Raw genomic sequence first — 380,709 nt, forward strand, 5'->3', positions numbered from 1 at the left:
CAGGAAACCTTGGAGCGAGTTCGTCGGCCGCCAGAAGCGCCGCCGCTCTCGTTCGATGAGCGGGTTATAAGCCCACCCACATGAGATCGTCAACAGCTCAAAACAAGAAAAATCAAAAAAGTGACAACGTGTTGAAAAGATAGAGGTTTCTCGTTTGGTTAACGTCTCGATGGTCTTGGCGGCACCGAAACACCGGCAAAAATCTTGTCCAAACGGTAAAACCGCATGACAAAACCATGACGGACGTTCCGGCTCCCCGCGCGGCCTTTATGTGCCTCTTCTCTCGGCACCGCCGGCGGGCTATTCAGGCAGGGAAACGAGACCGGAGAGACGCATGTCCGCCCTCTATATAGGCGCCACTTTCACCGACGGGTTTCTCTAGGAATGGCGTCGGTCATCGATACGCTACCGCGCCTGCCCGTCACCGAGGCGCTGCCTGCGCTCGGCGCAGCGCTTGCCGCGGGGACGCGCGCGGTGCTCTCCGCGCCGCCCGGCGCCGGCAAGACGACGCTGGTGCCGCTCTTCCTTCTTGGCGAGGCCTGGCGGAATGACGGGCGGATCATCCTGCTCGAACCGCGTCGGCTGGCGGCGCGCGCGGCGGCAGGCCGCATGGCCGCGCTTCTCGGCGAGCGAGTCGGCGACACGGTCGGCTACCGCATGCGGCTCGACAACCGCATTTCCGCCAAGACGCGTATAGAGGTGGTGACCGAAGGCGTTTTCGCCCGCATGATCCTCGACGATCCGGAATTGCCGGGTATCGCCGCCGTGCTTTTCGACGAATTCCATGAGCGCTCGCTCGATGCGGATTTCGGCCTGGCGCTGGCGCTCGACGTGCAGGCGGCGCTGCGCGAGGACCTGCGCATCCTCGTCATGTCGGCGACGCTGGATGTGGAGCGGGTGTCGGCGCTGCTCGACCATCCACCCGCGATCGTCAGCGAGGGGCGCGCCTTTCCCGTGGACGTCCGCTATCAGGACCGGCCGGCCGGCGAGCGCATAGAGGATAGTATGGCGCGCGCCATTATAGAGGCGCATCGCCAGGAGAGCGGCTCGATCCTCGCCTTCCTCCCGGGGCAGGCAGAAATCACCCGCACGGCGGAACGGCTCGACGGCCGGTTCGGGGCGGAGACGACGGTGGTGCCGCTCTTCGGCAACCTGAGCCAGAAGGAACAGGACGCCGCGATCCAGCCCACCTCTGCCGGCATGCGAAAGATCGTGCTGGCGACGTCGATTGCCGAAACCTCGATCACCATCGACGGCGTGCGCATCGTCATCGACAGCGGCCTCCAGCGCCTGCCGGTCTTCGAGGCGGCGACCGGCATCACGCGGCTGGAGACGGTGCGCGTGTCGCGCGCTTCCACCGACCAGCGCGCCGGGCGCGCCGGGCGAACGGAACCGGGCATCGCGATCCGGCTGTGGCATGCCGGGCAGACGGCGGCGCTGCCGGCCTTTACGCCGCCGCAGATCCTTTCGAGCGACCTTTCCGGCTTCATGCTCGACCTCGCCCATTGGGGGGTGAGCGATCCCGCCGCGCTTCGCCTTGTCGACCAGCCGCCCGCAGCGGCGGTGGAGGAGGCGCGCAACCTGCTGCGCCTGCTCGGCGCGCTCGACGACACCGGCGCGCTGACGCCGGCCGGCAAGCGCATCCGTGAGTTGGCGCTGCCGCCGCGGCTGGCTGCGATGATCCTGCATGCGGCGCAGGATGGCGAACAGGTGCCGGCGGCGCGGCTTGCCGTGCTGCTCACCGAACAGGGGCTCGGCGGCCCTGCCATCGACATCGAGGAGCGCTTGCGGCGCTTTTCCAACGAGCGGGGCGAACGGGCGGAGGCCGCGCGGCGGCTGGCGCAGCGCATGGCGGACGGTTTCGGCAAGGCCACGAGGAGTGCGGCGAGCATGCCGGGCGCGCTGCTGCTGCATGCTTTTCCGGACCGGGTCGCCCTGCAACGGGGCGGCCGGGGGCGGTTCGTCATGGCCAATGGACGCGGCGCCGAGCTGCCGGAGACCGAGCGGCTTGCCGGCGCGGAGATGATCGTGGTGGCCGACCTGACCGGGCAGGCCGGGCGCCAGCGCATTCTCGCCGCGGCCGAAATCGACCGCGCCGAGGTGGAAGCCGGGCTCGCGGAAAAGATCGTGCGCGAGGACCAGTGCGTCTTCGACCGCCCCAGCCGGCAGGTGCGGGCGCGAAAAGTGGTTCGGCTCGGCGCGATGATCCTTGAGGAGACGCCCCTTCCCCGGCCGAGCGGGCCGAAGGCGGCGCTGGCGCTTGCCGACGGTGTTCGCCAGCTCGGCCTCCAGGTCCTGCCGTTTTCCCGCGAGGCGGCGCAATTGCGCGATCGAATCGGCTTCCTGCATCGCTCGATCGGCGAACCCTGGCCTAATACAAGCGACGACGCGCTGCTCGCCGCGCTCGAAACCTGGTTCGTGCCGTTCCAGGAAACGGCGCGCGGCATCGACGAAATTTCCTCCGCACGGCTTCAGGACGGGCTGATGGCGCTGGTGCCCTATGAGGTGCAACGCGATCTCGCGCGGCTGGCGCCCACCCATTTCGAGGCGCCGACCGGCCAGCGCCACCCGATCCGCTACGATGGCGACGAGCCTGTCCTGGCGATCCGCGTGCAGGAACTGTTCGGGCTGAAGCAGCATCCTTCCGTCGCGGGCGGGCGGCTGCCGCTGCTTCTCGAATTGCAATCGCCGGCGCACCGGCTGATCCAGACGACGCGCGACCTTCCCGGCTTCTGGGCGGGCTCCTGGCGGGACGTGCGCGCGGACATGCGCGGGCGCTATCCCAGGCATCCCTGGCCGGAGGACCCCGCCGAGGCCATGCCGACGACGCGCGTCAAGCCGCGCGGCACGTGATAGAGCATTTCCAGCCGAAGCGGCATCGCTTCGGCGTCGGATAATGCGGCAAAAACAAAAACCTAAAGCATGGAAAGGACGGCGGGATGGCATTCTATCAGGATATCGACTTCGAGGGCTCCGGCCGGCGCCTGCGCCTCGAGACGATCATCCGGCTGCGCTGGCTGGCGGTGGCCGGGCAGTCGATCACCGTCATCGTCGTCGGGCTGTGGCTCGAATTTCCGCTGCCGCTGCTGCCGGCCTCCGTGCTGATCGCGCTCCTGGCGGCGGTGAACTTTTTCCTGGCGGTGCGCTTTCCGCCGGCGCACCGGCTGACGCCGGCATCGGCCTTCCTGCTGCTCGCCTTCGATCTCTGCCAGCTGACCGCGCTGCTTTTCATCACCGGCGGGCTTGCCAATCCCTTTGCGCCGCTCGTCTGCGTGCCCGTCATCATCTCGTCCTCGCTGCAGCCGATCCGCTTCAGCCTGCCGCTCGGGCTGCTCTCGGTGTTCGGCATCACGGCGATGGCCTTCACGCCGTTTCCGCTGCCGTGGTTTCCCGGCACCGTGCTCATCGTTCCGCCGATCCTGACGGCCGGCCTGTGGTTCGCCATTGTCTCGACCACGGCCTTTGCCGCCTTCTATTCCTATCGCGTCTCACGCGAAGCGGCCGAGCTTTCGGATGCGCTGGCGGCGACCGAGCTCATCCTCCAGCGCGAAAAGCACCTGTCGCAGCTTGATGGCCTCGCAGCAGCAGCGGCGCATGAACTGGGCACGCCGCTCGCCACGATCAGCGTCGTGGCGCGCGAGATGGAGCGCGAGCTCGGCACGGACGACCGGTTTCGCGAGGATGTGCAGCTGTTGCGCAGCCAGAGCGAGCGCTGCCGCGACATTCTCCGCCGGCTCACCACGCTTTCGGCCGAGGACGAGGCGCATATGCGGGTGCTGCCGCTGTCCTCGCTTCTGGAAGAGGTGCTGGCGCCGCATCGCGAATTCGGCATCCGGCTCAACCTGGTGGAAAACGGCGAGCGGGCGAGCGAGCCGGTCGGCAACCGCAACCCCGGCATCCTCTATGGCCTCGGCAATCTTCTGGAAAACGCCGTCGACCATGCACGCGAGGAGGTGACAATCACCGTCAGCCATACGGCGGAGCGGGTGACGATCGTCATTGAGGACGACGGCGACGGTTATGCGGCGGATATTCTCCAGCGCATCGGCGATCCCTATGTCACCAAGCGCCAGCGCGACGAGCGGGCCGGCGGGCTGGGCCTCGGCCTGTTCATCGCCAAGACGCTGCTCGAACGCTCGGGCGCCAAATTGACCTTCGGCAACCGCACCGGCGACCGGCCGGGCGCGCGCGTGTCGGTCGATTGGCCGCGGGCGCGCATGGAGGCAAAGGGTGCAAAATGACTTTACCCGCCTCATCTTACGGGTGATAAGCTGATCCTGATCAAGAATGGACGAAAATCGGCCCTGGAAGACGAAAAATGGCAGAAAACAGCGATACACCCATCACGGCGACCGACGATATCGGGCCGGACCCTTCGCTTCTCGTCGTCGATGACGACGGCCCGTTCCTGCGCCGCCTCGCGCGCGCCATGGAGACGCGCGGCTTTACCGTGGACACCGCCGAATCGGTGGCGGAGGGCATCGCCAAGGCCAAGACCAACCCGCCGAAATATGCGGTGGTCGATCTGAGGCTCGGCGACGGTAGCGGCCTCGACGTGATCGCCGCCATCCGCCAGCGCCGCGACGACACGCGCATCATCATGCTGACCGGCTACGGCAATATCGCCACCGCCGTGAACGCGGTGAAGCTCGGCGCGGTCGACTATCTCGCCAAGCCTGCGGACGCCGACGACATCTTCGCCGCGCTGACGCAGCGGCCGGGCGAGCGGGTGGAACTGCCGGAAAACCCGATGTCGGCGGATCGCGTGCGCTGGGAACATATCCAGCGCGTCTATGAAATGTGCGACCGCAACGTTTCGGAGACGGCGCGCCGCCTCAACATGCACCGCCGCACGCTCCAGCGTATCCTGGCGAAGCGCGCGCCGAAGTAACCCTCAAGCGGGCTCGTCGCGCCGTCCCGAGACGATCGCGGACATGTCCGGCCCGTCGCGCCGGGCATCCATGGAAAACTCCGCCAGCAGCAGGCGGCCGGCGGCGACGCGGGCGAAGGCGAAGGTCACGGACTTTCGCGTCGGCGGCGGCAGGCGGTGTTCCGGCGCCTCGCGCAGCATATGCGCGCCGTAACCGTCCGACAGGATCAGGCCGCAATCCTCAGGGAAGATGTCGAGCGGCACCTCCTTGTGGGTGGCGAAGAACAGCCGGTCGCAATGGCGGCGGTAATCCGGCCATTTGCGGTCGACCTTGAAATCCTCGATCGACGTCTTGATCTCGACGATCCAGATCTCGCCCTTGTCGGACAGGCTGATCAGATCGGCGCGGCGGCCGCTGGCAAGCGTCAGCTCGGGCAGCACCGCATGGCGCATCTCCGTCAGCATGCGCTGCACGCCGCGGCGCACCATCATGGCGCGGTCCGACTGGCGGCCGTCGAGCAGCGGATTGTCGTTGTGAATGGAGACGATCGTCATGGGGTCCAACCTCGGCGAATCGCATTTTATCGCGAAATCGGGCCGACGGGTTCTGCGGCGGGAGAAAAAGTTAAGGCGGCCTCCTGATTCGCAGCTCCGGGAAGACTCCGTTAACTGCGCCCGGTGGTTCCTGTGCGGCTTCGGGCCAGCGGACGAGAAGACCATTGAACGGGCCGCGCAGGCGTGCTTGGCATGGCACGGATGCGGCGAAAGCGGCGGGTAGACGGGCACTATTGTTGCAAAAAAACAATCACCCGTCTTTTTGCTTTGCCTGGAGCCCGCACTGGAGCGTGCAGACTTGCATTGACAGGTTTAATCGAAAATAAACCATAGTCGATAAAAGTTCCGCGTCTCGGAACTTCTTAATCCCTATTTAAGAGAATCACATGCGCTTCCGCAATGCCCTCCTTCTGTGCGGCCTCGCAGCAGCCGTCACGCTCGCCGGATGCTCCTCCTCCACGTCCCTTCCGGGCGAAAAGGTGGCAACCAATGCTATCTTTACCGCGGATTATGGCCCTGTTGAGGACAACGGCTATGCTCTGCCGGCGATCCCGATCGCTCGCGTGAACACCAAGTTCCACCGGCAGATCGTCGATTACGCGACGAAGGAAAAGCCCGGCACGATCATCGTCAATACGCCGAACCGCTTCCTCTATTACGTGCTGCCCGGCGGCAAGGCCGTGCGCTACGGCATCGGCGTCGGCAAGTCGGGCTTTGCCTGGAAGGGCGAGGCCTACATTGCCTGGAAACAGGAATGGCCGACCTGGCATCCGCCGCAGGAAATGGCCGACCGCAAGCCCGACGTCGCGCGCTACGTCAAGGACGGCATGGGACCGGGCCTCAAGAACCCGCTCGGCGCGCGCGCGCTCTATCTCTTCAACGAGAAGGGCCAGGACACGCTGTTCCGCCTGCACGGCACGCCGGAATGGGCCTCCATCGGCACGGCCGCATCGTCCGGCTGCATTCGCCTGATGAACCAGGACATCATCGACCTCTACAAGCGCGTGCGTCCCGGCCAGGGTGCCCGCGTCGTCGTCCAGCAGTAAGCGGAAAAAATCCGCTTAAGGAAGAAGCCGCCGGAGCGATCCGGCGGCTTCTTTTTATTTTACCAGGCCCATTTTATCAGGCGTTTGCGGCCTTCAGTTCGAGACGGCGGCGGTGCAGGACCGGCTCGGTATAGCCGTTCGGCTGCTCGCGGCCCTTGAGCACGAGTTCCAGTGCCGCCTGGAAGGCGATCGAGCCGTCGAAATTGCCGGCCATCGGCTGGTAGAGCGGGTCGCCTTCATTCTGCCCGTCGACAACCGCGGCCATGCGCTGCATCGTCTCGACGATCTGCGCCTCCGTCACCACGCCGTGGTGCAGCCAGTTCGCCATGTGCTGGGCGGAGATGCGCAGCGTGGCGCGGTCTTCCATCAGGCCGACATTGTTGATGTCCGGCACCTTGGAGCAGCCGACACCCTGGTCGACCCAGCGCACGACGTAACCGAGGATGCCCTGCGCATTGTTGTCGAGCTCGCGCTGGATCTCCTCCGGCGTCCAGTTCGGCCGCACGGCGACCGGCACCGAGAGGATATCCGAGAGTTTTGCCCGCGGGCGTGACCGGAGCGCCGCCTGCACCTCGGCGACATTGACCTTGTGATAGTGCGTGGCATGCAGCGTCGCCGCCGTCGGCGACGGCACCCAAGCGGTGTTGGCGCCGGCCTTCGGGTGGGCGATCTTCTGCTCCAGCATGGCGGCCATCAGGTCCGGCATGGCCCACATGCCCTTGCCGATCTGCGCATGGCCGGACAGGCCGCATTCCAGGCCGATATCGACGTTCCAGTTCTCGTAGGCACCGATCCAGGCGGCCTGCTTCATGTCACCCTTGCGGATCATCGGGCCTGCTTCCATCGAGGTGTGGATCTCGTCGCCGGTGCGGTCGAGGAAGCCGGTATTGATGAAGACGACGCGCTCCTTGGCGGCGCGGATCGCTTCCTTGAGGTTGATCGTCGTGCGACGCTCCTCGTCCATGATGCCCATCTTCATGGTGTTCGGCGCCATGCCGACGGCGGCCTCGACGCGGCCGAACAGCTTCGACGCGAAGGCGACCTCTTCCGGCCCGTGCATCTTCGGCTTGACGACATACATCGAACCTTCGCGCGAATTCTTGCGGCGGCCGTTCGGGCCGATGTCGTGCAGCGCGATCAGCGCCGTCACCATCGCGTCCATGATGCCTTCCGGCACCTCATTGCCATCGCGGTCGCGGATCGCCGGATTGGTCATCAGGTGGCCGACATTGCGCACCAGCATTAGCGAGCGGCATTTTACTTCGAAGGGTGCGCCATCCGGCGCCGTATAGGTGAAATCGCTGTAGAGCTTGCGCTCGATCGTCTCGCCGCCCTTCCGGACGTTTTCCTTCAGGTCGCCCTTCATCAGGCCGAGCCAGTTGCGATAGACGAGGACCTTGTCCTCGGCATCGACGGCGGCGACCGAATCCTCGCAATCCATGATCGTCGTCAGCGCGGCTTCGATGTTGACGCCGGCAATGCCGGCCGGATCGGTCTTGCCGATCTCCCAGTCGCGGTTGACGAGGATCTCGATGCCGAGACCGTTGTTCTTGAGAAGCACGTGGCGCCAGTCCTCGTGCTCCGCATGGCCGGCATATTGCTCCGGGCGCTTCAGCGAGACGGCACGGTCACCTGCCTTGAGATGCAGTTCCGCGCCGGCTTCGATGCCGGTGATATCGGCCCAGCGGGCGTCGGCGAGCGGTGCGGCTTCGTCGAGGAACGCCTTGGCCCAGGCGATGACTTTTTCGCCGCGTTTCGGATTGTAGCCCTTGCCCTTTTCCGCGCCGTCCGTTTCCGGGATGACATCCGTGCCGTAGAGCGCGTCATAGAGCGAGCCCCAGCGCGCATTGGCGGCGTTCAGCGCGTAGCGCGCATTCATGACGGGCACGACGAGCTGCGGGCCGGCGAGGCTGGCGATTTCCGGATCGACGTTTTCCGTCGTCACCTGGAATTCGCCGCCCTCCGGCAGCAGGTAACCGATCTCGCGCAGGAAGGCTTCATAGACCGCCATGTCCGACGGCGCACCGTTTTCGCGATACCAGGCGTCGATCTTCTCCTGAAGCGCATCGCGTTTTGCCAGCAGCGCGCGGTTTTCCGGCGCGAGGTCATGCACGATGGCGGAGAAATCGGCAAAGAAGCGTTCTGCGTCCACGCCCGTGCCGGGAAGGGCCTCCGTGACGATGAAGTCGTGAAGGGCGCTGTCGATCGAAAGACCGGCTTTGTCGGTATAAGTCATCTGAAAAGGCTCCGAATGACGGGACGATGGGGGAGTATCCCGAATGCTGTCACTTTCCGGAGCTTTCATTCATAGTCAATTCGGCAATGACATAAAGAATTTATTCCCGATCGGATAAAATCATACCTTTGGGCCGTTTCACGCCTCTTCCGCGATGCGCGGCCGGCCGCTTGCCGTGGCGGTAAAACGCGCCTCGACGAGCTTGCGGTTGCCCTCCACCTCGGGCGCGTCGATCTCCTCGCCGAGCGTCACCACCGGCTCGTCCGCGCCATTGGCCCGGGCGGCATGCAGCGCCGCCGTCATCGCCCGTTCCTTGGCAAGCGAGAAGGCGGCAGCCTCGTCGATGAGGCGCACGCTTTCGCCCGCACCATTGACGATGAAGATGCCCTCGTCCGGCATGGTGACGAAGACCGTCACGACCGTGCGCACCTGGCCGACGACCGCACCGACGGCATTCGCCACGCCGGCATCGGCCGGAATGGAGGACTGCGCGCCGAGCATCTCGGCGATATCCGGATAATAGACCGGCGCAGACGCCCCGAGGCCGACGAGCGGCCGGTCGAGCGCGATGCGGAATTTCACGATGCCGGGGGCGCGATGCAGCGCGCGGTCGATGGAGATGGAATTGGCCGGATCGATCGCCGCCCCGTCATCGGCAAGGCAGGCGGAGAGAATGACATCCGCCGACTGGCGGGTGAGCCGATCGACCAGCAGGCGTGCCAGAACCTCCGGGCTTTCGGCGATCGGCCGGCCGGTGCCGTCCTTGGTGCGCGCGGCAAGCTCCAGGCCGAGGCGGGCGGCGGCGGCGTCCCACTGGCCCTGGCCGCCGAGCACATGCATGGCATCCGACGGCGTGATGCCGCAGAGATGCACGAGGCCGCGGGCGACCAGCCGGTCGAGCGTCGCCTTTTGCAGCGTGGTGACGAGCAGCCCGTCGAGCGGCAGCGGCACCGCGCCGATCTTTTCGTAAAGCGCCTGTTCCTGCGGCTGGAGGCCACTCGCCAGCCGCTCCGGCACGCCGGTGCGCACGGCAAAACGCCCGTCGTGGCGGCCCATATGCGGCGTCCGCAGCTGGCGCTCCAGCACGGGGATGATCGCGTCGGGATGCAACGCAGAAGCGAGGCTCAAGGGCAGGAAGCGGCGCGGGCCGAGATCGATCTTCGCCTTCAGCCCTCGATCGTTGATGCGCACCTCCGAATCGCCGCCGAGCCCGAAGGTCCGCATGGCGACCGCCTCGACCATGGTGCGGTAGCCGCCGACGACGGCGCCCTCCGCGTCGAGCTTCGGCCGGCCCTTGTCGAGCACCGCGACATCCGTCGTCGTACCGCCGATATCGGAGACGACGGCGTCGTCAAGGCCCGTCAGGTGCCGCGCGCCGACGAGGCTTGCGGCCGGGCCGGAGAGGATCGTCTCGATCGGGCGGAGCCGCGCTTCGGCCGCCGAGATCAGCGCGCCGTCGCCGCGCACCACCATCATCGGCACATGGATGCCGCGGCGTTCCAGATAATCCTCGCAGGCACCGATCAGCCGGTCGATCATCGAGACGAGGCGGGCATTGAGCAGGGTCGTCAGCGCGCGGCGCGGGCCGCCGAGCTTGGAGGAGAGTTCGTGGCTGCAGGTGACGGGCAGGTGCGACACGGCGCGGATGCGGTCGCGTACCCGCACTTCATGCGCCGGGTTGCGCACGGCGAAATAACCGGCGACGGCGAAGGAGGAGACATTCTGCGAGAGGGTCGGCAGGGCTTCGTCCAACGCCGTCATGTCGAGCGGCGTCTCGTTGCCGTGCACATTGTGGCCGCCGGGCAAGAACAGCACCGGATCGTTGCCGAGCGCATCGGCAAGCCCGTCGCGTTTCAGGTCCTCCGGGCCGAAGCCGATCATCACCAGGCCGGCGCGACCGCCCTGGCCTTCGACCAGCGCATTGGTGGCGAGCGTCGTCGACAGCGACACGAGGCCGATGGCGGAAACCGGGGCCTTCGCCTCGGCCAGCACCGCTTCCACCGCGCCGGAAATGCCGACCGAAAGGTCGTGGCGCGTGGTCAGCGCCTTGGCGCGGGCGATGACGCCCCTTGTTTCACTGTAGAGCACGGCATCGGTATAGGTGCCGCCGGTATCGATGCCGAGTAACAACTGGTCTGCCACGAGAATTCTTCCGGACTTCCTGCCAGGCCTTTTCAAAGCGGCCTAGAATGGTGTTATTGCATGTCCGAACCAATTGCCACCATTCCACCGGCGACATGCGGTGAAAGAACGGGGAGCTTGCAAGTGATCGATTTCTCCAGCCGAAAGCCGCTTGCCGCGGCGCTTCTTCTCGGTGCGGCCCTTCTTGCCGGCAGCCTGCCGGCGCTCGCCCAGGAAGAGGACGAAGAGCAGTACGAGGCGCAGATTCCGGCCGTTTCGATCTACAAGGCGATGCTGGATGCCAACAAGCAGACGGGCTGGGTGCAGTTCCGCAACTTCGCCGACCAGCAGCTCATTTATTTCACGGCGTTGCAGACCATGCATTGCCGGCTCTCGGAAATCCGCTATTCGATCAATTCCGAAACGCTCGACCAGCGTTTTCCGCTCGCCAAATGCGATCCGGAACTGCCCTTCAACCTGCCGTCGGACGATAGCCAGAACTGGCTCTATCTCGGCCTGAAGCCCGGCGAGGCGCAGACGATCGCCGTGCAGGCCGTCTGGGACGACGGCAGCGGCAGCGAGATCGTCGTCTACCAGCCCTGCAAGAACCCGGACGCGACCTGCGCCTCGATCAAGACGATCAAGAAGGGCAAGAAGCGGGCCGACGAGCCGTCACCCGCAACGCCAGTCCGTTAGACGGCTGCGTCGTCAGGCGCTGCACCGGCCAGGGCTTCGTATCCTCCGTCATGTCGAAGCGGAAGCGGTGCATCAGCACGCCGAGCGCGATGATCGCCTCCTGCATGGCGAAAGTCGCGCCGATGCAGATGCGCGGGCCGGCACCGAAGGGCAGGTACTGGAAACGGTGGATGCTGTCGCGGTTCTCCGGCAGGAAGCGTTCCGGCATGAAGGCCCTCGGCTTCTGCCAGAGCAGCGAATGGCGGTGCAACGTCCAGGGCATGACGAGGATCGTGACATCCTTGGGGATCTCGACCCGCTCGCCCTTCGGGCTCGTCCAGACGTCGTCGGAAATCGCCTCGCGGTTGATCGAGGGGGCCGGCGGATAGAGCCGCATCGCCTCTTCGAAGGCGGCGCGCGTCCAGGGCATCAGCTCCAGCCATTCCACCGGATCAGCACCCGTCGCCAGCACCTGGTCGATCTCCGCTTCCATGGCGTCGCGCACATGCGGACTGTTGGAAACGCAATAGAGCGTCCAGGCGAGCGCGCGGGCGGTCGTCTCATGGCCGGCGCCGATGAAAGTGAGGATATTGTCCTCGATTTCCTCCAGGCTGAGCCCATCCGGCCCGGCCGCGCGTAAGAGCAGCGTGAGAAAATCGTTCGGCGCACTATCGGCACCGCTCTCCATGCGCTTCTGCCGCATCTCCATCGTATCGCGCACGATGCGGCGGAATTTTCCGAGCACTTTTGCGCCGCCGATCCGCGTGATGCGCGGCACCCAGGCGGGGGCGCGCAAGAGGTCCATCGGATCGACGCGGCCCATGGAGTGCAGCAGATCGTCCACGTCGTCGGCGAAATTATTGGACGATGTGACGATCTCGCCGGAAAACAGCGTTTCGGAGAGGATGGCGAAGGCAAGCTCCGTCATGTCGTTGCCGATGTCGAAGACCATGCCGTCGGCGCCCTCGTATTTCTCGACATATTTCTCAGACTGCGCCAGCATCTGGCTGGCAAAACCCTTGGCATGGCGCGGCGTGAAGATCGGCGCGACCGCCTTGCGCGACCGCCGCCACACGGCGCCCTCGGCCGTCAGCAGGCCGTCGCGCAGGATCGGGCGCAGCACGAGCTGGCGCACCACGGCCATCTTGTAGTTCTGGGCATTGTCGACGAGCAGGTATTTGATGAGGCCGGGATCGTTGACGATCAGCGTCTTCTCGCCGAAGAAACTCGTCATGATCCAGGGCAGCGTATAGGAGGGCTCGCCCCACAGTTCCAGCGGATTGCGGAACACGGTGCGGATGATCTCGAGCTTCGACGGCGGCACCGTGCGCGGAATAGGCGCCGGCGGTTCGAACGGCTCGGGACGCATGTCCATGATCTGCCTCCTTGGGCTCGGCTCGTGCACAGACTGGGCCGACAGGTAGGCGAAAGTTAGAGCAGCGAGCGCAGCTCCTCCAGCTTGTCGTTGATCAGCCAGCCGTAATAGTTCTCTTCCGGCCAGGTCGCCTCGCCCGAAGCGCGGCGGGCGGCGAAGGTGGCGGCGCGGGCATCCGGGTTGCCGATATTGTAGAGCGTCGCCGTCAGGCCCGGGTTCTTCGAAATGTCGACGCCGGCAATCTTCCTGTAGGCGTCGATCGAGCGGCGGATCGAGGCGGCCATATAGGCGAGCGAGATATCCGGATCCATGATGGCCTTGTAGACGCCGGCCGCATCGGCTTCGTCGAGGCGCTCGTAGCCGGAAATGCGCGCCACGTCGTCGGTCAGGGTCAGCGCCGTCAGCGGGTTGATCTGGCCGAGGCCAAAGGTCTGGCCGGCATAGAAGGGCTGGAAGAACACTGCGCTGAAGCGGTTGTTCGGGAAGGACGTTCCGCCGACCGTGCGACCCTTGAAGCTCCGGTTCCACACCGTTTCACGGCAGGTCCAGAGCGAATAGGAGCCCTTCTTGTCGGCGCATTTCGAGAATTCGGGGCGATCGACAAAGTCCGCGACGGATTCGCCGTCATAGGCGAAGCGGAAAGAGCCGGTATAGGACGCCGCCTTCACATAATAGCTCTGCAGCCGGTCATAGGCGTCGACATTGTAGGTGTGCTCGCCGACGATGGCGCCGACCATGTGGATGGGGTCGATACCATATTTGCCGGCCACCGACTTGATCTTGCCGGTCAGCTCGCCGTCATTGGCAAGAAGATCGCGCACCTTCTCGTATTTCGCATCGAAGGAGGTCTTTCCCGCCTTGGTGCGGCGCACCGAGGCGCCCGGAATGTTCGGCTGCTCGGCATTGCGGTTGCCGGACGGCACCACGTCGATTGCCAGCGCCACGGTCTGGCTCTGGACAAAAAGGGTGGCTGCAAGGGCAAGCACAGGGATGAGCTGTCGCACGGTTCCGGTTCCCGTCTGATCACAATATCGGCGAATGGCGCGAGACCGATGCAACGCAATGATGTCGGAATGATGCCAAGGCGTGGCAATGACCTAGGCCGCGACACCGTTGCTGTCGAGGCCCCTTCCCGTCAAAAATCCGGCACCGGCGGCGGCATCTGCCGCCACCGGTGCCGAAACGTCACAGAATGTAGCGCGAGAGGTCGGTATTGGCCGCCAGCGCGCCGACATGCTTGCGCACATATTCCGCGTCGATGACGAGGTTGTTGCCCGGCTTGTCCGGCGCCTCGAAGGAGATCTCGTCGAGCACCCGCTCCATCACCGTCTGGAGACGGCGCGCGCCGATATTCTCGACGCTGGAATTGAGCTGCACGGCGACGTCGGCGAGCGCATCGAGCGCGTCCTCGGTGAAATCCAGCGTGACGCCTTCCGTCTCCATCAGCGCCTTGTACTGGCGGATGAGGCTTGCCTCCGTCTCCGTCAGGATGCGGCGGAAGTCCTCCTTGGTCAGCGCCTTGAGCTCGACGCGGATCGGCAGGCGGCCCTGGAGTTCCGGCAGCAGGTCCGAGGGCTTCGAGACATGGAAGGCGCCCGACGCGATGAAGAGGATGTGGTCCGTCTTCACCGGCCCGTACTTGGTGGCGACCGTCGTGCCTTCGACCAGCGGCAGCAGGTCGCGCTGCACGCCTTCGCGGGAGACGCCGGCGCCCATGCCGCCGTCACGCGCGGCGATCTTGTCGATCTCGTCGATGAAGACGATGCCGTCGTTTTCCGCCGAGCGGATCGCCTCGCGCTGGATCTGCTCGTTGTCGAGCAGCTTGTCGGATTCGTCATCGACCAGGATCTTGTAGCTATCCTTGACCGTGGTCTTCACCTTCTTGGTGCGGCCGCCCATCGCCTTGCCGAACATTTCGGAGAGGTTCAGCACGCCGATATTGGCGCCCGGCATGCCGGGGATCTCGAAACCGCCGGGCATGCCGCCCGTGCTATCTGCGACGTCGACCTCGATTTCCTTGTCGTCCAGCTCGTTGTTGCGAAGCTTCTTGCGGAAGCTATCGCGCGTTGCCGGCGAGGCGGTGGCGCCGACGAGGGCATCGAGCACCCGTTCCTCGGCATTCATATGGGCTTTGGCGGTCACCTCGGCGCGCTTCTTCTCGCGCACCAGGCCGATGCCGACCTCGACGAGGTCGCGCACGATCTGCTCGACATCGCGGCCGACATAGCCGACCTCGGTGAACTTGGTCGCCTCGACCTTGACGAAGGGCGCGCCGGCAAGCTTCGCCAGGCGCCTCGAAATCTCGGTCTTGCCGACGCCGGTCGGGCCGATCATCAGGATGTTCTTCGGCATCACCTCGTCGCGCAGGTCCGGCTCCAGCTGGTGGCGGCGCCAGCGGTTGCGGAGCGCAATGGCGACGGCGCGCTTGGCGTCATGCTGGCCGATGATGTAGCGGTCGAGTTCGGAGACGATCTCGCGGGGGGAAAAGTTGGTCATGGTGTCTCGTTCGCTTTCGGGTCGAATTGCATGATCAGCGCCTCGGCGCCGGTGCGGCCTTCCAGTTGCGGAACCGGCCGGAAGCCGGCCTTGGCATAGGCACGAACCGCGCGCGTATTGGCGGGATCGGGGTCGATGATGATGGTCTCGTGGCCGAGCCCACGCAGATAGGCAACGAAGGCGGTGAGCGCCGCGGAGCCGATGCCCTGCGAAAGTTTGTCCGCGTGGCCGATCGACAGATCGACGCCGACGGCCTCCTGCGGTAGCTCTAGGAGCCAGGGATTGTCCTTCGTCCATTCCTCGTTCTGGTGGTGGCCGAGAAACCAGACTTGAATATAGCCGACCGGCTCCCCGTCGAGCGTGATGACGAAGGGACGCGTCGTGTCCCTGCCCTCCACCATGTCGCGGATGAAGCCGATTTCCTCGTCGGGATCGCCCCACCATTCCCGCACATGCGGCTCGTTCAGCCACGCGAGAAGCAGCGGGTAATGCTTCTCCCCCACGGGAGAAAAGCCGATCCGGGCGGGATCAAGCGGCATCCAGCGTCTCCACCACGACATTGTGGTTGGTATAGACGCAGATGTCGCCGGCAATCTGCATGGCGCGGCGCGCAATGTCTTCGGCCGACCTGTCCGTGTCCATCAGCGCGCGGGCGGCGGCATAGGCATAGTTGCCGCCGGAGCCGATCGCCATGGTGCCGTGTTCGGGCTCCAGCACGTCGCCGTTGCCGGTGAGCGCCAGCGTGACGGACTTGTCGGCAACCAGCATCATGGCCTCCAGGCGGCGCAGGTAGCGGTCGGTCCGCCAGTCCTTGGCAAGCTCGACGGCGGCGCGCATCAGCTGGTCGGGGTACTGTTCGAGCTTGGCCTCAAGCCGCTCGAGCAGCGTGAAGGCGTCGGCGGTGGCGCCGGCAAATCCGGCGATCACGTCGCCCTTGGCAAGACGGCGCACCTTGCGCGCATTGCCCTTCATCACCGTCTGGCCAAGGCTCACCTGGCCATCGCCCGCCATGACCACCTTGCCGTCCTTGCGGACGGTGATGATCGTCGTGGCGTGCATGGAAGCGTAAGGATTGTGTTCACTCATCGATAGACCTTTGGATAGACCTGCAAAGGCCCGGCATCCCGGGCGTGTCGCCGCCAGCGAGGCGGCCTCGTTGTCCTCTATGTAAGCGGCGTTTGCGCAATTGCAAACGTGGCGCCGCGTCGGTTTGCGCAGCGCCGTCGATCAGGGATTGTACGGCTCAAAAAAGGCCTTGATTTCTCTCCACGATGCGTGGGTTATGGTCTCCCATCAACTGGAGGAAAACGGCAATGGCCAAAGGTCAGGTCCGCAGCAACAAGGAAACCCGAAAACCCAAGAAGGACAAGGCCGTCGAAAAGGCCGCGCCGACGCTGGGTTCGCAGGTCAAGAACAGCGAAAGCTCGACAAAAAAGAAGTGAATGGTGCCGGCGAAAGCCGGCTTCGTTCTTTCAGGGCCTATACCGCCTGCCGGGCAACCGGCAGAGCGCTTTTGGCCTGCCTCCCGAAAGCCTCAGCAGACTGGCGTTTTATGAAGAGCCCTGTTAAGGAGCGGCGGTAAAATTACCGGAGACTGCAATGAGCCGCACCGCCAGCGTTTCGCGCAAGACGAACGAGACCTCCGTATCGGTCGCCGTCAACATCGACGGCACCGGCGCATCGACCATTTCGACGGGCGTCGGCTTCTTCGATCATATGCTGGACCAGCTGTCGCGCCATTCGCTGATCGACATGGAGATCAAGACCGAGGGCGACCTGCATGTCGACGATCACCACACCGTGGAAGACACCGGCATCGCCATCGGCCAGGCCATCGCCAAGGCACTCGGCGACCGTCGTGGCATCACGCGCTACGCCTCGCTGGATCTCGCCATGGACGAGACGATGACGCGCGCCGCGGTGGATGTTTCCGGCCGCCCCTTCCTCGTCTGGAACGTCGCTTTCTCCGCGCCGAAGATTGGCACCTTCGACACCGAGCTGGTGCGCGAATTCTTCAACGCGCTCGCCCAGCATGCCGGCATCACGCTGCATATCCAGAACATCTACGGCGCCAACAACCATCATATCTCGGAGACGTGCTTCAAAGCCGTCGCGCGTGTGCTGCGCACCGCGACCGAGATCGATCCCCGCCAGGCAGGCCGCGTTCCCTCGACGAAGGGTTCGCTGGCCTAACCACGGCTTATCTGGAGGCCTGTCGATGGCCACGTTCCTCTTTCTGATACCGCCGGGTGCGAAATCCCAGGACGAAAACGCCCGGATCATCCGTGATCATTTTTCGTGGATCGCGTTCTTTTTACCGTACATCTGGCTGCTGTGGCATCGTGCTTGGCTGGCCGCAGCCCTTGTCTTCGCCATACAGTCGCTGGGTTCAGTCCTCTCTGAGCATGCCGTCTTCGGCTTTGCCGGCGTCGGGATTTGCCTTGCGACCAGTCTTCTCGTGGCGCTTGAAGGCCCCACGATGATCGTCGCCGGTCTCAGGCGGGCGGGCTGGACGGTCGATGCCGTCATATCGGCCGACGACCGTGCAACGGCGGAAGAGATCTACTACATGGACATCAAGGCAGGCGAACCGGAGACACGTCACACCGTTTCCCTGCCGGCATCGGAAACCTCCACGCGCCGGCACGCTCCTATGCTTGGCCTGGTCGGTTTCGGGGAAGGACGCTGACATGCGCGTTGCAATCATCGACTACGGCTCGGGCAACCTGCGCTCGGCCACCAAGGCCTTCGAACGCGCCGCCCGCGAGGCCGGCATCGACGCCGAGATCGACCTGACCGACAAAGCGGAGCGCGTCGCCAGCGCCGACCGCATCGTGCTGCCCGGCGTCGGCGCCTATGCCGATTGCCGCCGCGGCCTCGATGCCGTGCCCGGCATGGTGGAGGCTTTGCGCGAGACGGTCGAGGCGAAGGCGCGTCCGTTCCTCGGCGTGTGCGTCGGCATGCAGCTCATGTCCTCGCGCGGCCTGGAAAAGACGACGACCGAGGGCTTGGGCTGGATCAAGGGCGACGTCGTGCTGATGACGCCGGACGATGCGAGCCTGAAGATCCCGCAGATCGGCTGGAACACACTCGACCGCAAGCGTGCGCACCCGCTGTTCGACGGCATACCGGAGAAACTGCACGCCTATTTCGTGCACTCCTACCATCTCGCCGCGGAAAACCCGGACGACGTGGTCGCGACCGTCGACTACGGCGGCCCGATGACCGCCTTCGTCGCCAACGGCAACAAGGCCGGTGCGCAGTTCCATCCGGAAAAGAGCCAGACGCTCGGCCTCGCCCTCATCACCAATTTCCTGCGCTGGAAGCCGTAACATGATCCTCTTTCCCGCCATCGACCTGAAAGACGGCCAGTGCGTGCGCCTCAAGCTCGGCGACATGGACCAGGCCACCGTCTACAATCCCGACCCGGCCGCCCAGGCGAAAGCCTTCGAGGACCAGGGTTTTGAATGGCTGCACGTCGTCGATCTCAACGGCGCCTTCGCCGGGGAAAGCGTCAACGGTTCGGCCGTCGACGCGATCCTCAAGGCAACGAAGAACCCGGTGCAGCTCGGCGGCGGCATCCGCACGCTCGATCATATCGAGAGCTGGCTGTCGCGCGGTCTTTCCCGCGTCATCCTCGGCACCGTCGCGGTGCGCGATCCGGCGCTTGTGATCGAGGCCTGCAAGCAGTTTCCCGGCAAGGTCGCCGTCGGCATCGATGCCAAGGGCGGCAAGGTCGCCGTCGAGGGCTGGGCGGAAGCCTCCGAACTCGGCGTGATCGAACTCGCGAAGAAATTCGAGGGCGCCGGCGTCGCCGCGATCATCTACACGGACATCGACCGCGACGGCATTCTCGCCGGCATCAACTGGGCCTCGACGCTGGAACTCGCCGATGCCGTCTCCATTCCCGTCATCGCCTCCGGCGGCCTTGCCTCGATGGACGACATCCGCCGCCTCGTCGCGCCGGATGCCCGCAAGCTGGAAGGCGCGATCTCCGGTCGTGCGCTCTATGACGGCCGGATCGACCCGGCCGAAGCGCTCGCCGTGATCCGGGGAGGTGCCGCATGACCCTCAAAGCCCGCGTCATCCCCTGCCTCGACGTCAAGGACGGCCGTGTCGTCAAGGGCGTCAGCTTCGTCAACCTGGTCGATGCCGGCGATCCGGTCGAATCGGCCAAGGCCTATGATGCGGCCGGTGCCGACGAACTCTGCTTCCTCGACATCACCGCGTCGGCCGACAACCGCGACACGATCTTCGACGTCGTGGCGCGCACGGCGGAACACTGCTTCATGCCGCTCACCGTCGGTGGCGGCGTGCGCGCGGTCGCCGATATCCGCAAGCTGCTGCTCGCGGGTGCCGACAAGGTCTCGATCAATTCGGCTGCCGTCGCCAATCCGGATTTCGTCGCCGAAGCCGCCGACAAGTTCGGCAACCAGTGCATCGTCGTGTCGATCGATTCGAAGAAGGTGTCGGCCGAGGGCGAAGAGGACCGCTGGGAAATCTTCACCCATGGCGGCCGCAAGCCGACCGGCATCGATGCCGTCGCCTTTGCCGAAAAGATGGTGGAGCGCGGCGCCGGCGAATTGCTGCTGACCTCGATGGACCGCGACGGCCAGAAGGGCGGATATGACATCGCGCTGACCCGCACCATTGCCGACCGGGTTTCGGTGCCGGTCATCGCGTCGGGCGGCGTCGGCAATCTCGACCACCTTGTCGAAGGCGTGCGCGACGGCCATGCGACGGCGGTGCTCGCCGCCTCCATCTTCCACTTCGGCACCTATACCGTCGGCGAAGCCAAGCGCTACATGGCGGAGCATGGCATTGCCATGCGGCTCGACTGAGGAGAGAGCGATGACCGATTTTTCCCTTGCCGATCTGGAGCGCATCGTGGATGCCCGCTCGCAGGCCGATCCGAGCGTATCCTGGACGGCAAAGCTCGTTGCGGCCGGGCAGGCAAAAGCGGCAAAAAAGCTCGGTGAAGAGGCCGTCGAGACCGTCATCGCCGCAATCGAGGGCGAAAAGGCCGCCTTGACGAGCGAAACGGCCGATTTGCTCTATCATCTGATGGTCGTATTGAAAATCGGTGGCGTGGCGCTACAAGATGTCATGGGGGAGCTGGAACGGCGTACAAGCCAGTCCGGCCTAGTGGAGAAGGCCAGCCGGAAAAGTTGATGATCCAGGCAGCGCGCGACAAGGACCAGGCGGATATTCCGGACGATTTCGGCAACCGCGACTATTCTCCCTACCGCTTCTTCTCGGCAGACGAATGGGCGCATTTCCGGGCCGACACGCCTTTGACGCTGACGGGCGACGAGGTGCAGCGGCTGCGCTCGCTGAACGACCCGATCGACCTCGACGAGGTGCGGCGCATCTATCTTTCGCTGTCGCGCCTGCTCTCGGCCCATGTCGAATCCTCGCAGATGCTGTTCGAGCAGCGCAAGCGTTTCCTCAGCCTCTCCGACGAGGCGAAGACGCCTTACGTCATCGGCATTGCGGGCTCGGTCGCGGTCGGAAAGTCGACCACGGCGCGTATCCTGATGGAACTGCTCGCCCGCTGGCCGTCGAGCCCGAAGGTCGACCTCGTGACGACCGACGGTTTCCTCTATCCGAACGCCGTGCTCCAGCGCGAAGACATGATGGACCGCAAGGGCTTTCCGGAGAGCTACGACATCGGCGCGCTTCTGCGCTTCCTCTCGGCGATCAAGGCCGGCAAGCCGAACGTCAAGGCGCCGACCTATTCGCACCTGACCTATGACGTGCTGCCGAACGCCTTCCGCACCATCGACCGGCCGGATATCCTGATCTTCGAGGGCATCAACGTCCTCCAGTCGCGCAACCTGCCGGCCGACGGCAAGATCGTGCCGATGGTCTCCGACTTCTTCGATTTCTCGATCTATATCGACGCGGAAGAGAGCCTGATCCACACCTGGTACGTGGACCGTTTCATGCGGCTGCGCGACACCGCCTTCAAGAATCCGGATTCCTACTTCCACCGCTACGCGACGATCAGCGAGACGGCTGCGCTGGCGATCGCGGAAGGCCTCTGGCACAATATCAACCTGAAGAACCTGCACCAGAACATCCTGCCGACGCGCCCGCGCGCCGACCTGATCCTGCAGAAGGGCGAGAACCACCTCATCGAAACGGTGGCGTTGCGCAAATTGTGAGCCGGCTTACGGCCAAGGTTACGGATTGACGCGGCGAAGCGTCAGGTTGATGCGCCCGTCCTTCTTCAACAGCGTCGACGTGCCGGGATAGATGCGGTCGACGCCATGAAAGATCAGCCGGCTCTCGCCGCCGAAGACGAAGACGTCGCCACTCGACAGCCGGAAGGACCGCGTCGGATCGCTGCGTGAAACGCCGCCGACGCGAAACAGGCACTGATCCCCCAGCGATACGGACACAACGGGCGCGCCGAATTCGCTTTCGTCGCGGTCTTGGTGCAGCCCCATCTTGGCATCGGGATCGTAGAAGTTGACGAGGCAGGCTTCCGGCGGCTTTTCAAAGCCGGAAACCACCTCCCACAAGGCGAGAAGCGCATCGGGAATGGCGGGCCAGGGGCGGCCGGTCTCGGGATGGGTCGGCTGGTAGCGGTAGCCGTTGTCCTTGTCGGTCACCCAGCCGAGCGGGCCGCAATTGGTCATGCGCACCGACATCGGCTTGCCGGTTTTCGGCATGCGCGGCACGAAGAGCGGCGCCTCCGCCACGACCTCTCTTATGGCCGCGACAAGCGCCTCCTGCGCCGGGCGATCGAAATGGTCGGGGAAATAGCGTAGCCCCGGGGCGAGGCCACGCTCAGCCATGGCGAATCTCGTGCCGAATGCGGCTCACGCTTCCGCCAGGTCCGGAATGCGAAGCACCTGGCCGGGATAGATCTTGTCCGGATGGGAGAGCATAGGACGGTTGGCGTCGAAGATCAGGGTGTGCTTGGCGCCCTTGCCCTTGCCGTAATAGGCCTCGGCGATCTTCCAGAGGTTGTCGCCCTTCTTGACCGTGTGCAGGGTCGGGTCATTGGCGGGCGCGGAGACCTTCAGGAGTTCCGCCAGGTCGATTTTTTCGAGCTTCAGGCCGGAATCGGCCGGCACGACCTTGAGATCGGCGGCTTCGACCTTGGAAATCCCCAGCGTGTTGCCGACGGCGATGACCGCCTTTTCGAAGGCCGTCTGGTCGGCGACCACGCCCTTCAGCACACATTTGTCGCCCTCGACGGAGACTTCGACCTTCTGCGTGCCGAGATCGAAGGAATCGAGCTCCTTCTTGACCGCACTCGCTTCCGGCGCTTCGTCGTCGCCGATGCCGAGCTTCTTGCCGGCGTTCTTGATAAAGCTGAAGAGACCCATGACTACCTCCCGATTTTTTTGGTCTGTTTTTTTGAACTAAAGCAGAGCCTTTCCGCGAAGGAAAGGTTTCGTTTCACTCTCATTCATAAACGGCCAAGTTGCGGCAATCATTCGCCGCCAGGCTTCGCCCGATTGCGTTTTACGTCGGAACGGCCCGATTTTTCCTTGAGCCGGCGTTCCACCGAACCCTTCGTCGGCTTGGTTTTCCGGCGCACCGGCGGCGGCGGTTCGGCGGCTTTCAGGATCAGCTCCTTCAGCCGCTCGCGCGCATCCTCGCGGTTGCGCTCCTGGCTGCGAAAGCGGTTCGCCTCAATCAGCAGCACGCCCTCCTTGGAAAGCCGGCGGCCGGCGAGCTTTTCGGCATTCGCCTTCACCCGGTCGTCCAGCGACGGCGAGTTGCGCAGGTCGAAGAACAGCTGCACCGCCGTCGAGACCTTGTTGACGTTCTGGCCGCCCGGACCGCCGGCCAGCACGAACTGTTCGGTCAGCTCCCAACCGGCAATCGTAATGGAGCTTTTGATATAGAGGGGGTCGCTGGCCATGGATGTTCCTTTCCACGCCGTTTTAGCGGGCGATCGGGAAAACGGGAAGCCGGCGCGCACAACGAAAAACCCGGCCGCGAGGACCGGGTTTCACGTGAATCATCGCAAAAAACCTTATTCGGCCGCGATCTTCAGGCCAGGCGCCGCGTCACGCACGCCGCCGTCCACATGGTTTTCGAACTTTTCGAAGTTCGCGATGAACATGTCGACGAGTTTCTGGGCCTGCTTGTCATAGGCGGCGCCGTTTGCCCAGGTCGAGCGCGGGTCGAGGATCTTCGTGTCCACACCCGGCACCGAGACGGGCACCTGGAAGCCGAAATTGTCATCACGACGGAACAGCGCGTCCTTCAGCGAGCCGTCGAGCGCGCTCGCCAGCAGCGTGCGGGTCGCCTTGATCGGCATGCGACGGCCTTCGCCGTAAGCACCGCCGGTCCAGCCGGTGTTGACCAGCCAGCAATCGACGCCGTGTTCGGCGATCAGTTCCTTCAGGAGGTTGCCGTAGACCGTCGGGTGACGCGGCATGAAGGGGGCGCCGAAGCAGGTCGAGAAGGTCGCTTCCGGCTCGGTCACGCCCCGCTCTGTGCCGGCGACCTTGGCGGTGTAGCCGGAGAGGAAGTGGTACATGGCCTGATCGGGCGTCAGCTTCGCGATCGGCGGCATCACGCCGAAGGCATCGGCCGTCAGCATGATGATCGTCTTCGGGTGCGGCGCGCGGCCGGTGTCGCTGGCATTCGGGATGAAGTCCAGCGGATAGGCGCAACGGGTGTTTTCCGTCAGCGAGCCGTCGTTGAAGTCCGGAACACCGTTCGCGTCGAGCACGACGTTTTCGAGCACGGTGCCGAAACGTTGCGTCGTTGCATAGATTTCCGGCTCAGCTTCGGCCGAAAGACGGATCGTCTTGGCGTAGCAGCCGCCTTCGAAGTTGAAGATGCCGTTTTCGCCCCAGCCATGTTCGTCGTCGCCGACCAGCGTGCGGTTCGGGTCGGCCGACAGCGTCGTCTTGCCGGTGCCGGACAGGCCGAAGAACACGGCCGCATCGCCATCCGGGCCGACATTGGCCGAGCAGTGCATCGGCATGACCTTTTCCGACGGCAGCAGCCAGTTCAGAACGGTGAAGACCGACTTCTTCATCTCGCCGGCATAGAAGGTGCCGGCGATCAGCACGATGCCGCGCGTCAGGTCGCAGGCGATCATGGTTTCCGTGCGCGCACCATGGCGCTCCGGATCGGCCTTGAAGGTCGGCAGGTCGATAATAGTGAGTTTTGGTGCGAAACCCGCGAGATCCGCCTCTTCCGGGCGGATGAGCAGGTTGCGGATGAACAGCGAATGCCAGGCGAGTTCCGTGACGACGCGGGTCGGCAGCGCATAGTCGGCGTCGGCGCCGCCGATCAGGTCCTGCACGAAAAGATCACGGTCGGCGGCGTGCGCCAGCATGTCGGCATGCAGCGCGTCGAAATGCGCGCGCGACACGGCCTTGTTGTTGTCCCACCAGATGGCGCCTTCGGTGTTTTCGTCGCGCACGACGAACTTGTCCTTCGGCGAGCGGCCGGTGTGCTGGCCGGTGAGCGCACGCAGCGCCCCATGCGCGGTCTTGACAGCTTCGCCACGGCCGAGCGCCTCTTCGTAAAGAGCCTCTGCTGCAAAGTTGTACCGGACCGTGCCGTTAGTATGGATACCCATCGCGGTGAGCCCCTGAGCGGGGTTGCGAACGCCAAGTTCCTGCATGGTCCAGTTTTCCTCCAAGGCGACAAGAATGGTGTAGATTTTCCGGGAAGCTAATTCGGGACTGTCACAAAGACAAGAGGAAAATGCAAATTTGGCAATGATATCAATTATTTAATCGATTTAAAGAATTATGTTACTTTTTTAATCGTTTGAATAATCGATTTAAAAATGACTCGCCCGGCGCGGCTGAAACGTCTCCCTTTATCTTTGCCACAATTTGTTCCACCTTTACCCCCAAGGAGGCGCATCACATCCAGGACAGGAAGACGATCCGAGGTCGGGAAAGGCGCCGATGAATATGGAGACTAGCAGGATGCAGACGATCGCACTCGTTGACGACGACCGGAATATTCTGACATCCGTGTCGATCGCTCTGGAGGCAGAGGGCTACAAGGTCGAGACCTATACGGACGGTGCCTCGGCGCTCGACGGGCTTCTCGCCCGCCCGCCGCATCTTGCCATCTTCGACATCAAGATGCCGCGCATGGACGGCATGGAGCTGTTGCGGCGGCTGCGCCAGAAGTCGGATATCCCGGTAATCTTCCTCACCTCGAAGGACGAGGAGATCGACGAGCTGTTCGGCCTGAAGATGGGCGCCGACGACTTCATCACCAAGCCCTTCTCGCAGCGCCTGCTCGTCGAGCGTGTCAAGGCGATCCTGCGCCGGGCGTCCAGCCGCGAGGCGGCCGCCGCCTCCGGTGGCACCGGCAACGCGGCCAAGGCCGGCGAAATCGCGGCCCGCTCGCTGGAACGCGGCCAGCTCGTCATGGACCAGGAGCGCCACACCTGCACCTGGAAGGGCGAGCCGGTGACGCTCACCGTCACGGAATTCCTCATCCTGCATTCGCTGGCCCAGCGCCCGGGCGTCGTGAAGAGCCGCGATTCGCTGATGGATGCGGCCTATGACGAGCAGGTCTATGTCGACGACCGCACCATCGACAGCCACATCAAGCGGCTGCGCAAGAAGTTCAAGATGGTCGATACCGACTTCGACATGATCGAAACGCTCTACGGCGTCGGCTACCGTTTTCGCGAGACCGCCTGAGGCGCGATTTCGCTTGCATGAACCGCGGCGGCAATGGCATGCCGCGGTCGGCGGCCTCGTGCCGTGCGCATGGAGGTAGACCCGCTTGTTGCAGACAACGCCGGAAAGGGATGGTGAAGACGTCGAGGGCCGGCCCGCGCCGCGCTCGCTGCGCCGCCGCTGGACGCATCCCTTCACGCTGGCGCGCCGGATCTTCGGCAATGCGGTCTTTTCCAGCCTCACGCGCCGCATCCTGTTCTTCAACCTCGTCGCACTCGTGGTGCTGGTCGCCGGCATCCTCTATCTCAACCAATTCCGCGAGGGCCTGATCGACGCGCGCGTCGAAAGCCTTTTGACCCAGGGCGAGATCATCGCGGGCGCCATCTCCGCCTCGGCCTCGGTCGACACCAACTCGATCACCATCGATCCGGAAAAGCTGCTGGAACTGCAGGCCGGCCAGAGCATCACGCCGCTGCCGAACGATGAGGATCTCGAATTCCCGATCAATCCGGAGCGAGTCGCGCCCGTGCTGCGACGGCTCATCTCGCCGACGCGCACCCGCGCCCGCATCTACGATACCGACGCCAACCTGCTGCTCGATTCGCGCCACCTCTATACGCAGGGCCAGGTGCTGCGCTTCGATCTGCCGCCGGTCGAGCCGGAAAGCACCAGCCTCATCGAGCGCATGAACGTCTGGTTCAACCGCATCCTCCAGCCGAGCAACCTGCCGCAATACAAGGAAGCGCCCGGCGGCGACGGCTCGATCTATCCGGAAGTGATGAACGCGCTGACGGGCGTTCGCGGCGCCGTCGTGCGCGTCAACGACAAGGGCGAGCTGATCGTCTCGGTCGCCGTGCCCGTCCAGCGTTTCCGCGCCGTGCTCGGCGTGCTGCTGCTCTCCACGCAGGCGGGCGACATCGACAAGATCGTGCATGCCGAGCGCCTCGCCATCATGCGCGTCGCGGGCGTCGCCGGCCTCGTCAACATCGCGCTGTCGCTGCTTCTTTCCAGCACCATCGCCAATCCGCTGCGCCGGCTCTCGGCGGCGGCCATCCGCGTGCGGCGCGGCGCAAAGGAGCGCGAGGAAATCCCGGATTTCTCCGTGCGCCAGGACGAGATCGGCAACCTTTCGATCGCGCTGCGCCAGATGACGACGGCGCTCTACGACCGCATCGACGCGATCGAGAGTTTTGCGGCCGATGTCAGCCACGAGCTGAAAAACCCTCTCACATCGCTGCGCAGCGCCGTGGAAACCCTGCCGCTCGCCCGCACGGACGAATCGAAGAAGCGCCTGCTCGACATCATCCAGCATGACGTGCGCCGTCTCGACCGGCTGATCAGCGACATTTCCGATGCCTCGCGGCTCGATGCGGAGCTTGCCCGCAGCGATGCGCGCACCGTCGACCTCGAAAAGCTGCTCGGCGAGATCATCGACATTACCCGTCAGGTCAACAGCCGCAAGAAGACGGTCTCCCTCGATTTCGTCGTCGACCGCAAGGATAACCCGAAGACCAAGTTCGAGATCAGCGGTTACGAGCTGCGCATCGGCCAGATCGTTACCAACCTCATCGAGAATGCGCGGTCTTTCGTGCCCGACCCCGGCGGGCGCATCGTCGTGCGCCTGTCGCGTGGCCGAAACGACCGCTGCCTCATCCAGATCGAGGACAACGGCCCCGGCATCCAGGCGGAAGACATCGACCGCATCTTCGAGCGCTTCTACACCGACCGCCCGGCCAGCGAAGGTTTCGGCCAGAATTCCGGCCTCGGCCTCTCCATCTCGCGGCAGATCGCCGAGGCCCATGGCGGCACGCTGAAGGCCGAAAACATCCTCGACAAGGCGACCGGCACCATCGGCGGCGCACGCTTCACGCTGTCGCTGCCGACCGGCAACCAGAAATGACGCCGCCCGCCAACGTGCACGGTACGGCCATCGTCGTCGGCACGACGGGACTTCTCTTTCTCGGCCCTTCCGGGGCCGGCAAAAGCGCTGTCGCGCTGCACTGCATCGAAGAGGCGCGCGGCCGCGGTCTCTTTGCCGCGCTCGTCAGCGACGATCAGGTCCTGATCCACCAGACGGGCGGGCGTATCGTCGCCCGGGCGCCGGCCAGCATTGCCGGGCTTGCGGAAGTGCGGGGCGCCGGCATCACCAAGGTAGCGACGATCGAGGCGGCCGTGCTTTCCCGTGCGATCCGCCCGCTGGAGCCGCCATTTGCCGAGCGCCTGCCGCCCGAGGGGGAAACCGCCGAGGTCCTGCCGTCCGTCTTCCTGCCTCTGACGCGGCTACCGCTCTTTCCGGGTTGCACCGCCTTCGCGACATTGACCGCACTGCATCCGGAAATCCTCAAAAGTTGACCGCAAAAGCCCCGTCAAAAACCGAAATCAGGCATTTTGGGCTTGCACTTGGCCTTTTCATTGACATGATGGCCACCCCAACGGTGGACGGAATTGTTGCGTTGCGGTATTCGCCGTCCGTTTGAGTTGGGAAACTGGAGCGACTGCTGATGATCGGACTGGTGCTTGTCACCCATGGCAAGCTGGCGGAGGAATTCCGGCACGCCCTTGAACATGTCGTTGGTCCGCAAAAGGCGATCGAGACCGTCTGTATCGGCCCCGAGGACGACATGGACCAGCGTCGCCAGGACATCCTGGAAGCGGTCATGAAGGCCGACCAGGGCCATGGCGTCATCATCCTCACCGACATGTTCGGCGGCACGCCCTCGAACCTTGCGATTTCCGTGATGACCGGCGAGGGCATCGAGGTGATCGCCGGCGTCAACCTGCCCATGCTGATCAAGCTTGCCGGCATCCGCGGCGAGAACAACATGGAAAAGGCGCTGATCGACGCGTCGGAGGCCGGCCGCAAATATATCAACGTGGCCAGCCGCGTGCTGAGCGGCAAATAAGGTTTCCCGCCGTCCATGACCGTCTCGAAAGAGCTTCTCATCATCAACAAGCGCGGCCTGCACGCCCGCGCCTCGGCAAAATTCGTCCAGACGGTCGACGGCTTCGACGCGGAGGTGACGGTCTCCAAGGACGGCATGACCGTCGGCGGTACCTCGATCATGGGCCTGATGATGCTGGCGGCCAGCCCCGGCTGCTGCGTGCAGGTGACAGCAACGGGCGCCGAAGCCCAGCAGGTGCTCGATGCGCTCGACGCGCTGATCGCCGACCGGTTCGGCGAGGAAATGTAGATTCGCGTCGATATAAGGATATAAAGACTTCTTTATATCATGTTGCTCCAGCGGCCATTTCCTGATAGGGAAAGCGCCACCACGCGAAGAACATTTTCTTTTTCCGCAATTCCGAACGCAAAGCCGCTCACACTTTGCTGGAATTGCTCAGAAGGCTGGAGACCTCCATGACCACCACGCAGGACTATCACGTCGCCGACATCGCGCTTGCCGATTTCGGCCGCAAGGAAATTCAGATCGCCGAAACCGAAATGCCGGGCCTGATGGCCTGCCGCGAAGAGTTCGGCGCCGCCAAGCCGCTCAAGGGCGCGCGCATCACCGGCTCGCTGCACATGACCATCCAGACCGCCGTTCTCATCGAGACGCTGGTCGAACTCGGCGCCGACGTGCGCTGGGCCTCGTGCAACATCTTCTCCACGCAGGACCACGCCGCCGCCGCCATCGCCGCTGCCGGCATCCCGGTCTATGCCGTGAAGGGTGAAACCCTTACCGAATACTGGGAATACACCGACAAGATCTTCCAGTGGGCCGATGGCGGCCTCACGAACATGATCCTCGACGACGGCGGCGACGCCACCATGTACATCCTGCTCGGCGCCCGCGCGGAAGCCGGCGAGAACATCCTGGTCAACCCGGGCTCGGAAGAAGAGGAAATCCTCTTCGCACAGATCAAGAAGCGCCTTGCCGCAACGCCCGGCTGGTTCACCAAGCAGCGCGATGCCATCCAGGGCGTGACGGAAGAGACCACGACCGGCGTCAACCGTCTCTACCAGCTCCAGCAGAAGGGCCTGCTGCCCTTCCCGGCGATCAACGTCAACGACTCGGTCACCAAGTCGAAGTTCGACAACAAGTACGGCTGCAAGGAATCGCTCGTCGACGGCATCCGCCGCGGCACCGACGTGATGATGGCCGGCAAGGTCGCTGTCGTCTGCGGCTATGGCGACGTCGGCAAGGGCTCGGCTGCTTCGCTCAAGGGCGCCGGCGCCCGCGTCAAAGTTACGGAAATCGACCCGATCTGCGCGCTGCAGGCCGCCATGGACGGTTTTGAAGTCGTGCAGCTCGAAGACGTCGTGTCCTCGGCCGACATCTTCATCACGACCACCGGCAACAAGGACGTCATCCGCGTCGAGCATATGCGCGAGATGAAGGACATGGCGATCGTCGGCAATATCGGCCACTTCGACAATGAGATCCAGGTCGCGTCGCTGCGCAATTTCAAGTGGACGAACATCAAGCCGCAGGTCGACATGATCGAGTTCCCGAAGGGCAACCGCATGATCCTGCTGTCGGAAGGCCGCCTGCTCAACCTCGGCAATGCGACTGGCCACCCGTCCTTCGTGATGTCCGCCTCTTTCTCCAACCAGGTGCTGGCCCAGATCGAGCTCTTCACCAAGGGCAACGCCTACCAGAATGAAGTCTACGTGCTGCCGAAGCAGCTCGACGAGAAGGTCGCGCGCCTTCACCTCGCCAAGCTCGGCGCCAAGCTCACGGAGCTCTCCGACGAGCAGGCCGGCTATATCGGCGTGACGACGACGGGCCCGTTCAAGGCTGAGCACTACAGGTACTGATCCTTACCCGGATTATCCACAACATCTAGAGGCGGCGCGCTTGACAAGGCGCGCCGCCTCTTTTTTGGGCGCGTCCCTTCCCGACGATTCGGGAAACAAGTATCCTTAAGCAATTGATTCGGCGTGAAGATGCGGACCTTACGCGCCGGATGGGATGTCTTGTCGATCAGGCGGCAAACGGACGGAGACATACCGGGGATGATGTCGGAAATGAAACGAGGCCGTTCCAGGCAGGCTTTTGCCGTACCGGAACGGGGCATGGTGCATTCCCTCGCACCTGCCGGAACGAACAAAATCGAAACATGGTTAACGGCCCGCGGCGCGCGCCGTCTTGCAGGCGTGCTGGCTGCCGGCTCGGCGCTGAGCGCGTTTGCCGGCCCGGCTTATGCCGCCGGCCCCTACCTCGCCACGACGGAAATCGTCACCGTTTCCATGCTGCTCGGCGTGATGTCGGCGGCGATGGTCTCCGCCATCTGGATGATCCGCCAGCGCGGCCGCATGGAAGCGGAAAACCGCGAGCTGAAAGCGCATCTTGCCGATTCGCGCCACAACGTTTCCCGCCTCCAGGCGCTGATCGGCGACAAGAACCGCCGCATCGTCGTGTGGGACGGCCTTTCCGACAAGCCGGAATTCCTCGGCCAGTTGCCGGCGGAAACCGGCGCGCCGCAGGCCGACCGTGATTTCCTCGCCTTCGGCCGCTGGCTGAAATCCAATTCCGCCGTCGAGATCGAGCGCGCCGTCGAGCGGCTGCGCTCGCAAGCGCAGAGTTTCGACCTCATCATCGAGACCAGCCGTGAGGAGGTCATCGAGGCGCAGGGCCGCGTGTCCGGCGGACAGGCCTTCGTGCGTTTCGTCGCCCTCAACAATCTGCGCGCCGAGGCCGCCGAGCTGAAGCTCGAACGCGACCGGCTGGTGCAGGCGCTGACCACGCTGCAGGGCCTGCTCGACCAGATCGATCTTCCCGTCTGGCAGCGCGCCGCCGATGGCTCGCTCGCCTGGGTGAACGAGGCTTATGCCGAGGCCGTCGAGGCGAAGGATGCGGCAAGCGCGGTGCGCGAGGGACGCGAACTGCTGCCGACCATCGCGCGCGAAAAGATCCGTGCGTCCAGCACCTATGACACGCCCTTCCACGACAAGGTCTCGACCGTCGTCAGCGGCAACCGCAGCTTCTTCGACGTCGTCGATGCGCGCAGCTCCAGCGGCTCCGCCGGCATCGCCATCAACGTCTCCGATGTGGAGGCCGTGCGCGAAGAGCTTGTGCGCACACTGAAGAGCCATGCCGAGACGCTCGACCATCTCGCCACCCCCGTTGCGATCTTCGACGGCGAACAGCGCCTGCAATTCTACAACCAGGCCTTCCAGCGCATGTGGGACATCGAGACGGCCTTCCTGGAGCGCAAGCCCGGCAATGGCGAGCTGCTCGACCGGCTGCGCGCGGCAGGAAAACTGCCCGAGCAGCTGAACTGGAAACAGTGGAAGGACACGGCACTCGCCGTCTACCGCGCGATCGATACCCAGACCGACCTCTGGCACCTTCCGAACGGCCAGACGCTGCGCGTCTTCGCGACGGCGCGTCCGCAGGGCGGCGCCACCTGGGTCTTCGAGAACCTGACGGAAAAGGTCGATCTCGAAACCCGCTACAACACGCTGGTGCAGGTGCAGGACGAGACCATCGACCACCTTGCCGAGGGCGTCGCCGTATTCAGCCCCGATGGCCGCATCCGCCTCTCCAACCCGGCCTTCCGGGCGCTCTGGGGCATCAGCGAGGCGGAAGCGAAATCCGGCACGCATATCCGCGCCATCGAGCAGGCCTGCGCGCCCTCCTATGACAAGCCGGACGGCTGGAAGCGCTTTGCGCATATCATTACGAGCTTCGACGACGAACGGCCCTCCTGCCAGGGCGTTCTGGAGCTGCGCACCGGCCTGGTGCTCGATTTCGCGGTGATTCCGCTCTCCAACGCCCAGACGATGCTGACCTTCGTCAACATCACCGACAGTGTGCGCGTCAGCCGCGCACTCACGGAAAAGAACGACGCGCTGCGCAAGGCCGACGCGCTGAAGAACGATTTCGTGCAGCACGTCTCCTACGAGCTGCGCTCGCCGCTGACCAACATCATCGGCTTCGCCGACCTGCTGAAGACGCCGAGCATGGGCGAGCTCAGCGACCGGCAGTCCGAATATGTCGATCACATCGCCACGTCCTCGGCGGTGCTGCTCACCATCGTCAACGACATTCTCGACCTCGCCACCGTCGATGCCGGCATCATGGAGCTCGACTATAGCGAGATCAACCTGACGGACCTGCTCGACGACGTGTCGATGCAGTTCGCCGACCGCCTGCACGAGGCGCAGGTGACGCTGGAAATCACGGCACCGGACAATCTCGGCACGATCGTCGCCGACCAGCAGCGCCTGAAGCAGATCCTCATCAAGCTGCTCAGCAATGCCGCGAATTTCGCACCGGCCGGCAGCGCCATAGGCCTGAAATGCTGGCGCGATGGCAGCGATCTCGTCTTCACCGTTTCCGATCGCGGGCCGGGCATTCCGCAGGACGTGCTGAAGACGGTGTTCAACCGCTTCGAAAGCCATGGCCGCCATGGCGGCGCCGGTCTCGGCCTCTCCATCGTCGAGAGCTTCGTCAGCCTGCACCATGGCAGCGTCACGATCGACAGCCACGAGGGCCGCGGCACGGTCGTCACCTGCCGCCTGCCTTCCGCGACGATGACGTCGTTTGCCGCCGCGGAATAGGTCCATGTCGCTCGACCTCTTTCTCGCCGACGAAGCCGCCACCATCCGCTTCGGCGAGGATCTTGCCCTGGCGCTGAAGCGCGGCGACTATGTCGCGCTCCACGGCGATCTCGGCGCCGGCAAATCGACGCTTGCCCGCGCGATAATCCGCGCCATCGCCGACGACGCGATGCTGGAGGTGCCGAGCCCGACCTTCACGCTGGTCCAGAGCTACGACCTGCGCATTCCCGTCGCGCATTTCGACCTCTACCGCATCGCGGACGCCGCCGAGATTGACGAGCTGGGCTTCGACGAGGCACTGTCCGACGGCATCTGCCTGGTGGAATGGCCGGAAAAAGGATCTGGCGCATTGCCGGCGGACGAAATCGCGTTGCGCTTCGTGCACGAGGGCGACGGTCGGCACGTGGAGATCGACGGGCCGGCACCGGCGCTCGCCCGGATTCAACGCTCGCTGGCGATCCGCACATTCCTCGACGAAGCCGGCTACCCAAATGCGACTCGTCGCCACCTGACGGGCGACGCCTCCATTCGAGCCTACGAGCACATCTATACCGGCGACAAGCGCCTCGTGCTGATGGATTCGCCGCGGCATACGCCCGGCCCGATCCTCGCCCATGGCAAATATTACCAGCAGATCGCCCATATCGCCGAAGATGTACGGCCCTTCATCGCGATTGCGCGTTCCCTCGTCGAAAAAGGTCTTCGCGCGCCGGCCATCCATGAGACGGATATCGAACAGGGCATCCTGCTGATCGAGGACCTCGGCAGCGCGGGCGTGCTGGATGAAGACGGCGTGCCGATCGCGGAGCGCTACCGCGAAAGTGCAGCCTGCCTGGCGCATATGCATGGGCAGGCTTTCGAGCGCGACCTCCCCGTGGCGGACGGCATCGTCCATACCGTGCCGGATTTCGACCGTGATGCCATGCAGATCGAGGTGAGCCTGCTCACCGACTGGTATCTGCCCTGGAAACGCGGCACGCCGGCAAGCGACGACGAACGCCGCGACTATATCGCGATCTGGGATGCATTGATCGAAAGCCTTTCCGCCGCGGAGCACAATCTTCTGCTACGCGACTTCCATTCGCCGAACATCATCTGGCGGCCGGAGGCGACCGGCACCGACCGGGTCGGCATTATCGACTTCCAGGATGCGATGATCGGCCCCTCGGCCTATGATGTCGCCTCGCTGGTGCAGGATGCCCGCGTCGATATGCCGGAGGGCGTGGCGGATGATGTGCTGGACCACTATCTGACGCTGCGCGGGAAAGACGCCGGGTTCGACCGCGAACGGTTCCTGCGCGACTGGCATGTCATGGCGGCGCAGCGCAACTGCAAGCTTATCGGCCTCTGGGTGCGCCTGATGCAGCGCGACGGCAAGCCCGCCTATATGCGCCACATGCCGCGAACGTTCCGCAATCTGGAGCGCGCGCTCAGCCATCCCGATCTCGCCCCCTTGCGCGACTGGTGCAGAAAGGCTGGAATCCTCGCGACCGAATCATAAGCGCGGAAACCAGATGAAGATCGAAGACGCCATGGTGCTGGCCGCCGGCCTCGGAACGCGCCTGCGCCCCATCACCGATACGATGCCGAAGCCGCTGGTGCCGATCGCCGGAAAGCCGATGATCGACTACGGGCTCGATGCGCTGGCGCAGGCCGGCGTCAAGCGCGCCGTCGTCAACGTGCACCACTTTGCGGACCAGATGATCGCTCATCTCGCCACGCGTAGCTCGCCGGAAATCATCCTCTCCGACGAGACGGACCAGCTGATGAATTCCGGCGGCGGCCTCGCCAAGGGCCTGAAACTGCTCGGCCGCGACCCCGTGCTCGTCATGAATGCCGACCTGTTCTGGATCGGCGAGACGCCAGGGGGGCCGAGCAATCTCGACCGGCTGGTGGAGGCCTTCGACCCCGAACGCATGGACATGCTGATGCTCTGCGTGAAGCTGGAGGACACGACCGGCCACAACGGCAAGAAGGATTTTTCCATGGACGCGGCGGGGCGGCTCGCGCGTTACAAGGAGGGCGACGGCACGCCGTTCGTCTATGCCGGCGCCATCGCCATGATGCCGGCGCTGCTCGATGATGCGCCCGACGACGCCTTCAACCTCAACATCTATTTCGACCGGGCGATCGAGAAGGGCCGGCTCCATGGCATCGTGCTGGAAGGCCACTGGATCACCGTCGGCACGCCGGAGGCGATCGGCCAGGCGGAGGCCGTCATCGGCGCCTACCGCGAGGCGGCGGCGTGACGGGCGCCCGGGGCGGCCGCGTCTATTCCATCCCGGCGAGCCTGCCCTTCCTGAAAACGGTGGCCGCGACCCTCATCGACGGCCGGCTCGTGCCCGGCTTCACCTATGATCCGGCCGATCCGCTGGCGCTGGCCGATGTCACGGTCTACGTGCCGACGCGCCGTTCCGCCCGCGTGCTGCGCTCGGAATTCGTCGACCTGCTTGGCGGCCGCTCGGCCATCCTGCCGGTCATCCGCGCGCTCGGCGAGACCGATGACGACAGCGGCTTCTTCGACGAGGTGGCGCCGGCGCTGCTCGACATGGCCGAGCCGCTCTCCGGCCCGACCCGCCTTATCGAGCTCGCCCGCCTCGTGCTCGCCTGGCGCAACCGCCTGCCGGCCGCCGTCACCTCCGTGCATGCCGAAAGCCCGCTGGTCGCACCCGCAAGCCCGGCCGATGCCGTCTGGCTCGCCCGCAACCTCGCCGAGATCATCGACGCTATGGAGACGGAAGAGCTCGACTGGTCGGCGCTCGACAATCTCGACGTCTCCAACCATGCGCTCTGGTGGCAGCTCACCGCCGAGTTCCTGAAAATCGCCAGCGAATATTGGCCGGCGCGGCTCACCGAACTCAACCGCTCCTCGCCCTCGCTCCGGCGCAATGCGACGCTGCATGCCGAAACCGAGCGCTATCGCCACGCGTCGCCAACCGGTCCCGTCATCATCGCCGGCTCGACGGGCTCCATTCCCGCGACGGCCGGGCTGATCGCCGCCGTGGCAAACCTGCCGAACGGCGTCGTCATCCTGCCGGGGCTTGATCGTTTCATGTCGGATACGCAATGGCTGCTCGTCGGCCATCAGACCGGCAGCGCGGGCGCGCAAAAACCCGACGCGGCCGCCCGCAGCCATCCGCAATACGGCCTCCACCGCCTGCTCGCCCGCATGGGCTGCACGCGAAACGATGTCGAGCCGCTCGGCACCCCGCCCGATTCCCTCGAATACCGCACGCAAATCCTCTCCAGCGCCTTCCTGCCGACGCAGGCGACATCGGGCTGGGGCGATATCCGCGGCACGATCGACGCCGGCCGCATGGCAGAGGCGTTTCACGACGTTTCGCTCGTCGAGGCGGCCAATGAACGGGAGGAGGCGCTCGCCATCGCCATCGCGCTGCGCCTCGCACTGGAGGATGGCGAAGACGCGCAGGCGGCGCTGATTACGCCCGACCGCAAGCTCGGCCGGCGGGTGGCGGCGGAGCTTGCCCGCTTCGGCATCGAGGCGGACGATTCGGCCGGCACGCCGCTGCTCTCCACACCACAGGGCACGCTTCTGCGGCTGCTCGTAGAGGCCGCACTTCGGCCCGGCGATCCGGTGCCGCTCGTTGCCCTCCTGAAACATCCCCTCACCCGCTTCGGGCTTTCCGCCGCGGATCTGCGCGACGCCGTGACCGCGCTGGAGCTGACGGCATTGCGCGGCGGCACCGCCGAGATCGATATTTCGACGCTCGAACCGTTGCTCGACGCCGCGCTGGAGCGACAGGCGAAGGACCGTCATCCGCCCGTCTGGCGCACCGCCCTGCCGGAGCAGGCGATCCCTCTTGCCCGCGATCTCGCGCAACGCGTCGCAGCCGCCGTCGAGCCGCTGACCGGCGTGCTCGTTCACGAAAGCCGCACGGGACGGCGCTTCTCCTCCAGGCTGGCGCTGTCCGACTGGTCGGAGCGAACCGGCCGCGCGCTGGAAGCGGTGGCGGTGGACGAGCGCGGCGACCTTGCGGCGCTGTGGTCCGGCGAGGCAGGCGACAGCCTTGCGAACCTGCTCAAGAGCGTCATCGAGACGGACGGGCAGATCGAGGCCGATGGGCCGCAATGGTGCGACATCATCGAGGCGCTGGCGGCGAGCGAAAGCGTCAAGCCGCGCTCCATGCGCCATCCGCGCGTCTTCATTTTCGGCGCGCTCGAATCGCGCCTCCAGAGCGTCGACACGGTGGTGATCGGCGGGCTGAACGAGGGCACCTGGCCGGGACAGGCGGCGAACGACGCCTTCCTCTCGCGCATCATGAAGGTGGAAATCGGCCTGGAGCCGCCGGAACGGCGCATCGGCCAGCTCGGCCACGACCTGCAAATGGCGGCCGCCGCGCCAAAACTCGTGCTGACTCGGGCGCTGCGCAATGGCACCGCGCCGACCGTTGCCTCACGCTGGCTGCAACGCCTCATCGCCGTCGGCGGACCGACGCTCGCGGCCGACCTGCGCCGGCGCGGCAAGGACTTCATCGACTGGGCGAATGCTATCGACAAGGGTCCTTCCGTGCCGACGGCCGCCCGCCCGGCGCCACGCCCGCCGGCCGAGCTCCAGCCACGCAAATATTCCTTCAGCCAGATCGGCCGCCTGCGGCGCGATCCCTACGCGATCTATGCAAGGCATATCCTGCGCCTCGATCCCATCGCGCCTTTCAACCTCGACCCTGGACCGGCAGAGCGCGGCTCGCTCTACCACCGCATCGTCGACCGCTTCGTGCGCGAGGAAAAGACCGGCGAACCGCTCTCCCTCGTCACCCGCATCCTGAACGAGGAATTCGACATCGTCGCCCTGCCGCCGCATATCGACGCTGTCTGGCGCCCGCGTTTTGCCGCCGTCGCCCGCGCCTTCGTCAAATGGCATCTCGAACGCGCAGGCGACGTGCGCGAAAGCCTGACGGAGGTTCCGGCCTCGCTCGACCTTTCGGTGGCCGGCATCCGGCTTACCGGCATCGCCGACCGGATCGACATTTTACCGGATGGCAGCGCGGACATTCTCGACTACAAGACGGGCAGCACCCCATCCCTGAAGGTCGCCCGCGCGCTGCTCGATCCGCAGCTCGCGCTGGAGGCGGCGGCGATCCGGCGTGGCGCCTTCCGTGGACCGGGCTTGCGTGAGCCGGCGAACCTTCTCTATGTGCGCCTCAAACCCAGCGAACGCTTCAAGGCCGAGCAGGTCAACAACGAACACGCCAAATCCGCCAACGCGACGCCGAAATCGGCGGCCGACCTGGCCGAGGAATCGCTGACAGAGCTGGAAAAGCTGCTGACCGGCCTGATCGAAGGCCGCTACGGCTTCGCGTCCCGGCTCATTCCCGAGCAGGAACGCGACTATGGCGGGGAGTACGACCATCTGGCGCGCGTCGCCGAATGGTCGTCGGCGGAAAATGGCGAGGAGGGCGACGATGCTTGACGAGGACAGACCCGCCTCCGCCGATCCCGCCGCCTGGCTGAGCTGGACATCGCAGAAACAGGCGACGGCGTCGGATCCCGCCCGTTCCGCCTGGGTTTCCGCCAATGCCGGCTCGGGCAAAACACATGTACTGACCCAGCGGGTCATCCGGCTGCTGCTGGCCGGCTGCCGGCCCTCCGCCATCCTCTGCCTCACCTATACCAAAGCGGCGGCCTCCGAAATGTCGAACCGCGTCTTCGAACGGCTTGCCGATTGGGCGACGCTGTCGGACGCCGAGCTGTCCGACCGGGTCGCGGCGATCGAGGGCGAGCGGCCCGATCTCTTCAAGCTCGCGGAAGCAAGGCGCCTCTTTGCGCGGGCGCTCGAAACGCCGGGTGGCCTGAAGATCCAGACCATCCATGCCTTCTGCGAAGCGCTGCTGCACCAGTTTCCGCTGGAGGCCAATGTCGCCGGCCACTTTTCCGTGCTCGACGACCGAGCGGCGGCCGTGCTGCTCGCCGATGCGCGCCGCACGCTGTTGACCGCGACGACCAGCGAGGACGACCAGGGTCTTGCCGGGGCTTTCGCCACGGTGCTCGACATTGCCGACGATACCGGCCTCGAACGGCTGATTTCCGATATCGTGGCGAGCCGCGGGCCGATCCGCATATTTCTCGACATTGCAGAGCGGGCGGGTGGCGTGGAGGCGGTTCTGCGCCGCGAGATCGGGCTTGCGCCGCATGAGACGGCCGAGCACGTTCTCGCCGCCTTCTGGCCGCTGGATGGTTTGCAGGGGGCAACACTCGATTCTTATCTCGCCGCCGCGGAAAGCCTCGGCAGCGAGACCGTGAAAACCTCTGCGGCCGGCTTGCGTGGCATCATGCGGCTGACGGATGCCGAAGCGCGGCGTTCAGCACTCTACGATCTCTTCTTCACGACGACGGGTACGCCGCGCAGCCTGGAGCGCTCCTTCTTCTCAAAAAAGGTTCGTGACAGCGCGCCCTATATGGAAGAAGCGCTGCAAGCCGCGCAGGCCCATGTGATCGCCTGCGACGACCGGCTACGGCGGTTTCGCATGTATGAGGCCACGCTTGCGGCGCTCACCATCGCCGAGCGGCTGATCGGCGATTACGAGGACCTGAAGCGGGCGCGCAGCCTGCTCGATTTCGACGACCTGATCGACCGTACCGCAACGCTTCTCACCCGCGACAAGGTGAGCGCCTGGGTGCACTACAAGCTCGACCAGGGCATCGACCATATCCTCGTCGACGAGGCGCAGGATACCAGCCCGCGGCAATGGCAGATCGTCAAGGCGCTGACGGACGATTTCTTCGCCGGCGAAACAGCGCGCGGGACCGGGCGCACGATCTTCGCGGTGGGTGACGAAAAACAGTCGATCTATTCCTTCCAAGGCGCGCGGCCGGAACGCTTTGCAGAGGAAGGCCGGGAAGTTTCGCGCCGCACGCTGGCTGCCGACACGGCCTTCAGCCCAATCCGCCTGCTGCTCTCCTTCCGTTCGACGCGCGACGTGCTGTCGGCGGTCGACCGGGTCTTTCTCGATGCCGCCAATGCGCGCGGGCTGACACCCGATGGCAGCGATATCGTGCACGCCTCCAACCGCGGGCGCGAGCCCGGTGCCGTCGATATCTGGGAGGTGATCGCCGCACCGCCGGGCCTCGACGAGGAGGACTGGACGGCGCCCTTCGACGCGGTGGCCGAGGAGGCGCCGATCAATGTTCTGGCGCGGCGCATTGCCGATACGCTGGCCGCATGGATCGGCCGCGAGACGGTGACGGAGAAGGGCAAGGCGCGGCCGATGGCGGCTGGCGACGTCATCGTTCTGGTGCGCAAGCGCGACGCCTTCGTCAACGCGCTGACCCGCACGCTGAAGCAACGCCACGGCCTGCCCGTGGCCGGGGCGGACCGGCTGGTGCTGACGAAACACATTGCCGTGCAGGACCTGATGGCGCTCGGTCGCTTCGCCGTGCTGCCAGAGGACGATCTTTCGCTGGCGGCGCTTTTGAAAAGCCCGCTGTTCGGCCTTAACGAGGATGCGCTGTTTGCGCTGGCCGCACGCCGCGGGGAGCAACAGACCCTCTGGGCGCGGCTCAAAGAGGCGGCGGCGACGGATGAGGCGCTCGGCCGCATCGTCGAGCGGCTCGACGGCGTGATTCGCGATGCGCGCAGCCAGGCGGTGCACGATTTTTATGCCCGCATTCTCGGTGCCGGCGGCGGGCGGCGGGCGTTTCTCGCGCGGCTCGGCGCAGAGGCCGGCGAGATCATCGACGAATTCCTGACCTTTGCGCTGGAGCAGGAGGAAAACGGCCTGCCCGGCCTTCAGGCCTTCGTCTCGACGCTGGAACTGGAAGCGCCGACGGTGAAGCGCGAGCAGGACAAGGCGCGCGGCGAAATCCGCATCATGACCGTGCATGCCGCGAAGGGCCTGGAAGCGCCGGTGGTCTTTCTCGTCGATGGCGGGGCAAAACCCTTTAGCCCCAGCCATATGCCGCAGCTCCGCTTCCTCTCGACGCCTGCCTGCGGCCTGCCGGCATGGCTGCCGCTGAAGGACCTTGGCAATGCGCTGACCGAGGTCGATGCGAACCGCATCCGCGAGAGCGCCGAGGAGGAATATCGCCGCCTCCTCTATGTCGCGATGACGCGTGCGGCCGATCGGCTGGTCGTCTGCGGCTATCGCGGCCGGCAGGAGAACAAGGACACCTGGCACCCGATGATCGCCGGCGCGCTTTCCGCCGATGGCGATCGCTGCGTGGAAACGACGTTTTCGACGGCCGGCGAAAGCTGGCAAGGTTTTGCCTGGCGCGAGGCGGGTGCGGCGGCGGTCGGTGAGGTCGCGATGGCGGGTGTAGAGGACAAGGCGAAGACGGTGCTGCCGGAAGCACTCGGGCAACCCTTGCCGCCGCAGAAGTCGCTGCCGCGGCCACTGAGCCCCTCCGGTGCGGCGGCGGTGATCGAGGCGGATGCGGCGGACCTTCTGGTGCCCTCGGCGCTGTTCGGAAAGAAAGGCAGCGTTCCGGGGGCCGGCCTTGCGCTGGAGCGCGGGCGCATCCTGCACCGTTTCCTGCAAGTCCTGCCGGCCTTCGAGCCTGCGGACCGTCCGGCAGCGGCGCGGCGCTATCTTGAGCGCGCGGCCGCCACCTGGCCGAAGAGTGCGCGCGATGCTCTGGTGGATGCCGCGCTGGCGGTGATCGATGACGAGAGCCTGGCGACGATCTTTTCCCCTACGGCGCGGGCTGAAGTCTCGATCATGGGCACGCTGATGCTCGGCAGTCGGGATTTTGCCGTCTCCGGGCGGATCGACCGCATGGCGGTCACTGAAACGGCGGTCGAGATCGTCGATTTCAAGACGAACCGCGTGCCGCCGGGATCTCTTCAGGACATTCCGTTCGAGCACAGGGCGCAGCTCGCGATCTACCGCGCGATCCTTGGCCCGCTCTATCCCGGGCGCGAGATCCGCTGCGGGCTGATCTATACGGAAGCGGCGAAAACCTATTGGCTCGATGCCGGCCTGATGGAAGCGAGCCTTGCCGAACTGCGCTCAAAGTGAGATACCGGGCGGGACGATCCATTGCCCGCAAGGGCGATGCCGGCCCTTGAAACGGGAGGCCGGCGGCATCACATCTTGTACAACAATCACCGTTCAAGGAGAGCCTCATGGCTACCGTTAAAGTCGACCAGTCCAATTTCCAGGCCGAAGTTCTGAATTCCGCAGAGCCGGTCGTCGTCGATTTCTGGGCTGAATGGTGCGGTCCGTGCAAGATGATCGCCCCGGCGCTTGAAGAAATCGCCACCGAACTCGCCGGCAAGGTGAAGGTCGCCAAGCTCAACATCGACGAGAACCCGGAACTGGCCGCCCAGTTCGGCGTGCGCTCGATCCCGACGCTCGCCATGTTCAAGGGCGGCGAAGTGGCCGACATCAAGGTCGGTGCGGCCCCGAAGACGGCGCTCTCTTCCTGGATTTCCAGCGCCGCCTGATCGGCCGCGACGGACTACCCTTCAAGCCCGGCCTCGCGCCAGGCTTTTTCGTTTCAGGTCGTTTTCCGTTTCAGGTGGGGGGCGTGCCATTGTCGGCAAGCACATCGCCGACCAGGTAGAGCGAGCCGCCGATCAATATGCGCGGCGGCACCGAGTCCTCCTCGGTAATGCGGCCGATTTCGGCGATGGCGTCGGCGACGGTCGAGAGCGGCTCGACCTCCAGGCCGGCGCGCGCCGCGTCATCGGCGAGCGACACCGGATCGAGGCCGGCATCCGAGCCGCGGATCGGCACGGTGAAGACGCGCTCGGCAAGGCCGCGGAACGGCTCGAAATAGCCGACCGGGTCCTTCGTGTTGATCATGCCCGTGACGAGGAAGAGCGGACGCGGATCGCGTTCCTCGAAATTCGCCATCGTCTCGGCAATGACCTGCCCGGCGCCGGGATTGTGCCCGCCGTCGACCCAGATCTCGCTGCCGCGCGGCGCAAGCCGCATCAGCGCGCCATCCGTCAGGCGTTGCAGGCGGCCCGGCCATTCGACGCGGGCAAGGCCCAGTTCCAGCGCGTGCTCGGAGATGGTGAAACCCGCGGCCTTGACGGCGCGGATCGCGGCGGCGGAATTGCCATATTGATGGCGGCCCGGCAGGCGCGGCAGCGGCAGGTCGGCAAGGCCGAATTCGTCCTGATAGACGAGGCGGCCATATTCCTCATGCGCCATGAAATCCTGGCCGTAGACGGCATGCGGGCAGCCGAGCCGTTCGGCCGTCTCGATCAGCACGTCGCGCGCGGCCTCTTCCGACTGGTAGCCGATGACGACGGGCACGCCGCGCTTCATGATGCCGGCTTTTTCCGCCGCGATCAGTTCGACACGGTCGCCGAGATAGGCCTGATGGTCGAGCGAGATCGGCATGATGACGCAAACGGCGGGACGCGGCATGACATTGGTCGCGTCGAAGCGGCCGCCGAGGCCGACCTCGATGATCGCCACATCCGCCGGGCGCTCGGAAAAGAGCACGAAGGTGACGGCCGTCAGGATTTCGAAGACGGTGATCTTCTGCCCGCCATTGGCCTCCGCCACGCGGCGCACGGCATCGGCCAGCACGGCGTCTTCCACCAGCTGGCCCCGGCCGCCCTTGACGCCGAGGCGGTAGCGCTCGTGCCAGTTGACGAGGTGCGGAGACGTGTGGACGTGGACGCTGAGGCCTTGCGCCTCCAGGATCGAGCGGCAGAAGGCGGTGACCGAGCCCTTGCCGTTGGTGCCGGCCACATGAATGACCGGCGGCAGTTTCAGATGCGGATCGCCGAGCGCGGACAGGAGCCGCGTGATCCGGTCCAGCGAAAGATCGAACCCCTTGGGATGGAGACCGAGAAGTTTTTCGATCTCCGCTGCCGCTTCGCTGACCGTGACCATCGACATGCTGCCCTCGCGCGGTGCGGCTTTTTACTGCGCCGCGATGGCGACGGCGCCGTTCGCGACGACGGGCGAGGACACCGTTGCGGGCTTCTTCATCAGGATCTTCAGAAGGCGGGCCAGCGTGTCGGGAATGTCGTGGCGCTTGACGACGAGGTCAACCATGCCGTGTTCCAGCAGGTATTCCGACGTCTGGAAGCCCTCGGGCAGCTTTTCGCGGATCGTCTGCTCGATGACGCGTTTGCCGGCAAAGCAGATTTCGGCACCCGGCTCAGCAAGGTGGATATCGCCCAGCATGGCATAAGAGGCCGTGACGCCGCCGGTCGTCGGGTTGGTGAGCACGACGATGTAGGGCAGGCCCGCTTCCTTCAGCATCTCGACCGCGACCGTGGTGCGCGGAAGCTGCATCAGCGAGAGGATACCTTCCTGCATGCGCGCGCCGCCGGAGGCGGGGAACATGACGAGTGGGCACTTTTCGGCGATGGCACGCTCGAAGGCCTTGATGATCGCCTCGCCGGCGGCAATGCCGAGCGAGCCGCCCATGAAGGCGAATTCGTGCACGACGGCGACGAGCTTGACGCCGCGCATCTTTCCGACGCCGGCGAGGATCGTGTCCTCCAGATCGGTCTTGGTACGGCTGTCGCGCAGGCGGTCCGTGTATTTCTTCGAATCACGGAATTTCAGCGGGTCCTGCGCTACCTTGGGCTGCTGCAGGGACTCGTAGACGCCGTCATCGAAGAGGTCCTTGAGACGCGCCTTCGCCGGCATCTTCATGTGGTAGCCCGAAGCCGGGATGACCCACTTGTTTTCTTCGAGATCGCGGTGAAACACCATCTCGCCGGTTTCCGGGCACTTGATCCAGAGATTTTCCGGAACATCCCGGTTTGGGCGGCCGAGCATCGAGTTGATCTTCGGCCGAACGTAGTTCGTGATCCAGTTCACGGTCTAGACTCCCGTTTTATCCCGTCCCATGTGGGGACTTTATTCCGCCGCCGCAAGGCGCGATGCACGCACGCCCGAGGCGAGGCTCATCACCAGCGTCTCGACACCGGCAACGGTGGCGGCGCTGGCCTTGCCATCCGCGGTGAGGCTGGAGGCGATCTGGTTGACGATGGCGGTGCCGACGACGACGCCATCCGCGGCGGCACCGATGGCGCGCGCATGTTCCGCCGTCTTCACGCCGAAGCCGACGCAGACCGGCAACGCCGTATGCGCCTTGATGCGGCCGACGGCACCGCCGATCAGCGACGGGTCCGGCAAAGCCGACCCGGTAATGCCGTTCATCGAGACGTAATAGACGAAGCCGGAGGTGTTCTTCAGCACGGTCGGCAGGCGCTTTTCATCCGTCGTCGGCGTTGCGAGACGGATGAAGTTGACGCCCTTGGCGACGGCGGGAATGCAGAGCTCGTCGTCCATTTCCGGCGGCAGGTCGACGACGATCAGGCCGTCGATGCCGGCATCGAGCGCGTCATCGAGGAAGCGGTCAACGCCGTAGATATAAATCGGGTTATAGTAGCCCATCAGCACGATCGGCGTCGCATCGTCTTCCCGGCGGAAGTCGCGGGCCATCTGGAGGGTCTTGGCGAGCGTCTGGCCGGCCTTCAGCGCGCGCTGGCCGGCGAGCTGGATGGCGGGGCCATCGGCCATGGGGTCGGAAAAGGCCATGCCGAGCTCGATGACGTCGGAGCCGGCCTTGGGCAGCGCCTTCATGATCTCCAGCGAGCTCGCATAGTCCGGATCGCCGCCCATGAAATAGGTGACGAGAGCCGGACGGCCGACGGCCGCGAGATCCGCAAAACGTTTGTCCATGCGTGCGGTCATCTTAGAGCTCCATGCCGAGGATCTTGCCGACGGTGAAGATATCCTTGTCGCCGCGGCCGGAGAGGTTCATCAGGATGATCTGGTCCTTGCCCATTTTCGGCGCGCGCTTGATGACTTCGGCAATGGCGTGGCTCGGCTCCAGTGCGGGGATGATGCCTTCGAGCCTGGTCAGAAGCTGGAAGGCTTCCAGCGCCTCGTCGTCCATGATTGGCACATATTCGGCGCGGCCGATCTCGTGCAGCCAGGCATGCTCGGGGCCGATGCCCGGATAGTCGAGGCCGGCGGAGATGGAGTGGCCTTCCTTGATCTGGCCGTCGGCATCCTGCAGCAAGTAAGTGCGGTTGCCGTGCAGCACGCCCGGCGAACCGGCGGTGAGCGAGGCACAGTGCAGGTCGCCATCGAGGCCCTTGCCGCCGGCTTCGACGCCGACGATCTGGACGCTCTTGTCGTCGAGGAAGGGATGGAAGATGCCGATGGCGTTGGAACCGCCGCCAACGGCCGCGATCACCATATCCGGCAGGCGACCTTCGGCTTCGAGAATCTGCTCGCGGGCTTCCGTGCCGATCACCGCCTGGAAATCGCGCACCAGCTCCGGATAGGGATGCGGGCCGGCGGCGGTTCCGATCAGGTAATAGGTGTCCTCGACATTGGTGACCCAGTCACGCAGCGCCTCGTTCATGGCGTCCTTCAGCGTGCCGCTGCCGGCGGTGACGGGGCGAACCTCCGCACCGAGCAGCTTCATGCGGAAGACGTTCGGCGCCTGACGCTCAACGTCCGTCGCGCCCATATAGACGACGCAGGGGAAGCCGAAGCGCGCGGCGACGGTGGCGGAGGCCACGCCGTGCTGGCCGGCACCGGTTTCCGCGATGATGCGCGTCTTGCCCATGCGCTTGGCGAGCAGGATCTGGCCGATGCAATTGTTGATCTTGTGCGAACCAGTGTGGTTCAGTTCCTCGCGCTTGAAATAGATTTTTGCGCCGCCGAGATGCTCCGTCAGCCGTTCGGCGAAATAAAGCGGGCTCGGGCGGCCGATATAATGGGTGCCGAGATGCTTGAGTTCGGCCTGGAAGGCGGGATCGGTCTTCGCCTTGTCCCATTCCTCCTGAAGCTCGAGGATCAGCGGCATCAGGGTTTCGGCAACGAAACGACCGCCGAAAATGCCGAAACGGCCGTCCTCGTCCGGACCTTCCCGGTACGAATTCAGGTTGGGTGACTGGTTCACTTGCCTCTCCCTGCGACGGCGGTCTCGCGTTCCGCTTTTCGTGCCGCTTCAAAAAACGCTTCGATCAGGCCGAGATCCTTGACCCCCGGGGCGCTTTCGAGCCCGGAACTGGCATCGATGCCCGGCGCGCCGGTGAGCTCGATGGCCTCGGCGAGGTTATCCTTGTTCAACCCACCGGAAAGCATGTAATCGACGCTTCCGTCAAGCAAATGCATCAGCGTCCAGTCGAAGGATACGCCATTGCCGCCCGGAAGCTCCGAGCCCGCCGGCGGCTTGGCGTCGAACAGGAAGCGATCGGCTATACCGATATAGGGCTCGACCTTCTTCAGATCGTCCGCATCGCGCACCGAAAGGGCCTTCATCACCGGCAGGCCATAGACCGCCTTGACGTTCAGCACGCGTTCCGGGGTTTCGCTGCCATGCAGCTGGAGAATGTCCGGCGAGAGCTGGTCGACGATCTCGTCGAGCGTGTCATTGTCGGCATTGACCGTGACGGCGACGATTTTCACGCGGCCGCGCACGCGGTCTGCCAGACGTCCGGCGTCCGAAGGCTCGATGTTGCGCGGGCTCTTGGGAAAGAAGATGAAGCCGATATGGCTGGCACCGAGCGAAACGGCCTTGTCGACGGCCTCCTCGGTCTTCAGTCCGCAGATTTTAATGTCGAGTTTCATGGGGAGGGAAGTCGCACGATTTTCCCGAAGAGTCGAGCCGAAAGACGGCGGTGGATCGCCCGAAACCGGCAACCGAACCGGCACCCTTGCATGGGCGCCAGGCGGACCCATATTCACAAAAGACATCGACCGGAGACCTCCATGCGGCTCATCATCGCCATCCTTCTGCCCTTCCTCGTGTTTTTCACCATCGGGCGGCCGATTGCGGGCATTATCTGCCTCATTTTGCAGATCACGCTGATCGGCTGGCTGCCGGCCGCGATCTGGGCCGTCTATGCGCTCGGGCAGTACAATACCGACAAGAAAATCCGCGACGCGCTCGCTGACCGCCGCTGACTTCTGAATTGCGTCAGCCGAAGTCCACCGCGTGCAGCAGGCTGCCATTGCGTTTCAGCCAGCGCTTGGCGTCTTCCATGCCGGGGCAGAGTTGCTCGCAGAGCGTCCAGAAGGCCGGGCTGTGGTTCATCTCGCGCAGATGCGCCACTTCGTGCGCGGCGAGGTAATCGATCACATGGGGCGGCGCCATGGCGATGCGCCAGGAAAAACTGAGCGCGCCATCCGCCGAGCAGGAGCCCCAGCGGCTGCGGGTATCGCGCAGCGTCAGCGACTTCACCCGCTTGCCGACGCGGCCGGCGTGAACGGCGACCAGCCGATCGAGCTCCAGCCGCGCTTCCTTCTTCAGAAAATCGCTGATGCGGCGTGGAATGCTTTCTTCCATGCCGCCGACCCGCAGCACCGCCTCGTCCTCGATGATCAGGGCCTCCGTCAGGCCGCGCAGCCGGCCCGTCGCCTCGATGCGGTGCGAGACGCCGCGGATCATGACATAGCCGCCGTCGGCCAGCTCGTTGGTCGAGCGGAACTTGGCGAGCTTCGTCATCAGCCAGCCCTGATGGCGATCGAGGAAATCGCGGATATCGCGCTCCGGCACGCCATTCGGCACCGTCATGCGCAGCGCGCGGCCGCCGGGCTCGATGCGCAGCGTCAGCCGGGTCGCGCGCAGGTCGCGCCGGATGGTCAGCGGCAGGCGCCGGCCATTGACGTCGAGTTCGCGCGTCTCCGGCGGAGGCGGCGTCTTCAGGGCCTTGCGGGGCTTGCGAAGCGAGGAGAACATGGCACCTTTCATAGCCGATTCGGGCCTGACTGAAACGCCTCAACGAAAAACCGGCGCACGAGGCGCCGGTCGGGAATCCACTGCCCCCTCTTTCGTCATGGTCGGGCTTGACCCGACCATCCATGCCGAGGGTGCCGCGTGGATCCTCGGGTCAAGCCCGAGGATGACGAGGGGTGAGGCAACGCCTCACGTCGCCGGGAAGCCCGGGACGTCGCCGTGGCCGGAGGCGCGGCGTTCGCGCATGAAGCGGTCGAACTCCTCCTGGTCCTTGGCGCGGCGAAGCTCGCGGACATAGGAATCGAACTCTTCGCGCATCTCGTCGAGCTTGCGGCGCTCCTCATCGAGGCGCGACAGTTCGGCATCGCGCCAGTCGTCGAAGGCGACATTGCCGGTGGCGCTGCGGAAAGAGGAACCGCCGCGGCGGCCGCCCCATTTGCTGCGGCAGGAGGCGAATATGCCGTCAACCGTTTCGTTGGCGTCTTTCTTGAAGGATTTCAGGCGATCGCCGAAGATGATGTAGGCAAGCATGGCTAGGCCGAGGGGCCAGAACACCACGAAGCCGAGCACCATCAGGGCGATGGTCGCAGGCGTCCAGTCCGGACGGATAAGCGCTGACTGGTTCATGTGCAATCTTCCTCACGATCGGCGGAAACCACCCTGGTTTCCGATGATTCCGATGTGGGCAGAGCACGGATCGCGTTCAAGACAATGCCCGGCAAATTCGGGCAAGTGCCTGAAAGCGGCCCAGAAAATCAGGCGGCAGCGCCTGATTTTCCGCCCTTGATGACGCGCGGCACCTGCTTTGCCTTCTCGCTGCGCGCATGCTCGGCGATGAAGGACAGGATGCGCGGCGCGATTTCTTTGCGGAAGCGCGAACCGTTGAAGACACCGTAGTGGCCGACATCCGGCTGCATGTAGTGCATGCGCATGTCGTCCGGAATGTTGGTGCAGATGGTCTGCGCCGCCTGGGTCTGGCCGACGCCGGAAATGTCGTCGTTCTCGCCTTCGACGGTGAGCAGCGCCACCTTGCGGATCGCCGTCGTATCGACGGGACGCGTGCGGTGCATCATCTCGCCCTTCGGCAAAGCGTGTTTCATGAACACGGTCTCGACCGTCTGGAGATAGAATTCCGCCGTCAGGTCCATGACCGCCAGATATTCGTCGTAGAAATCGCGGTGTTTTTCGGCCGCATCGCCGTCGTTCTTCACGAGATGGGCGAAGAACTCCTTGTGCGCGACGACGTGGCGGTCGAGGTTCATCGACATGAAACCGGAAAGCTGCAGGAAGCCCGGATAGACCATGCGCATGAAGCCCGGCTGCGGCCACGGCACAGGCATGATGACATTGTCGCGGAACCAGTCGATCGGCTTTTCTTCCGCCAGCTTGTTGACGGCGGTCGGGTTGATGCGCGTGTCGATCGGCCCGCCCATCAGCGTCATGGTGGAGGGCGACAGCGGATCGTCATCGGCTTCCATGACGGCGACGGCGGCCAGCACCGGCACGGCCGGCTGGCAGACGGCGATGACATGGGTATCCGGCCCCAGCGCATGCAGCATCTGGATGACGTAGTCGATATAGTCGTCGAGATCGAAGGTTCCGTCGGAGAGCGGCACCATGCGCGCGTCGATCCAATCGGTGATGTGCACTTCCGCATGCGGCAGCAGCGCTTCGACGGTGCCGCGCAGCAGCGTCGCATAGTGGCCGGACATCGGCGCGACGATCAGCACTTTCGGATCGCGGCGGTGGCCGGCCGGCAAACAGCGCTCGAAATGCACGAGATTGCAGAAGGGCTGCTTCCAGACGACCTTCTCATGCACGGAAATGGTCTTGCCGTCGATGAGCGTGGTCGGGAGGTCGAATTCAGGCTTGCCGTAGCGCCGGGTCGAGCGTTCGAGGACCTCGAAGCCTGCGGCCATGGTCCGGCCGAAATAGGTGTGCGAGACCGGATTGAGCGGGTTGCGGAACGCCATCCGCATCTGATCCGCGACGGCGCGCCAGGGCGCCATCATCGCATGGTTCATTTCATAGAGCTGATAATACATTGAACGCGACACCCCGTCTTGGACAGTGCAGGCCGGAATGGCCGCCTCGTCCGGATCATCCCGGTTTCCGCAGGTGCGAAAGACTAACACGTTTTCGCTGCGGAGCAACAGACCGGAACCGACCGGTCCAAGAGCATGGTAGGCCGCAGACCTTTCGCGGACATGAACAAATCCAGCCAGTACGAGATCACGCCGCCCTATGCTGCAACGCGCACAATGGCCTTGATGAGACCCGACTTTTCCGTCGCCCAGCGAGCGAGGTCCACGGGGACGCGGTCGAGCGTGGTGCGATGCGTGACGAGCGCATCGACCGGCACATGGCCGGCGCGGATATTCGCGATGACATGCTCGAAATCGGCGCGCGTGGCATTGCGGCTGCCGACCAGCGTCATCTCCCGCTTGTGGAATTCCGGATCGGAAAAACGGATCTCGTCCTTCACCACGCTGACCAGCACCAGGGCGCCGCCATGGGCGACATAGGCAAAGGCCGCCTCCATCGATTTTGCATAACCCGTCGCGTCGAAGACGACATCGAAACCATCGCCACCGGTCGCCGTGGATACCGCCGCGGCAGCGGCGTCTCCCGCCAGAATGCCGCTGGTAAAACCAAAACGCTCGGCCGCGATGGCAAGGCGTTCGGCGGACGTGTCCATCAGCGTCACTGCATGGCCGGCGATACGCGAGAAGAGCGCGGTGCCGAGGCCGATCGGGCCGGCGCCGATGACCAGCGCACGAGACCCGGCCGGCGCCTGCGAACGGCGGACCGCGTGGGCACCGATCGCCAGGAATTCGACGGTCGCGGCCGCTTCCAGGGAAAGGCCATCAGCCGGATAAAGATTGTCCGCCGGCAGCACGATCTCCTCGCAGAAGGCGCCATCCGTATGCACGCCGAGCACACGGATCGCCATGCAGCAGTTCGGCTTGCCCTGCCGGCAGGCGACGCAGGTGCCGCAGGACAAATACGGGTTGACGACGACGGGGGCGCCGACGGCAAATGCGCTCGTGCCGGGATCGACGACGGTGGCGGAAACCTCGTGGCCCATCACCCGCGGGTATTCGAGGAACGGGTGTTTGCCCTCGAAAATATGGTAGTCGGTGCCGCAGATGCCGACATGGCTGATGGCGAGACGCACCCAGCCTTTCGGAAGCGTAGCCGGATTCTCCCGCTCGACCGCCTCCAGGCGGCCGGGCTCGACGCAGACGATTGTCTTCATCTCAACGGCTTCCGCGGCGGCGCAGCTGGTCGAAATAGACGATGACGATGATCAGCAGGCCGGTGATGATGCGCTGCCAGAACGAATTGACGTTCAGGAGGTTCGCGCCGTTGTTGATGGTCGCCAGGATGAAGGCGCCGAGCAGCGGTCCGTGCACCGAGCCGACCGCACCGAACAGGCTGGTGCCGCCGATGACCGAGGAGGCGATCGCCTGCAATTCCCAGCCTTCCGCCTGCGTGGCATTGCCGATGCCGATGCGCGAGGCGAGCAGCAGGCCGACGAAGGCGGCGCAGGTGGCAGACAGGATATAGGCGAGGTAGATCGTGCGGTTGACATTGACCCCGGAAAGCCGTGCCGCCTCGGCATTCGAGCCGACCGCGAAGAGATAACGCCCCCAGCGCGAGAGGTGCAGGAAAACGAAGGCCGGGATCGCCACCAGGATGACCATCCAGAACAGGCTCGGCACGCCGAGGAAATCGGTGCGCGAGAAGTTGGTGAAGCCCTCGTGGTTGATCGAGATCGTCGAGCCGTTGGTGATGAGCAGGCCGATGCCGCGCAGCGAGGTGAGCGTGGCGAGCGTGATGATGAAGGGTGGCAGGCCCATGCGCACGATGCCGAAACCATGGAAGGCACCGATCGCGACCCCCATCAGCAGCGTCAGGATGATCGCCGCCCAGAGCGGCACGCCCGCCTGGAGCAGCCAGGCGACGATGACGCTGGTGAAGCCGACGATCGCGCCGACCGAGAGGTCGATGCCGGCGGTGATGATCACGAAGGTCTGGCCGACCGCGAGGATCGCGGTCATGGCGCCCTGGCGCAGCAGGTTGCTGATATTGTTCGGCGACCAGAAGGCATTGGTCGACAGGCCGAGCAGCAGCCAGAGGAAAAGAAGCAGGCCAAGCAGCGTCAGGCCGAGCAGGATGTTCGTGCCCTTCTTCGGTGCCGGTGCATTTTCCGTCGTCGTCTCCACGCTCATGTTTCTTCTCCTTTATGGCGCGGCGGCACTGCACGTTTTCACGCAATCCCGGACGCAAAACCGCTTCGCACTTTTGCTGGTATTGCTCTAAATGCCGATGGCCTGGGTCAGGACGTCCTCGTGCGAGGCCGCCCGGTGGTCGTGGCTGGCGACGAGCCGGCCGCCGCGGAAGACATGCAGCCGGTCGGAAAGTTCGTAGACCTCCGGCAGATAGGACGAGATGAGGATGATGCCGGCGCCCTTTTTCAGGAGCTCGCCGAACAGGCGGTAGATTTCCGCCTTGGTGCCGACATCGACGCCGACCGTCGGCTCGTCGAAGATGAACAGCCGGGCGCCGTGGCTGAGCCACTTGCCGATGACGATTTTCTGCTGGTTGCCGCCGGACATGGCGGAAGCGAGCACGCGGCGTGACGGCGTCTTGATGCTGAGGTTGCGGATCTGCTGGTCGGCATTCGCCGCCTCGTCGCCCTTGCGGATCACGAGCCCAGAACTCAACCGCTTGAAGATCGGCAGGTTGATGTTGAGGCCGATCGGCAGGTTGAGGCAAAGGCCCTGGTCGCGCCGGCTTTCCGGCGCCAGCGCGATGCCGAGCTCCATGGCGTCGCGTTCGTTGCGGATGTCGACCTTCTTGCCGTCCCAGAAAACTTCGCCGGCCGAAAGCGGTTGACGACCATAGAGGCCAAGCGCAAATTCGCTGCGCCCGGCACCGATCAAACCATAAAGGCCGACGATTTCGCCCGAACGCACCGTCAGAGAAACATCCTCGAAGCCGGGTCCCGAAACCCCCTTCGTCTCGACGATGGTCTTGCCGATCGGCACCTTTTCCTTGTGGTAGATCTGCTCGATCGTGCGGTTGATCATCAGCGCGATCAGTTCGTTGTCGTTGGTCTCGCTGATGAGGCGCGTGCCGACATGGGTGCCGTCGCGCAGGACCGAGACGCGGTCGGCAAGCTCGAAGACTTCCTCCATGCGGTGGCTGATATAGACGATGGTCACGCCCTGGTCGCGTAGCCGGCGAATGAGCCGGAAGAGCTGGGCGGATTCCTGGCGCGTCAGATAGGCGGTCGGCTCGTCGAAGATGAGGAAACGGATGCCGCGCATGGCGGCCTTGGCGGTGGCGACAAGCTGCTGCTGGCCGATGGTGAGGCTGCCGAGCAGGGCGCCCGCCGGCAGAAGGAAGCCGAGATCGTCGAGCACGGCCTGTGCCGCGCGCTCCATGGCGCCCTTGCGCATCAGGCCGTAGCGATCCATCTCGTCGCCGAGAAACATGTTGGCCGCGACGGAGAGGTGCGCGCAGAGCACGACCTCCTGATGCACCGCATTGATGCCGCGCTTGATGGCTTCGGTGGGGGTCGCGAGCTGCACGGGCTTGCCGCACCAGAAAACCTCGCCCGCCGTGCGCCGGATAACCCCGGTCAGAAGCTTTATCAGCGTCGATTTGCCGGCACCGTTTTCGCCGACGATGGCGTGGATTTCGCCCGCCAGGAACGTTACCGTCGCCGGCTTGAGCGCTTCGACGAGGCCGTATTTCTTTTGAAGCCCGCGCAGTTCGAGGATCGGCGCGCCGCGCGGCACCGTTTCGGATTCGGCGAGTTTCGCCTCGTCTTCGTGCCGATGGCTGAGCTCTTCAAGGCTGCTCATCGCTGTCTCCTCCCGACTGCGTGGAAAGCGTCCCGCCCGGATCATGCGGCCCGGGCGGGAGATCGTCAAACGCGCTGCGTGAAACCGATCAGATCTTCGGGTTCAGCAGGGCGTCGATCTTTGGATCGGCCATGTTTTCCTTGGTCACCAGGTTGGCGCCGGTATCGACGAAGGTTTCCACCTTCTCGCCCTTGGAGACGGCCAGCGCCGTCTTCACACCGTCATAGCCCATGCGGTACGGGTCCTGCACGACCAGGCCGGCGAGCACGCCTTCCTTGAGGAAGCCGACGGTCTTTTCATCCGAGTCGAAGCCGATGACCTTGATCTTGTCGCCGAGCTTGTTTTCGGCGATCGCCTGGCCCACGCCCTGTGCCATGATGAGGTTGGAGGCGAAGACGCCGACGAGGTTCGGGTTGGCGGTGATGAGGTCGGTCATCATGTTGAGGCCGGTGGTCGCCTGGCCATCCGCATATTTGTCGGCCACGACGCTGAGGCCCGGATATTTGGTCTTGATCTGATCCAGGAAGCCTTCACGGCGCTGGTCGAGCGAGCCGACGCCCGGCAGGCTGGTAATGATGGCGATCTCGCCCTCTTCCTTGCCGGTTGCGGCCTTGACCGCCGCGGCAAGGCCATCGGCGGCGATGCGGCCGCCCTGCACATTGTCCGTCGTCAGGAACGAGGTGAAGGCCTTGGAATCCGCGCCGGAGTCGATGCCGATGATCGGCACGGACTTCGCCGCTTCGTCGACCGGCTTACCGAGCGCCTTGAACTCCGTCGGCGAGATGACGACGGCGGCCGGACCGCCCGCGACGGCGTTTTCGAGAATGCTGATCTGGCCGTTGATGTCGGATTCCGACTGCGCGCCGAGCTCCGGCACGTTGACGCCGAGATCCTTGCCGGCGGCGCGCGCACCCGCAAGCACGATCTGCCAGTAGAAGGACGTGGTGTCCTTGACGATGATCGGGATGGTGACCTCCTGCGCGAAGGACGCGGCAGGGGCCATGGTGGCGAGGACTGCGGCACCCGCCAGCGCCGTAAAGGCGCGGCGAGACAGAAGCGATCTTACAATGCTCATCAGATTTCTCCTCTCTAGTGCTCCCTGTTGCTTGTGCGATCGCGTCGCAGGAAGCGGACAACTCGATCTTTTATCGATAAAAAACAGTATTGCTTCACGCTATACCCGCCTGCCCTCCTTGGCAAGCAAGCAATCGCTTGCAAAAAACCGTGTCCTTTCAGGCATTCCAGTCATCGCCATCCGTCCTCCCAAACGGTGGCTGCAGGTGTTTAGACCCGGTAGACCTCATGCGGGTGCACGACACCCTTTTTCAGAATGATATTGCCATAAAGCCGGAACTCCGTCGTGGCGACAATATAGGCGGCCTTCTTCGCCATCTCGTAGAAGGCGAAGCGCTCGACGGCATGCACCGTAAAGTCTCCGGCCAGACGACGCACGAGATCCTGGAAGGTGACGCAGATATCCGGCACCGCCGCTGGATCGCCGACCACCTCCATGCGCCAGGCCGCCTCGGGCACGAAGGTATCGAGCGGCATATGGGCGAGAATGGCCTCGGTGATCGACACCGCGTCGACGCCGTCCGCCCGGATCACATTAGGACCGAGAAAACTCGACGGAAAATTCGCGTCCGCGATGACGATATCGTCGCCATGGCCCATGGTCCTGATCGCGTGCAGCAGGTCCGGCCCGAGCAGCGGATGAATACCCTTCAACATGGTTCTGCCGATCCTCCCAGATCGAAATCATTGCCGGACGGCGTCGTCTCCCAGTTCCGGCGCAACGAGTATATGCGGCTCGAAAGCCGGATAAATGTCTTTCGAGAACGTCATGCGCGCCAGCGCCATATTGCGGTGAAGGCTCTCCGGTTTCGCGGTGCCGAGAAGCACGCAGGCGACGGCGGGATGCTCCAGCGGGAATTTCAGCGCCGGTGCGGCGAGCGGCACATGCTGCCCACGCGCGATCTCCATCATCGCGCGGACCTTGCCCGCCACCTCCGGCGTTGCCGGCATATAGTCGAAATGCGCACCCTCCACCGGCCCCGTCGCCAGGATGCCGGAATTGAAAACGCCGCCTACCACCAGCGAGGTGCCCTTATGTTCGCAGAGCGGCAGAAGCTCCGCGGCCGCGGAACGGTCGAGCAGGGTATAGCGCCCGGCGAGCAGGATGCAGTCGAGATCGGCGTGCCGCAGCACGTCCAGGCAGACCGGCACCTCGTTGACGCCGAGCCCGAAGGCCTTGATGGCGCCGGCGGATTTGAGCTCTTCCAGCGCCTTCAAGCCGGAGTCGAGAAGCGCGCGCAGATGAAAGGCGTTGCGCTCGGCACCATGCGTATAGACGCCGATATCGTGCACATAGAGCATGTCGATGCGGTTCAGCCCGAGCCGTGCATGGCTGAGTTCGACCGAGCGCATGATGCCGTCATAGCTGTAGTCATAGCGCACATCGAAGGGCAGCGGATCGACATAGCCGTAGGCCGGCACCTTGTCGTCGGCAACGGGCACCATGATGCGGCCGACCTTGCTGGACAGCACATAGCTGCCCTTCGGCTTGTCGCGCAGGAAATCGCCGGTGCGGCGCTCCGCCAGGCCGAAACCGTACCAGGGCGCGGTGTCGAAATAGCGCACGCCCTCCTGCCAGGCGGCATCGAGCGTCGCCATCGCCACATCACGCGGGCAGGCCCGGTAGAGCCCGCCAAGCGCTGCGGTGCCGAAACCATATTCGGTCACGGCCAGGCCCGTCCTGCCGATGGTCCGCGTTTTCATGCATCCTCCCGGCCGGCGTCCTCTCACCGGCATTTGTCTTTTATCGGCAATAGACAGATCGTCGTCAATGGGTAATATGCGAAAAGGAGACGGGAGAATATCGGCGCGTGCTCGCCTGGTCATTTGCCCGATCAGCCATTAAGGGACGCGACATCCCAGGAACCGGCGGCACCCATGGCCAAACAGAACAACGTCTTCAAGGACGCCTTCAATCGCTGCGTCAAGCTGCTCGAGCAATCGGCAAGCCTGCCCTCGGAGCCCGAGCTCGGCGCCGCACTCGGCGTCAGCCGCACGACCGTGCGCGCGATCCTGACCCGGCTCGAAGATGTCGGGCTGCTCGCCTGGGAGAAGCGCCGCAAGATCGTGCTGCGCAAGCCGCTCGCCTCCGACTATTTTCCGACGGAAGAGACGGATTCGCTCTCCGAAATCATCGAGCGCAGCTTCATGCGCCGGATTCTCGCCGGCGGCGCGGAGCCGGGCATGCAGATCAACGAGCTGGAACTGGCGCGGGAGATCGGCATCGGCACCACCAGCGTGCGCGAATTCCTCATCCGCTTCAGCCGCTTCGGCCTTATCGAGAAGCGGCCGAACAGCCATTGGGTGCTGAAGGGGTTTACCCGCGAATTCGCGCTGGAACTGACGGAGGTGCGCGAAATGTTCGAGCTGCGCTCGGCCGCCGCCTTCGCGCGCCTGCCGGCGGAGCATCCCGCCTGGCTGGAACTCGATGCGATCGAGTCAGTGCATCACGCCATTCTCGGCGATATCGAAAATCGTTACCTGGATTTCTCCGAGCTCGACGAGCGCTTCCACCTCTTGGTGCACCGCGCTTCGAAGAACCGTTTCATCGTCGATTTCTACGACGTCATCGCCATCGTCTTTCACTATCACTACCAATGGAACAAGACGAATGCGCGCCAGCGCAATGCGCGGGCGATGGAGGAACACCTCACCTATATCGCGGCATTGCGCTCACGCGATCCCACGCAGATCGAGGATGCCTGCCGGCGCCACCTGAAATCGGCGCGCGAAACCCTGCTGCAATCCATCAACTGACGAGACAGCCATGCGAACCCCCATCCTGCAATTCGGAACCAGCCGCTTTTTGCAGGCCCATGCGGATCTTTTCGTCGGCGAAGCGCTGGAGAAGGGCGAAGCGCTTGGCCGCATCACCGTCGTCCAGACGACAGGTTCGCCGGAACGCGCCGGCCGTCTTGCGGCCCTTGCGGCACCGGGCGGCTTTCCGGTCATCGTGCGCGGGCGCAAGGACGGACGGGAGATCAACCGCGAACAGCGCGTCACCAGCGTCGCACGCACGCTTTCGGCGGCGAGCGACTGGGACGAGATCAACCGCGTCTTCTGCGACGAAGCCGAGGTCGTGCTCTCCAATACCGGCGATACCGGCTACAGGATCGGGCCGGTCGATCTCGCCGGCACGGTGCCGGCCTCCTTTCCGGGGAAATTGCTGGCGCTGCTGCATGCCCGCTTTCAGACGGGCGGACGCCCGCTGACCATGCTGCCCTGCGAACTCATCTCGCGAAACGGAGAGGTGTTGAAGCGGCTCGTGCTCGGGTTGCAAGCCGATCGTTACCCGGATTCCGCATTCTCGGCCTGGCTATCGGAAAAGGTGATCTGGGCGAATACGCTGGTCGACCGCATCGTTTCGGAGCCCATCGAGCCGGCCGGCGCGATTGCGGAACCCTATGCGCTGTGGGCGATCGAAAACCAGCCGGGCCTGACGGTGCCGTGTACACACGCAAACGTTCTGGTCGTTGACGACCTGACGCCCTATGAAAAGCTCAAGCTGCACATCCTCAATCTCGGCCATACGGTGCTGGCGGATATCTGGATGAACGAGAACCGGCCGGCGGAGGAGACGGTGAAGGCAATTCTTCGCGATGCCGGTGTTCGGGAGAGGCTTCTCACGATCTATCGGGAGGAAGTGATTCCGGGCTTTACTGCCAGGGGCCTGGGCAAACAGGCGGAAAACTACGTGTCGACCACGCTGGAGCGCTTCGACAATCCATTTCTCGAACACCGCATGCGCGAGATCGCCAACCACCATGCGGAAAAACTGGTTCGCCGCATCGTCGACTTCAAGGCCTGGACGCCGGACGTGCCGATGCCCAGGCTCACGGCCATCGCGGCGGCTCAGTAGCCGCTGCGTTCGCCCGCCTTCTCCTCGCCGAGGAAGCGGCGGCGCAAGCCGTCTGCCGCGGAGACGAGGCAGGTGACGTCGGTGCCGATCGCCATGAAATCCGCACCGAGATCGCGGTAGATTTCGGCCTGCGGCAGCGACACGGTCATGATGCCGCGCGCCTTGCCCGCCGCCTTGATGCGCTGGAAGGCATCGGTGATGGCCGCCAGCACCTCCGGTGCGCCGGGCTCGCCGAGCAGGCCCATGTCGGCTGCGAGATCCGACGGGCCGATGAACAGGCCGTCGACGCCCTCCACCGCGGCGATCTCGTCGATCGCGGCAAGGCCGGCCCGGCTTTCGATCTGCACGATCAGGCAGATTTCGTCATTGGCGGTCGCGAGATAGTCCGGCACACGGTTGAAATCGCTCGCGCGGCCGAGGCCGGCGCCGACGCCGCGAATGCCATGGGGCGGATAACGCACGGCGCGCACCAGCGCCTGCGCCTCGGCCGCCGATTCCACCATCGGAATGAGAAAGGTCTGCGCACCCTGATCGAGCAGCTGCTTCAACAGCCAGGCCTCGCCCATCGGCGGGCGCACCATGGCGTGGCTCGGCGAATGACGCAGCGCGCCGATCTGCGCGCTGATCAGCGGCATGTCGTTCGGGCCGTGTTCGCCGTCGATCAGCAGCCAGTCGTAGCCGCTGCCCGAGAGGATTTCCGCGGCATAGGCGCTGCCGAGCGCCACCCATAGCCCGAGCTGGAACCGGCCCTCGCGAAGGGCTGCCTTGAAGGCGTTTCTGGGTGCTGCCACGATCTTTTCCCTCTCAAAACGGAAACCGGCCGGCGTGATGCCGGCCGGGTCTTCACAATGGATGCTGCTCAGGCGATACCGCCGAGGCAGACATATTTGACTTCCATGAACTCCTCGATGCCGTATTTCGAGCCTTCGCGTCCGAGACCGGACAGCTTGACGCCGCCGAAGGGCGCTTCTGCCGTGGAGATCAGGCCGGTATTGACGCCGACCATGCCATATTCCAGCGCCTCGGCGACGCGGAAGACGCGCGACAGTTCCTTGGCGTAGAAATAGGAGGCGAGGCCGAATTCCGTGTCGTTCGCCTGGGCGATGACGTCGTCCTCGTCCTGGAAGCGGAAGAGCGGCGCGACCGGCCCAAAAGTCTCTTCGCGGGCGACGGCCATGTCGGTCGTCACGTCGGCGATGACTGTGGCTTCATAGAAGGTGCCGCCGAGCGCATGGCGCTTGCCGCCCTGCACGACCCGACCGCCCTTCTTCAGCGCGTCGGAGACGTGTTCCTCGACCTTTTCCAGCGCCGACTGGTCGATCAGCGGGCCGAGCACCACGCCTTCGTCAAAGCCGTTGCCGGTCTTGAGCTTGCCGACAGCGGTGGCGAGCTTTTCGGAGAAGGCGTCATAGACCGCGTCCTGCACATAGATGCGGTTGGCGCAGACGCAGGTCTGGCCATTGTTGCGGAACTTGGCGATCAGTGCGCCTTCGACGGCCGCATCGAGATCCGCATCGTCGAAAACGATGAACGGCGCGTTGCCGCCGAGTTCGAGGCCAAGCTTCTTGATGGTCGGCGCGCACTGCTTGTAGAGTTCGGCGCCGATTTCCGTCGAGCCGGTGAAGGTGAGCTTGCGCACGATCGGGTTAGCGGTCATCTCCGCGCCGATCTCGCGGGCCGAACCCGTGATGACGCTGAACAGGCCAGCGGGAAGGCCGGCGCGTTCGGCGAGGATGGCGATCGCGATGGCGGAGAACGGCGTCTGCGAGGCAGGCTTCAGCACCATGGCGCAGCCGGCAGCGAAGGCCGGACCTGCCTTGCGGGTGATCATGGCGTTCGGAAAGTTCCAGGGCGTGATCGCCGCGACGACGCCGATCGGCTGCTTCATCACGAGGAGGCGCTTGTCCTTCTGGTGGCCGGGAATGATATCGCCATAGACGCGGCGCGCCTCTTCGGCAAACCACTCGACGAAGCTTGCGCCATAGACGATTTCGCCGGTGGCTTCCGCCAGCGGCTTGCCCTGTTCCATCGTCAGGATGCGGCCGAGATCGTCCTTGTTCTCGATCATCAGGTCGAACCACTTGCGCAGCACGGCCGAGCGTTCCTTGGCCGTGCGGGCGGCCCAGCCCTTCTGGGCGGCGGCAGCGGCGTCGATCGCTTCCTTGGTTTCCTTCGCGCCCAGTTTCGGCACGTAGCCGACGAGTTCGCCGGTCGCGGGGTTCTTCACCGCTATGCCGCTCGAATCCGCTTCGATCCAGCGGGTGCCCACCAGGGCTGCCTGGCGAAGCAGGCTCGGGTCTTTGAAGCTCATCGGATATCTCCCATTTCGCGATGCCGTTCTGACGTGTTCGCCAAGCGTTATATTGCCTCCGCCCCCCGTTCGACAATGCGACAGAGAGGTGATTTTACCGCTTCGCGCCGGCGGGCGCCGGGTCTAGAGTTGCCCCGGAAAAAACCCACATTCGAGGACTGCAATGACTGAAAAGACCGGCCGCACCGCAGATCACGCCATCGACCCCATTTTCCTCGACCGCTGGTCGCCGCGCGCCTTCACCGGCGAGGCCATGCCGCAGGAGACGCTGCTATCGCTGTTCGAGGCGGCGCGCTGGGCGCCCTCGGCCGCCAACGGTCAGCCCTGGCGCTTCGTCTACGGCCATCGCGGCACCGACGCCTTCGAGACGATCTACCAGACGCTCGACGAGGGCAACCGCCGCTGGGCGGACAAGGCCGCGGTGCTCGCCGTGATCATCTCCCAGACCCACCGCAAGAATGCCGACGGCGAGATGCGCCCGGCCTATACCCATGCCTTCGATACGGGCGCGGCCTGGGCCTATCTCGCCCTCCAGGCCATCCATGCGGGCTACCACGCCCACGGCATGGGCGGCATCGACCGCACCAAGGCCATGGACGTTCTGGGTGTTCCGGAAGGTTTTCGCGTGGAGGCGGCGGTCGCCATCGGCAAGATCGCGCCGAAGGAGACGCTGCCGGAAGACCTGATGAAGCGCGAAGTGCCGAGCGGGCGCAAGGCGGTCGAAGAGTTCATATCCGAAGGCCGGTTTTCCGCCTGACCCCTGAAACGATAGAGCCGCCCTGAGGCGGCTCTTTTTTGATTTTGGATCAGATGTCGAGGTTGGCGACGCTGAGGGCGTTTTCCTGGATGAAGTCGCGGCGCGGCTCCACCTCGTCGCCCATCAGGCGGGCAAAGAGGCCGTCGGCATCCGTCGCATCCGGCACCCTGACCTGCAGGAGCGAGCGGACGTTCGGATCGAGCGTCGTTTCCCAGAGCTGCTCGGCATTCATCTCGCCGAGACCCTTGTAGCGCTGCATCGACAGGCCCTTGCGGCCGGCGGCGAAGATGGCGTCGAGCAGGGCGCGCGGACCGGTGATTTCCACCTGGCCATCCTTGCGGCGCAGCACCGGCTGCACCGTGTAGGTGTCCAGGAACCGCGCCGACAGCTGGTCGATGTGGCGGGCATCGGCCGAACCGATCAGCGCCATGTCGATATGGGCGAATTCCTTGACGCCGCGCACCATGCGCTCGAAGCGCAGGCCGCCGTCCGTCGCAACCGAACCGGTCCAGCCGCGTTCGGTCTCCTCGGCGATCAGATCGAGGCGGCGGGCCACCTCCTGCGCCTTGGCGGCGAAGGCGTCGCGGTCATGGCTGAGTTCGAGGTTCAAGGCACCGGTGATCGCCGCCTGTTCGACGATCGAGCGGCTGTAGCGCGAATGCAGGCCATCGATCAGCGTGCGCAGGCGCAGCGCATCCTGGATCAGCTCGCGGATATCCTGGCCGGCGCGCACCTCGCCGGAGCCGAGCTCCAGCGTCGCATCGTCGAGACCCGCATTGATCAGGTACTCTTCCAGCGCCTTTTCGTCCTTCAGGTACTGGCTCGATTTGCCGCGCGCCACCTTATAGAGCGGCGGCTGGGCGATGTAGAGATGGCCGCGCTCGATCAGCTCCGGCATCTGCCGGAAGAAGAAGGTGAGCAGCAGGGTGCGGATATGCGCGCCGTCCACGTCGGCGTCCGTCATGATGATGATCTTGTGGTAGCGCAGCTTGTCGGCGTTGAATTCATCCTTGCCGATCGACGTGCCGAGCGCGGTGATCAGCGTGCCGATTTCCTGGCTGGACAGCATCTTGTCGAAGCGCGCGCGCTCGACGTTCAGGATTTTTCCGCGCAGCGGAAGAATGGCCTGGTTTTCGCGCGACCGGCCCTGCTTGGCCGAACCGCCGGCCGAATCACCCTCGACGAGGAAGACCTCCGACTTTGCCGGGTCACGCTCGGAGCAATCTGCGAGCTTGCCGGGCAGCGAGGAGATGTCGAGCGCGCCCTTGCGCCGCGTCAGTTCGCGGGCCTTGCGCGCGGCTTCGCGGGCGGCGGCGGCTTCCACCACCTTGCCGACGAGGATTTTCGCATCCGACGGATGTTCCTCGAACCAGGTGGAGAGCGCCTCGTTGACGAGGTTTTCGACGACCGGGCGAACCTCGGAGGAGACGAGCTTGTCCTTGGTCTGCGAGGAGAACTTCGGATCCGGAACCTTGACCGACAGCACCGCCGTCAGCCCTTCGCGGCAATCCTCGCCCTGCAGCGTCACCTTTTCGCGCTTCATGATGCCGGACGTATCGGCATAGGAGACGACCTGGCGGGTCAGCGCGCCGCGGAAGCCCGCCATATGCGTGCCGCCGTCGCGCTGCGGGATGTTGTTGGTGAAGCAGAGCACGTTCTCGTGGTAGCTGTCGTTCCACCACATGGCCACTTCGACGGTGATGCCGTCTTTTTCGCCGCGGATGGCGATGGGCTTGGAGACCAGCGACTTCTTGGCGCGGTCGAGATAGTGCACGAAGGCTTCGAGGCCGCCCTCATACATCAGTTCGTCCTGCTTGATATCCGAGTGGCGGCGATCGGTGAGCAGGATGCGCACGCCGGAATTCAGGAAGGCCAGTTCGCGCAGGCGGTGCTCCAGCGTCGAATAGACGAATTCGATGTTGGTGAACGTGTCCGACGAGGGCAGGAAGGTCACTTCCGTGCCGGTCTCGTTGCCGCAATCACCGGTCACCACCAGCGGGCTGTCGGCCACGCCATGGGTAAAACTCATCTCGTGGATTTTTCCCGCGCGGCGAATCTTCAGCTTCAGCTTGACGGACAGCGCATTCACCACGGAAACGCCCACGCCGTGCAGGCCGCCCGAAACCTTGTAGGAATTCTGGTCGAACTTACCGCCGGCATGGAGCTGGGTCATGATGACCTCGGCCGCCGAAACGCCCTCTTCCTTGTGGATGTCGGTCGGGATGCCGCGGCCGTTGTCGGTTACCGTCACGGAACCGTCCGCATTCAGCGTGACGGTCACGATATCCGCATGGCCGGCCAGCGCCTCGTCGATCGCGTTGTCGACGACTTCGTAGACCATGTGATGCAGACCCGAACCGTCATCCGTGTCACCGATATACATGCCCGGGCGCTTGCGCACCGCATCAAGCCCCTTCAGGACCTTGATCGAATCTGCGCCATACTCGGCCGGGCCGTTTTCGGTCTCGGGTGTGTCAGTCATTCAGAAGTCTTTCCAGGTTGTCGCGGAAGACGGGAAGCGCGGCGAATCACGGCTTTCCGGGTCTTGCGAATATAGGGATTTTGCCCTGAAGTTCCAAATCAGAGAGGGGGTAAACACGGCAGAATTCAGGGGATCAACGGGGTTTTGCCCGGGAATTGCATGCTTTTTCGAGAATGCCGGCGAGGCGACGCACCGTCTCGGGCGGCAGGCTGCCGATTTCAGCCGAAAGCCGGTTGGCAAAGGCCGTATATTCCGGCGGCAGGCCGGCCGTATCGACCACGACGCGCGGGTCGGAAATCTGCGCAATGCGGAAAAGTTCTTCCGCCTCGTCCCAGATCACGTTGAAATAACCGGCGACGCGCTGGAGGAAATCGAAGCTCGGCGTTCCGCGCCGTCCATGCTCCAGCGCCGAAAGATAGGCCGGACTGACGCCGAGCGCCAGCGCCATCTCCTTCTGCGAGACGCCCTTGCGGTCACGCAGGTGCCGCACAGCCTTGCCGAAGGGTGTCGTCATCGCTTCTCCCCCGGCTGGCGGGCAAGCCGCACGTAGAGCGCGCCCTCGCCGCCATGGTTGCGGGCCGCCGGCTCGTAGGAGGAGATCAGCGGGCGGAACTCCGGCAGCGAAAACCACAGCGGCACCGCCCGCTTCAAGGCACCGTCGCTGCCGAGCGAGGTGCCCTTGCCGGTGATGACCAGCACATGGCGCAGGCCCCGCTCATGCGCCTTGATGAGGAAGCCGAGCAGGAAGCCGTGCGCCTCGCTCTGGATCATGCCGTGCAGGTCGATACGCGCTTCGAGCGCCAGGTGCCCCTTGGCGATCTTGCGCTTGACCGGGCGCTCCATCGGGTGGTGCCGGATCTCTTTGTCACGCGACGGGGTGAGCGCGATGCCCTCGGCCGCCTTGCCGGGCTTCTTCTTTAGTTCCGGCTCCGGCGGCTTCTGCGCCTCGGGCTTTTCGACGAAGGCCGCCTCGAACTCCGTCAAGGCATCGAGCTTGCCGGGCATTGCCCGCGTGCTGCGCGCCACCTTGCCCCAGAGGATGCGGTCTTCGCTGGAGAGCGCCTTATCCTTCGGCATGGAGGTATCTCTCCGCCGCCGCCGTGGGGATGAGGATGTGGAAGGTCGCGGCATTGCGGACATGGCCCGCCAGCGCCCCCGCCGCATCGCCCGAGCCGGTGAAAATATCGCCGCGCGCCGGGCCGACGATCGCGGTGCCGGTATCGAGCGCCAACATCAGCCGACGGAAGGGTTTGCCGCCGTCCATATGGGTGAGGCTGTCGCTCGACAGGAAGAAGGGCAGGCCGAACGTATGGATCAGCCGGTCGACCGCCAGCGAGCGGCCGGCGACGAGCGGCACCTTGGCGGCGGCGATCGGCCCGAGCGAAGGATCGTCAACCGCGGCTTCCTTGAAGAAGATGAAGGAGCGGTTGTGCCACAGCACGTCGTCCACCTGATCCTCATGCCGCGCCAGCCAGTCGCGGATCGAGGCCATGGAGACGGTGGCGGCGTCGATCTCGCCGCGATCGATCAGGAGCTTGCCGATCGGCGAGAAGGGATGGCCCGATTTGCCGGCATAGGTGATGCGCTTCATCGCGCCGTCCGGATAGACGAGCCTTGCCGCGCCCTGCACATGGGCGAAGAACACATCCACCTTCGAGCGCGCATAGGCGATTTCCAGCCCGCGGCCGGCGAGATAACCGCGCTCGATCTCGCCGCGATCCGGATGCTCGACAATCTCTCCGGCCTTTTGCAGCGCAAATGCAAAACCCGGCGCGAAACCGGCCGGGCGATTGGCGTCGTCTATATCGACCAGGTCGTCCGGCCGGGCATAGAAGGGATAGCGATATTCCGCATCCGGCGCGGCACGTACCGACACTTCCGGCTCATAGAAGGCGGTGACGAAACCGGCGGAGCCATCCGCCTTCTCGATCAGAAACGGCACGCAATGGGCTTCGAAGAAAGCGCGGACCGCCGCCGGGCCTTCCGGTTTTTCGTCTGCCGCAGCATCCAGCAACACCAAAAGCTCGCCGGCGGTGATGCCGAGCGAGCCTGTCTTGTAGGGCTTTACGGTGCGAATGTGGTCGCGACAGCGGCCCATCGCCGCCATCAGCGGCGTCGGGTCGTCCTCGTCCCAGCCGGGAAGCGCCGAAAACCGGGCCGGAACCAGGCGATACTCCATGGCTTGGCCCCGCTCAGCCTTCCGATTCGGTGGCGATCAGCTTCCAGTTCGGGTCGCGCGAGCGGATGTCGCGGGCGAAGGTCCAGAGGTCGTTGACCTCGGCCACCGTCTCCGCATCGCCTTCGACCAGCGCACCCGACTTGTCATAGGTGGCGGAAATCAACTGGCTGATGATGCGCAGCGTCACGTTGACTTCGCTGTCCTTGACCTCGGCGCTGACGATATCGGCCTTCTCGATGCCGACAAAGCTGGAGCGCACGACCTCGCCCTTGCTCTCGCGTTCCGAGATGGCGGCGTCGAAGCCCTCGTAGACTTCGCGCGACAACAGGTTCTTCAGCGCCTTGCGGTCGCCGTCGGCAAAGGCGACGACGATCATCTCATAGGCCATGCGGGCGCCATTGACGAATTCCTTCGGGTTGAAGGACGGATCGACCTTGACCACCGAGCGCAGCTGCTCGTTGAGGGGCGTGCCGGGGGCGGCAAAGCCATCGACGGAGGCGTAGGGATTTTCCTCTTCGTCCGAGCCGTCGCGCCGCGGCAGCGTGACCACCTTGCCGCGATCGGCCGAATCAGCCTCGCTGACGGTCTCGCGCTTGGAGTACGGATCGAACGGCGGGCGCTCGCTGCCGGTACGCCGGCCGAGCACGCTGCGCAGCTGCAGGAAGATGACAACCGCAGCCACCAGGAAGAAAATCGTTACAAAGTCGAATGAGCCCATTATCGATCCGCAGCCGTTTTGGTTTTTCTTGTTCCTTCCCCATATAGTCCGCAAAGACCGATCATTCAAATGGCGATGACGTGAAAGCGGCCGAAACCGTGCCGCCAGTATCGGCACGCGCGAATCTGTGCGAGATTACGGGGCATGCTGAGACTTCTTATTCCTTTCTTCATTCTTCTGCTGCCGCTCGCGGAGATCGCCTGTTTCATCCTCGTCGGGCGGCGGATCGGGCTTTTCTCCACCCTGTCGCTGGTCGTGCTTGCGGCCGTCGTCGGCATCGTGCTGATGCGCATCCAGGGTTTCGGCGTGCTGACCCGGCTGCGGCAATCGGCACAGACCGGCCGCGCGCCCGGCAAGGAGCTGCTCGACGGGGCGATGATCGTCGTCGCCGGCATCCTGCTTTTGATCCCCGGCTTCCTCACCGATATCATCGGCCTCGCACTGTTCCTACCGCCGGTGCGCACCTTTCTCTGGAACCGGCTGATGCGCAACGTGGTCGTGGTCGACATCGGCGGCGCGCGGCCAGACAATAGGCCGAAAACCGGCCCGCAGCGCACGATCGATCTCGACGAAACCGACTTCCAGCGCGACGACCGGCCCTGAGGGCAAAGGGCTGCCGGCCGGAAGGCCCAAGGGTTGTAAGGCCGGGGCTGAAATGCTAGATGGCCTGACTTTCCAGAGTCCCCGAGGATCTTTCCATGACCGACGCAGCAACCGAGAACAACGCCGCGAGCCCCTCGCTCAACATCCTGGCGCAGTATGTGAAGGACTTCTCCTTCGAAAACCCCGGTGCACCGCGGTCGCTCCAGGCCCGTGACAAGGCCCCGGCGATCAATATCAGCGTCAACGTCAATGCCAACCCAATGTCGGAAACGGACTTCGACGTCATCCTCTCGCTGAACGCAGAGGCCAAGGACGGCGACAAGATGCTGTTCAACGCCGAGCTTGCCTATGGCGGCGTCTTCCGCGTCACCGGCTTCCCGCAGGAACACATGCTGCCGGTGCTCTTCATCGAGTGCCCGCGCCTGCTCTTCCCCTTCGCCCGCCAGATCATCTCCGACGCGACCCGCAATGGCGGCTTCCCGCCGCTGATGATCGACCCGATCGATTTTGCACAGATGTTCACCCAGCGCATGGCCGAAGAACAGGTCAAGGCGAAGGTCCAGGCCAACTAAGGCCCCATCGACTTCAACGAAAAACCCCCGGCTACCCAGTGGCCGGGGGTTTTTCTTTGCCAAGTTTCTCTTGATTCGTTTTGGCTTCAGTCGCCGTATTTCGCCCAGATCGCCTTGTCGCGCATCGTCGCGACCATGGCCGCATGGGCGGCACGCTCTTCCTCGGTCAGCCGCGGCGCCAGCGGCTTCGGCCGCACGCCGAGCGGCTGGATGACCTCGTCTTCCGTCTCGACCAGCGTCTTGCGGCCGCTTTCCGCCGAACCGAGGCCAAGGGCGGCCTGTCGGCCGCCGATCATCTCGATATAGACTTCGGCCAGCAGTTCGGAGTCGAGCAGCGCGCCGTGGCGCGTGCGGTGCGAATTGTCGATGCCATAGCGCCGGCAGAGCGCATCGAGCGAGTTCGGCCCCATCGGGTGTTTCCGGCGCGCCAGCGCCAGCGTATCCGTCACCCGCTCCTGCAGGATCGGCGGCCGGCCGAGCCGGTCGAGCTCGGCATTGATGAAGCCCATGTCGAAGTTGGCATTGTGCGCCACCCAGCGCGCCTCGCCGAAGAAGTCCAGGATCGCCTCCACCACGTCCGCGAAGATCGGCTTGTCCTTCAGCGACTCGTCCGTGATGCCGTGCACCGCGAGTGCATCGGTATGGACCTTGCGGTCGCCGGGATTGATATAGAGGTGCAGGGTTTTGCCGGTCGGGAAATGATTTTCCAGCTCCACGCCACCGATTTCGATGACGCGGTCAAGCTTGCTGTCGAGGCCGGTCGTTTCCGTATCGAAGATGATCTCGCGCATCAGTGCCGTTCCTTCAGGGTATTGATTACCTCTTCCACCTGTTTGCGCGCCGCTTCAAGTCCCCCGTCCGTATGGATAAGGAAATCGGCGTGCTGGCGCTTTTCCGCATCCGGCATCTGCCGCGACAGGATGAGCACGAACTTTTCCTCCGTCATGCCCGGGCGGGCGAGCACGCGCTGGCGCTGGGTCTCCGGATCGCAGGTCACCACGACGACCTTGTCGACCCGCGCCTCGCCGCCCGTCTCGTAGAGCAGCGGAATATCGAGCAGGACGAGCGACGAGCCCTTCTGCCGCTCGGCATCGAGAAAGGCCTTTTCCCGTGCCCGCACCAGCGGATGGATGATCGCTTCCAGCTCGCGGAACCGTTCGGGCGATTGCGCCAGAACCGCAGAGAGCGCCTTGCGGTCGATGACGCCATCCTTCAGCGCTTCCGGAAAATGCGCGGCGACGGGGGCGACGGCCTCGCTTCGATAGAGGTCGTGCACCGTCGCATCCGCATCGTGCACCGGCACACCGAAATCATGGAACATCGCCGCGGTCGTCGACTTGCCCGTGCCAATCGATCCTGTGAGGCCGAGCACGATCATGCATGCGTCTCCATATCGGCAAGGATCAGCCGGCGCAGCGCCGCATCGACGACCGGCCGCGTGCCGAACCATTTTTCAAAGCCGGGCGCCGCCTGGTGCAGCAGCATGCCGAGGCCATCCACCGTGGCGAAACCCTGCTCCGCCGCCTGGCGAAGGATCGGCGTGATCAGGGGCACATAGACGATATCCGTCACCACCGCTCCGCCCGCCAGCGGCGAGAAATCGAAGTCCGGCGCCGCCTCGCCGTCCATACCGAGCGAGGTCGTGTTGACGAAGAGCCCCGCGCCCTTCGAGACCTCGGCCAAAGCCGGCATGGCATGGGCGTGCACCTTCAGCCCGAAACGGGCGGCCAGCTCCTCAGCACGCTCGACGGTGCGGTTCACCACATGGATTTCGCCGACACCCCGGTCACGCACCGCCTGAATGATCGCCCGACTGGCGCCGCCGGCCCCGAGAATGACAGCCCGGTCCGTCCTGTCCCAACCCGGCGCTGTCGCATCGAGATTGGCGAGGAAACCAAAGCCGTCCGTGTTGGTGGCATGAAGCGCGCCCTCCTCCAGCCACAGCGTGTTCGAGGCCCCGAGTTCCTCGCTCAGCGCGTCTGGCTTGTCGGCCAGGCGAAACGCCAGCTCCTTGTGCGGGATGGTGACATTACCGCCGACGAAGCCGGATTCACCACTTTTCAACCGGGATAGGAAGCCGGCAAAATCCTCCGGCTTCACCTCCTGTCGCGTGTAGGAGCCCGCCAAACGCAAGGTTTCCAGCCAATAGCCGTGGATCAGCGGCGAGCGGGAATGTTTGACCGGGTAGCCGGTAACAAAGGCATTGCGGGTGAATGTTTCACGTGAATCATGCATCGATGGCACCGAGTTCGCGAAGTTTAGCCAGCAACGGAAGCAGCGGCAGGCCGAGAATGGTGAAATAATCGCCGTCGATCCGCTCGAAAAGCTGCACGCCCTCCCCTTCGAGCTGATAGGCGCCGACGCTTGCCAGCACCCGCTCGCCGACCCGCTCAAGATGACGATCGATGAAAGACGAGGACAGCGGGCGCATCGTGAGGTGCGCGATCGAGACATGGCTCCAGAGGGTTTGACCGTCCCGCACCAGCGCAATGCCGCAGTTCAGCGCATGGGTGCGTCCGGACATGGCCGTCAGATGCGACGTCGCCTCGGCCATGTCCGCCGGCTTGTGAAACACCCGGCCATCGAGCGAAAGTGTCTGGTCCGAACCGATGACGAGGGCGCCCGGACAGCGGTGCGCGACATCCTGCGCCTTTTCGATCGCCAGCGCCTCGGCGACCTGGGGCGGCGTCGGATTGCGCACGGCGAGCGCGGCTTCCACCGCGCGCTCGTCGATCTCGGCCGCCCGCGTTTCGAAGGCCAGCCCGGCATTCTCCATCAGCATGCGCCGGAAGGGACTTTGCGAAGCGAGGATCAGCGGCTTCATCGAGAGATCTCCATTATGCGCCCCGCGTTAGCGGAGCTTGGGCCGAAGAGCAACGATGGCCGCCGCGGTTTCCTCGATCGAGCGGCGCGTGACATCGATGATCGGCCAGTTGTGGCGCGTGCAGAGCGCGCGGGCAAATTTCAGCTCTTCGGAAATCTGTGCCCGGTCGACATAATCCTCGCCGCGAAAGCCCTGCGCCTGGCCGAGCACCCGGTTCTGCCGCACCTGGGAAATCCGGTCCGTCGTGGCGATCAGGCCGACGATCAAGGGCTTCGTCGCGCTCGACAGCCGGTCGGGCAGCGGCACGCCCAGCACGATCGGCACATTCGCCGTCTTGATGCCGCGGTTGGCGAGATAGATGCTCGTCGGTGTCTTCGACGTCCGGCTGATGCCGACAAGAATGACATCCGCCTCGTCCAGATCGGCCGGCAATTGCCCGTCGTCATGGTCCATCGTGAAATTCAGCGCATCGATGCGCGCGAAATAATCCGCATCCATCACATGCTGCGCACCCACTCGGCGGCGCGACGGCGCACCGAGATAGGACTGGAACAGATCGATTACCGGTTCGAGCACGGAAACGCAGGGCACGCCCATCTCGCGGCAGCGCTGGTCGATGATCTGCGACAGGTCCCGGTCGACGATCGTATAGAGCACGATGCCCGGCGCGCCATCGATGGCATCGAGCACGGGCATCAGCTGCTTGCGGTTGCGGATCAGCGGATAGACATGTTCCAGCGCCTGCGAGGACTGGAACTGCGCCGCCACGGCGCGGCCGGCCGCAATGAGAGTCTCGCCCGTCGAGTCCGAAATCAGGTGGAGATGGAAGTAGTTTTTGGTGCTTTCCACAATATCCTCCGCCCCCTGTTGATGAACCGGGACAGCCACGAGCTAAGAACGGGAGGGGTCCGGAGGCAAGAGGACAAGTGCCGATTTATCCACAAATGGCGCAAAGCGGGAGAGGGATCGGGCGGCCATGTGGATAAGACTCACCGACGGGCAAAGTGTCGCGCTTCTCCACACCTCATCCACAGGAAGGCTTTTTTGAGCGCCGCCGGATCGTTTTGATTCCATGGATGGAATCCGGTTTTCCCTGTTTTGCTGCCGAAAACATCACACAGCCACGAACTTTTCCGGTGCCTGTGTGCGGAAGCCGGCTTCCTGTGGAGAGGATTTAATCCTTGATAGTCACCGACTCTAAGAAATAGAAACCTTCTTAAAAGAGATTATTTCTTTATTGGGAGAACCCTGCGGTGTCAGTGAAAAGCCGGAAGATCGTCGATGTGCTGAATGGCAAGACGGTCTCTCCCCCTCCCCTCTGGCTGATGCGCCAGGCTGGGCGTTACCTGCCGGAATATCGGGAAGTGCGTGCACGAGCAGGGAGTTTCCTCGATCTCTGTTATTCGCCGGAGCTGGCAACGGAGGTGACGCTCCAGCCGATCCGGCGCTACGGCTTCGATGCGGCAATCCTGTTTTCCGATATCCTCGTCATTCCCGATGCATTGAAGCGCAACGTGCGCTTCGAAGAGGGTCATGGCCCGCGGCTCGATCCGATCGACGTCGACGGCATCCTGGCCCTGAAGGGCGACACTGTCGCAAACCACCTGCAGCCCGTCATGGAGGCGGTCTCTCGCATCCGCCGGACCCTCCCCGAGGAAACGGCGCTGCTCGGCTTCTGCGGCGCCCCCTGGACCGTTGCGACCTACATGATCGCCGGTCACGGCACACCCGATCAGGCGCCGGCCCGGCTTTTCGCCTATCGCGAGCCGCGCGCCTTTGCACACCTGCTCGACGTGCTCGCAGAACTCTCGGCCGATTATCTGGTTGCGCAGATCGACGCAGGTGCCGATGCGGTGCAGATCTTCGATTCCTGGGCCGGCGTTCTCGGCGAGCGGGAATTCGCCGATTTCGCCGTGCGCCCGGTGCAGCGGATCATCGCATCGGTCAAAGCCCGCCGCCCACAGGCCAAGATCATCGCCTTTGCCAAGGGAGCAGGCCTGCTCCTGAAATCCTACCGGCAGCAGACCGGCGCGGACGCCATCGGCCTCGACTGGTCGGTGCCGCTTTCCGTCGCCGCGGAGTTGCAGAAGGACGGTCCTATCCAGGGCAATCTCGATCCGATGCGGGTCGTTGCAGGCGGTGCGGCGCTCGACGACGGCATCGACGCCATCCTGCAAGCCCTCGGCAACGGCCCGCTGATTTTCAATCTCGGCCACGGCATTACGCCGCAGGCCGATCCGGAAAACGTCGCCCGCCTCGTGGCGCGGGTGCGTGGAGAAGCCCGGTGAGCGAGAAGCAGACGGGCGAAAGTGCGGGGCGCCGCGCGCGGCTGCGCGCCGCCGTCGCGCTCACGCTTTTCGCCCTCCTGGCGGCCGTCCTGATCGCTTATCCGCCGGATGACCTCTACCTGTGGATCAAGGCGCTGCACATCATCGCCGTCATCTCCTGGATGTCGGGCCTGCTCTACCTGCCGCGCCTCTTCGTCTACCACACCGATGCGCCTGTCGGTTCCGCCCAGTCGGAAACCTTCAAGGTGATGGAACAGCGGCTCTACCGGGTCATCATGCAGCCGGCGATGGGCCTTGCTTGGCTGCTTGGCCTCTATCTCGCTTGGTCGGTTTACGGTTTCCAGGGCGGCTGGCTGCATGCCAAGCTCGCCTTCGTCGTGCTCCTCACCGGCGTCCACCACTATTACGGCCGCGCCGTAAAGGCCTTCGCCGAAGACCGCAACACCAAGACCGGCCGGCAGTGGCGCTTCTGGAACGAGGCGCCGGCGCTCCTGATGATCCTCATCGTCGTGCTCGTCGTCGTCAAACCGTTCTGAGGCCGTCTGCAACAAAACCGACGAAATTCCCAAGCCCCCTTGCGAGCATCGACCGGAACAGCTATTTTCCGAGCATCTCATCTCTCGTGGCATGTGACTTCGTTCAGTGGACTGCACCGGACCCCGCGCAGTTCGTCCTTGACCCGCACGCCTTTTCCCATCCCGACGACCACCAGCATGGACCATTCATGGCCGAAATGAAGCTACAAGACCTCAAGAACAAGACTCCGACCGATCTCCTCGCCTTTGCCGAATCGCTTGAGGTCGAAAACGCGAGCACGATGCGCAAACAGGAACTGATGTTTGCCATCCTGAAGATGCTGGCTGAGCAAGAGGTCGAAATCATCGGCGAAGGCGTCGTCGAAGTGCTGCAGGACGGTTTTGGCTTCCTGCGCTCCGCCAATGCGAACTACCTGCCGGGTCCGGACGATATCTACATTTCGCCCTCCCAGATCCGCCGCTTCTCGCTGAAGACCGGCGATACGGTCGAAGGCCCGATCCGCGGCCCCAAGGAAGGCGAACGTTATTTCGCGCTCCTCAAGGTCAACACGATCAATTTCGATGATCCGGAAAAGATCCGTCACAAGGTCCATTTCGACAACCTGACGCCGCTCTACCCGAACGAGCGCTTCAAGATGGAACTCGAAATCCCCACCTCGAAGGACCTGTCGCCGCGCGTCATCGATCTCGTGGCACCGCTCGGCAAGGGTCAGCGCGGCCTGATCGTCGCGCCGCCGCGCACGGGTAAGACGGTTCTCCTGCAGAACATCGCCCATTCGATCACGGCAAACCATCCGGAATGTTATCTTATCGTGCTGCTCATCGACGAGCGGCCGGAAGAAGTGACGGACATGCAGCGCTCGGTGAAGGGCGAAGTCGTTTCCTCGACCTTCGACGAACCCGCGACGCGCCACGTCCAGGTCGCCGAAATGGTCATCGAGAAGGCAAAGCGCCTTGTCGAACACGGCCGTGACGTCGTCATCCTGCTCGATTCGATCACCCGCCTCGGCCGCGCCTACAACACGGTCGTGCCGTCATCCGGCAAGGTCCTGACCGGCGGTGTCGACGCCAACGCCCTGCAGCGTCCGAAGCGCTTCTTCGGTGCCGCCCGTAACATCGAGGAAGGTGGCTCGCTGACCATCATCGCGACAGCGCTGATCGACACCGGCAGCCGCATGGACGAAGTCATCTTCGAAGAGTTCAAGGGCACCGGCAACTCGGAAATCGTGCTGGACCGCAAGGTCGCCGACAAGCGCATCTTCCCGGCAATGGACATCCTCAAGTCCGGCACCCGCAAGGAAGACCTGCTGGTTCCGCGCCAGGACCTCCAGAAGATTTTCGTTCTCCGCCGTATCCTGTCCCCGATGGGCACCACGGATGCGATCGAGTTCCTGATCGACAAGCTGAAGCAGACGAAGAGCAACGGCGATTTCTTCGATTCCATGAACACCTAATTTGGTCTTCATTTTTGCTTAACCGCATGGTCCCGTTGCAAGACGGGACCATTTTCGTTTCATGAAAGAAAGTCGATTCTGTCCCGAAACAGAAGAATCGATTCGTACCCGGAATGTTGAGTCTATGAACACCTCCGATACGATTTTCGCTCTGTCGAGCGGCGGCTTGCCCTCCGGTGTCGCCGTGATTCGCCTCAGCGGCCCGGCGAGCGTCCAGGCAATCCAGTCTCTTTGTGGGCGTGTTCCACCCGAACGACGCGCATCGCTGCAATTGATTCGGAACCGCAACGGCGAAAAACTCGACGACGGCATCATCCTGTTTTTCCCCGCGCCCAATTCCTTTACCGGGGAAGATTGCGCCGAACTCCAGATTCACGGCGGTCGTGCGACTGTAAAAGCCGTTCTGGCCGCCCTGGAGGACATGGAGGGTTTGCGCGCTGCCGAAGCCGGCGAATTCTCCCGCCGCGCGTTCTTGAACGGCCGCATGGATCTGGTCGAGGTCGAAGGCCTCGCCGACCTGATCGCCGCTGAAACCGAAATGCAACGCCGCCTCGCGGCCGAACAGGCATCCGGCGGGCTCTCCCGACTCTACGATTCGTGGGCGAAACGTTTGACGCATGCCCGCGCGATGATCGAGGCCGAACTGGATTTCGCTGACGAGGACGACATCCCCGGCTCTGTCGCAAGCCAGATCTGGCACGACATGCAGACACTCGATCAAGAGATCTTTAACCATCTCGCCGAAGCACGTGCCGGAGAAATCGTGCGAGACGGACTGAAAGTCGTCATCGTCGGCGCGCCCAATGCCGGGAAGTCGAGCCTGCTGAACTATCTGGCGAAACGCGACATCGCCATTGTCACTGACGTACCGGGAACCACACGCGACGTCCTGGACGTCGATCTCGATCTTGCCGGTTTCGCCGTACGACTCCACGATACGGCCGGACTGCGAGAAACCGACGACATTGTTGAACGAGAAGGCATTCGCCGGACGCAGCTCTCGATGACCGAAGCCCATCTGGTCCTTTTACTGTCTGCGGAGCACAAACCGGATTGGCATGAGTTTGTTCAAGGCCATGACGTCCCCGTTGTCCGCGTCCAAACGAAGGCTGATTCGCGAGATGCATCTTGGCCAAAATCCGATGCCGATGTTATTATCTCCGTACGAACGGGTGAAGGCATACCACAACTGCTGGATCTCCTCGGCCGGCATCTGCCGGATCTTGAGGCCGGCAGTGCCCTAGCGCTTCCAACCCGACAGAGGCATGCGCTGAACCTCACCATGGCTCGGGAACAGATACTACTTGCTTTGGGGTCTGCGGAATCGGGCTTGGACGTGCAAGCGGAGTATCTTCGCTTGGCAGCACAAGCTCTCGGTCGCGTAACAGGACGCGTCGATGTAGAAAATCTACTCGACGTCATCTTCTCAGAATTTTGCATAGGCAAATGATTCACGTGAAACATCACAACGTACACGAGTCGCTTTGAGCGTTTCACGTGAAACAGGTAGGTCCAACATGATGATAAAGAACTATGATGTTGTCGTTGTCGGCGGCGGCCATGCGGGCGTCGAAGCTGCCGCAGCGGCTGCCCGCGCTGGCGCCAAGACGGCCTTGGTCACACACAAGGCGGCGACGATCGGCGTGATGTCCTGCAACCCGGCGATCGGTGGTCTCGGAAAAGGCCACCTCGTTCGCGAAGTTGATGCCTTGGATGGCTTGATGGGGCGGGTGGCAGACCGTGCCGGCATCCAGTTTCGCTTGCTGAACCGCCGCAAAGGCCCGGCAGTCCGTGGTCCCCGAACCCAGGCTGACCGAAAGCTCTACCGCGAGGCGATGCAAGCCGAAATTGCGGCGATATCTGGCCTGGACGTGATCGAAGGTGATGTCTTCGATCTCGAAATCAAGGATGGCACGATTGGTGCCGTTGTGATGAAGGACGGCCGGCGTCTCGGCTGTGGCGCTGTTGTGATCACCACTGGTACTTTCCTGCGCGGACTCATTCATATCGGCAACGAAAAGATTCCGGCCGGCCGCGTGGGCGAAGAGCCGTCACTTGGGCTCTCTGCAACATTTGAACGTTTCGGATTCAAATTGGCACGCCTGAAGACCGGCACGCCGGCCCGGCTCGATGGCCGCACCATTGATTGGAATGCGGTAGGGCGCCAGGCGGCGGACGAAGACCCTGTGCCGTTCTCCTTCATGACGGATCGTATTACCACGCCGCAGATCGAATGCGGCGTGACGAGAACGACGCCAGCTACTCACCGCATTATCGAGGAAAACATCGGCAAATCCGCCATGTATTCCGGCCAAATCGAAGGTGTCGGCCCCCGCTACTGCCCTTCGATCGAAGACAAGATCGTCAAGTTCGGCGAACGCGACGGTCACCAGATTTTCCTGGAGCCGGAAGGCCTCGACGACGACACCGTCTATCCCAATGGCATTTCGACCTCCCTTCCCGCTGACGTGCAGGATGCGTTCATTCGCACAATCCCGGGCCTGGAGCGCGTTACCATCCTGCAACCGGGCTACGCGATCGAATATGATCACGTCGATCCGCGCGAATTGTCGGCCACGCTAGAAGTCAAACGGCAGCCTGGCCTCTTCCTGGCAGGTCAGATCAACGGCACGACCGGTTATGAAGAAGCCGCGGCACAAGGGCTTGTCGCCGGCTTGAACGCTGCGCGACGCGCTTCGGGTGCGGACGGCCATGTCTTCAGCCGGACCGAAAGCTATATCGGTGTCATGCTCGATGATCTCACCTCGCGTGGGGTGACCGAGCCCTATCGCATGTTCACCTCACGCGCGGAATATCGTCTTTCTCTGCGCGCCGACAACGCGGATGTCCGGCTGACTCCCGTCGGTATGAATTTGAGCATCGTAGGCACCGAACGAACGCAACGGTTTAGCCAATGGTCCGAAGACATGGGATTGGCCCGCGAGCAGCTCCACGATCTCAAATTGTCGCCGAATGAGGCGGCGGGTCACGGCTTGAAGATCAACCAGGATGGCGTACGTCGGAACGCCTATGAGCTGCTCGCCTACCCTGACATCGATTACACGCGACTGACTGACGTGTGGGACGAGCTTGGGCGCTTTTCGCGGCGCGTTCGTGACGCCATCGAGATCGAAGCAGCCTACGCCGTCTATATGAATCGCCAGGAAACAGATATTGCGGAGGCGCGGCGCGAGGAGGGGCGGAGAATTCCGGACGATTTCGATTTCAGCACCTTGCCGGGTCTTTCCATCGAACTGCGGCAGAAGCTCGCGGCGGCGAAGCCTTCGAATCTTGCTCAGGCCGCACGTGTAGACGGCATGACGCCTGCAGGGCTTACCCTCTTGCTTGCCTATCTTAAACGCCTCCCTGCAACGGTTCAGCGAGTTGCACACCCATGAACCGTCTGCCGTCGGAACTGAAAGGCCTGAATGTTTCACGTGAAACTGTGGACAGGTTGAGCGCCTTTGTTGCGCTTTTCCAGAAATGGGCGAAGGCCATCAATCTGGTTGCGCCATCCACGCTTTCAGAGGTGTGGAGCCGCCATATTGTCGATAGCTTACAGATCTCTTCGCTTTGCCCAGGTCCGCGAACCTGGGTCGACTTGGGGAGTGGTGGGGGTTTTCCCGGGATTGTTACCGGCATTCTGCTCTCAGGCTCAGGGGATGGCTGGGTTCATCTGGTCGAGAGCAACAACAAGAAGGCCGCTTTCCTTCGCACCGCCATTCTGGAAACCGGCGCCCGCGCATCCGTCCATGCGATTCGCATCGAGGATGCGCCGGTGGCGATTGCGCATTGCGATGCCATATCTGCCCGCGCGCTTGCCGACCTCGACCTGTTGATGGATTTCGGGCTGCCCTGGGCGGAGCGGAATGCCGATTTGCGGTTTTTTCTTCACAAAGGCCGGGATTACCAACGGGAGATCGATAAAGCGCTTGGTCGGTGGAGATTCGATCTGGTAAAACATGCCAGCATTGTCGAGCCGGATTCCGTTGTGCTCGAACTTTCGAAGCTCTCGCGAACAATTTAGTGATCGGCGGATGTCCATGGCAGGCGAAAAGAACCGAATCATTACCATTGCAAACCAGAAAGGCGGCGTCGGCAAAACGACGACCGCGATCAATCTGGCGACCGCGCTGGCCGCGATCGGTGAGCGCGTGTTGATCGTCGACCTGGATCCCCAGGGCAATGCCAGCACTGGTCTCGGTATCGATCGCCGGAACCGCGAGTTTTCCTCCTATGATCTGCTAATCGGTAGCCACGGTGTTGCTGAAACGGTCTTGCAGACGGCTGTGCCGAACCTCTCGATTATCCCTTCGACCATGGACCTGCTCGGAGTCGAGATGGAGATCGCGCAGCAGAATGACCGCGTTTTCCGTCTGAAGCGGGCGTTAGCCTCCGAAGAGGCGCTGTCTTACTCTTACGTGCTCGTCGATTGCCCGCCGTCCTTCAATCTTCTAACGATGAACGCCCTTGCTGCCGCACATTCCGTTCTAGTGCCGCTGCAATGCGAGTTTTTTGCGCTGGAGGGTCTCAGCCAGTTGCTTGAGACGGTGGATCAGGTGCGCCGCACGATCAATCCGCGCCTGGATATCCAGGGCATCGTGCTCACCATGTTCGACTCGCGCAACAATCTGGCGCAGCAGGTCGTCAACGACGTGCGCACGCATCTCGGCGAGAAGGTCTATCATACGCTCATTCCGCGGAATGTGCGGGTCTCCGAAGCGCCGTCCTATGGCAAGCCGGCGATCCTTTATGACCTCAAATGCGCCGGAAGCCAGGCCTATCTTCAGCTTGCTTCCGAGGTGATCCAGCGTGAGAGGCAGCGTAAGGCGGCCTGAATTCAGTATCCGTGAGTAGAACCGATGAACGATGACAACTCAAAGCGGCGTCTCGGCCGCGGCCTCGCAGCCCTGATCGGTGAAATGGACCAGCTTCCGGCCGCCGATGTCGGCGCGCGCCCGGCGCTCAATCCGGACCGGGAAGTGCCGATCGAATTCGTCGGCCGCAACCCGCGTAACCCGCGGCGGTATTTCGACGAGTCGGAGCTGCAGGACCTGGCATCGTCCATCCGTCAGCACGGGATCGTGCAGCCGGTTGTGGTGCGCACCATTGCCGACAATCGTTTTGAAATTATCGCTGGGGAGCGGCGCTGGCGGGCGGCGCAGCTCGCCGGGCTGATCGAAATCCCGGTCATCATTCGTGACGTGGACGACCGTACAGCGCTCGAAATCGCCATCGTGGAAAACGTCCAGCGCTCGGACCTCAATCCGCTGGAAGAGGCGATGGGCTATGAGCTCCTGATCGCCGACCACGGTTACACGCAGAACGATCTCGGCGAAATTATCGGCAAGAGCCGCAGCCATGTGGCAAACAGCTTGCGCCTGCTGAAGCTGCCGGAACCAGTGCGTGAAATGCTCGCCTCGGGAACGCTTTCCGCCGGTCACGCGCGCGCGCTCATCCCGACGTCGGATCCGATTGCACTGGCCAAGGCGGTTGTCGCAAAGGGCATGTCTGTGCGCGATGCGGAACGGCTTGCCCAAAACGATATCAAGGCACAGACCGATCCGAACCACGGCCAGAACGCGCGCAAGGACGAGAAGGATGCCGACACGCTGGCGCTGGAGCGCACGCTGTCCGACGTTCTCGGTCTCGATGTATCCGTGAACCACAAGGGCAGCGGTGGCCATCTGCGCATCGCCTACAAGACGCTGGAGCAGCTTGAGGAAATCTGCCGACTTCTGGAACGGCGCTAAAAGTCCTTAGCCGGATTCAGCGCCGGGCCGATTGCAGCACGGTTGCCAGCATGGTCTGCATGGCGATCGTATCTTCCAATGCCGGGCGTTGCCGGCTTTGCAGGATAGCGGCTTGCAGGCGCTGGGTTTCACGGCGGATGGCGGGGCCGGCCCAGGTTTTCAGGGCATTTTCGATGATCGGCTTGCGCCGGAAATGAAGATGGCGGCCGAGCGTCGCCATGGCTTGCGCCGCGGGCGCCCGTTTTTCATCCATTTCGGCGCGCATCAGCTCCAGAAGCTGGAATTGCCTGAGGCAGCCTTGCAAGACGAGGAAGATCGGTGTCTTTGAGGAGACGATCTTCTGGATCGCGTGCATGAAACCGTCGCGGTCGCCCCTGAGGATCGCGTCTATGGCGTCGTCCGTCGAAATTGCGCTGGCGTCGCCAACGATGTCTTCGACATCCAGTTCCTCGATCAGCTCCTTGCCGCGGCAATAGAGGGCGAGCTTGCGGACTTCGTTGCGGGAGGCGAGCCGGTCGCCGCCGATCGTCTCCACCAGGCGTTCCCGGGCAGCGGGGGAGATCCGCAGGCCTTCGGTGGCGAGTTCCTGGTCGATGAGGGCCTGCAAGGCGCGTCCGTCGTCGGCGTAACAGGCTATGGCGGCGGCCTGGCTGCTCGTTTCGGCCGCCTTGCGCAGCGCAGCGCCCTTCTTCAGGTCGCCGGCCTCGATGATGAGCGTGGAAGGGCCGGTGGGCATGCCGGCGAGGATTTCGAGCGCGTCGGCGAGGCCTTTTTCGCTGCCGGCATTGCGGATCCAGACGAGGCGATCGCCGCCGAAGAGGCCGATGGCGTTCATCTCATCGATAAGGCGGCCGGGCTGGTTGCCGATTTCGCCGGCGTCGAGTTTCACGACGGAGAAAGCATCGGCCAGATCAACGCCGCTGTTGGCGGCGAGTGCCGCGGCCCGTTCGGAAACCAGGCCGCGATCGGGGCCGTAGATAAGGAAGAGCCGTACGGGCAGCGGCTTCCGCTTCAGGAAACCATCGAATTCGTGCGACTTGACCTCTGCCATAGCCGGCTCAGCGACGGCCGAGAGCGGCGGCGACGTCTGCGCGGATCAGCTCTGCCAATTCGCGTGCGGCGCGGTTTTCCGCATCTCGCACGGCGCGCAGCTTTGCGAATTCCTGTACCGGGAAATCGACCAGCGCGACGGACGAGCGTTTGCCGGAGGCCAGCGTTTCGCCGGAGTCGGTCTTCACGAGGTTATAGTCTGCCGCGACGACGATGCGTCCGGCGCGCGGAATATCGTCGGCAACGTCGATGAGCACGCCAATGTTGCGGACGGTGACGTTCATTTCGAGGTGATAGGTCGCGTTCTGCGGCTCGCCGGCGCCACCGGCGAGGAGGAAGATCAGGTCGTTGCGAACCTTCTGTTCCACGCGGTCGTTCGCTTCTGAAATGGACACGGAGGCGAGCTTGCCTTCCGTGCCGCTTCCCGTGGAATAGAGCGGCCGCACCTGGCAGCCGGCGAGCGCGCCGAGGATGGCGAGGCCGGCAAGCGCCTTGGCAAACCGCGAGAGGCCGGTTCCGTCAGACAACAACATTCACGATCCTCTGCGGTACGACGATGATCTTCTTGGGACGTTGGCCGGCGAGCGCGGCCTGGACGGCTTCGAGCGCCAGCACGGCCGCTTCGACCGCACTCTGGTCCGCATCGCGGGCGATTGTCAAATCCGCGCGCTTCTTGCCGTTGATCTGCACCGGCAGCGTGACCTCGTTATCGGCAACCAGGCTGTTCTGGTAGGCCGGCCAGCCGGATGTGGCGACGAGGCCGGCGCCGCCGATCTCCCGCCAGCACTCTTCGGCGAGATGCGGGGTCATGGGGGCGACGATGCGGATCAGGATGCCGACGGCCTCGCACAGCGCGGACGCGAGCTCGGGCGAGGCCTTGCCGGCGGCAGCGGTTGCCAGCGGGGCGGCAAGCGCGTTGACGAATTCGTAGATGCGCGCGACCGCCTTGTTGAAGGCGAGCTTGTCGTAGTCGGCCTGCACGGCCTTCAGCGTCTTGTGTGCGATCTGCGAGACGGCGAGCGCATCGCCCTCTGTGCCCGGACGGCTTTCGGCGGTTTTCAGGGCGACGGCAGCTTCCGACACCAGGCGCCAGACGCGCTGGACGAAGCGGTGTGCGCCTTCGACGCCGGCTTCCGACCAGATGACGTCGCGGTCCGGCGGGGAATCGGAGAGCACGAAGAAGCGGGCGGTATCGGCGCCGTAGGAGGCGATGATATCGTCCGGGTCGACGACGTTCTTCTTCGACTTCGACATCTTCTCGATCGAGCCGATGGCGATTTCTTCGCCGGATTCGAGGTGCAGGGCGCGGCGCTTGCCGTCCAGTTCCTCGATGCGGATTTCGGCGGGCGTCACCCATTCGCGCTTGGCGCCTTCGCCGCGGCTATAGGTCTCGTGCACCACCATGCCCTGGGTGAAGAGGCCCTTGAAGGGCTCCTTGACGTCGAGATGGCCCGAGATCTGCATGGCGCGGGTGAAGAAGCGGGAGTAGAGCAGGTGCAGGATCGCGTGCTCGATGCCGCCGATATATTGATCGACCGGCAGCCAGGCATTGGCGGCGGCCGGATCGGTCGGGTTGTTTTCGCAGGGTGCCGTGAAGCGGGCGAAATACCAGGACGAATCGACGAAGGTGTCCATCGTGTCGGTCTCGCGCCGAGCATCCTTGCCGCAATGCGGGCAGGCGACGTGGCGCCAGGTCGGATGCCGGTCGAGCGGGTTGCCGGGCTTGTCGAAGGTGACGTCGTCCGGCAGCTTTACCGGCAGGTCGGCCTTGGGCACGGGAACCAAGCCGCAATCGTCGCAATGGATGACCGGGATCGGGCAACCCCAGTAGCGCTGGCGCGAAATGCCCCAGTCGCGCAGGCGGAAATTCACCTTGCGCTCGCCCTGCGGCGCATTGCCGAGGGTCACGGCCGACAGGCGGTTCGCCACGGTCTCGAAGGCATCTTCGGTGCTGAGACCATCGAGGAAGCGGGAATTGATCATCACGCCGTCGCCGACATAGGCCTCGTCGCCGATCGCAAAGGTCGCAGCGTCGGCGTCCTTCGGCATGACGACGGGCACGACCGGCAGGTCGTATTTGTGGGCGAAGTCGAGGTCGCGCTGGTCGCCGGAGGGGCAGCCGAAGATGGCGCCCGTGCCGTAATCCATCAGCACGAAGTTCGCGACATAGACCGGCAATTCCCAATTCGCGTCGAAGGGATGGCGAACGCGGATGCCCGTGTCCATGCCCCTCTTCTCGGCGGTTTCGAGGGCGGCCAGCGAGGTGCCGGCGCGGCGGCATTCCTCGCAGAAGGCCATGATGTCGGGGTTCTGCGCGGCGGCGTCCTTGGCCAGCGGATGGTCGGCGGAGATCGCCAGGAACGAGGCGCCGAACAGCGTGTCGGGACGCGTCGTGTAGACGGTGACGTCCTTTTCGCCCGTGAGGCCGGCGCTTTCGGCGATTTCCCAACGGATCAGCATGCCTTCCGAGCGGCCGATCCAGTTCTTCTGCATCAGCCGGACCTTTTCCGGCCACTGGTCGAGCGTGTCCAGCGAATCGAGCAGGTCCTGGCTGAAATCGGTGATGCGGAAGAACCACTGGGTGAGTTCGCGCTGTTCGACCAGCGCGCCGGACCGCCAGCCGCGGCCGTCGATCACCTGTTCGTTGGCCAGAACCGTATGGTCGACCGGGTCCCAGTTGACCTTGGACTGCTTGCGGTAGACCAGGCCCTTTTCCAGGAAATCCAGGAAGAGGTGCTGCTGGCGCTGGTAATATTCGACGTCGCAGGTGGCGAATTCACGCGACCAGTCCAGCGACAGGCCCATGGATTTCAGCTGCCCGCGCATCGTCGCGATGTTTTCGTAGGTCCAGCCCTTGGGGTGAACCTTGTTCTGCATGGCGGCGTTTTCGGCCGGCATGCCGAAGGCGTCCCAACCCATCGGATGCAGCACGTTGAAGCCGCGCGCACGCTTGTAGCGGGCGACCACGTCGCCCATGGCATAGTTGCGCACATGGCCCATATGGATGCGGCCCGACGGATAGGGGAACATCTCAAGCACGTAGTACTTTTCGCGCGGATCGTCGTTCTTGGTCAGAAAGACGTTTTCTTCGTTCCATTTTGCCTGCCAGCGGGGTTCGGCATCGCGCGGATTGTAACGTTCGGTGGCCATGTCTTTGATGTTCCGGAAGTCTTTTGGGAGTCTTGGAGGGCGGTTCGCCCATGCGAATATAGTGGCGAGACCTTCATCATGAAACCGCCGAAGCGTCAAGTTTTGTGGGCTCCGCGGGGCTCTGTCGCATCGCCCGCGGCTTGGCAAGCGGCGCCATTTTGGCTAGGTCCGGAGCATGATGCCGAAGGGAGAATGACCATGGACCTGCAGGACCGTCTCGAAGACGTTCGCAACCGCATGCGCAAGGCCGCCATCGAGGCCGGCCGGGAGCCGCAGGCGGTGACGCTGGTCGCGGTCTCGAAGACCTTTGATGCAGACGCCATCCGTCCGGCCATTGAGGCCGGCCAGCGCGTCTTCGGCGAGAACCGCGTGCAGGAGGCGGAGGGCAAGTGGCCGGGTCTTCGCGCCGAGACGCCGGATATCGAGCTGCACCTCATCGGCCCGCTGCAATCCAACAAGACGGCCGAGGCCGTGGCGCTGTTCGATGTCATCGAGACGGTCGATCGCGAGAAGATCGCGCGCACCGTCGCCGCCGAGATGGCGCGGCAGGGGCGCAGCCTGCGGCTCTATGTCCAGGTCAATACCGGCCTTGAGCCGCAGAAGGCCGGCATTGCGCCGGACGATACGGTTGCCTTCGTTGCCCTCTGCCGCGACGAACTCGGCCTTTCGATCGAGGGGCTGATGTGCATTCCGCCGGCGGACGAGTATCCCGGCCCGCATTTTGCGCTGCTGGCGAAACTCGCTGAACGCTGCGGCCTCGAAAAGCTCTCGATGGGCATGTCGGGCGACTACGAGGTTGCCATCGGTCTCGGCGCAACGAGCGTGCGCGTCGGCTCGGCGATCTTCGGGACGCGCTGACCGTGCCTTCGGCTTGACGAAGCGCAAGACGGCGGCCCCGCCGTCTCAGGCTTTCGTCTGGCTTTGCGCATCGCGCGCCCTTCCCTATTCTCTCCCGAGGAGAAACCGGCCGTTTCGCGGTCGGGTGGGAGGAAACGATGCCGAAAACTTATGCCGAAACCTACCGGGCCTGGAAGGACGACCACAGGACGCATTGGACGGAGGCCGCGCGGGCGATCGACTGGTTCACAGAGCCGGTGGAAATTTTCGATGGCGCGCAGGGCGTCTATGGGCGCTGGTTTCCCGATGCCGTGGGCAATACCTGTCACAATTGCGTCGACCGGCATGTGGCCGCGGGACGCGGCGATCAGGCGGCGCTGATCTACGATAGTCCGGTGACGGGCCGCAAGGCGCGCTACAGCTATGCCGACCTGCTTGCGCAGGTGAATGCCATGGCGGCCGTGCTTGTCGATCATGGCGTCACGAAGGGCGACCGCGTCATTCTCTACATGCCGATGATCCCCGAGGCGATTTTCGCGATGCTCGCCTGCGCGCGCATCGGGGCGATCCATTCGGTGGTCTTTGGTGGTTTTGCCGCGAGCGAGCTGGCGGCGCGCATCGATGATTCGACGGCGAAACTCGTCGTCACAGCAAGCTGCGGCGTGGAGCCGAACCGGGTGGTCGCCTACAAGCCGTTGCTCGATACGGCGGTCGCGTTGGCGCGGCACAAGCCGGATCATTGCCTCGTGCTGCAACGACCGGAGCTGGCCGCGGAGCTTCACGATACGCGCGATGTCGATCTCGGAGCGGCATTGGCGGCAGCGCGGGCCGCGGGGCGGGAAATCCCCTGCGCGTCACTCGCCGCGACCGACCCGCTCTATATCCTCTACACATCCGGCACGACCGGCCAGCCCAAGGGCGTCATCCGCGACAATGGCGGGCATATGGTGGCGCTTGCCTGGACGATGCGGGCGCTCTACGGCGTGGAGCCGGGCGAAGTCTATTGGGCGGCTTCCGATATCGGCTGGGTCGTCGGCCATTCCTACATCGTCTATGCGCCGCTTCTGAACGGCAGCACGACGGTGCTGTACGAGGGCAAGCCGGTCGGCACGCCGGATGCCGGGGCCTTCTGGCGGGTTGTGGAGGAGTACAAGGTCTCCGTGCTCTTCACTGCGCCGACGGCGTTCCGCGCGATCCGCAAGGAGGATCCGGAGGGGCTGCTGGTGAAACGCCATGACCTGTCCAGCCTGCGGGCGCTGTTTTTGGCGGGCGAGCGTGCCGATCCGGAGACGATCCGCTGGGCGGAGGCCGTGCTCGGCGTGCCGGTAGTGGATCACTGGTGGCAGACGGAGACGGGGTGGGCGATCGTCGGCAACCCGCTCGGCCTCGACCGCCTGCCCGTGAAACACGGCTCGCCCACCGTGCCGATGCCGGGCTACGAGCTGCATGTGCTGGACGATGCCGGCCACGAGGTGGCGTCGGGCACGCTCGGCAACATCGCCATCAAGCTCCCCCTGCCCCCGGGCTGTCTGCCGACCTTCTGGAATGCCGACGAGCGGTTCCACACGACCTGCCTTGCCGAGTTCCCCGGCTATTACAAGACGGCCGATGCCGGCTATGTGGACGAGGACGGCTACGTCTTCATCATGTCGCGCACGGACGACATCATCAATGTCGCCGGCCACCGCCTTTCGACGGGGGCGATGGAGGAGGTCTGCGCCAGCCATCCGGACGTCGCCGAATGCGCGGTCATCGGTATCGCCGATGCGGTGAAGGGCCAGTTGCCGGCGGGCTTCCTCGTTTTGAAGAGCGGTGTTTCACGTGAATCATCGCTCGTGGAGCAGGAGGTGATCGCGCTGGTGCGCGAGCGCATCGGCCCGGTCGCCGCCTTCAAGACGGCGCTTTGCGTGAAACGCCTGCCGAAGACGCGCTCGGGAAAAATCCTGCGCGGCACCATGCAGAAGATCGCCGACAAGCAGGACTGGAAGATGCCCGCGACGATCGACGATCCGGCCATTCTCGACGAGATCGCGGACGTCCTGTCGACGCGGCGGATTGGCTGAGGATTCCGGTGCCCACATCCCTCTCCTCCGTCATGGTCGGGCTTGACCCGACCATCCAGCACTCCGCGCGAGCCGGTGGATCCTCGGGTCGAGCCCGAGGATGACGTTGTGGGGTTGGTAGGTTCCCAAATAAAAAAACCGGCCGCTTTGGGCGGCCGGTTTATGATCTGCGATGAAGCGGCGCTTAGAAGCGCTCGTCTTCGTCCTCGTCGGGCGTTGCCGACTTCAGCGACTTGAGCTTGGCGAAGACGGCATCGGCGTCGATTTCCTTCTCCTCTTCCACATCGGTGCTGTAGGGCAGCTTTTCCGTTTCGCGGGCGGCTTCCAGCGTCGCGCCGAGTTCGGCGGCGGTCGGCAGCGGGCGGCCCTTCGAGGCGCGTTCGACTTCGAGGTCGAGGTCGATCTGCGAGCAGAGGCCCAGCGTTACCGGGTCCATCGGCGCGAGGTTGGCGGAGTTCCAGTGGGTGCGTTCGCGGATCTGCTCGATCGTCGACTTGGTCGTGCCGACGAGACGCGAGATCTGCGCATCCTTCAGTTCCGGATGGTTGCGCACGAGCCAGAGAATGGCGTTCGGGCGGTCCTGGCGCTTGGAGACCGGCGTGTAACGCGGGCCCTTGCGCTTGGATTCCGGCACGCGAACCTTCGGTTCGGAAAGTTTCAGCTTGTGATACGGGTTGCCTTCCGCACGCGCGATCTCCTCGCGGGAAAGCTGGCCGGTGGAGATCGGGTCGAGACCCTTGATGCCCTGGGCCGATTCGCCGTCGGCGATCGCCTTCACTTCAAGCGGATGCAGTTTGCAGAATGTGGCGATCTGGTCGAACGACAGCGCCGTGTTGTCGACCAGCCAGACCGCGGTCGCCTTTGGCATGAGGAGCTGCTGAGCCATGCATATAGTCCTTCTGTCCGTCCGCGCCGGTGTCGCGGGTCGTGGGGTAGTTAACCACTATGTTCCGGGAATTCGGCCCTCTATAACGCCACTGTCGCAGAAATGCAATTCTTCAAGAGACAAATGACCTTTGTCTAATTGCCCGGGTGATTTGACCTGATATGTATGGCGCAGGAGGTGCGGGGCCGAAGGAGAATGCGGCTTCCCGCGCATGCGCAGTCAAGGGAGGCATGAATGTCCGCAAAGACCTATCCGGTCCTGAAATCCGCGAAGAACCGTGCGTTGATCGACAACGATACCTATCAGAAATGGTATCGCGAGAGCGTCGAGAACCCGGAGCGTTTCTGGGACAAACACGGCATGCGGATCGACTGGTTCAAGCCCTATACCAAGGTCAAGAACACGTCCTTTAACGGCAAGGTCCCGATCAAGTGGTTCGAGGACGGCATCACCAACGTCTCCTACAATTGCATCGATCGCCACCTCAAGGCGCATGGCGACGATGTCGCCATCATCTGGGAAGGCGACAATCCCTATATCGACAAGAAGATCACCTATAACGAACTCTACGAGCACGTCTGCCGCATGGCGAACGTGATGAAGAAACACGGCGTCAAGAAGGGCGACCGCGTCACCATCTACATGCCGATGATCCCGGAAGCGGCCTATGCGATGCTCGCCTGCGCGCGCATCGGCGCCATCCATTCCGTGGTGTTCGGCGGCTTCTCGCCGGATGCGCTGGCCGGCCGTATCGTCGATTGCGAATCGACCTTCGTCGTCACCTGCGACGAGGGCGTGCGCGGCGGCAAGCCGATCCCGCTCAAGGAAAACACGGATACGGCGATCGATATCGCCGCCAAGCAGCACGTCATCGTCAACAAGGTGCTCGTGGTGCGCCGCACCGGCGGCAAGACCGGCTGGGCGCCCGGCCGCGATCTCTGGCACCACCAGGAAGTGCTGACCGTGCCGCGCGATTGTCCGCCGGCAAAGATGAAGGCGGAAGACCCGCTCTTCATCCTCTACACGTCCGGTTCCACCGGCAAGCCGAAGGGCGTGCTGCACACCACGGCCGGCTACCTCGTCTATGCCTCGATGACACACAAATACGTCTTCGATTATCAGGACGGCGACGTCTACTGGTGCACCGCCGATGTCGGCTGGGTCACCGGCCATTCCTATATCGTCTATGGGCCGCTGGCGAACCGCGCCACCACGCTGATGTTCGAAGGCGTGCCGAACTTTCCGGATGCCGGCCGCTTCTGGGAAGTTGTCGACAAGCACAAGGTCAACATCTTCTACACCGCGCCGACGGCGATCCGCGCGCTGATGGGCGCCGGCGATGCTTTCGTGAAACGCTCGTCGCGCTCGTCGATCCGACTGCTCGGCTCGGTCGGCGAGCCGATCAACCCGGAAGCCTGGGAATGGTATTACAACGTCGTCGGCGAAGGCCGTTCGCCGATCGTCGATACCTGGTGGCAGACGGAGACCGGCGGCATCCTGATCACCCCGCTGCCGGGCGCGACGGACCTGAAGCCTGGCTCCGCGACACGTCCCTTCTTCGGCATCAAGCCCGAGCTCGTCGACAACGAGGGCAATGTGCTGGAAGGCCCCGCCGACGGCAATCTCTGCATCACCGATAGCTGGCCGGGCCAGATGCGCAGCGTCTATGGCGATCACAAGCGCTTCGTCGAAACCTATTTTGCGACCTACAAGGGCAAATATTTCACGGGTGACGGCTGCCGCCGCGACGAGGACGGTTATTACTGGATCACCGGCCGCGTCGACGACGTGCTCAACATTTCCGGCCACCGCCTCGGCACGGCGGAAATCGAATCGGCCCTCGTCTCGCACCACCTGGTCTCCGAAGCCGCCGTCGTCGGCTATCCGCACAGCCTCAAGGGCCAGGGCATCTATTGCTACGTTTCGCTGATGGCCGGCGAAGAGGGCAACGATGCGCTGCGCCAGGATCTCGTCAAGCATGTGCGCAAGGAGATCGGCCCGATCGCGACCCCGGACAAGATCCAGTTCGCGCCCGGCCTGCCGAAGACCCGCTCGGGCAAGATCATGCGCCGCATCCTGCGCAAGATCGCCGAGGACGATTTCGGCGCACTCGGCGACACGTCGACGCTCGCCGATCCCGCCGTCGTGGACGACCTGATCGCCAACCGGCAGAACAAGGCCGCCGGCTGAGCGAGCCAACCGGCATGAAACAAAACGGCGGCCTTTGGCCGCCGTTTTCGTTGAATGGTTGTTTTCAGGAAAATCGTCTCCTCCCCTCTTCCGTCATCCTCGGGCTCGACCCGAGGATCCATGCGGCGGGTGGGGGTGGATGGTCGGGTCAAGCCCGACCATGACGAGGGAGAGGTAGCTGGCTCCGGTGAGAGTCACATTATCATGAGCCGGATTCCACCGCTCAGAAATCGATCGCCCGGCCCTTGATTTCCCAGTCGCCGAAGCGCGCCGGGTCGGCGCCGCCGCGGCCGCCGATTTCGGGGGCGGGCTCGGCGGTTTTCTCGGCCTTGCGCCGTTCCTCGGCTTCCTGGAGGGCGCGCTGGGCTGCGGGCGGAAGCACTTTCCGGCCGTCCGAATGATTGTCGTTGTCGTTCTGCATGAAAATCGGCATCCTTCCCGGATATTGAAGAATTCCTGTTCGCTTACCATCATATAGAAGCGTGACGACGCTGTGGAAAGCGTTGATTCACGTGAAACACTCCCTTGACAACAGGGGAAGAGCAATCGGGCCAAGAGACCCAACAGGAGCCGTAACCGTATGAACATCGTTCGCACAGCCATGCTTCTCGCCTTCATGACGGCGCTTTTCATGGGCGTGGGCCTGCTCATCGGCGGCAAGGGCGGCATGATGATCGCGCTTCTCGTCGCGATCGCCATGAATTTTTTCTCCTACTGGAATTCCGACCGCATGGTTCTGTCCATGTACGGCGCGAAGGAGGTCGATGAGCGGTCCGCGCCGGAATATTACGGCATCGTGCGCGACCTCGCCAAACGCGCCGGCCTGCCCATGCCGCGCGTCTTCGTCATCAACAGCGACCAGCCGAACGCCTTTGCCACCGGCCGCAACCCGCAGAATGCCGCCGTCGCCGCTTCCACCGGCCTTCTCCAGGCGCTGAGCTACGAGGAGGTCGCGGGCGTGATGGCGCATGAACTGGCGCATATCCAGAACCGCGACACGCTGACCATGACGCTGACGGCGACGATTGCCGGCGCGATCTCCATGCTCGCCAACTTCGCCATGTTCTTCGGCGGCGGCAACCGGGAGAACAACAATCCGCTCGGCTTCATCGGCGTCCTGATCGCGATGATCGTCGCGCCCTTTGCCGCCATGCTGGTGCAGATGGCGATCAGCCGGACGCGCGAATATTCCGCCGACAAGCGCGGCGCGGAGATCTGCGGCAATCCGCTCTGGCTGTCCTCGGCGCTGAAGAAGATCGCCGTCGCGGCGGGCCGCGTGCCGAACGACGATGCCGAGCGCAATCCCGCGACCGCGCATATGTTCATCATCAATCCCCTGTCGGGCGAGCGCATGGACAACCTGTTTTCGACCCATCCGAACACGGAAAACCGCATCGCTGCGCTCGAGGAAATGGCCCGCGGCATGCAAGCGCGCTCGACGGAGCCGGTCCGGGCTGATAATCCCGTCCGCAAATCGCGCTCCGTTCCGACGACGGGCTGGGGACGCGGTGGTTCCGAACCACCCAAAGGTCCCTGGTCTTGAACGACGACAGAACGAAACACAGAGCGCATCCGAAACGCAATGCCGGCGGCCGCGGGCCGAAGGCGCCCGAGGCGGATGCGGGCTATCCGGAAAAGCCCGGCCTGCGCGCCCGCCAGGCCGCCGCCAAGATCCTTGCGGCCGTGGTGGACCGCAGGACGCCGCTCGACGGCATGCTCGACTTCGAAAACGGCAATCCGGCCTACCGGCAGCTCAACGATGCCGACCGCGCGCTGGTCCGCGCCATCCTCAACACGGCGCTGCGGCACCTGCCGCGCATCGATGCCATCATGGACACGCTGGTCGGCACACCGCTGCCGGAGGGCGCGCGCGCGCTGCACCATGTACTGACGGTCGCCGCGGCGCAGATACTCTATCTCGACGTGCCGGACCATTCCGCCGTCGATCTCGCGGTCGAACAGGCCCAGATCGACCCGCGCAACCGCCGCTTCGCCAGCCTCACCAACGCCGTGCTGCGGCGCCTGGCACGCGAAAAGGCCTCGCATCTGACGGCCACCCGCACGGTCCCCGTCATTCCGCCCTGGTTCCATGAGCGTCTCGTCGCCATCTACGGCCGCGAGCACACCGCGCGTATCAACGACGCGCTGCTCCAACCCTCCACCATAGACCTGACAGTCAAATCCGATCCGGACGGCTGGGCCACGCGGTTCGGCGGCCTCGTGCTGCCCACCGGCTCCGTCCGCCTGCCCGTCGCCTCGGGCGCCATTCCGGCGCTGGAAGGTTTCGAGGCCGGCGAATGGTGGGTGCAGGATGCGGCGGCGAGCCTGCCCGCAAAACTCTTCCGCGACCTTGCCGGCAAACGTGTCGCCGATCTTTGCGCCGCGCCCGGCGGCAAGACCGCGCAGCTTGCCGCGGCAGGTGCCGTGGTGACCGCGCTCGACCAGTCCGCCAACCGCCTGAAGCGGCTCGCCGGCAATCTGGAGCGTCTCGGTCTTTCCGCGACCGTGGTGGAAGCCAATATGGCGGATTACCGGCGGGACGAATTGTTCGACGCCGTGCTGCTCGACGCGCCCTGCTCTTCCACCGGCACGATCCGCCGCCATCCCGACGTGCTCTGGACCAAGGGTCCGGAGGATATCGAAAAGCTCGCCCGGTTGCAGGAGCGCCTGCTGCGCCATGCACTGACGCTCGTAAAGCCCGGCGGCGAGCTGGTGTTTTCGAATTGCTCGCTCGATCCGATCGAGGGCGAGGAGATGATCGCCCGCGTTCTCGCCGACAATCCGGCCTGGCGGATCGATCCTGTCGATGCCGCCGATTGGCCGGGCCTGGAGGCGGCGATCTCCCCCCGCGGCGAATTCCGCACCACGCCCGCCATGCTGCCCGCGACGGACACGCATGCCGGCGGCGTGGACGGATTTTACGCCGTACGGCTTCGCCATGGCGGCTGAGCTGGAAAAATCGTCCCGAAATGCTTCCGAAGTCATCAACAGCCCATCAGCAGTCGATGAATTGACGCCGCTTGCCTCCTCAGCCTACCTATAGGTTCAGGAGGCATTCGTTAACCATGCAGCTTTCCGACAGGCAGCGGCTACTCTATCTGTATATGCGTGAGGGTTGGCGCCGTTTCTCGCGCAGGCTTGCCTTGGGGCGAATCAGCGCCATGCGCTTTTCCGGCGGCACGCCGGACCGGCTGATCGTTGCGCCGACGGACCTGCATCCGGCCGATCTCTTCGCCGGCGAAGAAATCGTCGGCGGGCGCTTTCCGCTCGCCGGGCGCATTCTCGAATGCGAGGGCGAATCACCCTTCGCGCTGGAGCTTCCCTCGGAAGAATTCGCCGTCCGCCTGCATTCCTTCGGCTGGCTGCGCCATATGCGCCTGGTCGATCCGGAAAAGGCGGCGCTGACGGCCCGCTTCATCGTCGATGACTGGTTGCAGAGCCACGGCCGTTACATCGGCGGGCTGGCCTGGCGGCCGGATGTCGCCGCGCAGCGCATCATTGCGTGGCTCTCCCATTCGCCGGTCGTGCTGAAGGATGCCGATTACCCCTTCTATCGCCGCTTCCTGAAGAGCCTCGCCTTCCAGGTGCGTTACCTTCGCCACGTCGCCGATACGACGCGCGACGGCGAGCCGCGGCTGCGGGTGCGCATCGCGCTCGCCATGGCCTCCATCGCCATGCCGGCCTCCCCCTCGCGCATGCGCAAGGCCGCACGCCATCTCGATGAGGAACTCGACCGGCAGATCCTTCCCGATGGCGGCCATTGCTCGCGCAATCCGCGGGCAGCGCTCGACGTGCTGCTCGACCTGCTGCCGCTGCGCCAGACCTATGTCAATCTCGGCCATGACATGCCGGCGCAGCTCATTCCCTGCATCGACCGCATCTATCCGGCGCTGCGCTTCTTCCGCCACCAGGGCGGCGAACTCGCCCTCTTCAACGGCGCGACCTATACGCTGGCGCACGAGCTGATGTCGGCGCTGCGCTACGACGAGACCGGCGGCGCGCCCTTCAAGGCCCTGCCGTCGAGCAATTACGATCGCCTGGCGGTGAAGGAGACGGTCGTGCTGATGGATACCGGCGTGCCGCGCTCGGTCGATCTTTCGGCAACCGCCGCCGCTGGCGCGCTGTCCCTCGAAATGTCTTCCGGAAAGAACCGCTTCATCGTCAATTCCGGCAGGCCGCGTTTTGCCGGCGAGGCGCTGCGACAACTGTCGCGCACCACGGCGGCCCATTCGGTCGCGACGCTCAACGACACGTCCTCCGCACGCATCTCCACCTCGCGCTTCATAGGCCCGATCGTCGTCGGCGGCATTTCCAAGGTCGATGTGTCGCGCGCCGAGCGCCAGTCCGGCGCCGACAGCGTGACGGCGACGCATGACGGCTACCTCAAGCGCTTCGGCCTGCTCTATGAGCGCGACATCCTCGTCGCCGCGACGGGCAGCGAAATCCGCGGCCGGGAGCGCTTCTACAAGCCGAGCGACCCGGACGGCGCCATCGAGAAGGGCACGGCGGTGGTGCGCTTCCACATCCACCCGACCATCCAGCTGTACCGGGTCTCCGCCAACGAGACGCGGCTCATCGCGGTGGATGGCGAGGCCTGGGCGCTGACCTGCGTCGACGTGCCGGTCGAGGAGGAGGAGGACGTGTTTTTCGCCGATCCCTCCGGCGTGCGCGCCTCGCGCCAGCTGACGCTCACCATGCCGCTGGCCAGGGTGGCGGAAATTCAATGGTCGCTGGCGCGACAACGCTGAGAGGTCAGGACGTTTCGCGGTTTTCTCGCGGGCGCGCCTGTGATAACGGGGCGCATGACCATCCGGCCCCTCCCTCCCGGGCCGCAGAACGGAGCGCCCCATGGCCGTCATTTCCAAGAAAATCCCCGCCCCCGATCGCGTCGCCATCCGCACGGCGCTGCTCTCCGTGTCCGACAAGGCCGGTATCGTCGATCTCGCCCGCGCAATGGCCGAAAAGGGCGTGCGGCTGCTGTCGACCGGCGGCACCCACAAGACACTCAGCGACGCCGGCCTCGCGGTGACCGACGTTTCAGAGGTGACGGGCTTTCCGGAGATCATGGACGGCCGCGTCAAGACGCTGCATCCCGCCGTGCATGGCGGCCTGCTGGCGATCCGCGACGATGCGGAACATGTTGAGGCGATGAAGGCGCACGGCATCGGCGCGATCGACCTCGCCGTCATCAACCTCTACCCGTTCGAAGAGGTGCGCGCCAAGGGCGGCGACTACCCGACGACCGTCGAAAACATCGATATCGGCGGCCCGGCGATGATCCGCGCCTCCGCCAAGAACCACGCCTATGTGACCATCGTCACCGATCCGGCGGACTACCCTGCCCTCATCGAGGAACTCGCCGACGGTTCGACCTCCTATGCCTTCCGCCAGCGTCTCGCGGCCAAGGCCTATGCCCGCACGGCGGCCTATGACGCCGCGATTTCCAACTGGTTTGCCGAAGCGCTCGACATCGCCATGCCGCGCCACCGCGTGCTCGGCGGCGTGCTGAAGGAGGAGATGCGCTACGGCGAGAACCCGCACCAGAAGGCGGGCTTCTACGTCACCGGCGAGAACCGTCCCGGCGTGGCGACGGCGACGCTGCTGCAGGGCAAGCAGCTTTCCTACAACAATATCAATGATACCGACGCCGCCTTCGAGCTCGTCGCCGAGTTCCTGCCGGAAAACGGCCCGGCCTGCGCGATCATCAAGCATGCCAATCCCTGCGGTGTGGCCACCGGCAAGACGCTGAAGGATGCCTATGCAAGGGCGCTCGCCTGCGACCCGGTCTCGGCCTTCGGCGGCATCATCGCGCTCAATTCGACGCTCGACGGCGAGACGGCGGAAGAGATCGTCAAGCTGTTCACCGAGGTGATCATCGCGCCGGATGCGGACGAGAAGGCGCGCGCCGTCATCGCCGGCAAGCCGAACCTGCGCCTGCTGGTCACCGGTGCCCTGCCCGATCCGCGCACGCCCGGCCTTTCCGCCAAGACGGTCTCCGGCGGATTGCTCGTGCAGAGCCGCGATAACGGCATGGTCGAGGATCTCGAGCTGAAGGTCGTCACCAAGCGCGCACCGACGACGCAGGAACTGGTGGACATGAAGTTCGCCTTCAAGGTCGCCAAGCACGTCAAGTCGAATGCCGTGGTCTATGCCAAGGATGGCCAGACCGCCGGCATCGGCGCCGGCCAGATGAGCCGTGTCGATTCGGCCCGCATCGCCGGCCTGAAGGCCGAGGATGCCGCCAAGGCGATGGGCCTTGCCGAGCCGCTGACGCGCGGATCGGCCGTCGCCTCGGAAGCCTTCCTGCCCTTCGCCGACGGCCTGCTTTCGGCAATTGCCGCGGGTGCCACGGCCGTCATCCAGCCGGGCGGCTCGATGCGTGATGCGGACGTGATTGCCGCCGCCGACGAGGCCGGTGTCGCCATGGTCTTCACCGGCATGCGCCACTTCCGGCATTGAGCCGGATTCTTCGCCGGGTTTAAAACGCCGGCGTTAACCGCAACCCCTCCTCCGTCATGCTCGGGCTTGACCCGAGCATCCACCGCAGCGGACGAGACGTGGATCCTCGGCTCAAGGCCGAGGATGACGTTGGGGGTGCGGCAAGGTTGTCATGAAGCTGACGCCCCGCTTGCGGGGCGTTTTGCGTTTCAGGCCTTGTTGGCCGGATAGGGCGTGCGCAGCAGGAGCAGGAAACCGACGACGAGGAAGGCGATCAGCGCCATCATGCCGATGCGAGCGGAGCCGGTTGCGGTGGTAATGAGGGCGACGGAGAGCGGGGCGAGGAAGGACGTGGCGCGGCCGGACAGGGCGTAGAGGCCGAAATAGCGGCCTGCTTCATCCGGATGGATGCTCTGGGCGAGATAGGAGCGGGCGGAGGCCTGCACTGGGCCGAAGGCGACGCCGATCAACAGGCCGTAGAGGATATAGGCCTTTTCCGCAGCGGTGGCGAACAGGCCGCCGGAATCGGCGGTCGGCAGCGGGATCAGGCCGAACAGGGTGAAGCCGGGACCGGTGGAGACGATGCCGACGGTGGCGATGGTCAGGCAAACGAGGCTCACCACCACGACGGTCTTCGAGCCGAGGCGCTTGTCCAGCCGGCTGGCATAGAGGCAGCCGCCGATCGCCACCACGTTGAGAATGATGCCGTAGATGCCAAGTTCGAACGTCTGCCAGGCGAACATGCCGGCGGCGAAGGTGCCGCCCAGCGCCAAGAGGCCGTTGACGCCGTCCTGGTAGATCATGCGGGCGATGAGGAAGCGCAGGATGCCGGGCTTCTTCTTGAGATCGCGCAGCGTTGCGGAAAGGTCGGCGAGGCCGGCGCGCACGGCGGCGGCGATCGGCAAACCCTTCTCTTGGTCCGGCGTGAAGAAGAACATCGGCAGGATGAAGACGAGATACCAGAGTGCCGAGATCGGCCCGGTGATGCGGGCATCCTCGCCGGCGGCAGCGTCGAGGCCGAAGAGCGGCGCGATGCCGATTGCCGTCTTGCCGGTCTCGGGATTGGCGGCGAGAAGGGCGACGACGGCGATCAGCACGATCATGCCGCCGAGATAGCCGAGGCCCCAGGCGATGTTGGAGATGCGGCCGGCATCCTCCGGACGCACGAGACGCGGCATCATCGAATCGTTGAAAACGATGGAGAATTCGGCCGCGACTGTCGCCAGCACGATCATCGCCATGGCGAACAGCAGGCCCGAGCCCGGTGCGGCATACCAGAGTGCGGCGAGCGACAGGATCTTGATCACCGCAAAGACAGCTATCCAGGGCTTTCTCGCGCCGGAGGCATCGGCAATCGAGCCCATGATGGGGGCGAGCAGCGCGATCAGGATGCCGGAAAGCGTGAGCGTATAGCTCCAGGCCGCCTGGCCTGCGGCGTGGTCCTCGGTGAGGCGCGAGACGAGGTAGGGGCCGAAGATGAAGGTGGTGATGACCGTGAAGAAGGGTTGCGCCGCCCAGTCGAACAGCATCCAGCCCGTGATGCCGGCCCGGCTTGTGCGCGGCTCCCGGCTTTCCGTCGCGATCGTCATCGCCCCTCCAATTCGCGGGGGCGACGACTGTGCGCCCGTCCGATGCCGGCTAACGGAGCCTTCGCTCCATCAGCCGGCACGGGACTTTGTCACTTCGACCGTGCCTGTGCAAGGTCGCTCAGGATGCCGGCGGCGACGCTCACCTTGGCGAGCGTGGCTTCGCCCGTTTCGGTTAGCGCCGAGAGGTTTGCCGTCACGCGGGCGAGCCGTTCCTTGTCTGCCTGCTGCCAGGTCGCAAGCGGCGCCTTGTCGCCCTTGTGGCCGGTCAGCACGACGCTCGCGAGATCCCGGCGGGCATTGGCGATGTCGGTGAGGCTGCGCTGCAGGGCGAGCGACTCGTAGAGATCGCCGGTCGGGATGCGGCTTGCCGCGGAAAGCAGCCGGCCGATATTGAGCGCCGCGCTGATGCCGGCAAAGGTCTGCGCCGTCTTGCCCAGCGTGTCGCCGGTCGCCGATGCGATCAGCATCACTTCCGGCACGAAGGTCAGCATGGAGAGCGTGGCGATCTCCTCCGCCAGCTCCGCCGGCACGCCCTCGTCCTCATAGGCATGGGCCTTGCGGCGCGCCTCGTCGCCGGCCGCTTCCGAGATCAGCGTCGAGAGCTGCGGGCGAAGTTGCTTCAGGGCCTGCTTGAGCTTGTGCACCGCCTGGTCCAGCGGGCCGGACACGGCGCCGGTCGTCAGCAGCAAGCTGGTGACGGTGGCGTAGATGCGGCCGATTTCCTCATAGAGCTCGTTCTGCACCGCGCCTGCCACCAGGGTGTCGAGCGCGTCGACGCCGGCATAGAGGGCTGCGAGGCCATAACCATCGCGGGCGATGACGGCGGCCTTCACGGCATCCGCCGGGCCGAAGCCGGTGCCGTCGGTCAAGGAATTGATGAAGGCCGGGCCGCCGCGGTTGATCACCTCGTTGGCGAGGATCGTCGCGATGATCTCGCGGCGCAGGCGATGCGAGCGGATGTCGTCGCCATAGGTCTTCTGCATCTTCGCCGGGAAGTAGCTGATCAGCGTCGGCTCGAAATAGGGCTCGTCCGGCAGCCCGGTGTGCACGAGTTCGTCGAACAGCACGAGCTTGGCATAGGAGAGCAGCACGCCGATCTCCGGCCGGGTCAGCGGCTTGCCGGCCTGGTAGCGCTCGGCGACCGTGCGGTCGTCGGGCAGCGTCTCGACCTTGCGGTTGAGCTGGCCGGCGGCCTCGAAGCGGTCCATCAGGCGCGTCAGCGGCGCGCGGTTGGCGGCGCCCTGCTTTTCCGTCAGCGAAATCGCCAGCGATTGCAGGTAGTTGTTGCGCAGTACGAGGTGGCCCACCTCGTCCGTCATCGAGGCGAGCAGCACGTTGCGCTTGGCGCGCGTCAGCCGCTCGTCACGCATGGCGGAGGCGAGCGCGATCTTGATGTTGACCTCGACGTCCGACGAATTCACGCCGGCCGAGTTGTCGATGGCATCCGAGTTGCAGCGTCCGCCCTTCATGGCGAAGGCGATGCGGCCGCGCTGGGTGACGCCGAGGTTAGCGCCCTCGCCGATCACTTTTGCACGAAGATCGTCGGCAACGATGCGGATAGGGTCGTTGGCGCGGTCGCCGACTTCGGCGTCCGTCTCGTTCTGGCCGCGGATATAGGTGCCGATGCCGCCGAACCACATCAGGTCGACCGGCGCCTTGAGGATCGCCGTCATGATCTCGAACGGCGTCGCCTTGGCCTTGTCGATGCCGATAACCGCCATGGCTTCCGCCGTCAGCGTCACGGATTTTTCCGTGCGCGGAATGATCATCGCGCCCTTGGAGAGCACCGAACGGTCATAGTCCTGCCAGCTGGATCGCGGCAGAGCGAACATGCGGCGGCGTTCGGCGAAGGACGTATCGGTATCCGGATTCGGATCGATGAAGATGTCGCGGTGATCGAAGGCGGCCACGAGCCGGATCTTGCGCGAGAGCAGCATGCCGTTGCCGAAGACGTCGCCCGACATGTCGCCGACGCCGGCGACGGTGAAGGGCGTCTTCTGGATGTCGATATTCATCTCGCGGAAGTGGCGCTTGACGGTTTCCCAGGCGCCGCGGGCGGTGATGCCCATCTTCTTGTGGTCGTAGCCGGCCGAGCCGCCCGACGCGAAGGCGTCGTCGAGCCAGAAATCGGCTTCCTGCGCCAACCCGTTCGCCGTGTCGGAGAAGGTCGCCGTGCCCTTGTCGGCGGCGACGACGAAATAGGGATCATCGCCATCGAGGCGGACCGTATCGGCCGGCGGCACGACGTCCTGGCCGACGATGTTGTCGGTGACGGAGAGCAGCGTGCGGATATAGGTCTTGTAGGCCTCGGTGCCGGCCTTAAAGATGGCGTCGCGGCTGCCGCCGGCGGGAAGTTGCTTCGGATAGAAGCCGCCCTTGGCGCCGACCGGCACGATGACCGAGTTTTTCACCTGCTGCGCCTTTACCAGGCCCAGCACTTCCGTACGGTAGTCCTGCGCGCGATCCGACCAACGCAGGCCGCCGCGGGCGACCTTGCCGAAGCGCAGGTGCACGCCTTCCACCTCGGCGCCGTAGACGAAGATCTCGCGGAAAGGCCGCGGCTCCGGCAGGCCGTCCAGCGCCTTCGGATCGAGCTTGATCGCCAGCGTCTTGCGCGGCTTGCCGTCGGCGTCGCGCTGGAAATAGTTGGTGCGCAGCGTCGCCTGGATGGCGTTGACGTAGCGGCGGAGAATCCGGTCCTCGTCGAGGCTCGGCACGTTTGCCAGCGCCTCTTCGATCGCCGTGGCCGTCTCGCCGTTCTTCTTCTCGCGCTGGCGATCCGAAAACTTCGGGTCGAGGCGCGTCTTGAACAGGCGGAACAGGTTGGTGGCGATCGGCGGGTATTTGTTCAGCGTATCGGCGATATAGCCCTGCGAATAGGGAATGCCGGTCTGGCGCAGGTAGCGCGAATAGGTGCGCAGCGCCATGATCTCGCGGGCGGAAATGCCGGCGGTCAGGATGAGGCGGTTCAGCGCGTCGTCGTCGACCTCGCCATGCCAGGCCGCCAGAAACGCTTCCTCCAGCATCGGGCTCAGCTTGTCGAGATTGATCTCGATGCCGTCGCGATGCTTGAGTTCCATGTCGTGCAGGATGACGCGGCGCTGTTCCCCGTCGAAACCGGCGACCGTGAGATCATGCGTCTGTTCGCTGACGACGTTGAAGCCAAGGTTTTCCAGCAGGGGCACGCGGCGCGACAGCGAAACGGGCTCGCCGGCATGGAAGATCTTCAGCTCGACCGTGCTGAGGTCGGTGTTCCAGGCCTTGCGGTAAAAGGAAATGCGGATCGGGTTGTCCGGCGTCGCCGTCGAGATGAGGGCGAGGTCGGCATGGGCCTCGGCGGGCGTGAAGTCCTCCTGGTAGCCGCGGTCGGTGACGAGGCGCAGGCCATCGCCGCCGGAGAGCGTTTCGAAGCGGTCGGTCCAGCGCGTGGCGATCTCGCGCACGGCCTGTTCCAGCTTCGGCTGCGGAATGCGCGGCGTCTTGCCGCCGGAGCGGCCGATGATGAAGTGCACGCGGGCAAGCCCACCTTCCGGGAAAGCCGGGTAATAGGCGGAGACGCGGCCATCGTAAGCCGACTTCAGATAGTTGCCGATCTTTTCGCGCACGTCGGAATCATATTGTTCGCGCGGCACGTAGACGATGACGGAGACGAAGCGGTCGAAACGGTCGATGCGCGGCAGCACGCGGATGCGCGGGCGGTCGGACAGTTCGTTGATCTGCTCGCAGAAGGTGGCGAGCAGGCCGGTGTCTATCTGGAAGAGATCGTCGCGCGGATAGGATTCCAGCGTGTTGATCAGCATCTTGCCGGAATGGCTCTTCGGGTCGTAGCCGAAATGCTCGATGACCTGAGCCACCTTGGAGCGCAGCAGCGGGATCTGGCCGGCGGCATGCGTATAGGCGGTGGAGGTGAAGAGGCCGACGATGCGCAGTTCGCCGATCACCTTGCCCTTCTCGTTGAACCGCTTCAGGCCGATATAATCCATATAGGCGCGGCGGTGCACGAGGGATTTCACATTGGCCTTGGTGACGATCAGGAAGTCCGGGCCTTCGAGGAATTCGAGGATTTCCGGCGTCGTCGTCACGGCGTCCTTGCCGAGACGCAGCACGCGCACGTCGGGGTCGGACAGGATGCCGAGCCCTTCGCCGCCGCGCTCCACGGTCGCCTGCTCGCCCTTGCCGGAATAGCTGTATTCCCGCATGCCGAGGAAGGTGAAGTTGTTGCCGCGCAGCCAGGTCATGAAGGCGAGCGCTTCATCCTTGTCGGCCTTGGCCTTGGCGTAACGCTCCATGTCGGCCATGGCGCTGTCGAGCTTTTCCACCATGGCCGGCCAGTCGTCGACGGCCTGGTGGACCTGGTTCAGAACAGTGTTCACGCGCTCGACGAGCAAGGCGGCCTCGCCCGGTGCCAGTTCCGACAGGTGGATCTCGATATGGCTGACCCGGTGCGCCGGGTCGCTTTCCTCGTCCGGCGAGAAGAGTTTCGGCGTTTCGCCGGGGGTCACGACGAGGATCGGGTGGACCGCGAGGTGGATGTCGCGGTGTGTGCTCGTCACTTCGCCCATCACCGAATCGTAGAGGAACGGCTGGTTGCGGTCGGTGACCGAGAGCACGGAGACGGGTTCGCCCTCCGGGCGAACCTCCGGCAGCGTGGTGACGGTGACGCGCGGCGTCGCACCGTCCCAGGCCTCGATTTCGGCCATGGCATGGGCGGCGGCAACCGCCAGCATCGGGCCGGTATAAAGCTCGATGTCGTCCTTGCTGGCACGCCCGAACAGGATGTCGGGGTTCAGTGTCTTTGCGCCGAGGGCGGCAGCAGCAGCCTTTGCGGCTTCGATGTGTTTTTCTCGTTTCACGTTGGTCCGGGCACCCATGGAATTCTCCCTCGAATCCGATGGCCGGACGTTAGCAGAAGAAAAAATACCTGCGACGAAATTTGTGGAATCGTCAGAAAATTCAATCGATTTTGTCCGGAATAGGTCAGTTACACTGTCGTTTCGCCCAGGAATTCCTGTTTTTTTGACGAAAAGACGTCACAAACCGGCCGCGCGGGGCGATCGGCGGTGTCACGCAAGGGGCGAACGGCAGGGCAGGCGTTGACAGGCTTGGACCCCCTTGTCATCACTCGACGGGATGAAAGGGAGCCGGCTTATGAACGAGAGCGACAAGGGCACGGTCATCGTGATTTCGAGCCATGTGGTGCGCGGCACGGTCGGCAACCGCGCCGCCGTCTTCGCGCTCGAGACGCTCGGGCACCCGGTCTGGGCGCTGCCGACGGTCATCCTGCCCTGGCATCCGGGACACGGAAAATCGACCCGCGTGGCGATCTCGGCGGAAGATTTCGACGCGATGATCTCCGACCTTTTGCGCGCGCCCTGGCGCGGCGAGGTGAAGGCGGTGTTGTCGGGCTATCTCGGCAGTGCCGCGCAGGTCGCTTCCGTGGCGCGCCTCGTTTCTGGGCTCCAGGCGGAAAATCCGGACCTTCTCTATATGTGCGATCCGGTCTGCGGCGATGAGAGCGGCCTCTATATCGCGGAAGAAACGGCGGTGGCGATCCGCGACCGGCTGATCCCGCTCGCCTCGATCGCCACGCCCAACCGGTTCGAGCTGGCCTGGCTTTCCGGCGCGCCGCTGGAAACCAATGCGGCGGTCATGGAGGCGGCGCTGTCGCTCGGCCCGTCGCGCATGCTGGTCACCTCCTCGCTGCCGCTGATGGCGGGCAGCACGGGCAATCTCTATCTCTCCGGACGCAGCGCGCTTCTGGCGGAACACCGCCTCGTGCCCAACCCGCCGAACGGCACTGGCGACTTGCTTTCGGCGATCTTCCTCTCCCGGCTGATGGAGGGCCTGGCGGAAGAACGGGCGCTGATGATGGCGACGGCCAGCGTCTTCGAGATCGTCGCGCGCACCGCCAAGCGCGGTGCCGACGAGCTGACGCTGGAACAGGATGCCGGCAGCATTTCCACGCCCATGGCCATGGTGCACATGCGCCGCCTCCTGCATCCGGCGCAGACCAAACGGCCCTGAATCGTCTTGCGCCATCCCGTGCGGAGTGGTTTATGCACATCCGGATGGGGCCTCATCCGGCAGATCGTTTGCACGGGGGTATTTTGACACCATGAACAGCTTTCCCGACCGTCTTCTGAATGGCTACCGCAATTTCATGTCCGGCCGTTATGCCGAACAGTCGGCGCGCTACCGGGCGCTGGCCGAGACCGGCCAGAAGCCGAAGACGCTGGTGATTGCCTGTTGTGACTCCCGGGCAGCACCCGAGACGATCTTCGACAGCGGACCGGGCGAACTCTTCGTGATCCGCAACGTCGCCAACCTCGTGCCGCCCTATGAGCCGGACGGGCAGTACCACTCGACGTCGGCAGCGCTTGAATTCGCCGTGCAGTCGCTGAAGGTCAGCGATATCGTGGTGATGGGCCATGGCCGCTGCGGCGGTATTTCGGCAGCGCTCGCGCTCGATGCCGAGCCGCTCTCGCCCGGCGACTTCATCGGCAAGTGGATGGGCATGCTAAGGCCTGTCGCCGAACAGATCCAGGGTGCCGAACTCCTGACGCAGGCGGAACGCCAGCGCGCGCTCGAGCGCGTCTCGATCCGCAACTCGCTCGCCAATCTCAGAACCTTCCCCTGCGTGCGCATCCTGGAAGAAAAGGGCCGGCTGCAGCTGCATGGCTCGTGGTTCGACATCTCGACCGGCGAGCTCTGGATCATGGACGCCAAGACCGGCGATTTCGTGCGCCCCGGCACGTAAAGAAAAACCCGGCCTGGTTTCCCGCCGGGTTCTGACTTGCCGATAGCTTCACCTCATTCTCCAACGTCATCCTCGGGCTTGACCCGAGGATCCACGCGGCACTCGCGGCTGGATGGTCGGGTCAAGCCCGACCATGACAAAAGAGAGGGAACCGGCGATTATTCGCCGTCGATTTCCGCGCCGATGATGGCGATCGCGCGCTGGTATACGCTCGCTGCGTTCCAGCCCTGCAGGGCGCCGAAATTGCCCTGGCCCGGCTGGTAGCCGCCACCGGCGCTCCAGCCGTGGCCGCGCAGGAAGTTTGCGGTGGAAGCGAGCGCGTCGGCCTTCGAGCCGACGAGGTCGATGCGGCCGTTGCCGTCGCCGTCGACGGCATATTTCAGCACGTTTGCCGGCAGGAACTGCGTCTGGCCGATTTCGCCATGGGCAGCACCGCGTGCGGACGTCGAGAGAATGCCCTTCTGGACGAGCTGCATCGTGGCGTTGAGCTGGTTGGTGAAATATTCCGAACGGCGGCAGTCATAGGCGAGCGTCGCCACGGCCGAGATCGTGTGTTCCTTGCCGAGGAAGCCGCCGAAGCCGGTTTCCATGCCCCAGATGGCCAAGAGCGGGCCGGCCGGCACGCCGTAACGGCCCTCGATGCGCTCGAACAGCGCCGCGTTCTGCTTCTTCAGGCCCTTGCCGCGGCGGATGATCGCCTGGCCGCCACGCTTCTGCATGAACTGTTCGAGGGAGAGTTTGAAACTCTTCTGGCCGCGGTCGGCGCGGATCGTCGCGCGGGCATAGCTGACATTAGCGAATGCCTTGTCGAGCGTGGCGCGGTTGATGCCGCGGCCGGCGGCCTCGTCCTTGTATGCCTCTACCCAGGCCGGAAAACCGCCTGCATCGTTGCCGCACTTGGCAGCTTCAGCCGCCGCCGGCACCGCTGCCGTGGCGATCATTGCGGCCAGCACCTTGGCCACGCTCCGTGTCATGCCCATGAAAAACCCCGTGATCTAAGTCAAATTCCGCTGCGGGAGCATGCCATGCCCCGCCGTTCCTGTCATCGCACCTTGCCGTGAAGCCGTTCCGGCCTGTCCGCCGGCATGGTTCAAAGCAAAGTCCCGATCGTTCTCAAACGGAACAACCGGGACTTTTATTTAAAATTGGTTACCGGAACGTTGCCACATTTGCCAGAAACGCGGAAACACTCCAATTTTACCGTCCGCTCCCGTGATCAGGCAGCCTGCTTCTTCGCCTTGATCAGGCCGCGGGCGACGAGCAGTTCCGCGATCTGGATGGCGTTGAGCGCGGCACCCTTGCGCAGGTTGTCGGAAACGACCCAGATGTTGAGGCCGTTTTCGACGGTCGCGTCCTCGCGGATGCGCGAGATGTAAGTGGCGTCTTCACCGGCCGATTCGTACGGCGTGATGTAGCCGCCGTTCTCGTGCTTGTCGATGACCTGGCAACCCGGCGCCTCGCGCAGAATCTCGCGGGCCTCGTCCGCCGTGATCTCGTTTTCGAATTCGATGTTGACCGATTCGGAATGGCCGATGAAGACGGGCACGCGCACGGCCGTGCAGGTCACCTTGATCTTCGGGTCGAGGATCTTCTTGGTTTCGGCCAGAACCTTCCACTCTTCCTTCGTGTAGCCGTCTTCCATAAACGAATCGATGTGCGGAATGACGTTGAAGGCGATGCGCTTGGTGAACTTCTTCGATTCGACCGGATCGGCGACGAAGACGGCGCGGGTCTGCTGGAAGAGCTCGTCCATGCCTTCCTTGCCGGCGCCGGAAACGGACTGATAGGTCGAGACGACGACGCGCTTGATCGTGGCGCGGTCATGCAGCGGCTTCAGCGCGACGACGAGCTGGGCGGTCGAGCAATTGGGGTTGGCGATGATGTTCTTGCGGGTGAACATCGCGATCGCGTCGGGGTTCACTTCCGGAACGACCAGCGGAACGTCGGCGTCGTAGCGCCAGGCCGAGGAATTGTCGATGACGACGCAGCCCTTGGCGCCGATCTTCGGCGAATACTTCTGGGAAACCGTGCCGCCGGCCGACATCAGGCAAATGTCCGTATCGGAGAAGTCGTAGTTTTCCAGGTTCTGGACCTTCAGCGTCTTGTCGCCGAAGGAGACTTCGGTGCCGAGCGAACGGCTGGACGCAAGGGCCACGACTTCGTCGGCCGGGAAGCCGCGCTCGGCCAGGATGTTCAGCATTTCACGGCCGACATTGCCGGTCGCGCCGGCGATTGCGATCTTGAAACCCATACTCATGCTCTCTTTCTCTGTCTCTCCGCGGGTTCTGGAGGGAAACCCGCCGGCCTCGACGCGGGTTTCGGTCCCCGGCCATACCGGGGAGAGAGCGGTGGGCCAGAGACGTCAGACGGTTTTCGTCGTCGTTTTGGCCGTTGTTTTGGAAATGGATGCGCAATGGCGAACCCGTCCGGCGTTGAAGGCCGGATCGATCATGCTGGCGATGGTGAGACCAAGGCGGGACATGGCGGTTCCTTTGCGTGGGTGCTGAATACGCTCATCTCACGAAGAGTCAAGCCTTGCGCGTGCGCAAAGCGGCGCTTCGGCGAAGACGTCTCATCTTCGACCAAAGTCGTACACCCAAAGTCATAAGCCCAAAGCAGCGCTGCTGTCACAGTTCTTTTTCTGCCATCCTTCCAATCAGGCGCACCCTGTCCTGGGTTTTAAGGGAGAAACTCCGGACGATCATGGGCTGCCCGACACGCCGTTTTTGTGGAGGACAATGAAATGGCAAATGTTTCGACAGTGGGCGCGGCCAAATCGACGCCCATGACCGGCGAGCAGAAGAAGGTGATCTTCGCCTCTTCGCTCGGCACTGTTTTCGAATGGTATGATTTCTACCTTTACGGTTCCTTGGCGATCTATATTGGCGCCACCTTCTTCAGCCAGTATCCTGAAACGACGCGCAATATCTTCGCGCTTTTGGCCTTTGCTGCGGGCTTCCTCGTGCGTCCGTTCGGCGCGCTGGTGTTCGGCCGCCTCGGCGACCTCGTCGGCCGCAAATATACCTTCCTCGTCACCATCCTGATCATGGGCTTCTCGACCTTCGTGGTCGGCCTTTTGCCCGGTGCCGCCACCATCGGCATCGCCGCTCCGATCATCCTGATCATCCTGCGCATGCTCCAGGGCCTGGCGCTCGGTGGTGAATATGGCGGTGCCGCGACCTACGTCGCCGAGCACGCCCCGGACGGCAAGCGCGGTTACTTCACCTCGTGGATCCAGACGACGGCGACGCTCGGCCTGTTCCTCTCGCTGGTGGTCATCCTGCTGGTCCAGTTCATTCTCGGCAAGGAAGCCTTCGCCGAATGGGGCTGGCGCATTCCGTTCCTGCTTTCGGCCATCCTGCTCGGCGTTTCCGTCTGGATTCGTCTGAAGATGAACGAATCGCCGGCTTTTGCGAAGATGAAGGAAGAAGGCAAGGGCTCCAAGGCACCGCTGACGGAAGCCTTCGGCCAGTGGCGCAATGCCAAGATCGCGCTGCTCGCGCTGTTCGGTGCCGTCGTCGGCCAGGCCGTCGTCTGGTATTCCGGCCAGTTCTACGCGCTGTTCTTCCTGACCGGCGTACTGAAGGTGGACGGCCAGTCGGCCAATATCATGGTCGCCTGCTCGCTGCTCATCGGCACCGGCTTCTTCGTGCTGTTCGGCTGGCTGTCGGACAAGATCGGCCGCAAGCCGATCATCATGGCCGGCCTGCTGCTCGCCATGCTCACCTACTTCCCGCTGTTCAAGGCCATGACCTGGGCCGGCAACCCGGCGCTCGCTCAGGCGCAGGAATCGATCCGTGCGACGGTCACCGCCGCCCCGGGCGATTGCAAGTTCCAGTTCAACCCGACGGGCACGGCGAAGTTCACCACCTCGTGCGATATCGCGACGTCGTTCCTGACCCGCAACTCGGTGCCCTATGACGTCGTCGCCACGGCGGCTGCCGGCACGGCTGCGACCGTCAAGATCGGCGACAAGACGATCAACAGCTACGACGCCATCGCTTCGGCCGACCAGGCCAAGGCGCTCGACGCTGCCTTCCAGAAGGAAACCAACCTTGCCCTGCAGGCCGGCGGTTACCCGCTGGTGCGCGGCGCGATCAAGGTGCCGGACTCCAAGCTCGACGCCTTCGTCGCAGCCAACCCGGAACTCGCGCTCGATGCCGCCGCGATCCGCGCCGGCGAGAAGGCGACGACGCCCGCTGCCGACCTCGTCACCGCCAAGCTGCTGACGGCCGAAGAAGCCGCTGGCGTCACCGAGATGGCGGTCTACACGGTCGACAAGGGCGGTGCCTTCACCATGGTCGCCGATCCGGCAAACGTGAACTGGATCATGACCATCGCCGTGCTGACGGTCCTCGTGATCTACGTCACGATGGTCTACGGCCCGATCGCCGCCCTGCTGGTCGAACTTTTCCCGACCCGCATCCGCTACACCGGCATGTCGCTGCCCTACCATATCGGCAACGGCTGGTTCGGCGGCCTGCTTCCGGCAACGGCCTTCGCGATGAGCGCTGCCCAGGGCGATATCTACTACGGCCTCTGGTATCCGATCGTGTTCGCCGGCATCACGCTGGTCATCGGTCTCCTGTTCCTGCCGGAAACCAAGGACCGCGACATCCACGCCATGGATTGATCTCCCCCTTCCGATTGTTCATGGCGGACCCGGCTCGTGGTAACACGGGCCGGGTTCTTTATTGGGGCTTGGGTGGCAGCAGGGCTTTCGGCAGCGGCCAGCCGTGCTCGTTGAAGCGGAAGAGCCATTCCTGGCGGGCGAAGACGAAGGCGGTGGCAACGGCGGTCCAGAGGCCGAGCAGCAGGCCGGCGGCGACGTCGCTCGGATAATGCGCGCCGACGATGACGCGGGAGATGCCGATCATCAGCGCGCCGACAAGGAAGAGCGGCCGCAGCCGCGGCGCCAGCATGGAAAATGCGCCGAAAAACGAGCCGACCGCGGCGGAATGGCCAGACGGGAAACTCGCATAGAGATTGTCATAGGCAAAGGGCGTCAGGCTGTAGGCGCCGAGTTCGGAGAAGAGTTCCGGCCGCGCGCGCCCGACGATCAGCTTGAAGAGATGCACCAGGGCGCTCGTCGCGCCGATCGTCACGAGGAAATAGAGCGACAGCCGCCGCGCCGTGCGAGCGCGACCTGCCAGCGTCTCGTTGCGGCTGACCCGGTGCACGATATAGGCGAGGATGACGACGAGGCCCGAGCCGTAGATCATCCAGCTGAACGTGCCGAAATCGGTGATGCGCTGGTTGAAGGTGACGACGCCGCCCGGAAGACCCTGGGCGCGCTGGGACAGTGTGGGATCGAAGGGCACGAGGGCCACGACGAGCAGCACGGTGGTGGCGAGGATCCAGAGCGAGGAGGTCGCAAACGATCGGTTCATGGTCATCCTTTGAAAACAGCGTCGCTTCCATGTGTTGGCGGCAGCCGGCATTTCAAGGGAGCGCAAACGAAAAAGGCTCCCGGAGCACCTGCGCCGGGAGCCTTTCCAGTGAAGATAGTGGTCTCAGGCCGAGAGCTTCTTGAACGCTTCGAGAATGGCGTCGCCCATCTCGGTCGTGCCGACCTGGCGGCTGCCTTCCGACATGATGTCGCCGGTGCGCACGCCGCTGTCGAGCACGTCGGCGATCGCCTTTTCGAGGTTGTCGGCTTCCGCGACCATGTTGAAAGAGTAGCGCAGGCACATGGCGAAGGAGGCGATCATGGCGATCGGGTTGGCGATGCCCTTGCCGGCAATGTCCGGCGCCGAGCCGTGCACGGGCTCGTAGAGCGCCTTGCGCTGGCCCTTGGCATCCGGCGCGCCGAGCGAGGCGGACGGCAGCATGCCGAGCGAGCCGGTCAGCATGGCGGCGACGTCGGAGAGCATGTCGCCGAACAGGTTGTCGGTGACGATGACGTCGAACTGTTTTGGCGCGCGCACGAGCTGCATGCCGCCGGCGTCGGCCAGCATGTGTTCGAGCTGCACGTCGGAATAGGCGCGCTTGTGCGTTTCCGTCACGACCTGGTTCCAGAGCACGCCGGACTTCATGACGTTGCGCTTTTCCATCGAGCAGACGCGGTTGCCGCGCGTGCGGGCGAGTTCGAAGGCGACGCCGGCGATGCGCTCGATCTCGTAGGTGTCGTAGACCTGCGTGTCGATGCCGCGCTTCTGGCCGTTGCCGAGATCGATGATCTCCTTCGGCTCGCCGAAATAGACGCCGCCGGTGAGTTCGCGCACGATCAGGATATCGAGGCCTTCGACGAGTTCGGCCTTCAGCGAGGAGGCGTTGGCGAGCGCCGGGTAGCAGATCGCCGGGCGCAGGTTCGCAAACAGCTTCAGGTCCTTGCGCAGGCGCAGCAGGCCGGCTTCCGGGCGGACTTCGTAAGGAACGGCATCCCACTTCGGGCCGCCGACGGCGCCGAACAGCACGGCATCCGCCGCAAGCGCCTTCTCCATGTCGCCTTCCGAGATCGCCGCGCCATGGGCGTCATAGGCCGAGCCGCCGACGAGGCCTTCGTCGGTCGTAAAGCCGGCGCCGAGTTCGGCATTCATATAGGCGATGATTTTGCGGACTTCCGCCATGGCTTCCGGGCCGATGCCGTCGCCGGGCAGGAGAAGGAGGGTACGCGCTGTCATGGCATTTTCCTTGATGTCATGGAATGGTCGCGCGCTTCTTAGCGCAACTTCCGTTCAAGGAAAATCGCCGGGACGAAAGATTTTTGCGCGAACGTTTCAGTTTTGCCGGAGCGCCGTGACTTCGATTTCGATCAGCATTTCCGGCCGGATGAGGTCGCAGACGATCATGGTGGCGGCAGGGCGGATCCGGCCGAAGGTCTCGCCGAGGATCGGAAAGACCCGGTCGGCAAAAGCGGCGTCGGTCACGTAATAGTGGCAGCGCACGATGTCAGCGAAGGAGAAGCCGGCCTCCTCCAGAACCTCGCCGATGGTGGCGAGGCAGCGGCGCGTCTGCTCTTCAACGCTCTCGGGCATCGTCATGGTGGTGTAGTCGTAGCCGGTCGTGCCGGACACGAAGCACCAGTCACCCTGGACGACGGCGCGCGAATAGCCCGCCTTAACCTCGAAGACAGAGCCGGACGAGATCAGCCGGCGCATCGGCTCAGGCCCAGGGCCGCGAGGAGGCGGTCTGCTTTTCGTAGCTGTCGATCGAGGTCGCCTTTTCCAGCGTCAGGCCGATATCGTCGAGGCCGTTCAGCAGGCAGTGGCGGCGGAAGGCGTCGATGTCGAAGGTGATGCGGCCGCCATCGGGACCGGTGATTTCCTGGGCTTCGAGGTCGACGGTCAGGATGGCGTTCGAGCCGCGGCTCGCATCGTCCATCAGCTTGTCGAGGTCGTCCTGGCTGACGACGATCGGCAGGATGCCGTTCTTGAAACAGTTGTTGTAGAAGATGTCGGCGAAGCTGGTGGAAATGACGCAGCGGATGCCGAAGTCGAGCAGCGCCCATGGTGCGTGCTCGCGCGAGGAGCCGCAGCCGAAGTTGTCGCCGGCGACCAGGATCGTGGCGTTCTGGTAGGCGGGCTTGTTCAGCACGAAATCTTCGTTGACGCTGCCGTCTTCATGAAAGCGCGCTTCGGCGAAGAGGCCCTTGCCGAGGCCGGTGCGCTTGATGGTCTTCAGGTAGTCCTTGGGAATGATCATGTCCGTGTCGATATTGACAACGGGAAGCGGCGCGGCGACGCCGGTCAGCTTGACGAACTTTTCCATGCGGAGACCCTCGGAATACGGTGATGTCGGTTTCGCCAAGCGTTTAGATCAGTTTTCCCGGAATTTGAAGGAGAATCTTCCGAACAGCCGGGCGACCAGACGCAAAAGCCGGGCGCGGTCTGCGCCCGGTGACTCTTGAAGGAGGGAATGCGGCCTAGAGATCGATGATCGTGCCGCGGCCGTCGTTCCAGATGCGCGGTTCGCGCTGGCCGGGGGCGGCGCGGTCGTTACGCGCGCGGGCCGTCGCCCGGACCGGACGGGGCTGGAGCTTGCCTGCGAGCATGCTGCCGAGCATCAGCACGGCTATGATGCCGGCGATGGCAAGGCCGAGCGAGGCGGCGAACAGGAAGGTCGCGCCGGCGATCAGCATGGTGAGGACGGTGAAGACGATGGAGCGTATGCGCTGCATGGGATTTTGCCCTTTCTGTAGAGACGAATGTGGGGGTCGATTTTGTCCATTGCAAGGCCGAAACCGGTAGTGCTTGCCGGCTGCGACAAAGCGCGGCAAAAAGGACGGATGAACAGGACACCGCACCATCATCCGCTCGCTCTCCGCCGCTCGGTGCTGAGCGTTCCCGCCATCAACACCCGCGCACTCGCCAAGTCCGCGACGCTCGATTGCGACACGATCATCTTCGACTTGGAGGATTCCGTGCTGCCGGAGAAGAAGGCGGAGGCGCGGGCCGCCCTCGTCGCCCATTTCCAGGGCCTCGACCGGTCGGGCGCTCACGAATATGTTATCCGCATCAACCCGCTCGACGGGCCGGACGGCGCGCTCGACCTCGAAGCGGTGCTGGACTGCATGCCGGGCGCGGTGCTGCTGTCGAAGGTCTCGGCGCCGCAGGACGTGCTCACCGTTGCCGACTGGCTTTCCGAAGCGGGCGCCGACGAGGGACCGCGGCTCTGGGCGATGGTCGAGACGGCCGCCGGCCTGCTCAACCTCGCCGAAATCGCCGAGACGGGCCGCACCCATGGCGGCCGGCTCGATTGTTTCGTCGTCGGCCTCAACGACCTGCGCAAGGAAACCGGCATTGCCGATATTCCCGGCCGTCCCTTCCTCGTGCCGCTGCTGCTTCAGGTGGTCATCGCGGCGCGCGCCTCGGGGCTCGATGTCATCGACGCCGTCTTCAACGATTTTTCCGATACGGACGGCCTCGAAGCGGAAGCCCGGCAGGGCCGCCAGATGGGCTTCGACGGCAAGATGCTGATCCACCCGACCCAGATCGCCATCGCCAACGAAGCCTTCGGCGTGACGGAGGCGGAAGCCGCCGAGGCGCTGGCTATCGTCGCGGCCTTCGACGCGCCGGAAAATGCCGGCAAGGCCGTCGTCGAACTCGCCGGCCGCATGGTCGAGAAACTCCACGCCGAACAGGCCGGGCGCGTGCTCGCCAAGGCCGACCTGATCAACGAGAGAAAGAAGAAAGCATGAAAGTCTACCGCTTCCTGACCGGCCCCGACGATGCCGCGTTCTGCCACAAGGTGACGCTGGCGCTGAACAAGGGCTGGGACCTGCACGGCTCGCCGACCTATGCCTACAATGCCGAAACGAAGCTGATGCAGTGCGGCCAGGCAGTGGTGAAGGATGTGCCGGGCAAGGAATACACGCCAGACATCAAGCTTTCCGAGCAGTAAGCGCGAAACAAAACACGGTGCCGCCACGCCCCCGCCTCTCCTTCGACATGGTCGGGCTTGACCCGACCCATCCATGGCCAGGGTGCCGCGTGGATCCTCGGGTCAAGCCCGAGGATGGCGTCGTGGGTGGGGCGCCGTTGGTCGATAAACGTTGTCCGGCTCAGCCCGCCGCGATCTCGGCGCTGGCCTCGATGCGTTCCATATCGTCGTCCGACAGGCCGAAATGGTGACCGATCTCGTGGATGAGGACGTGGGTGATGATGTCCCCCAGGGTTTCCTCGTTCTCTGCCCAGTAGTCGAGGATCGGGCGGCGGTAGAGGGTGATGCGGTTCGGCATTTCACCGGTCTCGACCGTAAAGCGTTCGCTGATGCCGCGGCCCTCGAACAGGCCGAGCAGGTCGAAGGGTGTTTCGAGCGCCATGTCCTCGAAGACGTCGTCGCTCGGGAATTCGGCGATCTCGATGATGAGATTGCCGGTCAGCGCGCGGAACTCTTCCGGCAGATGGCCATAGGCTTCGAGCGCCAGCGATTCGAACGCGCTGATCGTCGGGGCGTGGCGCGTCCGCCAATCATCGGTCTGGTCTATGCGGGCCATGGGCTCTCCTTTGCCCGTCATATAGACGATTTCCAGCGTTTTTCGAGGGTCGAATTTGCATGCCCCGCCTGCATCCTATGCGTAAATGGGGCGGTTCGCCCGACGATTCGAGGTTTGGGCCGGCAGGGGACGGAATCGGAGGGTTTCGGGAAAATCCTCGTCGAAAGCGACTTTTGCAATAAAATGTGATCGGTCAGTTTGCCGCACCGTTCGAAGTCTTTTTGACATGTCAGCGAACTGTAACCCTCTGAAAAGACGATATTTATAATCAAGTTTAGAATGACTCTAAATTCATGAGTCAGCAAGGCTGACCTGTTCATTCTTGACAGCAAAGGTCGCCTTTTGCTTAATGCCGGAAACTCAGTGCTTTGCGTATGACAGGCAAGACGAAATGCTGGTTTGCAGCTGCAACTTCATAACCGATAGTGAAATTGTCGACGTGATCAACGAGCTCCTCGACGAGGACTGTTGGCAGCTCATCGTGCCTGCAAAAGTCTATCACGCGATGCAGAAGCGGGGCCGCTGTTGCGGCTGTTTCCCCAACGTCGTCGACATCATCATCCGCACAACCGAGCAGTACCACGCCGGCCGCCACTCGACGGACGACGAGATATTTGATTTCATGATCCGCCTCAAACAATTCCATGAAGAAAACAGGAGAGCGGACCTTGAAAGGCGACAAAAAAGTCATCGAGCAGCTTAACGAAGCGCTCTATCTCGAGCTGGGTGCTGTCAACCAGTACTGGCTCCACTACCGCCTTCTGGAGGACTGGGGTTACACGCTTCTCGCCAAGAAGGAGCGTGCCGAGTCGATCGAAGAGATGCAGCATGCCGACAAGCTCGTCGCCCGCATCATCTTCCTCGAAGGCCACCCCAACCTCCAGACCGTCGCACCGCTTCGCATTGGCCAGAACGTCAAGGAAGTGCTGGAAGCCGACCTCGCCGGCGAATATGACGCCCGCAAGGCCTACAAGAAGTCGCGCGACATCTGTCATGACGCCGGTGACTACGTCACCATGAAGCTTTTCGAAGAGCTGCTGATCGACGAGGAAGGCCATATCGACTTCCTCGAAACCCAAATCGACCTTCTGAAGAAGCTCGGCGAGGAAAAATACGGCCAGCTCAACGCCGCACCGGCAAACGAAGCCGAATAAGGGCGCATCCGCGCCATCCGGAATGGAAAATCCCCGGCCTTGCCGGGGATTTTTGTTTGTCAGGGCGCCAGGTGCGCGAAGGCTGCGACGACCTCTTCGTAGACCTTGCGCTTGAAGGGCACGATGAGCCCCGGCAGGTCCTGCATCGCCTTCCATTCCCAGGCGTCGAATTCCGGCTCGTGGCCGCCCGGCGGCGGGTTGATGGCGATCTCGCTTTCGTCGCCTTCGAAGCGGAAGGCGTACCAGCGCTGCGTCTGGCCGCGATATTTGCCCTTGAGGCCGATGCCGATGAGCTGGGCCGGCAGGTCGTAGTTGATCCAGCGCCCGGCATCGGCGAGGAGCGAGACGCTCTTCATGCCGGTTTCCTCGTAGAGCTCGCGGTGGGCGGCGGCCAGCGGATCCTCGTCCTTGTCGATGCCGCCTTGCGGCATCTGCCAGAGCTGCGGCGAACCGTCATATTCGGAATTGCCGACGGGAATCCGCCGGCCGGCCCAGACCTTGTTGTCCGCGTTCAGCACCATGATGCCGACACAGGGGCGGTAGGGCAGGTCCTCGGCCTGAACCACCTTGTCCTTATCCTTGCCCATCGAAAATTCCTATTTTTTGGCGGGAACGGCTGCAAGCGACGCGACGCCGACGATCTCGATGCCGCGGCCCTGCGCTTCCTCGCACCATTCGCGGATCGCGTCCACACTTTCATCGAAGGCAGAAGCCATGCCGATCGCCGTGCCGTTGCGGCGCGCGATGCGCTCCAGCTCGTCGAGTTTCTTCAGCACCGCGTCGCGGGAAAGGTCGGCGTCGAGCTGGAGGTCGGCAAAGGCATGCGGCGCCTCGACGGCACCGGCGATCGTTCCCGACAGCGACTGCGCCGAGCTGCCGTCGTCGAGGAAGAGCAGGCCACGGCCGGAGACATCGCGGATCACCGGCTCCAGCGCATCGGCGTCGGAAAGGAAGCGGCCGCCCATGAAATTGACGATGCCGGTATAGTTGGTGATCTGCGCCATGGCGCGGTGCAGTTCGGCAAGGTTCTGCGTCTCGCCGAAATCGGTGCGCAGCGTGTAGAGGCCGGGGTCGTTCTGCGGATAGTCGAAGGGTTCCAGCGGCATTTGCAGCAGGATTTCGTGGCCGTTGCGGCGTGCCTCCTGCATCCAGCGCGGCAGGCTGTTGCCGCTTGCGGCAAAGGCCAGCGTCACCTCGCCGGGCAGCTCGCGGATCGCGCGCTGCGTGCCCGTCTGGCTGAGGCCGAGCCCGCCGACGACGATGGCGATGCGCGTGCCGCGTGCGCCGGACCATGGCCGGGCGTATTGGTCCATCGGCCGTGTGCCATCGAGGCCGATGATCGGGATCTTGCCGTCGGAGGTCTCTTCCAGCAGGTCTTCGTTGGGGAAGGCGGCGGAGCGCGCATCCTGGCCGATGCGGTTGGCCTCGATGATGAGTGGGCCGGTGCCGTCGCGCGCGCCCGGCGTGTATTTGCGCACGACATTGCCGTCGTCGGTCAGCGTCTCCTCGACGCGCACGCCGGAAAGGCCGGTCGTCCGGCGCACGCCGTCCTTCGCCTCGGCCGTCTTCTGGTCGGGCCTGGTGTCAGTCGTCGTCTCGGAGGAGGCGTCTTCCGCGGGCACGGTGATTGGCGCGGTGCGCAGGCCCGTGGGAGCCAGCGCGGTCCAGCCGGAAAAGCCGAGCATGCCGGCGATCGCCACGGCAAACACGACATTGCCGGCGGAGAACCGCGACGGTCCTGCCGGTCCTGGCCTTGCCTTGCGGTCCTGGCCGAGAGGTGCGTGAATGTCTGTGCCCAAGGTCAGTCCGTGCTGGCCAGAAGGTGCAAGAAGAAATCCTGGCCCGTGCGGTGACGGGCCAGGAGCAAGCGGCTTACTTCTTCAGCTCCGCCTTTTCCGGATTGGCCGGGAAGGCCTTGTCCGTCTTCTGGCCGCGCAGCAGTTCCAGCGCATACTGAAGCTGGAGGTCGTCCTTGGCTTCCGGCGGCACATAGGCCGAGGAGCCGGAGCCTTCCTGCGTTTCGCTCTGGCCCTGGATGTGGCCGCGCAGGCTGGATTCACCGGCGGCTTCCAGCTTGCCCTGCAACTCGGCCGGCAGCGGCTGTTCGACCGTGATGTCCGGCGTAATGCCGGTGCCCTGGATCGATTTGCCCGATGGCGTGTAGTAGAGCGCCGTCGTCAGGCGCAGTGCGCCCGCGTCGCCCATCGGGATGATGGTCTGGACGGAGCCCTTGCCGAAGGACCGCGTGCCGAGCACGGTGGCGCGGCGCAGGTCCTGCAACGCGCCGGCGACGATTTCCGACGCCGAGGCCGAACCGCCATTGACCATGACGATGACCGGCTTGCCGTCGGTGATGTCGCCCGGCGTCGCGTTGAAGCGGCGGGTTTCGTCCTCGTTGCGGCCGCGGGTCGAGACGACCTCGCCGCGCTCCAGGAAGGCGTCGGAGACATTGATCGCCTGGTCGAGCAGACCGCCCGGATTGAGGCGCAGGTCGAGCACGTAGCCCTTCAGCTTGTCGGCCGGAACCTCTTCCTTGATCTTGGTGATCGCGGCTTCGAGGTCGTCATAGGTCTTTTCCGTGAAGGAGATGACGCGCAGGTAACCGACATCGTTCTCGACGCGGGACTTGACCGCGCGCACCGCGATGATGTCGCGCATAATGGTCAGTTCGATCGGCTTGTCGGCGCCCTTGCGGATCAGCGTCAGCTTGATCGGCGTGTTGACCGCGCCGCGCATCTTCTCGACCGCTTCTTCCAGCTTCAGGCCGCGCACGTCCGCGCCGTCGATCTTGGCAATGAAGTCGCCGGCGAGAACGCCAGCGCGGGCGGCCGGCGTGTCGTCGATCGGGGTGATGACCTTGACGAGCTCGTCCTCCATCGTGACCTCGATGCCGAGACCGCCGAATTCGCCGCGCGTCTGCGTGCGCATGTCGTCGGCGTCCTTGGCATTCATGTAGGACGAATGCGGGTCGAGCGAGGTGAGCATGCCATTGATGGCATTCTCGATCAGCTGGTCTTCCTTCGGCGGCGTCACATATTGCGCGCGCACGCGTTCGAAGACGTCTCCGAAGATGGAGAGCTCACGATAAGTTGACGAGCCGGCAGCTTCGGCAGGCAATGTCGCCGTGTTGATGACGCTCATGGCGGTCGCACCCATCAGTGCACCGACGATCACAAGTGAAGCCCTACGTATCATTGCGTGCCTTTCCAGAATTTTTTGCGGACCACCACGGCCGGGAATCAACCGGTTTTCCGTTCTTTCGGAATTCAATGTAAAGTGTCGGCTTGTCTGTTTCCAGCGTCAAAGCGTTGACACTCGCGACCCTTTTTTCACCCATCACGGCAAGTGGTTCTCCCGCCACGACGAATTGACCCTCTCGCACGCTCACCCGGTCCATGCCGGAGAGCACAAGATGGTAGCCCTCCCCAGCATTCAGGATGATCATGCGCCCGTAACTGCGGAACGTGCCGGCAAAGACGATCCATCCATCCGAAGGGGCGGTGACCAGCGCGCCGGGATTTGCGGCGAGCGTCAGCCCCTGCGAATCATGGCCGGTGCCGTCTGCTTCGCCGAATTGGCGCAGAACGTCGCCGGCCACGGGAAAGTCCAGTTTTGCCTGCAGTTCGGAGAATTCATATGCCGGAGCAATGCGGTTTTTGTCGGGCACCGAGTCGCGCGCGAGCGCCCTCGCCCGCTCCCGTTCGGCGTCTGTCTGGTTGCGCCGTTCCTCTTCCTTGGTGCGCGCCAGGGCGGCCGCATCGCGCACGGAGCCGATGTCGCGCTCCAGGCTGCCGATCAGGCCTTCCAGGCTGGTGGCGCGGGCCGCAAGCTCCTCGGCGCGCCGGCGTTCCGCGGCCAATGTGCGGCTGTTCGTGGCCGTCAGCGCCTCGTTCTGGGCGACCAGCAATTCGGAGCGTTTTTCCTCCTCGACACGCAGCAGCATCGCCTGGGCAAGGTCGGTCCGCTCGCGGTCGATATCCGTCTTGACGTCCATCAATTCTTTGAGATCGGCGACGAGTTCCTCGGTCTCCTTGCGGATGCCGGGCACGACGGCGCCCAGAAGGATGGCGCTGCGCACGGAAGAGAGCGCATCCTCGGGTTTGACGAGCAGCGCCGGCGGCGGATTGCGGCCCATGCGCTGGAGGGCGGCGAGAACTTCCGCCAAAAGCCCACGCCGCTCGTGCAGCGAGGCGCGCACGCCTGCTTCGCGCTCGCGCATGCCTTCCAGCCGCTTTTCGCCGGCAAGAATCTTGTTTTCCATGTCCTTGCGCATCGCGGCCGACTTGACGATAGCATCGCGCAGGCTCTGGCGGGATTTTTCGAGCGTGGCGATCTCGGCTTCCAGCTCCTTCGTCTTCTCGCTCGAAACCGTGATCGACTGGGACAGCGTTTCGAGCTCCCGGCGCGTGCTGTCACGACGCAGTGCAAGAGCGGCGGCTGGATCTGGCTCGACCTTCGGCAGGGAGCCGGTCTTTTCCAGCGCGACATTTCCCTCGACGGGCTCGGCGGCGATGGGCTGGGAAACAAGGGTCAGCGACAGGACGACCGAAAGCAAGGCCGGTCGCAGCAGGCGACTGACCCCCTCACCCGGATTGACTGTGCCGGCTTTCCTCATCGTCTCCCGAACGTCCGTTCCCCCAACGCTCTATGCTGATTTGGAGGTTTCGCCAAGAAATCCCGCTGCCGCAAAACACTTGGCCAACAAACCGCGCCAAAAATACGGCCTCTGCCACCCTGCGCGCTCAGCCTTGCGTGACGATTGCGCGTAGAGCAATTCCAGCAAAAGTGTGCAGCGGTTTTGCGTCCGGAATTGCGTAAAAACAAAGAAAGAGAGCGTTTTCGCGATTCGAAGAAGTGCGGAAATGCTCTAACTGCGGTGATAGGGGTGGCCGGAGAGAATGGTGACGGCGCGGTAGAGCTGCTCGGCGAGCAGGATGCGCACCAGCTGGTGCGGCCAGGTGAGCTTGCCGAGGCAGAGCGTGGCGTCGGCACGGTTGTAGAGCGCGGGGTCCAGCCCGTCGGCGCCGCCGATCGCGATCATCAGGTCGCGTTTTCCGCCGTCGCGGAAATTTCCGATCAGGTCGGCAAAGGCGGGCGAATCGAGCGATTTGCCGCGCTCGTCGAGCAGGATCAGCACGGCGCCGTCGGGCAGCGCCTTTTCCAGCAGGACCGCTTCCTCGCGCTTGCGCGTCTCCGCATTGCCGGCGCGGCTTTCGCCGACTTCGACAAGCTTGCCGAGCTCCAGGCCGACGGCGGGGCCGGCCTTGGCGAAACGGTCCAGATAGCGGGCCGCAAGATCCTTCTCAGGGCCGGCCTTCAGCCGTCCAACCGCGAAAAGTCCAACCCGCATCGCCCAAACCCTGTCCGTTCGTGAGTGCGCTCAAGCCGCGCACCCGCTTTTCCTCACCGGACAGGCGTCCGGCGTCTGTTAATGGACGGTGCCGTCCTCGATCTCGGGAGTCGCCCACATCCGTTCGATGGCGTAGAACTCCCGGACTTCCGGCCGGAACACGTGGATGATGATATCGCCTGCGTCGATCAGCACCCAGTCGCCAGCCTCCAGGCCTTCGACGCGGGCATTGCCCAGGCCTTCGTCCTTGAGATCGGAGATGAGGTGATCGGCAATCGCCATGACGTGACGGTTCGAGCGTCCGGACACGACCACCATGTAGTCGCCCAGTGCTGATTTTCCGGCAATGTCGATGGTAACGATATCTTCTGCCTTGGAGTCCTCGAGGCTTGCGAGGACCAGTTGAAGCGCGCGGTCGGCGGCATCGTCGCCACGTCCCGGGCCTTTCGAGAAGACGCTGCGGGCGCTTCCCTTTGCGTGCACTGTTGTCAGGTTCGTTCCTTTCTGGGTAACAGGACAGCACGTCTCGTACCGGCATTACCTTACCGGTACAGTGTAAATGTAGGCATCAATGCATGCCAGTTTCAAGACGTCACTTCTGAGGGATGGTTTTCTCTACGGCCGCGCGGTCGCGCAGGGCGGTCGAACTCAGCGCCGAACGCGGCCCATGGATGAAGGTCCAGGCCGGTGCCCGCCGGCCGGGTAGGCTCATCGCATCCTCCTCGTCGACGCGGGCATAGTCGAAGGTTTTCGCCATGCGGGAGGAGAGGTAGGAGAGCGTCGAGCCGGGGCGGTCGATGACAGCGATCGGGAAAGTGCAGGCGATCTTCTGCCAGTTCTGCCAGCGGTGGAAGGTGCCGAGATTGTCGGCGCCCATGATCCAGACGAAGTGGACGCCGCGGTTCAGCGCCTGCACGCGCTCCAGGGTCTTTGCCGTATAACTCTGGCCGAGGCGTTTTTCGAAGGCGGTCACCTTCACCCGCGGGCTGGGCGCGATCGCCTCGCTGAGCTTGATGCGCTCGGCAAGCGGCGCCAGCTGGCGGTGGTCCTTCAGGGGGTTGCCGGGCGTCACCATCCACCAGAGCTGGTCGAGCCCGAGCCGGCGCAGCGCCGTTTCGGCGACGAGCGCGTGGCCCTGGTGCGGTGGATTGAACGAGCCGCCGAACAGGCCGACCGCCATGCCCTTTTCGACATGCGGCATTTTCAAATAGCGGTCTGCAATGGCGTCCGGCGTCACTTCAGGGCCGCACCTGTCCGGTGCCGCGCACCCGGTATTTGAAGGAGGTGAGCTGCTCGACGCCGACGGGGCCGCGCGCATGCATCTTTCCCGTCGCGATGCCGATCTCGCCGCCCATGCCGAACTCGCCGCCGTCAGCAAATTGCGTGGAGGCGTTGTGCAGCAGGATCGCCGAGTCGATTTCCGTGAAGAAGCGTTCGACGACGGCCGGGTCGTCGGCGATGACGGCCTCGGTGTGGGCGGAGGACCAGCGGTTGATATGCTCGATCGCGCCGGAAATGCCGTCGACCAGGGTGACCGAGATGATGGCGTCGAGATATTCCGTCGACCAGTCCGTCTCGGTGGCGGCGATGAGACCCGGAATGCGGACGAGGATTTCCGCCGTCGCGCGCACCTCGCAGCCGGCGGCGCGCAGGCCCTCCACCAGCGGCGCCAGATGCGTGTCGGCAATGGCGCGGTCGACCAGCAACGTTTCCGCCGCGCCGCAGATGCCGGTGCGGCGCATCTTGGCGTTGACGACGATCCTTTTGGCCATCTCCAGGTCGGCGGACTTGTCGACATAGATGTGGCAGAGGCCTTCGAGATGGGCGAAAACCGGCACGCGCGCCTCGCTCTGCACGCGCGCGACGAGGCTTTTTCCGCCGCGCGGCACGATGACGTCGATGGCGCCATTGAGGCCGGACAGCATGGCGCCGACGGCGGCGCGGTCCGTTACCGGCACGTACTGGATCGCATGTTCCGGCAGGCCGGCAGCCTTCAGGCCCGCGACGAGGCAGGAATGGATCGCCTGCGATGAATTCACGCTGTCCGATCCGCCGCGGAGAATCACGGCATTGCCGGCCTTCAGGCACAGCGCGCCGGCATCGGCCGTGACGTTCGGCCGGCTTTCATATATGACGCCGATGACGCCGAGCGGCGTGCGCACGCGCTCGATATGCAGGCCGTTCGGCCGGTCCCATTCGGCGATCACGTCGCCAACCGGGTCCTTCAGGTCCGCGATATCGCGGATTGCCGCAGCGATGCCCTCGATGCGCTCGGCCGTCAGCGTCAGCCGGTCGATGAAGGAGCCGGCGACGCCGCTCTCCTTCGCATTGGCGAGGTCGATTTCATTGGCGGCGAGAATGGCGTCGCGGTTCGCGAAAATCTGCGCGGCCATCGCTTCGAGCGCGCGGTTCTTCTGCTCGGCGGTCGCAATCGCCAGCGGCCGGGCGGCGGCGCGGGCGTTGCGGCCGATCTCGGCCATCAGGCTGTCGATGTCGGTTTTCTTGGCCTGGTCAAGCATGGCTCACATCCCTTCCCGCCTCGGCAAGCGGCGCTGCCGAACGGCCGGTCACCACGAGGTCGTCCCGGTGCACCATGGCCGCGCGGCCGGCATAACCGAGAATGGCGGCGATTTCCGCCGATTTTTTCCCAACGATCAGGCGCGCTTCGTCGGCATCGTAGCCGGCAAGCCCGCGGGCGATCTCGCGCCCGTTCGCACCATAGATCGAGACGGTGTCGCCGCGCGAAAACGAACCCCAGACGCCGCGCACGCCGGCCGGCAGCAGGCTTTTGCCCGAGGCGAGCGCCGTTTCCGCGCCGGCATCGATTTCGAGACGCCCCGCCGGCTGCAACTGCCCGGCAATCCAGGTTTTGCGCGCGGTTACAGGCGATCCGGAAGGCGCAAACCACGAAGACCGTGCGCCCTCTTCAACCGCGCGCAACGGATGGTCGACCTTGCCCGACGCAATGATCATGGCACAACCCGCACCCGTCGCGATTTTTCCGGCATCGATCTTCGTCCGCATGCCGCCGCGCGACAATTCCGAAGCGGCACCGCCGGCCATCGCCTCGATCTCCGGCGTGATCGCGTCGATCGTTTCGAGGAAGCGTGCGTCGGGGTCGAGATGCGGCGGTGCCGTATAGAGGCCGTCGATATCGGAGAGCAGCACCAGCAGGTCGGCGCCCGTCATGGTGGCGACGCGGGCGGCAAGGCGATCGTTGTCGCCGTAGCGGATTTCGGTCGTCGCGACCGTGTCGTTTTCGTTGATGATCGGCACGGCGCCGAGTTTCAAGAGCTGGTTGATCGTCGCGCGCGCGTTGAGATACCGCCGCCGCTCTTCCGTATCGCCGAGCGTCAGCAGGATCTGGCCGGCGACGATGCCGTCGGTGGAAAGGCTTTCCGACCAGGCGCGCGCCAGCGCGATCTGGCCGACGGCCGCCGCCGCCTGGCTTTCCTCCAGCTTCAGCGCCCCCGAGGGCACCTTCAGCACGGAACGGCCGAGCGCAATGGCGCCGGAGGAGACGACGAGCACCTCAGTGCCGCCGGCCCTGAGCGCGGCGATGTCCTGGCACATGGCATCAAGCCACGCCTTTTTCAGGCCGCTCGCCCGGTCGACAAGCAGGGCCGAGCCGATCTTGATCACAATCCGGCGGTATTTTCCGAGCGGTTTGCGGTGTCTCGTCATCTCAGTCGTCGGATCCGGAATTCTTCGCTTCAACGATGATGTCGCGCAGCGCCCGGAGCGTGCTCGTCATGCCGACGCCGGCGACGGCAGAAATCTGGTAGGGCTTCTGGCCGCTCGCCTTCTGAAGCGCCTTGGTCTTCTTCTTCAACTCGTCCTCGTCGAGCAGGTCGATCTGCGACAGCGCCACGATCACCGGCTTGTCGGTGATGCCGCCGCCATAGGCTTCAAGCTCGTGTTTCACCGTCTTGTAGGCCTTGGCGACATCCTCCTCCTGGGCGGAGACGAGGTGCAGCAGCACGCGCGTGCGCTCGACATGGCCAAGGAAACGGTCGCCGAGCCCGATGCCGTCATGCGCACCCTCGATGAGGCCCGGAATGTCGGCAAGGATGAATTCGCCGCCGTCGATCGTCGCGACGCCGAGGTTGGGGTGCAGCGTCGTGAAGGGATAGTTGGCGATCTTCGGCCGGGCGCGCGTGCAGGTCGCGAGGAAGGTGGACTTGCCCGCATTCGGCAGGCCGACGAGACCGGCATCGGCGATCAGCTTCAGCCGCAGCCAGATGGTCTTTTCGTCACCCTCCAGGCCCGGATTGGCCCAGTTCGGCGCCTGGTTGGTGGAGGACTTGAAATGCGTGTTGCCGAAGCCGCCATTGCCGCCGGCGGCAAGCTTGAAGCGCTGGCCCTCGGTGACCATGTCGATGATCAGCGTCTCGTTGTCTTCCTCGAAGATCTGCGTGCCGACCGGCACTTTCAGCGTCACGCTGTCGCCATTGGCGCCCGTGCGGTTGCGGCCCATGCCGTGCGTGCCGGTCGCGGCCTTGAAGTGCTGCTGGAAGCGGAAGTCGATCAGCGTGTTAAGGCCGTTGACGGCCTCCACCCACACGTCGCCGCCGCGCCCGCCGTCGCCGCCGTCCGGCCCGCCGAACTCGATGAATTTTTCGCGACGGAACGAGACAGCCCCTGCCCCGCCGTCACCGGACCGGATATAGACTTTTGCTTCGTCCAGGAATTTCATCGGCTCGCCGTTCGCTTTTCTCGTCTTCTAATAGTGCCGTCTTCGATATAGCCGCTTGCCTGAGAGGTCAAAGACTATCGTGAAATTCGTCAGCTACAACGTCCAGTATGGCATCGGTCTCGATGATCGGTTCGACCTGCCGCGCATCGTGTCCAGCATTCACGGTGCCGATATCATCGCGCTCCAGGAAGTGACCCGCAATTTTCACCGCAACGGCCATGTCGACATGGTCGCGGAATTGCAGACGCTGCTCGCCACGCATTATTCCGTCTTTGGTGCGGCCTGCGATCTCGACGCCGGCTCGGCGATCGAGCAGGGCCGCGCGGTCAACCGCCGCTTCCAGTTCGGCAACATGATCTTTTCGCGCTGGCCGATCCTCTCGACCCGCACGATCCTGCTTCCGCGCACGCGAACGCTCGACAAGCTGAACCTGCAGCGCGGCGCGACCGAAGCGGTGATCGCCACGCCGAAGGGCGCCATCCGCGTCTATTCCACGCATCTCGACCATGTCCACCGCGACGAGCGCATCGCGCAGATCCGCTATCTCAAGGATCGCGCCCAGCTTTATGGTTTCGAGGGCGGCGCGATTTCCGGTGCGCACGAATTCGGCCTTGCCGAACCGCCGGTGCCGGAGGATTACGTGCTGATGGGCGACTTCAACATGGTGCCGGAATCGCCGGAATATGACGAGATGGCCGGCAGCGTAGATGCGCTCTACGGCCGCCAGATCCGCGCCACCCATCCGGTCGATGCACTGGCCGGCCTCGGCAAGCGACACGCCGCAAGCTACAGCTGGATCGATCCCAAGAACCACGCCGACCGCCTCTTCCTCGACTATTGTTTCCTCAGCCACGGCCTCGTCGAACGGCTGACGGATGCCTGGGTCGACGAGACCGCCTTCGGCTCCGACCACCTGCCGGTCTGGTTCGAGCTTTCGTGAGTGAAACGGGCTGAATTTTTCATCGTCGCCCCGCTCTAAAACCGGGAAACCCTCTCCTCCGTCATGGTCGGGCCTGACCCGACCATCCACGTCCCACCCGCGGCATGGATCCTCGGCTCAAGGCCGAGGATGACGTCGGTGGGTGGGGAAACGGACCCTGGAAAACCGGGGCGGATCGCTCCGCCCCGGTCTGTTTTAGCGCCTCGGCGCCGCCGGGCGAAAATCGCCCGGCTCCAGCCGCGTTTCGATATGCGGAACCATGGCACCGCGGGCGACACTGAACACGTCGCTGCAGCCGGTGATGCGGAAGCCCGTCTTTTCCTGCACCCGCAGCGAGGCGAGGTTGTCGGCGAAGATGCCGGAGTGGATGTCCGTGCCCGGCATGCGCATGAGGAACCGTGCCGTCGCCCCATGCACCGCCTCGCTCATATAGCCCCGCCCCCAATAGAAGCGGTTCAGCCAGTAGCCGAGTTCCCATCCGTTGCCGCGCCGCTCGAAGACGACGCAGCCGATATGCACGTCGTCTCCCGCGGTGATGGCGAGCGCCCAGCCCTCGTAGAGATCGGTGGTGGCGATCGAAAGCCATTCGCTCGCATCCTGCCGATCATAGGGTGCCGGCACGCGGGCCAGCATGCGCGAGACCTGGAAGTCGCCGAGCGACTGCGCGATCGCATCCGCATCGGACATGCGGTGCGGGCGCAGCGCCAGGCGCGGGGTCGTGATGGTCGGGCAGGCACCGGGGCCGGTGCTGCGCTCGACGTTCATCGGGGTCTGCATGGCGTTCATCGCATCCCTCCCCAGCTCTTCAGCGAGACCCAGGTCTTGCGGTCGAGCCTGTACCATTCGACGGGAACCATGCCGCCGACCGAGAGGCTCTGCACCATGCCGGTCGCCTGGAACTGGAAGCCGCACTTCTGGATGACCCGCCGCGAGGGGATGTTCATGACCCGGCACCGCGCGTCGATCTGCTCGACATCGCGGGTGCGGAAGACCATGTCGATCAGCGCGTGGGCCGCCTCGGTGACATAACCCTGGTTCCAGTAGGGCTCGCCCAGCCAATAGCCGAGCTCGACGGTGCGTCCGTCCTCATGCGGCTCGATACCGCAGCAACCGAGGAAGGCGCCGTTGTCGGCTTTGGTAATGGCATAGACGCACTTGCCAATCGCGCCGGCGCGTGTGCGTCGCACGAAATCGGCGGCATCCGCCACCGTATAGGGGTGGGGCATGCGGGCGACCATGTTGGCGATATTGGCGTTGTTGGCGAGATGGGCAAGGGCGTCGATGTCGTCTTCGTGCGGGGCTCTCATGACGAGCCGCGGCGACAGTAAGATCGGGCAATCGGTCCTTGGCCGTTCAGGCCTCAGCCTTTCCTTGGGAGACCTTGATTGGTCGTCCCGCAACAATTCGGTCTGCATGGCTCAGTCCTCCAGAGCAAAAAGGGGAGATGGGTCTTGCCCCATCTCCCCTTTTTTCTTCAGGCCTGAACCTGTAGCGTCAGCCGGGTCAATGAGACGCCGGCTGTTTTAGAGCGCTACCGGCTTATTCCGCTGCTTCCGCTTTCGGGGCGACAGACACGTAAACGCGACCGTTGGCCTTCGTACGGAAATTCACATTGCCAGCCGTAAGTGCGAAGATCGTGTGATCCTTGCCGAGGCCGACATTGGCACCGGGATGCCACTGCGTGCCACGCTGGCGGACGATAATGTTGCCTGCGAGGACGGCTTCGCCGCCAAACTTCTTCACGCCAAGGCGCTTGGACTCGGAATCGCGACCGTTGCGCGAGGAACCGCCAGCTTTCTTGTGTGCCATGGGAGTTCTCCTTTACCTGTCCGGATTATTCGGCTGCTGCTTCGGCTGCGGGTTCAGACTTCTTGGAAGCCTTCTTCGCTTTGCCGGCGGCTGCGATGTCGATGATGCGGACAGTCGTGTTGTGCTGACGATGACCACGCGAACGCTTCGAGTTCTGGCGACGACGCTTCTTGAAGGCGATGACCTTCTTGGCGCGGCCATGCTCGACGACTTCGGCCGTCACGATGGCGCCTTCGACGAAGGGCGCACCGATCGTGGCATCGGCGCCAACGCCGACCATCAGCACTTCGGTGAATTCGATCTTTGCACCAGCGTCGCCCGACAGCTTTTCAATCGTCAGAACGTCGTTGGCGGCCACGCGGTACTGCTTACCGCCGGTCTTGATGACTGCGAACATTTTATATCCTTTCATGTTCGTGCCGGCTCTTTGCCCGTCAAGGCAAGGCCGTCTTTTTATCAGTCGCTCGGAATGGCGATGCATTGGCGCATCGCCGGCTCAAACGGTTCCTTGCGGAATACCAATAAGGCATGGCACAAAGAACCAGCGTCGCGGCACAAGTGAGACCTATGCCACTGCACCTTGCGCAATAGGTGAGGCGATGAAAACTGTCAAGGGAATTTCCGTCACCGTGACAAATAGATGAACATTCCTCGGGCGATCCCCCTTGCAAGCCCGTCCCACACCCGCTATGTACCGCCCCGCGTCGAAGGGCGCCGACCGACTATGCGGAGAGGTGGCAGAGTGGTCGAATGCACCGCACTCGAAATGCGGCATACCTGCAAGGGTATCGTGGGTTCAAATCCCACCCTCTCCGCCATATCTTCCCGCCATCACTGCATGAATTTGCCGGCTTGCCGCATGGACTTTGTGCACTGCGTCATGGCATAGGGCGCGGGACACGACGAGGCCCGTTTTTTCATGATCCGCATCGAGAATATCAGCAAGTCCAACAGCCACCGTATCCTGTTCATCGAGGCGTCCGCTGCGTTGAACCGGGGGGAGAAGATCGGGCTGGTCGGGCCGAACGGGGCCGGCAAGACGACGTTGTTCCGCATGGTCACGGGCCAGGAGCAGCCGGACGAGGGGCAGGTTTCGGTCGAGAAGAATGTTTCTGTCGGTTATTTCAGCCAGGATGTGGGCGAGATGGCGGGGCGTAGCGCCGTCACCGAGGTGATGGACGGGGCGGGGCCGGTGAGCACGGTCTCGGCGGAACTGCACGCACTTGAGGCGGCGATGGTCGATCCGGACCGGCTCGACGAGATGGATACGATCATCGAGCGCTATGGCGAGGTGCAGGCGCGTTACGAGGAGCTCGATGGTTATGGGCTGGAGAGCCGGGCGCGGGAGGTTCTGGCGGGGCTGAGCTTCAGCGAGGAGATGATGGACGGTGACGTCGGCAAGCTTTCCGGCGGCTGGAAGATGCGTGTGGCGCTCGCCCGCATTTTGCTGATGCGGCCGGATGTCATGCTGCTCGACGAGCCGAGCAACCATCTCGATCTCGAAAGCCTGATCTGGCTGGAGCAGTTTTTGAAAGGCTATGACGGCGCGCTTTTGATGACCTCGCATGACCGCGAGTTCATGAACCGCATCGTCACGAAAATCATCGAGATCGACGCCGGGTCGCTGACGACCTATTCCGGCGACTACGGCTTCTACGAGCAGCAGCGCGCGCAGAACGAGAAGCAGCAGCAGGCGCAGTTCGAGCGCCAGCAAGCGATGCTCGCCAAGGAAATAAAATTCATCGAGCGTTTTAAGGCGCGCGCCTCGCATGCCGCCCAGGTGCAGAGCCGGGTGAAGAAGCTCGACAAGATCGAGCGCGTCGAGCCGCCGCGCCGGCGCCAGACGGTCATGTTCGAGTTCCAGCCAGCGCCGCGCTCGGGCGAGGACGTGGTCAATCTCAAGAACGTGCACAAGGCCTATGGCAGCCGCTCGATCTACCAGGATTTCAGTTTTCTCATCCGCCGCCGCGAGCGCTGGTGCGTGATGGGCGTCAACGGTGCGGGCAAGTCGACATTGCTGAAGCTCGTCGCCGGTGCCGCCACGCCGGACGAGGGCAGCGTGACGATCGGGGCCAGCGTCAAGGTCGGCTATTTTGCACAGCATGCGATGGATCTTCTCGACGGCGAGATGACGGTGTTCGAATGGCTGGAGAACGAGTTTCCGCGCGCCGGGCAGGGGCCGCTGCGCACGTTGGCCGGCTGCTTCGGCTTTTCCGGCGATGATGTCGAAAAGCGGTGCCGGGTGCTCTCCGGCGGCGAGAAGGCGCGGCTGGTGATGGCGGCGATGCTGTTCGATCCGCCGAACTTCTTGATCCTCGACGAGCCGACGAACCATCTCGATCTCGACACCAAGGAAATGCTGATCAAGGCGCTGGGGGAATACGAGGGCACCATGCTCTTCGTTTCGCACGACCGCCATTTCCTCGGCGCCTTGTCGAACCGTGTGCTCGAATTGAACGGTGACGACGTGCATCAATATCCGGGCGGCTACGTCGAATATGTCGCCCAGACCGGCCATGAGGCACCGGGCGTTCCGGGCTGACGCTTGCGGCCATTTGCGCTATGAATCCGGGCGGGCAGCCTGACCGGAAGCGCGAATGCAGCGAGAGAATCGCGTGCATGAGGGCGCCATGCGCAGCGGGCAGCGCTACGGGCTCGACTATACGCCGCTCTTCAAATTCCTGCTTTCCCGCGTCGGTGAGGAGTGGGATGGTGTGCATGCCGAGGCAGTGGCGCGGCTCGACAAAGTGGAGCCGATTTCCTGGATGGTGGCGCGCTCGGAGGCGGAGAAAAAGTCCTTCGTGCGGATCGGCGAGAGTTCCTATTACAGCGGGCTCTTCGTCGATGCCGAAAACCGGCTGCTGCTGGTCGATCCGGATTTGCGCGTCGAGCATATGGAGCCGCGCTGTGCCTGCTGCACGCACACGTTCAACGGCATTCCCTTCACGCGGAAATACGCGGCGCCCTGACCGTCAGGCCGCGCCGCGATATTGCTCGTCCGTCACCTGCTCCAGCCAGGTCACAGGCGAACCGTTTTCCGATTCGGCGATGGCCACATGGGTCATGGCGGTCCTGTCGGTGGCGCCGTGCCAGTGCTTTTCGCCGGGCGGGAACCAGACGACGTCGCCGGGGCGGATTTCCTCGATCGGCCCGCCCTCGCGCTGCGCCCAGCCGAGGCCGGCGGTGACGATAACGAGCTGGCCGAGCGGATGCGTGTGCCAGGCGGTGCGGGCACCCGGCTCGAAGGTGACGATCGCGCCGCCGGCGCGTCCGGGCGCTTCTGCCTTGAAGGGCGTGTCGAGGCGCACCTTGCCGGTGAAATAATCCGCCGGGCCGGGCGTCGAGGGGCTGGTGCCGTTGCGCTTGATGTCCATGTCCGTCTCCTTCACGTCTCGCGCGACCATACACGGCTGGCGGAGCCGCCGCAGACGATTTATGAGGACGGCCAGGGTTTTCAAGGCGGGACGCGGAATGGACAAGCGGCGCATCGGGATCGTCGGCGGCGGGCCGGCCGGGCTGATGGCGGCAGAAATGCTGTCGGCGCGCGGCCACGCGGTGACCGTGCTGGAGGCGATGCCGACGATCGGGCGCAAATTTCTGCTGGCAGGCAAGTCGGGTCTCAACCTCACCCATTCGGAAGCCTATGAGCGCTTCGTCACCCGTTTTGGCGCGGCGAACGAGCATCTGCGCGTGGCGATCGATGCCTTCACGCCGGAGGATCTGCGGGCCTGGGCGCTCGGGCTTGGCACGGAAACCTTCGTCGGCACGTCCGGCCGCGTGTTTCCGATCGTCATGAAGGCCTCGCCGCTGCTGCGCGCCTGGCGGGCGCGGCTGGAAAATCAGGGCGTCGATATCCGCGTGCGTCACCGATGGCACGGTTTTGCGCCGGAGGGTCTTCTCGTCGAGACGTCGGAAGGCATGACGACGATGGAATTCGATACGGTGCTTCTGGCGCTCGGCGGGGCGAGCTGGCCGCGGCTTGGTTCAGATGCGGCCTGGGTCGATACGCTTGCGGAAAGGGGCGTCGGGATCGCGCCCTTGCGTCCGGCCAATTGCGGCTTCGACGTGGATTGGTCACCGTTTTTCGTCGAAAGATTTGCCGGGGCGCCGGTCAAGGGTGTCATGGCGCATTCGGCGGCGGGTGCCATTCCCGGCGAGTTCGTCGTGTCGAAGTCGGGTGTGGAGGGCAGCCTGATCTATGCCCATGCCGCCACCTTGCGTGATGCGCTGGAGCAGAACGGGATTGCGACGCTCGTGCTGGATCTGGCGCCGGGGCGGGCCATCGAGCGCCTTGCCGGTGATCTTGCACGCCAGGGCGGCAAGGCGAGTTTTTCCAGCCGGCTGCGCAAGGGGGCGGGGCTCGACGGCGTCAAGGCGGCGCTGCTGCGCGAATGTTTCCCCGATGTTTCCACCATGACGCCGGAGGCGCTGGCAGCGGCGATCAAGGCTCTGCCGATCCGGCTCGTGCGGCCACGGCCGATTGCCGAGGCGATTTCGTCGGCCGGCGGCATTCGCTTCAATGCGATCGACGCGGCCTATATGCTCAAGGCGCTGCCGGGCGTCTTCGTCGCGGGCGAGATGCTCGACTGGGAAGCGCCGACCGGCGGCTACCTGCTCACGGCCTGTTTTGCCACCGGACGCGCCGCGGCTTTTGGAATCGATAGCTGGCTATCCAACTGATTTGCGAGTCAGCCGCGTTTTGGCCGCGTCGGCGCGTGGTTTAGGCTGGCCGCGGCTTCCTTCAGCCGGGCGAGATAGCGGTCCCGGTTGGCAAGGCCGTCGTCGCGCGGCGTGACAAGGCAGAGCGTTGCGGCCGCGTGGCCTTCTTCATCCATCACAGGCACGGCGAAACAGTGGGTAAAACTGTCGACGATGCTGTTGAAGGTGAAAAAGCCTTCGCGCTCGGCCTGGCGCACTTCGGCGAGGAAGTGCTGGGGATCAAGCCATTCGCCGCTTGGCAGGCGGAAATCCTGCGACGGGATGAAAGCGAGAATGTCCTCATCCGTCCGATGCGCGACGAGCAGGCGGCCGGAGGCCGTCCACGGGATCGGCACGGATTGGCCGATATCCGTCGAGATGCGGAAGGGCCGGGCGCCTTCCCGCATGCGCACCACCGTGTATTTGTTGCCATCCAGCATGCAGAACTGTGCCGTCTCGCGTGTCTCGTCGGCCAGCCGCTCGAGCACCGCCTCGCATTCGCGGGTGAAGTCGAAATGGTTCTCGTAGGCAGCACCCAGGAAATAGAGTTTGCGCCCGAGATAGACGCGGCCCTCGCCGCCGGTGAATTCGAGGATGCCGTTGCGCAGAAGCAGGTTCACCAGCTCGTAGACCGATGAGCGCGGCGCGCCGATCTGCGCGGCGATCTCGTTCGGCTTCAGCGCCTGGCGCTTCTGGCGCAGGAAATCGAGGATCTCGAAGGCGCGGTCGAGACCGCGGGCGCGCTTGCCGGCTGCTTCATCCAGAACTGCATCCATTCCCGTCGGTCCCTGCCTTTTCGTCCCGTCCACGCTTCTCACGCCGCCCGTGACATCTGTCAATCCGCATGCTTGCGCTCCCGCAGCGCGAAATTTCCGCACCCCTCTTGCGAGGCGGAAAAAACGGCATAAGATCGCGTCGTCCAGTATTTAGATCATCTGTACGTTATATTGGACAAAGACGGATGGCAAGCCCGTTCCTGCTGCCGCACAAAAAAGGGGATCGACAATGAACAATCTTGAGAACAGCCGCCGCCTCCTCGCGGGCGCTGCCGCCGCCACGGCGCTCCTTGTGTTTTCCGCCGGCACCGCGTCCGCCGCTGCCAATTGCATCAAGGGCGACCGCAAAGCACCCTATACGGTCGGCTGGGCGAACATCTATTCGGTGCCGACGTGGATGAAGCAGACGGAAGGCACGATTTCGGCCGAAGTGGAGGAATTGAAGAAGGCCGGCCTCGTGAAGGACCTGATGATCACGGACGCGCAGGGCAATGCGCAGACGCAGATCCAGCACATCCAGTCGATGATCGACGCCAATGTCGACGCCATCGTCGTCATCGCCGGCTCTTCCAACGCGCTCGACCGCGTGATTTCGGATGCCTGTGACAAGGGCATCGCCGTCGTGAACTTCGACAGTCTCGTCAACACGGACAAGGTGACGGCGAAGATCAACACCGATTCCAACGAATGGGGCGCCACCGCCGCCAAATGGATGGTCGAGCAGCTCGGTGGCAAGGGCAAGATCATCATCATGAACGGCCCCGCCGGCATTTCCGTCAGCGACGACCGCCGCAAGGGCGCGCAGCCGGTGCTCGATGCCAATCCGGGCCTCGAAGTCATCACCGAGACGAACACGGAATACAACGTCGCCCCCGCGCAGGAAGCAATGACCAGCCTGCTCTTCGCCAATCCGGAAATCGACGGCGTGCTGTCGCTCGGCGGCGCCCTTTCGGCCGGCTCCGTCATGGCTTTCGATCGCCAGGGCCGCGAACAGGTGCCGACGAGCGGCGAGAACGCCCGCCAGTTCCTGGAACTGTGGAAGGAAAAGGGCCTGAAGGGCTGGGCCACCATGCAGCCGAACTGGCTTGGCGCGCTTTCGGTCTATACAGCCGTGCAGGCGCTGGAAGGCAAGGACGTGCCGGCCTTCATCAAGGTGCCGCTGCCGGTCATCGACGACAGCACGATCAACGGCTATCTCGCCCGCGCCGCCGATTTCCCGGCCGACGGCTATATCTACTCGGATTACGACAAGGCGCTGTTCGACAAGCTGCTGGCCCAATAATCCGGTAGAGTAATTCGCGTGAAGGATGCCGTGATGACGGAGCAAAAACCCCTGCTGGAAGCCCGGCAGGTGTTCAAGGGATTTTTTGGCAATCCCGTTCTGAAGGGCGTCGATATCGCCCTTCATCCTGGCAGGGTGCATGCCCTGCTGGGCGAGAACGGTGCCGGAAAATCCACGCTGATCAACCTGCTTTCCGGCGCCCTCCAACCGGATAGCGGCACGATTTCCGTCGATGGCAAGCCGGTCGGGCGCTTCAGCCCGGCCGGCGCGCGCGCGGCCGGTATCGCCGTGGTGCAGCAGGAGCTGAGCCTCACGGCGGACCTGTCGATTGCCGAAAATATCGGGCTCGGCGCCTTCCCGCGCCGGTTCGGCCTCATCGATTACCGGGCGCTTCATCGCGGCGTGCGCGACGTCTGCGATATGGTGGGCCTCACCGAGCCGCTGGACATGCCGGTGGCGGACCTGGCCCTTGGCCGCCGCCAGATGGTGGAGATCGCCAAGGCGCTGTTCCGCAAGCCGCGCGTGCTGATCCTCGACGAGCCGACCTCCTCGCTTTCCGCCCACGAGGCCGGCATTCTCGCCCGGCTGATCGGGACGCTGCGCGATCGCGGCACCGCCCTTCTCTATATTTCCCACCGCCTCAACGAGGTGCAGGCGCTTTGCTCCCACGTCACGGTGCTGAAGGACGGCGGCGTCACCGCCGACCAGTCGCTTGCCGGCATCGACGGCGAGGGGCTGGTGCGCCTGATGGTCGGCCGCGAGACCGGCGATCTCTTCCCGCCGCGCCCGGCCGCCAATCCCGGTGCGACGCGCATCGGCGTCGAGAATTTTTCGGCGGGCCTCGTGCGCGATATCGGCTTTTCCGCACGCGCCGGTGAAATCGTCGGCATTGGCGGGCTCGTCGGGCAGGGGCAGGAAGACCTGCTGCTCGGTCTCTACGGCGCCATCCCCGCCAAGGCCTCCAAGGCCGAAGTTTCCGGCAAAGCCGCGCTGCCCGCCCATGTCGGCGAGGCGAATGCTGCGGGCATTGTCTATGTGCCGGCGGACCGCAAGCATGAGGGGCTGGTGCTGCCCCATTCCATCGCCTCCAACCTCATCCTCCCTTCGCTCGGCCGCCTTGCCCGGGGCGGTTTTCGCGATCGGGGTGCGGAGGCCGAGCTGATCGCCGATCTGGCGCGCCGGCTGACCATTAAGGGCGACGTCGCCCGCGCGGTTCAGGCGCTTTCCGGCGGCAACCAGCAGAAGGTGGCGCTCGCCAAATGGCTGCCGCTCGATCCTTCCGTCCTGCTGCTCAACGATCCGACGCGCGGCGTCGATATCGAGACCAAGCGCGAAATCTACCTGATGCTGCGCACCTTCGCCGCCGAAGGGCGGCTCGTCATCCTCGCCAGTTCCGATACGCCGGAGCTCGTACATCTCTGCGACCGCGTCGTGGTGCTCCGCGAAGGCCGCGTTGCGGCAGCGCTTGTCGGCGACGCGATCAGCGAAGAGGCGATCGTCGGCGCGGCCATGGGCGTCAACACGCAGGGAGCCGCCGCATGAGCGCTGTTTCATCCTTCGGCTGGCTCTACGGCGCGATCCAGCGCCGCCGCAATCGCAGCCTCGGTGGCCTCTATCTGGTCGTCGCCGCTTTCCTCATTCTCTATGCGGTGCTCTTCCCGGGCATTCTCTCCGTCGGTGGCTTTTCCAAGTTCACGCAGAACTGGTTCCCGCTGGCGCTTGTCACCATGGCGCAGGCGCTGCTCATGCTGAATGGCGGCATCACGCTGGTGATCGGGCCGCTGGTCAGCCTCGGCGCGGTGATCGCCGCAACCACGATGGGAACCGCACTCGGCGTGCCCGGCGGCATTCTCGCCGTCGCCTTCGCGGGTCTCGCGATCGGCGCTGTTACCGGCGCCATCGTCGCCCATCTCCGGCTGCCGGCGATCATCGTCACGCTCGCCGGTTCCTTCATCATCACCGGCGTGGCGCTCATCCTGCTGCCGCGTCCCGGTGGCTTTATTCCGGATTGGCTGTCGACCACGCTCGCCGGCCACACGCCCGTCGCCTTCCTCCTGCTCGTTGTCATCGTGCTCGCCTGGAAAGCGTTTCTCGCGACACCGCTCGGCCTCGGCATCTACGCGGCCGGCGATAACCCGATCGGGGCCTTCCGCTCCGGCGTGCCGGTCGAGCGGGTGAAGATCGTCGCCTTCGCCCTATCCGGCCTTCTGGCGGCCCTTGCCGGCCTCTTCGTCGCGGCGCAGACGGGGTCGGGTGATCCGGTCATCGGCACGCCCTTCACGCTGAACTCCATTGCCGCGGCCGTGCTCGGCGGCGTCGGCTTCCTTGGCGGCAAGGGCACGATGCGCGGCGCGATCTGCGGCAGCCTGCTGCTTTCTGTCATGATCAACGTGATGTTCTTCCTCGGCTTCCCGCCCGTCGCGCAATATATCGCGCAGGGCCTGATCATTGTCGGCGCCATCGCGGTGCCGGAGCTTCTTGCAAAGGGGAGGGCGAGGCGATGAATGCCGTGAAATCCCTTTTCCGCAATCCGCCGCTGCTGACCTTCCTTCTGGTGGCGCTCGTCTGGCTCGTTGCGAGCCTGACGCTGCGCGGTTTCGGCGCCTATGGCCATCTGCGCTACCTGCTGGAGCTTGCTGCCGTCATTGGCATCGCGGCCGCCGGCCAGACGCTCGTCATCCTGATGGGCGGCATCGATCTCTCGGTGGGCGCCGTCATCACCGTCACGGCGATCCTGCTGCCGCTCATCTCGCCCGCCTGGGATCCGACCGGCCTCGTCGGCATCGCGCTGGCGCTGTCGATTGCCACCGGCATCGGTTTCCTCAACGGCGCGGGTGCGGCCTATCTCCGCGTGCCGCCGATCATCATGACGCTCGCCATGGCGACGTTCCTTCAGGGCCTGCTCGTCATCGTGGCCGGCGGCAGCGCCGTCACCGTCAGTAATCCGGCGGTCATCCTGCTCGGACAGGCGCGGCCGCTCGGCATCCCGGCCGGCGTCATACTGTGGCTCGTCGTTTCGGCCGTCGTGCTGCTGCTCATCCACCGCATGCCGATCGGTGCGCGCTTCCTGGCGCTTGGGGCCAATCCGCTGGCCGCCCGGCTTTCCGGCGTCAGCGTCACGCGCAACACGCTGGTCCTCTATGCGCTGTCCGGCTTCTTCGCAGGGCTTGCCGGCATTCTGGTGCTCGGCATGAATCGCCAAGGCTATGTCGGCATCGGCGATCCCTATCTGTTGACGTCGATTGCCGCCGTCGTGCTCGGCGGCACCTCCATTCTCGGCGGGCGCGGCACCTATGCCGGCACCATTCCGGGCGCCATTCTGCTCGTCACCACGACCGCCCTCATCACCGTCGTCAACGCCTCGCCCGGCTGGCGGTCGATCATGTTCGGCACGCTGATCCTGGCGCTTCTCCTCATTTCCGGCCGCGAGGCGCGGCGATGATGGCACGTTATGACGGCCCGGTGATCGACCCGCATCACCACCTCTGGGACCTCGCGCTGAAGCGTCATCCGTGGCTCGAAAAGGCGGAGGCCACCGGCGGCCTCGCGCCGATCCTGCGCAACTATGGCATCGAGGACTATCGGGCCGATGCGGCTCGCCAGAATGTTGTCACCACCGTGCATGTGGAGGCCGGCTGGTCGGACGCACATCCGCTGGAGGAAAGCCGCTGGCTCGATGGCTTCGACCGCAGCACCGGCATTGCCCACCGCTACGTCGCCCGGGTTCCCCTCGATGGCCCGGATGCGATACGCCTGCTGGAGACCGAAGCGGCAAACCACAACGTCGTCGGCATCCGCGATATCGTCAGCTGGCATCCTGACCCGGCTAAGAGCTTTGCGCCACGCGCCCATCGCATGGCCGATCCCGCCTGGCGGGAGGGGCTTGCCCATCTCTCCCGCCTCGGCCTCGTTTTCGACCTGATGCTCTTTCCCTGGCAGATGGAGGAGGCGCTCGACCTCGTGCGCACTTTCCGGAAACGCATTTCGTGCTCAACCACTGTGGCAGCCCGATCGATCGCACGGATGAGGGCATGGCCCTTTGGCGCAGCGGCCTGCGGGCACTCGGGCGTGAAGAGAACGTGCGGCTGAAAATCTCCGACCTCGTCGCCTATGACAATGACTGGACGCTCGAAAGCCTGCGCCCGGTGATCGACCATTGTCTTGATTGTTTCGGCCCGGCACGCGCGATGTTCGCCAGCGATTTCCCGGTCGCCGGGCTGCATGCCTCCTTCGACGAGGTCTATGGCGTCTTCCGCACCGTGGCCGCATCCCTCTCGCTTGCGGAGCAGCGCGCTTTGTTCTTCGCGACCGCCAACGATACCTACCGCCTCGGAATTGCCGAGGCGGTCAGAGGAGAAATGCATGTCTGACCTGCAAACGAACGGCCCATTGATCGACGACCGCATCCGCGGTTTTCCGCCGGGTCACGCGCCCTTGTCGCTCGATGCGATCGGCGGGCAGGGGTGGAAACCCTATGACGGGATGATGGCGCTGCCGTTGATCTCGCTTGACCGGCAGGCTTTTGCGAAAAACGTCGCGCTGATGATGGCCTGTGTGAAGGACCACGCCGTCGAGATCGCGCCGCATGCCAAGACGCCGATGTCGGTGGGTGTTTCCGATGCTCTCATCACCGCCGGCGCCTGGGGCACGACGGTTGCCGATATCCGCCAAGCCGCCGTGCTGCTGAAGGCCGGCCAGCGCCGGCTGATCCTTGCCAACGAGATCGGCGGCACCGCTGCGGCGCGCCGGCTGGCCTCCCTGCTTGCCGCCTATCCCGAAGCGGAGCTGCATATATTCGTTGATTCCGTTGCCCTCGTCGAAGCCTTGCGGGCGGCCTGGCAGGAACGGCAGGACCTGCCGCCGCTCGGGCTCCTGGTGGAGCTTGGCGCCGGTCGTGCCGGTGCGCGCAGCCTTGAGGCCGCGGGCAATATCCTTGACGCGATCCTCGCGACGGAGACGACCCGTTTCGGGCTGAGCGGCATCGCCGCCTATGAAGGCGCTGCCGCCACCGCGGATGCGGCGGAAACCCTGCGCCGGATCGATGCGCTGATGGCGATGACCGCGGCCTTCCTGCCGCAGGTTCGTGCCCGCATCGGCCCGGAGCGCCCGCTTCTGCTGACGGCCGGCGGCTCGGTCTTTTTTGACCGGGTGGTCGCCGGGCTTTCTGCTGCCGTCGCGGCCGATCCCGCCTGCCGTCTGGTGCTGCGCAGCGGGGCGATCTTCTTCCACGATCACGGCGTCTATGAGCGTGGGCTTGCCGGCCTCGATGATCGCGGCGGTTTCCGCGTCGGCGGGGAAACGATCTCGGCCGCGCAAGGCTTTCAGCCGGCGCTGCGGGTCTGGGCGGAAGTCCTCTCCCTGCCGGAGCCGGGGCTGGCGATCTGCGGCATGGGCCTGCGCGATGTCGCGATCGACCAGGGCTTGCCGCGACCGCTTGCGCTTTATCGCGACGGTGCACCGCTTGGCGATTTTACCGGTGCGGAGGTGCTGCGCCTCAACGACCAGCACGCCTTCGTGCAGCTTGCCGGCGATGGCGTCCGCATTGGCGACGTGGTCGAATTCGGCATTTCGCATCCCTGCACCTGCCTTGACCGGCACGCCATTCTCTACGGCCTCGATCCCGACCACACGGTCACGACGGCCTATCTCACCAGCTTCGGCTGATCTTCCCAAGCAGAAAGGAATTCCCCCATGATCCAACGCTACCAGAAGGGCTCGCGCATGAGCCAGGCCGTCAGCTTCGGTGGGCTCGTCTATATTGCCGGCCAGGTCGCGGAAGACCGCAAGGCCGGCATCGAGGGCCAGACGGGCGACGTGCTTGGCAAGATCGACGCCCTCCTGAAGGAAGCCGGCACGAATCGCTCGAAGCTGCTCGCCGTAAACGTCTTCCTGCCGGCGATCGTCGATTTCGAGGCGATGAACGGCGTCTATGATGCCTGGATCGACCCGGAAAATCCGCCGGCGCGGGCCTGCGTCGAGGCGCGGCTGGCGGACCCGGACCTGCGCGTCGAAATGACCGCCGTCGCCGCCCTCTGACGGGAGACGCAAATGCACAGTGGCATCGTCAATCCGATCGATTTTGCGCAGGATGGCCGGCTGGCCGGGCATCTAGCCATTCCCTATTCGGTCGACCGTTCGCCCTATTATCAGATCCGCATCCCGATCCTGCGCCTGAAGAACGGCGCAGGGCCGAGCGTGCTGCTGATGGCGGGCAACCATGGCGATGAATATGAGGGCGAGCTCCAGCTCGGGCGGCTGATGCGTTTGCTCGATATCGACAAGATCCGCGGCGCCGTCACCATTTTGCCGATGGCCAACCTGCCGGCGGTGATGGCGGCGAAGCGCTGCTCGCCTTTCGATGGTGGCAATCTCAACCGGGCCTTTCCCGGCGATCCGGCCGGCACGCCGACGGCGCGGATGGCGCATTTCCTCGAACACACGCTTTTCCCGGCGCATGACGTGGTGCTCGACCTGCATTCGGGCGGCACGTCCATGGCGCACCTGCCCTGCACGCTGATCGAGCGGCAGGCGGATGCCGCGCGTTTCGAGCGCTCGGTTTCGCTGATGCGGGCGATGGGGGCCTCGCATGCCTTCATCGCGGACAACGGGCCGACGGCGCCGACCTCGATGGGGGCTGCGGGCCGGGCCGGCACGATCGGCCTTTCCGGCGAATTCGGCGGTGGTGGCACGGTGACGCCGGAGACGATGGCCTTCACGGCTGCTGCAATCGACCGGCTGCTGGTTGCTCTCGGCCTTGTCGAAGTGCCGGTTCTGTCGCGGGCTCCATTGCCGGCGCCGCAAGCGTTGCAACTGCTTTCGCTTTCCCGCCACAGCCAGGGCATCTATGCCAGCCGGCGCGGCTGGTTCGAGCCGGCGGTGGCGCTGGGGGCGGTGGTTTCGGCGGGCGATCTTGCCGGCTGGTATCACGATCTCGAACGGCTGGAGCAGGCGGAAGAGGCGCTGCACTTTGCCGAAGGCGGCATCGTCATTTCCCATCGCCTGCATTGCGACAGCCAGGCCGGCGACTGCCTGATCCAGGTTGCCGAGCCGATCACCGGCTGATCGCGTCGACGGCCTCCTTGACCCAGTCGAGACGTTTGGCCGGGATGAGCCCGTAATTGTAGAAATTCACGCCATCGGCGCCCGCGTCGATGGCGGCCTTGGCGCGTGCGGCGAGGATCGCCGGCTCGCCGACCTCGGGGTAAAAGACGCGCAGGCCGAGCCCGAGGAATTTTTCTTCACCCAGCGCGGCCCGGCCGGTGCGGATGACCTCGCCGACGGCCTCCGGCGTCATGTCGTAGCAGCAGAGGATCGCGCCGTCGCAGAGGTCTCCCACGGCTGCAAGATCGATGCCGCCGAGCCAGCCGTCCTTGAGGTCGATCAGCACGATGCGGGTCGCGGGGTCTGCGGCCGCTTTGATCTCGCCGATCAGGCGCGTCACCGGCTCGCTGCGCCAGGCGAGGAAGGCGTGCAGGTCCGGGTGGTCGCGGAAGGCGTCGATGCCGGCTTCGGGGAAATCCGGGAACTGTTTCTCCGGCACGGCCCGCTCGCAGAGTTCGGCGATGAAGCGGGCGACCGTCCTGCGGGCGCCTTCCACCGGCACGCCCGCTTTTTCGGCGCGGGCGGTGCAATGGTCGCAGAAGCAGAGCGACAGCAGGAAATCATCCTCGGCATTGAGGCCGACGCCGTCTTTTTCGTGGTGATATTCGTGCGCGAAACCCATGAAGTTCGGGCTTTCGAGCTCCAGCATGTCGGGTTTGTAATTCGTCGTGATGTCGCGCACGAGGGTGACGACATAGTCGCGTGCGGCCGGGCTCGATGGGCAGAGATTGTAATAGTTGGCGTTGCCAAAGGCGTTTCGGGTGACGTGGTCCGGGTGCAGCATGCCGAGGCGGCTGTTGTGCAGGCAGACCGTCCAGCACGAGACCTTCAGGCCGGTTTTTTCGCGCGCCGTCGTCAGCGCCGCTAGCATATCGCCGCGTTCGGCGACGTTTTGCGCCATCAGCGGGCGGATGGTCTTATCCTCCCAGAGCGTTTCGTCGGGGCGGAAATAGACGGTGCCGTCTTCCGGGAAATAGGCCTTCTGCGTCGGGCTGCGCGGCTGCAGGAAGCGGCCGGCGTGGTAGGAGGTCGCAAGGCTCACCGTGTTGAGGCCGGCGCGGCCGGAAAGCTCGGCGGCAAAGGCCTCCAGCCCCTGGTCCTGGATGTCCCAGGGGTAGGTCCACATGGAAAGATGCATGGCGGGCTCCTGTCGAATCTGTCCATTTTATAGAACATGTGTCCATAATAGTGTCCAGATGGATTTTCGGCGGCCTTGCATTGCTGAAAGAATCGGCGCGCCGCACCCCTCATGGCGGAGCCTTTCCCGGCGTCGCAAACAGGCGAGGGCCGGTCTCTTGGCATTTTCGACGCATTGGATGTCGCGAACCGGAGGGATTCCTTGCAAGAGGCGGCGTAGCTTCTCGTCATTGCAGGGGCTTGCGCTGGCGCGAGCGGCCTGAAATATGCGCCATGCCGCTTGTGCGGCCGCATGAGAAGGGGATCGCCGATGCTTGCCCCAGCATCGGCCGAACGCGAGATGGAACCGATGAAGAGCCATGTGCTGACCGTATCCTGCCAATCGACCCGCGGCATCGTCGCCGCGATCACCGGCTACCTCGCCGAGAAGGGGTGTTATATCTCCGACAGTTCGCAGTTCGACGACCTGGTGACGGGCCTGTTCTTCATGCGCCTCACGTTCCTCTCGCAGGAAGGCGTGTCGGAGGAGGAGATCAAGTCCGGCTTTGCTGCCGTCGGCAAGAAATTCGCGATGACCTACCGCTTCAACGACAGCGACGAGCGCATGAAGGTGCTGCTCATGGTGTCGCGCTTCGGCCATTGCCTGAACGACCTGCTCTACCGCTGGAAGATCGGCGCGCTCCCGATCGACATCGTCGGCGTCGTCTCCAATCACTTCGATTACCAGAAGGTCATCGTCAACCACGACATCCCCTTCCACCACATCAAGGTGACCAAGGAGAACAAGCCGCAGGCCGAAGCCCGGCTGATGGAAGTGGTCGAGCAGTCCGGCGCGGAGCTCATCGTGCTCGCCCGCTACATGCAGGTGCTGTCGGATGCCGTGTGCAAGAAGATGTCGGGCCGAATCATCAACATCCACCACTCGTTCCTGCCGTCGTTCAAAGGTGCCAACCCTTACAAGCAGGCCTTCGAGCGCGGCGTGAAGCTGATCGGTGCCACGGCGCACTACGTTACCGAGGATCTCGACGAAGGTCCGATCATCGAGCAGGACGTCGCGCGCATCACCCATGCGCAGTCGGCGGAGGATTATGTCTCGATCGGCCGTGACGTGGAGAGCCAGGTTCTTGCGCGCGCGGTGCACGCCCATATCCACCACCGCGTTTTCATGAACGGCAACAAGACCATCGTCTTCCCGCCGAGCCCCGGCTCCTACGCTTCCGAGCGCATGGGCTGATAATCGCCTCCGCATGGCCGTCCTTCCGCGCATGGCGGGACGGCCCGCAGGGGTGCCCACCGGGTTCACAGAATATCCCGTCCGGAGAGCCGCGCGAAAGCGTTGCCTCTGGGAATTGAAAAATGGTGGCTTCGCTTTCGCGCGGCCCCAGGCGTCCTTCGGAGGTGGTCTCGCCTCCTTCAGGCGTGGTGAAAGCTTCGCTGCACGGCTGGCGATGAGCCAGACCGCTTGCATGGCGGACCCAAACCGACCCCGCGACCCGGGGAAGGGGGAAGCCTTTCACGCCACAGGGTGATTATCCCCACAGCGCGTCCCACGCCTCTTCCGCTTGCTGCCGCACGTACCGGCTATCCACGAAAGCGCCTCCTCCCGCCCGCATCGACACGTTACGCGATCCGTCCGGCGGCGGAAGGATGGTCAGGATAGGCGAGGTTTTGGGGATGGGGAAAATGGGGAGGGTAAATTTTTCGGAATGGTGCGGAGAACCCCCCTCTGGCCTGCCGGCCATCTCCCCCACAAGGGGGGAGATTGGATGGAGCAACGTCCCGCCCATCACAGAGGGTAGAGTTTGGGCGCTGTTCAGGCCTCTTGCCGATCTCCCCCCTTGTGGGGGAGATGCCCGGCAGGGCAGAGGGGGGTATCTACGCTGACTACAGCCCGAAGGCATCCTTGAACTGATACCACCAGGAACCGATGGTCGAATACTGGGCGCGGAACATGCGGCCGCCGGGGAAGGGGATCCACGGCAACTTTTCGAACTGGCTGAAGCGGGAGAGGTCGCCGTCGATGGCTTCCGAGAGGATGCGGCCGAAGAGGTGGGAGCCGGTGACGCCGTGGCCGCTGTAGCCGTGGGCGAAATAGGTGTTCTTGCCGATCTTGCCCATCTGCGGCACGCGGGAGAAGGAGAGGGCGAAATTGCCGCTCCAGGCGTAATCGATCTTCACGCCCTTCAGCGAGGGGAAGACCTTTTCGAGGTTCGGGCGGATTTTTGCGCGCACGTCCGCCGGGTCGGTGCCACCATAGACGGTGCCGCCGCCGAAGATCATGCGCTTGTCGGCCGACAGGCGGAAATAATCGAGGATGTAGCGCACGTCCTCGACGCACATGTCGGAGGGGATGAGCGCGTCGGCGCGCTCGCCGAGCGGCTCGGTCGCGACCATCTGGGTGGAGACCGGCATGACGCGCGAGACGAGTTTCGGCACGACATGGCCGAGATAGGCATTGCCGCAGAGCACGGCGACATTGGCTGTCACGCTGCCCCTGGCCGTGTGGATCACCGGCTTTTCGGCCTCGTGCTCGACGCGGGTGACGGGCGACTGTTCGTAGATCACGCCGCCGAGCGATTCCAGCGCCTTGGCCTCGCCGAGCGTGAGGTTCAGCGGGTGCATGTGGCCGCCGGTTGTGTCCAGCATGCCGCCGACATAGGCATCCGTGTTGACGAGCTTGCGGATCGCCGCCTTGTCGAGCATCTGGTGGTCGTCCATGCCATAGCTCTTCCAGAGCGCCTTCTTGTGCTCCAGGTCCTTCATATGGGCGGGCGTATAGGCGGCGTAGATGTTGCCGACCTTCATGTCACAATCGATGTCGTATTGCGAGACGATGCGGCGGATGATCTTGCCGCCCTCCTGCACGAGACCGCCGACGAAGGCTCCAGCCTGATCGCCGTAACGGCGCTTGATGGTGTCGAGGCTGGCATTGAGGCCGTTGACGATCTGGCCTCCATTGCGGCCCGAGGCGCCCCAGCCGATGCCGGCACCTTCGACGACCACGACCTTGTAGCCCTTTTCGGCGAGGTGGATGGCGGTCGACAGGCCGGAATAACCGGCGCCGAGCACGGCGACATCGGCGGTCACCGCGCCTTCGAGCACTTTCGGCGTGCGCACGATGTTGCGGGAGGCGGCGTAGTAGCTGTCAGGATAGGTGCCGTTGCCGGCATAGGATTCATTCGTGGCCATCAGACGATTTCCAGGTAGGCGCTGAATTCGAAGTCGGTCACCTGTTCGGCGAAACCGGCGATTTCCTGCCGCTTGCAGGCGATCAGCATGGAGCGAAGATCCGCGTCAAAAATTTCGGAGACGATCGAGCCGTTTTCGAAGGCGGTGACGGCGGAACCCCATTCGGAGGGGATACGCGGCAATTGCGAGAGATAGGCGCGGCCCGAGACCGGTGCCGGCGGCTCCCATTTGTTGCGGATGCCGACGAGGGCCGCACCCAGGATGCCGGCCATGACGAGATAGGGGTTGGCGTCGGCGCCGGCGACGCGGTGCTCGATGCGGCGCGCCTTGTTGCTGCCGCCGGGAATGCGGATGGCGGCGGTGCGGTTCTCGTAGCCCCAGGAGACGGAGGTCGGCGCGTGGGTATCGGGGCGCAGGCGGCGGTAGGAGTTGAAATGCGGTGCGAAGAGCAGCGTCGATTCCGCCATGCCGCGCGTGAGCCCCGCGACGGCGTGTTTCATGATGTCGGAGCCTTCCGCGCTGCCATCGTCGAAGACATTGTTGCCGTCGGCGTCGATCAGGCTGAAATGCATGTGCATGCCGGAGCCGGAGCGCATGCCGTAGGGTTTTGCCATGAAGGTGGCGGCAAAGCCGTGCTTGCGCGCGATGCCCTTGACGATGCGCTTGAAGAACAGCGCGTCGTCGGCGGCCTTCAACGGATCGTCGGAATGCATGAGGTTGATTTCGAACTGGCCGATGCCGTTTTCGGCGACGGCCGAATCCGCCGGCACGTTCTGGCGCTCGCATTCCGCATAGACGTCGGAGAAGAACTGGCCGAAATCGTCGAGCTCGTCGATCGACAGGATGGCGTCGGAATCCAGCCGCTTGCCGGTATAGGGCGAGATCGGCGGCTGCGCATGGTCGGGCTCGGCGTCGATCAGGTAGAATTCCATCTCGGAGGCGACAACGGGGCGCAGGCCGAGCTCGTGATATTGCCGCACGATGTTGGCGAGCGCCTGGCGCGGGTCGGCGAGGAAGGGCTCGCCGTTTTCCTTGAACAGCCAGAGCGGCACGACGGCGGAGGGTTTCAGCGTCCAGCTCACCGGAAGAGCCCCGCGGCCGGTGGCGGCACAGATGCCGTCCATGTCGCCCGAGGCGAAGACGTGGCTGGAGCCGACGATGTCCTCGCCCCAGACATCGACGCCGACGATGGACAGCGGCATGCGGATGCCGCCCTTCAGCACCTTTTCCGCCTGGCCGACGGGCACGCGCTTGCCGCGCAGGATGCCGTTCAGGTCGCAGACGACGGCTTGAATGCTCTCCACGCCGTCGGCGGTGATCAGCCAGTTGGATTCTTCGCTCGGGGTCATCGTTTTTTCCATATCACATAATTATTTTTGTGATCACATTTCGAAAATATGCACACTTTCTTGTCGCCGGTCAAGCTGCTAGAACCTGTTTCGAGGGATAGGATAACATCCGCAAGCCGGTGACAGGAGGGATGGATTGGGCAATTTGGCGCTTGAGCCGCTGGACCGGCCGGACGGCATGACGACGCATGAATATGCGCACCGTCGGCTTCGTCAGGCGATCATGGTGGGCTCGATCCGGCCGGGCGAATCACTCACCATCCGCGGCATTGCCGAAGCCATGGAAAGCAGTCCGACGCCGGTGCGCGAGGCGCTGCGCCGGCTGAGCTCCGAAGGGGCGCTGAGGGTGCTCGACAACCGCCGCATCATGGTGCCGCGCATGACGGCGGACCGGTTCGGCGAGCTCGTTTCTCTGCGTTCCGTGCTGGAGCAGCATGCGGCGCGCCGCGCCGTGCCGCATATCACCGAACGCCGCATCGACCGGCTGGCCGAGATCGACAAGGCGCAGGACGAGGCGATCCGGCGCAAGGACAATGCGACGGCGCTGCTGTTGAACCAGGAATTCCATCGCACGCTCTACAGCGCCAATCCCGAGCAGGTGATCATGCCGATGGTGGAGAGCATCTGGCTCCAGCTCGGCCCCTTCCTCGGCATCGCCATGGAACATGTCGCGCAGCTCTATTTCGTCGATCGCCATGTGGAGGCCATCGAGGCGCTGCGCAAGCGCGACGAGGATGCCGTGGCGGCGGCGATCAAGGCCGATATTTCCGAGGGCATCGGCGGCTTCGAGCGGGCGGCGATCGAGAACCTGCTGCGGCTTGCCGGGCAGTCGGTCGCTTAGTCCGCGGTCACGGCATCGCCGCGGCTGATGCGGCCCGGGCCGACCACCTTCGCCAGCACCCCGAAACCGCCGCCACCATGTTTGGCGATGGTGTGCAGGACATCCTTGTCGAAGGGGATGCCGGGCTGGCCCAGCGCCGTGAAGGCGCAGCGGGTGCAGGGCTCGGTGATTTCGACGGTCGCGTCGCCGATCCGCAATGCTTTTCCAATGAGCCGCTGTTCGACGAAATCGATGTCGTTGTCGTCGGTTTGCACGAGGATGTTCGGGCGGAAGCGCCTGATGTCGATGATCGCCGTCGGCAGCAGGGCTTGCAGGCGCGCGAGCGATGCGGTGGTGAGGATGTGCAGGTGGCCGCGATCGTAGCGCGGTGCGGTGCCCGCCTCGCCGAAGGGCCGGAAGCGGACGGGAAAGCCGAGATGATCCGATGCCGCTGTGTCGGCGGGCGGCGAGGGGACGGGATGCCATGTTGTGCCATCCTGGCTGATCTCGGGGCCGTCGGCGCCCAAGCGGGATTGAAGGCCCGGGACGGGTCGCCAGCGCCGTTCGGTTTCCGGTGCGGCGACTGCGGCGCTGTCCGCGTCGAAGAGGCCCCATTGCCGGTCGCCGGCAATGCCGGTGTCGTCGAGGTCGGCGGTTTGCAGCCGTTCGCCCGTCAGCGAACTGACCGGGTAGCGCCAGAGTTCGCTTGCCGTGCCAAAGCGCATGCCGTGTCCTTTCGGGTCTCTCGTCGTGGCGCGAGGCTATCGCCCCGGCCGCCTGCGTCAAGGCGCTTTGCCGCAAGCAAGCGGCTTGCATCCCGCATTCGGGCCATGCAATGGATCAGGGACGTGAATGTGGACTAGGGGCAGCACATGAAGACGGATGTCATTGTTCTCGGCGCAGGCGTGATCGGCATTTCGACCGCGATCCATCTGGCACGGCGCGGCAAGTCGGTGGTGCTCGTCGATCGCCGCGGTGCCGCGGAAGAGACCTCCTACGGCAATGCCGGCCTGATCCAGCGCGAGGGCGTCTTCCCCTATGGTTTCCCGCACGATTTTGGCGCGCTGTTCCGTTATGCGCTGAACAACACGATCGATGCGCATTACCACCCGTCGGCCATTCCCGGCATCATTCCGTTCCTGGCGCGCTACTGGTGGCATTCCGGCTTCCGCCAGCACCAGAGCATCGCCCATCTCTATGCGCCGCTGATCGAGAACTCGATTTCCGAACATGCCGACCTGATCGCGGCGTCCGGTGCCGACGATCTCATCCGCAAGGATGGCTGGATGAAGGTGTTCCGTTCGGAGAAGGCGCGCGATGCGGCCTATGCGGATGCGGAAAAACTGTCCGCCAATTTCGGCGTCAACCACCAGAAGCTGACGACGGCGGATGTGGCTTCTGCCGAACCCTCCATCCGCGCGGAACTCACCGGCGGCCTGCGCTGGACCGACCCCTGGTCGATCCTCGATCCGCAGAGCCTGATGAAGCGCTACCTCGCCTATTTCCAGTCGCTCGGCGGCACGCTGCAATCGGGCGATGCGGCGACGATCGAACATGTGCTGGAAGGCGAGGGCTGGCGCATCGCCACGCCCGAAGGCCCGCTCGAAGGCAAGGAAGTGGTGGTGGCGCTTGGCCCCTGGGCCGATACGGTGACGCGCAAGCTCGGCTACCGTTTCCCGCTCGCCGTCAAGCGCGGTTACCATATGCATTATGGCGCGGAAGAGGGCGCGCATCTCAACAACTGGGTGCTCGATGCCGAGCGCGGCTATTTCCTGGCGCCCATGCAGCGCGGCATCCGGCTTACCACCGGCGCCGAATTCGCCAAGCGCGATACGCGCAAGACGCCGGTGCAGTTGCGCCGGGCGGAAAAGGTGGCACGCGAATTCTTCCCGCTCGCCGAGCGGCGCGACGAGGAGCCGTGGATGGGCTGCCGCCCCTGCACGCCGGACATGATGCCGATCATCGGCAAGGCCCCGCGCCATTCCGGCCTCTGGTTCGCCTTCGGCCACGCCCATCACGGCATGACGCTGGGGCCGATCACCGGGCGCGTTCTGGCGGAGAAGATGCTGGGCGAGCGCACCGTCATCAACATCGGTCCGTACCGGCCGGAGCGGTTCATCGCCTGACGGAGGAGAGGTTGCGGGTCGTGGTTGTAGGTCGTTGAGGCAGCAGGTAATCACCTACCGCCTGATCCGCGTCGACAGAATGATCGACGACAGCGTGCGTTCCACGCCCTCGATTTCGCCGATGCGGTCGATCAGGTGGTCGAGTTCGGCGATGGATGTTGCCTCGACGATGGCGATCAGGTCGAAGCTGCCGCTGACGGAATGCAGCGTGCGCACGGCGGAGATGGCGTGCAGTTCGGTCGTGATGCGGGCCAGCGTCTTTGGCGCGATGGTGATCAGCACATGGGCTTTCACCATGCCGCTCTCGTAGGCGTCGGAGAGTTTGACGCCGTAGCCGGCGATCACGCCGTCGCGCTCCAGCCGGTCGATCTTTGCCTGAACGGTGGTGCGCGACAGCCCGAGCTTGCGGGCGATGGTCGCGGTCTGTTCGCGGGCGTTTTCGCTGAGGATGGCGAGAAGCTCGCGATCCTTGGCGGCTAGCGTCGTTATGCTCATATCCGTCGTCATTCTGCCGATATCGATGATGTATTATGCCAGGTATGGCGCTTTAAATCGACACCGCCCGCCGGCAAAATAAGCGCATCAATTCATGCCGGAGGGAAATCACATGAAGGACATCGTCGTCATCGGCGCAGGCAAGATCGGCTCGACCATCGCGCGCATGCTGGCTCACAGCGGGGATTACAGCGTCACCGTCGCAGACCGTTCGGACGAGCAGCTTGCCGCCGTCGAGCGCCACGCCGCCGTCTCGACCAAGGTCGTCGACATTGCCGACGCTGCCGCCATGAAGGACCTGCTGACCGGCAAGTTCGCCGTGCTTTCCGCCGCGCCGTACCACCTGACGGTCGCGATCGCTGAAGCGGCAGCCGCTGCCGGCGTGCACTATCTCGACCTTACGGAAGACGTCGAATCCACCCGCCAGGTCAAGCGTATCGCCGAAACCGCCAAGACCGCCTTCATCCCGCAGTGCGGCCTGGCACCGGGCTTCATCTCCATCGTCGCCAACGACCTCGCCAGCCGCTTCGATTCGCTCGAAAGCGTGCGCATGCGTGTCGGCGCCCTGCCGCAGTACCCCTCCAACGCTCTGAACTACAACCTCACCTGGAGCACGGACGGCGTCATCAACGAATATATCGAGCCCTGCGAAGCGATCGTCGAAAGCGCGCTGATCGAGGTTCCCGCGCTTGAAGAGCGCGAAGAGTTCTCGCTCGACGGCGTCACCTATGAAGCCTTCAACACGTCGGGCGGCCTCGGCACGCTCTGCGAATCGCTGAAGGGCAAGGTGCGCACGCTGAACTACAAGACGATCCGCTATCCCGGCCACGCCGCCATCATGAAGGCGCTCTTGAACGACCTCGGCCTGCGCCATCGCCGCGAAGTGCTCAAGGACATTTTCGAGAACGCCCTGCCGACCACCACGCAGGACGTCGTCATCGTCTTCGTAACCGTTTCGGGCCGCAAGGGCGGCCGCCTGATCCAGGAAACCTATGCCAACAAGGTCTACAGCGCGCCGATCGCCGGCGTCCTGCATTCCGCCATCCAGATCACGACGGCCGGCTCGATCTGCGCCGTGCTCGACATGCTCGCCGACGGCACGTTGCGCGCCGAGGGTTTTGTCCGCCAGGAAGAAATTGCGCTGGAAGCCTTCCTCGCCAACCGTTTCGGCCACTACTACGCCCAGGAAAACCACGGCGCCCGCGCTGCCTGAGCCGAAAAACCTCTTTCAGACGCCCCGGCATCGTCCGGGGCGTTTTGTCATCTGCGGCATACTCCGCGGGGAAGAGAGATGCCCGGCAAGGGCGCGAACCATAAAAATGGGGCCTCACAAGAGGCCCTTTTTCTTTTGCGGTCAGGCGACGTTCGGCCGCCAGGCGATGACGCCCTCGGTTCGCGACCGGACGGCGGGTGTCGCCAGGCAAGTGGCGACGGCCTCGTAGCCGCGCCCGCCCGCATGGGGCGCGACGAGGAAGGGCACGTCGTGGTTGGCCGGGCAGAACAGGATGCTTTCATCGGCCGTCATATCGTCGAGATCGAGCATGGAGGACGACCGGGTGAGCAGGAACAGCGGCGGTCCGTCGAAGCGCCGGTTGCGCAGATGGGATCGCACCGCCTCCTGCGTGGCCTGGTCCAGCCCCTGCTCGACCATGTCGATGACAAGCGTGGCAGTTTTGGCGGCCTCCAGGGTGACGAGCAGTGCCGTGAGGGCCGGTGAGGCGGTCGCGCCTTCTTCGGCGAGCCAGAGGAGGATCGGTTCGAGCCGGGCTTTCAGCGCCGGATCGGCCTCAAGCCGCGCCATCGCGGCCGCGCAGCCATCGTCCAGCCGATCGAGGCTGATGAAGGCGGCGTGCGGGATCGTTTCGGCCAGCGCATGCGCCAGCCGGGTCTTGCCGCTTCCGAGCGGGCCGGTGATGTAGGTGATCGGCTTGGGGTGCGGGAGTTCGAAGCGCTCGCCGCCCCAGGGCCAGGGAAGATCCAGCGCAATCGTCGCCTTCGGCAGCAAGCCGGCGATCGTCATGGCGGGCGCCGTTCCGGCGGCGAGGCTTGCCCGTGTCGCCTGCACGGACCTGACGGTTTCGGCGATCTGGTGAAGCTGGCGTTCCAAATGGGCCTGATGCGTTGCAAGCGCCAGGTCTAGGCTGTCGGCATCGCCGGTGAGCGCGCGCTTGACCTGGGCGAGGCTGAGGCCCAGCCTGCGCAGGGCGACGATTTCGTCGGCCCGGGCCATTTCCTGTGGGCCGTAAGCGCGCCAGCCGGCGGTGGTGCGCGGGGTCGCGAGCAGCCCGTGGCGCTCGTAGAGCCGCAGGGCCTTTGCCGATATGCCGAGCCGTCTTGCCGCCTCGGAGGGGTTCAGGTGGGGAGCGGAATTGCGCACGAATCACCTCGCTTGTCATGAACCGCCCTTCTATGGGGCCGGCCCCAGGGCACGGGTCAAGCGGGATGCTTCGGCGCAAGGAAAAACCCGCCGCAGACGGGCTGCTGGCGGGTTTTTGTTTGCATGGGTCGCGGTTTAGGCGAGCTTTGCGCAGGCGTCCGCGATGCGCTTCAGCGCTTCGGTCAGCTCCGCTTCCGACGTGGCGTAGGAGATGCGGAAGAAGGGCGAGAGGCCGAAGGCGGAGCCGGGCACGACGGCGACATGGGCGACTTCGAGCAGGTAATCCGTGAAGTCGCTGTCGGCCTCGATGCGCTTGCCCTTGGGGGTCGTCTTGCCGATCACGCCGGCGCAGCCGGAGAAGGTGTAGAAGGCACCCTCAGGCGTGCGGCAGGCGAGGCCGGGGATGGCGTTCAGCGCCGAGACGACGAGGTCGCGGCGGTGCTTGAAGCTGGCCTGACGGTCCTTGAGGAAGTCCTGGGGGCCGTTGAGCGCCTCGACCGAAGCCGCCTGGCTGACGGAGGAGGGGCAGGAGGTCGCCTGGCTCTGGATCACGGCCATGGCCTTGATCAGCGCTTTCGGGCCGCCGGCATAACCGATGCGCCAGCCGGTCATGGCATAGGCTTTCGAGACACCGTTGATCGTCAGCGTGCGGCTCTTCAGGCGCGGCTCGATGGCGACGGGGGTGACGAATTGGAAGCCGTCATAGACGATGTGCTCATACATGTCGTCGACCATCAGCCAGACATGCGGATGCCGGAGCAGCACGTCGAGCAGAGGGCGGTAGTCGGCCTCGCTGTAGGCGGCGCCCGAGGGGTTGGACGGCGAGTTGAGGAGGACCCAGCGGGTTTTGGGCGTGATCGCCTTTTCGAGCTGGTCGGCCTTGAGGCGGAAGCCCGCTTCGGCGTCGCAGGGGATCAGCACCGGGACGCCGCCGCAGATTTCCACGATGTCCGAATAGGAGGTCCAGTAGGGCGTCGGGATGATCACCTCGTCGCCCGGATTGATCGTCGCCATGAAGGCGTTGAACAGGATCTGCTTGGCGCCGGTCGCGACGGTCACTTCGTCGAGCGCGTAGTCGACGTTGTTTTCGCGTCGGAATTTTTCGGCGATCGCCTTTTTGAGGTCCGGCGTGCCGTCGAGGGCGGTGTATTTCGTCTCGCCGCGGTCGATGGCGGCCTTGGCGGCTTCCTTCACATTGTCCGGCGTGTCGAAATCGGGTTCGCCGGCGCCGAGGATGATGACCGGCAGGCCGTCCTTCTTCATCGCAGAGGCGCGGGCGCCGATCTGCAGGATCTTTGAGACGCCGATGGCGGCGATGCGCGAGGCGGGCTGGAAGCCCGCCTCCTCGATTTTGCTTGCAACGGTCATGGCCGATTACTCGATATCGAAGGAGACGCCCTGGGCGAGCGGCAGGGCCTTCGAATAGTTCACCGTGTTGGTGGCGCGGCGCATATAGGCCTTCCAGGCGTCGGAGCCGGATTCGCGGCCGCCGCCGGTTTCCTTCTCGCCGCCGAACGCGCCGCCGATTTCCGCGCCGGATGTGCCGATGTTGACATTGGCGATGCCGCAATCCGAGCCGTCGACCGAGAGGAAGCGCTCGGCTTCCTGGACGTTCAGCGTGAAGATCGACGAGGAAAGGCCGGCGGCGACCGCGTTATGGTCTTCCAGCGCCTTGTCGAAGTCGGAATATTTCATGACGTAGAGGATCGGCGCGAAGGTCTCTTCGAGAACCGGGCCGGCCTGCTTCGGCATTTCGACGATCGCGGGCTTCACGTAATAGGCCGTTTCCTTGCCGGCTTCGGTGACGCGTTCGCCGCCGGTAACAGTGCCGCCTTCGGCCTTGGCGGCTGCGAGAGCCTTCTGCATGCCGTCGAAGGCTTGGCGGTCGACGAGCGGGCCGACGAGGGCCGAGGTTTCCAGCGGGTTGCCGACGGAAACGCTGGTATAGGCCTTCTTCAGGCGGGGCACGAGCTGGTCGTAGACGCTGTCATGCACGAAGAGGCGGCGGAGCGTCGTGCAGCGCTGGCCGGCGGTGCCCATGGCGCCGAAGGCGATGGCGCGCAGCGCCATGTCGAGATCGGCCGAGGGGCAGACGATGCCGGCATTGTTGCCGCCGAGTTCGAGGATCGAGCGGGCGAAACGCTTTGCGAGACGCGGGCCGACTTCCTTGCCCATGCGGGTGGAGCCGGTGGCCGAGACGAGCGCGACCTTGGTGTGGTCGACGAGGACTTCGCCGATGGCGCGGTCGCCGATGAGGACCTGGGACAGGTTTGCCGGGGCTTCGCCGAAGCGGGCGAGCGCGCGCTCGAAGATCGCCTGCGACGCGAGAGCGGTGAGCGGGGTCTTTTCAGAGGGCTTCCAGACGGTGGAATTGCCGGCGACGAGCGCCAGCGCCGTGTTCCACGACCAGACGGCGACGGGGAAGTTGAAGGCCGAGATGATGCCGACGACGCCGAGCGGGTGCCAGGTTTCCATCATGCGGTGGCCGGGGCGCTCGGTGGCGATGGTCAGGCCGTAGAGCTGGCGGGACAGGCCGACGGCGAAATCGCAGATGTCGATCATTTCCTGCACTTCGCCGAGGCCTTCCGACGTGATCTTGCCGGCTTCGATGGAGACGAGGCGGCCGAGATCGGCCTTGGCGGCGCGCAGTTCCTCGCCAAGCAGGCGCACGAGCTCGCCGCGCTTGGGGGCGGGCACGAGGCGCCATTCCTTGAAAGCGTCATGGGCGGCTTCGATCGCTTTGGCGGCGTCGGCGGCCGAGACGGTCTTCAGCCTGGCGATCTCCTCGCCGGTGACCGGGCTGTAGGAGGCCATGTCGCCGCCTTCCCAGGCGCTGCGCGGCACGCCGAGCTTGTCGAGAAGGGCTGCGGTTTCCTGTTTCACGTCGACTTTCGTCATGGGTATTCTCCCTGGTGTCTTATTAAAAGGTCATGGCGCCGAGGAGGCCCGGCGAGGTGATGGTCTTCAGCCCGGCCGCCAGCTTGCGCAGGTCGTCCGGGGTGTATTTGTCGTAAAAGGCCTGGTTCTTGCGGCCGATGGCGTGTTCCGCGCTGAAGCTGCCGCCGAATTGTTCGACCGCGACGGTGAAGACCCAGTCGCGCAGGTCCATCTCGAAATCGGGATCGTCGAGCCGCGGATCGTCCTTGGCCACGACCAGGTTGAAGTGCACGCCGCCATCGCCGATATGGCCGAAATCGCAGATCGTCACGTCTTCGAAGTGATCCGGCATGTCCGCCTTCATATGGGCAAGGAAGGGCATTATGTCACCCCGGCGGAAGGACAGATCGAAGGCGATCAATCGCCCGCTATGTTTCACGCCTTCCGACAGCGCGTGGCGGAGCGCCCAGATCTCGTGCGGCGGGCCGACGAAGGCATCGGCGAGCGGGGCGTCCTCGCGCTCCCAGATCGCGGCCAGCACCTCTTCCAGCACGGCATCGAGCGGCTGCTCGCCCTCGCGCGGCTGATTGGAGCGGGAGATTTCGGCGAGGATGACGAAATCCGGCACGATGCCGCCCTGGAAGGGATTGCGCAGCGACGGCACATGGTCGAGGGCGGCGCGCACGGCGTTGCCCGACATGCCCTCGAAGGCGGAGAGGTAGCTGCCGAGCGCGTCTTCCGTGGCGACGAGCAGGGTCGCGACCTGTTCGTCCGAGGCGGGCACGAGCAGGGCGGTTGCGGACTGTTTCGGCGAAGGTTCGAGGTTCAGCACGCATTCGGTGATGACGCCGAAGGCGCCGGAGGTGCCGATGAAGAGCTGCTTCCAGTCGACGCCGGTATTGTTCTTGCGCAGGCCGGAGGAGAGGTCGAGCACGGTGCCAGCCTCGTCGGCGAGCACGACGGTCAGGCCCAGTGTGTTGCGGCGCACGTCGCCGTAGCGCAGGAACCGGGAGCCGCCGGTATTCGTGGCGATCATGCCGCCGAGGCGGGGGTCGGCGCCGAGGTCGATGGGGAAGAACAGGCCGCTTTCTTCCAGCTTGCCGTTGAGGTCGGAAAGGCGCAGGCCCGCGCCGGCCTTGACCGTGCGGTTCACCCGGTCGAGCGCGAACGGCGCGGTGAGGCGGTCGAGGCTCAGCACGCCCTGGCCGCCGCTCGCATCCGGCGTGGAGCCGGAGACGAGGCCGGTATTGCCGGATTGCGGGATGAGGGCGATGCCGTTTTTCACGCAATAGGAAACGGTGGCGGAAACTTCCTCCGTCGAGGCCGGGCGGGCGACGAAGGCGGCGCGGCCCTTGTCGTAGCGCGCGCCGGTCTCGTAGGCAGCCATGTCGCCGGGCGCGGTGAGAAGACCCTTCTCGCCGAGCAGGCTTTTCAGCGTTTCGATATGGCGTGCCTTGACCATCGGCTTGTCCCTTATTCCGCAGCGGCCGCCATGTTGACGATGCCGAGGCACATTTCAAGCGAGGCGCGCTGGATGCCGGCATAGTGGGCGAATTCGTCGAGCACCGTCGCGCCGAGATCCCGTTCGAACATTACCTGGTTGGGGCTTGCGACGAAATCCTGCGCCGCGTCGTCGCCGAGGTTGGACTGGAAGATGCCGGCGGCGCTGACCGGCAAAAAGTCCTCGTAGACGATCGGATCGAAACGGATGAGGCCGGCTTCGATGGCGGTTTCGAGATCGGCCTTGCGACCGGAGACGCTTTTGCCCTTTTCGGTCAGCGAGTAGCTGAAATAGCCGAGCCCGGCCTTGCGGATGCCGTCCCAATCGTCCGGGAAGGCCTTGAAGACGTCGGCAAGCGCGGCCTCGTATTCGGTGGCGTTGGAGCCATCGGCGGCCGGGCGCACGCGGGCGCGGGTGTCGTTCAAAAGCTTGTCGTAGAGGGCGCGGCCCTTTGGCGTCAGCGCCACGCCGCGCTGCTCGATCTCGCCGAAGCGGGCGGTGTGCGAGCCCTTCTGCCAGTTGCCATCGGCGCCGATGAAGGAGACGGCCTCTTCCAGCGCCTTGAACGAGGTCTGGCGCAGCAGGATCGGGCATGTGCGGGTGGGCGGGCCTTCGACGATGGCCTTGGGCGCGATTCCCTCTTCCGGCATGCGGGCCTGCACCTTGTCGATGTCGAGCGTGCGCGGCGTCAGGTGGTTGATGTGCGGGCCTTTGAAGGAGACGACATCGGCAATCAGACGGTGCGCATCGTGCAGGCGCTTGTACATGTCGGCGCTGACGATGGCGTGGTCGTGCCAGCGGAAGGTTTCGAGCACCTCGGTCACAAGGCGGGCGGCATCGGCGGCGTCGAGGCCGCCCTCACGCTCCGCTTTCTCGACGAGGGCGACGGCTTCGTCGGTGAAGATTTTTCGCGCTGCAAGCACCTCGGCGGCCTCATTGCGCAGGATTTCGTCGGCGATCAGATCGAGACGGAGCAGCGAGGTGAAGACGCGGAACGGGTTGCGGCTCAGGCTTTCCGCGCCGACCGGGCGGAAGGCGGTGGAGTGGACGGGAACGCCGGCGGTCGACAAGTCGTAGTAGCCGACCGGAAACATGCCCATGACGGCGAAGACGCGGCGCATCATGGAGAGCTCTTCGCGCGTGCCGAGGCGGATGGCGCCGTGCCGCTCTTCGGAGATGCGGTCGAGAGAATCGGTCGCTTCCAGGCGATCCTTCAGATGGGGATCGGCGGCGAGCGTTTCCGCGTTCACCTTGGCGACGAGGGACATCAGCGTGCCATAGGCCGGAACCTCGTCCCGGTACATGGCGGACATGGCGGCGGAGAAATCCGAGCGGATCTTATCAGCGGAAACGTGCGAATTTGCTTTCATGGGAAGCGGTCTCATCTGTTTAACGCAATTCCGGACGGAAAACCGTTTCACACTTTTCCTGGAATTGCTTTACAAGGGGGGAGGCCCTGTTCATTCTCAAAACGGATCATACCGGATCGTTTCCTTGAGCGATTGCGACCGTTCTGACTATGTTGATGCGAGGAAAGAATGAAGCTCAGTCGAAGGCTGATCCCGGACGTCACCACGCTGCAGGCGTTCGAATGCGCCGCGCGTCATGGCAGCTTCACGCAGGCTGCCCACGAGCTGAACCTGACCCAGAGCGCCGTCAGCCGGCAGATCAAGGACCTGGAGGAACAGCTCGGCGTGCTGCTGTTCGAGCGCGTGCGCCAGCGCGTCGTGCTGTCGGAGGACGGACGGCGTTTCCTGCCGGAGGTGCGCAAGCTCTTGCACCAGACGGAAGAGACCATGCTGCGCGCCATGGCATCCGCCTCCTCCGAGCACAGCCTCTCCATCGCGACGCTGCCGACCTTCGGCAGCCGCTGGCTGACGCCGCGCATTCCAGCCTTCCTCGCCCAGCATCCGGGCACGATCGTCAACATCGCCTCGCGCTCCGCCCCCTTCGATTTCGACGAGGAGAATTTCGACCTGGCAATCCATTACGGCCAGCCGGTCTGGGCGCGCGCGGCCTGTTCCTATCTGTGCAGCGAGGTCATCCTGCCGGCGGCAAGCCCGGAGCTGCTGGAATCCTGGAACCTGTCCGAGCCGAAGGACCTGGAGACCGCGCCGCTGCTGCATCTCGCGACACGGCCGAAATTGTGGGCGCAATGGTTCGAGCTGAATGGCGGCGCGTCGGACACGGCTTATCGCGGCCACCGTTTCGACCAGTTCGCCATGGTCATCGAATCGGCGGTCGCAGGCCTCGGCTTCGCGCTGCTGCCGCGCTATCTCATCGAGCAGGAACTGGCGAGCGGCCGGCTCGCGGTGGTCTTCGACCGGCCGATGGAAACGCAGAACAGCTACTACCTCGTTCTGCCGGAGGGGAAACTGGAAAACCCGCTTAGCCAGGCTTTTCGCGCGTGGATTGCCAAGGAAGTTCCCTGAGCAGGGGTGTCATGCGGATGGGGCATGACCCCGTTCGCAATTTTTGCTTTAGTCCCGGTGCCGCATCGCCGATGGTGCGGCCAGAAAATTCTCCTCCGGAAAAGACAGACGCCCATGCTCAACGACCCGCGCTCCCATGGCCTTTGGGAGATGACCGCTCCGCCCGCACCCGAAACCGTCGCCTTTTCCGGAAAGGCGGAGGCGGATGTGGTGATCGTCGGCGGCGGTTACACCGGCTTTTCGACGGCGCTGCACCTGGCGGAGCGCGGCACGCGGGTCGTGCTGCTCGAAGGGGCGGAGATCGGTTATGGCGGCTCGGGGCGCAATGTCGGCCTCGTCAATGCCGGCATGTGGGTGATGCCGGACGAGCTGCCGGGGGTGCTGGGCGAGCTGCATGGCGGCCGGCTGCTGGAGCTTCTCGGCAATGCGCCGCGCGCGGTGTTCGACCTCGTCGAGAAACACGGCATCGACTGCGAGATCAACCCGGTCGGCACGCTGCATTGCGCCGTCGGCCAGTCCGGCCTCGACGAACTGAAGCAGCGCGCCGAGCAATGGGCGCGGCGCGGCGCGCCGGTGCGGCTGCTCGATGCGGCCGAGACGGCGGTGAAGGTCGGCACGGACGCATATGCCGGCTCGCTGCTCGACCTGCGCGCCGGCACGATCCAGCCGCTCGCCTATGCCCGCGGCCTGGCGCGGGCGGCGATTGCGGCCGGGGCGCGGGTTTTCACCGCAAGCCCGGTGACGGGCGCGGAGCGGACGGGAAAGCGCTGGACGGTGAACACCGCGCGCGGTTCTGTCACTGCGGACTGGGTGGTCGTCGCCACCAACGCCTATACGGTGGCACCCTGGAACGAGGTGCGCGCCGAGCTGCTGCACCTGCCCTATTTCAACTTCGCCACCGTGCCGCTTTCGGCCGAGATGCAGGCGAAGATCCTGCCGGAGAAGCAGGGGGCGTGGGATACGAAGGAGATCCTCTCCTCCTTCCGCTTCGACAAGCGCGGCCGGCTGGTGTTTGGCAGCGTCGGCGCGCTGCGCGGCACCGGCACGGGCATCCACAAGGCCTGGGCGCGGCGCGCGCTGAAAAAGCTGTTTCCGGAGATCGGCGACATTGCCTTCGAGGCGGAATGGTACGGCAAGATCGGCATGACCGCGGACAACCTGCCGCGCTTCCACCGCCTCGCCGAGAATGTCATCGGCTTTTCCGGCTATAACGGCCGCGGCATCGCGCCGGGCACGGTCTTCGGCCGCACGCTGGCGCAGCTCGTTTCCGGCGAGATCGCGGAAAAGGACCTGCCCTTGCCGGTGAGCGAACCGGAGGCGCAGTCCTTCCGGTCGGTGCGCGAGGGGTATTACGAGCTCGGCGCGCAGATCGCGCACTTTGCCGGGGCGCGGATTTAAGGTTCTCCTGAAATGAAAAACGCCCGGTGGAAGCCGGGCGTTTTTTTGTGTCTCAATGCTTGCCGGGCAGGCGCGGCAGCAGGATCGTCAGGATGCCGAGCAGCGGCATGTACGAGCAGATCTTGTAGATGAAGTTGATGCCGTGTGTATCGGCGAAGCCGCCGAGGACCGCGGCACCGAGGCCGCCGGCGCCGAAGGCGAAACCGAAGAAGATGCCGGCGATCATGCCGACGCGGCCCGGCACCAGCTCCTGCGCGAAGACGACGATGGCGGAAAAGGCCGAGGAGAAGATCAGGCCGATCAGCACGGTCAGCACGCCCGTCCAGAACAGGTTGGCATAGGGCAGCAGCAGCGCGAAGGGGATGACGCCGAGGATCGAGAACCAGATGACGAAGCGCGTGCCGAACCGGTCGCCGATCGGGCCGCCCATGAAGACGCCGACGGCGGACGCGCCGAGGAAGAGGAACAGCATGAGCTGCGCATCGCGCACGCCGAGGCCGAAATTCTCGATCGTGTAGAAGGTGAAGTAGCTGGAAAGGCTGGAGAGGTAGACGTTTTTCGTGGTCGTCAGCAGAACGAGCACGGCGAAGGCCCACATGACACGGCCGCGCGCCAGCGGCAGTTCGCGGCTGACGGCCGGGCGGCCGGCGGCAAGCCGGCGTTCGCCGGCATACCAGTTGCCGACCCAGGTGAGCAGGACCATGCCGACCAAAGCCACGGCCGAGAACCAGGCGACGCTCGTCTGCCCGAAGGGCAGCACGATGAAGGCGGCGAGCAGCGGGCCGATCGCCGTGCCGGCATTGCCGCCGACCTGGAACATCGACTGCGCGAGGCCGTGGCGGCCGCCCGAGGCAAGGCGCGCGACGCGCGAGGATTCCGGATGGAAGATCGCCGAGCCGAGGCCGATCAGGCAGGCGCCGAAGACCAGCATGGGGAAGGAATGCGCATAGGCGAGCAGGATGAGGCCGACGAAGGTGCTTCCCATGCCGACCGGCAGCGAGAAGGGCATCGGCCAGCGATCCGTGACGATGCCGACGGCCGGCTGCAAGAGCGATGCCGTGACCTGGAAGGCCATGGTGAGCAGGCCGATCTGCACGAAGTCGAGCGCGTAGTTTTCCTTCAAGAGCGGATAGAGCGACGTTAGTAGCGACTGCATGATGTCGTTCAGCATGTGGCAGACGCTGACGGCGACGATGATGGAATAGGTGGTGCTGGCAGCGGCCCGGGGCGCTGCGGGAACGACAGTGGACATAATGGCCTCGAATGATCCGCCCGGTATGGCGACTTTTGCCGCTCTCATACAAGGATTGCCTGCGGCCTGCTTTTGTGCTGAGGTCCATTTCTTACGCGAGTGGGCCAAAGATGGAAAAACTCACCCAGGAGCGCCTGCGGGCGCTCGATGACGATCACATCCGCACGCATTCGCAGATGGAACAGTCCAACGAGGACGTTCTCATCCGCAGTTCGGAGATTCCGGGCGGTTATGTCGTGCCGCCGCACCGCCACCGGCGCACGCAGTTTCTCTGCGTCTTTGCCGGCGTCGTGCTGGTCGGCACGGAGCGCGGGCGCTGGATGATCCCGCCCGGCCATGCGCTGCTCATCCCGCGCGGGCTCGAACATTCCGTCGAGATGTACAGCGATGTCAGCATGCGGTCGGTTTATATCTATTCGCCGGAAGGGCTGGCGGCCTCGCTGGAGCCGGCCGTGCTGGAGGTAACGGATCTTGCCCGCCAGCTTATCACCGAGGCGGTGCGGCAGGGGCCGGTTCCCGAAGAGCGCGGGCGGGCGGAACTGGTGATGGCGCTGCTGCTCGACGAGATCGGCCGCCTGCCGGAACGCCGGCTCGGCCTGCCCTTTCCGGCAAGCGGGCGGCTGGCCGAGCTTTGCCGCGATTTCGTCGAGCAGCCGTCGCCGACGGCGAAGATCGACGACTGGGCAAGACACCTCAACATGAGCCGGCGCACCTTCACGCGGTTCTTTCGCGAGGAGATGGGCGTGAGCTTCGTCACCTGGCGGCAACAAGCGTGTCTGTTCGCTTGCCTGCCGCGGCTGGCCGCCGGCGAGCCGGTGACGCGCGTGGCGCTCGACACGGGCTACGAGAGCGTGCCGGCCTTCACCACCATGTTCAAGCGCATGCTGGGCGCGTCGCCGCGCGCCTACCTCACGAGCCGCGCAGCGGCTTAGGTCTCAAAAAGACCGGCAAAGGACGCGTTTCGGGGACTGTTTTCCGCCGGCTTTTGGGATTAGGAAGGGGTGCGGGACCCAAATCGGGCCGCAAACCGGGAGCGGATGCCGCACGGGAGACGGAATTTGAGAAAACTACTGGTCATCGGGATCGGCGCGGGCAATCCCGAGCACATGACCGTTCAGGCGATCAATGCGCTGAACCGGGCGGATGTGCTCCTCATACCGACCAAAGGCGACGAGAAGGCCTTTCTCGCCGACGCGCGCCGCGAGATCTGCGACCGATTCCTGACCAACCCCGCCTGCCGCATCCATGACTATGCCGTGCCGGTGCGCCGCGCCGACGGTTCCTATGAGGACGGCGTGCACGACTGGCACCGCGCCATCGCCGCCGTCTACGAGCGCACGCTTCTGAATGCGGTCGGCGAGGACGAGACGCTCGGCCTGCTCGTCTGGGGCGATCCGATGCTTTACGACAGCACGCTGCGCATCGTCGAGCATGTCCGCACCGCCGGGCGTGTCGCTTTCGAGACGGAGGTCATTCCCGGCATCACCAGCGTGCAGGCGCTCTGCGCCAGCCACGGCATCGCGCTGAACCGCATCGGTCTTCCCGTGCAGATCACCACCGGCCGCAGGCTTTCCGAAGGCTGGCCGGAGGGGACGCGCGACGCGCTCGTCATGCTGGATGGCATGCAGGCCTTTCGCACGGTGGAGGATGCGGAGGCGGACATCTGGTGGGGCGCCTATCTCGGCACGCCGCACGAAATCCTGCTCTCCGGCAAGCTCGCCGAGATATCGCAAACCATCAGCGACACCCGTCGCGATGCGCGTGAAAAACACGGCTGGATCATGGACACCTACCTGATCCGCCGCCCGGCGACCGAGAGCGAGGAGGGCGCGGCATGACGGCGACCCTTGCCCTTGAACGCACCGCCCTCCGCCGTGGTGCCTGTCCATCCATTGCGACGCCGATGCAGACGGGTGACGGCCTGCTGGTGCGCCTGCGGCCTGTCGCGACAGCGCTTTCCGCGAAGGACCTGCATGCGCTTGCCGATCTCGCGCGCGAACATGGCAACGGGCTGATCGAGATCACCGCGCGCGGCAATTTCCAGCTTCGGGGCCTGAGCGCGGATACGGTGCCGCGCCTTGCAACAGGCCTCGCCGCCGCCGGTATCGTGCCGCAAACGGGTGTCGCGATCGAGGTGCCGCCGCTTGCGGGCGTTGACCCTTCCGAAATCGCCGATGCGACGCCGGTTGCCGAAACGCTTCGTCACGCCATAACGGGCGCCGGGCTCCGGCTTGCGCCAAAACTCGCCATCGTCGTCGATGGTGGCGGGCTTATCTCCCTTGCCGACATGGTTGCCGATATCCGGCTCGATGCTGTTGCGCAGGCGGAGGGGTTTGCCTGGCGGCTCTCGGTGGGCGGAGACCGGACGACCGCGAAGGCCGTGGCCCTGCTCTCTCCGGAAGCGGTCATCGCCGGCACCATGACGGTCGTCGAAGCCCTTGCCGCCATCGGACCGGCCGCGCGCGGCCGCGACCTCGATCGCGCGGCGCTGGGTGCCGGTCAGGTACCACTCGCTCTTCCCGCCGCATCGTCGCGGCATCCGCTTGGCCTTCACGACATCGGAGGCGAAATCGTGCTCGGCCTTGCGCCCGCCTATGGCCAGATGCATGCCGACCATCTGGCTGCCCTTCTGGACGGGCTTTCCGCCTGCGGTGCCGTGGAATTCCGCCTTGCGCCGCATCGCACGCTTCTGGTCCGCGGCCTCTGCGAGGCGACGCTTGCCGCTGCGCGGGCGCATGCGGATCGCGAAGGTTTCTGGAGCTCGGCCGATGCGCCGGGCCGCGCGATCTCGATCTGCGCCGGGGCCGCCGGCTGCGCTTCCGGCACGTTCGATACCCATGCGGCGGCCGATGCCCTGGTGGCGCATGCGGACGCCCTGCTGGATGGCTCCGTCGACGTGCACATTTCCGGTTGCCCGAAGGGCTGCGCCCATCCGGCCAGCGCCGCCGTCACGCTTTGCGGCACGGCGGCCGGCATCGGCCTCGTCGCGCCCGGACGGGCTGGCGACGCCCCTGAGGCAACGGTTTCCCCCGAAACGCTGGAGCCCGCGATCCAGCGTATAGGCACCCTCTTGCGCGTGCGCCGTGCGGAAAACGAGACGGCCAAGAGCCTGCTCGACCGCACCGCGCCCGCGACCCTCGCTTCCGCATATCAAGGCCTCACATGACCGAGTACGACTACATCAAGGATGGCAACGCCATCTATGAAAAATCCTTCGCCATCATCCGCGCGGAGGCCGATCTGTCGCGCTTCTCCGAGGCGGAGGCCGATGTCGCCGTGCGCATGATCCATGCCGCCGGCCTGGTCGAGGCGGCGCCGCATTTCGTCTTCTCGCCGGATTTCGTCGCCTCCGCACGCGCAGCCCTTCAGGCCGGCGCGCCGATCTTCTGCGATGCCGAAATGGTCGCGCGCGGCGTGACGGCGGCGCGTTTGCCGGCGAACAATGACGTCATCTGCACGCTGCGCGATCCGCGCACGCCGGAACTTGCCGCGGAAAGCGGCAACACACGTTCGGCGGCCGCCATCCGGCTCTGGCTCGATCGCATGGCGGGCTCCGTGGTGGCGATCGGCAATGCGCCGACGGCACTGTTCTACCTGCTCGAACTGCTGCGCGACGGCGCGCCGAAACCGGCGGCGATCCTCGGCATGCCGGTCGGCTTCGTGGGGGCGGCGGAATCCAAGGATGCGCTGGCGGAAAATTCCTATAGCGTGCCCTATGCCATCGTGCGCGGCCGCCTCGGCGGCAGTGCCATGACGGCGGCCGCGCTCAATTCGCTGGCGAGGCCGGGACTATGAACATGGTGGCGACGGTGACGGGACGACTTTTTGGCGTGGGCACGGGGCCGGGCGATCCGGAACTGCTGACATTGAAGGCGGTGCGGGCGATCGGCGAGGCGGATGTGCTCGCCTATTTCGCCAAGGCCGGCCGCACGGGCAACGGGCGGGCGATCGTCGAGGGCCTGTTGAAGCCCGGCATGGTGGAGCTGCCGCTCTACTATCCGGTGACGACGGAAATCCACAAGGACCACGACGACTACAAGAGCCAGATCACGGCCTTCTACGATGCCTCCGCGGCAGCGGTCGCCGAACATCTCGCAGCCGGGCGAACGGTGGCGATTCTTTCCGAAGGCGACCCGATGTTCTACGGCTCCTACATGCACCTGCATGTGCGGCTGGCCGACAGATTCCCGACGGAGGTCATCCCCGGCATCACGGCGATGTCCGGCTGCTGGTCGCTGTCGGGCCTGCCGATCGTGCAGGGCGACGACGTGCTCTCCGTGCTGCCGGGCACGATGGGCGAGGAGGAGCTTTCGCGCCGGCTCGTCGATACCGAGGCTGCCGTCATCATGAAGGTCGGCCGCAACCTGCCGAAAATCCGCCGCGCGCTGTCCAATGCCGGCCGGCTCGGCGAGGCGGTCTATGTCGAGCGCGGCACCACGCCGGTCGGCAAATCCATGCGGCTTTCGGAAAAGCTCGATGACGTGGCGCCCTATTTCTCGCTGGTGCTCGTGCCGGGCTGGAGCGGGCGCGAATGAGCGGAAAACTCTTCGTCATCGGCACCGGCCCGGGCAATCCGGACCAGATGACGCCGGAAGCCCTGCGCGCCGTCGAGGCTTCGACGGAATTCTTCGGCTATTTCCCCTATATCGACCGGCTGAATCTGAGGCCGGACCAGATCAAGGTGGCTTCCGACAATCGCGAGGAGCTGAATCGGGCGCAGGCAGCACTTGAGCGGGCGGCGGCGGGGGTGAATGTCTGCGTCGTTTCGGGCGGCGATCCCGGCGTTTTTGCCATGGCGGCGGCGGTCTGCGAGGCGATTGATGCCGGGCCGGTGGACTGGAAGTCGGTCGATCTCGTCGTCGTGCCGGGTGTCACCGCCATGCTGGCGGTGGCAGCCCGCATCGGCGCGCCGCTCGGCCATGATTTTTGCGCGATCTCGCTATCGGACAACCTGAAACCCTGGGAGATCATCGAGAGGCGGTTGCGGATGGTGTCGGAAGCCGGGCTCGTCATCGCGCTCTACAATCCGATCAGCAAGGCGCGGCCCTGGCAGCTCGGCCGTGCCTTTGAAATCCTGCGCGAGGTTCTGCCCGCCGAGACCCCGGTGATCTTCGGCCGTGCCGCCGGGCGACTGGATGAGCGCATACTGGTCATGCCGATCGGCGAGGCGGAGGCGGAGCGCGCCGACATGGCGACCTGCGTGGTCATCGGCTCACCGGAAACGCGGGTCATTGCGCGCCCTGGCCTGGCGGATCTCGTCTATACGCCGCGGTTCCTGAAGGATGCCAGCAGATGATCGGCAAGCCGCAGCGCGTCCTCGACCGTCTCGGCGCGGTGGTCTTTGCCGTCTTCGGCTCGATCGACGAGCACGACGGGCAGGCCGAGAATGCGCGCGGCGACGATCTTGCCATGGGTGGCGTCGCCGCCGGAATTCTTGCTGACGATCACGTCGATGCGGTGTTCGCGCAGAAGGGCGACCTCCGCCTCCACGGCGAAGGGGCCGCGGGCGAGCAGATATTCGACATGCGGCGCGTCCAGCGGCGGATCGACCGGATCGACGCTACGCACGAGATAGTGGTGCTGCGGCGCGGTATCGAAGGTTTTGGCCTCCTGCCGGCCGATCGCCAGCAGCACGCGGTGGGGTTCGTCGCCCAAGGCCGCCACGGCCGCATCGGTCGAGGGGACGCGCGTCCAGCGGTCGCCTTCGGTCTCGTCCCAGCCGAGGCGTTCCAGCCGCAGCAGCGGCACGCCGGTCGTGTGGCTCGCCGCGTGGGCATTGGCGGAAATCTGCCGGGCGAAGGGATGCGTGGCGTCGATCAGGAGATCGATGGCTTCGTTATCGAGATAGGCGGAAAGGCCCTCCACGCCGCCGAAACCGCCGGTGCGCACGGGCACGGGTTGCGGGGCAGGATCGAGCGTGCGGCCGGCGAGCGACAGCGTGACGGCAAGGTCGGGCCTTTCGGCAAGCCGGCTTGCAAGATCGCGGGCCTCGGTCGTGCCGCCCAAAATGAGGATGCGTTGCTTGTCCACGCCTGATCAATCCCTTTCGGCCGCCCCGTGGCTTTCCATCGTCGGGATCGGCGAGGATGGTCTAGCGGGTCTCGGTGACGAGGCCAAGACTGCGATCGGTGCGGCCGAGATCGTTTTCGGCGGCGCGCGGCATCTGGAGCTTGCCGATGCGGCGATCCGCGGGGCGCGGCAGGTGTGGTTGAGCCCGTTCGAGCGCTCCGTCGAGGCGGTGCTCGCGGCGCGGGGCCGACCCATCGTCGTGCTCGCGTCCGGTGATCCGTTCTTTTATGGCGTTGGCGTCACGTTGTCCCGGCGCATTGCGCGGGCGGAGATGTGCGTCTTTCCCGCGCCCTCGGCTTTCAGCCTTGCGGCGTCGCGCTTGGGCTGGGCGTTGCAGGATACGGTCTGCGTCTCGCTGCACGGGCGGCCGGTCGATCTTATCCGCCCGCACCTGCATCCCGGTAGCCGGATTCTGGCGCTGACCTCCGACAGCGACGGGCCGGCGGCACTGGCGGTCCTGCTGGCGGAAAGCGGCTTTGGCGGCTCGGCGATGACCGTTCTCGAAGCGCTCGGCGGCGCGCGGGAGCGGGTGAGCAGCCATCGGGCGGACCGGTTTTCCCTCGTGGATGCGGACATGCTGAATGTCTGTGCGGTGGAGGTCGCGGCCGGGGCTGACGCGCGGGTGCTGGCCTTTACGCCGGGGCTCCACGACGGGCTTTTCGAGCATGACGGCCAGATCACCAAGCATGAGGTGCGGGCGCTGACGCTTTCCGCCCTTGCGCCGAAGCGCGGCGAACTGCTGTGGGATGTCGGTGCCGGGTCGGGCTCGATCGGCATCGAGTGGATGCTGGCCGATCCGTCGCTGCGCGCCATTGCGATCGAGGGCCATGCCGAGCGTGCCGCCCGCATCCGGCGGAATGCGCAGAATTTTGGTGTGCCGGGCCTGTCGGTGGTCGAGGGTGTGGCGCCGGGCGCGCTTGCCGGGCTGGCGGCGCCGGATGCCATCTTCATCGGCGGCGGCGGTAGCGAGGCGGGGGTGATGGAGGCGGCGCTTAGCGGCCTGAAACCCGGCGGCCGGTTTGTCGCCAATGCGGTGACGACGGAGATGGAGGCGGTGCTTCTTGCGCATCATGCGCGGCTCGGCGGCTCGTTGATCCGTGTCGATATCGCGCGGGCATTGCCCGTTGGAAACATGACGGGCTGGCGGCCGGCCATGCCGGTCATGCAATGGCGCTGGGTGAAGCCGGCTAAACATATTGAGGATTGAGCCATGACTGTCCATTTCATCGGCGCCGGACCGGGTGCCGCCGATCTCATCACCGTGCGCGGGCGTGACCTCATCGGCAAATGCCCGGTCTGCCTCTATGCCGGCTCCATCGTCTCGCCGGAGCTTTTGCAATATTGCCCGCCCGGTGCGCGCATCGTCGATACGGCGCCGCTCTCGCTCGACGAGATCGAGGCGGAATTTTTGCGTGCGGCGGAAGCGGAGGAGGATGTGGCACGGCTGCATTCCGGCGACTTGTCCGTCTGGAGCGCCGTTGCCGAGCAGATCCGCCGGCTGGAAAAACATGGGCTGACCTACACGATGACGCCGGGCGTGCCCTCCTTTGCCGCGGCCGCTGCGGCACTTGGCCGGGAGCTTACCATTCCCGCGGTCGCGCAGAGCCTGGTGCTCACCCGAGTGTCGGGCCGCGCTTCCCCCATGCCGAACCGCGAGACGCTGGAAAATTTCGGCGCGACGGGGGCGACGCTTGCCATTCATCTGGCGATCCACGCGCTGGACAAGGTCGTCGAGGACCTGACGCCGCTCTATGGCGCCGATTGCCCGGTGGCGATCGTCGTCAAGGCCTCGTGGCCCGATGAGCGCGTGGTGCGCGGCACGCTGTCCGACATCGCGGCAAAGGTCGCCGAGGAGCCGATCGAGCGCACGGCGCTGATCTTCGTCGGCCGGACGCTGGCCGCGGAGGATTTTCGCGAGAGCTCGCTCTACGATCCCGCCTACCAGCGCCGTTTCCGTGGCCGCGGCGAGTGATTATTCGGCGGCGGCCATCGACGGCGCGGGCACGTAGTTGAGCACCGGGCCGAGCCAGCGCTCGACCTCCATCACGGACATGCCCTTGCGGCGCGCATAGTCCTCCACCTGGTCGCGCTCCACCTTGGCGACGCCGAAATAGTAGCTCTCGGGCGAGGCGATGTAGAGGCCGGAGACGGAGGAGCCGGGCCACATGGCGAAGCTTTCCGTCAGCGTCACGCCGATTTTCTTCTCTGCATCGAGCAGGTGGAAGAGCGCCGTCTTCTCCGTGTGGTCGGGCTGGGCGGGGTAGCCGGGAGCGGGGCGGATGCCGGCATAGGGTTCGCCGATCAGGTCCGTCGGGGCGAAGGTTTCGTCCGGCGCGTAGCCCCAGAGTTCCTTGCGCACGACCTCGTGCATGCGCTCGGCGAAGGCTTCGGCGAAACGGTCGGCGAGCGCCTTGACGAGGATCGAGTTGTAGTCGTCGTTCGCGCGCTCGAAACGTTCCGCGATGGCGATCTCGCCGATGCCGGCGGTCACGACGAAGCCGCCGAGATAATCCTGCTTGCCGCTGTCCACCGGGGCGACGAAGTCTGAAAGGGCGACGTTCGGACGGCCGTCGCGCTTGGAGAGCTGCTGGCGCAGCGTGAAGAAGGTGGCGAGCTCCCTGTTGCGCGCCTCGTCGGTGAAGAGGCGGATGTCGTCGCCCACGCTGTTTGCCGGCCAGAAGCCGATGACGGCTTTTGGCGTGAACCATTTTTCGGCGATGATCTTTTGGAGCATGGCCTGGGCGTCGGCAAAGAGCTGGCGGGCGGCAGGACCCTGCTTCTCGTCGTCGAGGATTTTCGGATAGACGCCCTTCAGCTCCCAGGTCTGGAAGAAGGGGGTCCAGTCGATATAGCGGGCGAGGTCGGCGAGGTCCCAATCCTGCCAGACACGCGTGCCGAGGAAGGATGGCGTCTTCGGCTGGTACGCGGACCAGTCGGCCTTGAAGGCGTTGTCGCGGGCCTTGGCGATCGGCAGGCGCTGCTTTTCCGCTTCGCTGCGGGCATGGGCGTCGGCGACCTTGCGGTATTCCGCCTTCAGCGTCTCGACGTAGCCGGGCTTCATGTCGGCCGACAGCAGGCTGCCGACCACGCCGACGGCGCGGCTGGCATCGGTGACATAGACGGTCTGGCCGCGGTCGTAGCGCGGGTGGATCTTGACGGCCGTGTGCACGCGGCTGGTCGTGGCGCCGCCGATGAGGAGCGGGATGTCGAAGCCTTCGCGCTCCATTTCGGTCGCGACATGCACCATTTCGTCGAGCGAAGGGGTGATGAGGCCGGACAGGCCGATGATATCGACTTTTTCGGCCTTCGCCGTTTCGAGGATCTTCGTTGCCGGCACCATGACGCCGAGGTCGATGATCTCGTAATTGTTGCAGGCGAGCACGACGCCGACGATGTTCTTGCCGATATCGTGCACGTCGCCTTTCACGGTCGCCATCAGGATCTTGCCCGCACTCTGGCGTTCACCGCTGCCGCCGTTGGCGAGCTTCTCGGCTTCCATGTAGGGCAGCAGCACCGCGACGGCCTGCTTCATCACGCGGGCGGACTTCACCACCTGCGGCAGAAACATCTTGCCCGCGCCAAAAAGGTCGCCGACGACGTTCATGCCGGCCATCAGCGGACCTTCGATGACGTGAAGCGGGCGTTCTGCGTTCTGGCGGGCCTCTTCCGTGTCGGCCTCGACGAATTCGGTGATGCCGTTGACGAGCGCGTGCTCCAGCCGCTTTTCGACGCCCCAGTCGCGCCAGGCGAGGTCACGCTCCTTGGCTTCCTTGCCGGCAGCACCCTTGAAGCGCTCGGCGATTTCCAGCAGGCGTTCGGTGGCGGTGCCGCCGCTTTTGGGCTGACGGTTCAGCACCACGTCCTCGCAGGCCTCGCGCAGGTCCGGTTCGATCGTGTCGTAGACGGCGAGCTGGCCGGCGTTGACGATGCCCATGTCCATGCCCGCCTGGATGGCATGGTAGAGGAAGACGGCGTGCATGGCTTCGCGCACCGGCTCGTTGCCGCGGAAGGAGAAGGAGAGGTTGGAGACGCCGCCGGAAATGTGGACATGCGGCAGGGTGGAGGTGATTTCGCCGGTCGCCTCGATGAAGTCGACGCCGTAATTGTCGTGTTCCTCGATGCCGGTCGCCACCGCAAAAATGTTCGGGTCGAAGACGATGTCTTCCGGCGCGAGGCCGGCGACTTCGGTGAGCAGCTTGTAGGCGCGGGTGCAGATATCCACCTTGCGCGCCTTGGTGTCGGCCTGGCCGGTCTCGTCGAAGGCCATGACGACGACGGCGGCGCCATAGGCGCGCACGAGCTTGGCATGGTGCAGGAAAGCCTCTTCGCCTTCCTTCAGCGAGATCGAGTTGACCAGCGGCTTGCCCTGCACGCATTTCAGGCCGGCCTCGATCACCTCCCATTTCGACGAGTCGATCATCAGGGGAACGCGGGCGATATCCGGTTCGGCGGCGATGAGGTTGACATATTCCGTCATGGCCCGGGCGGAATCGATCAGGCCCTCGTCCATGTTGATGTCGATGATCTGCGCGCCGTTCGCCACCTGGTCGCGCGCGACGTCGAGGGCGGCCGCATAGTCGCCGGCGGTGATCAGCTTGCGGAATTTCGCCGAGCCCGTGACGTTGGTGCGCTCGCCCACGTTCACGAAGGGAATGGCGTCGGTCAGCGTGAAGGGTTCGAGGCCGGAGAGGCGCATGTGGCGCGGGATGTCGGGGATTTCGCGCGGGCTGTGGCGCGCGGCGGCGGCTGCGATGGCGCGGATATGATCCGGTGTCGAGCCGCAGCAGCCGCCGACGATATTGACGAGCCCATCGCGCATAAACCCTTCGATCTGGGCGGCCATCTCGTCCGGCGTCTCGTCATACTGGCCGAAGGCGTTGGGCAGGCCGGCATTGGGATACGCGCAGACGAAGGTTTGCGCGACGGAGGAGATTTCGGCGAGGTGGGCGCGCATGGCATTGGCGCCGAGCGCGCAGTTGAGGCCGATGGAGAAGGGGTCGGCGTGGCGCACCGAGTTCCAGAAAGCCTCCGGCGTCTGGCCGGAGAGCGTGCGGCCGGAAAGGTCGGTGATCGTGCCGGAGATCATCACCGGCAGGTGGATGTCCTTTTCCTCGAAGACTTCGCGGGTGGCGAAGATCGCGGCCTTGGCGTTCAGCGTGTCAAAGATCGTCTCGATCAGGATGATATCGGCGCTGCCGTCGATGAGGCCGCGGACCTGCTCGGCATAGGCGGTGCGCAGGTCGTCGAAGGTGACGGCGCGGTAGCCGGGATTGTTGACGTCCGGCGAAATGGAGGCGGTGCGGTTCGTCGGGCCGAGGGCGCCGGCGACGAAGCGGCGGCGGCCGTCCTTTTCCTGCGCGCGCAGACCGGCGCGCCGCGCAAGGCGCGCGCCGTCGCGGTTCAGTTCATAGACCATGTCCTCCATGCCGTAATCGGCCTGGGCGATGGTGGTGGAGGAGAAGGTGTTGGTTTCGAGGATGTCGGCGCCGGCAAGCGCGTAGCGGTAGTGGATGTCCTCGATCGCGCCGGGCTGGGTCAGCGTCAGGAGGTCGTTGTTGCCCTGCTGGTGGCAGGCGCAGTCGCCGAAGCGGTCGCCTCGGAAATCGTCTTCCACCAGCTTCAGGGTCTGGATTTCCGTGCCCATGGCGCCGTCGAGCACCAGGATGCGCTCGCGGGCGGCGGCCTGCAGGGCGGCGAGAACCTCGCTGCCGTCGCGGCGTGGCAGTTCTGGGCCGAACAGGGTGTCCAGGTGCGAATTGGCCATGGCAAAGCCCTCCGGTGTCATCATCATACTACACCGGAGATCACATAAAGATATCTTTATGTCAATATGTCTTTATGCGTTAAGCCGTCAGTGCACCGCACCTCCCGCGCCGGCAAGCGAAGCGAACAGCGCCCTCAGGCGCACGATATCGGGATCGATGCCTTCGTAGCGCGCGAGCTTGCGCACTTCCTTCAGGGCTTCGACGGCAAGATCGGCGCCGCGCGGCTGCCAGAGCAGCCAGGAGATGAAGATGGATTCCGGCTTTCCGGTGCCGGAGAGGCCGTGGTCGGTATTGGCAAGCATTGTTTCCCCAATCGGTGAATTGGGGGATGACCGGACGCACGCATGCGGGAGCAGGCGCACCCTTGGGACACCCCGCCCATGGACGTTACAGCTGTCAGGGCAGGTCTCCTGGCTTGCGGGTCGTCGCCCCTGTCTCGCCTTCCCGGTGTAAAAACCAGTGGCATCCTTCGACAGAAACTCGCCGTTCACAGTTGCGGGGGCAGCGCCGGTCTTGGTGCTCGATCTGGAGCATCGCACCGGCTTCCCTCTTAGCCTCCGAGCCGTTTCGACTCGGAAGACCCTGACGGCGCCAAGCTGGCGTGGCGGCGCCGCCAAGTCAATGGCGGGATCGGCGTTGGCAAGAGCTGCGGAACTTTTCCCCATGTCATGCATTTGGCATCCGCCTGTCCTATGCGCTCGTGCGGCCCCATCCGGGTCTTGCGATTCACCAAAACCACAAATGAGGGTCGATGCTGCGCCATCCGGTCATGTTGACATGTTGCAAGTCTCTGTCCTTGCGGCTAAAAAATGCCGTTTTCATGCACCACGCGGCCAGGATGCCAAGCAGCGTGTCGCCTGAGCCATGTCCATTCCATTCGCGCCATCCGGGCGCCGTATGGTCTCATGGCTGATCGCGGCACCGAGATGAAGCCTGCCCGCAACAAACCGTTCGGCGCAAAGGCCGTTGCCGGATGGTTCCATATGGCCGGATCCAGAATCAGAAACATGCCCCTTCACAATACGCCGCAAGCCCCTTCGCGCGACGCCGACGCCAAGCAGATCGATTATAACGATTCGATCCGCGCCACCTATCTGTCGCTGGAGGAGCTCGCCGATTGCGGTGAAGCGCTGGCGCGCGACAAGACCGCGGCGCTGCCCGGCTTCCAGCCCTTCGAATTCCGTGCCCGGCACAAGGAAAACGAGAAGGAAATCTTTCGCGTCTACCAGGCGACGGCCAAGGATGTCGAAGCGGGCGCACAGATCACGCCGGCCGCCGAATGGCTGCTCGACAACTATTATGTCGTCGAAGAGGCGATCCAGGAGGTCCGGCGCGACTTCCCGCGGCGGTTCTATCGCCAGCTCCCGACCATTCAGATCGAGGGGCAGGTGGTGCCGCGTACGTTGGCGCTCGCTTGGCTCTATGTCGCGCATACCCATAGCGGCGTCTCGCATGAGGGGCTGACGTCCTTCGTGCAGGGCTTCCAGAAGCTTGACGCGCTGAAGATCGGCGAACTCTGGGCGCTGCCCTCCTTCATTCGCTTCGTGCTGCTCGAAAACCTGCGGCGCATATCGAGCCGCGTCGAGCGCTCGCGAAAAATGCGGTTCAAGGCGAACGAAGTGGCCGACGAACTGATCCGCCTCAACGATCCGGAAAAGTGCATCGCGCATCTCCAGTCGATGGAGAGCTTCGTCGAGGACAATACCTTCGTCATCCAGCTTCTTTATCGCCTGCGCGACGGCCTCCAGGCCTCCGGCGCGGTGATCCAGTGGCTAGAGCGCAAGATCGAAAGCCGCGGCACGGATCTCGAAGAACTGATCGTCGCGGAGAACAACCGGCTTTCCTCCGGCAATGTGACGATGAGCTCGCTGATCAAGAGCCTGCGCTCGGTGGACGACACGGAATGGCCGGTCTGGTTCGAAAGTGTGAGCCGTCTCGACGAGGCGCTGCGGCAGGGTTCGGACTATAGCGACCTCGATTTCGGCTCGCGCAACAAATACCGCAACACGATCGAGCGTTTCGCCCGCCGCTCCGGCAAGACCGAGCTGGAAGTGACCGAGATCGCGCTGGCCATGACGGCGGAAGATGCCGCGGCCCATGCGGACGATCCGGAATATCAGGCCAATGTCGCCTCCTTCCTCGTCGGCAAGAAGCGCAAGCTGCTCGAAAAGCGCATCGACTACAGCCCCTCGATCGTCCAGCGCGTCGTGCGCTTCGGGCGCCGGCTCGACTGGTTCGCCATTGCCGGGCCGAACATCATCCTGACGCTGCTCGCGATGATCGCGGTCTATTATTTCCTCGATCAGCTCGACATTCCGGACGGCGCCTGGCTGATCATGCTGATCCTCTTCGCGCTGCCGGCCTCCGAAGGGGCGACGGGCCTGTTCAACACGCTCGTCACCTTCTTCGTCACGCCGTCGCGCCTCGTCGGCTATGAATTCAAGGACGGTATTCCCGAGGATGCGCGCACGCTCGTCGTGGTGCCCTGTCTGATTTCCAAGCGCGACCATGTCGACGAGCTGGTGCGCAATCTCGAAGTCCACTATCTCGCCAATCCGCGCGGCGAGATCTATTTCTCGCTGCTCAGCGACTGGGCCGACAGCTCGTCCGAGGAGACTCCCGCCGATCTCGACGTGCTCGACTATGCCAAGCGCGAGATCGCCACCCTTTCGGCGCGCTACGCCTATGACGGCCGCACGCGCTTCTACCTGCTGCACCGCCGCCGCCTGTATAATCCGTCCGAAGGCTGCTGGATGGGCTGGGAGCGCAAGCGCGGTAAGCTGCACGAGCTGAACCTGCTTCTGCGCGGTGACGGCGACACGACCTTCCTGCCGGGCGCCAACATCGTGCCGGCGGACGTGAAATACGTCATGACGCTCGATTCCGACACGCGCCTGATGCGCGATGCGGTGACGAAGCTCGTCGGCAAGCTGCACCACCCGATCAACCGTCCGGTCATCGACGCGGACAAGGGCGAGGTCACCGCCGGCTACAGCATCCTGCAGCCGCGCGTGACACCCTCGCTGACGACGGGCAAGGAAGCCTCAACCTTCCAGCGCATCTTCTCCGCCGACCGCGGCATCGACCCCTATGTCTTCACCGTGTCCGACGTCTACCAGGACTTCGTCGGCGAAGGCACCTTCACGGGCAAGGGGCTCTATCACGTCGATGCTTTCGAGGCCTCGGTGAAGGGCCGCATCGAGGAGAACTCGGTGCTCAGCCACGACCTTCTCGAAGGCTCGCTGGCGCGCTGCGCCCTGGTGACGGATGTCGAGCTGGTGGAGGATTTCCCGACCCGCTACGGCGTCGAAACCTCGCGCCAGCATCGCTGGGCGCGCGGCGACTGGCAGCTTCTGCCCTATATTTTCGGCCCGTCGAGCGGCATTTCCATGCTCGGCCGCTGGAAGATGTACGATAACCTGCGCCGCAGCCTCATCCCGATCGGCTGGCTCGTCGCCTCCGTCATGGGCTGGTACTATATGGAGCCGCGCCAGGCGCTGATCTGGCAGCTCGTGCTGATCTTCCTGCTCTTCGTCGCCCCGACGCTGTCGCTGATCTCCGGCGTCATGCCGCGCCGCAACGACATCGTCGCGCGCGCCCATGTGCACCGCGTCTTCTCCGATATCCGCGCGGCCAATGCGCAGGTGGCGCTGCGCATCGCCTTCATCGCCCATTCGGCGGCGCTGATGGCGGATGCGATCGTGCGTTCGCTCTATCGCACCATGGTCAGCCGCAAGCTGATGCTGGAATGGCGCACGGCCGCGCAGGCCGACAGTGCCGCGCGCGGCGGCATCCTCGCCCATTACAAGTCGATGTGGCAGGCGCCGGCGCTGGCGGTGCTGTCCGTGGCGCTCGCCATGATCTCGGATACCGGGCTTCCCTATATCGGCATTCCCTTCGCGCTCGTCTGGGCGCTCTCGCCGATGATCGCCTGGTATGTCAGCCAGACGGCGGAGACCGAGGACCAGCTCGTCGTCTCCGACTATGTGGCGAGTGAACTGCGCAAGATCGCGCGGCGCACCTGGCGCTATTTCGAGGAATTCGTCACCGCCGAGCAGCACTACCTGCCGCCGGACAATTTCCAGGAAACGCCGCAGCCGGTGCTCGCCGAGCGCACCTCGCCGACCAATGTCGGCGTCTACCTGCTGTCGGTGATCTCCGCGCGCGATTTCGGCTGGATCTCGTTTGAGGAGACGGTACGCCGTCTCGAACAGACGATCGCCACCATCGACGGCATGCCGAAATATCGTGGCCATCTCTACAACTGGTATCGCACCAACACGCTGGAAACGCTGGGGCCGCGTTATGTCTCGGCGGTCGACAGCGGCAACCTCGCCGGCCACCTCATCGCCATCTCCTCCATGTGCCGCGAATGGGCGGAGGCGCCGTCGGCGCATCTGCAGGGCAGCCTAGACGGCATCGGCGACGTCGCCTCGATCCTTTCGGAAACGCTGGCGCAACTGCCGGACGACCGCAAGACCGTGCGGCCGCTGCGCCGCCTCATCGAGGAGCGTATCGCCGGCTTCCAGAATGCGCTCGCCGCCGTCAAGCGCGAGCACGAATTCGCCTCCATCCGCGTCATCAACCTTTCGGTGCTGGCGCGCGACGTCAACAAGCTGATCGTCAACCTCGACCACGAGATCAAGTCGGCCGAGAGTGGCGAGCTCGTCAAATGGGCGGGTGCGCTGGTTGCGACCTGCGAGGCGCATATTGCCGACAGCGTCTTCGACCTCGGCAGCATCGAGCCGCTGCGCGACCGCCTGGTCGTGCTGCGCGACCGCTCGCGCGACATCGCCTTCTCGATGGATTTCGGCTTCCTGTTCCGGCCGGAGCGCCGGCTGCTCTCGATCGGCTACCGCGTCGAGACCAACGAGCTCGACGAGGCCTGCTACGACCTGCTCGCCTCGGAAGCACGTCTCACCAGCCTCTTCGCCATCGCCAAGGGCGATCTTCCGACCGAGCACTGGTACAAGCTCGGCCGTCCGGTCGTGCCGGTCGGCTCGCGCGGCGCGCTGGTCTCCTGGTCCGGCTCGATGTTCGAGTACCTGATGCCGCCGCTCGTCATGCAGGAGCGCCAGGGCGGCATCCTGAACCAGACGAACAACCTCGTCGTGGTGGAGCAGATGAACCATGGCCGCCGTCTCGGCACGCCCTGGGGCATTTCGGAAGCAGCCTTCAACGCCCGCGACCATGAGCTGACCTACCAGTACACCAATTTCGGTGTGCCGACGCTCGGCCTGAAGCGCGGCCTTGGTCAGAATGCCGTCATCGCGCCCTACGCCTCGCTGCTGGCGGCGCAATATGCGCCGAAGGAGGCGCTCGACAACCTCGAACGTCTGCGCAAGCTGGGTGCACTCGGCGTCTACGGTTTCCATGATGCCGTGGATTTCACGCCGACCCGCGTGCCGGAGGGCAAGACCTGCGCCGTCGTGCGCAACTACATGGCGCACCATCATGGCATGTCGATCGCCGCGGTCGCCAATGTCGTCTTCAACGGCGCGCTGCGCGAACGTTTCCACGCCGACCCCGTCATTGAGGCGGCGGAACTGCTGCTCCAGGAAAAGGCGCCGCGCGACATTCCGGTCATCAACGCCAAACGCGAGCCGGAGACCGTCGGCAGCACGCAGGCCGACCTGCTGCGCCCGGAAATCCGCATCATCAAGGAGCCGTTCAACAAGGAGCGCGAGACCGTCTTCCTGTCGAACGGCCACTATGCCGTGATGCTGACGGCGACCGGTGCCGGCTATTCGCGCTGGAACGGCCAGTCCGTCACGCGCTGGAAGCCCGATCCGACCGAGGATCGCTGGGGTTCCTTCCTGTTCCTGCGCGATACTGCGACGAACGAGTGGTGGTCCGCGACCGCCGAGCCGAAGCGCATCGAGGGCGAGGTCACGAAGACCCAGTTCGGCGACGACAAGGCGGAGTTCATCAAGACCGTCGGCACGCTGACGAGCGAGGTCGAATGCATCGTCGCCACCGAGCACGATGCCGAAGGCCGCCGCCTGACGCTGCTCAACACCGGCACCGAGGACCGCTTCATCGAGGTGACCTCCTATATGGAGCCCGTCATCTCGACGGATGATGCCGACAGCGCCCATCCGATGTTCTCGAAGATGTTCATCAAGACGGAGATCGGCAAGCGCGGCGACGTCATCCGCGCCGAGCGCCAGAAGCGCAATCCGAACGAACCGGACATGGTGATCGCCCATCTCATCGTGGACAATGCCGGCCCCTCGCGCCGCACAGAGATCGAGACCGATCGCCGCCGCTTCATCGGCCGCGGCCGCTCGCTGACGACGGCTGCCGCCTTCGACGCCGGCGCGCAGCTTTCCGGCACGGACGGCTTCACGCTCGATCCGGTCATGGCGCTGCGCCGCGTCGTGCGCGTGCCGGCGGGCAAGAAGGTCAAGGTCATCTTCTGGACCATCGCGGCGCCCAGCCGCGCCGAGGCGGACGCTGCGATCGACCGTTACCGCCATCCGGACGTGTTCAACCACGAAATGATCCATGCCTGGACGCGCTCGCAGGTCCACATGCGTCATGTCGGCGTAACCTCGCAGGAGGCCGCAAGCTTCCAGATGCTCGGCCGCTACCTGATCTATCCGGATATGCATCTGCGCGCCGATACCGGCACCATCCAGACGGGGCTCACCGCCCAGTCGGCGCTCTGGCCGCTGGCAATTTCGGGCGACTTCCCGATCTTCGTTCTGCGCATCAATGACGATATAGACCTCGATGTCGCCCGCGAGGCACTGCGCGCGCAGGAATATCTGCGCCACCGCGGCGTGACGGCCGACTTGGTGATCCTCAACGAACGCGCCTCCTCCTATGCGCAGGACATGCAGCACGCGCTCGACCAGATGTGCGAGAACCTGCGCATGCGCGGGCAGTCCGATGGCGTGCGCCAGCATATCTTCGCCGTGCGCCGCGACCTGATGGAGGTCTCCACCTGGCAGGCGCTGCTTGCCACGGCGCGCGCCGTCTTCCATGCCCGCAACGGCTCCCTTTCGGACCAGATTGCCCGCACGGTCGCGCTGTTCTCCACGCCGCGCGGCGACGAGGAGACCAAGGCCGATCCGACCTTGCCGAAGCCCGCGGCACCCCCCGCCGGCGAGCCGGTGACGATCGATGGCGAGGGCCTGACCTTCTGGAACGGTTTTGGCGGTTTCAACGGCGAGCGCCGGGAATATGCCATGCGGCTGCGCGGCGGCGAAGCGACGCCGCAGCCGTGGATCAACGTCATCTCCAACCAGCATTTCGGCTTCCACGTCTCGGGCGAGGGCGCCGGTTTCACCTGGAGCCGCAATTCGCGCGATTTCCAGCTGACGGCCTGGACCAACGACCCGGTGGTCAACCGCCCGGGCGAGGCCTTCTACGTGCGCGATCGCGATCGCGGCACGGTGATGACGCCGTTCGCTGCGCTGTCGCGCAAGCCGACGGTGAAGTTCGAGACCTGGCATGGCCTCGGCTACAGCGCCTTCCGCAGCTGGGAGGACGGTATCGAGCTCGATCTCGTGCAGACGGTCGACGCCGAGGAACCGGTCAAATATTCTCGCCTCGTCGTCAAGAACACCGGCGAGACGGAGCGCAGCCTGACGGTCTACGGCTATGTCGAATGGGTGATGGGCAACAATGCGGCAAAGACCGCGCCCTTCGTGCTGACCAGCCATGACGAGGAGGGCGGCGCGCTCTTTGCGACCAACCCGTACAGCTTCGACTTCGCCGGCCGGACCAGCTTCTTCGCCGTCGATGCGCCGCTTGCGGGCTTTACCGCCAAGCGCCGCGAATTCATCGGCCGCGGCGGCGATATCGTGCTGCCGGGGGCGGTGGTCAGCGGGCAGGCGCTCTCCGGTTCCGCCGACGGCATCGGCGATCCCTGCGCGGCACTCGCCGTCGACATCACGCTGAAGCCGGGCGAGAAGCGCGAACTGATCTTCGTGCTCGGCGACACCGAGGATGCGGACAGTGCGCGGATGCTTGCGGACAAGAGCCGAACGGCCGATTTCAACACGGTCATGAAGGCGGTTCGCGGCTATTGGGACGATTTTACCGGCACGCTGCAGGTCAAGACGCCGGATGCCGCCCTCGACCGGATGGTCAACGACTGGCTGCCCTACCAGGCGCTCGGTTGCCGCATCCTGGCGCGCACCGCCTTCTACCAGGCGAGCGGCGCCTATGGTTTCCGCGACCAGTTGCAGGACACGCTGGCCTTCATCCTGCATCGTCCGGAACTCGCCCGCGGGCAGATTCTCAACGCCGCCGCGCGCCAGTTCGTCGAAGGCGACGTGCAGCATTGGTGGCTGCCGGACAGCGGCGCCGGCGTGCGCACCGCCATCTCCGACGACGTGGTGTGGCTGGCCCATGCGGTCGAATATTATTGCCGGGTGACCGGGGATAATTCGGTGCTCGACGAAAGGCTCGCCTTCATCGAAGGCCAGCCGCTCGCCGAAGGCCAGCACGATGCCTTCTTCAAGCCGGGCCGCTCGGCGCAAGAGGCGCCGCTCTACGACCATTGCGCCCGCGCGCTCGATCTCGCGCTTCAGCGTACCGGCGAGAATGGCCTGCCGCTGATGCTCGGCGGCGACTGGAACGACGGCATGAACCGGGTCGGCGAAGCCGGCCGCGGCACGAGCGTCTGGCTCGGCTGGTTCCTCGCCGGCACGCTGCGCGGTTTCATCCCGATCGCACGCACGCGTGGCGATCACGGCCGCGCCGATCTCTGGGAAGGCCATCTCGGCCGCCTGCGGCAGGCGCTGGAAACGGTCGGCTGGGACGGCGCCTATTATCGCCGCGGCTATTTCGATGACGGCACGCCGCTCGGCTCGGCCGGAAATGCCGAATGCAGCATCGATTCCATCGCGCAGAGCTGGAGCGTGCTCTCCGGCGAGGGGGATGCGGACCGCGCGCGCCAGGCGATGGATGCGGTCATGGCCGAACTCGTCGACCGGGAAAACGGCATCATCCGCCTGTTCACCCCGCCCTTCATCGAGACCCCGCAGGACCCCGGCTATATCAAGGCCTATCCGCCGGGCGTGCGGGAAAACGGCGGGCAATATACCCATGCCGCAACCTGGGTCGTGCTGGCGCTGGCGCGCCAGGGCCGGGCCGAGGACGCCTGGACCTGCTTCAACCTCTTGAACCCCGTCAACCACGCCAAAAACCCGGAGGCGGCCGAGCTCTACCGCGTCGAGCCCTATGTCGTCGCAGCCGACGTCTATGGCGAAGGCGAGCGGACGGGGCGCGGCGGCTGGACCTGGTATACGGGCTCGGCCGGCTGGCTCTACCGGGCGGCAGTCGAGGGCATTCTCGGCATCCGCCGGGAGGGCGGCCGTCTCTTCATCGAGCCGGTGCTGCCCGCGGCCTGGAACGGCTACGAGGCGACACTCGTTCTCGATGGCCGCACGCTGGAAATCCGCGTCGAGCGGGGCGGCGACGGTGGATGGCAAGCAAGTGTGAACGGAACTGTCATCAAATCTTCAAACGAGGGTTATTTGGTCTGATCCACCCCCATCGTGGACCAGAGCAGACATGACTGACAGACATGGACCGGGGGGCGTCGTGCCGCAGACACGCGACACGCGCCTCGACGTCTTCCGGGCGCTTGCCCTCCTGACGATCTTCGTCAACCACGTTCCCGGCCAGTACCTGGAACACCTGACGCACAAGAATTTCGGCTTTTCCGATTCGGCGGAAGCCTTCGTGCTGATTTCCGGCGTGTCGGTCGGGCTTGCCTATGGCGGGCGTTTTGCCGTCGGCGAGCGGCTGGCGGTGACCCTCCGCATCCTGCGCCGCGCGCTGACGCTCTATGTCGCGCATATCATGACGAGCGTCATCACCTTCGCGATCTTCGCAGGCGGCGCGCTGTGGTTCTCGCGACCGGACCTGTTGTCGGAAATCAACCTGCGCGCCGTCGTCGACCGCACGGAACAGGGGGTCGTCAGCATGGTGCTGCTCGGCCACCAGTTCGGCTACAACAACATCCTCTCCATGTATGCCATGCTGTTCCTGATGCTGCCGGGTTTCCTGTGGCTCTACCAGCGCAGCGTACGCCTGCTGATCGCCGTCTCGGGCACGATCTGGCTTTGCGCCGGGATCTGGCGGATCGCGCCGTCGAATTTTCTCGACGACGGCTACTGGTTCCTCAACCCGCTGTCCTGGCAGTTCCTCTTCGTCATCGGCTTCGTCGGCGTGCTGCGCGCCAAGGCCAAGGGCTTTTCGCGCAATCCCGTGCTGCTGGCGCTCTCGGCCACCTATCTCGTGGTCTCGATGCTGTGGGTCGTGCTCGCCTGGTGGAACATCGACTTCTCCTACGGCCTGCCGGCGGTGCTGACGGGCTTCGACAAGACGTTCCTGTCGACGACGCGGTTGCTGCATGTGTTGGCGGGCGCTTACCTCGTGGCGACGATCCCGGTTCTATCCAACTGGGCGGCCCTGCCGATCAGCCATCCGCTGGTGGCGGTTGGGCGGCATTCGCTGGCGGTCTTCATCTTCGGCACGATCCTCGCCATGGCGGGGCAGGTGCTGATGTTCGTGACCGGCAAGAACCCGATCCTCGGCACGCTCTATACGCTCGCCGGCATCGCGCTGCATTTCGCCTATGCGCGCTACCTCGACTGGCAGGCCTCCATCACCGGCCCCAACGCAAAACGGCAGGGCATGCGTGCCCTGCCGGTCGAAGGGGGCGATGCCCCGAAGTGATGATGACGATCAGGCGGCGGTGTGGCTCTTGCGCACGTCGTCGTCCGTCAGGATGCCGCTTGCCCGGAGCAGGGCGGCAAAACGGCCGTTGCTCTGGCTGAGATCGTTGAAGGTGCCCATCTCGGCGATCTGGCCGTGATCCATGAACACGACGAGGTCGGCCTCGCGCACCGTCGACAGGCGGTGGGCGATGATGAAGGTCGTGCGGTTGCGGCGAAGCTGGTCGATCGCCGACTTCACACGGGCCTCCGTCTCCACGTCGAGCGCGCTGGTCGCCTCGTCGAGCACGAGGATCGGCGCGTTCTTGAGGATCGCGCGGGCGATCGCGATGCGCTGGCGCTCGCCGCCGGACAAGCGGTTGCCCCGCTCGCCGACATGGGTCTCGTAGCCGCTCTGGCGCGAGGTGATGAAGTCGTTTGCCGCTGCCGCCTCGGCAGCAGCCTCGATTTCCTCCTGCGTCGCGCCCTCGCGGCCGAGACGGATATTGTCGGAGATAGAGCGGTTGAGCAGGCCTGCATCCTGGAACACGGTGGCGATCGACCGGCGCAGCGACTTGCGCGTCACCGTGCCGATATCGACGCCGTCGATGAGGATCTGGCCGGAACGCGGCTCGTAGACGCGCTGCAGCAAGTTGACCAGCGTGGTCTTGCCGGCACCCGTCGGGCCGACGATGGCGACGGTCTGGCCGGCCTCGACGGTGAAGGAGACATCGCGCACGCCCTGGGTGGCATTGGCGAAGTCGAAGCAGACATTGCGGTATTCGACCCTGCCCTTGACGTCGCCGAGTTCGCCGGCCGTGGACGGCTCTTCGCGGTCCTTGACGGCGTCTTCCAGCGTGAAGAAATCCTCAAGCTTGGCGCGCGCCTCGAAGATCTGCGTGGCGAAGGCTTTCATCTGGTCCAGGCGGCCGATGAGCAGGCCGGCAAAGCCGATGAAGGCGATGACGTCGCCGACGCGGATTTCGCCACGCTGCACCAGCACCGTGCCGATGACGAGGATGGTCATCATCGAAATCGTGGACGCGATACGGTTCAGGGCGCTGGCGATCGCCCACCAGTCGAGCACCGGGAACTGCGCATTGATCAGGCGTTCGGCAAAGCGCTTCAGTTCGCGTGTCTCCGACTCGATGCGGTTGTAGCTGTGCACGACCGAAACGTTGCTGATGGAGTCCGACACATGGGAGAAGACGGTGTGGTAGTGGTTTTCGACCGAGGCCTGGCCCTCGCGGGTGCGGTTCATCACCACTTTGCCGATGATGACATAAAGCACGCCGAGCACGACCAGCACCAGCGACAGGCGATAATCCATCACGAAGGCGGTGGGAATGAGCAGCACCAGCGCGATGGCGGTGGCGAGGTGCGTGCGCATGAATTCGAGCCAGAGGCCGAACAGCGTTTCGCAGGCGCGCAGCAGCGTGTGCAGGGCATTGGAGGTGCCGCGCTGACTATGCCAGGAGAGCGGCATGGAGATGATGCGGCCGAAGGCTTCCGTCAGAAGGCTCGCGCGCCGGCCATGGGCCAGGCGGTCCGCCTCGCGGGCAACGAGCACATAGGCGAAGGTGTTGAACAGGCCGAAGCCCGCCCACATCAGAAGCATCGGCGTCACGTCGCCCTTGGAGGAGATGGCGTCAATGATGCGACCGAAGAGGATCGGCTCGGCAATGGTGATGACCGCGAGCACGATATTGGCCACAACCACCGAACCCACACGAATCTTGTAGACCCCCAGATAACTGAGAGCTCTTGCATAGACCTGAAACAAAGACACGGAATAAGGCCTTTCCGGCGATACCTGTTGTGCGGTGCAGCGAAAGCACCCGTTTTCTTTGCAGTGCGCTGTTAATCAGCGGAAGGGGCAAAAGTTCGTGAACGACGTGCAAATTTCATGACTCACATGAAATGTTGCGTGATTTTCAGTTTTGCGCGTCACGACGTCCCTTAGCCGATTGATTTTCATCATGCGATCCTGCCAATTGTATGCGGGGCAACATGAATGGGACATGACTGGTCGAAAGAGGGCCAGCTTCATTTCTTCTGGATATGGAATGGGCGCATAAAGTGCAGGGCATATGAAAATCAACCTGCTGGTACAGTTTCTTGCGCTGATCGACGAATTGCGGGGCCGGGAAGAGACGACGGCCGAGTTCGAACGTCTGCTGTCGCATTACGGCTTCGACTATTACGGTCTCATCCAGGCGCCGAAGCCGGTGGAGAGCCCGGCGAGCCTGTTGCTCGCCGGCCGCTGGCCCAAGGGTTGGCCCGAAACCTATCTGCGCAAGCGCTACATGCAGGTCGATCCGACCGTGCGTTACCTCGGCCATGCGCAGGCGGGGTTTCGCTGGCGCGACACGCTCGGCGCCTTCCGCCTCAGCCCGCACCGCAAGCGCATGGAGCGCATGATGGTGGATGCGCGCCAGAACGGGCTGGAGGACGGCTACATGTTCCCGGTGCACGGCCGGCGCGGCCTGCTCGGCAGCCTCAGCCTCGGCGGCAGGCCGGTCGAGCTGGAAAGCGTCGAGATCGGGCTTTTCGACAGCATCGCCCGGCAACTCTACTGGAAACTGCTGCTGGCGGCCGATCCGGAAGCGGCGGCGCGGCTTTCCGCCATCGTCGACGTGGAATTGACGCGGCGCGAAATGGAGGCGCTAAGCCTGCTTGCCGAGGGCATGACCTCGCATGACATCGGCCGCGTACTCGGCATTTCCAGCCACACGGTCGACTGGTACATGAACGGCATCCAGGAGAAGCTCGGTGCGCGCAACCGGCACCACGCGGTCGCCATCGCTTTCCGGCTCGGGCTCGTTTCCTGAGCCTCGACGGCGCAATTCTTTTGCCGGATGACGACTCCAAAATTGAACTTTGAAAATAAGCCGCTAATAATTCTCTTCGCGGGTGCAGCAATTCCCGTTTTCAAGTCATGAGGAGTCCGACTTGCCCATTTCCAAGATCCTTGTCGCCAACCGGTCCGAAATCGCCATTCGCGTGTTCCGCGCAGCCAACGAGCTCGGCATAAAAACGGTGGCGATCTGGGCGGAAGAGGACAAACTGGCACTGCACCGCTTCAAGGCGGATGAAAGCTACCAGATCGGCCGCGGCTCGCATCTTTCCCGTGATCTTGGGCCGATCGAAAGCTACCTGTCGATCGAAGAGGTGATCCGCGTCGCCAAGCTTTCGGGTGCCGATGCCATCCATCCCGGCTACGGCCTTCTTTCCGAAAGCCCGGAATTCGTCGATGCCTGCGATGCTGCCGGCATCATCTTCATCGGCCCGCGGCCCGATACGATGCGCCAGCTCGGCAACAAGGTCGCCGCGCGCAACCTGGCGATTTCCGTCGGCGTTCCGGTCGTGCCGGCGACCGATCCGCTGCCGGACGATGCCGATGAGATCCACCGGCTTGCCGAAAGCATCGGCTATCCCGTCATGCTGAAAGCCTCCTGGGGCGGCGGCGGGCGCGGCATGCGCGCCATCCGCGACCCGAAGGACCTGCTGCGCGAGGTGACGGAAGCCAAGCGCGAGGCGAAGGCCGCCTTCGGCAAGGACGAGGTCTATCTCGAAAAGCTCGTCGAGCGCGCCCGCCACGTCGAAAGCCAGGTGCTGGGCGATACGCACGGCAATGTCGTGCATCTCTTCGAGCGCGACTGCTCCATCCAGCGGCGTAACCAGAAGGTCGTCGAGCGTGCACCGGCACCCTACCTCAACGAGGCGCAGCGCAAAGAGCTTGCCGACTATTCGCTGAAGATCGCGCGTGCCACGAACTACATCGGCGCCGGCACGGTCGAGTATCTGATGGATGCCGATACCGGCAAATTCTACTTCATCGAGGTCAATCCGCGCATCCAGGTCGAGCACACCGTCACGGAAGTCGTGACCGGCATCGACATCGTGAAGGCGCAGATCCACATCCTCGACGGGGAGGCGATCGGCACGCCGGAATCGGGCGTGCCGGCGCAGGAGGACATCCGCCTCAACGGCCACGCCCTCCAGTGCCGCATCACCACGGAAGACCCGGAACAGAACTTCATTCCCGACTATGGCCGCATCACCGGCTATCGCTCGGCCTCGGGCTTCGGCATCCGCCTCGATGGCGGCACGGCCTATCCGGGCGCGGTCATCACCCGTTTCTACGATCCGCTGCTCGTGAAGGTCACGGCCTGGGCGCCGAACCCGGTGGAGGCGATCACCCGCATGGACCGCGCGCTGCGCGAATTCCGCATCCGCGGCGTTGCGACGAACCTGACCTTCCTTGAAGCGATCATCAGCCACGAGCAGTTCCGCAACAACACCTACACGACCCGCTTCATCGACACGACGCCGGAGCTGTTCCAGCAGGTGAAGCGCCAGGACCGTGCGACGAAGCTGCTTACCTATCTCGCCGACGTCACCGTCAACGGCCATCCGGAGGCCAAGGGCCGTCCAAAGCCGCCGGCGGATGTCGCCAAGCCCGTCGTGCCCTTCATCGAGGGCACGATCCAGGCTGGCACCAAGCAGAAGCTCGACGAACTCGGCCCGAAGAAATTCGCCGAATGGGTTCGTGGCGAGACGCGCGTGCTGATGACCGACACGACGATGCGTGACGGCCACCAGTCGCTGCTCGCCACCCGCATGCGCACGCATGATATCGCCCGTGTCGCCGGCACCTATGCCCGCGCGCTGCCGCAGCTCTTCTCGCTCGAATGCTGGGGCGGGGCGACCTTCGACGTCTCCATGCGCTTCCTGACGGAAGACCCGTGGGATCGTCTCGCCCGCGTGCGCGAAGGCGCGCCGAACCTGCTGCTCCAGATGCTGCTGCGCGGCGCCAACGGCGTCGGCTACAAGAACTATCCCGACAATGTCGTGAAATACTTCGTGCGCCAGGCGGCCAAGGGCGGCATCGACGTGTTCCGGGTGTTCGACTGCCTGAACTGGGTCGACAACATGCGCGTCTCGATGGAGGCGGTGGCGGAGGAGAACCGGATCTGCGAGGCGGCGATCTGCTATACCGGCGATCTCCTGAACTCGGCCCGCCCGAAATACGACCTCAAATATTACACCGCGCTCGCCGCCGACCTCGAAAAGGCCGGCGCGCATATGATCGCGCTGAAGGACATGGCGGGTCTGTTGAAGCCGGCGGCGGCGCGCGTGCTGTTCAAGGCGCTGCGCGAATCCACCGACCTGCCGATCCATTTCCACACGCATGATACGTCGGGCATTGCGGCTGCGACCGTGCTTGCCGCCGTCGAATCCGGCGTCGACGTGGTGGATGCGGCGATGGATGCGCTCTCCGGCAACACCTCGCAGCCCTGCCTCGGCTCGATCGTCGAGGCACTGAAGGGCACCGACCGCGATCCGGGCCTCGATCCCGAATGGATCCGCCGCATCTCCTTCTACTGGGAGGCCGTGCGCTTCCAGTACGCCGCCTTCGAAAGCGACCTCAAGGGGCCGGCTTCCGAAGTCTACCTGCATGAAATGCCGGGCGGCCAGTTCACCAACCTCAAGGAACAGGCCCGTTCGCTCGGGCTTGAGACCAAGTGGCACAAGGTGGCCCAGGCCTATGCCGACGCCAACCAGATGTTCGGCGATATCGTCAAGGTGACGCCGTCCTCCAAGGTGGTGGGCGACATGGCGCTGATGATGGTCTCGCAGGACCTCACCGTCGCCGACGTGGAAAACCCGGCCAAGGACGTCTCCTTCCCGGAATCGGTCGTCTCCATGCTCAAGGGCGATCTCGGCCAGCCTCCGGGCGGCTGGCCGGCAGGACTGCAGAAGAAGGCGCTGAAGGGCGAGGAACCCTATACCGCGGTGCCGGGCTCGCTGCTGCCGCCGGCCGATCTCGACGCCGAGCGCAAGGCGGTCGAGGAGAAGCTGGAGCGCAAGGTCGACGATTTCGAATTCGCCTCCTACCTGATGTATCCGAAGGTCTTCACCGATTATGCGCTCGCCGCCGATACCTATGGTCCGGTGAGCGTTCTGCCGACGCCCGCCTATTTCTACGGCCTGTCGCCGGGCGAGGAACTGTCGCCGGAACTGGAAAAGGGCGTCTCGCTCGTCATCCTGCACCAGGCGCAGAGCGAGCCGGATGCGCAGGGCATGGTAAAAGTGTTCTTCGAGCTGAACGGCCAGCCGCGCCTCATCAAGGTGCCGGACCGCAACCGCGCGGCGACGTCAACGGCGCGGCGCAAGGCGGACATCGGCAATGCCGCCCATCTCGGCGCGCCGATGCCGGGCGTCATCTCGACGGTCTCGGTCTCGGCCGGCCAGGCGGTCAAGGCCGGCGACGTACTGCTCTCCATCGAGGCGATGAAGATGGAAACGGCGCTGCATGCGGAGAAGGACGGCACGGTCTCGGAGGTGCTGGTCAAGGCCGGCGACCAGATCGACGCCAAGGACCTGCTCATCGTTTACGGTGCCTGATACGTCAAACGTCGCTTGAAAGCCAAACCCGGATATGGGATGGACGCCCATCCCATATCCGGAATATGCAGGCTTTCCATGAGCTTCGTCATTCGCACCGCCGACCTCGGCGACATTGCCGCCTTCACCGAAATCTACCGCGAATCCGTGCTGAACGGGGTGGCGAGTTACGAGATCGACCCGCCCTCGCTCGACGAGATGGCGGCGCGGTTCCAGGCGATCACCGACAAGGGTTATCCCTATATCGTCGCCATCGAGCAGACCGGGCTCATCCTCGGCTACGCCTATGCGTCGGCCTTCCGCACGCGGCCGGCCTATCGCTGGCTCGTCGAGGATTCGGTCTACCTGGCGCCGGAAGCGCGCGGCAAGGGCGTCGGCAAGGCGCTGCTGGCGGAACTGATCCGCCGCTCGACGGAGCTCGGCTTCCGCCAGATGGTGGCCGTCATCGGCGGCGCCCATCCGGCCTCGATCGCCGTGCACGCGGCTGCGGGTTTCGAACATTCTGGCCGCATGACCGCCACCGGCTTCAAGCACGGCCGCTGGCTCGACACCGTCTTCATGCAGCGCGCGCTGGGCGACGGCGCGGAAACCGAGCCGTCTTCGGCGACCTATCCGGGGACGATGGCCTGAATCACGTCTCGATCAGCCGCAGCACCTTGTCGAACACCTTGAGCACCTGGTTGAGCTCATGGCCGCGCTTCAAAATGGTGCCGTGCTGGTTGACGACGCTGTAGGCGCCCTGTTTGGCGGCAAGCTTGGGGTTTTTCTCGATGCGGTAGAGCGGCATTTCGCCCGAGCGCTTGAAGACGGAAAACACCGCCTTGTCGCGCATATGGTCGATTGCGTAGTCGCGCCATTCCCCTTCGCCGACCATCCGGCCGTAGACCCAGAGGATTGCATCGAGCTCCCGTCGATGGAAGGTTACAGGCAGCGGATCCCGGCTGCTCTTATATTCCCTAAGGTCGACCACGACATTGGAAGCCTGCAAATCCGGCTGATCAGTCATCGAATCTCCGCACCTCGTCTGTGACGGCTGGGTGACAGTGTGCCTGACCAAAACGGAAATGCAAGGCGGATGGGCGAAGACTTGCGTTTTCGCAAAAATCCTTCTCGCCGCAATTCAGACAAACAGACGCCCAATTTACGGGAGAAAGTCCGCCAGTCGCAGCCTCTACCTGCCTGCTGCCTTGTGCGGGAAGCAGGTATTGTCGGGGTGCGTCTGTCGAAGTTGCCCAGTATTCCGTTGCCGGTAGCTTCGTCTCGGTCCGGTCCGTCTTTCTTCGAACCCTCAAGCCCCAGCCCCTCGAAGAAGCCGGACCGGACCTCCCCCCAAGGGGGAAAGACATTCATCGCGAAGCTTTATCACCCGTCAAAACGGTCGCACCCAAAATGGCGCCCGGCGTATCGGCGGTGCGCATGCGCTGCAAAAGCACGGCGCAGCCGCCGGATTTCTTTTTCTTCTTCAGCATGTCGGCCGGCAGGACCAGGTTGGTCTCCTTACCTTCCCACATGCCGATCGTTTCCATGTCGGTGACGGCGTGCCAGTAGTTGACGCGCTTGCCGCGGTTTTCGCCCTTGTCGATGTCGATCGTGCGTTCGCGCTCGAAATAGGCGATGACGATATTGGCCTTGCCCTCGCCGGGGCCGACGCGGATGCGCAGCTCGTCGTTCTTCACCTCGACATCAACCGGTACGTTGAGCCCCTTGCCCTCGTTCGGCATGGCGCCGATGCGCGAGCGGATGCCGGAAATATCGGCGCCGTTGATGTGCTCGCGGCCGTTCAGCACGGCCTGGGGCGTGTAGACGCCGCTGCGCCCGAACATGCGGGCATAGGCATATTGCCGGTCGGTATTGTCCTTGGAGGCGAGCGTGTCAGCCCAGCCGAGATAGTTCCAGTAGTCGACATGGTAGGAGAGCGCGACGACCTCGCCTTCCTGCGCCAGCGCGGCGAGCGCCTTGTCGGCCGGCGGGCAGGAGGAGCAGCCCTGGCTGGTGAAGAGCTCGACGACACCCTTGGGCTTGATGGATTGCTTGGTGACGGATTCCTGGGCATGTGCAGCCCCTGCGCCGGCTCCGAGCGCAAGCAGGATCGCCAGACATTCCAGTATGTGCGGTCTCGGCATGATCATTTCCAATGGAGTGGCGGCGGGTGGCCAGCCATTTGAGCCCGTCATACGCGCTTGCCGGTTCAACAGGAAGTCACGATGGAGTGAGACTCATAGCTGAGAAAAACGCTCCGGAAAACGAAAAATGCCGGGGTTTTGGCCCCGGCATTTCGCATTTTGACGCTGAAAACGATCAGGCGGCGAGATCGCGCAGAACGGTCTGAAGAATGCCGCCATTGTTCATGTAGGTCACCTCGTCGAGCGTATCGATGCGGCAAAGCAGCGGAACCTCCTTCACCGTGCCGTCGGCATAGGTGATCCTGGCGATCTTCTTCTCGCGCGGCTTGATGTCGCCTTCGAGGCCGTCGATCGTGACGACTTCGTCGCCCTTGAGGTCGAGCGTCGCCCAGGTCGTGCCGTCCTCGAAGACGAAGGGCACGATGCCCATGCCGACGAGGTTGGAGCGGTGGATACGCTCGAAGGACTGCGCCACCACGGCCTTCACGCCAAGGAGGTTGGTGCCCTTGGCCGCCCAGTCGCGCGACGAGCCGTTGCCATATTCGACGCCGGCGAAGATGACGAGCGGAACGCCCTCGGCCTTGTACTTCATGGCCGCGTCGTAGATCGACATCTCTTCCTTGGTCGGATAGTGGATCGTGTAGCCACCTTCCTTGCCGTTCGGGCCGAGCATGTGGTTGCGGATGCGGATGTTGGCGAAGGTGCCGCGCATCATCACTTCATGGTTGCCGCGGCGCGTGCCGTACTGGTTGAAGTCGGCGACGGCGACGCCGTTGCCCGTGAGGTACGCACCAGCAGGCGATGCCGCCTTGATCGAACCGGCCGGGGAAATGTGGTCGGTGGTGATCTTGTCGCCGAACAGGCCGAGGACGCGGGCACCCTCGATGTTCTTGAGGCCCGAGCCGGTCTTGCCCATGCCGACGAAGTAGGGCGGGTTCTGCACATAGGTCGACTGGTCGTCCCAGGCATAGGTCTGGCCCGCCGGCACCTGCACGGCCTGCCAGTTCTCGTCGCCCTTGAACACGTCGGCATACTTCGCGGCATAGAGCGCGCGGGTGACGTATTTCAGGATGAATTCCTGGATTTCCTGCGAGGTCGGCCAGATATCCTTGAGGTAGACGGGATTGCCGTCCTGATCGTCGCCGATCGGCTCCTTGGTGAGGTCCTTCTGGACGGAACCGGCCAGCGCATAGGCCACGACCAGCGGCGGCGAGGCGAGGTAGTTCGCCTGCACGTCCGGCGAGATGCGGCCTTCGAAGTTGCGGTTGCCGGAGAGAACGCCGGCGGCAATCAGGCCCTTGTCGTTGATCGTCTTGGAGATCGGCGCCGGCAGCGGGCCGGAATTGCCGATGCAGGTCGTGCAGCCGAAGCCGACGAGGTTGAAGCCGAGCTTGTCGAGATCTTCCTGCAGGCCGGACTTGGCGAGATATTCACCGACGACCTGCGATCCCGGTGCGAGCGACGTCTTGACCCACGGCTTGGTCTTCAGGCCCTTGGCGACCGCGTTGCGGGCGAGCAGGCCGGCAGCGATGAGCACCGACGGGTTGGACGTGTTGGTGCACGACGTGATGGCGGCAATGGCGACGTCGCCGTGGCCGATATCATAGTCGGTGCCTTCGACAGGGTAGCGGTTCGAAAGCTGGCCGGGCTTCTTGTAGTCGGTGTCCATCGAGCCGGCGAAGCCGGAGGCGATGTTTTCCAGCGGGATGCGGCCTTCCGGGCGCTTCGGGCCGGCCATGGCGGGCACGACGTCGCCGAGGTCAAGTTCGAGCGTGTCGGTGAAGACGAGGTCGGCGCCGTCGCCGTCACGCCACATGCCCTGGGCCTTCGAATAGGCTTCGACCAGCGCGATGCGCTGTTCTTCGCGGCCGGACATGGTGAGGTAGTTGACTGTTTCGCCGTCGACCGGGAAGAAGCCGCAGGTCGCGCCGTATTCCGGGCCCATATTGCCGATCGTCGCGCGGTCGGCGAGCGTCATGTTGTCGAGGCCGGGGCCGAAGAATTCGACGAACTTGGAGACCACGCCCTTCTTGCGCAGCATCTGCACGACCATCAGCACGAGGTCGGTCGCGGTGACGCCTTCCTTGAGCTTGCCGGTCAGCTTGAAGCCGATGACCTCGGGCAGAAGCATGGAGACCGGCTGGCCGAGCATGGCGGCTTCCGCCTCGATGCCGCCCACGCCCCAGCCGAGAACGCCGAGGCCGTTGATCATGGTCGTGTGGCTGTCGGTGCCGACGCAGGTATCCGGGTAGGCGATGATCTCGCCGTCTTCTTCCTTGGTCCAGACCGTCTGGCCCAGATACTCCAGATTGACCTGATGACAGATGCCGGTGCCCGGAGGAACGACGCGGAAATTCTTGAAGGCCTGCTGGCCCCACTTCAGGAAGCGGTAGCGCTCGCCGTTGCGCTCGTATTCGAGCTCGACGTTGCGGGCAAAGGCGGTCGGCGTGCCGAATTCGTCGACGATGACGGAATGGTCGATGACGAGGTCGACGGGAACGAGCGGGTTGATCTTTTCCGGGTCGCCACCGAGCGACACCATCGCGTCACGCATGGCCGCAAGGTCGACCACGGCGGGAACGCCGGTGAAGTCCTGCATCAGCACGCGGGCCGGGCGATAGGCGATCTCGTTTTCGACCGTGCCCTTGTTCGTGAGCCATTCGGCGACGGAAAGGATGTGTTCCTTCGTAACCGACCGGCCGTCCTCGAAGCGCAGCAGGTTCTCCAGAAGCACCTTCATCGAGTAGGGGAGCTTCGAGACGCCCGCGAGGCCGTTCGCCTCGGCCTTGGGCAGGCTGTAATACACATAGTCGGTGTCGCCCACCGTAAGGGTCGAACGACAATTGAAGCTGTCTAGGGATTTGGACACTGTATACCCCGTTCCGTCTGGTCGCCAGAAAACTGACGTACGAACGCCCGTGCGCGTTGAGCGCGAATGGGATGCGGGTGCGGCCATTTCCGCTGTCCGTACGCGAGAATCATTCCCGTGTTCGGCGCTTGGATGAAATTCACGCCGACCGCTGGCGTGTTGCGGGCGTTATAGATAATTTCCACCAAACGTTCCAGAGCGCTTATAGGCAAATCGGGACAATTTTTTTGCGTTGCGACCAAGGTCGTAAAAGGAAAGTGAACAGCCATGCGGCTCGTCGCCGAGGGATTGAGCGCCACGCGCGGCGAAGACCTGATTTTCCAAGATATTTCCTTCGAAATCGCCGGCGGCGAAGCGCTTGTCGTCAAGGGGCCGAACGGGTCCGGCAAGTCGACGCTGCTGAGGGTTCTGGCGGGTCTGCTTCCGGCGGAATCCGGCACGGCGAAGCTGCTTGCTGCACCGCACCCGGTGGAGCGCCTCGGCGAGGCCTGCCACTATCTCGGCCACCGCAATGCGATGAAGCGGGAGCTTACCGTCGACGAGAATCTGGCCTTCTGGAAGGACTTCTTCGGGGATTTTCCCGGGGGGGCGGGTGTGGATGTCGACGAGGCGGTCGAATCAGTCGGCCTCGGCGGCATCGCGCACCTTCCGTTCGGCTATCTCTCGGCCGGCCAGCAGCGCCGCATGGCGATGGCCAAACTGCTGGTCGCCTGGCGGCCGGTGTGGATCCTCGATGAGCCGACGGCGGCGCTGGATGTGGCGGCCGAGACGATGTTTGCGGGGCTGGTGACGGCGCATCTTGGCTGCGGTGGCATCGCGATTGCCGCGACGCATCAGCCGTTGGGGCTGGAGGCGCGGGAACTGCGGATGACGGGTTTTGCGGGTGTGATGGAGAATGTGTGGTGATGCGCTTCGCGACCCCCCTCTGCCCTGCCGGGCATCTCCCCCTCAAGGGGGGAGATCGAATCGCGGAAACGTCTCACCCATCGCGTACGTCGTGGAAGAGGGAGTGCCTTCGCACCCAGCCAATCTCCCCCCTTGAGGGGGAGATGCCCGGCAGGGCAGAGGGGGGGGAGCCACGTCCGCAACGCCCGAGGATGCAGGCATGATCGCCCTCCTCGCGCGCGACCTCAAGCTCTCCGTCCGCGCCGGCGGCGGTGCGCTCATCGGTGTGCTCTTCTTCATGACCGTCGTCGCCGTCATTCCCTTCGGCGTCGGCCCGGATCTCAATCTCCTCGCCCGCATCGGCCCGGCCATCCTCTGGATCGGCGCGCTGCTTGCCTCGCTGCTCGGCCTCGACCGGCTGTTCCAGGCCGAACGCGAGGATGGCTCGCTCGACCTGCTCCTGATGCAGGAGACGCCGCTGGTGCTCACGGTGTTCGTCAAATGCATCGCGCACTGGCTCGCGACGGGCCTGCCGCTCGTCATCGCCGCGCCGCTGCTCGGCCTGTTCATGAACATGGACGAGACGGCGATCGCGGCCACCACGCTGACGCTGCTCGCCGGCACGCCCGCCATCACCTTCATCGGTGCCGCGGGTGCCGCGATCGCCGTGGCGCTGCCGCGGGGCGGGCTGCTTGTCTCCATCCTCGTGCTGCCGCTTGCCATTCCCGTGCTGATTTTTGGCGTCAGCGCGGTCTATGCGGCGATCCAGGAGCCGGCGCCCTTCCTGCCGCCGTTCCTCATTCTCGTCGCCCTCAACCTGCTCTTCGCCGTCATCGGGCCGGTCGCGGCGGCTGCGGCGCTCCGGCTTTCGAGTGACTGACACGAATGTGATTGCGGCAGATCAATTGAAGATGCCGGGCTGACACGTTAAAGAACCATCATGAGCGAACCGAGCCTTGCCATCCGCAAATTCAGCGATCTCGCCAACCCGACGCGGTTTCTGGCGCTCGTCGCCATCGTCTGGCCCTATCTTGCCGGGCTGACGATCTGTCTGTTCGCGGTCGGGCTCTATCTCGCCTTCACCACGGTGGGCGATTACCAGCAGGGCGAGACGGTGCGCATCATGTATGTGCATGTGCCGGCCGCCTGGCTTGCCATGATGTGCTACACGGTCATGGCGCTGTCCGCGCTCGGCACGCTCGTCTGGCGCCATCCGCTGGCCGATGTCTCCGCCAAGGCCGCCGCCCCCATCGGCGCCTGCTTCACGCTCGTCGCCCTCATCACCGGTTCGCTCTGGGGCAAGCCGATGTGGGGCACCTGGTGGGTGTGGGATGCGCGGCTCACCTCCGTCTTCGTGCTGTTCCTGATGTATCTCGGCCTGATCGCGCTCAACCGCGCCATGGACGACCCGACGCGGGCCGCCAAGGTCAGCGCCGTGCTGATCCTCGTCGGCTTCGTCAACATCCCGATCATCAAGTTTTCCGTGGAATGGTGGAACACGCTGCACCAGCCGGCGAGCGTCATCCGCCTGGATGGCCCGACGATCTCGGCCGAGTTCCTGCGCCCGCTGCTCGTCATGGCCATCGCCTTCACGCTGCTGTTCTTCACGCTGCACATTCTCGCCATGCGCAACGAAATCCTGCGCCGCCGCATCGCCGTGCTGCGCCGCCATGCCGCGCGCGCCGCCGGCCGCGAGGGAGATGCCGCATGAGCCACGCCTTCTACGTCACGGCCTCCTATATCGCCGCCTTCTCCGTCAGCATCGGCCTGATCCTCTGGGTCTGGCTCGATCATCGCAGCCGCCATCGCGAGCTCGAACGGCTGGAAGCGGCCGGCGTGCGGCGCCGCTCGGCACGCACCGAGGACGCCCGATGAGCGAGACGGAAAGCAATGCCGAAGGCACGGGCACCCGCACGCGCGTCATTCTCGCCGCTCTGCCGCTGGCGATTTTCCTTGGCCTTGCGCTGATCTTCTGGACGCAGCTCAATTCCGGCCGCGACATTTCCGAAATCCCCTCCGCGCTGATCGGTACCAAGGCGCCGTGGCGTGATCTGGAGCCGCTCGCCGGCGCCGTAAAGGATGGTCTGCCGATGCCGGCGCTGACCGCGGAAGGCGCCAAGGGCAAGCTGACGCTGGTCAATTTCTGGGCGTCGTGGTGCGTGCCCTGCCGGCAGGAGCACCCGGTCATCCTGTCGCTCTCGAAGGACCCGCGCCTCAATGTGGTGGGCGTCAACTACAAGGATGGCAGCGAGAACGCGCTGCGCTTCCTCGGCGAACTCGGCAATCCGTTCTCCGCCATCGGCCTCGATCCCGTCGGCAAGATGGCGATCGACTGGGGCGTCTACGGCATTCCGGAATCCTATCTCGTCGGCCCGGACGGCACGATCCTCTACAAGAAGGTCGGCCCGTTCGACGAGAACAGCCTCAAGAACGGGCTCTTTCCGGCCATCGAAAAGGCGCTCGGCGCGCCTGTGAGCTGAGGCTCAGGGCGCCTTGCCCTCTTCCGGCGGCTCGATGGAATGGCGCATGATCAGCGGCATCTGCGAGAGCGTGAAGAGGATGGTGATGGGCATGGTGCCCCAGACCTTGAAGGCGACCCAGAAATCCGTCGAGAAGGAACGCCAGACCACTTCGTTCATCACCGCAAGGAAGAGGAAGAACAGGCCCCAGCGCAGCGTCAGCTTGCGCCAGCCCTCGTCCGTCAGCTTGAAGGCGGCGTGGAAGACGTAGCCGAGCAGGGATTTGCCGAAAAACAGCCCGCCGAGCAGGATGGCGCCGAACAGCGTGTTGACGATGGTCGGCTTCATCTTGATGAAGGTGTCGTTCTGCAGCCAGAGTGTCAGCGCGCCGAAGACGAAGACGACGATGCCGGAGATGAGCGGCATCATCGGCAGCGTGCGGGTCAGGATCCACGAGACGATCAGCGCCAGTGCGGTCGCGGCCATGAAGAGGCCGGTGGCGATGAAGATCGGGCCGCCCATTTCGGCGAGCACGGGAAATTGTGCGGCCAGCCATTCGCCGCGGGAATTGGCGAAGAAGAAGACGACGAGAGGCCCCAGCTCCAGCACCATCTTGAGGAGGGGGCTGACCTTCTCCTCGGCCTTGGCCGGCACTTCCAGCGTTGCCTTGCTCATGCTTCAACTCCTGCGATCGCCTGCGCGAAATCCTTGGCCTCGAAGGGTTCGAGATCGTCGATCCCTTCGCCGACACCGATGAAATAGACCGGCAGCTTGTGTTTGGCGGCAATCGCCACAAGGATGCCGCCGCGGGCCGTACCGTCCAATTTTGTCATGATCAGGCCCGTGACACCCGCGACGTTGCGGAAAATCTCGACCTGGTTCATCGCGTTCTGCCCGGTGGTGGCGTCGAGCGTCTGGAGAACGGTGTGCGGCGCGTCCGGATCGAGCTTGCCGAGCACACGCACGATCTTTTCCAGCTCCGCCATCAGTTCCGTCTTGTTCTGAAGACGGCCGGCGGTATCGACGATCAGCACGTCGCTCTGCTTCAGCTTCGCCTGTTCGTAGGCCTCGTAGGCGAGACCAGCGGCATCGGCACCGAGTTTGGACGAGACGATGTCGGAGCCGGTGCGCTCCGCCCAGATTTTCAACTGTTCGATCGCCGCCGCGCGAAAAGTGTCGCCGGCTGCGAGCATCACCTTCAGGCCGGCGCCGGAGAGTTTGGCGGCGAGCTTGCCGATCGTCGTCGTCTTGCCGGTGCCGTTGACGCCGACGACGAGGATGACGTGCGGCTTGTGGTTGAGATCGAGTTCCAGCGGCTTGGCGACCGGCGACAAAACCTTGGTGATCTCGCTGGCCATGATGCGCGAGACGTCGGTGCCCGTCACGTCCTTGCCGTAGCGCTCGGAGGCGAGCGTGTCGGTGATGCGTAGCGCCGTCTCCACGCCGAGATCGGCCTGGATCAGCAGGTCTTCGAGATCCTGCAGCGTCGCGTCGTCAAGCTTGCGCTTGGTGAAGAGGCTGGTGATCTGGCCCGTCAGCTGCGAGGAGGTGCGCGACAGGCCCTCGCGCAGGCGCTGGAACCAGGTGCGCTTCGGCTGCTGTGCGGTAACCTGCTCGACCGGCGTGCGCTCGGCGGTGGCAAAACCCTTCGGCAGGACCGGCGTTTCGGCCTTTGGCTCGATGCGTGCCGCTTCTTCGAGCACGGGGTCTTCGGCTTCGGCGAGCGTCTCCTCCACCGGCGCGATCTCGTCTTCCGCTGGCGCGGGTTCTTCCTCAACAATTTCTGCGACCGGCTCCGCGACCGCTTCTTCCGGAACAGCAGGCTCTTCTTCGATGACCTCTTCTACCGGCGCGGCAGCCTGTTCCTCGATCGCTTCGGCTTCCGGAGCGATGTTATCATCTGCCGGCCCACCGGCCGTCTCGATTTCAGCCGGCGAGACAGGGTCTTCGGCGACCGGCAGTGCGGGGGCGTGCGGCAGCGGATAAATATCCGGCTCGGCTTCGGCCGGCACATGATGGGGCGCCTCGGGATTGGCGGCTTCCGCTTCTTCAAGCAGGGCATCGCGCTCTTCGATGATGGCTGTCTTCGGCGTCTCGATAACCGGTTCCGGCACCGTCTCGACGACGTGCGGCTCGGCAAGCGGCGCCTCCGTCTCCGGCTCGGCGGCGGTGTCTTTTCCGAATGTAAAAATCTTCTTGATGAAGCCGAAGGCCATGAAATGTGTCCGCTAGTTGCGAAGGGAGGCGGTGCCGGCAAGGATCGCTGGCCGCATCGTCAGGTGTTTTCCATTGTGGCCGGTGATGGTCACCGGCACAAGCGCACGGGGTTTTAGACCCGCGGCGTCGACGAGCGTAAAATTCTCGGTATGGGCGAGGCCGTTGTTCTCGACCAGGATTTCCTGCGTGCTGCCGACCATCCCGTCGAGATGGGCCTCGTGCAGGCGTTTTCCAACGTCGCGCAGGCGGCTGGCGCGCTCCTTGACCAGCGCCCGGTCGAGCTGCGGCATGCGGGCGGCGGGCGTGCCGGCGCGCGGGCTGTAGGGGAAGACGTGCAGGTGGGCGATGCCGCAGTCCTCCGCATGGCGCGCGGCATTGGCGAACATCTCTTCCGTTTCCGTCGGGAAGCCGGCGATCATGTCGGCACCGAAGCTCGTTTCCGGGCGCAGGGTTTTCACGCGCCTGCAGAAGGCGACGGCGTCGGCGCTGGAATGGCGGCGCTTCATGCGCTTCAGGATCAGGTCGTCGCCATGCTGGAGCGAGAGATGCAGATGCGGCATGAAGCGCGGCTCGTCGGCGATCAGGTCCCAGAGGTGATCGTCCGCCTCGATGCTGTCGATCGAGGAAAGGCGCAGGCGGCGAATCTCCGGCACCTGTTTCAGCAGTGACTTGGCGAGCTGGCCGAGGCTCGGCTTGCCCGGCAGGTCGGCGCCATAGCTGGTGGCGTCCACGCCGGTCAGCACGATTTCGGAGTAACCGCCCTCGACGAGCTTTCGGGCTTGCTCGACGACGGCGCCCATCGGCACGGAGCGGGAATTGCCGCGGCCATAGGGAATGATGCAGAAGGTGCAGCGGTGGTCGCAGCCGTTCTGCACCTGCACGAAGGCGCGCACATGGCCGTCGATGAGTTTCACCATCTGCGGCGCGGTCTCGCGCACGCTCATGATGTCGTTGACGCGCAGCTTCTCTTCCGCCGAGACGCCGAAATCCGGCAGCGCCCGGTAGGCGGCGCTTTTCAGCTTCTCCTCGTTGCCGAGCACGGCGTCGACTTCCGGCATTTCGGCAAAGGTGTGCTTCTCCGTCTGCGCGGCGCAGCCCGTGACGATGATGCGGGCATGCGGATTGTTGCGGCGCGCGCGGCGGATCGCCTGGCGGGCCTGGCGCACGGCCTCGCCGGTGACGGCGCAGGTGTTTACCAGCACGGCATTGTTGAGCCCCGCCTTCTCGGCTTCCGCGCGCATCACTTCCGATTCGTAGGTGTTGAGCCGACAGCCGAAGGTTATGACCTCGACGCCGCTCAAAGGGCGGCCGCCTCGGCATCGTCCCGGCGGAAGGCGCCGGTGGCGGGGTCGAGCGTGCCCGACCATTCCCATTCGGCGGGGCCGGTCATGATGACATGGTCGTCGTCGCGCCATTCGATCTGCAGCGTGCCGCGGTTCGGGCTGCTGGCGACGGTGATGGCCACCTTGCGGCCGGTGCGGCCGGTGCGCGCGCCACTGACACCGGAGGCGCAGGCGGCGGAACCGCAGGCGAGCGTCAGCCCGGCGCCGCGCTCCCAGGTACGGGTCGTCATCGACGTGGGCGAGGTGACTTGCGCCAGCGTGATGTTGGCGCGCTCCGGGAACATCGGATGGTTTTCGAGGAGCGGGCCGAAGCGTTCGAGATCGTAGGACATCACGTCGCGGTCGACCCAGAACACCGCATGCGGGTTGCCCATCGAGGCGACGGAGGGCGAATGCAGGATCGGCGCGTCGATCGGGCCGATCTGCAATTCGATGCGGCTGGTGTCGTAGAATTCCTCGGCGAGCGGAATCCGGTTCCATTCGAAGATCGGCTTGCCCATGTCGACCGAGATCGTGCCGTCCTCGTGCTCGACGGCGTTGAGGATGCCGGCGACGGTCTGGAAGGTGAAGATCTTCTTGCCGGTCTCGGCGGCAAGCGCCTGCACGACGCAGCGCGTGCCGTTGCCGCAGGCCTGCGCCTTCGAGCCGTCGGAATTCAGGATGTCGATCCAGGCATCGGTGCCGTCGACCTTGGGATCATGGAGCGCCATGATCTGGTCGAAACGGGTGGCGGGATCGGCGTTGAGGGCGATGGCCGCAGCCGGCGTCACGACATCGCTGCGGCCACGCATGTCCACGACCAGGATCTTGTTTCCCAGCCCGTTCATCTTCGCGAAATCGACCGTTTCTGTCATCACGTCTGCCCGTCTCGGGCCGAAAGGCCCCTTTGGGGGCTATATGGCGGAAAAGTCCGCGGATTTCCAGTGTCTTGCATCAGGCCGTGGCGGCGGGAACCTCGAAGACCTCGCCGGGCCTCAATGCGCGGAAGCGCTCGCGCGCGATGCCGGCCGCGTCGAGGGCGGTTTCGAGCGCCGCCAGCGGTTCGTCCACGCCCTCGTTGGTCAGCCGGAAGGTGCCCCAATGGTGGCCTGCCACATAGGCGGCACCCGATGCCACCATGCCCTGCACAGCCTCGTGCGGGTTCTGGTGCTGCGGGCGCATGAACCAGCGCGGCTCGTAGGCGCCGAAGGGCAGGTTGGCGAGGCGGATGGCGCCGTGTTTTTCGCGGATCGCCCGGTAATTGATGCCCTGGTGAAAGCCGGTATCGCCGATATGGTAGATCTTGCCGCCCGGCGTCTCGATAAGGAAGGCCGACCACAGCGCCATGCGCCGATCGCCGAGACCGCGCGCCGACCAATGATGGCAGGGCTCGCAATGGAGCGTCACATTGTTGGACAGGGGCGTGCTGCCGCCCCAGTCCATGGTCGTGATGCGCCCTTCGCCGACGACCGGTCCCATGATCCTGTCATTGCCAAGCGGCGTAAAGATCAGGCAATTGTCCCGCTCGGCCAGCGCCTCCAGCGTCGCGAGGTCGAGGTGGTCGTAATGATTGTGCGTGACGAGCACCACGTCGATCTTCGGCAGGTCGGCAAGTTTGATGCCCGGCGGATTGACGCGCTTCGGCCCGGCAAAGGAGAAGGGGCTCGCCCGGTCGCTCCAGACGGGATCGGTCAGGATGTTGAGCCCGGCCGTCTGGATCAGCAGGGCGGCATGGCCCACCATGGTCACGACGAGGCGATCGCCCTCGACACGCGCTTCCGGCACGGCCGGCGGAAAAGGGCTCGGCCAATCGGCCGGCCAGGCCGCGCGCCCGCCGCCGAATTGCCAGCGCATCAGCTCGAAGAAATTGTTCGGCTCCTCGCCGTTCGGATTGAAGAAATGCGTGCCGTTGAAATGGTCGCTGACCGGGCCGTCATAATACCGGTTCGCCGCCAGGCTGCGGCTCGCAAACGCGCCGCCCGCGAGCATCGTGAGAGCGCCTATACCGGACCATTTGAGAAACTTGCGACGGTTCATGGACGGAAGATAAGCGTCCGCACCCTTTGCTGCAACGGGTCGCCGCGGGCTCGCGGAAATGTGACGACGGGTCGGATTTGCCCGATGTCCTTGACTTTCCGGCCCCGATGGGGTTTAAGCCGCGCCATCTGCGACAAGTGAGACGACTTGAAGCCACCGACCGGGACCCATAGCGGTATAAACAGATCCCGGAGGTCAACACCCGACAGCGCGATGCGCCCTCGGGTGCTTTTTGGCTTTGCGTCTTGTTTTTGTCACCGATGGCACCGACGTTTCCGCTACCTGCGGAAACAAGAAGGATGACGTGATGTTTGAAACACTCCAGGACCGCCTTGGCTCCATTCTGAATGGACTGACAGGCCGTGGCGCGCTTTCCGAGGCCGATGTCTCGGCGGCGCTGCGCGAGGTCCGCCGTGCGCTGCTCGAAGCGGACGTGGCGCTGGAAGTGGTGCGCTCCTTCACCGACGCGGTGCGCGAAAAGGCCGTCGGCGCGGAAATCCTGAAGTCGATCAAGCCCGGCCAGATGGTCGTGAAGCTCGTGCATGACGAGCTGATCTCGATGCTCGGCTCCGAGGGCGTGTCGATCGACCTCAATGCGGCCGCCCCCGTCGTCATCATGATGGTGGGTCTCCAGGGCTCGGGCAAGACCACCACCTCGGGCAAGATCGCCAACCGGCTGAAGACGCGCGACAAGAAGAAGGTCCTGATGGCCTCGCTCGATACGCGCCGTCCGGCCGCGCAGGAGCAGTTGCGCCAGCTCGGCGTCCAGGCCGGCATCGATACCTTGCCAATCATCGCCGGCCAGTCGCCGACCGATATCGCCTCGCGCGCCGTGCAGGCCGCAAAGCTCGGCGGCCATGACGTCGTCATCCTCGACACCGCCGGCCGTACCCATATCGACGAGCCGCTGATGATCGAGATGGCGGAGATCAAGCGGAAGTCCAATCCGCATGAAATCCTGCTCGTCGCCGATGCGCTGACCGGTCAGGACGCCGTCAACCTCGCCCGCAATTTCGACGACCGCGTCGGCATTACCGGCCTCGTGCTGACCCGTATGGACGGCGACGGCCGCGGTGGCGCGGCCCTTTCCATGCGCGCCGTCACCGGCAAGCCGATCAAGCTGATCGGCGTCGGCGAAAAGATGGGCGAGCTGGAAGAGTTCCATCCCCGCCGCGTCGCCGACCGCATCCTCGGCATGGGCGACATCGTCTCGCTGGTCGAGAAGGCGGCGGAAAATATCGACGCCGAGAAGGCGGCCGCCATGGCCGCCAAGATGGCCAAGGGCAAGTTCGACCTGAACGACCTCGCCGACCAGCTGCGCCAGATGCAGAAGATGGGCGGCATGGGCGGCATCATGGGGCTGATGCCCGGCATGGCCGGCATGAAGGACAAGATGTCCGCCGCCGGCCTCGACGACAAGCTTTTCGGCCGCCAGATCGCCATCATCAATTCGATGACCAAGGCCGAGCGCGCCAATCCGGACCTGCTCAAGCATTCCCGCAAGAAGCGCATCGCCGCCGGCTCCGGCACGGATGCGGCCGACATCAACAAGCTTCTGAAGATGCACCGCCAGATGGCGGACATGATGAAGATGATGGGCGGCAAGAAGGGCGGCGGCATGATGAAGCAGATGATGGGCGGCCTTGCCGGCAAGATGGGCCTCGGCGGCCTTGGCGGCGGCATGGGCGGCATGCCCGATCTGTCGAAGATGGATCCGAAGCAGCTCGAAGCGCTCGCCAAGCAGGCGGAAGCGGCCGGCATCAAGCCCGGCAGCATGCCGGGCCTTGGCGGCGGCGGTCTTCCGGGCCTCGGCGGCGGGCGTCTTCCGGGTCTTGGTGGCCTGCCCGGCCTTCCCGGCCTGCCGAAGAAGAAGTGAGATAGATAATATGGCCATCTATCTACAATTGGCAGCAACTTTTTTTGCTGCTCTCGCTGCGCTGATTTCGTTTCAGAGTTTCCGCCTTGCGGGAAAGAAGCGTGTTTCTGAAATAAAAAATGCTTGGCTTTTGGACTTGAGAGATAAGATTGCGAGTATTTTTTCAGAAACGTCCAAGTTTAAAACTGGAAATATAGACTCCGTAAGAATTGCGTATCTTATGGAATACATTGACTTGATGCTAGATATGTCGAAGGAACATCACAAAGAATTAAAAAACTCCCTGTTTCCGGTTTCACTAAATGCCGAAAACGGAAATTTTGCGGAGCTGTCCAAGGCGTATGACCGTTTGGGCAGAGCTGCGCGTGAGTTCTTTCGTATTGAACAGCGGCAAATCGAAAATGCACTGGAGCGCTGGATATGATTGAGCCAAAAGTCCGCGATCAGCTCGCCGAATACAGGCAGTCGATCGACAATATCGACGCTGCCCTTGTGCATATGCTCGCCGAGCGCTTCCGCTGCACCCAGGCGGTGGGCGTGCTGAAGGCGATGCATGAACTGCCGCCGGCCGACCCGGCGCGCGAGGAATACCAGATCGAGCGCCTTCGCCGCCTGGCGAAGGATGCCAATCTGGATCCGGATTTCGCGGAGAAGTTCCTGAACTTCATCATCCACGAGGTGATCCGGCACCACGAAGCCATTGCCGCTGAACACAGCGGCGCAAACCAGAATACCGCCTGAAACAGGCGGTCCCATCTATCCAAGGAGAAATGACATGGCACTGAAAATTCGTCTCGCCCGCGGTGGCTCCAAGAAGCGTCCGTACTACCAGATCGTCGTTGCCGACGCCCGTTCGCCGCGTGACGGCCGCTTCCTCGAGAAGGTCGGTTCGTGGAACCCGATGCTCGGCAAGGACGACGCCAACCGCGTGCAGCTCGACGCCGACCGCATCAAGGAATGGCTCTCCAAGGGCGCCCAGGCGACCGACCGCGTCGCCCGCTTCCTGGACGAAGCCGGCGTCGTGAAGCGCGAAGCCCGCAGCAACCCGGAAAAGGCAAAGCCCGGCAAGAAGGCGCTCGAGCGCGCTGCCGAGAAGAAGCAGAAGGAAGAAGACGCCGCTGCTGCTGCCGCCGAATAATCGACGGCGACATTCTTTTGAAGCGGGCGGCGTGTTTCATGCCGCCCGTTTTCGTTTGGAGCACGACGCGGAACATCGTAAAGCGATTTCGCGCAGCTGAAGTTTCAAGGAACGCACGGAAGCAACCATGGTGAAACTGGAAAATCCCGTCCTCATGGGCACTGTCGGCGCGGCCCAGGGCCTGCGCGGCGAAGTCCGTGTGAAATCCTACACCATCGACCCGACGGCGATCGGCGATTACGGCCATCTCCACACGGATGACGGCCGCGCCTTCGAGGTGCTGGAGGTGCGCGAGGCGAAGAACGTCGTCGTCGTGCGGTTCCGCGGCATCAACGACCGCAATGCCGCCGAGGCGCTGAACGGCACCGACCTCTATATCGAGCGCGACAACCTGCCGGACGAGGAGCTCGACGAAGACGAGTTCTTCTACGCCGATCTCGAAGGTCTGGAGGCCGTCGATGCCGAGGGCCGCAGCCATGGCACGGTGACCGGCATCTTCGATTTTGGCGCGGGCGACCTCTTGGAGCTGAAAGGCCCCGGCAAGCGGCCGGTGCTCATTCCGTTTTCCGAGGCAGCCGTCTTGGAAATCGACGTCGATGGCGGGCGCCTGGTGATCGATCCGATTGCCGCCGGCCTCGAAGAAGAGGAAAAGGACGGGCCGGGCAGCCGGCGCCGCCGCCCGCCCGAAGAAGACGGCGGGGAATGACGTGGCTTTCCGCGCCACCATATTGACGCTCTACCCGGAAATGTTTCCGGGCCTGCTCGGCCAGTCGCTCTCCGGCAAGGCTTTGGCGCGCGGGGATTGGGCGCTCGATTGCGTGCAGATCCGCGATTTCACCACAGACCGCCACCGCACCGTGGACGACACGCCGGCGGGCGGCGGGGCGGGCATGGTGCTGAAACCCGATGTTTTGGCGCGCGCCATCGATCATGCTTCCGAGGGAGACAACCGCCCGCGCCTGCTGATGAGCCCGCGGGGCCGGCCGCTGACGCAGGCCCGCGTGCGCGAGCTTGCGGCCGGCGAGGGCGCCATCGTGGTCTGCGGCCGGTTCGAGGGTGTCGACCAGCGCGTCATCGACGGGCGGCAGCTCGAAGAGGTTTCGATCGGCGACTATATTCTCTCCGGCGGCGAGCCGGCGGCGATGATCCTGCTCGACGCGATCGTGCGCATCCTGCCCGGCGTCATGGGCAATGCGCTGTCCGGCGAGCACGAGAGTTTCGAAGGCGGGTTGCTGGAGCATCCGCATTATACGCGGCCGCAGGTCTGGGAAGCGCAGGAAATTCCCGGCGTGCTGACCTCCGGCAATCACGCGGCCATCGACCGGTGGCGGCGCGAGGAGGCGGAAAAGCTGACGCGCGAGCGCCGGCCGGACCTACTCGACGCTCAGCCCGTCACGAAATAATAGACCGTCAGTGCCGCACCGACCGCGACCACCAGGCCGCGGATGACCGGTTGCGGCACGCGCCGCGCCGCCCACACGCCGGACCAGCCGCCGAGCGCGCCGGCCGGTACCATGACGGCCGCCTGTGGCCAGCCGACCACGTCGCCGCTGGCGAAGACGATGATGGCGACCGCGGCGATCACCACGGCCAGGAAATTCTTCAGCGCGTTCAGGCGGTGGTAGTCGCCGCCTTTGGTGAGGCCCAGCACGGCAAGCATCATGATGCCCATGCCGGCGCCGAAGAAGCCGCCATAGATCGAGGTCAGGAACTGTCCCACGAAGCCGAGCGGCGAGACCGGCGTTTCGGCGTGCAGCGTCTTCGGCTTGAGATAGGGGCCGGCGGCGAAGATGATGGTGGCGGCGAGCAGCAGCCACGGCACCAGCGCGCGGAAGGACGGGTTGTCGAGCGACAGCAGCAGCAGCGCGCCGGCGAGGCCACCGACGAGCGAGATGCCGCCGAGCAGCGCCGCCTCGCGCCAGTCCGCGCGGATCTCCTTGGCATAGGCGAGCGAGGAGGTGACGTAGCCTGGAAACTGGGTGATCGAGGAGGTGGCATTGGCGACGATCGGCGGCAGGCCGGTCAGCGTCATCGCGCCGAAGGTGAGGAAGGTGCCGCCGCCGGCAATGGCATTGACCACGCCGGACAGGAATCCGGCGACGAAAAGCAGTATGGCATCGGCTATGGACATGATACTCCCGGCGGCAATGGTCGTGCCGCTTCTCCCTGTCCCGCGTGATAGCGTGGCGGTGAAAGGCGGGCAAGGGCCGAAAACCGGCTCTTTCGGGCGGATTCTTTCGGCCGTGGGGATGACAAGCAGGTTCGATTGGTGTATTGGCCCGCACGGATTTGGGATTACCCAGCCGACCTGCAAGCAAAGAATGGCGAATCCGCTCCGCCCGGTAACGGGCTAACCTTAGAGGCATGACCTTGTAAGGTGACAGTCGAGCGCTCTGGCTGTTTCAGAAAAACCAGAAGGTTAGACCGATGAACATCATCCAGCAGCTCGAAGCCGAACAGGCAGCGAAGATCGAAGCCAAGCGCCAGCTTCCGGAATTCTCCCCGGGCGACACCGTCCGCGTCAACGTCCGCGTGACGGAAGGTTCGCGTACCCGCGTACAGGCCTATGAAGGCGTGTGCATCGCCCGTTCGGGTGGCGGCATCAACGAGAGCTTCACCGTTCGCAAGATCTCCTACGGCGAAGGCGTCGAGCGCGTATTCCCGGTTTACTCGCCGCTCGTCGAAGGCGTCGAAGTCGTCCGCCGCGGTAAGGTCCGTCGCGCCAAGCTCTACTACCTGCGCGATCGTCGCGGCAAGTCGGCTCGTATCGTTGAGAACACCGGCACGCGCGCCCGCAACCTGAACGACGCCGAGCGCGCCGCCGTTGCCGAGGAAAAGGCCCGTCTCGAAGCCGAGAAGGTCGCAGCCGCCCAGGCGCTCGCCGCTGAAAAGGCCGCAGCAGAAGCCGCCGAGAAGGCCGCTGCAGCAGAAGCTGCCGAAGCCGCAAAGGCTGCAGAAGCCGCCGCCGAATAATCCGGCAGCCGCACGTATCTATTGAAGCCGTCGGCCCTGGCCGGCGGCTTTTTGTTTTCGGGAAAGGCGGTTGCGCACAAGCGCCATGCTTGCCTCGCTGCCTGCTCCTGTGACAGTGTTCCGCCGCCACAATCCAGGAGCTTGAAGCCGATGTTTTCCCGCCGCGCCGTCCTTGCAGGCCTTGCCGCCGCCGCCCTCATGCCCGCCGTCGCCTTCGCCGCGGACCTGCCCGATCTCGGTGGCAAGTCCGTCGTCGTCGTGACGGAGAACGCCTACCCGCCGCTGCAATTCGTCGATCCGAAGACCGGCGAGCAGATCGGCTGGGAATATGACGCGATGAACGAGATCGCCAAGCGGCTGAACTTCAAGGTCGAGTACCAGAACACCAGCTGGGACGCGATGATCCAGGCCGTCTCCGACAACCAGTACAATATCGGCATGACCGGCATCACCATCAAGGACGACCGCAAGGAGAAGGTGGATTTCTCCGCGCCCTACATGCGCTCGCAGCAGTTCATGCTGGTGCGCGGCGACGAGGCCCGCTTCAAGGATGCCAAATCCTTCGCGGCGCTGACGGACGGCCTGGTCGCCGCCCAGCCCGGCACCTCGCCCTTCTACACCGCCGTCTACGAAATCCTCGACGGCAACGAGCAGAACCCGCGCATCAAGCTGTTCGAGACTTTTGGCGCGACCGTGCAGGCGCTCCAGGCCGGCGACGTCGACCTGGTGCTGACCGACGGCGTTGCGGCGAAGGGCTATGTCGATGCCTCGGGCGGCAAGCTCAAGGTCGTCGGCGAGCCGCTCGGCACGGAGGATTTCGGCTTCATCTTCCCGAAGGGCTCCGATCTCGTCGCACCGGTCAATGCCGCGATTGCCGCCATGACGGCCGACGGCACGCTGGAGGCGCTCAACAAGAAGTGGTTCCTGGACTACAAGATGGGTCAGTAGCGGGCGCATGGCTCCCGTTTCCTCTGACGCGGCAAAGGGCGACTATCCCTGGTGGCTGGTTGTCCTTGCCGTGATCGCGCTCGCGCTTGCCGGCGTGATCGTCGCCAACGATCTCTACGCTCAGGTCTTCGGCATCGTGCTGAAGGGGCTGTGGGTCACGATCTTCGTCACCCTCGTCGCCTTCCTGCTCGCCACGCTCGCCGGCCTCGGCCTTGCGCTGATGGCGCTGTCGGACAGCAAGGTGCTGCGCCAGGTCGCGCGCTTCTACACGGAGGTGATCCGTGGTGTGCCGATCCTCGTGCTGCTGTTCTACATCGCCTTCGTCGGCGCGCCGGCGCTGGTGGCGCTGGTCAATCTGGTGATCTCGCCGCTTGTCAGTGCCGGCCTTGTCGAGCCGATGCAGGTGCGCGACGTCTCGCTGATGTGGCGGGCGATCATCGCGCTGATGATCGGCTATTCCGCCTTCATCGGCGAGGTGTTTCGCGCCGGCATCCAGTCCGTCGACAAAGGGCAGATCGAGGCGGCCAAGGCGCTCGGCCTGTCGCGTTTCCAGCGCTTCCGGCTCGTCGTCTTCCCGCAGGCGGTGCGCGTCATCCTGCCGCCGCTCGGCAATGATTTCGTGGCGATGGTCAAGGATTCCTCGCTCGTCTCCGTGCTCGGCGTCGCCGATATCACGCAGATGGGCAAGGTCTATGCCTCCGGCTCCTTCCGGTTCTTCGAGACCTATTCCATCGTCGCCTATGTCTATCTCATCCTGACGATCGGGCTTTCGCTCGGCCTGCGCGGCCTGGAAAAGCGCCTGCGGCGGACCTGAAATTTTTACGTGCGGGAGAGGATGATCAGGCGGTCGGAGGGATCGAAGGTCACCTTTTCCGACTTCACCGGATTGACCACGACGCCGCCCATGTTGCGCGGATCGTGCCCTGCCCGTTTCGCGTGGCTGTAGCCGAGCGCCACCTCGCCGCGGATGAGGGCCGCGAGATTGACGGTGTAGAAATTCACCGGCCGGTCGATGGCGATATAGTCCGTCACCGGGCGCATGTAGATTTCCGAACCGTCCTCGTCGAGCAGCTCGTCGAAGATCTGCGCCATCAGCTCGTTTTCCGAGGCCTGCGCCAGCATGAGGCTCACCAGCTTGTTGCTGACGACGAAATCGTCGGCGCGGGTGACGGCGGCGAGGTTGCGGTTGCGCACGTCGATCATCTCGCTGACGATGCCGATATGCTGGTTGGCGGCGTCGGCGATCTTGCGAAGCTGCAACAGCGTGACGAGCGTTGCCGTGTCGGCCGGCTGGGCGGCCATATGGTCGCTGTAGCCGAGCACCAGCACATGGTCGTAGGCGGGCACGTCGAGCGCATCGAGGGCCGCGCGGTTCGACGTATCGATGACGGTGCAACGAACGGAGAGGTTTTCCTTGATAAACTGGAGCTTGGCGACATCCGCCTCGAATTCCGGCGTGTCGGCGGCGATCATCAGCTCGGAGCCGGGCGCGACGTAGCGCGACAGTTCCTGCGTGATGATCGGCCCGCGCCGGTTCCAGCCGAGCAGCAGCGTGCGCTCCGGCCCCGGCTCGCGGTTGACGCGCGGGCGCACGATCTCGCGGTCGACCTCGAACTCCGCGGTCCTGAGCTTGATCGTCGCGTCGTCCTCGGCAATCAGGATCGCCCGTTCACCGGCGAGCATGATGCGGTTCGTCGGCGGGTTGAGGTGCACGACGCCGTCGGTGTCGCAGATGCCGATCAGCGTCGACGTGTCATAGGCCATCACCGCATTGCCGAAGGATTTTCCGGTGAGTGCCGGCTGCTCGACGGCGTAGATTTCCGAGCCGTCGAAATCGAGCAGTTCGGTATAGACGGCCGAAAGGCCGGCCTGCCGGCTGGAGCTGACGACGATGCGCGAGATCAGCTCGTCGGCGAGCACCAGTTGCAGTTCGGAACCGCCGACGATGCGGGCGACCTCGGCATTCTTGGCATCGCGGATCTCGGCGGCGATCCGGTAGGGCTCCTTGCGCCGCTCCGGGTCGTTGACCAGCGCCAGCACCGTCTTGATGACCTGCGAATCCGCATAGTCGCTTTCCGGCGACAGCACGATGATCGAGCGCGAGGCCTGCGGGTTGACGATGTTGACGTCGTAGAGGTCGGTCGGGTCGCCGCTGCGGCAGATGATGCGGGTGTTGCCGAGGTCCGCGATCTTGTCGGCGATCTCGTCCTCCATCTCCACCTTGTCCTTGGAGGCCATGATGACGATGCGCGGGTTGCGGCGGCTCTGGTTGGCGATCACCAGCTCGGAAATCACGTCGAAGATCGAGGGCGACCAGTTGAAGATGATCGTGTGGTCTTTCTCCAGCACATGCGAGCGGCCCTTGCGTAATTCGTCGAGCTTCTCGTCGAGACCCGAACTCAACACGCCGATCAGCGCGGAGAAGACGAAGATGCCCGCGACGGTGACGGCGAGCGAGACGCCGCGGAAGCTCCAGCCCACATCGCCGCCCATCGTGCCGGCATCCATGGTGCGCATCAGCGATTCCCAGGCGCCTTCGATGAAGGACACGGGCTCGCCGCCATCCGGCTTGATGCCGGTCAGGGCGAGGAACAGGCCGGCGACGAGGATGACGACCAGCGAGATGACCGCAAGCCAGCCGATCAGCGCGATTGGCCCCGCCGCCATGCTCTTGTCGAACTGGTAGCGCGCGCGGTCGCGCCAGGTAATCGTCTTCATGTAAGTCCCCTCAAGCCGACGCTTAGCCGGATACGTATACCGAGTGTCAAAAATTCGGGGCTGCGGCAAGGCGGCGCGCGGGAAATTTTAGGAAGAGCGTAAACGGCGGTGCCGGCCGGCAACTTGCCGAGCGCCGCAAAAATCGTTATATGCGGGCCATGGAATCCAAGTTCGGATGCACGGAAAAGCATGTCGTCGTGCTGCAGGATCACAAGCGCCTGCCGGCACGCTTCTTTGCGCGCGTCTTCGGGGCGCTCACCAGCCGCCTAGCCTGATCGCTTGCGATCCTTGCGAGCCCCGCGCTCGCCGATTTCCAGTACCCCAACACATGCCAAGCGGATGAAGAGCCATGAGTGCACCCCGTACCCTCTATGATAAGATTTTCGACGATCACATCGTCAGCCGCCAGGAAGACGGAACCTGTCTTCTTTACATCGATCGTCACCTGGTTCACGAGGTGACGAGCCCGCAGGCCTTCGAAGGTCTGCGCATGGCCGGCCGCAAGGTCCGCGCGCCGGAAAAGACGCTCGCCGTCGTCGACCACAACGTGCCGACCTCGCCGGATCGTGCCCAGGGCATCAAGAACGAGGAAAGCCGCATCCAGGTCGAGGCGCTCGCCAACAATGCGGCTGAATTCGGCGTCGAATATTACTCCGAAAAGGACGTGCGCCAGGGCATCGTGCACATTGTCGGCCCCGAGCAGGGCTTTACGCTGCCGGGCATGACCATCGTCTGCGGTGACAGCCACACCTCCACGCATGGCGCCTTCGGCGCGCTGGCGCATGGCATCGGCACGTCGGAAGTGGAACACGTTCTGGCCACCCAGACGCTGATCCAGAAGAAGGCGAAGAACATGCTGGTGCGCGTCGACGGCCAGCTTCCGCCGGGCGTTACCGCCAAGGACATCATCCTCGCCATCATCGGCGAGATCGGCACCGCCGGCGGCACCGGCCATGTCATCGAGTTTGCGGGCGAGGCGATCCGTGCGCTGTCGATGGAAGGCCGCATGACGATCTGCAACATGACGATCGAAGGCGGCGCGCGCGCCGGCCTCATAGCGCCGGACGAAAAGACCTTCGAATACATCAAGGGCAAGCCGCGCGCGCCGAAGGGCAAGGCGCTGGACATGGCGCTGGAATACTGGAAGACGCTCTACACCGAGGAAGGCGCGCATTTCGACCGCGTCGTCGTGCTCGATGCCGCCAACCTGCCGCCCATCGTCTCCTGGGGTTCCTCGCCGGAAGACGTCGTCTCCGTGCAGGGCGTCGTGCCGAACCCGGACGAGATCGAAGACGAGACGAAGCGCTCCTCCAAGTGGCGCGCGCTCGACTATATGGGCCTGAAGCCGGAAACCAAGATCACCGACATCGCCATCGACCGCGTCTTCATCGGCTCCTGCACCAATGGCCGCATCGAGGACCTGCGCGCCGTCGCTGCCGTCGTCGAGGGCCGGAAGGTCGCCTCCACCGTCGATGCCATGATCGTTCCGGGCTCCGGCCTCGTGAAGGAACAGGCGGAGCGCGAAGGCCTCGACAAGATCTTCAAGGAAGCCGGCTTCGACTGGCGCGAGCCGGGCTGCTCCATGTGCCTCGCCATGAACGACGACCGCCTGAAGCCGGGCGAACGCTGCGCGTCGACCTCGAACCGCAATTTCGAGGGCCGCCAGGGTTTTAAGGGCCGCACGCATCTCGTGTCGCCCGCCATGGCCGCCGCCGCCGCGATCGCCGGCCACTTCGTCGATATCCGCGAATGGAAATGATCACGGCTGCATTGGCGTTGTGATAAAAGGCCGGGAGCATGCTCCCGGCCTTTTTGTTTGCCGGCCTTTTCGTTTGAAGGAGATTTCCATGAAACGCCTTCTCCTCCTGCGCCACGCAAAATCGGCTTGGCCCGATGGCGTCGAGGATCACGACCGGCCGCTCGGCGACCGGGGCCGCCGGGACGCACCGCGCATGGGCATCCATATGGCCGCCGGGGGCTTTGAGCCGGATTTCGCGCTGGTGTCATCCGCCCGGCGCACGCAGGAGACCTGGGCGCTGGTCGCGCCGGCCTTTGCGAGGCCCTGCCCATCGCGTACCGTGCCGTCGATCTACGAGGCCGCGCCGGCGGCGATCCTCGCTGCGATCCACGAGGCGCCGGACGAGAGCGGCACGCTTCTGGTCATCGGGCACAATCCGGGTTTCGAAGAGCTGGCTGTGTTGCTGGCACAACAGGGCGAGGCGGAGGCGCTCGGCCGGTTGCGGACGAAATACCCGACGGCGGGGCTGGCGGTGATCACCTTCGATCATGAGCGCTGGGCGGATGTCGCGCCCGGCTCGGGCCGGCTTGAAGCCTTCGTCACGCCGAAGACGCTGGCCTAATTGAGCCCGATGACAGAGGTCGCCCCACCCCCGACGTCATCCTCGGGCTTGACCCGAGGATCCATTCGCGGGTGAGGCATGGATGGTCGGGTCAAGCCCGACCATGACGGAGGAGAGGGCGGTGGACTTTTCCGGCGGTCAACCAACAACCGGTGCCACTTATTGCAGGATCAGAAACTTGCCGTCATCGGGTCCGGGCCGATCCGCTTGCCGCCTTTTTCGAGGCCGGCGAAGGTTGCCATGTCCTCATCGTCGAGCTTGAAGTCGAAGACCTTGACGTTTTCCGCGATGCGCGACGGCGTCACCGATTTCGGGATGACCACCAGGCCGTTGTCGATGTGCCAGCGGGTGATGACCTGGGCCGGCGTGCGGCCGTGTTTTGCCGCGATGCCGGCAACGACGGGGTTTGTCAGCAGCGTGCCCTGGCCGAGCGGGCTCCAGGATTCCGTGATGATGCGGTGTTTTTCGTGGTAGGCGCGGGTTTCCGTTTGGGGGAAATCCGGGTGCAGCTCGATCTGGTTGATCACCGGGGTGATGCCGGTCTCGTCGATCAGGCGCTGGAGGTGTTCGGGATAGAAGTTGGAGACGCCGATCGAGCGGGCGCGGCCTTCCTTCTGCAGCTGGATGAAGGCCTTCCAGGTGTCGACGAACTGGCCGCGCTTGGGCGCCGGCCAGTGGATGAGGTAAAGGTCGACATAGTCGGTGCCGAGCCGCTTCAGGCTGGCGTCGAAGGCCTTCAGCGTCGCATCATGGCCCTGGTCGCCGTTCCAGAGCTTGGTGGTGAGGAAGATTTCGGCGCGGTCGACGCCGGAGGCGCGGATGCCCTCGCCGACGCCCTGCTCGTTCTCGTAGATCGCCGCCGTATCGACATGGCGGTAGCCGCTGTCGAGCGCCGCCTTGACCGCGGTCACGGCCGTGTCGTTCGGGGTCTGCCAGACGCCGAGGCCGATCTGGGGAATGCTGTTGCCATCATGAAACAGGATTGTCGGTTGATCGCTCATCAGAATCTCTCCGTGAAAAAGGTGTGGCGTGCTTGAACCCGGACGGGTTTCCCGTGGCGCCTTGCAGCCCGGCGACGGTCGAGGCTGATATAGGTCCCGCAGCGCAGCATTTCAGCCCGCCGCGCGGCAAAATCGTCAGAGCACGCGCACGACCGTGCCGCGGCGCAGGTGCGGCAGGATGCGCAGCATGTCGCGCTTCGCGATGGCGACGCAGCCGGCCGTCGGCTCGTAACCGGGGCGGATCAGGTGGAAGAAGATCGCCGAACCCTTGTTGCGGCAGCGCGAGGTGACGTTCCAGTCGAGCACGAGGCAGATGTCGTAGAGTTCGTCCGCGCGGCGCATCTCTTCGTGGCTCGGCTTGAACGGGGCGCGTACGAGGCGGTTGTAGCTCGGATGGCTCGCCTCGTCGCACCAGAGCATGGAGGGCCGGATGCGGCGGAAGGGCAGGGTCGTTCCTGGCAGGGCCACGCGGTCGCCGCGCACAAAGCCGGAGAGCAGCGGCATGGCCGCAGTGGGGGTGGCGCCGTCGCCTTCGCGTTTGACGCTGGTACGTCCGGTGCGGCCGATTGCGGCGGGGATGCGCAAGGGGCCGACCTGAACGATGGCGCGGGTCTTCCGGCCCGGCGCGGGGCGCACGAGGATGGTCTTCACGCAATGTTTAGGAGATGTGATCCGGCTCATGTCATTCCGCCATATTCGCGCCTTGTGGCAACTTGACTGGCTAAGCCATGGACGGGCTTGCCAAAAGCGCCAGTTCCCTTACTTTCAGAGGAATGCCGAGAGGTAAAGCATGACATCCCGCACCATCCTTCTTGTCGATGACGACAACGACCTTCGCGAGACGCTCGTCGAGCAGCTTTCGCTTTACGAGGAATTCTCCACGCTCGAGGAAATGACGGCCGGCAAGGGCATCCAGACCGCGCGCGCCAACCAGATCGACCTGCTTATCATGGATGTCGGCCTTCCGGACATGGACGGGCGCGAAGCTGTAAAACTGCTGCGCAAGGGCGGCTTCAAGGCGCCGATCATCATGCTGACCGGGCACGATACCGATTCGGACACGATCCTCGGGCTGGAAGCCGGCGCCAACGACTATGTGACGAAGCCGTTCCGCTTTGCCGTGCTGCTCGCGCGCATCCGCGCGCAACTGCGCCAGCACGAGAGCAGCGAGGACGCCACCTTCACCGTCGGCCCCTATACGTTCAAGCCGGGCCAGAAATTGCTGACGCTCGAAAACGGCCAGAAGATCCGGCTGACGGAGAAGGAGGCGGCGATCATCCGCTACCTCTACCGCGCCGACCAGAAGGTGGTGACGCGCGACGTGCTCTTGGAAGAGGTCTGGGGCTACAATTCCGGTGTCACGACCCACACGCTGGAGACCCATGTCTACCGTCTGCGCCAGAAGATCGAGCGGGACCCTTCCAATGCGGAGATTCTCGTGACAGAGAACGGCGGTTACAAGATCGTACCGTAAGGTTTTTACCTTCCCGGAATTGCTTTTGGAGGGATGCCCACCGTGGCTCTCAGCGACGACATCGCCCTGCTTTCCCGCGTGCCGCTCTTTGCCGGGCTCGCCGACGACAAGCTGCGGCTGATGGCTTTTGGCGCCGAGCGCCGGCGGCTGGTCGAGGGGCAGACGCTGTTTCGCGAGGGCACGTCCGCCGATTGCGGCTTCGTCGTCGCCTCCGGTGCTTTCAGCCTCACCTCGACCCTTCGCGACGGCTCGACGCGTGACGAAGGCACGGCGCAGGCCGGCACGCTGCTCTCCGAACTCGCGATGATTTCCGCCGTCGAGCGCAAATATACGGCCGTGGCGACCGAAGACAGCGAGGTCATCCGCATCAACCGCCCGCTCTTCCGGCGCATGCTGGAGGAATATCCGGACGTTGCCGTGCTCGTCGACGCCCGCATCCGCGAAAACCTCGCGGCGATGATCAGCGAGATGCGCAGCCTCGCGGGGCGTTTCGCCTAGAAATCGAATTCCGCAATGACCGGCACGTGGTCGGACGGCCGTTCCCAGCCGCGGGCTTCGCGGATCACCTTGATATCGGTGAGGTGCGGTTCGAGGTCGGCGGAGGACCAGATGTGGTCGAGGCGGCGGCCCTTGTCGGCGGCGACCCAGTCGGCCGAGCGGTAGCTCCACCACGTATAGAGCTTTTCGTGCGCGGGCACCTTGCGGCGCATCAGGTCGACCCAGGCGCCCTTGGTCATCACGTCGATCAGGCCCTCGGTCTCGATGGGCGTGTGGCTGACGATCTTCAGGAGCTGCTTGTGCGACCAGACGTCGTGCTCCAAGGGCGCGATGTTGAGGTCGCCGACGAGGATCGACGAGATGCCGGCCTCTGCCTCGGCGTGCAGCAGCTTCATCTCCTCGATAAAATCGAGCTTGTGGCCGAATTTCTGGTTGATCGTACGGTCCGGCTCGTCGCCGCCGGCCGGCACATAGAAATTGTGCAGGCGGATCGACTTGCCGCGGTGATGGAAGACGACCGAGATGTGGCGCGCGTCACCCACGCCGCAATAGTCGCGCCGCTCGACGATCTCGGTCAGCGGCAGGCGGGAGATTGTCGCCACGCCGTGATATCCCTTCTGGCCGTGAAAGACGATGTGCTCGTAGCCGAGCGCCTTCAGCGGCTTCAAGGGGAAGAGGTCGTTCGGACATTTGGTTTCCTGCAGGCACAGGATATCCGGTGAGAAGGTCGTCAGGAAATGTTCGACGAGCGGCATGCGCAGCCGCACGGAATTGATGTTCCACGTCGCAATCGAAAGTGCCATGCCTGCCCCCGGAAATCTGTCCGGGGCGTCTTAGCGCATGCATGACGAAACGGAAACGGCTTTCTCAGTTCGCGCCCTTGTTGCGGACTTCGTCATAGGGGATCGAGAAGACCTTCTCGTCGAGGGCGACGCCCGTCTTGACGTTGAAGATCATGACGGAGGTGTCCTTGCCCTGCGCGTCGGTGATGGTCCACTGGCGCAGGTCGTAGGTCTTCGGGTCGAACATCATGGTGATGGTTGAATCGCCGAACATGTTGCGGTCGCCGAGCACGATGGTGGTCAGATCCGCCTCTTCCTTGACGTTGCGCACCATCTTGGCGGAGAGGTCGATCTTCTCGCCGAGCAGCAGGTTGAGCGGGGTCTTGGAGAGCGGGTAGATATCCCAGGTCTTGAGCTTGCGGTTGCCGATGACGACGGACTTGCCGTCGGCGATCACGCGCATCGGCGAGGGCTCTTCGTAGTTGAAGCGGATCTTGCCCGGACGGTTGATGTAGAACTTGCCGCCGGTCTGTTCGCCGCGCGGGCCGAACTGCACGAATTCGCCGATCATCGTCTTCACGGAGGCGAAGTGGTCGGCGATCTTCTGGGCGGCGCCGCTTGCCTGCGCCGAGGCATCGGCGGGCGCCAGCGCCGAAAGGCCGGTTGCGAGCGTGAAGGCCATCAGGCAGGTGAAGCCACGGCGGGTCAGCATGCCGGTCGCGTGGCCTTTCTCGGATGGGATCATGTTGGTCTCCTTCATCTGCGTGTCATGCGGGCCAAACACGGCGCCATAATGGCATCCGGCCCTGACGCGGAACTTGCGGGCGGAACGCCGCAGACGGCGCCCCGTTCCCGGCCGTCGTTCCGAAATTTACTCTTCCGTCGGCACGAGGATCTCGCGCTTGCCGGCGTGGTTGGCGGGGCCGATCAGCCCCTCCTTCTCCATGCGCTCGATCAGCGAGGCGGCGCGGTTGTAGCCGATGCCGAGGCGGCGCTGGATATAGGAGGTGGACGCCTTGCCGTCGCGCAGCACCACGGCCACGGCCTGGTCGTAGGGGTCGTCCGAATCCTCGAGGTTTGCGGTGCCGGCCGGGCCGCCGCCGCCCTCGCCATCCTCGTCGTCGTCCTGGGTGATCGCATCGAGATATTGCGGCGAGCCCTGCGTCTTGAGATGCGCCACGACGGCCTCCACTTCGCCGTCCGAGACGAAGGGGCCGTGCACGCGCTGGATGCGCCCGCCGCCGGCCATGTAGAGCATGTCGCCCATACCGAGCAGCTGTTCGGCGCCCTGTTCGCCGAGGATGGTGCGGCTGTCGATCTTCGAGGTCACCTGGAAGGAGATGCGGGTCGGGAAGTTGGCCTTGATCGTGCCGGTGATGACGTCGACCGAGGGGCGCTGCGTTGCCATGATGACGTGGATGCCGGCGGCGCGCGCCATCTGGGCGAGGCGCTGGACCGCGCCTTCGATGTCCTTGCCGGCGACCATCATCAGGTCGGCCATTTCGTCGATGATGACGACGATATAGGGCATCGGCTGGAGATCGAATTCTTCGGTCTCGTACATCGCCTCGCCGGTCTGACGGTCGAAGCCGGTCTGCACGGTGCGGCTGATCTGCTCGCCCTTGGCCAGCGCCTGCTCGACGCGGCTGTTAAAGCCGTCGATGTTGCGCACGCCGATCTTCGACATCTTCTTGTAGCGCTCTTCCATCTCGCGCACCGTCCACTTCAGCGCCACGACGGCCTTCTTCGGATCGGTGACGACGGGGGAGAGCAGGTGCGGGATGCCGTCATAGACGGAGAGTTCCAGCATCTTAGGGTCGATCATGATCAGGCGGCACTGTTCCGGCTTCAGCCTGTAGAGCAGCGAGAGGATCATGGTGTTGATGGCGACGGACTTGCCCGAGCCGGTGGTGCCGGCCACCAGCAGGTGGGGCATCTTGGCGATGTCGGAAATGACCGGCTCGCCGCCGATCGTCTTGCCGAGCGCCATGGCGAGCTTTGCCTTCGAAGTCTCGAAATCACGGCTGGCGATGAGTTCGCGCAAATAGACGGTCTCGCGGCTCTGGTTCGGCAGTTCGATGCCGATGGCGTTGCGGCCGGGCACGACGGCGACGCGGGCGGCGATCGCGCTCATCGAGCGGGCGATGTCGTCGGCAAGGCCGATGACGCGCGATGACTTGATGCCGGGCGCGGGCTCCAGTTCGTAGAGCGTGACGACCGGGCCGGGGCGGACATGGATGATCTCGCCCTTGACGCCGAAATCCTCCAGCACGCCTTCCAGCATGCGGGCGTTCTGCTCCAGCGCATCGGCGGAAAGTGTGGTGTCGCGCACCTGGCCCTTCGGCTCGGCGAGCAGGTGGATCGGCGGCAGCGCAAAACCGTCCGGGCCGACGAAGGAGGTCTGCGCCTCGCGCTCGATGCGCTGGCCGGGCTTGGGCCGGGCGGCCGGGGGCACGACGCGGGCGGTGGTGGCCGGCAGCGGCTGGCGGGCCGGGGCGCGGCGCGGCGCCCAGTCGGCGGCGACGTCGTCCGCATCGTCATCCGGCAGGATGCCGCTCGGGCGGCGCATCGGTTCGTCGTCCCTGTCGAAGGGCAGGTCGTCGTCCTCGTCGCCGGCCATCGGCGGGGCGGCGACGACGCGGCGGCCGTCCAGCGACGGTTCGACGCGCTCGCTGGCGCCGCGGGTCGGGGTGCGGGCGCGCACCGGCTCGTTCAGCGTGCCGAACTCATCCTCGTTGAAATCATAGGGCTGCTCGATGCCGCGCGCCTTGCGGCGCTGGTTGGCGAGGCCGAAGAGGCGGCGCATGCGGGCGTGGCCGGTGTACCAGGCATGCGTCATGGCGCCGGCGAAAACGGTGAGCGGGCCTTCCCGGTCGTCGTCGTCCTCGTTTTCCTCGGCGATGGTGCGCGCGCGGCTCGGTGTGGGAACGGGAGCGAAATCCTCTTCGTCCTCGATGGTGACGGAGCCGATCAGGCCGGCGGCGAAAACCATCAGCCAGGCGGCGGGGATGGCGATGATGCCACCGAGGATGCTGGCGAAGAGGCCGGTCGGGTAGGCGCCGGTGAAGAGGGCGGGGAAGCGCAGGATCATGTCGCCGAAGACGCCGCCGAGCCCGGTCGGCAGCGGCCAGGTGACCGGTGCGGGCACGCAGGCAAGCGCTGCGGAGGCGAGAATGGCGCCGCCGAGCCAGGCGCCGGCGCGCTGCGGCACGCGGTTGAAGCGCCGGCCGCTGATCAGCGCCAGGCCCCAGGCGACGACCGGCAGCAGCGCGATGACGCTGGCAATGCCGAAGAACTGCATGAAGATATCGGCGAAGACGGCGCCGGGATAACCGAGGATGTTGGCCGGTGCGCCGCTCGAGGCATAGGAGAGGCTCGGATCGGAGACGTTCCAGGTGGAGAGTGCGGCGACCGCGAAGGCGAGGCCGAGGAAAGTGCAGAGCCCGAACAGGATCTGCAACTGTCGCCAGACGAATGCCGACAGAACGAAGCGGTCGTGACGGTTATCCAGTCCTGCCGAGATGCTTCTGCTCATGGTTACAGCCTATAGTCCGTCCAAGGAAAACCGCACCGATTCCGCGCGATTCGCGGATGTGCCTGACTGTGAACCCTACGAAGGAAGCCTTAATGGCATGTTAACCATGCCGCTTTCGTGACCCCGGTTTCGGCCTCGGACACGAAAAAGGCCCGGACTTTTTGGGTCCGGGCCAAGGGCGGCATAGTTTCCTATGGCCGCGACGGGACGTTTTGCGGCGGCTGCTGGAGCCGCCGCGAAGCCCTTAGGAGTGGTAGGCCGCTTCGCCGTGCGAGGAGAGGTCGAGGCCCTCGCGCTCGGCTTCGACGGTGACGCGCAGGCCGACGATCATGTCGACCACCTTGTAGAGGATCGCCGAGACGATGCCGCACCAGGCAATGGTAATGACGACGGCGGTGAGCTGCGTCATGAACTGCGAGGCGATGGAGAAATCGGCGCCGCCCGTGCCGCCGAGCGACGGGGCGGTGAAGATGCCGGTGCCGAGCGCGCCGATGAGGCCGCCGATGCCGTGTACGCCGAAGACGTCCGCCGTGTCGTCGTAGCCGAACTTGTTCTTCACGACGGCGACGAAGAAGTAGCAGACCGGCGAGACGATGAGGCCGAGCACGATGGCGCCGAACGGACCGACGGAGCCGGCGGCCGGGGTGACGGCGACGAGGCCGGCGATCATGCCGGAAGCCGCACCCAGCAGCGAGGCCTTGCCGCGGGTGAAGGTCTCGACGAGCGACCAGGCGAGGATTGCGGCGGCCGTTGCGACGAAGGTGTTGACGGTGGCGAGAACCGCGCCGCCCGAAGCTTCAAGGTTGGAGCCGGCGTTGAAGCCGAACCAGCCGAACCACAGCATGGCGGCACCGACGAGGGTGAGCGTCATGGAGTGGGGAGCCATCATGTCCTTGCCGAAGCCGGTACGCTTGCCGACCATGATCGCGCCGATGAGGCCTGCCACGCCGGCATTGATGTGCACGACGGTGCCGCCGGCGAAGTCGAGGGCGCCCATGCCGAAGATCAGGCCGTTGGCGTCCCAGACCATGTGGGCGATCGGGAAGTAGACGAAGGTGGCCCAGAGTGCCGTGAAGAGCAGGACGGCCGAGAACTTGATGCGCTCGGCGAAGGCGCCGATGATGAGCGCCGGGGTCAGCGCGGCGAAGGTCATCTGGAACAGGATGAAGATATATTCCGGAATGACGACGCCGTCGGAGAAGGTCGCAGCCGTGCTATCGACGGTCACGCCCGACAGGAACATCTTGGCGAAGCCGCCGAAATAGGCGCTGGTCGAGCCGCCGAAGGCGAAGGAATAGCCGTAGACGACCCAGATGATCATCATCATGGCGCCGATGACGGTGCACTGCATGAGGACCGACAGCATGTTCTTGGCGCGCACCAGGCCGCCGTAGAAGAGTGCCAGACCCGGGATCAGCATGAAGAAGACGAGCAGCGTCGACAGGAACATGAAGACGGTGTCCGCCTTGTCCGGAACGGGGGCTGCGGCGACGGCTTCGGTGGCGGCGGGCGCGGTTTCCTGCGCGAAAGCGACAACCGGCGCAAGCATGGCCGTGGTGGCAGCAGCCACGCGGGCGAGGGTATGAGAAGGCTTGAATGACGACATTTTGAAAATGCTCCCTGAATATGCCGGTTGCTTAGAGCGCTTCGGAATCGGTTTCGCCGGTGCGGATGCGCACGGCATGGTCGATGGAGTAGACAAAGATCTTGCCGTCGCCGATCTGGCCGGTCTTGGCGGCAGACGCGATCGCCTCGACCGCCTTGTCGACGAGGTCGGCAGGCACGGCGATCTCGATCTTCAGTTTCGGCAGGAAGCTGACGGCATATTCGGTGCCGCGGTAGATTTCCGTATGCCCCTTCTGGCGCCCGTAACCCTTCACTTCCGTCACGGTCAGGCCCTGGATGCCAACGGTGGTGAGGGCCTCGCGCACCTCATCGAGTTTGAACGGCTTGATAATGGCCATCACAATTTTCATCTGGTTTCCCATCCTTCGTGCTTGTTCCCCCAGCCGGGGCCATCTCTCCTTGCCGTTGGCAACCTTCGCCGCAACGACTGAGAGCTACACATTCAAGGGGCGTGCCAGATTCGAACGGCGTCTCTAATCCGCTGAAATGATTGCAATAAAAATACGCGCCATGCTGCGGCGCAAAATTTCACCAGCGCAGATGGTCAAAAAATAGGCGCTATTGGAATAATGGATAAAATTTAGTCAGTTGCCTTTTTCCGAATCAGCCCTTCCTGGGCGACGGAGGCAATGAGGGTGCCGGAGCGGGTGAAAATTGCGCCACGGGTCATGCCGCGCCCGCCAAAGGCCGAGGGACTGTCCTGACTGTAGAGCAGCCAGTCGTCCAGCACCGGCGGGCGGTGGAACCACATGGCATGGTCGAGGCTCGCGACCTGCAAGGTGCGATCGAGCACCGAGGTGCCATGCGCGAAGAGCGAAGTGTCGAGCAGCGTCATGTCGGAGAGATAGGCGAGCACCGCGGCTTGCAGGTGGCGCTCGGCCGGCACCGGGCCGGTGGTGCGCACCCAGATGTTCTGGCGCGGTTCCAGTTTGTCGCGCGAGAAATAATGGTCCAGCGAGACGGGGCGCAGCTCGATCGGCCGCGGGCGCTGCCAGTAGGCGCGGATATGGTCCGGCGCCTCGGTCATGAAGCGTTCCTTGAGGTCCGCCTCGCCGAGCAGGTTTTCCGGCTGCGGCACGTCCGGCATCTGCGCCTGGTGCTCGAAACCGTGCTCGTCGTCCTGGAAGGAGGCGGTCATGAAGTAGATCGGCTTGTCGTGCTGGATGGCGACGACCCGCCGCGTGGCGAAGGAGCCGCCGTCGCGGATGTTTTCCACGTCGTAGATGATCGGCACGGAAGGATCGCCCGGCCGCACGAAATAGGCGTGCAGCGAATGCACGAAGCGGCCTTCCTTCTCCACCGTTCGCGTCGCGGCGACCAGCGCCTGGCCGATCACCTGCCCGCCGAACACCCGCTGCCAGCCGACCTGCGGGCTCTTGCCGCGAAACAGCCGGGTTTCCAGCCGTTCGAGGTCGAGCGTCTCCAGCAGGAGGTCCATGGCGGGGTTTTTGGCGGGCTGGCGCGACATTTGGACGTGGCTCCCCAAGGTAGGAATACGGTACTTCCTCCTCTATATAGAGGGGCAGGAGACCTCAAGCGGCCAGGAGAAGACCATGTCTGAAGGCACCATGCTCGACGTGCTTGTCGCCGGCGGCGGTTATGTCGGCCTGTCGCTCGCCGTCGCCATCAAGAAAGCCGCACCGCATCTCGCCGTCGAAGTCGTCGACGGCGCGCCGGACCATGTCTGGCAGAAGGACGAGCGCGCCTCGGCGATCGTGGCGGCCGCGCGCAACCTGCTCGACGTGCTTGGCGTGTGGAACGAGATCGCGCCGGAGGCGGAACCGATCCGCCGCATGGTCATCACCGATTCGCGCACGGCCGATCCGGTGCGCCCCGTCTTCCTCACCTTCGAAGGTGCCGGCTCCGGCGACGACGGCCAGCCCTTCGCCCATATGGTGCCGAACCGCGCCATGACGGGCAGCCTGCTGCGCCAGGCCGAGATCCTCGGCATCGCTGTGCGCTGGTCGACCTCCGCGGAGGGTTTTGCCACCGGCCTGCACGCGACGGCCGTGCGCCTCTCCGACAGCTCCGAACGCCAGACCCGCCTGCTCGTCGCTTGCGACGGCGTGCGCTCGAAATTGCGCGACATGGCCGGCATCAAGACCGTGCATTTCGACTACGGCCAGTCCGGCATCGTCACCACGGTCGAGCACGAGCGCCCGCATGACGGCACCGCGGAAGAACACTTTTTGCCCGCCGGCCCCTTCGCCACCCTGCCGCTCACCGGCAACCGCTCCTCGCTCGTCTGGACCGAGCGCACGGAGGATGCCCGCCGCCTCGTGGAAAGCGACGACCTGGTTTTCGAGGAAGAGTTGGAGCGCCGCTTCGGCCACAAGCTCGGCCCTCTCAAGGTCGCTGGTGGCCGCCGCGCCTTCCCACTCGGCCTGACGCTGGCGCGCGCCTTTGTCGGCCCACGCTTCGCGCTCGCCGGCGACGCCGCGCACGGCATCCACCCGATTTCCGGCCAGGGCCTCAATCTCGGCTTCAAGGATGTGGCGGCGCTCGCTGAAACGATCGTCGAGGCCGATCGCCTCGGCCTCGATATCGGCGCGACGTCGGTGCTGGAGCGCTACGAGACCTGGCGCCGCTTCGATACGGTGCGCATGGGCATCACCACCGATGTGCTGAACCGGCTGTTCTCCAACGACGTGACGCCATTGCGCGTGCTGCGCGATGTCGGCCTCGGCGTGGTCGATCGCCTGCCCGGTCTCAAATCCTTCTTCATCCGCCAGGCCGAAGGCACCTCCGGCAGCGGGCATCCGCGCATGCTTGTCGGTCAGCCGATCTGATTGACGGCTTATTGCCACACGCCACCCGCGGCATGGATGGTCGGGTCAAGCCCGACCATGACGGAGGAGAGGTTGCCAGGCTTTTGCCGGCACCCGGCACTCAATCCTTGATTTCTCGGGCTTCCGATATCAGCATGATCGGAATGCCGTCGCGGATCGGATAGGCGAGTTTCGCTTTTTCGGAGATGAGTTCGCCGGTCTTGGCATCGTAGCTCAGCCGCCCCTTGGTCAGCGGGCAGACGAGAAGTTCGAGCAATTTAGGATCGACCCGGCTGGTGCTGGCATTCATCGCGGCCACCCTATTGCAGCATCGTATCGACGTCGCCGTATTCGCGCGCCAGCACGATCTCGGTGATGGCGATCAGGGTTTCCGCGCGCGTCTTCAGGTCCGGCGCTTCCAGCAGCGCCTGCTTTTCCGCCGGGCCATAGGGAGACATCATCGCCATGGAATTGACCAGCGTGGTGTTGCTGGCACGCTCCACGCTCTCCCAGTCCGCCTCCAGCTTGTTGGCGTCGAGATAGGCTTTGAAGGCGGCCAGCAGCGCATCGCGGTCGACGCTCTGTTCGTCGTCACTTGCCGTCAGGTCGGTGATGAAGGGGGCGATGTGGAAGCTGCGATAGGATTTGTCGTCGCGCCGCTCTTCCAACAGCCGGTAGCGGCACACGCCGGTGAGCGAGACGATATAGCGCCCGTCGCCCGTTTCGGCAAAGGAGGTGATGCGGCCGATGCAGCCGACCTGGCAGAGCGCCGGCGTGTCGCTTGAGGCATCGTCCACCTTGTCGGCGCCGAAGACCGGCTGCACCATGCCGATCAGCCGGTGCGAGGCGAGCGCGTCGTCGAACATGGAGAGATAGCGCGGCTCGAAGATATTGAGCGGCAGCTGCCCGCCGGGCAGCAGCAGGGCACCCGTCAACGGAAAGACGGGGATGGCCTCAGGCAGGTCCGCCGGCTTCAGATAACGCGCATTACCCACATGCATGGCATTGCCTTCCCATTCCGCGGCCCATTCCGCAGCACGGCGAAACATCGCCCGCCCTTCGCCATGGCGCCTCCCCGCAATGTGGGGTAGGCGCGGCGTTTCTCAAGGGACCTGTGCCATTCCGCGGCAAAAAAGCCTCAGGAAAACAGGATCGACGACAGCTTGCGCCGGGCGGCGATCGTCGCCGGATCCTTCGGTCCCCAGACCTCGAAGAACTGCAGCAGCTCGCGGCGCCCGCCATCGTCGTCGAAGGTGCGGTCGTGTTTCATGATGTAGAGCAGGTGATCGGCCGCCGCCTGGCGGTCGCCCTCGACATTGCGGATCTTGGCAAGCTTCAGCCGTGCCGCATGGTCATCGGCGTTCTGAGCCAGCGCCTGTTCGAGCGCTGCGGGATCGCCCAGCTTGCGGGCTTCCTCGATCTGGTCGAGCTTCTTGAGGACCGCCACGACGGCTGGATCGGCGGTAACCGCTTCCGGCGCATTGGCGAGGATCTGGCGGGCGTTTTCCGGCTGGCCGGCGGCGATCATGCATTCGGCGATGCCGGCCAGCGCCAGCGGGTTCTCCGGATCGGCCTGCAGCAGCGCGCCGTAGAGATCGGCAGCACCCGCAAGGTCGCCCGCGTCGAACAGGGTTTTCGCTTCGGCAAGCAGCGCCTCGATCTCGGCCTTCTCGTCGGCGCCCGCGGGGCCGGCGACCTTGTCGATGAATTCGCGCACCTGGCTTTCCGGCACGGCGCCCATGAAGCCATCGACCGGCCGCCCGCCCACGAAGGCGATGACGGCGGGGATGGACTGGATGCCGAGCTGGCCGGGAATGGAGGGATGGTCGTCGATGTTGAGCTTGACGAGCTTCACCCGGCCGGCACTCTCGCGCACGACCTTTTCGATGATCGGCTGGAGCTGCTTGCACGGGCCGCACCAGGGCGCCCAGAAATCGACGAGCACGGGCTGCTTGCGCGAGGCCTCCAGCACGTCACGGGAGAAATTCGCCGTCGTCGTGTCCTTGACGCTGTCGTCCGCCGCCGGTGCCGCGCCGCCGCCATAGCTCGCCGAAACGTTCATCTGCCCGCCATAGGACGATGCATAGGGGTTGTCGCTTGCACTCATGGTCTGCTCCTGTGGCGCGCGCGTCGCGCCTTCGATCCTCGTGTCCGGCGATCCTCGTGTCCGGCCCGGAAAGTACCGCCCCTCAAATCGTATGTCAGGACGTGACTTTCAAGACAAGCGGCTCGTGTCCCGTCGCCTCAATGAAGCGCAGAAGATCCTTCGAGCCGATCGAGGTCGTCGCGTCGTTGCGCAGCGGATGGCCGTTGATCGTATCATAGGCCATCAGGTCCGCGTCGATGATGATCTTCACCTGGCGTCCCGCATCGTTGATCACGCCGAAGGCGGTGACGGCACCCGGGATGACGCCGAGATATTCCATCAGCTTCTCCGGCTTGCCGAAGGAAACACGGCTCGACGCGCCGATGATCGTGTGCACCGTCTTCAGGTCGACCGTCGCATGTTCCTCGACGGTCATCAGGAAGTAGTTGTCCTTCTTGTCCTTCACGAAGAGGTTCTTTGTATGGCCGCCGGGGATCTCGTCGCGCAGCGCCACCGATTCGGCGACGGTGAAGACCGGCGCGTGCTCCTTGGTGCTGTGGGCGATGCCGAGCCTATCGAGAAACTGAAAAAGATCCTTGTCGGTCTTCGGCTGCGTGTCGGTCATTTGGCGCGTCCCGGCATGATTTGGTCCTGCCCGCTGATAGGACGTCCGCCGCCCGCGCGCAACCGCCTGAAAATCCGCGACTTTGAAAGTCATCGCGATTTTTTCTGCAAAAACTGACATTTCCCTGTTGCATTTGGAAAGGGCTTGAGCGATATAGCGCCCGTCGCCGCAACGCAGCGACCTTCGGCCACCGACTACCCCAGGCCGTCGACGATGAGCGGGTGTAGCTCAGGGGTAGAGCACAACCTTGCCAAGGTTGGGGTCGGGCGTTCGAATCGCCTCACCCGCTCCATTCTTCCTAATGGTTCAAAGCCTCGGTTGCCGGGGCTTTTGTGTTTTTGGCGCGGTTGAAATGGAACGGGCAGAAAACGGCTCCTCTGGCCGCGGTTACCGCACGGTTACAGGTTCGCAGCTTCGACTCTGTATGCAATCATGGCGTCGGACAACTTCATTGGCGCCACGGATATATCGATGCGAATCTCCTGCTGGAATGTCGAATGGCACCGCCGCATGTCATGGGCGGGCGAGCAGATTATTGAACGGCTTCTGGCGGATGATCCAGAGATTGTCTGTTGCCCTGAGTCGTACACTGACTTTCTGGGAACCGGGTGGCACGGCATTTTTAGCCAGCCGGACTACGGCTACCCGATCACGCCCGGCAGACGGAAGGTCGCGCTATGGAGCAAGCATCCATGGCACGAGATCGATGATTTCGGATCTGCCGAACTGTCATCGGGCAGGTACGTCGAAGGCGTAACGGATACCAGTCTCGGCCCAGTGCGAGTGGTGGGAGTATGCGTGCCTTGGGAAAGAGCCCACGTTACGACAGGCAACCGCAATCGCGCACTATGGGAAGATCACGTCACGTACCTGCGCGGTTTTAAGCGAATTCAGGGAACGGCAAACTCTTCGCACCCTGTAATAATCATCGGGGACCTCAATCAGCGTATTCCACGTCGCCGCTCACCTGAAAGAGTGTTTGGAGAGTTGGAGGACGCCTTGGCTGGATTTGATATCTGGACGCAAGGTGCTGTTCCAGGCCTTGAGTATCAGCCTGTCTGCCATATCGGGGGCAGCCGGCATTTCCGAGCGACTTTACGTCAAGGATATAGCCGACGAAGCCTCGGCCGGCCCCTCAGCGATCACGACGGGATTTCTGTAGCGATTGATATCTAAATCGCAATTTAATGTTTAGAGAACGATGCCTAGTTTGCGGTCGAGCGTTTGAATTTCTCTTTTCTGCTTTATTCTTTCCAAAGTTCCGAAGCCTCGGTTCGCTGGGTTTTTTTGTTTTTGGCCTTCGGTGCCGCTGCCATCCGGGCAACTCGCTTGACTTCGAGGTTATTTCGGGCATATACCCGCATTATGTCGGCACCTTGCTACTGCAATCGCTTGAGGATGGCCAATCGGAAGCTCAGTGCGCTTTATGATGATGCGCTTGAGCCGATGGGGATTAATATTGCGCAGTTTTCGCTGCTGAGGAATGTCGAGCGGCGGCAGCCGGTGAGTTTGACGGAGCTGGGGCGGCATCTGGAGCTGGATCGTTCGACGCTGGGGCGCAATGTGCGGGTTTTGGAGCGGATGGGGCTGGTTCGGTTCGGGCGGGGGGACGATCATCGCGAGGCGCTGGTGCTGTTGAGCGAGCAGGGGGTGGAGACGCTTCGGGCTTCGGTGCCGCTGTGGCAGGCCTGCCAGGACGATGTGGCGGGGCGTCTGGGGCCGGAAAAACTGGCGCTTCTGACGGAATTGAATAGCCTGCTGTGATTTTTTGGCATTGAAGCGGGTATCTACCCGTAGATTGGATGTTTCATGCAGAACGACATGTCTTTCGCCGGGACGACGGCGCTTTCGCGCTTCTGTGCCCGGCGCGGCATTCACTATGGCTGGGTGGTGGCGGCGGTGACCTTCCTGACGATGCTGGTGACGGCAGGCGCCCTCGGTACGCCGGGCGTGCTGATCGGTCCGCTGCAGCAGGAATTCGGCTGGAGCACGTCGGAGATTTCCTCGGCCCTTGCCATCCGTCTCGTGCTGTTCGGCCTGATGGGGCCGTTCGCGGCGGCGTTCATCAACCGGTTCGGGGTTCGGCAGGTGGCGAGCGCAGCACTCCTTCTGATCGGCGCGGGCATCCTCGGCTCCTTCGCCATGACGGAACTGTGGCAGCTCATGCTTCTGTGGGGCGTCGTCGTCGGGTTCGGCACGGGGCTGACGGCGCTGGTTCTCGGGGCGACGATCGCCACGCGCTGGTTTGCCACCCGGCGCGGCCTTGTCGTCGGCCTTCTGACGGCGAGCACGGCGACCGGGCAGCTGGTGTTCCTGCCGCTGATGGCGTCGCTGACCGAAAGCCTCGGCTGGCGGGAGGCGCTGACGGTCATTCTCGCGATGCTGTTCCTGGCGATGATCGCGGTGCTCGTCTTCATGCGCGACTATCCGTCCGATGTCGGCCTTGCGCCCTATGGCGCGACGGGCGGGCTGCCGACGGCGCCGCCGCCGCGCCAGACGTTTTCGGCGATGCTGGTCTCTCCGATCACCGCGCTGATGGAGGCGGCGCAGACGCGCACCTTCTGGGTACTGTTCGGAACCTTCTTCATCTGCGGCGCCAGCACGAACGGGCTGGTTCAGACACATTTCATCTCGCTGTGCAGCGATTTCGGCATGGCGGCGGTGGCGGCGGCCGGCATGCTGGCGATCATCGGCATTTTCGACATTGCCGGCACGATCGGCTCCGGCTGGCTTTCCGACCGCTTCGACAGCCGCACCCTGCTGTTCTGGTATTATGGCCTGCGCGGGCTTTCGCTGGTCTACCTGCCGTTCACCAGCTTCAGCTATTTCGAATTGTCGATCTTCGCGGTGTTCTACGGGCTGGATTGGGTCGCGACCGTGCCGCCCACCATCAAGCTCACTATCGATCGCTTCGGGTCTCGGGCGCCCATCATCTTCGGCTGGGTCTTCGCCGGCCACCAGCTGGGCGCCGCCTTCGCCGCCTGGGGCGCCGGGTTCACCCGGACGGCCTATGAAACCTACCTGCCGGCCTTCTTCATCGCCGGCCTGCTCTGCCTGATCGGCGCGCTCGCCGTGGTGACGATCCGCGAACCCAAGGTGCCGGAAGCACAGCCGCAGCCGGCCTGAACGCGAAAGGGCCAGCGAAGAACTGGCCCTTTTTCTTGCCTCAGCCCTTGCGGAACACGTAGTCGGTTTCCTGCCGCAGCGTCTCGCCGGGCCGGAGCACGGCGTTCGGGAAGTTTCCGTGATTAATGGCGTCCGGCCAGGTCTGGGTTTCCAGGCAGAAGCCGGCGAAGGGGCCGTAACTGCGGCCGTCGAGGCCGGGGACGGGCGAGGCGACCTTCGCGCCGGTGTAGAGCTGCACGCCGGGCTCGGTGGTCAGCACCGAAAGCGTGATGCCGGAGAGGGGGCTGCGGACCTCGGCCACCGGGCGTTTTGCCTGCCGCGCGGTCGAGAGGCAGAAATTGTGGTCGAAGGCGACGCCGCCTTCTTCGGTCTGCCGGCGGAGCGGCGTCCAGTCGCGCAGGTCGAATGGCGTGCCGGCGACGGGGCGGATCTCGCCGGTCGGGATCAGGTTTTCGTCGACGGGCAGGTAATGCTCGGCCTGAAGGCGGATTTCGTGGCCAAGCGCGTCGGTGCTGGCGTCGAGGATGAAATAGCTGTGCTGGCAGAGGTTCACCGGGGTCGGCGCATTGGTCGTCGCTTCGTAGGTGACGGCGAGCACGCCATCGCCCGAGAGCCGATAGGTGCAGGTGAGGGCGCAGGTGCCGGGATAACCGGCGCGGCCAGCGGGATCGGTCAGCGTCAGCGTGACGAAGTCGGCGCCCTGGCCGGCGACGTGCCAGTTCTGCCGGCCGGTGCCGTCGCTGCCGCCATGCAGGTGCGTGACGCCGCGCTCATTGCGTTCGAGCTGGTAGTCCTGGCCGTCGACCGAGAACCGGCCGCCGGCGATGCGGTTGGCGCAGCGCCCGGGGGTGGCGCCGAAATAGGGGGAATGCTCGTGGTAGGCGGCAAGGTCTTCGAAACCGAGGACGAGCGGTGCATCGTGGCCTTCGAGCCGGAGGTCCTGGATGACCGCGCCCCAGGTGAGCACATGGGCGGTGAGCCCGCCGCCTTTGATCGTGATGCGCTCGACCGCCGCGCCATTTTCCAGGCGGCCGAAGATTTCATTGCCTGCACCCACGCTTGCCTCTCCTCCGCCGGCTTTCAACGCGCGGCAACCTGCTGCAATTTCCCTGTCACCCGCAACCGAAAAAATCATACTTTTCGGAGGGCGCCCTCAGAAGGATTTCTGGTAAATGATGAAGGGCGTCTTGTCGGCGATGCGGTCATAGAGTTGACGCGCCGTCGCGTTGAATTCCTGCGTCATCCAGTAGACTTCCGGCGAACCCGCCTCCTTCGCCTTGGCATAGACGCCTTCGATCAAAGCCCGGCCGATGCCGGAGCCGCGCACCTCAGGATCGGCATAGAGGTCCTGCAGGTAGCAGACATTGTTGACCGTCCAGCAGGAGCGGTGGAAGAGGTAATGGGCCAGGCCGACCGGCTTGCCATCCAGCGTGGCGATAAGGCCGCGGAATTCGCCGTCGGCCGTCTCGCCCGTCAGCCGGGCGAAGGTGGTGGCGAAAATCTCTTCCGGTAGCACCGTCTCGTAGAAGGCGAGATAGGCGGTCCACAGGCGCCGCCATTCGCCTTCATCGTCGGTGTGCAGGGGGCGAATGACGACACGGCTCATGGTCGGGCTCCTGTTCCGATGTTTTCCAGATCATAGGGCGTGGTCTGGTAGATTTCATTGATCCAGTTGCCGAATAGAAGGTGCGCATGGCCGCGCCAGCGGTTCTGCGGCGGCAGCGACGGGTCGTTGTGCGGAAAATAGTTCTTCGGCAGCTTGATCGGCACGCCGGCCGAGACATCACGGAAATATTCGTCGGCAAGCGAGGTCGAATCATATTCCACATGGTTGAAGATGTAGAGCCGGTTTCCGGCCTTCTCCTGCACGAAACACACGCCCGTCTCGTCGGAATCGAGCAGGATGTTGAGCCCGGGCACCGCATGGATGTCCTCAATGCGAACCTCTGTCCAGCGCGAGACCGGCACCTCGAAATTGTCGGAGAAGCCGTTGAGATACACGGATGACGGCCTGCGATTGTGGTGGCGATACACGCCGAAGGCCTTTTCCTCCAGCGTGTGCTTGGGCACGCCGTGGAAATGGTAGATCGCCGCCATCGCGCCCCAGCAGACGTTGAGCGTGGAATGCACGTTGGTCTCGGTCCAGTCGAGGATGCGCTTCATCTCGTCCCAATAGGTGACGTCCTCGTAGTCGAGCGTCTCCACTGGCGCGCCGGTGATGATGAAACCATCGAACTTGCGGTGCCGCACCTCTTCCCACGTATCGTAGAAGGCGAGCAGGTGATCTTCCGAGGTGTTCTTGGCGCGGTGGCCGCCGACGCGCACCAGCGACAGCTCCACCTGGAGCGGCGAGGCGCCGACGAGGCGCGCCATCTGCACTTCGGTCTTGATCTTGTTCGGCATGAGGTTGAGCAGCCCGATCTGCAAGGGGCGGATATCCTGGCGGATCGCCACCGTCTCGGTCATCACCCGCACGCCCTCGTTGACGAGGGTTTCGAAGGCGGGAAGCGTATCGGGAATCTTGATGGGCATGGGTCACTCGATCGAAAAACAAAAACCGGCCGCAACAGTGTCGCAACCGGTCCACGTAAGGTCTTCCTCGCGCGGCCCTTTAGCAACTTGTTTAACGTGGCTGCAAGCCGGCCGGCCAAATCACCACGAGCGTTTTAGATAGCGCTAGTTTCCGTGCGAATCAATCCGTCCCCGGAAACGGGCAAGGCCCGGATGCGGGTAGCATCCGGGCCTTGCTCCTTCAAAGCGTCAAGCGCTTAGTAGTAGTTGTAGTGGCGCTTCTTGTAGTAGACCTTGCCGCCCCAGTGGCCGCCCCAACGGTGGCCGTAGTAGCCGCCGTAATGACGCTTGACGCGGTAGTGCCGGTTGTAGCCATGGTGGCCGTAGCCGTGGCTCTTCCAGCCGTAGCTCTTGTGACCGTAACCGTAATAGCCGGCCTCGGACGGGGCGGCGAAGGAAACAGCAGCGACGACGGCGACGACTGCAGATATAATGAACTTGCGCATGGGACTCTCCTGATCTCTTTCGGGTTACCGGATGAGCTCCTCTCGTCCAGTGATCAGACTTTCCCACATCGCCCTTATCTGCGCTGTTTCGCATGGAACAGGCCGCTTTTCAGCCCTCCAGCTCCTCGCGCAGCATCTCCAGTTCCAGCCATTCCTCTTCCATCTTCGTGAGGGACGCGCGCAGTTTTTCCATCTCGGCGGCAAGCTTGTTGAAGGTGGCGGGATCCTTGGTGAAGAGTGCTGGATCGGCCATCTTCGCCTCGCGGGCGGCGATCTCCTTTTCCGTCTTCTCCATCTCCTTCGGCAGGTTTTCGAGCGCGAATTTCTGCTTGTAGGAGAGTTTCGCCTTGCCTTTTGCTTCCGCAGGCGCTGCGGTGTCGACCGTCTTCGCCTTCTCGGCCTTGTCCGCCCGGCGCTTCTCCTCGATCGCGCCGCGGCGCTGCGCCATCATGTCGGTATAGCCGCCGGCATATTCGATCCAGCGGCCGTCCGGGTTTTCCGGATCGGCAGGCGCGATGGTCGAGGTCACGGTGCGGTCGAGGAAGTCGCGATCGTGGCTGACGAGCAGCACGGTGCCGGCAAAACCCGCGACGATCTCCTGCAACAGGTCGAGCGTCTCGATGTCGAGGTCGTTGGTCGGTTCGTCGAGGATCAAGAGGTTGGTCGGGCGCGACAGGATGCGCGCCAGCATGAGGCGCGCGCGCTCGCCGCCGGACAGGTTGCGGATCGGCGTGCGGGACTGTTCGGGCTGGAACAGGAATTCCTTCATGTAGCCGGTGACATGCCGCTGTTCGCCATTGACGAGCAGCGTCTCGCCGCGGCCGTCGGTGAGATAATGGCCGAGCGTGTCGTCGAGGTTCAGGTTCTCGCGGCGCTGGTCGAGCGTGGCGATTTCCAGGTTCGTGCCGAGTTTCACCGTGCCGCTGTCGGGCGCGAGCTGGCCGGTCAGCATCTTGAGCAGCGTCGTCTTGCCGGCGCCGTTCGGGCCGACGAGGCCGATGCAATCACCGCGATGCACGCGGATCGAGAAGGGCGCGACGATGGTGCGCTCGCCGTAAGCCTTGGTGATCTTTTCCGCCTCGATCACCAGCTTGCCGGATTCCTGGGCGTCGGAGGCGCTCGCCTGCACGCTGCCCTGTGGCCCCTTGTGGCCGCGGTAGCGCGAGCGCAGATCGTGCAGCGCGCCGAGGCGGCGCATGTTGCGCTTGCGGCGTGCCGTCACGCCGTAGCGCAGCCAGTGTTCCTCGCGCTCGATCGCCTTGCCGAGCTTGTGCTGTTCCAGTTCCTCGGCCTCCAGCACCTCGTCGCGCCAGGCTTCGAAATGGCCGAAACCGCGGTTCAGCCGCCGCGACTGGCCGCGGTCGAGCCAGACGGTGGCGTTGGAGACCTTTTCGAGGAAACGACGGTCGTGCGAGATGACGACGAGGGCCGAGCGGGTCGATTGCAGCTCGCCTTCCAGCCATTCGATGGTCGGCAGGTCGAGATGGTTGGTCGGCTCGTCGAGCAGAAGGATGTCCGGTTCCGGGGCCATGACGCGGGCGAGTGCCGCGCGGCGCGCCTCGCCGCCCGAAAGCGACGCCGGGTGCTCGGCGCCGGTCAGCCCCAGATGTTCGAGCAGGTAGGTGACGCGATAGGGATCGTCGCTCGGGCCGAGGCCCGCTTCGGCATAGGCGGCGACCGTCTCGTAGCCGTCGAAATCCGGCGCCTGGTGCAGGTAGCGGATGGTGGCGGAGGGGTGGCGGAACACTTCGCCGGACTGCGCTTCCGCCAGGCCGGCGGCGATCTTCATCAGCGTCGACTTGCCCGAGCCATTGCGGCCGACAAGGGAGATGCGGTCGCCGGGCTCGACTTGCAGGCTGGCGCCGGCAAGCAGCGGCGTGCCGCCGAAGCTCAGGAAGATATCGTCGAGTTTGAGGATGGGCGGTGCCAAGGGTCAGGCTCCTGAAAGGTCATAGGGCCGGGCGATGAAGATCGCGCGGCCGGAGGCGAGCGAAAGGCGAACCGGCCCTTCCGCGACGTTGGAAATGGTGCGCGACGAGCCGAAGGGCAAGGAAAAGTCCTTCAGCGGATAACGCACGTTGCCGATGTCGAGGCCGGCAAGCGGCGAGAGGCCGAGCACGGAAAACAGGCTGCCCTTCGGCAGGTCGATCTCGCGCGTGCCGGGCAGGAGCGGCCAGGCCTCCTCCGTGCCGGAGGTGAGCTTGATGGCAAAACCCTGCTCTTCCAGCGACACGGCATGGATGAGGTGCATCAGCGCATGGTCGGAGCGCTCGCCGCCGAGCGCGCCGGCCAGCACGATTTTTTGCGCGCCGCGCTCGATGGCGACGGAGACGGCGATGGCGCCGTCGGTCTCGTTCTTGGCGACGGGATAGGGCTGGCGTTCGATATCCGGCCAGGCGTCCAGCAGCTCCGGCGGGGTGGAATCGAAATCGCCGACCCAGATTTCCGGTCTCACGCCGAGCGCCGCCGCGTGGCGCATGCCGCCATCGGCCGCCACGAAACGCGCGCCCGCAACATCCGCGGCAAGGCGCGGCGTCGCCTGGAGCGCGCCTCCCAGGAGGACGACGAAGAACGGGTCTGTCGGTGCGGGCATGGTCATGGCTGATGCCCTTAGCGCATGTTCTCCAGAAAGGGAAAGATTTTGGCGGGACGCCTGTCGTAACCGCAAACGGCAAAGGACCCGGATGCAGGGGACATCCGGGCCTTGGGGGAGGTCAGCGGGGTTAAGAAGGCTTACTTGCAGACCTTGATCTTCTTGATGATGACGTTGCCGTAGTAGTCGTAGGACTTCACCTTCTTGATGAAGCAATGCGGCTTGTAGCCGTAGCTGTAATAGCCGGCCTGCGAGGGGGCGGCGAAGGAGATGGCGGCGACGGCTGCGATGGCGGCGGAAATGATGATCTTGCGCATGGAAGTTTCTCCTGATCTCTGAGGGATGAGCCTCTCTCATCCAGTGATCAGACTTTCCCACATCGCCCCGCCGCGCGCTGTTCCGCATGGAACAGGGCCTTGCCTCTTGCGCCGCGCTGCAAGCGGGATTATGCCTTGCCTTGCTCTAACGGGGTGCCACGCGGGTTTTCGACCCACTGGCTGAGAGGCGGTTCCGCCAACCCGAAGAACCTGATCCGGCTCGTACCGGCGGAGGGATTAGACGGCACATTCCAGCGCCCTATTCCCGTTTTGTGAACAGAAGTTTGTGAACAGACTAGGGAGGCGCCGATGCGCAAGACATTCCTCACCTCGATCGCGGCCCTTGCCGTTTCCTTCGCCTTGCCTGCGCTGGCGCAGGAAAAGACGCTGACCGTCTATACCTATGAGAGCTTCGTTTCCGAATGGGGCCCGGGGCCGAAGGTGGCTGAAGCCTTCGCCAAGACCTGCGGCTGCAAGGTCGAATGGGTCGGCGTCGCCGATGGCGTCGAGCTCCTGACGCGCCTCAAGCTCGAAGGTGAGGGCACCAAGGCCGACGTGGTGCTCGGCCTCGACACCAACCTCATCACCGAGGCGAAGGCGACCGGGCTCTTCGAAGCGCATGGTCTGTCGCCGGAAGGCCTGACGGTGCCGGGCGGCTTTTCCGACGACACGTTCCTGCCCTACGACTATGGCCATTTCGCCGTCATCTACGACACCGAGACGATAAAGACGCCGCCGACGAGCCTGAAGGAGCTGGTCGAGGGTGATCCGGCGCAGAAAATCGTCATCGAGGACCCGCGCACGTCCACCCCGGGGCTCGGCCTGCTGCTCTGGGTGAAGTCCGTCTATGGCGACAAGTCCGGTGAGGCCTGGGGCAAGCTCAAGGATCGCGTGCTGACGGTCACGCCCGGCTGGTCGGAGGCTTACGGCCTCTTCACCAAGGGCGAGGCGCCGATGGTGCTGTCCTACACGACGTCGCCGGCCTATCACGTCATCGCCGAAAACACCGAGCGCTACAAGGCGGCCGCCTTCTCCGAAGGGCACTATGTGCAGATCGAAGTGGCCGGCCTGACGCGCACTTCCGACGACAAGGATCTTGCGCGGCAGTTCCTGACCTTCATGACCGGGCCGGATTTCCAGTCGATCATTCCGGAAACCAACTGGATGATGCCGGCCGGCAAGACCAAGGACCCGCTGCCTGCCGCCTTCGACGCGCTGGTGAAGCCGGAAAAGACCTTCCTGATGTCGTCGGACGAGGTCGCGGCCAACCGCAAGGCCTGGATCGACGAATGGCTCGCCGCCATGAGCGCCAAATAAGGTGATGTTCTTCGCCCGCGCCGAACGCCGGACGCTGCGCGTCGCCGGGGGGTTTGCCCTCGGCGTCGTGCTCGTCTTCGTCGGCGCGGCGACGGCCGTGCTTCTGGCGCATGCGGGCGGCGGGGGCGGTGCGCCGCTCTTCGACGCCTATATCTGGCGGGTCGCGCAGTTCACGCTGCTGCAGGCGACGCTGTCGACCTTGCTTTCTATAATACTCGCCATTCCTGTTGCCCGGGCGCTCGCCCGGCAGCGGGATTTTTGGGGGCGGGTCTGGATCATCCGGCTTTCCGTCGTGCCGCTCGGCCTGCCGGCGCTGGTGGCCGCACTCGGCGTCATCGAGATCTGGGGGCGGCAGGGCGTCGTCAATGATCTTTTACGGCTCGGTGGCTTGCAAAACCCGGTCAGCGTCTATGGCCTCACCGGCATCCTGATCGCCCATGTCTTCTTCAACCTGCCGCTCGCCGCGCGCTTCCTGCTTGCCGCCCTCGATCGCATTCCGCCGGAATATTGGCTGAGTTCGGCCAATCTCGGCATGGGCAATGGTGCGGTCTTCCGGCTGATCGAATGGCCGGTCATCCGCCGCGTGCTGCCGGGCATCGCGGGCCTCGTCTTCATGCTCTGCGCGACGAGTTTCACCATCGTGCTGACGCTCGGCGGCGGGCCTGCGGCCACCACCATCGAGGTGGCGATCTACCAGGCGCTGCGCTTCGATTTCGATCCCCAGCGCGCCGTGCTGCTCGCCTTCCTGCAAATCCTGGTCACGGCGGCGCTGCTCTGGCTGATCTCGCTGTTCGGCAGGCCGCCGGACGAGGGGGTGACGGCGGGCCGCGCGATCCGCCGTTTCGATGGTCGCCGGCGGCGCGTGACCGATGGTTTCGTCATCCTCGCCTTCACGCTGTTCACCGCGGCCCCGCTCGCGGCCACCCTCGCCTCCGGCCTTTCCGCGGATTTTGGCCGGCTGGCGGTCGATCCGCTGCTGCAGAGGGCGCTGTTCACCAGCCTCGCCATCTCCTTCGCCTCGGCCAGCCTCAGCCTTGCGATTGCGCTGCCCATTGTGCTCGTGCCACGCCTTGCCGAGACCGGCGATGCCGGCCTTACAACGCGGCTGATCGGCCGGGCGCTGCCGGCCACAGGCTCGCTGATCCTGCTCGTGCCGCCGGTCGTCGTCGCGACGGGCTGGTTTCTGGTGCTGCGCCTGTTCGGCGAGACCGGGCGTTTCGCGCCCGCCATCATCACCGTCATCAATGCGCTGATGGCGCTGCCCTTCGTCGTGCGTGTGCTGGAGCCCGCCTATCGCACACACCTGTCGCGCACCGCGCGGCTGGCGCTGAGCCTCGGCGTCACCGGCATGCATCGCCTGCGATGGATCGACTGGCCGGCGCTGAAGAAACCCTTCCTCACCGCCTTCGCCTTCGCCATGGCGCTGTCGCTCGGCGACCTCGGCGCCGTCGCCATCTTCGGTGCGGATGGTTTCGTGACGCTGCCCTGGTTGCTCTTCTCCCGCATGGCGAGCTATCGCACGGCGGATGCCGCGGGCATCGCGCTAATCCTCGGCGTGATATGCCTTCTGCTGACGCTGCCCTCGACCGCAGTCGACCGAACGACCGAAAGACCTGCCGCCGATGCCTGATACCGCGATCCGCCTTTCCGACGTCACCGTGCGTTTCGACGAGAAGCGGCTCGCTTTCGACTGCGCCATTCCCGCCGGTGCCGCGGTCGCCGTCGCAGGCCCGTCGGGTGCGGGAAAGTCCACCCTGTTCAACGTGATCGCCGGCTTCCAGAAACCGGCGACGGGCACGGTCGCGCTGCTCGGTCAGGACATGGCGGCGCGCGATCCCGCGGAGCGGCCGGTCTCGATCATCTTCCAGGACAACAATCTCTTCGCGCATCTGAGCGTTGCCGAAAATGTCGGGCTCGGCATCGATCCGGGGCTGAAGCTCGATACGGCGGCGCGCCAGCGCGTGTTTTCGGCGCTGTCGCGCGTCGGGCTTGGCGGTTACGAGCGGCGCATGCCGGGCTCGCTTTCCGGCGGCGAGCGGCAGCGGGTGGCGCTTGCCCGCGCGCTGGTGCGGCGCCGGCCGATCCTCCTGCTCGACGAGCCCTTCGCGGCCCTCGACCCGGCCATGCGGGCGGACATGGCCAAACTGCTCTCGGAGCTTCGCGCCGAGACGAAAAGCACCCTGCTCTTCATCACCCACCAGCCGGAGGATATCCGCCGGCTTGCCGACCGGGTGATGTTCCTGGAGGCCGGCGTGATCCTGCTCGATGCGCCGGCGGATGAATTCCTCGTGAGCCGGCATCCACCAGCCGTTGCAAAATTCCTCGGTCATTCCGCGATTTAGCGGGCTGGGGCTGTTTTTGCCCCGCCACCCCGCCACAATTTGGACGCCCCCCTGTGTCACCGGAGCCACAAGGGAACCGTTTGTCGAATCGGGAGTTGCCGGCCGGGTATGGTGCGTCTATCTCATCCATTCGAAGGCGCGAACATGGGTGTTTCGACTGCACCTAAGGGTTGCGGTTCGGACGTGGACCCTTTAGGGCTGTGGGCAGAAGAGATGGCGAAAGCAACGCAGGAAGCTGCAATGGTATCCGGGCGCGGGGTTTTGAGACCTGTCGCGGCGCTGGTGCTTGCCGGCATGCTGCTGTCCGGCTGCCAGTCGATCATCGAGCAGACCTATGAGCCGACGATCTCGCCCTCTTCCAATCCGCAGATCGTCGAAGAGGTGCAGAAGAACGATCCGCGCGCCCAGATGGGTGCGCGCGAGCATCCGCGCATCGTGGCGAGCTATGGCGGCGAATACAAGGACGCCAAGACAGAGCGGCTCGTCGCGCGCATTGCCGGCGCGCTGACGCTCGTCTCGGAAAACCCGAACCAGTCCTACCGCATCACCATCCTGAATTCGCCGGCGATCAACGCCTTCGCGCTGCCGGGCGGTTATCTTTACGTGACGCGCGGCCTGCTGGCACTCGCCAATGACGCCTCGGAAGTGGCGGCCGTGCTGTCGCATGAGATGGCGCACGTCACTGCCAACCACGGCATCGAGCGGCAGAAGAAGGAAGAGGCGGAGGTCATCGCGAGCCGCGTGGTGGCCGAAGTGCTCTCCAGCAACATTGCCGGCAAACAGGCCTTGGCGCGCGGGAAACTGCGGCTTGCCGCCTTCTCGCGCAACCAGGAGCTCCAGGCCGATGTCATCGGCGTGCGCATGCTGGGCGAGGCGGGTTACGACCCCTATGCGGCGGCGCGCTTCCTCGATTCCATGGCCGCCTATGCGCGCTTCACCGCGGTCGATCCCGATTCCGACCAGAGCCTCGACTTCCTGTCGAGCCACCCGAACGCGCCTCAGCGCGTGGAGCTTGCGCGCCTCCATGCGCGCGCCTTCGGCGCGGAAGGCACGAACGGCGATCGCGGCCGCGACTATTACCTCGCCGGCATCGACGGCCTGCTCTACGGCGATGCGCCGGAAGAGGGCTATGTGCGCGGCCAGACCTTCCTGCACGGCAAGCTCGGCATCCGCTTCGACGTGCCGGCCGGGTTCCAGATCGACAACAAGGCCGACGCGGTGCTTGCGACGGGACCGGGCGACGTGGCGATCCGCTTCGACGGTGTGGCCGACAGCCGCAAGCAGGACCTGGTCAACTATATTTCGAGCGGCTGGGTGACGGGGCTGCGGCCGGAAACCATCCAGCCGATCATGATCAACGGGCTGGAGGGCGCCACCGCCAAGGCTGCCGCCGACCGCTGGGACTTCGACGTCACGGTGGTGCGCATCGACGACCAGATCTACCGCTTCCTGACGGCCGTGCCGGCGGGTTCGAAGTCGCTGGAGCCGACGGCTGCCACCCTCAGGGCCTCGTTCCGCAAGCTGACGGCCCCGGAAGTCGCCTCGCTGAAGCCGCTCAGGGTCCGCGTCATCTCGGCACGCGCCGGCGACACCGTCGCCTCGCTTGCCGGGCGCATGATGGGCACCGACCGCAAGCTCGACCTGTTCCGGCTGATCAACGCGATGACGGTGACCAGCACGGTGCGGCCGGGCGAAAAGTTCAAGATTATCAGCGAGTAGTTGGCGCGCGCGGATGGCGCCAGACCGTGGATCCTCGGGTCAAGCCCGAGGATGACGGAGTTTTCTGAGATGTTTGGGAATGACGGATAGAGTGCTGCTCACGGAGCCGCTAACCGACCTTGCCTTACGGAGAGCCTCGCCAGACTTGCTGGGCAATCCTCCCCTCCGTCATCCTCGGGCTTGACCCGAGGACCCATCGGCAACGCGCCTCAAGCGTAGGCGAAATCCGTGGTCTTGCTTATCAGCACGGCCTTCAGCTTTTCCAGCGCCCGGTTCTCGATCTGGCGCACGCGTTCCTTGGAAATGCCGAGCAGGGAGCCCAGTTCCTCCAGCGTCGCGCCGTTCTCCGCCAGGCGGCGGGCGCGGATGATCTTCATCTCGCGCTCGTTGAGCTGGCCGAGTGCCGCGTGCAGCCAATGATGGCGGCGTTCACCGTCGATGCTGTCGAGGGCCTGTTCATCGGGAAGGGGCGCGTCGCTGGTGAGGAAATCCATGCGGTTGGAGCCTTCACCCTCGGCGGATGAGATCGGCGCCTGGAGGGAGACGTCTGAGGCGGAGAGGCGGGCGTCCATGGTGCGCACGTCGGCGGTGCTGACGCCGAGCGCCACGGCGATCTCCTGGTGCATGGCCTCGCTGGTCAGGTGCGTATCGCCGCGGGCGAGCCGGGCGCGCAGCCGCCGGAGATTGAAGAACAGCGCCTTCTGCGCCGAACTGGTGCCGCCGCGCACGATCGACCAGTTGCGCAGCACATAATCCTGGATCGAGGCGCGGATCCACCAGCTTGCATAGGTGGAGAAGCGCACCTGGCGCTCCGGCTCGAAGCGGGCGGCGGCCTCGAGCAGGCCGATATAGCCTTCCTGCACGAGATCGCCGAGCGGCAGGCCGAAATTGCGGAACTTGCCCGCCATGGAGACGACCAGGCGCATATGGGCCATGGCAATGCGGTTGCGGGCTTCCTGATCCTTGTCGTACTTCCAGGCCTGGGCCAGCGCCTGTTCCTCGTCCCTTTCAAGATAGGGAGCGGACATGGCGAGCTTGATCATGCGGCGGTCTGCGGTCGTCGTAGCCATGGCGAGTGTCTCCACGTGAACCGAACCGGCGTGAAGAGGCGTAATCTCCTCGACGCCTGATATGACGATGACGTTTCAGGTGGACCGACGGATTGCCCGAAAGCGGCTTTCGAGAAAATAAAGTGGTTTGCGCCACCCCCGCGGCCGCCGGAAGAGCCGGTCGTCCTCGGTCTGCGAAACGGGTGCGCCGCAAAAAAGTTCCACAAAAAAACCCGGCTGTTTCCAGCCGGGCTTTAAAAAACCGAAGAGTGCCCTAAATCAGGCCGCTTCGTCCTGCGAGTCGTCCTCTTCGATGGCCTTGCCACGCTTCGGACCCTTGCTCAGGTTGGTTTCGACGAGGCGAACGGCCTCGGTTTCCGACATCTTGTTGACGGCGGCGATTTCGCGGGCCATGCGGTCGAGGGCGGCTTCATAGAGCTGGCGCTCGGAATAGGACTGTTCCGGCTGGTTTTCGGCACGGTACAGGTCGCGGACCACTTCGGCGATCGAGATCAGGTCGCCCGAATTGATCTTGGCATCATATTCCTGCGCGCGGCGCGACCACATGGTGCGCTTCACGCGAGCCTTGCCCTGGACAACCTTCAGCGCGCGCTCGACGAAATCGGTCTCCGACAGCTTGCGCATGCCGATGGAAACGGCCTTGGCAACCGGCACCTTGAGACGCATCTTGTCCTTTTCGAAATCGATGACAAAAAGCTCGAGCTTCATGCCGGCGACTTCCTGCTCCTCGATGGCGACGATCTGGCCGACGCCGTGAGCGGGATAAACGATGGATTCACCGGTCTTGAAGCCGTGGCGCGTGGAAGATTTCTTCTGCGGGGTCGTCATTCTGTTCAAATACTCCCTGTTACGCTCCCGGCCCATGGGCCGGGTGGGTCTGGGGACCCGGGAAAGACGGGGGGCACCTCTCGGTGTCACCACTGGTCCGTCCGCCATGCGCAAAAAAAGTCCCTGCGACGCGTTCACATTTGAGCAACCGGAGCTGCCTATGGGAGGTGAGCGGCGTTGAGGGATCGTTTGCTTTCGTGGTGGTGTTCGGGCACGCAAAATGCCGCGATGTGGATCAGTAAGAAGACCCTATCACAAAAAAGTGCCGAAATCAATAATTTGCTTCGCATGGGTCATCAAGCCTGTCCCATCGCCTTTTGATGAGAGCAGGCTTTTTTCCCCAGCTTCGGTTGCCGCCTTACGCGGCGATCAATCGCCCTGGCCCGGTTCGGCCGAGAAGTACTTCTCGTACTTGCCCTCTTCGCCGTCCATCTCCTTGGCTTCCGGCATGGCATCACGCTTGATCGTGATATTGGGCCAGACAGTGGCGAAATCAGCGTTTATCTTCAACCATTTGTCGAGCCCCGGCTCGGTATCCGGCTTGATCGCCTCGGCGGGACATTCCGGTTCGCAGACGCCGCAATCGATGCATTCGTCGGGGTGGATGACCAGAAAATTCTCGCCCTCGTAGAAACAGTCGACGGGGCATACCTCGACACAGTCCGTGTACTTGCAGCGGATGCAATTGTCGGTCACGACATACGTCATGAGTTACTCCAGAATCGTCATAAGACGGCGACAACGGGACGGTCCGTCACCGCAGAACCCATGACGCGATCGGCTTGCCGGACAGGAGGCCGCCCGCACATCGAGGGCCGTCCGGTGGCTGAGGTAAAGGCTTTAGAGGCGCTTTGCAAGCGTAATACATGCGCCGCCGGGCGCTTGCGAGGTATAGAATTCTAATCGACGTCGTCGCCGGGAAAACCTTGCAAACGGTCGGTTTCGCGGCGCTCCCGTTTGGTCGGTCGGCCGGTGCCGCGCTCGCGCGTCGCCTGCTCGAAAAGCGAGCGTTCCTCGCGCGGCAGGGGCGGCGGCGTCATGTCCTGGTAGAGAAGGCGGGCTTCCTCGTACGGTCCGCGGCGCTCGCCGGGCTGGAGCACCTTGACCACCATGTCGTGGCGGTCGAGCGACACCGTGACGACGTCGCCGATGCGCAAGGCGTGGGACGGCTGGCGGACGGGGGCGCCGTTGACGCGGACATCGCCGGCTTCCACGGACTTTGCCGCGAGTGACCGGGATTTCCGCAGCCGCGCGAAGAACAGCCACTTGTCGATGCGCTGTCGCGCCTGACCTGCCGGCTGTTCCTCGTCGCGTGCCATAGGCTTACTTCTTCATCTGCTCCTTGAGCGCTGCCAGCTTGGCGAAGGGTGAATCCGGGTCGATCGGCTTCTCCTTGCGGGGCGGCCGGGCCTCGAACTTCGCCTGCTGCGGCTTTCCGCCGCGCTCGTTACGGTCGTTGCGCTCGCCGCGGTCCGGACGGTTGCCGCCCTGCGGCTTTCCGTCGCGGGGGCCCTTGGCCTGGTCGGGACGGCCGCCGCGGCCGCCTTCACGCCGTTCGCCGCGCTCGCCACCGGCCGGCTGGCCGCGATGACGGTCGCCGCCGCGGCGCTCACCCTGGTTCTGCCGGTCGCCCTGGTTCTGGCGATCGCCCTGGCGTTCGCTGTTGCGCTCACCGCCGTGGCGGTGGCCGCCCTGGCGCTGGTTGTCGTGGCGCGAGCCGGGACGCCAGAGCAGGACGGGCTTGGCTTCGACCGGTTCGCCGTCGACGACGGCTACTTCTTCCGCGGTCGCTTCCACAGCGGCCGGTGCCTCGGCGGTTTCGGCTGCCGGTGCTTCCGCGGCTGCGGCTTCGCCCTCGGCATCCGCCGCGTCGGCGTCGTGCTCGTCGGAGGTTTCGGCAGGCGCATCGGCCGTTGCCTCGACAGCCGTCGCGGCAGCGGGTGCCTGCGCGGTGAGGAAGGCTGCGACCTCTTCCGCCTTCAGGCTGTCGGCACGGTAGCCGAGGCCCTTCAGGATTTCTTCCATGTCGTCCGGCGTCGCGCCGAGGATGGAGAGCATGGCGGTCGTCGCCATGAAGCGGCGGCCGTCATAGGCGCCGTCCGGACGCGTCGTGCCCGGCTTCCACTGCAGGAGCGGGCGGATGAGGTCGGCCAGGCGCTCCAGGATGTCGATGCGCACGGCGCGCTTGCCGAGGAACCGGAAGCCGGCGAGCTTGTAGAAGGCGCGCTCGTAGCTCGGATCGGTGACGACCGAGGTGCGGCCGGCGGCCAGCACCGGGATGAGATCGCCATAACCCGGCTTGTCGAGGCCGTCGTTCTTCAGCGCCCAGAGCAGCGTGATGAGTTCGGCCGGTGCGGGCTTCAAGAGCGCCGGCATGAAGATGTGGTAGGCGCCGAAGCGGATGCCGTGTTTGCGGATCGAGGCGCGGGCTTCCTGGTCGAGCGACTTCACGTCTTCCGCGACGTCACGGCGGAAGAGCACGCCGAGGTTCTCGACGAGCTGGAAGGCGAGACCCTTGGCGAGGCCCTGGAGATCTTCCGCGCGCGAAAGATCGTCGAGCGGCTTCAGCACGGTCGCGATGTGGTGGTTCACGAAACGCTCGATGCGGGCGGCGACGTGGTCGCGCGCATTGCCGGTCAACTGCTCATCGGAGAGCAGGATGACGCGCGGACGCATGACGTGGTCGCTCGGCGACAGCCGGGCGACGGGATCGCCGAGCCAGCGCACGGTGCCGTCGGAGCCGAGCGCGAGATCGGCATTGCCGGCGGCATGCAGGCGCGCGGCGCGAGCCTCGAACTCCAGCGCAAGCGCCTTCTGCGCAGCCGTCTGCACGGCCTTCGCATCGGGACCTTCCGTTCCGGAGACGAGCGTGAACCGGAAACCGGCCAACTGCCCGACATGATGTCCTTCTACGAAGACATCGCCATTCACACTGATTTCAGCTTCCAGCATCGCATTCTCTCTCAGGCGCTTCATGAGCACAGATGTCCTGCGATCAACAAAGCGTTTCGTCAACCTATCATGTAACGCATCGGACAATCGGTCTTCGATTTCCCGCGTCTTTTCCTGCCAGTGTGTCGGATCGGCAAGCCATCCGGGCCGATTCGACACATAGGTCCATGTCCTTATCTGGGCGATTCGCGCCGAAAGCGTGTCGATTTCGCCATCGGTTCTGTCGGCGCGGCGCACCTGATCGGCCATGAAGTCTTCGTTAACCGTGCCACGTCTTACCAGATCCGCATAGAGGGTGGAAATGAGGTCTGCGTGCTGGGCGGGCGCGATGCGGCGGTAGTCGGGAAGCGCGCAGGCCTCCCAGAGTTTCTGCACGCGCTCGGGGGCGGTCGCGAGCTCGCGGACGTCCGGGTAGCGGCTCAGATGTTCCAGCGCCTGCTGGTCGACGGCCGGCAGTGCGCGCGTCAGCCCGCCGATCGGCGGCGGCGCGTCGAGCGACTGGCGCAGCGCCTGCAAGGAGGAATAGTCGAAGCGGGTGGTGCGCCATTGCAGCACGCGGACCGGATCGAACTGGTGCGTCTCGATGCGCTTGACCAGCTCGTCGTCGAACGGATCGACGCGGCCCGTCACGCCAAAGGTGCCGTCGCGAAGATGCCGGCCGGCGCGGCCGGCGATCTGGGCCAGTTCGGCGGGGTTGAGGTTGCGGAACTGGTAACCGTCGAACTTGCGGTCCTGCGCGAAGGCGACATGGTCGACGTCGAGATTCAGGCCCATGCCGATCGCGTCGGTGGCGACCAGATATTCGACGTCGCCTTCCTGGTAGAGCGCCACCTGGGCGTTGCGGGTGCGTGGCGAGAGCGCGCCGAGCACGACGGCGGCACCGCCGCGCTGGCGGCGGATGAGCTCGGCGATCGCATAGACCTCGTCCGCCGAAAAGGCGACAATGGCGGTGCGCTGCGGCAGGCGTGTGATCTTCTTGGAGCCGGCATAGAAGAGCTGCGACAGGCGCGGGCGCTCGATCACATGGATGCCGGGCAGGAGCTGCTCCAGGATCGGCTTCATGGTGGCGGCACCGAGCAGCAGCGTTTCGTCGCGACCCCTCAGATGCAGCACCCTGTCGGTGAAGATGTGGCCGCGTTCGAGATCGCCGGCAAGCTGCACCTCGTCGATCGCGACGAAGGAGGCGCGCGTCTCGCGCGGCATGGCCTCCACGGTGCAGACCGAATAGCGCGCCATATGCGGCGTGATCTTCTCTTCGCCCGTGACGAGCGCCACATTGTGCTGCCCGACCTTGTCGACAAGACGCGTATAGACTTCGCGCGCGAGCAGGCGCAGAGGCAGGCCGATAACGCCCGTCTCATGTGCCACCATGCGCTCGATTGCGTAGTGGGTCTTGCCCGTATTGGTCGGGCCGAGCACCGCGGTGACCCCGCGGCCGCTCAAGATCATGGGTGCTTGCGACAAGTCACGTCCCGGCAGGTTTCAACATCGGCCGGACACGTCCGGCAGGCAACAGATGCCCATCGGGGGCGGCAATGGCAAGGGGCAAGGCGAAAGTGAGCGCTTTTCCCGGTCGTTCGCAGGCTTATTGGAACAGTCGCGGAACGAATCGGCGACGAATCGCTGACTCGGGCGGATTCAGGGTTTGTTCCAAGTGGTGGACTTATGCTCGCTATTAGTCTTCTTCTAGGACCAGCTTCTGCGCTTCGAGTAACCGGATTAATTTTCCTATCTCTTTTGGGCCTATTACTCCTTTAACTAGGAGTCTCACATTCGTCTCGCTGCCTAAACGATTTCGCATCCATTCGACCTCACCAGATTCAGGTGCCGGCGCCGTTTCTTCCGCTTGAAAGGGAATTATTGGTGGAGCGTGTTGAATTGACCCTTTAGCTTCAACGAGAATTTCGTTCATTGGGATACCTGTCTGACTCCCATCTACCGCAACCCAATTCCCATCTTCCGATACAAAGCGGACGCGCAACGGCTTGGGGAACTGAAGAGCACCTTGAGACTCCCACTGGACAAGATCGCCGACCGCCGCGCCGCCAAAAGAATTCTCGATGCTTTCTCCTTTTGATTTAAAAGCGTTCACGTCTTCATTTTTCTTGGTTTCTTGACTTCCGCTCTTACTTAGTTCCTCGACAAACGACATGGTATCGAGAAAGGCGCGAGCGGCGGGCCGAACAGCAGTTGGGTTAAATCCCTGCCTGTTAAGATAAGTGATGACTCCTTCTATCGGCGGAATTGGAATACCATCAAATCGCTCACGCAATTCGCGGAACAAATCCGGCTCCGAAGCCGCGGCTAACAGGTTGTCAATTCTCTCTCGGTCGTTACTCGCGTGCAAGATCGCCCTGGAACGTGGAGTAACTCGCGTCTCTCCTTTTCCGGCACGCTCTAGAAGACCAAAAGATGCTAGTGCAGCGAGTGCTTTGTTCGCCGGCCCACTCAAGCCAGAATAGCCAATGAGTTTAGCAGCTTGTGTCCTGTCGATGGCGGAGGATCGATAGGGGCGCTCGATTTTTTCGACCGCATCCACCGCGTCTTTTAAAGACATGCTTGGATACGACGGACTGCGAATTGGCTTGCTCGGCGGGACATTCGACATGGTGACCTCTTGGTTTCTCAGTCATAGAATACGATAGAAGTCATTTTTAGCAATAGTGGTTACTCCACGTCTTGAACGATATCGCGAGACGAGTCATTATGCTGATGCGAATCGCCGCCAACAAAGGTCGACTGGTATGGATGCCAAAGTTGTATAGCCCCTCGCGCTCTGGCCATTGGCATCAGAGGGGAGACTAATGAAAAGCCGCCAGACCCGCTGCAACGGGAAAGGCGGCTTAGATGACCAAGCAATCGATAAGAGGCGGCAAGGCCTCGCGATTTCTTTGACCATAGCAATCGAAGAATCGCACTTCTGTCGCCTCTTTTCAAGGCCCGCTTCCTGAAAAGAGGAAAACGCTATGGTATGGATCAATGCCTATATGCGCTTCCGTTTTGGTCGCTTTGAATTCGTTTGCGGCCATTATCGCAGCCGCTAGACGATAGCGACATAAGTCGCTCTCATCATTCCGATAAACCTAATTTGCTGGGGTTCATACCCCAGCTTTTTTTGACATTCATAGACCGCTCAAACCGGATGGTCGTGCAATTCCGCCCCGTCCCAGCTCCCGCCCGATTCGTAGAGGGGGAAGATTTCCTCCGTGAGGTAAGGCCCGCCGCCGACGGATTCCTTCGAGGACATCAGCACGAAGCGGTTCACGGTGAAGGCGCTGGTGTGGAAGTTTCCGCGGCCGGTGAGGTAGTGGGCGACCTCTTCGGGACGGGAGTTTCGCAGGCGCGCGAGCGTGACGTGCGGCGTGAACTTGCGCGGATCTGCGGGCAGGCCGAGGCGCTGGCAGATGCGCTCGATTTCCCCCTGGAGGGCGTACATTTCCGGTGCCTGCGTGACGCCGGCGAAGACCGAATGGGGCTTCTTCGAGCCGAAGGAGCCGATGCCGGAAAGCGCCAGCTGGAATTCCGGGCGCTCGATGCGGTCGAGCCTGTCGACCACCTCGTCGGCAGTGCGGCCGTCGATATCGCCGATGAAACGCAGGGTTATGTGGAAGTTCTCGACGTCTATCCAGCGGGCTCCGGGAAGGCCGCCTCTCAGAAGCGAGAGGCTCATGGCCGCGTTGCGCGGCACTTCGAGGGCTACGAAAAGTCTCGGCATGCGACTTCTCCCTACTGGAATGTGACATCAGCGAATCACGCAACCGTTTTTTGCGCAACCCTTATTTCGCACCCGCGAAAACTACTCCCCTGCCGTGATGGATTTAAGGAAAGTCTCCGCTGTCGGAAGCATCGTCTGGACCATGACGTCCACGCCCTCGGTATTGGGGTGCATGCCGTCTTCCAATTGCAGGTTCGCCTTGGTCACGACCCCGTCGAGGAAGAACGGGTAGAGCGTCGCGCCGTGTTTCTGCGCCAGCCGCTGGTAGATGCCGTTGAAGCGCTCGCCATATTCGGGGCCCATATTCGGCGGCGCCATCATGCCGGCGAGCAGCACCGCGATGCCGCGTTCCTTGAGGCGGGTCAGCATGGCGTCGAGGTTCTTTTCCGTCTCTTCCGGTGCAATCCCGCGTAGCGCGTCATTGGCGCCGAGTTCGAGGATCACGCCCTTGGTGCCGTCCGGGATCGACCAGTCGAGCCGGGCAAGCCCGCCCGAGCTGGTGTCGCCGGAGACGCCGGCATTGGCGATCTCGACCTCGTAGCCCTTCTCGCGCAACGCCGCCTGCAGCTTCACCGGAAAGGCGTCCGCGGCGGGAAGCTGGTAGCCGGCCATGAGGCTATCGCCGAAACCGACGAGCTTGACGGGCTCGGCCCGCGCGGCGCCCGCGGATAACAAAGCTGTGATCGCAAGCGCGGCGAAAAATCCGAGAGTCGCTTTAAACGCCATATTGGTGTTCCTAGATTGCTGGCATTCCAGTTGTTAGAAGAACATATAGGGCAGAATTCCTTGGCCAAAACCATCATCGATCTCAAAAATGCCGATCTCACCCTCGGCCGGGCGGCCGCCTCGGTCCATGTGCTGAAGGGAATCGGCCTTGCCATCGATGCGGGTGAATCGGTCGGCATCGTCGGCCCGTCCGGTTCCGGCAAGTCGACATTGCTGATGGTGCTCGCCGGTCTCGAACGGCTGGACGGCGGGGAAATCCATATCGACGGGGCGCCGCTGCACCGGATGAACGAGGACCAGGTGGCCGATTTCCGCGGCCGCAATATCGGCATCGTCTTCCAGTCCTTCCACCTCATTCCCAACATGACGGCGCTGGAAAACGTCGCGGTGCCGCTGGAACTCGCCAATGTGCGCAATGCCTTCGAGATCGCCCGGCAGGAACTGACGGCGGTCGGGCTCGGCGAGCGCCTGTCGCACTATCCCGGCCAGCTTTCCGGCGGCGAGCAGCAGCGCGTGGCGATCGCCCGTGCGCTCGCCCCCTCGCCAAAACTGCTGATCGCCGACGAGCCGACCGGCAATCTCGACACCGAGACCGGCCGGCAGATCGCCGACCTGCTGTTCTCCAAACAGGCCGAGCGCGGCATGACGTTGCTCCTGGTGACGCACGATCCGTCGCTCGCCGCCCGCTGCGGCCGCCAGGTCGCCATGCGCTCCGGCGAGATCGTGTCCGGCGCCGCACCCGCCCGCGCAGCCGTTGCCGCGGCGGTGCCGGCATGAGGATCGGCAAGGTCCTCCGGCAGGTCCCGCTGGCGCTGCGCCTTGCGACGCGCGAAATGCGCGGCGGCCTCAAGGGTTTCTACATCTTCCTCGCCTGTATCGCGCTCGGAACGGCGGCGATCGCCGGCGTCAATTCGGTATCGAGTGCCATCACGCAGGCGATTGCCTCGCAGGGGCAAAGCCTGCTGGCCGGCGACGTGCGCTTCGAGTTCAACAACCGCTTCGCCACGCCGGAAGAACTGAAACACTTTCAGGGGCTAGGCGACGTCTCCCTGTCATCGGCGCTGCGCTCCATGGCGCGCCTGCCGGATGGGTCCGACCAGACGCTGGTCGAGGCGAAGGGCGTCGATGGCGCCTATCCGCTTTACGGAACGCTGGAAACCAGCCCGCAGCAACCCTCCTCCGCGCTCTTTGCCAAGGAGGGCGAGGCCTATGGCGCCGTCGTTGCGCCCCTGCTGCTCGACCGGCTCGGCATCGCCGTTGGCGACGAAATCCTGCTCGGGACCGCGCGGCTGAAGGTGACGGCGACGCTGGTACGCGAGCCCGATGCCGTCTCGGAAGGTTTTGGGTTCGCGCCGCGCCTGATGCTGTCCGAAGAGGCCCTTCAGGCGAGCGGCCTGGTACAGACCGGCAGCCTCGTCGAAAACGCCTATCGCGTGCGGCTTGCCGATGCCGATCTGTCCCTCGCGAAGGTCCGGACGGACGCCAACAAGGCCTTCCCGACGGCCGGCTGGTCGATCCGCACCTCGAACAGTGCGGCCCCGTCGCTTACCGCCAACATCACCCGTTTCTCGCAGTTCCTGACGCTCGTCGGCCTGACGGCGCTGATCGTCGGCGGCGTCGGCGTGGCGAATGCGGTGCGCGCCTATCTCGATTCCAAGCGCTCGGTCATCGCGACCTTCAAATGCCTCGGCGCGCCCGCCTCGCTGGTGGCGCTGGTCTATCTCATGCAGATTGCGCTGATCGCCCTGGTCGGCATCATGATCGGCCTCGTCGCAGGCGCCCTGATGCCGATGGTGGCGATGCAGTTCCTCGAAGGCGTGCTGCCGGTGCCGGCGGAGGCGACACTCTATCCTTCGGCGCTGCTGCTGGCCGCCGTCTTCGGCCTGCTGACGGCGCTTGCTTTCGCCATCATGCCGCTCGGCCACGCCCGCGAGGTGCCGGCGACGGCGCTGTTCCGCGAGCAGGGTTTCGAGGCCGGCCGCCTGCCGAGCTGGCCCTATGTGCTGGGCGCGGCCGTCTTCCTCGCAGCACTTGCGGGGCTGGCGATCTTCACGGCTTACGACCGCTACATCGCGTTCGTCTTCCTGGGCGCGATCGCCTTCGCCTTCGTCGTGCTGCGCCTCGTCGCCATGCTGATCACGGACCTGGCGAAACGCAGCCCGCGCGTCAATTCGCCGGCTCTGCGGTTGGCGGTCGGCAACATCCACCGCCCCGGCGCGCTTACGTCCTCCGTCGTGCTGTCGCTTGGTCTCGGTCTGGCGCTGCTCGTCACGCTGACGCTGATCGACGGCAACCTGCGCCGCGAACTCACCGGCAACCTGCCCGAACGCGCACCGAACTTCTTCTTCGTCGATATCCAGGGCACCGAGCTCGACGGGTTCCGCGACGTTCTGAAGGCGAACATGCCGGATGGCAAGATCGTCGAGGTGCCGATGCTGCGCGGCCGCGTCATGGAGTTGAACGGCGTCGACGTAGCGAAGGTCAAGGTGCCGCCGGAAGGCCAATGGGTGCTGCGCGGCGACCGCGGCATCACCTATGCCAAGCGCACGCCGGAAAATTCCACGCTGTCGGAGGGGCAATGGTGGGCGGAGGATTATTCCGGCGAGCCGCTCGTCTCCTTCGCGGCGGAAGAGGGCCGTGAGCTCGGCCTCAAGATCGGCGACAAGATCACCGTCAACGTGCTCGGCCGCAACATCACGGCGCGCATCGCCAATTTCCGCAATGTCGAGTGGGAATCGCTGTCGATCAACTTCGTCATGGTCTTCTCGCCGAACACCTTTGCCGGCGCGCCGCATGCGTGGCTGGCGACGATGATCGATCCGGGCGCCACCGCCGAACAGGAATCCGCGACGCTGAAGGCGGTCACCAATGCCTTCCCGACGATCACCAGCGTGCGCGTCAAGGATGCGCTCGACGTTGTCAACGAGCTGGTCGGACAGCTCGCGACGGCGATCCGCGCGGCGGCAGCCGTGGCGCTCATCGCTTCGATCCTCGTGCTTGCCGGCGCACTTGCGGCCGGCAACCGGGCGCGTGTGCACGATGCCGTGGTGCTGAAGACGCTGGGCGCCACGCGCGCGACGCTGATCCGCGCCTTCAGCTACGAATACCTGATGCTGGGGCTTGCCACCGCGGTCTTCGCGCTCTTTGCCGGCGGGGTGGCGGCCTGGTTCGTGGTGAGCCGGATCATGACGCTGCCGTCGAGCTTCCTGCCGGATGTCGCCGTCATGACGGTGGTGACCGCGCTGGTGATGACCGTCGGCATCGGCCTTGCCGGCACCTGGCGCATTCTGGGACAGAAGGCGGCGCCGGTGCTGCGCGAACTTTGACGCTGGCAGGACCCGCGTTCCCGTTGGGGTCGCGGGTCTTGTGCGAGACACAATTCATGCTCATATTTACCACAGGCAAGCTGGAGCCCCGCAGCGGTTGCCTGGACCCCGCAAGCGCGCCCCGAACGATCGGAGCGAATAACCGGGAGACCGACACCGTATAGGACATGGGGCTTGAACCAAGAGGACAACATGGCTGATCTCCGCAACTACCAGACCCGAACGGCGAATGCCGGTGCCCAGGCCGGCGCCGTCATCGACCAGGGCCTGCGCACCTATATGCTCCGGGTCTACAACCTGATGGCGCTGGGTCTCGCGATCACCGGCCTCGTGGCGTTCGGCGCCTCGCAGGCAGCCTTCGCCGATGGCCAGCTGACCGCCTTCGGCCAGGCGATCTATGTGAGCCCGCTGAAGTGGGTCGTGATGCTGGCGCCGCTCGCGCTGGTATTCTTCCTGAGCTTCCGCATCCACACGATGAGCGTTAGCGCCGCGCAGACGACCTTCTGGATCTATGCCGGCCTGATGGGCCTGTCGCTGTCGTCGATCTTCCTGATCTACACCGGCGCCAGCATCGCGCAGACCTTCTTCGTCTCCGCCGCCGCCTTCGGCGCACTGTCGCTGTTCGGCTACACGACGAAGCGGGACCTTTCCGCGATGGGCTCGTTCCTGATCATGGGCTTGTTCGGCCTGATCATCGCCTCGCTCGTCAACCTGTTCCTGCAGTCGTCCGCGCTCGACTTCGCGATCTCCGCGATCGGCGTGCTGGTCTTCGCCGGCCTCACCGCCTGGGATACCCAGAAGATCAAGGAAATGTACTTTGACGCGGACGATGACGTCGTGGCCGGCCGCAAGGCCATTATGGGCGCGCTCACGCTCTACCTCGACTTCATCAACCTCTTCCTGTTCCTGCTGCGCTTCCTGGGCAACCGCGAATAAAGCAGGCTGGATAAGCTGATCGACAAAACCCCGCCGGAAACGGCGGGGTTTTTGTTTGTGCCGGTCATCAAACGTGAACGCCTCCTCCTTGAATGCTTTGCCGATTTGTGCGCATTGTCACGCAATCATGCATGATTTGGACGGATGATGTCAGGACAGGAACTACTCCTCGGGGAACGGCAGGACCTGATCCGCACGCGGCTCGACCTTTCGGGGCGGGTGATCGCGGCGGAGCTGGCGCTGGAGCTTGGCGTGTCGGAAGACACGATCCGGCGGGACCTGCGCGAGATGGCCGCGTCCGGCCTCTGCCGCCGGGTCTATGGCGGGGCGCTGCGCATTTCCCAGTCGCTGACCTCGATGAGCGAGCGCATCGGGATTGCGGGCGACAGCAAGGCCGCCCTGGCGCGCACGGCCGCCGGGCTCCTTCCCGCGGGATCGAATGTTTTCCTCGACGCCGGCAGCACCAATCTCGCCCTCGCGCGCGCTCTGCCCGCCGGTGCCGCCCTGACGGTCGCCACCAATGCGCCGGCCATCGCCGCCGCTCTTCTCGAACGCGACATACCTACCATCCAGCTCGGTGGCCTGGTCGATCCGCGCGTCGGCGGGGTCGTCGGCGCCAAGGCGATGCGCGATGCCGAAGCGCTGCGGCCGGACATCCTCGTGCTCGGCGTCTGCGGCATCGAGCGGGAAGCGGGTGTCACCTGCTACTCGTTCGAGGATGCCGAATTCAAGCGCTTCCTCACCTCGCGCAGCGGGACGGTGATGATCTCCGTCACGAACGACAAGCTTTCCACCGCAGCCCCCTATTCGGTCGTGCCGCTGTCGCGGGTGGCGCGCGCCGTGATCGAGGCGGATGCGGACGAGACGGAGGCCGCAGCCTTTGCCGCGGCCGGCATCGACATCATACGGGCCGGCTGAGCGCCGCCCGACCAGCTTCCCTGAAATGGAATTCCCATGACGACGCCCGAAAGTGCCCTCGAAGGCAAATCCTTCGCCAAGACCTATTTTCCGCCCGCGCGGCTCGCCGTTTCCGGCCTCTTCCTTCTGAACGGCACCTTTGCCGGCGCCTGGGCGACGAAGATCCCGGAATTCGCCACGCGCCTGGGGCTCTCCGAATCCGGGCTCGGGCTGATGATCATGTTCTTCGGCATCGGCTCGCTCGTCCTGATGCCGATCGCCGGCTTCCTGATCGCCCATTTCGGCACGACGCGCACGGTGAAGGGGGCGACGATCCTGTTTCTGTCGACCATGCTGCTGCTCTCGATCGCCCCGAACATCCCGGTCGGCGCCGTCGCCATCTTCTTTTTCGGCGGGCTGATGGGGGCGATGGACGTTGCGATGAACGGCAACGCCGTCGAGGTGGAGAAGTCGATGCGGCGCGCCATCATGTCGTCCTGCCACGCCTTCTGGAGCCTCGGCGCCTTCATCGGCGCGGCGACCGGCGGTTTCCTCATCGAGGCGCTCGGCGTCATGGGGCATGCGGGCCTGCTCACCGTGATCGGCGCCGCGGCCCTTCTCGTCATCTGGCCGTTCGTGCTGCACGATGCGCCGCATCCGAACGACGAGCGCCAGAAGGTGCGCCTGCCGACGACGCTGCTGCCCTGGCTGATCGGCCTGATGGCGCTGTTTTCCATGGTGCCGGAAGGCGCGATCCTCGATTGGGGCGCGCTCTACATGCGCGACGAGCTCGGCGCGACGCTGGGGCTCTCCGGCTTCGCCTTCGGGGCCTTCTCGCTCACCATGGCCGTCATGCGCTTTGCCGGCGACCATGTGCGCGACCGTTTTGGCGCGGTGAAGACGCTGCGTTTCTGCACGATCATGGCGATGATCGGCATGGTGATCGCCGGCACGGCGCCGAATGCCTATGTGGCGATGGCGGGCTTCGCGATCTGCGGTGTCGGCATTTCCAACATGGTGCCGATCGCCTTTTCCGCCGCCGGCAACCTGCCGGGCTTCGCGCAGGGCGTGGCGCTCTCCGTTGCGACCGTGATGGGCTATTCCGGCTCGCTTTTCGCGCCCTCCGTGATCGGCTTCATCGCCGAGCATACGGGTTTTGCGATCATCTTCGCCATGATGCCCGTACTGTTCATCGTCGTGCTGCTGCTCGCGCACCATGCGGTGCATGCGGATGTGCGCGATCATCGTTGAGATCGGGAGGGGCGCGGGGCGATCAAATCGTCGCGCGTCCCCGCGCTGAAGGTTGACAAGGCCCGTTTCCTGATCCACCTGAGGGCAAAGGCCGCGCGTTCTCAAGCCGATCGCGCCCAAGCCGATCGCGGCCACGTTTCGAGCAAGAGGCTCTCCCATGTCCTTTTCCTTCGATTTTGAACCGAAGCCGCGGCGCCGGTCCGTCGGCGTCGATGTCGGCGGCGTGCTCGTCGGCGGCGGCGCGCCAGTCGTCGTGCAGTCGATGACCAACACCGATACGGCGGATATCGACGGTACGGTGGCCCAGGTGGCGGCGCTGCATCGCGCCGGTTCGGAGATCGTGCGCATCACCGTCGACCGCGACGAGAGTGCGGCCGCAGTGCCGAAGATCCGCGAGCGCCTGCTGCGCCTCGGCCTGGACGTGCCGCTCGTCGGCGATTTTCACTATATCGGCCACAAGCTGCTCGCTGACCATCCGGCCTGCGCGGAGGCGCTGGCAAAGTACCGCATCAATCCCGGCAATGTCGGCTTCAAGGACAAGAAGGACCGGCAGTTCGGCGCGATCGTCGAGACGGCGATCCGCTACGACAAGCCGGTGCGCATCGGCGTCAACTGGGGCTCGCTCGACCAGGAACTCCTGACCCGGCTGATGGACGACAATCAGGCGAAGGGCTTCCCGCTGACCGCCCAGCAGGTCATGCGCGAGGCGATCTGCCAGTCGGCGCTGCTCTCGGCAGAACTTGCCGAGGAGATCGGCCTGGCGCGCGACCACATCATCCTGTCGGCCAAGGTTTCCAACGTGCAGGACCTCATCGCCGTCTATGCGATGCTCTCCTCGCGCTCCGACCATGCGCTGCATCTCGGCCTCACGGAAGCCGGCATGGGCACCAAGGGCGTCGTCGCCTCGTCCGCCTCGCTCGCCATCCTCATGCAGCAAGGCATCGGCGATACGATCCGCATCTCGCTGACGCCCGAGCCCGGCGGCGACCGTACCCGTGAAGTGCAGGTGGCGCAGGAACTGTTGCAGGTCATGGGCTTCCGCCAGTTCCTGCCGGTCGTCGCCGCCTGTCCGGGTTGCGGGCGCACCACCTCGACGGTCTTCCAGGAACTCGCCCAGAAGATCCAGGACGACATTCGCAAGAACATGCCGGTCTGGCGGGAAAAATATCCGGGCGTCGAGGGCCTCAAGGTTGCGGTCATGGGCTGCATCGTCAACGGGCCGGGCGAGAGCAAACATGCCGATATCGGCATCTCGCTTCCCGGCACGGGCGAACTGCCGATCGCGCCCGTCTATGTCGACGGCAAGAAGGCGATGACGCTGCGCGGCACCAACATTGCAGGCGACTTCGAGACGCTCGTCGGTGATTACATCGAGAAGCGCTACGGGCAGGGGCAGGCTGCCGCTGAGTAGTTAGAGCCGTGTCGTCAAAAGCTTGAAGCCGGCAAAGGCGAAGAGGGCGGCCATGACGCCTTCGATGGCGCGGCGCGACTTCAGATAGGCCCGGTGCACGGGGCCGAGCGAGAAGACCAGCGCGAAGCCGAGGAACACGGCGATCCCGATCACCATGCAGCCGGCGATGAAACTCGCCAGAACGCCGCCCGGCGCGCCCGGCGGCATGCCGAGCGACGTCAGCATGATCCAGTTGAAGATCGCCTTCGGATTGGTGATGTGGATACCGAGCCCCTTGAGGTACTGCCGGCGCGGCGACAGGGCCGGAAGCGCCGCCATCTGCGCGCGATAGACTTCCTCGCTCCTGCGCGCGGCGCGAAACGCGTTCCAGGCGAGCCAGAGCAGGTAACAGCCGCCGACGACCTTCAGCACGATGAGCGCCTGCCCATAGGTGCGGATCAGCGCGGAGAGGCCGGAGACGGTCAGGATCGCCCAGACATAGGAGCCCGTCAGCACGCCCGAGGCGAGCGCCAGCCCCGCCCGCCGGCCCTGGCTGATCGAGGTCGCGATGATGGCGATGATCGCCGGCCCCGGCGAAGCCGTGGCGATGAAATAGGCGAGCCATGCGACGGCGAGCTGGGGAAGGTAGGGCGTGAGATCGGTCATGGTCCACCGGTGGATTTCGATCGACGATAACGGATCGTTTCACGCGCTCCAAGCAGAGGAATTGCACCACATGTCCCCCTCGTCCGGTAAGGAAGAGGGGGCTTGCTTGCGGCCTCAGACGATTTCCTCGACCGCGGCGATCAGGCGGTCGCATTCCTCCGGCGTGCCGATGGTGATGCGCAGGAAATCCGAGATGCGGGGCTTGGCGAAGTGGCGCACCAGCACGGCGCGTTCGCGCAGGCCCTTGGCGAGCGCTTCGCCGCTGTGGGCCGGGTGGCGGGCGAAGACGAAGTTTGCCTGCGACGGCAGGACCTCGAAGCCGCGCTGGCGCAACGCGCCGCTGACGCGTTCGCGCGTTTCGATGACCTTGCCCCGGGTCTCGTCGAACCATGCGCGGTCGTCGACGGCGGCAGCGGCGCCGGCCTGGGCGATGCGGTCGAGCGGGTAGGAGTTGAAACTGTCCTTGACCCGTTCCAGCGCGTCGATCAGCGGGCGCTGGCCGATGGCGTAACCGACGCGCAAGCCGGCGAGCGAGCGGGATTTCGACAGCGTGTGCACGACGAGCAGGTTGTCGTATTTTTTCGTCAGCGGGACCGCGCTTTCGCCGCCGAAGTCGATATAGGCCTCGTCGACCACCACGGGCTGGTCAGGGTGTTCGGCCACCAGCTTCTCGATGGCAGCAAGCGGCAGGCCGATGCCAGTGGGGGCGTTGGGGTTCGGCAGGATGATGGCGCCGCAGGGGCGGTCGTAGTCGGCAAGGTCGATGGTGAAATCGTCCTTCAGCGGGATTTCCACGGCCTCGATGCCGAACAGGCGGCAATAGGTCGGGTAGAAGCTGTAGGTGATATCCGGATAGAGCAGCGGCTTCTCATGCTTGAGCAGCGCTACGAAGGCATGCGCCAGCACCTCGTCCGAGCCGTTGCCGACGAAGACCTGGTCCGCGTCGACATCGTAGAAGCGGGCGATCGACTGGCGCAGCGCCAGCGCGGAGGGGTCCGGATAGAGCTTCAGGCTGTCGGCGACGGCGGCCTGCATGGCGGCGATCGCCTTGGGCGAGGGGCCGTAGGGGTTTTCGTTGGTGTTGAGCTTGGTGAGGTTTTGAATGCGCGGCTGCTCGCCTGCGACATAGGGCTTGAGCGTGGCGACGATCGGCGACCAGAATTTGCTCATGAGGTCAATTCCTGCGATTTGCGATGAAATGGGCGGTTTCGATCAGGATATCGGCCCGATGGCTGAACGGCGCAAGCAGCGCCTCGGCCTCCGTTACAAGCTCGCGCAGACGATTTTCGGCCCAGGCCTGGCCGCGGCGTGACACGAGCGTCGCCTTGCCGCGTTCGGCATCCTTGCCGGTCGCCTTGCCCATCGTCTGCGCATCCGCGGTGAGGTCGAGAAGGTCGTCGGCGATCTGGAAGGCGAGGCCGACCGTCTCGCCATAGCGGCGCAGCGTCAGCCGGTCTCCGTCCGGGGCGCCCGCGATGATCGCGCCGGCCTCGCAGGCAAAACGCAAGAGCGCGCCGGTCTTCATCGCCTGCAGCGTGACGATGCCGTCCTCGTCCGGCGCCACCGTCTCCGCAGCAAGATCGAGCGCCTGGCCGCCGGCCATGCCGCCGATGCCGGCAGCACGCGCCAGCGCCAGCACCAGCGCCGCCTTGGTCGCATCGGGCAGGCGCGTTTCCGGGGCTGCGACGATATCGAAGGCGAGCGTCAGCAGGCTGTCGCCGGCAAGGATGGCGGCGGCCTCGTCGAAGGCGACGTGCACGGTTGGCTGGCCGCGGCGCAGGTCGTCGTCGTCCATGGCGGGCAGGTCGTCATGCACCAGCGAGTAACAGTGAATGCATTCGAGTGCCGCGCCGATGCGCAGCGCCGTCTCGCGTTCGACATTTGCAAAGAGGGCGGCGGTCTCGATGACCAGGAAGGGACGCAGGCGCTTGCCGCCGTTGAGCACGGCGTGGCGCATGGCAGCGAGCAGGCGTTCCGGCCGCGCGATCTCGTCCGTCTGCACGGCGCCGGAGAGCAGCGCCGCCAGCAGCGCCTCCACCGCTTCGGCATTGGTCCTGAGGTGCGACTGGAATTCCTGATAACGTTCGCTCATCGCCGCTCTTTGGCATGGGCTCCCGGTCGACGCAACGGCAATGCCCGGGGTGCTTCAAAGAATCGCGGCGCGCACTGGTTTTTGGCGAGCCGGGACGGTATGAAGGCGCAACGACGGAAGGACGGACGCCGGCTCTTGGACATCGTACCGGAAACACGCGCAGATACGGTCAATACGGAGGCGGAAGCCGGTGAGAGGGACGGTTGGATGAGCCGGCTGCGCCGGAACTGGCGACGTATCGTCCTTGCCGTGCTGGCCTTCATCGCGCTACCCTATGTGCTGATCCTGCTCTACACGATCGAATTCGTCCGCCCGGTCTCGACGCTGATGCTGCGCGATCTGGCGCTCCTTCGCGGCTATGACCGGCAATGGGTGGAGTTCGACGCGATCTCGCCCAATCTCGTGCAGGCGGTGATGATGTCCGAAGACGGGCAGTTCTGCCGCCATGGCGGCGTCGACTGGGGCGAGATGCGCGCTGTCGTCAACGAGGCGCTGGCCGGCGAACAGACGCGGGGCGCCAGCACCATCCCGATGCAGACGGCAAAGAACCTGTTTCTCTGGAACGGCCGCTCGTTCCTGCGCAAGGCGATGGAACTGCCGCTGGCGGTCGCCGCGGACTTCATCTGGAGCAAGCGGCGGCTGATGGAGATCTATCTCAACATCGCAGAATGGGGTCCGGGCATCTACGGCATCGAGGCGGCGGCGCAGCATCATTTCAACGTGCCGGCCGCAAAACTCTCGCGCCGGCAGGCGGCGCTGCTGGCCGTTTCGTTGCCCAACCCTTACGAGCGCAATGCCGGTAAACCGGGCCGCGGCCTGCAACGGCTCGCCCGGTTGATCGAGCGGCGCGCCACCCGCTCCGGCGAATATATCAAGTGCCTTTATGAGTGACTTCAGGCCTTTTCATTGGCGCTTGTCTGCCTGAATGCTTACGGTCCGCCGCACCTGAACGGAGTGCCACAAGACCATGTCCGACCTCGTCCTCTATCTCGGCAACAAGAACTATTCCTCCTGGTCCTTCCGGCCGTGGATCGCCATGGAAGCGGCGGGCATCGCCTTCACGGATCATGTGATCCCCTTCGATTTTCCCGCCGGCAACCCCGAATTCAAGCCGATCTCGCCGACGGGCCGCGTGCCGGTGCTGCACCATGGCGCGGTGCGGGTTTGGGAATCGCTGGCGATCATCGAATATGTCGCCGAGCTTTTTCCCGAGGCCGGACTCTGGCCGAAGGACCGCACGGCGCGAGCCGAGGCGCGGTCGATCTCGATGGAAATGCTCTCCGGTTTTCGCGCGCTGCGCGGTGCCTGCCCGATGAACATCCGCCGCCCGCCGGCGGAAATCGATCTGCCCGAGGGCGTCATGGACGACGTTGCGCGCATCGAGACGATCTGGAAGGGGCTGCTGGCGCGCTCCGGCGGGCCGTTCCTGTTCGGCGATTTTTCCGGGGCGGATGCAATGTATGCGCCGGTGGTCAATCGCTTCGAAATCTATCGCCTGACCACGGACGAAACGGTACGGGCCTACATGGCGCGCATGAAGGCGCACCCGGCCTGGCAGAAGTGGCAGGCGGCGGCCCTGGCCGAACCGTGGATCGTGCCGGAAGACGAAGCCTGAGCGAGAGAATCGAAAAAATCAGGCCGGGGTCTGGTCAAGCAGGGTTTTGCTGTGTATAAGCCGGCCCAATTTCCGAGATAAAGACATGTCCCTGTCGCCCGTCCGGTGGCCTGAGGATGTGTTTGCCCGATAAGTGGAGTTAGTGAAATGGCTGTACCGAAAAGAAAAACGAGCCCGTCCAAGCGCGGTATGCGCCGTTCCGCAGACGCTCTGAAGGGTTCGACCTACGTCGAAGACAAGAACTCGGGCGAACTGCGCCGTCCGCACCACATCGACCTGAAGACCGGCATGTACCGCGGTCGCCAGGTTCTGACGCCGAAGGAAAGCGCATAATCTGCGTTTTCGGCATCAGCTGAGATCAGGGGCCGGCTCGTCCGGCCCTTTTCTTTTCAGGCCATTTGCTCCGTTCCGTCCCGCACGACATTTTCTTGTGCCGAAACTTCGGCTAAGAGGGCCGGAAGGCTTGCTCGTCAGGGAGCGGCCAGAGGAGAGCGTCGCCTATGCTTTTTGCCATCCCGCTGCTGATCATTCCGTTCGCCCTCTATAACGTCGCCATGGCCGGCCTGTTCGGCGGGGGCGGTGTCGCCGTGCTCGACAGCGAGGTGCTGGCGGTCAACATGCTGTCCGGCACGACCTGGACGATGGCCTTCGGCGACCTGCTCATCTTCATCGCGCTGGTGCTGCTCTTCGTGGAAATCCTGAAGGCCACGCGGCCGGGCTCGCGCGCGCTGCTCGATCACATGCTGTCGATGGTGCTGTTCGTAGTTTTCCTCGTCGAGTTCCTGCTGGTGCAGGGCGCGGCGACGCAGATCTTCTTCATCCTGATGACGATCACCTTCATCGATGTCATCGCGGGCTTTGCCGTGTCGATCCGAACGGCCGGCCGCGACGTCTCGATCGGGCTTTGACGCGGCGCGGGGAGACCCCGCGCCAGCCCGTTTCTCTCAGCTTAGATTATCGAGCTTCGTCTGGAGCGCGCGAAGCTGTTCCTTCAGCTCGTCGAGATCCTTCGGCTCGGCCTTGCGGGTCTCTTTCGCCGGCGCGGCATTGGCGAAGGGCGAGAACATCTTCATCGCCTGCTGGAACAGTTCCGTGTTGCGCCGCGTCGTTTCCTCGATCAGCGCCATCGGCACCTGCAGGTTCTTGCCGAGGGGCGTATCGCCGAAGGTCTTGTTGATCTGCTCGCGCATCTGCGACTGCTGGTCGGTGAAGGCCTGCATGGAGTGCTCGAGATAGCTCGGCACCACCATCTGCATCTGGTCGCCGTAATAGGAGATGAGCTGGCGCAGGAACGAGATCGGCAGGAGCGTGTTGCCGGTCTTCGATTCCTGCTCGAAGATGATCTGCGTCAGCACGGAATGGGTGATGTCGTCGCCGGACTTCGCGTCCTGCACGGTGAATTCCTCGCCCTTCTTCACCATGACCGCGAGATCGTCGAGCGTCACATAGGTGCTCGTGCCGGTGTTGTAGAGGCGGCGGTTCGCATATTTCTTGATGACGATCTGACCGTCGTTGCGGGCCATTAGGGTCTCCTCATCCCCGTGTTCCTGTTTCTTTTTTGATCCTGTCGAGTATCCGCAAAAAGTCGCGACCTGACAATCGAATTGTGCGATGCGGCGAGGAATGCTGCGCAACATGGATTTTTATGCTGCGCGTCGCTTTGATGAAATTTTAGCGGCGCCGGATATCCCGTTTGACTCTCCCCTCCCGCTTTGCCAGTTTTGATACCGGGAGAACCGCCGGGCTCGCGTCGTTCGCGCGTTGAGCCCGGTTCCAAGGCCGACCACCGGTCGATAGAACTGAGGACGTACCACCATGAGCACCCCATCCATCGTCATCGCCAGCGCCGCCCGCACCGCGGTCGGATCCTTCAACGGCTCTTTCGCCAATACGCCTGCCCACGAACTCGGGGCGACGGTCGTTTCGGCGGTTCTGGAGCGCGCAGGCGTGGCGGCTGGCGAAGTGAACGAGGTGATCCTCGGCCAGGTGCTGCAGGCCGGCGAAGGCCAGAATCCGGCCCGCCAGGCCGCCATGAAGGCCGGCATTCCGCAGGAAGCGACCGCCTGGACCATGAACCAGCTCTGCGGTTCGGGGCTTCGCGCCGTCGCGCTCGGCATGCAGCAGATCGCGACGGGTGACGCCAGCATCATCGTTGCCGGCGGCATGGAATCCATGTCCATGGCGCCGCATTGCGCGCATCTGCGCGGCGGCGTGAAGATGGGCGATTTCAAGATGATCGACACGATGATCAAGGACGGTCTGACCGACGCCTTCTACGGCTACCACATGGGCATCACCGCCGAAAACGTCGCCAAGCAGTGGCAGCTTTCGCGCGAGGAGCAGGACGTCTTCGCCGTCGGCTCGCAGAACAAGGCCGAGGCCGCCCAGAAGGAAGGCCGCTTCAAGGACGAGATCGTCCCCTTCATCGTCAAGGGCCGCAAGGGCGACGTGTCGGTCGATTCCGACGAATATATCCGCCATGGCGCGACGCTCGATTCGATGGGCAAGCTGCGCCCCGCCTTCGACAAGGAAGGCACCGTGACCGCCGCCAACGCCTCCGGCCTCAATGATGGCGCCGCCGCAGCGCTCCTGATGTCGGAAGCCGAAGCCTCGCGCCGCGGCATCCAGCCGCTCGCCCGCATCGTCTCCTGGGCGACCGCCGGCGTCGATCCGAAGATCATGGGCACCGGCCCCATCCCGGCGTCCCGCAAGGCGCTGGAGCGCGCCGGCTGGAAGATCGGCGACGTCGACCTCGTGGAAGCCAACGAAGCCTTCGCGGCCCAGGCCTGCGCGGTCAACAAGGACCTCGGCTGGGATCCCTCGATCGTCAACGTCAACGGCGGCGCGATCGCCATCGGCCACCCGATCGGCGCGTCCGGCGCCCGCATCCTCAACACGCTGCTGTTCGAGATGAAGCGCCGCGGCGCCTCGAAGGGTCTTGCCACGCTGTGCATCGGCGGCGGCATGGGCGTGGCGATGTGCGTAGAGAGCATGTAAGCATCAGCTTACAATCTGCTTTGCCATGACCCGCCGCCTGCGTGGCAACGGGGCGACGGGTCGACTCGAAAACAAACTAAGGGGAGTGAGCCACATGAGCAGGGTAGCATTGGTAACAGGCGGATCGCGGGGCATCGGTGCCGCCATTTCGGTGGCGCTGAAGGCGGCCGGGTACAAGGTGGCTGCGAGCTATGCCGGCAATGACGACGCCGCCAACGCCTTCAAGGCGGAAACCGGCATCCCGGTCTACAAGTGGGATGTTGCGAGCTACGAGGCCTGCGTCGAGGGCATCGGCAAGGTCGAGGCCGATCTCGGGCCGGTGGACATTCTCGTCAACAATGCCGGCATCACCAAGGACGCGATGTTCCACAAGATGACGCCCGACCAGTGGGGCGCCGTCATCAACACCAACCTCACCGGCCTCTTCAACATGACGCATCCGGTCTGGACCGGCATGCGCGACCGCAGCTTCGGCCGCGTCATCAACATCTCCTCCATCAACGGCCAGAAGGGCCAGATGGGCCAGGCGAACTATTCCGCCGCCAAGGCCGGCGACCTCGGTTTCACCAAGGCCCTCGCCCAGGAGGGTGCCGCCAAGGGCATCACGGTCAACGCCATCTGCCCCGGTTACATCGGCACGGAAATGGTGCGCGCCATTCCGGAAAAGGTGCTGAACGAGCGCATCATCCCGCAGATCCCGGTCGGCCGCCTCGGCGAGCCGGAGGAGATCGCCCGCATCGTCGTCTTCCTCGCCTCGGACGATGCCGGTTTCATCACCGGCTCCACCGTTTCGGCAAACGGCGGCCAGTTCTTCGTCTGAGCCTTTTTCGCGAACAAGGAACACGGCGCCTTCGGGCGCCGTTTTCATATGGTAGGATTGGAAAAAGGAGAGGGCGCCATGAAACAGGAAAAACTGAGCGAAGAGGCGATTTCCGAAGCGCTGGCAGGTCTCGACGGCTGGACCCGCTCGGACGACGGCATCGCCATCGAGAAGAAATACAAGTTCAAGACCTTTCGCGAGGCCTTCGGCTTCATGACCGAAGGGGCGCTGGCCGCGGAAAAATTCAACCACCACCCCGAATGGTTCAACGTCTATAACCGCGTCGAGGTGCGGCTCACCAACCATGATGCGGGAGGGTTGACCGAGCTCGACGTGAAGCTCGCGACCGCGATGGACAAGGCTGCGGGCGAACGCACGAAGAGTTGAAGGCGCGTGAAGGCATTCCCATATGATTCCCGCCGGGCTTTTCCGGCATTGCCACCTGAAGGAGGCCATGCATGGATGATGTGAAGATCGGCGAGATCCTTCTGCCGGGAGACGAGGACGAGCAGGAGCACCAGGAAAGCCGCGTGAAGCGACGGTTCTGGCCGGTCCTGAAGCGCGCGATGCGCCAGGTTCCGTTCTCCCGCGATCTCGTGGCCGCCTACTACTGCGCGCTGGATTCCCGCACGCCGACGCGGGTTCGCGGCATTCTGTTGGCGGCGCTCGCCTATTTCGTGCTGCCGCTTGATGGCGTGCCGGATTTCTTCGCTTTGGTCGGCTTTTCCGATGACATCGCCGTGCTGACGGCCGCCTTTGCGGCGATCCGCGGCCATATCCGCGAGGACCATTATGTGGCCGCCGACAAGGCCATGGCGGACGAGCCGGACGGGCAGCACGCCCGGTAAATCCGGCCGCCTGCCGATCGTCGCTCCACCCGCGGTAGCGCAAGTCAAATTCTTGCCCTATTCCTTGTGCCTTAAATGATTTCGACGGGTTTCTATCTCACCAAAAGGGGACTGGGGACGCCCGCCTTTCTTCTGAAGGCAGCGGCGGGATTTCGACGCAAATTTGTCCCGGTGCGGCGCGGTAACCCTGAGTAAAATGGCCCCTGTTGACGGTTTGGTAACCTGAATTAAGTCAAAATGAATTAAATCGTCATCATGCATGGCCGACACCGGCATCGAAGGCGCCGCCTTCGGTCGGCAAACCACAGGCAAGACAACCGGCAGGAAAACATGTTCGTAAGAAAGCTCGCAACCGCACTCGCCCTCGTTCTCGCGACCGCTGGCGTTGCCTCGGCCCAATCGCCGACGCGCATTCAGCAGTTCAACGCCTGGGGCGCCTATTCCTACCAGGCGAACGGCGGCAAGGTCTGCTACGTGCTCTCCGTGCCGAAGGAAAAGAACCCGGCCGGCGTCGACCACGGCGACGTGTTCTTCCTCGTCTCGCAGCGCCCGGGCCAGAACATCAGCTACGAGCCGCAGGCGATGATGGGCTATCCGCTGCAGGAAAACTCCAAGGTCAACGTCGTCATTGACGGCCGCACCTTCGTGATGTTCACCAAGGGCAACTCGGCCTGGGTGGAAAACGCTGCCGAAGAGCCGGCCCTCGTCAATGCCATGAAGAGCGGCAAGGACATGCAGGTGCAGGCGAAATCGCGCCGCGGCACGGGCACGGCCTATTCCTATTCGCTCTCCGGCATCTCGGCGGCGCTGAAGCAGATCGAAGGCTGCCGCTGAGGCATCCACTCCTGAAACAAAAAGGGCCGGCATCACGCCGGCCCTTTTTGTTTGTGCGGTTGTCAGGCGGCGGCGCGTTTCAGGCCGGGTGCGGCGAGCGCCAGTGCCGCGAGCAGCAGGGCGGCGGCCACGGCGAATGTCACATGCATGCCCGTCTCCACGGCCGGGCCGCCGGCGCCCGCCACGTCCTTCGTGCCGACGGCCAGCGTGAAGACCGTGCCCATCAGCGAGGCGCCGGTGATCAGGCCGAGATTGCGCGACAGGTTGAGCAGGCCCGAGGTGACGCCCCGTTCATCCGCCGCAATGCCCGTCATGACGGCGGCGTTGTTGGCGGCCTGGAACAGTTGGTAGCCGGGCGTCAGCACGATAATCGCCGCGATATAGCCGGGTAGGCCGACGAGCGCGGAAAACACCGGCATGGCCACGGCGCCTGTCGCCATGGTGGCAAGCCCGGCGGCGACCATGGGGGCAGCGCCGAAACGGTCGACGAGGCGCCCGGCCAGAAAGCCGGTCAGCACGGAAACCGCGGGACCGATCGCCAGCACGAAGCCGACTTCTGCCGGGCCGAGGCCGAGCGTGCGGGACAGGTAGAACGGTCCCACGACCAGCGTCACCATGATCACCGTCGCGACGAGCACGTTGGCCGCGAGGCTCGCGGGAAAACCCGGGCGACGAAAGGCGGCCGGCCGGATCAGCGGAAAGGCGGCGCGGCGCTGCCGAAGGACGAAGAGCGCTGCGCCGACGGCCGATATGGCGATGAGGGCGGCGTTCACGCCGCCGAGCCGGCCCTGGCCCGCCGTCATCGCCAGTGCATAGGCCGAGAGGGTCGCGGCCAGCAGGCCGGTGCCGAGGAGATCGAAGCGGCCGACCGTGGCCGCGCCGCGGTCGGCGGGCAGGAAGTGCCTGACCATCAAAAAAGCGACAAGGCCGAAGGGCACGGCGACGAGGAAGATGGCTGGCCAGCCGAAGCCGCTGATCAGCAGCCCGCCCAGCGAGGGGCCAAGCGCCGTGCCGACGGCGGACATGGTGCCGAGCAGGCCCATCACGCTGCCGATACGCTCCTTCGACACGGTTTCACTGACGAAGGCCATGGCGAGCGCCATCATGGCGGCGGCGCCAAGCCCCTGAGCGGCACGGGCAGCAATCAGCAGCGGCAGCGAGGGTGCGAGGCCGCAGAGCGCCGAGGCGGCGGAAAACAGCGCCAGGCCCGCCAGAAGCAGCCGGCGGCGGCCGAGAAGATCGCCGAGACGGCCTATGCTGGCGATCAACACGGTGCTGGCCAGAAGATAGGCGAGCACCACCCACTGGACCTGCTGGAAGGGGGCGGAAAACACATCCGCCAGGGTCGGCAGGGCGACATTGGCGATGCTGGTGCCGAGCGAGGACAAAAGGATGCAGAGCGAGAGGCCAGCGAGCGCACCCGCCCTGCTGCGTTTTGCCGTTGGGATTTGCATGTCGTTCATCGTCTGCTCCTTGCGGTTTCCTGAGAAGCAGATAGGCCTTCGCGAGAGATGGCGGAACGCGCATCATTTGCATTCTATTCGTGCGTTTGACGCCATGTCATCTTTTCGCGGGCGTGGTAGGATCGCGCCATGTCTCGACCCGATCTCAACCTTCTCGTCACGCTCGACGTGCTGCTGGCCGAGGGCAATGTCGCGCGCGCGGCGCAGCGGCTTCGGCTCAGCCCCTCGGCGATGAGCCGCGCGCTGGCGCGCCTGCGGGACGTGACCGGCGATCCGCTGCTCGTGCGCGCCGGGCGCGGCCTCGTGCCGACGCCGCGGGCGCTGGAGCTGCGCGACGCGGTCGGTCGGGTCGTCGCGGAGGCGGAAATGCTGCTGCGACCGGCCAAAATCCTCGACCTCGGGAGCCTTGAGCGCACCTTCACGCTGCGCAACCGCGAGGGTTTCGTCGATACGTTCGGGCCGGCGCTGCTGGCGCGCGTCCTGCGCGAGGCGCCCGGGGTCAAGCTCCGCTTCGTGCCGAAACCCGACAAGGAGAGCACGCCGCTGCGCGACGGCGTGGTGGACATCGAAACGGGCGTGATCGGCGGCACGACGGGACCGGAGGTCCGGGCGCAGGCGCTTCTTCGCGACCGTTTCATCGGCGTCGTGCGGCAGGGGCATCCGCTGCTGGACGGCCCGATGACGCCGGAACGTTTTGCGCAGGGCGACCATATCGTGGTGTCGCGGGGGCGGCGCGAGCGCGGCCCCGTGGACGAGGCCCTGGAGCGCATCGGCCTCAAACGCACCATCGCCGTCACCGTCGCAAGCTTCTCCGAAGCCGTGACGCTGGCGCGAAGCTCCGACCTGATCGCGCAGGTGTCGGACCGCTCGACGACGCGGTTTCGCGAGGGCATGGCAAGCTTCGCCCTGCCGGTCGACGTGCCGGAATTCACCGTCTCCATGCTCTGGCATCCGCGCATGGATGCCGACCCGGCGCACCAATGGCTGCGGGCCTGCCTGCGCGAGGTCTGCGCCGACCGGCAAGGCAGGTGACTTTCTGTCGGAACAATGCTAAAGGGCCGGCAACTGGGCTTCGCGCTGCATCGAGCGGCGCTGAGCGGCCCGCAATGAACTTCTTGTCGAGCATGAACCGTTTGCGGCGCAAAAGCCTGCGCCGGCGTTTCCTGTTCCTGAGGATGAGCCGATGGCAAGCATGGATTTTCTGAACACGGCCGAGCCGGTCAAGGCACCGGTGGTCCGCACCCTTCCGGCCACTGAGACGCCGTCGTTGATCGGCCTTTCGCGCGAGGATATGGGCCGGGCGCTGGCCGAAAAGGGCATTCCTGAGCGTCAGGTGAAGATGCGCGTCAGCCAGCTCTGGCACTGGCTCTATGTGCGCGGCGTTTCCGATTTCGACGATATGGCCAATATCTCCAAGGACATGCGCGAAATGCTGAAGAAGCATTTCACGATCGCCCGTCCGGAGATCGTCGAGGAGCAGGTTTCGGCCGATGGCACGCGCAAGTGGCTCTTACGCTTCCCGCCGCGCGGTGCCGGCCGTCCAGTCGAGATCGAGACCGTCTATATTCCCGAAGAGGGCCGCGGCACGCTGTGCATTTCCAGCCAGGTCGGCTGCACGCTCACCTGCTCCTTCTGTCATACCGGCACGCAGAAGCTGGTGCGCAACCTGACGGCCGAGGAAATCCTCGCGCAGCTGCTGCTTGCCCGCGACCGGCTCGGCGATTTCCCGGACCGCGATACGCCGGCCGGCATGATCGCGCCCGCCGAAGGCCGCAAGGTCTCCAACATCGTCATGATGGGCATGGGCGAGCCGCTCTACAATTTCGAAAGCGTCAAGACGGCCCTGCTGATCGCCACCGACGGCGACGGCCTGTCGCTCTCGCGCCGCCGCGTCACGCTGTCGACCTCCGGCATCGTGCCGGAAATCTATCGCACCGGCTCGGAAATCGGCGTCATGCTGGCGATCTCGCTACATGCGGTGCGCGACGACCTTCGCGACATGCTGGTGCCGATCAACAAGAAGTACCCGCTGAAGGAACTGCTCGACGCCTGCCGCGCCTATCCGAGCCTGTCGAATGCGCGGCGCATCACCTTCGAATATGTGATGCTGAAGGACGTGAACGACTCGCTGGAAGACGCCAAGCTGCTCATCCAGTTGCTCAAGGGCATTCCCGCAAAAATCAACCTGATCCCGTTCAACCCCTGGCCGGGCACCAACTACCAGTGTTCGGACTGGGAGCAGATCGAGCGTTTCGCCGATTTCATCAACCAGGCCGGCTATGCCTCGCCGATCCGCACCCCGCGCGGCCGCGACATCCTCGCCGCCTGCGGCCAGCTGAAATCGGAATCCGAGCGCATGCGCAAGGTCGATCGCATGGCCTTCGAGGCGATGATGATCGTCGGCCATGGCGAGGACGACTGAGGCCGTTTTGCCGCAGCTTCCTATCAGAAATTGTGATCGAAGAAGCGGATTCCGAGAATTGATTTGAAGGCCCGTTTTGCCTAGAAACTGGCCAAAATCATTCTAGGGAGATCCTCCATGCGTCAACTTCTGCTCGCTTTTGCGGCCACGCTCGCGATTTCGCTGCCTGCGAAGGCCGAAGACGTCACGGTTGCCGTGACCGCCATCGTCGAACATCCGGCCCTCGATGCCGCCCGTGACGGTGTCAAGGAAGCGCTGGAAGCCGCCGGCTACAAGGAAGGCGAGAACCTGACCTTCCTCTACGAATCGGCGCAGGGCAACCCCGCGACGGCAGCGCAGATCGCCCGCCAGTTCGCCGGCGAAGAGCCGAGCGTCATCGTGCCGATCTCCACTCCTTCCGCGCAGGCCGTCGTCTCTTCGACGCGCGACATTCCGGTCGTCTTCACGGCCGTGTCCGACCCGCTCGGCGCGCAGCTCGTCAAGGACATGGACAAGCCGGGCGGCAATGTCACGGGCCTTTCCGACATGTCGCCGGTCGCCGAACACCTGGCGCTGATCAAGGAAATCCTGCCCAACGCCAAGACGATCGGCTTCCTCTACAATTCCGGTGAGGCGAACTCCGTGTCGCTGCTCGCCGTCTTGAAGACGGAAGCCGAAAAGGCCGGCCTGACGGTCGTCGAATCCGCCGCCACCAAGTCTGCCGAAGTGCAGGGCGCTGCCCGTGCGCTCGTCGGCCGTGCCGATGCGATCTACATCCCGACGGACAACACGATCATCTCGGCGCTCGAAGGTGCCGTCGCCGTTGCGGAAGAAGCCAAACTCCCGCTTTTCACCGCCGACACGGATTCCGTCTCGCGCGGCGCCATTGCGGCGCTCGGCTTCAACTACAAGGACGTCGGCCGCCAGACGGGCGAGATCGTCGTGCGCATCCTCAAGGGTGAAAACCCGGGCGATATCGCCGTGAAGGTTGCCGCCGGCACCGACCTCGTCGTCAACAAGTCCGCCGCCACCAAGATGGGCGTGACGCTGCCGGAAGCCGTCGTGGGCCGCGCGACCCGCGTCATCGAATAATCCGCCGGTCAGCCGGACAGTCCAAATCGGGTTCAACCGCTGCCGGATCGCCCGGTAGCGGTTGATCTGTTAAAAAAGACCCCTCCCGCGCCAAGGCGCGGAACGGTTGAAAAGAGAGAGCCGAGCCGTGAGCCTGATTGCCTTCTGGGGTGCCGTCGAACTGGGGCTGGTCTATGCCTTCGTGGCGATCGGCGTCTACCTTGCCTTCCGCGTGCTGGATTTTCCGGACCTGACCGTGGACGGGTCCTTTCCGCTCGGTGCGGCCGTCACGGCGGTGCTGATCATCGCGGGCGTCAATCCCTGGCTTTCGGCGGCGGTCGCCATGGTGGCCGGTGCCGGCGCGGGCCTGGTGACGGCAATGCTGAACGTGCGCTTCCGCATCCTCAACCTGCTCGCCTCGATCCTCACGATGATCGCGCTCTTTTCGGTCAACCTGCGCGTCATGGGCAAGCCGAACGTCGCGCTGATCAATGCCGATACGATGATCAGCCCGTTCTTCGGCCTGGGCTTGCGTGATTTTTACGTTCGCCCGCTCTTCGTCGGCATTCTCGTGCTCGTCGCCGTCGTGGTGGTCTGGCGCTTCCTGGAAAGCGATGCCGGCCTGTCGATGCGCGCAACCGGGGCGAATGCCCGCATGGCTCGCGCACAGGGCGTCGATACCAACCGCCAGATCTATCTCGGCATCGCGCTCTCCAATGCGCTGGTGGCGCTCGGCGGCGCGCTCTTTGCCCAGACGAACGGCTTTGCCGACGTCACCTCCGGTGTCGGCACCATCGTCGTCGGCCTTGCCGCGGTCATCATCGGCGAGACGCTGTTTGGCACCCGCGGCCTGCTGATGGCCTTGATCGGCTGCGTGCTCGGCTCGATCCTCTACCGCATCGCCATCCAGCTCGCGCTCTCGTCCGATATACTCGGGCTCCAGGCCTCCGACCTCAATTTCGTGACGGCGCTGCTCGTCACCGTGGCGCTCGTGCTGCCGCGCCTTCGTCGCGGGGGAGCAGCCTGATGATCTCCGTTTCCGACATCAAGGTCACCTTCGGCAAGGGCACGCCGTTGCAGAAGCAGGCGCTGAACGGCGTCAGCCTCACCATTGAAGAAGGTCAGTTCGTCACCGTCATCGGCTCGAACGGCGCCGGCAAATCGACGCTGCTGGGCGTCTTGGCCGGCGACGTCATCGCCACCGAGGGCCAGGTGAAGATCGGCACCGCCGACGTCACCCGCCAGGGCACGGCCGCCCGCGCCGGCCGCGTTGCCCGCGTCTTCCAGGATCCGCTGACGGGAAGCTGCGGCGCCCTTTCCATCGAGGAAAACCTCGCACTCGCCGCCCGCCGTGGCGAACGGCGCGGCCTTTCCTCGGCGCTTGGCCCGCAACGCCGCGCGCATTTTCGCGAGCGCATTGCCGAACTGAATCTCGGCCTCGAAAATCGTATGCGCGACCGCATGGACCTGCTTTCCGGCGGCCAGCGGCAGGCGGTCTCGCTGGTCATGGCGACGCTTGCCGGTTCCGACGTGCTGCTGCTCGACGAGCATACCGCCGCGCTCGATCCGGGCATGGCGGAGTTCATCATGACTCTCACGCAGAAGATCGTTTCCGAGCGCAAGCTGACCACACTCATGGTGACCCATTCGATGCGACAGGCGCTCGATTACGGCCACCGCACCGTCATGTTGCATGGCGGAGAGATCGTGCTCGACGTCTCGGGCGACAGCCGCAAGACGCTGCAGGTCGAAGACCTGATCGCCATGTTCCGCAAGATGCGCGGCCAGACGCTCGACGACGATGCGCTGCTGATCGGCTGACGCCCACAAAGCGCCCGAATCCGGCAGCAGCTTTCTTCTGTCGGATTTGGGGGATGTTCATGCTGTTTCGCCGTACGCTGCTGGCTGGTGGCCTGTCTTCCGGGTTCGTGCTTGCGCTGCCGTCGCTCTTGCGGGCAGAGGCGGGGGCGGCGGATCGGCTCGTTGCGGCGGCGCGAAAACAGGTCGGCGTCACGCTGACCTATGATGCGGCCTATTCCCGGCTCGATTATCCCGGCGGCGACGTGCCGCGGGAGCGGGGCGTGTGCACCGATGTGCTCGTGCGCGCCTATCGCGACGGGCTCGGCATCGACCTACAGGTGCTGGTGCACGAGGACATGCGGCGGGCCTTCTCCGCCTATCCGGCCCTCTGGGGCCTCAAGAAGACCGACCGCAACATCGACCATCGCCGGGTGCCCAACCTCCAAGCGTTCTTCAAGCGCGCGGGTGCCGCACTGGCGGTGAGCGAGAATGGCGCGGATTACCTGCCGGGCGATATCGTCTCGCAGATGCTGCCCGGCAACCTGCCGCATATCGGCATCGTGGCGGACGCGCGTTCGTCCGACGGCGCCCGGCCGCTTGTCGTGCACAATATCGGTGCCGGAGCGCGTCTTGAGGATGTGCTCTTTGCCTACAAGATCACCGGGCGCTACCGCTACGGGGTCTGACCGCCCTCACTTCGCCTGCGTGAGAAAAATCTTCATCGCGAAAACCGAAAAGACGCCGGCGAAGGTGTAGTCGATGCCGCGCAGCACTTTCGGGTTCTGCTGGAGCCAGGTGGAGAGCCGGTCGGCGGCGAAGATGACGAGGATGTTGACCGGGATGCCGACGACGATGAAGAGCAGGCCGAGGAAGATCAGCTTGCCGGTGACATCCGGATCGCCGGCCGAGATGAACTGCGGCAGGAAGGTCATGAAAAAGATGATGACCTTCGGATTGAGCAGGTTCACCCAGAAGCCGCTGGAAATGTTGGAGAACGCGGTGCCGCGGGGGCCGGCGGCCGTCTTGACCGAAAAATTCGAGCCGTAGCGGATCGCCTGGATGGCGAGCCAGAGCAGGTAGGCGGCACCGCCGGTCTTCAGGATCATGAAGGCGGTCGGCGAGGCGGTGATCAGCGCCGAAATGCCGAAGGCGACGAGCAGCGTGTGCACGACGATGCCGAGGCTGGTGCCGACCACCACGAAGAGCGCCGGGCCGCGGCCCTGCGAGAGCGCCCGGCTGATCGAGAGCGTCATGTCCGGGCCAGGCGTGGCGGCGAGCAGCAGGCTCGCGGCCGTGAAGGCGAGAAGCGTCGGGAGGGTGGGCAGGACATCCATGAGGGTGCGTCTCGAAAGCCGGAGGGGATGCGAAATCCCTAGTCCGGCTTCCGGCAAAATACCAATCAAGCTTTGTGATGGGCGTTATTCGCCCTCGACGAAGGCCCGGAACGGTTCTGCATAGTCCTCGTGCCAGCGCGAGAGCGGCGGGCGGTTTTCGATGACGTCGCCGATCGCCCAGGCCATGCGCCGCTCGTCGAGCGCGCGGGGCACGTCGTTGTCGGGGCAGAGAATGTAGAAATCGCCGCGCTCCAGGCTTTCCATCATGAAGTCCACGGTCTGCGCCGCCGTCCATGCAGCATCCGGCTTTTCCGTGCGGTCGCCTCTCGTGAGGCCAGTGAAGACGAAGCCGGGGATCAGCAGGTGCGCTGAAATTTTCGCGCCCTCGGTGTTGCGCAGCTCGTGCTGGAGCGCCTCGGTGAAGACTTTCACGCCGGCCTTGGAGACATTGTAGGCGGGGTTGCCGGGCGGCGTGGTGATGCCCTGCTTGGAGCCGGTATTGATGATGAGGCCCGGCTCGCCATGGGCCAGCATGTTGGGGCCGAAGGTCTGCGTGCCGTGGATCACGCCCATCAGGTTGACGGTGAGGATGTGGTCCCAGTTCGCCTCGGCGCTGAAGATCGACGTGCCCGGCTGGATGCCGGCATTGTTCATCAGCACATGCACGCGGCCGAAGCGCTGGAGAACGGCGCGTTCCAGCGCCTCCAGCTCATGGCGGTGCGCGACGTTCGTCTCCACCGCCATGACATTCGCCTCGCCGGCGATGGCTTCCAGTTCGGCGCGCGCCTCGCCCAGCCGGTCGGCGTCGAGATCGGCGATGGCGACGCACATGCCGGCCTCGGCGAAGCGCCGGGCAGCGGCCAGTCCGATGCCGGAAGCGCCGCCCGTAATGACGGCGACATTGGATTCCTTGATGATGTCTTGGATGTTCGTCATGGGTCACCCCTTCCATGGTTCACTGAGGCGAATATGGGTTGCGATGGCGCGCTGTCAAATTTGGCTTGCGTCACGACGCGTCGGGCGCCACCCTTGCGTCACGCGCCAATCTCGCTAAAAGTGCCGCGACACCGGGCCTTGCGGGTTGCCGCAGTTCCTTTCCATGCAACGGACCTCATCATCATGGCATCATACAAAGACGTGAAGAAAGTCGTGCTCGCCTATTCCGGCGGCCTCGATACCTCGATCATCCTGAAGTGGCTTCAGACCGAACTCAACGCTGAGGTCGTGACGTTTACGGCCGACCTCGGCCAGGGCGAAGAGCTGGAGCCGGCGCGCAAGAAGGCCGAGATGCTCGGCATCAAGGAGATCTTCATCGAGGACGTGCGCGAGGAATTCGTGCGCGATTTCGTCTTCCCGATGTTCCGTGCCAACGCGGTCTATGAAGGCGTCTACCTGCTCGGCACCTCGATCGCCCGTCCGCTGATCTCCAAGCACCTGATCGAGATCGCCGCCAAGACCGGCGCCGACGCCATCGCGCATGGCGCGACCGGCAAGGGCAACGACCAGGTCCGCTTCGAGCTTTCGGCCTATGCGCTGAACCCGGATATCAAGATCATCGCGCCGTGGCGCGACTGGTCGTTCAAGAGCCGCACGCACCTGCTAGAATTCGCCGAGCAGCACCAGATCCCGGTCGCCAAGGACAAGAAGGGCGAAGCGCCGTTCTCGGTCGATGCGAACCTGCTGCACTCCTCCTCCGAGGGCAAGGTGCTGGAAGACCCGGCTGTCGAGGCACCGGAATATGTGCATATGCGCACGATTTCGCCGGAAGCGGCTCCCGACAAGGCGACCACCATCAAGGTCGGCTTCGAGCGCGGCGATGCGGTCTCGATCAACGGCGTGCGCATGTCGCCGGCCACCCTGCTGGCGACGCTCAACAACTACGGCCGCGACAATGGTATCGGCCGTCTCGACCTCGTGGAAAACCGCTTCGTCGGCATGAAGTCGCGCGGCGTCTACGAGACGCCCGGCGGCACGATCCTGCTGGCCGCGCACCGCGCGATCGAAAGCATCACGCTCGACCGGGGTGCGGCACACCTCAAGGACGACCTGATGCCGCGGTATGCGGAGCTCATCTATTACGGCTTCTGGTTCTCGCCGGAGCGCGAAATGCTGCAGGCGCTGATCGACCGGAGCCAGGAGCATGTCGAGGGTGAAGTGACGCTGAAGCTCTACAAGGGCAATGTCATGGTCACCGGCCGTGAATCGGATAAGTCGCTCTATTCCGACAAGCTCGTCACCTTCGAGGACGACCAGGGCGCCTACGACCAGAAGGACGCCGCCGGCTTCATCAAGCTGAACGCGCTGCGCCTGCGCACCCTCGCAGCCCGCAACCGCCGCGGCTGATCGGACGACGTATCAAAAAGGCCCGCTGCCGGGGACGGCAGCGGGCCTTTTGTTATTCGGCCGGCTCTGTCGCGAGTTGGCCGTCGCGCAGGCAGACCGTGCGGTACCAGGCGTAGGCGAGCAGCGCCATGAGGCCCATGACCGGGATGATGGTGCCGAAGGCGAAGAGGGGGAGGCCGATGACGGCGGCGACGAGGCCGGCGATGAAGCCGGCGCCCATCTGGATGAAGCCCATGGCGGCCGAGGCGGAGCCTGCGATGTGCGGGAAGGGCTCCATCGCGGCGGTCATCATGTAGGGCATGACGAAGGCGATGCCGAAGGCGTAGATGCCGACAGGCCCCATGACGCTGAGGAAGCTCGGCACCATCAGGTGCGAGGTGCCGGCGATCAGGATGCTGGCAATGCCGATGAAGCAGAGGCCGGGGAACACGAGGCGGGCCGGCGCCGTGCTGCGCATGAGAAGGCGCACGCAGATCGTGCCGGCGAAGAAGAAGCCCGACTGCATGAGCATGCCGACGCCGAACTGGGTGGGCGTCAGGCCGACCTTGCCGATCAGCACGAAGGGCAGCATGGTCGCCTGGCCGTAAAGCGCGCCGACGGCGCCCGCCATGACGAGCGTGGCGGAGACGAAGCGGCTGCTCGTCGCAAGCTCGCGATAGCCGCGCAGGATGGGGCCGATATGGCCTTTGGCCCGGTCCGGCACGGTGGTTTCGGCCATGAAGCCATAGACCGCGCCGCAGGCGATCAGCGCGAAGCCGACCATCAGGAAGAAGATCGACTGCCAGCCGAACAGGCCGAGCGCGAAGCCGCCGAGCGTCGGCGAGACGGCGGGGCCGATGGCGAGCATCATGCCGACCATGTTCATGATGCGGGCGGCCTCGGTGCCGGTGAACTGGTCGCGCACGATGGCGCGCGCGACGGTCATGCCGACGGAGGCGCCGATGCCCTGGATAAGGCGACCGGCCAGCAGCACGTCGACGCTGGGCGCGAAGGCGGCCATCAGGCTGCCGGCGAGGTAGATGACCATGAAGATCAGCGTCGTCTTGCGCCGGCCGAGCACGTCCGACATGGTGCCGGAGACGAGCTGCGACAGGGCGAAGCCGGCGAAATACACCGAGAGCGTCAGCTTGATTGCGGATTCCGTCGAGGCGAAGGCGTGCACCAGCTCCGGCATGGCCGGCGTGTAGAGCGCCATGGAGACGGGACCGAGGGCCACGAGGAAGGCGGCGATGATGCTCGTGCGCCGTTCGCTCATGCGTGGCGCAGTCACAGGATCGGTTCCTTGACGAGCGCCAGTGCCGAACTGTCTTCCTCCAGCGCCACCAGATTGGCCCGCAGCCGCTTCAACTGGCCGCGCATGATGTCGAGCTCCGCCTCGCCTATGCCGCTCGTCACATGCTGCATCAGCTCGATCTGCTCGATGCGGATATTGGCGATGGGCTCGTCGGCGGCTGGCGTGGTGAAGATCAGCTTGGCGCGGCGGTCGGCCGGGTCCGGGCGGCGTTCGATGAAGCCGAGGCTCTGCAACCGGTCGAGATAGGTGGAGAGCGTCATCGGCTCGATGCCCATGCGCTGGGCGATGTCGAGCTGGCGGCTACCTTCCAGCGTCGCGATGCGCACCAGGGTGCGCGCCTCTCCGGGCGTGAGGCCGAGGCCGGCGGTGGCGATGCGGCGCTCGAAGGCACTGCGCAACATACGGGCAACGTCGATAAGGACGAAACCGAGGGCGTCGGGATCGGGACGAGGGGACATGATCGCTTTCTGGCTATTGTAAGTTTAACTTACTATGCATTGCCGTGGCGGACAACAGCCCAGCCCCGGCCGCAATGCATGGCTGCCTTGCGAAATGACAAATTCCTGGGCAGCCGATCTTGACGAAAGCCGCGGCGCAGACTGAAGTGCCTGGAGATTCAAGGGGATTTTCGCATGACCGGTTCAATGCTGTCCGGCGCTTTCATAGCTGCCCTGCTTTACGTGCTCATCCCCGGGCCGGCCTTCCTCGCCCTTCTCGGCATCGGCGCCGGGCAGGGGCGCAAGGCGGGCGCGCTTTTCATGGGCGGGCATCTTGTCGGCGATCTCATCTGGTCGTCGCTGGCCCTCGTCGCCATCGCCGGGGCCAAGACGATCGGCACGATGGTGTTCGACGTGCTGGGGCTGCTCTGCGGCTTCTATCTCGCCTGGATCGGCTGGTCGGCGCTCCGGGCAAGGCCGCGGACCGACGGCGCTGCGCTGATGACGGTCGAGCGGCCGCTGCGCCGCGGGCTGATCTTCGGCCTCACCAATCCAAAGGGCTATCCGGTGGCGCTCGCGACCTTCACGGCGCTGCTCGCCAGTTCCTCGAACGCGCTCGACTTCGATGCGCTGCCGGCCCTGCTCGCGGTCTCGTTCTTCGGCTTCCTGCTGGCTGACATCATCATGGTCGCGATCATCGGCGCCAGCCTGGTGCGCCGCTTCTACCGCCGCCATGAACTGGCGATCGTGCGCATGTCCGGCCTGCTCTTCATGGGTTTTGCCGTGCAGGCGGTCTGGCATGCGGCGCCCGGCCTGCTCGGCTGGCGCAAGCCTTAAACGCCGGCGGCGGGAAAGCGGATCGTCACCCTGAGGCCCCGCCCGTCCGCGCCGTCGTCGAGCACCATCGACGCATCGAACAGCGCCGCGATCTCCTCGACGATCGGCAGGCCGAGGCCCATCCCCGGCGCATCGCGGTGTTCGCCGCGCGAAAAGCGCTGGCGCACGAGGCCGCGGCGCTCCGGCGCGATGCCGGGGCCGTTGTCTTCCACGGTGAGCAGCACGGCATCCGCGGCCTCGCGTACGCTCACCGTCACCTCCGCGCCGCGGCCGGCATAGGCGATGGCGTTTTCGATGAGGTTTCGAAGGAGTTCGCCGAAGAGCAGCGGCTCGGCGCGGGCGAGCGCCGGCCCTTCGCCCTCGTAGCCGAGGTCGATGCCGGCCTCGGCTGCGGCGGGCACGCGGTCGGCGGTGAGCTGCTGGGCGAGGGCCGCAATGTCGATCGGCGGCGGTTTTTGCGGTTCGTTCGAGCCGGCGGCGTCGATTTTTGCCATCAGCAGAAGCTGGGCGAGGATGCGTTCGGCATGCGCCACGGCGGCGTCGCCCTTGCGGGCCGCCTCCTGCGCCTCCTCCAGTGTCGCGGCCCGACTGGCGAGCGCGAGCTGGGTGCGGATGATGGCGAGCGGCGTGCGCAGCTGGTGGCTGGCATTGCCGGAAAAGTGGCGCAACGCATCGAGTGCGGATTGCAGGCGCACCATGAAGGAGTTGACCGTATCGACGACGCCCTGCACCTCGCTCGGCACGCGTTGCTCGATCGGGTGCAGGTCGTTCGGATTGCGCTCGGAAATGGCGTCGCTGAGGCGGTAGAGCGGGCGCAGCGACACGGTGACGGCGATCCAGACGATGGTGGCGGCGCCGGCGATCATGAAGGCGAGGCGCAGCGCCGAGCGCAGCAGGATGGCCTGGGCCAGCTGCCGGCGGGCTATGGTGGTTTCCGCCACCGTCACGGCGAAGGGCACGGAGTTGATCCCGGTCGAGGCCGAGCGTTGCAAGACGGCGATGCGGATCGGCTCGCCGCGGAAGGTCGCATCCTCGAAGCCGATCGACTGGCCCTGCATGTCCGGGATGGTCGGCAGGGTCTGGTAGCCGGTGATGAACTGGCCTGGCGGGCCGTCGACGCGGTAGAAGACGCGGTCCTGCGCGGCGGACGTCAGCATTTCCAGCGCGACATAGGGAATATCGACTTCCAGGCTGCCGTTCTCCGTCACCACGACGCGTTCGGCGATGGCGAGTGCGGAGCCGGCGAGCACGCGGTCGGAGACGGTGTTGGCGGTCTTCACCGCCTCGCGGTAGGTGTCGACGAGCGCGACGATGCCGATCACCGCCGTCGAGACGAGCAGCCATAGGAGCAGGCGCCGGCGGAGCGAGGAGGCCGGGAAGAGGGTCAAGCGGCGGGCGCCTTGTCGAGGTAGTAGCCGATGCCGCGGGCGGTGCGCACCGTCAGGCCGTGCGGCGCGAGGCGTTTGCGAAGCCGGCTCACATATTGTTCGATGGCATTGGCGGAAAGATCGTCGTCGAAGGCGGCGAGCGACTGCATGATGGCCTCCTTGGCCACCACCTTTCCGGCGCGCATGAAGAGGATTTCGAGCAGGCCGAGCTCGCGGGCCGGGATGTCGAGCGGCGCGCCCTCGGCGGAGAAGGTGCGCGAGTTTAGGTCGAGCGCCACGCCGCCATAGGTGATGGCCGAGGATCGCAGGCCCGCCTGGCGGCGCAGCAGCATGCGCACCCGCGCCTCGAATTCCGAAATGTCGAAGGGTTTGATCATGTAGTCGTCCGCGCCGAGATCGAGGCCGCGCACGCGCTCCTCCGGGGCGCCGCGCGCGGTCAGGATCAGCACGGATGCCTTGTCTTTCCGGGCGCGCATGGCGCGCAGCACGTCGAGGCCGTCCATTTCCGGCAGCGTCAGGTCGAGGATGACGAGGTCGAAATTTTCCGATGCGATTGCCGCGTCCGCCGACGCGCCGTCGCGCACCACGTCCACGGCATGGCCGGTGCCCTTGAGGATCGCGGACAGGCCGTCCGCGAGCGCTTCGTTGTCCTCGACCAGTAGAATGCGCACGTCGTTTCGTCCTCCCGGGCCAAGTCTAACGGCGGCAGGTGCACTTGTGAACGGGCGTCCGCTTTGGCAAGGTCATCTCATGCGTCTTGTCCTCACCCTTCTTGTGCTGCTTGCGGCCCCCCTTTCCGCTCTTGCCGAGCCGACCTTCTTTCCGGCGCATGACGGCAATGCGGATGCGCCGGTGCTCGTCGTCTATTCCTCGCTCGACGAGCCGCTCGCCCGGCCGATGATCAAGGGGTTCCAGGAGGCCAATCCTGACGTCGCGGTGCGCTATGACGAAATGCTGACCGGCGAGGTGCACGACCGCATCGTGCGCGAGACGGATGCCGGCCAGAAGACCGCCGACTTCGCCTTTTCCTCCGCGATGGACCTGCAGGTGAAGCTCAGCAATGACGGTTACGCCCAGCGCAGCGACCTGCCGATGAGCGACCGCTGGCCGCAATGGGCGAACTGGCGCAACACCGCCTATGCGCTGACCTTCGAGCCCGCCGTCTTCGTCTACCACAAGCCGAGCTTCAAGGACGAGAAGCCGCCGGCCTCGCGCGCGGAGTTCGTCGAATACCTGAAGCGCCAGGGCGAGAAGGTCTATGGCCGCATCGGCACCTATGACATCGAGCGCTCCGGCGTCGGCTTCCTCTTCATGGCGCGCGACCAGGAGCAGTTCGGCGATATCTGGACGGTGATCCAGGCGATGGGCGCGGCCGGGGTGAAACTCTATTCCACGAGCTCGGCGATCCTGGAGCGCGTCGCCGACGGGCGTTTCGTGCTTGGCTACAACATTCTCGGCTCCTACGCCGCGGACTGGGCGTCGCGCCATCCCGACGTCGGCATCGTGCTGCCGAAGGATTATACCGTCGTCATGTCGCGCATCGGCCTCGTGCCGCAGGCGGCGGCGTCTCCCGAACTCGGCCGGCGCTACCTCGCCTTCTTCATGTCGAAGGAGGGGCAGACGATCATGGCGCGCGAATTGCAGATCGCCGCCGTCAGCCCGGAGGTCTCCGGCTCCAACACGGCGCGCACGATGAGCGCGTTGCTCGGCGCGCAGTTGAAGCCGGTGCCGGTAAGCCCGGGCCTCATGGTCTATCTCGACCAGGTGAAGCGCGCGCGGCTGATTGCGCGCTGGAACGAGGTCCTGCGCACGCAATAATGGCCTTGGCGCTCGACAATTCCGGTTCGTGCGCTACCATGTCAGGTAGATGTCAGCTTCTTGTGCTGGTTTAGGGCTCTTATCGTCCGTGGAGGCGGACGGAAGACCTGGGAGGAGACTTCAGCCGAAATCGCGCCCGCGAACCCTGTTCGCGTTGCCCGCGGCCGATCCGTTCCTCCCCCCATAAGCAACGACGCGCGGATTTCAGCCGCGCCTGATGGAGGACACACTCTTGAAACATTTCTTCCTGGCATCCCTTATCGCCGGCGCCATGGCGCTGCCGGCCTTCGCCGCAGATTATTCGATCATCGCACCGGCCGGCCCCGGCGGCGGCTGGGACCAGACGGCCCGCTCGCTGCAGACGGTCCTGCAGGATGAAAAGATCTCCGGCAGCGTCCAGGTGATCAACGTTCCGGGCGCCGGCGGCACGATCGGCCTTGCCCAGTTCGCCAGCCAGAATTCCGGCAATGCCAACGCCCTCATCATCGGCGGCTACGTCATGGTTGGCGCGATCCTCACCAACCAGTCGCCGGTCACCCTCAAGGATGTCACGCCGATCGCCCGCCTCACCGGCGAATATGAAGCGATCGTCGTTCCGGCCGCTTCGCCGATCCAGAACATGCAGGACCTCGTCACCGCGCTCAAGGCGGATCCGGGCGCGGTTTCCTGGGCTGGCGGCTCGGCCGGCGGCACGGACCACATCGCCGTCGGCCTGATCGCCAAGGCGGCCGGCGTCGACCCGACCAAGATCAACTACGTCGCCTATGCGGGCGGTGGTGAAGCGCTCGCCGCGATCCTCGGCAACCAGGTGACCGCCGGCATTTCCGGCTACGGCGAGTTCGAAGCCCAGGTGAAGGCCGGCACGCTGCGCCTGATCGCCATCTCCAGCGCCGAGCGCATCGAAGGCATCGACGCCCCGACCATCAAGGAAGGCGGCCTTGACGTCGTCGTCGAAAACTGGCGCATGGTAGCTGCTGCTCCCGGCCTTTCGGCCGAGCAGGTCGCCGCGATCAACGCCGACATCGAGAAGGCGGTCAATTCCGACTCCTGGAAGGAAACCCTGAAGACCAAGGGCTGGCAGAATACCTATCTCGCCGGTGACGCCTTCAAGGCACAGCTCGACAAGGATGTCGCCTCGACGGAAGCCATCCTCAAGGATATCGGGCTCGTCAAATGAGCGAGGTCCCGTCCTCACACGGAAAGCGCCGCCCTGATCGGGCGGCGCTGGTCATCGCACCGGTCCTCTTCATCCTCGCCGCCGTGATCTGGTGGGATGCCGGGCGGCTTGCGGAAATGAGCAACTATTCCCGCATCGGCCCCGCCACCGTGCCGCATGTCGTGGCCATCGGCCTGGCGCTGCTCGCCATCTGGACAGGTTTCGAAGCCTGGCGCGGCGATTTTCCCGAGCGCGAGCCCGTCGAGATCCAGCCGGTCGTGATGATCGTCGCCGGCCTTGCCGCGCAGATGCTGCTGCTCAAGACCGCGGGCTTTTCCATCGCGACGGGCGTGCTCTTCGCGCTTACCGCCTTCGGCTTCGGCCGGCGCAAGCTCTGGATATCGCTGCCGATCGGCATCGCGCTGAGCTTCGTCGTCTTCATCATCTTCGGCCGCTTCCTGCAACTCTCGCTGCCCGCCGGGCCGCTCGAGCACCTGTTCTTCTGAGGACCTGACCGATGGGTACTTTCGAATTCCTGTTGCAGGGCGTCGCCATCGCCGCCCAGCCGATGAACCTGCTCTATGCGCTGATCGGCGTCACGCTCGGCACCGCCGTCGGCGTTCTGCCCGGCATCGGCCCGGCGCTCACGGTGGCGCTGCTGCTGCCCGTCACCTACAAGCTCGATCCGGCAGGCTCGCTGATCATGTTCGCCGGCATCTACTACGGCGGCATGTATGGCGGCTCGACGACGTCGATCCTGCTCAACACGCCGGGCGAAAGCGCCTCGGTCGTCACTGCGCTCGAAGGCAACAAGATGGCGCGCGCCGGGCGCGGCGGACCGGCGCTTGCGACGGCGGCGATCGGCTCCTTCGTCGCCGGCCTCATCGCGACGCTCGGCCTCGCCTTCATCGCGCCCTTCGTGGTGAAATTCGCGCTCTCCTTCGGCCCGCGTGAATATTTCGCGCTGATGGTGCTCGCCTTCGTCACCGTGTCGGCCGCCTTCGGCGATTCGACGCTGCGTGGCCTCACCGCCCTCTTCGTCGGCCTCGGCCTTGCCGTCATCGGCATCGACCAGCAGACCGGCCAGGCGCGGCTTTCCTTCGGCATTCCCGACCTGCTCGACGGCATCGAGGTGACGACGCTTGCCGTCGCCATGTTCGCCATTGGCGAGACGCTCTACGTTGCCTGTCAGGGCGACCGCATCCCCGAGAAGGTGGAGGCGGTTAAGGGCTCGGTCTGGATGAGCAAGGAGGACTGGGCGCGCTCCTGGAAACCCTGGCTGCGCGGCACCTTCATCGGCTTCCCGATCGGCGCCATGCCGGCCGGCGGCGCCGACATCGCGAGCTTCCTCTCCTATTCGACGGAAAAGCAGTTTTCCAAGCACAAGGATGAGTTCGGCAAGGGCGCCATCGAGGGCGTCGCCGGTCCGGAAGCGGCGAACAATGCGTCCGCTGCCGGTACGCTCGTACCGCTGCTCTCGCTCGGCCTGCCGACGACGGCGACGGCGGCGATTATGCTCGCCGGCTTCCAGCAATACGGCCTCCAGCCCGGTCCACTGCTGTTTGCGACCAATCCGCAGCTCGTCTGGGGCCTCATCGCCAGCCTGCTCATCGCCAATTTCATGCTGCTGGTGCTGAACCTGCCGCTGATCGGCCTGTGGGTGAAGCTTCTGACCATCCCGAAGCCCTGGCTCTATGCCGGCATCCTGCTGTTTGCGACGCTCGGCACGATCGGCGCCAATCCGTCGGTGTTCGAGCTCGGCATGCTGCTGACCTTCGGCCTGCTCGGCTTTGCCATGCGCATCTTCGGCTATCCGATCGCGCCCGTCGTCGTCGGCCTCATCCTCGGCCCGATGGCGGAACAGCAGTTGCGCCGCGCGCTGGCGATCAGCCAGGGCGACGTCACATCGCTCTTCATGTCGCCGATCGCCGCCGTGCTTTTCGCGGTCGCGGTTCTCGCCGTCGTCGTGCCGCTCATCCTCAGGGCGCGCGGCAAGGGCGAAGTTCTCTCGCAGTTTGCGGCGAACGAAGACTGATACTGTTCTTTAACGATTGAAAACATGCAGGCCGGAAACCTCGTTTCCGGCCTGCATCATTTGCATGGCTGGCCTGACAATCCGTCTGTTGTTCTTTCGGGCCTGAAGCATCATCTTCTGCTCGTAAGCTAAAACAGAAAGCGAGCAATCCAAATGACCACCCTCCGCAACTCCTTCGCCCAGGGCTTCTTCGGCCGGGCCTTCGCCGTACTGAGCGCTGCCAATGCAGCCGCCGCGGCAGTCGAAGGGCACCGCCGCCCGAAGGAACGCGACCTGAAGACCCTCGGCATCAACCCTGCCGATTTCCCGCGCGTCTAACGCGGGTCAGCGAATTCTCCCAATGAAAAGGCCCGCTGGTCGCAAGACCAGCGGGCCTTCTGTATTTCGGGGTTACTTCTGCTCGAAAGAAGAAGCCGGCCGTCGAAACGGCCGGCTGAGATTTCTTAGGCATTCTCGCCGAGCTGTGCCGCGACGCGGTCGCCGGCATGCGGGGCGCTGTGATGCCCCATTTCCTTCTCGCGCCTGTTGTAGCGGATAGAGGACCAGAGCGAGATGCCGATGAGCGTGGCGCCGCCAAGGCCGGTAATGACCTCCGGAATGTGCACCAGCGTCTGGCAGTACATGACCACCGAGAGGATCAGGATTGCGTAGAACGCGCCGTGCTCCAGGTAGCGGTATTCGGCCAGCGTGCCCTTCTCCACCAGCATGATGGTCATCGAGCGCACATACATGGCGCCGATGCCGAGGCCGATGGCGATGACGAAGAGGTTCTGCGTCAGCGCGAAGGCGCCGATGACGCCGTCGAAGGAGAAGCTGGCATCCAGCACTTCCAGATAGATGAAGGCGCCGAGGCCGCCCTTGGCCGCTTCCGACATCGCCTTCTGCGACGCATCGAGCAGGCCGCCGATCACTTCCACTGCAAGGAAGGTGAGGAGGCCGTAGACCGCCGCATGCACGAAGGTGTTGGCCTCTGCCGGTTCCAGAAGCTTCGAGAAACCGATGATGAGCGCGAGAACGAAGGCGATCTCGATGCCCTTGACGGTCGCAGACCGAGCCATGTGCTTCTCGATGAAGCCGATCCAGTGCACATCCTTCTCATGGTTGAAGAAGTAGGTGAGGCCGACCATCATCAGGAAGGTACCGCCGAAGGCGGCGATGGGCAGATGCGCGTCGTTCATGATGCGGGCATATTCCGCAGGCTCGCGGGCCGCGAGGATGAGCGCATCGATCGGGCCGATACCGGCGGCGATGACGACGATCAGCAGCGGGAAGACGATGCGCATGCCGAAGACGGCAATCAGGATGCCCCAGGTCAGGAACCGGCGTTGCCAGACCGGCGTCATGTCCTTGAGCTTGTTGGCATTCACGATGGCGTTATCAAAGGAGAGCGAAATCTCCAGCACCGCGAGAACGGCGCAGATGAAGAAGACGGTCGCCATGCCGGAAATCGTTCCGGTCGTCTGCCAGCCGAGCCAGGCGCCGAGCGCCAGGCCGATGCCGGTCGAGATTAATGCCCATTTGAGATAGGAGAGGGTGGTCTTGCCTTCGCCGTTGCCGATCATGACAGCGCCTCCATGCTGGAAGCCACGGTGAAGGAAGAAACGAGTTTGCGCATACCACAACGGGCATGCGGGTAAGGCATGGTCAGGATGTTCATGTGCGTATGAATCCGCCGGCTAATTGCTGGCGGTACCGACATCACGAGAGCGCCGTAAAAACTCTCGCCAGAGGGGCCCGGCACCAGGGTTCCCGCGGCAACCCAAGTCAAAGGCCGCGGATGGGGCTGTTCTCTCCGAAGTTGCCTTCCGCGTCAAGAGGCAGGGCGCCACATCGTCCAAACGCGGACAGGCGCGTCCGGTTCCCGTATTTTCTGGTGGGCGCTCTGTACCAATGCCCCTGTCCCTTCCTATATTCGCCGCACGATGATTTGCCAGGAAGGACCAGCCCCATGACCGAAACGCGCATCGATCCCGCCCTCGTCGAATGGACCGGCCTCAACGGCCTGCCGCGTTTCGATCTCGTCAAGGACGAGGCCTTCGCGGCGAGCTTCGATGCGGCGCTGGCGTCGCACGAGGCGGAGATCGACGCGATCGCCGGCAATCCGGAGCCCGCGACCTTCGAGAACACGATCGTCGCGCTCGAAACCGCCGGCGATGAGCTTTCCCGCGTCTCGGCGCTGTTCTGGAGCCGGGCGGGCGCCAACACCAACGACGTGATCCAGGCGCTGGAACGCGAGATCGCGCCAAAAATGTCGCGGCACTATTCGAAGATCGGCACCAATGCCGCGCTTTTCCAGCGCATCGATGCGCTGTGGGAAGGCCGGGAGGCCCTGGGGCTTTCGCTGGAGCAGACCCGGGTCTTGGAGCGGCATTGGAAGGGTTTCGTCAAATCCGGCGCCAAGCTCGAAAAGCCCGAGCAGGAACGGCTGTCCTCGATCAACGAGACGCTGGCCGGGCTCGGCGCGAAATTCGGCCAAAACGTGCTCGCCGACGAGAAGGAGTGGGTGCTCTATCTCGACGAGGGCGATGCGCTTGAAGGCCTGCCGGACTTCCTGAAGGACGCGATGGCGGCGGCTGCGCGCGAACGCGGCCATGACGGGCGCTATGCGGTGACGCTGTCGCGCTCGATCATCGAGCCGTTCCTCACCGCCTCGGCGCGGCGCGACCTGCGCGAGCAGGCCTTCAGGGCCTGGGTGGCGCGCGGCGAGAACGAGGGGGCGACGGACAACCGCGGCATCGTCAAGGAGACGCTGGCGCTGCGCGCCGAAAAGGCCGGGCTGCTCGGCTACGAGAATTTCGCGGCGCTGAAGCTCGACAATACGATGGCGAAGACGCCCGAGGCGGTGAACGGGCTTTTGATGCAGGTCTGGGAAAAGGCCGTGGCGCGGGCGCGCGAGGAGGAGGCGGAGCTTGCCGCCCTCGTCGCAGAAGAGGGGCGCAACCACGAGGTCATGCCCTGGGATTGGCGCTATTATGCGGAAAAGCAGCGTTCCCGGAAATTCAACTTCTCCGAGGCCGAGCTGAAACCCTATCTCCAGCTCGAAAAGATCATCGAGGCCTGCTTCGATGTCGCCGAACGCCTGTTCGACATCCATGCGATCGAGAAGAAGGACGTTCCGGCCTATCATCCGGATGTGCGGGTCTTCGAGATCCGCGACCGCAACGACAAGCTCGTCGCCATGTTCCTCGGCGATTATTTCGCCCGCTCGTCAAAACGCTCGGGCGCCTGGATGAGCTCCTACCAGAGCCAGCACCGCCTGCCGCTCAAGAATGGTACGGTGGGTGAAATCCCGATCATCTACAACGTCTGCAATTTTGCGAAGCCCGCCGAAGGCAAGCCGGCGCTGCTGTCGCTCGACGATGCCCGCACGCTGTTCCACGAATTCGGCCATGCGCTGCACGGCATGCTCTCCGACGTCACTTATCCCTCTGTCTCGGGCACCGGCGTGTCGCGCGATTTCGTCGAACTGCCCTCGCAGCTCTACGAACATTGGCTGACCGTGCCGGAAATTTTGACGCGCTATGCCGTGCATTACCAGACGGGCGAGGCGATGCCGCAGGCGCTGCTCGACAAGGTGCTGGCCGCCCGCACCTTCAACTCCGGCTTTGCGACGGTGGAGTTCACCTCCTCGGCGCTGGTCGACATGGCGTTTCATACGCGCGGTCCGGTGGACGATCCGATGGCGGTGCAGGCGGAGGTGCTGGAAAAGATCGGCCTGCCGAAATCCATCGTCATGCGCCACGCGACGCCGCACTTCCAGCACGTCTTCTCCGGTGACGGCTATTCGGCCGGCTACTATTCCTACATGTGGTCGGAAGTGCTCGACGCCGACGCCTTTGCCGCCTTCACCGAGACCGGCGACGCCTTCAATCCGGCCATGGCCGAACGGCTGAAGACCTACATCTACGCAGTCGGCGGCTCCGTCGACCCGGAAGACGCCTACAAGGCCTTCCGCGGCAAGCTGCCGAGCCCGGAAGCGATGCTTGAGAAGAAGGGGTTGGCGGCCTGACGGGCCGCCTTCTCTTGCGAAGGTCGTCTCGCACCCGCCAACGTCATCCTCGGGCTTGACCCGAGGATCCACATCCACGGCGTGCCGGTGGGTGGATGGTCGGGTCAGGCCCGACCATGACGGAGGAGAGGCTGCGGCTGTGGCCAGAAACCTGCGGCGTGGGAGCGGTGGCTTCGGCTGGCAACTGCCCGCGCCACCTCGTGCCGTCATCCTCCCGTCACCGAACTTTTGGCGAAACGTCATGCTCCCGTTACCGGACTGACATGGCGAAGACTCATGGTCTGCCCGCCTGGCGTTTCGATTCGCGGGTCAGGCCGGAGGTGGCATGGCGATTGTTCCCGAGACGCTGACGCGGCGCTCGTTTCTTCTGACTGCGGGGGCCGGCGCACTGGCCACATCCTCTGCGCTGGCGGTTCCCTATTATGCGCGGCGGCATGGCAGTCCGGCCTTCTCCCACGGCGTGCAGTCCGGCGACGTCGATTGTTCCTCCGGCGTGGTCTGGGCGCGCATCGACCGGCCGGCGGAGGTGATGCTCGAATATTCGACCACCGACAGTTTCACCAATGCGGCCCGGATGCCGGTGCAGAAGGCGCTGGGGACGTCCGACAACACGGTCAAGGCAATGCTGCAGGGTCTGCTGCCGGACCAGGACATTTTTTACCGCTTCACGGCCAACGACCCCTATTCCAGCCATCTCGTCTCCGAGCCGATCGTCGGGCGCTTTCGCACGGCGCCGATGCGCAATCGGTCGGTGCGCTTCGTCTGGTCGGGCGATACCGCCGGGCAGGGCTGGGGCATCGACGATGTCGGCATGAAGACCTATTCGACGATGCTGCGCCACGAGCCGGATTTCTTCATCCATTCGGGCGATACGGTCTATGCGGACGGCCCGATCCCGGACGAAATCCCCTTGCGCGATGGTGGGGTCTGGAAGAACCGCATCGTCACCGACGAGAAGCGCAATGTGGCGCGCACGCTGGAAGAATTCCGGGGGCAGTGGAAATACAATCTGCTGGACGACCACCTGCTCGCCTTCAACAGCCAGTGCCCGACCTTCTTCCAGTGGGACGACCACGAGGTGCTGAACAACTGGTCGGAATCGAGCGACCTCACCGGCGACCGGCGTTATCCGGACAAGGAGATCGGCGTCTACGAAGCGCGCGCGCGGCGCGCCTTCCACGAGATGACGTCGATCCGCTATTTCCCCACCGAGCCCGGCCGCATCTTCCGCAAGGTCGCCTATGGCCCGCTGCTCGACGTGTTCTTCGTCGACCTGCGCTCCTATCGCAGCCCCAACCAGGGCGGCACGGAGAACGGCCTGTTCGGCTGGCGGCAGGCGGACTGGCTGCGGCGCGAGCTTGCGGCCTCTCAGGCCGTCTGGAAGGTGATCGCCTGCGACATGCCGCTCGGCCTCGTCATCTGGGACGATTATTCCAACAGTCTCGGCTACGAGGGCGTGGCGGACGGCCTGAACGGCCCGCCCGCGGCGCGCGAGCGGGAAATCGCGGACCCGCTCTCCTTCATGCGCGACAATGCCATCCACAATGTCGTCTGGCTGACGGCGGACGTCCACTATACCGCCGCGCACCACTACGACCCGTCGCGCGCGAAATTCCAGGAGTTCAATCCGTTCTGGGAATTCGTCTCCGGCCCGCTGCATTCCGGCACATACGGCCCGAAGCCGCTCGACAGCACCTTCGGCCCGGAAGTCCGCTTCATCAAGTCGTCGAAGGGCGGCGTGGACAGCAATCTTCCGCCGTCCGCCGGCCTGCAATTTTTCGGCCTCGTCGACATCCATGGGGCGAGCGAGGAGATGACGGTGCGGCTGATGGACCGGGAGGATCAGGAGCTCTGGCGGGTCACGCTGCCGCCGGCGCGCACGTCGTGAGATGTGGCATCCGAGCGAGCCTTGAGCCGGAAGGATAACAGAGTTGCGTCCCGCCCCTTTCGCAATTGCGGAAAAACATGTAAGAGCCCGGCCATTGAAGACGGCGCCCTCATACCCTGCGCGCCCCGAACCTCAGAGATTATACCATGTCCATCCGCAATATCGCGATCATCGCGCACGTCGACCATGGCAAGACCACGCTCGTTGACGAGCTTCTGAAGCAGTCCGGCTCGTTCCGTGAAAACCAGCGCGTCGCCGAACGCGTGATGGACTCGAACGACCTCGAAAAGGAACGCGGCATCACCATTCTCGCCAAAGCGACCTCGGTGGATTGGAAGGGCGTTCGCATCAACATCGTCGACACCCCCGGCCACGCCGACTTCGGCGGCGAAGTCGAGCGCATTCTCTCGATGGTGGACGGCGCGATCGTTCTCGTCGATAGCTCGGAAGGCCCTATGCCGCAGACCAAGTTCGTGGTCGGCAAGGCACTCAAGGTCGGTCTGAAGCCGATCGTCGCGATCAACAAGATCGACCGTCCGGACGGCCGCCACGAGGAAGTGCTGAACGAGGTCTTCGACCTCTTCGCCAATCTCGATGCCACCGACGAGCAGCTCGACTTCCCGATCCTCTACGGTTCGGGCCGCAACGGCTGGATGAACGTCAACCCGGAAGGCCCGAAGGACGAAGGCATGGCGCCGCTGCTCGACCTCGTGCTGAAGCACGTTCCGGAGCCGACGGTCGCCGAAGGCCCGTTCCGCCTGATCGGCACGATCCTCGAAGCCAACCCCTTCCTCGGCCGCATCATCACCGGCCGCATCCATTCCGGCTCGATCAAGCCGAACCAGGCCGTCAAGGTTCTCGGCCAGGACAGCAAGCTCATCGAAACCGGCCGCATCTCGAAGATCCTCGCCTTCCGCGGCATCGAGCGCACGGCGATCGATGAAGCGCATGCGGGCGACATCGTCGCGATCGCCGGTCTCTCCAAGGGCACCGTCGCCGACACGTTCTGCGATCCCTCGGTCAGCGAAGCCATGAAGGCGCAGCCGATCGACCCGCCGACCGTCACCATGTCCTTCATCGTCAACGACAGCCCGCTTGCCGGCACCGAAGGCGACAAGGTGACGAGCCGCGTCATCCGCGACCGCCTGTTCAAGGAAGCCGAAGGCAATGTCGCGCTGAAGATCGAAGAGGCCGAAGGCAAGGATTCGTTCTACGTCTCCGGCCGCGGCGAACTTCAGCTCGCCGTGCTGATCGAGACGATGCGCCGCGAAGGCTTCGAACTGGCCGTGTCGCGTCCGCGCGTCGTCATGCACAAGGACGAGAACGGCACCACGATGGAGCCGATCGAAGAAGTCGTCGTCGACGTTGACGAAGAGCATTCGGGTATCGTCGTGCAGAAGATGTCCGAGCGCAAGGCCGAGATGACGGAGCTTCGTCCGTCGGGCGGCAACCGCATTCGCCTGAAGTTCCTGGCGCCGACCCGCGGCCTGATCGGCTACCAGTCGGAACTCCTGACCGACACGCGCGGCACGGCTGTGATGAACCGCCTCTTCCACGACTACCAGCCCTACAAGGGTGCGATCGGTGGCCGCGTCAATGGCGTGCTGCTGTCGAACGCGTCGGGCGAAGCGGTCGCCTATGCCATGTTCAACCTCGAAGACCGCGGCCCGATGATCATCGAGCCGGGCGAAAAGGTCTATGCGGGCATGATCATCGGCATCCACACCCGTGACAACGACCTCGAGGTCAACGTGCTCAAGGGCAAGCAGCTCACCAACATCCGCGCCGCCGGCAAGGATGAAGCCGTGAAGCTGACCCCGCCGATCCGCATGACGCTCGACCGCGCCCTGTCGTGGATCCAGGACGACGAGCTGATGGAAGTGACGCCGAAGTCGATCCGTCTGCGCAAGATGTTCCTCGACGCCAACGACCGCAAGCGATTCGACAAGCAGCGTGCCGCCGGCGCGGCATAAGCGCTTCTTTCCGAAACGAGACATTTTGAACCCCGGTGCCTGCACCGGGGTTTTTCATGTGTGTGCCATCGTTTTACGACTTGTGACGTTTGTTAAAAAAGCGTTAACTTTTCCGTGTGCCATACGGAACTCGCCTGTGGGGAAAGAGAGACTTCTCCTGCCGCGGGATTCCGGTGGAATCGGTGCCGGAATAAGAGTCGTGTTATGAAAACACTGTCGATCGATGTGCGGCGCGCCGAGCCGCAGGACGCGCGCGCGATATCCGAAACGCATCGGGTGTCGTGGCTGCAGGCCTATGGCGGCCTCATTCCGCACAAACCGCTGATCCAGATGGTCGACCGCCGGAACGAGACCTGGTGGCGCAAGGCGACGCGCGGTCCCGCGACGCTTCTGGTGCTCGATGTGGCCGGCACCGTGGCCGGTTACGCCACGCTCGGCCTCAACCGCGCCCGTGCGCTGCCGCAGGAAGGCGAGATCTACGAGCTTTACCTTCGCCCGGAATATCAGGGCATCGGCCTTGGCCGGCTGCTCTTCGGCGAGGCGCAGCGCCTGCTGAAGTCGCTCGGCTGCAACGGGATGATCGTCTGGTGCCTGGAGGACAGCGAGCACGCAGACCGTTTCTTCCGCTCCGCCGGCGGGCGTGACATTGCCGAAGGCATGGAAAATTTCGGCGAGAAGGAACTGAAGAAGGTCGGTTTCGTCTGGTCCTGAAGCCTGTCGATAACGGCAGGCGCTAGCCGAAGACCTATTCGGTTTTTTCCGGCAGATAGCGCATCGGCTCCCCGGCGAGTTTTCCGCGCGCGCCATGCCATTGCGGCTCGCTCTTGTTGCAGATGAAGCCGGATGCCTCTTCGTCCGCTACCGTGCGGGCAAGCGTGTTGGCATCCTTGTTCTCCAGCGCATCGACATAACCGACGACGCAGCTCGTCGGATCTTCCGCCGTGGCCACCGTCGAGACGACGAGGACCTGGCCGTAGCGCGTGGTGGTGTCGCTCGTCGTTTCCGGATCGGAGACGAACCAGCGCACGATGGTGGCGATGGGCGCCCCATCCGCGCCGAGCCGCCATTCGACCTTCGCATTGGTGTGATTGAACGGACCAAAACTCTCGAAAGCTTCATCCAGCCAGACCTTGCCGATCGGCCCATAGGCCTGGCTCTGCCGGAGGTCGCCTTCCTTGAAATAGACGGCCAGATTCTTGTAGCCGGCGCATTTCAGTGTAACGCTCGGGCCTTCGTCGGTTTCCGAAAGGGTCTCGCAGGCGTCGAGATTGCGCTCCGTATAGGTGCTTTCATTGGCCTTGGCAGCCGTGGCCGAGACGGCGGCAAGGGCGGCGGCGAGAACGAGGTGTATCGGGCGCATCTGTAATCCTCCGGGTCGTTTTGGAGACGGCGGACGGGGTCGGTCTATTCGGCCCCCGGCGAAAGTCATGTTGCGCTGCAACGGGATTCGCATTAGGAAGCCCGCAAACAAACCACCGCAGTTCAGGGAGCCCCTCCATGCGTATCGATGCGATTTCCGTTGGCAAGAACCCGCCGGACGACGTGAACGTCATTGTCGAGGTGCCGGTCGGCGGCCACCCGATCAAGTACGAGATGGACAAGGAAGCCGGTGCGCTCGTCGTCGACCGTTTCCTCTACACGCCGATGACCTATCCGGGCAATTACGGCTTCGTGCCGCACACGCTGTCGGAAGACGGCGACCCGATCGACGTGCTCATCGCCAACACGCGCCCGCTTGTTCCGGGCTGCGTGATCAATGTGCGCCCGATCGGCGTGCTGGTCATGGAAGACGATGGCGGCAAGGACGAAAAGATCATCGCCGTGCCGGTGCCGAAGCTGACGCGCCGCTACGACAAGGTCGCCAACTACACGGACCTGCCGGAGATCACGCTGAAGCAGATCGAGCACTTCTTCACGCATTACAAGGATCTGGAGCCCGGCAAGTGGGTGAAGATCGCCGGCTGGCAGGATGTCGACGTCGCCAAGAGGATGATCCTCGAAGCCGTCGCCCGCTACAACGAAGGCAAGTAAGCGCTCCCAGCGCTTCGTACCGTTCGACAAAATCCTCCGGGTCGCCAGCGATCCGGAGGATTTTCTTTTTCTGGCTACTGCCCCAAGGTTAGGAAAGCAGCGCCGGTGCCAGCACGGTGCGGATCACCTGTTCCAGGAAGAACAGGATGACGAGCACGACGAGCGGCGAGAGATCGACGCCGCCGAAATTCGGCAGGATGCGGCGGATCGGGCGGTAGATCGGCTCGGTCAGCTGGTAGAGCGAGCGGCCGATGGTCGCGATCACCTGATTGTTCGCGTTGATGACATTGAAGGCGTAGAGCCAGGAGAAGATCGCCGAGGCGATCACCAGGAACCACGCTATGTTGATGATGAACAATAGGGTGTTGATGACCGCTATCATTGATGTCTCCAATTGGTTTCGTGCTGACATGTAGCCATTGCGGGCGCAGCCAGCAAGGCCGCGCGCCGGATGCGCCGCCAACATGTTTAATTGCCGTCAGTCTTCGTGGAAGATGCGGTCGAGGAAGGACGTCATCCAGAGGCGCAATGCCGCATCGTGCAGCAGGCGGCCATCGAGATGGGCGCGACCCACCTGCGCGCCCGGCAACTCGAAGCGATGCGCGCCGCGCACGACCCAACGATGCATCATGGCGAGCGTCAGCTCGCCGTGGAACTGGATGCCCCAGGCCTTGTCGCCATAACGGAAGGCCTGGTTTTCGTAATGATGGCCGGTCGCGAGCAATGTTGCGCCGGAGGGCAGGTCGAAACCTTCGCGGTGGAACTGGTAGACCATTTCCGGCCAGGGCAGCAGCGCGGTACCGGCTTCCGTCGCCTTCAACGGATACCAGCCGATTTCCGTCCAGCCCTCTTCATGGCCGAACACCCTGCCGCCGAGATTCTTGACCAGCATCTGCGCACCGAGGCAGATGCCGAGGAAGGGGCGGTTCTCTTTCAGGGGTACCGACAGCCAGTCGATCTCCTCGCGTACATAGGGCTCGTCGTCATTGGCGCTCATCGGTCCGCCGAAGACGACGGCGCCGGCATGGTGCTCCAGCGTGGCGGGCAGGGGATCGCCGAGCACGGGGCGGCGGATATCCAGCGCATGGCCCATCTGCTGCAGGATCTGGCCGACGCGGCCGGGGCTGGAGGTCTCCTGGTGCAGCACGACCAGCACGGGCGGCCTGCGGCGCGGTTTACGGGGGAAATCGAGCATGGCTCAGGCTTCGTCCTCTCCTTCTTTCTCCCCCACGGCTCCCACCCGTTCGGCCACCTGCTGCCGCTTCATGATGCGTTCGCGGCCCGAGACGGCGAGCAGGTCGGCGATGCGCCAGATCGCGTGATCCTCCATCTCGCTCCTCTCGCCATCCGCATAGACGATTTCCCAGAGCAGGCCGATCAGGTCGACGCGCTGGTCCTCCGAAAGCTGGCGTTTCAGTTCCGAGGTGAAGCGGAAGAAGTCGATCGCCTCGCTCTCGGCATCGGTGCCGGCGACGACGAGCGCATCGAGCTCGGCCTCGTCGACGCCATAGAGCTCCTTGAAGCGGGCGCGCAGCGCCTTCTTCTCGATCTCCAGCACCTTGCCATCCGCCTCCATCACCTGGATGCAGAGCGCGATGACGGCGACCCGCGGGTCGTCGGCGGCAAAGGCCGGTTTGCTCTCGCCACCGGAAAGGCTCGCCAGAAACTGCTGCAAGCGTTCGAACATTGATTGTCGCCCCGTTTACCCTCAAGCCCTTTGAGCATGCCCATCACGTCCAGCAAACCGTTGTTTTGCCGGACGCGGTCTCAGAACAAGCGGAAACCGCTCGTGCCGTCCCGTTTGACGGCGCCTTCCTTGACACCTGGATCGTCCGGAAGGCCGAAGAAGGGTCGTTCCTCCTCCTCGGCCACCACGGCTTCCGGCTTTGTCTTCGCCTTTTCCGCGACGATGATTTCCTTCACCGGGGCCGGCTCGACGACGGCCGCGACGACCACCGGCTTTTCGGCTTCCTTCGTCTCGACCGGCTCGATCCTGACGGCTGGCTTCGCCTCGATGGCGAGCGGCGGCAGGGTGCGGATCGCCTCGTCGACGCTGTCGGTGGAGCCTTCCTCGATCGGCCCCTGGAGCTCGCTCACCGGCGTCTTCCACTCGAAGGCGTCGAGGCGGCCGGTGACGGGCGAGATGGCGCGCCATTCCGGTGCGGTGATGCCGTCGGCCGTCCAGGCCGGATCGCGCGGCGCCTTCAGCGCCTGGTTCATCCAGTGGCGGATACGCCCCTGGTCGCCGGTCTCGGCATCCTCGATATCGGCGAGCAGCAGGAAGGCGCTTTCGCGCGGCGAGAGGCGCGCGGCGGCTTCTGCCTTGGTGCGGGCAAGGGCGAAGTCGCGCGTCTCCAGCGCTGCCTCGGCGACGGCATAAAGCGCCTCGGCATTGTTCGGCCGGATGGATTCGAGCTTTTCCGCGCGCTTCAGCCGGTCGGTCGCGGAATCGCCGCTGCGGGCGCGCACGTAAAGTTTCGCCACGTCGCCATGCGCCGTCGCCTTCCAGAGCTTTTCGAGAATGGAGGCGGCCTTGCGCAGGTTGTCTTCGCGCAGATAGGCCTTGGCGGAGATCAGGCCGGCCGGCACGAAATTCTCGTCGAGCTTCAGCGCGTGCTGGGCATCGTCGCGCGCGCCCTTCGGGTCGGCGTCGAGCTTGGCGGAGGCACGCGCGGTGAGCAGCACGGCCCGGCGGCGGGCATGCGCCTTCTTCTCCTCGGCCGAGCCGGAGCGGCCATCGCCGAGCAGCCGCAGCGCCTCGTCCCAGTCGCCGGCTTCGGAGCGGTATTCGAGGGCCGCTTCCGTCGCCCAGGGAAGCTGCGGCGCCTTTTCGGCGGCACGCTCGGCATATTGCCTTGCAGCCTCGTTGGCGCCGAGGCGGCGGGCTTCCAGGTAGAGGCCGCGCAGGCCGAGCTCGCGGGTTTCCGGATCGTCGGCCATCAGCTCGAATTTTTTGCGCGCGTCGTCGTAGCGGCCTTCGATCATCGCAGCCTGTGCTTCGAGCAGGTGGATCAACGGCTCCTGATCGGCACTCAGCAGGCCCTTGGTGCGGCCCAGCATTTTCCGGGCACCGGCGGCGTCACCCGCGCCGGCGGCGATCAGGCCGGTCGAGAGCGCCTGATAGCCACGGTCGCGCTTGCGGGCGCGGAAAAACCGCTGGATCGAGTGCGGCGAGGTCCAGACCACGCGCACGATCCACCAGGTGAACATGACGGCGGCGATGAGAGAGACGACGAGCGTGGCGGCGACCATCAGGCTCATATCGGCCCGCTGGCCCTGCCAGATGATGGAGAGTTCGCCGGGACGGTCGGCAAGCCAGGCAAAGCCCGCGGCGAGAGCCAGAACGAAGAGGGCGAAGACCAGAATGCGAATCATGAAGTCTTTCTCCTCAGCCCTGGTTGCCGGTGGTCGTGGTGCCGTTCATGGCGCCGGAAACGACGGCGCCGATCAGGCCTTCGACGGCCACACGCTGGTCGAGCGTGCGCTTGTAGTCTGCTGCCGCGGTCTGGCCCACCTCCGGCAGGGTCTGCCATTCGATCTGCGCGCCCTTGAAGTCGCCGTTCTGCAGCTTGGTCTCGATGCGCGCGACGATCGCCTCGGGCGAATCGCCCTCGACGGTGCCGACAGGGCGCACGCGGATCGCCGAGGCGGCGCTCGACATCAGGCGGTTGAAGACGCCCTGGTCGCCGTCCGGCTGGTGCACGGCGTCCAGAATGGCATCCGCCGTCTTCTGGAAATCACGCACCAGGTCCGAGCGCGACGGCACACCGATGGCGGCCTGTTCGCGCAGGCCCGCAACGGACGGGTCGTCCGGCGAGATGCTGGCGAAGGCTTCCAGTTCGGCGAGATAGGGACCGCCGCGGTCGATCGCGGTCTTGAGGGCGCTTGCGGCGACGGCGCGCGCCATCGCGATGTCGCTGCGCGGTTCGTCGAGTTTCTGTTCGGCGGCGGCGATGCGCTCGGTCAGCTGGCTTTCGGTCGAGCTCACGGCCGCAATGGCCTCGCGCAGGGCCGCAAGTTCCGTCGTCAGCCGCGTCACGTCGCCTTCGAGCTTGGTGACGGCTTCGGGGGCGGCGGCGGTCGCGCCCGTGCCTTCGGCTGTCGATTTTTCGAGCGCGGCGATCCGCGTTTCGATCGGCTGGAGATTGACCGGGCTTGCTGTGCCGGCCTCGGAGAGGCGGGTCTTCAGCGCCTCGACCTCGTTGGAAAGGGCGGAGACGGCGCTGGCATCGCCGGCACGGTCGGGGCCGAGTGCGGGCAGGTAGCCGCCATATTGCAGGCTGCCGGCGCCGAGAAGTACGATCAGGCCGCCGAGAATGCTGGCGGCAAGCGTGCCGGCATTGCTTTTCTGCGGTGGCGGCGGTGTTTGCGCGCGCACCGGCTCCTCATAGGTCGCGCGGGCGGGCTCCACCGGGTCCTGCTTTTCCTCGACGATAGGTTCGGGCTCGGCGGCGACGGTCTCTTCGGTCACGGTTTCCGTGTCGGTCGTCGTCGTTTCCGTGGGCTCGGCGTCCGGTGCAGCTACGTCGGCTTCCGGCTTTTCCTCGGCGGCAAGCGCCTCGTTGCTGACGGAGGCCGGAACGGCTTCGAGGTCGATCGTCACGGGTTCGTCACCGGCTTTCTTGCGACGGGACGGGGTTTCCGGTTCCATGGCGACCTCCTGCTATTCATGTGCACTGCACTAAACCTAGACAGGGAAGGCGGCGAGGGAAAGACCCCGGCGGCAGATTCATCCGCCGGCACTTGCGGCTATAGCAGGTCGAGCAGGCTTTCCTCGTTGGGCGAGGAGGCGACGACCGTCAGCGCCGCGAAACGCTGCGGCACGGCCTTTGCGACATTTGCGCTCATGCAGAGCATCAGCGTCGAGAGGAACCGCTCCGGGATTTCGGCGAGCGGCGGCAGTTCGAAGAAGGCGCGGGCACTTTCGCGCGAGTAGAACAGCACGGCATCCGGCACCGGGCGCAGCAGGGCTGTCTCCGTCGCCGTGCGCCTGGGGATGATCGGCACCATGCGGTAGGCTTCAACGGTGCGGAACGGAATGCCCGCTTCCGTCAGTCGGGTTTCGAAGCTGCGGGCGCGCGGCAAGCCGGCGAGATAGAGGATCGGCTCGGCGGGCATGCCGAAATCGCGGCAATGGGCGACGATCATCTCCGCGAGGTCCTTGCCGTCGCCGCCGGGGGTGAGCACGGTGCGGAAACCTGCTTCTTCCGCGGCATGGGCCGAAGCCTGGCCGACGGAAAAGATGGTGGTCAGCAAGTGGCGGTCGAGGTCGTCGCCGATCTTGCCGAAGAGGCGCGCCACTTCCGCGCTGGTGATGGCGATGGCCGAATGGCGCTGGGCAAGCGCTGCCTTCACCGCGTCGATGTCATGTTCCGGCTTGGATAGCGACAGCAGGACCGTCTCGTGGCCCAGGGCCACGAGCTTGCGCGCTGTGCGGGTGGCTGCGGGCTCCGGGCGAAGAACGAGAACGCGCACGGATCAGCCCCAGCTTTCGAAGAAATCCGCTCCCGCCTTGTCGCGGATAGCCTGTCCCGCCGCTGCGCCGAGCCGCTCGGCGTCACTTACCGGGCCGCTCGTTTCGATTTCATGGAACTGGCTGCCGTCGGGCGTGAGAATCATGCCGCGGAACTGGAGGTGCTCGCCCTCGACGGTCGCGTAACCGGCGATCGGCGTGCGACAGGAGCCGTCGAGCGTGCCGAGGAAACCACGCTCGCAGGAGACGGCGGCGCGCGTCGGCCGGTCGTCGATGGCCGACAGCAGCGCATCGATGCGCGCATCGCCGATGCGGCTTTCGATGCCGATCGCGCCCTGTGCCGGGGCCGGCGGGAAGGACACGGGGTCGAGGATTTCCGTCGGCACGTCGAGCTTGCCGAGGCGCTTCAGGCCGGCATAGGCGAGCAGCGTCGCATCCGCCTGGCCTTCGGCGAGCTTGGCCAGACGCGTCTCGACCTGGCCGCGGAAGACGATGACGTTGAGGTCCGGCCGCAGACGCTTGATGAGCGCCTGGCGGCGCAGCGACGCCGAGCCGACGGTGGCGCCCTCAGGCAGATCCAGCAGGCGGGCGGCGGAGCGGCCGATGAAGGCGTCGCGCATGTCCTCGCGCGGCAGGAAGGCGGAGAGATAGAGGCCGTCCGGCAGCTTCGTCGGCATGTCCTTGGAGGAATGCACGGCGAAATCCAGTTCGCCGGAGGAAAGTTGCGCCTCGATCTCTTCCGTGAACAGGCCCTTGCCGCCGATCAGCGCCAGCGAACGGTCGGTGATGCGGTCGCCCTTCGTCGAGAGCACGACGATCTCGAACATCTCTTCCGGCAGGCCATGGGCGGCCATCAGGCGTGCGCGGGTCTCGTGGGCCTGGGCGAGCGCCAGCGGGCTGCCGCGCGTACCGATCCTGAAAGGTTTTGTTTGCATCCGCCTTGATCCGTTGTTACCGGGATGTCTCGTAACCGGCTTTAAAGCCGCCCGCAATCAATCCTAGTGCTTCATGTCGTCCCAATTGACCATTCTCGGCATCGAAACGAGCTGCGACGAGACCGCCGCGGCCGTCGTGCTGCGCGATGCGGATGGCAGGGGCGAAATTCTCGGCGAGGTGGTGCTGAGCCAGCTGGAAGAGCACAGCGCCTATGGCGGCGTGGTGCCGGAAATCGCGGCGCGCGCCCATGTGGAAGCGCTCGACAGCCTGATCTCCGAGGCGCTCCTGCGCTCCGGCCGGTCGCTGAAGGATGTCGATGCGATTGCCGCAACGAGCGGGCCGGGGCTGATCGGCGGGCTGATCGTCGGGTTGATGACGGGCAAGGCGATCGCGCGGGCTACAGGCAAGCCGCTCTATGCGGTCAACCATCTGGAAGGCCATGCGCTGACGGCGCGGCTGACCGACGGGCTCTCCTTTCCCTATCTCATGCTGCTCGTCTCCGGCGGCCATACCCAGCTCGTGCTGGTGCGTGGCGTCGACGATTACGAGCGCTGGGGCACGACGATCGACGATGCGCTGGGCGAAGCCTTCGACAAGACGGCCAAGCTGCTCGGCCTGCCCTATCCCGGCGGGCCGGCGGTGGAGCGCATGGCGAAGACGGGCAATCCGGAACGTTTCACCTTCCCGCGGCCGCTCGTCGGCGAGGCGCGACTCGATTTCTCGTTTTCCGGGCTGAAGACGGCGGTGCGCCAGGCGGCACAGTCGATCGAGCCCGTCACCGAGCAGGACATCGCCGATATCTGCGCCTCTTTCCAGCGCGCCGTGTCGCGCACGCTGAAGGATCGCATCGGCCGCGGGCTGGAACGGTTCCGCAGGCTCCATCCGACTGTCGAGACGCCGGCGCTGGTCGTGGCCGGGGGTGTGGCGGCGAACGCCGAGCTGCGGTCGACGCTTCAGACACTCTGCGATAAAAACAAATTCCGCTTCATTGCGCCGCCGCTGGCGCTCTGCACCGACAATGCCGCGATGATCGCCTGGGCGGGGCTGGAGCGCATGGCGGCCGGTTTCGCGCCGGATGACCTTGCCGTCGCGCCGCGCTCGCGCTGGCCGCTCGACCGCGAGGCGGCGACGATGCTCGGTTCCGGCAAGCGGGGAGCCAAGGCATGAGTACGACCCCGAAGATCGCCGTCATCGGCGCTGGCGCCTTCGGCACGGCGCTGGCGAGCGTCGCTGCGGCGAGCGGCGGCGATGTCACGCTGATCGGCCGCAATGCCGAGGCCGTCGAGGCCATGCGCGCCGCGCGGCGCAACGAAAAGGTTCTGCCGGGCATCGACCTGCCACAGGCGCTCGCCTTCAGCGCGGATGTCGAGGCCGTTCGCGGCGCCGGCATCGTGCTCTTCGCCATGCCCTCGCAGGCGCAACGCGAGGCGGCGCGGGCCTTTGCCCATCTGCTGGCACCCGGCACGGCGGTCGTCATCTGCGCCAAGGGCATGGAGAAGGGCACCGGCCGCCTCCTGACCGAGGTGCTGGAAGAGGAACTGCCCGGCCGCGAGATCGCAGTGCTGTCCGGTCCCGGTTTTGCCGCCGATATCGCCAAGGGCCTGCCGACGGCGATGGTCGTTGCCGCGCGCACCGCGGAGATCGGCGCGACGTTGGCGCAGGCGCTGTCCGGGCCGACCTTCCGGCTCTATCCCTCGACCGACCGGATCGGCGTGCAGCTCGGCGGGGCGCTGAAGAACGTGCTGGCGATCGCCTGTGGCATCGTCGAGGGCGCGGGGCTCGGCGATTCGGCGCGGGCGGCCCTGATTTCGCGCGGGCTGGCGGAGCTGTCGCGCTTCGTTGCGGCGCATGGCGGGGAGGGCACCACGGTGACCGGGCTTTCCGGCCTTGGCGACCTCGTGCTCACCGGAACCAGCCACCAGTCGCGCAACCTGCGTTTCGGCATCGCGCTCGGCCGTCACGGCACGGCCGCCGGCTGGTCGGGAGACCTTGTGGAAGGCGCCTTTGCCGCCTCGGTCGCCTCCGGCGTTGCCGCGGACAAGGGCATCGACATGCCGATCACCGACGCGGTCGCCCGCATCATCGACGGCACGCTCGACGTGAAGACCGCCATCGGGCAGCTCATGACGCGCCCGATCACCCAGGAATAGAAGGAAGGATCGTTTCATGCTTTTCGCATTCATCTGCGCAGACAAGCCCGGCGCGCTCCAGGTGCGCCTCGATACGCGCCCGGAACACGTCGCCTACCTGAACGAGCTCAATGCGGGCGGCAAGCTCGCCTTTGCCGGCCCGTTCCTGGGCGAGGACGGCAAGCCGACCGGCAGCCTCGTCGTTGTCAAGGCCGAGACCATCGAGGACGCACGGCAGATCGCCGACAACGACCCCTATGCCAAGGCGGGCCTCTTTGCCTCCGTCGAGGTGAAGGCCTGGAACTGGGTCTTCAACAATCCGGAGGCCTGAGACGCATGGCATACTGGCTCTACAAGTCCGAACCCTTCAAATGGTCCTGGCAGATGCAGAAGGATGCCGGCGCTGCGGGCACCGAATGGACCGGCGTGCGCAACTATCTGGCGCGCAACCACATGCGGGCGATGAAGATCGGCGACAAGGGCTTCTTCTACCATTCCAACGAGGGGCTGGAGATCGTCGGCTTCACCGAGGTCTGCGCCCTGTCGCACCCCGATTCGACGGCCGGCGAGGATCCGCGCTGGGACTGCGTCGATATCCGCGCATTGCAGGACATGCCGAAGCCGGTGTCGCTGAAGGCCATCAAGGCCAATCCGAAACTCTCCAACATGGCGCTGGTCACCTCTATGCGCCTTTCGGTGCAGCCGGTGACCGAGGAGGAGTGGATGGAGGTCTGCCGCATGGGCGGCCTGTCCAAGCCGCCGCGCTGATTTCGTGAAGACAGACCCCGAAGTCTTCATCCGCGACAATACCGGCGTGCTCTCGCCGCCGCATGTGCCGGAGGTGACGCTGAGGCTCGCCACCGAGGCGCATGACCTGTGGCTGAAGACGGAGGAGGAGCTGGAGGCGATCGGCCTGCCGCCGCCGTTCTGGGCCTTCGCCTGGGCCGGCGGGCAGGGGTTGGCGCGCCATGTGCTCGATCATTCCGCATTGGTCGCCGGCAAGTCGGTGCTCGATTTTGCCAGCGGCTCCGGCCTCGTCGGCATCGCAGCGCGTCTTGCCGGCGCGTCGAGCGTGCTGGCGGCGGATATCGATCCGTGGAGCGAGACCGCGATCCGGCTGAATGCCGCCCTCAACGGCGTCGCACTCGCCTCTACCGTCGAAAACATGATCGGCCGGGACGAGGGCTGGGACGTCGTGCTTGCCGGCGACGTCTTCTACGATCGCGGCTTTGCCGATGTGTTGATCCCGTGGTTTTCAGCGCTTGCCGCCCGCGGCGCCACCGTGCTCGTCGGCGATCCCGGCCGGGCCTATTGCCCGCGTGAGCGCATGGAAGCGCTCGCCACCTATACGGTGCCGGTCACGCGGGCGCTGGAGGACAGCGAAGTGAAGAAAACGACGGTCTGGCGTTTCCTCGCCTAGAGCAATTTCGCTTTTCTTCGAATCGCGAAAACGCTCTATCTCTTTGTTTTTACGCAATTCCGGACGCAAAAGCGCGTGCCGCACTTTTGCTGGAATTGCTCTAGGGCCGGACGACGCAGACGCCGGATTCCCAGGAGCAGGCGCTCAGGCCCGGCACGACATGGATGACCTTCGGGCCGCGGCTTTCGGCGTAGGGTCGCTCGATGATGCGCGGATAGGAATCGCCGTCGAAGTAGAAATAGATGCCGTTGCCGGGATCGTTATAGGCTGCGACGCTGCCGCCGTAGAAATTCCGGTCCTTGTTGCGCCAGTGGCGGTCGCGATGCCGCTCGGTGCGGCGATCGTCGAATGACCGGCGATCACGCTGGCGCCAGCCGTCGCGGCCATGCCGGTCACGGCGCGTGACCATGTAGCCGCTGACGTTGCCGTTCGACCAGCCCGAGTTGAAATTGCCGTCGCCGGCCTTTGCGGTCGTCATGCCGCCTGCCACAAGGGCGACCGCAAGCACGAGCACTTTGGTCGCATGGGGCGCTGAAAACAGAGTCATTCTGTCCTGCCTTCCGGATTACGCTTAACAGATCCTTAACGGCAAGATGGCGCAGCGAGGGGCAAAAGTCACGGATTTGGTTATGGATTCCGTCGATATCGTTAACGCTGGAAATGCGTCCCAAAATGGCGCAATTTCAGGCACGCCGTCTAATCGATTAAATTCATTTTGCACTGCAATGAGGCTTGTGGTTCCGCACGCTGGTGATTAAACGTCGCAATCACTACATTGTGCACAACATACTGCAATTCCGGAGAAAATTTGTCCAGTTTTTGGCTCTCCGGGGTTCCGTGAGGTTCAGATGGCGAATGTCACTCGAAGCCGGCCACTCTCGCCGCATCTCCAAGTCTACAAGCCGATTCCGACGATGGTCATGTCCATCGTGCATCGCATAACCGGCGCTGCACTTTATTTCGGCACCGTGCTCGTCGCCTTCTGGCTGATCGCGGCCGCGTCCGGGCAAGCCTATTTCGACTGGGCCAACTGGCTCTTTGGCTCGCTGATCGGCCGTATCGTGCTGTTCGGCTATACCTGGGCGCTGATGCAGCACATGCTGGGCGGCCTTCGCCACTTCATGTGGGACCTCGGCCATGGCTACGAGAAGAACTTTTCCACCAAACTTGCCATCGTGACCCCGGTCGTCGCCGTCGCCCTGACGGTGCTGATCTGGATCATCGGCACCCTGGCCCGCTGAGGAGAGCCCCATGGACATGCGCACGCCCCTCGGCAAGGTTCGCGGCCTCGGCTCGGCAAAGGACGGCACGGAGCACTTCTGGCGCCAGCGCCTGACGGCCGTCGCCAACGTTCCGCTCATTCTCTTCTTCATCGGCTTTCTGATCTGCTACAACGGCGCTTCCTACGCCGAAGTGACCGCAGCGCTCTCGAACCCGATCGTCGCCGTCCTCATGGGCCTTGTCGTCGTCTCCGGCCTCATCCACATGAAGCTCGGCATGCAGGTCATCATCGAGGACTACGTGCATGCGCAAGGCATCAAGATCGGCCTTCTCATGCTCAACACCTTCTTCGCGATCCTGGTCGGCGGGCTCTGTCTTTTCGCCGTCCTCAAAATCGCCTTCGCAGGATAATCCATCATGGCAGCGATCTCCTCCCCGGCGGCCAACGGCAAGGCCTATAATTATGTGGACCATTCCTTCGACGTTATCGTCGTCGGCGCCGGCGGCGCGGGCCTTCGCGCCACGCTCGGCATGGCCGAACAGGGCCTCAAGACGGCCTGCATCACGAAAGTCTTCCCGACGCGTTCGCACACGGTCGCTGCCCAAGGCGGCATCGCGGCCTCGCTGCAGAACATGACGCCGGATTCGTGGCAGTGGCACCTCTACGACACCGTCAAGGGTTCCGACTGGCTCGGCGACGTCGACGCCATGCAGTATCTCGCAATGGAAGCGCCGAAGGCGGTCTATGAGCTTGAGCATTACGGCGTGCCCTTCTCGCGCAACGAAGAGGGCAAGATCTACCAGCGGCCGTTCGGCGGGCACATGCAGAACTATGGCGAAGGCCCGCCGGTGCAGCGCACCTGCGCCGCCGCCGACCGCACCGGCCACGCCATCCTGCACACGCTCTATGGCCAGTCGCTGCGCAACAATGCGGAATTCTTTATCGAATATTTCGCGCTCGACCTGATCATGTCGGCCGACGGCCGCTGCACCGGCGTCGTCGCCTGGAACCTCGACGACGGCACGATCCACCGCTTCGCCGCCAAGATGGTGGTGCTCGCGACCGGCGGCTACGGCCGCGCCTATTTCTCCGCCACCTCGGCGCATACCTGCACGGGCGACGGCGGCGGCATGATCGCACGCGCCGGCCTGCCGCTGCAGGACATGGAATTCGTGCAGTTCCACCCGACCGGCATCTATGGTGCGGGCTGCCTCATCACCGAGGGCGCGCGCGGCGAGGGCGGCTATCTCGTCAATTCGGAAGGCGAGCGCTTCATGGAGCGTTATGCGCCGTCGGCGAAGGATCTCGCGTCCCGCGACGTCGTCTCGCGCTGCATGACGATGGAGATCCGCGAAGGCCGTGGCGTCGGCAAGAACAAGGACCACATCTACCTGCATCTCGACCATCTCGATCCGGCCGTGCTGCACGAGCGCCTGCCGGGCATTTCCGAGAGCGCCAAGATCTTTGCCGGTGTCGACGTGACGCGCGAGCCGATCCCGGTGCTCCCGACTGTGCATTACAACATGGGCGGCGTGCCGACGAACTACTGGGGCGAGGTGTTGAACGCCAACAGCGAGAACCCGGAGCGCATCGCGCCCGGCCTGATGGCGGTCGGCGAAGCCGGCTGTGCCTCGGTGCACGGCGCCAACCGCCTTGGCTCCAACTCGCTGATCGACCTCGTGGTTTTCGGCCGCGCCGCCGCCATCCGCGCCGGCCAGGTGATCGACCGCGTCGGCTCCGTGCCGGCGCTCGACATCGCCGCCTGCGACAAGATCATGGACCGCTTCGATCGCCTCAGGAACGCCAATGGCGGCACGCCGACGGCGATCCTGCGCGACAAGATGCAGCGCACCATGCAGGACGACGCCGCCGTGTTCCGCACGCAGGAATCGCTCGAAAGCGGCTGCAAGCGCATGACGGCGATCTGGAAGGAAATGCCGGACATCAAGGTCACCGACCGTTCGATGATCTGGAACTCCGACCTCGTCGAGACGCTGGAACTGGAAAACCTGATGGCGAACGCCATCACGACCGTCTACGGTGCCGAAGCGCGCAAGGAAAGCCGCGGCTCGCATGCCCGCGAAGACTATGTCGACGGCCCCTTCGGCGGCCGCGACGATGTCAACTGGCGCAAGCACACGCTGTCCTGGGTGAACGAGGCGGGCGACGTGACGCTCGACTATCGCCCGGTGCACACCGACCTTATCGCGGACGGGATCGATCCCAAGAAGATCGAGCCCAAGGCCCGCGTCTACTGATTCCGAGGAGAACAGGACATGGTTGAACTCGCTCTCCCGAAAAACTCGCAGATGACCGAAGGCAAGGTCTGGCCGAAGCCGGACGGCGCCACGAACACCCGCGAGTTCCGCATCTACCGCTGGAACCCGGACGACGGGAAGAACCCGTCGATCGACACGTTCTACATCGACGTCGACGATTGCGGCCCGATGGTGCTGGACGCGCTGCTCTACATCAAGAACAAGATCGACCCGACGCTGACGCTGCGCCGCTCCTGCCGCGAGGGCATCTGCGGCTCGTGCGCCATGAACATCGACGGCACCAACACGCTCGCCTGCACCAAGGGCATGGACGAGGTGAAGGGGACCGTGAAGGTCTATCCGCTGCCGCATATGCCTGTGGTCAAGGATCTCATTCCGGACCTCACCAACTTCTACGCCCAGCACCGCTCGATCGAGCCGTGGCTGAAGACCGTGTCGCCGGCGCCGGCCAAGGAATGGAAGCAGAGCCATGAGGACCGCCTCAAGCTCGACGGCCTCTATGAGTGCATCCTGTGCGCCTGCTGCTCGACCTCCTGTCCGAGCTACTGGTGGAACGGCGACCGCTATCTCGGCCCCGCCGTCCTCCTCCAGGCCTACCGCTGGCTGATCGACAGCCGCGACGAGGCAACGGGCGAGCGTCTCGACAATCTGGAAGATCCCTTCCGCCTTTATCGCTGCCATACGATCATGAATTGCGCCCAGGCCTGCCCGAAAGGCCTTAATCCGGCCAAGGCAATCGGCGAGATCAAGAAGATGATGGTCGAGCGTCGGCTCTGACATATGACCGACCGTTCACGAAACGTGAAAGACGGCCCGATCAATCGGGCCGTTTCATCTTGATTCGTACGGGCGATTCACGTTAATTCGGCGGAAATTGCTGCATGGCAGCAGTATCGGGCAGATATCGGGAGTATCGACATGCGGATTGTACATGTGGCAGGCGGGCTGATGATGGCGCTTGCTCTGGCCGGGTGCCAGCGGACCTCCTCGTCCATGGACAGCGTCAATACGCAGCAGAACATCACGCCGCTCGAAGCCGCACCCGTCGGCACCGTTTCGTCGAGCCAGCTTCCCGATCCGACGACCGATACCTCGCAGTTCCCGGAAAAGCCGACGACCGAGACGGCGATGGCGACGGGCACCGGTACGGGTGATGCGGCAGCCGCGACGGCGCTTGATGTCACCAAGGAATCCATGGTCGGCAACTGGCGCGTGGCAAGCGGCCCGTCCTCGTGCGACATGTTCCTGACGCTCACCAATCTCGGCAGCGGTTCGCGCGGCGGTACGCGCGGTTGCGCCGGCGAACTGACGGCGATGGGCTCCTGGGAAGTGGCCGGCAAGCAGGTCGTGCTGAAGGACCGCGCCGGCAATGCGATCGCCCGCCTCTACAAGTCGGCGGATGCGCGCTTCGACGGTTCGACCAATTCCGGCCAGCCCGTCAGCCTCTCGCGCTGATCCTTGTCCTCCGACACGAAACGGTAGCCTCCGCCCATGGGCAAGGACTGGGACAGCGGGTCGACACATCCGGACCATGGCGTTTCGGATAGGCTGAAGGCCCTTGTCGCGAGCGGCGAGTTGAAGCCCGACCCGGCGCAGAAGGCGATGGCGGCGCGGTTCGACCGGCTGCTGCTCGACCTGCATGCCCAGCGTCCCGCGCGCAAGTCCAGCGCGCTCGGCTGGCTGTTTGCCTCCCGCAAGCCCGAGACCGTCAGTGCGCCCAAGGGCCTCTACCTCTATGGCGGCGTCGGGCGTGGCAAGACCATGCTGATGGACATGTTCTTCGAGCAGGCGCGGGTGAAGCGCAAGCGCCGGGCGCATTTTCATGAGTTCATGGCCGATGTGCACGACCGCATCCACAAGCACCGCCAGAAGCTGAAGGCCGGCGAGACCAAGCAGGCCGATCCCGTGCCGCCGGTGGCGGAGAGCCTGATCGAGGAGGCGCGCCTGCTCTGCTTCGACGAGTTCTCGGTAACGGACATTGCCGATGCGATGATCCTGTCCCGCCTCTTCGGCGAGCTTTTTCAACGCGGCTGCATTCTGGTGGCGACGTCCAATGTCGAGCCCGACAATCTCTACAAGGACGGCTTGAACCGCGGCCTGTTCCTGCCCTTCGTCGATCTCCTGAAACAATATGTCGAGATCGTTCCGCTGGATTCCCCGACGGATTACCGGCTGGAGAAGGACAGCGGCCTGCCGGTCTTCCGCTATCCGCTGACGCCGGAAGCCGACATGGCGATGGATGCGGCCTGGCGGCGCGAGGTGGCGGGCAAGCCGGTCGATGCCGAGACGATCGTCTTCCGTGGCCGCAGCATAACTGTGCCGCAGGCGGCGGGCCGGGCGGCGCGCTTTTCCTTTGCCGATCTTTGCCAGCGTCCGCTGGGTGCTGCCGACTATCTCGAAATCCTCTCGCACTACGACACGCTGTTCGTCGACCACATCCCCTTGCTCGGCGCCGACAAGCGCAACGAGACCAAGCGCTTCATCAATCTCGTCGATACGGTCTACGACCATCGCGTCCGGCTGTTCGCATCGGCAGCGGCCGCCCCGGAAGAGCTTCTGGTGACCCGCAAGGGCACCGAGGGTTTCGAGTTCGACCGCACGGTTTCGCGCCTTATCGAGATCCGCAGCACGGAATATCTCGCAGATCACACCGCCCGATATGGCGATGACGTGACGAAAGCGTGACAGAAATTCTTACGTTTACGTAAGTATTTTTGCATCTAACCGATTGAAAATCTTCGATGCAAAAGTATGTGTTGAATTTTTAACCTGACAAGCGTAAGCCCTTGCGCCGAAAGGTCCCGCAATTGCGACATTGGGGGCCTGTTGATCGGAGCAAGAGGAAGCTTTCATGGCCCGCAAGAAGATCGCACTTATTGGTTCTGGAATGATCGGTGGTACGCTGGCGCATCTCGCCGGCCTGAAGGAGCTGGGCGACATCGTCCTCTTCGACATCGCCGACGGCATTCCGCAGGGTAAGGGCCTCGACATTGCCCAGTCCTCGCCGGTCGAAGGCTTCAATGCCTCGCTGACGGGCGCCAGCGACTACGCCGCCATCGAAGGCGCGGACGTCTGCATCGTCACCGCTGGCGTTGCCCGCAAGCCCGGCATGAGCCGCGACGACCTGCTCGGCATCAACCTCAAGGTCATGGAACAGGTCGGCGCCGGCATCAAGAAGTATGCCCCGAACGCCTTCGTCATCTGCATCACCAACCCGCTCGACGCGATGGTCTGGGCGCTGCAGAAGTTCTCGGGCCTGCCGAAGAACATGGTCGTCGGCATGGCCGGCGTGCTCGACTCGGCCCGCTTCCGCCTCTTCCTCTCGGAAGAATTCAAGGTTTCCGTCCAGGACGTCACCGCCTTCGTTCTCGGCGGCCATGGCGACACGATGGTGCCGCTTGCCCGCTACTCCACCGTCGGCGGCATCCCGCTGACCGACCTCGTCAAGATGGGCTGGGTCACCAAGGAACGCCTCGAAGAAATCATCCAGCGCACCCGTGATGGCGGTGCCGAAATCGTCGGCCTGCTCAAGACCGGCTCGGCCTACTACGCCCCGGCCGCTTCGGCGATCGAGATGGCCGAATCCTTCCTCAAGGACAAGAAGCGCGTCCTGCCCTGCGCGGCCTATCTCTCCGGCCAGTACGGCGTGAAGGACATGTATGTCGGCGTGCCCACCATCATCGGCGAGGGTGGTGTCGAGCGCATCATCGAAGTCGAGTTCAACAAGGCCGAACAGGAAGCCTTCGAAAAGTCGGTCGCGGCCGTCGCCGGCCTTTGCGAAGCCTGCATCAACATCGCGCCTTCGCTGAAGTAATCCCGGCATCAGGACAGGATTTTCCCCATGAACATTCATGAATATCAGGGCAAGGCTCTGCTGAAGAGCTTTGGCGCACCGGTTGCCGAAGGCGTTGCCATCTTCTCCGCCGACGAGGCGGAGGCGGCTGCGAAGTCGCTTCCCGGCCCGCTCTACGTGGTCAAAAGCCAGATCCACGCCGGCGGCCGCGGCAAGGGCAAGTTCAAGGAACTCGGCCCCGACGCCAAGGGCGGCGTGCGCCTCGCCTTCTCGATCGAGGAGGCCAAGGCCCATGCCAAGGAAATGCTCGGCAACACGCTCGTCACCGCGCAGACCGGCCCGGCCGGCAAGCAGGTAAATCGCCTCTACATCGAGGACGGCGCCGATATCGACCGCGAACTCTACCTCTCGCTGCTCGTCGACCGCTCCGTCGGCCAGGTTGCCTTCGTCGTTTCGACCGAAGGCGGCATGGACATCGAGGCCGTCGCCCATGACACGCCGGAAAAGATCCTCACCGTCGCGATCAACCCGGAAGCCGGCGTCACCGCCGACGACCTGGCGAAGCTCACCTCGGCGTTGAAGCTCGAAGGCGAAGCAAAGGCCGACGCCGAAAAGCTCTTCCCGATCCTCTACAAGGCCTTTGTCGAGAAGGACATGAGCCTCCTGGAGATCAACCCGCTGATCGTCATGAAGAACGGCCGCATGCGCGTTCTCGACGCCAAGGTGTCGTTCGACGGCAACGCGCTGTTCCGCCACGACGACGTCAAGGCGCTGCGCGACGAGACCGAAGAGGACGCCAAGGAAATCGAGGCCTCCAAGTGGGATCTCGCCTATGTGGCGCTCGACGGCAATATCGGCTGCATGGTCAACGGCGCGGGCCTTGCCATGGCGACGATGGACATCATCAAGCTCTACGGCAAGGAGCCGGCGAACTTCTGCGACGTCGGCGGCGGCGCCGGCAAGGAGAAGGTCGCGGCTGCCTTCAAGATCATAACGGCAGACCCGAAGGTCGAGGGCATCCTCGTCAACATCTTCGGCGGCATCATGAAGTGCGATGTCATCGCAGAGGGTGTCGTTGCGGCCGTGCAGGAAGTCGGCCTCAAGGTTCCGCTGGTCGTTCGTCTCGAAGGCACGAATGTCGAGCTTGGCAAGAAGATCCTGAACGAATCGGGCCTGGCGATCACCGCCGCTGACGATCTGGATGATGCTGCCAAGAAGATCGTCGCCGCGATCAACGGCTAATTGAAGGACCTGACCTCATGTCGATTCTCGTCAACAAGAACACCAAGGTCCTCGTTCAGGGCCTGACCGGCAAGACCGGCACCTTCCACACCGAACAGGCGCTCGCCTATTACGGCACGCAGATGGTCGGCGGCATCCACCCGAAGAAGGGCGGCGAAACCTGGACCGGCTCGAAGGGTGAAAGCCTGCCGATCTTCGCCTCGGTTGCCGAAGGCAAGGAAAAGACCGGCGCGGACGCCTCCGTGATCTACGTTCCGCCGGCAGGCGCCGCGGACGCGATCATCGAGGCGATCGAAGCGGAAATCCCCTTCATCACCTGCATCACCGAAGGCATCCCGGTTGCCGACATGGTGCGCGTCAAGGCCCGCCTCGACCGCTCCTCCTCGCGCCTGCTCGGCCCGAACTGCCCGGGCATCCTGACGCCGGAAGAATGCAAGATCGGCATCATGCCGGGCTCGATCTTCCGCAAGGGCTCGGTCGGTATTGTTTCGCGCTCCGGCACGCTTACCTATGAAGCGGTGTTCCAGACCTCCAACGAAGGCCTCGGCCAGACCACGGCCGTCGGCATCGGCGGCGACCCGGTCAAGGGCACCGAATTCATCGACGTGCTGGAGATGTTCCTGGCGGACGACGCCACGACCTCCATCATCATGATCGGCGAAATCGGCGGCTCGGCGGAAGAAGATGCGGCGCAGTTCCTCATCGACGAAGCCAAGAAGGGCCGCAAGAAGCCGATGGCCGGCTTCATCGCGGGCCGCACCGCTCCGAAGGGCCGCACCATGGGCCACGCCGGCGCTGTCGTTTCCGGCGGCAAGGGTGACGCGGAATCCAAGATCGCGGCGATGGAATCCGCGGGCATCCGCGTGTCGCCCTCGCCGGCCCGCCTCGGCAAGACGCTGGTCGAAGTCCTGAAGGGCTGAAACATCAACACTGGGTGGGCCGGCTGAAAATGCCGGCCGATCCGTCTCTTCCCGGCGCGCGGCGGACAGGCCTGCGGCGGGCGGCAATCCGGGGAAAGCCCGGTCAACACGATCGTTCGGGAGGCGGGCGCGGCGCCCGCGAAACACCATGGCACGACTAGACGCCAACGAACAATTTCTCGCCACGTCCTTCCTTGACGGGGCGAACGCGGCCTATATCGAACAGCTCTACGCGAAGTATGAGGCGGACCCCGCTTCCGTCGGCGAAGAGTGGCAGGCCTTCTTCAAGGCGCTGGAAGACCAGCCCTCCGACATCGTGAAGGCCGCCAAGGGCGCCTCGTGGAAGCGCGCCAACTGGCCGATCGCGGCCAATGGCGAGCTCGTCTCGGCGCTCGACGGCAACTGGGGCGTCGTCGAGAAGGTGCTTGAGAAGAAGGTCCAGGCCAAGGCGGAAGCCGCCGCGGTCCGGACCGGCGCGCCCGTCAACCAGGCCGACGTCAACCAGGCGACGCGCGACTCGGTGCGCGCCATCATGATGATCCGCGCCTACCGCGCCCGCGGCCACCTGCATGCCAAGCTCGACCCGCTCGGCATCGCGGCACCCGTCGAGGACTATCACGAGCTTTCGCCCTCGAACTATGGTTTCGAGGACAAGGATCTTGATCGCAAGATCTTCATCGACAACGTGCTCGGCCTTGAATACGCGACGATCCGCGAGATGGTCGATATCCTCGAGCGCACCTATTGCTCGACGATCGGCGTCGAGTTCATGCACATTTCCAACCCGGAAGAAAAGGGCTGGATCCAGGAGCGCATCGAAGGCCAGAACAAGGGTGTCGATTTCACGCCGGAGGGCAAGAAGGCCATCCTGCAGAAGCTGATCGAGTCGGAAGGCTTCGAGCAGTTCATCGACGTCAAGTACAAGGGCACCAAGCGCTTCGGCCTCGATGGCGGTGAAGCGCTGATCCCGGCGCTCGAACAGATCATCAAGCGCGGCGGCCAGCTCGGCCTGAAGGAAATCGTGCTCGGCATGGCGCATCGCGGCCGCCTCAACGTTCTGACCAACGTGATGGCCAAGCCCCACCGCGCCGTGTTCCACGAGTTCAAGGGCGGCTCCTACGCGCCGGACGAAGTCGAAGGCTCCGGCGACGTGAAGTACCACCTCGGCGCCTCCTCGGACCGCGAGTTCGACGGCAACAAGGTGCACCTGTCGCTGACAGCGAACCCCTCTCACCTTGAGATCGTCAACCCGGTCGTCATGGGCAAGGCCCGCGCCAAGCAGGACCAGATGGCGAAGGTCTTCGAGGGCGACATCATCCCGCTCTTTGAACGCGCCCAGGTCATGCCGCTGCTGCTGCACGGCGATGCCGCCTTTGCCGGCCAGGGCGTGACGGCCGAAATCCTCGGCCTGTCGGGCCTGCGCGGTCACCGCGTCGCCGGCACGGTGCATGTCATCATCAACAACCAGATCGGTTTCACCACGAACCCGGCCTTCTCGCGCTCCTCGCCCTATCCCTCCGACGTGGCGAAGATGATCGAGGCGCCGATCTTTCATGTGAACGGCGACGATCCGGAAGCGGTGACCTACGCCGCCAAGATCGCCACCGAATTCCGCATGAAGTTCCACAAGCCGGTCGTGCTGGACATGTTCTGCTACCGCCGCTTCGGCCATAACGAAGGCGACGAGCCGGCGTTCACGCAGCCGAAGATGTACAAGGCGATCCGCGCCCACAAGACGGTCGTCAACATCTATGGCGCGCGCCTCATTGCCGAGGGCGTGATCAGTGAAGGCGAATTCGAGAAGATGAAGGCCGACTGGCGCGCCAATCTCGAACAGGAGTTCGAGGCCGGCCAGTCCTACAAGCCGAACAAGGCCGACTGGCTGGACGGTGCCTGGTCGGGCCTGCGCTCGGCCGACAACCAGGACGAACAGCGCCGCGGCAAGACCTCGGTGCCGATGAAGCAGCTCAAGGAAATCGGCCGCAAGATCTCGACGATCCCGGAAGGTTTCAAGGCCCACAAGACCATCCAGCGGTTCATGGACAACCGCATGCAGATGGTGGAGACGGGCGAGGGCATCGACTGGGCGATGGGCGAAGCGCTTGCCTTCGGCACGCTCTGCGTCGAGGGCACGAAGATCCGCCTTTCCGGCCAGGATTGCGAACGCGGCACATTCTCGCAGCGCCATTCGGTTCTCTACGACCAGGAGACCGAAGACCGCTACATCCCGCTCGCCAACCTGGCGCCGACGCAGGCCCGTTACGAGGTCATCAACTCGATGCTCTCGGAAGAGGCCGTGCTCGGCTTCGAATATGGCTATTCGCTGGCCCGTCCGAATGCGCTGACGCTCTGGGAAGCCCAGTTCGGCGACTTCGCCAACGGTGCGCAGGTCGTCTTCGACCAGTTCATCTCGTCGGGCGAACGCAAGTGGCTGCGCATGTCGGGCCTGGTCTGCCTGCTGCCGCACGGCTATGAGGGCCAGGGTCCGGAGCACTCCTCCGCCCGCCTCGAACGCTGGCTGCAGATGTGCGCCGAGGACAACATGCAGGTCGCCAACGTCACGACGCCGGCGAACTACTTCCACATCCTGCGCCGCCAGGTGAAGCGCGACTTCCGCAAGCCGCTGATCATGATGACGCCGAAGTCGCTGCTGCGCCACAAGCGCGCCGTCTCCTCGCTGTCGGAAATGGCGGGCGAAAGCTCGTTCCACCGCCTGCTGTGGGACGATGCGGAGGTCATCAAGGACGGCCCGATCAAGCTGCAGAAGGACGCGAAGATCCGTCGCGTCGTGATGTGCTCGGGCAAGGTCTACTACGACCTTCTGGAAGAGCGCGAAAAGCGCGGCATCGACGATGTCTACCTGCTGCGCCTGGAACAGCTCTATCCGTTCCCGGCCAAGGCGCTGATCAACGAGCTGTCGCGTTTCCGCAATGCCGAGATGGTCTGGTGCCAGGAAGAGCCCAAGAACATGGGTGGCTGGGCGTTCATCGACCCCTATCTCGAATGGGTGCTCGCCCATATCGACGCCAAGTACCAGCGCGTGCGCTACACCGGCCGTCCGGCCGCGGCGTCGCCTGCAACGGGCCTGATGTCGAAGCACCTCGCGCAGCTCGCCGCCTTCCTCGAGGACGCGCTGGGCGGCTGATCCCGCCCTAGCACTCCGTAACCGCGACAAAGATACAACGAACGGAAAACACTCATGGCTACCGAAATCCGCGTCCCGACTTTGGGAGAATCCGTCAGCGAAGCGACCGTCGGCACCTGGTTCAAGAAGGTCGGCGACGTCATCAAGGCCGACGAGCCGCTCTGTGAGCTCGAAACCGACAAGGTGACGATCGAAGTGCCGGCACCGGCCGCTGGCGTCCTGTCGGAAATCGTCGCGAATGCCGGCGACACGGTCGAGCCGGGCGGCCTGCTCGGCCAGATCTCTGCGAGCGGTTCCGCCGGTGCCAGCGCGCCTGCCGCCGCCGAAAAGGTCGAGAAGGTTGCGGCCGCTCCGGCTGCCGAAGCCAAGCCCGCCGCGGCTGCGTCTTCCATGCCGGCTGCACCCTCGGCCGCCAAGCTGCTCGCCGAAAACAATATCTCCGCCGACCAGGTCGATGGTTCCGGCAAGCGCGGCCAGGTGCTGAAGGGCGACGTGCTCGCCGCTGTCGCCAAGGGTGTTACGGCCTCGACGCCGGCCGCTGCTGCCGAGCCGGTGAAGGTTGTCGCCCGTGCTGCCTCCTCCGAGGCTGATGCGCCGCGCGAAGAGCGCGTGAAGATGACGCGCCTGCGCCAGACGATCGCCCGCCGCCTCAAGGACGCGCAGAACACCGCCGCCATGCTCACCACCTACAACGAGGTGGACATGTCGGCCGTGATGGACCTGCGCAACCGCTACAAGGACCTGTTCGAGAAGAAGCACGGCGTGAAGCTCGGCTTCATGGGCTTCTTCACCAAGGCCGTGACGCACGCGCTGAAGGAACTGCCGGCTGTCAACGCCGAGATCGACGGCACCGACATCATCTACAAGAACTACTGCCACATCGGCGTCGCCGTCGGCACGGACAAGGGCCTCGTCGTTCCGGTCGTGCGCGATGCCGACCAGATGTCGATCGCCGAAATCGAAAAGGATATCGGTCGCCTCGGTAAGCTCGCCCGTGACGGCGCGCTCTCCATGGCCGACATGCAGGGCGGCACGTTCACCATTTCGAACGGCGGTGTCTACGGCTCGCTGATGTCCTCGCCGATCCTGAATGCCCCGCAGTCCGGCATCCTCGGCATGCACAAGATCCAGGAGCGCCCGGTCGTCGTCGGCGGCCAGATCGTCATCCGTCCGATGATGTATCTGGCGCTTTCCTACGATCACCGCATGGTCGACGGTAAGGAAGCCGTGACCTTCCTGGTCCGCGTCAAGGACAGCCTGGAAGATCCGGAACGCCTCGTTCTCGATCTCTAAAAGGGGATAGCCATGGAGGCGGCAGCGTCAGCGTCTTCGCCCATGCTCGTGCTTCTGGCATTGAGCGTGGCGCTGCTCGTCTTCCATATCGGGCTCCAGGGCGTGCTTTCCACGCGTGAACTCGGTTCCGCCTGGAATGCCGGCCCGCGGGATGGCGGGCGGGAGCCGACAGGCAAGCTTGCCGGACGCGCTGGCCGCGCGTCGGCCAATTTCCGGGAAACCTATCCCGGCTTCGTCGCCCTCGCCCTGGCGCTTGCCATCGCGGGTGATCCGGCGGGCTGGGGACTGGCCGGCGCCTGGCTGTGGTTTATCGCCCGGCTCGTCTATCTTCCGCTCTATCTGGCAGGCATTCCCTATATCCGTTCGATTGTCTGGCTCGTCGCGCTGGTGGGCCTCGCGGTCATGGCGGGCGTGGTCATCTTCTAGGAGACAGGTATCCCATGAGCAGCTATTTCCTGGAACTCGCCTCGTTGATGGCGATCTTTTCCTTCGCCATCGTCTCGCCGGGTGCCGACCTTGCCATGGTCATGCGCCAGTCGATCGTGCATGGGCGGCGCGCGGCGATCATCACGTCCTTCGGCGTCGGCACGTCGCTGATGTTCCACGTCACTTACACGATCCTCGGCCTCGGCCTCATCATTTCCCAGTCGATCTACCTCTTCAACATCGTGAAGTGGTGCGGCGTCGCTTACCTCATTTATATCGGCATCAAGGCCTTGCGTGCCGGCAAGACGGACATGTCCGTCGAGGCGGTGAAGGGCAACGAGGACGGCAAGGGCGAGCAGTCGGCGCTGCGCGCCTTCGGTCTCGGTTTCCTCGCCAATGCGCTGAACCCCAAGCCGGTCTTCTTCTTCCTGTCGATCTTCTCGACCGTCGTCAGTGCCCATACGCCGATCGCTATCAAGTTCGGCTACGGGCTCGTCATGGCCTCCTGCCTCATCGCCTGGTTCGTCGGCGTCTCGCTGTTCATGACGACCCCGCGCATGCGGGCCGCCTTCTCGCGCATGAGCCAGTGGATCGATCGCGCCAGCGGCCTCGTCTTCATCGCGCTCGGCATCAAGCTCGCCACGGAAAAGGCCCACTGAGCCATGCGCACCGCCCTCGTCGTCGCCGGACTTTTTGCCGCGACCGCCGCCTCTGCGGCGGAGTGCCGGCAGGACCGCGCGATCTATGCGGATCGCGACGGGGGCTATGAGCTGACCTTCGAACCGGTCGGGTCGAGTGCTGCCGCGACGAGCCATCATTTCAAGGTGAAGGTGCTCTCAAGCGGCGTGGTGCTCGACGGCATCGTGATGCCCGGCGACGATCCCGCGCGCTCCAACGGCATGGTCATGCACAATTGCCCGGAAGGCGACGTGACCGGCGAGGAAATCGCCGCCTGCACCGTCTGGGAAGGCGTGATCTATACGCTCGATGGGTCCGGTGGAGCAGACCTGCTGCCCGCCGAGGGCGCCACGGCGGCCGAAACGCTGTTGCTCGCCGGCTTCGGCCCCTCCCTGCGCTATTCGACGCTGTGGGACGAGGGCAAGGCCAAGGTTGCGCCGTGGGACGTGCTCAAGCGCAAGGGATGTGCCGCATGACGGAAGCGCCCGTTCTTCTCGTCACCGGCGGCAGCCGCGGCATCGGCGCCAGCGTCTGCCGCATGGCGGGCGCTGCCGGCTGGCAGGTCGCCGTGAATTATGTGGCAAACCTCGAAGCCGCAGAGGCGGTGGTCGCGGATATCCACGCCATGGGCGGGTCGGCGATCCCCGTTCAGGGCGATGTCGGCAGCGAACTCGGCCTCGCCAATATCTTCTCCACCATCGACGGCACGTTCGGCCGGCTCGAAGGGCTGGTGAACAATGCCGGCATCGTCGCCCTGCCGCAGCGCGTCGATGAAATGTCCGCCGAGCGGCTGGAGCGCATGTTCGCGGTCAATGTCATGGGCTCGATCCGCTGCGCGCAGGAGGCCGTGCGCCGCATGTCGACCCGCCATGGCGGCAAGGGCGGCTCGATCGTCAATATTTCCTCGGTGGCGGCGCAGCTCGGTTCGGCCGGGCAATATGTCGACTATGCCGCCAGCAAGGGCGCGATCGAGAGTTTTACCATCGGGCTTGCCCGCGAGGTCGCGACGGAAGGCGTGCGCGTCAATCTCGTGCGCCCCGGCATCATCGACACCGACATCCACGCCTCCGGCGGCCTGCCGAACCGGGCGCGCGACATGGCGTCGCTCATCCCGATGCAGCGGCCGGGCACGGCCGATGAAGTCGCCCATTCCATTCTCTATCTTCTCTCCGATGCGGCATCCTATGTGACGGGTGCCGCCCTCAACGTCAGCGGCGGCCGCTAGGCCCCGCGCAGGAAGGACTTGTCATGGCATATGATCTCATCGTTATCGGTTCCGGCCCCGGCGGCTATGTCTGCGCCATCAAGGCGGCCCAGCTCGGCCTGAAGGTCGCGGTCGTCGAGAAGCGCCAGACCTATGGCGGCACTTGCCTCAATGTCGGCTGCATCCCCTCCAAGGCGCTGCTGCACGCCTCCGAGGTCTACCACCAGGCCGGCCATGGCATGGAAGCGCTTGGCATCGACGGCGTGAAGCCGGTGCTCAACCTGCCGAAGATGATGGCGCACAAGGATGCGACCGTGAAGTCGAATGTCGACGGCGTCGCCTTCCTCTTCAAGAAGAACAAGATCGACGGCATCCAGGGCACCGGCAAGGTGCTGGGCGCGGGCAAGGTCTCCGTCACCAACGACAAGGGCGAAGAGCAAGTCCTGGAGACGAAGAACATCGTCATCGCCACGGGTTCCGACGTCGCCGGCATTCCGGGCGTTCCGGTCGATATCGACGAGAAGGTCATCATCTCGTCGACCGGCGGCATCGCGCTCGAAAAGGTTCCGGGCCACCTGATCGTCGTCGGCGGCGGCGTGATCGGGCTGGAGCTCGGCTCGGTCTGGGCACGTCTCGGCGCCAAGGTCACGGTCATCGAATATCTCGACACGATCCTCGGCGGCATGGACGGCGAGGTCTCCAAGCAGTTCCAGCGCATGCTCGCCAAGCAGGGCATGGAGTTCAAGCTCGGCGCCAAGGTGACGGGCGTGGAGAAGGCCGGCGCGGGCGCCAAGGTGACCTTCGAACCGGTCAAGGGCGGTGATGCCGCCACGATCGAAGCCGACGTCGTGCTGATCGCCACCGGCCGCAAGCCCTATACCGAAGGCCTCGGCCTCAAGGAAGCGGGTGTCGCGCTGGACAATCGCGGTCGCGTCGAGATCGACAACCACTTCCAGACCAACATTGCCGGCATCTATGCGCTCGGCGACGTGGTGCGCGGCCCGATGCTCGCCCACAAGGCGGAAGACGAGGGTGTCGCCGTTGCCGAAATCCTCGCCGGCCAGGCGGGCCATGTGAACTATGACGTCATCCCGGGCGTGGTCTACACCCAGCCGGAAGTCGCCTCCGTCGGCAAGACGGAAGAGGAGCTGAAGGCTGCGGGTATCGCCTACAAGGCCGGCAAGTTCCCGTTCACGGCGAACGGCCGCGCCCGCGCCATGCTGGCGACGGATGGTTTCGTAAAGGTCCTGGCCGACAAGGAGACCGACCGCGTGCTCGGCGTGCACATCGTCGGCTTCGGCGCCGGCGAGATGATCCACGAGGCGGCCGTGCTGATGGAATTCGGCGGTTCCTCCGAGGACCTCGGCCGCACCTGCCACGCGCACCCGACCATGTCGGAAGCCGTCAAGGAAGCCGCACTCGCGACCTTCTTCAAGCCGATCCATATGTGATCCGGACCATATGCGACAGGGGTGGGCGGCTGCGACAACCGGCCGCCTGTCCTCTACGCTCGATCAGGGGCACCATGCAGGCTGTAAAGGATGGCCTTCATGTCCCCCGTATCGAGACCCGTCTCGCTCCCGCATCCCCTGCTGCCGACTGCCGACTGGGCGGATCGCTTCACGCTCGGCCTGCCCGTCGATCATCTCACGGCGCGGGAGGCCGCGCGGCTGGCGCTCGAACATCCGCCGGGCTGGGTGCGCAGACTGATGGCGCTGCGCAATGCGCTGGTCGCGCCCTTCGGCCTGAAGCGGGCGGCGGAACAGGCCGCGACATCACAGGTGGAAATCGGTGGTTTTCCGGTGGTGAGCGCCAGTGACGACCGGGTCGTGCTCGGCTTCGACGACAAGCATCTCGATTTCCGCATCGTCATCGATATAAGGCAGGACCGGCCAAGCGGCCAGACCCTCAGCGTGATGACGCTCGTGCACCGCAACAACCTGCTCGGCCGGCTCTATCTCGCCGCCATCATGCCGTTCCACAAGCTGATCGTTCGCACCATGCTGTGCGGCGTCGGGCGCCGGGTCAGTTCACCGCGGTTACCGTAAAGCCCTGCTTGCGCAGGAGTTCGACCACGCCCTCCGGGCCGGCGAGATGCAGCGCGCCGACGGCGATGAAGACGTTGCCGTCCGCCAGGATCGGGGCCGCCCGTTCTGCCATCGTGTGGTTACGGTCGATGATGATGCGCTGCTCGAAATCGGCATAGGCCTTGGCGTCCTCGTCCGTCTCAGGCGCGGACGCCCGCATCATCGGCATGATCATGCCGGTATCGCCGGCAAGATAGAGCTGGCTCATCGTCTCGATGACATCCGTCAGCGTATCGCCGAGTTCCAGCGTCTGCACGAGGCCCTGGACCTGCGGTTCGACCGGCAGCGAATCGAGGGCGGAAATCTGCTCGATCAGCGTTTCCAGGCCTTTCAGCGTCTTGCCTTCGGCGAGCGCGGTTTTGGCGAGCTGCTGGTCGAGGAAGGCCGCACCCGCCGTCTTTCGGGCGATCTCGCAGGCCGGCAGCGCCACGAAGCTCGCGATCATCCATGGCTTCATGCGGCCGACGGCGGCGAGCGACAGGCCGCGCCCCTTCAGGCCTTCCGCAAGCTTCTCCGCATCCTGCTTGTCGAGGAAGTCGGTGATGGATTTTCCGTCGGTGAACATGGTGAGGTCGGGCCGCGCCATGATGGCCGCGCCCGCCTTCTTCTCGTCGGCGATCTCGTCCGATTCGACGACGATGGTGGCGGCATCGGCATAGGCGGTGCGCGCCGCTTCCGGCATGGCGAGCACGCGCGGGTCCGTCACATGCATGGTGCCGAGCAGCCAGGAGGCGGGCTTGCCGTCCTTCTCGATCTTCCAGAAGATGCCCTTGCCGTTCGGCACGGCATCCGCCTCGGCGCGCAGCTTGGCGAAGCCGGCCGGGTCGTCCTTCTCGAATTTCGTCAGCAGGTTGTTGCCGCCGCACGCTGCAGGCTCCTGCGCATGGGCGGGGGAGAGGGTCGCCAGCACGACGAGGACGGAGAGGGCGATGAAGAGATGGATAGCCGCCAGCGCCCAGAGGCCGGCATCGGCCAGCCGGTCGGCCAGCACCATGCGGCTCTTGTGAAGAAGGACTGTCATGGTCGAACTCCCTGCATATTTTTCGCGACCCTAGCCGCGTCCCCCTCACAAGCCGTTAACGGATTCAGGCGCGCGGGTGCGCTCGGTCGTAGATTTCGAGCAGCCGGGCCGAATCGACGCCGGTATAGACCTGGGTCGTCGAGAGGCTGGCATGGCCGAGCAGTTCCTGGATGGTGCGCAGGTCCCCGCCGCCGGCAAGCAGATGCGTGGCGAAGGAATGGCGCAACGCATGCGGCGTGGCGCTGTCCGGCAGGCCGAGCGCGCTGCGCATCTTCTGCATCTCGCGCTGGATGATGGCGGGCTGCAACGGCCCGCCGCGCATGCCGCGGAACAGCGGCTTGTCCTCGGCCAGCGGAATGGGGCAGAGTTTGATGTAATCCTCGACGCCGGTGAGCGCCGGGGCGATCAGCGGCACGATGCGCATCTTGTCGCCCTTGCCGGTGATGCGCAGCGATGTCGGCGTGCCGGCGAAATCGGCGGGCGTCAGCGACAGCGCCTCGGAGATGCGCAGGCCGCAGCCGTAGAGCAGCGTCAGCACCGCGGCATTGCGCACGCGGATCCACGGTTCGTCGGCAAGCTGTTCGCTGGCATCGACCACGGCGATCGCCTGCCCGGCGGAAAGCGGTTTCGGCAGCGATTTCGGCTGTTTTGGCGAGCGCACGGCGGAGGCACCGGCCGCATTGGCAAGGCCCTTGCGCTCCAGATGGCGCAGGAAGGAGCGCAGGCCGGCAAGGCCGCGGCCGAGCGTGCGGGCACCCGCACCATCGCGGCGCCGGCTGGCGAGGAAGCCGCGCAGGTCTGCCGGGCGCAGGTCGCCGATATCCTTCAGGCGCGCGGGGGCGGCGAGATGCTGCGTCAGGAAGGTGAGGAACTGCCTCGTGTCGCGCTCATAGGCGTCCAGCGTGTTCTCCGACAGCCGCCGCTCGTCGGCCAGCGACGCGAGCCAGCTTTGTCGCTCGGTCATCAGGGTCTGGTCGGCGATGATGAGAAGTTCGTTCATGGCATGCCCTTCGGCCGTTTGCCGCATGGTCGGTGATTTGCGTTAACGTTTGCTTCACCGGCCGCCTTCCTCTGGACATGGTGCCCGGTATAGAGACGATCGTGCTCCTGATTCCGGATACGCTTCATGCTGCTGCGCTCCATGTCCGCCGAAAACTACCGTTCGCTGCGCTCGATCCGCATGGATCTTGGGCGGGTGAACCTGTTCGTCGGCGAGAACGGAGCGGGCAAGTCGAACCTCTACCGCTCGCTGCAACTGGTGCAGGCGGCGGTGCGCGGCAATTTCGCCCATGAGATCGCAGCGGAGGGCGGCATGGCCTCGGCGCTGTGGACGGGCAAGCGCCGGGTGAACGAGCCGGTGCGCATCCGGCTGGAGGCCGAGCTTCTCGACGAGGACCGGGCGATCACCTTCCGCTACCGCGTCGAGGCGGGCTTACGACCGCCGATCGATGCCGCGGGTTTCGCCTTCGAGCCGCAGGTCAAGGCCGAGGAATTGTCGATTGAGACCGGCCGCCGGCCGGTGACCATGATGAAACGCGGCGGACCGGGCATCATGGTGCGCAGCGAGGCGGGCCGGATGGTGGAGTATCCCGAACAGGCCCTGACCTCCGAGACCGCCATCGCGCTTCTCGGCGATGCCGGCCATTATCCGGAGGTCGGCACGTTCCGCCGCGCGGTTTCGCAATGGCGGTTCTTCCACGGTTTCCGCTCGGACCGCGATTCGGCGCTGCGCCAGCCCTGCCTTGCCGTCACCGCGCCGCTGCTCGACGAGGACGGGGCGAACATGGCGGCGGTCTTCGCGACGCTGAAATGGACGCGGGGCGACACGGTCGATCTCGACCGGGCGGTGGCGGATGCCTTTGGCGGCGCACGGCTTTCCGTGCCCGAGCCGGAGGAATTCGCCTCCTACGGGCTGACCTTCCCGCAGTTTCCCCAGCGCATCTTCCAGCCGCGCGAGCTTTCCGACGGGCAGATCCGTTTCCTGGCGCTCGCGGCTGCATTGCTTTCATACCGCACGCCGCCGTTGATCGCGTTGAACGAGCCGGAGGCGAGCCTCCATCCGGACATGCTGTCGCCGCTCGCCGAGATGATCGCGCGGGCCGCCGAGACGAGCCAGTTGTGGATCGTCACCCATTCCGAGCGGCTGGCGCAGGAGGTGGAGACGCGCTGCGGCGTGCGGGCCAAGCGCGTCGTGCGCAATGACGGCGCGACCTGGATCGACGGCATGCGGCTGACCGGCGAAATGGGCGAGGACGACGAATGAGCGGGACGGCGATCTTTGCGGTTTTCTTCGCGCACCGGCGGGGGCATCTTCGCGGGCAATGAACAGCGATTCGATCGACCTTTTCGGGGAGAAACTTTTTCCGCGCACGGTGCCCGTCATGGTGCCGGTGCCCACGCCCACGCCCTATTCCTACTCCGTGCCGGAGGGCATGGCGGTGGAGCCGGGCTCGATCGTGCAGGTGCCGCTCGGGCCGCGGCTGGTGCCGGGGGTCGTCTGGGATGGCGGTGACGACAGCCAAGTCGATCCGAAGAAGCTGCGGCCGATCGAGAAGGTCTTCGACTGCCCGCCGCTCTCGAAGGAGATGCGCGATTTCCTCGACTGGGTTTCCGCCTATACGGTCACGCCGCCGGGCTTGGTCGCCCGCATGGCGCTGCGTGCGCCGACGGCCTTCGATCCCGAGCCGATGATCGAGGGGCTGCGTTTTACGGGTCACCGGCCGGAGCGGCTGACGAGTGCCCGCGAGCGGGTGCTGGAAATGGTCGAGGACGGCATTCCGTGGACCCGCTCGGGTCTTGCGCACGCCGCCGGCACCTCGACCAGTGTCGTCGACGGGCTGGTGAAGCAGGGCAGCTTCGAGACCGTCTTCCTGCCGCCGCCGCCCGTCGTCGCGGTGCCCGATCCGGAGCATGTGGAGCCGCGGCTCGAAGGGCCGCAGACGGAGAGTGCGGCGGAGCTTGTCGAGAGCGTGCGCGCCGGCGGCTTCAACGTCTCGCTGATCGACGGCATTACCGGTTCGGGCAAGACCGAGGTCTATTTCGAGGCGATTGCCGAGACGCTGCGGCGGGGCAAGCAGGTGTTGATCCTGCTGCCGGAAATCGCGCTGACGGCAAGTTTTCTGGAGCGTTTCCAGGATCGGTTTGGCGCAAAACCCGCCGAGTGGCATTCCGATCTCGCCCCGCGCATCCGTGAAAAGGTCTGGCGGCAGGTGACGATGGGGGATGTGCGGGTCGTGGCCGGCGCGCGTTCGGCGCTGTTCCTGCCCTTCGAGAATCTCGGCCTCGTCATCGTCGATGAGGAGCACGATCCTGCCTACAAGCAGGAAGACCGCGTCTTCTACAATGCGCGCGACATGGCCGTGGTGCGGGCGCGCATCGGCGATTTCCCGGCCGTGCTCGTCTCGGCGACGCCGTCCATCGAAAGCCGCGTCAACAGCGATGTCGGGCGCTATCGCAAGCTGCACCTGCCGACGCGGTATGGCGACGCCGCCCTTCCGGACCTGCACCTTGTCGATATGCGGCGCCATCCGCCGGCGCGCGGCGGGTTTCTTTCGCCCGTCATGCTGCGCGGCATCGCCCGCACCATCGAGAAGGAGCAGCAGGCGCTGCTTTTCCTCAATCGCCGCGGTTATGCGCCGCTGACGCTCTGCCGCGTCTGCGGCCATCGTTTCCAGTGCCCGCAATGCTCAAGCTGGCTGGTCGAGCACCGGTTTCGCGGGCAGATCCAGTGCCATCATTGCGGCTATGCCGAGCGCACGCCGGAAGCCTGCCCGGAATGCGGCACCTTCGATCATCTCGCCGCCTGCGGGCCGGGGGTGGAGCGCATTGCGGAGGAGGTGGAGAAGCATTTTCCGGAAGCGCGCACCATCGTGCTGTCCTCAGATCTGATGGGCGTGAAGCGGCTCAGGCTGGAGCTGGAGGCGATTGCGCGGGGTGAGGCGGATATCGTCATCGGCACGCAGCTCGTCGCCAAGGGGCATAATTTCCCGCTGATGTCGCTGGTCGGTGTGGTCGATGCGGACCTCGGGCTTTCGAACGGCGATCCGCGCGCGGCGGAGCGGACGTTCCAGCTGCTCTCGCAGGTGACGGGACGCGCGGGCCGCTCCGGCCTCAAGAGCCATGGCCTCATCCAGACCTACCAGCCGCTGCATCCCGTCATGCAGGCGATCGTCTCCGGCGATGCGCAGGCCTTCTACGACCGCGAGATCGGCGAGCGGGAAAAGGCGCTGCTGCCGCCGTTCGGGCGGCTCGCCTCGGTCATCGTCTCGGCCGACACCCGCGGCGAGGCGGAGATGCATGCGCGCGGGTTGCGGCAGGCCGCCCCCCAAGTCGACGGCATCTCGATCCTCGGCCCGGCCGAGGCGCCGCTCGCGCTCGTGCGCGGCCGCCATCGTTTTCGCCTGCTGATCCATGGGCGGCGCAACAGCGACATGCAGACGTTCCTGCGCACCATGCTCGCCAATGGGCCGAAGGAGCGGGCGTCGCTCCAGGTGCAGCTCGATATCGATCCGCAGAGTTTCCTCTGAGCGTCATGGTTAACAAAGAGTTGTGCGAAGTCGGCGCGGCCGCTTCTGCGCCTTTCGCGCCTGTGCGATAGAGGGGCGGGCGAGCACAACCGGAGAAACGTCGCGATGGAATTCTACATCCCCACCGAAACGGGCGAGCTGCTCGCATTCTCGGCGGCCATCGTGACCGCGCTCTTCGGCCTCTTCGCTCTCTTCGCGCCCGGCACCGCGTTGAAGCTCGCCGGCCTGCAGACCCGCGACGGCAGCCGCGAAGGGTATGCCTTCGCCCGCTCGGCCGGCGGCTTCTATGCGGGGCTCGCCATCGTCGCGCTGATGATGGCGCAGAGCTGGATCTATATGGGCATCGGTGGCGGCTTCGCGCTCGCTGCATTCGGCCGCATTCTCTCGCTGATGTCGGACGGGTCCTTCACGCTGAAAAACCTCGTCGTGCTCGTCGTGCAGGCGGGCCTCGCCGCGCTGCCTTTGGCCTACGCATTCGGCTTCATCTGAGCGAAAAACCGGCCCGGCCTGCCTCGGCGACAGCAGAACATAGTCTGCGCAGTCAACTTTTGCTCCGACTATGGCCGACTTATGGCGCATTCCTGCGCCGCGTGTGTTGCGAGTCCCGGTTTCCTATGCTAGACGAACCGCGAAATTCAGAAAAAACGGGCTTCAAAGCCTGTGGGAACTGAAGATTACCGCAACGATTTCAGAGGGTTAGGACTGTAGCCTCGCTACCGCCCCGCTTTCTGGATGAAAAGAAGAGAAGCTTGTGCCCGTGGCAGACACATCCCAGCTCGTTTCCGGTGTTGCAGAAAGATACGCGTCCTCGCTTTTCGACCTCGCTCAGGAAGCCGGTTCGGCTGATAGTGTCGGTGCCGATCTCGCCCGTTTCCAGGCGCTGATCGACGGGAGCGAAGACCTCAAGCGGCTGATCCTCAGCCCTGTCTTCTCCGCCGAAGATCAGACCAAGGCCATTGCCGCCGTTGCCGCCAAAGCCGGCATCACGGGCCTCGTGGCAAACTTCCTCAAGGTGGTTGCGTCAAATCGCCGCCTGTTCGCCGTTCCGGGCATGATCAAGGCCTACCGCGTCATCGCGGCCCGCGCCCGCGGCGAAATCACGGCCGATGTCACCTCGGCCCATGCGCTGACCGCAGCGCAGGAAACAGAATTGAAGGCGGCGCTGAAAGGCGTCACCGGCAAAGACGTGACGATCGCCGTCACCGTCGACCCGTCCATTCTCGGTGGCCTGATCGTCAAGGTGGGTTCCCGCCAGATCGACACGTCCCTTCGCACCAAACTCTCTACTCTTAAGCTTGCACTGAAAGAGGTCGGCTGATGGATATCCGCGCCGCGGAAATTTCCGCAATTCTCAAAGATCAGATCAAAAACTTCGGCAAAGAGGCGGAAGTCTCGGAAGTCGGCCAGGTGCTCTCCGTCGGTGACGGCATCGCCCGCGTTTATGGCCTCGACAATGTTCAGGCCGGCGAAATGGTGGAATTCCCGGGTGGCATCCGTGGCATGGCGCTGAACCTCGAAAGCGACAACGTCGGTGTCGTTATTTTCGGTTCGGACCGTGACATCAAGGAAGGCGATACCGTCAAGCGGACGGGCGCCATCGTGGACGTGCCGGTCGGTCCGGAACTGCTCGGCCGCGTCGTTGACGCGCTCGGCAACCCGATCGACGGCAAGGGCCCGATCAATGCCAAGCTGCGCTCGCGCGTCGACGTCAAGGCTCCGGGCATCATCCCGCGCAAGTCGGTGCATGAGCCGATGTCGACCGGCCTCAAGGCCATCGACGCCCTCATCCCGGTCGGCCGCGGCCAGCGCGAGCTCGTCATCGGCGACCGCCAGACCGGCAAGACCGCGATCATCCTGGACGCGATCCTGAACCAGAAGGCGATCCACGACAACGGCCCGGAAGGCGACAAGCTTTACTGCGTCTACGTCGCTATCGGCCAGAAGCGTTCGACCGTCGCCCAGTTCGTGAAGGTTCTCGAAGAGCGCGGCGCTCTCCAGTACTCGATCATCGTTGCTGCAACCGCCTCCGACCCGGCGCCGATGCAGTACCTCGCACCGTTCGCCGGTTGCGCGATGGGCGAATACTTCCGTGATAACGGCAAGCACGCCCTCATCGGCTACGACGACCTTTCCAAGCAGGCCGTTTCCTACCGCCAGATGTCGCTGCTGCTGCGCCGCCCGCCGGGCCGCGAAGCCTATCCGGGCGACGTCTTCTACCTGCATTCGCGTCTCCTCGAGCGCGCTGCAAAGCTCAACGACGACATGGGCGCTGGCTCGCTGACGGCTCTGCCGGTCATCGAAACCCAGGGTAACGACGTGTCGGCGTTCATTCCGACCAACGTGATCTCGATCACCGACGGCCAGATCTTCCTTGAAACGGACCTGTTCTACCAGGGTATCCGCCCGGCCGTTAACGTCGGTCTGTCGGTGTCCCGCGTGGGCTCGTCCGCGCAGATCAAGGCGATGAAGCAGGTCGCCGGCTCGATCAAGGGCGAACTCGCCCAGTATCGCGAAATGGCAGCCTTCGCCCAGTTCGGCTCGGACCTCGACGCCGCAACGCAGCGCCTGCTTAACCGCGGTGCACGCCTGACCGAACTCCTGAAGCAGCCGCAGTTCTCGCCGCTGAAGACGGAAGAGCAGGTCGTGGTGATCTTCGCCGGCGTCAACGGTTACCTCGACAAGATCGCGGTCAACCAGGTCGGCAAGTTCGAGCAGGGCGTGCTCGGCTACTTCCGCTCCGAGGGCAAGGACATCCTCGACAAGATCCGCACCGAAAAGGCGATCAGCGACGACACCAAGGGCAAGCTCAAGGCCGCCCTCGATGCCTTCGCCAAGACCTTCGGCTGAGGCTACGGTTCGAGCCCTGCGCGCTAAGCTGGCGCGCAGGCAGCCCGGGAACTTTGATTGACGCATGATCTGCTCAGAGGATTTTCTGGGGGATCATGTCACAGGACGGAAAACGGATGCCTTCACTTAAGGATCTGAAAAACCGGATCGCCTCCGTCAAGGCGACGCAGAAGATCACCAAGGCGATGAAAATGGTCGCCGCGGCGAAGCTTCGGCGTGCCCAAGAAGCGGCCGAGGCCGCCCGGCCCTATTCGCAGCGCATGAGCGCCGTTCTCGCCAACATCGCCCAGGCCGTCGGCCAGGACGATTCGGCGCCGCGCCTCATGACCGGCACGGGCAAGGACCAGGTTCATCTGCTCGTCGTCTGCACGGCCGAACGCGGCCTGTGCGGCGGCTTCAACTCGCAGATTGCGCGTCTGGCGCGTGACCATACCCGCAAGCTTCTGGCGAGCGGCAAGACGGTCAAGATCATCTGCGTCGGCAAGAAGGGTTTCGATATCCTGCGTCGCGAATTCGCGTCGCTGATCATCGACCGCGTCGACCTGCGTGAAGTCAAGCGCATCAACTTCGCCAATGCTGACCAGGTCGGCCGCAAGGTCATCGGCCTGTTCGAAAAGGGCGAGTTCGACGTCTGCACGCTGTTCTATTCCGAGTTCAAGTCGGTCATTTCGCAGATCCCGACCGCGCTCCAGCTCATCCCGGCCTCCGCTCCCGCGGCTGTCGCCGAGACGACCGGTGCAACGGCGATCTACGACTACGAGCCGGATGCCGGCGCGATCCTCGGCGATCTCATCCCGCGCAACATTTCCGTCCAGATCTTCCGGGCCCTGCTCGAGAACGTCGCCGGCGAAATGGGCGCCAAGATGAGCGCCATGGACAACGCGACCCGCAATGCTGGTGAAATGATCAACAAGCTGACGCTCAACTACAACCGTCAGCGCCAGGCTCAGATCACCAAGGAACTCATCGAAATCATCTCGGGCGCTGAAGCGCTCTAAGGACCAGGACAAAGAGGGTAAGAGATATGGCTAAGGCAGCTACCCCGAAGGACACCGCAGCGGCGAAGAAGCCGGCTGCGACCAAGACGGCAGCAGCAGCGGCGGCTCCGGTCGCAGCAGCAGCAACCAAGGCTCCGGCCGCAAAGGCGACGGCTGCCAAGGCACCGGCCGCGAAGACCGCTGTCGCCAAGGCCGCCACGAAGGCTGCGGCTCCGGCCGCATTCGTTGCGACCGGCCGCGTGACGCAGGTCATCGGCGCCGTCGTCGACGTTTCGTTCGACGGCGAACTGCCGCAGATCCTGAACGCGCTGGAAACCGACAACAACGGCAACCGCCTCGTTCTCGAAGTCGCCCAGCACCTCGGCGAAAACACCGTTCGCACGATCGCCATGGACTCGACCGAAGGTCTCGTCCGCGGTCAGCCGGTCGCCAACACCGGCGCCCCGATCACCGTTCCGGTCGGCCCGGAAACGCTCGGCCGCATCATGAACGTCATCGGCGAGCCCGTTGACGAAGCCGGTCCGCTGGTCACCGCCGGCAAGCGCGCCATCCACCAGGATGCACCGTCCTACGTCGAGCAGTCGACGGAAGCCCAGATCCTCGTCACCGGCATCAAGGTCGTCGACCTGCTGGCACCTTACGCAAAGGGCGGCAAGATCGGCCTCTTCGGCGGTGCAGGCGTCGGCAAGACCGTTCTCATCATGGAACTGATCAACAACGTCGCCAAGGCGCACGGTGGTTACTCGGTGTTCGCAGGCGTGGGTGAACGTACCCGCGAAGGCAACGACCTCTACCACGAAATGATCGAATCCGGCGTGAACAAGCACGGCGGCGGCGAAGGCTCCAAGGCAGCCCTCGTTTACGGCCAGATGAACGAACCGCCGGGTGCGCGCGCTCGCGTCGCTCTGACGGGTCTGACGATCGCTGAAGACTTCCGCGACAAGGGCCAGGACGTTCTGTTCTTCGTCGACAACATCTTCCGCTTCACGCAGGCCGGTTCCGAAGTGTCCGCTCTGCTCGGCCGTATCCCGTCGGCCGTGGGCTATCAGCCGACGCTCGCCACGGACATGGGCCAGATGCAGGAGCGCATCACGACCACGACCAAGGGCTCGATCACCTCGGTTCAGGCCATCTACGTTCCCGCCGACGACTTGACCGACCCGGCGCCGGCAACCTCCTTCGCCCACCTGGACGCAACGACGGTTCTGTCGCGCTCGATCGCCGAAAAGGGCATCTACCCGGCCGTGGACCCGCTCGACTCGACGTCGCGCATGCTCGACCCGATGGTTGTCGGCGAAGAGCACTACGAAGTCGCCCGTAAGGTCCAGACGACCCTGCAGCGCTACAAGTCGCTCCAGGACATCATCGCCATCCTGGGCATGGACGAACTGTCGGAAGACGACAAGATCGCCGTTGCCCGCGCCCGCAAGATCGAGCGCTTCCTGTCCCAGCCGTTCTTCGTCGCCGAAGTCTTCACCGGTTCGCCGGGCAAGCTCGTCGCGCTCGAAGACACGATCAAGGGCTTCAAGGGCCTCGTCAACGGCGAGTACGACCACCTGCCGGAAGCCGCCTTCTACATGGTCGGTTCCATGGAAGAAGCGGTCGAAAAGGCCAAGAAGCTGGCTGCCGAAGCCGCTTGATGAACTTGGGGCGCCCTTAACCGGGCGCCCTGTTTCCCGGCCGAATGAAATCAGAAGAAGTGAATGGTCATGGCTGACAGTTTCAACTTTGAACTCGTTTCTCCCGAGCGCCTGCTGGTTTCCGGCAGCGTCAGCTCCGTCGTCATTCCGGCGACCGAGGGCGAAATGACCGTCATGGCCAACCACGCGCCGACCATGACGACGATCAAGCCGGGTGTCGTCACCGTGACGTTCGCGGACGGCAAGAAGCACCGCTACGTGGTCTTCGGCGGTTTCGCCGACATCCTGCCGACCGGCTGCACGCTGCTGGCCGAATCGGCCGTGCATGTCGACGAGATCAAGAGCGAAGACATCACGCGCCGGATCGAGGCGACCCGCGCCGAGCTGGAGCATGCGTCCTCGGACGAACACAAGTTCGGCATCGAGAGCTACCTCGCGCAGCTCACCACGCTGCAGGGCACGCTCCTGCCGGCCTGATCCGAACCCGGATTTCGCAGACACCAAACCCGCTTCGGCGGGTTTTTTGTTGCGCTAGATCCGCTTGCCGACGGAACAGGGTCTCTTTACCTTATCCGTAAGAATGCTCATCGGCGGGGGCTGCCGGGCGTCCGATTTTGCTGTTTCTTTACGGCAGGGATGGAGAGTGGCCCCAAAATGGCTGGCTCCAGCATCAGGACGAGGAATGATGACCCGCAAGATCGTACCCGTAATCATGGCCGGCGGTAAGGGCACGCGGCTCTGGCCTCTGTCACGCGCCTCCGCGCCAAAGCAGTTCCTCGAATTCCTCGGTGAAACGACGCTGTTCCAGAAGACGCTGGCGCGCGTTTCCGACACCGCGCTCTACGAGCCGGCGATCGTCGTGACCAACAGCGATTTCCGCTTTCTCGTCGCCGAGCAGGCGCGCGCCGCGGATGCGCCGCTCACCTCGATCCTGCTGGAGCCCGTCGCGCGCAACACCGCGCCGGCGCTTGCCGCCGCCGCCACGCTCATCGCGCGCCTCCACGGCGACGATGCCGTCATGCAGGTGCTGGCCTCCGACCACGAGATCGATGCGAACGACGTCTATTTCGACTGCATCGCCCGCGCGCGGGCCGCAGCACAGGCCGGCCGCCTCGTCACCTTCGGCATCACGCCGAGCGAGCCTGCGACCGGCTACGGCTATATCGAGATCGGCGAGGATCTCGGTAACGGCGCCAATGCCGTGCGCCGCTTCGTCGAGAAGCCGGACCGCGACAAGGCCGCGGAGATGCTTTCGGCAGGCGGCTATCTGTGGAATTCCGGCATGTTCATGCTGCCGGTCGGCCTGTTCCTGCGCGAGCTCCGGCAATATGCGCCGGAGGTGCTGGACGCGGCGAGTGAAGCCGTGGCGAAGGCGAAACACGACCTCGATTTCGAACGGCTCGACGAGGCCGCATTTTCGCGTGCACCCGATATTTCCGTCGACTATGCGATCTTCGAGAAGACGCCGATCGCCGCCGTCGTGCCGTCGCCCATCACCTGGTCCGATCTCGGAAGCTGGGATTCCGTCTGGAAGACCGGAAAGCAGGACGAGGCCGGCAATGTCGTGGATGGCAGCACGACCGTGCTCGACACGCGCAATTCGCTGGTCATCTCGCGTGATATCCACGTCGCGGTGCAGGGCCTCGACAATGTGGCCGTCATCGCCAGCGAAGACGCCGTCTATGTCGGCCGCATGGAAGACAGCCAGAATGTCGGCAAGCTGGTCAAACATCTCGCGGCGCTGCCCAAGACGGCGAAGCTGACCGAGACGCACCCGACCTCCTACCGCCCCTGGGGTGGCTACACCTCCGTGCTGAACGGCGAGCGCTTCCAGGTGAAGCGCCTCTTCGTGACCCCCGGCAAGCGGCTTTCGCTGCAGAAGCACCACCATCGCTCCGAACACTGGATCGTCGTGCGCGGCACAGCGGAGGTGACGATCGGCGAGAAGACGGTCATGCTGCGCGAAAACGAATCCGTCTATATCCCGCAGGGCGAGGTGCATCGCCTCGCCAATCCCGGAAAGATCCTGCTGGAACTGATCGAGGTGCAGACCGGCTCCTATCTCGGCGAGGACGATATCATCCGCATCGAGGACGAATTCGGCCGCGGCTGATCAGAGAAGCGTGGCGCCTTCCGGCGTCACCTTCAGCGCCGTCAGGCGGCCGCTGGCATAACAGGTTGTGTCGATGCAGATGCGGCCCGTGCCGAAGACCGGCTCGGGTCCCGCGGTGTGGCCGTGGATGACGGTGATCGGCAGGCCGGGGCCTTCGCTCAAAAATGGTTCGCGGATCCAGATCATGTCGTAATCCTTCTGCTGCGGAAGGGGCACGTTGGGCTGGATGCCGGCATGGACGAAGAGCCGGCGGCCGCTCAAGGCCGCGATCGGCAGGTCTTGCAGGAAGGCGATGTGGTGCGGCGGCACGCGCTGGCGAAGCGCTTCGCCAAGGGCTCGCATGCCGCGCTCGCCGTAGCGATAGTCCGCAAGGTCGATGCCGTAGGAGCGCAGCGTCGCATCGCCGCCATAGTCCAGCCAGCGCAGGTGCTGCAGCGGGTCGATGATGAATTTCAGGAACGTATCGTCATGATTGCCGCAGAGCGCGATGCGCTCGATGCCGTCTGCATGGCGCTCCGTCGCAAGATGCTCGATCACCGCATTGGACGCCGGCCCGCGATCGACGTAATCCCCGAGATAAAGGATCAGCGGCGGCATGCCGGCATGGGCCGCGGCATCGGCGCGGATCTTCTCCTCCAGCGCCAGCAGGGCATCGTGGCAGCCGTGCACGTCGCCGATCGCGTAGATCAGCGGCTGGTCGGCAGGAAGCGTCAGACGGCGGCGGCGCAGCGGGGGTGGGGCAATGCTCATATTCGACGTCATAGCCGGGAAGGCTGGCGACGGGAACCGGCAAAGTGGCGCATCGCTAACGCCGCCTGACGGGCGGGCAGCGGCTGAGCGCGCGGCATTCCGCATCGATCCAGATGCCGGCCTTCTTCTGCATCGCCTGCTGCTGGTCGGCCATTCCTTCCGGCGTCGCCGCCCAGGCCGCGCCGGCGGCGATCAGCGCCTGGGCGATATCCTTGCCGCCGGACGTGCAGGTGAGGAAGGTGGCGGGGCCGATGCGAAAATCCTGCTCGCAGAAGAGCGTGCGGTTGGCGACGAGCTGCCGCAGCACGATCCGCGCCTTCTGGCCGCAGACCGCGATGGCGCCGCCTTCGCCGCGGCAGAACCGCTTTGCATCGACGGCAATCGCATTCGTCAGCACGTAGAGCCGGCCGCCATCGCGAAAGGACGTGCTGTCGAGCACGATGACGCGGCTGCTGACGGGGATGCGCAGCGGCGTCATGACGTGATCGACCGCCAGCCGTTCATAGGTCTGCTTGCTGCGGTCGATCCGCACGGGCTTGTCGGTCCAGATCGGATCGTCGGAGGCCGCCCCCGGCAGGAGTTCCGCTGCCATTGCCGCCATCGTGGTGACGAGCAGCAGCAGGAGTGCTGCCATCATCGGCCTTGTTCGCACATGCATCACATTTTTTCCGCGAGCGGCAGCCAGCGGCTGCGGTCGAAATAATCCGGCAGGTAGGAGCCGCGGTTGCGCGTGCGGTCCGGGTTGATGGTGAAATTGTAGCGCGGCGTTTCGCCGAATTCCTTCTTGAGCTGGATGCGGTTGCCGAAGCGGATAATGTCGAACTCCTTGAGCGCCCGAATGTTCTCGAAAATATCGGGGGCCTCTTCCCAGCGCACCTCGTCGAGAAAGACCTCGATGGCATTGATGACGGCGTCGGTCACCTGGGTTTGCGTTGCCGGGTTCTCGATGTTCAGCTTGAGGCGGAAGGAGGAGACGCGCGTTTCCGCATTGCCCTTGATCGACAGGAAGACGGAGGAGGACGGGTTCGGCCCGTCGCGCTCATGGGCGAATTCGCGGTAGGACTGGCACTCCCAGCTTTGCTGGTCGAAGACGCCGGCCTTCCAGCCGGAATTGACGAAGCCGCCGCGGCGCAGCGCCTCGCAGAGCGCTTCCGGCGCCTTGCGGATCGTGCGCACGAACTGGGTCTGCGTGGGCGTGACGGGGGTCAGCAGCCGTTCGGAAATGAGGCCCTCGGGGCGCGGCATGCGGTTGCCCTTCATCTCGTAGGGGCGCAGCGCGCGTTCGCGCGGTTGGGCCTCTATCGGGTCGTAGCCGAAGCGGGCGAGCAGCAGGTTGAGGTTGCGGTAATCGTTGGCCAGAAGCACGGTCGCGCCGATCGCTCCGAGCAGCACGATGGCGAAGAGCCCGAAGACAACCAAGCCGGATCTGCCTTGCTTCCGCTCCGTCATGCCGAACCGCGCCGTTGCCCGTGTCGATTCGGCCGGCGGGTGGGGGCAAGCCCCGGCCGCGGCCGATCTTTCGTTCCTGATAGGCCACAAGGCGCATGCCTGCAAGCGCGACCCGGCGCGCGCCTCACGCAGCGTTGCGCGAGGCCAGCAGGCTTTCATGCAGCATCAGCACCTCCGGCGGCGCGGTGCGGAATTTCGGCAGGCCGAGATGATAGCCGTAGCCGGTGACGAGGCTCGTTCCGCCGAGTTGCACCAGTGTGCCCGCGGCAAGCTCGGCGGCGATGAGATCGAGGCTGCCGAGCACCACGCCGTCGCCGCTGAGGGCGGCATCGATGGCGAGTGCATAGGTGGAGAAGGTGAGATGCGGCCGGGGCAGCGGCCGGCGCCGAAAGGTTTCCGGCGCGACGCGCTCCAGCCAGGGGCGAAAGGAAATCCAGTTGGCGTTGAAGCGCTCGTAGTCGATGAGGTCGAGGCCGGCGAGATCGGCCGGGGCGAGCGTGGCGGGATCGAGCCCCTTGCGGGCGATGTAGCCGGGGGCCGCGACCGGCGCCAGTTCCTCGGCCAGAAGCGGTGTCAGGTTCCAGCGCGGGTGCTCGCCGGCGGAATAGAGGATGACGAGGTCGTTGTTTTCCGAGGCGAGGTCGGCCGGGCTGTCGACGGTGACGAGGCGAATGGAAACGCCGGGATTGTCGCGAGCGAAATCGCGCAGGCGCGGCCCGAGCCAGAGATGCGAGACGGAGCCGCTGGCGGCAAGCGAAATGCTCTGGCCGGCGCCGGTGCGGAAGGGTTCGAGGCTCTCCTCGAGATAATCGAGCGAGGCGCGCACGCGCTGGAACAGTTTTTCGCCGCGCGGCGTCAGCGACAGGTTCTTGCCGGCGCGGGCGAAGAGCTGCGTGCCGAGATGGTCTTCCAGCCCCTTGATGCGGCGGCTGACGGCGGCTTGCGTGATGTTGAGCTCGCGCCCGGCGCGGGAAAAGTTCATGTGCCGGCAGGCGGCGTCGAAGACGCGGAAGGCTTCCAGCGGGATATGGGCGAGCAGGCCGGCTTTCATGATCTGATGTTATCAAAAAGCCCGAAAAATCCAAGGATTTGAAAATCTGAAATCGTGATGCACGGTTCGGGAAATCGTCTGGGGGATTTTCCGTGAAGTTCGTTACGTCTTTCGTGCCCGATATCCGCTTCGGCGACGGGGTTCATGACACCATCGCCGCCTCCGCCCGCGCGTTCGGTGCGGAAAAAGTGCTCGTCGTCATCGATGGTTTCCTTGCCAACAGCGGCCTCGGTGCGCGCCTGGCAGCGCAGTTCGCCGCGGAAGGCGTGGCGGCGGATTTCTATTCGGACTTTGCCGGTGAGCCGAAGCTTGCGCATGTGCAGGCCGCAACGGCGGCGGCGCGGGGCAAGGATCTCGTCGTCGGCATCGGCGGCGGGTCGGCGCTGGATATTGCCAAGATCGCGGCCTGCGCGGCGGCGTCTTCGCAAGATCCGATGCATTATGCGCTGGCCGCCAATCCATTGCCCAGGGCGCCGCTGAAGAAGATCATGGTTCCGACCACGGCGGGAACCGGCTCGGAAACCTCGGCGACGACGATCTTTGCCGGGCCGGAGGGCAAGAAACTCTGGATCTGGGGGCCGGAAACCAAGGCGGATCTCGTGCTGCTCGACCCGGCGCTGACGGTGACGCTGCCGGCGAACCTCACCGCCTGGTGCGGCCTCGATGCTTTCGTGCACGCCTTCGAGGCGGCGACCAACCGCAATGCCCATGCGGGTGCGGCGCTCTATGCCCATGCGGCGCTCGGCCTGCTCACCGAGGCGCTGGAAACGGCGGTGAAGAACCCGGCGGATATCGAAGCGCGCGGCAAGGTGCTGCTCGGCTCGTGTTATGCCGGCGTCGCCATCGACAATTGCGGCACGGCGGTCGCCCACAATATCAGCCATGCGCTGGCCGGCCTCACGCCGGTACATCACGGGCTCGCCACGGCGCTCGGTTTCGAGGCGACGCTCGCCTGGCTGGTCGAGGCTGATACGGCCGATCTTGCTGCTGCGGCGCGGGCCTGCGGGCTTTCCGACGCGGCGATGCTGCCTGGCTTCGTCGGCGACCTGATGGACCGCTGCGGCATCGTCCGCGCGCTGCCAAAGGCCTTTGCGGATTTCACCACCGCCGATCTCGCCCGCGAAATGCGCGCGCCGGAAAACCAGCCGATGCGGCGCTCGACGGTGCGCGAGATTTCCGACGCCGATATCGAAACCTTCGCGGCCGCGATGATGACCCTGCCAAAGACGCTCTGAGGACCCGATATGACCGAACAGTTCAGCCGCGCCTATTGGGAAGACCGCCTTGCCGGCCTTTCGCTGGAGCGCGGGCATTTCATCGATGGAAAGGTGCAGCCCGCGTCTGCCGGCAAGACGTTCACCCGCACACGTCCGATGGACGGTCAGCCCGGCGCCGTGCTGGCGCGTGGTGATGCGGCGGATGTCGATCTCGCGGTGGCTTCCGCCCGCAAGGCCTTTGCCAGCGCCGTGTGGCGCGGCAAGGAGCCGATCGAGAAGAAGAAGATCATGCTGCGCTGGGCGGAGCTGATCCGCAGCCATGGCGAAGAACTGGCGCTGCTGGAGACGCTCGATGTCGGCAAGCCGGTGCAGGCCTCGCTTAGCGTCGATGTGCGGCTCTGCGCCGAGGGCATCCAGTATTACGGCGAGATGGTCGACAAGCTCTACGACGAGATCGCGCCGACAGGGCCGAAGGCCCGCGCGCTGGTGCGCAAGGTGCCGCTCGGCGTCATCGCGGCGATCACGCCCTGGAACTATCCGATGATCATCGACGCCTGGAAGCTCGGGCCGGCGATTGCGGCCGGCAATTCCGTCGTGCTGAAGCCGGCGGAACAGTCGTCGCTCTCGGCGCTGCGGCTGGCGGAACTGGCGATCGAGGCGGGCCTTCCCGCCGGCGTCTTCAATATCATTACCGGTTTTGGCGAGGAAGTGGGAAAGCCGCTGGCGCTACACATGGATGTCGACATGGTTGCCTTCACCGGCTCGACCGAGGTCGGCAAGCTGATCATGGGCTATGCCGCGCAGTCGAACCTCAAGCGCGTGGCGCTGGAACTCGGCGGCAAGTCGCCGCTCGTGGTCTTCGAGGATGCCGATCTCGACGCGGCCGCCAGTGCCGCCGCCTGGGGCTGCTTCTACAATTCCGGCGAGACCTGCCATGCCCCCACCCGCCTCGTCGTGCAGCGTTCGGTGCAGGACAAGCTGATCGAGAAGATCGAGGCCGTTGTGAAACGCGAGATCGCGCTGGCGCATCCCTTCGAACCCTCCGCGCAGATCGGTGCGCTGATCGAGGCGGAGCATATGGACAAGGTGCTGGGCCTGATCGCCACGGGCGAGAAGGATGGCGGGCGCCGTGCCTTTGGCGCCGAGCGCGTATTGTCGGAGACCGGCGGCTATTATGTCTCGCCGGGCGTCATCACCGATGTGACGAACGACATGAGCATCGCCCGGCAGGAAATTTTCGGGCCGGTGCTGGCGGCGATTGCCTTCGACACCGAGGAAGAGGCCCTCGCGATCGCCAACGATACGATCTACGGGCTGGCCGGCGCGGTCTTCACCCGCGACATGGACCGGGCACACCGCTTTTCCGAGGCGATCCATGCCGGGACTGTCTGGATCAACACCTATGACATGTCGAATTTCGCCACGCCCTTCGGCGGCTTCAAGCAATCCGGCTTCGGCCGTGACCGCTCGGTGCATGCGATCGACAAATATTGCGATTACAAGACGATCTGGCAGCAGTTCAGTTAAAGTTTTGAAGGGGAGGGGCGCATGAGCAAGATCGTTTCCATCGGGATCAGCCATCACCGGCTGCCGCTCGATCCGCCGTTCAAGGCAAGCTGGGACGGCCGGCCGCGCCGGCATTTCGACGCGACCATCGTGCGCGTGACGGATGACGAGGGCCGCGAGGGCATCGGCTCCGGTGACCTGATGAAGGGTTTTGAGGGCCACGAGGACCTGTTCATCGGCCAGGACCCGCGCCATCTCGAACGGCACTATGAGGTGCTGTCGCATATCAACTTTCACTACGGCCGCTGCTGGCCGCTGGATCTCGCGCTCTGGGACCTTGCCGGCAAGGTGACGGGCGAGCCGGTCTGGCGCATGCTGGGCGGCCGGGCGGATCGTGTTCGGCTCTACGCTTCCTCCGGCGTGCTGCGCGAGCCCTCCGCCATGGCGGACCAGGCGGAGCGCTATATCGAAGAGGGTTTTCCAGCGATGAAGGTGCGCTTCTCGTCTTCCGCTGGCGGCCGCAATGGTTGGCGCGACGACGTCAATGCGCTGGAGGCGATCCGCGCGCGTGTCGGCGACCGGCTGGAGCTGATGGTCGATTGCAACCAGGGTTGGCGCATGCCCTGGGACACGACGCTGCCCTGGACCTTCAAGGATGCGCTGGTCGTGGCGCGCGAACTGGAACGCCTCGGCATCTACTGGATGGAGGAGCCGCTGCACCGCTCCGACCGCAAGGGCATGAAGGCGCTGAAAGAGGCGACGGATATCCGCATCGCGGGCGGCGAGATGACGCGCGAACTCTACGAGTTCCGCGACATCATCGAGGAGCGCGCCTTCGACGTCATCCAGCCGGACGTGGCGCTGGTCGGCGGCATTACCGGCTGCCGGCGGCTTGCCTTCCAGGCGCGCGAGGCGGGCGTCACCTTCACGCCGCACTCCTGGACGAACGGCATCGGCGTGCTCGCCAATGCGCATCTGACAGCGGGTGCGGGGGACGCGCCCTTCCTCGAATATCCCTATGACATGCCGGAATGGAGCGAGGCGCGCCGCGACTATCCGCTCGCGACACCACTGCGCCACGAGAACGGCTGGCTCAAGCTCGGCGAGGCGCCGGGCCTCGGCATCGTGCTCGACGAGGAGCGGCTCAAGGCGACGCGGCTTCCCTGAGCCGCTTCACTTCGCCCCCTTGACATATTCCCCGTGGAGGCCGACTTCACGGGGATACGGACGCGAAGGAGACGAGCCATGAGCGAGGCAGCCCGCACGACGATCGACCAGGCGGAAGTCGACCGGTTTTCGGCGATGGCCGCGGAATGGTGGGATCCGAACGGCAAGTTCCGGCCGTTGCACAAGTTCAATCCGGTCCGCCTCACCTATATCCGCGATCTCGTCTCCGCCCAGTTCGGCCGCGACCCGAAGGCGCATCGCCCGCTCGAAGGCTTGCGCATCCTCGACATCGGCTGCGGCGGCGGCCTGCTCTCCGAGCCGATGGCGCGCATGGGGGCGGAGGTGCTGGGCGCCGATGCTTCGGAAAAGAACATCGGCATTGCCAAGGCGCATGCGGCCGGCAGCGGTGTTCCCGTCGATTACCGCGCGGTGACGGCCGAAGCGCTGGCGGAAGCGGGCGAGACCTTCGATGTCGTGCTTAACATGGAAGTGGTCGAGCATGTCTCAGATGTCGAGTTCTTCCTCACCACCTGCGCCTCGATGGTGCGCCCCGGCGGCGTGATGTTCGTCGCCACGATCAACCGCACGATGAAGGCGGCCGCACTGGCGATCTTCGCCGCGGAAAACGTGCTGCGCTGGTTGCCGCGCGGCACGCATCAATATGAAAAGCTGGTGCGCCCGGAAGAGATCGAGAAGCCGCTCAATGCATCGGGGCTGACGGTGACGGACCGCACCGGCGTGTTCTTCAACCCGCTCACCAACCAGTGGAATCTCTCGAAGGACATGGACGTGAACTACATGATGGTCGCGCGGCGAGCGTCCGCCTGATCAGTTCGTTTCGTCGGGCAGGACGGGAAGGGGTGCCACTTCGACGCCCTCCTCCAGCAGGTCGCGCACCTCTTCGGCGGAGGCCCGGCCGATCAGGCCGCGCTGTTCGGTCTCGCCGTAGTGGATTTTCCGCGCTTCCTCGGGGAAGCGCTCGCCGACATCTTCCGAATTGGCGCGGATGGCGGTGACGATCTCGCGGAGCTTGCCCATCATCTCCTTCTGCCCGGCCTGCACGACGAGCTCCTGGCGGCGCTCCTTCTTGCGAGCGGTCGAGACGGAGGGCGCCATCAGGCGCTTGGCGACATGCGCCGAGCCGCAGGTCGGACAGGAGACGAGCGCCATCTTCTGCTGGCGGTCGAAATCGTCCGCCGAGCCGAACCACCCTTCGAAGGTGTGCCCGTTGTCACAGGAAAGCTCGTAGCGGATCAAGCGGCAACGCCTCCCTTCGCGGGTTCGCCTGCCACTTCGAGCGTGAAGGCGCGACCATTGCGCAGGTTAGGGATCTTCTGGTGCGCGGATTTGACGGCGGCGGGGTCGACCTCGGCGAGCACGATGGCCTCGCCCGTGCCGCCGGCAGAGGCGAGCACGCGGCCCCAGGGGTCGATGATCATCGAATGGCCGAAGGTCTCGCGGCCGTCCTCATGCACGCCGGCCTGGGCGGCTGCGATGATGTAGACGCCATTCTCTATGGCGCGGGCGCGCAGCAGCGTCTCCCAATGCGCTTCGCCCGTCTGGCGGGTAAAGGCGGCAGGGACGGAGATGATTTCCGCACCGGCCTGCGCCTGGATTTTGAAGAGTTCCGGAAAACGCACATCGTAGCAGATGGTGAAGCCGAGCTTGGCGAAGGGCAGGTCCGCCATGCGGGCGACGGCGCCCGGCGAATAGACCGCGCTTTCGCGCCAGCTCTCGCCATTGTCGAGGTCGACGTCGAACATGTGGATCTTGTCGTAGGTGCAGACCTGTGCGCCATCCGGGCCGAAGAGGAAGCCGCGATTGGCGACCTTGCCGTCGGCAAGGGCAATGGCCGTCGAGCCGACATGCACGTGGATGCTCAGTTCCTTTGCGAGTTCCGCCGCGGCGGCGACCACGAGGTCGTCGGCTTCGGACCGCAGGATCGCCCGGAGCCCCGCACGATCGCGCTGGAGGGCGCCGGTCATTTCGGGGGTCTGGACATAGACGGCGCCCTTGGCGGCCGCCTCGCGCACGAGGCGCCGCATCGTCTCCACGTTGCGGACGGGGTCGGTCCCGGAGCACATCTGGAGGGCGGCGATCGTGACGGTCATGGGTGTCTCCTCAGGCCGCCAGCAGGGCGTCGAGTTCGCCGGCGCGCTCCAGCGCCTGCAGGTCATCGCAGCCGCCGACATGGCGCTCGTTGATGAAGATCTGCGGGAAGGTGGTGCGGCCGTTGGCGCGCTTGATCATCTCCTGGCGCACATCCGGCGCATAGGTCGCGTCATGCTCTTCGAAGCTCACGCCCTTGGTCTCAAGAAGTTTCTTGGCGGCGCTGCAATAGCCGCAGAATTGACGCGTATAAATAACGACCGAAGCCATGCTTACCTGCTCCAAGACTTGGAAATTCGTCCTTTTCATATAGGTCCGGGAAGGGCCCTTGCAAAGGTCAAAACGGTAATGTCTGTGACACCGGCGCGCTTCAGCGTGCGGGTGACGGCGGCGACGGTGGCGCCGGTCGTATAGACATCGTCGATAAGCACGACGCGCCGACCGAACAGTGCCTCGCGGCCGGCCGGCGTCACGGAGAAGGCGCCGCGCACGTTTTCCTCGCGCGCCCGGGGGCCGAGCCCGATCTGGCGGCGGGTGCGTTTCGTGCGGCGCACGGCGTCGATCAGCACCGGTTTTTCCGAAAGCCGGCCAAGTGCGCGGGCAAGCTCCGCCGCCTGGTTGAACTTGCGCCAGATCAGGCGGAAGCGGTGCAGGGGAACGGGCAGGATGACGTCTGCCGCCTGCACCGTGCCGTCGCCGGCGCGCAGCATCCATTGCGCCATCATGGGGGCCAGATCCGTGCGGTCGCGATATTTCAGCGAATGCACGAGCACGCGGGCGAGGTCGTCATAGAGCGCCACAGAGCGCAGCCGATCGAAGGGCGGCGGGGTGGCGATGGCGTCGGCGCTGAGGATGCCGGGGCCGAGATCGTGGGTAAACGGCGTGCCGAGCACTTCGCAATAGGGGCGCTCGATGAAGCCGAGTTTCGACCAGCATTGCGGGCAGAGGCTGGCGCGGCTGCCGAGAAGCCTGTCGCAGCCGGGGCAGGCCGGCGGGTAGACGATGTCGAGGGCGGCACGGCCAAGGCCGCGCAGCCGGCGGGCAATGCCCTGCCGGAGCGGGATTGCCGGCAATGCCTCGGCCTCGATTTCGCCCATGCGGTTGACAATAGTCGGTCTTACCGGCCAAAGCGACATGAATTCCGAACGGGATCTTGCCATGGAAACTCTCTTCGACCACGCCCTGATCGACACCAACCGGCTGCGGGCGCTCCGCGGCACGCCGGCGGATTTCCTGCTCGACGTTGTGGCGCGGGAACTTGCGGAGCGCCTCAGCGTCATTGATCGCCGGTTCGAGCGGGCGGTCGAGCTGCATGGCCATACCGGTGCTAGTGCGCGGGCGATCATGGAAACGGGCAAGGTGGACGGCGTCGAGCGGATCGAAAGCGATACGCGGTTTGCTGCACCCGGCGAGGCGCTGACGGTGGCGCCGCTGGAAACGGTGCCACTGGACCCGCAATCGGTGAACCTGATTGTCTCGCCGCTTTCGCTGCACCTTACCAACGACACGCCGGGCGTCTTCGTGCAGATCCGCCGGGCGCTGAAGCCGGACGGGCTGTTCCTCGCGGCGATCCCCGGCAGCGGCACGCTGCAGGAATTGCGCGAGGTTCTGCTGGCGGCGGAAAGCGAGATTTCGGGTGGGGCGAGCCCGCGGGTCATTCCCTTCCCGGATGTGCGGGATGTCGGTGCGCTGCTCCAGCGCGGCGGTTTCGCGCTGCCGGTGACGGACAAGGAGGCCTATACGGTCCGCTACGATTCGATCTTTCCGCTGATGCGGGACCTGCGGGCGATGGGCATGGCCAATCCGCTTTCCGGCCGCAGCCGCCGGCCGCTGACACGCGGCATGCTGCTTCGCGCGGCGGAGCTTTATGCGGAGCGTTTTTCCGATCCGGACGGGCGCATCCGCGCGACCTTTTCGGTCATCTACGTCTCGGGCTGGGCGCCGCATGAAAGCCAGCAGAAGCCGCTGAAGCCGGGTTCGGCGACGATGCGGCTTGCCGATGCACTGAAGCAGGGTGGCGGGAGCTGATCCGGCCTATTTCGTTCCGGCGGAATCCACACTGTTCGTTATGGCGCCGAAAGTTTTTGCCAAGCCATCGGTGAAGGTTTCCAGGCCTGCCAGCAGGCCGAGCGAGATCAGCGCCAGCAACAGGCCGTATTCGACGGCGGTGGCGCCGTCGCGATCGGAGTAGAATGATTTCAGCAGTCTCAGCACCATTCCCACCCCCGTGTGTGTCCGGTTCAGCAGCCGTTGCCCTGGCCATTGCCATTGACGATGCAGACGGCGCCCGGCATTTCCTGAAGCACGCTGCGGCGCACGGTATAGCGCTTGCCGCCTTCCGACGGGATCGATCCCGTCGAGATCATATCGAATTCGTCCGGCACGTTTGCCATCATGCGCTTGTCGGTCTTCGCCGACAGCACGGGGGTAAGGACCAGCGCAAGCGCTATGACGGCCGTGCCGAACAGCAGAGCAAGGTTCAACGCACCGGTCCGGGTATCTCCGGCCGGCGTGTAATCCTTCTCCTGAACGGCTTTCCAGAAGTCTTCGTCACGCATCTCTGAGTCTCGTAGGCATTCATTGCAACGTTAAGCTCAATCTTTGAACGACGGTGCTAAACGATTGCTTAACGAGACGCGGAAAATGCAGGGTAAATTCCTGCCGAGAGGATCAAAGAAGGTCCATCAGGAAGGGGATGAGCGGTTCGTCGGCCGGCGGCATCGGATAATCGCGCAGCGCCTTCGCGCGCACCCATTTGATCGCCTGTACCTCGCGGCCATGCGCCGTGCCCTCGAAGCGGCGGCAGATGTAGAGCGGCATCAGCAGGTGGAAGTCGTCATAGGTGTGGCTGGCGAAGGTCAGCGGCGCAAGGCAGGCGACCTTCGTCTGGACGCCGAGCTCCTCGTCGAGCTCGCGGATCAGCGTCTCCTCGGGCGTCTCGCCCGGCTCGACCTTGCCGCCCGGAAACTCCCACAGGCCGGCAAGCGATTTGCCCTCCGGCCGCTGTGCCAGAAGGATGCGGCCATCGGCATCGACCAGCGCGCAGGCGGCGACGAGCAGGATGCGGCGGGGCTTTGCGATGGTCTCGGTCATGCCGCTTGCGGTCCCCGGTAGCTGTACTGGTAGACGTCGTGGAAGCCGGTACGGCGGTAGAGCGCGATTGCCGCCGCATTGTCGGCCTCGACCTGCACCCAGGCGTGGCGCGCGCCCTTGAGCTTCGCCCAGCGCAGGCTCGCATGCAGGATGGCGGTGCCGGTGCCCTGGCCGCGCCGTTCTTCCGCCACGCCGAGCTGGAGGATGCCGACGAGATCGTTGTCGTGCACGGCGATCGTCACCGCCGTCGGGCCGAAATCCGGCTCCTCGAAGATGAAGAGGCCGGTTTCCGGCTTGATGGCGTTGATGATCTCGGTGAGGCCGGGTTTCAGCGCCGGGTCGTCGCCGGCCACGCGGATGCGGGCATCGACGAAGCGGCCGACGTCACGGCTCGGCAGGTGGTCGAGGCCTTCGTCGCGGATCAGCGTGGCGAGGTCCGCCATCATGACGATGGTGCGGCCGTCCTCCACCCAGCCCGCCTCGTCCATGAAGGCGACGAGTTTCGGCGGGGTCAGCGGCGTCTGTCGCACCAGCAGCGGGCGGCCGTAGTCGGCAAAGCGCTTCGCCGCCTTCTGCAGGCGGATGTCAATGTCGCGCGTGTCGGACGGGTCGAGCGGGTTCACCGAATTCAGCCGGCGCGAGGGGTGGCCGGCGGTCAGGCGGCAAAGCCAGCTGCCGTCATAGATGACGGAGGCCGCGGGCCAGGCACGAAACCCGACGGCTTCCAGCCGCCGGACTTTGGGGAGATCGCTTGTCGTCGCTTGTCCGGAAGGGGTCACGCGCTCCGGGCCTCAGCTACGATAGTCGCCGTTGATCTCGACATATTCCTTGGTGAGGTCGCAGGTCCAGACCGTCGCCTTGCCATTGCCGAGGCCGATCTCCACGCGCACCGGAATATCCTGCTTCTCCATGACGGCGGTGGTCGCCTCTTCGGAATAGGCAGGATCGCGCTCGCCGTCGACGGCAACGCGCACGTCGCCGAACCAGATGGCGAGGCGGTCGCGGTCGGCCATCTCGCCGGATTTGCCGACGGCCATGACGATGCGGCCCCAGTTGGCGTCCTCGCCGGCCACCGCGGTCTTGACCAGCGGCGAATTGGCGATCGACAGCGCGATGCGCTTGGCGGCGTCGTCGTTTTCGGCGCCTTCGACGGTGACTTCCACCATCTTGCGCGCACCTTCACCGTCGCGCACGACCTGGAGAGCCAGGTCACGCAGGAGGTCGTTGAGGGCCGCGCGGAAATCGTCGAGCGTGGCATCGTCCGCCGTCACCGGCGCCTGGCCTTCGGCCGCGCCGGTGGCGAAAAGCATCAGGGTGTCGGAGGTCGAGGTGTCGCTGTCGACCGTGACGGAATTGAAGGTCGGGCCGACGCCGGCAGAGAGCAGCGATTGCAGCACCGGGGAAGGGATGTTCGCATCGGTGACGACGAAGGAAAGCATGGTCGCCATATCGGGCGCGATCATGCCGGCGCCCTTGGCGATGCCGTTGATGCGGACCGTGACGCCGCCGAGGTCCGCGGTGCGGGTCGCGACCTTCGGATAGGTATCCGTCGTCATGATCGCCTTGGCGGCTTCGAACCAGAAGTCTTCCGTGGCGGAGGTCCCGAGGCTGTCGAGCACGCCGGAGAATTTGGTGGCGTCGAGCGGTTCGCCGATGACGCCGGTCGAGGCGAGGAAGACCTCGCTTTCACTGCAACCGATGGCCTTGGCGGCGGCTTCTGCCGTCATTTTGGTCGATTCGCGGCCCTTGCGGCCGGTGAAGGCGTTCGCATTGCCGGAATTGACGACCACGGCGCGGGCGACGCCGCCCGGCAGATTGGCGCGGCAGAAATCGACCGGGGCCGAGGGGCATTTGGAGCGGGTGAAGACGCCGGCGACCGCCGCGGGGCGATCGAAGATCATCATCAGCACGTCGGTGCGGTTCTTGTATTTGATCCCGGCGGCGGCGGTCGCCATGCGCACGCCACCGACCGGCGGCATTTCGGCATAGGTTTTCGGGGCGAGCGGGGAGATGGAACCGGACATGCTGTTTTCCTGCCTCAAGAAGAGGCCCGGCGAAAAAAGCCGGGCCATTGTCGATCTTACTGCTGGCCTTCGGTTGCCGGCGCTGCTTCGCCTTCGCCTGCTGCTTCCGGCTTGTTGACCGCGTCATAGGCGGTCTTCAGCGCCGGGTCCTGGATGTCGACGGGGGCCGCGGCCTTCGCCTTTTCCAGAAGTGCCAGATACTTGTCGCGCATGACGAGCTGACGAACCTGGGCTTCGACCTGGTCGAGCGCCGGGGGCTGCTGCTGGCGCTTGTCTTCGATCTTGATGACGTGGAAGCCGAACTGGGTCTTTACCGGAACCTTGGAATAGGCGCCCTTTTCCAGCGCGAAGGCGGCCGTTTCGAATTCCGGAACCATGCGGCCCTTGGCGAAATAGCCGAGGTCGCCGCCTTCGGATTTATTCGGGTCGGTCGACTTCGCCTTGGCGATCTCGACGAAATCCTTGCCGGCATCGAGCTCGGCGATCACGGCCTTGGCCTCGTCCTCGGTCTTGACCAGGATGTGGCGGGCGCGGATCTCGTCTTCCGGCGTAATCGCGGCGACTTCCTTGTCGTAGCGCGCCTTCACCTCTTCCGGGGTGACGGCATCGACGACGTGCTTTTTGAAATAGGCGTTGTGAAGTTCGCGATCGGTGAGGAAGGCAAGGCGCTGCTTGAAGTCGGCGTCGTTCTGGAGGCCTTCCTTGTCGGCGTCTGCCGCCAGCAGCTTCACATCGATGATCGAGGAGAGGGCTGCGACGCGCTTCTGCTCGTCCGGCAGGTTGGCGAGCTGCGGGTCGAGGCCGGCGATCGCGAGCTTCAGCTCCGATTCGTGGATCTCGAGCGCGCCGACCTTGGCGACGACCTGATCGGCCGCCGCATCCTGTGCGCGGACGCTGGTGCTTGCGGCGGCAATCGCGATAAGGGCGACTGCTGCGAGCTTGCTGTACTTGAACATTTCGAAGAGACCTTTCACATCCTCGCCGGAATCGGGCCGATATCCGGTGCCAGTCGGCTCAACACCACCAGAATGTGGCAGTTGTGCAACCGCCTGAGCCGTTGACATCATTCGACCCCCCTCTTATCTGTCACGCAATCCCGCGTCCAGAACAGTTTCCGGGCGTCTCAAGGCTTTGCGCGCAAATATCGTGCGACCTGTCACGCGCCGGGCGCCCATGAAGAAAGGACCATCCTGATGGTCAGCCTCGGCGGCATAGCCCGCAAGTTGTTCGGTTCCTCGAACGATCGCCGCATCCGCTCCTACAAGCCCCGCGTTGACGCCATCAATGCGCTCGAACCGGAGATGAAGGCGCTCTCCGACGAGGCGCTGCGGGCAAAGACCGTGGAATTCCGCGAGCAGCTTGCCGCGGGCAAGACACTCGACGACCTGCTGGTGCCGGCCTTCGCGGTCGCCCGCGAGGCGGCGTTGCGCGTCCTGGGGCTGCGCCCCTTCGACGTCCAGCTCGTCGGCGGCATGATCCTGCATGAAAAATCGATCGCCGAAATGAAGACCGGCGAAGGCAAGACGCTGGTGGCGACGCTGCCCGTCTACCTCAACGCGCTCGCCGGCAAGGGCGTGCATGTCGTCACCGTCAACGACTATCTCGCTACGCGCGACAGCGCGATGATGGGCAAGATCTACGGCTTCCTGGGCCTTTCGACCGGCGTCATCATGCACGGCCTCGACGACGACCAGCGCCGCGCCGCCTATGGCAGCGATATTACCTACGCCACCAACAACGAACTCGGCTTCGATTATCTGCGCGACAACATGAAGTACGAGCGCAGCCAGATGGTGCAGCGCGGCCACTTCTTCGCGATCGTCGACGAAGTCGACTCGATCCTCGTCGACGAGGCGCGCACGCCGCTGATCATCTCCGGTCCGCTTGACGACCGCTCCGATCTCTACACGACGATCGACGCCTTCATCCCGATGCTGGACGAGGCGGATTACGAAATCGACGAGAAGCAGCGCTCCGCCAACTTCTCCGAAGTCGGCACGGAAAAGCTCGAAAACCTGCTGCGCCAGGCCGGGCTTCTCAAGGGCGAATCGCTCTATGACGTCGAGAACGTCGCGATCGTTCACCACATCAACAACGCGCTGAAGGCCCACAAGCTCTTCACCCGCGACAAGGATTACATCGTCCGCAACGACGAGATCGTCATCATCGACGAATTCACCGGCCGCATGATGCCTGGCCGCCGCTATTCGGAAGGCCAGCACCAGGCGCTCGAAGCCAAGGAAAAGGTGACGATCCAGCCGGAAAACCAGACGCTGGCCTCGATCACTTTCCAGAATTATTTCCGCATGTATTCCAAGCTCGGCGGCATGACGGGTACGGCTTCGACGGAAGCCGAGGAATTCGGCAACATCTACGGCCTGGACGTCGTGGAAGTGCCCACCAACCTGCCGATCAAGCGCCTCGACGAGGACGACGAGGTCTACCGGACCGTCGAGGAGAAGTACAAGGCGATCATCCAGGAGATCAAGGATGCGCGTGAGAAGGGCCAGCCGGTCCTCGTCGGCACGACCTCGATCGAGAAGTCGGAATATCTTGCTGAACGCCTCAAGATGGCGGGTTTCCAGGATTTCCAGGTGCTGAACGCCCGCTACCACGAGCAGGAAGCCTATATCGTCAGCCAAGCCGGCGTTCCCGGTGCCGTGACGATCGCCACCAACATGGCCGGCCGCGGCACCGACATCCAGCTCGGCGGCAACCTCGAAATGCGCCTGGAGCGCGATCTGGCCGAGATGGAGCCGGGTCCGGAGCGCGATGCCAAGCGCGAGGCGATCATCGCCGAGGTGAAGAAACTGAAGGAGCAGGCGCTTGCCGGCGGCGGCCTTTACGTGCTTGCGACCGAGCGCCACGAAAGCCGCCGCATCGATAACCAGTTGCGCGGCCGTTCCGGCCGTCAGGGGGACCCGGGCCGCTCGAAGTTCTTCCTGTCGCTGCAGGACGACCTGATGCGCATCTTCGGCTCCGAGCGCATGGATTCCATGCTGCAGAAGTTGGGTCTCAAGGAGGGCGAGGCGATCGTCCATCCCTGGATCAACAAGGCGCTGGAGCGGGCGCAGAAGAAGGTCGAGGCGCGCAACTTCGACATCCGCAAGAATCTGCTGAAATACGACGACGTGCTGAACGACCAGCGCAAGGTGATCTTCGAGCAGCGCATCGAGCTGATGGACAGCGAAAGCCTGTCGGACATCGTCGCCGACATGCGCCACGAAGTGGTGGAAAACCTCGTTCGCCTGAACATTCCGGAAAACGCCTATGCGGAGCAGTGGAACGTCGCGGGCCTGAAGGCCGGCGTGCTCGAGCAGCTCAATCTCGACCTGCCGATCGACGCCTGGGCGGCCGAGGAAGGCATCGACGAGAAGGACATTCTGGAGCGCCTGAAGACGACCGTCGACGAGGCCGCGCAGGCCCGCGCCGACCGTTTCGGCCCGGAAATCATGACCTATGTCGAGCGCTCTGTGCTGCTCCAGACGCTGGACCTTCTCTGGCGCGAGCATATCGTCAACCTCGACCACCTGCGTTCCGTCATCGGCTTCCGTGGTTATGCCCAGCGTGATCCGTTGCAGGAATACAAGGCGGAAGCCTTCGAACTTTTCCAGGCGCTGCTGGCGAACCTGCGCCAGACGGTGACCGCGCAGCTGATGCGCGTCGAACTGGTGCGCCAGGCCGCCGACGGGCCCGCACCGGCCCTGCCGGAAATGGAAGGCCACCACATCGACGGCACGACCGGCGAGGACGATTTCGGCGAAGGCAATGGCGGCGGCTTCATGGCCGTTGCCGTCGCACCGGAAAACCGCGATCCGAACGATCCGGCGACCTGGGGCCGCGTCTCGCGTAACGAGGCCTGCCCCTGCGGCTCGGGCAAGAAATACAAACATTGCCACGGCGCCTTCGAACAGGCCTGATGAACCCAGAAAATGCCGCCTCCGGGCGGCATTTTGCTGACAGGTTCCCCCCACCCGCGACGTCATCCTCGGCCCTGAGCCGAGGATCCACCGGCGTGCCCGGAGCATGGATGGTCGGGTCAGGCCCGACCATGACGGAGGAGAGATTCGGCGGGCTGTTCTTTTAGCCCTGCCGGCGGCTCTTCATGGCCCGACCCAACCGTTTGTTAACCCTGATCTGACAAGACTGGCCTTTGTATAGTCTCGCGTAGCGTTCGGGTTCCTGTGTTGATGGCGGTCATTCAATCGGCGGAAAAGTTGCTGCCATCCGGCCTGCGCGGCAAGGCGGAGCCGCTCGTGCGCGCGCTTACCGCCACGCTCGCAAGCGACGACCCCCGCAATCTCGCCCAGCGCATGGCGCTGATCGCCTTCGCCATCCGCGTCGTCAGCGCGGCCATCGCCTTCATTTCGCAGATCATTCTTGCCCGCGTGATGGGCGAGTTTGAATATGGCATCTTCGTTTTCGTCTGGGCGCTCGTCGTCATTTTCGGCGATCTCTCCTGTCTTGGAATCCACACGACGATCGTGCGCTTCCTGCCGGGTTATGCCGGGCGTAGCGCCCATGCAGAAATCCGCGGCCTCACCTCGACCGCGCGCATCTTCGCCATGCTGACATCGTCGGGGCTGGCAGCCGTCGGCCTCCTCTGCCTCTGGCTCTTCCACGAATCCTTTGCCGGCTACTATCTCGTGCCGCTGTTCATCGGCTTGTTCTGCATGCCGATGATCGCGCTCGGCGATGTGCTCGAGAGCACGGCGCGCGCACACAGCTGGGCGGTCGTGGCCTTGAGCCCGACCTATATCGTGCGCCCGCTGCTGATCCTCGTCTTCATGATGCTCGCCATCTCGATGGACGCGCCGCATACGGCGCTGACGGCGATCGTCGCGGCGCTTGCCGCCACCTATCTCACCACGGTCGTGCAGTTCTTCAACATCGTGCGCCGGTTGGGAAAACGCTATGTCGCGGGGCCGCGCAAGATCGAGTTCTCGCTGTGGATCAAGGCCGCGCTGCCGATCTTCCTGATCGAGGGCTTCGGCTTCATGCTGACCAATTCCGACGTGCTCGTCGTCGGCCTGTTCCTCGATCCGGAAAGCGTCGCCATCTATTTTGCCGCCGCCAAGACGATGGCGCTGGTGCATTTCGTGTTCTTCTCGGTGAAGGCGGCCGCCGCACCGCGCTTTTCCGCGATGTTTTCCGCCGGCGACCGCGTGGCGCTCGCGCGTTTTGCCGGCGAGACCGTGCGCTGGAGCTTCTGGCCGTCGCTCGTCGTCGGCGGCAGCGTGCTGCTGGTCGGGCATTTCCTGCTGTCGCTGTTCGGCCCGGCCTTCACGGCGGGCTACAGCCTGATGTTCATCCTGTTCGTCGGCATTCTCGCCAAGGCGCTCGTCGGGCCGGGCGAGGTGCTGCTCACCATGTCCGGCGAACAAAAACTGTGCGTCGCCGTCTATGCGATGGCGCTCACCGCCAACATCGTTTTCAACGTCACGCTCATTCCGCTTTACGGCCTTACGGGCGCTGCGATCGCCACCACCAGCGCCATGATCGTCGAGGCGGTGCTGCTGCACCTGGCGGTGCGCACGAAACTTTCCATCATTCTCTTCGCCTTCGCCAATCCGGTGAAGGCGAGCCTCGTCAACGGGATGGACCGCCATGACCGATAGCCACGGCTTCGACCACGCCATTGCGGCCGGACGCGCCCAGGCCGCCATCCCGCCGGCCCCGCCGATGGCGCAGCCGCCGGCGGACAAACGCGTTGCCGTCGGCCGTCCGGGCCGCTCGCTGGCACTTTATCCCGCGACCGCGGGCTACGAGCTGCAGCAGGAGCTCGATTTCCTGTCGAACCGCGTCATGGAACCGAACGTCTTCTTCACCGGCCGGTTTCTGGCACCCGCCATGCCGCGCCTGGAAGACCGTACGGTGCGCCTTTCGGTCATCCGCGACGAGAGCAACGGGCGCAGCCGTATGCGCTTTCTGATGCCGTTCTCGGTCGAAAAGCCCGGCTTCTCCATCGGCTCCAGCATTTTGCGCGCCTGGTCCAATCCTTTCGGGCCGCTCGGCACGCCGCTCGTCGATGCGGAGGAGGCGGCCGAAACGCTGGACAACCTGCTGGACGCGCTCGGCAGCGCAGGCACCGGCCTGCCGCCGATCCTCGTCCTGCCGGACTTGCGCCTCAACGGCGCTTTTGCGCAGCTGATGCGCGCTGTGGCAATCGGTCGCAACCTGCCCGTCACGGTCACCGACACCTATCGCCGCCCGATGCTGGAAAGCCTGCTCGACGGCCAGACCTATTTGCAGAAGGCGATCTCGCCCGAGCATTTTCGCGAATTGCGCCGGCAATGGCGCAAGCTCGACCAGCAGGGTGCGCTCAGCTACAACGTCGCCCGCCAACCCGCCGACATAAGACTGCGCATGGAGGAATTCCTGCTGCTCGAAGCCGCCGGCTGGAAGGGCCGCGGCCGCACCGCGATGATCAACGACCGCTACCGCGCCGCCTTCGCCCGCGAGGCGATCACCAACCTAGCCGAGACCGACGGCGTGCGCATCCACACGCTCGACCTCGACGGCCGCGCCATCGCCTCGATGATCGTCTTCATGACGGGTGGCGAGGCCTATACGTGGAAGACGGCCTATGACGAGGAATTCTCGAAATATTCGCCGGGCAAGCTGCTTGTCGCAGAACTCACCGAATGGCATCTCGACGACGCCAATATCGCACGCTCGGATTCCTGCGCGGTGCCGGACCATCCGGTGATGAGCCGGTTCTGGGAAGAGCGCGAGGACATGGGCACGCTCGTCGTCGGCCTGCAACAGAACCGCGACCGCGACGTGCGCCAGGTCGCAGCCCAGCTCCACCTCTACCGCAACACGCGCAACGTGGCGCGGCTGCTGCGCGACAAGATCCGGTCGCTGGCTAAGCGCTAAAGCAATTCCAGCAAAAGTGTGAAGCGGTTTTGCGTCCGGAATTGCGCAAATAGTTTAAGCGGCGAACGACGTTTCTTCGGCGGCGCGCTTGCGCAGCAGGTGGCGGATGACTTTTCCCGAGGTCGTTAGCGGCAGGCTGTCGACGAACTCCACCTCGCGCGGATATTCGTGCATGGAGAGCCGCGATTTTACCCATTCGCGGATATCGGCGGCAAGCTCCTCGGAGGGTGCCTGGCCCGGCCGCAGCACCACATAGGCCTTGACGATCTCGGTGCGCAGCTCGTCCGGCTTGCCGACGGCGGCGGCGAGTTGCACGGCCGGGTGGCCGGCAAGGCAATCCTCGATCTCGCTCGGCCCGATGCGGTAGCCCGACGAGGTGATGACGTCGTCGTCGCGGCCGAAGAAGGTGACGTATCCCTCTGCATCCATGCGGCCGAGATCGCCGGTCGTCATCCAGTCGCCGATGAATTTTTCCGCCGTCGCCTTGTCGTTCCGCCAATAGCCGAGGAACATCACCGGGTCAGGCCGCTTCACCGCGACCTGGCCAACGGTGCCGCGCGGCACTTCCCGGCCATCCGCATCGATGATTGCGACGACATGGCCCGGCACCGGCTTGCCGATCGGTCCCGGGCGCGAGACGCCGAGCTTGCCGATCGAGCCAAGCACGATGTTGCACTCGGTCTGGCCGTAGAATTCGTTGATGGTGATGCCGAGCGTATCGCGCACCCATTCCCACGTCTCGCGGCCGAGCGATTCGCCCGCCGAACCGATGGTACGCAGGTTCAGCCGGTATTTTTCGCGCGGATTGGCGACCGATTTCATCAATCTCAGCGCCGTCGGCGGGATGAAGGCGTTGCGCACGTCCATGTCCTGCATGATGCGGTAGGCCATGTCGGGATCGAATTTCTGGCCGGGCGAGGAGACGACCGGCACGCCGAGCAGCAGCGCCGGCATGAGCACGTTGAGAAGCCCGCCCGCCCAGGCCCAGTCGGACGGCGTCCAGATGCGGTCTCCCGGTTGCGGCAGGAATTCATGATGCATCTGGAAGCCCGGCACATGGCCGAGCAGCACGCGGTGGCCGTGCAGCGCGCCCTTCGGCGGGCCGGTCGTGCCGGAGGTATAGATCATCATCGCCGGATCGTCCGGACCGCTGTCGACGGCCTCGAACGGGCCGGCATGCCGGGCGACGAGATCGTGGAAGGATTTTTCCGCAGGATCGGTCACCGGGTCGGTGGTCACCACCAGCTCCAGCGTCGGAAGCTCCTGGCGGATCGGCCGAAGGCGCTCGGCGCCGAACCGGTTGGTGACGATCGCTTTGGCCTCGGCATTCTTCAGGCGGAAGAGCAGGGCATCCGCACCGAACAGCAGCGCCAGCGGCAACGCGATGGCGCCGAGCTTGTAGATCGCGACATGGGCGATGACCGTCTCGAAACCCTGCGGCAGCAGGATGCCGACGCGGTCGCCCTTGCCTACCCCTTCGGCCGCAAGCGCCGCCGCAAAGGCATCCGAGCGGGCGGCGAGTTCGCCATAGGTAAGTGCCAGCGGCGGGGCGTCGGGTAGGAAATGCTGGAGGCAGACGCGGTCCGGCTCGCGCGCCGCCCAGGCGTTGGAGACCGCGGTGCCGATGTTGAACCGTTCGGGGATCTTCCAGCGAAAATCCCGGTACAGCGCATCATAGGTCGATCTCTCGGCGAGCATCCGGCGTCACTCCAGTTTGCTGCATTGCACCTAGCATTCCGGAGGGGCCGCCGGCAATGGCGGCTTTTTGTAGGGCTCAGAGCCAGGAAAGGCGGCTGTCCACCTCCGTGACGTCCTTCAGCGAGGCCGCGATCGCGCTCGCCCGCTCCGCCTCCGCGGCGGAGCCGACGCTGCCGGTGAGGATGATGCGCGTGCCTTTGCACGTCACCCTGACGTCGGAGGCGTCCACGTCGCCGGCCAGCGAAAGCGCATCCGCCACCGCAGCCTCCAGCCAGGCGGGGTGCGGGCCATCGAAATGTTCGGGCGGTTCGCCCTTGAAGGTGCCTTCCTTGAAGACCATGGCGCGCGCTCCTCTATGGCGGGTTCGGTGGACAACGCTGAAAGATCGGATTTGTTCATGGCGGTTTAAGGGATGGTTAGGGGTGCTTCGATGTCGGACAGCTCTGTGCCGAAACGGCGGTTGCCGGGCCTAAGCGCCCGCGTTAAGCATCGGCATCTCCAGCGAGGACGTGTTTATGAGTTATATCAATATTAGCGGTTTCACATCGAAATCCGGCGCCAATTTCAGCAAGTTCGTTTCGGAAAAATTGCATGACGTTCTAGATTACGAGCACGAAAAGGTAACATCGACCTCGCTGAAATTCTCCAATGATGCAAAGAATTACATGGCGATCGGCGGTTCGAAGCTGAAATACACCTTCGACGACAAGGAAGTCTCCGGCATTACATCGGGAACGATCACGTCTTTCAAGGCTATATCCGAAGGTCAGGCGCTGCTCGACATCACGAAACTTTCGCTCGCCGGCAAAAAACTCTCCAATGCGCTCGACAGCGGCAGCACAAAGACCTTCCTCGACACGCTTCTCTCCGGCAGCGACGTGATCAAGGCCACCAAATATGCCGATACGTTCTGGGGCGGGGCCGGCAACGACACGCTCTACGGCTATGCCGGCAACGACCGTCTGGAAGGCGGCGCGGGCGCCGACAAGCTTTATGGCGGCACGGGTGCGGATACGTTCGTTTTCCGTTCGGTGAAGGATTCGACCGTTGCCGCGGGCGGGCGTGACACGATCGTCGATTTCAGCCAGACGGAAAAGGACAGGATCGACCTCAAGGCGATCGACGCCGATGCGACGCTCGCCAAGAACCAGGCGTTCAGCTTCATCGCAGACAAGGCCTTTTCCAAGGATGCGGGCGAGCTGCGCTACGAGAAGAAGGGCGGGGATACCTTTGTCCACGGCGACGTCGATGGCGACGGCAAGGCCGATTTCTCGATCCGCCTCGATGCGTCGATCGATTTCACAAAGGCCGATTTCATTCTCTGAAAACCCCAGGATGGTTGAGACCCAAGAGCGTGCACATCGCTCTCGGGTCCCCCTCACAACCGCATCCGGGGGTGTCTGCAGTTGCAGCCGTAAAATGCGGCTGTGCAAAATTTGTTCCCGCTAAAATGCAGGTTTTTTAAGCGAGGGGTTTTCGGCCGGGGTCGTGCGCTGACCTAAAGCGTGCTCTGGATGAAATGATGCACATTTCGCACGGTCCGCGACGTGTAAGCGCCGTGGTTCTGCGTGAAGTCCCATGCCATGGCGCAAACCACCGTAACGATGATGATCAGATAATTCATGGACGCCCACGCAGCTGGTTGGCCCTTGACGGCAGACGGAGCTGAAGTCGCTGATAGTCGAAGCTGAGCTTGGACTATGCGTGGGAGGGTGAACCTGGGTCGGGGCGGAGTCCAGGTAATTTTAAGATTTGCTAATTAAGTGATGAACGAGCCGTTAGTGCGCGCCACTACGTGCACCAAAAAGGCAAACGGCATGACGCCTACGGGGTCCATTCGTGATTAGGGGTTGGCGAGGAAGTCCAGCCGCTCTTTCTCGCCCTGGAACAATTGCCAGGAGCCGCGTTGCACGAAAGCGGGCTTGGCGAAGGTGCCGAACGCCACGTCGTGCTCGGAATCGAGCCAGCAGTAGAAGAGAGCGGTTTGATCGGCATACCAGATCGGCCTGCCCGTCGAGCGGGCATTTTCGACAATCCTCTGGAGGTAGGCGCCGATCCGATTTGCGAAGCGAAGCGCGCCGGGCGTTTGCCGCGCCATGAACGAACAGGCCGTCACCGATTCCCATGGAAGCCTGTTCAGGGTGCGTGCCTTGTCGAGCACCTTCGTGCTCAAGAGGACGTCAAGATGGGCGTGCTCACTCTCCATCTGCCGCAAATCGCGGGCCACATGGCCATCCACGTCGCCGACGAACACAGACCGGTAAAGTTGAAGGTATCGGGCCAGATGGATGTAGCGCGCGCTGGCATAATATCCCCGCTTCTGGCGCACCTCGAGGCCTGACAGATCGGTATGATCGATCGTAAAGCCGAAGCTGACAGGCACGCCCCATGAGCTGATCGCCTCGCGAGGATCGAAGCCCACGCAATGGAAGTGCAAGCCGTTCGTCGGGTTCGTCTGCGCATAACGTCTTGCGACGAGCAGGGCATATTTTTCGAAGTAGGTGCGGTCGAGGGAGAGCAATGTGACATGCTCGGCCGCCGACGGGCTCACCTCGATATCGTGTTCGGGAACGATCGTGCCCGCGTAGTCGGTTTCGACGAGCACGCTGGATATGCCGGCAAACGGCTCAATGAACTTGAGATCGCCGACCGACACGAACGAAGAGCGGGCATGGACGGCGTTTCCCGTCGCATGGGCCGACATGGCCTCGAAGGCGGCGAGATGTCTCTCGGCGCCCGGCCAGCCGGCTCGCAAAAACGCCGTCGTTTCCTTGGCATCGATGGCAAAACCGTCGCGCTCTTTGCCCGCCATCAGGCGATCGCGTTGAGAGCGATAGAAGGCAAGGAAGATCAGGTCGGCGACGTGCAGGGGAAGATGACGGAGCCGGCCGCGCAAACCCTCCGCGGTCGACCGAATCCGGGGCCAATCTTTTTGCGAGAAGAGGAACCAGAAGAATTCCGTCAATGCTTCATCGGAAAGATCGCCGGAAACGGCGCGTGCGGCATTCTCGCTCAAATACCGCTGGAGCGCCGGCATATGGACCGCCCGACGGGCTGCCGCGCCGAATTTCAGGATCTGCTGTTCGAATGACAGCGCGCTATCCAGGGTCGCATCCACCTCGACGGGCAAGTCGACATTGGAATAACACCGCGTCAGTTCTCCCAACTCTTGATTGATCACGTTGAAGCCCGTTCGATTGCAAGTCCTTGCCGTTTCATCTGCCTCATGCGGATAGTTTCGGCAAGGCCCGGGCGATAACCCGGCCTTGGCTAGCCCGTTGATTTGCCCGAAGGCTAGGATGGAACCGGAAACAAAGTGCCTAAAAAAGCTTTGAGATTTTGGTGCCCCATGCCGGAATCGAACCAGCACTCCTTTCGGAACTCGATTTTGAGTCGAGCGCGTCTACCAGTTCCGCCAATGGGGCACGGCACTTGTGAGCCATCGCCGTTTACACGAAGCTTTCGCGGGCGGCAACCGGCAAATCCGGGGGCGGGCATGATCACTTATCCGTGCGGGTGATTTACAACGGCGCGCCGCCTGATAGAACTCGGCGCCGTTCCGCCGGCACCCCCGCCGGCCCGATTGGACGATCCTGATGACTGCATCCCTCGACCTTTCCCGCAAGACATCCGCAGGCCTCCTGACGCTCGGCATGGCGGCGACCGTCGGCGTCGCGCTCGCCTTCGAGCATATCGGCGGCTACATTCCCTGCGCGCTCTGCCTGTTGCAGCGCGATCCCTATTATTACGGCATTCCGGTCGCGGTCGCGGCGCTGCTTTCGGCCCTCTTTGGCGGTCCGGCCTGGCTGACGCGGCTGCTGTTGGCGATTGCCGGCATCATCATGCTGGTCGGTGCGGGCATGGGCGTCTACCACGCGGGCGTCGAATGGGGTTTCTGGGAAGGGCCTGCGACCTGCGCGACGACAGCGCAGGGGGTTACGCAGAATGCCGGCGACCTGCTGTCCGATCTCAACACCAAACACGGCCCCTCCTGCACGGAGGCGTCGTTCCGCCTGCTCGGCCTGTCCTTTGCCGGCTGGAATGTGATCGCGAGCGTCATCCTCGCCGCAATCGCCTTTTCGGGCGCGCGGTCCGCGAAAGCCTGAGATGCCGCAACCCTTCGTGTCACGCATGTCGCTGACGTGAAACGGCCTTGCCGTTCACGCAGCCTGCGTCAGGGTTGCAGTTCGACGTCCCAGTAGAGATAGTCCATCCAGCTTTCATGCAGATAGTTGGGTGGAAACAGTCGCCCGTTGTTGTGCAGATCCTGAACCGTCGGCTGATAGGGCTTCTGATGCGGGAGCATGCCCGCCTGCTTCGGCAGCTTGCTGCCTTTTCTCAAATTGCATGGGGAGCAGGCGGCGACCACGTTGCACCAGGTCGTCTCGCCGCCATGGGCGCGCGGGATGACATGGTCGAAGGTCAGGTCGTCCGGCGACCCGCAGTACTGGCATTCGAACCTGTCGCGCAGGAACACGTTGAACCGGGTGAAGGCCGGGTGGCGTGAAGGCTGCACGTATGTCTTCAGGCACACGACGCTCGGCAGGCGCATCGTGAAGCTCGGGGAGGAAACCGAATGGTCGTATTCGGCGATGATGTTTACGCGGTCTAGAAACACAGCCTTGATCGCGTCCTGCCACGACCAGAGCGACAAGGGATAATAACTCAGCGGCCTGTAGTCAGCATTCAATACAAGGGCTGGCAGGGCCTGTGGTGAAACAGAAATCGTCAAGGGCTTCTCCTGATCGATTCGGCATCTGCCCTTCTATATTAGGCCCGTTGTTACAGCATTGTGAAGCCGGAAAGGAAAAGCGAAAACAACGTATTTCGCGAGCCTCAGCCTTCGAGCACCGGGACGGCCTCGCGGCGCATCTCGCGCGAATAATAAGCCCAGAAAAGCCGGGCCGAAACGCCGCGCCAGGGCGACCAGCTTTCGGCGATCCGGTCGAGTTCCTGCGGCCCCGGACGCACGGCGAGGCCGAAGGCATGCGCGACGGCATTTTGCAGCGCGATGTCGCCGGAGGGGAAGATATCCGGGTGGCCGCCGCAAAACAGCAGGTACACATCCGCCGTCCAGCGGCCGATGCCCTTGATCGCGGTCAGCTTGCGGGTCGCGGCCGTCGCCTCCATGTGACAGATCGCATCGAGATCGAGTTCGCCGCGGTCAACGGCGTCGGCGGCGCGGCGCAGCGTCTCGGCCTTGGCGCGCGACAGGCCGATGGCGCGGCAATCCTCATCGGACAGGGCGAGAATGTGATGGGGCGTGATGTCGCTTGCCGCTTCCTCCAGCCGGCGCCAGATCGCATCCGCACTGGCGCGCGACACCATCTGCGCGACGATGATGCCGGCAAGGCCGCGATAGCCCGGCGCCAGCCGCCGCAGCGGCACGGGGCCGGCCTTGTCGATGACGGTGAAAAGGCGCGCGTCCAACAGCGCGAGGTCGACGAGACCCGCCGCGACATCCGCCTCCGTCCTGATCATGTGCAACTGCATTTTTTCAAGCGGCCCTGATGCCGTAGTGACGCGACACGCCTCTTCGTGCCAGAAGACCTCATGCCAAGTGCTTTGTCAAAAAATCGTGTCTTTCGTTTTGCGCCGAGCCCGAACGGCCTCCTGCATCTCGGCCATGCGCTGTCGGCGATCCTCAACCACGACCTTGCCGCAGCCTGCGGTGGCCGATTCCTGCTGCGCATGGAAGACATCGATCCCGCCCGCTCGCGGCCCGAATTCGAAGCCGCGATCTACCGCGATCTCGCCTGGCTCGGGCTCGGCTGGGAAAAGCCGGTGCGCCGCCAGTCGGAGCATGTCGCCTTCTATGGCGAGGCGCTGGAGCGGCTGAAGGCGATGGGCGTGCTCTATCCGGGTTTCCTGAGCCGTGGCGAGGTGAAGGCGCGGGTTTTGGCACACGAGGCAGCGGGCGGCACCTGGCCGCGTGACCCGGACGGCGCGGCGCTCTACCCGACCGAGGAGCGCGTGCTCGACCGGGATCAGGCGCTCGCCTGGATCGCGGCCGGGCGGCAGCATGCCTGGCGGCTCGACATGGAGAAGGCGCGGGCGCTGGCGCCTGCCGTCCTCGACTGGTCGGAGGCGGGCGAGGGGCCGGAGGGGGAGACCGGCATCGTGGCGGCGAAGCCGGAGCGCTGGGGAGACGTCATCCTGTCGCGGCCGGATGCGCCGGCGAGCTATCATCTCGCCGTGGTGCTGGACGATGCGGCGCAGGGCATTACCGACGTGGTGCGCGGGCAGGATCTGTTTCACACGACGGCCGTGCATCGCCTGCTGCAAAGCCTGCTCGGCCTGCCGGCGCCCGCCTATCGCCACCATGGGCTCGTGCCGGGGCCGGATGGGCGAAAACTGTCCAAAAGCAACCAGGATACGGGGATTGCGGCCTATCGCGAAAAGGGCGTGTCACCGTCCGGCATTCGCGCCCTGCTCGCGGGCTATGGCTTCGTCTTCCATTGAGGGGTCGTCCTCGGCCTGCGGTTTCTTCACGCCGCGCACCTTGTCGAGGATCAGGTGTTTCACCCGGTATTTCATCAGGGCCGCATTGATTTCCGCGCCGATGATGAAGATCGCGCCGACGATGTAGAGGAAGACGAGCGCGATCATGATCGAGGCGAGGCCGGCATAGGTCGAGACGTAATTGGCGAAGGTGGCGAGATAGGAGGCGAAGATATAGGCCCCGACGCCCCAGGCGATCAGCGTGAGCAGGATGCCGGGCAGCACGTCGGCGATCTTGCGTCGGCCGGCCGGCAGCCAGAGATGGGCGATCAGCAGGCCGACCAGCAGCACGAGCACCGTGCCGAAGAGGCCCCAGCTCTCCACCCAGGAATAGATGTAGGTGAGCCACGGCAGCCAGTCGCCCGTGGCCCGCACCGCAAGGGGGGCGGCAACGAGCACGATGCTGATGACGGCCAGCGCCAGCACGCCCGCGATGACGAAGCCGAGGCTGGCGAGGCGGGTGACGTACCAGTAGCGAGTCTCGGCGACGCGATAGGCGCGGTTGAGCGAGACGCGCAGCGCCTCCACGCCGTTCGAGGCGAAATAGGCGGCGGCGAGCACGGAGACTGTCAGCAGCCCGCCGCGCGGGATGGTGAGAACGGCGACGACCTCGCGCGAGATGGGGGCGGCGATCGATTCCGGCCAGGTGTCGAAGATCAGATGCACGGCGGTTTCGGCGAACTGGTCGGCACCGAGGAAGGAGCCGAGCGCGGTGCCGAAGATCAGGAAGGGGAAGATTGCGAGCAGCGTCGACAGCGCGACGTGGCTTGCCATCGCCCAGCCGTCGTCCTCGGAAAAGTGCCAGATCGCGTCGAAGACGACCTTGTAGGCAAGGCGGATGACGGTTGGCATAAGCAATGTCCAGTCCCTTTGCGACCGTCGCCGGTCTCTCATTGTCTGCGCGGGCATGGCCCGTAAATCAGAATCGATTTAAGGGCTTATGCCCGGTTCAACGTTCTACGGCGACCTTTGTGCCTCCTGGATGACAGACAGAGGTTGCTGGAATGGTGAATATGGGAAACCCAGGCAGATTTGTACAGGAAACCGCCATGTCTTCTCCAACAGCGCCTCATCTGCCGAGCATCATCGTCACCGGCTGCTCCTCCGGCATCGGTGCCCATTGTGCCCGCGCGCTGAAGGCGGAGGGCTGGCGCGTCTTCGCGACGGTGCGCCGCGAGGAGGATCTCGCGAGCCTCGAAGCGGATGGCATCGAGGCGCTGCTGATGGATTATACCAAGCCGGAGACGATGGCGGCGCTGGTCGAGACGGTGCTGGCGCGCACCGGCGGGCGGCTCGATGCGCTGTTCAACAACGGCGCCTATGGGCAGGCCGGGGCCGTCGAGGACCTGCCGGTCGAGGCGTTGCGCCTGCAATTCGAGACGAATGTTTTTGGCTGGCACGACCTGACGCGGCAGGTGATCCCCACGATGCGCAAACAGGGGTCCGGGCGCATCGTGCAGTGCTCGTCGATCCTCGGCATCGTGCCCTATCGCTGGCGCGGCGCCTACAATGCCTCGAAATTCGCGCTGGAAGCGCTGTCGCTGACACTGCGCATGGAGCTTGCCGACTCCGGCGTGCATGTCAGCCTCATCGAGCCGGGGCCGATCGCCTCGCGCTTCACCGCCAATGCGCTGACCCATATCGAGCGCAACATCGATCTGGAAAACTCGGTGCATGCGGAGGAATATCGCCGGCAGCTGCAACGATTGCGCGGCGAAGCGAAGCCCGCGCGCGGAAAACTCGGGCCGGAGGCGGTGCATGCCGTGCTGCGCCACGCGCTGACGGCCAAGGCGCCGCGGCCGCACTATGTCGTGACGACGCCGGCCAAGCAGGGCGCGCTTCTGAAGAAGCTGCTGCCGGCGGCGCTGTTCTACCGCATCATCGGCAAACTCGGCTGACGCGGCGCGGCGTCGCAGGCCTTCGTCGTCAAATCGCGTGCTATTTCGCCCAAATGCCCTATTTGAATAGGGCTGACAGAAATCAAATCGGATCGTTGGCATGTCTTCCTTTCTCACCTTCATGACCCTGCTCGTCATGGGCCTCGTGGTCATCGTGCTCGTGCGCGGTCTTGCCAACATGGCCAAGGGCGGCAACGGCAATACCTCGAACAAGCTGATGCAGGCGCGCGTGCTCTTGCAGGCGATCGCCATCGTGCTCATCATGCTGACCCTGTGGATCACGGGCGGCGGGCGCGGATGATGGTGAAGCTCAACAAGATTTACACCCGAACGGGCGATGACGGCACGACCGGCCTTGTGGCCGGCCCGCGCCGCAAGAAGCATGACCTGCGCGTCGAATCCTATGGCGAGGTCGACGAGGCGAATTCCTGCATCGGCGTCGTCCGCCAGCACCTCGCCGGTCATCCGGCGCTCGATCAGATGCTGATGCGCATCCAGAACGACCTTTTCGATCTCGGTGCCGACCTCGCCACGCCCGATACCGGCAAGAAGCTGGAATACGAGCCGCTGCGCATCGTGCAGGCGCAGGTCGACCGGCTGGAGAGCGAAATCGACACGCTCAATGCGGATCTCGAGCCGCTGCGCTCCTTCGTGCTGCCGGGCGGCACGGCGGCAGCGGCGGCCCTGCATGTGGCGCGCACCGTCGCGCGCCGGGCGGAACGGCGGATCGTGGCGCTTCAGGATAGCGGGGAAACCGTCTCGACCGCGGCCGCCGCCTATATCAACCGGCTGTCCGATTTTCTCTTCGTCGCCGCCCGCTGGGTCAACGACAAGGGCAGCACGGACATATTGTGGGTTCCGGGGCAGAACAGATAAGGTCGTCGCCAGCAGCTTAGCAAAAGTGCGCAGCCATCCTTTGGGGAAGGGGATCCATGTTCATACCGCTGCACGACGCCAACGCCCTGAAATACATCAAGGTGCAATATGTCACGATCAGCCTGATCGTGATCAATGTCGTCGTCTGGCTGGTGACGGGCCTCGCCTCGACGCAGGACTTCAACGATGCGGCGGTGGTCGGCCTCGGATACATTCCTGCGGTCGTCTTCGATTTCGCCGACCTGGAGCCGAGCCTCGTGCTGGTGCCGGAGGATGCGACCTACATCACCTACGCCTTCCTGCACGGCGATTTCATGCATCTCGCCTCGAACATGATTTTCCTCTGGGTGTTCGGCGACAATGTCGAGGATGCGCTCGGCCATGTCCGCTTCCTCATTTTCTACCTGCTGTGCGCGGCGGCCGGCGCGCTGGTGCATGGCCTCGTGCAGATGAATTCGGAGGCGCCGCTGATCGGCGCCTCGGGCGCGATTTCCGGCGTGGTGGCGGCCTATTTCCTGCTGCATCCAAAGGTGCGCGTCTGGGTCCTGGTGTTCTTCCGCATTCCCCTGCCGCTGCCGGCGGTCATTCCGCTCGCCTTCTGGATCGCCCAGCAATTCTACATGCTGGTGGTCGATGGCGACAGCGGCGTCTCCTGGGGCGCCCATGTCGGCGGCATTCTTGCAGGCGCGGTTCTCGTCTTTGTCATGCGCCGGCGGGGCGTGCCGCTGTTCGACCGCACGATTGTCACGCCGAAGGCCGTCCGGCATGTCGAAGCGACGCCGGTTCCGGCCGAAGAGACGGCGTCCGGCCCCTCCGTGCCGCCCACCCATTGGGGGCGATGATGGCGTCTCGCGGGGAAAATTGACGTGAACGTAAAGGTAATTTATAACGCCTGCGTTTTCGCGCGAGGAGGGTCCGTGGCGCATTGTATTTGGGGAAAAAACGCGTATCGATGTCGCCAACCGACAATCAGGGCGCCTTTGAAAGGCGCATTTTCCCTCGCGGGCATATGAAGGAAGGAAGCCATGAAGATCTTGGTCCCTGTAAAGCGGGTCGTTGATTACAACGTCAAAATTCGCGTGAAGGCGGATGGCTCGGG

The 380,709-nt window shown here is 64.5% G+C and carries 352 protein-coding genes, 3 tRNA genes, 2 pseudogenes and 3 riboswitches; of the genes and pseudogenes, 192 read left to right on the plus strand and 165 right to left on the minus strand.

The window, feature by feature from the left end:
* The first annotated feature begins 384 nt into the window (after window positions 1–384).
* The 3 genes from hrpB (at window position 385) to AC1Q6Z_RS16790 (ending at window position 4,891) form a co-directional block, all read left to right on the plus strand.
* Window positions 385–2,853, plus strand: a complete 2,469-nt coding sequence (gene hrpB, locus AC1Q6Z_RS16780) for an ATP-dependent helicase HrpB (RefSeq protein WP_492648628.1) — start codon at window positions 385–387, stop codon at window positions 2,851–2,853.
* Between the two features lie 86 nt (window positions 2,854–2,939).
* On the plus strand, window positions 2,940–4,241 hold the full coding sequence (locus AC1Q6Z_RS16785) for an ActS/PrrB/RegB family redox-sensitive histidine kinase (RefSeq protein WP_492648629.1): 1,302 nt from the start codon (window positions 2,940–2,942) through the stop codon (window positions 4,239–4,241).
* Window positions 4,242–4,318: 77 nt separating this feature from the next.
* Window positions 4,319–4,891 (plus strand): ActR/PrrA/RegA family redox response regulator transcription factor, encoded by a 573-nt coding sequence (locus tag AC1Q6Z_RS16790; RefSeq protein ID WP_256120397.1) that lies wholly within the window; start codon window positions 4,319–4,321, stop codon window positions 4,889–4,891.
* A gap of 3 nt (window positions 4,892–4,894) precedes the next feature.
* On the opposite strand, the gene AC1Q6Z_RS16795 is transcribed toward AC1Q6Z_RS16790, so the two are convergent.
* Window positions 4,895–5,425, minus strand: coding sequence for an MmcB family DNA repair protein (locus tag AC1Q6Z_RS16795; protein WP_327505924.1), 531 nt, complete (start codon window positions 5,423–5,425; stop codon window positions 4,895–4,897).
* 386 nt (window positions 5,426–5,811) lie between these two features.
* Here AC1Q6Z_RS16795 and AC1Q6Z_RS16800 point away from each other — a divergent pair, with 386 nt between their 5' ends.
* A complete protein-coding gene (locus AC1Q6Z_RS16800) occupies window positions 5,812–6,471 on the plus strand; it encodes a L,D-transpeptidase (RefSeq protein WP_256120399.1) in 660 nt (219 codons plus the stop codon).
* A gap of 76 nt (window positions 6,472–6,547) precedes the next feature.
* Here AC1Q6Z_RS16800 and AC1Q6Z_RS16805 read toward each other — a convergent pair whose 3' ends face one another.
* On the minus strand, window positions 6,548–8,707 hold the full coding sequence (locus AC1Q6Z_RS16805; RefSeq protein WP_492648630.1) for a malate synthase G: 2,160 nt from the start codon (window positions 8,705–8,707) through the stop codon (window positions 6,548–6,550).
* 138 nt (window positions 8,708–8,845) lie between these two features.
* Window positions 8,846–10,849 carry a hydantoinase/oxoprolinase N-terminal domain-containing protein gene (locus AC1Q6Z_RS16810; RefSeq protein ID WP_492648631.1) on the minus strand — a complete coding sequence of 668 codons (2,004 nt, stop codon included), beginning with the start codon at window positions 10,847–10,849 and terminating at the stop codon, window positions 8,846–8,848.
* 123 nt (window positions 10,850–10,972) lie between these two features.
* On the opposite strand from AC1Q6Z_RS16810, the gene AC1Q6Z_RS16815 reads away from it, so the two are divergent.
* Entirely contained in the window at window positions 10,973–11,524 is a 552-nt protein-coding gene (locus AC1Q6Z_RS16815; RefSeq protein ID WP_492648632.1) for a hypothetical protein, read from the plus strand.
* Here AC1Q6Z_RS16815 and AC1Q6Z_RS16820 read toward each other — a convergent pair.
* From AC1Q6Z_RS16820 to hslV, 5 genes are all read right to left on the minus strand, one after another.
* Window positions 11,469–12,878 (minus strand): cytochrome P450, encoded by a 1,410-nt coding sequence (locus tag AC1Q6Z_RS16820; RefSeq protein ID WP_492648633.1) that lies wholly within the window; start codon window positions 12,876–12,878, stop codon window positions 11,469–11,471. The two genes, AC1Q6Z_RS16815 and AC1Q6Z_RS16820, sit on opposite strands and share 56 nt — an antisense overlap.
* Before the next feature lie 56 nt (window positions 12,879–12,934).
* Window positions 12,935–13,870, minus strand: coding sequence for a DUF1402 family protein (locus AC1Q6Z_RS16825; RefSeq protein ID WP_492648816.1), 936 nt, complete (start codon window positions 13,868–13,870; stop codon window positions 12,935–12,937).
* Between the two features lie 193 nt (window positions 13,871–14,063).
* Complete coding sequence (gene hslU / locus AC1Q6Z_RS16830; protein WP_256120404.1) at window positions 14,064–15,374, minus strand: ATP-dependent protease ATPase subunit HslU; 1,311 nt, start codon at window positions 15,372–15,374, stop codon at window positions 14,064–14,066.
* Window positions 15,371–15,913 carry a GNAT family N-acetyltransferase gene (locus tag AC1Q6Z_RS16835; RefSeq protein ID WP_492648634.1) on the minus strand — a complete coding sequence of 181 codons (543 nt, stop codon included), beginning with the start codon at window positions 15,911–15,913 and terminating at the stop codon, window positions 15,371–15,373. Before AC1Q6Z_RS16835 ends, hslU begins: the two co-directional genes overlap by 4 nt.
* On the minus strand, window positions 15,903–16,460 hold the full coding sequence (hslV, locus tag AC1Q6Z_RS16840; protein WP_256120406.1) for an ATP-dependent protease subunit HslV: 558 nt from the start codon (window positions 16,458–16,460) through the stop codon (window positions 15,903–15,905). The genes AC1Q6Z_RS16835 and hslV overlap by 11 nt, the downstream gene beginning before the upstream one ends.
* A 227-nt stretch (window positions 16,461–16,687) precedes the next feature.
* Here hslV and AC1Q6Z_RS16845 point away from each other — a divergent pair, with 227 nt between their 5' ends.
* The 8 genes from AC1Q6Z_RS16845 (at window position 16,688) to coaA (ending at window position 21,541) form a co-directional block, all read left to right on the plus strand.
* The gene (locus AC1Q6Z_RS16845; protein WP_256120407.1) at window positions 16,688–16,816 is read left to right on the plus strand and encodes a hypothetical protein; all 129 of its coding nucleotides are present in this window, start codon (window positions 16,688–16,690) and stop codon (window positions 16,814–16,816) included.
* Window positions 16,817–16,973: 157 nt separating this feature from the next.
* On the plus strand, window positions 16,974–17,567 hold the full coding sequence (gene hisB / locus AC1Q6Z_RS16850; protein ID WP_256120408.1) for an imidazoleglycerol-phosphate dehydratase HisB: 594 nt from the start codon (window positions 16,974–16,976) through the stop codon (window positions 17,565–17,567).
* Between the two features lie 25 nt (window positions 17,568–17,592).
* The gene (locus AC1Q6Z_RS16855; RefSeq protein ID WP_435268928.1) at window positions 17,593–18,063 is read left to right on the plus strand and encodes a DUF2628 domain-containing protein; all 471 of its coding nucleotides are present in this window, start codon (window positions 17,593–17,595) and stop codon (window positions 18,061–18,063) included.
* A gap of 1 nt (window position 18,064) precedes the next feature.
* Complete coding sequence (hisH, locus tag AC1Q6Z_RS16860; RefSeq protein ID WP_256120410.1) at window positions 18,065–18,706, plus strand: imidazole glycerol phosphate synthase subunit HisH; 642 nt, start codon at window positions 18,065–18,067, stop codon at window positions 18,704–18,706.
* A gap of 1 nt (window position 18,707) precedes the next feature.
* The gene (gene hisA / locus AC1Q6Z_RS16865; protein WP_439618639.1) at window positions 18,708–19,442 is read left to right on the plus strand and encodes a 1-(5-phosphoribosyl)-5-[(5-phosphoribosylamino)methylideneamino]imidazole-4-carboxamide isomerase; all 735 of its coding nucleotides are present in this window, start codon (window positions 18,708–18,710) and stop codon (window positions 19,440–19,442) included.
* Window positions 19,439–20,215: an imidazole glycerol phosphate synthase subunit HisF gene (gene hisF / locus AC1Q6Z_RS16870; RefSeq protein ID WP_319323646.1), complete on the plus strand. Its 777-nt coding sequence runs from the start codon at window positions 19,439–19,441 to the stop codon at window positions 20,213–20,215. Before hisA ends, hisF begins: the two co-directional genes overlap by 4 nt.
* 10 nt (window positions 20,216–20,225) lie before the next feature.
* Window positions 20,226–20,546 (plus strand): phosphoribosyl-ATP diphosphatase, encoded by a 321-nt coding sequence (locus tag AC1Q6Z_RS16875; RefSeq protein ID WP_492648635.1) that lies wholly within the window; start codon window positions 20,226–20,228, stop codon window positions 20,544–20,546.
* Window positions 20,546–21,541, plus strand: coding sequence for a type I pantothenate kinase (coaA, locus tag AC1Q6Z_RS16880; protein WP_256120414.1), 996 nt, complete (start codon window positions 20,546–20,548; stop codon window positions 21,539–21,541). Before AC1Q6Z_RS16875 ends, coaA begins: the two co-directional genes overlap by 1 nt.
* A gap of 18 nt (window positions 21,542–21,559) precedes the next feature.
* On the opposite strand, the gene AC1Q6Z_RS16885 is transcribed toward coaA, so the two are convergent.
* The 4 genes from AC1Q6Z_RS16885 to AC1Q6Z_RS16900 all read right to left on the minus strand — a co-directional run bounded on the left by AC1Q6Z_RS16885 (window position 21,560) and on the right by AC1Q6Z_RS16900 (window position 24,981).
* Window positions 21,560–22,177: an alpha-ketoglutarate-dependent dioxygenase AlkB family protein gene (locus AC1Q6Z_RS16885; RefSeq protein ID WP_492648636.1), complete on the minus strand. Its 618-nt coding sequence runs from the start codon at window positions 22,175–22,177 to the stop codon at window positions 21,560–21,562.
* 24 nt (window positions 22,178–22,201) lie between these two features.
* Window positions 22,202–22,714 carry a peptidoglycan-binding protein LysM gene (lysM, locus tag AC1Q6Z_RS16890; RefSeq protein WP_256120416.1) on the minus strand — a complete coding sequence of 171 codons (513 nt, stop codon included), beginning with the start codon at window positions 22,712–22,714 and terminating at the stop codon, window positions 22,202–22,204.
* 107 nt (window positions 22,715–22,821) lie between these two features.
* Window positions 22,822–23,256, minus strand: a complete 435-nt coding sequence (gene arfB / locus AC1Q6Z_RS16895) for an alternative ribosome rescue aminoacyl-tRNA hydrolase ArfB (RefSeq protein WP_256120417.1) — start codon at window positions 23,254–23,256, stop codon at window positions 22,822–22,824.
* 114 nt (window positions 23,257–23,370) lie between these two features.
* Window positions 23,371–24,981, minus strand: a complete 1,611-nt coding sequence (locus AC1Q6Z_RS16900) for a phosphoenolpyruvate carboxykinase (protein WP_492648637.1) — start codon at window positions 24,979–24,981, stop codon at window positions 23,371–23,373.
* Window positions 24,982–25,294: 313 nt separating this feature from the next.
* On the opposite strand from AC1Q6Z_RS16900, the gene AC1Q6Z_RS16905 reads away from it, so the two are divergent.
* From AC1Q6Z_RS16905 to trxA (AC1Q6Z_RS16960), 12 genes are all read left to right on the plus strand, one after another.
* A complete protein-coding gene (locus tag AC1Q6Z_RS16905) occupies window positions 25,295–26,026 on the plus strand; it encodes a response regulator transcription factor (RefSeq protein WP_256120419.1) in 732 nt (243 codons plus the stop codon).
* Window positions 26,027–26,114: 88 nt separating this feature from the next.
* Window positions 26,115–27,905 carry a stimulus-sensing domain-containing protein gene (locus AC1Q6Z_RS16910; protein ID WP_435268999.1) on the plus strand — a complete coding sequence of 597 codons (1,791 nt, stop codon included), beginning with the start codon at window positions 26,115–26,117 and terminating at the stop codon, window positions 27,903–27,905.
* Complete coding sequence (locus tag AC1Q6Z_RS16915) at window positions 27,902–28,357, plus strand: HPr kinase/phosphorylase (protein ID WP_256120420.1); 456 nt, start codon at window positions 27,902–27,904, stop codon at window positions 28,355–28,357. The genes AC1Q6Z_RS16910 and AC1Q6Z_RS16915 overlap by 4 nt, the downstream gene beginning before the upstream one ends.
* Window positions 28,358–28,506: 149 nt before the next feature.
* Complete coding sequence (locus AC1Q6Z_RS16920) at window positions 28,507–28,908, plus strand: PTS sugar transporter subunit IIA (protein WP_256120421.1); 402 nt, start codon at window positions 28,507–28,509, stop codon at window positions 28,906–28,908.
* A gap of 15 nt (window positions 28,909–28,923) precedes the next feature.
* Entirely contained in the window at window positions 28,924–29,196 is a 273-nt protein-coding gene (locus tag AC1Q6Z_RS16925; RefSeq protein ID WP_256120422.1) for an HPr family phosphocarrier protein, read from the plus strand.
* A 167-nt stretch (window positions 29,197–29,363) separates the two neighbouring features.
* Complete coding sequence (ahcY, locus tag AC1Q6Z_RS16930; RefSeq protein WP_256120423.1) at window positions 29,364–30,764, plus strand: adenosylhomocysteinase; 1,401 nt, start codon at window positions 29,364–29,366, stop codon at window positions 30,762–30,764.
* A 258-nt stretch (window positions 30,765–31,022) separates the two neighbouring features.
* The gene (locus tag AC1Q6Z_RS16935; RefSeq protein ID WP_492648638.1) at window positions 31,023–33,512 is read left to right on the plus strand and encodes a sensor histidine kinase; all 2,490 of its coding nucleotides are present in this window, start codon (window positions 31,023–31,025) and stop codon (window positions 33,510–33,512) included.
* Window positions 33,513–33,516: 4 nt separating this feature from the next.
* Window positions 33,517–35,013 carry a tRNA (adenosine(37)-N6)-threonylcarbamoyltransferase complex ATPase subunit type 1 TsaE gene (gene tsaE, locus AC1Q6Z_RS16940; protein ID WP_492648639.1) on the plus strand — a complete coding sequence of 499 codons (1,497 nt, stop codon included), beginning with the start codon at window positions 33,517–33,519 and terminating at the stop codon, window positions 35,011–35,013.
* 13 nt (window positions 35,014–35,026) lie between these two features.
* Window positions 35,027–35,761 carry a nucleotidyltransferase family protein gene (locus AC1Q6Z_RS16945; RefSeq protein ID WP_492648640.1) on the plus strand — a complete coding sequence of 245 codons (735 nt, stop codon included), beginning with the start codon at window positions 35,027–35,029 and terminating at the stop codon, window positions 35,759–35,761.
* Window positions 35,758–38,943 (plus strand): double-strand break repair protein AddB, encoded by a 3,186-nt coding sequence (gene addB / locus AC1Q6Z_RS16950; RefSeq protein ID WP_492648641.1) that lies wholly within the window; start codon window positions 35,758–35,760, stop codon window positions 38,941–38,943. The genes AC1Q6Z_RS16945 and addB overlap by 4 nt, the downstream gene beginning before the upstream one ends.
* Window positions 38,936–42,487: a double-strand break repair helicase AddA gene (gene addA / locus AC1Q6Z_RS16955; RefSeq protein ID WP_492648642.1), complete on the plus strand. Its 3,552-nt coding sequence runs from the start codon at window positions 38,936–38,938 to the stop codon at window positions 42,485–42,487. Before addB ends, addA begins: the two co-directional genes overlap by 8 nt.
* A gap of 107 nt (window positions 42,488–42,594) precedes the next feature.
* The gene (gene trxA / locus AC1Q6Z_RS16960) at window positions 42,595–42,915 is read left to right on the plus strand and encodes a thioredoxin (RefSeq protein ID WP_160861395.1); all 321 of its coding nucleotides are present in this window, start codon (window positions 42,595–42,597) and stop codon (window positions 42,913–42,915) included.
* Window positions 42,916–42,985: 70 nt separating this feature from the next.
* Here the strand turns inward: trxA (AC1Q6Z_RS16960) and AC1Q6Z_RS16965 are convergent, their stop codons facing one another.
* The 5 genes from AC1Q6Z_RS16965 to AC1Q6Z_RS16985 are packed head-to-tail and all read right to left on the minus strand — an operon-like array spanning window position 42,986 to window position 48,037.
* A complete protein-coding gene (locus AC1Q6Z_RS16965) occupies window positions 42,986–44,329 on the minus strand; it encodes a bifunctional folylpolyglutamate synthase/dihydrofolate synthase (RefSeq protein ID WP_492648643.1) in 1,344 nt (447 codons plus the stop codon).
* A gap of 24 nt (window positions 44,330–44,353) precedes the next feature.
* The gene (accD, locus tag AC1Q6Z_RS16970) at window positions 44,354–45,265 is read right to left on the minus strand and encodes an acetyl-CoA carboxylase, carboxyltransferase subunit beta (RefSeq protein ID WP_439618628.1); all 912 of its coding nucleotides are present in this window, start codon (window positions 45,263–45,265) and stop codon (window positions 44,354–44,356) included.
* Between the two features lie 39 nt (window positions 45,266–45,304).
* Entirely contained in the window at window positions 45,305–46,144 is an 840-nt protein-coding gene (gene trpA / locus AC1Q6Z_RS16975; RefSeq protein WP_435268944.1) for a tryptophan synthase subunit alpha, read from the minus strand.
* A 1-nt stretch (window position 46,145) separates the two neighbouring features.
* The gene (gene trpB / locus AC1Q6Z_RS16980) at window positions 46,146–47,366 is read right to left on the minus strand and encodes a tryptophan synthase subunit beta (protein WP_435268945.1); all 1,221 of its coding nucleotides are present in this window, start codon (window positions 47,364–47,366) and stop codon (window positions 46,146–46,148) included.
* Entirely contained in the window at window positions 47,363–48,037 is a 675-nt protein-coding gene (locus AC1Q6Z_RS16985) for a phosphoribosylanthranilate isomerase (protein ID WP_256120433.1), read from the minus strand. The genes trpB and AC1Q6Z_RS16985 overlap by 4 nt, the downstream gene beginning before the upstream one ends.
* A 141-nt stretch (window positions 48,038–48,178) precedes the next feature.
* Here AC1Q6Z_RS16985 and AC1Q6Z_RS16990 point away from each other — a divergent pair, with 141 nt between their 5' ends.
* Window positions 48,179–48,373 (plus strand): YqaE/Pmp3 family membrane protein, encoded by a 195-nt coding sequence (locus AC1Q6Z_RS16990; protein WP_256120434.1) that lies wholly within the window; start codon window positions 48,179–48,181, stop codon window positions 48,371–48,373.
* A gap of 13 nt (window positions 48,374–48,386) precedes the next feature.
* On the opposite strand, the gene AC1Q6Z_RS16995 is transcribed toward AC1Q6Z_RS16990, so the two are convergent.
* The 9 genes from AC1Q6Z_RS16995 to AC1Q6Z_RS17035 all read right to left on the minus strand — a co-directional run bounded on the left by AC1Q6Z_RS16995 (window position 48,387) and on the right by AC1Q6Z_RS17035 (window position 57,799).
* Complete coding sequence (locus AC1Q6Z_RS16995) at window positions 48,387–49,148, minus strand: M48 family metallopeptidase (protein WP_492648644.1); 762 nt, start codon at window positions 49,146–49,148, stop codon at window positions 48,387–48,389.
* Window positions 49,149–49,334: 186 nt separating this feature from the next.
* Window positions 49,335–49,772 carry a DUF2852 domain-containing protein gene (locus AC1Q6Z_RS17000; protein ID WP_492648645.1) on the minus strand — a complete coding sequence of 146 codons (438 nt, stop codon included), beginning with the start codon at window positions 49,770–49,772 and terminating at the stop codon, window positions 49,335–49,337.
* A gap of 128 nt (window positions 49,773–49,900) precedes the next feature.
* Window positions 49,901–51,190, minus strand: coding sequence for a polyhydroxyalkanoate depolymerase (gene phaZ / locus AC1Q6Z_RS17005; protein ID WP_256120437.1), 1,290 nt, complete (start codon window positions 51,188–51,190; stop codon window positions 49,901–49,903).
* A 197-nt stretch (window positions 51,191–51,387) separates the two neighbouring features.
* On the minus strand, window positions 51,388–52,404 hold the full coding sequence (locus AC1Q6Z_RS17010) for a zinc-binding alcohol dehydrogenase family protein (RefSeq protein WP_492648646.1): 1,017 nt from the start codon (window positions 52,402–52,404) through the stop codon (window positions 51,388–51,390).
* A gap of 1 nt (window position 52,405) precedes the next feature.
* Window positions 52,406–53,380: an ABC transporter permease gene (locus AC1Q6Z_RS17015; protein ID WP_492648647.1), complete on the minus strand. Its 975-nt coding sequence runs from the start codon at window positions 53,378–53,380 to the stop codon at window positions 52,406–52,408.
* Between the two features lie 87 nt (window positions 53,381–53,467).
* Window positions 53,468–55,021 (minus strand): sugar ABC transporter ATP-binding protein, encoded by a 1,554-nt coding sequence (locus AC1Q6Z_RS17020; protein WP_492648648.1) that lies wholly within the window; start codon window positions 55,019–55,021, stop codon window positions 53,468–53,470.
* An 88-nt stretch (window positions 55,022–55,109) separates the two neighbouring features.
* Window positions 55,110–56,096 carry an ABC transporter substrate-binding protein gene (locus tag AC1Q6Z_RS17025; RefSeq protein ID WP_256120441.1) on the minus strand — a complete coding sequence of 329 codons (987 nt, stop codon included), beginning with the start codon at window positions 56,094–56,096 and terminating at the stop codon, window positions 55,110–55,112.
* A 209-nt stretch (window positions 56,097–56,305) separates the two neighbouring features.
* Complete coding sequence (locus AC1Q6Z_RS17030; protein WP_492648649.1) at window positions 56,306–56,752, minus strand: RbsD/FucU family protein; 447 nt, start codon at window positions 56,750–56,752, stop codon at window positions 56,306–56,308.
* Between the two features lie 27 nt (window positions 56,753–56,779).
* A complete protein-coding gene (locus tag AC1Q6Z_RS17035) occupies window positions 56,780–57,799 on the minus strand; it encodes an aldo/keto reductase (RefSeq protein ID WP_492648650.1) in 1,020 nt (339 codons plus the stop codon).
* A gap of 174 nt (window positions 57,800–57,973) precedes the next feature.
* Between AC1Q6Z_RS17035 and AC1Q6Z_RS17040 the strand changes: the two genes are divergently transcribed.
* Window positions 57,974–58,852, plus strand: coding sequence for a GntR family transcriptional regulator (locus tag AC1Q6Z_RS17040; protein WP_492648651.1), 879 nt, complete (start codon window positions 57,974–57,976; stop codon window positions 58,850–58,852).
* A 10-nt stretch (window positions 58,853–58,862) separates the two neighbouring features.
* Entirely contained in the window at window positions 58,863–59,954 is a 1,092-nt protein-coding gene (locus tag AC1Q6Z_RS17045; protein ID WP_492648652.1) for a mannitol dehydrogenase family protein, read from the plus strand.
* Here the strand turns inward: AC1Q6Z_RS17045 and AC1Q6Z_RS17050 are convergent.
* Complete coding sequence (locus tag AC1Q6Z_RS17050) at window positions 59,948–60,745, minus strand: aldolase/citrate lyase family protein (protein WP_492648653.1); 798 nt, start codon at window positions 60,743–60,745, stop codon at window positions 59,948–59,950. The two genes, AC1Q6Z_RS17045 and AC1Q6Z_RS17050, sit on opposite strands and share 7 nt — an antisense overlap.
* 68 nt (window positions 60,746–60,813) lie before the next feature.
* Entirely contained in the window at window positions 60,814–62,265 is a 1,452-nt protein-coding gene (gene gabD, locus AC1Q6Z_RS17055; protein WP_492648654.1) for an NADP-dependent succinate-semialdehyde dehydrogenase, read from the minus strand.
* Between the two features lie 163 nt (window positions 62,266–62,428).
* Between gabD and AC1Q6Z_RS17060 the strand changes: the two genes are divergently transcribed.
* The gene (locus tag AC1Q6Z_RS17060; RefSeq protein WP_492648655.1) at window positions 62,429–63,022 is read left to right on the plus strand and encodes a nitroreductase family protein; all 594 of its coding nucleotides are present in this window, start codon (window positions 62,429–62,431) and stop codon (window positions 63,020–63,022) included.
* Window positions 63,023–63,071: 49 nt separating this feature from the next.
* Here AC1Q6Z_RS17060 and gyrB read toward each other — a convergent pair whose 3' ends face one another.
* The 5 genes from gyrB to AC1Q6Z_RS17085 all read right to left on the minus strand — a co-directional run bounded on the left by gyrB (window position 63,072) and on the right by AC1Q6Z_RS17085 (window position 68,401).
* Window positions 63,072–65,504, minus strand: coding sequence for a DNA topoisomerase (ATP-hydrolyzing) subunit B (gene gyrB / locus AC1Q6Z_RS17065; RefSeq protein ID WP_492648656.1), 2,433 nt, complete (start codon window positions 65,502–65,504; stop codon window positions 63,072–63,074).
* 133 nt (window positions 65,505–65,637) lie between these two features.
* On the minus strand, window positions 65,638–66,018 hold the full coding sequence (locus AC1Q6Z_RS17070) for a helix-turn-helix domain-containing protein (protein WP_256120450.1): 381 nt from the start codon (window positions 66,016–66,018) through the stop codon (window positions 65,638–65,640).
* Window positions 66,015–66,581, minus strand: a complete 567-nt coding sequence (locus AC1Q6Z_RS17075) for a Smr/MutS family protein (protein WP_492648657.1) — start codon at window positions 66,579–66,581, stop codon at window positions 66,015–66,017. Before AC1Q6Z_RS17075 ends, AC1Q6Z_RS17070 begins: the two co-directional genes overlap by 4 nt.
* A complete protein-coding gene (mltA, locus tag AC1Q6Z_RS17080) occupies window positions 66,568–67,683 on the minus strand; it encodes a murein transglycosylase A (RefSeq protein WP_492648658.1) in 1,116 nt (371 codons plus the stop codon). The genes AC1Q6Z_RS17075 and mltA overlap by 14 nt, the downstream gene beginning before the upstream one ends.
* 13 nt (window positions 67,684–67,696) lie before the next feature.
* On the minus strand, window positions 67,697–68,401 hold the full coding sequence (locus AC1Q6Z_RS17085) for a Tim44/TimA family putative adaptor protein (protein ID WP_256120453.1): 705 nt from the start codon (window positions 68,399–68,401) through the stop codon (window positions 67,697–67,699).
* 144 nt (window positions 68,402–68,545) lie between these two features.
* Between AC1Q6Z_RS17085 and AC1Q6Z_RS17090 the strand changes: the two genes are divergently transcribed.
* Both AC1Q6Z_RS17090 and secB read left to right on the plus strand, forming a co-directional pair.
* A complete protein-coding gene (locus tag AC1Q6Z_RS17090; protein WP_256120454.1) occupies window positions 68,546–69,004 on the plus strand; it encodes an FxsA family protein in 459 nt (152 codons plus the stop codon).
* 95 nt (window positions 69,005–69,099) lie between these two features.
* Window positions 69,100–69,576 (plus strand): protein-export chaperone SecB, encoded by a 477-nt coding sequence (secB, locus tag AC1Q6Z_RS17095; protein ID WP_256120455.1) that lies wholly within the window; start codon window positions 69,100–69,102, stop codon window positions 69,574–69,576.
* Between the two features lie 86 nt (window positions 69,577–69,662).
* Here the strand turns inward: secB and dnaQ are convergent, their stop codons facing one another.
* The 5 genes from dnaQ to AC1Q6Z_RS17120 are packed head-to-tail and all read right to left on the minus strand — an operon-like array spanning window position 69,663 to window position 73,249.
* A complete protein-coding gene (gene dnaQ / locus AC1Q6Z_RS17100) occupies window positions 69,663–70,367 on the minus strand; it encodes a DNA polymerase III subunit epsilon (RefSeq protein WP_492648659.1) in 705 nt (234 codons plus the stop codon).
* Entirely contained in the window at window positions 70,367–70,954 is a 588-nt protein-coding gene (coaE, locus tag AC1Q6Z_RS17105; protein WP_492648660.1) for a dephospho-CoA kinase, read from the minus strand. Before coaE ends, dnaQ begins: the two co-directional genes overlap by 1 nt.
* On the minus strand, window positions 70,951–71,811 hold the full coding sequence (locus AC1Q6Z_RS17110; RefSeq protein ID WP_492648661.1) for a shikimate dehydrogenase: 861 nt from the start codon (window positions 71,809–71,811) through the stop codon (window positions 70,951–70,953). The genes coaE and AC1Q6Z_RS17110 overlap by 4 nt, the downstream gene beginning before the upstream one ends.
* Window positions 71,804–72,400 (minus strand): Maf-like protein, encoded by a 597-nt coding sequence (locus AC1Q6Z_RS17115; RefSeq protein WP_492648662.1) that lies wholly within the window; start codon window positions 72,398–72,400, stop codon window positions 71,804–71,806. Before AC1Q6Z_RS17115 ends, AC1Q6Z_RS17110 begins: the two co-directional genes overlap by 8 nt.
* 27 nt (window positions 72,401–72,427) lie before the next feature.
* On the minus strand, window positions 72,428–73,249 hold the full coding sequence (locus AC1Q6Z_RS17120) for a pyruvate, water dikinase regulatory protein (protein ID WP_256120460.1): 822 nt from the start codon (window positions 73,247–73,249) through the stop codon (window positions 72,428–72,430).
* A gap of 404 nt (window positions 73,250–73,653) precedes the next feature.
* On the opposite strand from AC1Q6Z_RS17120, the gene hemE reads away from it, so the two are divergent.
* The 8 genes from hemE (at window position 73,654) to AC1Q6Z_RS17160 (ending at window position 82,431) form a co-directional block, all read left to right on the plus strand.
* Window positions 73,654–74,688, plus strand: coding sequence for a uroporphyrinogen decarboxylase (hemE, locus tag AC1Q6Z_RS17125; RefSeq protein ID WP_492648663.1), 1,035 nt, complete (start codon window positions 73,654–73,656; stop codon window positions 74,686–74,688).
* Complete coding sequence (hemJ, locus tag AC1Q6Z_RS17130) at window positions 74,685–75,224, plus strand: protoporphyrinogen oxidase HemJ (protein ID WP_256120462.1); 540 nt, start codon at window positions 74,685–74,687, stop codon at window positions 75,222–75,224. The genes hemE and hemJ overlap by 4 nt, the downstream gene beginning before the upstream one ends.
* A 188-nt stretch (window positions 75,225–75,412) precedes the next feature.
* Complete coding sequence (gene rho, locus AC1Q6Z_RS17135) at window positions 75,413–76,678, plus strand: transcription termination factor Rho (RefSeq protein ID WP_256120463.1); 1,266 nt, start codon at window positions 75,413–75,415, stop codon at window positions 76,676–76,678.
* 124 nt (window positions 76,679–76,802) lie between these two features.
* Window positions 76,803–78,128, plus strand: coding sequence for a tRNA uridine-5-carboxymethylaminomethyl(34) synthesis GTPase MnmE (mnmE, locus tag AC1Q6Z_RS17140; protein WP_492648664.1), 1,326 nt, complete (start codon window positions 76,803–76,805; stop codon window positions 78,126–78,128).
* 70 nt (window positions 78,129–78,198) lie between these two features.
* Window positions 78,199–80,076, plus strand: a complete 1,878-nt coding sequence (gene mnmG, locus AC1Q6Z_RS17145; RefSeq protein ID WP_492648817.1) for a tRNA uridine-5-carboxymethylaminomethyl(34) synthesis enzyme MnmG — start codon at window positions 78,199–78,201, stop codon at window positions 80,074–80,076.
* Window positions 80,073–80,705: a 16S rRNA (guanine(527)-N(7))-methyltransferase RsmG gene (rsmG, locus tag AC1Q6Z_RS17150; protein ID WP_492648665.1), complete on the plus strand. Its 633-nt coding sequence runs from the start codon at window positions 80,073–80,075 to the stop codon at window positions 80,703–80,705. The genes mnmG and rsmG overlap by 4 nt, the downstream gene beginning before the upstream one ends.
* Window positions 80,706–80,721: 16 nt before the next feature.
* Window positions 80,722–81,516: a ParA family protein gene (locus AC1Q6Z_RS17155; RefSeq protein WP_439618604.1), complete on the plus strand. Its 795-nt coding sequence runs from the start codon at window positions 80,722–80,724 to the stop codon at window positions 81,514–81,516.
* Between the two features lie 24 nt (window positions 81,517–81,540).
* Window positions 81,541–82,431: a ParB/RepB/Spo0J family partition protein gene (locus tag AC1Q6Z_RS17160; RefSeq protein WP_492648666.1), complete on the plus strand. Its 891-nt coding sequence runs from the start codon at window positions 81,541–81,543 to the stop codon at window positions 82,429–82,431.
* A gap of 16 nt (window positions 82,432–82,447) precedes the next feature.
* On the opposite strand, the gene holA is transcribed toward AC1Q6Z_RS17160, so the two are convergent.
* Genes holA through leuS form a run of 3 tightly spaced genes read right to left on the minus strand, consistent with a single transcriptional unit; the run spans window position 82,448 to window position 86,631 of the window.
* Window positions 82,448–83,482: a DNA polymerase III subunit delta gene (holA, locus tag AC1Q6Z_RS17165; RefSeq protein WP_492648667.1), complete on the minus strand. Its 1,035-nt coding sequence runs from the start codon at window positions 83,480–83,482 to the stop codon at window positions 82,448–82,450.
* Window positions 83,483–83,489: 7 nt separating this feature from the next.
* Window positions 83,490–84,014: an LPS assembly lipoprotein LptE gene (lptE, locus tag AC1Q6Z_RS17170; RefSeq protein ID WP_256120469.1), complete on the minus strand. Its 525-nt coding sequence runs from the start codon at window positions 84,012–84,014 to the stop codon at window positions 83,490–83,492.
* The gene (gene leuS, locus AC1Q6Z_RS17175) at window positions 84,001–86,631 is read right to left on the minus strand and encodes a leucine--tRNA ligase (RefSeq protein WP_492648668.1); all 2,631 of its coding nucleotides are present in this window, start codon (window positions 86,629–86,631) and stop codon (window positions 84,001–84,003) included. Before leuS ends, lptE begins: the two co-directional genes overlap by 14 nt.
* Before the next feature lie 198 nt (window positions 86,632–86,829).
* Between leuS and AC1Q6Z_RS17180 the strand changes: the two genes are divergently transcribed.
* Together AC1Q6Z_RS17180 and AC1Q6Z_RS17185 are read left to right on the plus strand one after the other, a co-directional pair.
* A complete protein-coding gene (locus AC1Q6Z_RS17180) occupies window positions 86,830–87,489 on the plus strand; it encodes a YggS family pyridoxal phosphate-dependent enzyme (RefSeq protein WP_492648669.1) in 660 nt (219 codons plus the stop codon).
* 137 nt (window positions 87,490–87,626) lie between these two features.
* Window positions 87,627–89,531, plus strand: coding sequence for a propionyl-CoA synthetase (locus tag AC1Q6Z_RS17185; protein ID WP_492648670.1), 1,905 nt, complete (start codon window positions 87,627–87,629; stop codon window positions 89,529–89,531).
* Window positions 89,532–89,715: 184 nt separating this feature from the next.
* Here AC1Q6Z_RS17185 and AC1Q6Z_RS17190 read toward each other — a convergent pair whose 3' ends face one another.
* Window positions 89,716–90,417: a DUF1013 domain-containing protein gene (locus AC1Q6Z_RS17190; RefSeq protein WP_256120473.1), complete on the minus strand. Its 702-nt coding sequence runs from the start codon at window positions 90,415–90,417 to the stop codon at window positions 89,716–89,718.
* A 234-nt stretch (window positions 90,418–90,651) separates the two neighbouring features.
* Between AC1Q6Z_RS17190 and acs the strand changes: the two genes are divergently transcribed.
* Window positions 90,652–92,607, plus strand: a complete 1,956-nt coding sequence (acs, locus tag AC1Q6Z_RS17195) for an acetate--CoA ligase (protein WP_492648671.1) — start codon at window positions 90,652–90,654, stop codon at window positions 92,605–92,607.
* A gap of 223 nt (window positions 92,608–92,830) precedes the next feature.
* On the opposite strand, the gene AC1Q6Z_RS17200 is transcribed toward acs, so the two are convergent.
* Window positions 92,831–93,028 carry a DUF1674 domain-containing protein gene (locus AC1Q6Z_RS17200; RefSeq protein WP_256120475.1) on the minus strand — a complete coding sequence of 66 codons (198 nt, stop codon included), beginning with the start codon at window positions 93,026–93,028 and terminating at the stop codon, window positions 92,831–92,833.
* A gap of 159 nt (window positions 93,029–93,187) precedes the next feature.
* Here AC1Q6Z_RS17200 and htpX point away from each other — a divergent pair, with 159 nt between their 5' ends.
* The 4 genes from htpX to purH all read left to right on the plus strand — a co-directional run bounded on the left by htpX (window position 93,188) and on the right by purH (window position 99,066).
* Complete coding sequence (gene htpX / locus AC1Q6Z_RS17205) at window positions 93,188–94,150, plus strand: zinc metalloprotease HtpX (protein WP_256120476.1); 963 nt, start codon at window positions 93,188–93,190, stop codon at window positions 94,148–94,150.
* Window positions 94,141–95,556: an RsmB/NOP family class I SAM-dependent RNA methyltransferase gene (locus tag AC1Q6Z_RS17210; protein ID WP_492648818.1), complete on the plus strand. Its 1,416-nt coding sequence runs from the start codon at window positions 94,141–94,143 to the stop codon at window positions 95,554–95,556. The genes htpX and AC1Q6Z_RS17210 overlap by 10 nt, the downstream gene beginning before the upstream one ends.
* Window positions 95,557–95,672: 116 nt before the next feature.
* Entirely contained in the window at window positions 95,673–97,355 is a 1,683-nt protein-coding gene (locus AC1Q6Z_RS17215; protein WP_492648672.1) for a heparinase II/III family protein, read from the plus strand.
* A gap of 100 nt (window positions 97,356–97,455) precedes the next feature.
* Entirely contained in the window at window positions 97,456–99,066 is a 1,611-nt protein-coding gene (purH, locus tag AC1Q6Z_RS17220) for a bifunctional phosphoribosylaminoimidazolecarboxamide formyltransferase/IMP cyclohydrolase (protein WP_492648673.1), read from the plus strand.
* A gap of 188 nt (window positions 99,067–99,254) precedes the next feature.
* On the opposite strand, the gene AC1Q6Z_RS17225 is transcribed toward purH, so the two are convergent.
* Both AC1Q6Z_RS17225 and AC1Q6Z_RS17230 read right to left on the minus strand, forming a co-directional pair.
* The gene (locus AC1Q6Z_RS17225; RefSeq protein WP_492648674.1) at window positions 99,255–100,634 is read right to left on the minus strand and encodes an MFS transporter; all 1,380 of its coding nucleotides are present in this window, start codon (window positions 100,632–100,634) and stop codon (window positions 99,255–99,257) included.
* An 89-nt stretch (window positions 100,635–100,723) separates the two neighbouring features.
* On the minus strand, window positions 100,724–105,505 hold the full coding sequence (locus AC1Q6Z_RS17230; protein ID WP_492648675.1) for an NAD-glutamate dehydrogenase: 4,782 nt from the start codon (window positions 105,503–105,505) through the stop codon (window positions 100,724–100,726).
* Between the two features lie 277 nt (window positions 105,506–105,782).
* On the opposite strand from AC1Q6Z_RS17230, the gene pdxY reads away from it, so the two are divergent.
* Together pdxY and AC1Q6Z_RS17240 are read left to right on the plus strand one after the other, a co-directional pair.
* Window positions 105,783–106,658: a pyridoxal kinase PdxY gene (gene pdxY, locus AC1Q6Z_RS17235; RefSeq protein WP_492648676.1), complete on the plus strand. Its 876-nt coding sequence runs from the start codon at window positions 105,783–105,785 to the stop codon at window positions 106,656–106,658.
* A gap of 91 nt (window positions 106,659–106,749) precedes the next feature.
* On the plus strand, window positions 106,750–107,391 hold the full coding sequence (locus tag AC1Q6Z_RS17240) for a carbonic anhydrase (RefSeq protein ID WP_439618588.1): 642 nt from the start codon (window positions 106,750–106,752) through the stop codon (window positions 107,389–107,391).
* Between the two features lie 158 nt (window positions 107,392–107,549).
* Here AC1Q6Z_RS17240 and AC1Q6Z_RS17245 read toward each other — a convergent pair whose 3' ends face one another.
* Window positions 107,550–108,371 carry a lytic murein transglycosylase gene (locus AC1Q6Z_RS17245; protein ID WP_256120483.1) on the minus strand — a complete coding sequence of 274 codons (822 nt, stop codon included), beginning with the start codon at window positions 108,369–108,371 and terminating at the stop codon, window positions 107,550–107,552.
* 236 nt (window positions 108,372–108,607) lie between these two features.
* Window positions 108,608–109,642 (minus strand): aspartate-semialdehyde dehydrogenase, encoded by a 1,035-nt coding sequence (locus tag AC1Q6Z_RS17250; RefSeq protein ID WP_439626621.1) that lies wholly within the window; start codon window positions 109,640–109,642, stop codon window positions 108,608–108,610.
* Window positions 109,643–110,134: 492 nt separating this feature from the next.
* Here AC1Q6Z_RS17250 and AC1Q6Z_RS17255 point away from each other — a divergent pair, with 492 nt between their 5' ends.
* Window positions 110,135–112,024 (plus strand): MFS transporter, encoded by a 1,890-nt coding sequence (locus tag AC1Q6Z_RS17255; protein WP_256120484.1) that lies wholly within the window; start codon window positions 110,135–110,137, stop codon window positions 112,022–112,024.
* Between the two features lie 58 nt (window positions 112,025–112,082).
* Here the strand turns inward: AC1Q6Z_RS17255 and AC1Q6Z_RS17260 are convergent, their stop codons facing one another.
* From AC1Q6Z_RS17260 to AC1Q6Z_RS17280, 5 genes are all read right to left on the minus strand, one after another.
* Entirely contained in the window at window positions 112,083–112,781 is a 699-nt protein-coding gene (locus AC1Q6Z_RS17260; RefSeq protein ID WP_492648677.1) for a phosphatase PAP2 family protein, read from the minus strand.
* A gap of 123 nt (window positions 112,782–112,904) precedes the next feature.
* Window positions 112,905–114,014 carry a 3-isopropylmalate dehydrogenase gene (gene leuB, locus AC1Q6Z_RS17265; protein WP_492648678.1) on the minus strand — a complete coding sequence of 370 codons (1,110 nt, stop codon included), beginning with the start codon at window positions 114,012–114,014 and terminating at the stop codon, window positions 112,905–112,907.
* Between the two features lie 96 nt (window positions 114,015–114,110).
* Window positions 114,111–114,491, minus strand: coding sequence for a RidA family protein (locus AC1Q6Z_RS17270; protein WP_492648679.1), 381 nt, complete (start codon window positions 114,489–114,491; stop codon window positions 114,111–114,113).
* A 4-nt stretch (window positions 114,492–114,495) separates the two neighbouring features.
* On the minus strand, window positions 114,496–115,101 hold the full coding sequence (leuD, locus tag AC1Q6Z_RS17275) for a 3-isopropylmalate dehydratase small subunit (RefSeq protein WP_256120488.1): 606 nt from the start codon (window positions 115,099–115,101) through the stop codon (window positions 114,496–114,498).
* A 154-nt stretch (window positions 115,102–115,255) separates the two neighbouring features.
* Window positions 115,256–115,510 (minus strand): hypothetical protein, encoded by a 255-nt coding sequence (locus tag AC1Q6Z_RS17280; protein ID WP_492648680.1) that lies wholly within the window; start codon window positions 115,508–115,510, stop codon window positions 115,256–115,258.
* A 108-nt stretch (window positions 115,511–115,618) separates the two neighbouring features.
* Here AC1Q6Z_RS17280 and AC1Q6Z_RS17285 point away from each other — a divergent pair, with 108 nt between their 5' ends.
* Window positions 115,619–116,530 carry an HpcH/HpaI aldolase/citrate lyase family protein gene (locus AC1Q6Z_RS17285; protein WP_492648681.1) on the plus strand — a complete coding sequence of 304 codons (912 nt, stop codon included), beginning with the start codon at window positions 115,619–115,621 and terminating at the stop codon, window positions 116,528–116,530.
* Entirely contained in the window at window positions 116,527–116,733 is a 207-nt protein-coding gene (locus AC1Q6Z_RS17290) for a DUF1737 domain-containing protein (protein ID WP_256120491.1), read from the plus strand. The genes AC1Q6Z_RS17285 and AC1Q6Z_RS17290 overlap by 4 nt, the downstream gene beginning before the upstream one ends.
* Window positions 116,734–116,893: 160 nt before the next feature.
* On the opposite strand, the gene AC1Q6Z_RS17295 is transcribed toward AC1Q6Z_RS17290, so the two are convergent.
* Entirely contained in the window at window positions 116,894–117,328 is a 435-nt protein-coding gene (locus AC1Q6Z_RS17295) for a metallopeptidase family protein (RefSeq protein ID WP_069061576.1), read from the minus strand.
* A 349-nt stretch (window positions 117,329–117,677) separates the two neighbouring features.
* Between AC1Q6Z_RS17295 and AC1Q6Z_RS17300 the strand changes: the two genes are divergently transcribed.
* Together AC1Q6Z_RS17300 and bfr are read left to right on the plus strand one after the other, a co-directional pair.
* Entirely contained in the window at window positions 117,678–118,031 is a 354-nt protein-coding gene (locus AC1Q6Z_RS17300; protein WP_256120525.1) for a (2Fe-2S)-binding protein, read from the plus strand.
* Complete coding sequence (gene bfr / locus AC1Q6Z_RS17305) at window positions 117,997–118,482, plus strand: bacterioferritin (RefSeq protein WP_256120492.1); 486 nt, start codon at window positions 117,997–117,999, stop codon at window positions 118,480–118,482. The genes AC1Q6Z_RS17300 and bfr overlap by 35 nt, the downstream gene beginning before the upstream one ends.
* A 59-nt stretch (window positions 118,483–118,541) precedes the next feature.
* Here the strand turns inward: bfr and AC1Q6Z_RS17310 are convergent, their stop codons facing one another.
* From AC1Q6Z_RS17310 to obgE, 10 genes are all read right to left on the minus strand, one after another.
* Complete coding sequence (locus AC1Q6Z_RS17310; RefSeq protein WP_492648682.1) at window positions 118,542–119,069, minus strand: RNA pyrophosphohydrolase; 528 nt, start codon at window positions 119,067–119,069, stop codon at window positions 118,542–118,544.
* 9 nt (window positions 119,070–119,078) lie between these two features.
* Window positions 119,079–120,281 (minus strand): divergent polysaccharide deacetylase family protein, encoded by a 1,203-nt coding sequence (locus tag AC1Q6Z_RS17315; RefSeq protein ID WP_492648683.1) that lies wholly within the window; start codon window positions 120,279–120,281, stop codon window positions 119,079–119,081.
* Window positions 120,282–120,354: 73 nt separating this feature from the next.
* Window positions 120,355–121,677 (minus strand): S41 family peptidase, encoded by a 1,323-nt coding sequence (locus AC1Q6Z_RS17320; protein ID WP_256120495.1) that lies wholly within the window; start codon window positions 121,675–121,677, stop codon window positions 120,355–120,357.
* Complete coding sequence (locus AC1Q6Z_RS17325) at window positions 121,667–123,097, minus strand: murein hydrolase activator EnvC family protein (RefSeq protein WP_492648684.1); 1,431 nt, start codon at window positions 123,095–123,097, stop codon at window positions 121,667–121,669. The genes AC1Q6Z_RS17320 and AC1Q6Z_RS17325 overlap by 11 nt, the downstream gene beginning before the upstream one ends.
* 252 nt (window positions 123,098–123,349) lie before the next feature.
* Window positions 123,350–123,832 carry a 23S rRNA (pseudouridine(1915)-N(3))-methyltransferase RlmH gene (gene rlmH, locus AC1Q6Z_RS17330; protein ID WP_492648685.1) on the minus strand — a complete coding sequence of 161 codons (483 nt, stop codon included), beginning with the start codon at window positions 123,830–123,832 and terminating at the stop codon, window positions 123,350–123,352.
* A gap of 78 nt (window positions 123,833–123,910) precedes the next feature.
* Entirely contained in the window at window positions 123,911–124,324 is a 414-nt protein-coding gene (gene rsfS, locus AC1Q6Z_RS17335) for a ribosome silencing factor (RefSeq protein ID WP_256120526.1), read from the minus strand.
* A 100-nt stretch (window positions 124,325–124,424) separates the two neighbouring features.
* Window positions 124,425–125,033 (minus strand): nicotinate-nucleotide adenylyltransferase, encoded by a 609-nt coding sequence (locus AC1Q6Z_RS17340; protein ID WP_439626626.1) that lies wholly within the window; start codon window positions 125,031–125,033, stop codon window positions 124,425–124,427.
* 37 nt (window positions 125,034–125,070) lie between these two features.
* Window positions 125,071–126,351 (minus strand): glutamate-5-semialdehyde dehydrogenase, encoded by a 1,281-nt coding sequence (locus tag AC1Q6Z_RS17345; protein ID WP_492648686.1) that lies wholly within the window; start codon window positions 126,349–126,351, stop codon window positions 125,071–125,073.
* A complete protein-coding gene (proB, locus tag AC1Q6Z_RS17350; protein WP_492648687.1) occupies window positions 126,344–127,516 on the minus strand; it encodes a glutamate 5-kinase in 1,173 nt (390 codons plus the stop codon). The genes AC1Q6Z_RS17345 and proB overlap by 8 nt, the downstream gene beginning before the upstream one ends.
* Before the next feature lies 1 nt (window position 127,517).
* Entirely contained in the window at window positions 127,518–128,528 is a 1,011-nt protein-coding gene (obgE, locus tag AC1Q6Z_RS17355) for a GTPase ObgE (protein WP_435268994.1), read from the minus strand.
* A gap of 79 nt (window positions 128,529–128,607) precedes the next feature.
* Between obgE and AC1Q6Z_RS17360 the strand changes: the two genes are divergently transcribed.
* A complete protein-coding gene (locus tag AC1Q6Z_RS17360; RefSeq protein WP_492648688.1) occupies window positions 128,608–129,468 on the plus strand; it encodes an endonuclease/exonuclease/phosphatase family protein in 861 nt (286 codons plus the stop codon).
* 195 nt (window positions 129,469–129,663) lie between these two features.
* Here AC1Q6Z_RS17360 and AC1Q6Z_RS17365 read toward each other — a convergent pair whose 3' ends face one another.
* The 4 genes from AC1Q6Z_RS17365 to rplU all read right to left on the minus strand — a co-directional run bounded on the left by AC1Q6Z_RS17365 (window position 129,664) and on the right by rplU (window position 131,674).
* Window positions 129,664–130,254, minus strand: coding sequence for a GNAT family N-acetyltransferase (locus tag AC1Q6Z_RS17365; protein ID WP_492648689.1), 591 nt, complete (start codon window positions 130,252–130,254; stop codon window positions 129,664–129,666).
* A complete protein-coding gene (locus tag AC1Q6Z_RS17370; protein WP_256120503.1) occupies window positions 130,251–130,883 on the minus strand; it encodes a GNAT family N-acetyltransferase in 633 nt (210 codons plus the stop codon). Before AC1Q6Z_RS17370 ends, AC1Q6Z_RS17365 begins: the two co-directional genes overlap by 4 nt.
* A gap of 124 nt (window positions 130,884–131,007) precedes the next feature.
* Window positions 131,008–131,277, minus strand: coding sequence for a 50S ribosomal protein L27 (gene rpmA, locus AC1Q6Z_RS17375; RefSeq protein ID WP_134648437.1), 270 nt, complete (start codon window positions 131,275–131,277; stop codon window positions 131,008–131,010).
* Between the two features lie 25 nt (window positions 131,278–131,302).
* Complete coding sequence (gene rplU / locus AC1Q6Z_RS17380; RefSeq protein ID WP_256120504.1) at window positions 131,303–131,674, minus strand: 50S ribosomal protein L21; 372 nt, start codon at window positions 131,672–131,674, stop codon at window positions 131,303–131,305.
* A 331-nt stretch (window positions 131,675–132,005) separates the two neighbouring features.
* On the opposite strand from rplU, the gene AC1Q6Z_RS17385 reads away from it, so the two are divergent.
* From AC1Q6Z_RS17385 to AC1Q6Z_RS17395, 3 genes are all read left to right on the plus strand, one after another.
* Window positions 132,006–132,095, plus strand: a tRNA-Ser gene (locus AC1Q6Z_RS17385).
* Between the two features lie 101 nt (window positions 132,096–132,196).
* Complete coding sequence (locus AC1Q6Z_RS17390; protein ID WP_492648690.1) at window positions 132,197–133,819, plus strand: ABC-F family ATP-binding cassette domain-containing protein; 1,623 nt, start codon at window positions 132,197–132,199, stop codon at window positions 133,817–133,819.
* A gap of 55 nt (window positions 133,820–133,874) precedes the next feature.
* Entirely contained in the window at window positions 133,875–134,246 is a 372-nt protein-coding gene (locus AC1Q6Z_RS17395) for a hypothetical protein (RefSeq protein WP_492648691.1), read from the plus strand.
* 3 nt (window positions 134,247–134,249) lie between these two features.
* Here AC1Q6Z_RS17395 and AC1Q6Z_RS17400 read toward each other — a convergent pair whose 3' ends face one another.
* Window positions 134,250–134,651, minus strand: coding sequence for a (R)-mandelonitrile lyase (locus AC1Q6Z_RS17400; protein WP_492648692.1), 402 nt, complete (start codon window positions 134,649–134,651; stop codon window positions 134,250–134,252).
* Window positions 134,652–134,748: 97 nt separating this feature from the next.
* Here AC1Q6Z_RS17400 and AC1Q6Z_RS17405 point away from each other — a divergent pair, with 97 nt between their 5' ends.
* Entirely contained in the window at window positions 134,749–135,957 is a 1,209-nt protein-coding gene (locus AC1Q6Z_RS17405) for a TIGR03862 family flavoprotein (protein WP_492648693.1), read from the plus strand.
* An 8-nt stretch (window positions 135,958–135,965) separates the two neighbouring features.
* Here the strand turns inward: AC1Q6Z_RS17405 and AC1Q6Z_RS17410 are convergent, their stop codons facing one another.
* Window positions 135,966–136,751, minus strand: coding sequence for an IclR family transcriptional regulator (locus tag AC1Q6Z_RS17410; RefSeq protein WP_492648694.1), 786 nt, complete (start codon window positions 136,749–136,751; stop codon window positions 135,966–135,968).
* 229 nt (window positions 136,752–136,980) lie between these two features.
* Here AC1Q6Z_RS17410 and AC1Q6Z_RS17415 point away from each other — a divergent pair, with 229 nt between their 5' ends.
* The 8 genes and pseudogenes from AC1Q6Z_RS17415 (at window position 136,981) to AC1Q6Z_RS17450 (ending at window position 145,095) form a co-directional block, all read left to right on the plus strand.
* Complete coding sequence (locus tag AC1Q6Z_RS17415) at window positions 136,981–138,033, plus strand: ABC transporter substrate-binding protein (RefSeq protein ID WP_492648695.1); 1,053 nt, start codon at window positions 136,981–136,983, stop codon at window positions 138,031–138,033.
* A gap of 33 nt (window positions 138,034–138,066) precedes the next feature.
* Window positions 138,067–139,575, plus strand: a complete 1,509-nt coding sequence (locus AC1Q6Z_RS17420; protein WP_492648696.1) for a sugar ABC transporter ATP-binding protein — start codon at window positions 138,067–138,069, stop codon at window positions 139,573–139,575.
* Window positions 139,572–140,537 carry an ABC transporter permease gene (locus AC1Q6Z_RS17425; RefSeq protein ID WP_492648697.1) on the plus strand — a complete coding sequence of 322 codons (966 nt, stop codon included), beginning with the start codon at window positions 139,572–139,574 and terminating at the stop codon, window positions 140,535–140,537. The genes AC1Q6Z_RS17420 and AC1Q6Z_RS17425 overlap by 4 nt, the downstream gene beginning before the upstream one ends.
* The gene (locus tag AC1Q6Z_RS17430; protein WP_492648698.1) at window positions 140,534–141,475 is read left to right on the plus strand and encodes an ABC transporter permease; all 942 of its coding nucleotides are present in this window, start codon (window positions 140,534–140,536) and stop codon (window positions 141,473–141,475) included. Before AC1Q6Z_RS17425 ends, AC1Q6Z_RS17430 begins: the two co-directional genes overlap by 4 nt.
* Window positions 141,472–142,403 (plus strand): annotated as a pseudogene (locus tag AC1Q6Z_RS17435) (amidohydrolase family protein). Before AC1Q6Z_RS17430 ends, AC1Q6Z_RS17435 begins: the two are co-directional and overlap by 4 nt.
* On the plus strand, window positions 142,396–143,697 hold the full coding sequence (locus tag AC1Q6Z_RS17440; protein WP_492648699.1) for an alanine racemase: 1,302 nt from the start codon (window positions 142,396–142,398) through the stop codon (window positions 143,695–143,697). The pseudogene AC1Q6Z_RS17435 and the gene AC1Q6Z_RS17440 overlap by 8 nt, the downstream one beginning before the upstream one ends.
* A gap of 27 nt (window positions 143,698–143,724) precedes the next feature.
* On the plus strand, window positions 143,725–144,069 hold the full coding sequence (locus AC1Q6Z_RS17445; RefSeq protein ID WP_492648700.1) for a RidA family protein: 345 nt from the start codon (window positions 143,725–143,727) through the stop codon (window positions 144,067–144,069).
* 12 nt (window positions 144,070–144,081) lie between these two features.
* Window positions 144,082–145,095: a succinylglutamate desuccinylase/aspartoacylase family protein gene (locus tag AC1Q6Z_RS17450; RefSeq protein WP_492648701.1), complete on the plus strand. Its 1,014-nt coding sequence runs from the start codon at window positions 144,082–144,084 to the stop codon at window positions 145,093–145,095.
* Here the strand turns inward: AC1Q6Z_RS17450 and AC1Q6Z_RS17455 are convergent.
* Complete coding sequence (locus AC1Q6Z_RS17455; protein WP_492648702.1) at window positions 145,085–146,272, minus strand: hypothetical protein; 1,188 nt, start codon at window positions 146,270–146,272, stop codon at window positions 145,085–145,087. The two genes, AC1Q6Z_RS17450 and AC1Q6Z_RS17455, sit on opposite strands and share 11 nt — an antisense overlap.
* A 348-nt stretch (window positions 146,273–146,620) precedes the next feature.
* On the opposite strand from AC1Q6Z_RS17455, the gene purU reads away from it, so the two are divergent.
* Window positions 146,621–147,505 carry a formyltetrahydrofolate deformylase gene (gene purU, locus AC1Q6Z_RS17460; RefSeq protein ID WP_492648819.1) on the plus strand — a complete coding sequence of 295 codons (885 nt, stop codon included), beginning with the start codon at window positions 146,621–146,623 and terminating at the stop codon, window positions 147,503–147,505.
* A gap of 650 nt (window positions 147,506–148,155) precedes the next feature.
* Here the strand turns inward: purU and AC1Q6Z_RS17465 are convergent.
* Window positions 148,156–149,460, minus strand: coding sequence for an NAD(P)/FAD-dependent oxidoreductase (locus tag AC1Q6Z_RS17465; protein WP_492648703.1), 1,305 nt, complete (start codon window positions 149,458–149,460; stop codon window positions 148,156–148,158).
* A complete protein-coding gene (locus AC1Q6Z_RS17470) occupies window positions 149,460–150,809 on the minus strand; it encodes a glutamine synthetase family protein (protein ID WP_256119574.1) in 1,350 nt (449 codons plus the stop codon). Before AC1Q6Z_RS17470 ends, AC1Q6Z_RS17465 begins: the two co-directional genes overlap by 1 nt.
* A gap of 178 nt (window positions 150,810–150,987) precedes the next feature.
* On the opposite strand from AC1Q6Z_RS17470, the gene AC1Q6Z_RS17475 reads away from it, so the two are divergent.
* Entirely contained in the window at window positions 150,988–151,650 is a 663-nt protein-coding gene (locus tag AC1Q6Z_RS17475; protein WP_439618129.1) for a GntR family transcriptional regulator, read from the plus strand.
* On the opposite strand, the gene AC1Q6Z_RS17480 is transcribed toward AC1Q6Z_RS17475, so the two are convergent.
* On the minus strand, window positions 151,647–152,354 hold the full coding sequence (locus AC1Q6Z_RS17480; protein WP_492648704.1) for an MOSC domain-containing protein: 708 nt from the start codon (window positions 152,352–152,354) through the stop codon (window positions 151,647–151,649). The two genes, AC1Q6Z_RS17475 and AC1Q6Z_RS17480, sit on opposite strands and share 4 nt — an antisense overlap.
* A 147-nt stretch (window positions 152,355–152,501) precedes the next feature.
* Here AC1Q6Z_RS17480 and AC1Q6Z_RS17485 point away from each other — a divergent pair, with 147 nt between their 5' ends.
* Window positions 152,502–153,755: an NAD(P)/FAD-dependent oxidoreductase gene (locus AC1Q6Z_RS17485; protein WP_492648705.1), complete on the plus strand. Its 1,254-nt coding sequence runs from the start codon at window positions 152,502–152,504 to the stop codon at window positions 153,753–153,755.
* A 54-nt stretch (window positions 153,756–153,809) separates the two neighbouring features.
* Here AC1Q6Z_RS17485 and AC1Q6Z_RS17490 read toward each other — a convergent pair whose 3' ends face one another.
* Complete coding sequence (locus tag AC1Q6Z_RS17490) at window positions 153,810–154,250, minus strand: Lrp/AsnC family transcriptional regulator (RefSeq protein WP_256119571.1); 441 nt, start codon at window positions 154,248–154,250, stop codon at window positions 153,810–153,812.
* A 112-nt stretch (window positions 154,251–154,362) separates the two neighbouring features.
* Here AC1Q6Z_RS17490 and AC1Q6Z_RS17495 point away from each other — a divergent pair, with 112 nt between their 5' ends.
* Complete coding sequence (locus AC1Q6Z_RS17495) at window positions 154,363–155,463, plus strand: saccharopine dehydrogenase family protein (RefSeq protein WP_256119570.1); 1,101 nt, start codon at window positions 154,363–154,365, stop codon at window positions 155,461–155,463.
* A gap of 141 nt (window positions 155,464–155,604) precedes the next feature.
* On the opposite strand, the gene AC1Q6Z_RS17500 is transcribed toward AC1Q6Z_RS17495, so the two are convergent.
* From AC1Q6Z_RS17500 to hglS, 5 genes are all read right to left on the minus strand, one after another.
* Window positions 155,605–156,627, minus strand: coding sequence for a MerR family transcriptional regulator (locus AC1Q6Z_RS17500; RefSeq protein WP_492648706.1), 1,023 nt, complete (start codon window positions 156,625–156,627; stop codon window positions 155,605–155,607).
* Between the two features lie 135 nt (window positions 156,628–156,762).
* Window positions 156,763–157,995 carry a pyridoxal phosphate-dependent aminotransferase gene (locus AC1Q6Z_RS17505; RefSeq protein ID WP_492648707.1) on the minus strand — a complete coding sequence of 411 codons (1,233 nt, stop codon included), beginning with the start codon at window positions 157,993–157,995 and terminating at the stop codon, window positions 156,763–156,765.
* 6 nt (window positions 157,996–158,001) lie between these two features.
* Window positions 158,002–159,525: an L-piperidine-6-carboxylate dehydrogenase gene (gene amaB, locus AC1Q6Z_RS17510; protein WP_492648708.1), complete on the minus strand. Its 1,524-nt coding sequence runs from the start codon at window positions 159,523–159,525 to the stop codon at window positions 158,002–158,004.
* A 22-nt stretch (window positions 159,526–159,547) separates the two neighbouring features.
* The gene (locus tag AC1Q6Z_RS17515; protein WP_492648709.1) at window positions 159,548–160,966 is read right to left on the minus strand and encodes an FAD-binding oxidoreductase; all 1,419 of its coding nucleotides are present in this window, start codon (window positions 160,964–160,966) and stop codon (window positions 159,548–159,550) included.
* An 11-nt stretch (window positions 160,967–160,977) separates the two neighbouring features.
* Window positions 160,978–162,375, minus strand: a complete 1,398-nt coding sequence (gene hglS, locus AC1Q6Z_RS17520; RefSeq protein WP_492648710.1) for a 2-oxoadipate dioxygenase/decarboxylase HglS — start codon at window positions 162,373–162,375, stop codon at window positions 160,978–160,980.
* A gap of 168 nt (window positions 162,376–162,543) precedes the next feature.
* Here hglS and AC1Q6Z_RS17525 point away from each other — a divergent pair, with 168 nt between their 5' ends.
* Together AC1Q6Z_RS17525 and AC1Q6Z_RS17530 are read left to right on the plus strand one after the other, a co-directional pair.
* Window positions 162,544–163,437: a LysR family transcriptional regulator gene (locus AC1Q6Z_RS17525; RefSeq protein ID WP_435268372.1), complete on the plus strand. Its 894-nt coding sequence runs from the start codon at window positions 162,544–162,546 to the stop codon at window positions 163,435–163,437.
* Window positions 163,438–163,551: 114 nt separating this feature from the next.
* Window positions 163,552–164,835 (plus strand): NAD(P)/FAD-dependent oxidoreductase, encoded by a 1,284-nt coding sequence (locus AC1Q6Z_RS17530; protein WP_492648711.1) that lies wholly within the window; start codon window positions 163,552–163,554, stop codon window positions 164,833–164,835.
* 52 nt (window positions 164,836–164,887) lie between these two features.
* Here AC1Q6Z_RS17530 and AC1Q6Z_RS17535 read toward each other — a convergent pair whose 3' ends face one another.
* The gene (locus AC1Q6Z_RS17535; RefSeq protein ID WP_256119562.1) at window positions 164,888–166,087 is read right to left on the minus strand and encodes an MFS transporter; all 1,200 of its coding nucleotides are present in this window, start codon (window positions 166,085–166,087) and stop codon (window positions 164,888–164,890) included.
* A 110-nt stretch (window positions 166,088–166,197) separates the two neighbouring features.
* Between AC1Q6Z_RS17535 and AC1Q6Z_RS17540 the strand changes: the two genes are divergently transcribed.
* From AC1Q6Z_RS17540 to AC1Q6Z_RS17565, 6 genes are all read left to right on the plus strand, one after another.
* Window positions 166,198–167,019, plus strand: coding sequence for an AraC family transcriptional regulator (locus AC1Q6Z_RS17540; protein ID WP_256119561.1), 822 nt, complete (start codon window positions 166,198–166,200; stop codon window positions 167,017–167,019).
* A gap of 126 nt (window positions 167,020–167,145) precedes the next feature.
* Window positions 167,146–167,925: a precorrin-6A synthase (deacetylating) gene (gene cobF, locus AC1Q6Z_RS17545; protein ID WP_492648712.1), complete on the plus strand. Its 780-nt coding sequence runs from the start codon at window positions 167,146–167,148 to the stop codon at window positions 167,923–167,925.
* Entirely contained in the window at window positions 167,922–169,253 is a 1,332-nt protein-coding gene (gene cobG, locus AC1Q6Z_RS17550) for a precorrin-3B synthase (protein WP_492648713.1), read from the plus strand. The genes cobF and cobG overlap by 4 nt, the downstream gene beginning before the upstream one ends.
* The gene (locus tag AC1Q6Z_RS17555) at window positions 169,250–169,882 is read left to right on the plus strand and encodes a precorrin-8X methylmutase (protein ID WP_492648714.1); all 633 of its coding nucleotides are present in this window, start codon (window positions 169,250–169,252) and stop codon (window positions 169,880–169,882) included. Before cobG ends, AC1Q6Z_RS17555 begins: the two co-directional genes overlap by 4 nt.
* A 2-nt stretch (window positions 169,883–169,884) precedes the next feature.
* Complete coding sequence (locus AC1Q6Z_RS17560; protein WP_435268389.1) at window positions 169,885–170,622, plus strand: precorrin-2 C(20)-methyltransferase; 738 nt, start codon at window positions 169,885–169,887, stop codon at window positions 170,620–170,622.
* Window positions 170,619–171,383 carry a precorrin-3B C(17)-methyltransferase gene (locus AC1Q6Z_RS17565; protein WP_492648715.1) on the plus strand — a complete coding sequence of 255 codons (765 nt, stop codon included), beginning with the start codon at window positions 170,619–170,621 and terminating at the stop codon, window positions 171,381–171,383. The genes AC1Q6Z_RS17560 and AC1Q6Z_RS17565 overlap by 4 nt, the downstream gene beginning before the upstream one ends.
* Here AC1Q6Z_RS17565 and AC1Q6Z_RS17570 read toward each other — a convergent pair.
* Complete coding sequence (locus AC1Q6Z_RS17570) at window positions 171,347–172,117, minus strand: cobalt-precorrin-6A reductase (RefSeq protein WP_492648716.1); 771 nt, start codon at window positions 172,115–172,117, stop codon at window positions 171,347–171,349. The two genes, AC1Q6Z_RS17565 and AC1Q6Z_RS17570, sit on opposite strands and share 37 nt — an antisense overlap.
* Between AC1Q6Z_RS17570 and cbiE the strand changes: the two genes are divergently transcribed.
* A complete protein-coding gene (cbiE, locus tag AC1Q6Z_RS17575) occupies window positions 172,101–173,363 on the plus strand; it encodes a precorrin-6y C5,15-methyltransferase (decarboxylating) subunit CbiE (RefSeq protein WP_492648717.1) in 1,263 nt (420 codons plus the stop codon). The genes AC1Q6Z_RS17570 and cbiE overlap by 17 nt on opposite strands.
* 3 nt (window positions 173,364–173,366) lie before the next feature.
* The gene (gene cobM / locus AC1Q6Z_RS17580) at window positions 173,367–174,128 is read left to right on the plus strand and encodes a precorrin-4 C(11)-methyltransferase (protein WP_492648718.1); all 762 of its coding nucleotides are present in this window, start codon (window positions 173,367–173,369) and stop codon (window positions 174,126–174,128) included.
* On the opposite strand, the gene metH is transcribed toward cobM, so the two are convergent.
* The gene (metH, locus tag AC1Q6Z_RS17585; protein ID WP_492648719.1) at window positions 174,129–177,920 is read right to left on the minus strand and encodes a methionine synthase; all 3,792 of its coding nucleotides are present in this window, start codon (window positions 177,918–177,920) and stop codon (window positions 174,129–174,131) included. It lies immediately after the preceding gene.
* 87 nt (window positions 177,921–178,007) lie between these two features.
* Window positions 178,008–178,223, minus strand: a complete 216-nt coding sequence (locus tag AC1Q6Z_RS17590) for a hypothetical protein (RefSeq protein ID WP_492648720.1) — start codon at window positions 178,221–178,223, stop codon at window positions 178,008–178,010.
* Between the two features lie 81 nt (window positions 178,224–178,304).
* Window positions 178,305–178,521, minus strand: a riboswitch (cobalamin riboswitch).
* Window positions 178,522–178,928: 407 nt separating this feature from the next.
* Here AC1Q6Z_RS17590 and AC1Q6Z_RS17595 point away from each other — a divergent pair.
* Together AC1Q6Z_RS17595 and AC1Q6Z_RS17600 are read left to right on the plus strand one after the other, a co-directional pair.
* A complete protein-coding gene (locus AC1Q6Z_RS17595) occupies window positions 178,929–187,421 on the plus strand; it encodes a glycoside hydrolase family 94 protein (protein WP_492648721.1) in 8,493 nt (2,830 codons plus the stop codon).
* 28 nt (window positions 187,422–187,449) lie between these two features.
* Window positions 187,450–188,619: an OpgC family protein gene (locus AC1Q6Z_RS17600; RefSeq protein ID WP_492648722.1), complete on the plus strand. Its 1,170-nt coding sequence runs from the start codon at window positions 187,450–187,452 to the stop codon at window positions 188,617–188,619.
* A gap of 9 nt (window positions 188,620–188,628) precedes the next feature.
* On the opposite strand, the gene AC1Q6Z_RS17605 is transcribed toward AC1Q6Z_RS17600, so the two are convergent.
* A complete protein-coding gene (locus AC1Q6Z_RS17605) occupies window positions 188,629–190,386 on the minus strand; it encodes a glucan ABC transporter ATP-binding protein/ permease (protein ID WP_492648723.1) in 1,758 nt (585 codons plus the stop codon).
* A gap of 301 nt (window positions 190,387–190,687) precedes the next feature.
* On the opposite strand from AC1Q6Z_RS17605, the gene AC1Q6Z_RS17610 reads away from it, so the two are divergent.
* From AC1Q6Z_RS17610 to AC1Q6Z_RS17620, 3 genes are all read left to right on the plus strand, one after another.
* Entirely contained in the window at window positions 190,688–191,428 is a 741-nt protein-coding gene (locus AC1Q6Z_RS17610) for a helix-turn-helix transcriptional regulator (RefSeq protein WP_492648724.1), read from the plus strand.
* A gap of 121 nt (window positions 191,429–191,549) precedes the next feature.
* Window positions 191,550–195,008 carry a pyruvate carboxylase gene (gene pyc / locus AC1Q6Z_RS17615; protein WP_492648725.1) on the plus strand — a complete coding sequence of 1,153 codons (3,459 nt, stop codon included), beginning with the start codon at window positions 191,550–191,552 and terminating at the stop codon, window positions 195,006–195,008.
* A 78-nt stretch (window positions 195,009–195,086) separates the two neighbouring features.
* A complete protein-coding gene (locus AC1Q6Z_RS17620) occupies window positions 195,087–195,638 on the plus strand; it encodes a GNAT family N-acetyltransferase (protein WP_256119545.1) in 552 nt (183 codons plus the stop codon).
* A 1-nt stretch (window position 195,639) separates the two neighbouring features.
* On the opposite strand, the gene AC1Q6Z_RS17625 is transcribed toward AC1Q6Z_RS17620, so the two are convergent.
* The 3 genes from AC1Q6Z_RS17625 to acnA all read right to left on the minus strand — a co-directional run bounded on the left by AC1Q6Z_RS17625 (window position 195,640) and on the right by acnA (window position 200,000).
* Window positions 195,640–196,014, minus strand: a complete 375-nt coding sequence (locus AC1Q6Z_RS17625; protein WP_319324935.1) for a DUF2794 domain-containing protein — start codon at window positions 196,012–196,014, stop codon at window positions 195,640–195,642.
* A 340-nt stretch (window positions 196,015–196,354) separates the two neighbouring features.
* Window positions 196,355–197,131 carry a DUF1223 domain-containing protein gene (locus AC1Q6Z_RS17630; protein WP_435268355.1) on the minus strand — a complete coding sequence of 259 codons (777 nt, stop codon included), beginning with the start codon at window positions 197,129–197,131 and terminating at the stop codon, window positions 196,355–196,357.
* Between the two features lie 175 nt (window positions 197,132–197,306).
* The gene (gene acnA / locus AC1Q6Z_RS17635) at window positions 197,307–200,000 is read right to left on the minus strand and encodes an aconitate hydratase AcnA (protein WP_492648726.1); all 2,694 of its coding nucleotides are present in this window, start codon (window positions 199,998–200,000) and stop codon (window positions 197,307–197,309) included.
* A 267-nt stretch (window positions 200,001–200,267) separates the two neighbouring features.
* Here acnA and ccmA point away from each other — a divergent pair, with 267 nt between their 5' ends.
* The 5 genes from ccmA (at window position 200,268) to AC1Q6Z_RS17660 (ending at window position 203,365) form a co-directional block, all read left to right on the plus strand.
* Entirely contained in the window at window positions 200,268–200,906 is a 639-nt protein-coding gene (ccmA, locus tag AC1Q6Z_RS17640) for a heme ABC exporter ATP-binding protein CcmA (RefSeq protein ID WP_492648727.1), read from the plus strand.
* 199 nt (window positions 200,907–201,105) lie between these two features.
* Window positions 201,106–201,765: a heme exporter protein CcmB gene (ccmB, locus tag AC1Q6Z_RS17645; RefSeq protein ID WP_256119540.1), complete on the plus strand. Its 660-nt coding sequence runs from the start codon at window positions 201,106–201,108 to the stop codon at window positions 201,763–201,765.
* A 60-nt stretch (window positions 201,766–201,825) separates the two neighbouring features.
* Window positions 201,826–202,596, plus strand: coding sequence for a heme ABC transporter permease (locus tag AC1Q6Z_RS17650; RefSeq protein WP_492648728.1), 771 nt, complete (start codon window positions 201,826–201,828; stop codon window positions 202,594–202,596).
* Entirely contained in the window at window positions 202,593–202,760 is a 168-nt protein-coding gene (ccmD, locus tag AC1Q6Z_RS17655; protein ID WP_435268351.1) for a heme exporter protein CcmD, read from the plus strand. Before AC1Q6Z_RS17650 ends, ccmD begins: the two co-directional genes overlap by 4 nt.
* Entirely contained in the window at window positions 202,757–203,365 is a 609-nt protein-coding gene (locus AC1Q6Z_RS17660) for a DsbE family thiol:disulfide interchange protein (protein WP_492648729.1), read from the plus strand. Before ccmD ends, AC1Q6Z_RS17660 begins: the two co-directional genes overlap by 4 nt.
* 3 nt (window positions 203,366–203,368) lie before the next feature.
* On the opposite strand, the gene AC1Q6Z_RS17665 is transcribed toward AC1Q6Z_RS17660, so the two are convergent.
* The 5 genes from AC1Q6Z_RS17665 to AC1Q6Z_RS17685 form a co-directional block, all read right to left on the minus strand.
* The gene (locus tag AC1Q6Z_RS17665; protein WP_435268349.1) at window positions 203,369–204,019 is read right to left on the minus strand and encodes a septation protein A; all 651 of its coding nucleotides are present in this window, start codon (window positions 204,017–204,019) and stop codon (window positions 203,369–203,371) included.
* Window positions 204,016–205,560 (minus strand): signal recognition particle-docking protein FtsY, encoded by a 1,545-nt coding sequence (gene ftsY / locus AC1Q6Z_RS17670; protein WP_492648730.1) that lies wholly within the window; start codon window positions 205,558–205,560, stop codon window positions 204,016–204,018. Before ftsY ends, AC1Q6Z_RS17665 begins: the two co-directional genes overlap by 4 nt.
* A 12-nt stretch (window positions 205,561–205,572) precedes the next feature.
* Complete coding sequence (gene mtaB, locus AC1Q6Z_RS17675; RefSeq protein WP_492648731.1) at window positions 205,573–206,862, minus strand: tRNA (N(6)-L-threonylcarbamoyladenosine(37)-C(2))-methylthiotransferase MtaB; 1,290 nt, start codon at window positions 206,860–206,862, stop codon at window positions 205,573–205,575.
* Window positions 206,859–207,758: a diaminopimelate epimerase gene (gene dapF, locus AC1Q6Z_RS17680; RefSeq protein WP_492648732.1), complete on the minus strand. Its 900-nt coding sequence runs from the start codon at window positions 207,756–207,758 to the stop codon at window positions 206,859–206,861. Before dapF ends, mtaB begins: the two co-directional genes overlap by 4 nt.
* A gap of 79 nt (window positions 207,759–207,837) precedes the next feature.
* Window positions 207,838–208,920 carry an MBL fold metallo-hydrolase gene (locus AC1Q6Z_RS17685; RefSeq protein WP_492648733.1) on the minus strand — a complete coding sequence of 361 codons (1,083 nt, stop codon included), beginning with the start codon at window positions 208,918–208,920 and terminating at the stop codon, window positions 207,838–207,840.
* A 307-nt stretch (window positions 208,921–209,227) separates the two neighbouring features.
* Here AC1Q6Z_RS17685 and ffh point away from each other — a divergent pair, with 307 nt between their 5' ends.
* The 6 genes from ffh (at window position 209,228) to trmD (ending at window position 213,337) form a co-directional block, all read left to right on the plus strand.
* The gene (gene ffh / locus AC1Q6Z_RS17690; protein ID WP_256119531.1) at window positions 209,228–210,796 is read left to right on the plus strand and encodes a signal recognition particle protein; all 1,569 of its coding nucleotides are present in this window, start codon (window positions 209,228–209,230) and stop codon (window positions 210,794–210,796) included.
* 10 nt (window positions 210,797–210,806) lie between these two features.
* Entirely contained in the window at window positions 210,807–211,220 is a 414-nt protein-coding gene (locus AC1Q6Z_RS17695) for a hypothetical protein (protein WP_492648734.1), read from the plus strand.
* Complete coding sequence (locus tag AC1Q6Z_RS17700; protein ID WP_492648735.1) at window positions 211,217–211,537, plus strand: chorismate mutase; 321 nt, start codon at window positions 211,217–211,219, stop codon at window positions 211,535–211,537. The genes AC1Q6Z_RS17695 and AC1Q6Z_RS17700 overlap by 4 nt, the downstream gene beginning before the upstream one ends.
* Before the next feature lie 34 nt (window positions 211,538–211,571).
* Window positions 211,572–211,934, plus strand: coding sequence for a 30S ribosomal protein S16 (rpsP, locus tag AC1Q6Z_RS17705; RefSeq protein WP_256119530.1), 363 nt, complete (start codon window positions 211,572–211,574; stop codon window positions 211,932–211,934).
* A gap of 127 nt (window positions 211,935–212,061) precedes the next feature.
* Window positions 212,062–212,640, plus strand: a complete 579-nt coding sequence (rimM, locus tag AC1Q6Z_RS17710) for a ribosome maturation factor RimM (RefSeq protein ID WP_256119529.1) — start codon at window positions 212,062–212,064, stop codon at window positions 212,638–212,640.
* Window position 212,641: 1 nt separating this feature from the next.
* The gene (gene trmD, locus AC1Q6Z_RS17715; RefSeq protein WP_256119528.1) at window positions 212,642–213,337 is read left to right on the plus strand and encodes a tRNA (guanosine(37)-N1)-methyltransferase TrmD; all 696 of its coding nucleotides are present in this window, start codon (window positions 212,642–212,644) and stop codon (window positions 213,335–213,337) included.
* Here trmD and AC1Q6Z_RS17720 read toward each other — a convergent pair.
* Window positions 213,319–214,065, minus strand: coding sequence for a sulfite exporter TauE/SafE family protein (locus AC1Q6Z_RS17720; RefSeq protein ID WP_256119527.1), 747 nt, complete (start codon window positions 214,063–214,065; stop codon window positions 213,319–213,321). The genes trmD and AC1Q6Z_RS17720 overlap by 19 nt on opposite strands.
* 296 nt (window positions 214,066–214,361) lie before the next feature.
* On the opposite strand from AC1Q6Z_RS17720, the gene rplS reads away from it, so the two are divergent.
* The 3 genes from rplS to AC1Q6Z_RS17735 all read left to right on the plus strand — a co-directional run bounded on the left by rplS (window position 214,362) and on the right by AC1Q6Z_RS17735 (window position 216,669).
* Window positions 214,362–214,907, plus strand: a complete 546-nt coding sequence (gene rplS, locus AC1Q6Z_RS17725; protein ID WP_256119526.1) for a 50S ribosomal protein L19 — start codon at window positions 214,362–214,364, stop codon at window positions 214,905–214,907.
* Window positions 214,908–215,057: 150 nt separating this feature from the next.
* Window positions 215,058–215,855: a transporter substrate-binding domain-containing protein gene (locus tag AC1Q6Z_RS17730; protein ID WP_435268340.1), complete on the plus strand. Its 798-nt coding sequence runs from the start codon at window positions 215,058–215,060 to the stop codon at window positions 215,853–215,855.
* Window positions 215,856–215,862: 7 nt separating this feature from the next.
* Window positions 215,863–216,669, plus strand: a complete 807-nt coding sequence (locus tag AC1Q6Z_RS17735; RefSeq protein WP_492648736.1) for an amino acid ABC transporter permease — start codon at window positions 215,863–215,865, stop codon at window positions 216,667–216,669.
* Between the two features lie 5 nt (window positions 216,670–216,674).
* On the opposite strand, the gene AC1Q6Z_RS17740 is transcribed toward AC1Q6Z_RS17735, so the two are convergent.
* Window positions 216,675–218,573 carry a CASTOR/POLLUX-related putative ion channel gene (locus AC1Q6Z_RS17740; RefSeq protein ID WP_492648737.1) on the minus strand — a complete coding sequence of 633 codons (1,899 nt, stop codon included), beginning with the start codon at window positions 218,571–218,573 and terminating at the stop codon, window positions 216,675–216,677.
* Window positions 218,574–218,922: 349 nt separating this feature from the next.
* Here AC1Q6Z_RS17740 and leuC point away from each other — a divergent pair, with 349 nt between their 5' ends.
* Window positions 218,923–220,332 carry a 3-isopropylmalate dehydratase large subunit gene (gene leuC, locus AC1Q6Z_RS17745; RefSeq protein ID WP_435268338.1) on the plus strand — a complete coding sequence of 470 codons (1,410 nt, stop codon included), beginning with the start codon at window positions 218,923–218,925 and terminating at the stop codon, window positions 220,330–220,332.
* 88 nt (window positions 220,333–220,420) lie between these two features.
* Window positions 220,421–220,933, plus strand: a complete 513-nt coding sequence (locus AC1Q6Z_RS17750) for a SixA phosphatase family protein (protein ID WP_492648738.1) — start codon at window positions 220,421–220,423, stop codon at window positions 220,931–220,933.
* Window positions 220,934–221,103: 170 nt separating this feature from the next.
* On the opposite strand, the gene AC1Q6Z_RS17755 is transcribed toward AC1Q6Z_RS17750, so the two are convergent.
* Together AC1Q6Z_RS17755 and AC1Q6Z_RS17760 are read right to left on the minus strand one after the other, a co-directional pair.
* Entirely contained in the window at window positions 221,104–221,934 is an 831-nt protein-coding gene (locus AC1Q6Z_RS17755) for an aldo/keto reductase (protein WP_435268336.1), read from the minus strand.
* A gap of 135 nt (window positions 221,935–222,069) precedes the next feature.
* On the minus strand, window positions 222,070–222,615 hold the full coding sequence (locus AC1Q6Z_RS17760) for a L,D-transpeptidase family protein (RefSeq protein WP_492648739.1): 546 nt from the start codon (window positions 222,613–222,615) through the stop codon (window positions 222,070–222,072).
* A gap of 109 nt (window positions 222,616–222,724) precedes the next feature.
* Here AC1Q6Z_RS17760 and AC1Q6Z_RS17765 point away from each other — a divergent pair, with 109 nt between their 5' ends.
* Window positions 222,725–223,408 (plus strand): response regulator transcription factor, encoded by a 684-nt coding sequence (locus tag AC1Q6Z_RS17765; RefSeq protein ID WP_256119518.1) that lies wholly within the window; start codon window positions 222,725–222,727, stop codon window positions 223,406–223,408.
* 42 nt (window positions 223,409–223,450) lie between these two features.
* Window positions 223,451–223,906, plus strand: coding sequence for a cyclic nucleotide-binding domain-containing protein (locus AC1Q6Z_RS17770; protein ID WP_319324056.1), 456 nt, complete (start codon window positions 223,451–223,453; stop codon window positions 223,904–223,906).
* On the opposite strand, the gene AC1Q6Z_RS17775 is transcribed toward AC1Q6Z_RS17770, so the two are convergent.
* From AC1Q6Z_RS17775 to tesB, 6 genes are all read right to left on the minus strand, one after another.
* A complete protein-coding gene (locus tag AC1Q6Z_RS17775) occupies window positions 223,903–224,709 on the minus strand; it encodes an exodeoxyribonuclease III (protein ID WP_439618074.1) in 807 nt (268 codons plus the stop codon). The two genes, AC1Q6Z_RS17770 and AC1Q6Z_RS17775, sit on opposite strands and share 4 nt — an antisense overlap.
* A 64-nt stretch (window positions 224,710–224,773) precedes the next feature.
* Window positions 224,774–225,448: an outer membrane lipoprotein carrier protein LolA gene (locus tag AC1Q6Z_RS17780; protein WP_256119515.1), complete on the minus strand. Its 675-nt coding sequence runs from the start codon at window positions 225,446–225,448 to the stop codon at window positions 224,774–224,776.
* Window positions 225,449–225,559: 111 nt separating this feature from the next.
* Entirely contained in the window at window positions 225,560–228,223 is a 2,664-nt protein-coding gene (locus AC1Q6Z_RS17785; RefSeq protein ID WP_492648740.1) for a DNA translocase FtsK, read from the minus strand.
* A 244-nt stretch (window positions 228,224–228,467) separates the two neighbouring features.
* Window positions 228,468–229,829 carry an ammonium transporter gene (locus tag AC1Q6Z_RS17790; protein ID WP_256119513.1) on the minus strand — a complete coding sequence of 454 codons (1,362 nt, stop codon included), beginning with the start codon at window positions 229,827–229,829 and terminating at the stop codon, window positions 228,468–228,470.
* Window positions 229,830–229,860: 31 nt separating this feature from the next.
* A complete protein-coding gene (locus AC1Q6Z_RS17795; protein ID WP_305112267.1) occupies window positions 229,861–230,211 on the minus strand; it encodes a P-II family nitrogen regulator in 351 nt (116 codons plus the stop codon).
* A 218-nt stretch (window positions 230,212–230,429) separates the two neighbouring features.
* Window positions 230,430–231,317, minus strand: coding sequence for an acyl-CoA thioesterase II (gene tesB, locus AC1Q6Z_RS17800; RefSeq protein WP_492648741.1), 888 nt, complete (start codon window positions 231,315–231,317; stop codon window positions 230,430–230,432).
* Window positions 231,318–231,363: 46 nt separating this feature from the next.
* Here tesB and AC1Q6Z_RS17805 point away from each other — a divergent pair, with 46 nt between their 5' ends.
* Window positions 231,364–232,638 carry a ubiquinone biosynthesis hydroxylase gene (locus AC1Q6Z_RS17805; RefSeq protein ID WP_492648820.1) on the plus strand — a complete coding sequence of 425 codons (1,275 nt, stop codon included), beginning with the start codon at window positions 231,364–231,366 and terminating at the stop codon, window positions 232,636–232,638.
* 100 nt (window positions 232,639–232,738) lie between these two features.
* Here AC1Q6Z_RS17805 and AC1Q6Z_RS17810 read toward each other — a convergent pair whose 3' ends face one another.
* The 4 genes from AC1Q6Z_RS17810 to AC1Q6Z_RS17825 all read right to left on the minus strand — a co-directional run bounded on the left by AC1Q6Z_RS17810 (window position 232,739) and on the right by AC1Q6Z_RS17825 (window position 235,328).
* Window positions 232,739–232,927 carry a Trm112 family protein gene (locus tag AC1Q6Z_RS17810; protein WP_256119510.1) on the minus strand — a complete coding sequence of 63 codons (189 nt, stop codon included), beginning with the start codon at window positions 232,925–232,927 and terminating at the stop codon, window positions 232,739–232,741.
* 10 nt (window positions 232,928–232,937) lie between these two features.
* The gene (locus AC1Q6Z_RS17815; protein ID WP_492648821.1) at window positions 232,938–233,618 is read right to left on the minus strand and encodes an LON peptidase substrate-binding domain-containing protein; all 681 of its coding nucleotides are present in this window, start codon (window positions 233,616–233,618) and stop codon (window positions 232,938–232,940) included.
* A 137-nt stretch (window positions 233,619–233,755) separates the two neighbouring features.
* Entirely contained in the window at window positions 233,756–234,724 is a 969-nt protein-coding gene (gene trxA, locus AC1Q6Z_RS17820) for a thioredoxin (protein ID WP_492648742.1), read from the minus strand.
* 94 nt (window positions 234,725–234,818) lie between these two features.
* Window positions 234,819–235,328 (minus strand): prolyl-tRNA synthetase associated domain-containing protein, encoded by a 510-nt coding sequence (locus AC1Q6Z_RS17825; protein WP_492648743.1) that lies wholly within the window; start codon window positions 235,326–235,328, stop codon window positions 234,819–234,821.
* Between the two features lie 217 nt (window positions 235,329–235,545).
* Between AC1Q6Z_RS17825 and AC1Q6Z_RS17830 the strand changes: the two genes are divergently transcribed.
* The 4 genes from AC1Q6Z_RS17830 (at window position 235,546) to AC1Q6Z_RS17845 (ending at window position 238,454) form a co-directional block, all read left to right on the plus strand.
* Window positions 235,546–235,620 (plus strand) — tRNA-Gly (locus AC1Q6Z_RS17830).
* 140 nt (window positions 235,621–235,760) lie between these two features.
* Window positions 235,761–236,504: an endonuclease/exonuclease/phosphatase family protein gene (locus AC1Q6Z_RS17835; RefSeq protein ID WP_435268329.1), complete on the plus strand. Its 744-nt coding sequence runs from the start codon at window positions 235,761–235,763 to the stop codon at window positions 236,502–236,504.
* Between the two features lie 222 nt (window positions 236,505–236,726).
* On the plus strand, window positions 236,727–237,092 hold the full coding sequence (locus AC1Q6Z_RS17840) for a MarR family winged helix-turn-helix transcriptional regulator (protein WP_435268328.1): 366 nt from the start codon (window positions 236,727–236,729) through the stop codon (window positions 237,090–237,092).
* A gap of 45 nt (window positions 237,093–237,137) precedes the next feature.
* Entirely contained in the window at window positions 237,138–238,454 is a 1,317-nt protein-coding gene (locus tag AC1Q6Z_RS17845; RefSeq protein WP_492648744.1) for an MFS transporter, read from the plus strand.
* Between the two features lie 40 nt (window positions 238,455–238,494).
* On the opposite strand, the gene AC1Q6Z_RS17850 is transcribed toward AC1Q6Z_RS17845, so the two are convergent.
* From AC1Q6Z_RS17850 to AC1Q6Z_RS17880, 7 genes are all read right to left on the minus strand, one after another.
* Window positions 238,495–239,511, minus strand: coding sequence for an aldose epimerase family protein (locus AC1Q6Z_RS17850; RefSeq protein WP_492648745.1), 1,017 nt, complete (start codon window positions 239,509–239,511; stop codon window positions 238,495–238,497).
* 96 nt (window positions 239,512–239,607) lie between these two features.
* A complete protein-coding gene (locus tag AC1Q6Z_RS17855; protein ID WP_439618066.1) occupies window positions 239,608–240,060 on the minus strand; it encodes a GNAT family N-acetyltransferase in 453 nt (150 codons plus the stop codon).
* On the minus strand, window positions 240,057–240,986 hold the full coding sequence (gene metA, locus AC1Q6Z_RS17860) for a homoserine O-acetyltransferase MetA (protein WP_492648746.1): 930 nt from the start codon (window positions 240,984–240,986) through the stop codon (window positions 240,057–240,059). Before metA ends, AC1Q6Z_RS17855 begins: the two co-directional genes overlap by 4 nt.
* 59 nt (window positions 240,987–241,045) lie before the next feature.
* Window positions 241,046–241,123, minus strand: a riboswitch (SAM riboswitch).
* 99 nt (window positions 241,124–241,222) lie between these two features.
* Window positions 241,223–241,471, minus strand: a complete 249-nt coding sequence (locus AC1Q6Z_RS17865) for a hypothetical protein (RefSeq protein ID WP_435268323.1) — start codon at window positions 241,469–241,471, stop codon at window positions 241,223–241,225.
* A gap of 109 nt (window positions 241,472–241,580) precedes the next feature.
* Window positions 241,581–243,401 carry an ABC-F family ATP-binding cassette domain-containing protein gene (locus AC1Q6Z_RS17870; RefSeq protein WP_492648747.1) on the minus strand — a complete coding sequence of 607 codons (1,821 nt, stop codon included), beginning with the start codon at window positions 243,399–243,401 and terminating at the stop codon, window positions 241,581–241,583.
* Window positions 243,402–243,404: 3 nt separating this feature from the next.
* Complete coding sequence (locus AC1Q6Z_RS17875; protein WP_492648822.1) at window positions 243,405–244,064, minus strand: thiamine diphosphokinase; 660 nt, start codon at window positions 244,062–244,064, stop codon at window positions 243,405–243,407.
* A 140-nt stretch (window positions 244,065–244,204) separates the two neighbouring features.
* The gene (locus AC1Q6Z_RS17880) at window positions 244,205–244,381 is read right to left on the minus strand and encodes a hypothetical protein (RefSeq protein ID WP_256121560.1); all 177 of its coding nucleotides are present in this window, start codon (window positions 244,379–244,381) and stop codon (window positions 244,205–244,207) included.
* A 139-nt stretch (window positions 244,382–244,520) separates the two neighbouring features.
* Window positions 244,521–244,635: riboswitch (TPP riboswitch) on the plus strand.
* Window positions 244,636–244,690: 55 nt separating this feature from the next.
* On the opposite strand from AC1Q6Z_RS17880, the gene thiB reads away from it, so the two are divergent.
* The 4 genes from thiB (at window position 244,691) to AC1Q6Z_RS17900 (ending at window position 249,759) form a co-directional block, all read left to right on the plus strand.
* Window positions 244,691–245,698: a thiamine ABC transporter substrate binding subunit gene (gene thiB, locus AC1Q6Z_RS17885; protein ID WP_492648748.1), complete on the plus strand. Its 1,008-nt coding sequence runs from the start codon at window positions 244,691–244,693 to the stop codon at window positions 245,696–245,698.
* 4 nt (window positions 245,699–245,702) lie between these two features.
* Entirely contained in the window at window positions 245,703–247,328 is a 1,626-nt protein-coding gene (thiP, locus tag AC1Q6Z_RS17890; protein ID WP_492648749.1) for a thiamine/thiamine pyrophosphate ABC transporter permease, read from the plus strand.
* Window positions 247,321–248,040, plus strand: a complete 720-nt coding sequence (gene thiQ / locus AC1Q6Z_RS17895; protein ID WP_439618062.1) for a thiamine ABC transporter ATP-binding protein — start codon at window positions 247,321–247,323, stop codon at window positions 248,038–248,040. The genes thiP and thiQ overlap by 8 nt, the downstream gene beginning before the upstream one ends.
* Before the next feature lie 240 nt (window positions 248,041–248,280).
* Window positions 248,281–249,759: a M48 family metalloprotease gene (locus AC1Q6Z_RS17900; protein WP_256119497.1), complete on the plus strand. Its 1,479-nt coding sequence runs from the start codon at window positions 248,281–248,283 to the stop codon at window positions 249,757–249,759.
* Window positions 249,760–249,968: 209 nt separating this feature from the next.
* Here AC1Q6Z_RS17900 and AC1Q6Z_RS17905 read toward each other — a convergent pair whose 3' ends face one another.
* From AC1Q6Z_RS17905 to AC1Q6Z_RS17940, 8 genes are all read right to left on the minus strand, one after another.
* Window positions 249,969–250,829: an RNA polymerase factor sigma-32 gene (locus AC1Q6Z_RS17905; protein ID WP_435268318.1), complete on the minus strand. Its 861-nt coding sequence runs from the start codon at window positions 250,827–250,829 to the stop codon at window positions 249,969–249,971.
* Between the two features lie 258 nt (window positions 250,830–251,087).
* Entirely contained in the window at window positions 251,088–251,657 is a 570-nt protein-coding gene (locus AC1Q6Z_RS17910) for a CarD family transcriptional regulator (protein ID WP_256119495.1), read from the minus strand.
* Window positions 251,658–252,026: 369 nt separating this feature from the next.
* Complete coding sequence (fdxA, locus tag AC1Q6Z_RS17915; protein ID WP_256119494.1) at window positions 252,027–252,365, minus strand: ferredoxin FdxA; 339 nt, start codon at window positions 252,363–252,365, stop codon at window positions 252,027–252,029.
* Between the two features lie 191 nt (window positions 252,366–252,556).
* Window positions 252,557–252,976 carry an RNA-binding S4 domain-containing protein gene (locus tag AC1Q6Z_RS17920; RefSeq protein WP_435268317.1) on the minus strand — a complete coding sequence of 140 codons (420 nt, stop codon included), beginning with the start codon at window positions 252,974–252,976 and terminating at the stop codon, window positions 252,557–252,559.
* Window positions 252,977–252,980: 4 nt separating this feature from the next.
* A complete protein-coding gene (locus AC1Q6Z_RS17925; RefSeq protein WP_492648823.1) occupies window positions 252,981–256,058 on the minus strand; it encodes a helicase-related protein in 3,078 nt (1,025 codons plus the stop codon).
* Between the two features lie 226 nt (window positions 256,059–256,284).
* Entirely contained in the window at window positions 256,285–257,217 is a 933-nt protein-coding gene (locus AC1Q6Z_RS17930; protein ID WP_492648750.1) for a hypothetical protein, read from the minus strand.
* A 525-nt stretch (window positions 257,218–257,742) separates the two neighbouring features.
* Window positions 257,743–258,324 (minus strand): RNA 2',3'-cyclic phosphodiesterase, encoded by a 582-nt coding sequence (gene thpR / locus AC1Q6Z_RS17935; RefSeq protein WP_492648751.1) that lies wholly within the window; start codon window positions 258,322–258,324, stop codon window positions 257,743–257,745.
* Between the two features lie 81 nt (window positions 258,325–258,405).
* A complete protein-coding gene (locus AC1Q6Z_RS17940) occupies window positions 258,406–259,050 on the minus strand; it encodes an arylesterase (RefSeq protein ID WP_439626535.1) in 645 nt (214 codons plus the stop codon).
* Window positions 259,051–259,110: 60 nt separating this feature from the next.
* Between AC1Q6Z_RS17940 and AC1Q6Z_RS17945 the strand changes: the two genes are divergently transcribed.
* The 6 genes from AC1Q6Z_RS17945 to ispG all read left to right on the plus strand — a co-directional run bounded on the left by AC1Q6Z_RS17945 (window position 259,111) and on the right by ispG (window position 266,871).
* A complete protein-coding gene (locus AC1Q6Z_RS17945) occupies window positions 259,111–259,827 on the plus strand; it encodes an ABC transporter ATP-binding protein (RefSeq protein ID WP_439618057.1) in 717 nt (238 codons plus the stop codon).
* The gene (locus AC1Q6Z_RS17950; RefSeq protein ID WP_492648752.1) at window positions 259,824–262,376 is read left to right on the plus strand and encodes an ABC transporter permease; all 2,553 of its coding nucleotides are present in this window, start codon (window positions 259,824–259,826) and stop codon (window positions 262,374–262,376) included. The genes AC1Q6Z_RS17945 and AC1Q6Z_RS17950 overlap by 4 nt, the downstream gene beginning before the upstream one ends.
* Window positions 262,377–262,568: 192 nt before the next feature.
* Window positions 262,569–263,312 carry a Bax inhibitor-1/YccA family protein gene (locus AC1Q6Z_RS17955; protein WP_256119487.1) on the plus strand — a complete coding sequence of 248 codons (744 nt, stop codon included), beginning with the start codon at window positions 262,569–262,571 and terminating at the stop codon, window positions 263,310–263,312.
* Window positions 263,313–263,459: 147 nt separating this feature from the next.
* Window positions 263,460–264,230: a DeoR/GlpR family DNA-binding transcription regulator gene (locus AC1Q6Z_RS17960; protein ID WP_492648753.1), complete on the plus strand. Its 771-nt coding sequence runs from the start codon at window positions 263,460–263,462 to the stop codon at window positions 264,228–264,230.
* A 36-nt stretch (window positions 264,231–264,266) separates the two neighbouring features.
* Complete coding sequence (locus AC1Q6Z_RS17965) at window positions 264,267–265,460, plus strand: MFS transporter (RefSeq protein WP_492648754.1); 1,194 nt, start codon at window positions 264,267–264,269, stop codon at window positions 265,458–265,460.
* Window positions 265,461–265,617: 157 nt separating this feature from the next.
* Window positions 265,618–266,871, plus strand: a complete 1,254-nt coding sequence (ispG, locus tag AC1Q6Z_RS17970; protein ID WP_492648755.1) for a flavodoxin-dependent (E)-4-hydroxy-3-methylbut-2-enyl-diphosphate synthase — start codon at window positions 265,618–265,620, stop codon at window positions 266,869–266,871.
* On the opposite strand, the gene AC1Q6Z_RS17975 is transcribed toward ispG, so the two are convergent.
* The 3 genes from AC1Q6Z_RS17975 to AC1Q6Z_RS17985 all read right to left on the minus strand — a co-directional run bounded on the left by AC1Q6Z_RS17975 (window position 266,872) and on the right by AC1Q6Z_RS17985 (window position 269,608).
* Window positions 266,872–267,516: a LysE family translocator gene (locus AC1Q6Z_RS17975; protein WP_492648756.1), complete on the minus strand. Its 645-nt coding sequence runs from the start codon at window positions 267,514–267,516 to the stop codon at window positions 266,872–266,874.
* A 114-nt stretch (window positions 267,517–267,630) separates the two neighbouring features.
* On the minus strand, window positions 267,631–268,686 hold the full coding sequence (hisC, locus tag AC1Q6Z_RS17980; protein WP_492648757.1) for a histidinol-phosphate transaminase: 1,056 nt from the start codon (window positions 268,684–268,686) through the stop codon (window positions 267,631–267,633).
* A gap of 4 nt (window positions 268,687–268,690) precedes the next feature.
* Window positions 268,691–269,608 carry a polyprenyl synthetase family protein gene (locus AC1Q6Z_RS17985; RefSeq protein WP_492648758.1) on the minus strand — a complete coding sequence of 306 codons (918 nt, stop codon included), beginning with the start codon at window positions 269,606–269,608 and terminating at the stop codon, window positions 268,691–268,693.
* 135 nt (window positions 269,609–269,743) lie between these two features.
* Between AC1Q6Z_RS17985 and mtgA the strand changes: the two genes are divergently transcribed.
* From mtgA to AC1Q6Z_RS18005, 4 genes are all read left to right on the plus strand, one after another.
* Window positions 269,744–270,499 (plus strand): monofunctional biosynthetic peptidoglycan transglycosylase, encoded by a 756-nt coding sequence (gene mtgA, locus AC1Q6Z_RS17990; protein WP_439626551.1) that lies wholly within the window; start codon window positions 269,744–269,746, stop codon window positions 270,497–270,499.
* Window positions 270,500–270,575: 76 nt separating this feature from the next.
* A complete protein-coding gene (locus AC1Q6Z_RS17995) occupies window positions 270,576–271,223 on the plus strand; it encodes a glutathione S-transferase family protein (protein WP_492648759.1) in 648 nt (215 codons plus the stop codon).
* A 147-nt stretch (window positions 271,224–271,370) separates the two neighbouring features.
* The gene (gene rpmF / locus AC1Q6Z_RS18000; protein ID WP_024271259.1) at window positions 271,371–271,556 is read left to right on the plus strand and encodes a 50S ribosomal protein L32; all 186 of its coding nucleotides are present in this window, start codon (window positions 271,371–271,373) and stop codon (window positions 271,554–271,556) included.
* Between the two features lie 167 nt (window positions 271,557–271,723).
* On the plus strand, window positions 271,724–272,131 hold the full coding sequence (locus AC1Q6Z_RS18005; RefSeq protein WP_435268305.1) for a hypothetical protein: 408 nt from the start codon (window positions 271,724–271,726) through the stop codon (window positions 272,129–272,131).
* 36 nt (window positions 272,132–272,167) lie between these two features.
* Here the strand turns inward: AC1Q6Z_RS18005 and phaR are convergent, their stop codons facing one another.
* Complete coding sequence (gene phaR / locus AC1Q6Z_RS18010) at window positions 272,168–272,746, minus strand: polyhydroxyalkanoate synthesis repressor PhaR (RefSeq protein ID WP_256119477.1); 579 nt, start codon at window positions 272,744–272,746, stop codon at window positions 272,168–272,170.
* Between the two features lie 292 nt (window positions 272,747–273,038).
* Between phaR and AC1Q6Z_RS18015 the strand changes: the two genes are divergently transcribed.
* The 5 genes from AC1Q6Z_RS18015 to AC1Q6Z_RS18035 all read left to right on the plus strand — a co-directional run bounded on the left by AC1Q6Z_RS18015 (window position 273,039) and on the right by AC1Q6Z_RS18035 (window position 276,722).
* Complete coding sequence (locus AC1Q6Z_RS18015) at window positions 273,039–274,220, plus strand: acetyl-CoA C-acetyltransferase (protein ID WP_256119476.1); 1,182 nt, start codon at window positions 273,039–273,041, stop codon at window positions 274,218–274,220.
* Window positions 274,221–274,314: 94 nt separating this feature from the next.
* Window positions 274,315–275,040 carry a beta-ketoacyl-ACP reductase gene (locus AC1Q6Z_RS18020; protein WP_256119475.1) on the plus strand — a complete coding sequence of 242 codons (726 nt, stop codon included), beginning with the start codon at window positions 274,315–274,317 and terminating at the stop codon, window positions 275,038–275,040.
* A gap of 78 nt (window positions 275,041–275,118) precedes the next feature.
* Window positions 275,119–275,427 (plus strand): 4a-hydroxytetrahydrobiopterin dehydratase, encoded by a 309-nt coding sequence (locus AC1Q6Z_RS18025; protein WP_492648760.1) that lies wholly within the window; start codon window positions 275,119–275,121, stop codon window positions 275,425–275,427.
* Between the two features lie 71 nt (window positions 275,428–275,498).
* Window positions 275,499–275,888, plus strand: a complete 390-nt coding sequence (locus AC1Q6Z_RS18030; RefSeq protein WP_492648761.1) for a YkvA family protein — start codon at window positions 275,499–275,501, stop codon at window positions 275,886–275,888.
* A 330-nt stretch (window positions 275,889–276,218) separates the two neighbouring features.
* Entirely contained in the window at window positions 276,219–276,722 is a 504-nt protein-coding gene (locus AC1Q6Z_RS18035) for an invasion associated locus B family protein (RefSeq protein WP_256119472.1), read from the plus strand.
* A 62-nt stretch (window positions 276,723–276,784) separates the two neighbouring features.
* Here AC1Q6Z_RS18035 and AC1Q6Z_RS18040 read toward each other — a convergent pair whose 3' ends face one another.
* The gene (locus tag AC1Q6Z_RS18040) at window positions 276,785–278,185 is read right to left on the minus strand and encodes an MFS transporter (protein ID WP_492648762.1); all 1,401 of its coding nucleotides are present in this window, start codon (window positions 278,183–278,185) and stop codon (window positions 276,785–276,787) included.
* A 129-nt stretch (window positions 278,186–278,314) separates the two neighbouring features.
* Between AC1Q6Z_RS18040 and AC1Q6Z_RS18045 the strand changes: the two genes are divergently transcribed.
* The 6 genes from AC1Q6Z_RS18045 (at window position 278,315) to AC1Q6Z_RS18070 (ending at window position 284,143) form a co-directional block, all read left to right on the plus strand.
* Window positions 278,315–279,217, plus strand: a complete 903-nt coding sequence (locus tag AC1Q6Z_RS18045; protein WP_492648763.1) for a LysR family transcriptional regulator — start codon at window positions 278,315–278,317, stop codon at window positions 279,215–279,217.
* Between the two features lie 151 nt (window positions 279,218–279,368).
* Window positions 279,369–280,607, plus strand: a complete 1,239-nt coding sequence (gene rlmN / locus AC1Q6Z_RS18050; protein WP_492648764.1) for a dual-specificity RNA methyltransferase RlmN — start codon at window positions 279,369–279,371, stop codon at window positions 280,605–280,607.
* A 117-nt stretch (window positions 280,608–280,724) separates the two neighbouring features.
* A complete protein-coding gene (locus AC1Q6Z_RS18055; protein WP_439626564.1) occupies window positions 280,725–281,678 on the plus strand; it encodes an ABC transporter substrate-binding protein in 954 nt (317 codons plus the stop codon).
* Between the two features lie 127 nt (window positions 281,679–281,805).
* Window positions 281,806–282,684: an ABC transporter permease gene (locus AC1Q6Z_RS18060; RefSeq protein WP_435268298.1), complete on the plus strand. Its 879-nt coding sequence runs from the start codon at window positions 281,806–281,808 to the stop codon at window positions 282,682–282,684.
* Complete coding sequence (locus AC1Q6Z_RS18065) at window positions 282,684–283,478, plus strand: ABC transporter ATP-binding protein (RefSeq protein WP_319324755.1); 795 nt, start codon at window positions 282,684–282,686, stop codon at window positions 283,476–283,478. Before AC1Q6Z_RS18060 ends, AC1Q6Z_RS18065 begins: the two co-directional genes overlap by 1 nt.
* A 59-nt stretch (window positions 283,479–283,537) precedes the next feature.
* Complete coding sequence (locus tag AC1Q6Z_RS18070; RefSeq protein WP_492648765.1) at window positions 283,538–284,143, plus strand: DUF1287 domain-containing protein; 606 nt, start codon at window positions 283,538–283,540, stop codon at window positions 284,141–284,143.
* A gap of 6 nt (window positions 284,144–284,149) precedes the next feature.
* Here the strand turns inward: AC1Q6Z_RS18070 and AC1Q6Z_RS18075 are convergent, their stop codons facing one another.
* Both AC1Q6Z_RS18075 and AC1Q6Z_RS18080 read right to left on the minus strand, forming a co-directional pair.
* Window positions 284,150–284,791, minus strand: coding sequence for a LysE family translocator (locus AC1Q6Z_RS18075; RefSeq protein WP_492648766.1), 642 nt, complete (start codon window positions 284,789–284,791; stop codon window positions 284,150–284,152).
* An 84-nt stretch (window positions 284,792–284,875) separates the two neighbouring features.
* Window positions 284,876–285,727 carry an SDR family NAD(P)-dependent oxidoreductase gene (locus AC1Q6Z_RS18080; RefSeq protein WP_492648767.1) on the minus strand — a complete coding sequence of 284 codons (852 nt, stop codon included), beginning with the start codon at window positions 285,725–285,727 and terminating at the stop codon, window positions 284,876–284,878.
* 183 nt (window positions 285,728–285,910) lie between these two features.
* Here AC1Q6Z_RS18080 and AC1Q6Z_RS18085 point away from each other — a divergent pair, with 183 nt between their 5' ends.
* Complete coding sequence (locus tag AC1Q6Z_RS18085; protein ID WP_492648768.1) at window positions 285,911–287,134, plus strand: argininosuccinate synthase; 1,224 nt, start codon at window positions 285,911–285,913, stop codon at window positions 287,132–287,134.
* A 52-nt stretch (window positions 287,135–287,186) separates the two neighbouring features.
* Here AC1Q6Z_RS18085 and AC1Q6Z_RS18090 read toward each other — a convergent pair whose 3' ends face one another.
* A complete protein-coding gene (locus AC1Q6Z_RS18090) occupies window positions 287,187–288,389 on the minus strand; it encodes a multidrug effflux MFS transporter (RefSeq protein ID WP_492648824.1) in 1,203 nt (400 codons plus the stop codon).
* Between the two features lie 11 nt (window positions 288,390–288,400).
* Window positions 288,401–288,886 (minus strand): MarR family winged helix-turn-helix transcriptional regulator, encoded by a 486-nt coding sequence (locus AC1Q6Z_RS18095; protein WP_439626575.1) that lies wholly within the window; start codon window positions 288,884–288,886, stop codon window positions 288,401–288,403.
* Between the two features lie 174 nt (window positions 288,887–289,060).
* Between AC1Q6Z_RS18095 and AC1Q6Z_RS18100 the strand changes: the two genes are divergently transcribed.
* Window positions 289,061–289,702 carry a LysE family translocator gene (locus tag AC1Q6Z_RS18100; RefSeq protein ID WP_492648769.1) on the plus strand — a complete coding sequence of 214 codons (642 nt, stop codon included), beginning with the start codon at window positions 289,061–289,063 and terminating at the stop codon, window positions 289,700–289,702.
* Here the strand turns inward: AC1Q6Z_RS18100 and AC1Q6Z_RS18105 are convergent.
* Window positions 289,699–291,090 carry a sensor histidine kinase gene (locus AC1Q6Z_RS18105; RefSeq protein ID WP_492648770.1) on the minus strand — a complete coding sequence of 464 codons (1,392 nt, stop codon included), beginning with the start codon at window positions 291,088–291,090 and terminating at the stop codon, window positions 289,699–289,701. The two genes, AC1Q6Z_RS18100 and AC1Q6Z_RS18105, sit on opposite strands and share 4 nt — an antisense overlap.
* Window positions 291,087–291,761 carry a response regulator gene (locus AC1Q6Z_RS18110; protein ID WP_256119458.1) on the minus strand — a complete coding sequence of 225 codons (675 nt, stop codon included), beginning with the start codon at window positions 291,759–291,761 and terminating at the stop codon, window positions 291,087–291,089. The genes AC1Q6Z_RS18105 and AC1Q6Z_RS18110 overlap by 4 nt, the downstream gene beginning before the upstream one ends.
* A gap of 79 nt (window positions 291,762–291,840) precedes the next feature.
* On the opposite strand from AC1Q6Z_RS18110, the gene AC1Q6Z_RS18115 reads away from it, so the two are divergent.
* From AC1Q6Z_RS18115 to AC1Q6Z_RS18135, 5 genes are all read left to right on the plus strand, one after another.
* Entirely contained in the window at window positions 291,841–292,908 is a 1,068-nt protein-coding gene (locus AC1Q6Z_RS18115; protein ID WP_492648771.1) for an ABC transporter substrate-binding protein, read from the plus strand.
* Between the two features lie 232 nt (window positions 292,909–293,140).
* Complete coding sequence (locus AC1Q6Z_RS18120; RefSeq protein ID WP_435268290.1) at window positions 293,141–294,085, plus strand: Bug family tripartite tricarboxylate transporter substrate binding protein; 945 nt, start codon at window positions 293,141–293,143, stop codon at window positions 294,083–294,085.
* The gene (locus tag AC1Q6Z_RS18125) at window positions 294,082–294,570 is read left to right on the plus strand and encodes a tripartite tricarboxylate transporter TctB family protein (protein ID WP_435268289.1); all 489 of its coding nucleotides are present in this window, start codon (window positions 294,082–294,084) and stop codon (window positions 294,568–294,570) included. Before AC1Q6Z_RS18120 ends, AC1Q6Z_RS18125 begins: the two co-directional genes overlap by 4 nt.
* Window positions 294,571–294,581: 11 nt before the next feature.
* Window positions 294,582–296,099: a tripartite tricarboxylate transporter permease gene (locus tag AC1Q6Z_RS18130; protein ID WP_435268288.1), complete on the plus strand. Its 1,518-nt coding sequence runs from the start codon at window positions 294,582–294,584 to the stop codon at window positions 296,097–296,099.
* Window positions 296,100–296,252: 153 nt separating this feature from the next.
* Window positions 296,253–296,417: a hypothetical protein gene (locus AC1Q6Z_RS18135; protein WP_171902425.1), complete on the plus strand. Its 165-nt coding sequence runs from the start codon at window positions 296,253–296,255 to the stop codon at window positions 296,415–296,417.
* A gap of 125 nt (window positions 296,418–296,542) precedes the next feature.
* Here the strand turns inward: AC1Q6Z_RS18135 and AC1Q6Z_RS18140 are convergent, their stop codons facing one another.
* Complete coding sequence (locus tag AC1Q6Z_RS18140; protein ID WP_492648772.1) at window positions 296,543–297,661, minus strand: DUF475 domain-containing protein; 1,119 nt, start codon at window positions 297,659–297,661, stop codon at window positions 296,543–296,545.
* A 386-nt stretch (window positions 297,662–298,047) separates the two neighbouring features.
* Between AC1Q6Z_RS18140 and AC1Q6Z_RS18145 the strand changes: the two genes are divergently transcribed.
* The 4 genes from AC1Q6Z_RS18145 to AC1Q6Z_RS18160 all read left to right on the plus strand — a co-directional run bounded on the left by AC1Q6Z_RS18145 (window position 298,048) and on the right by AC1Q6Z_RS18160 (window position 304,680).
* The gene (locus AC1Q6Z_RS18145) at window positions 298,048–300,108 is read left to right on the plus strand and encodes a M3 family metallopeptidase (protein ID WP_492648773.1); all 2,061 of its coding nucleotides are present in this window, start codon (window positions 298,048–298,050) and stop codon (window positions 300,106–300,108) included.
* A 325-nt stretch (window positions 300,109–300,433) separates the two neighbouring features.
* Window positions 300,434–301,996, plus strand: a complete 1,563-nt coding sequence (locus tag AC1Q6Z_RS18150; RefSeq protein WP_492648774.1) for an alkaline phosphatase D family protein — start codon at window positions 300,434–300,436, stop codon at window positions 301,994–301,996.
* A gap of 146 nt (window positions 301,997–302,142) precedes the next feature.
* Window positions 302,143–303,969, plus strand: a complete 1,827-nt coding sequence (gene typA / locus AC1Q6Z_RS18155; RefSeq protein ID WP_492648775.1) for a translational GTPase TypA — start codon at window positions 302,143–302,145, stop codon at window positions 303,967–303,969.
* Between the two features lie 204 nt (window positions 303,970–304,173).
* A complete protein-coding gene (locus AC1Q6Z_RS18160; protein ID WP_256119449.1) occupies window positions 304,174–304,680 on the plus strand; it encodes a GNAT family N-acetyltransferase in 507 nt (168 codons plus the stop codon).
* A gap of 34 nt (window positions 304,681–304,714) precedes the next feature.
* Here the strand turns inward: AC1Q6Z_RS18160 and AC1Q6Z_RS18165 are convergent, their stop codons facing one another.
* Window positions 304,715–305,329 carry a hypothetical protein gene (locus AC1Q6Z_RS18165; protein ID WP_492648776.1) on the minus strand — a complete coding sequence of 205 codons (615 nt, stop codon included), beginning with the start codon at window positions 305,327–305,329 and terminating at the stop codon, window positions 304,715–304,717.
* A gap of 137 nt (window positions 305,330–305,466) precedes the next feature.
* Here AC1Q6Z_RS18165 and ppa point away from each other — a divergent pair, with 137 nt between their 5' ends.
* Complete coding sequence (gene ppa, locus AC1Q6Z_RS18170) at window positions 305,467–306,000, plus strand: inorganic diphosphatase (protein ID WP_256119447.1); 534 nt, start codon at window positions 305,467–305,469, stop codon at window positions 305,998–306,000.
* Between the two features lie 88 nt (window positions 306,001–306,088).
* On the opposite strand, the gene AC1Q6Z_RS18175 is transcribed toward ppa, so the two are convergent.
* The 7 genes from AC1Q6Z_RS18175 to hemC form a co-directional block, all read right to left on the minus strand.
* On the minus strand, window positions 306,089–306,382 hold the full coding sequence (locus AC1Q6Z_RS18175) for a YggT family protein (protein WP_256119446.1): 294 nt from the start codon (window positions 306,380–306,382) through the stop codon (window positions 306,089–306,091).
* Window positions 306,383–306,478: 96 nt separating this feature from the next.
* Window positions 306,479–307,195 (minus strand): glutamine amidotransferase, encoded by a 717-nt coding sequence (locus AC1Q6Z_RS18180; protein ID WP_492648777.1) that lies wholly within the window; start codon window positions 307,193–307,195, stop codon window positions 306,479–306,481.
* Window positions 307,196–307,198: 3 nt separating this feature from the next.
* Window positions 307,199–307,687: a tellurite resistance TerB family protein gene (locus tag AC1Q6Z_RS18185; RefSeq protein WP_492648778.1), complete on the minus strand. Its 489-nt coding sequence runs from the start codon at window positions 307,685–307,687 to the stop codon at window positions 307,199–307,201.
* An 80-nt stretch (window positions 307,688–307,767) separates the two neighbouring features.
* Window positions 307,768–309,375, minus strand: a complete 1,608-nt coding sequence (locus AC1Q6Z_RS18190; protein ID WP_492648779.1) for a heme biosynthesis protein HemY — start codon at window positions 309,373–309,375, stop codon at window positions 307,768–307,770.
* Window positions 309,376–309,388: 13 nt separating this feature from the next.
* Window positions 309,389–310,651 (minus strand): COG4223 family protein, encoded by a 1,263-nt coding sequence (locus AC1Q6Z_RS18195; protein WP_492648780.1) that lies wholly within the window; start codon window positions 310,649–310,651, stop codon window positions 309,389–309,391.
* Window positions 310,652–310,749: 98 nt separating this feature from the next.
* Window positions 310,750–311,475: a uroporphyrinogen-III synthase gene (locus AC1Q6Z_RS18200; protein ID WP_492648781.1), complete on the minus strand. Its 726-nt coding sequence runs from the start codon at window positions 311,473–311,475 to the stop codon at window positions 310,750–310,752.
* 3 nt (window positions 311,476–311,478) lie between these two features.
* On the minus strand, window positions 311,479–312,408 hold the full coding sequence (gene hemC / locus AC1Q6Z_RS18205) for a hydroxymethylbilane synthase (protein WP_492648782.1): 930 nt from the start codon (window positions 312,406–312,408) through the stop codon (window positions 311,479–311,481).
* A 73-nt stretch (window positions 312,409–312,481) separates the two neighbouring features.
* On the opposite strand from hemC, the gene tsaD reads away from it, so the two are divergent.
* Genes tsaD through AC1Q6Z_RS18230 form a run of 5 tightly spaced genes read left to right on the plus strand, consistent with a single transcriptional unit; the run spans window position 312,482 to window position 315,958 of the window.
* Window positions 312,482–313,576 (plus strand): tRNA (adenosine(37)-N6)-threonylcarbamoyltransferase complex transferase subunit TsaD, encoded by a 1,095-nt coding sequence (gene tsaD / locus AC1Q6Z_RS18210; RefSeq protein WP_492648783.1) that lies wholly within the window; start codon window positions 312,482–312,484, stop codon window positions 313,574–313,576.
* Window positions 313,573–314,559 carry an NAD(P)H-dependent glycerol-3-phosphate dehydrogenase gene (locus AC1Q6Z_RS18215; RefSeq protein WP_492648784.1) on the plus strand — a complete coding sequence of 329 codons (987 nt, stop codon included), beginning with the start codon at window positions 313,573–313,575 and terminating at the stop codon, window positions 314,557–314,559. The genes tsaD and AC1Q6Z_RS18215 overlap by 4 nt, the downstream gene beginning before the upstream one ends.
* A 16-nt stretch (window positions 314,560–314,575) precedes the next feature.
* Entirely contained in the window at window positions 314,576–314,869 is a 294-nt protein-coding gene (locus tag AC1Q6Z_RS18220) for a YciI-like protein (protein ID WP_256119437.1), read from the plus strand.
* A 5-nt stretch (window positions 314,870–314,874) separates the two neighbouring features.
* A complete protein-coding gene (locus AC1Q6Z_RS18225) occupies window positions 314,875–315,306 on the plus strand; it encodes an EVE domain-containing protein (RefSeq protein ID WP_492648785.1) in 432 nt (143 codons plus the stop codon).
* A gap of 4 nt (window positions 315,307–315,310) precedes the next feature.
* On the plus strand, window positions 315,311–315,958 hold the full coding sequence (locus tag AC1Q6Z_RS18230) for a class I SAM-dependent methyltransferase (protein WP_492648786.1): 648 nt from the start codon (window positions 315,311–315,313) through the stop codon (window positions 315,956–315,958).
* A gap of 100 nt (window positions 315,959–316,058) precedes the next feature.
* Here AC1Q6Z_RS18230 and AC1Q6Z_RS18235 read toward each other — a convergent pair whose 3' ends face one another.
* Window positions 316,059–316,505 (minus strand): hypothetical protein, encoded by a 447-nt coding sequence (locus AC1Q6Z_RS18235; RefSeq protein ID WP_492648787.1) that lies wholly within the window; start codon window positions 316,503–316,505, stop codon window positions 316,059–316,061.
* 301 nt (window positions 316,506–316,806) lie between these two features.
* On the opposite strand from AC1Q6Z_RS18235, the gene sdhC reads away from it, so the two are divergent.
* The 17 genes from sdhC to AC1Q6Z_RS18320 all read left to right on the plus strand — a co-directional run bounded on the left by sdhC (window position 316,807) and on the right by AC1Q6Z_RS18320 (window position 334,208).
* Complete coding sequence (sdhC, locus tag AC1Q6Z_RS18240; RefSeq protein ID WP_439618018.1) at window positions 316,807–317,199, plus strand: succinate dehydrogenase, cytochrome b556 subunit; 393 nt, start codon at window positions 316,807–316,809, stop codon at window positions 317,197–317,199.
* Between the two features lie 10 nt (window positions 317,200–317,209).
* Window positions 317,210–317,590 carry a succinate dehydrogenase, hydrophobic membrane anchor protein gene (gene sdhD, locus AC1Q6Z_RS18245; protein ID WP_492648788.1) on the plus strand — a complete coding sequence of 127 codons (381 nt, stop codon included), beginning with the start codon at window positions 317,210–317,212 and terminating at the stop codon, window positions 317,588–317,590.
* Window positions 317,591–317,596: 6 nt separating this feature from the next.
* Complete coding sequence (gene sdhA, locus AC1Q6Z_RS18250) at window positions 317,597–319,438, plus strand: succinate dehydrogenase flavoprotein subunit (RefSeq protein ID WP_435268271.1); 1,842 nt, start codon at window positions 317,597–317,599, stop codon at window positions 319,436–319,438.
* An 18-nt stretch (window positions 319,439–319,456) separates the two neighbouring features.
* Entirely contained in the window at window positions 319,457–320,236 is a 780-nt protein-coding gene (locus AC1Q6Z_RS18255) for a succinate dehydrogenase iron-sulfur subunit (protein WP_256119430.1), read from the plus strand.
* Window positions 320,237–320,377: 141 nt separating this feature from the next.
* Window positions 320,378–320,914 (plus strand): protease inhibitor Inh/omp19 family protein, encoded by a 537-nt coding sequence (locus AC1Q6Z_RS18260; protein WP_256119429.1) that lies wholly within the window; start codon window positions 320,378–320,380, stop codon window positions 320,912–320,914.
* A gap of 36 nt (window positions 320,915–320,950) precedes the next feature.
* The gene (gene zapE / locus AC1Q6Z_RS18265) at window positions 320,951–322,144 is read left to right on the plus strand and encodes a cell division protein ZapE (protein WP_492648789.1); all 1,194 of its coding nucleotides are present in this window, start codon (window positions 320,951–320,953) and stop codon (window positions 322,142–322,144) included.
* Between the two features lie 166 nt (window positions 322,145–322,310).
* Window positions 322,311–323,273, plus strand: coding sequence for a malate dehydrogenase (gene mdh, locus AC1Q6Z_RS18270; RefSeq protein ID WP_256119427.1), 963 nt, complete (start codon window positions 322,311–322,313; stop codon window positions 323,271–323,273).
* A gap of 27 nt (window positions 323,274–323,300) precedes the next feature.
* Entirely contained in the window at window positions 323,301–324,494 is a 1,194-nt protein-coding gene (sucC, locus tag AC1Q6Z_RS18275) for an ADP-forming succinate--CoA ligase subunit beta (RefSeq protein ID WP_492648790.1), read from the plus strand.
* 17 nt (window positions 324,495–324,511) lie between these two features.
* The gene (sucD, locus tag AC1Q6Z_RS18280; RefSeq protein WP_256119426.1) at window positions 324,512–325,414 is read left to right on the plus strand and encodes a succinate--CoA ligase subunit alpha; all 903 of its coding nucleotides are present in this window, start codon (window positions 324,512–324,514) and stop codon (window positions 325,412–325,414) included.
* 148 nt (window positions 325,415–325,562) lie between these two features.
* Window positions 325,563–328,559 carry a 2-oxoglutarate dehydrogenase E1 component gene (locus AC1Q6Z_RS18285; RefSeq protein WP_492648791.1) on the plus strand — a complete coding sequence of 999 codons (2,997 nt, stop codon included), beginning with the start codon at window positions 325,563–325,565 and terminating at the stop codon, window positions 328,557–328,559.
* 54 nt (window positions 328,560–328,613) lie between these two features.
* Window positions 328,614–329,852 (plus strand): 2-oxoglutarate dehydrogenase complex dihydrolipoyllysine-residue succinyltransferase, encoded by a 1,239-nt coding sequence (gene odhB / locus AC1Q6Z_RS18290; protein WP_256119424.1) that lies wholly within the window; start codon window positions 328,614–328,616, stop codon window positions 329,850–329,852.
* 12 nt (window positions 329,853–329,864) lie between these two features.
* Complete coding sequence (locus AC1Q6Z_RS18295; protein ID WP_256119423.1) at window positions 329,865–330,278, plus strand: MAPEG family protein; 414 nt, start codon at window positions 329,865–329,867, stop codon at window positions 330,276–330,278.
* Between the two features lie 14 nt (window positions 330,279–330,292).
* On the plus strand, window positions 330,293–330,937 hold the full coding sequence (locus tag AC1Q6Z_RS18300) for a LysE family translocator (protein WP_256119422.1): 645 nt from the start codon (window positions 330,293–330,295) through the stop codon (window positions 330,935–330,937).
* Between the two features lie 3 nt (window positions 330,938–330,940).
* A complete protein-coding gene (locus tag AC1Q6Z_RS18305) occupies window positions 330,941–331,432 on the plus strand; it encodes a hypothetical protein (protein ID WP_256119421.1) in 492 nt (163 codons plus the stop codon).
* Window positions 331,429–332,181, plus strand: a complete 753-nt coding sequence (locus AC1Q6Z_RS18310; RefSeq protein WP_492648792.1) for an SDR family oxidoreductase — start codon at window positions 331,429–331,431, stop codon at window positions 332,179–332,181. Before AC1Q6Z_RS18305 ends, AC1Q6Z_RS18310 begins: the two co-directional genes overlap by 4 nt.
* Before the next feature lie 23 nt (window positions 332,182–332,204).
* Window positions 332,205–333,611: a dihydrolipoyl dehydrogenase gene (lpdA, locus tag AC1Q6Z_RS18315; protein WP_492648793.1), complete on the plus strand. Its 1,407-nt coding sequence runs from the start codon at window positions 332,205–332,207 to the stop codon at window positions 333,609–333,611.
* Between the two features lie 99 nt (window positions 333,612–333,710).
* Window positions 333,711–334,208, plus strand: coding sequence for a DUF2867 domain-containing protein (locus AC1Q6Z_RS18320; RefSeq protein WP_492648794.1), 498 nt, complete (start codon window positions 333,711–333,713; stop codon window positions 334,206–334,208).
* Here the strand turns inward: AC1Q6Z_RS18320 and AC1Q6Z_RS18325 are convergent.
* Together AC1Q6Z_RS18325 and AC1Q6Z_RS18330 are read right to left on the minus strand one after the other, a co-directional pair.
* A complete protein-coding gene (locus tag AC1Q6Z_RS18325; RefSeq protein WP_492648795.1) occupies window positions 334,186–335,268 on the minus strand; it encodes a TraB/GumN family protein in 1,083 nt (360 codons plus the stop codon). The two genes, AC1Q6Z_RS18320 and AC1Q6Z_RS18325, sit on opposite strands and share 23 nt — an antisense overlap.
* 64 nt (window positions 335,269–335,332) lie before the next feature.
* Window positions 335,333–336,268: a tyrosine recombinase XerC gene (locus AC1Q6Z_RS18330; RefSeq protein ID WP_439618008.1), complete on the minus strand. Its 936-nt coding sequence runs from the start codon at window positions 336,266–336,268 to the stop codon at window positions 335,333–335,335.
* A 126-nt stretch (window positions 336,269–336,394) separates the two neighbouring features.
* Here AC1Q6Z_RS18330 and AC1Q6Z_RS18335 point away from each other — a divergent pair, with 126 nt between their 5' ends.
* From AC1Q6Z_RS18335 to AC1Q6Z_RS18375, 9 genes are all read left to right on the plus strand, one after another.
* Window positions 336,395–337,531 carry an AAA family ATPase gene (locus AC1Q6Z_RS18335; protein WP_492648796.1) on the plus strand — a complete coding sequence of 379 codons (1,137 nt, stop codon included), beginning with the start codon at window positions 336,395–336,397 and terminating at the stop codon, window positions 337,529–337,531.
* A 58-nt stretch (window positions 337,532–337,589) separates the two neighbouring features.
* Window positions 337,590–339,794 carry a primosomal protein N' gene (locus AC1Q6Z_RS18340; RefSeq protein WP_492648797.1) on the plus strand — a complete coding sequence of 735 codons (2,205 nt, stop codon included), beginning with the start codon at window positions 337,590–337,592 and terminating at the stop codon, window positions 339,792–339,794.
* Window positions 339,795–339,899: 105 nt separating this feature from the next.
* Complete coding sequence (locus AC1Q6Z_RS18345) at window positions 339,900–340,283, plus strand: AGROH133_08824 family phage infection protein (protein ID WP_492648798.1); 384 nt, start codon at window positions 339,900–339,902, stop codon at window positions 340,281–340,283.
* Window positions 340,284–340,545: 262 nt separating this feature from the next.
* A complete protein-coding gene (locus AC1Q6Z_RS18350; RefSeq protein WP_256119411.1) occupies window positions 340,546–341,112 on the plus strand; it encodes a F0F1 ATP synthase subunit delta in 567 nt (188 codons plus the stop codon).
* Window positions 341,112–342,641: a F0F1 ATP synthase subunit alpha gene (gene atpA, locus AC1Q6Z_RS18355; RefSeq protein ID WP_256119410.1), complete on the plus strand. Its 1,530-nt coding sequence runs from the start codon at window positions 341,112–341,114 to the stop codon at window positions 342,639–342,641. The genes AC1Q6Z_RS18350 and atpA overlap by 1 nt, the downstream gene beginning before the upstream one ends.
* 116 nt (window positions 342,642–342,757) lie before the next feature.
* Window positions 342,758–343,639 (plus strand): F0F1 ATP synthase subunit gamma, encoded by an 882-nt coding sequence (locus AC1Q6Z_RS18360; protein WP_256119409.1) that lies wholly within the window; start codon window positions 342,758–342,760, stop codon window positions 343,637–343,639.
* Between the two features lie 26 nt (window positions 343,640–343,665).
* The gene (atpD, locus tag AC1Q6Z_RS18365; RefSeq protein WP_256119408.1) at window positions 343,666–345,279 is read left to right on the plus strand and encodes a F0F1 ATP synthase subunit beta; all 1,614 of its coding nucleotides are present in this window, start codon (window positions 343,666–343,668) and stop codon (window positions 345,277–345,279) included.
* 69 nt (window positions 345,280–345,348) lie between these two features.
* Window positions 345,349–345,756 carry a F0F1 ATP synthase subunit epsilon gene (locus AC1Q6Z_RS18370; RefSeq protein WP_492648799.1) on the plus strand — a complete coding sequence of 136 codons (408 nt, stop codon included), beginning with the start codon at window positions 345,349–345,351 and terminating at the stop codon, window positions 345,754–345,756.
* Window positions 345,757–345,964: 208 nt separating this feature from the next.
* Window positions 345,965–347,392, plus strand: a complete 1,428-nt coding sequence (locus AC1Q6Z_RS18375) for a mannose-1-phosphate guanylyltransferase/mannose-6-phosphate isomerase (RefSeq protein ID WP_492648825.1) — start codon at window positions 345,965–345,967, stop codon at window positions 347,390–347,392.
* On the opposite strand, the gene AC1Q6Z_RS18380 is transcribed toward AC1Q6Z_RS18375, so the two are convergent.
* The 4 genes from AC1Q6Z_RS18380 to AC1Q6Z_RS18395 form a co-directional block, all read right to left on the minus strand.
* Window positions 347,393–348,142: a metallophosphoesterase family protein gene (locus tag AC1Q6Z_RS18380; protein WP_492648800.1), complete on the minus strand. Its 750-nt coding sequence runs from the start codon at window positions 348,140–348,142 to the stop codon at window positions 347,393–347,395. It abuts the gene before it with no gap.
* A 55-nt stretch (window positions 348,143–348,197) separates the two neighbouring features.
* On the minus strand, window positions 348,198–348,779 hold the full coding sequence (locus AC1Q6Z_RS18385) for a hypothetical protein (protein WP_492648801.1): 582 nt from the start codon (window positions 348,777–348,779) through the stop codon (window positions 348,198–348,200).
* Between the two features lie 20 nt (window positions 348,780–348,799).
* Window positions 348,800–349,561 carry a DUF6030 family protein gene (locus AC1Q6Z_RS18390; protein ID WP_256119401.1) on the minus strand — a complete coding sequence of 254 codons (762 nt, stop codon included), beginning with the start codon at window positions 349,559–349,561 and terminating at the stop codon, window positions 348,800–348,802.
* A 154-nt stretch (window positions 349,562–349,715) separates the two neighbouring features.
* Entirely contained in the window at window positions 349,716–350,642 is a 927-nt protein-coding gene (locus AC1Q6Z_RS18395) for a LysR substrate-binding domain-containing protein (protein ID WP_492648802.1), read from the minus strand.
* A 92-nt stretch (window positions 350,643–350,734) separates the two neighbouring features.
* Between AC1Q6Z_RS18395 and AC1Q6Z_RS18400 the strand changes: the two genes are divergently transcribed.
* From AC1Q6Z_RS18400 to ubiG, 4 genes are all read left to right on the plus strand, one after another.
* The gene (locus tag AC1Q6Z_RS18400; RefSeq protein WP_492648803.1) at window positions 350,735–351,877 is read left to right on the plus strand and encodes an iron-containing alcohol dehydrogenase; all 1,143 of its coding nucleotides are present in this window, start codon (window positions 350,735–350,737) and stop codon (window positions 351,875–351,877) included.
* Window positions 351,878–351,886: 9 nt separating this feature from the next.
* Complete coding sequence (locus AC1Q6Z_RS18405) at window positions 351,887–353,386, plus strand: aldehyde dehydrogenase (RefSeq protein ID WP_492648804.1); 1,500 nt, start codon at window positions 351,887–351,889, stop codon at window positions 353,384–353,386.
* Between the two features lie 21 nt (window positions 353,387–353,407).
* Window positions 353,408–354,532 carry a mandelate racemase/muconate lactonizing enzyme family protein gene (locus AC1Q6Z_RS18410; RefSeq protein ID WP_492648805.1) on the plus strand — a complete coding sequence of 375 codons (1,125 nt, stop codon included), beginning with the start codon at window positions 353,408–353,410 and terminating at the stop codon, window positions 354,530–354,532.
* Between the two features lie 78 nt (window positions 354,533–354,610).
* Window positions 354,611–355,360 carry a bifunctional 2-polyprenyl-6-hydroxyphenol methylase/3-demethylubiquinol 3-O-methyltransferase UbiG gene (ubiG, locus tag AC1Q6Z_RS18415; RefSeq protein WP_256119396.1) on the plus strand — a complete coding sequence of 250 codons (750 nt, stop codon included), beginning with the start codon at window positions 354,611–354,613 and terminating at the stop codon, window positions 355,358–355,360.
* Here the strand turns inward: ubiG and AC1Q6Z_RS18420 are convergent, their stop codons facing one another.
* From AC1Q6Z_RS18420 to AC1Q6Z_RS18435, 4 genes are read right to left on the minus strand one after another with little or no spacing between them, the layout of a single operon-like run.
* Window positions 355,361–355,789 carry a DUF1178 family protein gene (locus tag AC1Q6Z_RS18420; protein ID WP_435268245.1) on the minus strand — a complete coding sequence of 143 codons (429 nt, stop codon included), beginning with the start codon at window positions 355,787–355,789 and terminating at the stop codon, window positions 355,361–355,363.
* Entirely contained in the window at window positions 355,786–356,643 is an 858-nt protein-coding gene (locus AC1Q6Z_RS18425) for a carbon-nitrogen hydrolase family protein (protein ID WP_492648806.1), read from the minus strand. The genes AC1Q6Z_RS18420 and AC1Q6Z_RS18425 overlap by 4 nt, the downstream gene beginning before the upstream one ends.
* 10 nt (window positions 356,644–356,653) lie before the next feature.
* Window positions 356,654–356,911, minus strand: a complete 258-nt coding sequence (gene grxC, locus AC1Q6Z_RS18430; RefSeq protein ID WP_256119393.1) for a glutaredoxin 3 — start codon at window positions 356,909–356,911, stop codon at window positions 356,654–356,656.
* 35 nt (window positions 356,912–356,946) lie between these two features.
* Window positions 356,947–357,738: a ComF family protein gene (locus tag AC1Q6Z_RS18435; RefSeq protein WP_492648826.1), complete on the minus strand. Its 792-nt coding sequence runs from the start codon at window positions 357,736–357,738 to the stop codon at window positions 356,947–356,949.
* A 61-nt stretch (window positions 357,739–357,799) separates the two neighbouring features.
* Here AC1Q6Z_RS18435 and AC1Q6Z_RS18440 point away from each other — a divergent pair, with 61 nt between their 5' ends.
* The gene (locus tag AC1Q6Z_RS18440) at window positions 357,800–358,669 is read left to right on the plus strand and encodes a methyltransferase domain-containing protein (RefSeq protein ID WP_492648807.1); all 870 of its coding nucleotides are present in this window, start codon (window positions 357,800–357,802) and stop codon (window positions 358,667–358,669) included.
* A 6-nt stretch (window positions 358,670–358,675) separates the two neighbouring features.
* Here AC1Q6Z_RS18440 and AC1Q6Z_RS18445 read toward each other — a convergent pair whose 3' ends face one another.
* The 6 genes from AC1Q6Z_RS18445 to AC1Q6Z_RS18470 all read right to left on the minus strand — a co-directional run bounded on the left by AC1Q6Z_RS18445 (window position 358,676) and on the right by AC1Q6Z_RS18470 (window position 362,714).
* Window positions 358,676–358,858 (minus strand): Flp family type IVb pilin, encoded by a 183-nt coding sequence (locus AC1Q6Z_RS18445; protein WP_256119391.1) that lies wholly within the window; start codon window positions 358,856–358,858, stop codon window positions 358,676–358,678.
* A gap of 23 nt (window positions 358,859–358,881) precedes the next feature.
* Window positions 358,882–359,199: a hypothetical protein gene (locus tag AC1Q6Z_RS18450; RefSeq protein WP_256119390.1), complete on the minus strand. Its 318-nt coding sequence runs from the start codon at window positions 359,197–359,199 to the stop codon at window positions 358,882–358,884.
* Between the two features lie 112 nt (window positions 359,200–359,311).
* Window positions 359,312–359,734: an 8-oxo-dGTP diphosphatase MutT gene (mutT, locus tag AC1Q6Z_RS18455; RefSeq protein WP_492648808.1), complete on the minus strand. Its 423-nt coding sequence runs from the start codon at window positions 359,732–359,734 to the stop codon at window positions 359,312–359,314.
* The gene (locus AC1Q6Z_RS18460; protein WP_492648809.1) at window positions 359,731–360,513 is read right to left on the minus strand and encodes a GNAT family N-acetyltransferase; all 783 of its coding nucleotides are present in this window, start codon (window positions 360,511–360,513) and stop codon (window positions 359,731–359,733) included. Before AC1Q6Z_RS18460 ends, mutT begins: the two co-directional genes overlap by 4 nt.
* A gap of 12 nt (window positions 360,514–360,525) precedes the next feature.
* The gene (gene argJ / locus AC1Q6Z_RS18465) at window positions 360,526–361,758 is read right to left on the minus strand and encodes a bifunctional glutamate N-acetyltransferase/amino-acid acetyltransferase ArgJ (RefSeq protein WP_439631847.1); all 1,233 of its coding nucleotides are present in this window, start codon (window positions 361,756–361,758) and stop codon (window positions 360,526–360,528) included.
* Between the two features lie 56 nt (window positions 361,759–361,814).
* A complete protein-coding gene (locus AC1Q6Z_RS18470) occupies window positions 361,815–362,714 on the minus strand; it encodes a peptidylprolyl isomerase (RefSeq protein ID WP_492648827.1) in 900 nt (299 codons plus the stop codon).
* 237 nt (window positions 362,715–362,951) lie between these two features.
* Between AC1Q6Z_RS18470 and secA the strand changes: the two genes are divergently transcribed.
* The 3 genes from secA (at window position 362,952) to AC1Q6Z_RS18485 (ending at window position 368,637) form a co-directional block, all read left to right on the plus strand.
* A complete protein-coding gene (secA, locus tag AC1Q6Z_RS18475; protein ID WP_256119386.1) occupies window positions 362,952–365,678 on the plus strand; it encodes a preprotein translocase subunit SecA in 2,727 nt (908 codons plus the stop codon).
* A gap of 270 nt (window positions 365,679–365,948) precedes the next feature.
* On the plus strand, window positions 365,949–367,376 hold the full coding sequence (locus tag AC1Q6Z_RS18480) for a lipopolysaccharide biosynthesis protein (RefSeq protein WP_492648810.1): 1,428 nt from the start codon (window positions 365,949–365,951) through the stop codon (window positions 367,374–367,376).
* Window positions 367,366–368,637, plus strand: a complete 1,272-nt coding sequence (locus AC1Q6Z_RS18485) for a GNAT family N-acetyltransferase (protein ID WP_256119384.1) — start codon at window positions 367,366–367,368, stop codon at window positions 368,635–368,637. Before AC1Q6Z_RS18480 ends, AC1Q6Z_RS18485 begins: the two co-directional genes overlap by 11 nt.
* 54 nt (window positions 368,638–368,691) lie before the next feature.
* On the opposite strand, the gene AC1Q6Z_RS18490 is transcribed toward AC1Q6Z_RS18485, so the two are convergent.
* Both AC1Q6Z_RS18490 and AC1Q6Z_RS18495 read right to left on the minus strand, forming a co-directional pair.
* The gene (locus tag AC1Q6Z_RS18490) at window positions 368,692–370,335 is read right to left on the minus strand and encodes an AMP-binding protein (RefSeq protein ID WP_435268235.1); all 1,644 of its coding nucleotides are present in this window, start codon (window positions 370,333–370,335) and stop codon (window positions 368,692–368,694) included.
* A gap of 76 nt (window positions 370,336–370,411) precedes the next feature.
* A complete protein-coding gene (locus AC1Q6Z_RS18495) occupies window positions 370,412–370,675 on the minus strand; it encodes a BON domain-containing protein (RefSeq protein WP_435268234.1) in 264 nt (87 codons plus the stop codon).
* A 175-nt stretch (window positions 370,676–370,850) separates the two neighbouring features.
* Between AC1Q6Z_RS18495 and AC1Q6Z_RS18500 the strand changes: the two genes are divergently transcribed.
* Entirely contained in the window at window positions 370,851–371,660 is an 810-nt protein-coding gene (locus tag AC1Q6Z_RS18500) for a M10 family metallopeptidase C-terminal domain-containing protein (protein WP_435268233.1), read from the plus strand.
* 518 nt (window positions 371,661–372,178) lie between these two features.
* Here AC1Q6Z_RS18500 and AC1Q6Z_RS18505 read toward each other — a convergent pair.
* Window positions 372,179–373,705 carry a hypothetical protein gene (locus AC1Q6Z_RS18505; RefSeq protein WP_492648811.1) on the minus strand — a complete coding sequence of 509 codons (1,527 nt, stop codon included), beginning with the start codon at window positions 373,703–373,705 and terminating at the stop codon, window positions 372,179–372,181.
* Window positions 373,676–373,760, minus strand: a tRNA-Leu gene (locus AC1Q6Z_RS18510). The genes AC1Q6Z_RS18505 and AC1Q6Z_RS18510 overlap by 30 nt, the downstream gene beginning before the upstream one ends.
* Window positions 373,761–373,931: 171 nt before the next feature.
* On the opposite strand from AC1Q6Z_RS18510, the gene AC1Q6Z_RS18515 reads away from it, so the two are divergent.
* A complete protein-coding gene (locus AC1Q6Z_RS18515) occupies window positions 373,932–374,441 on the plus strand; it encodes a disulfide bond formation protein B (RefSeq protein ID WP_492648812.1) in 510 nt (169 codons plus the stop codon).
* A 68-nt stretch (window positions 374,442–374,509) separates the two neighbouring features.
* Here AC1Q6Z_RS18515 and AC1Q6Z_RS18520 read toward each other — a convergent pair whose 3' ends face one another.
* Together AC1Q6Z_RS18520 and AC1Q6Z_RS18525 are read right to left on the minus strand one after the other, a co-directional pair.
* The gene (locus tag AC1Q6Z_RS18520) at window positions 374,510–375,067 is read right to left on the minus strand and encodes an HNH endonuclease (protein ID WP_256119377.1); all 558 of its coding nucleotides are present in this window, start codon (window positions 375,065–375,067) and stop codon (window positions 374,510–374,512) included.
* 104 nt (window positions 375,068–375,171) lie between these two features.
* A complete protein-coding gene (locus AC1Q6Z_RS18525) occupies window positions 375,172–375,822 on the minus strand; it encodes a DNA-3-methyladenine glycosylase family protein (protein ID WP_435268381.1) in 651 nt (216 codons plus the stop codon).
* 66 nt (window positions 375,823–375,888) lie between these two features.
* Between AC1Q6Z_RS18525 and gluQRS the strand changes: the two genes are divergently transcribed.
* Window positions 375,889–376,797, plus strand: a complete 909-nt coding sequence (gene gluQRS, locus AC1Q6Z_RS18530; protein ID WP_492648813.1) for a tRNA glutamyl-Q(34) synthetase GluQRS — start codon at window positions 375,889–375,891, stop codon at window positions 376,795–376,797.
* Here the strand turns inward: gluQRS and AC1Q6Z_RS18535 are convergent.
* Complete coding sequence (locus AC1Q6Z_RS18535; protein ID WP_256119374.1) at window positions 376,744–377,688, minus strand: YihY/virulence factor BrkB family protein; 945 nt, start codon at window positions 377,686–377,688, stop codon at window positions 376,744–376,746. The two genes, gluQRS and AC1Q6Z_RS18535, sit on opposite strands and share 54 nt — an antisense overlap.
* A 197-nt stretch (window positions 377,689–377,885) precedes the next feature.
* Here AC1Q6Z_RS18535 and AC1Q6Z_RS18540 point away from each other — a divergent pair, with 197 nt between their 5' ends.
* From AC1Q6Z_RS18540 to AC1Q6Z_RS18560, 5 genes and pseudogenes are all read left to right on the plus strand, one after another.
* Window positions 377,886–378,734, plus strand: a complete 849-nt coding sequence (locus AC1Q6Z_RS18540; protein WP_492648814.1) for an SDR family oxidoreductase — start codon at window positions 377,886–377,888, stop codon at window positions 378,732–378,734.
* 100 nt (window positions 378,735–378,834) lie between these two features.
* Window positions 378,835–379,035, plus strand: a complete 201-nt coding sequence (locus AC1Q6Z_RS18545) for a twin transmembrane helix small protein (protein ID WP_256119372.1) — start codon at window positions 378,835–378,837, stop codon at window positions 379,033–379,035.
* On the plus strand, window positions 379,035–379,610 hold the full coding sequence (locus AC1Q6Z_RS18550) for a cob(I)yrinic acid a,c-diamide adenosyltransferase (protein ID WP_492648828.1): 576 nt from the start codon (window positions 379,035–379,037) through the stop codon (window positions 379,608–379,610). The genes AC1Q6Z_RS18545 and AC1Q6Z_RS18550 overlap by 1 nt, the downstream gene beginning before the upstream one ends.
* A gap of 56 nt (window positions 379,611–379,666) precedes the next feature.
* The gene (locus AC1Q6Z_RS18555; RefSeq protein ID WP_492648815.1) at window positions 379,667–380,452 is read left to right on the plus strand and encodes a rhomboid family intramembrane serine protease; all 786 of its coding nucleotides are present in this window, start codon (window positions 379,667–379,669) and stop codon (window positions 380,450–380,452) included.
* A 183-nt stretch (window positions 380,453–380,635) separates the two neighbouring features.
* A pseudogene (locus AC1Q6Z_RS18560) lies at window positions 380,636–380,709 on the plus strand (electron transfer flavoprotein subunit beta/FixA family protein); the annotation flags it as partial.

The sequence above is a fragment of the Shinella sp. GW835-FHT14H05 genome, assembly GCF_058793575.1.

Bases quoted from the DNA above. Each gene is read 5' to 3' on its own strand.
- AC1Q6Z_RS17430 (WP_492648698.1), top strand. From the start codon at position 140,534: ATGAATGCCGTGAAATCCCTTTTCCGCAATCCGCCGCTGCTGACCTTC.
- AC1Q6Z_RS17325 (WP_492648684.1), bottom strand. From the start codon at position 123,097: ATGAGGAAAGCCGGCACAGTCAATCCGGGTGAGGGGGTCAGTCGCCTG.
- AC1Q6Z_RS17225 (WP_492648674.1), bottom strand. From the start codon at position 100,634: ATGACGATCGCGACGGAAAGCCGGGAGCCGCGCACAAGCCGGGCCGGC.
- AC1Q6Z_RS17790 (WP_256119513.1), bottom strand. From the start codon at position 229,829: ATGTCGTCATTCAAGCCTTCTCATACCCTCGCCCGCGTGGCTGCTGCC.
- AC1Q6Z_RS17310 (WP_492648682.1), bottom strand. From the start codon at position 119,069: ATGGGCAAGGATAAGGACAAGGTGGTTCAGGCCGAGGACCTGCCCTAC.
- AC1Q6Z_RS17190 (WP_256120473.1), bottom strand. From the start codon at position 90,417: ATGGCTCAGCAGCTCCTCATGCCAAAGGCGACCGCGGTCTGGCTGGTC.
- AC1Q6Z_RS17290 (WP_256120491.1), top strand. From the start codon at position 116,527: ATGAAAGTCTACCGCTTCCTGACCGGCCCCGACGATGCCGCGTTCTGC.
- AC1Q6Z_RS17425 (WP_492648697.1), top strand. From the start codon at position 139,572: ATGAGCGCTGTTTCATCCTTCGGCTGGCTCTACGGCGCGATCCAGCGC.
- AC1Q6Z_RS18080 (WP_492648767.1), bottom strand. From the start codon at position 285,727: ATGACGAACATCCAAGACATCATCAAGGAATCCAATGTCGCCGTCATT.
- AC1Q6Z_RS17590 (WP_492648720.1), bottom strand. From the start codon at position 178,223: ATGCTTGCCAATACCGACCACGGCCTCTCCGGCACCGGAAAGCCGGAA.
- gyrB (WP_492648656.1), bottom strand. From the start codon at position 65,504: ATGACTGACACACCCGAGACCGAAAACGGCCCGGCCGAGTATGGCGCA.
- AC1Q6Z_RS17035 (WP_492648650.1), bottom strand. From the start codon at position 57,799: ATGAAAACGCGGACCATCGGCAGGACGGGCCTGGCCGTGACCGAATAT.
- AC1Q6Z_RS18025 (WP_492648760.1), top strand. From the start codon at position 275,119: ATGAAACAGGAAAAACTGAGCGAAGAGGCGATTTCCGAAGCGCTGGCA.
- AC1Q6Z_RS17695 (WP_492648734.1), top strand. From the start codon at position 210,807: ATGGCCATCTATCTACAATTGGCAGCAACTTTTTTTGCTGCTCTCGCT.
- AC1Q6Z_RS17965 (WP_492648754.1), top strand. From the start codon at position 264,267: ATGACGACGCCCGAAAGTGCCCTCGAAGGCAAATCCTTCGCCAAGACC.
- AC1Q6Z_RS17530 (WP_492648711.1), top strand. From the start codon at position 163,552: ATGCTCAACGACCCGCGCTCCCATGGCCTTTGGGAGATGACCGCTCCG.
- mnmE (WP_492648664.1), top strand. From the start codon at position 76,803: ATGAACACCTCCGATACGATTTTCGCTCTGTCGAGCGGCGGCTTGCCC.
- rpsP (WP_256119530.1), top strand. From the start codon at position 211,572: ATGGCACTGAAAATTCGTCTCGCCCGCGGTGGCTCCAAGAAGCGTCCG.
- AC1Q6Z_RS16805 (WP_492648630.1), bottom strand. From the start codon at position 8,707: ATGACTTATACCGACAAAGCCGGTCTTTCGATCGACAGCGCCCTTCAC.
- AC1Q6Z_RS16835 (WP_492648634.1), bottom strand. From the start codon at position 15,913: ATGCCGCTTGATCCCGCCCGGATCGGCTTTTCTCCCGTGGGGGAGAAG.
- AC1Q6Z_RS17595 (WP_492648721.1), top strand. From the start codon at position 178,929: ATGCCCCTTCACAATACGCCGCAAGCCCCTTCGCGCGACGCCGACGCC.
- AC1Q6Z_RS17960 (WP_492648753.1), top strand. From the start codon at position 263,460: ATGTCAGGACAGGAACTACTCCTCGGGGAACGGCAGGACCTGATCCGC.
- rlmH (WP_492648685.1), bottom strand. From the start codon at position 123,832: ATGCGGGTTGGACTTTTCGCGGTTGGACGGCTGAAGGCCGGCCCTGAG.
- AC1Q6Z_RS18305 (WP_256119421.1), top strand. From the start codon at position 330,941: ATGCGCACCGCCCTCGTCGTCGCCGGACTTTTTGCCGCGACCGCCGCC.
- AC1Q6Z_RS17905 (WP_435268318.1), bottom strand. From the start codon at position 250,829: ATGGCTACGACGACCGCAGACCGCCGCATGATCAAGCTCGCCATGTCC.
- AC1Q6Z_RS18090 (WP_492648824.1), bottom strand. From the start codon at position 288,389: ATGAGCGAACGGCGCACGAGCATCATCGCCGCCTTCCTCGTGGCCCTC.
- AC1Q6Z_RS18285 (WP_492648791.1), top strand. From the start codon at position 325,563: ATGGCACGACTAGACGCCAACGAACAATTTCTCGCCACGTCCTTCCTT.
- AC1Q6Z_RS18485 (WP_256119384.1), top strand. From the start codon at position 367,366: ATGACCGATAGCCACGGCTTCGACCACGCCATTGCGGCCGGACGCGCC.
- arfB (WP_256120417.1), bottom strand. From the start codon at position 23,256: ATGGCCAGCGACCCCCTCTATATCAAAAGCTCCATTACGATTGCCGGT.
- tsaD (WP_492648783.1), top strand. From the start codon at position 312,482: ATGTCGTCCCAATTGACCATTCTCGGCATCGAAACGAGCTGCGACGAG.
- AC1Q6Z_RS17015 (WP_492648647.1), bottom strand. From the start codon at position 53,380: ATGAGCGTGGAGACGACGACGGAAAATGCACCGGCACCGAAGAAGGGC.
- tsaE (WP_492648639.1), top strand. From the start codon at position 33,517: ATGTCGCTCGACCTCTTTCTCGCCGACGAAGCCGCCACCATCCGCTTC.
- hslU (WP_256120404.1), bottom strand. From the start codon at position 15,374: ATGACCAACTTTTCCCCCCGCGAGATCGTCTCCGAACTCGACCGCTAC.
- AC1Q6Z_RS18425 (WP_492648806.1), bottom strand. From the start codon at position 356,643: ATGACCGTCACGATCGCCGCCCTCCAGATGTGCTCCGGGACCGACCCC.
- AC1Q6Z_RS18320 (WP_492648794.1), top strand. From the start codon at position 333,711: ATGTCCCCCGTATCGAGACCCGTCTCGCTCCCGCATCCCCTGCTGCCG.
- hglS (WP_492648710.1), bottom strand. From the start codon at position 162,375: ATGAAAGCAAATTCGCACGTTTCCGCTGATAAGATCCGCTCGGATTTC.
- ispG (WP_492648755.1), top strand. From the start codon at position 265,618: ATGTCCTTTTCCTTCGATTTTGAACCGAAGCCGCGGCGCCGGTCCGTC.
- AC1Q6Z_RS17740 (WP_492648737.1), bottom strand. From the start codon at position 218,573: ATGAAGACGATTACCTGGCGCGACCGCGCGCGCTACCAGTTCGACAAG.
- AC1Q6Z_RS17455 (WP_492648702.1), bottom strand. From the start codon at position 146,272: ATGCATCTTTCCATGTGGACCTACCCCTGGGACATCCAGGACCAGGGG.
- hisF (WP_319323646.1), top strand. From the start codon at position 19,439: ATGACCCTCAAAGCCCGCGTCATCCCCTGCCTCGACGTCAAGGACGGC.
- AC1Q6Z_RS16800 (WP_256120399.1), top strand. From the start codon at position 5,812: ATGCGCTTCCGCAATGCCCTCCTTCTGTGCGGCCTCGCAGCAGCCGTC.
- AC1Q6Z_RS18325 (WP_492648795.1), bottom strand. From the start codon at position 335,268: ATGACAGTCCTTCTTCACAAGAGCCGCATGGTGCTGGCCGACCGGCTG.
- AC1Q6Z_RS18065 (WP_319324755.1), top strand. From the start codon at position 282,684: ATGATCTCCGTTTCCGACATCAAGGTCACCTTCGGCAAGGGCACGCCG.
- AC1Q6Z_RS18470 (WP_492648827.1), bottom strand. From the start codon at position 362,714: ATGTTCAAGTACAGCAAGCTCGCAGCAGTCGCCCTTATCGCGATTGCC.
- AC1Q6Z_RS16820 (WP_492648633.1), bottom strand. From the start codon at position 12,878: ATGGACATGCGTCCCGAGCCGTTCGAACCGCCGGCGCCTATTCCGCGC.
- AC1Q6Z_RS18225 (WP_492648785.1), top strand. From the start codon at position 314,875: ATGGCATACTGGCTCTACAAGTCCGAACCCTTCAAATGGTCCTGGCAG.
- AC1Q6Z_RS17875 (WP_492648822.1), bottom strand. From the start codon at position 244,064: ATGCCCGCACCGACAGACCCGTTCTTCGTCGTCCTCCTGGGAGGCGCG.
- AC1Q6Z_RS17440 (WP_492648699.1), top strand. From the start codon at position 142,396: ATGTCTGACCTGCAAACGAACGGCCCATTGATCGACGACCGCATCCGC.
- AC1Q6Z_RS16905 (WP_256120419.1), top strand. From the start codon at position 25,295: ATGCAGACGATCGCACTCGTTGACGACGACCGGAATATTCTGACATCC.
- AC1Q6Z_RS17815 (WP_492648821.1), bottom strand. From the start codon at position 233,618: ATGCATGTGGGTAATGCGCGTTATCTGAAGCCGGCGGACCTGCCTGAG.
- AC1Q6Z_RS18235 (WP_492648787.1), bottom strand. From the start codon at position 316,505: ATGACTCTGTTTTCAGCGCCCCATGCGACCAAAGTGCTCGTGCTTGCG.
- AC1Q6Z_RS18495 (WP_435268234.1), bottom strand. From the start codon at position 370,675: ATGGTCTTCAAGGAAGGCACCTTCAAGGGCGAACCGCCCGAACATTTC.
- coaA (WP_256120414.1), top strand. From the start codon at position 20,546: ATGATCCAGGCAGCGCGCGACAAGGACCAGGCGGATATTCCGGACGAT.
- mltA (WP_492648658.1), bottom strand. From the start codon at position 67,683: ATGGAGTATCGCCTGGTTCCGGCCCGGTTTTCGGCGCTTCCCGGCTGG.
- AC1Q6Z_RS18555 (WP_492648815.1), top strand. From the start codon at position 379,667: ATGTTCATACCGCTGCACGACGCCAACGCCCTGAAATACATCAAGGTG.
- gabD (WP_492648654.1), bottom strand. From the start codon at position 62,265: ATGAGCTTCAAAGACCCGAGCCTGCTTCGCCAGGCAGCCCTGGTGGGC.
- zapE (WP_492648789.1), top strand. From the start codon at position 320,951: ATGGGCAAGGACTGGGACAGCGGGTCGACACATCCGGACCATGGCGTT.
- AC1Q6Z_RS16885 (WP_492648636.1), bottom strand. From the start codon at position 22,177: ATGGCTGAGCGTGGCCTCGCCCCGGGGCTACGCTATTTCCCCGACCAT.
- AC1Q6Z_RS17295 (WP_069061576.1), bottom strand. From the start codon at position 117,328: ATGGCCCGCATAGACCAGACCGATGATTGGCGGACGCGCCACGCCCCG.
- AC1Q6Z_RS18435 (WP_492648826.1), bottom strand. From the start codon at position 357,738: ATGGGCGAAATCGAGGCCGAGGCATTGCCGGCAATCCCGCTCCGGCAG.
- AC1Q6Z_RS18500 (WP_435268233.1), top strand. From the start codon at position 370,851: ATGAGTTATATCAATATTAGCGGTTTCACATCGAAATCCGGCGCCAAT.
- AC1Q6Z_RS17230 (WP_492648675.1), bottom strand. From the start codon at position 105,505: ATGGGTGCCCGGACCAACGTGAAACGAGAAAAACACATCGAAGCCGCA.
- AC1Q6Z_RS17255 (WP_256120484.1), top strand. From the start codon at position 110,135: ATGGCAAATGTTTCGACAGTGGGCGCGGCCAAATCGACGCCCATGACC.
- AC1Q6Z_RS18040 (WP_492648762.1), bottom strand. From the start codon at position 278,185: ATGAACGACATGCAAATCCCAACGGCAAAACGCAGCAGGGCGGGTGCG.
- AC1Q6Z_RS17340 (WP_439626626.1), bottom strand. From the start codon at position 125,033: ATGCCGCATGTCGAAAAGGGCATGGCGGTCGGCCTGTTCGGCGGCTCG.
- AC1Q6Z_RS17030 (WP_492648649.1), bottom strand. From the start codon at position 56,752: ATGTTGAAGGGTATTCATCCGCTGCTCGGGCCGGACCTGCTGCACGCG.
- AC1Q6Z_RS17810 (WP_256119510.1), bottom strand. From the start codon at position 232,927: ATGAATGCCAGCACCAGCCGGGTCGATCCTAAATTGCTCGAACTTCTC.
- gluQRS (WP_492648813.1), top strand. From the start codon at position 375,889: ATGCCAAGTGCTTTGTCAAAAAATCGTGTCTTTCGTTTTGCGCCGAGC.
- thiB (WP_492648748.1), top strand. From the start codon at position 244,691: ATGCGCAAGACATTCCTCACCTCGATCGCGGCCCTTGCCGTTTCCTTC.
- AC1Q6Z_RS16900 (WP_492648637.1), bottom strand. From the start codon at position 24,981: ATGCAGGAACTTGGCGTTCGCAACCCCGCTCAGGGGCTCACCGCGATG.
- lpdA (WP_492648793.1), top strand. From the start codon at position 332,205: ATGGCATATGATCTCATCGTTATCGGTTCCGGCCCCGGCGGCTATGTC.
- AC1Q6Z_RS17755 (WP_435268336.1), bottom strand. From the start codon at position 221,934: ATGAGCGATCAACCGACAATCCTGTTTCATGATGGCAACAGCATTCCC.
- leuC (WP_435268338.1), top strand. From the start codon at position 218,923: ATGAGTGCACCCCGTACCCTCTATGATAAGATTTTCGACGATCACATC.
- AC1Q6Z_RS18310 (WP_492648792.1), top strand. From the start codon at position 331,429: ATGACGGAAGCGCCCGTTCTTCTCGTCACCGGCGGCAGCCGCGGCATC.
- AC1Q6Z_RS17845 (WP_492648744.1), top strand. From the start codon at position 237,138: ATGCAGAACGACATGTCTTTCGCCGGGACGACGGCGCTTTCGCGCTTC.
- cobM (WP_492648718.1), top strand. From the start codon at position 173,367: ATGACTGTCCATTTCATCGGCGCCGGACCGGGTGCCGCCGATCTCATC.
- trpA (WP_435268944.1), bottom strand. From the start codon at position 46,144: ATGACCGCACGCATGGACAAACGTTTTGCGGATCTCGCGGCCGTCGGC.
- dnaQ (WP_492648659.1), bottom strand. From the start codon at position 70,367: ATGCGCGAGATCATCTTCGATACGGAAACGACCGGCCTCGACAGCAAG.
- AC1Q6Z_RS18075 (WP_492648766.1), bottom strand. From the start codon at position 284,791: ATGGATGTCCTGCCCACCCTCCCGACGCTTCTCGCCTTCACGGCCGCG.
- AC1Q6Z_RS18545 (WP_256119372.1), top strand. From the start codon at position 378,835: ATGTCTTCCTTTCTCACCTTCATGACCCTGCTCGTCATGGGCCTCGTG.
- AC1Q6Z_RS16875 (WP_492648635.1), top strand. From the start codon at position 20,226: ATGACCGATTTTTCCCTTGCCGATCTGGAGCGCATCGTGGATGCCCGC.
- AC1Q6Z_RS17110 (WP_492648661.1), bottom strand. From the start codon at position 71,811: ATGCATGATTCACGTGAAACATTCACCCGCAATGCCTTTGTTACCGGC.
- AC1Q6Z_RS17155 (WP_439618604.1), top strand. From the start codon at position 80,722: ATGGCAGGCGAAAAGAACCGAATCATTACCATTGCAAACCAGAAAGGC.
- AC1Q6Z_RS17620 (WP_256119545.1), top strand. From the start codon at position 195,087: ATGAGCTTCGTCATTCGCACCGCCGACCTCGGCGACATTGCCGCCTTC.
- mnmG (WP_492648817.1), top strand. From the start codon at position 78,199: ATGATAAAGAACTATGATGTTGTCGTTGTCGGCGGCGGCCATGCGGGC.
- typA (WP_492648775.1), top strand. From the start codon at position 302,143: ATGTCCATCCGCAATATCGCGATCATCGCGCACGTCGACCATGGCAAG.
- phaR (WP_256119477.1), bottom strand. From the start codon at position 272,746: ATGGCCCGCAACGACGGTCAGATCGTCATCAAGAAATATGCGAACCGC.
- AC1Q6Z_RS17730 (WP_435268340.1), top strand. From the start codon at position 215,058: ATGTTTTCCCGCCGCGCCGTCCTTGCAGGCCTTGCCGCCGCCGCCCTC.
- AC1Q6Z_RS17395 (WP_492648691.1), top strand. From the start codon at position 133,875: ATGCAGCGAGAGAATCGCGTGCATGAGGGCGCCATGCGCAGCGGGCAG.
- AC1Q6Z_RS17040 (WP_492648651.1), top strand. From the start codon at position 57,974: ATGGCCAAACAGAACAACGTCTTCAAGGACGCCTTCAATCGCTGCGTC.
- addA (WP_492648642.1), top strand. From the start codon at position 38,936: ATGCTTGACGAGGACAGACCCGCCTCCGCCGATCCCGCCGCCTGGCTG.
- AC1Q6Z_RS17650 (WP_492648728.1), top strand. From the start codon at position 201,826: ATGAGCGAACCGAGCCTTGCCATCCGCAAATTCAGCGATCTCGCCAAC.
- AC1Q6Z_RS18335 (WP_492648796.1), top strand. From the start codon at position 336,395: ATGCTGCTGCGCTCCATGTCCGCCGAAAACTACCGTTCGCTGCGCTCG.
- AC1Q6Z_RS17250 (WP_439626621.1), bottom strand. From the start codon at position 109,642: ATGGGTTTCAAGATCGCAATCGCCGGCGCGACCGGCAATGTCGGCCGT.
- AC1Q6Z_RS18450 (WP_256119390.1), bottom strand. From the start codon at position 359,199: ATGCGTGACGAAGACTTCTGGAAAGCCGTTCAGGAGAAGGATTACACG.
- AC1Q6Z_RS17600 (WP_492648722.1), top strand. From the start codon at position 187,450: ATGACTGACAGACATGGACCGGGGGGCGTCGTGCCGCAGACACGCGAC.
- AC1Q6Z_RS18055 (WP_439626564.1), top strand. From the start codon at position 280,725: ATGCGTCAACTTCTGCTCGCTTTTGCGGCCACGCTCGCGATTTCGCTG.
- AC1Q6Z_RS18540 (WP_492648814.1), top strand. From the start codon at position 377,886: ATGTCTTCTCCAACAGCGCCTCATCTGCCGAGCATCATCGTCACCGGC.
- AC1Q6Z_RS18160 (WP_256119449.1), top strand. From the start codon at position 304,174: ATGAAAACACTGTCGATCGATGTGCGGCGCGCCGAGCCGCAGGACGCG.
- AC1Q6Z_RS17700 (WP_492648735.1), top strand. From the start codon at position 211,217: ATGATTGAGCCAAAAGTCCGCGATCAGCTCGCCGAATACAGGCAGTCG.
- AC1Q6Z_RS17180 (WP_492648669.1), top strand. From the start codon at position 86,830: ATGGACCTGCAGGACCGTCTCGAAGACGTTCGCAACCGCATGCGCAAG.
- AC1Q6Z_RS17950 (WP_492648752.1), top strand. From the start codon at position 259,824: ATGAGGATCGGCAAGGTCCTCCGGCAGGTCCCGCTGGCGCTGCGCCTT.
- AC1Q6Z_RS17825 (WP_492648743.1), bottom strand. From the start codon at position 235,328: ATGACCGACACGCAGCCGAAGACCGACAAGGATCTTTTTCAGTTTCTC.
- hrpB (WP_492648628.1), top strand. From the start codon at position 385: ATGGCGTCGGTCATCGATACGCTACCGCGCCTGCCCGTCACCGAGGCG.
- rsmG (WP_492648665.1), top strand. From the start codon at position 80,073: ATGAACCGTCTGCCGTCGGAACTGAAAGGCCTGAATGTTTCACGTGAA.
- AC1Q6Z_RS17735 (WP_492648736.1), top strand. From the start codon at position 215,863: ATGGCTCCCGTTTCCTCTGACGCGGCAAAGGGCGACTATCCCTGGTGG.
- AC1Q6Z_RS17560 (WP_435268389.1), top strand. From the start codon at position 169,885: ATGGTGGCGACGGTGACGGGACGACTTTTTGGCGTGGGCACGGGGCCG.
- AC1Q6Z_RS17985 (WP_492648758.1), bottom strand. From the start codon at position 269,608: ATGAGCGAACGTTATCAGGAATTCCAGTCGCACCTCAGGACCAATGCC.
- AC1Q6Z_RS18045 (WP_492648763.1), top strand. From the start codon at position 278,315: ATGTCTCGACCCGATCTCAACCTTCTCGTCACGCTCGACGTGCTGCTG.
- sdhD (WP_492648788.1), top strand. From the start codon at position 317,210: ATGGACATGCGCACGCCCCTCGGCAAGGTTCGCGGCCTCGGCTCGGCA.
- AC1Q6Z_RS16855 (WP_435268928.1), top strand. From the start codon at position 17,593: ATGGCCACGTTCCTCTTTCTGATACCGCCGGGTGCGAAATCCCAGGAC.
- AC1Q6Z_RS18440 (WP_492648807.1), top strand. From the start codon at position 357,800: ATGGAAACTCTCTTCGACCACGCCCTGATCGACACCAACCGGCTGCGG.
- hisA (WP_439618639.1), top strand. From the start codon at position 18,708: ATGATCCTCTTTCCCGCCATCGACCTGAAAGACGGCCAGTGCGTGCGC.
- purU (WP_492648819.1), top strand. From the start codon at position 146,621: ATGAAGAGCCATGTGCTGACCGTATCCTGCCAATCGACCCGCGGCATC.
- thpR (WP_492648751.1), bottom strand. From the start codon at position 258,324: ATGCCGAGACTTTTCGTAGCCCTCGAAGTGCCGCGCAACGCGGCCATG.
- leuS (WP_492648668.1), bottom strand. From the start codon at position 86,631: ATGGCCACCGAACGTTACAATCCGCGCGATGCCGAACCCCGCTGGCAG.
- AC1Q6Z_RS17285 (WP_492648681.1), top strand. From the start codon at position 115,619: ATGAACAGGACACCGCACCATCATCCGCTCGCTCTCCGCCGCTCGGTG.
- ccmA (WP_492648727.1), top strand. From the start codon at position 200,268: ATGCGGCTCGTCGCCGAGGGATTGAGCGCCACGCGCGGCGAAGACCTG.
- AC1Q6Z_RS16985 (WP_256120433.1), bottom strand. From the start codon at position 48,037: ATGAAACTCGACATTAAAATCTGCGGACTGAAGACCGAGGAGGCCGTC.
- pdxY (WP_492648676.1), top strand. From the start codon at position 105,783: ATGAACGAGAGCGACAAGGGCACGGTCATCGTGATTTCGAGCCATGTG.
- AC1Q6Z_RS16915 (WP_256120420.1), top strand. From the start codon at position 27,902: ATGACGCCGCCCGCCAACGTGCACGGTACGGCCATCGTCGTCGGCACG.
- AC1Q6Z_RS18005 (WP_435268305.1), top strand. From the start codon at position 271,724: ATGCTTTTTGCCATCCCGCTGCTGATCATTCCGTTCGCCCTCTATAAC.
- AC1Q6Z_RS17720 (WP_256119527.1), bottom strand. From the start codon at position 214,065: ATGTCCATAGCCGATGCCATACTGCTTTTCGTCGCCGGATTCCTGTCC.
- AC1Q6Z_RS17240 (WP_439618588.1), top strand. From the start codon at position 106,750: ATGAACAGCTTTCCCGACCGTCTTCTGAATGGCTACCGCAATTTCATG.
- AC1Q6Z_RS18480 (WP_492648810.1), top strand. From the start codon at position 365,949: ATGGCGGTCATTCAATCGGCGGAAAAGTTGCTGCCATCCGGCCTGCGC.
- AC1Q6Z_RS17840 (WP_435268328.1), top strand. From the start codon at position 236,727: ATGGCCAATCGGAAGCTCAGTGCGCTTTATGATGATGCGCTTGAGCCG.
- AC1Q6Z_RS17270 (WP_492648679.1), bottom strand. From the start codon at position 114,491: ATGCGCCGGCTGATCTCGTCCGGCTCTGTCTTCGAGGTTAAGGCGGGC.
- AC1Q6Z_RS17300 (WP_256120525.1), top strand. From the start codon at position 117,678: ATGCCGGAAACTCAGTGCTTTGCGTATGACAGGCAAGACGAAATGCTG.
- AC1Q6Z_RS17260 (WP_492648677.1), bottom strand. From the start codon at position 112,781: ATGAACCGATCGTTTGCGACCTCCTCGCTCTGGATCCTCGCCACCACC.
- leuB (WP_492648678.1), bottom strand. From the start codon at position 114,014: ATGACAGCGCGTACCCTCCTTCTCCTGCCCGGCGACGGCATCGGCCCG.
- mdh (WP_256119427.1), top strand. From the start codon at position 322,311: ATGGCCCGCAAGAAGATCGCACTTATTGGTTCTGGAATGATCGGTGGT.
- odhB (WP_256119424.1), top strand. From the start codon at position 328,614: ATGGCTACCGAAATCCGCGTCCCGACTTTGGGAGAATCCGTCAGCGAA.
- AC1Q6Z_RS17450 (WP_492648701.1), top strand. From the start codon at position 144,082: ATGCACAGTGGCATCGTCAATCCGATCGATTTTGCGCAGGATGGCCGG.
- AC1Q6Z_RS16935 (WP_492648638.1), top strand. From the start codon at position 31,023: ATGGTGCATTCCCTCGCACCTGCCGGAACGAACAAAATCGAAACATGG.
- AC1Q6Z_RS16790 (WP_256120397.1), top strand. From the start codon at position 4,319: ATGGCAGAAAACAGCGATACACCCATCACGGCGACCGACGATATCGGG.
- AC1Q6Z_RS18375 (WP_492648825.1), top strand. From the start codon at position 345,965: ATGACCCGCAAGATCGTACCCGTAATCATGGCCGGCGGTAAGGGCACG.
- hisB (WP_256120408.1), top strand. From the start codon at position 16,974: ATGAGCCGCACCGCCAGCGTTTCGCGCAAGACGAACGAGACCTCCGTA.
- AC1Q6Z_RS17955 (WP_256119487.1), top strand. From the start codon at position 262,569: ATGGCTGATCTCCGCAACTACCAGACCCGAACGGCGAATGCCGGTGCC.
- lptE (WP_256120469.1), bottom strand. From the start codon at position 84,014: ATGTTGTTGTCTGACGGAACCGGCCTCTCGCGGTTTGCCAAGGCGCTT.
- AC1Q6Z_RS16945 (WP_492648640.1), top strand. From the start codon at position 35,027: ATGAAGATCGAAGACGCCATGGTGCTGGCCGCCGGCCTCGGAACGCGC.
- AC1Q6Z_RS18070 (WP_492648765.1), top strand. From the start codon at position 283,538: ATGCTGTTTCGCCGTACGCTGCTGGCTGGTGGCCTGTCTTCCGGGTTC.
- AC1Q6Z_RS17555 (WP_492648714.1), top strand. From the start codon at position 169,250: ATGACCGAGTACGACTACATCAAGGATGGCAACGCCATCTATGAAAAA.
- rho (WP_256120463.1), top strand. From the start codon at position 75,413: ATGGCCGAAATGAAGCTACAAGACCTCAAGAACAAGACTCCGACCGAT.
- mutT (WP_492648808.1), bottom strand. From the start codon at position 359,734: ATGACCGAGACCATCGCAAAGCCCCGCCGCATCCTGCTCGTCGCCGCC.
- AC1Q6Z_RS18115 (WP_492648771.1), top strand. From the start codon at position 291,841: ATGCGTCTTGTCCTCACCCTTCTTGTGCTGCTTGCGGCCCCCCTTTCC.
- AC1Q6Z_RS17415 (WP_492648695.1), top strand. From the start codon at position 136,981: ATGAACAATCTTGAGAACAGCCGCCGCCTCCTCGCGGGCGCTGCCGCC.
- AC1Q6Z_RS17760 (WP_492648739.1), bottom strand. From the start codon at position 222,615: ATGAGCCGGATCACATCTCCTAAACATTGCGTGAAGACCATCCTCGTG.
- AC1Q6Z_RS18490 (WP_435268235.1), bottom strand. From the start codon at position 370,335: ATGCTCGCCGAGAGATCGACCTATGATGCGCTGTACCGGGATTTTCGC.
- AC1Q6Z_RS17795 (WP_305112267.1), bottom strand. From the start codon at position 230,211: ATGGGAAACCAGATGAAAATTGTGATGGCCATTATCAAGCCGTTCAAA.
- AC1Q6Z_RS18330 (WP_439618008.1), bottom strand. From the start codon at position 336,268: ATGAACGAACTTCTCATCATCGCCGACCAGACCCTGATGACCGAGCGA.
- cbiE (WP_492648717.1), top strand. From the start codon at position 172,101: ATGCGTTGCTTGTCCACGCCTGATCAATCCCTTTCGGCCGCCCCGTGG.
- AC1Q6Z_RS18095 (WP_439626575.1), bottom strand. From the start codon at position 288,886: ATGTCCCCTCGTCCCGATCCCGACGCCCTCGGTTTCGTCCTTATCGAC.
- metH (WP_492648719.1), bottom strand. From the start codon at position 177,920: ATGGCCAATTCGCACCTGGACACCCTGTTCGGCCCAGAACTGCCACGC.
- thiP (WP_492648749.1), top strand. From the start codon at position 245,703: ATGTTCTTCGCCCGCGCCGAACGCCGGACGCTGCGCGTCGCCGGGGGG.
- ftsY (WP_492648730.1), bottom strand. From the start codon at position 205,560: ATGGCCTTCGGCTTCATCAAGAAGATTTTTACATTCGGAAAAGACACC.
- AC1Q6Z_RS17470 (WP_256119574.1), bottom strand. From the start codon at position 150,809: ATGACCCCGAGCGAAGAATCCAACTGGCTGATCACCGCCGACGGCGTG.
- rplS (WP_256119526.1), top strand. From the start codon at position 214,362: ATGAACATCATCCAGCAGCTCGAAGCCGAACAGGCAGCGAAGATCGAA.
- AC1Q6Z_RS17045 (WP_492648652.1), top strand. From the start codon at position 58,863: ATGCGAACCCCCATCCTGCAATTCGGAACCAGCCGCTTTTTGCAGGCC.
- hisH (WP_256120410.1), top strand. From the start codon at position 18,065: ATGCGCGTTGCAATCATCGACTACGGCTCGGGCAACCTGCGCTCGGCC.
- AC1Q6Z_RS17865 (WP_435268323.1), bottom strand. From the start codon at position 241,471: ATGCGCAAGTTCATTATATCTGCAGTCGTCGCCGTCGTCGCTGCTGTT.
- AC1Q6Z_RS17975 (WP_492648756.1), bottom strand. From the start codon at position 267,516: ATGACCGATCTCACGCCCTACCTTCCCCAGCTCGCCGTCGCATGGCTC.
- coaE (WP_492648660.1), bottom strand. From the start codon at position 70,954: ATGATCGTGCTCGGCCTCACAGGATCGATTGGCACGGGCAAGTCGACG.
- AC1Q6Z_RS18190 (WP_492648779.1), bottom strand. From the start codon at position 309,375: ATGATTCGCATTCTGGTCTTCGCCCTCTTCGTTCTGGCTCTCGCCGCG.
- AC1Q6Z_RS18410 (WP_492648805.1), top strand. From the start codon at position 353,408: ATGAGCAAGATCGTTTCCATCGGGATCAGCCATCACCGGCTGCCGCTC.
- AC1Q6Z_RS18535 (WP_256119374.1), bottom strand. From the start codon at position 377,688: ATGCCAACCGTCATCCGCCTTGCCTACAAGGTCGTCTTCGACGCGATC.
- rimM (WP_256119529.1), top strand. From the start codon at position 212,062: ATGGTGAAACTGGAAAATCCCGTCCTCATGGGCACTGTCGGCGCGGCC.
- sdhA (WP_435268271.1), top strand. From the start codon at position 317,597: ATGGCAGCGATCTCCTCCCCGGCGGCCAACGGCAAGGCCTATAATTAT.
- ffh (WP_256119531.1), top strand. From the start codon at position 209,228: ATGTTTGAAACACTCCAGGACCGCCTTGGCTCCATTCTGAATGGACTG.
- AC1Q6Z_RS17775 (WP_439618074.1), bottom strand. From the start codon at position 224,709: ATGGCACTTTCGATTGCGACGTGGAACATCAATTCCGTGCGGCTGCGC.
- AC1Q6Z_RS18255 (WP_256119430.1), top strand. From the start codon at position 319,457: ATGGTTGAACTCGCTCTCCCGAAAAACTCGCAGATGACCGAAGGCAAG.
- AC1Q6Z_RS17075 (WP_492648657.1), bottom strand. From the start codon at position 66,581: ATGCCGAAGGATAAGGCGCTCTCCAGCGAAGACCGCATCCTCTGGGGC.
- sdhC (WP_439618018.1), top strand. From the start codon at position 316,807: ATGGCGAATGTCACTCGAAGCCGGCCACTCTCGCCGCATCTCCAAGTC.
- AC1Q6Z_RS17900 (WP_256119497.1), top strand. From the start codon at position 248,281: ATGGTATCCGGGCGCGGGGTTTTGAGACCTGTCGCGGCGCTGGTGCTT.
- AC1Q6Z_RS17660 (WP_492648729.1), top strand. From the start codon at position 202,757: ATGAGCGAGACGGAAAGCAATGCCGAAGGCACGGGCACCCGCACGCGC.
- AC1Q6Z_RS17535 (WP_256119562.1), bottom strand. From the start codon at position 166,087: ATGTCCACTGTCGTTCCCGCAGCGCCCCGGGCCGCTGCCAGCACCACC.
- AC1Q6Z_RS17245 (WP_256120483.1), bottom strand. From the start codon at position 108,371: ATGGGCATGACACGGAGCGTGGCCAAGGTGCTGGCCGCAATGATCGCC.
- fdxA (WP_256119494.1), bottom strand. From the start codon at position 252,365: ATGACGTATGTCGTGACCGACAATTGCATCCGCTGCAAGTACACGGAC.
- AC1Q6Z_RS17000 (WP_492648645.1), bottom strand. From the start codon at position 49,772: ATGAACCAGTCAGCGCTTATCCGTCCGGACTGGACGCCTGCGACCATC.
- AC1Q6Z_RS17480 (WP_492648704.1), bottom strand. From the start codon at position 152,354: ATGCGCTTTGGCACGGCAAGCGAACTCTGGCGCTACCCGGTCAGTTCG.
- cobG (WP_492648713.1), top strand. From the start codon at position 167,922: ATGACGGCGACCCTTGCCCTTGAACGCACCGCCCTCCGCCGTGGTGCC.
- AC1Q6Z_RS17085 (WP_256120453.1), bottom strand. From the start codon at position 68,401: ATGGGCTCATTCGACTTTGTAACGATTTTCTTCCTGGTGGCTGCGGTT.
- AC1Q6Z_RS17465 (WP_492648703.1), bottom strand. From the start codon at position 149,460: ATGGCCACGAATGAATCCTATGCCGGCAACGGCACCTATCCTGACAGC.
- AC1Q6Z_RS17115 (WP_492648662.1), bottom strand. From the start codon at position 72,400: ATGAAGCCGCTGATCCTCGCTTCGCAAAGTCCCTTCCGGCGCATGCTG.
- proB (WP_492648687.1), bottom strand. From the start codon at position 127,516: ATGACGAGACACCGCAAACCGCTCGGAAAATACCGCCGGATTGTGATC.
- AC1Q6Z_RS17505 (WP_492648707.1), bottom strand. From the start codon at position 157,995: ATGACCGTTGCAAGCAAAATCGAGGAGGCGGGCTTCCAGCCCGCCTCG.
- AC1Q6Z_RS17780 (WP_256119515.1), bottom strand. From the start codon at position 225,448: ATGAAGGAGACCAACATGATCCCATCCGAGAAAGGCCACGCGACCGGC.
- AC1Q6Z_RS18260 (WP_256119429.1), top strand. From the start codon at position 320,378: ATGCGGATTGTACATGTGGCAGGCGGGCTGATGATGGCGCTTGCTCTG.
- AC1Q6Z_RS16925 (WP_256120422.1), top strand. From the start codon at position 28,924: ATGACCGTCTCGAAAGAGCTTCTCATCATCAACAAGCGCGGCCTGCAC.
- AC1Q6Z_RS17185 (WP_492648670.1), top strand. From the start codon at position 87,627: ATGCCGAAAACTTATGCCGAAACCTACCGGGCCTGGAAGGACGACCAC.
- trxA (WP_160861395.1), top strand. From the start codon at position 42,595: ATGGCTACCGTTAAAGTCGACCAGTCCAATTTCCAGGCCGAAGTTCTG.
- AC1Q6Z_RS17630 (WP_435268355.1), bottom strand. From the start codon at position 197,131: ATGCCGAGACCGCACATACTGGAATGTCTGGCGATCCTGCTTGCGCTC.
- AC1Q6Z_RS18015 (WP_256119476.1), top strand. From the start codon at position 273,039: ATGAGCACCCCATCCATCGTCATCGCCAGCGCCGCCCGCACCGCGGTC.
- AC1Q6Z_RS16795 (WP_327505924.1), bottom strand. From the start codon at position 5,425: ATGACGATCGTCTCCATTCACAACGACAATCCGCTGCTCGACGGCCGC.
- AC1Q6Z_RS17880 (WP_256121560.1), bottom strand. From the start codon at position 244,381: ATGCGCAAGATCATCATTTCCGCCGCCATCGCAGCCGTCGCCGCCATC.
- AC1Q6Z_RS18180 (WP_492648777.1), bottom strand. From the start codon at position 307,195: ATGCTCGATTTCCCCCGTAAACCGCGCCGCAGGCCGCCCGTGCTGGTC.
- AC1Q6Z_RS17625 (WP_319324935.1), bottom strand. From the start codon at position 196,014: ATGACTGATCAGCCGGATTTGCAGGCTTCCAATGTCGTGGTCGACCTT.
- AC1Q6Z_RS17930 (WP_492648750.1), bottom strand. From the start codon at position 257,217: ATGTCGAATGTCCCGCCGAGCAAGCCAATTCGCAGTCCGTCGTATCCA.
- AC1Q6Z_RS18175 (WP_256119446.1), bottom strand. From the start codon at position 306,382: ATGATAGCGGTCATCAACACCCTATTGTTCATCATCAACATAGCGTGG.
- tesB (WP_492648741.1), bottom strand. From the start codon at position 231,317: ATGTCGCGCCAGCCCGCCAAAAACCCCGCCATGGACCTCCTGCTGGAG.
- AC1Q6Z_RS16995 (WP_492648644.1), bottom strand. From the start codon at position 49,148: ATGTTCTCCTCGCTTCGCAAGCCCCGCAAGGCCCTGAAGACGCCGCCT.
- AC1Q6Z_RS17490 (WP_256119571.1), bottom strand. From the start codon at position 154,250: ATGAGCATAACGACGCTAGCCGCCAAGGATCGCGAGCTTCTCGCCATC.
- atpD (WP_256119408.1), top strand. From the start codon at position 343,666: ATGGCTAAGGCAGCTACCCCGAAGGACACCGCAGCGGCGAAGAAGCCG.
- AC1Q6Z_RS17665 (WP_435268349.1), bottom strand. From the start codon at position 204,019: ATGAGCAAGGCAACGCTGGAAGTGCCGGCCAAGGCCGAGGAGAAGGTC.
- atpA (WP_256119410.1), top strand. From the start codon at position 341,112: ATGGATATCCGCGCCGCGGAAATTTCCGCAATTCTCAAAGATCAGATC.
- AC1Q6Z_RS17920 (WP_435268317.1), bottom strand. From the start codon at position 252,976: ATGGCACGCGACGAGGAACAGCCGGCAGGTCAGGCGCGACAGCGCATC.
- ubiG (WP_256119396.1), top strand. From the start codon at position 354,611: ATGAGCGAGGCAGCCCGCACGACGATCGACCAGGCGGAAGTCGACCGG.
- AC1Q6Z_RS18385 (WP_492648801.1), bottom strand. From the start codon at position 348,779: ATGATGGCAGCACTCCTGCTGCTGCTCGTCACCACGATGGCGGCAATG.
- trxA (WP_492648742.1), bottom strand. From the start codon at position 234,724: ATGAGTGCAAGCGACAACCCCTATGCATCGTCCTATGGCGGGCAGATG.
- AC1Q6Z_RS17370 (WP_256120503.1), bottom strand. From the start codon at position 130,883: ATGCAGACCGAATTGTTGCGGGACGACCAATCAAGGTCTCCCAAGGAA.
- AC1Q6Z_RS17495 (WP_256119570.1), top strand. From the start codon at position 154,363: ATGAAGGACATCGTCGTCATCGGCGCAGGCAAGATCGGCTCGACCATC.
- AC1Q6Z_RS17025 (WP_256120441.1), bottom strand. From the start codon at position 56,096: ATGAGCATTGTAAGATCGCTTCTGTCTCGCCGCGCCTTTACGGCGCTG.
- AC1Q6Z_RS18340 (WP_492648797.1), top strand. From the start codon at position 337,590: ATGAACAGCGATTCGATCGACCTTTTCGGGGAGAAACTTTTTCCGCGC.
- AC1Q6Z_RS18035 (WP_256119472.1), top strand. From the start codon at position 276,219: ATGTTCGTAAGAAAGCTCGCAACCGCACTCGCCCTCGTTCTCGCGACC.
- AC1Q6Z_RS17765 (WP_256119518.1), top strand. From the start codon at position 222,725: ATGACATCCCGCACCATCCTTCTTGTCGATGACGACAACGACCTTCGC.
- AC1Q6Z_RS18150 (WP_492648774.1), top strand. From the start codon at position 300,434: ATGGCGATTGTTCCCGAGACGCTGACGCGGCGCTCGTTTCTTCTGACT.
- rpmA (WP_134648437.1), bottom strand. From the start codon at position 131,277: ATGGCACACAAGAAAGCTGGCGGTTCCTCGCGCAACGGTCGCGATTCC.
- AC1Q6Z_RS16965 (WP_492648643.1), bottom strand. From the start codon at position 44,329: ATGTCGATGGTCACGGTCAGCGAAGCGGCAGCGGAGATCGAAAAACTT.
- AC1Q6Z_RS17090 (WP_256120454.1), top strand. From the start codon at position 68,546: ATGCTGAGACTTCTTATTCCTTTCTTCATTCTTCTGCTGCCGCTCGCG.
- phaZ (WP_256120437.1), bottom strand. From the start codon at position 51,190: ATGTATTATCAGCTCTATGAAATGAACCATGCGATGATGGCGCCCTGG.
- AC1Q6Z_RS17200 (WP_256120475.1), bottom strand. From the start codon at position 93,028: ATGCAGAACGACAACGACAATCATTCGGACGGCCGGAAAGTGCTTCCG.
- AC1Q6Z_RS17365 (WP_492648689.1), bottom strand. From the start codon at position 130,254: ATGAACGCCATGCAGACCCCGATGAACGTCGAGCGCAGCACCGGCCCC.
- AC1Q6Z_RS17405 (WP_492648693.1), top strand. From the start codon at position 134,749: ATGGACAAGCGGCGCATCGGGATCGTCGGCGGCGGGCCGGCCGGGCTG.
- ahcY (WP_256120423.1), top strand. From the start codon at position 29,364: ATGACCACCACGCAGGACTATCACGTCGCCGACATCGCGCTTGCCGAT.
- ccmD (WP_435268351.1), top strand. From the start codon at position 202,593: ATGAGCCACGCCTTCTACGTCACGGCCTCCTATATCGCCGCCTTCTCC.
- AC1Q6Z_RS18220 (WP_256119437.1), top strand. From the start codon at position 314,576: ATGCTTTTCGCATTCATCTGCGCAGACAAGCCCGGCGCGCTCCAGGTG.
- hisC (WP_492648757.1), bottom strand. From the start codon at position 268,686: ATGAGCAAATTCTGGTCGCCGATCGTCGCCACGCTCAAGCCCTATGTC.
- AC1Q6Z_RS18135 (WP_171902425.1), top strand. From the start codon at position 296,253: ATGACCACCCTCCGCAACTCCTTCGCCCAGGGCTTCTTCGGCCGGGCC.
- AC1Q6Z_RS18145 (WP_492648773.1), top strand. From the start codon at position 298,048: ATGACCGAAACGCGCATCGATCCCGCCCTCGTCGAATGGACCGGCCTC.
- htpX (WP_256120476.1), top strand. From the start codon at position 93,188: ATGAACATCGTTCGCACAGCCATGCTTCTCGCCTTCATGACGGCGCTT.
- secB (WP_256120455.1), top strand. From the start codon at position 69,100: ATGACCGACGCAGCAACCGAGAACAACGCCGCGAGCCCCTCGCTCAAC.
- AC1Q6Z_RS17835 (WP_435268329.1), top strand. From the start codon at position 235,761: ATGGCGTCGGACAACTTCATTGGCGCCACGGATATATCGATGCGAATC.
- AC1Q6Z_RS18300 (WP_256119422.1), top strand. From the start codon at position 330,293: ATGAGCAGCTATTTCCTGGAACTCGCCTCGTTGATGGCGATCTTTTCC.
- rlmN (WP_492648764.1), top strand. From the start codon at position 279,369: ATGGCAAGCATGGATTTTCTGAACACGGCCGAGCCGGTCAAGGCACCG.
- AC1Q6Z_RS18370 (WP_492648799.1), top strand. From the start codon at position 345,349: ATGGCTGACAGTTTCAACTTTGAACTCGTTTCTCCCGAGCGCCTGCTG.
- AC1Q6Z_RS17995 (WP_492648759.1), top strand. From the start codon at position 270,576: ATGTCCGACCTCGTCCTCTATCTCGGCAACAAGAACTATTCCTCCTGG.
- AC1Q6Z_RS17420 (WP_492648696.1), top strand. From the start codon at position 138,067: ATGACGGAGCAAAAACCCCTGCTGGAAGCCCGGCAGGTGTTCAAGGGA.
- rplU (WP_256120504.1), bottom strand. From the start codon at position 131,674: ATGTTCGCAGTCATCAAGACCGGCGGTAAGCAGTACCGCGTGGCCGCC.
- ccmB (WP_256119540.1), top strand. From the start codon at position 201,106: ATGATCGCCCTCCTCGCGCGCGACCTCAAGCTCTCCGTCCGCGCCGGC.
- AC1Q6Z_RS17540 (WP_256119561.1), top strand. From the start codon at position 166,198: ATGGAAAAACTCACCCAGGAGCGCCTGCGGGCGCTCGATGACGATCAC.
- AC1Q6Z_RS18140 (WP_492648772.1), bottom strand. From the start codon at position 297,661: ATGATCGGCAACGGCGAAGGCAAGACCACCCTCTCCTATCTCAAATGG.
- metA (WP_492648746.1), bottom strand. From the start codon at position 240,986: ATGCCCATCAAGATTCCCGATACGCTTCCCGCCTTCGAAACCCTCGTC.
- AC1Q6Z_RS17010 (WP_492648646.1), bottom strand. From the start codon at position 52,404: ATGAAGACAATCGTCTGCGTCGAGCCCGGCCGCCTGGAGGCGGTCGAG.
- AC1Q6Z_RS18550 (WP_492648828.1), top strand. From the start codon at position 379,035: ATGGTGAAGCTCAACAAGATTTACACCCGAACGGGCGATGACGGCACG.
- AC1Q6Z_RS18405 (WP_492648804.1), top strand. From the start codon at position 351,887: ATGACCGAACAGTTCAGCCGCGCCTATTGGGAAGACCGCCTTGCCGGC.
- AC1Q6Z_RS18295 (WP_256119423.1), top strand. From the start codon at position 329,865: ATGGAGGCGGCAGCGTCAGCGTCTTCGCCCATGCTCGTGCTTCTGGCA.
- AC1Q6Z_RS18345 (WP_492648798.1), top strand. From the start codon at position 339,900: ATGGAATTCTACATCCCCACCGAAACGGGCGAGCTGCTCGCATTCTCG.
- thiQ (WP_439618062.1), top strand. From the start codon at position 247,321: ATGCCTGATACCGCGATCCGCCTTTCCGACGTCACCGTGCGTTTCGAC.
- AC1Q6Z_RS17215 (WP_492648672.1), top strand. From the start codon at position 95,673: ATGCAGCTTTCCGACAGGCAGCGGCTACTCTATCTGTATATGCGTGAG.
- AC1Q6Z_RS18515 (WP_492648812.1), top strand. From the start codon at position 373,932: ATGACTGCATCCCTCGACCTTTCCCGCAAGACATCCGCAGGCCTCCTG.
- AC1Q6Z_RS17410 (WP_492648694.1), bottom strand. From the start codon at position 136,751: ATGGATGCAGTTCTGGATGAAGCAGCCGGCAAGCGCGCCCGCGGTCTC.
- grxC (WP_256119393.1), bottom strand. From the start codon at position 356,911: ATGGCTTCGGTCGTTATTTATACGCGTCAATTCTGCGGCTATTGCAGC.
- AC1Q6Z_RS17785 (WP_492648740.1), bottom strand. From the start codon at position 228,223: ATGAGCAGAAGCATCTCGGCAGGACTGGATAACCGTCACGACCGCTTC.
- rpmF (WP_024271259.1), top strand. From the start codon at position 271,371: ATGGCTGTACCGAAAAGAAAAACGAGCCCGTCCAAGCGCGGTATGCGC.
- AC1Q6Z_RS16990 (WP_256120434.1), top strand. From the start codon at position 48,179: ATGCGGCTCATCATCGCCATCCTTCTGCCCTTCCTCGTGTTTTTCACC.
- AC1Q6Z_RS17280 (WP_492648680.1), bottom strand. From the start codon at position 115,510: ATGCAGCGCATACGCTCCATCGTCTTCACCGTCCTCACCATGCTGATC.
- sucC (WP_492648790.1), top strand. From the start codon at position 323,301: ATGAACATTCATGAATATCAGGGCAAGGCTCTGCTGAAGAGCTTTGGC.
- acs (WP_492648671.1), top strand. From the start codon at position 90,652: ATGTCCGCAAAGACCTATCCGGTCCTGAAATCCGCGAAGAACCGTGCG.
- ppa (WP_256119447.1), top strand. From the start codon at position 305,467: ATGCGTATCGATGCGATTTCCGTTGGCAAGAACCCGCCGGACGACGTG.
- AC1Q6Z_RS17020 (WP_492648648.1), bottom strand. From the start codon at position 55,021: ATGAGCAGCCTTGAAGAGCTCAGCCATCGGCACGAAGACGAGGCGAAA.
- AC1Q6Z_RS17515 (WP_492648709.1), bottom strand. From the start codon at position 160,966: ATGGTCAAGGCACGCCATATCGAAACGCTGAAAAGCCTGCTCGGCGAG.
- AC1Q6Z_RS17445 (WP_492648700.1), top strand. From the start codon at position 143,725: ATGATCCAACGCTACCAGAAGGGCTCGCGCATGAGCCAGGCCGTCAGC.
- AC1Q6Z_RS18215 (WP_492648784.1), top strand. From the start codon at position 313,573: ATGAGTACGACCCCGAAGATCGCCGTCATCGGCGCTGGCGCCTTCGGC.
- AC1Q6Z_RS17400 (WP_492648692.1), bottom strand. From the start codon at position 134,651: ATGGACATCAAGCGCAACGGCACCAGCCCCTCGACGCCCGGCCCGGCG.
- AC1Q6Z_RS18445 (WP_256119391.1), bottom strand. From the start codon at position 358,858: ATGGTGCTGAGACTGCTGAAATCATTCTACTCCGATCGCGACGGCGCC.
- AC1Q6Z_RS18195 (WP_492648780.1), bottom strand. From the start codon at position 310,651: ATGGAACCGGAAACCCCGTCCCGTCGCAAGAAAGCCGGTGACGAACCC.
- AC1Q6Z_RS17685 (WP_492648733.1), bottom strand. From the start codon at position 208,920: ATGAACCGTCGCAAGTTTCTCAAATGGTCCGGTATAGGCGCTCTCACG.
- AC1Q6Z_RS16785 (WP_492648629.1), top strand. From the start codon at position 2,940: ATGGCATTCTATCAGGATATCGACTTCGAGGGCTCCGGCCGGCGCCTG.
- AC1Q6Z_RS17925 (WP_492648823.1), bottom strand. From the start codon at position 256,058: ATGATCTTGAGCGGCCGCGGGGTCACCGCGGTGCTCGGCCCGACCAAT.
- secA (WP_256119386.1), top strand. From the start codon at position 362,952: ATGGTCAGCCTCGGCGGCATAGCCCGCAAGTTGTTCGGTTCCTCGAAC.
- AC1Q6Z_RS17525 (WP_435268372.1), top strand. From the start codon at position 162,544: ATGAAGCTCAGTCGAAGGCTGATCCCGGACGTCACCACGCTGCAGGCG.
- AC1Q6Z_RS18360 (WP_256119409.1), top strand. From the start codon at position 342,758: ATGCCTTCACTTAAGGATCTGAAAAACCGGATCGCCTCCGTCAAGGCG.
- AC1Q6Z_RS17390 (WP_492648690.1), top strand. From the start codon at position 132,197: ATGATCCGCATCGAGAATATCAGCAAGTCCAACAGCCACCGTATCCTG.
- AC1Q6Z_RS18100 (WP_492648769.1), top strand. From the start codon at position 289,061: ATGACCGGTTCAATGCTGTCCGGCGCTTTCATAGCTGCCCTGCTTTAC.
- purH (WP_492648673.1), top strand. From the start codon at position 97,456: ATGGCCGTCATTTCCAAGAAAATCCCCGCCCCCGATCGCGTCGCCATC.
- AC1Q6Z_RS17910 (WP_256119495.1), bottom strand. From the start codon at position 251,657: ATGACGACCCCGCAGAAGAAATCTTCCACGCGCCACGGCTTCAAGACC.
- AC1Q6Z_RS18395 (WP_492648802.1), bottom strand. From the start codon at position 350,642: ATGAAAGCCGGCCTGCTCGCCCATATCCCGCTGGAAGCCTTCCGCGTC.
- AC1Q6Z_RS17475 (WP_439618129.1), top strand. From the start codon at position 150,988: ATGACGACGCATGAATATGCGCACCGTCGGCTTCGTCAGGCGATCATG.
- lysM (WP_256120416.1), bottom strand. From the start codon at position 22,714: ATGGGTCTCTTCAGCTTTATCAAGAACGCCGGCAAGAAGCTCGGCATC.
- AC1Q6Z_RS17070 (WP_256120450.1), bottom strand. From the start codon at position 66,018: ATGACGACACCCTTCGGCAAGGCTGTGCGGCACCTGCGTGACCGCAAG.
- hslV (WP_256120406.1), bottom strand. From the start codon at position 16,460: ATGAGTGAACACAATCCTTACGCTTCCATGCACGCCACGACGATCATC.
- AC1Q6Z_RS17485 (WP_492648705.1), top strand. From the start codon at position 152,502: ATGAAGACGGATGTCATTGTTCTCGGCGCAGGCGTGATCGGCATTTCG.
- AC1Q6Z_RS18030 (WP_492648761.1), top strand. From the start codon at position 275,499: ATGGATGATGTGAAGATCGGCGAGATCCTTCTGCCGGGAGACGAGGAC.
- AC1Q6Z_RS17060 (WP_492648655.1), top strand. From the start codon at position 62,429: ATGACTGAAAAGACCGGCCGCACCGCAGATCACGCCATCGACCCCATT.
- AC1Q6Z_RS17160 (WP_492648666.1), top strand. From the start codon at position 81,541: ATGAACGATGACAACTCAAAGCGGCGTCTCGGCCGCGGCCTCGCAGCC.
- hemC (WP_492648782.1), bottom strand. From the start codon at position 312,408: ATGCAAACAAAACCTTTCAGGATCGGTACGCGCGGCAGCCCGCTGGCG.
- AC1Q6Z_RS17565 (WP_492648715.1), top strand. From the start codon at position 170,619: ATGAGCGGAAAACTCTTCGTCATCGGCACCGGCCCGGGCAATCCGGAC.
- AC1Q6Z_RS17750 (WP_492648738.1), top strand. From the start codon at position 220,421: ATGAAACGCCTTCTCCTCCTGCGCCACGCAAAATCGGCTTGGCCCGAT.
- AC1Q6Z_RS18020 (WP_256119475.1), top strand. From the start codon at position 274,315: ATGAGCAGGGTAGCATTGGTAACAGGCGGATCGCGGGGCATCGGTGCC.
- AC1Q6Z_RS18185 (WP_492648778.1), bottom strand. From the start codon at position 307,687: ATGTTCGAACGCTTGCAGCAGTTTCTGGCGAGCCTTTCCGGTGGCGAG.
- AC1Q6Z_RS17610 (WP_492648724.1), top strand. From the start codon at position 190,688: ATGAAAATCAACCTGCTGGTACAGTTTCTTGCGCTGATCGACGAATTG.
- AC1Q6Z_RS16845 (WP_256120407.1), top strand. From the start codon at position 16,688: ATGGCCAAAGGTCAGGTCCGCAGCAACAAGGAAACCCGAAAACCCAAG.
- leuD (WP_256120488.1), bottom strand. From the start codon at position 115,101: ATGGAAAAGTTCGTCAAGCTGACCGGCGTCGCCGCGCCGCTTCCCGTT.
- AC1Q6Z_RS18165 (WP_492648776.1), bottom strand. From the start codon at position 305,329: ATGCGCCCGATACACCTCGTTCTCGCCGCCGCCCTTGCCGCCGTCTCG.
- obgE (WP_435268994.1), bottom strand. From the start codon at position 128,528: ATGAAATTCCTGGACGAAGCAAAAGTCTATATCCGGTCCGGTGACGGC.
- AC1Q6Z_RS18125 (WP_435268289.1), top strand. From the start codon at position 294,082: ATGAGCGAGGTCCCGTCCTCACACGGAAAGCGCCGCCCTGATCGGGCG.
- AC1Q6Z_RS18380 (WP_492648800.1), bottom strand. From the start codon at position 348,142: ATGAGCATTGCCCCACCCCCGCTGCGCCGCCGCCGTCTGACGCTTCCT.
- dapF (WP_492648732.1), bottom strand. From the start codon at position 207,758: ATGACAGAAACGGTCGATTTCGCGAAGATGAACGGGCTGGGAAACAAG.
- sucD (WP_256119426.1), top strand. From the start codon at position 324,512: ATGTCGATTCTCGTCAACAAGAACACCAAGGTCCTCGTTCAGGGCCTG.
- amaB (WP_492648708.1), bottom strand. From the start codon at position 159,525: ATGACGAAAGTCGACGTGAAACAGGAAACCGCAGCCCTTCTCGACAAG.
- holA (WP_492648667.1), bottom strand. From the start codon at position 83,482: ATGGCAGAGGTCAAGTCGCACGAATTCGATGGTTTCCTGAAGCGGAAG.
- AC1Q6Z_RS18130 (WP_435268288.1), top strand. From the start codon at position 294,582: ATGGGTACTTTCGAATTCCTGTTGCAGGGCGTCGCCATCGCCGCCCAG.
- argJ (WP_439631847.1), bottom strand. From the start codon at position 361,758: ATGTCCGGTTCCATCTCCCCGCTCGCCCCGAAAACCTATGCCGAAATG.
- AC1Q6Z_RS17940 (WP_439626535.1), bottom strand. From the start codon at position 259,050: ATGGCGTTTAAAGCGACTCTCGGATTTTTCGCCGCGCTTGCGATCACA.
- AC1Q6Z_RS17320 (WP_256120495.1), bottom strand. From the start codon at position 121,677: ATGATACGTAGGGCTTCACTTGTGATCGTCGGTGCACTGATGGGTGCG.
- AC1Q6Z_RS17855 (WP_439618066.1), bottom strand. From the start codon at position 240,060: ATGAGCCGTGTCGTCATTCGCCCCCTGCACACCGACGATGAAGGCGAA.
- AC1Q6Z_RS18085 (WP_492648768.1), top strand. From the start codon at position 285,911: ATGGCATCATACAAAGACGTGAAGAAAGTCGTGCTCGCCTATTCCGGC.
- AC1Q6Z_RS16920 (WP_256120421.1), top strand. From the start codon at position 28,507: ATGATCGGACTGGTGCTTGTCACCCATGGCAAGCTGGCGGAGGAATTC.
- AC1Q6Z_RS17345 (WP_492648686.1), bottom strand. From the start codon at position 126,351: ATGCTTGACCAGGCCAAGAAAACCGACATCGACAGCCTGATGGCCGAG.